This window comes from Streptomyces asoensis, from assembly GCF_013085465.1.
In the GTDB taxonomy this organism is placed as follows: Bacteria; Actinomycetota; Actinomycetes; order Streptomycetales; family Streptomycetaceae; genus Streptomyces; species Streptomyces cacaoi_A.
The window spans coordinates 4,514,330-4,968,712 of sequence record NZ_CP049838.1; the positions used below are offsets into that span (position 1 = coordinate 4,514,330).

The window sequence follows — 454,383 nt, forward strand, 5'->3', positions numbered from 1 at the left end:
GCCGCCTTCAGCACGCGCTTCCTCCAGCGCGGCCATGATGTCGGAGGAGTTCCTGATCAGGATCCGGTGCCGGTAGGCCCGTACCACCGCTGCCGCGCCCTCGAAGTCGTTGGTCGGGGAGGCCCCTATGGCCGCCGCCAGCTCCTCCTCGAAGCGCTCGCGGTCGCCCGGGAAGCCGTAGCGGCTGAGGGCGCTGCGCAGGTCGTCCACGGTCCGGATCTCCGGGAGGGGCATGTCTCCCCGACCGTGCTCGGGCTGTGCGCTCATGGTCTGCTCCTGGTGAACGGGCATGGCTCCACTTCCCAGTATTGCGCCGCCCTGCCGGGCCGGGCATCGCGTACTCACCACTGCGCCCCACCCCCGCACTCCGCCCACAGCAGCTTGCCGCCCTTCGACGCGCCGAGGTAGCGGAGTACCGACACGCCCACGTCGTCCGCGCACGCCTTGACGAGGTGCAGGCCCCGGCCATGTTCCGACTCGGCCGGCGGGGAGGCACCGAGGGGATCTCCCTTGAAGCCGGGAGGGACGCGCGGGTCCGTGTCCCAGACGGCCACGCGGACTCCGCCCGCCCGGGTCGACATCAGGCGAAGGGCGTACGGGCCCTCGGTGTGCAGGTGCGAGTTCGTCAGCAGCTCGGTCGCGAGGAGCTCCGCGGTGGGAGTGAGTCCGGGCAGCTCGTGAGCGGCGAGGATCAGTCTCAGGGAGCCCCTCGCGATACCCGGTGCGCGTGGATCGCGGGGAAGGTGCAGGGTGTAGTTCCAGGACGGCGATACGGTGGCCATCGGAAGTCTCCGGTCACTGAGGGGAGTTGAACGGGTGCCTGGTGTCGATGCCGTGGCGTCCCACGGTGCGCTTCCGGGCGGGGCGCCTGAGCAAGAAGATAGGGCTCAGCAAATGTAACTTGCGAACCTTCGAGATACTTCTGCTTATATCTCCCTCGCGTGAGCGACCGACAGAACACGTGTCCAGGAGGATCTACGTGCCCCCACGACCCCCGCTGACGGCCCGCCGCCTACGGCTCGCCGTGGAGTTGCGCAAGTTGCGCGAGCGCGCGGGCATGACGGCTACCGAAGCCGCGCGCACGCTTGGAACGAGCCAGGGGCAGCTGAGCAACGTGGAGTCAGGCCGGTTTGGCGTGAGTCCCGAGCGCGTGAGGGCACTGGCCCGCGCGTACACGTGCTCGGACCCCGCGTTCATCGAGGCATTGGCCGGCATGGCGGGCGACAAGACACGCGGATGGTGGGAGACGTTCCGGGATGTGCTTCCGCCGGCGCTCCTGAACATCGCGGAACTGGAGCATCACGCCACCGCGCTGCGGTCCGCCAACACCGCACACATCCCGGGGTTGCTCCAGACCACCGACCACGCCCGCGAGATCTTCCGGCAGGTCGTACCCGAGTTCTCACGATCGGACATCGAACTCCGCGTGAGCCACCGGCTCCAGCGCCAGGCACTCCTGGACCGGAACGACCCGATCCCGTTCCGTGCCGTCATTCATGAAGCTGCTCTCCGCGTGCCCGTCGGCGGCCCCTCCGCCGCCAAGCGGCAGCTTGAGCACCTGTTGGAGCAGAGCGAACGCGAGCACATCACTGTCCAGGTGATCCCGTTCGCCATCGGCGCCTACCCCGGATCCGGACAGAACATCCACTACGCGTGCGGCCTCCTGCCCCAGCTCGACACGGTTTCACTCGACCAGTCCCATGGCCCCGTACTCCTGGACGCGGAGGCACAGTTGGAGATGTACCGCATTTTGCTGGACCGCATGGAGCGCGTGGCACTGGAGCCATCGAAGTCCCGCGACTTCATCCACGACCTCATCCACGACCTGTAAGGGGAACCGATGCCCACCCACGCCTGGCAGAAGTCGTCCTACTGCGGGCAAGGCGAATCCTGCGTCCACATATCCGCCGACCCCGGCACCATCCACCTCACCGAATCCGCCGACCCCTCCCACTCCGTCCTCACCACCACCCGCACCGCCTTCGCCGCCCTGCTCGACGCGGTCAGCGCACGTCGACCCGGTAGGTGACCCGCTCCGGCTCGGTCGTCGGGGACGGGGACGGGGTCGGGGACGGGCCCGCGCCGCCACCGCAGGCCGCGGTGCCCGCCGTGGGGAACGTGCAGTGCAGCAGCACGATGCGGGTGGTGCCCCTGCCGGTGGCCTCGAAGGTGAGGACGAGGGTGCCGCCGCCGCCGACCGACTTGCCGTCGTCTGCCGACTCGTAGCTGCGGTCGGCGGCCCGGACCACCGACGCGTCCGGCTGCGGGGCGACCACGAACCAGTGTTCGCGGGTGGACGCGTTCTCCGGGACGGAGAGCGTGAAGCGCTCGCCGACCTCGGCGGTGATGCTCTTGTCCTGCGTGGGGTGGCTGGTGGGCTCGTCCGCGTCGGAGCCCGACGCACAGCCCACCACCAGCGTGACTGTGCAGAGCGCCGCCGCGACGGCCCCCGTGACCCTGCTCGACCTGACCGCCATCGGCCCCCCGTTTCGATCTTGACCGCCGGGAGGGTAGCACCCGCCCGGCGGACAACTCCTAGCCGTCGACCTCGTAGCGGCCGACCTCCAGGAAGTACCGCAGCTCCTCCGGCGTCCCGTCGATGGCCTCCTCGGCAGCCGCGCGGAGGGCGGCGCTGATGGTCGGGTCGGCCAGGATGCGGGCGACGGCGACGCGGTCGTCCTCGGCCTGGGCGAGGCGGTAGCCGGTCTCCAGGAAGGCGCGCAGGGCCTCCGGGGTGCCGATGTCGAGGGCCTTGGTGGCCTCGCGGACGACGCCCTTGCCGGAGTTCTTGTCCGCCAGGATGCGGAAGACGGCGACGCGGTCGTCCTCGGCCTGGGCGAGGCGGTAGCCGGTCTTCAGGAAGGTGCGCATGTCCTCCACGGTGCCGTCGAGGGCCTTGTTGGCCTCCCGGACGACCCCCTTGCCGCTGTCCTCGTCCGCCAGGATGCGCGCGATCGCGATACGGAGGTCCTCTGCGGACATCTCGTCCACCGGCGTATCGGTCGTCACCACCGACGCCGTCGTGGTCGTCGCCGAGGCCGTCGTCGCCGTCGTGTCGGTGGCGAACGCCGGGGTGGCGAGGAGGAGGGCCGGGGCCAGGGCGGTGGCCGCGACGAGCAGGGCGGCGCGGCGGTGTCTCATGGGTCTCATGGGTGGGTGCCTCCGTGGTCTGGCGGTCGGTGCGAAGATCCTCGCCGTTCCGCGCCACCGATGTCATTGCCGGATGTCGGCAGTCATCGTCGGCCGTCATTGCCGTACTCGCACCCGGTCGGCGGACGGCAGAGACGCTCAACTCCCTTCGGGCGGGCGCGACCTCGTCACCCGGCACCACGTGTACGAGGACAGCCTCGCCGTCGCTCGGGCGTTCGATACGGACGATACGGACGATACGGATCGGTCGGCTCAGATGATCGCCGACTCGTCCTCCGCCAGGTCCGCGACCACGGCCGCGTGGTCCGAGGGCCAGACTCCGTCCACGGGTCCGTGGCCCGCCCGGCGGATGTGCCGGACGTGGCCCTCGCCGATCGGGCCGGGCGGGCCCACGTGGATGTAGTCGATGCGGACGGCAGGTTCCAGCAGGCGGGCCGCGTAGGGGTTCTCGGGGGTCCAGGTGGCGGCTGGAGCGGTCGGGTCGGCGTAGTCCCAGGCGTCGTAGAGGACCTGTCCGGGGACGGCCGACGCGGTCCTCGTCCCGCCGAAGAGGCGCACCTCGTCGGAGTCCGGCCAGGCGTTGAAGTCGCCGGTGACGACGGGCGGGAAGGGCGTGCCGCCGCGGTGCCGGGCGACGAGTTCCGCGAGGGCGGTGACCTGGGCGCGGCGCACCGCCGAGGCGTGCCCGGCCGAGGTGAGGTGGGTGGTGAAGAAGGGGATGTCGAAGGAGGGGGCGGCCACTCGGGCGTAGAGGGCCGCGCGGCCGTCGGCCAGGTCGGGGGGCGCGGGCAGCAGCAGCGTCTCCCGTTCCACCACCGGCCAGCGGCTCAGCACCGCGTTGCCGATGTGGACCGAGCCGGCGTCGGGGTCCTCGATCCGCTTCCGCCAGCGTTCGGGGGCCGGTGACGGGGCCCAGGTGCAGTGCAGGCCGAGTTCGTCGGCCAGCCACTCGGCGAGGTTCTCGGCACCGGCCGCCCACACCTCCTGGAGGCCGACCACGTCGGGGTCCAGCTCGCGCAGTACGGCCAGGATGGCCTTCTGGCGTTCCCGCCAGGGGCCGAACCGCCACCACAGGTTCCAGGTCACCACTCGCATGTGCAGCCACCCGCTCTCGTCACGCCGACGGCGTCGGGGACCATTGAAGCAACAAACCTGTGCGTGAAGGAGTCCCACGGATCATGGCCCGTTCGAGTGACCTCCGATTCCGCGCGACCACCGCCTTCCAGCGGTACGTCGCCAACCCCCTCATGCGCCGCCTGCCGTTCCACACGCTCCTGGAGACCACCGGCCGTGTCTCGGGCCTGCCCCGGCGCACCCCGCTGGGCGGCCGCCGGGTCGGCGACGCCTTCTGGCTGGTCTCGGAGTTCGGCGAGCGGTCGCAGTACGTCCGCAACATCCAGGCCGATCCGCGCGTGCGGGTGCGGCTGGGGGGACGGTGGCACTCGGGCACGGCCCAATTGCTGCCCGACGACGACCCGGTGGCCCGTCTGCGCACCCTGCCCCGGGGCAACAGCGCCGCCGTCCGGGCCCTGGGGACGGGCCTGCTCACCATCCGGGTGGATCTGACGGGCTGACGGACTGACGGACGAACGGACCGACGGACGCGCGGGCCCCCTCGACGAGACGAGACCCGACGGGCCGCGCGGCACGGCAGTGGCCGGACACGGCGGCGACCGCCCGGGATCGCCCGGAGGCCGCCGCCGTGCCGCCTACCGCTCGGCTCGCGTCACTTGGCGGGCTTGTAGAAGGCGTAGGTCGCGGTGTAGGGGACGCTGACCTGGTCGGTGCCGGCGCAGGCCGTGGCGGGGGCGACGCCGCCGGTCGTGTCGAGGCGCTGGATGTAGGTGACGTCGGCGAAGACGCCGGTGCCGCGGGTGGCGGTGGTCTTCAGGAGAAGCTCGGGGATGGTGCCGGCCTTGGGCGAGCTGACGGCGGCGGCGGCGTTGACGGCGCTGCCGTCCACCGTGGACACCCAGACGGGGCCGCGGGAGTGCAGGGCGACCGGGCGGTGGGCCCGGTCTCTCTTGTCCGACAGGGTGGCGGCGGGCTCCAGGAGCTTCCAGACGCCGTCGGTGCAGGTGTAGGTCTGGACGCCCCGGGCGGCGAAGACTCCGGTCAGCCGGTTGCCGTCGGGAACCTTGAGCGCCGCGGGAGCGTGGACCGCGGCGGGGGCGGACTGCGCGGGCGCGGCGTGACCGGCGGTCGTGCCGAGCAGGGTGCCGGCGGTGGCGGCGGCGAGGGCGGTGGTGGTGAGGACGAGTCGCTTGGCGAGCTTCATCGGTGTTCTCCAGAACGTTTTCCGAACATGTGCACGGGGCAGGGGAGTTGACGCCGACCGCGTTCCGACGCCGTCGAGTTGCTGACACCGTCGTCTACCTGACGCCGTCGTGTTCCTGACGCCGTCCGCGTCCCTGACGCCGTCCGTGCCCTTGCGCGGGGACGCTACGGGTCCCCCGCGGATTCCGGGGTCCGTCGGCGGAACTCGGCTCTCCGGCACCACGCTCTCTGCACGCCGAGGACACGTCGCAGGGCTCAAAGGGCAAGCGGGCCCACCCCTGCGGGCGCTCTCACCCCGGCCACACGATCGCCTGCACCTCGCTGTACGCGTGCAGCGCGTACGAGCCGACGTCCCGCCCGACGCCGCTCCGCTTGAACCCCCCGAACGGCGCCTCCATGTTGCGGCCCACGGTGTTGATGCCGACGCCGCCGGCCCGGAGCCGCCGGGCGACCCGGAAGGCCCGGGCCACGTCCGCCGACCAGACGTAGTCGATCAGGCCGTAGTCGCTGTCGTTGGCCAGCGCGATCCCCTCTTCCTCCTCGTCGAAGGGGATGACCGTGACCACCGGGCCGAAGATCTCCTCCCGCGCCACCCGCATGTCGTTCGTGCAGTCGGCGAGAAGGGTGGGGGCGACGAAGAAGCCCCGTTCCAGCGGCGGGCGTTCGCCACCCGCGACGACCACCGCCCCTTCCTTCCGGCCGAGTTCGACGTACGACTCCACCCGGTCCCGATGGGCGGCCGAGATCACCGGGCCGACCACCGTGTCCGGAGCCCGGGGGTCACCCACGGGCAACCGGCGTGCGTAGGCGGCGAGTTGCTTCACCAGCCGGTCGTACACCCCGCGCTGCGCCAGCACCCGGGTCGGGGCTGTGCAGATCTGGCCGCTGTAGAAGGAGAAGGTGGTGCCGATGCCGGCCACCGCCGAGGCGAGGTCCGCGTCGTCGAGGACGACCGCCGCGCCCTTCCCGCCCAGCTCCATCAGCTGGCGTCTCATGTCCCGGCCGCACACCTCGGCGATGCGCTGCCCGACCGCCGTCGAGCCGGTGAAGCTCACCATGTCGACGTCCGGCGACGAGACCGCCGTCTCGCCGATCTCGACGGCGCGCCCGGAGACGACGTTCACCACCCCGCGCGGCACGCCCGCCGCCTCCAGCGCCTCCGCCATCCGGTAGACGGACAGGGGATCCTGCGGGGCCGGTTTCACGACCACCGTGTTGCCCATGGCGAGGGCGGGGGCGACCTTTCCGGCCGGGTTCGCCCACGGGTTGTTGTAGGAGGTGACGCAGGTGACGACCCCGACCGGCTGCCGTACGGCGACCGCGCCCATCACGCCCGCCCTCCCCATCGGTCCGGCCTCGTTGACCTGCGGCGCGATCGGCCACTCGGCGGGCTCCACGCGCGCGTAGCGCCGGAAGCGGGCCACACCCACCCCGACCTGCATCCCGCGCGCGGTCCCGGTCGTGGCGCCGGTCTCCGCCTGGGCGAGCTCGGCGTACGGCAGCAGTCGGGCGCGCATGATGTCGGCCGCCCGGGCGAGGATCGCCGCCCGTTCCTCGGGCGGGGTGCGCGACCAGGGCCCGAAGGCCTCCCGGGCCGCCGCGCAGGCCGCGCGCACCTGCTCCCGGGAGGCCTCCGGAGCCAGGCCGACGGTTCCCTCGGTCGCCGGGTCGACGACCTCGTAGTGCCCACCGTCGGGCTCCACCCAGGCACCGCCGACGAACAACTTCTGCCCGTCGATCCCGTCGGTACCGTCGATCCCGTCGGTCACCTGGTGCTCACCGTCCTGGTGTCCCGCCCCGAGCGCAGCACCCGGCCCGGGACGGCGCCCGTCACCACGTCGTCCCGGATGGCCGCCACCCCGTTGACCCAGACCGCCCGCACCCCGATCGCCTTCGAGTCCAGCCGCGGACTGTCACCCGGCAGGTCGTGCACCAGGGTGGCCTTGCCCGCGTCGATCCGCTCCGGGTCGAAGAGGACCAGGTCCGCATGCCAGCCCTCCCGGATCCGGCCCCTCTCCCGGAGGCCGAACAGCCTCGCCGGGTCGTCCGTCAGCATCTTCACCGCCTGCTCCAGGCCGGCCAGCTTCCGGCCGCGCAGACAGTCGCCGAGGAAGCGCGTGGTGTACGGCGCCCCGCACATCCGGTCCAGGTGCGCGCCCGCGTCGGAGCCGCCGAGCAGGACGTCCTCGTGGCTCCAGGTGTCCGCACGCAGGGCCCAGGAGTCCGGGTCGTTGTCCGTCGGCATGGGCCAAAGGACCGTACGCAGGTCGTCGGCGGCGCAGATCTCGACCAGACAGGCGAAGGGGTCCAGGCCGCGTTCGGCGGCGATGTCGCGTACGACCCGCCCGGTGAGGCCCTCGTTCGCCGCGCTATAGGTGTCGCCGATGACGTACCGCCCGAAGTTCGTCAGCCGTCTGAAGACGCCGGCCTCCTTGGAGTTCGCCCGCTTCAGCAGCTCCGCCCGCACCTCCGGGTCCCGCAGCCGCTCGATCCGCTCCGGGACGGGCAGGCCGAGGACCGGCCCCCACCCCGGGATCAGGTTCAGCGCGCAGAACGTGCCCAGGGACATGTTCATCGGCGTGAGGATCGGCATGGTCAGCGCGACGACCCGGCCGCCGGCCTTCCGCGCCCGTTCGCTCGCCATGAGCTGCCGGGGCACGCGTTCCGGAACGGCCGCGTCGACGGTGAGGACGTTCCAGTTCAGGGGGCGTCCGGCGGCCGCGCTCATCTCCACGAACAGATCGATCTCGGCGTCGCTGAACTGGTCCAGACAGCCCGCCACGATCGCCTCGATCTGGGTGCCCTCGTGCTCGCCGACGGCCCGGGACAGCGCGAGCAGCTCCTCCGGCCGGGCGTGCCGGGAGGCGACCGGCTGTCCGTCCCCGTCGGAGTGGGTCGAGGACTGCGTGGTGGAGAATCCCCACGCGCCCGCGTCCATGGCCTCGTGCAGCAGCCGGACGATGTCGGCCAGCTGCTCCTCGCTCGGCTGCCCGCCCACCGCGTCCGCGCCCATCACGTACCGGCGCAGCGCGCAGTGCCCCACCATGAACCCGGCGTTGACGGCTATCCGCCCCTCCAGCGCGTCCAGGTACTCCCCGAAGCCGTGCCAGCTCCAGGGCGCCCCCTCCTCCAACGCGACCAGGGACATGCCCTCCACCTTGGACATCATCCGACGCGTGTAGTCGGCGTCCTCGGGACGGTCCGGATGCAACGGCGCGAGCGTGAACCCGCAGTTCCCCGCCGCGACCGTGGTCACCCCGTGGTTCAGGGACGGAGTGGCGTACGGATCCCAGAACAGCTGGGCGTCGTAGTGCGTGTGCGGATCCACGAACCCGGGAGCGAGGACGAGCCCGTGCGCGTCCTCGCTGGTCCGCGCCTCCTCGGCGACCGACCCGATGACGGCGATCCGCCCGTCCCGGATGCCGACGTCGGCGACGAACCCGGGCGCGCCCGTCCCATCGACGACGGTCGCCCCTTTGATGACGTGATCGAGCATGAGGGCTCCTTCTCAACTCCGATGCGATGGGCGCCCGAAAGGGGAGCGAGGCTGTATCGCTGTGCGGCTCCGCCGTGTGGGCGCGACCAGCCACGACGGACCCGCAGCCGCCAGGCGACCCGCGCCCCCGGGACGACGACGCGCCCGCAAGTCCGCGACAGCGACTACACCCCTTGCCGGAACCGCGTCGTCCGATGGACAGGATCCGTGTCGATCTTCGGAATGACCTGCTCCCCGATCAGCCGGATCGTCTGAAGCGTCTCCTCCTTCGGCACCCCCACCGGCAGCCCGAACGACAGCTGATCCGCCCCCGCCTGCTCCCACCGCTTGCACTGCCGCAGCACCTCGTCCGGATCGCCGCAGATCAACAGCTCCTCCTCGACGAGGAGTTCGACGAACTCGGCGTTGTACTCGGGCAGCGTCTCCGGCCAGACCGGGAAGCCCTCGGGCCGGGGGAAGGTGTCGTGGTAGCGGAACACCAGCGAGGGCAGATAGTGCAACCCGCCCTCGACGGCGATCCGGATCGCCTCGTCGTGCGTCGGCGCGCAGATCGCCGTCGTCGTCACCATCACGTTGTCGTTGACGAAGTCGCCGATCGGCTCGGCGTTCACCACCGCCGTCTTGTACTGCTCCAGCACCCACTCCATGTCGGACACCTTCTGGATGCTGAAGCCGAGCACCCCGAGGCCCTTGCGGGCGGCCATCGCGTACGAGGGCGGCGACCCGGCCGCGTACCACATCGCCGGGTGCGACTTCCCGTACGGCTTCGGCAGGATCTTGCGCGGCGGCAGCTGCCAGTGCTTGCCCTGGAAGCCGACGTACTCGTCCTGGAGCCACATCTTCGGGAACTCGGCGATGGTCTCCTCCCAGATCTCCTTCGTGTAGTTCATGTCGGTGATGCCGGGGAGGAAGCCGAGGATCTCGTGCGAGCCGGCGCCGCGTCCGCTGCCGAACTCGAAGCGGTTCTCGGTGAGATGGTCGAGCATGGCGACCTTCTCGGCGACCTTCACCGGGTGGTTGACCTGGGCGAGCGGGTTGAAGATGCCCGAGCCGAGGTGGATGCGGTCGGTCGCGTGGGCGAGGTAGCCGAGAAAGACGTCGTTGGCGGAGAGGTGCGAGTACTCCTCCAGGAAGTGATGCTCGGACGCCCAGGCGTACTTGAAGCCGGACTTGTCCGCCTGGATGACGTACTCGGTCTCCTCCATCAGCGCCTTGTGCTCGGCGAGCGGATCGGTCTCGGCGCGCTTGCCCACGTATCCCTGTACAAAGAGCCCGAATTCCACGGAGGTTCACCGTCCCGGTTTCTGGATCGCGGTTAACTGACGGTTCGTCAGATTCAGCGGATGCCGCCGACTGTGGCACCGGGCTCCCGGATGGTCAATAGCTGACGAACGGTCAGATGACCGAAACGCCCGCCAGCCATCCCCCGTCGATCACGAACGGCTGCCCTGTGATGTACGACGAGTCCTCCGAGGTGAGGAAGAGGGCGAGCCGGGCCACCTCTTCCGCGCGGCCGATCCGGCCCAGGGGGACGAGCTTGCGGTAGAGGGAGTCGAGGGCGCGGGTCGTCTCCTCGGGGTCGGAGTCCGGCTCCAGCCGGGAGGGGTTGGACATCGCGGTGTCGACGGCCCCGGGACACACCGCGTTGACCCGGATACGGCGGGGCGCCAGCTCCAGGGCGGCGACCCGGGTGAGGCCGAGTACGGCGTGCTTGGTCGCCGCATAGGCGCCCACGGCCGCCATGCCGGTGAGCCCGGTGTAGGAGGCGGTGTTGACGATGGTGCCGCCGTCGGACAGCTCCGGCGCGGCGGTCCGGATGCCCAGGAAGCAGCCGACCTGGTTGACCCGTACGACCTGCATGAACTCGTCGAGGGGGGTGTCGACGAGGGCGTTGAAACGCAGGATGCCGGCGTTGTTGACGAGGCCGTCGAGATGGCCGTACGCCCGCTTGGCCTCCCGCACCGCCGCGATCCACTCCTCCTCCACCCCCACATCGAGGTGGACGTACAGCGCGCCGATCTCCTCGGCGAGTGCCCGCCCCTGCTCGTCGAGCACGTCGGCGACGACCACCTCGGCACCCTCCTCCCGGAACAGCCGCGCCTCCTGCTCGCCCTGGCCGCGCGCCGATCCGGTGACGAGGACCACCCGTCCGTCGAGCTTGCCCATGCCGGCTCCCTTCGCATCGGTGGAGCTCAGCATCGTATCGCCGCATCTGACGAATCGTCAGATGCGTGCGCCGAGCGAAGCGGGCCATTGCACAAGCACACATCAAGTGACCGATGGGTAGGGACATTTGACTCTGTCCGGCGCCTGTACGGGGCCCCAATAATCCTTCACGGCCGGGTAAAGCCCAACCCAAGGATGGAGTCCGTCGTGGCCAGGAGAAAGCTGAAGAACAGGAAAGTCCGGTACGTGGCGATCGGTGCGGCTCTCGCGACCGGCGGAGCCATCGTCACCCTGCTCCCGTCGGCGAACGCGGCCGACGAGAAGACACCGGATCAGATCATGAGGATGTGTCAGAGGTCCGCGGTGCTCAACGGGAAACAGCAGTCCGTGAGAGATTTCGGAGGCGCCTTCGCCGACGGTTTCGAGTCCGACAACTGTGATTTCGTCGAGACGAAGTTCGAGACCTTCGACGGCCCCACCGAGAAGTCGTCCATCGATTTCCCGAACTGCGAGCCGAACGCCACCGATCCGGCCAAGGTCTCCATCACCTGGTCGGCGACAGCGGCCCAGGGCCAGGGCAAGTACTCGGTCACACAACAGGGCGCCGGGGGCGGCCTCTTCGGATTCCTGAGCGGGTCCTGGCTGAAACACAAGGGCACCCTGGACATGACCGTGAAGTCGGCCACGGCAGGCGCCACGGAACAGCGGGAGGTGCCGGTCGGCAAGGTTCTCCACATGGAGTTCACGCCGAAGATCCAGCGCATGACCGGCGAATGGCGGGTGCGTATCGACGCCGACCCCGGAAGCTTCGCCGTGAACCCCTCCCCCGAGCAGAACTTCGTGGCTCCGGACGTCGTCGAGGGGCCCGTGATCCTGCCGGGCGCGGCAGGGGCGCCCGGTGTCGCGGACGGCACCTCCAAGGCGGTCCTGGAGGACTGCTGACCCGGAAAGAGCAGCAGAAAGCGCAGCTCGAACCGTATCCCCCACACTCACCCCGCATCCCCCACAGGAGAATCCCATGACCACCCGCACCCCCCGGGCCAGAAGCCACCGCAGCAAGAAGAAGCGCATCACCCTCGCCCTGGCCCCCGTCGCGGCGCTCGCCGTGGCCGTTCCGCTGATGAACTCGGCGGGCGCCGCCACCCCCTCCGAGGTGACCGCCGACTGCGCGGCCGACTCGGACAGGCTGGAGAACTGCGAGTTCGTCGACGTCCAGTTCAAGGCGAACAGCCTCGGGCCCAATCAGCGTGTCTCGCCCGTGACCCAGAACTGCGGAACGACGACCGCGGCGACGAACACCTTCAGCGTGAGCACGTCCGTCACCAGGACCATCCAGCTGGAGGACGGATTCGTCGTCGACGGCGGCACGAAACTCGGCAACTCGTTCTTCGAGATCGGCGGGAAGTTCAACACGTCGGAAATCAACATCACGCGCGACGACAAGACGACCGGCCTGGCGTTCAGCCGCTCCGACACCGTCCAGCCGGACAGCATCGGCTTCTTCATGTGGTCGGCGAAGCGCACCGACGTGAGCGGATTCCTGCGGGCCACCTACAAGGAGGCCCAGGACGGCCAGAAGGTGTTCTTCGCGCCGAGCGAAGGCGGGAAGACCGTCCATGTCTTCTATCCGCAGATCCTCAAGAACGGCACGCCCGACGGCCGGCTCTGGCTGCGGAACGTGAAATGCGGGACGCCCGAGGCCAACGGAATCCAGAACTCGCAGAACAGCATCCGGACGGAACCGGGATTCGGCGAGGCCGGCGGCAATGTCACCGACGTGGAGATCCCGCTCGCGGACATCTCGCTCTCGGAGATCCCGGCGCCCTGACGGTTCTCACATGCGAAGCACGGGTGCGGCCGGGGTGGCGCCGAGCCACCGCAGGACCGCGTCCGTGCTGCCCCGGGCGTCGAGCTTGGCGTAGATGTTGCTGAGGTTGTTGCGGATGGTCTTCTCGCTCAGCCGTAATCGCAGCCCGATCTCCTGGGCGCCGAGTCCGGTCGACAGCAGCTCCATGACCTGCCGTTCGCGCGGCGAGAGCAGTGCGCGCAGCCGCTCGATCGCGTCGCCGGCCGCCGGCATCCGCCGGGCCCCCTCCCGCAGGGCGGCGCACGCGGTCGGGGAGAGGTAGGTGTGGCCGACGGTGGCCGCCATCACCGCCGAGGACAGCATGTGGGTGCAGTAGTCGCCCTCGGCCAGATAGCCCGCCCCGCCCCGGAAGACCCCGACGACCGTCTCGGTGTCCGTGCGGGGGCTGACGACGATCACCGGGACGCCCCGGCCGCCCAGCGCCCTCAGCAGCCCCGGGAAGGACGTCGCCGGCTCCGCGCAGCGCAGCACGACGACGTCCGGCTCGCCCTCGTGCAGGGCGTCGTAGGGCGGGTCCACCCGCACCGCCCGGCCCACGTACGGGTCGTCGGGGCCGGGCCAGCCCTCGTGCGGCCAGTCGTCCTCGGCGCAGGCGAGAGCGACGGTGAGTCGCTGGGAGGATCGCACTTACGGGGTCCTTCCGCCGGAACCATCACGTCCGTACGTCCGTACATACGCGGCCCGGCGTGGACATGTTCAAACTTCAAGAAGATACGTCGAGCAGGGGTCCCACCTCGGCTCCGAACAGGCCGATCTGGTCGGTGAGTTCGGTGCGGCTCCGGCAGCGGAAACGCACCTGGATCTGGTGGACGCCCATCTCCCCGTAGGCCCGCAGCGACTCGGCGAGGGCCTCCGGCGGCCCGGTGAGGGTGCGGCGGCCCACCTCCCAGCCGGGGGCGCCGACGTACAGCGGCTCGGTGATGGCGCCGACGGTGAGCGGTGCGTCGTCCCCCCGCAGCCGCCGCAGCGTCTCGATCTGCGCGGGCAGCCGGTCCCTCGGGTCGCCCTGGGGCAGCCAGCCGTCGCCCTTGAGGGCGGCCCGGCGGACGGCGGCCGGGGAGGATCCGCCGACCCAGAGCGGCACCCGCGCCTGGGCCGGCCGGGGCCGCTGCCCGAGCCCCTCGAAGTCGTACGACTTGCCGTGGTGGGAGGGGAACTCGTCCGGCCCGAGCGCGGCGCGCAACGCGTCGATCGTCTCGTCGAGCACGGCGCCCCGCCGCTCGAAGTCCACCCCCACCGTCTCGAACTCCTCCCGTACGTGACCGGCCCCGACCCCGAGGATCAGCCGGCCGCCGCTGAGGTGGTCGAGGGTCGCGTACTGCTTGGCGGTGAGCAGGGGGTGGCGCAGGCCGACGACGGCGACATGCGCGAGCAGCCGGACGCGGTCGGTCACGGCGGCGAGGTGGGCGAGGGTGGCCACGGGGTCGTACCAGACCGTGCTCATGGCCTCGGCCAGCCGGCGCGGGATCGCCACGTGGTCGCAGGCGGCGACGTAGGCGAAGCCGGCGCGGTCGGCGGCGCGGGCGACCTCGACGAGGTCGGCGGGGCCCGCGTCCGCCTCCCAGGGTTCGGCGTAGAGCGTGGACTGGGACTGGACCGGGAGCTGGATGCCGTAGTCGAGGCTCACCGCGGGCTCCAGAGGCCGTCCGGGGTCAGCCCCAGCAGCTCGATCGCGTTGCCCCGGACGATCCGCTCCACCACGTCCGGTGCCAGGTGCCCCATCTGCGCCTCGCCGACCTCGCGTGACTTCGGCCAGGTGGAGTCGGAGTGCGGGTAGTCGGTCTCGTAGAGGACGTTCCCGACGCCGATGGAGTCGAGGTTCCTGAGGCCGAAGGCGTCGTCGAAGAAGCAGCCGTAGACGTGGTCGGCGAACAGCTCGGACGGGGGACGGTGGACCTTGTCCGCGACCCCGCCCCAGCCCCGGTTCTCCTCCCACACCACGTCGGCGCGCTCCAGGATGTAGGGGATCCAGCCGATCTGGCCCTCCGCGTACATCACCTTCAGGTTCGGGAAGCGCTCGAACTTGCCGCTCATCAGCCAGTCGACCATCGAGAAGCAGCAGTTGGCGAAGGTGATGGTGGAGCCGACGGCGGGCGGGGCGTCGGCGGAGGTGGAGGGCATCCGGCTCGACGAGCCGATGTGCATGGCCACGACCGTGCCGGTCTCGTCGCAGGCGGCGAGGAAGGGATCCCAGTCGTCGGTGTGGACGGAGGGCAGGCCGAGGTGCGGGGGTATCTCGGAGAAGGCGACCGCGCGGACCCCGCGGGCGGCGTTGCGCCGGACCTCCGCCGCCGCCAGTTCGGCGTCCCAGAGCGGGATGAGGGTGAGCGGGATCAGCCGGCCCCGCGCCTGCGGGCCGCACCACTCCTCCACCATCCAGTCGTTGTAGGCGCGCACGCACAGCAGGCCCAGCTCGTGGTCGGCGGCCTCGGTGAAGGTCTGGCCGCAGAAGCGGGGGAAGGTGGGGAAGCAGACGGCGGACTGGACGTGGTTGACGTCCATGTCGGCGAGGCGGGACGGGACGTCGAAGGACCCCGGGCGCATCTGCTCGTAGGTGATGACCTCCAGCTTGATCTCGTCCCGGCTGAAGCCGACGGCGGTGTCCAGGCGGGTGAGGGGGCGGTGCAGGTCCTCGTAGATCCACCAGTCGCCGATCGGGCCGTCGTCGCCGGGCTCGCCCATGACGGGCTTGAAGCGGCCGCCGAGGAAGGTCATCTCCTTCAGCGGGGCCCGGACGACGCGGGGTCCGGTGTCGAGGTACTTCTTCGGGAGGCGGTCCTGCCAGACGGTGCTCGGCTCCACGGTGTGGTCGTCGACGGAGATGATCAGCGGGAGGTTCTCTGTGGCCTTGGCGGTCTTCGCGGTCTCCAATGCGTTCTCCATGGGGGCACGGTAGCGCCGATCTGACGGATCGTCAGCTAGTGGGCGGGAGCCGGAGTTGATCGACTCTGTGGGGATGTGTGCACACCGGATGTGAGGGGTGTGTGGACTCCCGTGCAGCTGCCGGGCAAGCTGACGCTTCCGGCATGGACAGGGCAAACTGGCCTAGGACCTGTCCGGCCGATCACGTCGCAGGAGAGTGACGGTGCCGAAGCAGCGCCGGTGAGTGGGGTCCGGTGCGTGCGGCTGCAAGGCGGAGGAGGGCGTCGGCGCGGAGCGTCGACAACCGACGACAACGCCGCAGACGTGCGTGCCGGACCCCGCGTCTGCGGCGTGATCGGCCGGACAGGTCCTTGATTCGGATGCCTAAGGGGAGCCCTGATGGACGACCGGGTAGGACACCGCGACCCGCGTGTGCCGGAGCAGAGACGTCCCGGCTCCCCCGAGGAGCCGGCGACGCTGCGCTTCGACGTGCTCGGCCCGGTGCGCGCACGTCGCGGCGACGAGCGGCTGGCCACCGGTTCGCCGCAACAACGCGCCCTGCTGGCCGCCCTGTTGCTGCGTGAGGGCCGTACGGCGACGGCCGCCGAGCTGATCGACGCGCTGTGGGGCGAGGAGCCTCCGTCGCAGGCGCTCGCGGCGGTACGGACCTACGCCTCCCGGCTGCGCAAGGTGCTCGACCCGGGCGTCCTGGTGAGCGAGTCGGGCGGCTACGCGGTGCGCGGCCTGGCCGAGGGCGCGCTGGACCTGGCGGTGGCGCAGGAGTGGGCGGCGGAGGCGGAGAAGGCACGGACCGCCGGGGACCTGTCCCACGCCCGCGAGGTACTGAACCGGACGCTGGGGCTGTGGGACGGGGAAGCCCTGGCCGGCGTCCCCGGTCCGTACGCGGAGGCGCAGCGCGTCCGGCTGGAGGAATGGCGGCTGGGACTGCTGGAGTCCCGGCTGGACATGGACCTGGAGCAGGGCTGCCACGCGGAGGCCGTCTCCGAACTCACCGCGCTCACCGCGGCGTACCCGTTGCGCGAGCGGCTGCGCGAACTGCTGATGCTGGCGCTGTACCGCAGCGGCCGGCAGGCGGAGGCGCTCGCCGTGTACGCGGACACCCGGCGGCTGCTGGCGGAGGAGCTCGGGGTGGATCCGCGGGCCGGACTGCGGCGGTTGCAGCGCCGTATCCTCCAGGCCGACCCGGAGCTGGCGGAGCCGTCGGCGCCGGCGGCCCAACCGGCGGTGGTGCGGGTGCGGCCCGCGCAACTCCCGGCCACCGTGCCCGACTTCACCGGCCGCTCCGCCTTCGTACGGGAACTGAGCGAGGTGCTCGCGCGAGCCGGGGACGGCACGGGCGGGGGCGGCCGGGTGATGGCGGTGTCCGCGCTCGCGGGCATCGGGGGCGTGGGCAAGACGACCCTCGCCGTGCACGTGGCCCACCAGGCCCGTCCGGCCTTCCCCGACGGGCAGTTGTACGTCGATCTCCAGGGCGCGGGGCCGCGGTCGGCGGAGCCGGAGACGGTCCTCGGGTCGTTCCTGCGGGCCCTGGGCACGGCGGACTCGGCGATCCCCGACTCCCTGGCGGAGCGGGCGGCGCTGTACCGCTCGGTGCTGGACGGCCGCCGGGTGCTGGTGCTGCTGGACAACGCGAAGGACGCGGCCCAGATACGCCCGCTGCTGCCGGGCACGGAGGGCTGCGCGGCGCTGGTCACCTCGCGGGTGCGGATGGTGGACCTGGCCGGAGCGCATCTCGTCGACCTGGACGTGATGTCCCCCGAGGAGGCCCTCGCCCTCTTCACCCGGATCGTCGGCGAGGAGCGGGTGGCGGCGGAGCGGAAGGCCGCGCTGGACGTGGTGGCCGCGTGCGGTTTCCTGCCGCTGGCGATCCGTATCGCGGCCTCCCGGCTGGCCGCCCGCCGCACCTGGACGGTCTCCGTCCTCGCCGCCAAGCTGGCGGACGAACGGCGCCGACTGGACGAGCTCCAGGCGGGCGACCTGGCGGTGAAGGCGACCTTCGAACTCGGCTACGGCGCCCTGGAGCCCGCCCAGGCCCGCGCGTTCCGGCTGCTCGGCCTGGCGGACGGCCCCGACACCTCCCTGGCGGCGGCCGCGGCGGTCCTGGACCTGCCGGTGGAGGACACCGAGGACCTGCTGGAGTCCTTGGTGGACACCTCCCTGCTGGAATCGGCGGCCCCCGGCCGCTACCGGTTCCACGACCTGGTACGGCTCTACGCGCGTGCGTGCGCCGACCGCGACGAGCCGCCCGGAGAACGCGACGCGGCGCTGTCACGGTTGCTGGACTTCTATCTGGCGACGGCGGCGGGGGTCTACGCCATCGAACGGCCCGGCGACCGCACGGTCGTCCACCTGGAGCCCACCTCGTACCGGGGGTTGTCCTTCGGCGAGCGGACGCAGGCCCTCGACTGGCTCTTCGCGGAGGCGCAGTGCCTGCTGGCGTGCGCACGGCAGCAGCAGACGGGCAGCGGCCTGCGCCGTGCCGTCGATCTGCTCTGGGCCGCCAAGGACCTGGCGGAGTCGGGAGCGAACGCGAAGCAGTACGAGTGGGCGGCCACGGCCCTGCGGGACGCCGCGCAGGACGCCGCCGACGTCCGCGCGGAGAGCCGCGCCCGCACGGCGCTCTCCAACGTCCACCTGGCCGCCGGACGGTACGCCGAGGCGGACGAGGAGGCCCGGCGCGCGATCGAACTCGCCACGGCGGCGGACGACGCGACGCCGGTCAGCTGGGCGGCGACGGACCGGGGGATCATCGCGCTCAACCAGGGGCGGTACGAGGAGGCGGAGCGGCTCCTGACGACGGCCCGGGACGGGTATCGCGCCGACGGCAACCGCCCGGGTGAGGCCAGCGCGCTCTGCAACCTCGCTCAGCTGCACCAGCGCATGAACCGTGCCGACAGCGCGGTCTCGCTCGCGCAACAGGGCGTCGACATCTTCCAGCAGCTCGGTCTCAGCCTGCGCCTCGCGAACGGCCGCTACTCCCTGGGCGTGGCGCTCACCCGCGCCGGGCGCCTGCCGGAAGGTCTGGCCCAGCTCACGGACGCCATGCTGATCTTCGCCTCCAACCGGCAGCGGCTGTGGGAAGGCACGACGCATCTGCGCATCGCCCAGCTGCACCTGGCCGCCCAACGCCCCGCCCAGGCCGCTCAGCACGCGGAGCAGTCCCTCGCCATCGGGGTCATCGGGGGTGACCTGATCCGAGGCAGCGTCCTGAACACGCTGGGCAAGAGCCTGCGCGCGCTGGGTCAGTCGGACCGGGCGCGAGCCTGTTGGCACGAGGCCCTGCTCCTCCTGGAGAATGCGGGGGCGCCCGAGGCCGCCGAGGTGCGTCGACTGCTGGCCCCTCTGGACGCGTCATGAGCCTGCCGCGGGCGGCGTTCATCAAACGTTTATGACCGGCCGACAGAATCGACCCAACGGTCCGTCGCGTCGGGGGGCATGCGGGCCGGGGAGTCCATGGGGGTGGGCTCCGGTCCACGCCTCTGTCCGGCGATACTCGGGGGAATCGCCGGTCAGAGGCGTCTCATTCACTTGAACACCATTCACAGGGGAAGCGTGAACATGAGCAGCACCGAGAAGCAGTCGACGGACATCACCACGCTGGAGAACCACTCGCCCGTGCCGCCGGCCCTCAAGGACACGGTGACGCAGAAGACCACGACGCAGGAGACCACCGCGTCCACCACGTCGACCGACGAAGAGATCACCACGCTCGAGAACCACTCGCCCGTCCCGCCCGCCCTGGACCTGGACGGCAAGTAGGCGCCGACCGTCACCACTCCGACGGGGATCGGCCGCGGCGGCGCGGAGGGGAGCCGCCGCGGCCGAGGCGTGTCCGGGGGCCGCGCGGTCAGCGGGACCGCAGCTCGCCCTTCACCACCTTGCCGCTCGCGTTGCGGGGCAGGGCGGTCACGAACTCCACCGCCCTCGGCACCTTGTAGTTGGCCATCTCCCGCCGGGCCCAGGCGATCAGGTCGTCGGCCGTGGAGACCGCGCCCGGCCGCCGGACCACGTACGCCTTGCCCACCTCGCCCAGGCGGGGATCCGGGATGCCGATCACGGCCACGTCGGCCACGTCCGGGTGCAGGCCGAGGCGCTGCTCTATCTCCGCCGGGTAGGCGTTGAAGCCGCCGACGATGAACATGTCCTTCAGGCGGTCGGTGATCCGGAGGTTGCCGGCCGCGTCCAGGACGCCCACGTCGCCGGTGCGCAGCCAGCCGTCCTCCGTCAGGGCCTCCGCCGTCGCCGTCTCGTCCTCGTAGTAGCCGCGCATCACGTTGAAGCCCCGGACCAGCACCTCCCCGGGCCGGCCCGGCGCCGCGTCCACCCGCACCTCGGTGCCGGGGATCGCGCGGCCCGACGTCGAGGCGATGACCGTGGGGTCGTCCCCGCGGCGGCACATGGTGACGACACCGCTCGCCTCCGAGAGGCCGTACGCCGTCAGGACCGTCTCCACGCCCAGTTCGCCCCGCAGGCGCTCGACGAGCCGCAGCGGCACCACGGCCGCGCCCGTGACCACCAGCCTCAGCGCCGACAGGTCGTGCTTGTCCCGGGACGCGTGGTCCAGGAGCGACTGGTGGAGGGTCGGCGGGCCGGGGAGGACCGACACCCGTTCCGACGCCACGTTCGCGAGGACCGTGTCCACGTTGAACACCGGCTGGGGGATCATCGTCGCGCCCCGCATCAGACAGGCGATCACGCCCGCCTTGTAGCCGAAGGTGTGGAAGAAGGGGTTCACGATCAGGTAGCGGTCGCCCTGTCGCAGCCCCGCCAGGTCGGTCCAGATCTCGTACGCCCGCAGCGTCTGCGCGTGGGTGATCACCGCCCCCTTGGGGCGGCCCGTCGTGCCCGAGGTGAAGACGATGTCCGACGGCCACTCCCCCGCCACCCGGTCCGCTCGCGCCCGGACCTCCGCCGTCCCGATGCCCTCCCCGCTCGCCAGGAAGTCCTTCCAGGTCCGGAAGTCCGCCGGGGCGTCGTCCGAGAGCACCACCACCTGCTCCAGCGCGGGGAGCCCCGGCAGCGGGCCGGTCCCGGCGCCCTCGGCCGCCGCCCGCCGCAGCGACGCCACGTACGACGTGCCCAGGAAGGTGCCCGTCACGAACAGCAGACGCGTCCCGCTGCGGCGCAGCACGTCCGCCGCCTCCGTGCCCTTGAAGCGGGTGTTCAGCGGCACGAGCACCGCTCCCGCGCTCACCGCGCCGAGCGCCGCCACCATCCAGTCCAGGGAGTTCGGGGCCCAGACGGCCACGCGGTCGCCCGCCCGCACCCCGTTCGCCAGACAGGCCGCCGCCGACCGTTCGACGCGGGCGCCGAGCTCGGCGTACGAGATCCGGGTACGGCCCTCCACCACCGCCTCGGTCGTCGCGTACCGCTCGGCGGACCAGCGGACCAGGCCGGGGATCGTCCCCCACTCCATGTCACCACGCATGACCAGCCTCCCCACCGGACCACTAGCTGACTGACCGTCAGATTAGCGGTAACCTGACGGACTGTCAGCAGCACTGTCGCCGTGTGGAGGTGCGCGCAGCATGCCCGCAGTGACCGGAATCAAGGACGCCACGGCCATCGTCGGCATCGGGCAGACGTCCTTCGCCAAGCACCTCCCCGAGGATGAGCGGACCCTCGCCTGCCGGGCCGTCCTCGCCGCCCTCGACGACGCCGGGATCGCCCCCGGCGAGGTCGACGCGCTCGCCTCCTACACCATGGAGGAGACGGACGAGGTCGAGCTCGCGAAGGCCGTCGGGTTCGGGGACCTGACCTTCTTCAGCAAGATCGGGTTCGGCGGCGGCGGTTCCTGCGCCACCGTCGCCCACCTCGCCGCCGCCATCGCCGCCGGGCAGGCCACGGTGGGCGTCGCCTGGCGGTCGCGGAAAAGGGGCTCCGGGCCGCGTCCGTGGACCAACACGGCCGTCCAGCTCCCCACCCCGGCCCAGTGGACCCGGCCCTTCGGGCTGCTGCGGCCCGCCGACGAGATAGCCATGCTCGCCCGCCGCTATCTGCACGAGTACGGCGCCACCCGCGACCACCTCTTCAACGTCGCGCTCGCCTGCCGCAACCGCGCCAACCAGAACCCGGCCGCCGTGATGTACGAACGGCCCCTCACCCGCGAGATGTACATGTCGTCCCGGTGGATCAGCGAGCCCCTGTGCCTGTACGACAACTGCCTGGAGACGGACGGGGCGTTGGCGTGCGTGATCGTGAGCAGCGAGCGGGCCCGGGACTGCCGCCGGGCACCCGTCTACGTCCACTCCGCCGCCCAGGGCCTGCCCGCCCAGCACCACGGCATGGTCAACTACTGGAACGACGATCCGCTCACCGGCCCCGCCTGGGCAGCCGCCCGGCACCTGTGGAAACACGCCGACATCACCCCGTCCGACGTCGACGTCGCGCAGATCTACGACGCCTTCACGCCCCTCGTCCCGCTCTCCCTGGAGGGGTACGGGTTCTGCGGCCGGGGAGAGGGCGGGGCGTTCACCGAGGGAGGGGCCCTGGAGACCGGCGGACGGCTGCCCCTCAACACCGGCGGGGGCGGGCTCAGCGAGGCCTACGTCCACGGCTTCAACCTCATCAACGAGGGCGTCAAGCAGCTGCGCGGGACCAGCACCGCCCAGGTGCCGGGCGCCGCGACCTGCCTCGTCACCGCCGGCGAGGGCGTCCCGACCTCCGCCCTGCTGCTCAGGAACTGACCGCACCGAGGAGAACGCACCGAGGAGTTGATCCCGCGATGCTCACCCCCGTCACCGACGCCGACGGCGCCCCCTTCTGGCGGTACGCCGCCCAGGGCGAACTCCGCGTCCAGGCCTGTACCGACTGCGGCGAACCCCGCTTCCCGCCCCGCCCCTGCTGCCCGCACTGCCAGTCCTTCGCGAGCGAGTGGCGGCGGATGTCGGGGCGCGGCCGGATCTGGTCCTACGTCGTCCCGCATCCGCCCCTGCTGCCCGACTACGCCGCCCAGGCCCCCTACAACGTGATCCTCGTCGAGCTGGCCGAGGCGCCCCGCATCCGGATGGTGGGGAACCTGGTGAGCGGACCGGGGGCGCCGCTCAACTCCCTCTCCCCCGACCGCGTCCGCATCGGCGCCCGCGTACAGGTCGTCTTCGACGGCGACGGGCTTCCGCAGTGGGTTCTGGAGCGGCCGTGAGTGTGCGACTGGACAGCGACAAGGACACCGGCGTCGCCGTCGTCACCCTCGACCGGCCCGCCCGGCTGAACGCCCTCGACCTCGAGGCCGTCCGCGAACTGAAGGACGTCTGGCGGGAGTTGCGGTTCGACGACTCGGTACGGGCCGTCGTCCTCACCGGGGCCGGGCAGCGGGCGTTCTGCACCGGCCTCGACCGGGACGCCGTCGTGCCGCAGCCCAACTCCCCGTACATGCAGGACGATCCGCTGCTCACCGTCGGCCCGAAGGCGAACGACCTGTGGAAGCCGGTCGTCGCCGCCGTGGAGGGGATGGCCTGCGGGGGCGCCTTCTATCTGCTCGGGGAGTGCGAGTTCGTCGTCGCGGGCGCCAACGCCGTGTTCTTCGACCCGCACACCACGTACGGGATGGTCAGCGCGTACGAGTCGGTGCTCCTGGCACAGCGGATGCCGTACGGGGAGGTCGCGCGGATGATGCTGATGGGCACGGCGGAACGGATCTCCGCCCGGCGCGCCTTCGACGTCGGGCTGGTGTCCGAACTCACCGACACCGGCGGGGCGTCGGCCGCCGCCGTCGCCTGCGCCGCCGTCGTCGCCGGGTATCCCGCCGCCGGGGTCCAGGGCACCGTGCGGGCGCTGTGGGCGGCGAAGGAGGCGGCCCGCGCGATGGGCTTCGCCCAGGCGCCGCATCTCATCTCGCTGGGGAACCTGCCGAGCGAGGAACAGGCGGAGCTGTTCGCCGCCCGCTCGGCCGCCGAACCCCGGGTCCGCTGAGCCCGGCGGGTGCGGATGATCCCGGCTCCCGTCCTGTCCGTCGTCGCGGAAGACGTCCCGACGAGGAAGAACTCAAGCGGCAAGGCGCACCACTGCCTGGCAGAGGGCGTCCACCTGCTCTGGCGTCATGGCGTAGTCGTATGCGATGTCCTCGACGCTCTCTCCGGCCTCCCACAGGTCGGTGATCGCCTTGACCGAGACGCGATTGGCCGCCACCACGGGAAGTCCCTGGCCGAACCTGGGGTCGATCACAACGGGGACGGAATCCGGGTACTGCCTCAGCCGCAGGCTGGAGGGAAAGTCGTCGCCAGCGTCCCAGTTCAGGTAACGGAGATAGCTGGAGACCACTTCCTGGATAGGGGCCTGGCCGTCCCGGGCTCTGCGGAGATCTCCGAGACCGTGTTCGACGAAGATGTCCACACCGTCCGTCGCGATGCGTTTCGACACGAGGCCATAAGGGGTGTCGAAGGCGTCCCGTACGGCGGCGGCGGCTTCCTCGATCTCACTCATGCGGAGCCCTAGGGAACGCAGGGAGCGGAGCACGTGTGCCTCGGCCACCGCGATGAAAGGCACCGAGGGCTGCCCCTTCCGCACCGGCTCGACCTGGTGGACCAGTGGCGCTCCGGCGGCCTTGCCCTTGAGCCACGAGGTGAGGGTCGACTGCGGAATCTCAAGGCAGGAGGCCGTTTCGGTGGGCGTCAGGAGCCCGTCCTTGAACCTGTCGACCATGTCCCACCTCCTCTTGGCGCCGGATTTCGCATCGTGCCACACCAAGCCTCCCACCTGCGGGTGGACCGCACACCGGTCGTCGGGGTCATCGGCTCAGCCGGCCGCGCGGAGTTGGTCCCGGGCCCGGCAGTCCCGGCAGCGGCCGGGTTCCGCCGTACGGAATCCGCGGTCGCAGCCGTCGCAGTTCCGCATCCGGACGACCGGGCGTTCGGGGGTCTCCGTGCTGCGGGCCGGTGCGGAGAGAGGCTGGGGCGCCTCCCTGAGCCGGTAGGCGAGGATGCCGGCCGGGCGGGCCAGCAAGTGGTCCGGGAGCCTTGCGGTGAGGTGGTCCGTGATGTGGGTGGGCAGGAGACCTGCCGCGAGCCACCGGGCGACGGCCGGGGCGAGTTGGGCGGCTTCCCGCGCGGACAGGACGAGGCGGGGGTCGACCCGGCGCAGGGCGGCGAGTACGGCGACGGCTCGGGGGTCGGCGTCGGCGGACGGGACCGGTGTCTCCACCTCGGCCGGTGCCACCGGCTGCACGGCCGCCGACGCGGGCGGGACCGCCGCAGCGGCGGCGGGCCGCTTCCGGGGAAGGCGCGGCCTGGGCGGCTCGGGAGGCCCGCCCGGATGCGGCGCGCCGTCGGGTACGTCGTAGAAGTATGTTCGGGTACGGACCTGCCCGGTGGGCGTTCGCTCGCGGCGGCGCTCCAGGTATCCGGCCGCCTCCAGCTCCCTCAGCGCTCGCGAGATAAGGATCTCCCCCTCGCTGAAGTGCTCGCACAGGGCGGTGATGGTCACGGAGGAGCCGTCGGGCAAGGAGGCGATGTACGCCGCGAGCCCGACGGTGACCGCGCTGCCACGCCGTTGGACGAGGGCGTTGGAGATCACGGTGAAGTCGGCGGTGAGCCGGGTGCGGACATGGATCACGCCGGTGGTCGGAGCTCCGGCATCGGCGCGCAGGAGCGCGTTAGACTGCGAATCAGCCATTGGGAAGGTTGGAGCTTCCTGATCGGTCAGGCCCTCGTTCGGGATTGCAGTCCCGGCGGGGGCCGTCTCTGTCTGCGGTTGTCGCGGCGAACGTAACCGCCCGTATCCCGCCCCTGCAAGCCGGTCACCCGGACGGGTGACGCGGGCTTTCCGGCGGGGAGGGTGGGTGGGCGGGTAGTTCTTTCCCCCGGTTCTTTCAGGAGGTCAGCGGCCCGCCGGACCCTCGCGGACAAGGGCCCGGTGAGCCCGGAACGCGGACGGCGACCAGGGCCCGGCCGCCTCAGGGACGGTGGCGCCCGGCCTGCAACTCGCCTATGAACGCGGCCCAGGAGGCTGCTCCGAAGCACAGCGCCGGACCGTGCGGGGCCTTGCTGTCACGGACCGGGACGACGGCCTGGAACCCGTCGGCCACCTCCACGCAGTCGCCCCCCCCGCCTGATTGCTGTAGCTGCTCTTGCGCCAGGCGACGCCGTTCAGATCGGACGGGAGATTCGAGCCACGGTAGTTGCCCTCCATCGTGGACCGGATCATGTCGAGTGACATGAGCGGGGGCAGGGCTGCCGCCCGCAGCCGATCGTAAATCACCTTGTAGCGGCTGACGTTGGCTGGTTCCTCGATAAGTTGGCCGTAGTCCGAACCCTCCGTGTAGGCCACCTCTGAGCCGTCCGGCAGGGTCAGGATCGTCAGCGAGCCACCCATGGCCTCGTGTCCGCCTTGGTCGAACGGCAGTACCTGCACGGTGATGTGGCGTTCTGCTGCCGCGTCGAGAAGCCGCGCCAACTGCTTACACATCACGGCATCGCCACCGATCGGACGCCTCAGTACCGCCTCGTCCAGGATGACCCACGTTCCGGCCGGTCGGGCGAGCTCAGGCGTCCCTGCCGTCCCATTCGGGCTGTGACGCGCTCTTCCAGCTGCTCTTCGTCGTCCAACAGAGCGTCCAGGCTGAGCACCGCCCGCGCGTAGTCCTCCGTCTGCAACAGACCCGGCACCACATGAGCCGCGTACTGCTGTGGACGTCCTGGCCGTGCGGTGGGGGTCGGCTCCTCGTTCGCCCGTGGGCAAGGCGGTGTGGGCGGAGGTGCCCGTGAAGGCGTCGGCCCGTTGAGGGACGTCCGGTCAGCTCGCCGGTGCGTAAAGGTCCGGGTCGCAGTGGTCGATCTTCGCGGCGACGCCCGGGTTGGACAGGTCGACCTGCACCGTCGCCGTGTCGTTCGCCGCGACGTACTCCTCGGCGCTCCGCTGCTCCACCCGCCGGGAACCCGCGTCGAGGAAATCGACCGTGACGGTGAAGTAGCCGCCGGTCGCGTTCGGGTTGGTGACCTCGACCGTTGCGTACGCCTCGCTCGGCGTCGCGCAGTCGATCAGCTCCACCGTGGCGTCCCGCAGCGTCGTGGACGTGCTCGAGGAGCCGCCGTCGCCGTAGGTGTCGTCCGTGTAGTCGTCATCGTCGTCGTAGTCGTGGTACGTGCTGCCGGACGAGCCGCTCGACGTCGAACCCGAGGTCGACGACGAGCTGTCGTGGTTCTGGCCGGAGCTGCTGCACCCGCCCCCGCCGCCGCTGTGACTGCTGCCGTGACCATGGCCCTTGCTGGTCGAGAAACCGGTCAGCGCCAGTACGACGATCGCCGCCACCGCGGTGAACTTGAGTTTCTGCCCCCGTCGATCCATGCCGACAGCCTAGGCAATACCTGTCACGACCATGTCACGGCGTGGCGACCGGCCGGTCCCCGGCGTAGCGTCTGCGGTGGCGGCCGCCGTCCGGGTCCCTTCCGTGCACCCTGCACGACGGCCGTCCCGGTTCGACGGCCGTCCGGGCACCGAGCGGCCGGCTCAGGCCGTTCTCGCCGTGCCCGTGCCCTTCTCCGCGTCCAGCGCGTACACGCAGCGGTCCTTGCTGGACGCGTACACGACGCCGTCGCGGACCACGGGGGAGCCGGTGATCTCGCCGCCGGTCGCCAGCTTCCAGCGCAGCCGGCCGTCGTCGGCCTTCAGGGTGTACAGCAGGTGGTCCGTGGAGCCGAAGTGGATACGGCCCTCCGCGACCGCCGGGGCGCCCACGATGTCGCCGCCCGCCTGGAAGCGCCACTTGGGCGTGCCGGTGACCGCGTCCAGGGTGTAGAGCCCCTTGCCGCTGCCGACGTGGACATGGCCGGCGGCCACCAGCACCGGGTCGACGGACGCCCGGGCCTCGGTGGCGATGCGCCAGCGGTCGCGGCCGTCGGTGGCGTCGATGGCGTACACGGTGCCGAGGTAGTCGGCGAGGTAGACGCCACCGCCGGTCACCGCCGGGCCGGGCACGAAGGTCGGCGGGGACAGGAACACCGCCGGGGCCTCGAAGTGCCAGCGCACCATGCCGCTCGCGACGTCGACGGCGAGGACCCGGGTGCCGGCGGAGAGGTAGACATAGCCGTCGGGGGCGGGGGTGACGCGGACCGGGACACCGCCGCAGGAGGCCGTGTCGCCGATGGGGTACGACCAGCGTTCCTCGCCCGTGCGGGCGTCCAGGGCTCTGAGCCGGGCGTCCTGCCAGACATAGACCGTGCCCTCGTGCAGGACCGGGCCGGCTTCCGGGGACTCGAAGTCGGTCTGGCAGCCGGTGATCTCCCAGAGCTTCTGCCCGGCCGAGGCCTCCCAGGCCTGGACGCCGCCGCCGCGCGTGCCGGTGACGACCGTGCCCCGGTCGGCCTTGAGCGAGTACACCCAGGCGTCCGTCGACAGCCGCCACAGGTCGCCGCCCTCGCGGGCGTCCAGGGCGAACAGGGTGGGGCCGTCGGAGGCGTGCACCCTGCCGTCCGCGACCGCCATGGACCAGGCCACGTCCCGCGTCTTGAAGCGACGCCGACCGGTGGCCACATCCAGGGCGTGCACCTCGAAAGAGGTGACGTAGACGAGGTCCCCGGCGACGGACGGCGTGCCCCACACATCGTTCGACATGCGGAAACGCCAGGGCCGCCAGCCCGCCGGGGTCTCCGAGGGCGCGCTCTGCGGGGCGGGTACGGTCGTGTCGGCGCCGTTGACGCCGGGGCGCGGGCGGGACCAGTTGGCGACCAGGCCGGGCTCGGCCACCGGCGCCTTCACGGCGGCCGTCGCGCGGACGTCGGCGACGCGCGGACCCGGCCCGATCGGCACGGCGGCGCCCGCCAGCCGGACGGGACCGACGTCGGGGGCGCCGACGGCCACGGACGCCGGGCGGGAGAGGACCACGGGGGCGTGGGACGGCGGGGGCGGTACGGCCGGTACGGCGGGCCGCGCCATGCCCACGCCGCCTCCGCCGCCGCTACGGGGGCTCGGGGGCGCCGGTTTCGCCGGACGGCCGCCACGGCGCGTCTCGATGAGGGTGACCGCCTTCTCGGGCAGCCACGCCGACGCCGTACCGCTGTCGTCGGAGCCGGAGCCGAAGAGGTGGGGGGCGAGCTGGGCCTGGAGGTCGGCCGGGTTGGGCCGGGCCGTGGCGTCCATCTGCATACAGGACTCGATGAGCGGGCGCAGCTCGTCCGGCAGACCCTCCAGGTCCGGGCCCTCACGCAGCAGCATGAAGACCGTCTCGACCGGGTTGGCGCCATGGAAGGGCGGGTGACCGGTGGCGGCGAAGACGAGCATCGAGCCGAGCGAGAAGACATCGCTCGCGCCGGTCACGCTGCGCGAGTCCTTCGCCTGCTCGGGGGACATGTAGGCGGGGGTGCCGACGGCCACGTTCGTCATCGTCAAACGCGTGTTCGAGACGCCGGACGCGATACCGAAGTCGATCACCCGGGGCCCGTCCTCGACGACGAGCACGTTGGACGGCTTGAGGTCACGGTGGACCAGTCCCGCGCCGTGGATCGACTGGAGCGCCTCGGCGACGCCCGCCGCCAGCCAGCGCACCGCCTGGGCCGGCATCGGCCCGCAGTCGTTCACTATTTCCTCGAGGGAGGGCGCGGGAACGTAAGCGGTGGCCAGCCAGGGCACGGCGGCGCGGGGATCGGCGTCGACGACGGCGGCCGTGTAGAACCCGGAGACCGCCCGGGCCGCCTCCACCTCGCGCGTGAAACGCACCCGGAAGAGCTGGTCCTCGGCGAGCTCGGTCCGGACCGTCTTGATCGCCACGCGCCGGCCCGAGGCCGAACGGGCCAGATAGACCAGCCCCATGCCGCCGGCCCCCAGCCGTCCCAGCACCTCGAACGGCCCGATCCGCCGCGGATCGTGCTGCGTCAGCTGATCCACCACTTGCCTGCCACCTCCCCGTACGAACCGCGTCACCCACTTGTGTACACGGCCCCGTGCAGCGTCTCACCACCGCACCGCCATGGCGGCACGCACCCTGATTCTTCCTGGCCGGACGGCCGGTTGCGAACCCGGGGGCAAACGGGGTGTCTCGTTTCATATATGCGCATACAGCGCGGATCAGCGCTGGAGAAGCGCGAACGACGCCCCTTGATTGTCCGTGACGACCGCCACAATTCCGTACGAGGCGGTGAACGGACCCGCCTGCACCCGCCCACCGAGCCGGCTCACCGCGCCGAGGGCCGCCTCGCAGTCCCGCACGCCGAAGTGGACGAGGAAATGCGGCGGCATGACCTCCGGGAAGACATCGCCGACCGGCGCCCGCCCGAAGTCGGGTTCGGCTCCCGGCCCGAACAGCGCCTCGTGGAAGAGATGACCGTAGAAGGTGTTGGCGGCCTCGGTGTCCCGGGCGTAGAGCTGCGCCCAGGCGAAGGCGCCGGGCCGGTGCCGTACGCCGAAGCCGGGGTGGCCGTCCGGCTGCCACAGGCCGAAGACCGCGCCCTCGGGGTCGGCGGCGAGCACGGCGGTGCCCGCCGCGCCCACCGGCAGCGGCGCCATGATGACCTGCCCGCCGGCGTGCTGGATGCGGCGGGCGGTCTTCTGCGCGTCCGGGGTCGCGAAGTACACCGTCCAGACGGTGGGCATCCGGCCGTCCGTCTTGTGGGCGAGCGCGGCCACCGGCGCGCCCTCCAGCCGGGCCCACACCGAGGAGCCGTACGCCTCCTCGAAACCCCACCCGAAGAGCTCACCGTAGAACCGCTTGCCCGCGTCCACGTCGGGGAGCTGCGCGTCCACCCAGCAGGGGCCGCCCTCTGCGTACACCGATGCCCTGTTTTCGGCCATACAGCCAAACTAACGGCGCCGCACGCAAGCCGCAGACCAGGCACACCCGCCTCCGCACCCCCGCGCACCCCATTTGCAGTCGGCCGAATAGCGCTCCGATCACCCCTCGGTAAGCTGACGGCATGACAGGACAAGTGCGTACCGTCGACGGCCGCGTGGCCGGTCGGCGCGGGCAGGCGACGCGGCAGAAGCTGCTCGACTGCCTCAGCGAGATGCTGAGCTCCTCTCCGTACCGCGACGTCAAGGTCATCGACGTCGCCCGGAAGGCGGGCACTTCGCCAGCGACCTTCTACCAGTACTTCCCGGACGTCGAAGGCGCCGTCCTGGAGATCGCCGAACAAATGGCCGCCGAGGGCGCCGAGTTGACCGGTCTCGTCGAGGGGCGGTCCTGGGTCGGCAAGGCGGGCTGGCAGACGGCGCAGGAACTCGTGGACGGCTTCCTGGAGTTCTGGCGGAAGAACGACGCGATCCTCCGGGTCGTCGACCTCGGCGCGGCGGAGGGGGACAAGCGCTTCTACAAACTCCGCATGAAGATCCTCAACTCGGTGAACAACTCCCTGTCGGACGCGGTCGCCGAGTTGCAGTCCAAGGGCAAGGTCGACAAGGACGTGAACCCGGGCGCGGTCGCCGGCGCGCTCGTCGCCATGCTCGCGGCGGTCGCCTCGCACCAGAAGGGCTTCCAGACGTGGGGCGTCAAGCAGGCTGAACTCAAGCCGAACCTGGCCCTGTTGGTACACCTGGGCATCACCGGCAAGAAGCCGACGAAGTAGCCCGGCCCCACTCGTTTTACGGTCAAGTCCTGTCTGCCAGGCGGCAGCTCACCCGGGTGAGCTGCCGCCTGCCGCGCTGTCGGCCTCAGGCGGGCAGCGGCCGGTCCTTCACCACATGCTTCATCACCAGCGTCGACGTCAGCCGCTGCACCCCCGGCAGGGTGGCGAGGCGCTCGTCGTACAGCCGCTGGAAGGCCGCGAGGTCGGCGGTGGCCACCCGCAGCAGATAGTCGGGTTCCCCGAACAGTCGCTGCGCGTCCAGGACGTGTTCCAGCTCGCCCACCGCCCGCTCGAACTCGGCGACCGTGTCCCGGTCCTCCTGCCGCATCGAGACGAAGACCAGCGCCTCGAAGGTCAGCCCGACGGCGGCCGGCTCCACCACCGCCCGGTAGCCGCTGATCGCCCCGGACCGCTCCAGCTCCCGCAGCCGCCGGTGACACGGCGAGACGCTCAGCCGCACCCGCGCGGCCAGCTCGGTCACGGTCAGCCGCCCGTCCTGCTGAAGCTCGGCAAGAATCTTCCGGTCCACGTCATCCATGGGGCAGATCTTCCCCCATATCGCGGTGATCTGCGAAAACTTCGGGAACACTTTCGGCCGCATCGCGCCTAATGTCCCCGGTATGGACTCGGGAACGCTGATTTCTTTCCTCGCCGTCGACCTGCTGCTGGTGTGCGTGCCGGGCGCCGACTGGGCGTACGTGATCTCCGCCGGGCTGCGCGGCCGTTCGGTGGGCGCGGCGGTGGGCGGCCTGGTGAGCGGGTACGCCCTGCACACGGCGCTGGCCGCGGCGGGCCTCGCGGTGCTGGTCGCGGGGTCGCCGACGCTGCTCACCGCACTGACGGTGGCGGGCGCGGCGTACCTGGTGTGGCTGGGGTGGGCCGTGCTGCGGCGGCCGGGGACACCGGGCGCGGGCGAGGAGATCACGGCGGGCGGCGCCCGGGTGTTCCTGCGCGGGGCCACGATCAGCGGCCTGAACCCCAAGGGCCTGCTGCTCTACCTCTCGGTCCTGCCCCAGTTCCTCTCCACGGGTGACGGGCACCTGCCGGTGGCCGCCCAGACGACCGCCCTCGGGCTGCTGCACATGGCGTGCTGCGCCGCCGTCTATCTGACGGTGGGCGTCCTGGCCCGCAGGCTGCTGGGCGCCCGCCCGGCGGCGGCACGGGCGGTGACCCGCACGTCCGGGGCGGCGATGCTGGGAATCGGCACGTTCCTGCTGATCCAGCACACCTTCTGACCCGTCCCGGCTCCCCTGGCTCCCCCGGCTCCAGCCCCTCTGGGCCCTCTACGCCCTCGGAGTGAGCCGGAACAGCCGGATCTCCCGATCCACCCGCGCCTGGTACGTCGCGTACGGCGGCCAGAACGCCAGCAGCGCCTTCCAGACGGCCGCCCGCTCCTCCCCCGTCAGCAGCACGGCCGTCACCGGGAGGTCCGTGCCCTTCCAGCTGATCTCGGCGTCGGGGTGGGCCAGGAGGTTGCCGGTCCAGGCGGGGTGGCCGGTGCGGCCGAAGTTGGAACCGATCAGGATCCAGCTCCCGCCGCCCTCCTCGGGCATGCAGGCCAGCGGCGCACGACGCGGCAGCCCGCTCCTCGCCCCGGTGGACGTCAGGATCACCCCGGGCAGCATCTGGGCGCTGAGCAGCACCTTTCCCCTGGTGAGGCGATGGACGGCCCGGTCGAGGGCGGGGATGACATGCGGCGCGACCTTCGCGAAGGCCCGCGTCGAGGAGACCTTCTGCACCACCCGGACGCCGATCACACCGACACCTCCGTCCGCTCGAAGAGCCGGGCCCCCTCGGCCGCGTGCGCCCGCAGCCGGTGCACGGGCCCGAACAGCAGCTCGTCGCCGGCGGCCCGCTTGAAGTACAGGTGAGCCTCGTGCTCCCAGGTGAAGCCGATGCCACCGTGCAACTGAATCCCCTCACCGGCGGCCCGACGCAGCGCCTCCAACGCCTGCGCAAGAGCAAGCCCACCGACCCGCTCGCCCCGACGGTCGGAACCACCCGGGCCGTGGGGGCCGCCTCGGCCGCCCGTAGCGCCTCCGCCGTCCAGGCCGCCTCCGCCGTCCAGGCCGCCTCGGCCGCCCGGATCGCCCGCCGCCCAGGCGGCGTAATACGCGGCGGACCTGGCCGCCTGGAGCTGTACGTACACGTCGGCCAGGCGGTGCTGGACCGCCTGGAAGGAGGCGATCACGCGTCCGAACTGCTCCCGTCGGCCGAGGTACTCGACGGTCCGCTCCAGCGTGCGGTCGGCGGCGCCGACGGCCTCGCAGGCGAGGAAGGCGGCCGCGAAGTCACCGGCGCGGGAGAGGGCATCCGCTACGCCCGCCTCCTCGCTCCCGAGCAACTCGGCCCGCACGTCCCGAAGTTGGACCCGGGCCTGCGGACGGGTCGCGTCCAGGGCCGTCTGCCGGGTGCGCACGAGCCCGACGGCGTCCCCCGCCACGACGAACAGCAGGGTGCGCGACCGTACGAACCCCCCGGTGTGCGCGGCGACCACCAGCGCCCCGGCACTGTGCCCGTCGAGCACCTGCGCGGCCTCCCCGTACAGCCGCCAGACGCCCTGGACCCGCCGGGCCTGGATCCCGCCCGCGCGCCCGCCGCCGGCCCAGTCGCCGTCCTGGGGGCCGGTCAGGGCGAGGGCGGTGGCCAGGGCGGGCGCGGGCACGGCGAGGGCGGCGGTCAGGGTGCCGTCGGAGATCCGGGGCAGCAGGTCGGCGCGCTGGGCGTCGGTGCCGAGGGCGAGGATCAGCGGCGCGGCGAGGACGGAGGTCGCGAGGAGCGGGGAGGGCGCGAGCGCCCGGCCGGTCTCCTCGGCGGCGAGGGCGAGGTCGGTGACCGGGCAGCCGACACCGCCGTACGCCTCGGGGAGCGCGAGGCCGGGCAGCCCGAGCTGCTCGGCGAGGGCGGTCCAGAGGGCGGGATCGTGGCCGCGGGGCGTGTCCAGGGCGGCGCGCAGCTCTTCGGGGCCGCAGCGCTTGTGGAGCAGTTCGCGCAATGTGCGGCGGATCCCGTCCTGTTCGGCGGTGAAGCCGGGGTCCATGGCCACCCCTCTCATCCGGATCTGACGGTGCGTCATATTAGGGCGGGGGAACCGGAATGCCCAGAGAGACGGCACCTGTCAGGGCAGCCGTTATCTGATGTACCGTCAGATTCATGGCATCCGGTATCCGGAAAGTGGCCGTGGTCGGTGTCGCCCTCTCCGACTGCGGCCGAGTGGACGACGCCACCCCCTACGCCCTGCACGCCCAGGCGGCCCGGCGCGCGCTGGCGGACGCCGGGCTCGACCGGTCCCGGGTGGACGGCTTCGCGTCCGCCGGGCTCGGCACGCTGGCCCCCGTCGAGGTGGCGGACTATCTGGGCCTGCGGCCCACCTGGGTCGACTCCACCTCCGTCGGCGGTTCGACCTGGGAGGTCATGGCGGCGCACGCGGCCGACGCGATCGCCGCCGGTCACGCGAACGCGGTCCTGCTGGCGTACGGCTCGACGGCCCGCGCGGACGTGAAGGCGGGCCGCCGCACCGGCACCTTCGCCTTCGGCGGCCGCGGTCCCCTCCAGTTCGAGGTCCCCTACGGCCACACGCTGATCGCCAAGTACGCGATGGCCGCCCGCCGCCACATGCTCCAGTACGGCACGACGATCGAGCAGTTGGCGGAGGTGGCGGTGCAGGCGAGAGCGAACGCGGCTCTGAACCCCGACGCGATGTTCCGCGACCCGGTGACGGTGGACGACGTCCTGTCCGGCCCGATGATCGCCGACCCCTTCACGAAACTGCACTGCTGTCTGCGCTCGGACGGCGGCGCGGCCGTGCTTCTGGCGGCCGAGGAGTACGTACGCGACTGCCGCACGGCCCCGGTGTGGATCCTCGGGACGGGGGAGCACGTGTCGCACGCCTCGATGTCCGAGTGGGACGACTTCACGGTCTCCCCCGCCGCGGTGAGCGGTCGGCTGGCCTTCGAGCGGGCGGGGCTGCGTCCGCGGGAGATGGACTTCGCCGAGATCTACGACGCGTTCACCTACATGACGCTGGTGACCCTCGAGGACCTGGGCTTCTGCGCGAAGGGCGAGGGCGGCGCGTTCGTGGAGAAGGGGCGGCTGACCCTGTCCGGCGCCCTGCCGGTGAACACGGACGGGGGCGGGCTCTCGGCCCAGCATCCGGGCATGCGGGGGCTGTTCCTGCTGGTGGAGGCGGTACGGCAGCTGCGGGGCGAGGGCGGCGAGCGACAGGTGAGGGCGCCGGACGGGGGCTTGCCCCGGCTGGGCGTCGCCTCCGGGACCGGCGGCTGGTTCTGCTCGTCGGGGACGGTGGTCCTGGGACGGGACTGAGGCCCGCCGCGCCGCCCCTCCCGGCAGGTCCCGCCCGGCAGCTCGCTCACGTCCCGAGTCGACGAGGGTCGGCGCAGGACCAGCGGGTCACTCGCGGCCCGGCCGATGAGGGTCAGCTCAGCACCAGCAGCACCGCCAGTGCGACGAGCAGTGAGTCGATCCGGTCCAGGAGGCCGCCGGAGCCAGGGAGCCAACGGCCGGCGTCCTTCGTCCCCGCACCCCTTTTGACCATGGATTCGAGCAGGTCCCCGGCCGGGCCGCCGACCGCGACGGCGATCGCCGTCTGCCAGCTCGACGCGGACAGCACGGCGAGCACCCCGAGCCCGGCCACGGAGCCCGCCAGGGTCCCGCTCCACCGCTTGGCCGGTGACAGCGGTGACAGCCTCGGCCCGCCCAGCCACCGCCCGGCGAAGTACGCCACGATGTCGGCGATCGAGACCGCCACGAACAGCGCGAGCGCGCTCGCCCCGAGCGGCACCAGCGCGGCCAACACGCTCAGCCAGGCCAGCCCGAGCAGTCCGGCGCCGACCCGGTGCAGGCCGCGTTCGGCGTCGCCGGCCAGCAGCGGCACCGCGGCCACCGCGAGCGCCCCGATCGCCACCACCCGGAGCACCTGCCCGGGCGCCAGCCAGGCCGCCAGCACCACGCCCGCCACCGCCGCGGCCAGCACCACCCGGTCCGGCCGACCCAGCCGCAGCAGCCCGCCGAACTCGAACACCGCGATCACCCCGGCCGCGAGGGCGACGAGAGCGGCGCCCGGCCGGCCCCACCAGAACGCACCGGTCACCAGGGGGACTCCGACCGCCCACGCGCACCACCTGATCAGCAGCTCACGGCGCCGGGACGCCGCCACCGCGACACCGCCCAGCGCCAGCGCCCCACCGAGGTAGGGCGCCAGCGAGGCCACGGTGATCACCGGGCGGATCCGGCAGCGGATCCGGCGGCGGAAACACCCGCGGGCATCGCGACACGCGAGGCCGGGCCCGGCCACAGCGCGTCGAGGGCGGTCCGGCACGCGGCCACGATGCGGGCGTTCTCGGCGGTGTCCCTGACCGCGACCCGCACCGTGCGTCCCCGGTACTGCGACGACAACGGCGACAGGTCGCGCAGGTACACGTCGTGGCGGCGGCACTCGTTCACCAGGCGGGCGGCACTCGGCCCGCCGGACGGCAGGGTCAGGTTGAGGAAGTTCGCGACGCCTTCCTCGACCACCACGGTCTCGTCCAGCCCGGCCAGGTCGGCGGCCAGCCGCCGGCGCAGCGCATGGGTGCGCAGCCAACAGTCGTCGTAGTACTCCGGGTCGCGCAGGGCCGCCACCGCGGCGAGCTGCGCCGGGAGGCTGACGGGCCACGGCGGTGTCCACCGGCGCAGCCGCGCCGCGGTGGCCGGCTCGGCCACCAGATAGGCGGCCCGCATCCCGGACAGCGCGTACATCTTGGACAGCGACGTGCAGACCACCACCCGGGGGTCCGTCGCGGCGAGACCGGCGAGCGACTCGGCCGGGTCGACATAGCCCAGGTAGGCCTCGTCGATCCACCAGCGGGTCCGGGCCGGCGCGGCGGCGATCAGCGCGCGCAGTTCGGCGGCCGGCGCGTGGCGTCCGGTCGGGTTGTTCGGGTTGACCACCACCACGAGGTCGTAGCGGCCGGACCCGACGGCGGCGGACAGCCGGTCCGGGTCGATCCGCCAGCCGTCCTCGCGGCGCAGCCGGAACCGGTCCACCCGGCAGCCGATCACCCGCTCCGTGACATGGGCGTACTCGCCGTAGCCCGGGTCCATGAGCAGCACCCTGCTGTCCGGGGTCAGCAGGCGGCCGAACGCCCTGAAGATCAGGTCGGACGAACCGGCGCCGACGGCGAGGGTCTCCACCGGCAGCGCGCGGGCCGTGGCGATCTCCGCCAGCAGTCCCTCGGCGCCGGTCGGCGGCGAGGTCCGGGCGGCCCAGGCCGGATCCTCCGTAAGCGCCGCCCGCACCCCCGGGGCGGGCGGGAACCAGGCGTCCAGCACATCGGCCGCGACGATCCGATGGCGCCGGTCCAGGCTGCGGAAGTCCGCGCCGATGGCGGTGAACGAGGCTCCGCCGTGTTCGCAGCCGTCCGGCCGGGGGGCGAACGGCATGTCCAGCCGCCAGTCCACCACGGACTCGAAACGTCTCAGCAAGGCGCGGTAGCGGTCCATCGTGACCTTCGTCAGCTCGGTCACACCGCCGGTCAGCACCTCGAACGTGACCGCACCGCTGTGGACGGTACGGCCGACCGGGCGCAGCCCGGCGGCCAGGTACATGTCGAGCAGTTCGGTGCGTCCCATCGCCACCACCCGGCGGCCGCCCCTGGAGGCGATCCAGCGCAGGGCCGCGTACATCAGCAGCGGCGCCGCCGCGGTGGCCCGCCAGCGCGGCTCGACGGTGAGGATGCGCACCTCGAACGGGTCGCCGTCGTTCAGCAGCGGCAGCTCGTCGCGGGTCAGGTACTTGTCCAGCGCGTACCGCCCCAGCCAGGGCGGGGTCAGGCTGACGAAGCCGATCCGGACCGCTCCCCGTGCAGCGACCAGGTAGACGTTGTCGCCGTCCAGCCCGTCACGGAGCCGCCCGGTGGGGTCCGGCGCATGTTGGCCCAACTCCTGCGCGTACACCCGGTGACGTAGTGCGTGGATCCACTCGAGGTCCTCCGAAGTGGCGGTACGCAGCTGAAGGTCACGGCCCATGAGCACCTCTCTCGACGCAGGGGACACCCATCGTCGGGAGCGCGGGCCGACCACGTCAGGGCCGAGCGACCCAGTCCCGCTGAGTACGCGTACTCAGGCGCGGCCGGGATTTCCGCCGGGCGCGGCAACCTTTCCGGGACCGGCGGCGACCGACGAGTCGAAAGCTTTCCCGTACGTGCTCCGCCGAACCGCGTAAGGATTCATCCGTGGCATCCTCCTCACACCGCCGGCCCCGCCCCGAGAGACGCACGCGTCGCGTTCCCGTCGTCACGGTGGTCGCCGTGGCGGCCGTCGCGCTCGTCGTGTCCCTGGTCGTGGCCTTCCGTCCCGACGGCGGGACCGATACCGGGGCCGACGGCGGGGCCCGCACGGTCGAGCCCGCCGCCGGGGCCGGGGTGAGCGGTTCGCCGACGGCGACCGGGACCACCGGGTCACCGTCGCCGAAGCCGAAGCCGTCCACGGCGTCCCCGAGCGCGACGGCCGGCCGGACGACCACGCCCGCCGCCACCGCGACCGGCGCGTCCGGCTCGTCGGGCGGGCGCTCGGCCGCGCCCGCCGCGCGGACCGCGTCCGGCGCGGCACCGTCGGCGGGGCGGATCGCGCCCGGGACCTCCTACCGGGGCGTCGCCACCTCGTACGACGCCGGAGACGGCAACGGCGCCTGCTCCTACGGCCCGACCTCCGACGTCATGACCGCGGCGATGAACACCGCCGACTACGAGACGTCCAAGGCGTGCGGCGCGTACGTCCTCGTCCGGGCCGGGAGCGGAGCGTCGATCACGGTCCGGATCACCAACGAGTGCCCGGCGCCCTGCGAGGCCGGCCAACTCGACCTCAGCCGACAGGCCTTCGCCAAGCTGGCCCCGCTCTCGGCGGGCCGGATCACGGTCACGTGGAGCCTGCTGAGCCCCGCCACGTCCGACACGATCTCGATCCGCTACAAGACCGGTTCCACCCAGTACTGGTGCGGCATCCAGGCGATCGGCCACCGCAACCCGCTGGCCCGGCTGGAGGTCCGCACGAGCGCCGGCTGGACCCGTCTGGCGCGCACCGACTACAACTACTTCCTCTCCGAGCAGGGCACCGGCTGCGGCGGCGCGCTCCGGCTCACCGACATCTACGGGGAGCAGCTGACGGTCGAGGGCATCGCCGTCCGGGCGGACGTGGTGCAGTCGACGCGGGTCCAGTTCGCCCGGCACTGACCGCATACTCTCGCCGTATGGCCAAGGATCTTCATGAGCTGCTGAGGTCGCTGCGGGTGTGGGAACCGGAGGTGACCGCGCTACCGCCCTTCGCCCCGGAGGCGGCGCCCGCCGAGCCGCTGTCCCTCTTCACGGACTGGTTCGCCGAGGCGGTGGCGGCGGGCGAGCGGGAGCCGCACACGATGACCCTCGCCACCGTCGGCGAGGACGGCCTTCCGGACGCCCGCATCGTGATGCTGCACGGCGCCGACGCGGACGGCTGGGCCTTCGCGACACACGCCACCAGCCGGAAGGGCCGCCAGCTCGCCGCCCGCCCGTACGCGGCCCTCACCTTCTACTGGCCGGTGCTGGGCCGCCAGGTCCGGGTACGCGGCCCGGTCACCTCCGCCCCGTCCGAGGAGGCCCAGGCCGACCTGCACGCCCGCTCGACAGGCGCCCTGGCCGCCGCCCTCACCGGACGACAGAGCGAGGTCCTGGCCTCGACGGAGGAACTGACGAGCGCGTCGGAGGCGGCCTGGCAACACGCCCAAGCCCACCCGACAGCCAAGTCCCCGACCTGGACCCTGTACCGACTGCGCCCGGACGAGGTGGAGTTCTTCCAGGGGGACAGCGCCCGCCGTCATGCCCGGCTGAGATACCACCGGTCGGACGGGTCCTGGTCCAGGGAACAGCTGTGGCCCTGAGGCCACCTCAAGCGCGGTAGGTGTTCTCGCGCGCCTGCTGCGCCAGGTCTTCCCAACCCTTCGCCGAGGCCGCGACCGCGAACCTCCCATTGGCCCTCCGGTGCCGGCGGTGCGGCGCGGTCTCCACGGCCCGCGCTCACCCGACCTCCCGCGGATCCGGGGCCGGACCGTAGTCCTCGGTGTGGTCTCTGGTCAGCGCGGCCAGCAGTTCCGGGTCGGAGTGGACCTCGACCGTGTGCTGCCAGGCGATGAGCAGCTGGGCGACGGACGCGCTGTTGCCGACGGAGTCCGCGGCCCGCATGGTGTCGACCAGTTCGACGGCGAAAGCGTGTATGTCGGCCTCGGGCAGGAAGTGGGTCCAAGGGAAGGCGTCCGGCAGTATGCCCAGAAGGAGTCTCGAAAGAGGAGGCGGCTGCCCTGCCCATCGCCTCCCCCTGATCACGCGCCCCTCAAGCCCGAGGCCACTCCGGCTCCGGGTCCGTGGCCAGTCGGCCGTGCAGGTGGACGTCCCGGAAGGCGTCCCGGCGGCCCGATTCCCACATCGCCCCGCGCAGGGTCCCCTCGCACCGGAAGCCGCAGCGTTCGGCGATCCGGCAGGAGGCGTCGTGACCGAGCGCGTGGCCCAGCTCCAGCCGGTGCAGACCGACCTCGGTGAACGCCCACCGGGCCGCGAGCAGCAGGGAGCGGGTGGCGACGTGCCGGCCCCGCGCCTCCGGCAGGATCCAGTAGCCGACTCTGGCGAAGCTCAGCACGCGGTCGATCATGTTGACTCCGACCTGCCCGAGGATCGTGCCGTCGGCCGCGTCCGTGACACAGAACGCCATGGCACGCCCGGCGGCCCCGTCCGCGCTCTTGCCCGCCAGGGAGAGCCGGGCGCCGGCGGTGTCGGTGATCGTCCGCAGCGGGGTGTTCCAGCGCACGAACTCCGGGTCGACGTGCCCGCGCAGCCAGGCCTCCACGTCGGTGGCGGACTCCGGGTCCCAGGGCCGCAGGGCCAGGCCATGGCCGTGCAGACCGGGGGCGAGAGGGGCCGGGTGCGGCTCGCGTATGTCGGTCATCCGGTCATTGAACACCGCCGCGTCATTGAACACCGCCGGTCTTTCACGGCGCAGGCCGGAACACCGGCACCCCGTCCCGGAACACGACCGCCAGCTCCAGTCCCGCCCGCAGCTCCGGCCCCGCCCCCTCCCGCTCTCCCTCCCGCACGATCTCCGTGGACATCCGCGGCCCCTCCGCCAGGTCGACCACCGCGGCGACGTACGGGGTCCGCCCCCCGAAGGGCGGCAGGTCGTTGCGGTGGACGACGGACCAGGTGTAGAGCGTGGCCCGGCCGCTCGCGTCCTCCCAGGTCACGTCCTCGCTCCAGCAGTACGGGCAGAACTCCCGGGGGTAGTGGTGGGGCCGTGCGCAGGCCCCGCAGCGCCGGATCAGCAGCCGGCCCTCGGCGGCCGCGTCCCAGTACGCGCGGGTGAAGGCGTCGGCCTCGGGGACGTCGTGACGGTTGCCCATCTCCATGGATCTGACGGTACGTCAGGTATCCGGATCCGGGAAGGCGGCGCATTTCCCATGACATCCCCACGGCATCCCCGTGGCATCCCCCCGGGAGATCCCATGAGAGATCCCTGTGCGTTCGCCATGAAACTGTGCGTCGCCCGTGAATGTCCCGAAGATTGTTGACGATTTTGTTGGCTCCGAATTACGTTCACCAACGCAAGCCCGGAGAGCAAGCAGTCACCACCCGGTTCATGGAGAGGCAGCATCGTGAAGCACAGGGCAGTCAAGCGCAGGTCGGTCGTCTTGGGGCTCGGCGCCACCGCGGGTGTCGCGGCAGTGGGCGGCATCGCCCTGAGCGCGCAGGCGTCCAGCGGCACCTCGACGTCCTCGTCCTCGGACGCCGGTTCCCTGGCCTTCGACCCGGACGGCTACACGAAGCTCACGACGACCGTCACGGACACCGCCGGCGACGAGCACTCCGTGACGTACCACTTCTGGAAGGCGATCACCTACGTCGCCAAGCCGGTGGACGCCACCTACCAGTCGCTGAACGTGAGCGTGCCGGTCGAGATCGACGGCACCGCGGTCGACGCGAGCAACGCGCCGATCCTGTTCGCGAACTCCGTCGGCGGCTATATGCCGTCCTCCGTGGCAGACGCCACCGGCGTCGGCGCCGGCGGCATGGGCGGCGGAATGGGCGGCGGGGCGGGCGGCGGCGCGCCCAGCGGAGCACCCTCGGCCAGTGCCTCGGCCTCCGCTTCGGCCCCCGGCGCCAACGGCAACACCAACGCCACCGGCGGGGCCCTGTCCTCCAACCAGTTGCTGGCCCTGGCCGCCGGCTACGTCGTCGTCGAGCCCGGCGCCCGCGGCCGTACGCTCAAGAACTCCGCCGGCGAGTACTACGGCGTGGCTCCCGCCGCGATCGTCGACCTCAAGGCCGCCGTGCGGTACGTGCGGGCCAACAAGGGCGTCATCCCCGGCGACACCGACCGGATCGTGTCCGCCGGCACCAGCGCGGGCGGTGCGCTCTCCTCGCTGCTCGGCGCGTCCGGCGACAGCCCGCTCTACGACAAGTACCTCGAGGAGCTCGGCGCGGCCGACGCCTCCGACGCGATCTTCGCGACCGGCGCCTGGTGCCCGATCACCGACCTGGAGCACGCCGACGGCTCCTACGAGTGGAACTGGGGCACCAACGCCCTCAGTACGGGCACGCAGGTCGACCAGACGGTGTCGAAGGCCCTTCGGTCGCAGTTCGCCGAGTACCAGGCCGGACTGAAGCTCAGGGGACTCGGCGGCTTCGGCGCGCTCAACGCCCGCAACTACGACGAGTACCTGGTCGAGCAGTACCTGGAGCCGTCGGCCACCACCTACCTCGCGGCCCTCTCCGACACCGCCCGCGAGACGTACCTCGCCGCCAACACCTTCATCACCTGGAAGAACGGCAAGGCCACCTTCACCTGGGCGGACTTCCTCACCCACGTCGGCGCCCGCAAGAAGAACACCCCGGCCTTCGACGCCTTCGACCTGTCGGCGGGCGAGAACAACGAGTTCGGCAAGGGCACGGTCCTCTCCCGTCACTTCACGGCGTACAGCCTGAAGAACGACACCACCGGGCTCACCGCCAAGCGCCTCGACAGCGACATCCCCGAGATGCTGCGGCTGATGAACCCGATGTACTTCCTGGCCGACAAGCCCAACGCGGGCCGCAGCAAGCACTGGTGGATCCGTCTCGGCACCAAGGACTCCGACACCTCGCTGACGGTCTCCGCCAACATCGCCGCCGCCGCGAACGGTCTCGGCGACGACGTCAACCACCTCTACTACTGGGACCAGGGCCACGGCGCCAACACCGACCCGGGCGACTTCATCGCGTGGATCGCCAAGGTGACGGGCCACAAGGCCAAGGCCGGCGCCAAGGTCAAGAAGTAGTAGTTCCGCACGCCTCCCGGTCCCTCCGGAAGGCATCCTGGACGCGGCGGCGTCAGTTTCCCGTCATAGTCACCGACGCCGTCCGCACGCGACGCCTGGCCCGAGCGCACCTGGGCCAGGCGTCGCACCTTTTCCCCACCGACTCCCTCAGCGATTCCCCCACCTATTCGCCCTGTCGCACACAACCAAGTGGTCTACGTCACCGGTCCTACCCGCACTTCCCCCACGCGTGATCGATCCGCAACCAATTCCGGTCTTGACCGAGACCCATCAACCGCGCGCGTGATTACGCTCGCGCTCATGGAAGACTCCGCACCGCGCCCGACCTCCCAGGCGATCACCACCGCGAACCCGGCCGACCGCCCCGTGTACGTCATCGGCGGCGGTCCCGGCGGCCTCGCCACCGCGTACGCACTGCGTGCCCAGGGCATACGGGCCGTCGTCGTGGAGAAGGCCGACGGGGTCGGCGCCTCCTGGCGGCGCCATTACGACCGGCTGCATCTGCACACCACCCGGCGTCTTTCGGCCCTGCCCGGGCTCGCGATGCCGCGCCGGTTCGGGCGGTGGGTGGCACGCGACGACATGGTGCGCTACCTGGAGAAGTACGCCGAGGTCCACGAGCTGGAGATCGTCACCGGCGTCGAGGTGTCCCGCGTCGAGCGCACCCCGGACGGCACCGGCTGGCTGCTGCACGCCACCGGCGGACGCGAGCTCGTCGGCTCGGCGGTGGTCGTCGCCACCGGCTACAACCACACCCCGCACCTGCCGGACTGGCCCGGCCGCGAGGCGTTCACGGGTGAGCTGGCGCATGCCGCCGCCTACCGCAGCGGCAAGGAGTACGCCGACCGGGACGTCCTCGTCGTCGGCGTCGGCAACACCGGCGCCGAGATCGCCGTCGACCTGGTGGAGAGCGGTGCGGCCCGGGTGCGGCTGTCCGTGCGCACCGCCCCGCACATCGTGCGCCGCTCGACGGCCGGCTGGGCCGCGCAGTACACGGCCGTGCTCGTACGGCGGCTGCCGGTCCGCCTCGTGGACCGGCTCGCGCGGCCGATGGCGAGGCTCAGCGTGCCGGACCTGTCGGCGCACGGTCTGCCCCGCCCCGACAGCGGCCTCTACTCCCGCGTCAAGGAGGGCGCCATCCCGGTGCAGGACGTCGGCCTGATCGACGCCGTGCGCAAGGGCCGGGTGGAGGTCGTGGCCGCCGTGGCGGGCTTCGAGGAGGGCGGCGAGATCGTGCTCGCCGACGGTGCCCGGATCGCCCCGGACGCCGTCGTCGCCGCCACCGGGTACGTCCGTGCCCTGGAGGGCCTGGTCGGCCACCTCGGCGTGCTCGACGACCGCGGCAGACCCGTCGGCCACGGCGCCCGCGCCCCGAAGGACACCCCCGGCCTGTACTTCACCGGCTTCACCACCCCCATCAGCGGCACGCTCCGCGAGCTGGCGACCGACGCGGAGAAGATCGCCAAGGCCGTGCGCCGCCACCTCCGGTAGTCCGCCCCACCACCTCCGCCAGCCCGCCCCGCCACCTCCGGCAGGCACCGGCAGGCACCGGCAGGTCGCCCCGGCAGGCACCGGCCGCGACCGCCGGCTCCCGCGGTCAACTCCCCTCATCTCGCTGCCCGTTACACCTGTGTCAGATATGACGAGAGCGTTGTCCCGTGCCCTCCCGCGGAGCCAGAATGTGAGCCCTGTTCATGTTTCTGGTTCCACCCCCGCTCGCTCTCGAAGCTCGACGGAGGACGCACGTGGCAAGTGAAAGACAGCACTCCCCAGGCATGTCCCGCCGTTCCCTGCTCGGCCGCACCGCCGCCGTGGCCGCCGGCGCCACCGCCCTGACCGCGACCGCCGCCGGTACGGCCGCCGCGGCCACCACCCGGGACGTGGACGTCGCGATCGTCGGCGGCGGACTCGCCGGCCTCACCGCGGCCCGCGACCTCGTGGCCGCCGGCCGGACGGTCGCCGTCCTGGAGGCCCGCGACCGCGTGGGCGGCCGGGTCGTCAACCTGCCCCTGGCCAACGGGGGAGTCACCGAGGGCGGCGGCGAGTTCATCGGCCCCACCCAGGACCGCATCAAGGCGCTCGCCGACTCCCTGGGCGTGGCCACCTTCGCCACCTACAACACCGGCAAGAACCTCCTCTACAAGGACGGCAAGAAGACCCCGTACGCCACCGACGGCCTGCTCGGCTCGGTCCCGCCGGTCGATGTCGCCGGCCTCGCCAACGCCGCGATCGTGCAGGCCTCGCTGGACGACATGGCCAAGCAGGTGCCGGTCGACGCGCCCTGGACCGCCGCCAAGGCCGCCGAGTGGGACAAGCAGACCTTCGAGAGCTGGCTGAACGCCAACGCGGTGGTCCCGTCGGCGAAGTTCCTCCTCGACGTGGCCTGCACCTCGATCTTCTCGGCCGAGCCCCGTGAACTCTCGCTCCTCTTCGTCCTCTTCTACATCGCGGCCGCCGGCAACGCCTCGACCCCCGGCACCCTGGAACGCCTCACCGAGACCGCGAACGGCGCCCAGGAACTGCGCTTCGTCGGCGGCTCCCAGCTGGTGCCGATCAGACTCGCCGCCACCCTCGGCGACCGGGTGGTGCAGAACGCCCCGGTGCGCACGATCGCCCGGTCCGGCGCCAAGTACGTCGTCACCGCCGACGGCATCACCGTCACCGCCAAGCGGGTCGTCGTCGCCGTACCCCCGCCGCTCGCCGCCCGTATCCAGTACGACCCGCTCCTGCCCGCCGCCCGCGACCAGCTCACCCAGCGCCTGCCGATGGCCTCGGTCGGCAAGGCGATCGCGATCTACGACACCCCCTTCTGGCGGGCCGACGGCCTCAACGGCCAGGTCGTCAGCGACACCGGAGTGATCAGCTCCACCTTCGACAACTCCCCGCCCGACGCCTCGTACGGCGCGCTGATGGGCTTCATCGAGGCCGACGAGGCCCGGAAGCTGGACGCGGCGAGCGAGGCGGAGGTCAGGGCGGCCGTGCTGAAGGACTACGTGACGTACTTCGGCGAGAAGGCCGCCTCCCCTTCCTCCTTCGTCCTCCAGCGCTGGAACAACGAGGCCTACACCCGCGGCGGCCCCGTCTCGATCGCCGCACCGGGGGTCCTGACGCAGTACGGCCCGGCCCTGCGCGCGCCGGTCGGCGGGATCCACTGGGCCGGGACGGAGACCTCCCTGTACTGGATGGGCTTCATGGACGGAGCCGTGCGGTCGGGCGAGCGGGTGGCGAAGGAGGTGCTGGCGGCGCTGTAGTCGCCGCCCGCGTCCGCGCCCCGCCCGCTCCTTTCTGTGTGCACGACCATTCCTGACACTCCGTCAGGTATGTAACCTGACAGAGCGTCAGTTACTTGACGGTCACTCATGGCAGTCACACAGGAGCGGGCGGACCGATGCTTGGATCAACCCACGGCACCCTCACCACCGACTCCCGCCGGGCCCGGGTCATCGCGTGCGGCGAGCACCCCGGGCCCGCCGTCCACGGCCGGCCGGCCGAGGCGGACGACCTCGACGTCAGCGGCCGTCCGCTGTACGCGGACGTCCCCGACCTGGACCGGTTCTTCCGGCCGGAGTCGGTCGCGGTCATCGGCGCCTCGGACGCCGAAGGACGCCCGAACACCGGTGTCACCCGACAACTGGTGGGCTGGGCCGAGCGGGTGGGGGCGCGGCTGCATCCCGTGCACCCCACCCGCGGGAGCGTGTTCGGCCTGCCCTGCTCGCCGTCCGTGGCCGACCTGCCCGAACAGGTCGACCTGGCCGTCCTGCTGGTCGCCGACCCGCTGCCCGTCATCGAGCAACTCGCCGAGACCAAGGTGAAGTTCGCCGTCGTCTTCGCCTCCGGCTTCGCGGAGACGGGCGAGGAGGGCGCGGCCGCGCAGGCCCGCCTCGCGGCGGCGGTGGCCCGCTCGGGCATCCGCCTGCTCGGCCCCAACACCAACCTCAACGCCTTCGAGCGGTTCCGCGACGATCTCCCCGGCCCGTCGATCGCGCTGATCACCCAGTCCGGCCACCAGGGCCGCCCGGTCTTCGCGCTCCAGGAACTCGGCATCCGCCTCTCCCACTGGGCGCCGACGGGCAACGAGGCCGACCTGGAGACCGCCGACTTCCTGTCCTACTTCGCCGAGCGCCCCGAGGTCGGCGCGATCGCCTGTTATGTGGAGGGACTGAAGGACGGCCGGTCCTTCCTCCTCGCCGCCGACCGGGCCGCCCGGCGCGGGGTACCGGTCGTCGCGGTCAAGGTGGGCCGCACCGAGGCCGGCGCCCGCACCGCCGCCTCCCACACCGGCAAGCTGACCGGCGCGGACGAGGTCGTCGACGCGGCGATGCGCCAGTACGGCGTGATCCGGGTGGACGGTCTCGACGAACTCCAGGACACCGCCACCCTGTTGGCCCGCGCGCGGCCGCCGCAGGCCGACGGGGTCGTCGTCTACTCGATCTCGGGCGGCACGGGCGCCCACGCGGCCGACCTGGCGACGGCGGCGGGCCTCACCCTGCCGACCCTGTCGGCGGACAGACAGGCCGAGCTGCACCAGTGGATCCCCGCGTATCTGAACGTGGCCAACCCGGTCGACAACGGCGGCCACCCGGTGGGCGACGAGCGCGGCCGGAAGATCATCGACGCGATCCTCGACGACCCGGCCGTCGGCGTCCTGATCTGCCCGATCACGGGCCCGTTCCCCCCGTTGAGCGACCGCCTGGTCCAGGACCTGGTGGACGCGGCGGAACGGACGGACAAGCTGGTGTGCGTGGTCTGGGGCTCGCCGGTGGGCACCGAACCGGCCTACCGCGAAGTCCTGTTGGGTTCCTCCCGGGTGGCGACCTTCCGCACCCTCGCCAACTGCATCTCGGCCGTCCGCGCCCACCTCGAGCACCACCGTTTCGTGAGCGACTACCACTCCCCCTTCGACGAGGCCCCGCGCACCCAGTCCCCGTCCCTCCGCAAGGCACAGCTGCTGATGCGGCCGGGGCAGCAGCTGAGCGAGCACGCGGCGAAGCAGCTGCTGCGGGCGTACGGCATCCGGGTCCCGCGCGAGCAGCTGGTGACCAGCGCCGCGGCTTCGGTGCGGGCGGCCGGACTGGTCGGCTACCCGGTGGTGATGAAGGCGTCCGGCGCGCAGATCGCCCACAAGACCGAGCTGGGCCTGGTGAAGGTCGGTCTGACCTCGGCCAGCCAGGTCCGGGACGCCTACCGCGAGCTGACCGACATCGCGCGCTACGAGGGGGTCTCACTGGACGGCGTCCTGGTGTGCCAGATGGTCGAGCGGGGTGTGGAGATGGTGGTCGGCGTGACCCACGACGACCTGTTCGGCCCGACGGTGACGGTGGGCCTCGGCGGGGTCCTGGTGGAGGTCCTGCACGACGCCGCCGTGCGCGTGCCGCCGTTCGGCGAGGACCAGGCCCGCGACATGCTGGCCGAACTGCGCGGGAGAGCGCTGCTGGACGGCGTACGGGGCCGCCCGCCGGCCGATCTGGACGCGCTCGTCGAGGTGATCCTGCGCGTACAGCGGATGGCCCTGGAGCTGGGCGACGACCTCGCCGAGCTCGACATCAACCCCCTGGTGGTCCTGCCGTGGGGGCAGGGCGCGGTGGCGTTGGACGCACTGGCGGTGTGCCGGTGAGGACCACCTCATGGACGAGAGCCGAGAGCGGAGCGTGACCGTGCCCGAGCCGTCGATACGCCACCGGACCGACCGCCAGGTCACCCACATCGCCCTCGACCGCCCCGAGACCCTGAACGCCCTCACCCCCGGCATGCGGGACCACCTGATCGCCCTCCTCGCGCAGGCCTCGGCCGACCCGGACGTCCGGGCGGTGGTCCTCACCGGCACCGGCCGCGGCTTCTGCGCGGGAGCGGACCTGCGGGGTGGCTCCACGGGCGGTGAGCGGGTGGCCGGCGATGTGAGCCGGACCCTGCGACTCGGCGCCCAGCGCCTGGTCGGTGCCGTGCTCGACTGCGAGAAGCCGGTGATCGCCGCGGTGAACGGCACGGCGGCCGGCCTGGGCGCGCACCTCGCGTTCGCCTGCGACCTGGTGCTGGCCGCGGAATCGGCGAGGTTCATCGAGGTGTTCGTCCGCCGGGGCCTGGTCCCGGACGGCGGCGGCGCCTACCTCCTCCCCCGTCTGATCGGCCCCCTGCGGGCCAAGGAGCTGATGTTCTTCGGCGACGCGCTCACCGCGCCGGACGCCGAACGCCTCGGCCTGGTCAACCGCGTGGTCCCGGACGGCGAGCTGGACAAGACGGCCCGTGAGTGGGCGGCCCGCCTGGCCGCCGGCCCCACCCGCGCCCTGTCGCTCACCAAGCAGCTCGTCAACGCCTCCCTGGACGGCGACCGGGCCACCGCCTTCGCCGCCGAGGCCGCCGCGCAGGAGATCAACATGACGACGGCGGACGCGCAGGAGGGCGTGACGAGCTTCGTGGAGCGACGCGAGCCGAGGTTCCGGGGCCGGTGACGGGGTCCCGGCTGCCGCGGCCCTTCCTATCTGACATGCCGTCAGTTTCAATGGAGCACATGATGGGACATGTGGGAATGGCGGCCGCGGCCGTCCGTTACCTCAGGGCGGACCACCCGGTCGAGGTGCTGCCACGCCCGGAGCTGCGCTGTGTCCGCGAGGACGAACGCGCACCGGTGGACCAGGGCGAGTTCCGGCGGGTGCTGGGGAGCTTCGCGTCGGGCGTGACGGTCGTGACGGCACCGGCGGTCGAGGGCGAGGACGGGTGCGCGGGCCCCGCCGGCTTCGCCTGCCAGTCCTTCTCCTCCCTCTCCCTCGATCCGCCCCTGGTCGCCTTCATGGTCGGCCGCACGTCCACGACCTGGCCGCGTATCGCCCGCGCGGGCGTCTTCTGCGTCAACGTGCTGAGCGCCGACCAGGCCGGGCTGTGCCGCGCCTTCGCGGCGAGCGGCACCGACAAGTTCGCCGGTGTGGCCCATGACGCGGCCCCGGTGTCGGGGGCGCCCCGCCTCACCGGCACCCTCGCCTGGATCGACTGCGCGATCCACGCCGTCCACACGGGCGGCGACCACCTCGTCGTCGTGGGCCGGGTGAACGCCCTGGGGGCGGGCGAGGGTGCGGACGAACCACCCCTGCTGTTCCACCGGGGCCGCTTCCTCTGAGCGTCGGCCGCTACGCCCCGCTCAGCGCGCGTGGTCGACGATCAGCGCACGTAGTCGACGATCTGCATCATGCCCTCGTCGCCGTGCTGGAGCTGGTGGCAGTGCAGCATGGAGCGGCCGGTGAAGTCCTCGGCGCGCAGCCGGAAGGTGACCGAGCCGTTCGGCGGGATGCTGACCGTGTCGTGCCAGACCGGCGTGGCCAGCCGGCGGTTGTCGACGGCGGTCAGGAGGAAGTGGTTGGTGTGCAGGTGGAACGGGTGATGGCTGTGGGCGTGGGAGTCGTTGACGACCGTCCACTCCTCGACCTCGCCCAGCCGGACGCGCTGGTTGACGAAGTCGGCCGCGAGGCGGCCCCAGGCGAGGTCGCGGCGGCCGGCCAGCGGGTCGGCGGGCGGAGTCTCGCCGTCGCCCAGGATCCGGTAGGCGTTCGGGAAGGCTCCTGAGAAGACGTTCTCGTAGCTGCGGAAGGTCAGAGTCCGGGTGCGGGTGGGCTCGGGCAGGCTGGTGGGTCTGCCGGGCAGGCTGGTCGGCAGCGACATCGGTCGGGCGTCACCGGTGACGACGAGCGTCAGCAGGGTCTGCGAGGGCCCCCCGCCGGACAGCTTGTAGGTACCGGGCTTGCCCCCGCGGACCAGCAGGTCGACGCGCCCGCCCATCGGCAGCGTCAGTCCGGTGGTGGCGACGGGTTCCATGAGGGTGATGCCGTCGCAGGCGATCTGGTGCAGCTCGTGCCCGCGCAGGCTCAGGAAGTGCGCGGTGATCGCTCCGGCGTTGACGACCCGCCAGCGCTGGACCTCCCCCGGGGCGATGGTCAGCACGGGGTTCTTCGCGCCGTTGACCAGGAAGGTCGAGATGATGCCGTCATAGGCGCCGTGCGAGGTCAGGTCCGGCACCCGTCCGCCGGACAGCTTGAGCTCGTTGATGCAGACGACGACCTCCTTGGCGGCGGCGATCTCGGGCACCTCGTCGATGTCACCCTCGACGACGAGGACGCCCCCCATACCGTTCAGCAGCTGGGTCGCGGTGGAGCCGTGATGGTGGGGGTGGTACCAGAACGTGCCGGCCGGATGATCCGCCGGGACGTCGAAACGGCTGCGGTAGGTGGTGGTGCTCCCCGGCGTGTCGGAGGGCTCGAACGTGCGGTAGATGTTGTCCGCCTCGCCCGTGGGGTCCACGTGCATGCCATGGGTGTGCAGGTTGAAGGTGTTGAAGTGATGCGGGACGTTCATGTCCTGATCCGTCGCCTCGGCATGCGTCGCCCCGGCATGCGTCGCCCCGGCATGCGTCGTCTCGGCGTTCGTCGTCTCGGCGTTCGGCGGCAGCGCGTTGACCTGCGTGATCTCCAGCGAGTCCCCCGGACGCACCCGCAGCGTCGGCCCGGGGACCGCCCCTTCGTAGGTGCGTGTGGTCACCGTGCCGACCCCGGGGATCACCTGCTCGGTGAACCCGACGGTCAGGCGGGTCTCCAGCCGCCCCGTGCGCGGCGATGTCCTGCGGATCTCCGGCTGCGGGAAGGAGGGGTCGGCCTCCTGCCGCGCCACCGCTTGCGGACTCGCCGCCATGCCGGTCACGACCGCCCCGGCGGCGACCGGCAGGCACTTCAGCACGCCACGACGGGCCAGAGAAGTCACGTATCGCCTCCATGGGCAGAGAGCAGCAGAGAGCAGCAGACGGCAACGGACGGGCAGAGCAACGACACGGAGGCCGCACAACGCAGCCATCCGTGTCGGAATGTGCCCATATGGTACGTAAAGGAGCCCTGAAACCACCTTCGCCTCACCGGCCCGGACAGGCACCGGCTCCGGCAGCGGTCAGCTCGAGCATCCGTCAGCACAGGCATCCGTCAGCACAGGCAGCCGTCGGCTCAGGCGGTCACCGATGCAGGGACAGCCGGTGCGGGGACCGTGGGCCGCCGCCGGATCACCAACGCCATCAGCGCCGCCGCGGCGCACAGCGCCCCCGACGCGTACCAGACCATGTCGTACGAGCCGAACGTGTCCCGCGCCATGCCGCCCAGGAAGGCCACCAGGGCCGCGCCGACCTGGTGGGAGGCCAGGACCCAGCCGAAGACGATGGCGCTGTCGTCGCCGTACTGCTCACGGCACAGGGCCAGGGTGGGCGGGACGGTGGCGACCCAGTCGAGGCCGTAGAAGACGATGAAGAAGATCATCGGAGGGTGCACGGAAGGGGCCAGCAGCATCGGCAGGAACAGCAGCGAGATGCCGCGCAGCGCGTAGTACACCGCCAGCAGCCGGCGCGGCTCGAAGCGGTCGGTGAACCAGCCGGACGCGATCGTGCCGACCACGTCGAAGACGCCGATGACCGCGAGCAGCGAGGCAGCCGCCGTGATCGGCATGCCGTGGTCGTGCGCGGCCGGCACGAAGTGGGTCTGGATCAGGCCGTTCGTGGAGGCGCCGCAGATCGCGAAGGTGCCGGCCAGCAGCCAGAACGGGCCCGTGCGGACCGCCGAGAAGAGGACCCGCAGGGTGCGGCGCGCGGCGCCCTGCACCGGGGCCGGCTTCGGGACGAACTCCGTCGCGCCGTACGGCTTCTGGCCCACGTCCGCCGGATGGTCCCGCAGCAGCAGCCAGACGAAGGGGACGACGGCCAGCGCGGCCAGCGCGACCGTCACGGCCGCCGGGCGCCAGTCGTACCGCGTGACCAGCCAGGACAGCAGCGGCAGGAAGATCAGCTGGCCGGAGGCGGAGGCCGCGGTCAGGATGCCGCTGACCAGACCCCGGCGCTCGGTGAACCAGCGGTTGGTGACCGTCGCGGCGAAGGCGAGCGCCATCGAACCCGAGCCGAGGCCCACCAGCAGGCCCCAGTACAGCAGCAGCTGCCAGGCCGTCGTCATCCAGACCGTCAGGAGCGAGCCGACCGAGATCACGGTCAGGGCCACCGCGACCACCCGGCGGATGCCGAAGCGGTCCATCAGAGCCGCCGCGAACGGGGCGGTGAGGCCGTACAGCGCCAGGTTGATCGAGACCGCCGCGCCGATCGTGCCGCGCGACCAGCCGAACTCCTGGTGCAGCGGGTCGATGAGCAGACCGGGGAGCGAACGGAAGGCAGCCGCGCCGATGATCGTGACGAAGGTGACGGCGGCGACGAACCAGGCGCGATGGATGCGGCCACGGCGGCGGCCGGGGACGCGGTCGGAGACGGGCTTCTGCTCCTCGGCGGATGCCGGAGTTTCGGTTGTCTGGGTCACGTCACAGAGCTTCCGATACCGGAACCTACCGGGCGAGTGGCCCGAGAGACAGCATTCGCTAGGATCGGGCCATGGCCGAACCGTACGCATCCTCCCGCCATCGCGTCGTCGTCCTCGCCCTCGACGGGCTGATGCCCTTCGAGCTGGGCATTCCGCAGCGCATCTTCGGCAAGGCGCGCGACGCGGCGGGCCGCCGCCTGTACGACGTCGTCACCTGCTCCGTCCGGCCGCCGGGCCCCGTCGAGACGGACGCCGACTACGCCCTCCTGGTCGGCAACGGCCCCGAGGCGCTGGCCACCGCCGACACCGTCGTCGTCCCCACCTCCTACGAGCTGGGCCCCGTCTACGAGGAGGGCGTGCTCACCCCCGAACTGGCCGCCGCCCTCGCCCGCCTGCGTCCCGGCACCCGCCTCGTCTCGATCTGCACCGGCGGATACGTCCTCGCCGCCGCGGGCTACCTGGACGGCCGCCCGGCCACCACGCACTGGATGCACGCCGAACACTTCCAGCGGCTCTTCCCGAGGATCCGGGTCGACGCGGACGTGCTCTTCATCGACGACGGCGACGTTCTCACCTCGGCCGGTGTGGCGGCCGGGATCGACCTCTGCCTCCACCTCCTGCGCCGAGACCACGGCGCCGCCGTCGCCAACGAGGTGGCCCGCCGCACGGTCGTACCGCCGCATCGCGACGGCGGCCAGGCGCAGTACATCGAGCGCCCCGTGCCCGACCCGCAGCAGGCGACCACGACCGCCGCCCGCGCATGGGCGCTGGGCCGCCTCCACGAGCCGATCCAACTGCGCGACATGGCCGAGCAGGAGGCCATGTCGGTACGGACGTTCACGCGCCGCTTCCGCGAGGAGGTGGGCATCAGCCCCGGTCAGTGGCTCACCCAGCAACGGGTCGAACGGGCCCGGCACCTGCTGGAGTCCAGCGACCGGTCCGTCGACCAGATCGCCCGGGACGCCGGTTTCGGCACCGCCCAGTCGATGCGACAGCACCTACAGGCGGCCCTCGGGGTCACGCCGACCGCGTATCGCCGCACCTTCCGCACCTTCCGCGCCGGGAGCGGCGAGAGCGGTGGTCGCGGCGTTGCCGACGCCGCCCTGCGGTGACCTTCCGGCAGTGCGCACCTCGCCCCACCAGCCCACCGCCGTGAGGAGCAGGGTCACCCCGACCCCGGCCAGGATCGCCGTCGACGGGGCGACCACCTCCAGCAGGGCACCGGCGAGGGAGCCCGTCGCCGCGTAACCCGCGCCCGCGGCCGCGTACATGACCGAATAGCCCGCGGCCAGGGCGTGCGGCGGCAGGGCCTCGCGCAGGGACAGGTTGCGGGTGAGCATCGCGGCGGACTGGAGGACGCCTCCCACGGCCAGCGCCGCCGCGATCCCCACCGCGTCCGGGGTCAGCGCGGCGAGCGTCACGCAGACCGACGTCCCCGCCATCAGCACCACGCTGCGGGTGCGCAGCCGTCCCGGCCAGGCCCGAAGACCGTAGGCGAACGCGCCGAGCCCCCCGCCCACCGCCATCCCGGTCAGCAGCGGACCGGACCAGCCGACGCCGACGCCCCGCTGTTCGAGCAGGGCGGGCAGGACGAGTTCGGCGAGCCCGAGCAGGGTGAGGCTGGCCGCGCCGGTCACGTACACCGGCCAGGCGCCGGCCAGGACGCGCAGCGGCGACGCGCCCGCGCGGTCCTCGCCACGCGGGTCACCCGTGCCGTCCGCGCCCCAGGCCGCCGGGAGCAGCCACAGGCCCGCGACCGACCAGGCCATCAGGGCGGCCGCGAGGAGCAGCGGGACGCGCGGCGCGACGCCGAGGGCCAGACCGGCGACCGCCGCCGGGGAGACGGCCCACACCCCGGCCGTCAGCATCGACTCGACGGACAGCGCCTGTGCCGCCGCTCGCTCCGGAACCAGCGCGGTGAGCAGCGTGCGCAGCCCACCGGTGGCGGCGGCCGGGGCGGCACCGGCCACGGCCGCGAACCCGCCGAGAACCGCCGGATGGGCGGCCGGAAACGCCCCGAGCCCCGCGAATCCGGCGGACCCGGCCGCCAGCCCGAGGGCCAGGTGGACGCGGGCGCGCTCGGGGCGCAGCCGCATCCCGAGGACGGGGGCGCCCACGATCTCACCGACGACGTAGGCCGCCGCGAGGATCGCGCCCAGCGAGTAGCCGCCGGGGCGCTCGCGCACCAGGAACACCAGCGCCAGCGGCGCCATGGCGACCGGCATACGGGCGCCGACTGCGGTGCAGCACCAGATCAGGACCTGTCTGGTGGCGACGTCGCGGTAGGTCATGCAAGGACCGTAGGGTGCGGCACCGACACCGCCCCACGGGTTTTCCGGGCAGCCGGCCGGGCCTTCGGCTCGGCCTTGGTCAGAACGTGAGCACCGCCCGCGCCACCCTCCCCGCCTCCGCGTCCGCGGCCGCCTTCGCGAAGTCCTCCACCGGGTAGGTGTCCGTCACCAGTTCGTCGAGGAGCAGACGACCGGCCCGGTACAGCTCGGCGTACAGCGCGATGTCCCGCTGCGGGCGCGACGAGCCGTACCGGCAGCCCAGGATCGACTTGTCCAGGTACATCGACGAGACCAGGAAGGACGCCTCGGCGGTGGCCGGCGGGACCCCGAGGAGCACCGCCTGACCGTGCCGGTCCAGCAGGTCGATCGCCTGCCGGATCAGCTCGACCCGGCCGACGCACTCGAAGACGTGGTCCGCGCCCGTGGACAGCACGTCCCGTACCGCGTCCGTCGAGGTCAGGAAGTCGGTCGCGCCGAACCGGCGGGCCACCGTCTCCTTCGCCGGGTTCGCGTCCACCGCGACGATCCGCGACGCGCCCGCGATCCGCGCTCCCTGCACCACGTTCAGCCCGATCCCGCCGGTCCCGATGACGACGACGCTCTCCCCGTACCCGACCCGCGCGCGGTTGAGCACGGCCCCGACACCGGTCAGCACCCCGCACCCGATCAGCGCGGCGGACGTCAGCGGGATGTCCTTCGGGATCCGGACCGCCTGTACGGCCTTCACCACCGTGCGCTCGGCGAAGGCGGAGTTGGACGCGAACTGGTACACCGCGCCTCCCGCGCGCGTGAACGGCTTCCGCGGGCGCCCGATGGCCTGCCGGCACATCGTCGGCCGGCCGCGGTCGCACTCCGCGCAGGTGCCGCAGTTGGCGAGCGTGGACAGCGCGACATGATCCCCCGGCACGACATGACCGACCCCCGCGCCGACCGCCTCGACGACCCCCGCGCCCTCATGACCGAGGACGACGGGCGCCGGAAAGGGAATCGTCCCGTCGACGACCGAGAGGTCGCTGTGACACAGCCCGGCCGCCGAGATCGCCACGAGCACCTCACCCGGCCCCGGATCGCGAACGGCCAGATCGTCGACGACCTCGGCCCGCTTCCCGTCGAACACCACGCCTCGCATCGCGTCCCCTCCGTACCGTCCGCTATCCCTTGGGTTGCCTGGGCAGGCCGAGCACCCGCTCGGCGATGATCGTGCGCTGGATCTGGTCCGAGCCGCCGTAGACGGTGTCGGCCCGGGAGAACAGGAACAGGTGCTGCGCGTCGTCGAGTTCGTACGGCGAGGACGGCGACCAGTCCGCGGGGCCGACGCTCGCCGCCGCCCCCCGCACCTGCACCGCCACCTCCCCCAGCCGCTGATGCCAGCCGGCCCACAGCAGCTTCGCCACGCTGGGCGCGCCCGGCCCGCCGGAGCCCCCCAGCGTCCGCAACGCGTTCCACCGCATGGTGCGCAGCTCGGCCCACAGCCGCACCAGCCGCTCGCGTACGACGGGGTCGTCGGCCGCCCCCGTCCGCACCGCCGTACGCACGACCCGTTCCAGCTCCTGGGCGAAGCCGATCTGCTGGGCGAGGGTCGACACCCCGCGTTCGAAGCCGAGGAGGCTCATCGCCACCCGCCAGCCGTCGCCCGCCGCGCCGACGACGTGCTCCACGCGCGCGTGCGCCCCGTCGAAGAAGACCTCGTTGAAGTCGCTGGTGCCGGTCAGCTGCCGGATGGGCCGCACCTCGATCCGTCCCGGCTGGTCCATGGGGACGAGGAGAAAGGTCAGTCCGTGGTGCCGCCTGGACTCCGGATCTGTGCGGGCGAGCACGAAACACCAGTCGGCCTCATGGGCGAGCGAGGTCCAGATCTTCTGCCCGGTGACGCGGTACGACCGTCCATCGGGGGCGAGTTCGGCTCTCGTACGGACCCCGGCCAGGTCGGACCCGGCGCCCGGCTCGCTGTACCCCTGGCACCACAGCTCGGCACCGGCGGCGATCGGCGGCAGGAAGCGCGCCTTCTGCTCCGCCGTGCCGTGCGCGAGCAGGGTCGGCGCGAGCAGGTTCTCCCCGATGTGCCCGGAACGGGCCGGGGCCCCCGCCCGCGCGTACTCCTCGGCCCAGGCAACCTGCTGGGTGAGACTCCCGCTCCGATTCCCGTACCCGCCCTCCGCCCACCCGAGCCCGATCCACCCGGCCGAGCCGAGGGTGCCTTCCCAGGCCCGGCGATCGGAGGCGTGCGGGGCGTGCTCGGCGAGCCAGGCCCGAGCCTCGGCCCGGAACTCCTCATCCAGGGAACTTGATCCGAAATCCACGGCACCGCCTCACGTCGGGGGCAAGCTGCCCGACTCGAGGGGCGCGGGGAACTGCGCGACCGGCCACAGACGACCCGCACCCGAAAGACCACAGGAAGCACGCTCAGGCGTTGGGCCGGCTCCCCTCCCGCGCGGCCCGAGCCATCTCCTCCAACCGCGCGAGCATCGGCATCGGATCCACCCCCACCGCCCCCGGCAACACCTCCGCGATCCGCTCCGGCGTCCAGGAACCCCCCTCCGCATAAGCCGAACGCAGTTCAGCAGGCTGCGCCCACACCGCGATCTTCGGCCCCGCGACGGTGTACACCTGCCCGGTGATCCCCACGTCCCGCGCACGGTCCGACAGCAGATACACCACGAACGCGGCCACGTCCTCGGGTTCGCCGATCTCCGCCAGCTCCATGGGCACGCCCGCGGACATCCGCGTACGGGCCACGGGGGCCACCGCGTTGGCGGTCACCCCGTACTTGTGCAGTCCCAGCGCGGCGCTCCGCACGAGCGAGATGATCCCGCCCTTGGCGGCGCTGTAGTTGGCCTGCGAGACCGAGCCCTGGTGGTTGCCGCTGGTGAAGCCGATCAGCGTCCCGGAGCGCTGCCCGCGCATCACCGCCGACGCGGCCCGGAACACGGTGAACGTGCCCTTGAGATGGGTGGCGACGACGGGGTCCCACTCCTCCTCGGACATGTTGAACAGCATCCGTTCCCGCAGGATCCCGGCCACGCACACGACCCCGTCGAGCCGTCCGTACGACGCCAGCGCGGTGTCGACGACCCGCTGCCCGCCCGCCATCGTCGAGATGTCGTCGGCGACGGCGACCGCCTCCCCGCCCGCCGCCTCGATCTCCTTGACGACGGACTCGGCGATCTCGCTGGTGGGTGAGGCGCCGTCCACCGAGACCCCGTAGTCGTTGACGACGACCCGCGCGCCCTCGGCCGCCGCCGCGAGCGCCACCGCCCGCCCGATGCCTCGTCCCGCACCCGTGACGGCCACGACCTTGCCGGTCAGGAAGTTCCCCACGTCCGGCCCCCTCCCGCAGTTTCTGACGGACCGTTAGATTTGAGATTCGAGGTCTAGATTGACCCGTCCGTCGGTCGGGGACAAGCCCCGGGGAGGCACGGAATGACACTGCCGGTCGAGTTCCACGACATCGCGAAGCGCGTCAACAACTGGGGGCGCTGGGGGGCCGACGACGAGATCGGCACCCTGAACCTCATCACCGACGACGTCGTCCGCGCGGCCGCCGCCGAGGTCCGCACCGGCCGCCGCGTCCCGCTCGCGCTGCCCCTGCGGGAGGACGGCGTGCAGACCGGGCTGATCCCGGGGCGGGTCAACCCCCTGCACGCCATGGTGCAGATCAACCAGGAGATCTTCGGTCCGGGCACGGTGGCGTGCAGCGACGACGCCGTGACCATGGGCCTCCAGGCCGGCACCCACTGGGACGCGCTGACCCATGTCTCGCACTCGGGGAAGCTCTACAACGGCCGGCCGGCCGGCACCATCACCCCGCACGGCGGCGCCGAGTTCAGCGGCATCGACAAGGCGCGGCACATCGTCTCGCGCGGGGTGCTTCTGGACGTGGCACGCGCGCGTGGCGTCGACCGGCTGGACGGCGGTCACGCGGTCACCCCGGAGGACCTGACGGCGGCCGAGGAACTGACCGGCACCCGCGTACGGGCCGGCGACATCGTGCTCGTACGGACCGGGCAGGTGCAGGTCTATCTGGCCGGTGACAAGCAGGGGTACGGCTATCCGTCACCGGGCCTTTCGGTCCGTACGCCGGAGTGGTTCCACGCGCGCGACGTGGCGGCGGTCGCCAACGACACCCTCACGTTCGAGATCTTCCCGCCCGAGATCGACAACCTGTGGCTGCCGGTGCACGCGCTCGACCTGGTGGAGATGGGGATGCTCCAGGGCCAGAACTGGAATCTCGAAGAGTTGTCCACAGCCTGTGGACAAACGGGCCGCTATGCGTTCCTGCTGTCGGCGATGCCCGAGCCGTTCGTCGGCGGGACGGGAACTCCGGTGGCCCCCGTGGCGGTGCTCTAGATACTGGAATACGAACAGGTGTTCCCCTCACGTCGGCTGGCGGCGCGCGGCTGCCCGCCCCGAGCACGGCACCGCGCACCGCCATCCGACTCCGGCGCACCCTCCCCCACTCCCGGCTTCGCCCGAGCGGGAGGGGCCCCCACCGACTCCCCTCGGCCCTGAGGGAACCGGCGCCGAATCACGACCCACACTCGACGAGAGCCTCCGTCACCGAAGCCCTCGCCGTCCCCTCACGGCGAATCGCTGACCACAAGCGTGATCAAACGGACACGTCGCGTCAACACCTGAACGGAGATTTATTACTTAAGTCCCCTTTGTGGTGGGCGCGCACGGAAGCACAGCCGGGCGCATCGATGCCGACCCCGACCGTTCGCGACAGCGCTTTCTGCGCCCGTGCACCGCGAGTCGCGGGGCGCTCCACACCCGTGCGCCCTCGCCGACCGCCCGCGTCGCCGGTCTGCCACCGGCCCCGCTGCCGGCCCTGCTGCCGGTCGCATCGCCGGGCGCCCGCCGCCCGGCCGCGTCGCCGGTCGCGTCGCCGGGCGCCCGCCGCCCGGTCGCCGCTCAGACGACCTCGTACGCGAGGCCTCCGTAAGCCGGCTCGGGCTCCGCCGGGACCGCGCCCCGGCATTCCTCCACACCCCGGCGCTCTTCCGTGCCCCCATGGTCCGCCTCGGCCTCACCGGGCACCGCACAGCGGTCCAGTTCGCACCAGATGCGCTTGCCCGCACCCTCGACGCTCCAGCCCCAGCGATCCGCGAGGCCGTCGACCAGGGCCAGACCACGGCCGCCGGTCGCCTCGTCGCCGGCGCACCGGGGCACGGGCGCCCGGTCGCTGGTGTCGGCCACCTCAAGGCGGACGGTGGACGGCTCGGCCGTCCCGCCCGGCAGGGAGAGCCGCAGCACGGCCGGACAACCGGTGTGCACCACGGCGTTGGTGACCAGTTCGGAGACGAGCAGGATCAGCGTCTCGGCGAGCGGCTCCTCGTCCCCTATCCCGGACCCGGCGAGGCGCGAACGGGCCCACCTGCGGGCGCGCCCCACCTCAGCGGGGTCGGGCCGGATCTCCAGCTGCACTTGAAGCACCTGCACCGCTCACACCATCCGAACCGGCGGACACATGGCCGTGCGCCACGCAAGCCACGCGAGCCGCGTGTGCACCATGACGACGGGGGCCACGATCGTAGCCATTTTCTGCATGGCCAGAACAACAGCCAGAGGCAGGGTGACGGAACGTGAATCCCTTACGAGACAGCTTGGTTGACATACAGTCACCTCAACAAGCGCTTCGGGCATATTCCAGCGCGAAGGAGTACCCGTGCGGCATACTGTGCGACGCTCGTTGCGGGGAGTCGAACAGGCGGGCTCCAAAAGCCCGTCCGCCCTGCGAGCGGCGGCGCGCACCGCCCCAGGGGCACCGCCGGCATGGCTCATGCTCGGAACCACTCGCATCCCACAGAAGGTACCGGAGGAGCCCGCCGACTCCGGGCCGTGACGGGTCACGCATCGGACACAACCCGGTATCAACGCTCCGTGATTCCGGTATGCCACAATCCGCGACACCCCTGCGGCCGTCCGCTCGTCACCCCCGCCGTCACCGCAGGCAGGCGCCCCTAACGGCCCCCTCCGGACAGCAGGTCGGCCGCGAGCAGTTCCTCACTCTCCGTACCGCCACCTGCACGCCGGGTGCGCAGCCAGGCCCGCTTGAGCAGCAGATGTACGTCCGCCTCCCAGGTGAAGCCCATGCCGCCGTGCACCTGGAGGCAGTCGCGCGCGCCGCCTACGGCGGCCTCGTCGGCGAGCAGCCGGGCGGCCGCGATGTCCACCGGGTCGGCGGTGACGGCGGCCGCGTAGACCGCCGCGCGGGCCACCTCGACCCGCACCAGCAGTTCCGCGCACAGATGCTTGACCGCCTGGAAGGCGCCGATCGGCTGCCCGAACTGCTCGCGCGCCCGGGCGTGTTGCACAGCGAGCTCGCACGCGCGCGTGGCCGTGCCGAGCTGCTCGGCCGCGGTGAGGAGCACGGCGACGGGGTCCGCCGCCGCCGAGGCGCCCGGAACGCGGTGCAGCGGCGTCAGCGGGTCCACCGACCGCAGCGGCACGGCCCCGCCGACCTCCCCGCACACGACGTCCGCCTCCGTCAGCCACTCCACCAGCCCGCCGGCGTCCACGGCCGCCACGACCGTCTCCCCCTCGGCCGCGCCGGGCACGCGGCCCGCCGCGAGGTGGGTGGCCACGAGCGGCCCCGGCAGCAGGGCCCGGCCGGCCTCCTCGAACGCCAACACGGTCTCGGGCAGCCCGAGTCCGACCCCGCCGTCCGCCTCGGGCAGCCGCAGCGCGAAGAACCCGGCCGCCCCCAGCTCCCGCCACAGCGCCCGGTCCAGCCGCCCCGGCCGGTCCACGGCGGCCCGCAGCGCCGCCCGGTCGAAGCGGCGCGCCAGCAGCCCACGCACCCCGTCCCGCAGCGCCCGCTGGTCCTCCGTCAGTCGAAATCGCATGGCGGAGAGTTCACCGTCCCTTCGGCAGGCCCAGGATCCGTTCGGCCACGATGTTCCGCTGAATCTGCGAGGTACCGGCCGCGATGGTGTACGAGAGGGAGGAGAGCCGGTCGTGGACCCACGGGCGGTCGGTGTCCAGGGACTCGTCGCCCAGAACGTCGGCGGCGGTGTCGTACAGCTCCTGGCGGGCCTGCGAGTACCTCAGTTTGAAAACCGAACCCCCGACGCCCGGCAGGCCGCCCTTGGCCTCCGCCTCGCTCACGTTCCACTGCGTCAGCCGCCAGAGCGCCCGGAACTCGGCGTTGAGGGCGCCCAGCCGCCGCCGCAGGACGGGATCGTCCCAGCGGCCGTTCCTCCGTGCCTCCACGGCGAGTTCGCCCAGCACGCGGCGGCAGGCGACGACCTCGCCCACGAAGGCGGTGCCGCGCTCGAACGACAGCGTCACCATCGTCACCCGCCAGCCGTCGTTCTCCTCCCCCACCCGATGGGTGACCGGCACCCGCACCTCGTCGAGGAACACCTCGGCGAACTCGGCGGATCCGGCGAGGGTGCGCAGCGGCCGTACGGTGATGCCGGGGGCGTCCATGGGCATGGCCAGCCAGGTGATGCCCTGGTGCTTGGGCGCCGCCGGATCCGTGCGGACCAGCAGTTCGCACCAGTCGGCGACCTCCGCGTGCGAGGTCCAGATCTTGGACCCGCTCACCACGTAGTCGTCGCCGTCGCGCCACGCGCGCGTGCGCAGCGCCGCGAGGTCCGACCCGGCGTCGGGCTCGCTGAAGCCCTGGCACCACACCTCCTCCCCGCGCAGGATGGGCGGCAGCCAGCGTGCCCGCTGTTCGGCCGTCCCCTCGGCGGCGATCGTCGGCCCGGCGTGCAGCAGCCCGACGAAGCCGGCCCCCACGTAGGGCGCGCCCGCCTTCTCCGTCTCCTCCAGGAAGATCAGGCGGACACCGGGCGAGGCCTGCCAGTGCACGTCGGCGTACCCGGCGTCGTACAGCGTCCGCTGCCAGCCGAGGTCGTAGGCGCGGCGGCCGGGCCAGTCGTCCGGGGACGGCTTCGGCGGGAGCGTGGGCAGCACCTTGCCAAGCCACTCGCGCAGCCGGGCCCGGAACTCCGCGTCCTCGGGACTGTCCGCGAGGTCCATGGTCCTGATCCCCCTGCCCTGATCCCGTCCCGGCTACTTGTCGAGGTCCAGGTCCAGCATGCGGATCGCGTTGCCGCGCATGAGCTTGTAGACCGTCTCCTCGTCGAGGCCCTTGACGTGGTCGAGGGCGACCTCCTTGGTGTGCGGGAAGGTCGAGTCGACGTGCGGGTAGTCGGTCTCGAAGGTCGCGTTGTCGCGCCCCACCACGTCCAGGGACGCGACCCCGTGCTTGTCGCGGAAGAAGCAGCAGAACATCTGCCGGTAGTAGTACGTGGACGGCGGCTCCGGGACGATGTCCCTGACCCCGCCCCACGCGCGGTGCTCCTCCCAGACGTCGTCGGCACGCTCCAGGGCGTACGGGATCCAGCCCATCTGACCCTCGGAGTAGGCGAGTTTGAGGCGGGGGAACTTCACCAGCACCCCGCTGAAGAGGTAGTCCATCATCGACGCCATCGCATTGTTGAACGAAAGGGACGCCTGGACGGCCGGCGGTGCGTCCGGCGAGGCGGCCGGCATCTGCGAGGAGGAACCGATGTGCATGTTGACGACCGTGCCGGTCTCCTCGCACACCGCGAAGAACGGGTCCCAGTAGCCCGAGTGGATCGACGGCAGCCCGAGGTGGCTGGGGATCTCGGAGAAGGTCACCGCGCGCACCCCGCGGGCCGCGTTGCGCCGGATCTCGGCGACCGCCAGGTCGATGTCCCACAGGGGGATCAGACAGAGCGGGATGAGCCGCCCGCCGCTGTCCCCGCACCACTCCTCGACCATCCAGTCGTTGTAGGCGCGCACACAGGCCAGCGCGACCTCCTTGTCGTGCGCCTCGGCGAAGGTCTGTCCGCAGAAGCGGGGGAAGGAGGGGAAGCAGAGGGAGGCCTCGACATGGTTGAGGTCCATGTCCGCCAGCCGGGCCTTCGGGTCCCAGCAGCCGCGCCGCATCTCCTCCCGGGTGATGCCCTCCAGCGTCATCTCGTCCCGGTCGAAGCCGACGGCGGCGATGTTGCGCTTGTACGGGAACTTCAGGTCCTCGTAGATCCACCAGTCGGTGGGCTGGCCGTCCGGGTCCATCGTGATCTGGTACTTCCCGGCGACGTAGGCGAGCTCGCCGATCCCGGCGGTGAGGGGCTGCGGCCCCCGGTCCCGGTACTTCTGCGGCAGCCAGGTCGCGAAGAGGTGCGCGGGCTCGATCACATGGTCGTCGACGCTGACGATGCGCGGCAGTTCGGTGCTCATGGCTTCCCCTCCGCCTGGCGGAACGCCAGTTGTCCGATGGACGTGTCCCGGCCGTCCGAGCTATCTGATGGCCCGTCAGATTGTTTCTCCCCAGCAGGCTAGCCCCCACCCCCTGGACCGACAAGGCGACCGGCCCTACGCTCTGCCCAAAATCTGACAGCCCGTCAGTTTCGTCAGGGGGCCGACGTGAACGACACCGCCACCGCCCACGAGCTGAGCGCGTCCCGCACCCTCTGGGACCTGCTCGCCCGCCGCGCCGACCTCACCCCCGGCCGCCGGGTCCTCCTCCAGGACAACCGGGCCCTGACCTTCGGCAAGCTGCGCGAGAGCGCCGAGCGGGTCGCGGCCGGGCTGCACGACATGGGCGTACGCCCCGGCACGGTCGTCGCCTGGCAGCTGCCCACCCGCCTCGAGACGGCCGTCCTGTCCTTCGCGCTGGCCCGCCTGGGGGCCGTGCAGTCGCCCGTCATCCCCTTCTACCGCGACCGCGAGGTCGGCTTCGCGCTGCGCGAGTCGAAGGCGGAGTTCTTCGCGGTGCCGGGCGTCTGGCGCGGCTTCGACCACGCCGAGATGGCACGGCGGCTAGGCGCGAAGGGCGTCTTCGAGGCGTACGACGAGCTGCCGGACGGGGACCCGGCCGTGCTTCCGCCGCCGCCCGCCGACGGCACCTCCGTGCGCTGGATCTACTGGACCTCGGGCACCACCTCCGACCCCAAGGGCGTGCTGCACACCGACCGTTCGCTGATCGCGGGCGGCTCCTGCCTCGCCCACGCGCTGCGCCTCACCGCGGACGACGTCGGCTCGATGGCGTTCCCGTACGCCCACATCGCCGGCCCCGACTACACCGTCATGCTGCTGCTCTACGGCTTCCCCGCGGTGATGTTCGAGCACTTCGCGCTGCCGGACGCGCTGGACGGGTACCGGCGGCACGGGGTGACGGTCGCGGGCGGGTCCACGGCGTTCTACTCGATGTTCCTCGCCGAGCAGCGCAAGCGGCCGGACGCGCCCCTGATCCCCTCGCTGCGGCTGCTCGCGGGCGGCGGAGCGCCCAAGCCGCCCGAGGTGTACCACGCCGTCGTGCGCGAGATGGGGGTGCAGCTGACGCACGGGTACGGGATGACCGAGGTGCCGATGATCACCATGGGGGCGCCGGACGACACCGCGGAGAACCTCGCGACGACAGAGGGCCGGCCACCGGAGGGCATGCGGATACGCGTGGTGGACGGCGAGGTGCGGCTGCGCGGCGAGGCCGTGTGCCAGGGGTATCTGGATCCCGCCCAGACGGCCGAGGCGTTCGACGCGGCGGGGTTCCTGCGCACCGGCGACCTGGGGCATGTGACCGGCAGCGGGCATCTGGTCCTCACCGGGCGGCTGAAGGACGTCATCATCCGCAAGGGGGAGAACGTGTCGGCCAAGGAGATCGAGGACCTGCTCGCCGCCCACCCGGCCGTCGGGGACGTGGCGGTGATCGGCCTGCCCGACGCGGAGCGTGGGGAGCTGGTGTGCGCGGTGGTGGAACGGGCGCCGGGGGCCGGGGAACCGTTGACGCTCGCGGCGATGACCTCGTATCTGCGCGCGGGCGGCCTGTCGGTCCACAAGCTGCCGGAGCGGCTGGAGGTGGTGGACGCGCTGCCGCGCAACGAGACGCTGCGGAAGGTGCTGAAGTACAAGCTGCGCGAACGCTTCTCCCGGTGAGCACTGCCCGGCTGAGCACTGCCCGGCTGAGTGCTGCTCGGGTGGGTGCTGCTCGGGTGGGTGCCGCTCGGGTGGGTGCCGCTCGACTGCGTGCTGGTCCTGGTCGGCCGCGTGCTGGTCGGCCGAGGGCTACTCGGCGACGGTGAAGTAGCGGGCGAAGGCGGGGACGATCTCCGCCTCGCCGACCTTGCCGTCCGCGTCGGCGTCGAGGACGGCGGCGGCTCCCCTGGCGACCTCTTCGGGCGCTCCGAGCGCCCTGAGCACCCGGACGGTGTCCGCGACCGTGGCCCGGCCGTCGCCGTCGCTGTCGGCGATGTCCAGGGCCGCGTGCAGGAAGGGGCGGGCGATCTCGGCGAACCGCTCCGGGTTGTCGCGCAGGCGCTTGACCGCGCCGTTCACGAACTCGTCCCGGGTGATGCGCTGGTCGCCGTCCCGGTCGGCGATGCCGGCCATGCCCTGCCAGAACGCCTCGGCGCCCGCGTACAGCGCCTGCCCCTTGTCGGACCGGGCCGCGGTGCCGAACTCGGCCAGCAGCGCCTTGGCCGCCGCGCCGAAGTCCGCCCGGTCGATGTAGCCGTTGCCGTCCTGGTCGAAGGTGGCGAACCGGGCGGCGATCCTGCGTTCGTACTCGCTGCTGACCATGTCTTCTCGGGCCGCCTTACGTGATCGCGTGGGGATGCTGCCGGTAGTGGTTCCGGCAGGGAGCGTACGACGCCGGCGACTCCCGGGCGGCGGGAAAGCGACGCCTGTGCCAAGACCGGGGAAATTCTGGGACGAGGGTGTAGCGGAGCGGGCCCCCGTCGGACCCGCGCGGACCTATGCGGAGAGCGGTTCCGTCCCGTCGTCCACGGCGGCCGCGAGGTCCCCGTAGACGTCGAAGAGGCGGCGGACGCCCAGCGCGCCCAGCACCCGGTTGACGTGGGAGTCCTCCGCCGCGCCCCGCGCGGGAAGTATCAGACGCAGCCGTCCCCGGCAGGAGCGGATGAGACGGCGCGAGGCGATGAGGACGCCGACGCCGCTGGAGTCGCAGAAATACACCTCGGAGAGGTCCAGGACGAGACTGTGGCGGCCCTCGGCCACCTCGTCGTGCACCTTCTGACGCAGCACAGGCGACGTCACCAGGTCCAGCTCGCCCGACACATGGAGCACGGCCCATCCGCCCTGCTCCCAGCCGGTCACTTTGAAGGCCACCACCACGCCCTTCGCTCGCTGTGGCTCGCGGAAAAACGGAAGCTGTCCCTTCGCTTCCTTGCAGCGCGGCTGCCCAGCGGCCGTGCCCCGAAACACCGAAGGAAAAACAGAAACAGAGAGAAAGAGGCTTGTTCCAGTCACATCCCGTCCGGTTCGATCCTTCTCTGTCGGGTAGGCGCCGCCCATACCACCCTCTCGCGGACAGGGGGCGCACATTGAAACAAAGGGGCGTGCGTTGTCGGACGTGCCGACTACATTCGAGGTGACGGTGGACGCACGCTGGACACACGCACAGGCAGAGGTACGCGCACGGGTGAGGGGGCCGCATGGCGAAGAAGGACGCACCGCCCCGCTGGGACCGCAAGATGCAGCAACGACTCGCGCGCGGTGAGGCGGCCGCCCTCGGAGAGCTCTATGACCGATTCGCTTCGCTCGTGCACGGTCTCGCCCATCGCGTGCTCGGAGACGAACGGGCGGCCGACGGCATCACCCGCGAGGTCTTCGCACATGTCTGGGAACACCCCGACGCCTACGACCCGAAGCAGGGCCCGCTGCGCACCTGGGTCGCCGCGTTGACCCATCGCCTGGCCGTGCAGCGCCTGCGCGCCACCGAGACCGCCGCGCTGGCCGAGGCCGGTCCCGGCTCCGCCGAGGCGACCGAGGAGCTGGAACGCAGGGTGCGGCACGCCTCCGTCGCCGCCCGCGCCGACTACATCGTCCAGGCCATGCCCGCCCCGCTGCGCGCCGCCCTGGAACTGGCCTACTTCCAGCGGCGCGACTACCGCCAGACCGCGGCCGACCTCGGCGTCACCGAGGACGAGGCCCGCCGCCGGCTCCGCCTCGGCCTCCAGCTCCTGTCCACCGCCCACGACTCCGCGGCCCCCGGGGCACCGCCCGGATACGGAGGTGCGGCGTGAGTGGCGAGAAGGTGTTCCCGCCGCCCGAAGACGGCGGAGACGAAGAGGACATGAAGAAGGACCACGAGCAGGACCCGGCGAGGGATCGGGAAAGGGATCCGGAGAGGGATCCGAAGGAGGGCAGGACCACGGCGTCCAGCGACGACGGCAACGGACCGAGCGTCCCCGGCGGCTCCGGTGACGCCGGTTCCGGTGACGGCGGTTCCGGTGACGCCGGCTCCGGTGACGCCGGCTCCGGTGACGCCGGCTCCGGTGACGCCGGCTCCGGTGGCGGGAACGGCACGCCTCCGGCCCGCGAATCCGGCCGCCCGCCGCGCATCCCGCTCCCCCGCGCCTCCGTGGAGGACAGCGGGCTGCCGCTGCCGCCGGCGGAGCCGGCCGGCCCGGGACCGCTCACGCTCGAGCACCCGGTGCTCAAGTCCCTGCTGGGCGCCTGGGCACTGGCGGCCTGCTCGGCCGCGGAGACGGCGGCCGTCGAGGAGCACCTCGGCGACTGCGGAGCCTGCGCGGACGAGGCACGGCGGCTGCGCGAGGCGGTGGGCCTGCTCCAGCGCCCGGAGAGCCTCGACCTCGACCCGGGCCTGCGCACCCGCGTCCTCGACGGCTGCCTGGACCGGCGTCCGCCCCGCATCCCGGTGCCCGTCTGGGCGGCGTCGTACGACGCCGAGACCGCGCGGCTCGACGCCCTGCTCCAGGACTTCGGGGACGCCGAGTGGCACGCGCCGGTGCGGCTGCGCTGGTTCCGCGGCGAGGGGGCCACGAGCCGCCGGACCACCGTCGCCGGAGTCATCGCCCACCTGCTCGCCGTGGACGGGCTGGTGGCCGTCGCCCTGGGGCTGGACGACCCACTGACCCCGCTCGCCACCGGCGACCGGCCGGGCGGGACCGACGAGACGAACGAGGCGGACAGGACCGACGGGCGGGACGGGTCGCGCGGACCGGTGGACACGCCGGCTCGGCGCACCGAGTCGTTCTGGGCGGCCTCGCACTTCCCGCCCACCCGTTCCGTGCGCGGCCCCTGGCGCGAACAGACCCACGCCCTCGTGCGGACGGTGTCCTTCACCGGCGGGGGCCCCGGCGCCATGCCGGTGTCGTACGGCGGCTTCGAACTGCCCCTGCGCGACGCGATGCTGGACCGGGCCTTCGAGTGCTGGGTGCACGCCGAGGACATCGCGGAAGCGGTCGACTACCCCTACGCGCCGCCCGCCCCACGCCACCTGCACGGCATGATCGACCTGGCCGCGCGGATGCTGCCCGAGACCCTCGCGGCCCGCCGCCGCGCGGGGCTCGCCACTCCCTCGCACAGCCGCCACCTGGTGACCGCGGGCCGCCCCGGCCGCAGCCTGCGGCTGGAGATCGAGGGCTCGGGCGGTGGCCAGTGGCTGATCCCGCTGGACTCACCGGGCGCGGTGGGCTCCGCCGACCACGAGGTGGCCCATGTCGCCCTGGACGACGTGGAGTTCTGCCGCCTGGCCGCCGGCCATGTCTCCCCCGAGGAGGCGGCGGCGGGCCAGCTGGGCGACCGTGAGGCGATCAGGGACGTACTGTTCGCGGCGGCGTCGCTGAGCCGGATGTAGCCGGATACAACCGGACATGGCCGAGGCGGCCTGAGGCAGGGGCAGGAGCGGGAGCAGGAGCGTCGGCGGGACCGCGCGACGGCTACGGGAAAACGACCGTACGTCGCCCGTTGAGCAGGATCCGCCGCTCCGCGTGCCACTTCACGGCCCGCGCCAGCGCCTGGCACTCCACGTCCCGCCCGACGGCGACGAGCTGGTCCGGCGTGACGCCGTGCCCCACGCGCTCGACCTCCTGCTCGATGATCGGCCCCTCGTCGAGGTCGGCCGTCACATAGTGCGCCGTCGCCCCGATCAGCTTCACGCCCCGCGCGTGCGCCTGGTGGTACGGCTTGGCGCCCTTGAAGCTCGGCAGGAAGGAGTGGTGGATGTTGATGATCCGGCCACTGAGCTGCTTGCACAGGTCGTCGGAGAGGACCTGCATGTAGCGGGCGAGGACGACCAGCTCGACGTCCTGCTCCCGCACCAGCTCGAGCAGCTGTGCCTCGGCCTGCGCCTTGTTCTCCCTCGTCACCGGGATGTGGCGGAAGGGGATGTTGTACGAGCCCACCAGCTCGGCGAAGTCGGTGTGGTTGGACACCACGGCCGCGATCTCCACCGGCAGCGCGCCGATGCTGGCGCGGAACAGCAGGTCGTTCAGGCAGTGCCCGAACTTGCTGACCATGAGGACGACGCGCATCTTCTCGTCGGCCCGGTTGATCTGCCAGTCCATGTGGAAGGAGTCGCCGATCGCCGCGAAGCTCGCCCGGAGCTTGTCCACGGTCACCGGAGGCTCGGCCGAGAAGTGGACGCGCAGGAAGAACAGACCCGTGTCGTGGTCGCCGAACTGCTGACTGTCCTCGATGTTGCAGCCGGTCATGAAGAGATAGCTCGACACGGCGTGCACGATGCCCTGCTTGTCGGGGCAGGAAAGGGTGAGGACGTACTGGTCGGCGGCGGTCGCCGCGGCTCGGGTGGGCTGCGCGTTCATGCCCGACAGGGTCGCACACCGGCCACCGCCGTGGGCAATCGTCCCGCAGGACGGAACACGGCGTCCGCCCGCTCCTCCGGCCCCGCTCGCGGCTTACGCGGCCCGCGTCATGATGCGCAGCACCTCGAGGGTGCGCGGCGGCGCGTCGGCGTCGTCGCCGTCGCTCGCCGCCATCCGCACGTGCGCGTCCCGCGCCGCCCGTACCGCCTCCGGCCACGCCTCGTGATCGACGTACGCGGAGACCGGGGCGTCCGGCCCGACCTGGTGCATGATCCGCAGCACCCGCAGCACGGCGGTGTCCACGAGGGCCGCCTCCTGCGAGTCGCGGAAGATCGTGCCGACGTACTTCTCGGCGGACCAGTTGTCGAGCCAGGTGTCCTCGACGAGGCGGTACACGGCGTCGGTGACGTCCCCGTACCCCTCGACGCCGGCCAGCCAGACGTTCTGCTGGAACACCGGGTCGGAGAGCATGTGCAGCGCGGAGCGCACATTGCTGCGCCAGCGCCACCACGGCATGTCGTTGAGTGGCATGCCGCCCATGGTGGAGGAGCGACGGCCGCGACGGGAAGAGTTCTCCGAACCTTGCACGGTCATAGATCGTACGTTTCCCCCTGCCACGTACCTCGGGTGCCCCTGTAATTCACCTTGCCGTCACCACCCGTTGACCGTGGGTCACTCCCAGGTTAGGGATGTGACGGAATCGTGCGTGTCCATGACCGGCAAGCGACGCACATCAACGCGAAGCACCTTCCTCCCCAGGTCCTTCCGCTTCACCAGGTCCGTCAGAGCGACCGCCCTCTCGGCGGGTGCCCTGGCCGCCTGTGTGTCACTCGCCGTCGGCTGCGGGGTCGTCCCCGGTATCACGGGGGGTTCCGGGGACGACCCGATCGTCGTCATGACATGGGCGCCCGAGGGGACGTCCGCCACCAACAAGCCGGGCATGCCCGCCTTCGCCCTCGCCTACGCCCGCTGGGTCAATGCGAACGGCGGCCTGAACGGCCGCAAGCTCAAGGTCCTGACCTGCAACGACCACAACGACACGGTGTCCGCCGCGGCGTGCGCCCGGCGCGCCGTCAAGGAGCACGCGGTCGCCGTGGTCGGCTCCTACAGTCAGCACTCCGACGCCTTCTTCCCGCACCTGGAAGGCGCCGGCATCCCCTACATAGGCGGCTACGGCGTCACGAACGCCGAGTTCACCAGCCCGCTGTCCTACCCCGTCAACGGCGGCCAGCCCTCGCTGCTGGCCGGTCTCGGCAAGGAGCTCGGCGCGACCTGCGGTCCCGTCTCGCTCGTCCGCCCCGACACCATCGCCGGCGACACGCTGCCGCCGATGCTCAACGCCGGACTGACCGCCGGCGGGCACGCCAAGGCCAAGGACCAGCGGGCGCCGGAGGACGCCACCGAGTACTCGACGCAGGCCGAGGCCGCCGTGGAGAACGTGACCGGCGACTCGGCCGGGGACGGGAAGGGGTGCGTGGTGACCGCGCTCGGGGACCGCACCGCCACCTTCATGGACTCCTTCCGGCGCACCCGCGAGGACTACCCCGACGTCCGCACCGGCACCGTTCTCGGCAGCGTCGACCAGACGGTGATCAACGCCGCCGGCGCCGCCTCCGGACCTTTCGAGGGGGCTTACGTCACGGGCTGGTACCCGGTGACGAGCGACCCCGCCTGGGCGCCGATGAAGAAGGTGATCAGCGAGGAGGCGTTCTCCGACACCCGGATCGACCCCACCGACACCGGCGTGCAGACCACCTGGATCGCCTACACCGTGTTCCGGCAGGCCGTGGAGTCGCTGGACGGCGGCGAGGTGACCGCCGACTCCGTACGGGGCGCCCTGGACGACGGGCTGAAGGTCACCACGGGCGGACTCACGCCGACGCTCCGCTGGGAGTTCACCGACCAGCTCGCCTCGATCGGCTTCCCCCGCCTGGTCAACGCCGACGTCACCCTCCAGGCCGTGCAGAAGGGCCGGCTGGTGGCCGCGAAGAAGGGCTTCGTGGATGTGACGAAGACCCTGGAGAAGGCCGACGTCGACTGACCCGCCCGACCCGGACACCCGGCTGACCGACCGACCCCGCCCGACCGACCCGGCCCGCCCGCCCCCGCGACGGCGCCGGCCGGCCCGCGTCTACAACTGGGTGGGCTGGCGCTCCGTCAGGCCGTAGGTCCGCGCGATCTTGTTCCACAACTTCGCGGCCTGCGTCTTCTGGGCGCTGGCGGTGCCGCTCGCGCGGTTGCCGGCCTGGGTCTCGGAGGTGGTGCGGGCCGAGCCCTTCTTGCAGCTCTTGTTCTTGCTGCCGGCAACCTGGTCGGCCCAGGTCGCGTAGTGGTTGTCGGCGGACGCGGACGCCTGCCACGCCTTGGTGAGGGCGGTGGTCAGCGCGGTGTGGTCCGGCAGCTGGTCGACCTTCAGCGCGGACAGCCTGGTGACCAGTTCGGAGCGCTGCTTCGCCGCGTCCCGCAGGTCCGTGGCGGCCTGGGCGAGATTGCCGCACGCCTTCACGTCGGCCACCGCGCTGATCACACTGGCCCGGCTGCTGCCGCTGTCCGCGAGCAGCTTGTCCAGTTCGACGGCCTGCTGCTCGGCCGCGCCGGTGGACGCCGACGCGGACCCCTCGGTCGCGGGGGCCGACGCGGCGACGGTCTTGTTGTCGTCGCCCTGGCCACCGCCCCCGCCCGCGAGCATCGCGCCCGCGCCGACGCCGACGACCGCGAGAGCCACGCCGACCGCCGCGAACAACGGCAGCCGCGAGCCGGTACGGCCGCCCCGGCCGCCGCCGTCGTCACGCGCCCCGCGCCGCCCGCCCGCCGCCGGTTCACCGGGCGGGGTGTAGGCGGGCTGCGGGGAACGGGCGGCGGGCCCGGCGCCGTAGCCCGGTGCGCCAGCGTGCCCGCCGGGACCGCCATGGCCGCCGTGGCCGCGTCCGGGGGTGTCCGGCTCGGAGAAGCGCGGGAGCTGCTGCGTGGACCCAGCCGGACTGTCGCTGCCCGGCCCGCTGCGGAAGAGGTTCTCGAACTCGGCGGGCGGCTGCCGGTCGCCGCCGGCCTGCGCGGCGACGGGCGGGATGTACTGCGTGGGCTCGGAGTCGGAGTACGCGCCGGGCTGCGTTCCGGGGGCCGGCATCGGACCCGGGGCGTTCAGCGGGGCACGGCCCAGGAACTGGGTCGACTCGGCCGGAACCTCGGGCGGCAGGGCGCCCGGTGCGACCGGCGGTATGTACTGCGTCGCGCCCTCGTCGACGGGGGCGGCGGGGACGGGCGGCAGGTACTGGGTGGCGCCCTCGTCGGCGGCGCCGGGCGCGGCGAACTGCGGCGGGTACTGGCCACGGCCGTCGGCGGCCGGGTCGGCCGGGACCGGCGGTATGTACTGCGTCGCGGCGTCGTCGAGCGGAGCGGGGGCGGCCGGGGGCAGGGGTGCGCCCGGCGCCGGTGCGCTCTCCGGTGGGAGCGGGCCCGCGCCCGCCGGGGTGCCGCCGTTCCACGGGGCCGACTGGCCGCTGTTCCACTGCTCCTGCGGCTGGTGCGGGTACTGCTGCTGGTGCTGCTGGTGTCCCTGGTCCGTCCGGCCCGGCCCGTCCGTCTGGTCCGCCGGGAGCGGCCAGCCCGGGGCGGGCTGCTGCGGGGCGGGCGGCTGCTGTCCGGACGTCTGCTGGCCGGGACCCCAGGGATCCCCCCAGGTCTGTCCGCCGGCCGGGGCCTGCTGCCCGTACCCGGGCTGCCCCTGGGGCGCGTGCTGCCCGTGCTGCCCGTAGTCCGGTTGCCCGTACTGCTGCTGCCCGTACTCGTCCTGGCCGTACTGCTGCTGCCCGTACTGCTGATCGCCGTACTGGCCGGACTGGTGGCCCGACGGCTGCCCCGACGGCTGCCCCGACGGCGGTCCCTGGCGGGGCGCCGGCCGCGGTGGGTTCGTCATCATTCCCGGCAGCAGGGGTTCCCCACCGTCGGAGGGCAGCACGATGCCTTCGCGCGCGGGTTGCGCCGAGGGCTCCTCGCCCTGTCCACTCTGCGTCACCGGGACTCCTACGAATGGGGGACCTTCGGAATCGTCGGCTCACGCTACCGGGTCCCCGGAACCCCGTGCCACGCAGCTCAGAACGTGATCTCCCTCCCACGGGTCCGACAGTGACATCGGTGACAGATCCGGAGCGCCGTGCGCTGTATACGTCCCTTCTTCCGCGCAACCGCGCCGTTTCCCGCGTGTTCACGCGGCGGCGCCCCGTCCGTTCACGCCGCGGCCTTCAGCTCCAGCCGCGCCCCGAACTCCCTCACCACCGACTCGTCCCGGAACGGTTCCAGTCGCTGCTGGAGATCCTCCAGGTACTCCGCGCCCCGGTTGGAGCGGAGCGTCTCGAGGAGCTCGACCGCCTTCAGCCCCGTGTGACAGGCCTGTTCGATCTCGCGCTGCTGCACCTGCGCGGTGGCCAGCAGGACGTAGCCGATCGCACGCCGGCGCGCACGGCTCTCCGGGTGCCCGGCCAGGGACTGTTCGGCGCAGCGCTCCGCTGCCTCGGCCTGGCCCAGGTCACGGTGGCAGTGCGCCAACTCGTCGGCCAGATAGGCCTCGTCGAAGTGCGCGATCCACGCAGGGTCGTCCCCGGCGGACGGATCGGCCGCCTCCAGCGCCGACACCGCCCGCCCGGACGCCGCCTGCGCCCCGCGCGCGTCCCCGAGCAGCGCGTGGCCGCGCGCCTCGGCCGCGAGGAACATCGCCTCCGCGCGCGGCGTCACCCGCCCCCGCGCACCTTCCTGCGCCGCGCGCGCCAACTGCGCGATCTCCCGCGGGTTTCCGAGCTGCGCGGCGAGGTGGCTCATGGACGCGGCGAGGACGTATCCGCCGTACCCCCTGTCGCCCGCCGCCTGCGCGAGCCGCAGGGCCTGGATGTAGTAACGCTGGGCGAGGCCGGGTTGACCGGTGTCGACGGCCATGTAGCCGGCGAGTTCCGTCAACCGGGCCACGGCCGCGAAGAGTTCCCGGCCCACCGCCTCCCGGTAGGAGCCGGCCAGCAGGCCCGAGACGACGCTGTTGAGGTAGTGCACGACGACCGGGCGCACATGCCCGCTGCCGTACTGGTGGTCCAGGTCGACCAGCGCCTGGGTCATCGCCGTGACGGCCGCGACGTCGGAGAGGCCCACCCGGGGCCCGGCGGCCCGCGCCACCTGCGCGTCGGGTGAGGAGATCAGCCAGTCGCGGCTCGGCTCGACCAACGCGGAGGCGGCCACGGACGAACCGGAGAGGAAGTCGCGTCGGCCCACGTCACTGCGCCACAGTTCGCAGACCTGCTCGATGGCCCCCAGTACCGTCGGCGAGAACTGGAGACCCACGCCCGAGGCGAGGTTCTTGCCGTTGGCCATGCCGATCTCGTCGATCGTGACCGTACGGCCGAGCTTGCGGCCCAGCGCCTCCGCGATGATCGCCGGAGCACGGCCGCGCGGCTGCTGTCCACGCAGCCAACGGGCCACGGACGTCTTGTCGTAGCGCAGGTCGAGACCGTGCTCGGCGCCGCACATGTTGACGCGGCGGGCGAGCCCGGCGTTCGAGCACCCCGCCTCCTGGATGAGCGCCTGCAACCGTTCGTTCGGTTGCCTCGCGACTAGCGGCCTTGCGGCCATGGGCCCTACCCCCTGTGGCTGCGGTGACCGGGACGGCAGGTGCCCGCCCACACACCGAGTTGACGTGTCTTCCACCGAAAAGTTCCGGCCGAGAAGATCAATGCCCCACAGCCGCAGCGAAAATGCGAGGCATGTGAGGATTGCCAAGACTTGCCGAGGAATACAGAGAATTGCCGGGTTACCGACGGAAGCCCTCCCCTCTACCTGGTTACCCGCTCCCGCGCCCGTTCCTCCCGCGCGCCCCCGCCCGTGCACCCATGCGCCCCGGACGCGGAATCGATGCTCCTCCCCCGCGCAATGTGGCGGGCGTAACCCCTGGTGACGGCTAGAGTTGTGTTCATCGTGGAAGAGACCATCGCGGGCGCCAAAGCCACTCAAATCCCGAAGCAGCGCGGGGAATCGCTGCTCGAGACCGCTGTTCGTTACGCCGAGGAACGTCATTGGGACGTGTTCCCCGGCACCTGGCTGGAACCCGTCGACGGAGTGCAGCGCTGCTCCTGCGGCGACGGCGCGTGTGCGGCGCCGGGCGCGCACCCCGCGCGCCCCGACTGGGCGACCCAGGCCACCGGCAGCGCGACGGTCGCGCGGCGGATGTGGCAGAAGCAGCCGACCGCCTCGATCCTGCTGCCGACCGGGCGTACGTTCGACGCGATCTCCGTTCCGGAGACTGCCGGGTTTCTCGCGCTGGCGCGGATGGAGCGGATGGAGTTGACGCTCGGTCCCGTCACGTTGACGCCGGACCGGCGGATGCAGTTCTTCGTGCTGCCCGGTGCGTCGGCGAAGGTGCCGGACCTGGTGCGCAAGCTGGGCTGGTCGCTGGGCGCGCTCGATCTCCTGACGCTCGGCGAGGGCATGTACGTCGCCGCGCCACCCACGCGGTTCGGGTCCCGGGGTGCCGTGCAGTGGGCGTGCCGACCCACCGCCGCGAACCGGTGGCTGCCTGACGCGGAGGAGTTGATCTCGCCGCTCGCCTACGCCTGCGGACGGGATCGCTAGCGGCGCCTTCTGATCTGCGTGGTCGGTCTTCGACGGCGGGTGGGTTCGTCGTGGTTGTTCGCGCAGTTCCCCGCGCCCCTGCGTGGGGCGTTCCACCGTAGGGTTCATGCATGACGTCCGTACGCGTGCGTAACCTCTGGAAGCGGTTCGGGCAGCAGGTCGCCGTCGCCGGGATCGATCTCGATCTGCCGTCCGGGAAGTTCATCGGGCTCGTCGGGCCGAACGGAGCCGGGAAGACCACGACCCTGTCGATGGTGACCGGGCTGTTGCGGCCCGATCAGGGGTCCGTCGAGGTCGTCGGGCACGACGTGTGGCGGGATCCCGTCGAGGTGAAGGCACGGATCGGCGTGCTGCCGGAGGGGCTGCGGCTGTTCGAGCGGCTGTCGGGGCGCGAACTCCTCGGCTACAGCGGGCGGTTGCGGGGGCTGCCTGGTCCCGAGGTCGACAAGCGGGCCACGCAGCTGCTCGACGTCCTCGATCTGGCCGGGGCCCAGCACAAGCTCGTCGTCGACTACTCGACCGGCATGCGCAAGAAGATCGGGCTCGCGGCCGCACTGCTGCACAACCCCGAAGTGCTCTTCCTCGACGAGCCGTTCGAGGGCGTCGACCCGGTGTCCGCGCAGATCATCCGGGGAGTGCTGGAGCGGTACACCGCGTCCGGGGCGACGGTCGTCTTCTCCTCCCATGTCATGGAGCTCGTCGAGTCGCTGTGCGACTGGGTGGCGGTGCTGGCGGCGGGGCGGATCCGGGCGCACGGGACGCTGGAGGAGGTGCGGGGTTCGGCCCCCTCCTTGCAGCAGGCGTTCCTCGAACTCGTCGGGGCACAGGGCCGGGACACCGGTTCCGACCTCGACTGGCTGGGCGGCGGGGCGGCCCGGTGAGCGAGCCGACCTCCCCACCGGGCCTCGTCCCCACCGTCGTACGGCTGAAGCTGTCGCTGCTGCGCAACGGGCTGCGGCAGTCGGGTGGGCGGCGGGCCGCGTACGTCGCCTCCGCCCTCGTCACGCTGCTGTTCGCCGCGCTTCAGCTGCTCGGGCTGATCGCGTTGCGCGGGCACGACCACGCGGAGTCGCTGGTGGTGCTGCTCGCGGCGGTGCTGGGTCTGGGCTGGGCGGTGATGCCGCTGTTCTTCCCCAGCGGTGACGAGACCCTGGACCCGACCCGGCTGGTGATGCTGCCGCTGCGGCCCCGGCCGCTGGTGCGGGCGCTGCTGGCGGCCTCGCTGGTGGGCATCGGGCCGCTGTTCACACTGCTGATGCTGGTGGGGTCGGTGGTGTCCGTGGCGCACGGGGCCGCCGCGTGGGCGGTGGGCGTGCTCGCCGTCGCCCTCGGGCTGCTGGTGTGCGTGGCGCTCGCCCGGGCCGTGGCCGCCGCCAACATCCGGCTGCTGACCAGCCGTAAGGGACGCGACCTCGCGGTGCTGAGCGGGCTGGTCATCGCGATCGGGGCGCAGGTCGTCAACTTCGGGGCACAGCGGCTCGGGACGTCCGGTCTCGGGCAGCTCGATCCGGCGGCGGACGTGCTGCGCTGGCTGCCGCCCGCCTCGGCGATCGGCGCGGTGGACTCGGTGAGCGAGGGCGCGTACGGGGTCGCCGCCGCGCAGATCGCCGTCAGCGCGGGCGCGTTGGTGCTGCTGGTGCGGGTGTGGACGCGGAGTCTGACCAGATTGATGATCTCGCCCGACGGTTCCACCCTCCAGGCGGCCGAGCCGGCCGCGCGGGAACGGCGGAGCTCGGCGGGGCTCGGGCGGCTGCTGCCGGGCGGGCGCACCGGCACCGTGATGGAGCGCGGTCTGCGCTACATCTGGCGCGACCCGAAGACGAAGGCGGCCTGGGTGACGTCGCTGGCCATCGGGCTGATCGTGCCCGTCTTCAACGCCTTGCAGGGCACCGGCTCGATCTACTTCGCCTGTTTCGCCGCCGGGATGCTCGGCATCCAGATGTACAACCAGTTCGGGCAGGACACGTCCGCGTTCTGGATGGTCGCGATGACGATCTCCTCGCGCCGGGACGCGTACGTCGAGCTGCGCGCGCGGGCGCTGGCCCTGCTGCTGATCACTCTGCCGTACGCGACGCTGGTGACCGTGCTGACGACGGCGATGCTCGGCGACTGGTCGAAGCTGCCCGAGGCGCTGGGGCTGTCCCTCGCGCTGCTCGGCGCGATGCTGGCGACGGGCGCCTGGACCTCGGCCCGCTTCCCCTACTCGATTCCGCAGGAGGGCTACAAGAACGTCGCCCCCGGTCAGGCCGGTCTCGCCTGGATCGCGATCTTCGGCGGGATGGTCTCGGCGGCCCTGCTGTGCGCGCCCGTCATCGCGGTGACGATCTGGCTGCACGTCACCGAGGGCGGGGACTCCTGGACCTGGCTGCTGCTGCCGGGGGGCGCGGTGTACGGCGCGGCAATCACGCTGCTGGGACTGCGCCTGGCCGCTCCCCGGACGGCGACGCGCCTCCCGGAGATCCTGACGGCGGTGAGCAAGGGCTGACCTCCTGACCCCCTGACCCCCTGACCTCCTGACCCCCTGACCCCCTGACCCCCGAGGGTGACCGGACCACGGCCTCGGAGGGCTTCGGCGGGCTTCGGCGGGCGTCAGGAGGCTCCCGCGGACCCGCAGGGGCCCCAGGGTGCCTCAGGTGCCTCAGGTGCCTCAGGTGCCTCAGGTGCCTCAGGTGCCTCAGGAGGCTTCGGGAGTGAGTACGGCGTCGAGGAAGGGTTCGATCGCCGTGCGCCATCCCTCCGGCTGGTCGTAGTGCACGAGGTGCCCGGCGTCGGCGACCTCCGCGTACGCGCCGCGCGGCAGGACCCGCACCATCTCCTGGGCCTCGGCGCGGCCGAGCTCGCCGTCCAGGCCACGCACCACCAACGCCGGGCACCGGACCTGGGTGAGCTCCTCCCAGTGCGCGTCGTAGACCCAGGTCTCGCGGGACTTGAGCATCTGCTCGGGCTCGAAGACGGGACGCCAGCCGTCCGGCGACTCGTGCATCACCTCGGCGTAGAACTCGCCCCGGGACGGGTTCGGGCGCTCCACCCAGGGGTCGTCCTCGCCGAACCACTTGCGGACGTCGGCGAGCGTGGCGAAGGGGGCCGGCCAGGACTTGAACCAGTCGCCCCACTCGCGCTGCGAGGCCGCTCCCAGCGCGGAGGCCCGCATGTCGCAGATGATCAGGCCCTGCACCAGGTCGGGGCGCTTGGCGGCGAGCTGCCACGCGGTGAGCGCGCCCATGGCGTGGCCGATGAGGACGGCCGGGGCGAGGCCGAGCTGCTCCAGGGCGGCCTCCGCGTCCTCGACATAGGCCTCGCGGGTGAAGGCGGCCTCGGGCGACTTCGCGCTCTGGCCGTGGCCGCGCTGGTCGAGGGCGACCGCGCGGTGCCGCTCGGAGAGCCAGCGGGCGGTGGACGCCCAGTGCGAGGCCCGGCCCATCAGACCATGCAGTAACAGGACGCCCGGCCTGCTTCCGGCGCCGTTCTCGATGGGCTCGGCGGGTCGGCCCCCCGCCCGCTTCCGCACGGACTGGACCGGAATCACGGGCTCCGTCACCGCTTTCGCCGGGTCGCCCTTGGGCGGGTCACCGAACTCCCAGGCCGCCAGGCGTACGCCGCCCGCCCCGGTCACGTCGATGCGTCGCGCCATAGGTCCTGGCACCCCCCTAGCCGTCATACCGCTGCGCTTCCGATGCCTTCGTACTGCCTTCAATCACCCGCAGGCTATCGAATGGCCTTTCGAGAAATGCACTCTCCGCGCACAACACCCCTCGTTCGAGTGACCACCCTCAAGGAATGATCGCCGCTGCCGAGGGGAGACCTTCAACGGGAGGCGGACCGCTCGGGGAAATCGGTCCGAGGGGAATGACCCTGAGAGCTCGGGGCTCCGGGTCAGTACAGGGGAGGACAGGCCCCGGTGCCATACGGCACCGGGGCTCTCCACTGCTCCGCGGCACGGCATCCGGCCCCCCTCAGGTCATATGCCCCACGCGACAGCCTGGCACGTGAAGCGCCGGAGCGCTGCGATTCGACACAGGGAATCTGCGATTCGACGAGATCGACGGAACACCCCAACTTCCCCACGCTCCCCAGGAGTTGAACAATGCTCAGCGTTTCGGCGACGACCGGCGGTCGCCCCGACGACGTCCCGCGCCCGCCCGGACGGAGCTCAGCGCTTCGCGACGAACACGTGGGACGCGACGTCCGACTCCAGCTCGGCCGCCTCGCCGCCGCTGCCCACCAGGACACCGCCCGCCGACTCCGTCACGCTCACCACCGAACCGGGCTGCACGCCCGCGCGGCGCAGCGTGTACATCAGCTGCGCGTCCGTCTGGATCGGCTCGCCGATCCGGCGTACGACGACCGTCTTGCCCTCCAGGCCCGGGTCGAGGTCGGCCAGCGAGACCATGCCCTCGTCCAGGAACGGGTCGGCGCCGTCCTTCTCGCCCAGCTCCTCCAGGCCCGGGATCGGGTTGCCGTACGGCGACTCGGTCGGGTGCCGCAGCAGCTCCAGCACGCGACGCTCGACGGCCTCGCTCATCACGTGCTCCCAGCGACAGGCCTCGGCGTGCACCTGCTCCCACTCCAGGCCGATCACGTCGACGAGGAGACACTCGGCGAGGCGGTGCTTGCGCATCACGCGCGTGGCCAGCCGGCGGCCCTCGTCGGTGAGCTCGAGGTGTCGGTCGCTGGCCACGGAGACCAGACCGTCGCGCTCCATGCGCGCCACCGTCTGGCTGACCGTCGGCCCGCTCTGGTCGAGGCGTTCGGCGATCCGGGCACGCATGGGCACCACGCCTTCCTCTTCCAGCTCGAGGATGGTGCGGAGATACATCTCCGTGGTGTCGATCAGTCCGGACATGTGTGCCCCTCGATTAGCTCTGCCGGCTCTGCCGAAGGCTGAACGGCTCTCCGACGCGTGCGCTGGCCCTGGAGTCAATTCTGCCGGATACCACTGACAAGCGTGCCGCGCCGTTGAAACGAGGCGGTTACATCGGGGCGCGCGCGCCGACCGCGAGGCCGGCCGACACCCCGGCCGCCCCACCGCCACCGGGCGTATTGACAGCGCACTGGTCCAGACCGCACGGTGATCCGCGACACGGACACCCGCTACGGCAAAGGGGCCCTTCGGATGAGCGACCGCAAGCTCGCCGCCCAGTTCTTCGACGCCGCGATCGCCCTGCTCCAGCGGGCCCGCGACGAGGAGGCCGACTCCGTCGAGGCCGCCGGCACGCTCCTCGCCGACACCGTGGCCGCCGGTGGCCGGCTCTTCGCCTTCGGCGCCGGTCACTCCTCCCTCGCCGCCCAGGACGTCGTCTACCGCGCGGGCGGCCTCGCCCTGATGAACCTCCTCGCGGTCCCGGGCGTGGTCGGCGTCGACGTCACCCCCGCCACCCTCGGCTCCGCCCTGGAGCGCGTCGACGGCCTCGCGAGCGCCGTCCTGAACACCTCGCCCCTGCGCGCGGGCGACGCCCTCGTCGTCATCTCGCTGTCCGGCCGCAACGCCCTGCCCGTGGAGATGGCCCAGAACGCCCGTGCCCTGGGCGTCCGGGTCATCGGCCTGACGTCGGTGGCCTACGCCTCGGAGACGACGTCCCGGCACGTCTCCGGAACCTTCCTGAAGGACCACTGCGACGTCGTCCTCGACTCGAAGATCGCGGTGGGCGACGCCGAGCTCACCCTCGACACCGTCCCCGCGCCCTTCGCCCCCGCCTCCACGGTCGTCACCTCGGCCCTCCTCCAGGCCGTGATGGCCACCGCGGCCGGCGTCCTCGCCGAGCGCGGCATCGAGCCCCCGCTGCTGCGCTCCGGCAACGTCGACGGCGGCCACGACTGGAACGGGCGGATCATGGAGGAGTACCGGGACCGGATCTTCTACCGCCACTGAACCGGCGCCACCGCCACCCGGCGGCGCGACCGACGGACCGACCACCCGACCGCGCGGGTCAGGCGCCTTCGCCCCGGCGCGCCGCGTCGGCCGCCCCGGTCAGATCGGCGAGGTCCAGCGCCGCGGCTATCCGGACGGCGACATCCTCGGCGTAGGTCGCGTCGGAACGCTCGAAGGCCGTGCGGCCACCGCCGCGGAGGAACGTCACGGCACCCAGGGTGCGGCCCCGGCTGCGCAGCACCGCGCACAAGGCGTGCACCGTGTCGTCGGGCCACAGGCGCGCCCGGGCCCACTCCCGCGCCTCGTCGGCCGGCGCGGAGCCCACCCCGGCCCGCACCGAACCGGCCCGCGCCACGCACTGGAGCGCCGGGTGCGCCTCGCCGTAGCGGACGGGCAGGCCCCGGTGTCCGGTGAGCGCGCTGGGACCCGGCCCGCCCGACGGGGTGGCCGCGACCCGCATCAGCCGCAGCGGCCCGGCCCCCTCCGCGTCGGCCGAGGCGCCGCCCATCACCCGGTCGACCAGGGCGTGGTCGGCGAACCCGGCGAGCGCGAAGTCGAGGTGCACGGTGGCCGCCTCGGCGGGGTCCTCGCACTCGGCGGCCGCGCGGGCGGCCCGGTGCAGCTGGTTGGCGCGGAAGCGCAGCAGCGAGGCCTCCTGCTCGCCCTGCTTGGCCTCCGTGACGTCCTGGAAGATCCAGCCGACCCCGAGGGGCACCGGCTCCTCGGCGAGCGGCGAGGCGAGCCGCAGGAAGCCGCTGCGCCAGCAGCGCCGCTTCTCGCCCTCCGGGGTGCGCACCCCGACCCACAGCTCGGCGGGGGCCGGCGGAGCGCCCTCGGCGAGGACGTGCGTCAGCGCGTTCTCCAGCTCCTCGACGCCCCGGGTGAGCAGATCGCCCAGGGGGCGGCCCAGGGCGGCCGTACGGCCCGTGCCGAGCGCACGGGCGGCGTGCGCGTTGACGACGGCGGGGCGCAGGTCGGCGTCGACCAGGACGACCCCCCAGGAGGCGTCGTCGAAGAGGGCCTCGCTGAGCGCGATGGAGCGCTCCAGGTCGATCTGGGCGTGCACCTCGCTGAACGCGAAGTACAGCCCCGCGGGTTTGCCGTCGGGTCCGCGCACGGCGGCGGACTGGCTGCGTACGAGGACGCGGCCGCCGTCCTTGGTCAGCAGGGCGAACTCGTGGACCTGGCGGCCCGGCGCGTGCATGGCGGACATCAGCCGCCCCTCGATGTCCTCGGCGTCGGCCTCACGCACGGCCCATCCGGCGAAGCCGTGCCGGCCGACCGCCTCGGCGGCGCTCCAGCCGAGGATGCGCTCGGCCTCGCGGTTCCAGTGGGTGACGATGCCGTCGCCGTCGAACGCGCAGAGCGCCGCGTCCATGCCGTCGAGCAGCGCGGCGAGCAGATCGGTGCCGTCCGGGCCGACCGGACCGACCGGCGTCTCCGCGCCTTCCGGGGGCGTGGGGCCGTCGCCGCCCGACCGCTCGGGCTCGTCCGGCCCCAGCTCGTCGGTGGTCCCACTACGTCGGGAAGCACTCACCTGGACCCCCTGCAGGTTCGCTCACTTGCCCTCATTCAACTCGAACGTGACGCAGCCCACATATGGTTCCCGCAAGATTGCAGAGGAATCGTTGTACCGCGCCCTAGTCATGGCGGGGCAGGAGCCGCAGGTCGACCCATTCCGCCGTCCCGCCGTCGAGCACGTACCGCTCGACCTCGACGAAACCGCGCGCCCGCGCGAACCGCAGGCCGTCCTCGTTGACGGCCAGCACGCATGTCTCGACCACCCGGGCGCCGAGCACGCGCGCGTGGGCGAGAGCGTGGTCGTACAGGGCGGCGCCGTGGCCGCGCCCCCGGTACGCGGGCAGCACGCGCGCGATGACGGTCGCCACCGCCTCGTCGCCCTCGGGCGGCCGCACGGTCGAGCAGCCGACGAGGACGTCACCGACGTAGGCGTTCTCCAGCCGGTAGCGCCCCGCGCGCTCGCGCACCTCGTCGAGGGACATCGCGGCCGGCGGCACGATCGTGTTGTGGACGTGCCGCCACTGTTCGAGCGCGGTCTCACCGGCCACGACCTCGGTGCGCAGACGAAGATCAGTCACGCGAGCAGGGAATCGTTTTCCGGGTCCGCCGAGTCAACATCCCAGAAAAACACTTGAGCGACCGGAGATGGGTTCCTAGGGTGTGGCGTACCGAAGGAAAGGAGGTGGTCCGAAGCATGTATGCACACCGGACGTCGGAGGTGGCTGCGGGCTAGTGGCCCGTCGCCCACTGAGTGCGGTGCCGGACCAGCGTGTGTGAGTTGCACGCAACCGGCCAATTCAACGCAGTCACCCGACCCGCGAGTCGCCGGTACGTCCGGCCGGCCCTCCTGAGCGAGGACCAGACTCGCGGGTCGCCTGCTTTTCCGGGCCTCCGCTTTCCGGCCCGCCGCTTCCGGGCCCTCCGCTTTCCCGGCCCCCCGTCCGCAGGGTTTGCGGGGCGTGATCCGCGCCACGTACGGATCTTTCGTCAGGCAGTACCCTGGGCGCATGCTTTCGCTCGTTCGACGCCGCCACGTGGACTACGTCCGCGTCACGAGCATGGGCTGTCGACGCTCCCTCTGAGTTTCCAGCCCCTTCCGCGGTTCCCATCCGCCTGCGTTCCCCCTCCCTCTTGCCCACTTGGCACCCGTGCGCCGCCCCACCCACAGCGGCGGCCGGGCCCCGTACACCTGCGGACGTACCATGACGAACCCGTCGTACCAGCAACTGCCGATCATCGATCTCTCCGCCGCCGACCGCGGTCCCCGGGCGCGGGCGCTGTTGCACGCTCAGCTGCACAGTGCCGCGCACGACGTGGGGTTCTTCCAGCTGGTCGGGCACGGGGTCGGTGAGCGGGAGACCGGCGAGCTGCTGTCCGCCATGCGGGCCTTCTTCGCGCTGCCCGAGGCCGAGCGGCTCGCCATCGACAACGTGAACTCGCCGCACTTCCGCGGCTACACGCGGACCGGTGACGAGCGGACCGGCGGGCGGCAGGACTGGCGGGACCAGCTCGACATAGGGGCCGAGCGGCCCGCCCGGACACCCGGGCCCGACGAGCCCGCCTACTGGTGGCTGGAGGGGCCCAACCAGTGGCCCGCCGGGCTGCCGGCGCTGCGGACCGCCGCGCTCGCGTGGATCGAGCGGCTGAGCGCCGTCGCCGAGAAGCTGCTGCACGAGCTGCTCACCTCGATCGGGGCGCCCGTCGACTTCTACGACCAGGCTTTCGGGGAGCGGGCGCATCCGCATCTGAAGCTCGTGCGGTATCCGGGAAGCGCGGGCGACGGCACTGGTCAGGGCGTCGGCGCGCACAAGGACTACGGGTTTTTGACGCTGCTGCTCCAGGACCGGGTCGGCGGGCTCCAGGTACAGCGCGCGGACGGGCTGTTCCATGACGTCCCACCGCTGCCGGGCGCCTTCGTCGTCAACCTGGGCGAGCTGCTGGAGGTGGCGACCAACGGGTATCTCGTGGCCACCAACCACCGGGTCGTGTCGCCGCCGAGCGCCGTCGAGCGGTTCTCCGTGCCCTTCTTCTACAACCCCCGTCTGGACGCCCGCGTCGAGCCGCTGCCCTTCCCGCACGCCTCCGCCGCGCCCGGCGTGACCGACGACCCGGCCAACCCGCTCTTCGCCGAGTACGGCTTCAACGAGCTGAAGGGCAAGCTGCGGGCCCACCCCCTGGTGGCCGAACGGCATCACGCGGAGCTGCTCAGCCCCGCGTGATGCCGCGTGTGATCCCGCGTGTGATCCCGCGTGTGACGCCTGTGGATGCCGCCCGTGGTCCCGTGTTTCGTCGGCCGGGCCGGGGCCGTCCTAGCCGCTGATGTCCCCGTAGCCCTCGATCTCCCGAGGGTTGCGGGAGCCCGGGCCGATGTAGCGGGCCGACGGGCGGACCAGGCGGCCGGTGCGCTTCTGCTCCAGGATGTGCGCCGACCAGCCCGCCGTGCGGGCGCAGGTGAACATCGAGGTGAACATGTGCGCCGGGACCTCGGCGAAGTCCAGGATGATGGCCGCCCAGAACTCGACGTTCGTCGCCAGGACCCGGTCGGGGCGGCGGGCGTGGAGCTCCGCGAGGGCCGCCTTCTCCAGGGCTTCGGCGATCTCGAAGCGGGGCGCGCCCAACTCGCGGGCCGTACGGCGCAGCACGCGCGCGCGTGGGTCCTCGGCGCGGTAGACGCGGTGGCCGAAGCCCATGAGCCGCTCACCCTTGTCGAGGGCCTGTTTGACGTACGCCTCCGCGTCCCCGGTCCGCTCGATCTCCTCGATCATGCCGAGGACGCGGGAGGGGGCGCCGCCGTGCAGCGGGCCCGACATGGCTCCCACGGCGCCGGACAGGGCGGCGGCGACGTCGGCACCTGTCGAGGCGATCACGCGTGCCGTGAACGTGGACGCGTTCATGCCGTGCTCGGCGGCCGACGTCCAGTAGGCGTCGACCGCGGCCACGTGCTTGGGGTCCGGCTCGCCGCGCCAGCGGATCATGAACCGCTCGACGACGGACTGAGCCTTGTCGATCTCCCGCTGCGGGACCATCGGTCGGCCCTGGCCGCGCGCCGACTGGGCGACGTAGGAGAGGGCCATGACGGCGGCGCGGGCGAGGTCCGCGCGGGCCTGCTCGGCATCGATGTCGAGAAGGGGCTTGAGGCCCCAGACGGGCGCGAGCATGGCGAGCGCGGACTGCACGTCGACGCGGATGTCGCCGGAGTGGACGGGGATCGGGAACGGCTCGGCGGGCGGCAGCCCGGGGTTGAAGGCGCCGTCGACGAGCAGGCCCCAGACGTTGCCGAAGGAAACATGACCGACCAGGTCCTCGATGTCGACGCCCCGGTACCGCAGGGCGCCGCCCTCCTTGTCGGGTTCGGCGATCTCCGTCTCGAACGCGACGACTCCTTCGAGTCCGGGTACGAAGTCGGACATCGGGCGGCTCCTCGTGATGTGTGCGACGGGATGTGCGGGACGGAAGGTGTGAAACGAAGGGTGTGGGACGGGATGTGTGGGGCGGAAGGTGGGGGGGCGGGACGGGTGCGGCGGGTCGTGGGGGACAACGGGTGTGCGACGGGCGTGCGACGGGCGGCGCCGGAGGCTCCACGGTCCTGTGCACCTCGGGTGCGAGGACTCGCGGTCCTGGGCGGTACTCCACTGATGCCCCGTGCGGCCGTCGGTCACCCGACCGGCACCCCACCGGGGACGGGACGGCGGCGCCGGGTGCCTCTGCACCATATCTCCGAGTGCCACCTTTGGGGAGTGGTCGCGGCACTCAGTGCCACCTTTGGTGGGTCGGTCTGCGGCGGTGGGCCATACGGCAAGATGACCACGTGACCGACGCAGACGCCGTCTCCCCCGGCCCCGTCCCCGATCCCGCCGCCATGCGCAAGCAGTACCGGGCCGAGGGGCTCTCCGAGGCCGGGCTGGCCGCCACGCCCCTGGAGCAGTTCGCCCGCTGGTTCAAGGACGCGGCCGTCGAGGCCCATCTCTTCGAGCCGAACGCCATGGTCGTCTCCACCGCGGACGCCGAGGGCCGGCCCGGCTCCCGCACGGTGCTGCTGAAGCACTTCGACGAGCAGGGCTTCGTCTTCTACACCAACTACGACTCCCACAAGGCCCGCGACCTCGCCGAGAACCCGTACGTCTCGCTGCTCTTCCCCTGGCATCCGATGGCCCGGCAGGTCATCGTGCGGGGCGTGGCGCGGCGCACCGGGCGCGACGAGACCGCCGCGTACTTCCGGACCCGGCCGCACGGCTCGCAGCTCGGGGCCTGGGCCAGCGCCCAGTCCTCGGTGATCGCCACCCGCGCCGATCTCGACGCCTCCTACGCCGAGCTGGCGGCCCGCTACCCGGAGGGCGAGCAGGTGCCGGTGCCGCCGCACTGGGGCGGTTTCCGGGTGGCTCCGCAGTCGGTGGAGTTCTGGCAGGGCCGCCTGAACCGGCTGCACGACCGGCTGCGGTACGTGGCGGAGGCGGACGGGAGCTGGCGGGTGGAGCGGCTCAGCCCCTGACCGGACCGTCCCCTCGAGGGCTCAGACCTTGCCCGGCAGGAACGCCGTTCTGTGCCCGTCCAGGAACCGGGACACACGAGCGCGGAACTCCTCGCTGAGCCGGGCCAGTTCCAGAACTCGAAGCCGAGGTGGGCGGTGTCCCCCATACCCGCACCGTAACTGCGGCCACTGACAGCGGGGTCGGGGCCGCCGGGCAGGGAGGTCGGGCCGTCGGACCGGGGCGGAGGCCGTCGGCGGTGGGTTCAGCCGAGCGTGTCGTCCAGCAGCCCGGCCCACTGCGCCACCACTCGCTCGCGGCGCCCCGCGTCGTCGGTGAGGAGGTTGGCGAGGCCGAGGCCGCGGGCCATGTCCAGCAGGCCCTGGACGGTCTCGCGGACGCCGGGCGCGGACTCGTCGGCGCCCAGGAGCTCGACGGCTATGCGGTGGCTCTCACGGCCCACGCGGGCCTCCAGCTCGGTCACGCGCGGGCGCAGCTGCTCCTCGTTGGAGGCGGCCACCCACAGGTGCAGGGCGGCGCGGAAGAGGGGGCCGGTGTAGAGGCCCACGAGGGCGGTGACGACCGCGCGCCGGTCGCCCGTCGCGCCCTGCGGGAACAGCGCGCGCAACGCGTCCGAGCGCTCCTCGGCGACGTACTCGACGGCCGCGGTGAAGAGGTCCTCGCGGGTGGGGAAGTGGTGCTGGGCCGCGCCTCGGGAGACGCCCGCGCGTTCGGCGACGACGGAGACCGTGGAGCCCGCCCAGCCGCGTTCGGCGAGGCAGGCCACGGCGGCCGCCAGGAGCCGCTGCCGGGTGGCCCGGCTGCGGTCCTGCTTGGGCACCCGGTCACCCGGCCCGCGGTCACCCGGGGCACGGTCGGCGGGGGTGCGGTCGCCGGGGGTGCGGTCGTCCGGGGTGCGGTCGTCCGTGGTCACAACACCCATGGAGGATCCCGTCGTTCGAGGAAGGCCGTCATTCCCTCGCGGGCGTCGGGGCCGGCGAACAACGAGGCCGAGAGCCTGGTCATCTCGCCCGCGTCCTCGACGAAGGCCTCCAGCACCTTAGCCGTGAGCAGCTCCTTCGTCCTGGCCAGGGCCGTGGGTGCGGCCCGGCGCAGGCCGTCGAGGACGGGTGCGAGGGCCTCGTCCAGGTCGCCGTCGCCGGCCGACTGCGTGACGAGGCCGATCCGGGCCGCCTCGGCCGCGCCGAAGGTCTCGCCGGTGAGGCAGTAGCGGGCGAGGGCGCGCGGGTCGACGCGGGGCAGCAGCGGCAGCGAGATGACGGCGGGCGCGACCCCGATGCGCACCTCCGTGAACGCGAAGGTCGCCGCCCCCGAGGCGAGCGCGAGGTCGCAGGCGCCGAGCACGCCCAGACCGCCCGCCCGCACGTGCCCGGCGACCCGGGCCACCACGGGCTTGCGCAGCTCGAGGATCCGCCGGAGCAGCGCGGGCACCGCGTGGGGCGGCGGGGGGTCCTTCAGGTCGGCGCCCGCGCTGAAGGTGTTGCCGGTGTGGGTGAGGACGACGGCGCGTACGTCGTCGTCCTTGTCGCAGCTCCCGAGCGCGTCCGTCAGTTCGCTGACGAGGGCGCGCGAGAGGGCGTTGCGGGTGGTGGGCGAGTCGAGGCTGAGGGTCTCGACTCCTCGGACACGGGTCCGTCCGACCAGGGCGGTCGTCATGCACGCTCCCTCAGTTGGCGGCGCAGGATCTTTCCGGAGGCGGCGCGCGGCACGGCGTCGATGAAGGTGACCCGGCGGACGCGCTTGTAGGGGGCGACCCGCTCGGCGACGTACATCGCGATCTCTCCTTCGGAGAGGTCGGGTGACGTGGGCTGCCGGACCACGTACGCGTGCGGGACCTCGTTGCCGTCGTCGTTGTAGACGCCGATGACGGCCGCGTCCGCTATGCCGGGGTGGGTGAGCAGGAGGGCCTCGAGTTCGGCGGGGGCCACCTGGAAGCCCTTGTACTTGATCAGTTCCTTGACCCGGTCGACGACGAACAGCCAGCCGTCCGCGTCGACCCGCCCGACGTCGCCGGTGTGCAGCCAGCCGTCGCCGTCGATCATGTCGGCGGTGGCGTCGGGGCGCCCCAGGTAGCCCTTCATGATCTGCGGCCCCCGGATGAGGATCTCGCCGGCCTCGCCGGCCTCCAGGTCCTTGTCGGGGTCGTCGAGGGAGACGATCCGCATCTCGGTGCCGGCGATGAGCTTGCCGACGGTGCCGGCGGGGGCGTCCCGCATGGCGTCGAGCGGGACGACATGGGTGCCCGGGGAGAGTTCCGTCATGCCGTAGGCCTGGCCGACCGGGGGCAGGTTCAGGCGCCCGGAGCAGGCGGCGGCGAGGTCGGCGTCCAGGGGTGCGGCCGCGCTGACGACGTACCGCAGGGACGACAGGTCGTACCGGGTGACCGCCGGGTGCTTGGCGAGGGCGAGGACGATCGGCGGGGCCACGTACAGGCCGGTGATGCGGTGGTTCTGGATGGCCGCGAGGAAGCTCTCCAGGTCGAAGCGGGGCAGCACCACCACGGTGGCGCCCTGCCGCAGGGGCGCGTTCATCAGGGCGGTCAGGCCGTAGATGTGGAAGAAGGGCAGCACGGCGAGGATGCGGTCGCCGGGGCCCGCGGACATCGCCGACCGGAGCTGGGCGAGGTTGGTGGCGATCTGCCGGTGGGTGAGCATCACGCCCTTGGGGACGCCGGTGGTGCCGGAGGAGTACGGCAGGACCGCCACGTCTTCCACCGGGTCGATGTCCACCTGCGGTTCCGGGGCGGCCGAGGCGAGCATGTCGACGAGCGAGCGGTGCCCGGCGGCGGTGTCGCAGACGAAGATCTCCTCGACGCCGCCCGCGAGTTCGGCCGCCCGCCGGGCCGTCTGGAGCAGTGGGGAGACGGTGACGATCCAGCGGGCGGCGGAGTCGTCGAGCTGTTTGGCGAACTCCTCGGCGGTGGCGAGGGGGTGCACGGTGGTGACCGTGGCACCCGCGCGCGTGGCCGCGTAGAAGGCGAGCGGGAAGGCGACGGTGTTGGGGCTGTGCAGGGCCAGTACGTCGCCCTTGCCGACGCCGGCCTCGGCGAGCGCGGCGGCGAGCCGCCGGTGGAACCGGTCCACCTGGTCGTAGGTGAGCGTGGTGCCGTCCGTGCCGTCGACGAGCGCCGGCAGTTCGCCGAACTCGGCGGCGCGGCCCAGCACGGCCTCGTGGATGGGGAGTTCTACGGGCGGGACGTCTGCGAACTCGCTGCGGAACACGGTTCCTCCTCGCGCGCCGGACGCGACGGTTGCCGGCTGCGGTCAGTACGACTTGGGCAGACCCAGGGTCTGGTGGGAGACGTAGTTGAGAATCATCTCCCGGCTCACCGGGGCGATACGAGCCACCCGGGAGGCGGTTATCAGCGAGGCGAGGCCGAACTCGCGCGTGAGGCCGTTACCACCGAGGGTGTGCACGGACTGGTCGACCGCCTTCACACAGGCCTCGCCGGCGGCGTACTTGGCCATGTTGGCGGCCTCACCCGCGCCCGAGTCGTCCCCCGCGTCGTACAGCTGGGCCGCCTTCTGCATCATCAGGCGGGCCAGTTCGAGGTCGATGTGGGCCTGCGCGAGGGGGTGCGCGATGGCCTGGTGGGCGCCGATCGGGCTCTTCCAGACGGTGCGGTCGCGCGCGTACGCGATCGCCTTGGAGAGCGCGTGGCGGCCCATGCCGATCGCGAAGGCCGCCGTCATGATGCGCTCGGGGTTGAGTCCGGCGAAGAGCTGGAGCAGACCCGCGTCCTCGTCGCCGACGAGCGCCTCCGCCGGGAGCCGCACATCGTCCAGCACGAGCTCGAACTGCTTCTCCACGCTGTTCAGTTCCATGTCGATGCGGCGGCGGGAGAAGCCTTCGGCGTCGCGCGGGACGATGAACAGGCAGGGCTTGAGGCTGCCGGTGCGGGCGTCCTCGGTGCGGCCGACGATCAGAGTGGCGTCGGCGATGTCGACGCCGGAGACGAAGACCTTGCGGCCGGTCAGCAGCCAGTCGCCGCTCGCGGGGTCGCGGCGGGCGGTGGTGGTGATGCGATGGCTGTTGGAGCCGGCGTCGGGTTCGGTGATGCCGAAGGCCATGAGGCGGCTGCCGTCGGCCAGGGCGGGCAGCCACTCCCGCTTCTGGGCCTCGGTGCCGAAGCGGGCGATGACCGTGCCGCAGATCGCCGGGGAGACGATCATCATCAGGAGCGGGGCTCCCGCGGCGCCGAGCTCTTCGAGGACCAGGGAGAGCTCGGTGATGCCGCCGCCTCCGCCGCCGTACGCCTCCGGCAGGTTGACGCCGATGTAGCCGAGCTCGGCGGCTTCCTGCCAGAGGCCGCTCTTCTCGGAGTCGGAGTCGTGGGCGTGGCTCTTGGCGAAGGACGAGACGGCCGCGCGGAGTGCCTTGTGCTCGTCGGATTCGATCAGCGTGCTCAATGTGACTCCTTCGTCTGCGGGTTCGTCGTGGCTGTTCGCGCCCACGCGGGGCGCCGCATGGTGTGACGCCCCGCGCCCCTAGGGCGCGTTTCCCTCGACGACGGCCAGAAGGGTGCCGAGCTCCACCTGCTGTCCTGTCGTCACCGGCAACGCCGTCACCGTCCCCTCCACCGGGGCCGAAATGACGTGTTGCATCTTCATCGCTTCGAGCCACAGCAGCGGTTCACCGGCCCGGACACTCGATCCGGTGATGAGACCGTCCGCGAGCTTGACGACCGTGCCGGGCATCGGCGCGAGCAGCGAGCCGGGGGCGTGCTGGGCCTCCGGGTCGGGGAAGCGGGGCAGCGCGGTGAGGGTGGCGCCGTCGACGTGGACGCGGTCGCCGTAGCGGGCGACCTCGAAGCGGCGCCGTACGCCGTCGATCTCCAGGACGACCAGGCCGGGGTCGGCGTGCACCACCTGCACCCCCTCGGCCGTGAGGCCGGTCCGGGTGTGGCGGTAGCGGACCTCCGTCTCCTCGCCCGCCGCCGCGTACCGCTTCGTCTGCGGCTGGGACGGCAGGTTGCGCCAGCCGCCCAGCGGCGAGCGGGTGCGCGCGTCCGCGAGGGCGGCGGCCAGCGGGGCGTACGGATCGGGCTCCGCGACGGTGAGGTCACCGAGGTGCCGGTCGTAGAAGCCGGTGTCCATGCGGGCGGAGGTGAACTCCGCGTGCCGCAGGGATCGGACCAGCAGGTCGCGGTTGGTGACCGGGCCGTGCAGGACCGTGCGTTCCAGGGCGCCCGCGAGCTTGCGGATCGCCTCCGCGCGCGTGGGGGCGTGGGCGACGACCTTGGCGAGCATGGGGTCGTAGTGGACGCCGATGTCGTCCCCGTCGCCGAAGCCGGTGTCCAGGCGGACGCCCTCGGGGACGGTCAGGCGGTGCAGGGTGCCGGTCTGCGGGGTCCAGTTGTTCGCCGGGTCCTCGGCGTAGAGACGGGCCTCGACGGCGTGACCACGCGCGCGTGGCGGCTCGGGGTCCAGGGCGGCGCCCTCCGCGACCCGGATCTGCTCGGCCACCAGGTCGAGGCCGAAGACGGCCTCCGTGACGGGGTGTTCGACCTGGAGGCGGGTGTTCATCTCCAGGAAGTGCGCGCGGCCGTCGGCGACGAGGAACTCGACGGTGCCGGCGCCGACGTACGAGACGGCCCGCGCGGCGCGCACGGCCAGCGCGCGCAGTTCCTGCGCCGTCCGCTCGGACAGGCCCGGCGCCGGCGCCTCCTCGATCACCTTCTGGTGGCGCCGCTGGAGGGAGCAGTCGCGGGTGCCGAGCGCCCACACCGTGCCGTGCGTGTCGGCGAGGATCTGCACCTCGACATGGCGGCCGTTCTCGACGTACGGCTCGACGAACACCTCGCCGTCGCCGAACGCGCTCGCGGCCTCGGCGCGGGCGCCCTCCAGCGCGGCGCCCAGCTCCGCCAGGCGGCGCACGATGCGCATGCCGCGCCCGCCACCGCCCGCGGCCGCCTTCACCAGCACCGGCAGATCGGCCTCCGTCACCTCGTCCGAGGCGAGCGGGGCGAGCCCCATGAGCTGTTTGGCGCGTGTCTTGGACGCCATCGCCTCGATCGCCTCGGGCGGCGGCCCGATCCAGACGAGGCCCGCGTCCAGGACGGCGCGCGCGAAGTCGGCGTTCTCGGAGAGGAAGCCGTAGCCGGGGTGCACGGCGTCCGCGCCCGCGCTGACGGCGGCCTTCACCACGAGGTCGGCACGCAGGTAGGTGTCCGCGGGCGCGCTGCCCGGCAGCCGTACGGCCGCGTCGGCCACGCGCGCGTGGAGGGCGTCGGCGTCGGCGTCCGAGTGCACGGCGACGGTGCGGATGCCCGCCTCGCGGCAGGTGCGGAAGACGCGGCAGGCGATCTCGCCGCGGTTGGCCACCAGAACGGAAGTAATCATGAGCCTCACATCCGGAAGACGCCGAAGCCGCCCCGCGCTCCCTCGAAGGGCGCGGTGTGGACGGCCGACAGGCACAGGCCGAGAACGGTGCGGGTGTCGCGCGGGTCGATGACACCGTCGTCGTACAGCCGCCCGGACAGGAACATCGGCAGCGACTCGGACTCGATCTGCTGCTCCACCATGGCGCGCAGGGCGGCGTCCGCGTCGTCGTCGTAGGGCTGCCCCTTCGCGGCGGCCGACTGCCGGGCGACGATGGACAGGACCCCGGCGAGCTGCTGCGGGCCCATCACCGCCGACTTGGCGCTCGGCCAGGCGAAGAGGAACCGGGGGTCGTAGGCGCGCCCGCACATGCCGTAGTGGCCGGCCCCGTACGAGGCGCCCATGAGGACGGACAGGTGCGGGACCTTCGAGTTGGCGACCGCGTTGATCATCATCGCGCCGTGTTTGATGATGCCGCCCTGCTCGTACTCCCTGCCGACCATGTAGCCGGTGGTGTTGTGCAGGAAGAGGAGCGGGATGTCGCGCTGGTTGGCGAGCTGGATGAACTGTGCGGCCTTCTGGGACTCCGCGCTGAAGAGCACGCCCTGGGCGTTGGCCAGGATCCCGACCGGGTAGCCGTGCAGGGTCGCCCAGCCGGTGACGAGGCTCGTCCCGTAGAGGGGCTTGAACTCGTCGAAGTCGGAGGCGTCGACGAGCCGGGCGATCACCTCGCGCGGGTCGAAGGGGGTGCGCAGGTCCCCGGGGACGATGCCCAGGAGTTCGTCCTCGTCATACTTGGGAGGGACGGCCGGGCCCGGATCCCGGTAGGCCTTGCGGTGGTTGAGGCGGGCCACCACGCGGCGCGCCTGCCGCAGCGCGTCCCGCTCGTCGACGGCGAAGTGGTCGGCGAGGCCGGACACGCGCGCGTGCATCTCCGCACCGCCCAGCGACTCGTCGTCGCTCTCCTCGCCGGTCGCCATCTTCACCAGGGGCGGCCCGCCGAGGAACACCTTCGCGCGCTCCTTGACCATGATCGCGTGGTCGGACATGCCGGGGATGTACGCGCCGCCGGCGGTCGAGTTCCCGAAGACTACGGCGACGGTCGGGATGCCGGCGGCGGAGAGCCGGGTCAGGTCACGGAAGACGGCCCCGCCCGGGATGAAGATCTCCTTCTGCGACGGCAGGTCGGCCCCGCCCGACTCCACCAGGCTGATGCAGGGCAGCCGGTTGGCGAGGGCGATGTCGTTGGCGCGCAGGGCCTTCTTCAGGGACCAGGGGTTGCTGGCGCCCCCGCGCACGGTCGGATCGTTGGCGGTGATCAGGCACTCCACGCCCTCGACGACCCCGATGCCGGTGACGAGGGAGGCGCCCACCGTGTAGTCGCTGCCCCAGGCGGCCAGCGGCGACAGTTCCAGGAACGGCGTGTCGGGGTCGAGGAGCAGCTCGATGCGCTCACGGGCGAGGAGCTTGCCGCGGCCACGGTGCCGGGCGACGTACTTCTCCCCTCCCCCCGCCAGCGCCTTCGCGTGCTCGGTGTCGAGGTCGGCGAGCTTGGCGAGCATGGCCTCGCGGTGCGCGCGGTAGTCGGGGCCCTGGGTGTCCAGGGCGGACGTGAGAGCCGTCACAGGAGGGCCTCCGGGATGTCCAGGTGTCGGGAGCGCAGCCATTCGCCGAGTGCCTTGGCCTGCGGGTCGAAGCGGTGCTGGGCGGCGACCCCGGCGCCGAGAACACCCTCGACGACGAAGTTCAGGGCGCGCAGCCGGGGCAGGAGGTGGCGGGTGACGGTCAGCTCGCGGCTCTCGGGGACGAGCTGCCGGAACCTGTCGGCCGTCAGTTCGTGGGCGAGCCAGCGCCAGGCCTCGTCCGTCCGGGCCCACACCCCCACGTTGGCGTTGCCGCCCTTGTCGCCGCTGCGGGCGCCGGCCACGAGCCCGAGCGGCGCGCGCCGTACGGGGCCGGGGGGCAGCGGATCCGGCAGGTCCGGTTCCGGCACCTCCTCGAGTACGCGGGTGCCGGAGGCCGGGGGCGCGGCGACGGGCAGACGGCGGCCGTCGTCGAGGACGGCGAGGTGCTCGACGTCCTCCTGCGGCACGTACGCGGCCTCGAACACCCCGTAGGGGGAACCCTTCCCGGGCGGCGCGAGCACATGGAAGCCGGGATAGCTGGCCAGCGCCAGCTCCACGGCCGCCCCGCTCAACGCCCTTCCCACGGAATCGTGTTCGGGGTCGCGCACGACGAGCCGGAGCAGTGCGCTGGCGGTCTCCTCGGTGTCGGCGTCGGCCCGGTCGGTCCGGACCAGTTCCCAACGGACTTCCGCCGGGCGGGACTTGAGGAACACCTGCGCCATCTGTTCCCGTACGAGCGCGGCCTTGGCCTCGATATCCAGGCCGGTGAGGACGAAGACGACCTCGTTGCGGAAGCCGCCGAGGCGGGTGCGGCCGACCTTGAGGGTCGGGGGCGGGGCTTCCCCGCGTACGCCGTGGATCCGTACCCGGTCGGGGCCGTCCTGGGTGAGCCGTACGGTGTCCAGGCGGGCGGTGACGTCGGGGCCGGCGTACCGGGCGCCCGTCGTCTCGTACAGCAGCTGGGCGGTCACCGTGCCGACGTCGACGAAGCCGCCGGTGCCGGGGTGCTTGGTGATGACACAGCTGCCGTCCTCGTGGATCTCGGCGAGCGGGAAGCCGGGCCGCCGCAGGTCACGGGCACCCTCGGCGAAGAAGGCGTAGTTGCCGCCGGTGGCCTGTGTCCCGCACTCCAGGACGTGTCCGGCGACGACGGCGCCCGCGAGCCGGTCGTACTCCTCGGGCCCCCAGCCGAAGTGGGCGGCGGCGGGGCCGGTGACGAGGGCCGCGTCGGTGACCCGCCCGGTGACGACGATCTCCGCGCCCTCGCGCAGACAGGTGGCGATGCCGGAGCCGCCGAGATAGGCGTGGGCGGTGAGGCTGCCCGGATACCGGGCGCCGAGGTCGTCGCCCTCTACGTGCGCGACGCGTACCGGGATGCCGAGCCGGTCCGCCAACTGCCTTACGGCATCGGCGAGTCCGGCCGGGTTGAGGCCGCCGGCGTTGGTGACGACGCGTACGCCACGGTCGTGGGCGAGGCCGAGGGACTCCTCCAGCTGCCGCAGGAAGGTGCGGGCGTATCCGCCGGCGGGGTTCTTCAGCCGGTCGCGGCCGAGGATCAGCATGGTCAGTTCGGCGAGGTAGTCGCCGGTGACGACGTCGAGTTCGCCGCCGGTGAGCATGTCGCGCAGGGCGTCGAAGCGGTCGCCGTAGAAGCCGGAGGCGTTGCCTATCCGCAGGACCGTCACCGGACGGCCCCCTTCGGCGCACGGCCGCTGCCGGGCGGGCCCGCGAAGGCCTGGGCGATGTCCAGCCAGCGGTCGGCGTCGGGGCCTTCGGCGCGCAGGGCGAGGTCGGCGCGGTGGGCGCGCTGGGTGACCAGGAGACAGAAGTCGAGGGCGGAGCCGGTCACGCGGTCCGTGGCGTCCTCGGGGCCGTACGTCCACATCTCGCCGGACGGGCCGCGGAGTTCCACGCGGAACTCCTCGAACGGCGTGGGCAGTCCGTGCACACCGAAGGCGAAGTCCCGGGTGCGGACGCCGAGGCGGACGATGTGCCGGAGCCGGTCGGTGGGTGCGGGCGTCCCGCCCAGCGCGTCCGCCACGTCCTGGCCGTGGGCCCAGGTCTCCATGAGCCGGGCGGTGGCCATGGAGGCGGCCGACATGGGCGGGCCGTACCAGGGGAAACGCGCTCCCGCGGGGGCCGCCCGCAGGGCGTCGGCCAGGGCCTCGCGCCCGGCCCGCCAGTCCGCGAGCAACCGCTCGGGCGGCTTCTCGGCCCCTTCCCGCGCGCCGTTGTCGACGAAGTCCCCGGGCGCGGTGAGCGCCTTCTCGACCTCGCGGGCGAACGCCTTCTGATCGGTCACGGCCAGCACGGAGGAGTGGTCGGTCCAGGCGAGGTGCGCGATCTGGTGGGCGACGGTCCAGCCGGGGGCGGGGGTCGGGAGCGTCCACCGCTCGGGACTCAACTCGGCTACCAGCTGGTCGAGTTCGTCGCTTTCGGCACGGAGGTCGTCGAGCACGGGCGTCGGGTCGGCCATGGGGTGGAGCATGGCAGCGGGGCAAGAAACAATCAAGCATGCTTGCATTAATTTCCCCGGGGGGCCTCGCCCCGTGCGACACACACCGTGCGGCCCGGCCACCGCCCCGGTCAGTCCGTGGCCGCGGATTCCGGCAGGACGTCCGGACGTGTACCGGAACCGGCCGGCCGCCGTCGTTCCTCGTGCCTGCCCAGCGCCGCGAGGGTCAGGGTCACGGTGACCGATCCGGCCGCCATCAGCGTCATCGCGGTGGCCGGGGACGTCAGTTGGGCCAGCGTGCCCGCGAGGACGGCGCCGATGCCCTGGAGAGCGGCCATGCCGGTGGCGTGCAGGCCGAGAGCTTGGCCCGCGAGGCCGTCGGGGGTGAGGGACATCAGGCGTTCCTGGAGGACCAGGCTCGCGGCGAAGCCGACGGAGGCGACGGTGACGGCCGCGGCCGACAGCGCCACGCCGGGCCGCAGGACGAAGAACAGGTAGGGCACCGCCAGCAGCAGGCGCAGCGGGGTCGCGAGACGGGGGCGCGATGTGGGCGGCACCAGGCGGCCCACCGCCATGTCGCCCACGAACATGCCCAGCGCCCCGAACGCGTACAGCGTGCCGGCGGCATGGGGGGCGTAGGAGACGTAGAGCGAATCGCTGCCGACGATCAGGCCGTTGGGGACCCACAGGCCCAGGTAGGCGAGGCGGCGGGGACGCGCGGACCACAGGACGGCGTTGGTGCGCCAGGTCGCCGAGACGGACGGGCGGCCGGAGGAGCGCGGTGGGCGGGCCGTGAGGCCCAGGCGGGTGACGAGGGCCGACATCACGTACAGCGCCGCCGCGAGGAGCAGGCAGGTCCGTGGGGACAGGAGCGCCAGCAGGGCGCCGCCCGTCGCGAACCCGGCCATCTGCGTCAGGCCCCAGAGCATGTTGTGCACCGACCGGCCCAGGACATAGCCGTCCTTGGACAGGATCTCGTTCAGCAGTCCCCCACGCGCTCCACCGCCCAGCGACGCGACCAGGCCCTGCGCCAGGACGACGGCGAAGACCGCCCGGATCGGCAGGCCGGGCAGCGCCAGCACCGCCGTACCGGCCGCGAAGGTGAGGGCGAGGCCGGACAGCACCGCGCGCGGGGGCAGGCGGTCGGCGCCCGAGAGCAGGAACGCGCCCCCCAGCAGCTGCGCGAGCTGCGGGCCGAACATGCTCACCGCCGACAGGAACGGCGAGCCGGTGGCCCGGTAGACCAGCGTGCCGAGAGCCAGGCCGCCGATCGTCTGGGCCGCGGCGAAAGCGGCGAAGGAGAGCAGGAAGGGAGTGAACTCCGGGGTGCGGAACAAGGAGCGGTAGCTGCGCATGCGTCGAAGTCTCGGAGCAGCCCGGGGCCCCTGTTCACCGTTTCGCCGACACACGAAGGGCCGTGCGCATGGGCTTGTGTCAGTGCGCTCGGGCTTGTGGCAGTGCGCATGGGCTTGTGGCAGTGCGCATGGGCATGTGGCAGTGCGCATGAGCTTGTGGCAGATCGGCACCGACACCCTCGCCCGCAGCCGGTTCGCGTTCTCGGCGTTCGCCGGGACCTTCGCGAGCCTGAGCCTGTCGCACGGCACGCGGGGACCGGCGGCCGTCCGGGCGAGGATGCCTGGCTACGAGGTGCCCGTCAGGCCTCCGGGACCGCCGACTTCGGCCGCCCCACCTGCGTCCGGACCGCGCCCATGCTCGCGGCGACGACCAGGGCGATCGCGGCCGCCTGGATCGTGGTCAGGGCCTGGTCGAGGATGAGGAAGCCCGCGGTGGCGGCGACGGCCGGCTCCAGACTCATCAGGATCGCGAAGGTGGAGGCGGGCATCCGACGCAGGGCGAGGAGTTCGAGGGTGTAGGGGAGGACCGAGGAGAGCACGGCCACCGCCGCGCCCAGGCCCAGCGTCACCGGGTCGGCCAGTTTCGTGCCCGACTCGGCGAGGCCCAGGGGGAGGAAGAGCAGCGCGCCCACCGCCATCGCCAGGGCCAGGCCGTCCGCCTGCGGGAAACGGCGGCCGGTGCGGGCGCTGAAGACGATGTACGCCGCCCACATCGCCCCCGCGCCCAGCGCGAACGCGACACCCACCGGGTCGAGGCCGCCACCCACCCCTGCGCCGTCCCCGCCGCGTCCGACGCCCCCGCTGAGCAGGAAGACGCCCGCGAGAGCCAGGCCGGCCCAGACCAGGTTCAGCGCGCGGCGCGAGACCACGACCGACAGCGCGAGGGGCCCGAGGACCTCCAGCGTCACCGCCGCGCCCAGCGGGATGCGGTCCACCGCCTGATAGAAGAGGCCGTTCATCGCGGCCATCGTGACGCCGAAGACGACGACGGTGCCCCAGTCCGTGCGGGAGTGGCCGCGCAGCCGTGGCCGGCAGATGACGAGCAGGACCACCGCCGCCACCAGCAGCCGCAGTGCCACCACGCCCAGCGCGCCCGCCCTCGGCATCAGCGTCACCGCCAGCGCGCCGCCGAACTGCACCGAGATGCCTCCGGCGAGCACGAGGCCGACCGGGCCGAGAGCGCCCAGACGGCCCGGGGATCCTGGGGCGCCCGTCGCTGTGGCGGTGGGGGCGAGCTGGGGTGTGGCGGCGGTGTCGGGGGCAGTCACGGGCGGTCCTGGTGCTCGGCTCGAGGTGTGTACATCACGCTGCACTGTCAAGTCCAGGGTAATGGACTTCGTCAGGTGTGTGAACCCGTTATGCCGCTGTCTCGGGCTGTGAGACGTCAGCTGCCCGGCGGCGCCCGGTACGTACGGCCGGCACCCGTACGCCCGGGGTGCCGCAGGCGGCTATCTGCGCGCCATGTAGAGGTCCAGCGCCCTGTGCAGCAGCTTGTTGAGCGGGAAGTCCCACTCGCCCAGGTACTCCACGGCCTGTCCGCCCGTGCCCACCTTGAAGCGGAGCAGGCCGAGCAGGTGGTTGGACTCCTCCAGGGTGTCGGTGATGCCCCTCAGGTCGTAGACGGCGGCGCCCAGTTCATGGGCGTCGGCCATCATGCGCCACTGCATGGCGTTGTTCGGCTGGACCTCGCGCCTGCGGCTGGTGGAGGCACCGTAGGAGTACCAGACGTGCTCGCCGACGGTCAGCATGGTCGCCGCGGCGAGGACCTCGCCGTCGTGGTGGGCGAGGTAGAGCCGCATACGGTCGGGGTGTTCGGCGTTCAGCGCGCTCCACATACGCCGGAAGTAGGACAGGGGGCGCGGGATGAAGCGGTCGCGTTCGGCGGTCTCGGTGTACAGCCCGTAGAACGCCGGGAGGTCCTCCGCGCCGCCCCGGACGACCTTCACGCCCGCCTTCTCGGCCTTCTTGATGTTGCGCCGCCACTGCTGGTTGAGGCCGCCGTGGACGTCCTCCAGCGTGCGTCCGGCGAACGGGATCTGGAAGACGTAGCGGGGCTGGCCGGCCGCGAAGCCGTCCTCGCCGCCCGGCTCGGTCTGCTGCCAGCCGGCGCGGCGCAGCCGGTCGGCGACATCGAAGGCGCGCGGCTCGTACGAGCTCGCCTCGGCGTCCCGCAGCCGGTGGGCGCCCGGGTCGGCGATGGCCGCCTTGACCGCGTCGGCACTCCAGCGCCGTACGACGACGGGCGGGCCCATTTTCACCGAGAACGCCCCCCGCGCCTTCAGCCACGCGAGCATCGGCTCCAGCCAGCGCTCCACCAGATCCGGCGCGTGCCAGTCGACGAGCGGCCCCTCGGGCAGATACGCCAGGTACTTCCGCAGCCTCGGCAACGGCCGGAACAGCACCAGCCCCACCCCCACGAGCGCACCGCTCTCGTCGGTCCAGCCCAGGCTCTCCGCCCGCCAGTCCGGCTTCACGTCGCCCCAGGACGGGATCTGCATATGGCTGGCGGACGGGCGGGCCGCGACGAACGCCAGGTGCTCGTCACGGGTGATGGACTGGACACGCAGGCTCATACGCGGGGCTCCTTCGAATGACCGTTCGCATCGCCCGTTCGCATCGCCGGACGACCGTCCCGTCAGCGTAGGAGTCGGCCCCGCCCATCCGGGGCTCAGCCACGCCCGCCACCGCCCGCGCAGGCCACCCTCCCCTCAGGGCTGCCGCAGCACTCCCTCAGGGCTGCCGCAGCGCTCCCTCAGCGCTCTCCTCAGTGCTCCCGTCCGTCGTCCTCCAGGTGCTCTGCCAGCACCTCCGCGAGATGCCTCCCCCGCGTCCCCGCCAGCTGGTCCAGTTGGGTGCGGCAGGAGAAGCCGTCCGCCAGGACCACCGCTCCCTCGGGGGCGTCCCGTACGGCCGGCAGGAGCTGCTCCTGCGCGCAGGCCGCCGACACCTCGAAGTGGCCCCTCTCGAAGCCGAAGTTGCCGGCGAGGCCGCAGCACCCGCCGCTCAGCTCGCCGGTGAGACCCGCGGCCTCGCGCAGCCGCCGCTCGGCCGCGTCGCCCAGGACCGCGTGCTGGTGGCAGTGGGTCTGGCCGACCGCCGGACGGTCCAGGCGGGGCGGGGTCCAGTCGGGCGCGTGCCGCTCCAGGGCCTCCGCGAAGGTGAGGACACGGGCGGCGAGGCGGGCCGCGCGCGGGTCGTCGTGCAGCAGCTCGGGCAGGTCGGTGCGCAGGGCGGCCGCGCAGCTCGGCTCCAGGACGACGACCGGCGCGGCCGTCTCCAGCACCGGCTCCATCAGGTCGAGCGTGCGGCGCAGCACCACGCGCGCGTGGTCGAGCTGGCCGGTGGAGACGTACGTCAGCCCGCAGCAGACCCGGCCCCGGCGGGCGGTCAGCAGCGCGGCCGCGCTCCTCGATCGGCCGTCGCCCACCGGCCGGCCCCGCATCCGCAGCGTCGGCGGCAGCGCCACCCGCAGCCCCGCCGCCTCCAGGACCCGTACGGCGGCCCGGCCCACGGACGGCGAGAGGTGCTCGGTGAAGGTGTCGGGCCACAGGACGACCAGGTCGCCGCCCTGTCCCGGCCCGGGGGCGGGCTCCCTGCGCCGCCACCACCCGCTGAACGTCTCCCGCGCCAGCCGCGGGATGTCCCGCTCGGCCGCGATCCCGCCCAGCCGCTTGGCGACGCCCGCCAGGGGGCCGACCGAGGCGAGCGCGTTGAGCGGGGCGGCCGCCCGCAGCCGGCTCGCCCACCGCAGCCACACCGGCAGCCGCCCCATGCTGTAGTGGGCGGCCGGACGCCGGCGCCCCTCGTAGTGGTGATGCAGGAACTCCGCCTTGTAGGTGGCCATGTCGACCTCGACGGGGCAGTCGGAGCGGCAGCCCCGGCACGACAGGCACAGGTCCAGCGCGTCCCGGACCTCCGTGGAGCGCCAGCCGTCGGTCACCAGCTCACCGGCCAGCATCTCGTGCAGCAGACGGGCACGCCCGCGCGTGGAGTGCTCCTCCCGGCCCGTGACCCGGAACGACGGGCACATCACCCCCGGCCCCGGCGCGGTCGTCGTACGGCACTTCGCGACGCCGACGCACCGGCGCACCGCCGCCGAGAAGTCACCGCCGTCGGACGGGTAGCCGAAGGCCACGTCGACCGGCTCGCGCGGGAGCACGGCGAAGCGCAGGTTGCCGTCGAGGGGCGCGGGGCGCACCAGCATCCCCGGGTTGAGGAGGTCGTCCGGGTCCCAGACCGCCTTGGCCCGCTCGAACAGCGCGACCATGTCCTGCCCGTACATCTTCGGCAGCAGCTCGGCCCGGGCCTGTCCGTCGCCGTGTTCGCCGGAGAGGGAGCCGCCGTGGGACACGACCAGTTCGGCCAGTTCCTCGGAGAACCGACGGAAGCGGGCGATCCCCGCCGCCGTCAGCAGGTCGAAGTCGATACGGACGTGGATGCAGCCGTCCCCGAAGTGCCCGTACGGCGTGCCGCGCAGGCCGTGGTCGGTGAGCAGCACCCGGAAGTCCCTCAGGTACGCGCCGAGCCGGGCCGGCGGCACCGCGCAGTCCTCCCAGCCGGGCCAGGCCTCCGTGCCGTCCGGCATGCGGGTCGCCGTCCCGCTCGCGTCCTCGCGGATCCGCCACAGCGCCCGCTGCCCGGCGGGATCCCGTACGACCCGCGCGTCCAGGACGTCCGCCGCGCGCACGACGGCCTCCGCACGCGCGCGTGCCTCACTCTCCGACTCGCCGCCCGTCTCCACGAACAGCCAGGCCCCGCCCCGCGGCAGCCCGGCCGCAGCGCCCGACGGCACCAGGTCGGCCGCCATCCCCTCCACCGTCAGCGGACCGAACGGCAGCAGCCCGGCGGCGGCCTCGGCGGCGGCGCCCTCGTCGGCGTACCCGAGCACGGCGAGCACGCGCGCGCGTGGAGCCGCGACGAGCCGTACGACGGCCTCCGTGAGCACGCCCAGGGTGCCTTCGCTGCCGCAGAAGGAACGGGCGACGTCGGCGCCGTTCTCCGGCAGCAGCGCGTCCAGGGCGTACCCCGAGATACGGCGGGGCAGCTCCGGAAAGCCGGTCCGCAGCCGGGCGAGTTCCCCGTCCACCAGTCCGCGCAGGCCGTCCGGCGCCCCCGCCCACCCCTGCCCGAGCCGCAGCCGCCCCCCGCGCGCGGTGACGACCTCCAGCTCGCGCACAGCGTCCGCCGTCGTCCCCCAGGCCACCGAGTGGGAGCCGCACGAGTTGTTGCCGATCATCCCGCCGAGCGTGCAGCGGCTGTGGGTGGAGGGGTCGGGGCCGAAGCGCAGCCCGTGCGGGGCGGCGGCCTCCTGGAGCCGGTCGAGAACCAGCCCCGGCTGCACGACGGCCGTCCGCGCCCCCGGATCCAGGGCGACCAACCGGTTCATATAACGGGTGAAGTCCAGCACCACACCCGTGCCCGTCGCCTGCCCCGCGATGGACGTCCCGCCGCCTCGCGCCACCACCGGGACCCCGGCCGCCCGGCACACCTCCAGCACGGCGGCCACGTCGTCGCCGTCCCGGGGCGCGACCACGCCCAGGGGAACGCGGCGGTAGTTCGACGCGTCCATGGTCACCAGCGCCCGGGAGGTGACATCGAAGCCGACGTCACCCCGGACGGCCTTGCGCAGCTCGGCCTCAAGATCCGTCATGGCTTCAGCAAACCAGCATGCGTCCGCCCCTGAAGCCCGTCCGGCATTTGAGGGCGAAGGTGTACGGGCCCGAAGGAGGAGAGGCCCGGTGGGCACAGCCCCCGGTATCGCGACACGCACCCGTCTCACCCGACGGACCAGGTTTCACCCAGGTTTCCCCCACCGGCTAACCTCGCTTTCGTGGCTGAGATCCAGATTCCTGCTGACATCAAGCCCGCCGACGGTCGATTCGGCGCGGGCCCCTCCAAGGTGCGGGTGGAGGCGCTGGACGCCCTGGCCGCCACCGGCACGTCCCTCCTCGGCACCTCCCACCGCCAGGCCCCGGTCAAGAACCTGGTCGGCCAGGTGCGCGAGGGCATCTCCGAGCTGTTCTCCCTCCCCGAGGGCTACGAGGTCGTCCTCGGCAACGGCGGCTCCACCGCGTTCTGGGACATCGCGACCCACGGTCTGATCGAGAACAAGTCGCAGCACCTCACGTTCGGCGAGTTCTCGTCCAAGTTCGCGAAGGCCGCCAAGCTGGCCCCGTGGCTGGCGGAGCCGACGGTCGTCTCCTCCGACCCGGGCACGCACCCCGAGCCCGCGGCCGAGGCGGGTGTCGACGTCTACGCCTTCACCCACAACGAGACCTCCACCGGCGTCGCCGCCCCGATCAAGCGCGTACCGGGCGCCGACGAGGGCTCCCTCGTCCTGGTGGACGCCACCTCCGGCGCGGGCGGCCTCCCGGTCGACATCGCCGAGACGGACGTCTACTACTTCGCCCCGCAGAAGTCCTTCGCCTCCGACGGCGGCCTGTGGATCGGCGTGTTCTCCCCGGCCGCGATCGAGCGCGCCGAGCGGATCCACGCCTCCGGCCGGCACATCCCCGAGTTCTTCAGCCTGCCGACGGCGATCGACAACTCCCGCAAGAACCAGACGTACAACACCCCGGCCCTCTCCACCCTCTTCCTGCTGAACCAGCAGCTGGAGTGGATCAACGGCCAGGGCGGCCTGGACTGGTCGGTGCGCCGCACCGCCACCTCCGCGCGCACGCTGTACGGCTGGGCCGAGGACGTCAAGTACGCCAACCCGTTCGTCACCGACCCGGCCAAGCGCTCCCAGGTCATCGGCACGATCGACTTCTCCGACGACGTGGACGCGGCCGCCGTCGCCAAGGTGCTGCGCGCCAACGGCATCGTCGACACCGAGCCCTACCGCAAGCTCGGCCGCAACCAGCTGCGGGTCGCGATGTTCCCGGCGGTCGACCCGGCCGACGTCGAGGCGCTCACGAAGAGCATCGACTACGTGATCGAGAAGCTGTAGTCGTCACGCGTTCTCCGTACGACGACGATGGGCGCCCGGCGAGAACCGGGCGCCCATCCTCATCCGGCCGCAAGGCTCACGCCGCAGTGCAGCTCACGCTCGGCACACCCCCGCCCCCGGGCGTACCACCGAACCCGAAGCTCGCCGAACCGCCCGCCGGGACCGCCCCGTTGTGCGAGGCGTTCACCGCGGTCACGCCGCCCCCGCTCTGGGTGTACGAGGCGTTCCACATGCTGGTGATCTGCTGCGCGCCGCTCCAGGTCCAGGTCACCTTCCAGGAACCGATCGCCGTGGTCCCGGTGTTGGTGACCTTCACCTCGGCGTTGAAGCCGCCGCCCCAGTCGCTGCTGACGGTGTAGGCGGCCGCGCAGGAGGCCGTGCCACCGCCGCCGCCCCCTCCGCCGCCACCGCCGGTCCCCGGAAAGCCCGGCGCCTTGACGCTCGCCAGGTATCCGTCCTTCACGGTGTCGACGCTCTGCCAGTCGTCCTTGAGGATGCCGCCCGTGTCACCGGAGTTGGGGTTCCAGGACCAGAAGGTCCAGTGGAAGGAGTCGGCGCCGTACGTCGACGTCGGCCGGAGGTAACTCACCAGGGCCGCCAGCCACTTCTGGTCCACCGTGGACTGGAGCGTGGTGCCGAACTCGCCCACCCACACGGGCGCGATGTTCTGCTTGAAGATGTAGCCCCAGTACTTGTCCCAGATCCCCGGCATGTTCGCGGGGAACGTCGGGTCGCTGAACCAGCTCTGCTGGGCGACGCTCGTCGCGTAGTCGTGGGCCGAGTACACGACCCGGTTCGCCACGTCGAGCTGCACCGGGTACTGGCCGACGCCCATCAGGTTGCCGCCCCACCAGCCGGAGACGCCGTTGAAGGACTGCACGCCCTCGACGAAGATCAGAAGGGCGGGGTTGACGGACAGGACGGCGTTGCCGGCGCGTTGCGCGGCCAGCCGCCAGTCGGTCGCGGTGTCCCCGCAGCCCCAACAGGCGGGATCGTGCGGTTCGTTGTGCAGATCGATGCCGACGACCGTGTCCTGGCCCTGGTAACGGGCCGCGAGGGCCTTGAGGTTGGCGATCCACGTCGACTCGGGGACCGCGGCCGTGTACCAGAGCGCCGACTGCCCGCCCGCGTCCGGCCGGTGCCGGTCGAGGATGACCTTGAGACCGTCCTGACCGGCGTACGAGACGAGCTTGTCCAGGATCTGGAGCGAGTTCAGGCCCTGGAGGTCGGCGTTCTTGCCGCTGCTGAAGTCGATGCTGTTGGGGACGGTCGTGCTCTTGAAGATGTCGTCGCTGTAGGGGATGCGGATCGTGTTGTAGCCCAGCGACCTCATCTGGTCGATCATGCTCTTGTAGTCGCGGGACCAGAGTCCGTGGACGACGTAGTTGCCGGTCTCGAAGCCGAACCAGTTGATCCCGGCGACCCGGACCGGCTGTCCGGCGGCGTCCAGGATCTGTCGGCCGCTGGTGTGCCAGTAGCCGGCTCCGGCCTCGGCCGCGACGACGTCTGCCGCGACGGCGTCTGCCGCGTGGGCCGTCTGCGCTCCGGCTCCCAGCGGGATCAGAAGCGCGGCGGCCAGGCCGCACAGCATTCTTCGCAAGCTGCGGAACATCTCGCTGCTTCCTCTCGGGAGGCGCGGGCCCGAAACACATGGGAGCGCTCCCATACACCGCGCACCCCCCAGGAAACTGACACACCATGACCACGTCAAGAAGCGCGGCAACGGCGGCGGCGCATAGAGGAGCTCAGGCGCTCAGTTGCGGCGCAGAAGCCGGCGGAGACCGAAGACGGCGACGCAGACCGCGGCGACCGCCAGTGCGCCGAACTTGACGCTGCCGGTGGCCGAGGACCCGTCACCTTCGCCCGAGGCGCTCGAACTCCCCTTCCCGGACGGCGACTTGGCACCCGAACCGGCGCCCTCGGGGGCGTCCTCCGCCACCACGGAGCTCCCGGAACCCTCACTCCCGTACATGATCTTGGTGCCGTCGGCGGAGTAGCTGACGGACTCCCCCTGCCGCTGGAGCGGCACGTCGAGCCTCCCCTCGCGCTTGATCTTCCCGCCGTTCCAGGCGTAGGAGATGCCGCCGAAGTAGCCGCGGACGGCGAGCTGGGCGCCGTCCGGGGAGAAGGCGGCGTCGGTGGCCCAGAGGTCGACGGCGGCGACGGGCTTGAAGATGTTCGCCCCGGAGGCGGAGAGGTTCGCCGGCCCCTCGTAGAGGTGCCCGCCGTCCTCCTTCTTGTCGATGATGTAGACCCGCCCGGTCTTGGGGTGCACGAGGAGCGACTCGGCGTCGCGGGCGCCGTCGGAGTACTTCACGACGTACTGCGTGGCCTTGACGGTCTGGTCGACGAGCTTCGCCGGCTCGGGCAGCCGGTAGATCCACACGTACTGCCAGGTGCCGCCGAGGTTGTCGCCGATGTCGCCGACCCAGATCTCGTTGTCCGGGCCGATGGAAATCGCCTCGACGTCGCGGGGCGTGCCGACGCCGGTCAGGGTGAGCCGGGCGACGGTCTTCCCGGTCGCGCTGTCGACGGCGTACAGGTAGGGGCCGTCGTCGCTGTCGTTGTGGGTCCAGTAGACGCCCGGGTGCTGACGCGAGGCGGCGAGACCGCTGGACTCGGTGATGCGCGGATCCTCGATGGTGAATCCCTTGTCCCCGTCGGCCGCGTACGCGGCGGGTGCGGTGGACGCGGCGAGCACGGTGAAGGCACCCGAGAGGAGGACTCCGGCGAGAAGGGCTCCGGCTCGGACGGCGAAAGATCGGCGCATGCCCACAAGCCTGCCATCCCGCCCTCCCGTTCACGGATTCGTGGCCGGTCTCACACGCCCCCGGCGGCGGTGATCCTTTGCCGATCCCTCATCATGAGCGGATGCTCAGGTTCATGCCCGTAGGCGACTCGATGACGATCGGCAGCTCGGGCGAGCACACCTGGCGTTACCGCATGTGGCGGCACCTGTGCGCCACGTACGGCGGCCCGTTCACCCTGTCCGGCCCGCGCGAGACGCTCTACGACAAGGCGACGGACTCCGCCGCGTCGTACGCCTACGCCGACCCCGACTTCCCGCGCGGTCACCTGGCCGGCTGGGGCGAGGGCTGGCTGCACATGGCCCCGCTGATCGGCGAGGCGGTGCGGACGTCACGGGCGGACATCCTGCTGGTCTCGCTCGGCCTGATCGACCTGGGCTTCTACACGAACGCCGAGCAGACCGCGGAGAACGCACGCGCCTTCGCCGCCGAGGCCCGGGCGGCCAACCCGCGGATCGCCATGGTGTGGCTGCCGGTCATCCCCAACATCCGCGCCGCGGACGACGCGCCCTTCGCCGCGCAGGTCGCCCGCTTCAACGAACTCCTGGCGAAGACGGCCGCCGACCTGGACGAGCCGGGCTCCCCCATCCTCCTGGCCTCGGTCCCGGAAGCCTGGGACATCGACACCGACACCTACGACGGCACCCACCCCAACGCGAACGGCGAACACCGGCTGGCGTCGGCCTTCGCGGAGGCGATGCACCAGGGGTGGGGGCTGGGCGGGGAGTACGCGGGCTGAGACCCGCGCCCCACCCGTTCTGGCATATGCGCTCCGCGCCGTGATCTCGTCACCGATGGAAACGACGAAGCCGTCGCCTCCAACTCGCTTCGAACGCATGCAGAAGGCGACGCTCACACAGACCCGCTACCTCACCATGCGAAGGCTTCGGGAGACGGTCCAGGACCGGGGAAGATCTCGTCCAGAGACGTCAACAGCTCCTCGCTCAGCTCCAGCTCCAGGGCGCGCAGCGCCGAGTCCAGCTGCTCCTGCGTGCGGGGGCCAACGATCGGGCCGGTTACGCCGGGGCGGGTCAGCAGCCAGGCGAGCGCCGTTTCACCGGGCTCCAGGCCGTGCTTGTCGAGGAGGTTCTCGTACGCCTGGATCTGCTCGCGCGTCTTGGTTTCCTTGAGGGCGTCGGCAGCGCGGCCACTCGCCCGGCGCCCCTGTTTGGCCTCCTTCTTGAGGACGCCCCCGAGCAGTCCTCCGTGCAGCGGAGACCACGGGATGACACCGAGGCCGTAGTCCTGCGCGGCCGGGATGACCTCCATCTCGGCGCGCCGCTCAGCAAGGTTGTAGAGGCACTGCTCACTGACCAGGCCCATGCGGCCGTGTCGGGTGGCGGTCTCGTTGGCCTGGGCGATCTTGTAGCCGGGAAAGTTGGACGACCCCGCGTAGAGGATCTTGCCCTGCTGGACCAGGACGTCGATCGCCTGCCAGATCTCCTCGAACGGCGTCGACCGGTCGATGTGATGGAACTGGTAGATGTCGATGTAATCGGTCTGTAGCCGCTTGAGGGAGGCGTCCACGGCCCGGCGGATGTTCACCGCGGAGAGCTTGTCGTGGTTGGGCCAGACGTCCCCGTCGGCGGCCATGTTCCCGTACACCTTGGTGGCGAGGACCGTCCTGTCACGGCGCCCGCCACCCTGAGCGAACCAAGTACCGATGATCTCCTCGGTGCGGCCCTTGTTCTCACCCCACCCATAGACGTTGGCCGTGTCTACAAAGTTCAGACCCGCGTCGAGAGCGGCGTCCATGATGCCGTGGCTGGTTGATTCATCTGTCTGCGGACCGAAGTTCATCGTGCCGAGAACGAGTCGGCTGACCTTGAGTCCGGTGCGTCCGAGCTGGGTGTACTTCATGGGCCACAAGCCAACTGCTTCGAGCTCGCTCCAGGCAAGGGCATCAGGTGCCGCCATCAGGAGTCGTCTCCGAGGTGCCGGTACAGGGTTACCAGGGAGACGCCCAGAGCCTTGGTTTTCGAGACCGGTCCATGGTGGCCCGCGTGGGGCGACTGTCGCACTCCTCGGGACGCTTGCCCGTCTGTTACGCAGAGTGTCTCGTCAATCCTCCTTGCCCTGGTCAGCTTCATCGTCCGTCCAGGGGTACAGGGTGGCGAAGTGACGGATTCGCTCCTGCTCGGCGCCTTCGTCGGCGGCGTCATAGTGCCGTATCTGCTTCCACCAGCGGTCGTAGTCGTAGCCGTGGCAGTGGTTGAAGTCGAGGGCAGTGCTGCGTAGCCGCTGCCACTCACGCACGATCGCAGCCTGCTGCCACGGCTCGGGCCGCTCCACCGCGACAAGTTGGTACAGGAAGCCCGCTGAGTCGCTGACCAGGATGAGCAGGGACCGCATCGCGAAAGCGGTTTCACCGGTCTCACCGACCTCCTCGGACACTCGCCCCAACTGCGCGTTGAGGAACGTCTCCAGGGCGCGGACGTTCTCGGTGGTCAGATCGACGGCGTAGATGAGGGTGCGGATGGCGCGGTCTCTCTTCACAGGTGGAGGCCAAGCCGTCGGCCTGGACTCGGTCTCGTGCGGTCGGGAGCGAGGGGGCGACCTGCCGGGCAGGTTACAAACGCGCAGGAGGCCCCGACCACAGGGCCCTCCTCGTCGCATGCAGTTGTCGGTCAGCCTTCGCTGTGGACCGCCGCCATGTTGCGCAGACGGTGCTTGAAGTCCATCGGGACAAGAATCTGAACCCTCCCGACTGGGTGTTGCCACATCCCGTCATGGCCATCGGGAGCCACGAGCTGCGCGGCGGTCATCTCGGGAATCGGTTCGGCATGGATGACGGCCTTGACCCCTGCGGCGCGTAGCTCCCTGCCCTTTTCGTGCTGGGTCGACAACGTGCTCCACCGTTCCCGGTAGGTCTCTCCTGTCGGAATCTCCTCCCAGGCGTCCGGGCGCGTGGGCTGCGCGATGAGCTGTTCACGTCGCGCGTCCAACCCCCGAAGGGCGCGGGGAACTGCGTGACCGGCCGTACCCGGCCGGCACTCGGCGAACGACGCGCGGTTCCCCGGCGCCCGGCCGGGCCGGGGCAGGCCTATCTGCCGACCGCCGCCGCCACGGCCACCACGACGAACATCAGCACAAGCGCACCGGCCATGATCCGGTTCCGGGTCTTCGGGTCCACGTGTCGAGCCTAACCGGCCCCGCCGAGCGCCCAGCGCCCGACCGGCTCGTAACGGGGCTGCTCCCCGGGAACGCCGGACCTCGGCAGGCTGCTGCGGACCAGCACCAGCTCCCCCACCGTCCAGGTGCGGCCCTCGAAGGCGTCCAGCGCCTCGACGTACGCCTGGACGTCCACCGCCTCGCGGCTGCGGGCCAGCGTGAGGTGGGCCTTGTAGCGGCGGTGCTCCCCCATCTCCACGCCCGCCTTCCGGGCCGCCGCCTCCGCCCGGTCGGCCAGCAGCCGCAGCGCCGGTACGTCTCCGGCGGCCCCGGCCCACAGCGCCCGCCCGTGCCCGAACTGTCCGCCGCCCCGCACCGCCAGCGCGAAGGGCGTGCCGCGGTGCGCGGCCCGCCCCAGCCGTGCCGACAGCTCCGGCACGAGGTCGTCGTCGACCTCGCCGTAGAAGGCGAGGGTGAAGTGCCAGCCGGGGCGGCCCGTCCAGCGCAGCCCGTCCGCACCGGGCAGGGTGTGCAACCGGGCGACCTCGGCGGCGAGTTCGTCGGCGATGTCGTCCGGGGGCAGCACGGCGGCGAAGAGTCTCATGCCCCCGATTTTCCCGGCCGGCGGGGCCGCCCGCCCGGCATGATGGGCGTCATGCGGATCACCATCAGAGAAGGCGGACCCGACGACGTCCCCGTGATACTCGGCATGCTCGACAGCAGCGTGGAGTGGCTGGTCGCGCAGGGGCGCCCAGGCCAGTGGGGGAGGAATCCCCTGTCGGAGAGCCAGAAGACGGTGGAGTCGGTCGCCCGGTACCTGGACGAGGGCTGGGCGTTCATCGCCGAGGCCGACGGCGTGCCGGCCGCCACCCTCACCCTCACCGACTCGCCCGGCGCGTATCTGGCCCATCTCCCGCCGCCCGGGGAGCCCGAGCGGTACATCCACTGGCTCGCCTCCGACCGCCGTTTCAAGGGCCACGGTGTGGGCAGCGCCCTGCTCGCGCACGCCGCCGAGGAGACCCGGCGGGCGGGCATCGGTCTGCTGCGGGTGGACTGCTACGCGGGCGACGACCGCAAGCTCGTCGCCTACTACGAGGCCAACGGCTTCACCTCGACCGAGGCGTACACCGTCGGCGAACACGCGTGGCCGGGCCAGGTGCTGGCCCGGAGGGTGCGGCCCCCTGCCGCATCCTCCGGGTGACGGCGTACGACGTCATGCCACCGCGGCGAGTTCCCGGTTCTCCCGGGGCACGAACCGCACGCTCGGGTGGCCGTGGTGCCAGCCCACCGACAGGCGCAGGTTGCCCATCCGGGCCAGGACCAGGCCGATGGTGACGGCCGCGGCGGCCGAGACGACGCCGCCCGCCGCCAGGCCCGCCCGGACGCCGTACGCGTCGGTGATCCAGCCGGCGATCGGCGCGCCGATCGGGGCGCCGCCCATGAACACCATCATGTAGAGGGCCATCACCCGGCCGCGCATGGCCGGGTCGGTGCTCAGCTGGACGCTGCTGTTGGCGGTGACGTTGACCGTCATGCCGAACATGCCGATCGGGGCCATGAGCAGGGCGAACAGCCACAGGGAGGGGGCCATGGAGGCCACGATCTCCATCGTGCCGAAGGCCACCGCGCCGGCGACCAGCACCCGCATCCGGGCCGTGCCGCGCCGGGCCGCGAGCAGGGCGCCCGCCAGGGAGCCCACCGCCATCAGCGTGTTGAAGAGGCTGTAGGAGCCCGCGCCCGCGTGGAAGACGTCGTCGGCGAAGGCCGAGAGATAGACCGGAAAGTTGAAGCCGAAGGTGCTGACGAACCCGACCAGGACGATCGTCCAGATCAACTCGGGGCGTCCGGCGACGTACTGGAGCCCCTCGCGCAGCTGGCCCTTGCCGCGCGGGGCCCGCTCGACGGCGTGCAGGTCGCGCGAGCGCATCAGCAGCAGGCCGGCGAGGGGGGCGACGAACGACAGCCCGTTGAAGAGGAACGCCCAGCCGGTCCCGACGCCGGTGATCATCACGCCGGCCACGGCGGGGCCGACCAGCCGGGCCGACTGGAAGTTCGCGGAGTTGAGGCTGACCGCGTTCTGGAGCTGGTCGGGGCCGACCATCTCGGAGACGAAGGTCTGACGGGCCGGGTTGTCCAGGACGGTCGCGAGGCCCACGGCGAATGCGGCGACGTAGACGTGCCAGACCTGGACGTGGCCGGAGAGGGTGAGGACGGCGAGCGCGATGCCGGTGAGGGCCATCGCGGACTGGGTGAACAGCAGCGTCCGGCGCTTGGGCAGCCGGTCGACGAGTACGCCGCCGTAGAGGCCGAAGAGCAGCATCGGCAGGAACTGGAGGGCCGTCGTGACGCCGACGGCGGTCGCGGAGCCGGTGAGGCTGAGGACCAGCCAGTCCTGGGCGATGCGCTGCATCCAGGTGCCGATGTTGGACACGACCTGGCCCATGAAGAACAGGCGGTAGTTCCTGACCTTCAGAGAGCTGAACATCGATGACTTGCGGGCGCCCGCGGCGGGCTTCTCGGCAAGGGTCTCGTGGGTGGTCGGTGCGGGGGCGGAGTCTGCTCCGGATCCCGAACTCAAAAGGGTCGCCTCCTCATGGCCTGACGGCTGTCTACAGGTGTGCGAGTTTCTCCAGCACGGGGGCGGCGGCGCGCAGTTTCGCCCACTCGTCCTCGTCGAGGTTGTCGACCAGGGTGGCCAGGAAGGCGTTCCGCTTGGCGCGGCTCTCCTCGAGCATGGCCTCGGCCTGCTCGGTCTTGGTGACGACCTTCTGGCGCCGGTCCTCGGGGTGCGGCTCCAGCCGGACCAGACCCTTGGCCTCCAGCAGCGCCACGATGCGGGTCATCGACGGCGGCTGCACATGCTCCTTGCGGGCGAGCTCGCCCGGGGTGGCACTGCCGCAGAGGGAGAGGGTGCCGAGCACCGACATCTCGGTGGGGCTCAGCGACTCGTCGACCCGCTGGTGCTTGAGTCGACGGGACAGCCGCATCACGGCTGAACGCAGGGAGTTCACGGCGGCAGCGTTGTCGCCATGGGTGAGGTCAGGCATCTCTTTAGGATAACTCATTACTCTGGCTAAACAAGCTGGGGGCGCCGGGATTCCCCATGACCCGGGCCACGGAAACCTCTCCATCACTCGAACGAGTGAGTAGGCAGCGGAAAGTGACCGGACTGCGGTACGCGCCCGCGACCCTCGTCTCATGGGGACCAGTGTGCTCAGCCTGCGGATAGACGGGGAGCTGCTCGAACGGCTCCGGCAGCATGCCGCGAAAAGGGGAATGAGCGTCCAGGACTATGTCGTCCAGACGCTCATTCGCGATGACTTCGACGAGCGGTTCCAGACCGCCGTCGAGGAGACGGAGAAGTTCTACGGGCTCACCTGAGCCGCCACCACGGGCGGGCGGGGATCAGGTGAGGCCGAGGGCCGGCAGCAGGTGAGGCCGAGGGCCGGCATCAGGTGAGGCCGAGGGCCGGCATCAGGTGAGGCCGAGGGCCGGCATCAGGTGAGGCCGAGGGCCGGCATCAGGTAGTAGAAGGCGAAGACGGCGGAGACCACGTACATCGGCGCCGGGACCTCCCGGCCACGCCCGGCCGCCAGGCGCAGCACCACGAAGGTGATGAAGCCCATGCCGATGCCGTTGGTGATCGAGTAGGTGAACGGCATCATCACCATGGTGATGAAGGCCGGGATGGCGATGGTGTGGTCGGCCCAGTCGATCTCCTTGACCGAACCGGCCAGGATCAGGAAGCCCACCGCGAGCAGCGCCGGGGTGGCGGCCTGGGACGGGACCATCGTGGCGACCGGCGTGAGGAACAGCGCGACGGTGAAGAGGCCACCGGTGACGATGTTCGCGAAGCCGGTGCGGGCGCCCTCGCCGACACCGGCCGTGGACTCCACGAAGGCGGTGGTGGCGGAGGAGGAGCTGGCACCGCCCGCGGCGACCGCGAGGCCGTCGACGAAGAGGACCTTGTTGATGCCGGGCATCTCGCCCTTGGCGTTGGTCAGCTTGGCCTCGTCGCTGACGCCCATGATCGTGCCCATCGCGTCGAAGAAGCACGACAGCAGGACCGTGAAGACGAAGAGGATGCCGGTCAGGACCCCGACCTTGCCGAAGCCGCCGAACAGGCTGAACTCGCCGATGAGCCCGAAGTCCGGGGTGGCGACGGGGTTGCCGGGCCACTCGGGGGTCGTGAGGCCCCAGGACGGGATCGTCGCGACCGCGTTGATGATCAGCGCGAGGACGGTCATCGCGACGATCGAGATGAGGATCGCGCCGGGCACCTTGCGGGTGATCAGCGCCAGCGTGAGCAGGGCGCCCAGGATGAAGACGAGGACCGGCCAGCCGTTCAGGTGACCGTCGGCGCCGAGCTGGAGCGGGACGGTGGTGTGGGCGGCGTCCGGGATACGGCTGACGAAGCCGGAGTCGACGAGCCCGATCAGCATGATGAACAGGCCGATACCGATGCTGATCGCCTTGCGCAGGCCGAAGGGCACCGCGTTCATGACGCGCTCGCGCAGACCGGTGGCGACCAGGAGCATGACCACGAAGCCCGCGAGCACGACCATGCCCATGGCGTCCGCCCAGGACATCCGGGGGGCGAGCTGGAGGGCGACCACCGAGTTCACGCCGAGGCCGGCGGCCAGCGCGATGGGCACATTGCCGATCACGCCCATGAGGAGCGTGGTGAAGGCGGCCGTCACACAGGTGGCGGTGACCAGCTGGCCGTTGTCGAGCTGATGCCCGTACATGTCCTTGGCGCTGCCGAGGATGATCGGGTTCAGCACGATGATGTACGCCATCGCGAAGAAGGTGGCGAAACCGCCCCGGATCTCGCGGGGCAGGGTGCTGCCCCGTTCGGTGATCCTGAAGTAACGGTCGAGGGCGCCGAAGAGGGGCGTGGCTCCCGGCTGTTCAGGGGCGGGGACCTTGGCGGGGGCCGACGTGGGCATCTTTTGGCGTTTCCTACGAAGAGAAGTGGTCAGTACCAAACCGTTTCAGTATGAACATATAACGTTCGGATCGGCCATCTCCGCGCGTAGACCCGACCGCCTCGTAAGCTGAGCACCATGAAGAAGTGGATCCCTGAACACGAGGCGCCGGAGCCCCTGGAGGGCCCTGTGGTCGCCACCGTCACCGGCGGCACGATCCTCTGGTTCGTCCTCTTCCTCGTCCAGCTCCCCTTCTACGGCTGGTACGACGACCACGGCCATCTGTGGTGGATCTGGACGTGCCTCGCCGGCGCCGGACTCGGCCTCATCGGCATCTGGTACGTCCGCAAGCGGGACGCAGCGATCAAGCGGGACGCGGCGAGCGGGCCGACCGAGCCCGTGGGCCCGGTCACCGACTAGGGGCTTCCCCCCAGGCAGCTCCCAGGGCGCTACTACCGAGGTACTGGACGGCGCCGCCCCCGTCCTCCCGAGGTCGGATCTTCGGCGTCCTCAGGGGGTGAACCCCCAGATCCGCACGTACCGTCGAACCCATGGCCCACACCGACGCCCCCGCCTCCGTGCCGACGGCGACCGGCCTCACCGCCGTCGAGGTCGCGGACCGGGTCGCGCGCGGCCAGGTGAACGACGTACCCGTCCGCAGCAGCCGCTCCGTCGGCGAGATCGTCCGGGCGAACGTCTTCACCCGGTTCAACGCGATCATCGGCGTCCTCTGGGTGGTCATGCTGTTCGTCGCCCCCATCCAGGACGGCCTGTTCGGCTTCGTGATCCTCGCCAACACCGGCATCGGCATCATCCAGGAGTGGCGGGCGAAGCAGACCCTGGACTCCCTCGCGGTCGTCGGCGAGGCCCGGCCCACCGTCCGCCGCGACGGCACGGCCGTCGAGGTCTCCACCTCCGAACTCGTCCTGGACGACCTCATCGAGATCGGCCCCGGGGACAAGGTCGCCGTGGACGGGGTGTGCGTCGAGGCGGAAGGCCTGGAGATCGACGAGTCACTGCTCACCGGCGAGGCCGACCCCGTCGTCAAGCGGCCCGGTGACCAGGTCATGTCGGGCAGCTTCGTGGTGGCCGGCGGCGGTGCCTTCCAGGCCACCAAGGTCGGGCGGGAGGCCTACGCCGCCCAGCTCGCCGAGGAGGCCTCCCGCTTCACGCTCGTCCACTCCGAGCTGCGCTCCGGCATCTCCACGATCCTCAAGTACGTGACCTGGATGATGGTCCCGGCCGCGATCGGCCTGGTCGTCACACAGCTCTTCGTCAAGAACAACGATCTCAAGGAGTCCATCGCCCGCACCGTCGGAGGCATCGTCCCGATGGTCCCGGAGGGGCTCGTCCTGCTCACCTCGGTCGCCTTCGCGATCGGTGTCATCCGACTCGGCCGAAAACAGTGCCTGGTGCAGGAGCTGCCGGCCATCGAGGGGCTCGCCCGCGTCGACACGGTCTGTCTGGACAAGACCGGCACGCTCACCGAGGGCGGCATGGACGTCACCGGGCTCAGCATGCTCGACGGCTACGACGAGTCGTACGTACGCCGGGTCCTCGGGGCCCTCGGCGAGTCCGACCCGAGGCCGAACGCCTCCCTCCAGGCGATCATCGACGCCTACCCGGACGCCGACGACTGGCGCTGCACCGAGTCCCTGCCCTTCTCCTCCGCGCGCAAGTACAGCGGCGCCAGTCTCAGCGAGGGCAACGGGGAGAACGGCACCTGGCTGCTGGGGGCGCCGGACGTGCTGCTGGCCGACGACGACCCCGCCCTCGCCGAGACCGAGCGGCTCCACGAGCAGGGACTGCGGGTGCTGCTGCTGGCCCGCGCCGCCCGCGACCTCGACGACCCCGAACCCGCACGCGGCGCCAGGCCCGCCGCACTCGTCGTACTCGAACAGCGGCTGCGGCCGGACGCCGCCGACACCCTGCGCTACTTCGCCGAGCAGGACGTCCACGCCAAGGTCATCTCCGGCGACAACGCGGTGTCGGTGGGGGCGGTGGCCGCGAAGCTCGGGCTGGACGGCCGTACGGTCGACGCGCGCCGGCTGCCCGCCGAGCCGGAGGGCATGGGCCGGGCCCTGGACGAGGGCACGGTGTTCGGCCGGGTCACCCCGCAGCAGAAGCGGGACATGGTCGGCGTGCTCCAGTCGCGCGGGCACACGGTCGCGATGACCGGGGACGGCGTCAACGACGTGCTCGCGCTGAAGGACGCCGACATCGGCGTCGCGATGGGCTCGGGATCCGAGGCCACCCGGGCGGTCGCGCAGATCGTGCTGCTGAACAACAGCTTCGCGACCCTGCCGTCGGTGGTGGCGGAGGGCCGGCGGGTCATCGGCAACATCACCCGCGTGGCGACCCTGTTCCTGGTGAAGACGGTCTACTCGGTGCTGCTGGCCCTGCTGGTGGTCTGCTGGCAGGTCGAGTACCCCTTCCTGCCCAGGCACCTGACGCTGCTGTCCACCCTCACCATCGGCATCCCGGCCTTCTTCCTCGCCCTCGCCCCCAACACCGAACGGGCCCGGCCGCACTTCGTACGACGGGTGATGCGGTACTCGATCCCGGGCGGGGTGGTGGCCGGGGTCGCGACCTTCGCCACCTATCTGGTCGCCCGTCACCACTACACCGGAGAGGGCTCCCTGGAGGCCGAGACCAGCGCGGCGACCCTGACGCTGTTCCTGATCTCGATGTGGGTGCTGGCGATCATCGCCCGGCCCTACACCTGGTGGCGGGTGCTGCTGGTGGCCTCGATGGGTGCGGCGTTCGTGCTGGTGCTGGTGGTCCCGTGGCTTCAGGACTTCTTCGCGCTGAAGCTGATCGGGATGACCATGCCGTGGATCGCGGTGGGGGTGGCGGCGGTCGCGGCGGTCGCCCTGGAGATCTCCTGGAAATGGGTCGACCGCCGTTTCCCTGCCTAGCTGCTTACTTGACGTCGACGAAGTCGCCCGCCGCGCTGACCGCCGGGGTCGTCGTGGTGCCGGCGAAGCTCCAGCGGTAGTAGCCGTCGGCGGCGGCCTTGACCGTGGTCTTCAGGGCGCCGGTCGAGCTGGTCTTCACGGTCTTGACCGTGGTGTAGGTGGTGCTGCCCTTCTTCTTGAACTGGAGCTTCACCGGCTGGGCCGCGTAGCCGCCGAGCTTGTTGGTGTCCCAGTTGGCGCGGGACAGCTTGCCCGTGATGGTGAGGGTCTTGCCCTTCTTCACCGGCTCGGGCGTGGCGTCGGCCGTCAGCTGCGCCTGGCGCTGCACCTTGACGGCGCCCAGGTTGCTCTGCCACTTGAGGTCGGCTTCGCCGGTGGCGTCGTGCGGGACGGCGAGAGCGCCCACCTTCCAGGTGCCGGCCTGGCTGTTGGCCAGGTCGTCGTACGCACTGGAGACGGTGGGACGGAACTGGATCTTGGCGGTGCAGTTGAGGACCGTCGTGGAGACGGCCTTGCACGTGCCCGGCTCGTCACCGGCGATGATCTCGGAGTTCGCGCTGAGCGCGGTGCCCCGGTAGAGCATCGGACCGTTGTCGAAGGAGCTCGCGCTGAGGCTCGCGGGCTTCGTCACGGTGTACGTGGCGGTGACGGTGACCTTGGCCGAGGGGCCGACCACGACGGCCTTGCCCGCGTTGACCTTCATGGCGGAGAAGGTGACGTTCGGCGCCGCCGTCGGGGCGGCCTGGGCGGCCGGCACGGCGAGGGCGGAGAGAGCGAGGGCGCCGGAGGAGGCGACCACGAGGGCGCGTATGCGCATTGCGTTCCCCAGATGGGAGAGAGATCTCGGAGTCTGTTGACTCATCGGGTGAGATCCACGGCGGGCGGGGCCAGTTGTGCTGCGGGAGGTAAGAGATGGGAGAGAGCGGCAAACGGCCGGCCCCGGATTTCCGGGGCCGGCCGCTTCTCCTACGGCGCCTTGCTACGGCGCCTTGCTACGGCGCCTTGCTTCGGTGCCTTGCTTCGGTGCCTTACTTCACGTCGACGAAGTCACCCGCGGCGTTGACCGCCGGGGTCGTCGGGTTGCCCGCGAAGACGAAGCGGTAGTAACCGTCCACGGAGGCCTTGACCGTCGTCTTCAGGCCGCCGGTGGTGCTGCTCTTGATCGTCTTGACGGTGCTGTAGGTGCTGCTGCCCTTCTTGCGGAACTGAAGCTTCACCGACTGGGTGGAGACGCCGCCGTACAGGCCGGTGTCCCAGTTGGCGCGGGACAGCTTGCCCGTGACGGTGATGGTCTTGCCCTTCTTCACCGGCTCCGGCGCGGCGTTGACCGTCAGCTTGGAGAAGCGCTGGAGCTTGGTGGTGGCCAGGGCGTCGCCCTCGGCGTAACCGACCTTGGTCCAGTCGATGTCGTCGTCGCTGAACGGGTCGACGTCGTTCCAGTCGATGACGTAGCCGAGCGCCTTCCACGTGGTGGCGTCGGTGTTGTAGAGCTCCTCACCCGGGAGGATGTCGATGGTGCCCTTGCAGGAGGCGACCGTGGCCGAGGTGTTGGTGCAGGTCGGCCAGTCGTCGCCGACGAGGATGTTGGCCGGGTCGGCGTACGCACCGCGGTAGATGACCAGGTCCAGCTCGGTGTCGTCGGCGGTGACGTCGACGCCCGCGCCGTGCGTGACCGTGAAGGTGACCGGGACCGTGACCTTGCCGCTGGTGCCGGCGATGATCGGGAAGCCCTTGTTGACCTTGACGTTGCCGAACTTGGCGTCCAGCGCGTACGGGGTGCCGGTGTCGGCGGGGGTGGCGCCGGTGAAGGCGCTCTTGCCGGAGGTGGCCGCGTGGAGGGCCTTCAGGGTGTCGACGGGGTTGTGCGAGTCGCTGCCGGTGGCCTGCGCGGCCGGCACGGCGAAGGCGGACAGGGCCAGGGCGCCGGTGACGGCGGCCACGGTGGCTCGTATGCGCATGAATGTCCCAAGGGGATCAAGGGGCTCTCCGGGCGGGTGCCACCAGCGAGCCCAAGTGGTCGACGAGCCTGTCGGCTCGCATGATCAGATTCCTGAAACCGGAAAATGGTTGTACGGAAAACGGCCGCCCGGACGGGCTGCCGTTCTCGAGTGCGCCCGTGCCTACTTGACGTCGACGAAGTCGCTCGCGGCGGTGACCGCCGCCGTGGTCGTGTTGCCCACGAAGGTGTAGCGGTAGTTGCCGTCCGCCGTCGCCTTGACGGTGGTCTTCAGACCGCCGGTCGAGGTCGTCTTGACGGTCTTCAGGGAGCTCCACTTGGTGGAGCCCTTCTTCTTGTACTGGAGCTGCACCGACTGGGCTCCGTAGCCGCCGAACTTGAGCGTCTCCCAGTTGGCGCGGGTGAGGGAGCCGGTCACGGTGATGGTCTTGCCCTTCTTCACCGGCTCCGGCGTCGCGTTGACGGTCAGCTTGGAGACCCGCTGGAAGTGGAAGGCACCGGCCTTCTCCTTCCACACGAAGTCGCCGTCATTGGCGTCGATCCACGCGTCGACGTACCAGGTGCCGGCGTTCTTGTTGCTGAAGTAGTCGGTCCTCGGGTCCACCTTCACGGAGGCGGTGCACGTGGAGGTGGTGGTGTTGACCTTCTTGCACGTCGGCGTGCCGGTCATCTCGAAGCCGTAGTCGGGGCCCGTCAGCGTGAAGTGCTCGGCGCTCTTGATGCCGGAGTTGTCCGTGGCGGTCACGCTGATGGAGATGGTCTTCGCCGCGTTGGTGGAGACGGGCACCTTGTTGTCACCGTCGACGACGACCTTGGTGATCCGGGTGTCGCCGCTGCCGCCGTCGCTCGGCGCGGCCTGCGCGACGGGAACGGCCAGGCCCGCGAGGGCCAGAGCGCCGAAGGAGACGGCGGCGGTGACGCGGATGCGCATAGGTTTTCCCCCCGTTGAGAATCGCGATTCACGGGAAGAGACTCGTACTCCAGTCCGACGGTTGCACGTTCGATGGAGAAATTACGGAGAAGATGTGAGCGCCCCCGCGGACAACCGCGAGGGCGCTCGAACGCGGACCGCGACGCCGTCAGTCGAACCAGCGGTCGCGGGCCAGTTCCGCGGTCCGTGACGGGTCCTCCAGCAGGGCGGCGACCTCGAAGCGGCGCGGCCACTGCCTCGCCGCCCAGGCGAGTCCGGCGGCGACGCCCTCCAGGGTCGCGGCGTGCAGGACGCCGTCGTCGGTCAGCCGCCAGTCGATCTCCACGCCGTCGACGACGAGCTCCTCGTGCTCGACGTACGTCTCGGGCGTGCGCGGCCCGAGCAGCACCCGCACCGGCTCCGATACGTCGTGCTCGACGCCCTCGGAGTCGACCTGCCCGGTCACGGACTCGCTCAGCCGCCGCACCTGGAACAGCTCGGCCAGTTCGGCGGCCCGGGACGGCCGTACCGGAAGCAGCGGCACGCCCTCGGTGAAGGGCAGCAGATCGGGCGAGTCGACGACGACGGCGTCGGCCGCGTCCACGACCTCGACCCGCCCGTCGACGACCGCCCGCAGCTCCTCCGGGAGGGTCACCTGCTCGGGATCCAGCTCGGCCAACGCGCCATAGAGGCCGTGCAGTTGGGCGGCCGAGACGGGGCGTTCCGGGTCGGCGAGGCGGTCGAGGAGTTCGGCGGCGCCGCCGGGCTCCTCGAGCAGCGCGGCCACGGAGGTCCGCACGCCGAGAGCGCGCAGCACCTGCTCGTCGTCGAAGCCGGTGGCGTCGGCCTCCTCGTACAGCCCGTGCAGGAGCGGATCCCCACCGGCCGCCAGCAGACCGGCCGGACGGCGGCCGTCGAGCACCGGGTTCCCGCGCAGCCACCAGGCGGTGTACGGCCGGACGACCTCGTGGGTGCCGTCGGGCAGCAGGATCCGCACGGGCTGGGTGAGGGCGTCCCGCAGGGGCGGCCGGGCGAGCAGCGCGAGGGCCTGGGGCCAGCGGTCGTCGTCGACGAGGTCGAGGTCACGGACGGCGACCAGCTCGGTGGCTACGGGGGGCACCGGGCTGTCGGGGAACCGGTCGAGGATGTCCTCGCACCAGACGTCGACGGCGTCCAGCAGGCCCGCGTCGTCGGGCTCGGCGAAGTCCCCTTCGCGGGGCTCCAGTTCGTCCGGGTCGAGGACGACGTCGGTGGCGCGGACGAGCGCGAAGTTCGCGAGGACGCCACAGGCGGCGAGGGGCTGTTCGCCCCACCGGTCCGCCAGTTCGGCGTCGACGAAGGCGAGTTCGTCCTCCCGGACGACGGAGGCGAACGGGCTGCCCGGCAGCACCAGTTCACCGGCGGGGACGAGTTCCCCCTCCTCGTCGGGCAGCGCGAGGGCGCCGAGCCAGGGTTCGTCGCCGGGGTCCAGACCGGCGTCGCGGACCAACGCGAGCACGGTGTCGGCGAGTTCCTCGGCGTCCGGGGTGTCCTGGTCGTCCCAGGCGCCGCCGTCGTCGTCCAGGGACGCGGCCACGGCGGCCCGCACCTGCGGGGTGGTGAGCACGGCGCGGGGGGTCGCGGGCAGCGCGCCGAGCTTCTCCAGGAGGGGGTGCGCGGCGTCCTGGTGGGCGACCTTGAGGCCGAGTCGGGCGAGGATCTCCGGGTCGGGACCGGCCGCGTCCGCTGTGGGCAGCAGCACCTGGCGGGGGCCGATGGTGGTCCGCATTCCCCCAGTGCCGAAAGCCTGGGAGGTACCCCCAGCCAGCGGCACCGGCAGCCCCGAGAGCCGGTCCGGGTCGACGCCGGCCAGGCTGTCGTAGAGCCGGTACCACCACTCCGGGTCCTTCTCCAGGCCGGCCAGCCGGTCCACGGCGTCGGCGAGCGGGATCCGGGCGACGCCGAGCGTGCGCAGTTCGACGCGCCGCTCCAGCCCGGCGGGCAGCAGGGTGGGCAGCACCTCCGCCAGCACCCGTACGGTGTCGGCGCCTGCGCCCTCGACGACCTCGGCGTCCCGGGGGCGCAGCGCCTCCGGGAGCTCGACCACGTCGACCCCGTCGCCCCCGTCGCCTTCCCCGTCCTCGGGGACGGGCCGGACGGCGGGCGGCAGGAACGCGGTCCGCGGCAGCCGCTCGAGGATCGCCTGGCGCAGCGCCCCGTCGAGCTCCCCCTTGCCCAGCGGGCCGGGCACGAGGTCGATGATCCCGGCGCCCACCGGCCGCCAGCCGGCGAGGAGTTCGGCGTACGCGTCGGCCGCGCGCTGCACCAGGTGGTCGGTGAGCGGGCCGGGCGCGGCGTGCCGGCGGGTGGTGTCGAGCGGGAAGGAGCCGATGAGCAGGGCGGGGACGCCGAGGGGCTCGTCGCTGGGGGTGGGGGCGTGCACGACGGGGGTGGTGCGGGGCCGGGCGGGCGAACCGTCGTCGTCGACCGGTACGGCCCAGGTGACCGACCAGTGGGGGCGCAACCGCTCCTCCACCGGGCGGTCGACGAGGAGGTCGGGCGTGAGGGGGCCGTGCGCGGTTGCGACGCGCCAGCGGGTGGTCCCGTCCCGTGTGTCCGCCACGACGGTGAGGGCCTCGTCGCCGGCGTCGGTGTCCCGGCGCAAGACGCGGGGCGCGTCGTCGCCGATCTCGATCACGACCTCTTCCAGGCCCGGGAGGGCGAGGAGGAGGGCGTCGTCGACGACGGTGAGGAGGCGTTCGGCGAGGTCGGCGGCGGCGGCGTCCCGCAGCGGCAGGATGACGGCCGTGTCGTACGGGTCGGGGGCGGTGCCCTGGGCGGCGAAGGGGAGCCGGAGCAGGGGCACATGCCCGTCCCGCCGCCGGATCTCGTCGCCGAGCCCCGGGCTGTGCCGGGCGGTCTCGGAGGCGAGCGCGCGGGCCTCGGCCAGGTCCCAGCGGACCCCGCCGTGCCGCCCGACGACGGCGGGCTCGTCGGTGACGGCGAGGACGGCTGCGAAGCCGACACCGAACCGCCCGACGGCCACGGCCGACTGCCGGGCCTCGCGCTTGGCGGAGGCGCGGAGGGTGGCGAGGGACTCCACACCCGCGGCGTCCAGGGGTGCGCCGGTGTTGGCGGCGACGAGGACGCCGTCCCGGAGGGTGAGCCGCAGCCGCCCCGGCACGCCGGCCCTGGCCGCGGCGTCGGCGGCGTTCTGAGCGAGCTCGACGACGAGCCGGTCCCGGTACCCGCCGAGGACGAGATCCTCCTCGGCGTTGGCGTCCTCCCGGAAACGGGCGGGGCTGGTCGCCCAGGCGTCCAGGACTCCGCGACGCAGGCGGGCCGTGCCGAAGGGGTCCGCGCCCTCGGGTGCCGGCCGCACGAACTTGCTCACGTTCACTCTCCTCATCGGCGTGGGCTCGAAGGTACCGCGAGCCGAACCACCGCCAGAACGTCCCGTAGGGCCGTACCCGGGCCCCGACCACCCCCCACATCACAATCACACAACAACTGAATCCCCAGGCGGCCCCCAGGCCCCAAAAAGGCCGACCTGCGCTCAGGAACAACGCCGAACGCAGCCCTGCGGGGCCTGTGGCCCCGCAGGGTCGGGAGTGCCCCTGGGAGGCGCCGGGCTGGGCCCTGAGGGCCACATTCGGCCCGGCGGGGGCCAGGCTGGACCCCGGCAGGGTCGACATGCTCCCGGAAGGGACGGATTCCAGCCCTGGAGGAACCGAGTCGGCCCCAGGAGGGGCCGCGATCGGCCCTGCAAGGGACCGGGATCGGCCCCGGAAGAGACCGGGATCGGGCCCGGAAGAGACCGGGATCGGGCCCCGGGAAGGGACCAGGGGTGGCCCGCGCCAGGTAGGGCCGGGGGTGGCCCTGGGTGAGCCAGGGTTGGCCCGCGCCAGGTGAGGCCGGGGGTGGCCCTGGGCAGGGCCGGAGGTGGCCCGCGCCAGGTGAGGCCGGGAGTGACCCTGGGCGGGGCCGGAGGTGGCCCGCGCCAGGTGGGGCCGGGGGTGGCCCTGGGTGGGGCCGGGGGTGGGTCTAGGAATGGCCCAGTTCTGCTGTGTCCTCGTCCGTCGTCTCCGGGACGGAGCCCGAGTCCGAGGCCGGGCGGAGGGGGAACGGGTCGACCCGGGTCTCGTCGATCACCGGTGGAGCGGGCCGCGGGGGCGTCGGCATGACCGCCGCCTCCGAGTGGCCGCCGCAGCCGTACGCCAGGGAGACCACCCGGCCGTCGGCCGGGGAGAACTCGTTGGCGCAGACACCGAAGGCCTGACCGAGGGAGCCGCCGATGGGAGTGAGGAAACCGCAGCTCACACAGGACGCGGGGGCCGCCTGGGCCATGGGGGTCTTGGGGCCGAAGCCGTCCTCCCAGCGGTCGGCCGCGGTGTGCAGACCGTAGCGGGACAGGACCCGGGCGCGACGCAGGCCCAGTTCCTCGGCGACCGCGGCGATGGTGCCCCGGCGCGGAGCAGCCGGGAGGGCCGCGGGCGGGGCCGGCGTCACCTCCGCGTCCTCCGCCTCCACCAGCTCGGCCATCTCCTCGGAGAGGGGCGAGTTCGGCGTCGGCTCGTCCGAGTCGAAGTAGCCCGGCTGGAGGCGCGGATCGTCCTCACCGGTGTAGCCGGGCTCCAGACGCAGATCCTCCGCGTCCGTGGGGAGGAGGTCGCCGGGACCCATGTCGCCGGGGCGCAGGCGGTCGCTCCACGGAACCCATTCGGGGGCCAGGACCGCGTCCGGGCCCGGCAGCAGGACCACCTCGTCGAGCGTGACGACCTTGGCGCGCGAGGCCCGTGCCACCGTCGCCGCCCAGCGCCAGCCGCGGTAGCCCAGCTCCTTGCACTCGAAGTAGTGGGTGACCACCCGGTCGCCCTCGGAGACCAGCCCCGCATGCTCGCCCACCACGCCGGGGGCGGCTGCCTCCTCGGCTGCGGCGCGTGCGAGGTCGACGGCCTCGGCGCACAGGCGGTCGGGGGTGCGGCTTCGCGTGGTCGCTGCGCTCACAGGTATCGCTTCTCTCCTACGCCGTCTCTCGGTGCGCCGGCCTGAAGGCGGCGGGTGCGAACGGAGCGGACCGGTGGGCCGCGTCGACGTCCGCGCCCGATCGCGCTCGGGCGCACCTGCTGTCATCCATTCTGCGGGATGGCCGGGAGGCGCGCGGCCGAGAACAATCGCCACGGCGCGCTACGCACGCTACCTGCTCGCGGACGCTCGGCCTACACCGACGGGACGTTTCCCGCTCACAGAAGCCACCGAACCACCGCCGAACCCCCTCCGGACCGGCCCGGCGCGGCGACGATCACACGCCCATACGCGCGGTAACCGCACTACGTACCGCTTTTCCGGGGCACTATGACGGGGTGGCAGCCGCGAGGACACCCCAGGGCGCCACCGGGATCGGTGCGACGAAGGGGAACAAGGGGAGGAGCCGGGTGAGCGGTTCGGGCCGGATGAGCGGGTCCGTCCGCGCGGTCGGCCGTGCCCTGCACTTCCCGTTCACCGGCACCGCCCGCGGGATCCGGAAGGCCACCCACGCGCACGGCGCCGGCGAGTCCGGCCTCGGCAAGCTGATCGAGCTGCACGGCGTGAACGGCGCCGGCGATGTCATGATCACCATCGCGCTCGCCTCCACCGTCTTCTTCTCGGTGCCCACGGACGAGGCCCGCGGGCGGGTCGCGCTCTACCTCGCCATCACCATGGCCCCCTTCACCGTCCTCGCCCCCGTGATCGGCCCCCTGCTCGACCGGCTCCCGCACGGTCGGCGCGCCGCCATGGCCGGGGCCATGCTCGCCCGGGCGCTCCTCGCGCTCGTGCTGTCCGGTGCCGTCGCCACCGGCAGCATCGAGATGTATCCGGCCGCGCTCGGCGTGCTCGTCTCCTCCAAGGCGTACGGGGTGGTCAGAAGCGCCGTGGTGCCCCGGCTGCTGCCGCCCCGGTTCTCCCTGGTCAAGGCCAATTCGCGGGTCACCCTCGGCGGTCTCCTCGCCACCGGGATCGCCGCGCCCATCGGGGCGGGACTCCAGTCCCTCGGGCCGCGCTACCCGCTCTACGGCGCCTTCGTGATCTTCGTGGCCGGTACGTTCCTGTCCTTCTCGCTGCCCCGCAAGGTCGACTCCGCCAAGGGCGAGGCCGTGGCGCTGCTCGCCGCCGACGAGCAGCACCTGCACGGCCCGCACCGGCAGCCGGTGAAGCGGCCGGGCCTCAGGACCGTCGGCATCGCCGTCACGCACGCCCTCGGCGCCAACGCGGCCCTGCGCTGGCTGTCCGGGTTCCTGACCTTCTTCCTGGCGTTCCTGCTGCGCGAGCACCCGCTGACCGGGCAGAGCGCGGCCGTGTCGCTGGGCATGGTGGCGGTGTCGGCGGGCGTGGGCAACGCGCTCGGTACGGCGGTGGGGGCGTGGCTGCGTTCCAAGGCCCCGGAGCTGATCATCGTGACGGTCGTCGCCGTCGTGCTGGGCGCGGCGATCACCGCCGCGGTGTTCTTCGGGGCGTTCCTGGTGGCGTGCATGGCGGCGGTCGCCGGGTTCTCGCAGGCCCTGGCCAAGCTGTCCCTCGACGCGCTGATCCAGCGGGACGTGCCCGAGCTGGTGCGCACCTCGGCGTTCGCCCGCTCGGAGACGCTGCTCCAGGTGTGCTGGGTGTTCGGCGGCGCGGTCGGCATCGTGATGCCGCTGAACGGCGCGCTGGGTCTGTCGGTGGCCGCCGCGGTGGTCGCGCTGGGCTGGCTGACCACGGTCCGCGGTCTGCTGTCCTCGGTGCGGCACGGGAGCGGTGCGAAGCCCCGCGTGGCGTAACACACAGCCACGCCGCCCCCCACGTAAAGAGAGGGCCGGGCGTGCCCGATAGCCTTCCGCCATGACCACGATGCCCCGCGGCGGAGCCGCTGATGTACCTGGCGTTGTGCGACGCCGCCGCGTCGTCGCCGCCGCCGGCGCCGTTTCCGCCGGACTGCTCGTCCTGTCGGCCTGCGACAAGCCGACGCCGCTGTCCACGATCACCGTCGGCCGCACCTCGGTCAGCGCCGAGGCCACCTGTGGCGGGGAGGGCGACACCCTCCAGGCCGCCGCACTGACCAAGTGCCTCGCGGACAAGGACATCAAGTCCATCACCGTCGACCCGGACGAGACCGTCCGCTTCGGTGTCGACCCCGACGTGGCCGACAAGCGCTGGACGATCCTGATGAACGGTCAGCCGCTCACCGAGGACAGCGACAAGACCTACCGCACGATCCCGGGCAGCGTGTTCTTCAACGCCCAGTACGGCGCCCAGGGCGACTCCACCCTCGTCTCCATCAAGGCCGGCGACGGGAAGAAGGACAGCCAGGCGGTGACCGGCCTGTGGTCGTTCAAGCTCAAGAAGGACGACTGACCACGTCCCGCACCCGTGTCCTCGTGGCCACCGCGGTCCCCGCCGAACGGGACGCGGTGGCCCGGGCGCTGCCCGGGCCCGGCCGTGAGGTGCGCCTGCCGGGTGTGAGCCTGCACCGCGCGGGTGAGTCCTACGACCTCCTCGCCGCCGGGGTCGGCCCGGCCCTGGCCGCCGCGTCCGTCTCGGCCGCCCTCACGGCCGCCGCGCTGCGGGGCGACCCCTACGGCCTGGTCGTCTCGACGGGCATCGCCGGCGGCTTCGCGCCCGCCGCCCCCGTCGGCTCCCTGGTCCTCGCCGACGAGATCACCGCCGCCGACCTGGGCGCCGAGACCGCCGACGGCTTCCTGCCCGTCACCGAGCTGGGCTTCGGCACCGTCACCCACCGTCCGCCCGAGTCCCTCGTACGAGAGACCGCGGCCGCCACCGGTGCCCTGACCGGCGTCGTCCTGACCGTCTCGACGGTCACCGGGACCGCCGCCCGGGCCGCCGCCCTGCGCGCGCTGCACCCGCGGGCCCTCGCCGAGGCGATGGAGGGCTTCGGGGTCGCCGAGGCCGCCGCCGCGCACGGCGTGCCCGTGCTGGAGATCCGCGCGGTCTCCAACCCCCTCGGCCCGCGCGACCGCGACGCCTGGCGCATCGGCGCCGCGCTCGCCGCCCTCACCACGGCCTTCGGGAAGCTCACACCCGTCCTGGAGAGTTGGAACCCGCATGACCGGTGACGATCTGAAGATCGCGTACTCGCCCTGCCCGAACGACACGTTCGTCTTCGACGCCCTCGCCCACGGGCGGGTGCCGGGCGCGCCCGGGTTCGACGTGACGTTCGCGGACATCGACATCACCAACGGCATGGCCGAGCGCGGCGAGTTGGACGTGCTGAAGGTGTCGTACGCCGTGCTGCCGTACGTCCTCGACGAGTACGCGCTGCTGCCGTGCGGGGGCGCGCTGGGCCGGGGCTGCGGCCCGCTGGTGCTGACCAGGGAGGCCGGGAAGGACCTGACCGGCCGCACGGTCGCCGTGCCGAGCGAGAGGTCGACGGCGTACCTGCTGTTCCGGCTCTGGGCGGCGGAGCTGGTCCCGGGGGGCGTCGGCGAGATCGTCGTCATGCCGTTCCACGAGATCATGCCGGCCGTGCGGGACGGAAAGGTCGACGCGGGGCTGGTGATCCACGAGGCCCGCTTCACCTACCGCGACTACGGGCTGCACAAGCTCGCCGACATGGGCGAACACTGGGAGTCCACGACCGGCCTGCCGATCCCGCTCGGCGCCATCATCGCCAAGCGCTCGCTGGGCAGCCAGGCCCTCACCCGGCTCGCCGACTCGATCCGTACCTCCGTACGCGCCGCCTGGGACGCCCCCGAGGTCTCCCGCCCGTACGTCATGGAACACGCCCAGGAAATGGACCCGTCCGTCGCCGACCAGCACATCGGTCTGTACGTCAACGAGTTCACGGCGGACCTGGGCGAGGACGGCTATGCGGCGGTCAGGGGATTGCTGACACGCGCGGCGGCCGAGGGGCTGTTGCCGCCCCTCGGCCCGGGTGCGCTCGATTTCCCGTAACGCCGTAACGGATACCGATTTCCCGTCGTCCGGTACCGGTCAGACGTCCAACTGGTCGGCGACCGCGCGCAGCAGACCTGCGATCTGCTTGCCCGAGGTCTTCTCCGGGTAACGGCCCTTCTCGAGCATCGGCGTGATGTTCTCGAGAAGGGTGGTCAAGTCCTGGACGATGGAGGCCAGTTCGTCGGGCTTCTTGCGCTGTGCGGCGGCGACCGAAGGGGTCGGGTCGAGAATGACGACGGAGAGCGCCTGGTCGCCGCGCTGTCCGGCGACGACGCCGAACTCCACTCGCTGGCCCGGCTTCAGGGCCTCGACTCCGGCAGGCAGGACGGAGGAATGGACGAAGACGTCACCGCCGTCGTCACGGGAGAGAAAGCCGAAGCCCTTCTCGCTGTTGAACCACTTGACCTTGCCGGTAGGCACGTCTGTCCTCGTCCTCGTACTCGTCGGAAAGCTGCTTCTCGACTCCGAAACAGCTCTGAACGGCTCTGGATAGCACTTGGGCGGGTCGACCACGACCCGCCGGTACCAAGGCTAATGGTCTTCGGGCCGGTGACAAGACGTCCCCCGGTTGTTCCTTCGCGCAGGGAACTACCCTGGTCCGGTGCGTGACAAAACCCAAACGAATTCCGCCGCTCCCGGTGACCGACTGATCCGTGCCGGTGCCATCGTGTTCTTCGTCGGCGCTGTGGCCACACTGGTCACAGTCGCCCCACTCCTCCTCGATACGACGCCTTTTCCGACGTACATGTTCGGCTTGAGCATGCTCATGGGCGTCGGATTCCTCATCGCGGGCGCCGGCGTCCTGCAATCGGTCGCCGCGGGCCGGCGTCAGGCGCGGGGCGCCGCGCGGTAGGCCTCGAGGTGACCGGCGAGCCAGGCCGGGAATTCGGTGAGGTCGGCGAGCACGACATCCGCACCGGCCGTCCGCAGTTCCTCCGCATCGATCGGCCCGGTCGGCACGGTCACCGACAGCGCCCCGGCGGCGCGCGCGCCGCGTACGTCGCCCACGTGGTCGCCGACGTAGACGCTCGCGCCGTGCTCGCGCAGCGCCTGCGCCTTCTGCTCGGCCCACAGGTCGCCTATGACCGCGTCGGGGCCGAGGCGCAGATGCTCCACCTGGAGCCTGGCGTTGGGCTGGTGCTTGGCGGTGACGATGATCGCCCGGCCGCCGGCCGCCCGCACCGCCGCGATCGACTCACGGGCGCCGGGCAGCGCGGTCGCGCCGGTGACGCCGTGCTCGGGGTACAGCGAGCGGTACAGGTCGGCGACGGCCGCGACCCGCTCCGCCGGGTACCAGTGGGCCAGCTCGGTCTCGGGCGGCGGCCCGAGCCGGGTGACCACCAGATCGGCGTCGATGTACGTCCCCGTCCGCTCGGCGAGCGCCACATAGGTGGCGCGGATGCCGGGCCGGGAGTCGATGAGGGTCATGTCGAGGTCGAAGCCGACGGTGATCACGGGTGACGTCATACGGCCCATTCTGCCTGGCCGGTACACCTTCCTACCTCGGCTTCTGTGACCGCCAGACCAGGAACAGCGCCGACGCCACGGCCGCGCCCCGGATCACCCACGGCCAGGTCTGGGCGACGGCGTCGTTCATGTGCCCGTCCGCGATGGGGTCGCCCCAGCGCCCCTCGGACCGCCCCCACAGCCAGACGAGCCCGGCCGTGAGCGCGAGCCCCGGCAGCCCCATCACGGCGAACTTCGTCTCCCGCTCGGTCAGCCGACGCGAGGCGTAGGCGATGAGCCACCCCAGGATCAGTCCGAACCAGTTCCCCAGCACGGCGCCGACGCCGAGACATCCGGCGGCGATCAGCAGCAGGGGGTTGCTCCAGCGGGCCCGCTCACCGGAGGGCGAGCGCCGAAGAACGCGGAACCGACGCCGACGCGGCCGACCGTCGCCCTCACCCGCCTCCCCCTCAACCTCAGCCTCGGCCTCTTCCTCCTCCCGCTCCTCCTCGAGTTTCCTGGGCCGCGGGGGCTTGAGCAGGTCCGGGATCTCCACTCCGCCGACGAACCCCGGCACGTCCTCGCCGATGCCCAACGGGGTCGGCTCGTTCAGCCACCAGTCGGGCGTCTCGCGCCCGTCGCCCAGCTCGTGCGCGGGGGCGCGGTGCGGCGGTGACGCCACGTCGGAGGGGGTCGCGGGGGGCGGCGCGCCGGTCCGGGGCCGCGGCACGACCCGCCGGATCCCCTTCGGCCGCTCCGGTTCCGCCTCGCGGTCACGCTGTACGGGCACGGAGGGCGCCGGCGTCTGCGGCGCGTCGCCGCCCCGGTCGGCCGCGGCCGCGACGATGTCGTCGGGACTGCCGAGACGGTCGATGATGCGGCGGACGGCGGCGGGCGAGTCGACGGCCGCCTTCGCCCGGCGCCGGTCGATCTCGTTGCGCAGCTCGGAGACGAGCCGCATCCGCGTGGCCGACGACAACTGCCGCTGCTGCGCGACATCCCCGACCCGGCTCAGATACTCGTAGACGACTTGGTCGCTCTCGATCCCCACGGAAAGAAGCTACCGCTTCTCCCCACCTGCACCGCTTCCCCGTTGCCAACACCTGTCCATGCAGTGTCGGCGTTCGAGGACAAGGCGGGACGTCAGCGGTCGAGCGCCGGTCCGCAATCATCCAGCCCGTCCGGGGGCACCCCCCTCCGGGGGAGATTGAGGACAAGGCCCCTTCAGGGCCGAAGCGGGGGTCCCGGGGCGCAGCCCCCGGGGGACGCCAACCGCTACCGTGGGCAAGATGAGCACCGAGGACCAGCGGGCCCCCCGCTCCCTAGCGGCAGCGCTCCGCGCCCGGGACGACGCTTCACTTTCCGCACTCCTGCGCGCCCGCCCCGACCTCATCACCCCGGTCCCCACCGACCTCACCCAGCTCGCCACCCGCGCCGGCACCCGCGCCTCCGTCGTCCGCGCGCTGGAGCGGCTCGACCGGTTCGCCCTCCAGACCGCGGAGGCGCTGGCCGTGGCCGGCGACCCGGCGACGTACGCCGAACTGCTCGGACTGATGGCGGGCGACACCCGCGACCAGGCGGTCGTCGACGCGCTGCCCGGCGCCCTGGCGACCCTGCGGGAACAGGCCCTGGTCTGGGGCGACGAAGGCAGCCTCCGCCTCGTCCGCACCGCCCGTGAACTGCTCGCGCCGTCCGCGCAGCACCCGTCCCCGACGGGGCTCGGGCCGAGCGTGCGGGAGGCGACGGCGGGCATGTCACCGGGCCGGATCCAGGAGTTGGTGGCGACGGCCGGGCTGCCGTCCACGCACGACTCGGTGTCCGCCGTCGGCGCGCTCACCGCCCTGTTCACCCACCGCAAGAAAATGACCGCCCTGCTCGCGACGGCGCCCGCCGACTCCGTCGACGTCCTGAAGCGGCTGATGTGGGGGCCGCCGTACGGGCAGGTCACGGCCGATCCGGCGGCACGGCTGCGCTGGCTGCTCGATCGCGGGCTGCTGCTGCCGACGGCCCCCGGGACCGTCGTACTGCCCCGTGAGGTCGCCCTGCATCTGCGCGAGGGCCGGGCCCACCGCACGGCCGAACCCGTGCCGCCCACCGTCGAGGCGGTCGCCACGCATCGTCCACAGGTGGTGGACTCGACGGCGGCCGGGCAGGCGTACACGACGCTGGCGACCGTGGAGGAGCTGCTGAAGGACTGGCACGAGGGCGGCCCCGCGGTCCTGCGGGCCGGTGGCCTGAGCGTGCGCGACCTCAAGCGGACGGCCGTCGCCCTCGACGTGTCCGAGCCGATGGCCGCGTTCTGGATCGAGCTGGCGTACGCGGCCGGGCTGCTCGCCTCCGACGGGGAGGCCGACGAGCGGTACGCGGCCACCCCCGAGTACGACGAGTGGCTGGAGCGGCCGCCCGCCGACCGGTGGGCGCAGCTCGCGCAGGCGTGGCTGGCGGCGACCCGGACGTCCGGGGTGGTCGGCGGCCGGGACCTCAAGGAGCGGGCGCTGTCGGCGCTGGGGCCGGGCCTGGACCGGTCCGCCGCGCCCGAGGTGCGCCATCGGGTGCTGACCCTGCTGGCCGGGCTGCCCGAGGGCGCCGCACCGGACCCGGAGGCGGTGCTGTCCCGGCTGCGCTGGGAGCGACCGCTGCGCGGACCGCAGGGTCCTCAGGGCGACGACGACCTGCGCTCCCGGCTGGCCCGCTGGACCCTGACGGAGGCGGAGCTCCTGGGCGTGACCGGCCGAGGCGCGCTGTCGGCGCACGGGCGGGCCCTGCTGGGGGCACGACCCGCGCCCAAACCGGCCGCCGCCGCCACCGCGCAGGCCGACCCGACCGGCCCGACCGGCCCCGGTGACAAGCTGCCCGCGCCGCACCGGGCGGCCGCCGCCGGGCCCCCGGCCGTGCCCCTCTCGCCTCCCGAGCAGGCCGTGGCCACCGCGGCCGCCGCCCGGCTGCTCACCCCGCTGCTCCCCGAGCCCCTGGACCACGTCCTGCTCCAGGCCGACCTGACCGCGGTCGCCCCCGGTCCGCTGCGGCGCCCGCTGGCCGACGTGCTGAGCGTCCTCGCGGACGTCGAGTCCAAGGGCGGCGCGACCGTCTACCGCTTCACCCCCGGCTCGGTGCGCCGCGCCCTGGACGCCGGCCGCAGCGCCTCCGACCTGCACGCCTTCCTCACCGAGCACTCCCGTACGCCGGTGCCGCAGCCGTTGGCGTATCTGATCGACGACGTGGCCCGCCGGCACGGCCATCTGCGGGTGGGCGCGGCCTCGGCCTACGTCCGCTGCGACGACGACGCCCTGCTGAACGAGATCCTCGCCGACAAGCGCGCCGCCGCCCTGCGCCTGCGCCGCCTGGCCCCGACGGTGCTCGCGACCCTGGCCGACCCGGCCGCCCTCCTCGAGGGACTGCGCGCGATGGGCTTCGCGCCCGCCGCCGAGTCGGCCGAGGGGGACGTCCTGATCACCCGCGCCCATGCCCACCGCACCCCGCCCCGCACGGCTCCCGAGCCGGTGCCGGACGGGCCGCCGGTGCCCGACACCACACTGCTCACCGCGGCGATCCGCGCGATCAGGGCCGGCGACCTGGCCGCCACGACCCCCCGCAAACCGACGGAGGACGCCGCCCCGCTCGCCCCCGGCGAACTCCCCCGGACCAGCTCCGCCGAGACCCTCGCCACCATGCAGGCCGCCGTCCTCACCGGCGAGGCCCTGTGGATCGGCTACGTCAACGCCGAGGGCACCGCCAGCCAGCGCGTCATCGCCCCGGTCCGGGTGGAGGGCGGCTTCGTGACGGCGTACGACCACACGGCGGACGAGGTCCGCACGTACCCCCTGCACCGAATCACAGGCGTCGCAGAACTGGCGAACGACTGACCGCCCCCACCCGCTGCCCTGCCGGTTAGGCGGCAGGCGTGCAAGGGACCAGCGGGCCCGCGGCCGCCAGGCACATGGCCGCCTGTTGAATGACCGCCAGGCCGGTGGCCACCGCTTGCGTGACCACCAGGCCAGAGGCCACCGGGTGAGTGACCGCCGGGCCGAGGCCGCCGTTTGCGTGACCGCCAGGCCAGAGGCCACCGGGTGAGTGGCCGCCGTTTGCGTGACCGCCAGGCCAGAGGCCACCGGGTGAGTGGCCGCCGTTTGCGTGACCGCCGGGCCAGGGGCCACCGCTTGCGTGACCGCCAGGCCAGAGGCCACCGGGTGAGTGGCCGCCGGGCCGAGGCCGCCGTTTGCGTGGCCGCCGGGCCAAGGGCCACCAGGCCAGGGACACCTGGTGAGTGGCCGCCTGGTCGGAGCCACCGGTCGAGTGGCCGCCAGGCCAGAGGCCGCCAGGCCAGAGGCCGCCAGGCACATGGCCGCCAGGCCAAGGCCCCGCCCTTCGGATGGCCGACAGTAGCCGCCGCCGGTGAATGGTCGACGGGCCGAGGGCCGGCGGTTCAGCACTCTCCGATGGAGGCGTCCGCGGGTAGGCCGAAGTGGGCGCGGGCCGTGGCCTCCAGGGCTCGGGTCGACATCGGGTCCTGGAGGGAGGATCTGGCGAAGACCCCGAAGTGGGACTCCGTCCACCGCCCGTAGCCGTCGCCGTCCGGCGGCTCCTCCCGGGCGACGACCCGGTAGCCGCCGGCGGCCGCGTCGTCCCGCTCCAGCCGCACCACCTGCGGATACTGTCCGGCGCCGCACTCGACCAGGCTGTTGTCCTGCACCCCGTACTCGACGCACAGCGTGTTGACGCCGGCCCGCACCTCGCCCGCGTGTTCCTCCAGTTCGAGCGCCTTCGCCTGGCAGAACCAGCGCGCCTCGAGCGCGGGCACGGTCTCGCCGTAGCCGCTCCCCCGCGACTCCGCCGCGATCCTGGCCTCGATCACCGGCCGTACCTCGCTCCACAGCCGCCCGTCGATGTCCGCGGGCCACATCACCCAGGTGCCCGTGGCCGCCAGCACCGCCGCGGCTCCCACGCCGACCGCGCCTCTGCGGAACGACAGGACCGACATACCGTGACTCCCCACCGCGTCGCGCCCATCGCGCTGCTCCCCCGGTCAGACCCACGAACGCAGGTCAGGGTTGCGCAGGGCCGCCGGGAAGAAGCGGACCACCGCTACGGCGCGCCGTACGGCACACTGGAGGTTTGGCCCGTGCGGAAGGGATGGCGTACGTGAACGGACCGCTGATCGTCCAGTCGGACAAGACTCTGCTCCTGGAGGTCGACCACGAGCAGGCGGACGACTGCCGTCGTGCCATCGCGCCGTTCGCGGAGCTGGAGCGGGCGCCGGAGCACATCCACACCTACCGGCTGACCCCGCTGGGCCTGTGGAACGCCCGGGCCGCCGGGCACGACGCCGAGCAGGTCGTGGACGCGCTCGTGCAGTACAGCCGCTACCCCGTGCCGCACGCGCTGCTCGTCGACATCGCCGAGACGATGGACCGCTACGGCCGGCTGACCCTGAGCAAGCACCCGGCGCACGGGCTCGTGCTCACCACCACCGACCGGCCGGTGCTGGAGGAGATCCTGCGCTCCAAGCGGGTCGCTCCGCTGGTCGGCGTCCGGATCGACCCGGACAGCGTCGCCGTGCACCCCTCCGAGCGCGGGCAGATCAAGCAGACGCTGCTGAAGCTGGGCTGGCCGGCCGAGGACCTCGCGGGGTACGTCGACGGCGAGGCGCACCCGATCGAGCTGGACGAGGACGGCTGGGCGCTGCGGCCCTACCAGAAGCAGGCGGTGGAGAACTTCTGGCACGGCGGCAGCGGTGTCGTGGTGCTGCCGTGCGGCGCGGGCAAGACCCTCGTCGGCGCCGGGGCGATGGCGCAGGCGAAGTCGACCACGCTGATCCTCGTCACGAACACCGTCTCCGCGCGGCAGTGGAAGCACGAGCTGGTGAAGCGGACGTCGCTGACCGAGGAGGAGATCGGCGAGTACAGCGGGACGCGGAAGGAGATCCGGCCCGTCACGATCGCCACGTACCAGGTGCTGACGACCCGGCGGAAGGGCGTCTACCCGCACCTGGAGCTGTTCGACTCCCGGGACTGGGGGCTCATCCTCTACGACGAGGTGCACCTGCTGCCGGCGCCGGTCTTCAAGTTCACGGCGGATCTCCAGGCGCGCCGCCGCCTCGGCCTGACCGCGACCCTCGTCCGCGAGGACGGCCGTGAGTCGGACGTCTTCTCCCTGATCGGGCCGAAGCGGTTCGACGCGCCGTGGAAGGAGATCGAGGCGCAGGGCTACATCGCGCCCGCCGACTGCGTCGAGGTCCGCGTCAACCTGACGGACTCCGAGCGGCTGGCGTACGCGACCGCCGAGGCGGAGGAGAAGTACCGCTTCTGCGCGACGACGGCGACGAAGCGGAAGGTGACGGAGGCGCTCGTCCGCCGCTTCGCGGGGCAGCAGATCCTGGTCATCGGCCAGTACATCGACCAGCTGGACGAGCTGGGCGAGCACCTGAACGCCCCCGTGATCAAGGGCGAGACCTCCAACGCGCAGCGCGAGAAGCTTTTCAACGCGTTCCGGGAGGGCGAGATCAGCGTGCTGGTGGTGTCCAAGGTCGCGAACTTCTCGATCGACCTGCCGGAGGCGACGGTCGCCATCCAGGTCTCGGGCACCTTCGGCTCCCGCCAGGAGGAGGCCCAGCGCCTGGGCCGTGTCCTGCGCCCGAAGGCGGACGGTCACCAGGCCCACTTCTACTCGGTGGTGGCACGGGACACCCTCGACCAGGACTTCGCGGCGCACCGCCAGCGCTTCCTGGCGGAACAGGGCTATGCGTACCGGATCATGGACGCGGACGAGCTGCTCGCGGGTGAGGCCTGAGTCACCTGCGGCGGCGGACGCCCGCTTCCTCGCCGTACTCGCCGAGAATGATCACGTCGAAGGCGGCGCCCGCGAAGACCTTCACGGCGCGCAGGGCGTCGCCGAGGCGGTGACGGTGAATGTCGGACAGGGAGGTCGCGCCGGACGGGCGACCGGGGGCCGGGGTGATGGTCGCTGCACTCATGTATCCATGATGCGAGCCGAGACATAAAGCGGGCATCGGTCCCAGGTCCCCATTCGGCCTACTCCTCGGGTACACCTGCGGGCGGGGGTCTCCCCTACGGGACGGAGGGCCGTCGGGCAGGGGTCCCACGGGGGTACGGCCGGTCCCATCGGGGGTGCGGCCGGGTCCCCACCGAGGGTGCGGCCGGCTCCCATCGGGGTGGCGGCCGGCTCCCATCGGGGTGGCGCCCGGCTCCCATCGGGGTGGCGCCCGGCTCCCATCGGGGTGGCGCCCGGCTCCCATCGGGGTGGCGCCCGGCTCCCATCGGGGTGGCGGCCGGGTCCCATCGGGGTGGCGGCCGGGTCCCATCGGGGGTGCGGCCGGGTCCCCACCGAGGGTGCGGCCGGCTCCCATCGGGGTGGCGCCCGGCTCCCAACGGGAGTGCGGCCGGCTCCCATCGGGGTGGCGGCCGGGTCCCATCGGGGTGGCGGCCGGGTCCCATCGAGGGTGCGGCCGACTCCCATCGGGGTGGCGGCCGGATAAATGCGTTGGCACGCTCCTCCGCCGTTCACCTACAATCTCCGCTCTTGCCCGCCTCCCTTCCCGGAGTGCCGCCGTCCGGACGGAAACCGGACGGACTCACCGCAGCGCCCACCTCAGCCGGTCCGGAGGCACCCCCTTGTCCACGCCGCTCACGCCGTCCATGCCGTCCACGCCTGTCGACGACGATCCGCTCGCCCGTGAACGCGCCCACCTCGCCTCCTCCCGGGGTGCCCTGCGTGCCATGCGCGAGGACGCCGAGTCCCTCGACATCAGCGACGTCACCGCGAACTGGGTCAACGCCCAGATCCTGGAGCGCCAGATCGAAGAGCGGATCAAGGCGCTCGCCGACCTCAGCCACACCCCGCTGTTCTTCGGCCGGCTCGACTATCTGCACGCTCCCGGCGCCGAGCGGGCGGAGGGCGCGGAGGGGGAGCAGTTCTACATCGGGCGTCGGCATGTGCACGACGTCAACGGCGACCCGATGGTCATCGACTGGCGTGCGCCGGTCTCGCAGCCGTTCTACCGGGCCTCGAAGAAGGACCCGATGGACGTCGGGCTGCGCCGCCGCTTCGGTTACACCGGCGGCGACCTCACCGCCTACGAGGACGAGCACCTGTCCGACCCGGCGGAGACGGCGCGGACCAGCAAGCTGCTCCAGCGGGAGATCGAACGGCCCCGTGTCGGACCGATGCGTGACATCGTCGCCACCATCCAGCCCGAGCAGGACGAGATCGTGCGCAGCGGGCTGGGCGGCACGGTGTGTGTCCAGGGAGGCCCGGGGACCGGTAAGACGGCCGTCGGTCTGCACCGGGTGGCGTATCTGCTGTACGCCCACCGCGAGCGGCTCGCCCGCACCGGCACGCTGGTCATCGGGCCGAACCGGTCCTTCCTCCACTACATCGAGCAGGTGCTGCCCGCACTGGGCGAGTTGGCGGTGCGCCAGGGCACGGTCGACGACCTGGTGGCCCATGTGGAGGTGCGCGGCACGGACGACGCGGCCGCGGCGGTCGTCAAGGGTGACGCGAGGATGGCGGAGGTGCTGCGACGGGCCGTCTACTCGCACGTCAGCATGCCGAGCGAACCGCTCGTCGTCGTGCGCGGCTCGCGGCGCTGGCGGCTTCCGGCGTACGAACTCGAGGAGATGGTCCGGGAGTTGCTGGACCGGGACATCCGCTACGGCGCCGCCCGCGAGGCCCTGCCGCAGCGCATCGCACATGCCGTCCTGGTGCAGATGGAACGCTCGGGCGAGGCCCCGGACGACCGGGTGCAGGACGCCGTGGCCCGCAACAGCGCGGTGAAGGCGGCCGTGAAGGAGGTCTGGCCGGCCGTCGATCCGGCGAAGCTGGTGCTGCGGCTGCTCACGGACGCGGACTTCCTCGCCGAGCACGCGAAGGGCCTGCTGAGCGAGGACGAGCAGAAGACGATCCTGTGGGCGCTGCCGGGATCCGGCAGAAGGCCGGCCCGGTCCGTGAAGGCGGCCAGGTGGTCGGCGGCGGACGCGGTGCTGATCGACGAGACGACCGACATCGTCCAGCGCACCCACTCCCTCGGTCATGTGGTCCTGGACGAGGCACAGGACCTGTCCCCCATGCAGTACCGGGCGGTCGGCCGCCGCTGCACGACGGGCTCGGCGACCGTGCTGGGCGACCTGGCGCAGGGCACCACGCCGTGGGCGACCCGGAGCTGGCAGGAGGCCCTCGGTCACCTGGGCAAGGCGGACGCGGTGATCGAGGAACTGACGGCGGGTTTCCGTGTGCCGACGGACGTCATCACCTACGCCTCCCGTCTGCTCCCGCACATCGCGCCGGGTCTGACGCCCGTCGCCTCGGTCCGCGAGAACCCCGGCTTCTTCGACCTCCGGTCGGGCGCCGGCACCGCCGAAGTGGTCGCGGCCTGCGAGGAGTTGCTGCGCAACGAGGGCTCGACGGGCCTGATCGCGGCCGACGCCCGGATCCCGGCGCTGGCCGAGGCACTGTCCGCGTCGGGCATCGGCCACCTCGCCCCCGGTGAGGAGACCACGGCCGAGACCCGCCTCACCCTGGTCCCGGCCTCCCTGGCCAAGGGCCTGGAGTACGACTACGTCGTCCTGGACGAGCCCCAGGCGGTGGTCGACGGCGAACCGGACGAGCGGACCGGCCTGCGGCGGCTGTACGTGGCGCTGACCCGAGCGGTGTCGGGCCTGATCGTGACGCACGCGGCCCCGCTGCCACCCCAGCTCGACTGACCGCCCCGAGACCGGACCCCGGACCCCACCACCACCGACCGGCCCGACCCGCCCCGGCACCGGACCCCGGACACACACGGGCACCACCGACCCACCCGACCCGCCCCGGCACCGGACCCCGGACACACACGGGCACCACCGACCCACCCACCCGACCGGCCCGGGCCCGGGGTCTGATCGTGCCGTTCATGGCCTCGCTGCCGGGACCGTTCGGCCGACCGGCACCGACACCGGGCCGGGCCGGGCCGGCCCGCTAGACCTGCCTACGTGTCCTGCTCGTCGTGCTCGTCGTCCACCGCTCGTCGCCACTCCCCCACGGCGCCCGCCGACACGGGTCCGGCCCAGCCGTTCGGCCGGGCCGCGCCGCCGATGTGGAAGGCGTCGATGCCGCCGGCCCTCAGCACCGGCACATGGTCGAGGCGCAGCCCGCCGCCGACGAGGAGCTGCTGCTCGTAGCCCTGCTCCCCGTGCCGTGCCGCCTCCGCGAGGAGGGTGGGCAGGCCGGTGTCGACGCCGGTGGCGGAACCGGCCGTGAGGTAGGTGTCCAGTCCGGGCAGGCCGTCCAGCTGCTTGCGCAGGGCGTCGCGGTCACCGGCGTGGTCGAGGGCGCGGTGGAAGGTCCAGCGGCAGCCGTCCAGCTCGGCGACGACCCGCTCCACCGCGGCCAGGTCCACCCCGCCCTCGGCGTCGAGGAACCCGAGCACGAACTCGTCCGCGCCGGCCGCCCGCAGCTCGCCGACGACCCGGACGAGGGAGTCGACCTCCTCGGCGGCTCCCGCCGCGAAACCTTCGGAGCGTCTGAGCATCACGCGCAGGGAGAGGTCGACGGCGGCCCGGATCCCCGCGAAGACCGCGACCGGCGGGGTGAGCCCGTCGGCGGCCATGTCGGTGACCAGCTCGAGGCGGTCCGCGCCTCCGGTCTGGGCGGCGACCGCGTCCTCGACGTCGAGGGCGATCACCTCCAGAACTGCACGCTTGCTCATGGCACCCCATTCATCGGCTACATCAGCGTCATCGGGCGACTACAGGTCTAGTCCAATTCAAGAATACGCCGGAGAACCCCGTCCGCACGCGCGACAATGGGGCCATGGCCGATCTCGACGCCCTGCGCACCCGTTTCAGCCACACCCTGGACAGGACCCGGGGCCTGGCCGGTGGCCCGGACCCGGAGCCGTACGCCGACGACCTCCTCGCCCGCTGGCAGGAGCCGCAGCGCCGCTACCACACGCTCACGCACCTCACCGAGGTCCTCGACCGCGTGGACGTACTCGCGGAGCACGCCGCCGACCCGGACGTCGTCCGGCTGGCCGCCTGGTTCCACGACGCCGTCTATCTGCCCGACCGGTCCGAGAACGAGGAACGCTCCGCCCGTCTCGCCGAGCGCGCCCTGCCCGAGGCGGGGGTGTCGCCGGAGCGGACCGCCGAGGTCGCGAGGCTCGTCCGGCTCACCGTCACCCACGATCCGGCCGACGACGACCTCGACGGCCAGGTCCTGTGCGACGCCGACCTCGCGATCCTCGCCGCGCCGCCGACCGCGTACGCCGCCTACACCGCCGCCGTCCGCGAGGAGTACCACTTCGTCCCGAACGACGCCTTCCGGGCCGGCCGGGCGGACATCCTGCGCCAACTCCTCGACCTGCCACGGCTGTTCAGGACGTCGTACGGGAGCGAGCGGTGGGAGGCCACGGCCCGCTACAACCTGCGGGGCGAACTGGAACTGCTCACCTCGTGACCACCTCGCGCATCCCCACCGAACGCCTCACCCTCGAAGGCGTCACGCCCAGCGCCGCCGCCGGACTCCGGGCGGGCGGCGGCGGAGGCTTCGTATGGCTCGACGGCGGACCGTTCGAGGGGACGCGGGACGCCGCCGGGATGATGGTGCAGGCGTATGTGTCCGGAGTGCACCGGCCGGAGTTCGGTCTCTACGTCCTCGTGCGGCAGGAGGACGGCCGGGCCGTCGGCAGCATGAGCTTCCACGCGGCTCCCGACGAGGACGGCCGCACGGAGATCGGCTACGACCTGGTCGAGGCCGCCCGCGGCCACGGCTACGCGACCGAGGCGCTGCGCGCGCTGGCCGGCTGGGCGCTGGCGCGGGACGACGTACGGCGCCTGTTCGCGGTCGTCGGGCGCGCCAACGCCCCCTCCCGTGGCGTGCTCGAACGGGCCGGGTTCGTCAGGGTCGCCGCGGGCGACGAGGAGGACGCGTACGAGCTGCGCGGGCGTGAGCACCTGACGTAGGACGTCCTGCGCCCGCCCGACCTTCCCGCCCCGCCTACCCTGCCCTGCCCTGTCCTGCCTGCCCTGCCCTGTCCGCCCCGCCCCGCCTACCCTGCCTGCCCCGCCTACCCTGCCCTGCCCTGTCCGCCCCGCCTACCCTGCCCGCCCGCGCTACCTTCCGGCGCCCTACCTTCCGGCGCCCTACCTTCCGGCGCCCTACCTTCCGGCGCCCTGCCTTCCGGCGCCCTGCCTTCCGGCGCCCTGCCTTCCGGCGCCCTGCCTTCCGGCGCCCTGCCTTCCGGCGCCCTTGCGTCTGCGCAGGCCCGCCGCTGTCAGCAGGCGCACCACCTCGCGGCTGCTCACCTCGACCGCGCCGGCAGCCACCACCTCGGCGTAGCGGTGCGACGGAATGTCGTAGTGATCGCGCTCGAAGGCGCGCCGCGGGACACCCAACCCCTCGGCGAAGGCGTGCAGTTCGCCATACGAGACGTCGCTGACGAGGTGGGACCACATACGGCCGTGCCCCGGCCAGTCCGGCGGGTCGATGTAGACGGTCACGAGAGCCTCACGAGGGCGGCTCGCTTCCCAGGGCGGGCCCCAGCGAGCCCACCGAGGCGACCTTCACGCCCGCCTTGTGGCACACCCAGTGCGGGTCGGGGCCGAGTTCGGGCTCGACCTCGAGGGCGTGCGGGTCGCCGGAGCCGCAGACCGGGCAGATCGGCCAGCGCCCGTACCGCTCCAGCAGCGCGTCCTGCACGTCCTGCGCCACCAGTCCCGCCACGTACGCCACGCCGTCCGGCCACTGCTCGACCCACCAGCGCCGCTGCACCACGGAGTCCTCGACCAACGACACCACATCCGCCGCGGCGACCTCGCCCGAGGCCAGATCGGCCAGCACGAGGGCGCGTGCCGTGTGCAACGCCTGTTCCAGGGGGCTGATGGGGTCCATGCACCCATTGTGCGCACTCTTGACCCCGAGCCCGAACAGAAAATAGCTTTCAGAGGTGACCAAGGCAGTGAAGGAAACCTTCAGCCCCGATCCGGCCGCCCTCGCCGCCAAGGTCCGCACCCTGGCCCCTTCCCTGACCCGCTCCATGCGGCGCGTCGCCGAAGCCGTCGCGAACGACCCGGCGGGCTGCGCCGCCCTCACCGTCACCGGCCTCGCCGAACTCACCGGCACCAGCGAGGCGACCGTCGTGCGCACCGCCCGCCTGCTCGGCTACCCCGGCTACCGCGATCTGCGGCTCGCCCTCGCCGGGCTGGCGGCGCAGCAGCGGTCCGGGCGGGCGCCCGCCATCACCACCGACATCGCGGTCGACGATCCGCTGGCGGACGTGGTCGCCAAACTCGCCCGCGACGAGCGGCAGACCCTCGCCGACACCGCCGCCGCCCTCGACACCGGCCAGCTCGAGGCGGCCGTCACCGCCGCGGCGGCCGCGCGGCGCATCGACGTGTACGGCGTCGGTGCGTCCGGTCTCGTCGCCCAGGACCTCACCCAGAAGCTGCTGCGGATCGGGCTCATCGCGCACGCCCACAACGACACCCACCTCGCGGTGACGAACGCGGTCCAGCTGGCCTCCGGTGACCTCGCGATCGCCATCACGCACTCCGGCGCGACGCGGGACGTCATCGAACCGCTGCGGGTGGCGTTCGAGCACGGGGCCACCACCGTCGCCGTCACCGGGCGGCCGAAGAGCGCGGTGACGCAGTACGCCGATCATGTGCTGGCCACGTCGACCGCGAGGGAGAGCGAGCTGCGCCCGGCGGCGATGTCGTCCCGCACGAGTCAGCTGCTGGTGGTGGACTGCCTGTTCGTGGGGGTGGCCCAGCGGACCTACGCGACGGCCGCGCCGGCCTTGGCCGCGTCGTACGAGGCGTTGGCCCACCGGCACCGGTAGACCGTGGAGGTGCAGACAGTTGTCCCGACCCGCACCGGAAAGAGCCCTCCCCGATGACCTCCCAGCCCGACCCCAGTGAGCTGCGCGCCGCGCTCGAATCCCTCACCACCGAGGCGTTCCGCCCCGACCTCGCCGAGATCGACCGGCTCCCCACCCTCGACATCGCCCACCTCATGAACGAGGAGGACACCGACGTCCCCGCCGCCGTCGGTGTGCGGCTTCCGCAGATCGCCGCCGTCATCGACGCGGTCGCCGCACGCATGGCACGCGGCGGACGGCTGGTCTACGCCGGTGCCGGTACGGCCGGGCGGCTCGGGGTGCTCGACGCCTCCGAGTGCCCGCCGACCTTCAACACCGCGCCCGGCCAGGTCGTCGGACTGATCGCGGGCGGCCCGTCGGCCATGGTCACCTCCGTCGAGGGCGCCGAGGACTCCGAGGAGCTCGCCGCAGCGGACCTGGCCGCCCTCGCGCTCACCCCCGACGACACCGTGGTCGGCGTCTCCGCCTCCGGCCGCACCCCGTACGCCGTCGGCGCCGTGCGGTACGCGCGAGCCCGGGGCGCCCTGACCGTCGGGCTGGCCTGCAACCCGGGCAGCGCGCTGGCCGCCGCCGCCGAGCACGGGATCGAGGTGGTCGTGGGGGCGGAGCTGCTCACCGGCTCCACCCGGCTGAAGGCGGGCACGGCCCAGAAGCTGGTCCTGAACATGATCTCGACGATCACGATGATCCGGCTGGGCAAGACGTACGGGAACCTGATGGTCGACGTCCGTGCCTCGAACGAGAAGCTGCGCGCCCGCTCACGGCGGATCGTGGCGCTGGCGACCGGGGCGGAGGAGCCGGAGATCGAGGCCGCCCTCGCGGCCACCGACGGCGAGGTGAAGAACGCGATCCTCGCCCTGCTGGCCGGGGTGGACGGGCCCGCGGCCGCCCGCCTTCTGGAGGAGTCCGGGGGACATCTGCGCGCCGCGCTCGGTGCGGCGAGCGGCTGAGCCGCACGCTCGGGGGGTGCGTATCGACTCCTCCTCCACAGCCGCCGCGATCCTGCCCCTGGTGGGCGGCCCGGCGAACGTCACGTCCGTCGCCCACTGCATGACCCGGCTGCGGCTGGGCCTCGCCGATCCGTCCCGCGCGGACGAGGAGGCGCTGCGGGCGCTGCCCGGGGTGCTCGGGGTCGTCGTGGACGACGGCTCGTACCAGGTGGTCCTCGGGCCGGGCGTGGTGACGCGGGTGACGGCCGACTTCGAGCAGCTGCTCGCCCGGCCGTCCACCGCCGACGAACTGGGCGCGCGCGGGGCCGAGTTGCGGGAGGAACGGCGCAGGGGCAACGCGACTCCTTTCAAGGCCGGTCTGCGCCGGCTGGCCGCCGTGTTCGTCCCGCTGATCCCCGCCCTCATCGGCTGCGGGATCCTCGCCGGGATCAACGGTCTGCTGCTCAACGCCGGGTGGCTGCCAGGACTCACCCCCGCCCTGACCGCCGTCGCCTCCGCCTTCATGGCGCTGATCGCCGTCTTCGTCGGCCACAACACGGCGAAGGAGTTCGGCGGCACCCCGATCCTGGGGGGTGCGGTCGCGGCGATCGTCGTCTACCCCGGGGTCGCGAAGGTGACGGCGTTCGGGGTGACCCTCGCTCCCGGCCAGGGCGGGGTCCTCGGCGCGCTGGCGGCCGCGCTCCTCGCGACCCGGGTCGAGAAGTGGTGCCGCGGCCGGGTCCCGGAGGCGCTGGACGTACTCCTCACCCCGACCCTGACGGTCCTCGTCGCCGGGCTCGGCACGCTGTACGGCCTGATGTACGCGGCCGGCGCGGTGTCCGCGGCCATCGGCACCGGGGCGAACTGGCTGCTGGCGACGACGGGCGCCTTCGCGGGTCTGGTGCTCGGCGGCCTCTTCCTGCCGCTGGTGATGCTCGGCCTGCACCAGGCCCTCATCCCCATCCACACCACCCTCATCGACCAGCAGGGCTACACGGTTCTGCTGCCCGTCCTGGCGATGGCGGGCGCGGGCCAGGTCGGCGCCGCGGTGGCGGTGTACGTCCGGCTGCGCCACGACACCTCCATCCGGACGACGATCAGGTCGGCGCTCCCGGCCGGGCTGCTGGGCGTCGGGGAGCCCCTGATCTACGGGGTGTCGCTTCCGCTGGGCCGTCCCTTCCTCACCGCCTGCGCGGGCGGGGCGGCCGGCGGCGCCTTCGTCGGTTTCTTCGCGATGCTCGGCGACAAGGTGGGGGCGACGGCGATCGGACCGTCCGGCTGGGCCCTGTTCCCGTTGCTGGCGGGCAACCGGGGGCTGGGCCCGACGGCGGCGGTCTACGCCGGCGGGCTGCTGACGGGGTACGCGGTCGGCTTCGCGGCGACCTACGCCTTCGGCGTCACCGACCGCGTCACCGCCCGCGTGACGGCCGGCGCTACTTCCCGCGGGAGCGAGGGCGGGAGCAAGAGCGAGGGCGGGAGCGGTGGCCCTGGTGGCCCCACACCTCGCCGATCCGGCTGACGAAGCCGCCCGGGTCCAGGTCGGCACCGTGGCCGGCGTCCCAGTAGTAGGAGGTGTCGACGTCGTCGCCGAGGCCGGTCGGGCGGGTGGCGAGGTCGGCGGCCACGGACAGCGAGGTGTCGCTGTCCGCGGACGGCCACAGATCGGCCGAGAGCAGCCGCCCGCCGCGCCGCCCTACCCTGGAGCCATGAACCACGCCCAGCTCACCGCGCTCGGCCGTGCCCTCCGACTCCTCGGCGAGCACGGCGAGGCGCTCGCCGCCGACACCCCGGACACCCGGCTGCACGAGGTCAAGGCCGATCTGCGGCGTGCCCTGGACCTGCTGGACGACAGCGTCGTCGGCGCCACGCCCACCACCCGTTGCGCCGAGCACCCGCACGGCCCGGTCGACGAGGCGGCCCCCGACCTGTGCCTGCTCTGCGAGACCCGCCGCCGGGCGGCCCGCCGCGCCGAGTTCAACGGCCCCGCCCCGCAGGCGCCGTACACCCCCACCCCCTCCACCTCCCGTTACGGCACGCGCGCCGACCGCCCGCAGCCCCAGCAGCGCTGGCTGGCGGAGCTGTGGACCGGCCAGGAGTGGCAGCTCTGCGGGACGCCGCGCAGGGACCGCCGCGAGGCCGAGCTCTACATCGCCGCCCTGCGCCGCGGATCCCGGCCCGCGATGGCCTACCGGCTGGTGCACGAGTTCACCGACTACGAGGTGCTGCGGATCTGGGGCACCCCGGTGAAGGTCGACATCGAACCCCTCGGCAACCTCTAGGACCGCCACCGCCGTACGGCTCTCAGGCCCTGTCGCGTACACCCCCGTCCAGCAACGGCAGCGGCGGGAAGCCGTGGCCCTCCCACAGGCGACGCGACGTCTCCTCCGGGTACGGGCGCACCTCCGGCTCCGCGTCCAGCACCTGTATCAGCCTCCGCTCCGGGTCGTACGCCGGCCAGCCCGGGTCTCCCGTCCGCGCGAAGGATGTCCACGACCGTTGGAAGTTCGCCGTCAGGGCCCGCGCCTCGTCCGTCACCTCCGCCCCCGCGAACAGCAGGTTCCCGAGGTCCGCCGCGTAGGTGCCGAACAGCAGCGGGATGTCCAGACCGTGGCACGCGCCCAGGGTGCCGCCGGCTCCCGGGGCCGGCCAGGTCAGTTCGTAGACATGGGCCCGGCCGCCGCCCGCCACCTGCGCCTCGGCCAGGTGCAGGGAGGGTAGGTGGAACAGCCAGTCCGACTGCACCCTCTCGTACAGCTCGCCCGGATCCGCGTCCGGGAAGGCCGACCGGTAGGCCTGTTCGCCCTCCGCTCCCCCGCCCGGGGCGAACAGCCTCAGCACGGCCGTGGCCTGTTCCTCGGTCACCTTGCCCAGCAGGCCACCGAGGACGAGGAACAGCCGGAACTCCTGCGCGTTGTGTCCGACGATCAGCTCGACGTCCCGAGCGGCGCCCGCCGCCAGTGCCTGCCAGGGAGTCGTCGGCAGGATCTCGCCGTCGACCACGGGAGAGAACGGGGTGACCGTGGGCGCGGCCTGCCCCCACCGGTCCACCCGCTGCGCCATCTTCGCGCCCAGCGCCGCACCGGCCTCGGTCAGCGTGCGCGGGTCCACCGTGGCCAGGTCGGCGGCCGTCGGACGCAGGCCGGCCTCCGCGGCGATCGCGCTCGCGAGGTCGCGGGCCAGTTCGTCGGAGAAGTAGGTGCCGGGCACGCTCTGGGCGATGGCCCGCCCGAACAGGCCCCGGGCGCTCGGCATGGCCAGCAGTGCGGCCACCGAACCGGCGCCCGCCGACTCGCCGAAGACGGTCACCCGGCCGGGGTCGCCGCCGAACGCCGCGATGTTGTCCCGCACCCACTCCAGCGCGGCGACCTGGTCCAGCAGCCCCCGGTTGGCGGGCGCGCCCTCGATCCGCGCGAACCCCTCTATGCCTACGCGGTAGTTGAAGGTGACGATGACCAGGTCGCCGGCGCGGGCGAGGTGCTGCGCGTCGTAACCGGGACTGCCGGAGTGGCCGAGCTTGTAGGCGCCGCCGTAGATCCACACCATCACCGGCCGGGCGGCCGACGGGTCCGGCTCCGTGTCCGGGGTCCAGACGTTGACCGTCAGCCAGTCGTCGCCCGTCGGGGCGTCCAGGATCCCCGCCCTGCCCTGGATGCCCGCCTCCTGCGGGGGCGGCGGGCCGAAGGCGTACGCCTCCCGTATCCCGTCCCACGGGTGGGGCGGGCGCGGGGCCTGGAAGCGGGCCTCGCCGACCGGGGGCGCGGCGAAGGGGATACCACGGAAGACCGTCAGGTCCTCCTCGCGGCGACCTCGTACGGCGCCGGCGGCGGTGCGGGCGACGAGCCGGTCGGTGGCGGTGGCGTCGGGTGTCGTCATTGATCCCTCCTGAAATGGCGGCTACTCGGGGAACGGGCGGTGATCGGGGAAAGTGCCGTAGGCGGCTGTCACCCCTCGTGTGGGTGACAGCCGCCTACGGCAGGTCAGTTGGCGCTCACGTCAGTCGGCGCTCACCATCAGTCGGCGCTCACGCCTTGACCGGGGCGGCCTCCTCGGCGCCTTCCGTTCCTGCCGCGTCCTCCACCACCGAGAGCCCGGCCGGGGCCTTGCGCTTCGGGATGAAGGTGGCGAGGAGGAAGGCGGCCAGGGCCGCGCCGGCTCCGATGGCCATGACGACCTTGAAGCCGTTCTCCGAGGGGAGGGCGTAGCCGCCGAAGTCGGTGGTCATCTGAGCGAGGATCACACCGGCGATGGCGCTGGCGAAGCTGGTGCCCAGGGACCGCATCAGGGTGTTGAGGCTGTTGGCCGCGCCCGTCTGGGAGGGGTCCACGGCGCCCATGATCAGGGCCGGGAGTGCGCCGTAGGTGAAGCCGACGCCGGCGCCGATGATGCAGGACACCAGGATCAGGTGCCAGACCTCGGACATGAGCAGGATGTTCAGGCCGTAGCCGGAGGCGACGATCAGCGCGCCGATCATCAGGGTGACCTTGGGACCCTTGGCCTTGGTGATCTTGGCGGACACGGCGGACATGACCATCATGACCAGGCCCTGCGGGGCCAGCACCAGGCCGACGGTCAGCATCGACCTGCCCAGGCCGTAGCCGGTCTGCTCGGGCAGCTGGAGCAGTTGGGGCAGGACCAGGGACATCGCGAACATCGAGAAGCCGAGGGCGATCGAGGCGAGGTTGGTGAAGAGCACCTGCGGCTTGGCGGTGGTGCGCAGGTCGACCAGCGGCTGCTTCGCCCTCAGCTCCCACCAGCCCCAGGCGGCCAGGATCAGGACGGCGGCGGCACCCAGGCCCAGCGTCGTACCGGAGGTCCAGCCCCAGTCGGCGCCCTTGGACACGGCCAGCAGCAGCGAGACCAGACCGGCCGACAGACCGAGCGAGCCGACGAGGTCGAAGCGGCCGCCGACGCGGTTCTGCGACTCCGGGACGAACACCAGCACGAGCAGGAAGGAGACGACGCCGAGGGTGGCGGAGGTCCAGAAGAGGATGTGCCAGTCCCAGTTGTCCGCGATGAACGCGGCGGTGGGCAGACCGAGCGCGCCGCCGACGCCGAGGGAGGCGCTCATCACCGCCGTCGAACCGGCGAGCTTCTCGGCGGAGACCGTGTCCCGCAGGATGCTGATGCCCAGCGGCACCACGGCGGCCGACAGACCCTGGAGCGCGCGGCCGGCGATCATCGGGACGAGCGAGTCGGCGAGGGCGCAGACCACCGAGCCGGACACCAGCAGCACGATGCTGGTGAGCAGCATCCGCCGCTTGCCGACCATGTCGCCGAGCCGCCCCACGACCGGGGTGGCAACGGCGGCGGCGAGCAGTGTGGCGGTGACCGCCCAGGCGGTGTCGGAGGCGGGCGCGTCCAGCAGCTTGGGCAGCTCGGGGACGATCGGGATGACCAGGGTCTGCATGAGCGAGACGACGATCCCGGCCAGGGCCAGCACCGCCACCACGGCGTTCGACCTCGGTGGGGCGGATGTTCCCGCCGCAGCGGGTCGGGCAAGGGCGTCGGACATGACAGGGCCTCCGTCGGATGCACGAGGGGTGAACTGCTTGACTCAAGCAAGCTTATGCAGATTGATTGAGTTAAGCAAGCTAAATTTCCCGTGCTTGCGCCCCCCAGCTACAGCAATGGCCCTGACCAGGGAGAACGCGGGCAGCGCCGCAGAGCGGTCGTTGTCTCCGACCGGCGAAGAAACCCGTCCGGCCCTCAGCCGTGCCGCGCGATGACCTCTCGGGTCCGCTCCTCGTCCAGTTCGTAGACCGTCTCGTGGGCACGCGGATCCCGTGCGTGCAGGGTGTGGAACATCGGCCCCGTCGCCCCGCCCAGTTCCACCAGGGACGCGGACGCCCCACGCACCGCCCGCTCGGTGCCGGGCGCGGTGGTCAGGTCGATGCGGTTGACGACCCCGGGCGTCACCCACACCGGCACGGCGGCCAGCAGCCCGAAGAGCTGGAGATGGAAGTGCCCGGTGAGCAGCACCCGGACGTCACTCCCCCGGATCACCTCCGCCAGCCCCTCGGGGTCGCGCAGCCCGAAGACCTGCTGGGTCGCCGAGATGTCGAGGCTGATCGGGGGATGGTGGAAGGCGACGACGGTGCCCAGCTCGGCCGGGGTGCTCAACACGCTCCGCAGCCAGTCCAGCTGGCCTGCGCCGAGCCGGCCGTACACCTTCTCCGGCACCAGGGAGTCGAGGGTGACGAGCCGCCAGCCGCCCACCGTGCTGACGGCGGCCCGCTCGGCGCCGGGGAAGTCGAGGACGGCGTCCGGGTGACCGCTGCCCAGCACCTTCGTGAAGGCGGACCGCTCGTCGTGGTTGCCGGTGGTGTAGAAGACGGGCGCGTCGAGGGAGCGCGCGAAGCCGCCGATCAGCTCCCGTACGGTCGTGTACGCCTCCACCGAGCCGTCGTCGGCGAGGTCACCGGTGACGACGACCGCGTCCACGTCCCGCAGGTGGCGCAGTTCGCCGAGCAGGAGCCGCAGGGAGTCGGCGGCGTCGACCCGACGGCCGTCGGGCCCGTCGACGCGGCCGATATGGGTGTCCGAGAGATGGAGGATTCTCATCTCTCGGACCATACCCGCGAGTTGACGCTCAGCTGAGGGTGCGCAGCGCGGCGGCGTCGTACGGCTTCAGCTCGTCGAGACGGCCGTCGAGCACCTTGGCCGCCCACTCCGGGTCCTGGAGCAGCGCACGCCCGACGGCCACCATGTCGAACTCGTCGCGCTCCAGCCGGTCGAGGAGGTCGTCGATCCCCTTGACCGGGGCGCCTTCGCCCGCGAAGCCCTTGAGGAAGTCGCCGTCGAGGCCGACCGAGCCGACCGTGATGGTGGGCTTGCCGGTGAGCTTCTTCGTCCAGCCGGCGAGGTTGAGGTCCGAACCGTCGAACTCCGGGAGCCAGTAGCGGCGGGTGGAGGCGTGGAAGGCGTCGACACCGGCGGCGGCGAGCGGGGCGAGGATGGCCTCCAGCTCCTCCGGCGTCTCGGCGAGCCGGGCGTCGTACGCCTCCTGCTTCCACTGCGAGTAGCGGAAGATGATCGGGAAATCGGCCGAGACGGTCTCGCGCACGGCGGCCACGATCTCGGCGGCGAACTTCGCACGGGCCACGGCGTCGCCACCGTAGGCGTCGGTGCGGCGGTTGGTGCCGGCCCACAGGAACTGGTCCAGGAGGTAACCGTGGGCGCCGTGCAGCTCGACGCCGTCGAAGCCGATGCGCTCGGCGGCGGCCGCGGCCTCGGCGAACGCGCCGATGACGTCGTCCAGGTCGCGCTGGGTCATCGCCTTGCCGGTGCCCTCGGTACCGTCGACACGGATTCCGGAGGGGCCGACGGCGGGCGCGTCCGCGAACGGCGGCTCACCCTGGTTGCGCACCATGCCGATGTGCCACAGCTGCGGCACGATCGTCCCGCCGCCCGCGTGCACGGCCTCCGCGACCTTCGCCCAGCCCGCGAGCTGCTCCGCACCGTGGAACCGGGGCACCCGGTCGCTCTGCCCCGCGGACTCGTGTCCGACGTACGTCCCCTCGGTGACGATGAGACCGACACCGGCGGCGGCCCGACGGCCGTAGTACGACACGACGTCCTCGCCGGGAACGCCGTCCGGGGAGAACATGCGCGTCATCGGCGCCATGGCGATCCGGTTCGGGACGGTGAGTCCGTTGATGGACACCGGGCGGGCAAGGATGTCGGCGGCGCGCGAAGCGGCGGGCGGGGTGATGCTCACGTGGGGGGCTCCTCGGGACGATGGACCAATGGGTATGTGCACATGCATTGAGTGCCTCTCCCACTGAAACCCCCGGGCCCCCCGCGCCATTCCGAGCCCCGGGAGACAGCCCCTGTGATCCCGGCCACGCGCCCCGACCACGCATCCCGGCCGCGAGAATGGCGCCATGCCGAAGCCCCCGCTGCTCTCCTCCCCCGAGCTGGAACGGTCCTCCGTGGTCGCCAACAACACCATGAACCGCGAGCGCGGCCTCACCGGCGTGAACAGCTACGCCCGTGAACTGGGCGTCGACCTCCTGGCCCACCTGGCGCACCGCCCCGCGCCCTCCTGGCTGGACCTGTGCAGCGGTGAGGGCCGCGCCCTGCGCGAAGCCGCGTCCGCCCTGCCCGCCGAGGCGGTCCTCACCGCCGTCGACCTGGTGGGCCCGCTCGCCCCGCGGTCGGCCCCGCCCGCCCTGGAGGAGATAGTCGCCTCCGTCTCCTCCTGGACTCCGCCGCGGACGTACGACCTGATCACGTGCGTGCACGGCCTGCACTACATCGGCGACCAGCTCGGCCTGCTCACCCGCGCCGCGTCCTGGCTGACCGAGGACGGCCTGCTGGCCGCACACTTCGACCCGGAGTCGGTACGCCACGCCGACGGATCGCCGGCCGCGAGACCGGCGCTGTCGGCGCTGCGCGCGGCGGGCTACTCCTACAGCCCCCGCCACCACCGCCTCACCCTCCGAGGCGGCCGACCCGTACAACTCCCGTTCCACTACCTCGGCGCCGACCCGACCGCAGGCCCCAACTACACGGGCCAGCCCGCCATCGCCTCCTACTACACCGCCTCCTGACCGACGGCCTCCTCACGCGAGCGGGTCTCACGGTTCAGTCTGCGCACTCTCTCCCGCAGCACCTCGGCGGGCGCCGCCTCTTCCACGTCCTCCGGCAGACACTCCCACTCCCGCCCGCCACCCACCGGCCGCAGCACCACCCGGCCTTCCAGCCGTTCCATGACCTCCCCGATCCGCCCGCTCCGCGCATCCAGGACGTACTCCCCGCTCACGCGTCACCCCCAGCCCCTCGCAGGGCCGCGGCCAGCCGCGAGGCCACACGCAGGTTGCAGCGGCCCAGGTCCACCAGGGCGTACGGGTCACCGTGCGCGCCCGACACCGGGTCGATCCGCAGCGACGGCAGGATGATCCCCGCGTCGTGCAAGGCCGCCCGCAGTTGTTCCACGGCCTCCTGAACCGTCCGTGCGGGCCGGTCACCCGTTGTCGTCCCCATCTCGCCCATCCCTCCACGCTGAGTGTTCCCGTTCACCACACAGCGTGTCCGCCATGCTCCTAACCTGGCCAGATACGGCGTCCCAACAACCCCACCTGTGTGACAGGGAGTCGCCATGCCAGGACCGAAGGGTCTCGACCCGTCATCGTCGCCACGCGCCCTGCTGGGCGCCGAATTACGCCACGCCCGCGAGAAGAAGGGCCTCAGCCAGTCCGAACTGGGCGAGCCGCTCTTCGTCAGCGGGTCGTTCATCGGCCAGCTGGAGGCCGGGACGCGAAGACTGCACCTCGAATACGCCGTCCAGGTGGACGAGATCCTGGGCACGAACGGGTTCTTCGAGCGCAACTGCAAGGCCCTGGCCAAGTCGAGGTACCCCGACCACTTCGTGGAGGCGGCGGAGGCGGAGGCGATCGCCACGGCGATCAGCGAGTACGCGCAGATGCTGATCCCGGGCCTGTTACAGACGAAGGCGTACGCCACCGGCGTGTTCCGCGCATACAAGCCGACAGCCCTGGACGGCGAGATCGACGATCTGGTCGCGACCCGCCTCGAACGCGCGAGCCTCCTCGCCGATCCAACAACCCCGTTGTTGTGGGTGATCCTCGATGAGGCGGTGCTCCGCCGAGAGGTCGGCAGCGGGACAGTGATGGCGGAGGCCCTGCGTCACGTGGCAGACCTGGCCCGTCGACGCCGGATCATCGTGCAAGTGCTGCCGTTCGGTGCCGGAGCGCACGCGTCGATGCACGGCTCCCTGAAGCTCATGGAGTTCGAGGACGCACCCCCGCTCTCCTTCGTGGAGGCACCGGATATGGGAAAGCTCCTGGACGACCCGGCCGCAGTCGCCCGCCACACCTTGATGTTCAACCTGCTCCAGGCAACGGCACTTTCGCCGCAGCAGTCCCTGGCCCTGCTGGAGTCGGTGGCGCAGGATTACGAGCATGGAGAAGAGCACCCATGAGTACGACCTGACCGCCGCAACCTGGCACAAGTCCAGCTACAGCGGCGGCGAGGGCGGCAACTGCCTGAAGGTCGCCCGCTGGCGCAAGTCGACGTACAGCGGCGGCGACGGCGGCAACTGCCTGGAGGTCGCCCCCGGCCACCCCGCCCTCGTCCCCGTCCGTGACTCCAAGGTCCCCCTCGGCCCGAAGCTCGTGTTCCGGGCCGAGGCGTGGTCCGCGTTCGTGGAGAACCTCAAGGTGGACTGATCCGCACCCGCCCCGAAGCTCAAGCGCCCAGCGCCGAGCCCTCTTTGCATGGAACGGGTCAGGGGTCTCAACCCACCCTCCCACCCGGCGAGTTGACGCGGAGCGACCGACTTGCCACGGAAGGTCACCACGCTCTAGCGTGCGCATAACGAAACAGCCCCCGCCAGGTGCGCCAACACCTGCGGGGGCTTGACCTACAAGATCGAAAGCAGTCGATCCGTGGCTGACGCCAAGCTTAGTGCCGCCTCCCCGCCCGCGCACGTATCCCCGCACCCGATGGCCAATCCGGGTTACGGAAAACGCTCCGCACCGGGTCAACTCCGCCGCACCCGTCACGACTTCGCGCACCTCCCGCCCCGCGAGGCGGCGATCGCCGCATACATCGACCGTCTCCCCGACGGCACCGACATCTCCGTGAAGACGCTGGCCAAGCAGCTCCCGTACGGACAGTGCGCCCTGCGCACCGCCCTCAACCGCATCCAGCAGGCGGGGCACTTGAGGCGAGGCCGGGAACGGATGGAAACCGCTTCGGGCGAATCCCGCTGGATCACCCGAACGTGGTTCACCCGTACCGCGCGCGACGACGGCTGGTGGGTGACGTTCACGCGAGGTGACGTACCGGAAGACGCACCGGACCCCGAACGAACCCGGCCCGCCACCCGCTCCCGGGCCCACATCCTGCTCGCCGCCCTCGGCCGCACGACCCCCGCCCTCTCCCTCTCCGCAGCGGACTGCGCGCAGCTCGCTCCGCTGGTGGAGGAGTGGTTCGCCCGCGGGGCCACCGAAGGCACGCTCCTCGCCGCCCTGACCGCCGGCCTGCCCACTCCCGTCCACAGCCCCGCAGCCCTGCTCCACCGCCGCCTGACGGACAAAATCCCCCCGGAGCCACCCGCCCCACGCCCGCCCCGCCGGATACTGGAGTGCGCGGAGTGCGGGGTGCCGGGGCAGCCCGAGGCGCTGCCGGGGGGCGTATGCAGCGGCTGCCGGGGCGAGTGCAGACCCGCTCACCCCCCGGCGCCCGTACCCACCTCGACCATCCACGCCCACGCGGCGGGCATCCGAGCCGCGATGTCCCAGCGACGCCCGGAAAGGACAGCGACGTCCCGATGATTCCATCGCACACACTGGCAGGTGTGTACAGTTTGTCTATGGAGACGTATCCGCTTGTGGAAGCCCGCAATCAGCTCGGTCAGCTCGTCGGTCGTGTCCGGCACGGCCAGGAACACATCCTGATCACCGAGTACGGCAGGCCCGCCGCCGCGCTCATCCCGATAAGCGAACTGGAAGAGCTTCAGCGGCTGCGCGATGAAGCGGACATCGCCGAAGCGCGGGCTCGTGAGGCGGTTCCGTCCGGCCGGTCGATGTCTCACGACGCGTTCATGGACCAGTTGGAGGCGGAGGACCGGCAGGAGGCCTCTTCGTGACGCACGCAGTCGTCTGGGAGCAGCACGCTATGGCCGAGTTCCGGCGGCTCCGTGCCATCGACCCCGTGGGCGCCAAGGCGACTGCCGCGGCTGTACGCGCGCTCGCCGACGAGCCACGCCCGGAGGCGGCCAGCGCCTTGGGCACCTCGGGCTACTACAGGCTGCATATAGGCAACTGGCGCGTGCTCTACCGGCCGGACGGCGACACTGTCACCGTTTATGTGCTGAAGGTCGGCCGCAGCAACTGACATCGCTCACCTTCTTGAGCGCACCCCGAAAACGCCCGAAGGCGGCACCCCCCGTTTCCGGGAAGTACCGCCCTCGGTGTGCAGGACAGGCGATCAACCGTGAGGTCGATCAGAAGTCCATGTCACCGCCCGGCATGCCGCCGCCGGCCGGCGCGGACGCCTTCTCCGGCTTGTCGGCGATGACGGCCTCGGTGGTGAGGAACAGCGCGGCGATGGAGGCGGCGTTCTGAAGAGCAGAGCGCGTGACCTTCGCCGGGTCGATGATGCCTTCGGCGATCATGTCGACGTACTCGCCGGTCGCGGCGTTCAGGCCGTGACCGATGGGCAGGTTGCGGACCTTCTCGACGACGACTCCACCCTCGAGACCACCGTTGACGGCGATCTGCTTGAGCGGGGCCTCGAGCGCGATGCGCACGGCGTTGGCGCCGGTCGCCTCGTCACCCTCGAGCTCCAGCTTCTCGAAGACGGCGGAAGCCTGGATGAGCGCAACGCCACCACCGGCGACGATGCCCTCCTCGACGGCGGCCTTCGCGTTGCGGACGGCGTCCTCGATGCGGTGCTTGCGCTCCTTGAGCTCCACCTCGGTGGCGGCACCGGCCTTGATGACCGCGACACCGCCGGCGAGCTTCGCCAGGCGCTCCTGAAGCTTCTCGCGGTCGTAGTCCGAGTCGCTGTTCTCGATCTCGGCGCGGATCTGGTTGACCCGACCGGCGACCTGGTCCGAGGAGCCGGCACCGTCGACGATGGTGGTCTCGTCCTTGGTGATGACGACCTTGCGGGCCTTGCCGAGCAGGTCGATGGAGGTGTTCTCGAGCTTGAGACCGACCTCCTCGGAGATGACCTCGCCACCGGTGAGGATGGCGATGTCGTTCAGCATCGCCTTGCGGCGGTCACCGAAGCCCGGGGCCTTGACCGCGACGGACTTGAAGGTCCCGCGGATCTTGTTGACGACCAGCGTCGACAGAGCCTCGCCCTCGACGTCCTCGGCGATGATCAGCAGCGGCTTGCCGCCCTGCATGACCTTCTCGAGGAGCGGGAGCAGGTCCTTGACGTTGGCGATCTTGGAGTTCGCGATCAGGATGTACGGGTCGTCGAGGACGGCCTCCATACGCTCCATGTCGGTGGCGAAGTACGCCGAGATGTAGCCCTTGTCGAAGCGCATACCCTCGGTGAGCTCCAGCTCCAGACCGAAGGTCTGGGACTCCTCGACGGTGATGACGCCTTCCTTGCCGACCTTGTCCATCGCCTCGGCGATGAGCTCGCCGATCTGGGTGTCGGCGGCGGAGATGGAGGCCGTGGAAGCGATCTGCTCCTTGGTCTCGACATCCTTGGCCTGCTCGAGCAGGGCACCGGAGACGGCCTCGACGGCCTTCTCGATACCGCGCTTGAGGGCCATCGGGTTGGCGCCGGCGGCTACGTTGCGCAGGCCTTCCTTGACCAGGGCCTGGGCGAGGACGGTCGCGGTGGTCGTACCGTCACCGGCGACGTCGTCCGTCTTCTTGGCGACTTCCTTGACCAGCTCGGCGCCGATCTTCTCGTACGGGTCCTCGAGCTCGATCTCCTTGGCGATGGAAACACCATCGTTGGTGATCGTGGGTGCGCCCCACTTCTTCTCGAGGACGACGTTGCGGCCCTTGGGGCCGAGCGTCACCTTCACGGCGTCCGCGAGCTGGTTCATGCCGCGCTCGAGGCCGCGCCGTGCCTCCTCGTCGAACGCGATGATCTTGGCCATGTGAAGTGGTCCTCCCGGACTGGGGTGGATTGCTCCGGACCGCGCTGGCGCCCGCGACGGACGGCTCGCCGGCCTCGTGGTTCCTTGCCCCACCTGGCCTGCGGGCCTCACCGACCCGGTCCTCGTTGTCACTCTCACCTTCAGAGTGCTAACGCCAATGATTAGCACTCGACCCAGGAGAGTGCAAGCGCCTCCACCGGACCCGTGCCCTTCCGGACACCTCTCAGGGACGTCTCGCCGACGCCCCCGGACAGGCCGAAGGGCTCGCACCCCGTGGGGGTGCGAGCCCTTCGACAGATGTACAGAAGAACGACGCTTTCAGTCGGCGCGCGCTTCAGCCGGTCGCGAGACGGACCATGTCCGCCTGCGGCCCCTTCTGACCCTGCGAGATCTCGAAATCGACCCGCTGACCCTCTTCCAGGGTGCGGTAGCCGTCCATCTGAATCGCGCTGTAGTGGACGAAAACATCCGCACCACCGTCGACCGCGATGAAGCCGTACCCCTTCTCCGCGTTGAACCATTTGACGGTGCCCTGAGCCATGCCTAACTCCCCTATTACTGGCCCTTGCACAGATCCGCACTTCGCGAATCCGGGTCAGACCTCACCCCCCGGTTGGCTTGGGGGCGTGCGCCGGAACGCGTCGACCGCGGCTGAATGTATCTGTCCAACTGCCGTCTGCAACAGGTCAGTCGGACGAGAATTCCGGACGCATGGGATCCGGAATGTGGCGAGAATTCGCCCGAATTGAGGGCAAGTCGGGCCCCACAAAGGCCACAAAAGCCACGAAAGCGGCGCGCACTTTGGCCACTTCTTATCGGGCCAGGGGCAGAAATCAAAGGCTCCGGATCCGGTGATCCGGACCGGGTTCCCCAACTGTACCGCGCTCAACCACACTGAATTGCCCCCTCCGCTTCTATCGCGGAGAGGGCAATTCGATGAACACTCGGTAATCACTGTTACCGACGGTTACTACCGATGGGTACTGAACGACGGTCAGTCATCGCTCCCACCACCGTCCAGCGACCGTCCAGCGACCGTTCAGCCGCCGGCGACGGCCGGGATGATCGAGACGCCGGCGCCGTCCGGGGTCGCCGTCTCCAGACCCTGCTCGAAGCGGACGTCGTCGTCGTTCACGTACACGTTGACGAACCGGCGCAGCTTGCCCTGGTCGTCCAGGACCCGGGCGGCGATGCCCGTGTGGTTCTTCTCCAGGTCGGCGATGACCTCACCGAGGGTCGCCCCCTCGGCCTTCACCTCGGCCTGGCCGCCGGTGTAGGTGCGCAGGATGGTGGGGATACGGACGTTGACGCTCATGACGCGAGGCCAGCCTCTCGGAAGGAGTCGAGGTTCGGGCGGATGGTCGCGGTCAGCCCGGTGCCGGCCACCGCGTCCAGGGTCTTCAGTCCGTCGCCCGTGTTGAGGACGACGGTCGTCTTGGTCGGGTCGAGCAGACCGTTCTCGATCAGCTTGCGCGTCACACCCACCGTCACACCACCGGCGGTCTCCGCGAAGATGCCCTCGGTCCGCGCCAGCAGCTTGATCGCGTCGACGACCTGCTCGTCGTTCACGTCCTCCACCGCGCCGCCGGTGCGCCGCGCGATGTCGAGGACGTACGGACCGTCCGCCGGGTTGCCGATGGCCAGCGACTTGGCGATGGTGTTCGGCTTCTGGGGGCGGACCACGTCGTGCCCGGCCTTGTAGGCCACGGACACCGGGGAGCAGCCCTCGGCCTGCGCGCCGAAGATCTTGTACGGCTTGTCCTCGACCAGCCCGAGCTTGATCAGCTCCTGGAGACCCTTGTCGATCTTCGTCAGCTGGGAGCCGGAGGCGATCGGCACGACCAGCTGGTCCGGCAGCCGCCAGCCGAGCTGCTCGCAGATCTCGTACGCCAGCGTCTTGGAGCCCTCGGCGTAGTACGGCCGCAGGTTGACGTTGACGAAGCCCCAGCCCTCGCCCGCCGAGTCGCCGATGAGCTCGGAGCAGAAGCGGTTGACGTCGTCGTAGTTGCCCTCGATACCGACGAGCTCGCCGCCGTAGATCGCGGCCATGACGACCTTGCCCTGCTCCAGGTCGTGCGGGATGAACACGCAGGACCGGAAGCCCGCCCGGGCGGCGGCGGCGCCGACGGCACCGGCCAGGTTGCCCGTGGAGGAGCAGGAGAGAGTGGTGAAGCCGAACGCGCGGGCGGCCTCGATGGCCTGGGCGACGACCCGGTCCTTGAAGGAGTGCGTCGGGTTGCCGGAGTCGTCCTTGACGAAGAGCTTGCCGGCGTCGACGCCCAGTTCACGGGCGAGGTTGTCGGCCTGGACGAGCTTGGTCCAACCGGGGTTGATGTTGGGCTTGTCGGCCACGTCCGCGGGGACGGGCAGCAGCGGCGCGTAGCGCCAGATGTTCGCGGGGCCCGCCTCGATGCGCTTGCGGAGCTCCTCGGTGTCGTAGGAGGAGAAGTCGTAGGCGATCTCGAGCGGGCCGAAACACTCCTCGCAGGCGAAGACCGGGCCGAGGGGCACACGGTGGCCGCACTCGCGGCAGGTCAACGCCGCGGCCGGACCGAGATCGACAGCAGAGGACGTCGTAGAGTCGGTGGTGCTTGCATCAGTGGTGCTTGCAACAGTCTGCGCAGCCATGTGAGGCGAGGCCCTTTCTCCTCATCTTCCTCACGACGCATCTCGCCGTGAGACGGATTTGGCACCTTCCCGAGCCGGGAGCCTCGCGGAGCGATCACCACATGGATCAGTGATCGTTACGAGACCGGCTGGAGGGTTGCCGGGGCTTCATCGGGCCGTATCCCTCTGCCCCTCTGGATGAGCGGTATGAAGTTGTGAACGGGGGGAGACCTCGGACATGCGATGGTCATCCGCGTTGTTCAAGACTGTAACCGAAGGCCAGGACAGTTGAGATAGTCGTCCGAACCGCGAGATGGATCACACGGTCACCTCCTGTGCACCCGGTGTGATCACGACAGTGAGGAGCCGCAGACTGTGCTTCAAGAAACTGAGCGCTGGCTGGCCACCCGCTCCTGGTCCGCGACCGATCGTCCGCTCCACCGGATCCTGGCCGCGAAGCGCGCCACGAACCAGTCGGTGTCCGTCGTCCTGCCCGCGCTGAACGAGGAGGAGACGGTCGGTGACATCGTCGCGATCATCCGTCACGACCTCATGCACCAGGTCCCGCTCGTCGACGAGATCGTGGTCGTCGACTCGGGATCGACCGACCGCACGTCCGAGGTGGCCGCGGCGGCCGGCGCGCGGGTCGTCCACCGGGACGACATCCTGCCGCGGATACCGGCCGTGCCCGGCAAGGGCGAGGTCCTGTGGCGCTCCCTGCTGGTCACCACCGGGGACATCGTCTGTTTCATCGACGCCGATCTGAGGGAGTTCTCCTCCGACTTCGTCTCGGGGATCGTCGGCCCACTGCTCACCGACCCCGGGGTGGATCTGGTCAAGGGCATGTACGACCGTCCGCTGGGCGGCGCGGCCGGCCAGGGCGGAAGGGTCACCGAGCTCATGGCCCGTCCGCTGCTCAACATGCACTGGCCGCAGCTGGCCGGGTTCGTGCAACCGCTCGGCGGCGAGTACGCGGCCCGACGCAGTCTGCTGGAGCAGCTGCCGTTCCCCGTCGGCTACGGCGTGGAGCTGGGCATGCTGGTCGACGCCCTGCACCTGGTGGGCCTGGACGCCCTCGCCCAGGTCGACATCGGCGTGCGCAAGCACCGTCATCAGGACGGGCAGGCGCTGGGCCGGATGGCGGCGGCCATCTACCGCACCGCCCAGCTCCGGCTGGCCCGCGGGCACCTGATCCGCCCGTCCCTCACCCAGTTCGAACGGAGCACGGACGGCTTCGAGCCGCGCACCTACTCCGTGGACACCGAGGAACGGCCGCCCATGGCGGAGATCGCGGAGTACGCGACCCGCAAGGTCGCGTGACCGTCGGACGGGCCGTATACGGCATGTCGCCGACAGCGGCGACACGGCCGGATACGGCCCGTCCACACAGCGCGACCGTACGTTTGAGCGTTTCCCGACCGGGCTAGGTTGAGGCGTATGGCTTCCACGCACGACACTCCCGCTCGGGCCGCCGAGGTGCTGGTCGCGTCCAACCGCGGCCCGGTCTCCTACGAGGTGCGCGAGGACGGCACGCTGCACGCGAAACGCGGCGGCGGCGGGCTGGTCTCCGGCCTGTCGGCCATCGGGCCCGACACGGGTGCCCTCTGGGTGTGCTCGGCGCTCTCCGACGGCGACCGGGAGGCGGTCCGGCGCGGGGTCGGCGAGGAGGGCGTGCGCATGCTGGCCGTCCCGGCCGACGTGCACGAGGACGCCTACAACGGCATCGCCAACTCCGTGCTGTGGTTCGTCCACCACCTGCTCTACCAGACGCCGCTGGAGCCCACCTTCGACGCGGAGTTCCGCCGTCAGTGGGCGTCGTACGAGACCTACAACCGGGCGTTCGCGGAGGCGCTGGCCCAGGAGGCGGCGGACGGCGCGGCCGTCCTCGTGCAGGACTACCACCTGTGTCTGGTGCCGGGGATGCTGCGTGAGCTGCGCCCGGACCTGCGCATCGGACACTTCTCGCACACGCCGTGGGCGCCGGTGGACTACTTCGCGCTGCTGCCGGGGGACGTGCGCGAGCGGTTGCTGCACGGGATGCTCGGCGCGGACCGCCTGGGCTTCCTCACCCGGCGCTGGGCGGACGCGTTCACCGCGTGCTGTACGGAGTTCGCCGGCGGGCCGGGCAAGACGCAGATCGGCGTGCACGGTCTCGGTGCGGACGCCGAGTTCCTGCGCGAGCGCTCGCACCGGCCGGACGTCGACGAGCGCATGGCGGCTCTCCGGGCGGAGATCGGCGAGGGCCGCAAGGCGATCGTCCGGGTCGACCGCACCGAGCTGTCCAAGAACATCGTGCGCGGGCTCCTGGCCTACCGGCAGCTGCTCGACGACCACCCGGAGTGGCGCGAGCGGGTCGTCCACGTGGCCTTCGCCTACCCCTCCCGCCAGGACCTCGCCGTCTACCGCGACTACATGGCCGAGGTGCAGCGCCTGGCCGAGGAGATCAACGCCCGGTACGGCACGCCCGGCTGGACCCCGGTCCTGCTGAACCTCAAGGACGACTTCGCCCGCTCCCTCGCCGCCTACCGGCTGGCCGACGTCGCCCTGGTGAACCCGATCCGCGACGGCATGAACCTGGTCGCCAAGGAGATCCCGGTCGTCTCCGACGAGGGCTGCGCGCTGGTCCTGTCCCGGGAGGCGGGGGCCTACTGGGAGCTGCGCGAGGACGCGATCACGGTGAACCCGTACGACGTCCTGGAGACCGCCCGCGCCCTGTACGAGGGGCTGACCATGAAGGCGGAGGAGCGGGCCGAGCGCACGAAGCGGCTGTCCGCGGCGGCGACCGCGCTGCCCCCGGCCCAGTGGTTCCTGGACCAGCTGAACGCCCTGCGGGAGATTCAGCCGAGCTGAGCGACCAGCTCCCGCAGCAGCCGTACGACGCCGGCGGGCCCGTCGACGACGAGGTCCGCGCGCTCGGCCAGTTCGCCGACCTCGCTGCTGCCGCTGCACACCAGCAGTCCGGGTACACCGTCCGCGCGGAGCTTCTCCACGGCGGCGAAGGCGGGCAGGTCGCCGAGGTCGTCGCCGGCGTAGAGGACGGACCGCGCGCCGGTCTCGCGGACGTGCTCCAGCAGGGCGACGCCCTTGTCCATGCCCGGCGGGCGCAGCTCCAGGACCATCCGGCCGGGTTCGACGATCAGGCCGTGCCGGCCGGCCAGGTCGGTGAGCGGGGCCCGCAGCGCTTCGAAGGCGGCCCGCGGGTCGTCGGCGCGGCGGGTGTGGACGGCGACGGCCCGGCCGCCCTTCTCCTCGACCGAGACACCCGGCCGGTCCCCGGCGGCGGCCAGGACCCGCGGGAGTTCGGCGCGGACGGCGGCCACTCCCGGGTGCGGGGCGGGGGCGCTCAGGGCGCCGGTGCGGGCGTCCCAGCGTTCGGCTCCGTAGTGGCCGAGGACGGAGAGGTGCTCCAGCCCTTCGGCCCCGGCGAAGCCGCCGTGCCGTACGGCGACCTCGGCGGGCCGCCCGGTGATGACGGCCACGGCGGCGACCTTCGGCGCGAGGGCCGTGAGCGCGGGGACGGCGTCGGGGTGCGCCCGGGCGTCCTCCGGGTTCTCGACGATCGGGGCGAGGGTGCCGTCGAAGTCGAGCGCGACGAGCGTGGTGGAGGGCCGGTCGAGGATCGCGTCGAGCGCGGCGCGGCCCGCGGGGGTGACCGGAACGGGGAGAGAAAGGGGCTCGGAATCCGTGGAGTGCGTCTCGTGGGTGCCCATACGCCGACGATAACCAACGCACGCCCGCGGCTAGCGCTCCCCCCGCCTCGCCTCCCGCACCCTGCGCAGTCGGTTCACCGTGACCGGGTCGTGGGCAAGGGCGCGGGGGTCGTCCAGGAGGGCGTTGAGGAGTTGGTAGTAGCGGACCGGGGACAGGTCCAGTTCCTCGCGTATCGCCCGTTCCTTCGCGCCGGGGCCGGAGAACCCGCGCCGCTCCAGGGCGAGGATGTCCCGCTCCCCCGCCCCCAGCTCGTCCGCTTCCGCTCGCCGCTCCATGTCCGCACGGTAGCGCCCGCCACCGACAGCGGCTCGGCGGCCCGGCGGCTCGGCGGCTCAGGCCCGGAGGCTCAGCCGCCGGAGCCGACGTCCAGCGTCGTGGCCGTGGTCTGGAGCTCGCCCAGTACGGCGGCCGGGTCGCCGCTCGCGGTCACGGCCTGGCCGATCCGCTTCTTGATCTCCGCGCTGACCTTCGCCCAGGAGGTCCGTCCGACGGGGTAGGTCTCGGAGAGCGGGAGCTGGTCGAGGAACGGCTTGAGGTCGGCGTCCTCCTTGGCCGCGCCCATGACCTGGGAGGCCGAGTTGGTGACCGGCAGCAGGTCGTACTCGCGGGAGAAGTCCAGCACGTTCTTCTCGCTGTAGACGTAGTCCAGGAAGTCGCCGACCTGCTCGGCGTGTCCGTTCTGCTTGAAGGCGGTCATCCAGTCGGCGACGCCCATGGAGACCTTGGTCGGGCCGGCCACGCCGGGCATCGGCACCATGCCGAACTTCACGCCCTTGCTCGCGGCCGCCTTCATCAGCGAGGGGTGCCCGTTGAGCATGCCCACGTCGCCGGCGGCGAACGCGGCGAACGCGGCGGCCCGGTTCAGCTTGTCGGGCGCGACCGGCCCGGTGAGGCCCTTGCCGACCAGGTCGTCCTTCAGCCAGTCGAAGGTCTCGATGTTCTCGGTGGAGTCGATGCTGTAGGCGCTGACGGTCTGGGTGTAGCCGCCCCCGCCGCTGAGCAGCCACTGGAGGGTCTCGGCCTGCGCCTCCTCGGACCCGAGGGGCAGTGCGTACGGGTACTTCACGCCCTCGTCCTTGAGCGCCTTCGCGTCCTCGGCGAGCTCGGCCCAGGTGGTCGGCGGGGTCAGGCCGGCCTTGGCGAAGAGGGTCTTGTTGTAGAACAGCAGCCGCGTGGAGGAGGCGAACGGCATGCCGTACTGCACCCCGCGCACCTCGCCCGCGTTGGCGAGCTGGGACACGAAGTCGGCCTCGACGGGGATGGAGAGCACGTCGCTCACCTTGTAGAGCTGGTCGGCGGCCGCGTAGTCGGCGTACGCGCCGATCTGGGCCATGTCGGGGGCCTTGCCCGCGTCGACCATCGCCTTGACCTTGGCGTCCACCTCGTTCCAGGAGTAGACGGTCACGTCGACGGTGACGCCGGGGTGGTCCTTCTCGTACGCCTCGACGAGCTTGTCCCAGTACTTCTTCGAGCTGTTGGCGCTGCTGTCGCCGTAGTCGGCGGCGACGAGTCTCAGCGTGACGTCGTCGGAGTCTCCGGACAGTCCGCAGCCGGTGAGGACCGCGGCCATACCGAGGGCGGACACGCCCGCGACCGCTCCCGTGATCGTTCCTGACTTCCGTGCCCGCCGCTGCACCGTGACGCTCCCAACTGATTGATCATACCAATGGACCGTTATCCGGATTAAGGTCTACACCACCCCTGTGGACTAGACCTCTTTCGGGCCTCCGGGGCGGCACGGTACCCCCAAGAGCCGCGAGTGGACTAGACCTCTTGCGGGTCCTCGGTCCACACTGTCCCCGTGAGACATGTCATCGCCCTGGACGTGGGCGGCACCGGGATGAAGGCCGCGCTGGTCGGCGCGGACGGCGCACTGCTGCACCGGGCCCGCCGGCCCACCGGCCGTGAGCGCGGACCCGACGCGGTCGTCGCCGGCATCCTCGACTTCGCCGCCGAGCTGCGCGAACACGGCGCCCGGCAGTTCGGCGAACCGGCGGCCGCGGCGGGCGTCGCCGTGCCCGGCATCGTCGACGAGGCGAACGGCGTCGCCGCCTACGCGGCCAACCTGGGCTGGCGGGACGTGCCCCTGCGCGCACTGCTCGCCGACCGACTCGGCGCCCCCGTCGCCCTCGGGCACGACGTGCGCACCGGCGGCCTCGCCGAGGGCCGGATCGGTGCGGGCCGGGGCGCGGACCGGTTCCTGTTCGTGGCGCTCGGCACCGGCATCGCGGGCGCGATCGGCGTCGACGGCCGGGTGGAGGCGGGTGCCCACGGCTTCGCGGGCGAGATCGGCCACATCGTCGTACGACCCGGTGGAATCCCGTGCCCGTGCGGACAGCACGGCTGTCTGGAGCGCTTCGCGTCGGCGGCCGCGGTCAGCGAGGCATGGGCGGCGGCCTGCGGGGACCCGGAGGCGGACGCCGCGGACTGCGCGAAGGCCGTCACGTCCGGCGACCCGAACGCCGTCCGGATCTGGCAGACGGCCGTGGACGCGCTCGCCGACGGCCTGGTCACCGCGCTCACCCTGCTGGACCCCCGCACGCTCGTCATCGGTGGCGGCCTCGCGGAGGCGGGGGAAACCTTGTTCACACCACTACGGGACGCGGTCCGCCGACGGGTGACCTTCCAGAAACTGCCGGAGATCGTCCCGGCGGCCCTGGGCGACACCGCCGGCTGCCTGGGCGCGGGCCTACTGGCCTGGGATCTCCTCAACACAACCGACGGTATGGAGGTAACACCCTGATGGCCACCCCCCTAGGGGCGCGGGGAACTGCGCAACGACCCACAACGCGCCCGCAGGTACTCACCGGCGCCAGGGTGGTACTGCCGACGGGCACGGTTGCGGACGGCCGCGTCACGATCGACGGCACGAAGATCGCGGCCGAAGCCCCGCATGGCGACGTCATCGACGTGACGGGCCACTGGCTGGTCCCCGGCTTCGTCGACCTGCACAACCACGGCGGCGGCGGAGCCTCCTTCTCCGGCCCGGCCGAGGACGTTCTGAAGGCCATCCACACCCACCGGTTGCACGGCACCACCACCCTCGTCGCCTCGACCGTCACCGACGACATGGACTTCCTGGCCCGTCAGGCCGGCCTGCTGAGCGAGCTGGCCGAGCAGGGCGACCTGGCCGGCATCCACTTCGAGGGCCCCTTCATCTCGCCGTGCCGCAAGGGCGCGCACTCCGAGGCGCTGCTGCGCGACCCCGACCCGGCGGAGGTGCGCAAGCTGATCGACGCGGCGCGCGGCCGGGCGAGCATGGTCACCCTCGCGACGGAACTCCCCGGCGGCCTGGACTCCGTACGACTGCTCGCCGAGCACGGCGTGATCGCCGCCGTCGGGCACACGGACGCGACGTACGAGCAGACGGTCCAGGCCATCGACGCCGGAGCCACCGTCGCCACGCACCTCTTCAACGCGATGCCGCAGCTCGGCCACCGCGCCCCCGGCCCGATCGCCGCGCTCCTGGAGGACGAGCGGGTGACGGTCGAGCTCATCAACGACGGCACGCACCTGCACCCGGCCGCCCTGGAGCTGGCGTTCCGTCACGCGGGCCCGGGCCGGGTGGCGTTCATCACGGACGCGATGGACGCGGCCGGCATCGGCGACGGCCGCTATCTGCTCGGCCCGCTGGAGGTCGAGGTCAGCGAGGGCGTGGCCCGGCTGGTGGAGGGCGGCTCGATCGCGGGCTCCACCCTCACCCAGGACCGCGCCTTCCAGCGGGCGGTGACGATCGACCGGCTGCCGGTCGAGGACGTGGTTGCCGCGCTGTCCGCCAACCCGGCCCGGCTGCTGGGCATCGACGACACGGTGGGCTCGCTGGAGCCGGGCAAGGACGCCGACCTGGTCCTGCTGGACGAGAACTTCGAGCTCAAGGGCGTGATGCGCAAGGGGAATTGGGTGGTGGATCCCCAACTGGCCTGAAACGTCCCCCCGCGCAGGAACGGTGGCCGACCCGCGCACTGGGCCGGTCGCCGTCTCTTTGGCATGATCAGGCCTCCGGAAGCCGAAAGTTCCGGAACCGTTCATGTACGCATGCCCTCAGGGGGAGGTCGGCCCAGGTGATCCTCACCGTCACCCTGAACACCGCTCTCGACCTCACCTATCGCGTGCCCGCGCTGCGGCCGCACGCCTCGCACCGGGTGACCGACGTGCGGGAACGGCCCGGCGGCAAGGGGCTGAACGTCGCCCGGGTGCTGGCCGCCCTCGGCCACGAGGTGACGGTGACCGGATTCACGGGCGGCGCCACCGGCCGGGTCGTACAGGACCTGCTCACCGGTACGGCCGGGGTGCTGGACGCGCTCGTCCCGGTCGCCGGGGCCACCCGCCGCACGGTCGCCGTCGTCGACGCCCGCACCGGCGACACGACCCAGCTCAACGAACCCGGCCCGGTCATCGCACCGGCCGAGTGGTCCGCCTTCCAGGAGGCGTACGAGGGACTGCTCGCCGGCGCCGACGCGGTGGCCCTGTGCGGCAGCCTGCCGCCGGGCGTGCCGGTGGGCGCTTACGCGGTCCTGGTGCGGACGGCACGGGCCGCGGGTGTCCCCGTACTGCTGGACACGAGCGGGGAGCCGTTGCGCCGGGGGGTCGCCGCCCGCCCGGACATCGTCAAGCCGAACGCCGTGGAACTGGCCGAACTCACCGGCTCCCACGAGCCGCTCGGCGCCGTTCAGGACGCACGTCGGCGCGGGGCACGGTCCGTGGTGGCCTCGCTCGGTCCCGGAGGCCTGATCGCGGCGACCCCGGAAGGCCGTTGGCGTGCCGCCCCGCCCGCCCGGATGCACGGCAACCCGACCGGCGCCGGCGACTCCGCGTCCGCCGGGCTGCTCTCCGGTCTGGTCGAACGGCTGCCCTGGCCGGACCGCCTGGCCCGCGCGCTCGCCCTGTCCGCGGCGACCGTACTGGCCCCGACGGCGGGCGAGTTCGACCGGGCGTCCTACGAGGAGCTGCTCGGCCGGATCACGGTGACCCCAGAGGCCACCGCGGCCTGAACCCGGGTGCTCACCTCTTGACTTGGCCCGCCTTCACCCACAACTGGTCCAGCAGGACGTTGCACTTGTCGCCGTCCTGGCAGGAGAGGGTGAGCGTGTTGGTGCCCTTGGTGAGCGTGGGGTACGTGAAGCTCGTCGTCCAGCCCTTGACGAAGTCGCCGGCGGCCGCCTCCGCGTAGTTCTTCAGGGGGAACTTGCTGCCGAAGGTCTTGCCGTTGACCGTGAGCGTCATTGCCTGGTCTTCACCAGGCACGCTGTAGTGCGCGAAGAGGGTGTAGGCGCCGTCCGACGGGACGCCGTTGACCGTCCAGGTGACGGAGTTGCCGACCTGGTTGAGGTTGCCGACGTAGACCCCGCCGGCCGCCTGCGCGCCCTCGACGTCCGAGGCCAGCGCGGCGCTGCCGCCGAGGTTCAGCGCCTTCGCGTCCACCGGCGGGATCTCGGCCTTGTTCGTGTCGTCGGCGGCCGACTCGCTGGGCGAGGCGCTCGCGGAGGCGGAGGCCGAGGTGGAGGGCTGGTCGCTCGCCTTGTTGTCGTCGGAGCCGTCGTCGCCGTTCGCCATGGCGACCGCGATGCCGATCACGACCGCTGCGACCACCGCGACCGCGCCGATCAGCAGGCCCTTGGTGTTGGGGCCACGGCCACGCGGGCCGCCGCCCTGCACGGGCTGCCGACCGGTGGAGGGCCCGCCACCGGCGCCGAAGTTCTCGGGCGCCGCGTAGTTCGCGTTCGGCTGGCCGTACGCGCCCTGCTGCTGAGGAACCGTCGGCGGCTGCCCGTACTGCGCGGTCTGCTGCTGCGGCTGCTGTCCGTACCGGCGCTCGCCGACCGCGCGCACTCTGCTGACCGAGTTGGGGTAGCCGTAGCCACCGCCGGAGGGCGGCTGCGCGCCGTTGGCCTGGCCGTCGGCGTAGAGGTAGCCGAACGGGTCGTCGTCCTCGGGCGTACTCGCGCCGTTGTTGCCGGACGTCATCCCTTGGTACTCCTCAGCAAGTGCGGGTCGGATGCGATGGTGCGGTCAGACTGGCGAGCCTACCCGCTCCGGATGGCCCAAACAGGTGACTCTGATCGCATCAGCTCGCTGACCTGGTGATCATCCCGCACGCCGGTGCTGTTTGGGACGAGATCGTTTCTCGACGTACATGCGTTCGTCGGCGGACTTCAGCACTTCGTCCGCGGTCATCCCGCAATGTGCCCAGCCGATGCCGAAGCTGGCGCCCACCCGCACGGCCCGGCCCTCGGCGCGGATCGGCTGGATGATCTCGTTGCGCAGCCGTACGGCCAGGTCGGCCGCGTCGGCGCGGCCGAGGCCGTCGGCGAGGATCACGAACTCGTCGCCGCCGAGCCGGGCGACCGTGTCGCCGTCGCGGACCTGGCGGGAGAGCCGGCGGGCGACCTCGATGAGGACCGCGTCGCCGGCGTTGTGGCCGAACCGGTCGTTGATCGACTTGAAGCCGTCGAGGTCGCAGAAGAGGACCGCGAGCCCCTTGGTGCCGTCGTCGTGGCCCTCCTCGGGGGCCGCGGTGTGCACATGGTGGTCGTAGCCGTCGAAGGACTCGGCGCCGCCGGGCCGGTAGTCGAAGCCGTGACCGTTGGCGTCGAAGGCGGCGTGGCCGTAGGCCGTGTCCATGGCGTCGACGGCGGCGGGGTGGGTGGACTGCGGGCGCTGACAGAGCCGGGCGGAGAGCCGCGAGCGCAGTTCGGCGGAGTTCGGCAGTCCGGTGAGGGAGTCGTGCGAGGCCCGGTGGGCGAGCTGGAGCTCGCGGCGTTTGCGGTCCTCTATGTCCTCGACGTGGGTGAGGAGGAAGCGGGGCCCGTCGGCGGCGTCGGCGACGACGGAGTTGCGGAGGCTGACCCAGACGTAGGTGCCGTCCCGGCGGCCGAGGCGGAGTTCGGCGCGCCCGCCCTCGGCGGAGGTGCGGAGCAGGGTGCCTATGTCCTCGGGGTGGACGAGGTCGGAGAAGGAGTAGCGGCGCATCGCGGAGGCGGGGCGGCCCAGCAGGCGGCACAGGGCGTCGTTGGTCCGGAGTATCCGCCCGTGCTGGTCGCCGCCCATCTCGGCTATCGCCATGCCGGAGGGGGCGTACTCGAAGGCCTGCCGGAAGCTTTCCTCACTGGCGCGCAGGGCCTGCTGCTCGCGCTCGAGCCGGACCAGTGCCCGCTGCATATTCGCACGTAGACGCGCGTTGCTAATGGCGATGGCGGCCTGGAAGGCGTACATCTGGAGGGCTTCGCGCCCCCATGCGCCGGGCCGCCGGCCGTTGCGCGGCCGGTCCACGGACAGGACGCCTATCAGCTCACCGCAGGCGCCCCCGCTGCCGGGAGCGGCGGGCATGTACATGGGGGCGAAGAGACGGTCCGAGGGGTGCCACTCGTCCTCGAAGCGGGGCGCGGGCCCGTCGGTGTACCACTGGGGCACGTCGTCGTCGTCGAGGACCCAGCCCTCGGTGTGGGGTATGAAGATCAGGTCGCCCCAGGTCTCCCCCATGGCGAGGCGCCGGTCCCAGGATTCGCGCGAGCCGACCCGGCCGGTGATGAGGGCCTCGGCGGCCGGATTTCCGGCGAAGGCGGCGACCACGAGATCGCCGTCGGGGCGCACGAGGTTGACGCACGCCAGCTCGTACCCGAGTGCCGTGACCACGCCGTCGGCGACGGTCTGCAAGGTGTCGGCCAGACTGCGGGCCGTGTTCATGTCGGCCATGACCTGGTGCAGCTGTCGCAGGGACGCAAGGCGGACGTAAGGCTCCGACTCGGTCTCCATGTGTTTCGCCCTCCCCCCGAGACTTCGCAGCGAATCAAGGGTTGTCTTCGGCGTAACGTCGTTTCTGGTCTGTGTTGTCGGTGTGTGTCTCCTTGTGACGCCTCCGCCACTGAATCACAGCGCGCTGCCCACTCGGTACACAGGGTCAACAATTAATGCTTCTTGTGACTCAAGTCACAGGTGAAGATGAACATTTGAGTGGAGTTTCCGCGTTTTCCTGTGTGTTTCCTAAACACGGAAAGACACGAACAGGCTCGGACGGGCACCGGAATCGGGCGCCGGAGGGAATCGGTCCACGGTCCTACGACCCTACTCGGGCGGAGGTCCGATGCGCCGCGCACCGGACGGACACTAGCGTTTCCGACATGCCCCCAGACGTACTCGAGCCGGCTGTGCTCAAACCCGTGTCCGAGACCCTCGCCAGGCATGCTGAGGGAGTGAGCAACGACGAGTTCCGCGCCGCCATGTCCCGGCTCGCCGACGGCGTGGTCCTGGTGACCGCCCGGGAACCGTCCCTCGACCCGGACGATCCCGGGGCGCCGGACGGCGAGGACGTCGGCATGACCGCGACGGCGTTCATGTCGGTCTCCCTGGACCCGCCGCTGGTTCTGGTCAGTCTGCGCACGGGCTCCCGCATGGACGACCTGCTCGACGAACAGCCCCTGTGGGCGGTGTCGGTGCTCTCCGAGAGCCAGCGGCACATCGCCGGCCGCTTCGCCATGAAGGGCCGCATCAGCGACCGGCTGCTCTTCGAGGACATCCCGTACGCCCGCGGCGAGGTCGCCGGCGCGCCCCTCGTCGGCGGCGCCCTGGCCACCCTGGAATGCCGCACCGAGCAAACGGTCACGGCCGGCGACCACACGCTGGTGATCGGCCGCGTGCTCACCGCGTCGGTGCCGAGCGCGGACGGCGGCCCGCTGATGTATTTCCGGGGCCGTTACCGGCAGTTGGGGTGACGGCGGAAATGCCGTGGCCGCCGGACGAACGGCCCACCCAGGGTGCCCGCATGACGACTTCAGGGCCCCGTCTCGAGAAAATGACTCCTTCGAATTTCGAAGCCGCGACCGGCATTCGGGTCCGTCCCGACCAGGAGTTCGCGGTCTCTCCGGTGATGCAGTCGCTCGCGGAGGCCTATGTCCATCCCGCGGGGGTCGCCTGGCCGCGCCTGATCATGGACGGCGACCGGCCCGTCGGTTTTCTGATGGCCTTTCTCGACATCGACTGGAACGGGCGCCGCGACGGCGGCCCGATCCGCTCCGGACTGTGGCGGCTGAACATCGCCGCCGGTGAACAGGGCCGCGGCTACGGCCGGTTCGCCGTGGAGTCCGTCGCCGCGGAACTGCGCCGCCGGGGCACCAAGGAGATGTACGTGACCTGGCACGAGGGCGAGAACGGTCCCGCGGACTTCTATCTCGGGCTGGGCTTCCGGAAGAACGGCGAGACCAGCGAGGGAGAGACGGTCGGCGTCCTCGCACTGGACTAGCCGCCGCCCCGGCCCCGGGGCCCAGCTCTGGCAACTAGAGCAGCGTCACGTCCAGTTCGGAGACGCGGTCGAGGTCGGTCACGACGTCGATCACGGCGATCCGGCCACCGCGCACGAACGTGAAGCTGAGTGTCCGCTCCACCCGGTCGTCGAACAGCACCGCCAGTCCGGTCGCGCCGTCGATGAGCGCGGGCCGGGCCACGGCCCCGACGAAGGCGAAGCTGGACGCGCCCGACGCGACCGCCGCCGCGCCCGTGACCACGCCGGCCTCGGAGCGGGCCACGACGTCCGGGTCCAGCACGGCGAGCAGCCCGTCGAAGTCCCCGTCCCGGGCAGCGGCCAGGAAGGCGTCGACGACCTTGCGCTGCCGGGCGAGATCGACGTCCGGCTCCTGGGCGCCCCGCACCCGGCGCCGGGCCCGGCTGGCGAGCTGCCGGGCGGCTTCCGGGGTCCGGTCGACGATGCTCGCGACCTCCTCGTAGGGCACGCCGAACAGGTCGTGCAGCACGAACGCCAGCCGCTCACCGGGGGTGAGGGTGTCCAGGACGACGAGGAGCGCGACGCCCACGGAGTCGGCGAGCAGCGCATCCTGCGCCGGATCGGCCACCTCGGACGAGGCGGGCGTCCAGCTCTCCAGCGGCTCCTCAGCACGGGAGCGGCGCGAGCGCAGCATGTCCAGGCAGACCCGGCCGACGACGGTCGTCAGCCAGCCCGCCAGGTTGTCGATCTCCCTGCCCGCGCTCCCGCCACCGCTGCGGCTGAGCCGTACCCACGCCTCCTGCACGGCGTCGTCGGCCTCGGCCGCGGCCCCGAGCATGCGGTGCGCGACGGCACGCAGGCGGCTGCGGTGCGCCTCGAAGCGCTCGGCGAGAAAGTCGTCGTCGCCTGTTGCCATCGTTCGTCACATCCCTGCCCGCGATTGACCGTCATGTAGCTGACGGATGGCGCGCCCGAGATGTGACACGCGCACGCAAGGTGCCGGGAAATTCGATCAGTACCAGTCAGGAGCGGTTCCGCTCGGTCAGCCCCAGTCCCGCCCGTCCCGGCCCCGCTTCGTCTGCGAGCGCTGCTTCTTCTCCCGCAGCCGACGCTCGTTGATCCCGCGCGGGATCCGGGTCGGCCGGCGCGGCTTGGGCGGCGGGGCGGTGGCCTCGGCGAGCAGGGCGGCGAGGCGTACGGCGGCGGTCTCGCGGTTGCGCCACTGGGAGCGGTGCTCGGAGGCGCGGACGGTGACGACGCCGTCGACGAGCCGACCGGCCAGCCGCTCGAGCGCCCGCGCCTTCCACACCTCGGGCAGCGCCTCGGTGCGCGCGAGGTCGAAGCGGAGCTCCACCTGCGAGTCGCTGGTGTTGACGTGTTGCCCGCCCGGCCCCGAAGACCGCGAGAAACGCCACATGAGCTCGGCCTCGGGAAGCGAGACGGAGCCGCGGACGACATAGGGACCAGACATGCCGACCATGTTCCCGCTCGTGGCGCCTCCACGTCACGCGAATATCCCCTGTCCCCGGAACCCGCCGTGGGTCATCTTGGCAAAGAAAGTAAAGAAACGCGGAGTGGCGGGGAACCTTGAGCACCCTTCGCTGCGTTCATAGGGATAGCTGTAGCTTCGTGCCCGTACGAAGCCCCGTACGAAGCCGTACGCAACGAGGGAAGGACTCCCAACCATGGCTGTAAGCCTGTCCAAGGGTGGCAACGTCTCGCTCACCAAGGAGGCTCCGGGCCTGACCGCCGTCACCGTGGGCCTCGGCTGGGACGTCCGCACCACCACCGGCACGGACTTCGACCTCGACGCCTCGGCGATCGCGGTCAACCCCCAGGGCAAGGTCTACTCCGACGGTCACTTCGTCTTCTTCAACAACAAGCAGACGCCGGACCAGACCATCGTCCACACCGGCGACAACCGCACCGGCGAGGGCGCGGGCGACGACGAGGCGATCAACGTCAACCTGGCCGGTCTCCCGGCCGACATCGACAAGATCGTCTTCCCGGTCTCGATCTACGACGCGGAGAACCGCTCGCAGAACTTCGGCCAGGTCCGCAACGCCTACATCCGCATCGTCAACCAGGCCGGCGGCGCCGAGATCGCCCGCTACGACCTCTCGGAGGACGCGGCCACCGAGACGGCCATGGTCTTCGGCGAGCTCTACCGCAACGGCGCGGAGTGGAAGTTCCGCGCGGTCGGCCAGGGCTACGCGTCGGGCCTCGTGGGCATCGCCCAGGACTTCGGCGTCAGCGTCTGAGTCCTGCGCCCACGCGCACGCCTCATCGGAGCCCTCGGCCACCCGGCCGGGGGCTCCGCGGCTTCCCTGGCGAGTTCGGTCTACCGGGCGAGTTCGGCCGGTTCGTCCAACCGGGTCGGTTTCCGCGGGTTCCTCATCAGATAGACCCGGGTGACCAGCCCGTTCTCCACCACGACGCTCACCGCGGTCGACTCGCCGTCGATCTCGAACCGGCCCGCGGGCGCCCCGTTCAGCCACACGGTCGTCGTCTCGAACGCGGCCGCGGCCGGCCGGTCGGCACGCGCGAGCACCCTCGCCACCAGTGCGACCCCGTGGACCGGTACCGGGGCCGCGGCCGCGAGCCCGCCGCCATCGGCGATCAGCACCACGTCCGGCGCCATGACCTCCATCAACTCGTGCAGCTGCCCGGTGCGCAAAGAGACCAGGAACCGCTCCACCACGGCCCTCTGCTCCGTCCGGCTCACCTGCATCCGCGGCTGCCGGGCCGCCACATGCTCGCGGGCCCGCCGCGCGATCTGCCGCACCGCGGCCGCGGACTTGCCCGTCACCTCGGCGATCTCGCCGTACGCCAGGTCGAAGACCTCGCGGAGCACGAACGCCGCCCGCTCCGTCGGCCCGAGCGTCTCCAGCACGGTCAGCATCGCGATCGAGACGCTCTCCGCGAGCTCGACGTCCTCGGAGACGTCAGGCCGTGGTGGGCCTGGTGGGCGTGTTCGACGTGTTCGGCATGAAGACACCGCCGGGCCCGCGAAGGTGACATGGCCTGCACTGGGCGCTGCCCGGCGGTGGGCTGGAGGAGGGCGAGTCGCCGCGCGAGGGGGCGATGCGGGAGCTGCGCGAGGAGACCGGGTGGGCGGACCTGGAGCCGGGGCCGCTGCTGTGCACCTGGGAACACGACTTCACCCTCCCCCACTCTCGGCTTCGCTCGAGCGGGGGGACCCCCACCGGAATCCTCGTCAGCCAGCACGAGCACATCTACGTCGCCCCCGGCCCGCACCGCGAACCCGGCGGGCCCGACCTCGCGGCCTCCCACGCCGCCGACGGCATCCTCGGCTGGCGCTGGTGGACGCGCGAGGAGCTCGCGCAGGAGGCGGAGCCGGTGTGGCCGTCCGGCCTCGCCCGGCTGCTCGACGCGTGGGAGGCGGAGAGCGGCCACCGTCGCCCCGGACCGGCTTGACGGGGCTTACGGGCGTGCGGGCTTGCCCTCGCCGTACAGCCAGTCCGCCCAGATCTCGTCGAAGTCCTCGTCCGGCGCCTGCTTCTCCACGTACGCCGTGAAGTCGTCGGTGGCAGCGCTGCCGTGGCGGTGGGCGGCGGCCCAGCCCTGGACGATGTCGTAGAAGGTGTCGTCGCCGACGGTCTGACGGATGCGGTGGATCACCATCGCGCCGCGCTGGTAGACGGGGGTGTCGGAGATGTGTGCCGCGCTCGTCGGGTTCGCGGGCGGGAACGCCCACAGGTCCTCGTACTCGTCCTCGCCGTGGTCGTACAGCTCCGTGAACGTCTCCTCCGCCGTGGCGCCGCCCTCGTCCTCCGTCCACAGCCACTCGGCATAGGTCGCCAGGCTCTCGTTGAGCCACATGTCCTGCCAGCTCTTCGGCGTGACGGAGTCGCCGAACCACTGGTGGGCGGTCTCGTGGACGAGGGTCGCGGTGTCGGGGGCGCCGGGGTAGACGGGACGGTTCTGGGTCTCCAGGGCGTATTCGACGTCCTCGGGGCGGTCGACGATCGCGCCGGTGGAGGAGAACGGGTAGGGGCCGAAGTTGTACTCCGCCCACTCCATGACCTCGGGGAGCCGGGCGAGCACCTTGCGGCTCGCGGTCACCTGGGACGGGTCCACGGCGACGTACACCGGCAGCCCGCCCTTCGCCGCGGAGCCGGAGCCGGTGGCGGTGCCGGTGGAGCGAGGGACGGTGGAGCGGGTGACGGTGTAGCGGCCGATCGCGACGGTCGCCACATAGCTCGCCATCGGTTCGGCGGTGTGCCAGGCGAAGGTCGTGCGGCCGTCGTCCGCCGTCTTCGCACTGCGCAACTCGCCGTTGGAGACGGCCGTCAGGCCCTTCGGGACGGTGACGGCGATGTCGTACGACGCCTTGTCGGAGGGGTGGTGGTTGCCGGGGAACCAGGCCATGGAGCCGGTCGGCTCACCGAGGGCGAGCGCTCCGTCCGCGGTGCGCAGCCAGCCCTCCTTCGAGCCGTCCGGGTCGGTGATCGTCCGCGGGCTGCCGGAGTAGCGGACCCGGACCTCGAAGGTCTCCCCGTCGGACAGGGCGCCCGGCGGCCGGACGATCAGCTCCTGGCCGTCCCGGCGGAACTCGGCCGGGTCGCCCCCGACGGTCACCTCCTCGACCTTCATGCCCGCGAGATCCAGGTCGAAGGCGGCGAGGTCCTCGGTCGCGCGGGCGGTGACGACGGCGGTGCCGGTGAGCCGGTTGCCGTCGGGGGTGTAGGCGAGGGTGAGGCCGTAGTGGGAGACGTCGTAGCCGCCGTTGCCCGCCTTCGGGAAGTACGGATCACCGACGCCCGGGGCGCCCGAGGCGTCCCGGGCCTGGGCGCCCGAGGTGTCCGGCACCCCCTCGTCGTCGCACGCGGTCAGGGCGAGCACGAGCGTCGCGGCGGCCACCGCCGGCACAAGGCGTACGGATCGGGACATGTCAGTGATCTTATGGGGACGACCGGGCCCCGGCGCGGGGGCGTGACACCATCGCCTACGTGCTCGACATCGGCTACGCCCTCTCCAACCGCTTCCCGGACCCGCCGCAGAAGGACTACCGGCGCGCGGACGTCCACAGCCTCCGCCACGACCTGTTCTGCGGCGACGTCTACCTCGCCGACACCAAGGCGGACCGCGAGCTGTCCACAGCCTGGGGATGGGTGCCGGTACTGGACTTCGCGTGGGCGCTGTGCGACATCGTGGAGCTGATCGACCAGGACCCGGCGGGCTCGCGCGCCTCCCGCCCGCAGTACGCGGAACTGGACTTCACCGAGTCCACCGACCGCATGGTGTTCGAGCGCCGCTTCGGTTGGGTGGACATCGAGGCCGACTGGATGCCGGTGGAGGAGCCCCCGCTCACCTTCTCCCACGCCGAACTCCGCCGCGAGGCCCGCGACTTCCTGCACGACCTCCTCGCCGACCTGACCGACCTGCACGAGGACCTGGCCGAGAACCCGGCGATCTGGACGTTGCAGGCCCGCTTCCCCCGGCTGACGTAGCCCCCCCATGCCGTGGCCCCGGCCCTGCCCCGCCCGGCCCCGACCCCCTGACCTCCGGGCCCCGGCCATCCCCCTCGGCCCCCCTCGCCCCCCTCGACCCCGCCTCAGCCCTCCACCCTGATCCCCAGTTCCGCCGCCAACACGGGTGCCAGATCCAGCAGTTGGGCCGCGCTGATCACCGCGCCCGACAGCCGGTCCACGCCGCCCGCGAGGCCCAGCTCGACCGCTCCGCGCAGGTCCACGTCCGCCAGGGTCGCCGCGGTGAAGTCGGCGGACTTCAGGGCGCAGTCGACGAACTCGACCCGTTCCAGACGGGCGCCGCCGAAGTCCGGCTCCACCAGGACGCACGACTCGAAGACCACGTCCCGCAGCCGCGCCTGGCGCAGATTCAGGTAGTCGATCTTGCCGCCGCGGATCACGACCCGTTCCAGGACGGCGCCGTACATCTGGGTACCGCCCAGGCGGGCGTCGAGCAGCTCGACATCGCGCAGGGTCGCCTCCGCCAGGTCGGTGCCGACGCCCCGGATGCCGGTGAGAACCGAGTCGAGGAAGCGGGTGTGGCGCAGCCGCGTCCCGTCCAGAGCGCAGCCCGTCAGGGCACAGTCCATGAAGCGGGCGCCCCCGCCGTCCTGCCCGGCGAGGTCCAGTTCGCGCAACTCCACGCCGTCGTAGTCACCGTCGGGCTCCAGCTCCCCGCCCCCGTACGGCTCCAGCGGCGGCAGCCGCACCTCAGGACGCCGCGCGCCCTTCACCACCGCACCGGCCCTGCCGCCGGTACTGCCGGTACCACCGCCGGTCCTGCCGGTTCTTCCGGTCCCTGTCCTCGCCATGCCCCCATGCTGCACCCCACCACTGACAATCCCGCCGCCGGTCCTCCGGCAGCCGGAAAGCCCTTGACCTCAAGCAAGGTTCAGGTTGAAGGGTGGGAGCGGTCGGGCAACAGCCCGTCCCCGACCCGCCACTCACCACCCACCACCCACGGGGGATCCCCATGCACGCCGTCCGCCTCCACGCCTTCGGTCCCGCCGAGAACCTCCGCTACGAGGAACTCGCCGACCCGGTGCCCGGCCCCGGTCAGGTCCGGGTCGCCGTCGAGGCCGCGGGCGTCCACCTCCTGGACACCGCCCTGCGTGAGGGCCTCCAGGGCCCCGCCCCCGCGCCGACGGCCCTCCCCACCGTGCCCGGCCGGGAGATCGCCGGCGTCGTCGAGGCACTCGGCGAGGGCACCCCCGAGAGCTGGCTCGGCAGGCGCGTCGTCGCCCATCTCGGCTTCGCGCCCGGCGGGTACGCCGAACGCGCCGTCACCGACGTCGACCGCGTGCACGAGATCCCGCCGAACCTGGATCCCGCCCAGGCCGTCGCCATGATCGGCACGGGCCGTACAGCCCTGGGGATCCTCCAGTTCGCCGAGCTCGGGCCCGCGTCCGTCGCCGTGATCCCCGCGGCCGCGGGCGGCATCGGCACGCTCCTCGTGCAGTACGCCAAGAACGCGGGCGCGACCGTCGTCGGGCTGGCCGGCGGGCCGGAGAAGGTGGCCCGGGTCGCGGCGAACGGCGCCGATCTCGCCGTGGACTACACGGACACCACCTGGCCCGCCAAGGTCCGCGCCCACCTGGGCGGCCGGACCGCCGACGTGGTCTTCGACGGGGTGGGCGGTGACGTCGCCCGTGCGACCGTCGCCCTCCTCGGCCCCGCGGGCAGGCACCTCGTCTTCGGCTGGTCCGCCGAAGGCATCCGCGACGGGAAGGGCCACTTCGTCGAGGGGGTCTCCCGGTCGGTCCTGGGGCCCGTGATGATCGAGAAGGCGGGCGGCCTGCGAGCCCTGGAGCTCCGCGCCCTCGCCGAGGCGGCCGCCGGCCGGCTGACCCCGGCGGTGCAGACGTTCCCGCTCGCCGAGGCCGCAGCCGCGCACCGGGCGCTGGAGGCCCGCGGAACGGTCGGAAAAGTCGTCCTGGTGCCGTGACCCGCCGTGGGGCAGCCGCGGGCCGCCCCACAGACGGCCCGGCAACCGGTTCAGCAACCACTTCAGCAACCGGTTCAGCAACCACTTCAGCAACCACTTCAGCAACCGGTTCAGCAACCGGTTCAGGGATGCGATACACACCGATTCATGGTGTTCTGTCGGAATGAGTGTCACCCGAACAGGTGAATCCTCCGCCGACACCGAACCGGATCCCCGCCGCTGGTGGGGCCTGGTGATCATCGCCCTCGCCCAGCTCATGGTCGTCCTGGACGCCACGATCGTGAACATCGCGCTTCCCTCCGCACAGCAGGATTTGGGTATCTCCGACGGCGACCGCCAGTGGGTGATCACCGCCTACACCCTGGCCTTCGGTGGCCTGCTGCTGCTCGGCGGCCGCATCGCCGACCTGGTGGGCCGCAAACGCACGTTCGTCATCGGGCTGATCGGCTTCGCCGTCGCCTCCGCGCTCGGCGGGGCGGCCACCGGCTCGGGCATGCTGTTCGGCGCCCGCGCCCTCCAGGGCGTCTTCGCCGCCCTGCTCGCCCCTTCCGCGCTCAGCCTCCTGACGACGACGTTCACCGACCCCAGGGAACGCGGCAAGGCCTTCGGCATCTACGGCGCCCTCGCCGGCAGCGGCGCCGCGATCGGCTTCATCGTCGGCGGCCTGCTCACCGAGTACCTCAGCTGGCGTTGGTGCCTGTACGTCAACGTGCCCATCGCCGTCGTCGCCGTGCTCGGCGCCCTCGCGCTGCTCCACGACCGCCCCGGCCACGCGGGCGCCCGCCTCGACGTGCCCGGCGCCGTGCTGGGCTGCGGCGGCCTGGTCGCGATCGTCTACGGATTCAGCGAGGCCGAGCCGCGCGGCTGGACCGACCCCCTGGTGCTGGGGCTCTTCGCGGGCGGGATCGCCCTGCTCACGGTGTTCGTGTGGTGGCAGACGAAGGCGCGGGTGCCGCTGCTGCCCCTGCACATCATCAAGGACCGCAACCGCGCGGGCTGCTTCCTGACCATGGGCCTCGCCGTCATCGGGATGTTCGGCCTGTTCCTGTTCATGACCTACTACCTCCAGGTCATCCTCGGCTACTCCCCCCTGCGGACAGGCCTCGCCTTCCTCCCGCTCACCCTGGCGATCATCACCGGCTCCACCCAGATCTCCGCCCGGCTGATGAACCGCGTGCCGCCGCGCATGCTGATGGTCCCCGGCATGCTCCTCGCCTCGGGCGGCATGGTGATCCTGACCCGGATGACGGTGGACTCCTCCTACGCCGGCGAGATCCTGCCCGCCCTGCTCCTGATGGGCCTCGGCATGGGCCTGACCTTCATGCCGGTCTTCTCCACGGCCACCGCCGGGGTCGCCCCGCACGACGCCGGCGTCACCTCCGCCACCGTCAACACCTCACAGCAGGTGGGCGGCTCCATCGGCACCGCGCTGCTCAACACGATCGCCACCACCAGCAGCACCGCCTACATCTCGGCCCATCTGACCGGCCCCGCGCGCCGGGCCCAGGTCGCGGCGGAGGGCACCGTGCACGGCTACACGGTGGCCATCTGGTGGGCCGCCGGGATCATGCTGCTGGCCGGCCTGGTGGCGGGCCTGATGGTCACCACCGGGCCCCCGAGGCACGCGCCGACGGAGACAGCCGTACCGGAGTCGGTGGGCTGACCGCCCCTGTGGGGCAGGCCGGTTCCGGCGGTGGTTCCGGCGGTGCGTCAGTGGCGTCCCGCCACCCGGTCCGCGAGCCGCGCCAGCCGTGAGGACCCCGCCGCGTGGCGCTCCGTCTCCCGCCGGTCCGCCGCCCGGTAGGTCGCGTACATGCCCCGCACCCCCAGCCAGCGCAGCGGCTCCGGCTCCCACCTGCGCACCTTGTGGCCGACCCAGGGCAGGTCGGTGAGGTCGGTGCGGCCCTCCTGGCCGGAGTCGAGCCGCACCAGGTCCCGCAGGGTCCGCGCGGCCAGGTTCGCGGTGGCGACGCCGGAGCCGACGTAACCGCCCGCCCAGCCGATGCCCGTGGCCCGGTCCAGCGTCACCGTCGCGCACCAGTCGCGCGGCACGCCCAGCACCCCGGACCAGGCGTGTTCGACCCGCACCCCGGCCAGCGCCGGGAAGAACCCGACCAGGATCTCGCGCAGCGCCCCGGCGGTCTCGAGCTGTGTGCGTCCGTCGTTGTCCGTCCGCGAGCCGAAGCGGTAGGGCACTCCGCGCCCGCCGAGCGCGATCCGGCCGTCCGCCGTGCGCTGGGCGTACATGTAGGCGTGCGCCATGTCGCCGAGCGCCTCCCGCCCCGACCAGCCGACCGCCGCCCACTGCTCGTCGGTGAGCGGCTCGGTGGCGATCATCGAGGAGTTCATGGGCAGCCAGGTCCGCCGCTCGCCCTTCAACGCGGCCGTGAACCCCTCGGTGCAGCGCAGCACGTACGGCGCCCGCACGGTCCCGTACGGCGTCACCGCCCGCCCCGGGTGGATCTCCGTCACCGGGGTCGACTCACGGACCTCCACCCCCAGCGCCTCCACGGCCGCCGCGAGCCCCTTGACCAGCTTCACCGGGTGCACCCGCGCCCCGTGCGGGGTCCAGCTCGACCCCACGGCGCCCGCGACCCGCACCCGCTCGGCCGTCTCCCGGGCGCCGTACAGCTCACGGTCCCGCTCCCCGTACGACAGCTCGTGCGCGTGGAAGTCCTTCAGCCGCGCCAGTTGCGCGGGGGTCCGGGCCACCTCCAGCACCCCGCCCCGGTGGACACCGGCGTCGAAGCCCTCCTCCGCCACCGCCCGGACGACCTCGTCGACGGTGTCGTTCATCGCCCGCTGGAGCCGTACGGCGGCCTCGTGGCCGTGCAGCTTCGCGTATCTGTCCCGGCCCGCGATGCCGTTGTACAGCCAGCCGCCGTTGCGCCCCGAGGCGCCGTAGCCGCAGAACCTCTGCTCCAGGACGGTGATCCGCAGAGAGGGCGCCGCCTTCTTCAGGTAGTACGCCGTCCACAGCCCCGTGTACCCGCCGCCGACGATCACGACATCGACGGAGGCGTCACCGGCGAGCGGCTCCCGCACCGCCGGAAGGCCGTCGTCCGCGTACCAGAAGGAGATGCCGCCATTGACGACGCCGTCCAAGACACCGCTTGCCGAGCTGCTCATGGCCGGACGTTAACCCGGCGGCACGGGCACTGTCTCCTTCGGATTCCGTTGTCTTTCGCGCCCTCTGACCAGCGGATAACACGCCAGCCCGACGAGGAAGGAGACGAAGTGGCCGAAGTCCGTGAAGGTCGGTCCGACGGTCAGCGGGAAGCCGTAGAAGACGAGCACGGCCGCGAGATACCCGTACCGCCAGGGCGGGCGGATCCGGTACACGAGCACCGCCACCACGCCCGACAGCGCATAACTCACCCCGACGTCGAGGGTGTTGACCGCCGACTGCGGGGCGAGCCCGTCCCGGATCGCCTTCGCCAGCGCCCCCTCGCTGATCAGCGTCGCCAGCACATGCGCGGCCACGCACACCGCCAGCCACCGCGCGGTGCCCAGCCACCGCTCGGCCTGGGCGTGGAAGACGGAATACAGCACCGCGTACGGAAGCCAGTACCCGCCGTCGATCCACATCGCGCTCGCCACCAGCACCCGCACCGGGTGCCGGGACAGCTCATGGATGTTGGTGGACCGCTGCCGCAGGAACTCCTGCTCGGACTCCGGTGACATGTGGTGCAGAGCCACCGTCGTGACGAACAGGACCGCCAGCCACACATAGGTGCCGGGCGCGCCGCGGACGTACGCCCACACCGCCCGCCGGACACCGGAAAGCCCGCAGAGCCGTCTCACCCGGCCCAGTATCGGCGAATCACCGGCCGGGGGCATGGGAAAGCCCAGGTCGCACAAGAGCTGACCTGGGCTTTTCAGAGAGCCCCCTGTCGGATTCGAACCGACGACCTGCTCATTACAAGTGAGCTGCTCTGGCCAGCTGAGCTAAGGAGGCACCGCGCGCCATGACGCACGCGCGAGGGCGGGTCCACTGTACACAGACCGCCTTTCGCCGAGCCACGGACTTCCGCGGTCCGCGCGGCTCCGACCAGCGAACGGCTGTGCCTCACTCGAAAGTTTCCGCGAAGTTCACATGCCTCCGGGTACTGACAGACCGGGAAACGCCAGGTACCGTCCTGACCCAGTTCGCTCATGTGGACTACACCAACCACCTTCCTACAACGGATCGTCCGGCACGTTCCTGCCGGTAGAAGGGGGCCTCAGAGCCATGGCCACTGTTACGTTCGACAAGGCGACCCGGATTTACCCGGGCTCCACGAAGCCCGCCGTCGACGCGCTGGAGATCGACATCGCGGACGGCGAGTTCCTCGTCCTGGTCGGCCCGTCCGGCTGCGGCAAGTCCACCTCGCTCCGCATGCTCGCGGGGCTCGAGGACGTCAACGGCGGTGCGATCCGCATCGGCGACCGCGACGTCACGCACCTGCCGCCCAAGGACCGGGACATCGCCATGGTGTTCCAGAACTACGCCCTCTACCCGCACATGTCGGTCGCCGACAACATGGGCTTCGCGCTCAAGATCGCCGGCGTCAACAAGACGGAGATCCGGCAGAAGGTCGAAGAGGCCGCGAAGATCCTCGACCTCACCGAGTACCTGGACCGCAAGCCGAAGGCCCTCTCGGGTGGTCAGCGCCAGCGTGTCGCGATGGGCCGCGCCATCGTGCGTGAGCCGCAGGTCTTCCTCATGGACGAGCCGCTGTCCAACCTGGACGCCAAGCTCCGCGTCTCGACGCGTACGCAGATCGCCTCGCTCCAGCGCCGCCTCGGCATCACCACCGTCTACGTCACCCACGACCAGGTCGAGGCCCTGACCATGGGCGACCGCGTGGCGGTCCTCAAGGACGGTCTGCTCCAGCAGGTCGACACCCCGCGCAACATGTACGACCGGCCCGCGAACCTCTTCGTGGCCGGCTTCATCGGCTCCCCGGCGATGAACCTCGTCGAGGTGCCGATCGCCGACGGCGGCGTGAAGTTCGGCAACTCGGTGGTCCCGGTCCAGCGCGACGCGCTCGCCGCCGCCACCGACAAGACGGTCACCGTCGGTGTCCGCCCCGAGCACTTCGACGTGGCCGGCGCCGACGCCGACCACGGTCTCGCGGTCGTCGTCAACGTGGTCGAGGAGCTCGGCTCCGACGCCTTCGTCTACGGCACCGCCAAGGTCGGCAGCGAGTCGAAGGACCTCGTGGTCCGCGTCGGCGGCCGTGACGTCCCGGAGAAGGGCAGCACCCTCCACGTCGTCCCGCGCGCGGGCGAGACCCACGTCTTCTCCACGTCGACGGGCGCGCGTCTCTCCGACTGACCCGGTTTGAACCCGGGCGATTCACCCGGGTTGACGAAAACGGCCCCGCAGCCTGCTGCGGGGCCCTTTTCCATGCCCGCGAAAATCCCCGGCACAGCGGACATTTCACCCGAGGTCCGTCAACCCCTTACCCAAAAGGGAGCACGGCTTCATCCCCCGTCCGGGTGACTGAATGTCGCCAAATCATTACTGCACGCTACCCTCTCACGCGTGAAGCACTCCGCGAACCACTCCACCACCCAGCGCACGCGCCGCGGCCAGGGCGGCCCAGCCCGCCGGATCGGCCGCTCGCTCGCCCTCGTCCTGCCCGTCGTCATGGTGCTCTCCGGGACCCTCGCGGTCACCCGGGTCAACTGGTCGGGGAACCCCTCGGATTCGGTGCTCACCGCCTCCGACGTCTCCGCCGCGCAGCAGTCCTCGCACCAGGCCGCCAAGGCCCCGCAGGACGTGCTGCGCGACCAGTTGCTGACCGAGCTCCAGGAGAAGGATCCGGGCGTCGCCCTGACCCACCTCCAGGCCGCCGTGAACGGCAAGCCGTCGCTGGCGAAGCACTGCTCCTCCATCGCCCGCGCCCTGGGCCGGGCCGCCGTCCGCGTGTACGGCGCCTCGCGCGCCCAGTCGTACTCCCGCCCGGTGTGCGACACGGCCTTCGCCTCGGGCGTCCTGGCGGCCCGGGGCTGAGCCACCGGGCCCTCAGGTCGGCCCGTACCGGACCGGGGCGTGCGGTTCCCCTCCCACCGGGGGAGCCGCACGCCCCGAAACAAGCGGCACGTACAGTGCGGGCATGACCGATCCGCACGCCGCGTCCCGCCCCACGCAAGCCGTCATCCTGGCCGGTGGCCAGGGGTCCCGGCTGCGTCCGTACACCGACGACCGGCCCAAGCCGATGGTCGAGATCCCCGGCACGGGGACGCCGATCATCGGCCATCAGCTCGGCTGGCTCGCCGAGGAGGGCGTCACCGACGTCGTCATCTCCTGCGGCCACCTCGCCGAGGTCCTCCAGGACTGGCTGAACTCGGCCGACCTGCCCGTCAAGGTCACCACCGTCGTGGAGACCGAGCCCCTGGGCCGCGGCGGCGGTCTGAAGTACGCGGCCGCCCACCTGCCCCACCCCGACCGGCCCTGGTACGCCACCAACGGCGACATCTGGACCCGCTTCTCGCTGCGCGAGATGGCCGACTTCCACACCGAGCGCGACGCCATAGCGACCCTCGCGCTGGCGCGTCCGCGCATTCCGTGGGGTGCGGTGCAGACCGACGGGTTCGGCCACATCACGGACTTCATCGAGGCGCCGCCCACCACGTACGAGATCAACGCGGGCGTCTACGTCTTCTCCCCCGCGTTCGCCGGGCTGCTCCCCGAGCGCGGGGACCACGAGCGGACGACGTTCCCGCACCTCGCCCGCGAGCGGCGACTGGCCGGGTTCCCGCTCCCGCAGGGGGCGTACTGGCGGGCCATCGACACCGCGAAGGACCTCACGGAGGCGGCGAAGGAACTGGCGGCGCTCAGCCGCTGAGTCGCTCCGCTGGGGGCGCGGTTCAAGCGGTTCGTCGTCGGCTACCGGCCCGGTGGGGGCTGGTCGCGCGGCGGAGCCGCACGTCGAACACGCCCCGCCCCTCAAAAATGCGGAAAGGCCAGGGTGCCGTGTGCTTGTCAGCACACGGCACCCTGGCCTTTCTCCAGTTCCGCGCTACCCGAGCAAGCCGCCCACCAGGCCCGGCTGGCCGGAGGAGGACGAGCCGCCGTCCGAACCGCCGCCGCCGCTCGTCGAACCACCTGAAGTGGCCGAGCCGCCGGAGGAGGGTCCCGAGCTGGTGGCCGGGGCCTGCTCCACCGGGGAGGACTGCTCGGGCGGGGCCTCGCCCGCGGTGCCCTGCGTCTGGCTGGGCGCGCCGGCTTCGCCGCTGCCGGTGGTGCCGGAGTCCTGCGCCTCGGAGGGCTCGCTGTCCGTGCCCGCCGTCGGGGCCGCCGAGGTGGCTCCCTGGGTGGGCGAGCTGGACGCGGCCGGCTTCCGGGAGGCCTTGTGCGTACCGGACTTCTCCGGCAGCGGCGAGCCGGGCAGCTCGTTGCGCGGGGGCTCGCCCGGGCCGGGGACGACCACCCGGTCGGCGTCGCGGACGGCGCCGCCGAGCAGCGAGCCGACGAGCAGGGTGAGCCCGACGGCGATCGCGGTCACCAGGGCGCCACGACGCAGCACGTGACGACGCAGCTCCCACAGGTCGGAGCGCGGGCCGAGCCGACGCCACGCACCGGCGGCGAGCCGGCCGTCCACCGAGTAGACGGGGGCGCCGGCGATGATCAGCGGCGACCAGGCGGCGAGGTAGATGATGTCGGGGGTGTCGTAGACCGGGACGGTCTTCCAGCTGACGGTCACGATGAGCGCGGCCGAGAGTCCGGCGCCGACGACCGCGGCGACCCGCTGCCAGCAGCCCAGGACCGTGAGGACGCCCACGACGACCTGGAGGAAGGCGATGACGAGGCCGGAGCCGACGGGGTGGTGCAGGGCGAACTGACGCAGCGGCTCGGCGACTTCCCACGGGTGGAGGGTGTTGAGCCACTTCACCATGGAGCCGCGCTTGCCGCCGTCGAAGTAGACGGGGTCGCACAGCTTGCCCATGCCGGCGTAGATGGAGATGAAGCCGAGGAAGACGCGCAGCGGAAGCAGGACCACGCCGAGGTTCATCCGGCGGCCCGGGTAATAGGCGTGCCGGGCGGGGTCGTCGCCCTGCCGCCGGGTGCGCGAAGCCGGTTCCGGGTCGGCGTCGGCTTCCCCGAAGTCCTCGAACCGGGCGTCGTCGTAGGCGGGTTCGTCGTAGGCGCTGCCGACGCCGCGCATGTTCGGCAGGATCCGCTGCCGGTCGTCGACGGGCGTCCGCTGGGCGCCGACGATCGGGGTCTCGAGGGTCTGCGCGGCGAGATCGCCGTCGTAACCCCGGTCGCCCATGCCGACGCGGGGGATGACCTGGGTGGCTCCGGCGTCGCCGCCGCGCGGTTCGCCGTGGCCGACGCTGCCTGCCCGCACGGCCTGGAGCAGTCGGTGGGCGCCGGTGTCGTCCGGGGCGGACTTGCCGCTCCAGACGACGGCCCGCCGACGGCCACCGGTGGCGGCGCCCGCTCTGCCCGCCGCCCCGACGGCGGGGATGCGCGCGGTGTCATCGATGGCGCTCACGTGCCGGGCGATCCGCGGGGATTGGTTACGCCGCGCCGACGCGCCCAGCTGCACGCGGAAGCTCGCGTGGCTGACGATGATCTGCGCCGGATCGCTCGGCACCTTCACCATGCTCAGCGCGGGAGCGTCGTCGAATCCCGACGAGCGGTCCCCCGTGGGTGTGCGGGGTGTTCTGGTGTCCACACTCATCTAACCGAGTGACGTGTGTTTAGGACACTGCTTTGACCCGCCGGATCTGTCCGGACTCCGTCAAGGTCGCACTACTCGCCGGGATTAACCCGTCCGAGTGAATTCCCCGCACCCCTACCGGGAGGGCGTCACCCCCGCCGCCGAGCCGCCTCGTACAGCACGATCCCGGCCGCCACACCCGCGTTGAGGGATTCCGCGCCACCCGGCATCGGGATCCGAACCCGGAAGTCGCAGGTCTCGCCGACCAGGCGGGAGAGGCCCTTGCCCTCGCTGCCGACGACGATGACGACCGGGCCGTCCAACGCCTTCAGCGTGCCGACCTCGTGCTCGCCGTCGGCGGCCAGGCCGACGACCGCGATCCCGGCCTTCTTGTAGGCCTCCAGGGCGCGGGTGAGGTTGGTGGCGCGGGCGACCGGGGTACGGGCGGCCGCACCGGCGGACGTCTTCCAGGCGCCGGCCGTCATACCGGCCGCGCGGCGCTCGGGGACGACGACACCGTGACCGCCGAAGGCGGAGACGGAGCGGACGACGGCACCCAGGTTGCGCGGGTCGGTCACGCCGTCGAGGGCGACGATCAGCGGGTCCTCGCCGTGGTCGTAGGCGGCCGACGCCAGGTCCTCGGGGTGCGCGTACTCGTACGGCGGGACCTGGAGGACCAGGCCCTGGTGGTTGAGGCCGTTGGTCATGCGGTCCAGCTCGGGACGCGGGGCCTCCATGAGGTGGATGCCACCGCGCTCGGCGGCGAGCTGGAGCGCCTCGCGCACCCGCTCGTCGTTGTCGATGAACTGCTGCACGTAGAGCATCGTCGCGGGCACGCCCTCGCGCAGCGCCTCGACGACGGAGTTGCGGCCGACGACCATCTCGGACGTGCCCTTGCCGCCACGGCCGCGCTGTGCGGGCCGGCGCACGGCCTGCTTCGCCTTGGCGGTCGCGATGCGGTTCGCCTTGTGCTTCTTGCGCATCTCGGCGGGCGGGGTGGGACCCTTGCCTTCCAGGCCCCGGCGCCGCTGGCCGCCACTGCCGACCTGCGCGCCCTTCTTGCCGGACATGCGGCGGTTGTTGGCTGCCATGAGTCTCTCGTCTCCGTGAGCTTTTCGTACGTACGTCTTATGCAGTGTGCCGCCCGGAAGGCCGGGCGGCACAGTCGATCAAGGACAGGCCCCGGGGCCGCCCTAACGCGGGCCGAGGCTCCAGCGCGGCCCCTGCGGGCCGTCCTCGATGGCCAGGCCGGACTGGGTGAGCTGGTCACGAATGGCGTCCGCGGTCGCCCAGTCCTTGCGCCCGCGGGCCGACTCGCGCTGGTCGAGGACGAGTCGTACGAGGCTGTCGACCACGCCGTGCAGGTCCTCACCCCGGCTCTCCTCGCCGGCCCAGTGGGCGTCGAGCGGGTCCAGACCGAGGACGCCGAGCATGGCACGGACCTCGGCGAGGCGGGCCACGGCGGCTTCCTTGTCGTCGGCGGCGAGGGCCGAGTTCCCCTGCCGGACCGTCGTGTGCACGATGGCGAGCGCCTGCGGGACACCCAGGTCGTCGTCCATCGCCTCGGCGAAGGCGGGCGGCACCTCGGCCGCCGGCTCGACGACTCCCCCGGCCTTCTCGACGACGCGCTGCACGAACCCCTCGATCCGCGCGAACGCCGACTCTGCCTCGCGCAGCGACTCCTCGCTGTACTCGATCATCGAGCGGTAGTGGGGCGTACCGAGGTAGTAGCGCAGCACGATCGGGCGCCACTGCTTCACCATCTCGGAGACGAGGACGCTGTTGCCCAGCGACTTCGACATCTTCTCGCCGCTCATGGTGACCCAGGCGTTGTGCACCCAGTACCGCGCGAACTCGTCGCCGTAGGCCTTGGCCTGGGCGATCTCGTTCTCGTGGTGCGGGAAGATCAGGTCGAGGCCGCCGCCGTGGATGTCGAAGACCGGGCCGAGGTACTTGTGCGCCATCGCCGAGCACTCGAGGTGCCAGCCCGGACGCCCGCGGCCCCAGGGGGTCTCCCAGCTCGGCTCCCCCGGCTTGACGGACTTCCACAGGGCGAAGTCGCGCTGGTCGCGCTTGCCGGTCTCGCCGTCCGCCGAGGGCTGGAGCAGGTTGTCCAGCTCCTGGTTGGACAGCTGGAGGTACTCCGGGAACGAGCGCACGTCGAAGTAGACGTTGCCCTCGGACTCGTAGGCGTGACCGCGCTCGATCAGCCCGCGCATCATCTCGATCATCTCGGGGACGTGCCCGGTGGCGCGGGGTTCGTAGGTCGGCGGCAGGCAACCCAGCGCCTGGTAGCCGTCGTTGAACGCCCGCTCGTTCTCGTACCCGATCGACCACCAGGGGCGGCCCTGGTCGTGCGACTTGGCGATGATCTTGTCGTCGATGTCGGTGACGTTGCGGATGAACGTGACGTCGTAGCCGCGGTGGGCGAACCAGCGGCGCATGATGTCGAAGTTCAGGCCCGAACGGATGTGCCCGATGTGCGGGGCCGCCTGCACGGTGGCACCACAGAGGTAGATCGAGACACAACCCGGCTGGAGCGGGGCGAAGTCACGGATCTGCCGGGCACTGGTGTCGTACAGGCGAATGGTCACCACTCCAGGGTAGTGGGCGCGGAGCGATGCCCCGAGCCCCTTCCACCCAAGGGCCACACATTCGTGACATGCCATGGCATACATCGGCCGGTGCGGGCGGCGCCGGTCAGCCGGTACGTGCCACCAGCGCCGTCGCGATCGCCATCAGGCCCTCGTCGCGTCCCGGGAATCCGAGCCCGTCCGTCGTCGCACCCGACACCGACACCGGCGCGCCCGCCGCCTCGGACAGGATCTTCTGCGCCTCGTCGCGCCGCTTGCCGATCTTGGGGCGGGGCCCGACGACCTGTACGGCGACGTTGCCGATGACGAAGCCGGCCGCGCGGACGATCCGGGCCGCCTCCGTCAGCAGGGTGACGCCCGAGGCGCCGGACCACTCGGGGCGCCCGGTGCCGAAGTGCTGCCCGAGGTCACCGAGGCCGGCCGCGGAGAAGAGCGCGTTGCAGGCGGCGTGCGCGACGACGTCCGCGTCGGAGTGCCCGGCCAGTCCGGGGCCCTCCCCTTCCCACTTCAGGCCCGCGCACCACAGCTCGCGGCCCTCCTCGAAGGCGTGGATGTCGGTGCCGATGCCGACCTGGGGAAGCACGGGCCGCGTCTCAGAAGCCATCGTTGAGCCTCCTGCGGGCCAGGACCGCCTCCGCGAGGACCAGGTCGAGGGGCCGGGTGACCTTGAAGGCCTCCTCGTGACCGGGGACGACCACGACCGTCAGCCCCAGTTGCTCGACCATGCTCGCGTCGTCGGTGACGTTCTCCGTGACCGACTCGTGGGCGCGGACCAGGGTGGCCCGGTCGAAACCCTGCGGGGTCTGCACGGCACGGAGGCGGTCGCGCTCGGGCGTCGCGACGACCGGCTCGGGGTCGCCGGTGGTCACGGCCGGTTCGACCTCCTTGACGGTGTCCGCGAGCGGCAGCGCCGGGACGACGGCGGGGGCGCCCTCACGTACGGCCTCGATCACGGCGTCCACCGTGTCGACGGGGACGAGGGGCCGGGCGGCGTCGTGCACGAGGACGATGTCGTGGCCGGGCGGCAGCGCGTCCAGGCCGAGCTTCACGGACTCCTGACGGGACTCACCGCCGGGCACGACCAGGAAGTCGGTGCGGTCGGGCAGCGCGTGCGCGTCGAGCAGCGACTTCACCTCGGCGGTGCCGTCCGGCGGGGCCACGACGACGACCAGGGAGACGGCGCGGGAGGCGGCGAGGGCGCGCACCGCGTGGATCAGCATGGGCGTGCCGCCCAGCGTGCGGAGCGCCTTGGGGGCGCCCGGACCGAGGCGGACACCCCGCCCGGCGGCCGGAATCACCGCGGCCGTGCGGGCGGGCGCGGGGGAGGGACGCGAATCGTCAGACATCGGTTCCTGTCAGGTTTGTGTTCCGGCCTGGCGTGGGTATGGCCCTGGAAGTGCCGGGCGCGACGCCTTGACCGGACCCTTCCGTGACGTGCCGGTCGAGGCAGCAGCCCGGGCCCGGCACACCAAGTATCGAAGCATCGGTCGCATTATCGGGGGCGGTTCGGGGGCAGTATCGACCGACCACCCCTGTGGGGGTAGGGCGCACGGCGGTTGTCCTGGCGCGAACATGCCGCAGCGCCCGGCGACGGGAAATTCGTCATCGGGCACCGCGGCATTTCAGTGTTCTTCAGTGTGCGTGTTCTTCAGCGTGCCGAGACCGGTCCCGGGCCGGCGTCAGCACGCGAAAAACGCGTCGAGCTCAGGACGCGAGCACCTCGTCGAGCAGGGCTTCGGCCTTGTCCTCGTTGGTGTTCTCCGCGAGAGCGAGCTCGCTCACCAGGATCTGGCGGGCCTTGGCGAGCATGCGCTTCTCACCGGCGGAGAGTCCGCGCTCGCGCTCACGACGCCACAGGTCACGCACGACTTCCGCGACCTTGATGACATCGCCGGAGGCGAGCTTCTCCAGATTTGCCTTGTAACGACGCGACCAGTTCGTGGGCTCCTCGGCGTACGGCGCGCGCAGCACCTCGAAGACCCGGTCCAGCCCGTCCTGACCGACCACATCACGTACGCCGACGAACTCCGCATTGTCCGCTGGCACACGTACCGTCAGGTCACCCTGGGCGACCTTCAGCACCAAGTAGGTCTTGTCCACGCCTTTGATCTGGCGAGTTTCGATGGCCTCGATCAGCGCGGCCCCGTGATGGGGATAGACCACGGTGTCGCCAACCTTGAACGTCATGTGACAGGTACCCCTTCCGTGGCTATCCAGGGTAACACGGAAACTGCGGGTTCTGAATGGCGTTTTCGCAGGTCAGGGCATATCTCGGGGCTTGACAACAGCGACAGGAACGTGCTGCGGAGGGGCGACGGAAGCAGGTATTCGCAGGTCGGAGGTGCTCTCCGAGGGGGGAGAAACGCGCACGTTACACACATCCGAAGCCCCGCCCGAACGGCTGAACGTCCACATATGTCCGCTTCCAGGAGTGCGACTTCCGCTACTCCGTTCGGTTCACGTGGCCGGATACGAGCCGTTTCCGGAATTGATCATCGACGCCTTGACCCGGGCCGTGATCAATTCCGGGGATGACCTCGCATTCCTTCACCGAAAATCCGCGAGCGGACGTCCGGCGCGGTTATACGAATGGTCCGGCGAGCCGGAAGGGGAGAGGAAGACGAGAGGAAGGCGACGGGAAGACGGGCGAGAAGACGACGGGTGAAGCCAATGTGACTCACGGGTCACTTGTGGGGGCCGGGACAGGTGGTGTCGGAGACCGTTCAGCGCGTCCGTCGAGGCACGGGATCGCTCTAGAGGCGGGTCGGGTGCGGTGGCGCGAGAACGGCTCGGTAACCTAAGGCCGCTGACAGACCCTTAGGACGGCTTTATCCAAAGGAAAGCCGTCCGTGTGTTCAAGGAGTTGCCGCCGCCGTGAGCAGCAGCCTTCGACGCGGCGCCCTCGCCGCTTCCGCCATCGCGTTCTCGATCGCCTCGCTCGCCGCCTGTGGGGCCGGCAACGACTCCCAGACCCTGGAGATCAAGCCGGACAACGCCGCCACCAGCGTCGGCGACATCAAGCTTCAGAACGTCATCGTCATCACCCAGCCCGACCTGGAGTCGACCGGTCCCGCCGTGATCTCGGCGACCGTCTTCAACAGCGGCAGCACGGCGCAGACGCTGGAGTCCATCACCCTCGACGGCGGCAAGTCCGCCGAGCTCTCGCCCGCCAAGGGCAAGGGCAAGCTGACCGTCCCGGCCGGCGGCTCGGTCGTCATCGGCGGCGCGAACAACGCCTCCGCCGTCCTGTCGAGCAGCCGTGAGGCCGTCAAGGACGGCGACGCGCAGAAGGTGACCTTCACCTTCAGCGAGACCGGCGAGGTCAGCCTGCGCGCCTTCGTCGTCCCCGCCGAGAGCTACTTCTCCAAGTGGGGCCCGACCGACATCCCGAGCGCCGCGGCGTCCCCCTCCGCGAGCGCGTCGGCGTCCCCCTCCGGGTCCGCTTCGGGCGCGGCCGCCGAGGGCGGTACCTCCGAGTCCGGATCGGCCTCCCCGTCGGACACGGCCTCCGCGTCGGCGTCGGAGTCGGCGGCCGGTCACTGACCTCGTACGCGCACACGCACACGCACACGCACACAAGGAGGGCGGCACCCCACACGGGGCGCCGCCCTCCTTGCGCACTCGACCATCCCCCACGCACCCCTCGCACCGCTACGCGGGCTTCGGAGTACTGCGCCGGACTCCGTCCGACGGCCACAACGGCCACCGCCGGTCCGGTTTACGGCTCGAACTTGCAGCCGAGGCCTCGAACCGTCACCAGGTACCGCGGTGCACCGGGGTCGGGCTCGAGCACCATCCCCCACGCACCCCTCGCACCGCTACGCGGGCTTCGGAGTACTGCGCCGGACTCCGTCCGACGGCGACAACGGCCACCGCCGGTCCGGTTTACGGCTCGAACTTGTAGCCGAGGCCTCGAACCGTCACCAGGTACCGCGGTGCACCGGGGTCGGGCTCGATCTTGGCGCGTAGGCGCTTGACGTGGACGTCGAGGGTCTTGGTGTCGCCCACGTAGTCGGCGCCCCAGACCCGGTCGATGAGCTGCATACGGGTCAGGACCCGGCCGGCGTTGCGCAGCAGCATCTCCAGGAGGTCGAACTCCTTGAGGGGGAGGTCGACCTTGGAGCCGGAGACCGTCACGACGTGGCGGTCGACGTCCATGCGCACCGGGCCGGCCTCCAGGGCCGCCGGGGTCACCTCCTCCGGCTCGCCCCGGCGGCGCAGGACGGCCCGGATACGGGCGACCAGCTCGCGCGAGGAGAAGGGCTTGGTGACGTAATCGTCGGCTCCTATCTCCAGGCCGACGACCTTGTCGATCTCGCTGTCCTTCGCGGTCACCATGATCACGGGGACGTTGGAGCGGCCGCGCAGCTGACGGCACACCTCCGTACCGGGCAGGCCCGGCAGCATCAGGTCGAGGAGCACGAGGTCGGCGCCGTTGCGCTCGAACTCGTCGAGTCCGTCGGGCCCGGTGGCCGCGATGGCGACCTCGAAGCCTTCCTTGCGGAGCATGTACGACAGGGCGTCGGAAAAGGACTCCTCGTCCTCGACGACGAGCACTCGGGTCACGGAAGGACCTCCGGGGCGGAAAGCGTCCGGTACGCGGACGAATCGGGGGATGAGGCGCGGGGTGGTGTCTGGGTGGAGCGGTGAGGGGAGGAGTGACCGACCTCGTCGAGGCCGTCGGCGTCATCGATGTCGTCGATGTCGTCGATGTCGTCGACCTCGTCCGGGTCGGGGTGCTGTTGCGCGCGGTCGCGGGCCACGCCCGCCTCCGGTAGGCGCAGGGTGAACGTGGAGCCCTGGTTCTCGGCGCTCCACACCGTGACCTCCCCGCCGTGCGAGGCGGCCACGTGCTTGACGATCGCCAGCCCGAGACCCGTACCGCCCGTCTGGCGGGAGCGGGCCGGGTCGACGCGGTAGAAGCGCTCGAAGATGCGCTCCTTGTCCTTGTCGGAGATGCCGATACCCTGGTCGGTCACGGCGATCTCGATCAGGTCCCCGCCCGGCGCGCTCACCCGGCGGGCGGCTATGCCGACGCGGGTCCGGGCGGGCGAGTAGTTGACGGCGTTCTCGACCAGGTTGCCGAGGGCGGCGGCCAGCTGGCCCCGGTTCCCGAAGACGCGCAGGTCGGCGGTGCCGCCGGCGGCCATGGTGATCTGCTTGGTCCCGGCCTGGTGACGGCAGCGGTCGACGGCCTCGGCGACCAGTTCGTCGATGCCGACCGGCTCGGCGTCCTCGAGAGGATCGTCGTTCTGGACCCTCGAGAGGTCGATGAGCTCCTGGACCAGGCTGGTCAGCCGGGTGGCCTCGATCTGCATACGGCCGGCGAACCGCTCCACCGCCTCCGGATCCTCCGAGGCGTCCATGACGGCCTCGGAGAGGAGGGAGAGCGCGCCGACCGGGGTCTTCAGCTCATGACTGACGTTCGCCACGAAGTCCCGCCGGACCGCCTCGATACGACGGGCCTCGGTGAGGTCCTCCACGAGCAGGAGGACCAGCCGGGAGCCCAGCGGGGCCACTCTGGCGGACACGGCGAGAGCCTCGCCGCGCCCGGTCCCGCGCCGGGGAAGGTCCAGCTCGACCTGGCGTATCTCTCCGTCGCGTCTGGTGTCCCGGGCCATCTTGAGCATGGGCTCGACGCTGAGCCGGCCGCCGCGTACCAGCCCGAGGGCGTAGGCGGCGGAGCTGGCCTTCACGACGGCGTCGGCCTCGTCGAGCACGACGGCGGAGGAGCGAAGCACGGAGAGGACGGTGTCCACACCCGGCGGAAGCACCGGGTCCGTGTGCAGCGAGGTGCGCGTGGGGCGCTTCTGCTCCCGCTCGCTCCAGCGGAACGCCAGCATGGCGATGACACCGGTGAGTACCCCGGCGATCGCTGCCGCTGCGGCGACCGCCGCGTTCACGTCCATGCCACCAGGTTAGGCACGCGATCGGTCCTGGCCACAGCTATCGAGGTGCGACCTCGAACACTCGTCGCCCAGAGTTCACCTTGGAGCCAGTAGTGGTTCATTTGGGGTGCCGGAAATCGACGCGTACGGGGCGGAGCGTGGCACCGTGGGGTTCGCAGCACCGGTTCCACGGCCGGTCGGCGCCGGTGCAGCAGCCGGTTCCGACCCGGTTCGCGGCCGGTTCTGGCCCCCGGAACCGAACCCGAACCCCAAGCACGACGTACGAGAGGGAACCCTGATGCGGGACGCGTACCACGAGGAACTGGACTCGATCGGCGACAGCCTGGTGGAGATGGCCCGGCTGGTCGGGTCGGCGATCGGACGCGCCACGACCGCCATTCTCGACGCCGACCTGAAGCTCGCCGAGAGCGTCATCGAGGCCGACAAGAGGGTCGACGAGCTCCAGCACGACCTGGAGGCACGGGCGATAGCGCTGCTGGCCCGGCAGCAGCCGGTGGCGACGGACCTGCGGATCGTGGTCACGTCGCTGCGGATGTCTGCCGACCTGGAGCGCTCCGGCGACCTGGCCCAGCACGTGGCCAAGCTGGCGCGGCTGCGCTTCCCGAACCGCGCGGTCCCGCAGGACCTGCACGCCACCATCCTGGAGATGGGCCAGCTCGCGCAGCGCCTGATGGCGAAGGCGGCGGAGGTCGTCGTCACCAAGGACGTCGACCTCGCCCTCCAGCTGGAGTCGGACGACGACGCGATGGACCTCCTGCACCGCACCCTCTTCCAGCACCTGCTGGACGACCGCTGGAAGCACGGCATCGAGACGGCCGTCGACGTCACGCTGCTGGGCCGCTACTACGAGCGCTTCGCCGACCACGCGGTGGCCGTCGCCAAGCGCGTGGTGTTCCTGGTGACGGGCGAGCACGCGGACGAGCTCCAGCCGGAGATCCAGCCGGACATCCAGCCGCCGACCGCAGCGGGCACGGGGACGGCGGCCGAGGGGGCCTGAGCCCGACGGCGACCGCCTGTGACGGCTGACCGCGGGGTCGGACCCTGACGGGTGACCGCGGGGTCGGACCCTGCCGGGTGACCGCGGGGTCGGACCGTGACGGGTGACCGCGGGGTGCTCCGCCAGGGCGTATCGGATCCCCTCAGGGCGTGCGCAAGCCACTGTGCGCCGTTGAGCCGTTGATGCGCCCAGCGGAACGGGCATGCAATGGGCACAGGTCCTACGCCTCCGGGAGGAACCCATGGCCGAGTCCCCCATCACTCCCACGCCCGACCCCGCACAGGAACGCCCGACCGAGCAGCCCGCCGAGATCAGGAACCTGATGCTCATCGGCGCGTGCGGCTGCGGTTCCGGGTGCGGCTGCGGGTGCCAGTCGGGCAACCCCTGCCAGTGCGGCTGAAGACGCACGACGAACGCACGACGAACGTATGCGGACGAGGGGCCCGGTGCCGATATCGGCACCGGGCCCCTCGTCCGCATGTCCGGGCCGCTCCTCGTCCGGTCGCCGCGCGGGGAGCGCGAGCGCAGCATGGAAGTGCGGGCGCGCAAGCGCAGGCACACACAGGCACGGCGACTGGAAGGGGGCGGGCAGTCATGACCCGCTTCATGGACGTCCACCACGACATGCAGGGCATCACCGCCGACCAGCTCCTCGAGGCCCACCGGGCGGACCTCGCCATCGAGGGCGAAGAGGGCGTGCACTTCGACCGGGCCTGGGCGGACCCGGAGTCCGGAACCGTCTACTGCCTCTCCGAGGCGCCCTCGGCGGAGGCCGTCCTCCGCGTCCACGAGCGCACCGGCCACATGGCGGACGAGATCCACCCGGTGCCGCTGACGGTGTGAGATCGCTCGGAGCGTCCGCCGAAGGGCACGGCGCTCGAAGGGCGCGGCGCTCGGCTCTCGAAGTGCGCCGGCTCGGGTCAGGAGGGCTTGACCCGCGATACGGCGGTGACGGTCACCTTGTTGTCGCACTCCGCGAACTGGCCGTCGTCCAAGGCGACTTGATACTTCCCCGCCCCCGGCAGTCCGATGACGAGGGTGGGGTACACCACGGGCTCCGCACCGGATTCGCAGAACCCGTCGGCCTCCCCCTGCACCTGTACGAAGGTCAGCTTCACCCATGCCTTGCCCTTGGGGGCCAGCGTCACCGGCGAGGCGGATCCGGTGGTCGTGACGGAGAGCGGGGAGTTCTTCTCGGGAGAACCGTTGCCGGCTCCCGCGACGGTCGGATGACCCTTGAGGACGCAGGCCTTGGCCGAGCTGTTGGTGAACTCGACGATCGCCGCCCCGATCCCCGTACCGGCCGGCCGATCGGCGGCCTGCCGGGCGGCGACCTTCAGGCTCCCCGCGGAACAGACCGCCGCGGCAGCGCCCCGGGAGCTGTCCACGGCGGGCGTCACGGCAGCGGCGCTCGCGGAGGGCGAGGCCACGGAAGGGGAGGTCACCGGGGTGGGTGTCGCGGAGTCGGGACTGACGGAGGAGGAACTCGCGGAGGTGGGACTCGCGGAGGCGGGAGTCTCGGAGGCGGGACTCGCGGAGGTGCTGGAGGACGCCCCCGAACCGCACCCCGTCACCACCAGAGCGGCCGAGGCCACGACGGCCGCCATCACGGAACTCCGAATTCCGAACCTGTTCCAGCGCATGTGCCCGTTCCCGTTCCTCTTCGTGTTCGTGTTCGCGTTCGTGTTCTCGTTCGTATTCACGTTCGCGTTCGTGTTCCCGTACCGCATGCCGCCCCCCGGATCCGAATCGCCGAGGGCGTCGGCCCTCGGCACCCACCCACCTGCGTGTCGTCCGTCGACACAGACAGAACGGGCAGGCACGCGGGTTCTCGTGAGGACCGACCTGTGACGCATCGGTGACGATATCCGGCCACATCGACTGAACCCCGTAAATCGGAATAAACGGTTGATCGTGGCGGCGGCCGGCCGCACTGGGAGGCACCCGTGACACGCACCGGAACGACCGACGTACTGATCGCGGGCGCCGGCCCGGTCGGGCTGAGCGCCGCGGCGGAGTTGCGCCGGCAAGGGGTGCGCTGCCGCCTCGTGGACCGCCTGCCCGCCCGCCTCCCGTACGCGAAGGCCGTCGGCATCCAGCCGCGTACGCTCGAGATCTCGTCGCGGGCGACGCCGCCCACATCCATCCGCCCACCGGCGCCCAGGGCATGAACACCGGCATCCAGAAACTAGCCCTCGTCATCCGAGGAGAAGCCGGACCCGCCCTCCTCACCACCTACGACGCCGAGCGCCGCCCGATCGGCGAGGAAGTCGTCGGCCGAACCGTCCGCCACGCCACCCAGGGCGTCGGAGCCGACCCCGACGACCCACGCACCAACCTGCTCCGCGAGGCCCAACTCCTCGTCAACTACCGAAACCGCCCCCTGGCTCCCCACCTCGACGGCTCCCCCGAAGCACCCCGGCCCGACGACCGCGCCCCGGAGGACTCGCCGGCAACCCCCCTGCCCGGCGACCGCGCCCCGGACTGCGCCGACCTGACCGCCCCCGCATCCACCTACCCCTGGCGCCTGCTCGACGTCCTACGCGAACGCACGGGCCACGTGGTTCTCCTCTACGCGACGGACCCCACGACGGTGGCAGCGGCAGCCGACTCCGTGGCGGCGACAGCGAAAGCAACCGCGGCCACCGGCCCCGACCTCCAGCTCATCGCCATACTCGCCCGCGAAACCGCACCCGAGCTGTCCACCCCGAACACCCTCCCCATCCCCGCCTACCGCGACGCCGCCGGCGAGTTCACCCGCCTCTACCAACCCAACGGCCCGACCGCCTACGTCATCCGCCCCGACGGATACCTCGCCGCCCGCTTCCCCGTCCCCGCCACCACAACAGCCCTGGCCCCCTACCTGACATCACCGTCCACACCACCACCCGCACCCGACACCACCTGACACCTCTCTCCGGCGGCCCAACTGACGGCCCAAAAGCAGCGAAAAGCCCCGCCCCTCGAGGAACCGCAGGCCGAGGGCTTCCAGCTGTGGGGTTACTTGTTCTTGCCCTGGGCCTAGTCGGGGAGCTTGTGACCTGCGATTTTCCCGCTCAGGGGTGGTGGGCCCGTGCGCCTGGTGGTCGTCGTTGGTCGTGCTTGGCCACTGTTGAGCGACCTCGAACCGCCCAGGGACGGCCCAGCGCAGATCACGTGAAGAGCGTCAACTGACGGACCCGGCCCGGCACTGCGCAGTGATGCACCCCTCCTCCATGTCCCATCACTCCTTGGCCACGCCGTGACTCAGCACCCTCTGCACCTTGGCGAGATCGGCGATGGCCGGGACACCCAGGGCGACCATGCCGAACCTCTCTATGCCCTCCCCGCGAACCTCTCTATGCCCTCCCCGTCGACGCCGAGTTCTTGAAACGTGTTGATCACGCTCTGTCTGGCAACTCCCGAGCCGCCGTCACGGAACACGATGAGACGAATGGTGCAGTTCTCGGAACGACGTGGCACCTCGCCGGCCCATCGCTCGCCCTGCTCGTCGGGCTCGGTGGCCACGATGTCCCCGGAAGCAACGACCGTGGTGTATCGCGTGATCTGGTGCGCATCTGGTGCGGACAGTCTTCATTTCGCTCCAGCGACCCTTGCTGGAGCAGAGGAGAGCCCGCCCCTCCGAGCTTGCTCAGGACGTTGCATAGCCGAGCGCGTAGGCGACGAACGTGCGAGCTTCCCAGAGTGGCCCCAGATGTCAGCGCTGATCGCTATCCTGCCTACCTCGTGTGCACTACTAGCTACGCCTGCGGGGGAACGAGTGCTCAACATCTCTGAAGTCGAAAACTTTGGCGCTATCGACGCCGATGCTGACGACCTGCTTAGAGAGTGTTTCCAGGATCATCCGGCCTATGTTGCCGCCAAGGATCAGAAAAAGTTTCTGATCCTTGGAAGGAAAGGGTCGGGCAAAACGGCCATTTTTAAAAGAATTCTCACAGAGCGTCACCCGAATGAATTCTCCTACGGGCACTCCTTCGATGACTACCCGTGGCAGCATCACGATCTGCAAGCTCAGGTGGGGGTACCGGAGGAGAGGCGTTATTTTCACAGCTGGAAATACTTGACTTTGATCGGTTTGGCCAAGGTTATTCTTAACTCAGATCAAAGTCAGCCGTGGAGCGACGAATCTTTCGAGTCGGTGCAAGCTCTCGAGGATTTTGTTGTTGATTCCTACGGATCACGCGATCCGGACGTTCGACAGCTCTTTAGCCCAGATAAGGAGCTGCGACTGAAGAGCGTCCTGAAGGTGCCGTTCTTCGAGTTGTCCGGGGAGCGCGTTCGAGTCAGGGAGTTGCCACCACACATTCAAGAGGTGAATCGAGCAATTCAAGAGCATATTTTGCGAGCCTTGAATCCGGATAACTCCTATTACATCTGCTTTGATCAGCTTGACCTCGGCTTTGTTAAGTCCGAAGAGTCTTACTCGCAGCGGCTTGTCGGCCTCATCCTTGCCGCTCGTGATCTATTTCTGGCGGGCCGGGAACGCGGCAAGAAGTTGAACGTTGTAGTGTTTTTGCGCGATGACATTTATCAGGATCTTCAGTTCGAAGACAAAAATAAAATCACCGAGAACTTCACCAGTGTGGTTCAATGGAACGAATCCGGTGCTGGGTTGACTCTAAAAAGACTGATGGAGAGTCGCTTCACCAACGTTCTCGGCGAGGGTGGGGCTTCGGTGGTCCCCTGGGAAGATGTGTTCGACGAGACGCGGGAAATGCCGAGCCGTCAGACAAAGTATAAGCATATCTGCGATCGGACCTTCCTGCGGCCTCGTGACGTAATCAAGTTCTGCAATGAGGTGCTGGAGCAGTACAAATCCCCCCTTTTTGCGGCACGGGGGCAGTTTGATAATGAGGCTGTTCATGAAGCCAGGTCGGGTTATTCCGATTACTTGCTAAATGAGCTGGATGACGAGATCGCTAAGCATGTTCCGCAATACAAAGAATATTTGGAAGTCGTGAAGGAGTTGGGCGCTATGCAATTCTCCCTCGCTGACTTCAGTGCGGCTTGGTCGCGACGGTCAACATTGGCTGAAATTCCGGCAAAAGTCGGCCTTGCTCAGCTCTTCGAATTCTCGGTCGTTGGATATCTCAAGCCGGGAGGGCGCGGTGGAGGTTCTGAGTATGTCTGGAGGTATCGAGACCCGCGCGCTCGTTTCAATGCCACATCTGAAGTATTCCGGATCCATGCAGGTTTTAAGGAAGCACTTGATTTGACCCGTCAGAGCGTCTAGAAGCTGTTCGCGCTCAGGTCGGCGGAGCGGGTTTGGCCGGTGTCCTGTCCCGTTTGGGTCGAGCATGGCCAGGGGGGCCGCACGCTGGCCGGCGGCGGGCTGTGATCCTGCCCGGAATTTGAATGAGTGGCCCCCTGGTCTTGCTTGACGCGGGACCCGGACCGGGGAGGTGGCTAAAGCCGTGGAGCCGGGCGCCTCAGCCACAGCGGGTCTCTTCCCCACCATGGTGCTCGCTCTAGCCGCGCGACTGGCGTAGCCGGGGAGCGCGCGGTGAGCGGAGCGAGCCGCCTTGAACCCGCTCCCTGGCTTGCGGCGATATGGCGATGGGGATCGTGCGTTCGGTGCGCTCAGTCTGAGCTGCGGTGCCTGTCCGCGTACTTGTGGTGGCGCTGGGACAGGCCATCGGGGTCAGGACGATGCCGTTGGTTCGGCTCGCCGTTGGGGCGAGAAGGGCCGTTCTTCTCGGGCTTGGGCTAGCTCGGCTTCGTCTCGCCCAAAGCGTTCCGCAGCCAGTCCAAAGAGCCGGTTTCCAGTACGGCGTCGGCGAGTTTCCTGGCCGCTCTTGGTGACGATCCGGCCGCGGCTGTTGTCGATCTGTCGTTGGACGTTCTCGTAGCCCTGCGCCTTGTACTCGACGCCCTGGATCATGCACTCCAACTTGTCGGCGTCCCGGGCGCAGACGGCTTCCGGGGCTCCTTCGCCTCGTACTCGGCCACCAGCTCCAGCGCGGTCTGGGCCAGCCTTTCGGGGAAGTTGGCAGTCTGGTCGGACGTGACGTCGCGCGGGTCGGCCTCGCCGGCCACGCGCTTCTTGCCGAAATGGTTCACGTCGCCGGTGCGCGTCTCCTGCGAGTCGTGCCAGACCGCGAGGAACACGGCGGGGGCGGGGTCGGCGCCTTCGAGTTGGCGGAGTACCGCAATAGGAGCATTCCATTTCATCATGACCGAATATCGATAAGCACAAGCGTTGCAGGGACGCGAACAACTATTCTGCGCTGGATATCGTAGAGAAAATGCAGATTTCTATCGGTTCCCAGAAATATCAGCGGAAACCCCTTCGTTATTGCCACAGCTCCTTTCAGACTCTCACTCACCCAGACGATATTTGCAGGCTTTGCCTCCACGCCTAGCAGACCCAACCTCCCCATCCCCGGAAAGGATTCAGGAAATACATCAGCCGAGGATTCTGAAGTAACTCCCGATGCGACACCATAGGCGGCTTGAAGGCCGAATATTCCAGCGGCGACGAATGCAAGTAGCACCGCAAATGATGTGAGTATGGCCACCTCTACTTTCTTCTCCTTCACGCTATGCAGGATCGCTGAAAGCCCCATCTCATGCACTGCGAAGACTATAAACACGAAGGCCATCTCACCGACCGCAACGACCAGTGACCCGACCTCGGAGACTGGAGCGAACAGCTCAACGAGTAGAACATAGGCGATCACAGACCCGACGATCGTCGCATTGAGCCAAAAGAAGGAAGTACGCCGGAACCATATGACTGCTGGAAGAGTAACAATAAATAGGGCTACGCCAATGAACATGAACGATACCGCAACGCGCCCGAGCGTCACTGCTGGATTTAGCCCTACGTCTTCCGGAGTCAAACCTAGGTGCGCGTAAAACGCGGCGTCAGCAAAATGCACACTGCCATAGAGAGCAATTCCGGCAAGAGATGTGACGCCAGCCGCGGTGGTGGCAATATCCCTCCAGGACGATTTCGAATCTCCTTCCACCAGCCTCCCTTCCGATTTACCTTTGCCGTCAGTTATTGCTCTCCATTTTCGCGCACGAATTGAATGTTTAGTTGCATTCATGTCACGGCAGTCCTCCGGCTATCCCCTGCGAGCACCTTAAGTTGCAGAGCGTTAACTTGCACCTTGGCCAAGGCCAAATGAGTCCTAAAGGAACTAGCTAGGACTAGGAGGAACGGCGACGGCCCACACGGTTCTGTGCGGGCCGTCGATATGCGTGGGGATCAGCTGATGGGCGGGCTGTAGCGCAGGACCCAGCCGGCTGGGCCGGTGGACGGTGACCTCAACGGCGCGACTGGTCGTCGTGTAAGCGGTGTGCGTGATCTGAAGAACGTTGCTGCCGACCTCGACGTCGAACGCCTCTGCTTCGACCGAGGTCGCCCCGTACAGTGTGATCTCCTCGATTGCTTCGGACTGCTCGTACCCCGCGTCGCGCATCCGGCTAATGATGCCGCCAAGTCCCGGGTCAGGGTTCGCTTCACGAGATGGGTACACGCCGTGTCGTCCCCTGGGAGCCGAATCGCGTCTTCGCCATGCGGGCCGCCATGGTCGAGCGCTTCCGGCCCATGGTGGACATGGGCGCCGGCTGTGGCCTACGGCAGGGCGAAATCCTATGACTGTCCGTGGATGAGCTGGCCTTCAACAGCGGCACCCTGCACGTTGCAACAGCTCAAACTCAGCCTGAGTAAGGCGGTGTTCGCACCGCCGGAGGGCGGGAAACTCTGTGACTTACCCCTGCCCGACCCCGTGGCGGAAGCACTCAAGGAGCACATCAAGCGCTTCCCGCCCGTTGAGATCACGCTGCCTTGGATGCGAGCGAACGGCCAGCCCGTGACCAAGCGGCTGATCTTCACCGGTCTCAACGGTAGCCATGTCTGGCGTACCTCGCTGAATGAGGACCGCTGGAAGCCCGCTCTGGCGTCCGTGGGCGTCATCCCGAAGGCCAAGAGTCGGGAGCACGGAATGCACGCCCCGAGGCGCTTCTACGCGTCGGTTCTGTTGGACGCGGGAGAGAGATCAAGGCCGTAAGTGAGTATCTGGGGCACTCCGATCCGGGGCTGACGCTCAAGGTGTACGCGCACCTCAGGCTCAGCAGCCGGGACCGTGCCCGGAGGGCACTCAGTCAGGCACTCCGACCGCCGCAGGCCCCGCTGCATTGAGGTCCCACAGTGGGCCCAGATCGTGATCATGCCCCCACCCTGCAAGGAAAGCACAGGTAGGGGGCATGATCACGAAGGCTACTTCTTCTTGCCCTGGTTCTTGACTGCTTCGATCGCTGCCGCGGCCGCGTCCGGGTCGAGGTAGGTTCCGCCCGGGTTGATCGGGTTGAAGGCGGCGTCGAGTTCGTAGGCCAGCGGGATGCCCGTCGGGATGTTCAGGCCTGCGATGTCGGCGTCGGAGATGCCGTCGAGGTGCTTGACGAGGGCTCGGAGCGAGTTGCCGTGGGCGGCGACCAGGACCGTGCGGCCGGTCAGGAGGTCCGGGACGATGCCGTCGTACCAGTACGGGAGCATGCGGACGACGACGTCCTTCAGGCACTCCGTGCGGGGGCGGAGCTCCGGCGGGATGGACGCGTAGCGGGGGTCGGCGGCCTGGGAGAACTCCGAGTCGTCCGACAGCGGCGGGGGCGGGGTGTCGTAGGAGCGGCGCCAGAGCATGAACTGCTCCTCGCCGAACTCCGCGAGGGTCTGCGCCTTGTCCTTGCCCTGGAGGGCGCCGTAGTGGCGTTCGTTCAGGCGCCAGGAGCGGTGGACCGGGATCCAGTGGCGGTCGGCGGATTCGAGGGCCAGCTGGGCCGTGCGGATCGCGCGCTTCTGGAGCGACGTGTGGACCACGTCGGGGAGGAGGTCGGCATCCTTCAGGAGTTCGCCACCGCGGACCGCCTCCTTCTCGCCCTTCTCGTTGAGGTTGACGTCCACCCAGCCGGTGAACAGGTTCTTCGCGTTCCACTCGCTCTCGCCGTGACGGAGGAGGATCAGCTTGTACGGTGCGTCGGCCATGCGTATGAGCGTAATCCACCGCTCCGCTCCGTTGTGCGCCCGCTCGTACAGCGGACAGGCCCCCTGACGGTTGACGCGATCTGTTAATTGAGTGGCCTCCCGCGCTTCGCCTCTCGTAAGTTCTGAGCGCCGCCTGAGCCACTTACACGAGCCGCATACATCCCGGGGGATCCGCCATGTCCGTCGCCGTCCTGAGACGTGCCGCCCGCGAGACCCTCTCCGGGCTGCCCCGCGAGTTCTGGTGGCTGTGGACCAGCACACTCGTCAACCGGCTCGGCGCCTTCGTCGCCACCTTCATGGCGCTGTACCTGACACTCGACCGCGGGTACTCCGCCTCCTACGCCGGGCTCGTCGCCTCCCTGCTCGGGCTGGGCGGGGTCGTCTCGTCGCTCGGCGGCGGGGTCATGGCGGACCGGCTGGGGCGGCGGCCCACCCTGCTCGTCGCGCAGACCTCGACGGCCGCCTCCGTGGCGCTGCTCGGGTTCGTGGAGCATCCCGTCGCCATCGCCGGTGTCGCCTTCCTGGTCGGGATGGCCTCCAACGCCTCCCGGCCGGCCGTGCAGGCGATGATGGCCGACATCGTGCGGCCCGAGGACCGGGTCCGCGCCTTCTCGCTCAACTACTGGGCCATCAACCTCGGGTTCGCCGTCTCCTCCATGGCCGCCGGGTTCATCGCCGAGGTCAGCTACCGCGCCGGGTTCCTGCTCGAGGCCGGGATGACCCTCGTCTGCGCGGTCGTCGTCTTCCTGAAGCTGCCCGAGTCCCGGCCCGAGCGGGAGGAGAAGGCCGTACCGGAGGACGGTGTCGGGCTGGGGGCCGTGCTGCGGGACGGGCGCTTCATGAGCGTCGTCGGGCTGTCCTTCCTCGTCGCGTTCGTCTTCCAGCAGGGGGCCGTGGGGCTGCCCGTGGCGATGGGCGCGGCCGGGTTCACGCCGGCCGACTACGGCATGGCGATCGCCGTCAACGGCGTGCTCATCGTCGCGTTGCAGATCCCCGTCACCCGGTTCATCGAGCACCGGGACCCGCGGCGGCTGCTGGTCGTCTCCTCGGTGCTCGCGGGGTACGGGTTCGGGCTCACCGCCTTCGCCGGGTCGGTCGGCGTCTTCGCGCTCACCGTCTGCGTGTGGACCCTGGCGGAGATCGTCAACGCGCCGACCCAGACCGGGCTCGTCGTCCGCCTCTCCCCCACCCACGGGCGGGGGCGTTACCAGGGCATGTACACGCTCTCCTGGGCCGTGGCCTCCCTGGTCGCGCCGGTGATGTCCGGCTTCGTCATCGACCGGTTCGGGGCGGAGTGGCTGTGGGGGATGTGCGCCGTCGTGGGGACGGCGGCGGGCGCCGGCTACGCCGTGCTGATGCGGCGCCTTCCGGAGGAGGGCGAGGGCGAGGGCAGGGGCGAGGGCGAGGGCGAGATCGAGGTTGCGGAGACCGTCCTGGGCGAGAAGGCCGGCGCTGCCGCCGAGCCCGCGGCCAGCGCCGTCTGAGCGGTGGGCGCGGGTGTCAGGGGCGGCCAGCGCCGTCTGAGCGGCGGGCGCGGGTGTCAGGGGTGGGCGCGGGTGTCAGGGGTGCATCCGTGCGCCCTTCAGCACCTTGTCCACCGCGTTCCTCGGGCCGTAGACCGCCAGGCCCACGACATCCAGCCCGGCCGTCGGAACGGCACGCACGGCCGCGCGGTTGTCGCGGTCGTTGCCGGTGGCGAAGAGGTCGCTCGTGAACACCGCGCGCGGGAGGGACCGGGAGAGCACGCGCGCGTGAGCGGCGGTCAGCGTCTCCTTCGTGCCCTCGAAGACCAGCACCGGCTGGCGGAACATCGACAGATACCCCACGCCGTCCGCGTCCTCGTACGGCTCCCCGATCACCTCGGGGAGGGCCGTACCGAGGCCGCTGACCAGGAACGCGGTGACGTTCAGGCGCTGCCAGGTCTCCAGGTCCTCGCGCAGCAGGACGGCGATCTTCGTGTCGAAGCGAAGGGGAGCGCTGGGTGCGGTGGGAGCGATCGGTGCGGTGGGTGTGGTGGGTGCCTCGTCGTTCATGGTTCGAGACTGCCGACCGGCCCACGACATCGTCTTGTACGTTCTTTGCATGGCCCCGCAGCCGACAGCCGACGTCTCCGCCTGGCGCCCGGCCGTCCCGGGCGTCGTGGAGGTCTTCCACGCCCACTTCACCGAGTACGCGTATCCGATGCACGTCCACGAGGCGTGGACGCTGTTGATCGTCGACGACGGCGCCGTACGGTACGACCTCGACCGGCACGAGCACGGCACCCCGCACGACACGGTGTCCCTGCTGCCGCCGCACGTGCCGCACAACGGCTCACCGGCCACCTCGGGCGGCTTCCGCAAGCGGGTCCTGTACCTCGACGCCGAGGTGCTCGGCGAGGACCTCATCGGGGCCGCCGTCGATGCGCCCGACCTGCGCGATCCCGTGCTGCGCCGACGGGTCGGGCAGCTGCACTCCGCGCTCGCCCGGCCCGGCGACGAGCTGGAGGCCGACAGCCGGCTGACGCTGATCGGCGAGCGGTTGCGGACCCATCTGCGCGCGGGGCCGCACACCGCCGCCGCGCGCCGCGACCCGGACCTCGCGCGCCGCCTGCGTGAGCTGCTCGACGAACGTGTCGTCCAGGGCCTGACGCTGGACGAGGCCGCCGGGCTCGTGTCGGCCCATCCGGCCCATCTGGTACGGGCGTTCAGCGCGGCGTACGGCATCGCGCCGCACCAGTACCTCACCGCCCGCCGGGTCGACCTCGCCCGCCGACTCCTGCTCGACGGGCGGCCGCCGGGTGAGGTCGCCGCGGCGGCCGGCTTCTACGACCAGGCCCATCTCACCCGGCATTTCCGGAAGTTGGTGGGGGTCACGCCCGGACGGTACGGAGATCGACGGAAGTTCTCCGTCCGCTGATGTCCGGCGCATAGCGTCGCCTGCATGGACATCGACAAGACACAGCCCTCTTCCGGCACACCCGACCCTCAGGAGTCCCAGGCACCGTCCGCCCGGGGCGGCTTACACGCGAGACGGATATCGGTCGCCGTCGTGGGAGCGGCGGCCCTGGTGGCTCTGAGCGTCGGCATCGCCCTCGCGGCCAGTTCGGACGAGGAGCCCGCCGGCTCCATACCGACCGCGTCGTACACCCAGCAGCCGGTCACCGAGGAACCCGCCGACACCGGGGGCGGGACCAGCACCGGCGTCTCCGGCGGGACCAGCACCGGCGTCTCCGGCGGGACCGGTGACAGCACCGACGGGGGGATCACCGGCGGCACCGACCCCGACGCGACGGAGACCCCGTCCACGCCCACCCCGACGGCGCCGGCCGACCTGGACGAGATCAACCGGCGTCTGAACGAGCTCGACCAGAAGCTGGACCAGCTGCCCACCAAGCAGGAACTGGCCGACGCCCTGCGTGCCTTCGCCGACCGGCTCGACGCTCCGGCCACCCCGACCGCTCCTGCCCCGGACCCCGACGACCCGGACGCTTCCTGACCGTTCCCCGACCGTTCCTGACCGTTCCGGGGCCAGTCGGCGTCAGTCAGCCGACGTCAGCCGGCGTCAGCAGCCGGGCGCTGCGTCAGATGCGCGAACGCGTCCAGGTTGCGCGTCGGTTCGCCCCGGGAGACCCGCCACTCGTACTCCTTGCGGATGGCGCTCGCGAAACCCAGCTCCAGGAGCGTGTTGAAGGCACCGTCGGCGGCCTCCAGGACCTGGCCCATGAGGCGGTCGATCTCGTCGGCGGTGACCGAGGCGAGGGGGAGGCGGGCGGTGACATAGACGTCGCCGAGCCGGTCGACGGCGTAACTCACGCCGTACAGCTTGAGGTTGCGCTCCAGGAGCCAGCGGTGGACGCCGGACTCGTTCTCGTCGGGGTGACGGACGACGAAGGCGTTCAGGGAGAGGGAGTGGCGGCCGACGATGAGGGAGACGGTCGTCTTGAGTTTGCGGGTGCCCGGAAGCTGGACCACGTAGTTTCCGGGGGCGGGGCTCTCCCACTCCAGCTCCGCGTCCTTCAGGAAACCCTCGATGACCTGTGCGGCCGTCTTCTCCACGTCACCCATGCTCGGAGCGTACGCGACGGCGGTGGGACTGGGCCGCGGCCGCGTAGACGTCGGCGGTGGCGGCGGCCGCGGTGTCCCAGCCGAAGGACTGGGCGTGCGCGGTGGCGGCCGCGCCCATCCGGGCGGGGAGGTCGGGGCCGTCGGCGAAACGCGCGAGCACGCGCGCGTAGGCGGCCGGATCGTGGCCCTGCACCAGGAAGCCCGTCTCGCCGTCCCGCACGGCCACCGGGAGCCCGCCGACGGAGGCGGCGAGCACCGGGGTGCCGGCCGCCTGCGCCTCTATGGCGACCAGCCCGAAGGACTCGCTATAGGAGGGCACGACCAGCAGCGACGCCGCCCGGAACCAGTCCGCGAGCTGATCCTGGCCGACCGGCGGACGGAACCGTACGACGTCCGCGATGCCGAGCCGCGCGGCCAGCTTCTGTAGGCCCTCGGGCTTGGCGAGGCCACTGCCGCTGGGGCCGCCGACGACCGGGACGACGATGCGGGAGCGCAGCTCGGGGCGCTCGTCGAGCAGGACGGCCACCGCGCGCAGGAGCACGTCCGGAGCCTTCAGGGGCTGGATACGGCCCGCGAAGAGGGGGACCAGCGCGTCCTGGGGCAGGTCCAGACGGGCGCGGGCGGCGGCCCGGCCGTCCGCCGGGGTGAAGCGGTCGAGGTTGACGCCGGGGTGCACCACGGCGACCTTGCCGGGGCCGGCGTGGTAGTGCCGTACGAGTTCGTCGGCCTCCTCCGCCGTGTTGGCGATGAGGCGGTCGGCGGCGGCGACGATCTGGGTCTCGCCGATGACGCGGGCGGCGGGCTCGGGGGTGTCGCCGTCGGCCAGGTTGGCGTTCTTGACCTTGGCCATGGTGTGCATGGCGTGCACCAGGGGGGCGCCCCAGCGCTGGGCGGCCAGCCAGCCGACGTGGCCGGAGAGCCAGTAGTGCGAGTGCACGAGGTCGTAGTAGCCGGGACGGTGACCGGCCCAGGCCTGCATCACGCCGTGCGTGAAGGCGCACAGCTGGGCCGGGAGGTCCTCCTTGGCGAGGCCCTCGTAGGGGCCTGCGTCGACATGCCGGACGAGGACTCCGGGGGCCAGCTCGACGGTCGGCGGGAGACCGCCGGTGGTCGCGCGCGTGAAGATCTCGACCTCGATGTTGATCGCGGCGAGGCGCTGCGCGAGCTCGACGATGTAGACGTTCATGCCGCCCGCGTCGCCGGTGCCGGGCTGGTGGAGCGGAGAGGTGTGCACGGAGAGCATCGCGACGCGGCGGGGGCGGCGGTGGAGCCTGAGCCGCGAGGGTGCCGCCGAAGAGCGACGCCCGAGCCTGTTGGTGTACTGGCTCACGGGGCGTTCCTCCTTGCTGCGGGCATGCCGGAAAGAGGGTGTGGGGCCCTCCAAGGGGCTGCAACGCCGGAGGAAGGCGTTCCCATTCCGGGCGGGTTTCGGAAAGGGGCGGTTTTTGCTCAGTCATTACCGCGTATCGCTCAACCGTTCGAGGTCGGTGTGCGTTGTGTGGGGTGCGTGGGGTGGGCCCGAGCGGTTCTCGCCCCCGCCGCCCCTTCCCGTCCCGACCCGGGGGCTGCCGCCCCCGCACCCCCGCTTCCGGCCCGGAAGGGCCTTGTCCTCAAACGCCGGACGGGCTGAGATGGCGGACAGACCGAGACTCCGGGCGGACTGGGATCCGGGCGGGGTGAGACTCCGGACGGGCTGAGATGCCGGACGGACCGAGACTCCGGACGGGCTGAGATGCCGGGCGGGGTGAGACTTGGGGCGGGGGTCGGCTCCGGGTGGGCTGAAGGCGGTGTCGCATTACCCTCGTAGGCATGACATCCCGCGCCCCCGCCCGCCCCGTGGGCACGGTCACGCGCGGGACGACGAACCCCAACCGGCTGCGCCGCATGGACCGCTGGATCGCCGCGACGCACGGCGCCGAGCTGCGCCGCGCCGCCGATCCGCTCGCCGTCGACCTCGGGTACGGGGCGGCGCCCTGGACTGCCGTCGAGTTGCTGCGGCGGCTGCGTTCCGTCGCGCCACGCGCGCGTGTCGTGGGTGTCGAGATCGAACCGGCCCGGGTGGCGGCCGCCAAACCGTACGAGCGCGAGGGGCTGGACTTCCGGCACGGCGGGTTCGAGATCCCGGTGCCCCGGCGGCCGCACCTCGTACGCGCCGCCAACGTGCTGCGCCAGTACGACGAGGACGAGGTCGCCGCGGTCTGGCAGCGGCTGTGCGCGCGGCTCGCGCCGGCCGATCCGGTGACCGGGTCCCGCGGCGGTCTGCTCGTCGAAGGGACGTGCGACGAGATCGGACGTCGGCACGTGTGGGTCGCGCTCGGGCCGGAAGGGCCGCGCACGGTCACCTTCGCGACCCGGCTGGGCTCCCTGGAACGGCCCTCGGACCTGGCGGAGCGACTGCCCAAGGCGCTGATCCACCGCAATGTCCCGGGTGAGCCGGTGCACGCCTTCCTGCGCGACTTCGACCGCGCCTGGGCGGCCGCCGCGCCCTACGCGTCGTACGGCGCCCGCCAGCGGTGGATCCGCACGGTGCGGGAGCTGACGGCCGACTGGCCGGTGACGGACGGGCCGGCGCGCTGGCGGCAGGGGGAAGTGACGGTGCGGTGGGGGGCGTTGGCGCCTCGGAGCCGAGCCGGCGGCTGAACCACCGTTTCCCCCTTTCCCCATGGCCGCTGGGAACGATCTCCGTGAGTCGTTCGTCACACTGACGGGGAGATCGTCATGGCGGGGTGGCGAAGAGGGGAAGGACCTCTTCGGCCGCTGTGCCGCTCCGGCGTTCCGTCGTCACTCTGTCGTTTTCGGCCGTGACGTGGCACGATCCCCCGGGCACCGTAAGTTACTGACGGTTAATCAGGGGTTGGGGGACGGGGTATGGGAACGGGGAAGCGCGGTCTGCTCGCGGCGGCTGTGACGGTGGTCTGCGCGGTCACCGTGCTGGGCGCACCCGGCACCGCGTTCGCCGACCCGAGCCCCACACCGGCGCCGTCGGCGTCGACGAGTTCCACGACCCCGCCGCTCCCCTCCACCGCGTCCAACAAGGACCTCGAGCTCGTCCGCACCAAGCTCGAAGCGCTCTACCACGACGCCGCGGTCGCCACCGACGCCTACAACGCGGCCGAGGAAGCGGCGAAGAAGCAGTCCGCGGAGATCGTCGAGCTGGCCAAGAAGATCGTCGCGGGCCAGGAGAAGCTGGACGGCCTCAAGGACCGCGCGGGTGCCGCGGCCCGCGCCCAGTACCGCACCGGCGGCCTGCCGGACGAGGCGCAGTTGATGCTGACCGACGACCCGTCGGAGTTCCTCGACGGCGCGGGCCGGGCGCTCCAGGGCCAGCGCGCGACCAAGGGCCTGATCGGCGAACTCACCCGCACCCAGCAGGACTTGGAGCAGTACTCCAAGGACGCCTCCACCCAGTGGCAGAAGCTGGAGGCGGGCCGCAAGACGAAGGCCGCGGCCCAGAAGAAGATCGAGAAGCAGATCGCGGCGGCCGAGAAGCTCGAGTCCCGGCTCGAGAAGAAGGAGAAGGAGCGCCTCGAACAACTGGAGGCGCAGGTCGCGCTGGAGGCGCAGACCGCCTGGCTGGACACCGGCGTCCTCGACGAGATCAACAGCGCGGCGTCCGTCCAGGGCAAGAAGGCCGTGCAGTTCGCCACCGCCCAGATCGGCAAGCCGTATGTGTGGGGCGCGGAGGGCCCGGACAGCTTCGACTGCTCCGGACTGACCTCCGAGGCCTGGAGGAGCGCCGGGCAGGCGATACCGCGCACCTCGCAGGAGCAGTGGAAGCAGCTGCCGCACATCGCCGTCGAGGACATGCGCCCCGGCGACCTGATCATCTACTTCGACGACGCCAGCCATGTCGCGTTGTACGTGGGCGACGGCGCGATCATCCACGCCCCGCGGCCGGGCCGCACGGTGACGCTCGCGGGGGCTGGTTCGATGCCGATACTCGGGGTGGTCCGGCCGGACGCGTGAGGCCCGGCGGCCGGGCAGCCCCTCGGGACGCCGCCCTTCACGTGACCCAGGCCACCTCCACCCCGCCGCCAAACTCCGCGCAGACGTGACGTTCGTCATCCCCGCACCACACCCGCCCTGCCCAAATGCGGGACAGAACGCGGCATATGACAGTGGCCAGAGATCAAGCGGCCTGCCTCACACCATTCCGTTGCGGCGCCTTCTGCCGCTATGGTCCCCGTCGGTGGGTCGAGGTCCCTCGTCCCCGCCATGCCCTCGGGGGGAGGGAAGGAACTCAAGACGATGCCCGTACCCGTACCGCGGCAGAGAGCGATCCCGGCCGTGGAGAGTGGTCAGGCGCAGGCCGCGCCCGCAGTCGGCGGCCCCTCCAAGGAAGAAACCGTTCGCAACGAGGCGACCACGGCCGAGAACCGGAACAACGCCGCGCACGACCACAGCGCACACCACACCGCGCTCAACGCCACGCCCGCCGACGGCGTCCACCAAGGCGTGAGCACCACCAGCGTGAGCACGACCGACGTGAGCGCGACCGACGTGAGCACCGGCAGCGTGAGCACCAGCAGCGTGAGCGCCACCGGTGTGGGCACCGCCCACACCACCCTCACCCTGCTGCTGATCGAGGACGACCCCACGGCCGCGCCGATCGTCCACGACCTGCTCGACGCGGACGGCAGGCCGATCCGGGTACGCACCGCCCGCAACCTCACCGAGGCCGAGCGGCTGCTGACCCATGACGTCCACTGCATCCTGCTGGACCTGGCGCTGCCGGCGCCCGGCAAGGCGGGCGAGCCCGACGACGAGCTCGCCGTCCTGCGGCACGTGCTGCGGCTCGCGCCCCGGCACGCCGTGCTCGCGCTCACCGCGTCCGGCGACGCCGAGCGCGGCACCGAGGCGGTACGCGTGGGCGCCCAGGACTACCTCTACAAGGACGAGCTGGACGGCCGGCTGCTGAGCCGCGCGATCCGCTACGCGGTGGAGAGGAAACGTTCCGACACGGCCGAGCGGCGGCTCGCCGAGGGCAAGCTGCGCGCACAGGAGAACGCCCGCCTGGAGCGCGGCCTGCTGCCCACGCCCCTCCTGGAGGGCTCCCCGCTGCGGTTCGCCGCCCGCTACCGCCCCGGCCGCTCACGCGCGCTGCTCGGGGGCGACTTCTACGACACCGTCCGCACGCCCGACGGCACCGTGCACGCCATGATCGGCGACGTCTGCGGGCACGGCCCGGACGAGGCGGCGCTCGGCGTGGAGCTGCGCATCGCCTGGCGGGCGCTGACGCTGGCGGGCCTGTGCGGGGACGAGCTGCTGAACACGCTTCAGCAGGTGCTGGAGCACGAGCGCGACGACGACGAGATCTTCGCGACGCTGTGCACGGTGGACATCGCGCCCGACGGCCGCCGGGCGGGCCTGTGCCTGGCCGGTCACCCCGCGCCGCTGATCGCCCGCCCGGACCGGCCCGCGCGTCTGCTGCCGTACGACAACAACGGCCCCGCCCTCGGGCTGCTGCCGGGCGCCCGCTGGCCGCGGATGCAGGTCGAGCTGGGCGCCGAGTGGAGCCTGATGCTGTACACCGACGGCCTCATCGAGGGGCGGATCGGCGAGGGCCGGGAACGGCTGGGCCAGGACGGCATGGTGGAGATGATCCGCCGCCAGCTCTCCGAGGGGCTGAGCGGCGAGGCGCTGCTGCGGGCCGCGGTGAACGAGGTGCGTGAACTCAACGGCGGCGAGCTGACGGACGACGTGGCACTGGTCCTACTGGACCGGGTCCCCGCCCCACTCCCGTAGCCCGAAGCCGGCCACCCGAAGCCGGCCGCCCCTCCGGGAAACCCGCGGGGCGGAGAACCTGGGCCGTCGAGCCACTGCCGGGGATCGGCCGCGGGACCGAGAACCTGGGCCGTCGAGCCACTGCCGGGGATCGGCCGCGGGACCGAGAACCTGGGCCGTCGAGCCACTGCCGGGGATCGGCCGCGAGGCAGAGGTACAGGGCGCGCGGCTAGGGAACCGACCGGTCGAGAGCGCCGGTTTCCATGTGCGGGCGAGCATCGTCGGCACCATGGGCCGCAGCGCGAGTGCCGGGGCGGCCCCAGGGCAGAGAGCCTGAGCCGCAGGCCGTGCCGCGTGCCGGGCAGCAGACACGGCCGTAGCACCCGCCGGGCCAGGTACCGGGCGCAAGGCGGAGACCTGGTGCCGGGGGGCGGGCCGGCCGGAAGGGCCGGTCGGGAGCGTGTGGTGGAGCCGTATGTCGCGGCGCCCCGCGCCCCTGGGAGGGGGCTGCGGGGGCGCGGAGATTCTTGCGGGGTCAGCGGCCGCCGTTGTACGGGCCGTACGGGCCGTCGCTGCTGCTGCCGCCGCGCCGACGGCCCCAGCCGCCGCCACCGCCGACCTGCCTGAGGGCGGGCCGTACGTCCACGAAGAAGACGATCGTGGCGACGAGTCCCGCGAGCTGGAGGAAGAGCATCGGCACCAGGAGGTTCACCGCCACCGTGATGCCGAGGATGATCAGCCAGAAGCCCTTGTTCTGCTTGTCGGCGGCCCGGTAGGCGTCATCACGGAACAGAGCGGCCATCACCAGCGCCACCACGGCGAGGACCAGCATGGCGAGGTAGAGCAGCCACACCAGCCCGGCGAAGCCTTCGATCAGCACAACGTCCACCACCCGACTCGACGCGATTCGACTCGCTCGTCCTTACGCGGTCACCGTACCCGCAACCGCACTCCCACTACCCGTACAACGGGCCGGGCACCATGTGAGTGCCCGGCCCGTGACTGTATGTCCCTGTCCGCCGTGTCCGTCCCGGCCGTCGGTCTCACTTGGCCGGCGGCGTGGTCTTCTTCGCGACGGGCTTGCGGACCGGAGCCTTCTTCGCGGCGGCGGCCTTCTTCGCCGCGGTGGACTCGGACTGCGCCTCGGCCGCGGCGGGCTTCGGCTCGTCCTTGACCACGACCGGCTGGACCACGGGCGCGGGCTTGGGCTCCGACTTGGGCTCGACCGCGATGGCGAGCTCCTCGATCTCCTCGGCGGCCTCGCCGCGCCAGGTCTTCACGGCCTGCTCGCCGTGCTCGGCGACCTTCTCGTACGTCTCACGGGCCTTGACGGCGTACTCGGCGGCGACGCCGACCCCGCGCAGCGCGAAGTCCTGGGCGGACTCGCCGAACTTCTTCAGGTCGGCGTCGAGGGTGCTGCCGATCTTCTTGATGTCCCCGTCGAGGCTGCTGATGAAGTCGGTGACCTTGGCCTGGAGGGTCTCCTGCGCCTCCTTGGCCTTGGCGGTCGCCTCCTTGGCGCGGGCGCCGGCCTTCTCCTGCACGGCCTTGGGGTCGGTGTTGCGGACGGCCTCGAAACGGGCCGGGGCCTCGGTGCGCAGCTGCTCCACCAGACCCGGCACCTTCTTCGCCTGCTGGAGGGCCAGATCGGCGGTGCCCGCGGCGAAGTAGAACGGAGTCGGGTCGCTGAAGGTCTTGCGCAGGTCGTCGGTGATGGCCATGGTGAAGGTCCTCCCGGATTCACATACGTCGTATTCGGCTGAGGGTCGTGCAGGTCCGCAGCGGGGCGGCCGGTCCCCTGGTCCGGTCAACCGGCCGTCTGCTGCGGGTCGGCGTCGCTCTCGTGGTTCCGTGGGCCCGCCGCACCGTCGCCGTCCGCGAATCCGTTCTCCTTGCGGAAGGACTCGTAGATCTGGAGCAGCACCTGCTTCTGCTGCTCGGTCAGCGTGGGGTCGGCGAGGACGACCGCGCGGGTCGCACCGTCCCGGTACTCCTCCCCGTCCCGTTCCGCGTCGAGGATGCCGGCCCGCACGTACAGCGTCTCGGCGGAGATCCGCAGCGCCTTGGCGACCTGCTGGAGCACCTCCGCGCTCGGCTTGCGCAGCCCGCGCTCGATCTGGCTCAGGTACGGATTGGACACGCCGGCGGCTTCGGCGAGTTGCCGGAGCGACAGCTGCGCGTTGCGCCGCTGCTCGCGCAGGTACTCACCGAGATTGCCGACGTTGAGCGATGCCATGGCTCCACTGTGCACCAGCCGTGCTAACTATTGCAAGCACCTGCTTGCAATAGTGTGTCGCGCCACTCCAGACCGAGCGCCCACCCGAGCACTCCACCCGCACTCCTCCTGGTCGGCCGCCGGCGTACCGGACCTGATCGCCCGGGGGTACCGGGCCACGCGGGAGGCCCTGGACAGCTGGAACCGATGCCGGCGGACCGCCGCACGCCCCTCCCACGCGCCGCGGGCGGCCCCGCTCACCCACGCTCCTCACCCCCTCACACCTCCCACGGCAACTCCCGTTCGTGCACCACCTCCAGTCGCGAGACCGCGCGGGTCAGCACCACGTAGAGCCGGTTCAGGCCGCGTCGCTCCGACTGCGCGATGGCCGCCGGCTCGACGGCGACGACGTGGTCGTACTCGAGGCCCTTGACGAGAGTCGCCGGGACCACCGTCACCCGGGCGGCCGGATCGTCCGGGCCGGAGGTCGGGATACCCGCCCCGGTCAGGGCCCCGCGGACCTCGTCGACCTGGAGGTCGGCGGCGATGACACCGATCGAGCCCTCCCGGGGGAGTGCGTCGCGTACGGCGGCGACGACCGCGGAGCGCAGATCGCCGTCGGCCCGCCGGACGCGCAGTTCGCCGTCCCTGCGCAGGGAGTCGGCGCGCGGCACGTCGGCGTCGAGGAGGTCGAGCAGGCGGCCCGCGAGGGTGAGGACGGCGGCCGGGACACGGAAGCCCGTGGTCAGCGGGACGATCGTCGCGTCCGGCTTGCCCAGGTGGGCCATCTGCACCCGCCAGGAGTCCGCCGCCCAGGGGGTGGTGCCCTGCGCCAGGTCGCCGAGGACCGTGAGCGAGCCGAAGCGGACCCGGCGGGCGACCGCCCGGCACTCCATCGGGGAGAGGTCCTGGGCCTCGTCGACGACGACATGGCCGTAGCCCTGGGGATGGTCGAGGAGGCCGGCGATCTCGTCGAGGAGGACGAGGTCGGCGGGCGACCAGCGCGCCGACCGCGGTGAGCGGGGCGGGCGCGGCCAGTGCAGCGCCCGCTGCTCCCCGGGGTCGAGGAGGCCGTCCGCGGCTCGCGCCAACTCCTCCTCATCCGTGAGGAGTCGGGCCAGGACCTCCGCAGGGCGCGCCTTCGGCCACAGTGCCTCCACGCACGCGCTCACCGGCCGGGCCCGTTCGATGCGCCGCGTCCAGGAGGCCGGGCGTGGCCCGCTCCGGCGTTCCACCTGCTCCTGGATCCGGCGCACGATCCGGCTGCGCACCCGCTCGCGCCCGACCTCGTACGGCGGCTCCTCGGCGAGCACCCCGGCGACGATGTCCGTCAGCCGGTCGCCCGCGATCCGCCAGCGGTAGGAGCCGTCGGGGACGGAGAGGTCCTCGGCGCGGTCGGCCGTCACCCGTCCGTACACCGCCCGGCGCAGCACCTCGGCCATCCGGGCGTCGTGCTTGACGGCGGCGGTCCGGTCGGGGTCCGTCCCGGTCGCCGGGTGGCGGGCGATCTCGTCGTGCAGGGTCGACTGCCGTACGCCGGTCTCGCCGAGGGAGGGGAGCACCTCGGCGATGTAGGAGAGGAAGGTGCGGTTGGGGCCGAGGATCAGCAGTCCGCCGCGCTGGATGCGCCGCGGGTGGGTGTAGAGGAGGTAGGCGGCCCGGTGCAGGCCCACGGCGGTCTTGCCGGTGCCGGGAGCACCCTGCACGCACACGGACTCGGCGAGCTCCCCGCGGACGAGTTCGTCCTGCTCGGGCTGGATGGTCGCGGCGATGTCCCGCATCGGGCCGACGCGGGGCCGTTCGATCTCACGGGCGACGATCCCGCCCGGCCGCCCCGCCCCACCTGGCCCACGGCGCCCGGCCCGCGCCACGCCGTCGACGACGCGCCCGCCCGCGTCGAGGCGCTCGTCCTCCAGGCCCGTGAGGTCGGCGGAGTCGCCCCGGCTGCCGGGGGCCCAGCCGAAGCGGCGCCGGACGGCCACGCCCTGGGGGTCGCGGGCGCTCGCCCGGTAGAAGGCGCGGGAGACGGGGGCGCGCCAGTCGACGACGAGGGGCGGGGCGGCCGGGTGCTCGCTGATGCGGAGCCGGCCGATGTGGTGGGCGAGGCCCTCGTGCTCGCCGCCCGTGCCGTGCGCGAAGTCCAGCCGGCCGAAGAACAGGGGGCCTTCGGGCAGTTCGTGCAGGGCCTTGGCGTGGCTGCGCAGCCGGAACCCGAGGACCTCGGCGTCGGCGCCGGAGGCGGAGACGTCCTCGCCGGTGACGACGTGGAGGTCGGCGCCCTCGACCATCGCGGCGAGGGCGGCGCGGCAGCTGTCGTGGTGGGCGCGTTCGTGGTGCAACGCGGTGCCGAGATCCGGCGGGCTCGCCGGGTCGCCCTCGGGGACCGGCTCGGGTGTCGTCATACGGCAAGGGTAACGAATAACGTAACCGAGTTACATTTTTTACCCAGTATCAGTCAGCTGGGATCGACTACCCGAGCCGCGGCAGACCCGCCGCCAGCACCGCGAACGCCCGCTCCACCGCCGCCTCCGCGTCCCCCCGTACGTCCTCCACCCGCTCCCCCTCCGCGATCCGCCGCCAGTTCTCCTCGGCGAGGATCCGCCGGACGGCGACGATCTGACCGGCGGCCAGCCGGGCGTCGAGGGCGTCGGGCAGCTCGTCCACCAGGGCGTCGGCGAGGGCGCCCTCCGAGCGTTCCAGGTAGCCGTACAGACGGGCGACCAGAGAGGGCGTGCCGTAGAGCAGGGCGTAGAAGGCGCGCACGTGCGGGTGGTCGTTGAGGCCGGTGACGGGGTCGGCGGCGGCCAGTCCGGCGAGGAAGTGCCGGCGCAGGGCGGGCAGCGGTGTGACCCCCTCGGCCCGCGCCGCCGTGACGACCCGGGCCGCCTCCTGCTCGTGGTCGGCGATCCGGTGCAGGACCAGGTCCTCCTTGGTCGGGAAGTACCGGAAGAGGGTCGGTTTGGAGATCTCGGCCGCCGCGGCGACCTCGGCGACGGACACCGCGTCGAAGCCGCGCTCGATGAAGAGCCGGACGGCGATGTCCGACACGGCCTCATACATCCGCTGCCTCTTGCGCTCGCGCAGCCCGGTCTCGCTCATGGACCGAGCCTACGGGCCGATCGCCGGCCGGCTCCGCTTGACCTCAACCGGGGTTGAGGTCGAAGACTCCATGCACGCGCATCCAACGGCACCGCAGTGGAGGTATGCCATGCGAGCAGCACAGGTGAAGGCGTTCGGCGGACCGGAGGTCCTGGCCACGGTGGAGCTGCCGGACCCGGTCCCGGGCCCCGGCGAGCTCCTGATCGAGGTCGCCCACGCCGACACGATCTTCGTGGAGACCCAGGTCCGCACGGGCCTGTTCCGCGCCTACTTCCCCGTCGAGCCGCCCTACGTCCCCGGTGGCGGCGTCGCCGGCACGGTCACCGCGGTCGGCGCGGGCGTGGACGCCGGATGGGTGGGACGCCGGGTGACGTCCTTCGTGGACGGCAGCTACGCCGAGCGCGTGACGGCCCCGGTCACCGCACCGACCCCCGTCCCGGACGGCGTGGACCTGCGCACGGCCGCGGCGCTCGTCCACGACGGGGTGACGGCCGCCGGTCTGCTGGAGAACACCGCCGTGGCCCCCGGCGACCGGGTCCTGATCCTCGGCGCCTCGGGCGGCATGGGCACCCTGCTGATCCAGCTGGCCCGTGCCCGGGGCGCCCGGGTGGTGGCCGCGGCACGGGGGGCGCGGAAGTCGGCGCTGGTGCGGGAGCTGGGGGCGGACGCGGTGGTGGACGTGTCGGAGCGGGACTGGGTGGAGCGGGCGCGGGAGGCCCTGGGGCGGCCGGGACCCATCCGCGCCACCGAGACCGCCGCCGAAACCGCCGCCGAAGCCGCCGCCGATGTAGTACTGGACGGCGTCGGCGGTGAACTCGGCCTCGCGGCCTTCCCGTTGACCGCCGACGGAGGACGCTTCTCCGCGCACGGGGCACCCTCGGGCGGCTTCGCGGCGGTGGACGTGACGGAGGCGGAACGGCGGGGCATCACCCTGTTCGGGATCGGGGACGTGCAGTTCGGCGCGGCCGAGGCGCACCGCCTGACCGCACACGTCCTGGCGGAGGCGGCCGCGGGGCGGCTGCGTCCGGTGATCGGCGCTCAGTTCCCGCTGACGGAGGCCGCCGCGGCGCACGCGGCGATCGAGGGGCGGGAACTGATCGGGAAGGTGGTGCTCGGGATGTGAAAGGTGGTGCTCGGGAGGTGAACCGACGCGGGGGGCGGAGCCGCCCCCGGGTCAGCTCCGCCCGCGGGTGAGGGCCAGTTCGAGATAGGGATTGGTGGTGCGCGAGGCCGGAAGGCCGAGGGAGGCGGTGGCCGCGGCCAGCGTCTCGGCGTAGGAGTCCACGGCCCGGCGGACGTTGGGGGCGTCCAGGCCCGTCCTGGTCACCAGCCGGTCGAGATCGACGTAGGCCGACCGGATGATCTCGATCCAGCGGTACACCGGCCAGTCCAGCCGCCAGTTCGTGCTGTACTCCGGGGGCATGTTCCGCTCCCACCGGCGGAACATACGGTCCCTGATCTCCGGCCGGGTCGGTGTCAGGTGCATGTGCCGGACCAGGTCGTAGAGCGGGTCACCGACCAGGGCCATCTCCCAGTCGATGATGGTCAGCAGGTATCGGCCGCCGCGCACCAGGTTCCACGGGTTGAGGTCGCCGTGCAGGAGGGCCGGTGCCCGGGGGGTCAGTGTGTGGCGGGACAGGATCTCCCCCAGCCGCTCGTGGTGGGGCAGCCCGAGCATCCGGGCCAGCTGCATCGACTCCTTCGGCAGCGTCCGCACCAGCTCCACGAGCTGCTCGCGCAGCCACACATGGAAGGTCTCGCTGCCCGAGGCCGGGTCGACCAGGGTGTGGTCGACCTTCGTCAGCGCGCACAACTGGTCGACGAGCGCGTCCGCCTCGCGCGGGCGCAGACCGTGCACCGGATGCTCGGGGGGTCCACCGCGGCGCGGTCCGACATAGGTGTGGATGGCGAAGGGGTCCTTCGTGCAGCTCTCGCCCAGGGCCAGGATCCGCGGGGCCTCCACCTTCACCCGCGACTTCTCGATCGCCCGGAGCACGGCGTGCTCGCTGAGGATGCTGGGCTCCCGGCGCTGGACGTGGGAGAGCAGCCGGCGCACCACCACGGGTTCGGTGTGGCCGCTCACCCGGACCACCGTGTTGAGGTGCGCGGTCCCCTTGAAGACGTTTCCCGCCGGGGCGGCGCCCTCGGCCAGCAGCGCCTCCCTGACCGCGCTCGCGGGGAACTCCGGGTGCGGGGGAACGCGCGGGTCCGCCGTCCAGGTGATGGCCGGTCCGATCCAGTCCCTGCCGCTGACGTTGCCGTCGGTGCGCGAGGCCAGCCAGCGGTAGAGCGCCTTCTCGATCTCCGCCGGGTCCGGCACGCCCCGCAGCCGGAGCGGCTCGGCGGCCGCCTCCAGCGCCCTGCGCACCTCCGCCGTCGCCTCGTCCAGGCTCTTCTGGGTGAACGACTGCTCCAGCGACCGCGCGGCGCGCATCACATCCGGGTAGACGGACTGCGCCCGCTCGAAGGCCAGGTAGTGGGCCAGATCCCTGACCAGGCCGTTGGTGGCGGCGGGCCGGAGCTCCAGCATGGCCTGCGCCCAGGCCTCGACCACCTCGGCCCACTGGTGGGCCGGGTACTGCATGCGCACCAGGTGCGTGGCCAGGTCGTGCAGCGGATCGCCGTAGGTGGCGAGTTCCCAGTCGACGCAGACGAGGGGCGGATCGCCGTCGTACGACACGATCAGGTTGTCCCGGTGCAGATCCGTGTGGAGCAGGCTGTACGGCCGCCGCGCCATGGTGGGAACCCGCTCGGCCAGCCGGATCAGGGCGTCGTCGGGGACACCCAGCGTGTTGAACAGTCCCCCGAACTCGCCCCAGTTGACCTGCCGGATCTGCTGGTCGGCGAGACCGGCCAGCGTCCGCAGGAAGCCCTGGCTGTCGGCGCGGTCCGCGGGCCACACCGCCGGCAGCGCCGGCAGCGCCGACGGGCGCACCCGGGTCATCAGCGCCAGCAGCCCGGCCAGCTCCCCGACCAGCAGGGAGTCGACAGGCTTACCATTTCCGCAGACCCAGGAGAGCGGCACGCCCTCCACATGGCTGTGGAGGGCGAAGGCGGGTCGCGTCACCAGGCATTCGGACACCTGCGGCAGCTCGCTCTGCACCGCCTTCAGGACGAGGGCCTCGTCCTGCCAGGTCCTGATCACGACCTTCAGCGCGTCGGGGCGCCGGATCCGCACGGTCACCGGGGTGCCGGCCTCCCGGCCCAGCAGGCGCGCCACGGGCTCGGTCAGCGGCAGCACGTAGTTGCGGTTGTGGTGACCGCTGGACACCTTCCCCGTCTCCTCCGCGGTCCTGACGAAGGCCCGGTAGACGGCGTCGTGCTGGTCGTCAGTGGCTCGCTCCCCGGGACGGCACTGGGGAACTAGGGGGTCGCGCACTGGCCACTCCGGTAGTCGCGCAGGGATGGGTAGGGCAAACGGTAAGGGGACCGCACGGCCGGAGCATGGACGAGTGAGCGCAATGGGTTGTCCGCCACTCAGCTGCGTCAGGCCGTTCGAGACCGGCTTGTTCGCCGTCTCATACGTATGGCCGGGAGCGGTTGCTCGCGCGGTGCGGCGCATGCTAGCGCAAGCACCTCGACTCTTCGGCGAACTCGCTGTTCGCAGGGGATCTGATGCTGCTCTTCCGGGCGGGGTGGGGGTCCGAGCTCGGCACAGCGGCCTCGCCGTCGGGGCCGCCGTGGTGCTCGTCGTCCTCATGGCACAGGTCTGAACGGGCATCGGCTCAGACGTGCCTGACCGCCGTCAGTACCGTCTCCAGTGAGTTCACCACCGTCGTGGCGCCCGCTCCCCTGAGCAGCTTCTCCTTGCGCTCGTTACGCGCGTAGCCCAGGAAGGGCACGCCGGCTTCGCTGGCGGCCAGGAAGTCGGAGGGGGTGTCGCCGATCATCAGGGCGGTGTCGGGCGCCGATCCCATGGCCCGCAGGGCACGGTTCAGACAGTGCGGGTGGGGCTTGAGGTGGCGCAGTTCCTGGGTGCGGCCGTAGATGTGTGGTGCGAAGCAGGAGGTGAGCCCGCGGCCGTCCAGGTAAGTGGTCGCCACCCGGGGGGAGTTGTTGGTGGTGACGGCCAGCCGAAGCTTCAGTGCGACCAGTGTGCGTATCAGGGGGTCGGCCCATGCCGTGGGCATCGCCGTGGCCGTGGCCTTCAGTTCCTCCTGGGTGAGGCGTTCCTCCAGCTCCGTGACCAGGTCGCTGCCCGGGTGCCGGCGGTCCACCGCGCGCAGCACGACATGCGGGTCCAGCGACTCCCGCTCGGAGTCCGTCAGCAGGCCGTGCAGACCCCGCCCCTCGAGCCACTTCACGAGACCCTCGGCCACCCCCTCCGCCGAGTGACCGGCGAAGAGCCGGCAGATCGGCCCGTCGAAGTCCCAGAGGACGACCCTCGCGCGGGTGATCAACTCCCGCAGATCCTCGGCCCCGTTCCCCGTCCCGTTCCCCGTCTCGTTCCCTGTGTCGGCTGCCACCTGTTCAGTCTGCGTCGTATCAGAGGTCACTAGGAGAGTGTCAGGTCCGTCGTGATGGTTTCCCAGAGGGCGTCGAACCACTTCTGGGATTCCTCCACGAACGCGGCGTCGCGCTGACCGGCGGCCTTCTCGAAGGAGAAGAGGAGGGACTCGGTGCCCCGCACGTCGTACATGTCGAGGGTTCCGCTGTCGGTGGTCTCCTCCGTGCGCGCGACCATGTAGTACGCGATCAGCGCTTCCTGCCCGTTGAGGAGGTACAGCTTCACCGGCGGGGTGAACGGCAGCGCGCGGAAGGTGATGCTGACGTCCACGCCGTGCGAGCGCAGCGCGCGGAGGTTGTAACTCAGCACCTGGCCCTGCGCGTTGCGCATCGACAGCCAGCGATGGTGGACCGGATCCTCGTCGTCGCCGCGGCCCTCGACCGGGACCGGGAAGGCGAGACTGATGTCCCGGGACGGCAGCAGGATGCGGACGTCGATCTTCTGGGGCCGGATGCTGCCGGCGTGGATCAGCCGCAGGGGCTCCCCCAGGGCCGGGATCAGGCTCTCGGCGGTCAGACAGGCCGCGTCTATACGCACATGCGGGACTCCGAAGGCCGCGGTCAGCCGCGGGGCCAGGCCCACCATCGTGGGCTGGGGCTCGCCGCGGTCCGGCGCCGGCGGCTCCGCGATCCGCGGTGGGCTGCCCTTGCTCACGTTGGTGAGCAGTCCGTCGTCCTGGAGTGCCCGCAGGGCCTGGCGGACGGCGCCGCGCTCCACGCCGAACTCGTCGGCGAGCTCGGCCTGGGTGGGCAACCGGTCACCGGCCCTGAGATCCCCGACGCGGATGCGTTCGCGCAGGACATCGGCGATCTCACGGGGTGAGAGCCTGCTGCCGTTCACTGCCACGTTCTCCTGGGTCACGACCAAACGCTACAACTTACATCCATCTGGCGGGAGTTGTTTGAAAGTTGTTTAGCAGTTGCTACCAAGTGGGGACAACATAGTCATAGTTGGCAACCAACTTGAGTGAGTTGGCGGAAGGTTTGCCTCCCACTCCAGTCTCCGAAGGGGGGAACCACCATGCCCGTCCTCGTCCTCCTCTGCGCCGCCTTCGTCGTCGGTGTCGAGCAGACCATCCAGTGGAAGTACGGCACCGCCGGCGCCCTCGGCCTGCTCCTGCTCAGCGTCGGCATCAAGGCCAAGAGCCCGGTCATCAGCTCCGCCGGCGCCGTGATCCTCGCCCTCCTCGCCACCGGGCCCGCCGTCAGCTCGTGAGCACCAGCTCCGAGCTGATCGTCTCCCACAGTGCGTCGAACCACAGGTGGGACTGTTCCACGAACGTCGTGTCACGCGGTCCGGCGCCCTGTTCGAAGGCGAACAGCACCGACCGCGTGCCCTCGGCGTCGTACATCTCCAGGTGCTCGTGGTCGATCGTCTGCTCGCCCCGCTTGACCGTGTAGTAGGCGAACAGCGCTTCCGCCCCGTTGAGGAGATACAGCTTGACGGGCGGGGTGAAGGGCAGTGCGCGGAAGGTGACGTGCACATCGATGCCGTGCGTGGAGCGCAGGGTGAGCAGGTTGTGCCGCAGCACCTGGCCCTGGGCGTTGCGGTGGGCCAGCCAGCGGCGCTGGAGCCGCCCGGTCTCCGCGATGTCCACCGGCACCGGAAAGGCGAGTTCGATGTTGCGGGACGGCAACAGGACACGGACGTCGATCTTGGCCGGTTTCAGTCGCCCCGCGTGGATCTGCCGCAGGGGTTCACCGATCGCGGCCGTCAGCGAGACCGCCGTCAGGCACAGGGCGTCGACCTCGACGTGGTCGGCCGCGAAGGCCTCGGTGATCCGCGGCGGAAGCGCCACCATCGAGGGCTGCGGCGTCGCCGCGTGACCCAGCGGGAGGCCGACCGCACCCGGCCGCGCGGCGACCGTCGCCGGGCTTCCCTTGGAGACGTTGGTGAGGAGCTGCTCGGACTGAAGAATGCGCAGCGCCTGCCGTACGGCACCCCGCTCGACGCCGAACTCGTCCGCCAGTTTGGCCTGCGTCGGCATGCGCTGACCCGGCCGCAGCACTCCGGTCCTGATCCGGGTGCGCAGCTCGTCGGCCACCTCGCGATGTGACCGCTGCGGCCGCACCGCCCTCCTCCGCCCATTGACGGAGGCATGTTCCGGCTCCACGTCCGCACACTACAACTTCCCGCCATCTTTGGGCAGTTCAAAGAGAGATGGTTATAGGACGCTCCCAAGCGGACATAGTTACAGTGAAGTTGGCAGCCAACTTCAACAACATGGTCAAACTTTCAGACGGTTGGCCGGTCGGGCTCCCTTCCGGAGGGGAGCCGGGAGCCCGAGCAGTCGGCACCGACGTACAGCCACAACTGAACATCGCCTGCACAGCCACAACTTCAGATCGCTCGCACAGCCACAACTGAACAGCTACGGATACCCGCATTCAAAGAAACACAGAGACGCAGATCCACAGGCACGCAGCCACACAGGCACGCAGCCACACAGAAAGGAGCCGTCAGAACATGTCCGGGCACCAAGGCCGCCCGGACGTGCGCAGCAGGGCGTCGGCCCCTCGGGCGGCGCCCGCTCGTTCTTCCCGGAGCCGGCCCAGCGCCGCCAGCCGCCCCACGGACTCGTCGCCCAGCCACAGCGTCGCCAGCTCGGCCACGTCCAGGGTGAGGTCGGCACCGCGGGTGGTCGGCGTACAGGAGGCACCGTCGGGGGTCGCGTCCAGCAGGAAGCGGCCCCCGGCCAGGCCCGATCGGTCGACGACCTCGAGGACCAACGCGCCCGACGCGTCGTACGTCCGCGCCTCCAGGGCCCGTACGACGTCCAGGATCCGCACCCACAGCCAGTCCGCCTGCGTGATGATGCGCGCCGCGCGCGGGTCCGGCAGATGGAGCGGGAGCAGGTCGTCCGGTGAGCGCCAGCCCGTCTTCACCCGGGTGATCCAGTCGATGGAACAGAGGTAGTGCCACAGGGCACGCTCCGCGGCCGGGGTCACCGCGCTCAGCCAGTTCACCGTCGCCGTGTTCAGCGGCTGCTTGGCGTCGCTCCACTCGTCGTCCGCCCGGTAGGAGGCCATGCCCTCCACCACCCCGTCCGCCGCGCGGTAGACCACGAAGAACGGCTCGACATACGCACTGCCGTGCAGCCACAGCTGCCCGGTGCGCGCCGCCCACCAGTGCTCGTCCCGGTCGATCGCGCCCGGCTGGGCCCGACGCAGCCGCTCATGCAGCTCGGGACCGATCCGGCGGATCTCCTCGGCGTCGGCGAAGTCGATCCGGCCGTCGTCCTGCGGGCCCGACCGGTTGGGGTCGAGGCCGGCGCGCGGCACGTCGATCGACCACTCGGTCATGGTGGTCGCCGGACCGAAGCCGTACCGGCCGTAGATCCGGTACTCGGCGGCTATCAGGGTGGCCACCACGTCCCCGCGCTCCTTCGCCGCCGTCAGGTCGTCGGCCATCAGCCGGGTGAGGATTCCGCGGCGGCGGTGCGTGGGCGCGACGGTGACGTTGGAGATGGCGTCGGCGGGAACGGGGGCGCCGCCGACCGCCGTGAGCTCCTGGTCGAACGAGCGGAACGTCGCCACGCAGCGGCCCGCGTCGAAGGCGCCGGAGACACGGGAGTCCGCGAACGCGATACGGCGGTCGGCGACCATCTGGTCGGGGGCGGTGGGCGGGCGCAGAAAGCCCGTGTTCACTGCACGGGTCCAGTCGGGAAGCTCCGCGTCGGTGATCGCACGGAAGTCGATCGGCTGCTGGCTGGCTCGGCGGGTCATGGGATCACCGTAGGCAGGGGCGGGCGAGTGGCGCGAAGATTTTTCCCGCCTTCGCCGCCCCGGCCCCGGTGGGACCTCGCCGCAGTCACACCAACAGGTCCTCCACCTGCGCCTCTCCCTCCCGGTACCGCCTCGTGATCTCCGCGCCCGACTCGTCGGCCGTCCGCTGGAGGCCCTGGCGGCGGCTCGAGACCTGCTGCTCGTAGCGGACCAGGCAGCCCATCGCGTCGTGGAGCTCGGGATCGGTGCGCGCGTCGAGGTCGGAGAGTTCGACGTCGGCGAGCATGTCGGCGGCCAGCCGCCGGTACTCCTCGCTGTGCGGGGTGCCCAGGGTGACGTGGCGGGCCGAGGAGCGGTGCCGGGCCGGGGCGTCGGTGAGGATCTCCGACAGCCGCTCCACCACGGAGGCCGCACCCGTCGGAGAGCGGCGGGCCAGCTCCGCGCGCAGGATGTCGATACGGCCCTGGAGCAGCCGTCGTACATAGCTGAGGTCGGCCTCGTCGCGCTGGGCGTCCCGGCGCAGGGTGCGCAGTTCGGGCAGGCTCAGCCGGGTCAGGTCGTGCTCGGGTTGTTCCACGGGCAGCACGGGGCTGTCGCTGCGCTGTGTCGGCGGCCGATGTGTCGCAGGCCGCCCGGTACTCGGTGTGCTCATGTCCTTCTACCGTCCCCTCGACCGGCGTGTGGGAAGCATCGTGCCACCCCGACCGACCGCTGGGTTACCGAGTCCCCCCGAACGGCCCCAGATAGGGGCTTAAGGATCAAAAATGGGCCCCTCACGGGTCGGTGCGGGGCACCCGGCATCATGGTCCGCATGCGAGCGGTGGTGCAGAGGGTGGACGGCGCGAGCGTCGTCGTGGACGGCGAGACGGTCGGGGAGATCAGCGGCGAGGGACTGTGCGTCCTGGTCGGGGTCACCCACGAGGACACGAAGGTGGAGGCGGATCGGCTCGCCCGCAAACTCTGGTCGGTCCGCATGCTGCACGACGAGAAGTCGTGCAGCGACATCGACGCCCCGCTGCTGGTGATCAGCCAGTTCACGCTGTACGGGGACGCGCGCAAGGGGCGCCGCCCCACCTGGAACGCGGCCGCCCCCGGCGAGGTCGCCGAGCCGCTAGTCGACGAGGTCGTCGCCCGGCTGCGGGAGCTGGGCGCGACGGTGGCGACGGGCCGGTTCGGCGCGCAGATGCGCGTGTCGCTGACGAACGACGGCCCGTTCACCGTACTGATCGAGATCTAGGGTCCCCCAGGATTCCCTAGGGCTCCACGACCGTTTCCTGAGCTGCCGCGGTCGCCCCGGCCAGCAGCGGCGCGTCCACCGGCACGTTCCGCTTCACCAGGGCCAGGGCCACCGGGCCGAGCTCGTGGTGGCGTACGGACGTGGTGATGAAGCCGATCTTGCGCCCGTCGGGGGCGTCGTCGGCGACGCGGAGTTCGGTACCGGCGGCCGGCAGGTGGACCTCGCTGCCGTCGAGGTGCAGGAAGACGAGGCGGCGGGGCGGCTTGCCGAGGTTCTGCACCCGGGCCACCGTCTCCTGGCCGCGGTAGCAGCCCTTCTGGAGGTGCACGGCGGTGCCGATCCAGCCGAGCTCGTGCGGGATGGTGCGATGGTCGGTCTCGAAGCCGAGACGCGGGCGGTGGTGCTCGACGCGGAGGGCCTCGTGGGCGAGGATCCCGACCGGCGGACCCGCCTGCCCGGCGTACGCCTCCAGATCGGCGCGGGGAAGGAAGAGATCGCGGCCGTACGCGGTCTCCCGGACGACGACACCCGGCGGGACGGGGGCGATGGAACCCGCGGGGAGGTGCACGACCGCGACGTCGGCGGTGCGGTCGGCGACCTCGACCCGGTAGAAGAACTTCATCGACTCCAGGTACGCGATCAGCGCCTCCTGGGTGCCGGGTTCGACGTGCACCCAGACCGTCAGACCGTCGTCCACCAGGTAGAGCGCGTGTTCGATGTGGCCGTTCGCGGAGAGGATCAGCGCTTCGGCGGCCTCGCCGACACGGAGGTCGGTGACGTGCTGGGTGAGGAGAAGGTGCAGCCAGCTCAGCCGGTCCTCGCCGGAGACGGTGACGACTCCGCGGTGCGAGAGATCGACGAAACCGGTGCCGTCGGCGAGGGCGCGCTGCTCGCGGAACAAGTCGCCGTAGTGACCGGCGACGCCTTCGTCCACACCCTCGGCGGGGACGGCGCCGGGCAGGGACAGCAGAGGGCTCTTCATGGGCCCAAGCCTACGACTTGGTAATTGAACCCTTGAGCGTGCAGTCCTTGCACCGCCCGAAGATCGCGAAGTGCTTCATGTCCGTGTCGAAGCCGAAGGTCTCGCGCAGCTTGTCCCGGAACTCCGCGGCGACCTGTACATCCGCCTCGATGACATTGCCGCAGTCCCGGCAGACGAGGTGGATGTGGTGGTGCCGGTCCGCCAGGTGGTACGTCGGCGCCCCGTGCCCCAGGTGCGCGTGGCTGACCAGCTCCAGCTCCTCCAGGAGCTCCAGGGTCCGGTACACGGTGGAAATGTTGACCCCCGACGCCGTCTTCCTCACTTCCACGAGGATGTCGTCGGGGGTCGCGTGCTCCAGGGTGTCCACGGCTTCGAGGACAAGCTGTCGCTGCGGCGTCAGCCGGTAACCGCGCTGCCGCAGGTCGCTCTTCCAGTCAGTGCTTTCAGTGCTCACCACACCGAAGAGTCTAGAACTACTTGAAGAAGGCGATCCCGTCGTCCGGCATGTCGTCGGGGAGGGCCTTCGCCCAGCGTTCGACGTCCTCCGGGGTGACGACCTTCTTCAGGTGCGCCGACATGTAGGGGCGCAGCTCGACCTCGGGGGTCTGCTTCTCGCCGACCCACATGAGGTCGCTCTTGACGTAGCCGTACAGACGCTTGCCGCCGGTGTAGGGGCCGGAGGCGGCCGTGCGGGCCACCGCGTCGGTGACGAGGTCGATCTGCGGCTTCTTGTCGGCGAGCTCGCCGTACCAGATCTCGACCACGCCGTCGTCGCGGACCATGGTCACCTCGACCTTGCGGTCGGCGTCGACGCGCCAGAAGCCGGACTCCGACTCAAGCGGCCGGACCTTGTTGCCCTCGCCGTCCAGGACCCAGGTGTGGGAGTGGTACTCCAGGAAGTCCCGGCCGTCGTGGCCGAAGGTGACCTCCTGTCCGAAGTTGCACTTCTCCGAGCCGGGGAAGTCGTGCACGCCCGCGCCCGCCCAGCTGCCCAGCAGGAAAGCGAGGGGGACGAGGTCCTTGTGGAGGTCGGACGGAATCTCGATCATGAGTGACAGTTCCTGGACTTGGTCGGTCAGCGCTGGCCCTGGTACAGCTTCTTCACGGTCAGACCGGCGAAGGCGAGGGTGCCGACGCAGACCAGGACCAGCAGGGCTTCGAAGAAGATCTCCACGGGGTGCTCCTCGGATGAGCGTGCTTCGGGGTAGGTACAACAGGGCCGGCCCCCAGCTTACGCGGCCGGGGACCGGCCCTCCCTGTGAGGTACGCCCTCACGGGGGTCAGCCCAGCAGCTGGCTCTGAAGGGTGACGGTCTGCTGGAAGGGGACGGCCGCGGCGGTGCCCTTACGGGACTGGAGGACCAGGGCGACGACGTCACCCGCGCGGAGGTAGGCCTGCCGCAGCTGCTCCGCGCCGTACGGCTTCACCTCGTCGTAGGAGTACCGCATGACGCTCATGCTGTCGAAGTCGGCGGCGGTGGGGTACTTGTCGTCGAACTCCGCCTCGGTGGCGCCGCGCACGGCGTACAGGGGAGCGCCGTAGGTGGTGAGCTCGCCGTAGAGGTTGTCGGCCACCGTCCCCGTGTCGAACTGGAGCAGGTAGACGCGGGTGCTGGTGCCGTCCGGGGTGGTCCAGCCACGGGCCGCGATGTGCCGCAGCCCGTGGTCGGTGAGCAGTTGGCCGACGGCGTCCCGGCCCTCCTTCGCCTCGAACACCGTCAGGAAGTCCTTCGTCGGCAGCCAGCCGTCGGCGCCGTGCAGCGTCTTGTCGTCCGTCGCCCCCTCGGGCGCGGGCAGCAACAGCGCGCGCAGGTCCGCGTAGTGGCTCTGCGCCCAGTTCTTGGTGTCGAACGGGCTGGGGCTGCCCGAGGGCAGCGGCGGCCCGGTGATCTCCGGGTACGCCCAGCGGCCGTCCGACTCGGTGGCGAGACCGGGTACGTCCGTGCGCTCCATGCGGGTGATCCCGTACGCCGTCCCGGCCCCGAGCGCGGCGAACACCGTGACGACGGCGGTCCAGCGCAGAAGGGCCCGCAGAACTCGCCGGTCCTTCGGAGCGACGGGGCCCTGCGGGGCGGTGGCCGGAGCCTCAGGGGCTGCCGGATCCTGCGGGTCGGCCGGGGCCTGCGGGGCGGCTTGGTCCTCCGGGTCGGCTTGGCCCTCAGGGGCAGCCGACTCCTGCGCGGCAGCCGAGGCCTCAGGGGCGACCCGATCCTGCGGGGCGACCGGGCCCTCCGGGGCAGCCGGGGCAGCCGGGGTGGTGGGCGTTTCTGTGGGTGGGAGTGGTTCGACGGGTGGTTCGGCGGCCGTCTCGACGGGCCGTTCGGCGGTGGCCGGCGTCTGCTGTTGCTCGGTCATACGGCCTGTCCCGGGTCGTCGATGCGGTCGAGTTGTGCGGTGAAGAACTGGGCGACGAACTTCGCGTCGAGCACCCCGGGGGCGTCCGCGGTGACGCTGACCAGCACGTCTCCCACGTAGGCGGTGCAGAGCGCGAAGCCCAGCTCCTCGTCCTTGTCCTTGGGCGTCAGGAAGCACTGGGCGTCCTTGTTGCCCGCGATCTTCGGGCCCTTGCGGAAGACGTCCGTGGCGGCGAGGAAGCCGTTGAAGGACGTCGCCGCCTCTCGTACGGCGGTGCGGTTCTCCATCCGCGACAAGTTGACGTCGAACGTGATCGCGTCCGTGGTGTTGTAGTCCGACCGGCCGACGATGTAGCTGCGCATCGCCACGCCCTTGATGCGCTCCTTGTCGATCAGCTTCTCCAGCTGCCGGCGTGACTTGCTGGGCAGGTCCTTGATGGACTCCTTGCGCATGGCGGTGGCCTGCGCTCCGCTGAACTCGGCGTCCGCGCCGAACTCACCGAGGTCGGGGCCGAGCTCGAAGCCGTCGGTGCCGTAGGGCACCAGCAGGGCGCTCAGCCCCGACGCCGCCGCACCGTCCTGCTTGGTCTTCTCGTCGTCCTGGGCGACCGGCGGGAACTTCCAGGTCGGCTTGCCGGGGTCGCGGTCGGCGTCCTGGACGGTCACGACGGTGTAGCCGACGCCGCCGACGAGCGCGCAGGCCAGCAGCACGGATCCCGCCACGGCGGCGATCCGGCCGGGGCGGAGGACCCTGCGGGCGGGCTTCACGACGGCGGGCTCGGCGCCGCCGCCCTCGATGGCCTCGGGGTTCTCGGGGCTCTCGGGGTTCTCGCTCACAGCTTTCCCACCTGCCGCTGGGCCAGGTCCATGATCTTCGCCTTGGAGATCGGCTTGCTGTCGCTGATGTAGATCTCCACGTAGATGTCGCCCCGCCAGGCATGCGCCTCGGCCGTGTACAGCGGGAGGTAGCCCGGCTTCCGGTCGGGCGTGTCGTGCACGTAGGCCGTCCCGTTGCCGTCCCCGGTGCCCGGGACGGGCCAACTGCGGGTGTCGTCCTCGTCCTCGGCCCAGTAGTGGCCGTTGTCGGCCCACTCCGACGCGGCCGCCTTGCTCTCCTGGCGGAACTGCACGAGCCCGATCTGGACGTTGTACGTCTCGCCCACCCGCCACGAGGTCTCGGCGGCACGGCGGAACTCGTCGTCGACGAGGTTGTTGAACGTGGTGCCCGGCTTCTCGTACTGGTCCGCGTAGGTGGCCAGATCGGCCCAGCCGTCGCTGCCCACCGGGAACAGGCTGTCCTTCGCGCCCTTGGGGCGCGTGATCAGCAGCTTGCGCAGATCGCCGTCCGTCTTGACCCGCCGGTCCTGCGCCGCCGACAGCGGCTCGACCTCGCCCTTGCCCTGCCCGAGCACGGGCTGGGAGAGCGGCGGCAGCGCGGTCGGTTCGCGGTCGGCCTGGACGAGGAAACCGGCGCAGGCGCCGACGACGACACCGAGCACAGCGGCTCCGGCGATCATCAGCGTCGTACGTCCGCGGCGACGGCGGGGGCGCGGAAGAGGCGGTTCGGCCGCAACGGCTGCGGCTGCTCCTGCCTCGACGGCCTCTTCTGTCCCGTCTGCCTCGACATCTGCCTCGACATCTGCCTCGACATCTGCCTCGACTTTTGCCTCTACAACCCCGATTTCACCTGTTACCTCTTCGGCCCTTTCAGGACCTTCCACAACATCCCCCTCAGAAGCGTGAAGCGCGTGTTCCGTATCGCGCTCACAGGAGACCCATGGTCAACTCCAGGAGTTGTAGCCGAGTTGATTACGATTCAGGCATGGCGAAGAAGCTCGTGATCAAGGTGACGGCGGGCGCAGACGCGCCCGAACGGTGCTCTCAGGCGTTCACGGTCGCGGCCGTCGCCGTGGCCAGTGGGGTCGAGGTCTCGCTGTGGCTGACCGGGGAGTCCGCCTGGTTCGCGCTGCCGGGCCGGGCCGCCGAGTTCGAGCTGCCGCACGCGGCCCCGCTGCCCGGCCTGCTCGACGCGATCCTGGCCGGTGGCCGCCTCACCCTGTGCACCCAGTGCGCGGCCCGCCGGGACATCACGGAGAAGGACGTCATCGAGGGCGTACGGATCGCGGGAGCGCAGGTGTTCGTGCAGGAGGCGCTGGCCGACGGCGTCCAGGCGCTCGTCTACTAGGACAGGCCCTAGGGGCGGCGTTTCTTGCCGTCCAGCTCGTCCCACCACTCGTCGGACTTCGGATCGCCGGAGGGGTCGTCCCACCAGCGGTCCTCGGGACCGCGCCGGTTGGCGACCATCGCGGCGAGCGGCGGGATGACCATGGCCACCACACACATCCCGACGGCCACGGGCATCGACCAGATACGCACGACTCCCCAGGCCAGAACGAACAGCACGATGCAGCTGCCCATCATGGCGAAGTAGACGTGCCTACGGCGGGCGTACATAAGTCCAGGGTAGAACCGCCGCAGCCGATCGGGGCGGGGCCGGGTATGCCGGAAGGGCCGTGCCCCGGGGGTGAACCCGGGGCACGGCCCTTGCGGTGTCGGGGTCCGAGGGGTCAGACCGCGATCGCGACCTCCGCGAGGCCGCCCTGCTGGGCGACGACCGTGCGGTCGGCGGTGGCGCCGGGGACGAGGGCACGAACGGTCCAGGTGCCCTCGGCCGCGTAGAAGCGGAACTGTCCGGTGGCGGAGGTCGGGACCTCCGCGGTGAACTCGCCGGTCGAGTCCAGCAGACGGACATAGCCCGTCACCGGCTCGCCGTCCCGGGTCACCTGACCCTGGATCGTGGTCTCACCGGGCTTGATCGTCGAGGCGTCCGGGCCGCCGGCCTTCGCTCCACACATGTGCTTCTCCAGAGGTCGTTCAGGTCGGTCTTGGGCGGATTACTTGTTGGCGCCGAGCTCGATCGGGACGCCGACGAGGGAGCCGTACTCGGTCCAGGAGCCGTCGTAGTTCTTGACGTTCTCCACGCCCAGCAGCTCGTGCAGCACGAACCAGGTCAGGGCCGAGCGCTCGCCGATGCGGCAGTACGCGATGGTGTCCTTGGCCAGGTCGACCTGCTCGTCGGCGTAGAGCTCCTTGAGCTCGTCGTCCGACTTGAAGGTGCCGTCGTCGTTGGCGTTCTTCGACCACGGGATGTTGCGGGCGGACGGGACGTGACCCGGACGCTGCGACTGCTCCTGCGGCAGGTGCGCGGGAGCGAGCAGCTTGCCGCTGAACTCGTCGGGCGAGCGGACGTCGACCAGGTTCTGCGAGCCGATGGCCGCCACGACGTCGTCGCGGAAGGCGCGGATGGCCTTGTTCTGCGGCTTGGCCTGGTAGGAGGTCTCGGGGCGCTCGGGCACCTCTTCGACCAGCTCGCGGGCGTCCAGTTCCCACTTCTTGCGGCCACCGTCGAGAAGCTTGACGTTGTCGTGGCCGTAGAGCTTGAAGTACCAGTAGGCGTAGGACGCGAACCAGTTGTTGTTGCCGCCGTAGAGGATCACCAGCGTGTCGTTGGCGATGCCCTTGGCCGACAGGAGCTTCTCGAAGCCCTCCTGGTCGACGAAGTCACGGCGGACCGGGTCCTGGAGGTCCTTGGTCCAGTCGATCCGGATGGCGTTCCGGATGTGGTTCTTCTCGTACGCGGACGTGTCCTCGTCGACCTCGACGATGGCGATGTCGGCGTTGTCGAGGTTGGCCTCGACCCAGTCGGCGTCGACCAGGACGTCACTGCGGCTCATGCTCGTTCTCCTCCGGGGCAGTTGCGGCGGGGGTGTGCAAGAAAGAGGGGTGCGCGGCCGGGTCTCGCCGGCGGCCGGCGCACGGATGCCCTCGAGTGAGGGCGCCGGGAGGCGCGGAAGGCCGGCGGCGCTTCCGCTCAGAAAGTGCGACAGAGCATGGCGGCGACGCGGCACAGGTCTACTGCCCGCCGCTTCGTGAGATCCGCCTGTCGCTGCATCATGTCGACGATCGTAGGGACGGACAGGCGGGCATGTCACCAGCATGCCGAATGGTGAGATGCGATCGTCCGGATAGTGGGACAAGAAAAGCGCCCGGGCCGTCGTCGCACGGCTTCCGGGCGCTTGTGTCCGCCGTCACCCCTACGGTACGGACGGCGGCGTCTCGCCTGTCGGACACTCTCCGTCCATCGCGGGCCCGGGAGTCAGCCCTACCCGGCCAGCCTGACGTTCGAACCCTTCACCGAGATGTCCACACCGTTCGTCCCCGCCTGGACCTTGTCGAGCTGGATCCCGCCGGGCAGGTCGTCGATCTTCTGCTCGAAGTCGGTGATCGAGCGCACCTCGCTCTCGGCGGCCTGGACCCCGCCGAAGCTGGGCAGCGAGTCGGCGTGCACGCGGACGGTGTCGCCCTCGACGGTGACCGTGCTGAGGACGTACACGGGCTGCGGCAGCTTGGTGCCGAGCACGGTGGCCTCGACGGCGACCTTGATCTTGCCGTTGCCGCCGTCGGAGAGGCCGACCACGTTGGCGGTGACGCCCTGCATCACCTGCGTCGGCTCGGACTTCGCCGTCTTCAGCAGCTCGGCGTAGGTGATGGACGCGGTGCCGGTGGCGCTGGAGGCGGTGGCGGAGCTGTAGTCACCGGAGAACTCGACGCCCTTCATGTCCGCCGCGAGGTCGTCGATACGGATCGTCTGACCGTTGGTACCGGTCGCCGCCTCGTAGTCCTTGATGCCGACCTCGACGTCGTCCAGCGAGCCGCCGACGACCTGGGTGAGGAACGGGAAGCCCTTGATGGACACGTCCGGGGTGGTGGCGAGACCCTCGTTGGCCTTCAGCTTGTCGGCCACCTCGCCCTCAGCGAAGTTCACGGCGAGGCGGTCCGCGAGCACGAACAGGCCGCCCAGGACCACGACGACGACCAGCAGTATTCGAAGCGCACGCATGCGGTAGTTCCCCCACCCGGATGACCTGAACGGTTCATTGACAACGGTTCAAGGTAACCCCGCGCGGAAGGGGCACCGGCGATTTGTCGATCACCTGTGACAGACCATCACCGCTCTTTACCCCTTACCCCTACGCCAGCGCCCGCCCGAGCACGTAGACCGCGGGCGCCGCCGCGGCCAGCGGCAGGGCCACGCCCGCCGTGAAGTGGACGAAGCGGGAGGGGTAGTCGTAGCTCGCGACCCGGTGGCCGACCAGCGCGCAGACCGCAGCGCCCGCGCCGAGCAGCGCGCCCTTGGCGCCCAGGCCGGTCATCCCGCCGACCGCGATGCCCGCGCCCGCCGCGGCGAGCAGGGCCACCACGACGGAGGCCGGGGTGGGCAACGGCAGCGCCCGGGCCAGGACGGCCACCGCCACCGCGGCCGCGCCGACCGTCACCGCGTCCGGCTCGGCGCCGAGGTGCCCGGTGGCGAGGATGGCCAGCGCGGAGGAGGCGACGGTCGCCATCAGTCCGTACATACGTTCGTCGGGGTCGGCGTGCGAGCGCAGCTGGAGCACCAGACAGAGCAGGACCCAGACGCCGAGGGTGCCGAAGATCGCGGCGGGCGCGTTCTCCCGGCCCGCCGCGAGGAGCGCCACGTCCGACACCAGTGCGCCCAGGAAGGCGAGCGCGATGCCCTGGCGGGCCGGCCACATGCCGTTCAGCCGGAACCAGCCCGCCGCCGTGACGGCTTGGAGCGCGACGAGCGGGACGAGGAGGGCGTACGAGCCGATGGCCGCCGTACCGGACAGGAGCAGCCCGAGGAGCGCGGTGAGCGCGGCGGGCTGCATCCCCGGCTCGATGATCGGCGAACGCCCCTCGAGGCGGGCCCGCTGGGCGTCGGTGACGCGGGCGTTGCCGGCCAGGGTGGCGGGGCCGTAGGTCATGCCGGTGTCTCCGGTCGCGGGTTCCGGCACGGGGTCGGAAGCAAGGGGGGCGGCGGGCGCCGCGGGCGGGTAGGGGGCCTGCTGGGATGCCGGGGCCTGCCAGTTCCCCGCCTGGGCGTGGTGCTGCGGCTGGGCTTGGCTCTGCGGCTGGGCGTGGTGCTGCGGCTGGGCGTGGGTCTCCGGCGGCAGGGCCGCGCCCGCCGCGGGGCCGCCGCCGTAGGCCGGGGCGTTGCCGTACGCGGAGGCGTTGCCGTACCCGGGGGCGTCGTCGTACGCGGGAGCGTCGTCGTACGCGGGAGCGTTGCCGTACGCGGGAGCGTTGCCGTACGCGGGCTGCGGGCTGCCGTAGATCGGCGCCTCGCCCGTCTGCGGGGGCAGATAGGCGGTCCGGGCCGGGTCGGCCGGGGTGACCGGCGACTGGACGCTCGTCTCCCAGGTCTGGCCCTGCCACTGCTGCGTGTCCTGGAGATGGGCCTGCGGGTCCTCGTACCCCTGCTGCCCCGGCCACGCCTGCTGCATCGCCTGCTGGGGCTGCTGGGGCTGCTGCTGGGCGTACGGGTCGTACCCCTCGTAGCCCTCGTGCCCCTCGTAGCCCTGATGGTCGTACGGCTGGTCGGTCATCTCACCCTCCTGCGAACGGCGGGAGCACCTCGACCGTGCCGCCGTCGGCCAGCCGTACCGTCTCATGTTCGCGGGTGCCCACGGGGTCACCGTCGACGAGGAACGAGCATCGTTGCAGGACACGCACGAGTTCACCGGGGTGTCGCGCACGTGCGGCGTCGAGTGCCTCGGCGAGTGTGGCCGCGTCATGCGGCTCCTCGGCGACCCCGGCCGCGGCCTTGGCGGCCGCCCAGTAGCGCACCGTGACCTTGGGCATCAGGTTCCTCAATCGATCGGCTGTGTACACGGTCAGGCTAGCCCGCCCGTGCGACCGCCCAGTCCCCGATACGGGCCAGCAGGCCGTCGTCGGCCGCGTGCTCGGCGTGGCCCATGCCGTGCTCCAGCCAGAGTTCGCCGTGGCCGGCGGCGGCCTCGGCCAGCATCCGGGGGTGGTCGAGGGGGAAGTAGCCGTCCTGGTCGCCGTGCACGATCAGCAGCGGGGTCGGCGCGATCTTCGGGACCGCCTCGACCGGGGACAGCGGGACGGGGTCCCAGTCCCGGCGGTGGATACGGGTGCGGAAGCCGTAGCGGCCGACCAGGCGTCCCTCGGGGCGGGTGACCATCCAGTGCAGCCGGCGCATCGGGGCCGTGCCGCGGTAGTACCAGCGGGCGGGGGCGCTCACGGAGACGACGGCGTCCACCGTCCCCTCGTACAGCGCCGCGTGCCGCAGCACCACCGAGCCGCCCATCGAGAAGCCGACGGTCACCACGCGCGCGTGCCCGAGCGAGCGGGCCCACTCCACCACGGCGGCCAGGTCGAGGACCTCGCGGTCGCCGACCGTCGAGTGTCCGCCGGAGCGGCCGTGGCCCCGGAAGGAGAAGGTGACGACGGCGCCGTATCGGGCGAGGGCGGACGCCACGCGCCGCACGTGCGGGCGGTCCACGTCCCCGGTGAACCCGTGGGCGACGACGAACACCGGGTGACGGGTGGATGGCGCGGAGCTGTCGTATACGGCCGCACCCGGTTCGTATACGGAATCGACGGAAATCCCGTCGGCGGTGGGCAGAAACGTCCGCAATGGTGCGTGCGTGCCCGTCTCGGAATACGGACGAACGGTGGAACGTGCCACATGACCTGCCGGACCGCTGCTCATGTGGGCTATTCTGCTGGACAGAGGACTCGGGCAGCGTAGCCCCCGGGTCCTTTTGTGCTTTCGGAAGCGTTGTATACGAAATGGGAACCGGGCGGGAAACGCCAGGTGACCTCAGGTGTACGGCCCCCCGGGATCGCAGAGCAGTGCCGCAAAAGCCGCAGTGCCGCAATGTCCTCGCAGGGACCGAGGAGGAACCAGACGTATGAGTTCTCTGCTGCTCCTGACCAACGCTCTCCAGCCGTCGACGGAGGTGCTTCCGGCCCTCGGACTGCTGCTGCACAACGTGCGGGTGGCCCCGGCCGAAGGCCCCGCCCTCGTCGACACCCCCGGTGCCGACGTCATCCTGATCGACGGCCGCCGCGATCTGCCCCAGGTCCGCAGCCTCTGCCAGCTGCTGCGCTCCACCGGACCGGGCTGTCCGCTCATCCTGGTCGTGACCGAGGGCGGCCTCGCCGCCGTCACCGCCGACTGGGGCATCGACGACGTACTGCTGGACACCGCCGGACCGGCCGAGGTCGAGGCCCGGCTGCGGCTGGCCATGGGCCGCCAGCAGATCGTCAACGACGACTCCCCGATGGAGATCCGCAACGGCGACCTGTCGGTCGACGAGGCCACCTACAGCGCGAAGCTGAAGGGGCGGGTCCTGGACCTCACCTTCAAGGAGTTCGAGCTCCTGAAGTACCTGGCCCAGCACCCGGGCCGGGTGTTCACCCGCGCACAGCTGCTCCAGGAGGTCTGGGGCTACGACTACTTCGGCGGCACCCGTACCGTCGACGTCCACGTACGACGTCTGCGCGCCAAGCTCGGCCCCGAGCACGAGTCGCTGATCGGAACCGTCCGGAACGTCGGTTATCGATTCGTTACCCCTGAGAAGGGGGAGCGTGCGAGCGAGGAAGCGAAGGCCAAGGCGGACCGGTCGGAGCGGTCAAACACGGAGGAAGCGGACAACGCGGCCGCCCTGGACGCCGAAGAGGTCTCGGCGGAGGCGTAGTACCCGCCGGTAGGCCCGGCACCCGCTCGGGAAGGGCATTGCTCGCGCACAGGGAAGCTCCTGTACGCCCTGCCCAGAGCGGGTCCATCCGCGTAGACTCCGCGCGTGGCCAAGGTGACTCGGGATGATGTGGCGCGACTGGCGGGGACTTCTACCGCCGTCGTCAGTTATGTCATCAACAACGGACCCCGGCCGGTCGCCCCGGCCACGCGCGAGCGTGTCCTCGCCGCCATCAAGGAGCTGGGGTACCGGCCCGACCGGGTCGCCCAGGCGATGGCGTCACGGCGCACCGACCTCATAGGCCTGATCATCCCGGACGCCCGTCAGCCCTTCTTCGGCGAGATGGCGCACGCGGTCGAGCAGGCCGCCTCCGAGCGCGGAAAGATGGTGCTGGTCGGCAACACCGACTACGTCGCCGAGCGCGAGGTCCACTATCTGCGCGCGTTCCTCGGGATGCGCGTCTCGGGGCTCATCCTCGTCAGCCACGCGCTGAACGACCTGGCGGCCGCGGAGATCGACGCCTGGGACGCCCGGGTGGTGCTGCTGCACGAACGCCCCGAGGCCATCGACGACGTCGCCGTCGTCACCGACGACCTGGGCGGCGCCCAGCTCGCCGTACGCCACCTCCTGGAGCACGGCTACGAGTACGTGGCCTGTGTCGGCGGCACCGCGGAGACCCCCTCCGTCGGCGACCCGGTCTCCGACCACGTCGAGGGCTGGCGGCGCGCGATGGACGAGGCCGGCGTCAGCACCGAGGGCCGGCTCTTCGAGGCGCCGTACAACCGCTACGACGCCTACCGCGTCTCCCTGGAACTGCTGGCGGGCCCGGACCGGCCGCCGGCCGTCTTCTGCTCCACCGACGACCAGGCGATCGGTCTGCTGCGCGCGGCGCGCGAGCTGCGTATCGACGTGCCCGGCGAGCTGGCGGTCATCGGCTTCGACGACATCAAGGAAGCGGCCCTCGCCGACCCGCCCATGACAACGATCGCGTCGGACCGCTCCGCGATGGCCCGGGCGGCGGTCGACCTCGTCCTGGACGACGGTCTGCGGGTCGCGGGGTCGCGGCGCGAGCGGCTGAAGGTGTTCCCGTCGCAGCTGGTGGTGCGGCGGTCCTGCGGCTGCGAGTAACCGTTCACGGGCCTGTACGAGTCGTTCACAGGCCTGTATGAGCCGTGTATGAGACGCGTCTGAGAGGCTCCGCACGACTTCCGGATCGCTCTTTATATCGGGCATACGCGGTTCTGGCGGGCTTCTCAGGGAGCACTCAGGGAGCTCTCATGGTCAGGCGCGAAGCTTCTTTCCATGACCGAGAGCATCCGCCGCAGCGGCGAGTACGAGAACTTCGAGAACCCGTACCAGGCCCCGTACGAGGGCGCCCAGCAGCACGCTTCCGCCCCCGTGGGCTCCTCCCCGGTGAACCCGGAATGGCCGCCCCCGCCGGCGTACGAGCCGGTCGCGCAGCCCGTGCAGCAGCAGCCGGTGCAGCAGTCCGCGCACCAGCAGCAGCCGGCCGTCGAGCCCACCGCGGTGTGGCAGACCCAGGCAGCCGCCGGTGGCGCCGACAACGGCGGCTACGGCGGCAACGGCGGCGGAACCGCTCTCCTCACCCCCGTGGCCGCCGAGCCCGCGCCCGCCGGGAAGAGGCGCGCCCGCGGCCCGTTCGCGCTGCTCGCCGCCGTGGCGATCGTCGCGGCGGCCATAGGCGGCGGCACGGCCTACGGCATCCAGGAGCTGACCGGCAAGGACACGGTGGTCTCCTCGTCCACCACCACCAGCGTGGTGCCCTCCAGCAAGACCGGTGACGTGGCCACCATCGCGGCGGCGGTCAGCCCGAGCGTCGTCGAGGTCAGCGCCACGCTCAGCAACGGGACGTCCACCGGCTCCGGTGTGATCATCACCAGCGGCGGGGAGATCGTCACCAACAACCACGTCATCTCCGGCGCCAACTCGATCAAGGTGTCGACGAGCGACGGGAAGTCGTACACCGCCAAGGTCGTCGGCACGGACAGCAAGAAGGACCTCGCGCTCATCAAGCTGGAGAACGCGTCCGGCCTGAAGGCGGCGACCCTCGGCAACTCCGACGGCGTCAAGGTCGGCGACACGGTCGTGGCGATCGGCTCCCCCGAGGGCCTGACCGGCACCGTCACCAGCGGCATCGTCTCCGCGCTGAGCCGGGACGTGACCGTCTCGACCGACGAGAGCCAGAGCCAGGGCCAGGGCCAGGGCAGTCAGGGCGGCGACGGCAGCTGGCCGTTCCAGTTCGGCGGCCAGCAGTTCAACGGCGACACCGGTACGTCCACGACGACGTACAAGGCGCTCCAGACGGACGCCTCCCTGAACCCCGGCAACTCCGGCGGCGCGCTCATCGACGCCAGCGGCAACATCATCGGCATCAACTCCGCGATGTACTCCGCCGCGACGGACTCTTCCTCCTCCGCCGACGCCGGCAGCGTCGGCCTCGGCTTCGCCATCCCGATCAACACCGTCAAGGCCGACCTCGCCACGCTGCGGGCCGGCGGCTCCGACAGCTGACAACCCACCACCGAGTCAGGGAGTACGTCATGATCAAGCAGGTTTCGCACACGGTGACCGGTTTCGGTGCGGCCGACCTCGGCCTGGCCCTCGACGTGGCGTACGAGCTGCACCCGCCGGTCGCGCCGACCCGCGCGCCGGAGGTGGCGGCCCCGCAGCTGATGGGTCTGCGCACCACCGCGGCCCGCCCGCACCAGCGCAAGGTTCCGTTGAACCGGCTCGCGGCCATGCGCGGCTGATCTCACCCCAACCCGCTCTTTACGCGCACACCGGGAACCGTGCGAGGCTGAGGCCACTCAGCACGTTCAGCAGGTCCAGCCTCCCGTCGTCCCATCGCACCTGAGGAATCCACGCCCATGAGCCCCGCCGAAGGCGACCGTGACACCCAGCGCATCCTGATCGTCGACGACGAGCCGGCGGTGCGCGAAGCACTCCAGCGCAGCCTCGCCTTCGAGGGCTACGACACGCAGGTCGCCGTGGACGGCGCGGACGCGCTGGAGAAGGCGACGGTCTACCAGCCCGACCTGGTGGTGCTGGACATCCAGATGCCGCGCATGGACGGCCTCACCGCCGCGCGCCGCATCCGCGGGGCCGGCGACACCACGCCCATCCTGATGCTGACGGCCCGCGACACGGTCGGCGACCGGGTCACGGGACTGGACGCCGGGGCGGACGACTACCTGGTCAAGCCCTTCGAGCTGGACGAACTGTTCGCCCGCGTACGGGCCCTGCTGCGGCGCAGCTCCTACGCGGCGGCGGCCGGAGCGGGCGCGGTGGAGGAGGACGAGGCTCTCACCTTCGCCGACCTGCGCATGGACCTCGCGACCCGCGAGGTCACCCGCGGCGGACGCCCCGTGGAACTGACCCGCACGGAGTTCACCCTCCTGGAGATGTTCATGGCACACCCGCGCCAGGTGCTCACCCGTGAGCAGATCCTGAAGGCGGTCTGGGGCTTCGACTTCGAGCCGTCGTCCAACTCGCTGGACGTGTACGTGATGTACCTGCGCCGCAAGACGGAAGCGGGCGGAGAGCCGCGCCTCGTGCACACCGTGCGGGGCGTGGGGTACGTGTTGCGACAGGGCGGGGCGGAGTGAACAAGATCGTGCGGCGGTTCCGCTCCCTGCCGATCAGGTCACGCCTGGCCATGCTGGTGGCGGCGGCGGTGGCGTTCGCGGTGGCGGCGGTTTCGGTCACCTGTTGGTTCCTCGTGCAGGGGAAGCTGTACGACCAGGTGGACACGCAGCTCGACGGTGCCAACGTGAGGCTGAACCAGCAAGACGTCGCGGCGCTGTTGGCCACCTGTACGAACGAGGCGAGCGAGTCGACCGGCAGCTTCCGCCCCAGGGACTACTACGTGCAGGTGGTGAAGTCGGACGGCAGCGTCTGCGTGTTCCCCGAGTCGGCGGGCACGGTCAAGGTCACCGGCCACGACAAGAGCATGGCGGCAGACCCCGAGCCGGGTGTGAGCACCTTTCACGACAGCACCGATGCCGACGGCAAGGATGTGCGAGTACGCACCACTCCCCTCACGGTGGGATTCGGCCCCACCACCCAGCTCTACCCCGACTACGCGCTGGTCCTCGGTGTGTCCCTCAAGGAGACCCAGAACACCCTCAACGACCTCGCCCTCATCCTCCTCCTCGTCTCCGGGATCGGAGTCGTCGGTGCGGGCGCCGCCGGTCTGGCAGTGGCCCGTGCGGGGCTGCGGCCGGTCGACAAGCTCACCGAGGCCGTCGAGCACGTGGCCCGGACGGAGGACCTGAGCATCCGCATCCCCGTCGAGGACGACAGCGACGACGAGGTGGCCCGCCTCTCCCGTTCCTTCAACTCCATGACCGCCTCCCTCGCCAACTCCCGCGAGCTCCAGCAGCAGCTGATCGCGGACGCCGGGCACGAGCTGCGCACCCCTCTCACCTCCCTCCGTACCAACATCGAGCTCCTCACCCGCAGCGAGGAGACGGGCCGTCCGATCCCCCCGGCGGACCGCAAGGCGCTCCTCGCCTCCGTGAAGGCGCAGATGACGGAGCTGGCGTCACTCATCGGCGACCTCCAGGAACTGTCCCGCTCCGAGGGCCAGCGCGGTGAACGCGTGCAGGTGGTCTCGATGGAGGACGCGGTGGAGTCGGCGCTGCGCCGGGCCCGGCTGCGCGGCCCGGAGCTGACCATCACCGCCTCGCTGGAGCCCTGGTACACCCGGGCGGAGCCGGCCGCGCTGGAGCGGGCGGTGGTCAACATCCTCGACAACGCGGTGAAGTTCAGCCCCGAGGGCGGCACGATCGACGTCCGGCTGAGCCACGGGACGCTGACCGTCCGCGACCACGGACCCGGTATCCCCACCGAGGAACTCCCGCACGTCTTCGACCGCTTCTGGCGCTCCCCCAGCGCGCGGGCCCTCCCGGGCTCGGGCCTCGGTCTCTCGATCGTCGCCCGTACCGTGGAACAGGCGGGCGGCCAGGTCGGTCTGGCCCGCGCGGACGGCGGCGGCACGGTGGCGACGGTCCGGCTGCCGGGGGCTCCGACCCCTCCGCCGGAGGATCCCGCCATCGCCTCCTAGGCGGCGGACGACTCTCTCCTCACGTATTTCCGTGAGTTCGGCAACCTTTCCGATCCGGGCGGCGACCCAGCAACGCATCAACTCCCCCCGCCCCGCACGGAACGGATTGTCGTATGAGCGCGCATCGAAGCAGAGGCACCGGCAGGCCCCGTCACCGCAGGCGCAGCACCGCGCTCGCGATCGGCGTACCCCTCGCCCTCACCGCCGCCGGCACCCTCGCCTACGGCACGGACCTCGGGCTCTTCGGCGCGGACGCGCAGACGAAGGCATCGGCCGCGACCGCGGCCACGCCCGCCTGGGCGACCGCCACCGCCGACGGCTTCGCCTCGGTCAACGCCCTGGGCCAGAACGGTACGTACGGCGGCCGGGACGGCAAGACCGTCACCGTGAAGACGCTCGCCGACCTCGAGAAGTACGCGACCGCCGCCGAGCCGTACGTCATCGTCGTGGCCGGGACGATCACGATGGACCCGATCGGGAAAGAGATCAAGGTCCAGTCGGACAAGACGATCGTGGGGTCCGGGACCGCCGGGCAGATCGTCGGCGGCGGCTTCTTCCTCGGCCAGGGCGTCCACAACGTCATCATCCGGAACCTGACGATCCGGGACGCGTACCAGGGCGTCTGGAACGACAAGGAACACGACTTCGACGCCATCCAGATGGACGGCGCCCACCACGTCTGGATCGACCACAACGATCTGCGCCACATGGCCGACGGGCTCATCGACAGCCGCAAGGACACGACCTATCTGACGGTCTCCTGGAACAAGCTGAGCCAGGAGAACAAGGCGTTCGGCATCGGCTGGACCGACAACGTCACCGCCGACATCACGATCCACCACAACTGGATCCGCGAGACCGAGCAGCGCAACCCTTCCACGGACAACGTCGCCCACGCGCACCTGTACAACAACTTCCTGGAGGACGTGGCCGGGACGGACATCAAGTCCTCGTACGGAAACTACTCGCGCGGCGGGACGAACATGGTCCTGGAGAACTCCTACTTCCAGGGGCTGACCAACCCCGTCGTCCGGGACGCCACGGCCACCCTCGTCCAGCGCGGCAACGTCTTCTCCGGCACGACAGGCAAGAACGAGAGCGGCGGCACGGGCGCGGCCTGGAACCCGAAGACGTACTACGCGTACACCCTCGACAAGGCGGCCGACGTGCCGGCGCTCCTCAAGTCGGGCGCGGGCCCGCGCAGTTCCATCGGCACCTCCGCGAGTACGACGACGGCCACCACGAATGCGGCCGCCGCCACCACGCTCACCGTCGCCAAGGACGGCAGCGGGCAGTACACGACCGTGCAGGCCGCCGTGAACGCCGTACCGGCGAACAACCCCGCGCGCGTCGTGATCGCCGTCAAGCCGGGCACGTACCGCGAGCTGGTCAAGGTCCCGTCCAACAAGCCGCACGTCACCATCCAGGGCACCGGCGGCAGCCGCAAGGACACCACGATCGTCTTCGACAACGCGTCGGGTACGCCGAAGCCCGACGGCTCCGGCACGTACGGCACCGGTGGCAGCGCGACCGTCGCCGTCGACGCGGACGACTTCCAGGCCCGTAACCTGACCATCTCCAACGACTTCGACGAGGCCGCCCACCAGGACATCGCCAACCAGGCGGTCGCCCTGCGCACCTCCGCCGACAAGGTGTTCCTCGACAGCGTCATCGTCAGCGGCGACCAGGACACCCTGCTGGTGGACACCGCGGCCAAGGACAAGCTGGGCCGCGTCTACATCACCAACTCCTACGTCATCGGCAACACCGACTTCATCTTCGGCCGGGCCACCGCGGTGATCGACAAGTCCGTCATCACCCTGAAGAAGCGCTGGAACGGCACCTCGGCCGGCTATGTCACGGCCCCCAGCACCGCCGCGGACCGCAAGGGCATCCTGATCGCCAACTCCACGGTGAACGGTGACGTGTCCGACCGGAGCTTCTTCCTCGGCCGCAACTGGCACGCGGGCGGCGACGCGACCCTCGACCCGCAGACCACCGTCCGCAACACCTCCCTCAGTGCCGCGATCAAGACCACCCCCTGGTCCGACATGGGCGGCTTCTCCTGGAAGGACGACCGGTTCGCGGAGTACAAGAACACCGGCGCGGGCTCGGGCGCAGCGAGCTCCGACCGCCCGCAGCTGACCGACGCCCAGGCCGCCGCCCAGGAGGTCGCGGACTGGCTGGGCGACTGGACCCCCACGGCCTCCTGACATCCCTCTGCCAGCTCCACCACAGCCCTTCGCCGCACCGTGAGGGAATGGTGATACGAACGGTGAAGGGGACGGCGGCGGGGGCGGCAGCGGGCGGGGGAACCGCGGGAGGAGCGGGTACGGCGGGGCGGATACTGCTGGCCGACGACGACGCGGACATCCGCGAGGGACTCGGCCGGCTGCTCCGCTTCGAGGGCTACGAGACCGTCCTCGCCGGAGACGGACGGCTCGCCCTCGACCTCGCGCTCGACCTCGTCGGAGCCCCCGGCAACGCCCCCGACCTGGTCCTGATGGACGTCACCATGCCGGGCCTGGACGGCCTGGCCGCGACCCGGCGGATCCGGGCCTCCGGCTCCACCGTCCCGATCCTGATGATCACCGGCCGGGACGCGGTGGGCGACCGGATCGTCGCCCTCGACAACGGCGCGGACGACTACCTGATGAAGCCGTTCGCCGCGGAGGAACTGCTGGCCCGGGTGCGGGCCCTGCTGCGCCGGGGGACCCGACGGACGCCCCCGCCCGCCAGGGCCGCCTCCGCCCGGCTGGCCTTCCACGACATCGCCATGGACCTGCCCTCCCGCACGGTCACCCGTGCCGCCCGCCCGCTCGACCTCACCCCCACCGAGTACTCCCTCCTGGAGTACTTCCTCCGTCATCCGACGAAGGTCCTCAGCCGTGCCCAGATCCACAAGGACGTCTGGGGCTTCGACTTCGAACCGACGTCCAACACGCTCGACGTGTACGTCATGTACCTGAGGCGCAAGCTGGAGCAGTACGGCGAACCCCGGCTGATCCAGACGGCGCGGGGGCTGGGGTACATGCTGCGGGTGGGGTGACCGACTCGGGACACGGCGAGGCGGTGCTGCCCGCGATGCGGTGATGCGGTGCCGCAGTGCCGCCTCAGAGGCGCAGCACCAGCGTGTCGTCGGTGAGCGGCTTGCGTGCCGTGGTCTTCCGGGCCGGCTCCGACCACGGTTCGACCAGCCTGGTGTAGGCCTCGCAGCGGGCCATCAGCTCGTCGTGCGTTCCCGCGTCCAGCAGCCGCCCCTCGTCCACGACCAGGATGCGGTCGGCGTCGGGGGCGAGGCTCAGATCGTGGGTGATCATGATGGTGGTGCGGCCCGACATGAGGCGGCGCAGGGGTTGGACGATCTGCCGGGCGGCCACCGAGTCGAGGCCGGCGGTGGGTTCGTCGAGGACGAGGACCGGGGCCGCGCGGAGCATCGCGCGGGCGATGGCGACACGCTGGAGCTGACCGCCGGAGAGGGCCGCGGTGCCGGGGGCGATGTGGGTGTCGTAGCCGTCGGGGAGGGCGGCGATGAACTCGTGGGCGGCGGCCGACCTGGCCGCTTGCTCGATCTCCCGGTCCGTGGCACCCGGGCGGCCGCACTCGATGTTCTCCCGGATCGTGCCGTTGAGGACGAGGGTCTGCTGGGGGAGCAGGGCCGTGTTCTCGCGGACGAACTCCAGCGGGACGTCCGTGAGCGGGACTCCGTCCAGGCAGACGACGCCCGCGTCGGGGTCGTAGAAGCGGGTGAGGAGTTTGGAGAGGGTGGACTTGCCGGCCCCGCTCGCGCCCGTGACCAGGACCAGTTCGCCGGGGCCCACGGAGAAGGTCACGTCCCGCAGTGACTCGCGGGCCGCGTCGGGGTAGCGGAACGAGACGCCGTGCAGGCTGACCCGGCCCCGGACCGGCCAGGCGGGGACGGGCACGTCCGGGTCCGTCACCGACGGCTGAGCGTCCAGGAGTTCCGCGATGCGTTCCGCGCCCGCCGTGGCCGCGGTGACCGTCAGGCCGAGTTGGCCGAGGTTGCGGACCGGTGGGTAGAGGTAGCCGATGAACGCGGCGAAGGCGAGCAGGGCGCCGAGCGTCATCCGGCCGGCCGAGATCTCCCAGACGCCCAGGCCGATCACCGACAGGACGCAGAGGGTCTCGACCACCTCGACGAACTGCTCGTACATCTCGCTCAGCCGCGCCCCGCGCACACTGGCCCGCATCCACGCGCGGGCCTCCTTGTCGAGGCGCCGCTCCTCGTCGCGGCGGCGGTTGTACGCCTGGGTCAGCACGATGTTGCCCAGCGACTCCTCCACCACCGAGGTGATCGCGCCGTCGGCGACGCGTTCGTCCTGTGAGGCCTGCTTGATCCGGCCGGAGAAGCGGCGGGCGGCGAGGAGGAAGAGCGGGGCGAGGACGAAGGTGGCGAGTGCCAGGTCCCAGCGGAGCCACAGGGCCGCCGCCGCGTAGAAGACCACCGAGAAGGCCGCGGAGATCGTGCCGACCACGCCGGACACGACCAGTTGTTCGATGGCCTCCACGTCTCCCGTCAGGCGTTCCACCAGGTCGCCGCGGCGGTGCCGCTGGAAGAAGTGGGGTGGGAGGTCCTGGACATGGCCGAAGACGTTCGCGCGCAGCCGGAGGACGAAACGTTCCGCCGTCCAGGTCGCGAGCGAGTTGCCCAGATAGCCGACGAGGGCGCCCAGTGCGGCGACACCCAGCCAGGCGCCGGCCGGACCCCAGAAGGCGGCGAGCGAGCCGGCCTCGAGGGCGTTGTCGGTGAGCTCGGCGAACAGCAGGATCGAGGCCGTCTCGGCGAGCGCGGACACCACCACGCACGCCACGATCACCAGCATCCATCTGCGGTCACCGCGGGTCAGTGGCCAGAAGCGGCGGAAGGCCTCACGGGCTTCCCTCATGTCAGCAACTCCCTCGACTACGTGTACGACAGGCACGGCCGAGGCGGGGTCACCGGCTCTCACCGGTGACCCCGCCTCGTGGCGTGCCGTCAGCCCTTGTGCGCGACCGGGCGGCGCTTCGGGGTGACCTTCTTGGCGGCCTTCTTCTTCGCCGCGGGCTTCGGGGCCGGGGCGGCGACGGTCTTGCGGGCCTTCTTGACGGGGGCGATCTTGTGGAAGCTCATGGGAAATACCTCTCCGTTTATCAGGTGCTGATTATGTTCGGTTTACGCGTGGCTTATTTGTCGCGGGTTTGCAACAGTTCCAACTGCAACCTCAGCCCTTATGGGAGACCGGGCGGCGCTTCGGGGCCACCTTCTTCGCGGCCTTCTTCTTGGCTACGGGCTTCGGGGCCGGGGCAGCAGCGGTCTTGCGGGCCTTCTTGACGGGGGCGATCTTGTGGAAGCTCATGGCGTTCTCCGTTCGCTGTGTTCACGATGTTCGCGATGTTCGCTTTCGCGTCGTTCGCTTTCGACATGGAAAACATTACGGGACGCCGGAGCCGAGAAAAGCCAATTCCGCTTAGACCTCGATGAATTGCGGCTGAGATGAGTTTTCAGACGGCAGCGGGAACCAATCGAGAACTCACACAGGTTTTAATACGAAGAGGCGGCCCCGTCGGTGACGGGGCCGCCTCTTCGCTGTCCTGCTGAAAGGGTTACTGCACGATCGCGATCCGGTTCGCCGTCGGCGGGGCGATCGGGCCCGTGGCCGAGGAGTTGGCGAGCAGGTACTGCTCCAGGGCGGTCAGGTCGTCGGCGCCGACGAGGTCGTTCGTGCCCAGGCCCAGCGTGGTGAAGCCGTCGCCGCCGCCCGCGAGGAAGCTGTTCGTGGAGACGCGGTAGGTGGCGGCCGGGTCGATCGCCGCGCCGTTCAGCTTGATGGAGTCCGTGACGACACGGTCGGCGCCGCTCTTCGTCAGGTCCAGCGTGTACGTCAGGTTGGCGGACGGCTGAAGGATCTTCGGCGCGCTCGCGTTCGTCCCGCTCACCTGCTCCTTGAGGACCTGGATCAGCTGGGCGCCGGTGAAGTCCTGGAGGTTCACGGTGTTGGAGAACGGCTGGACGGTGAAGCCCTCGGCGTAGGTCACCACGCCGTCGCCCTCACTGCCCTTGGCCGCGTAGGTGAGGCCCGCCCGGACGCCGCCCGGGTTCATCAGCGCGAGGTCCGTCTCCGGGTCGAGCTCCTTGCCGTACCAGAGCTGGGCGTCCGCGATCAGGTCGCCCATCGGGGACTCGGTGCCGGTGCTGGGCACGTCCGCGGAGATGTAGCCGATCGCCCGGTTGCCGACGGGGGCCGCCAGGGTGTTCCACTTGGTGATCAGCTCGGTCATGTCGGGCGCCTTGGCGACGGTCCGGGTGACCACGTGGTTCGCCGACTTGACCGCCGTACGCGCGATGTCACCGGTGAAGCGGTCGTACGTGAGCGTGGTGTCCGTGTACAGACGGCCGAAGGACGCGGCCGAGGTGACCGTGCGCGGCTTGCCCGACGGGTCCGGGATCGTGCACGCGTACGCGGCGTGCGTGTGACCCGTCACCAGCGCGTCCACCGACGGCGTGATGTTCTTCGCGATGTCGACGATCGGGCCGGAGATGCCGGCGCCCGCGCCCGGGGAGTCACAGTTGTAGTTGTAGGAGCCCGAGGCCGGCAGACCGCCCTCGTGGATCAGCGCCACGATCGACTTCACGCCCTGCTTCTGGAGCACCTTGGCGTACTTGTTGATCGTCTCGACCTCGTCCTTGAACTTCAGGCCCTTGACGCCCTCGGCGGACACCACACCGGGGGTGTCCTCCAGCGTCACGCCGATGAAGCCGATCTTGACGTCCTTCTTCTTCCAGACGAAGTACGGCTTGAGGATCGGCTTGCCGGTCTTCTCGGACAGGACGTTGGCCGCCAGGTACGGGAAGTCGGCCCCCTTGAACCTCTTGTCCGTGTAGCAGCCGGCCGTCGGGTGGCAGCCGCCGTTCTGGAGCCGGGCCAGTTCCTTGGCGCCCTCGTCGAACTCGTGGTTGCCGACCGACGTGACATCCAGGTCGAGCTTGTTCAGCGCCTCGATGGTGGGCTCGTCGTGGAACAGACCCGAGATCAGCGGGGAGGCGCCGACCATGTCGCCGCCGGCCGCGGTGACCGAGTAGGTGTTGCCCTTGCGGGCCTCGCGCAGGTGCGTGGCGAGGTACTCCACACCGCCCGCGTCGATCGTCTTCGTCGTGCCGTCCGCCTGGAGTTCCGTGACACGGCCGGAGGAGCCGGACGGGGGCTCGAGGTTGCCGTGCAGGTCGTTGAAGGACAGCAGCTGCACGTCCTGGTAGCGGCTCGGCAGCGGCTTGGAGTGCTTGGTGTCATGGGCGTCCGCCGGGAGCGCGGCAGCCATGGCACCTGCCGTGGCGAGACCCGCGGCGGCCGCGAGAAGACGGTACGTACGACGTCTGCCGTTCGGATGCGGCTGGGAAGTGGCTGGCATGCGCCCCCCTGAGGTGTCTGCCTGTGGTGTCTGCGTCCCCCGGGCCTGCCCGGCCCTGAGAAACGTATGAGGAAGTGGCCCCGTCCGGCGCAGCCTAGGGTCAACGCGCGTAGCGCGACAGGGGGTTCCTGGTTACATCCTGGTTTCCCTTTGTCCTCCGCTTGCCCTCTGCTTTGCCTTTGCGGACCTCATCCTTCCGCCTTTCCCCTTGCCGCCACTTTGTACGGCCCGCCCCTTACCCTCGTACGCATGACCAGCGACGACATCGCACGGATCCCCGGCTCCCGATCCATCGAGACCCACTCCGAGCTCTCCCCCGAACAGACCGAGGCCGTCCTCGAACTGCTCGCGGAGGCCGCCCGGACGGACGGCCAGCAGGCGGTGTCCGAACAGGGCCGCCTCCAGCTGCGCGGAGGCGCCCGCGAAGGCGTCTCCCACCTGGTCCTCACCCTCGGCGCCGAACTCGTCGGCTATGCCCAGCTGGAGGACACCGATCCGATCGAGGCACCCGCCGCCGAACTGGTCGTCCACCCCTCGCACCGCGGCCACGGACACGGCCGCGCGCTCGGCTCCGCCCTGCTCGCCGCCTCCGGCAAGCGGCTTCGCGTGTGGGCCCACGGCGGTCACTCCGCCGCCCGGCACCTCGCCCAGGTCCTGGGGCTCTCCCTGTTCCGCGAACTGCGCCAGATGCGGCGGTCGTTGACCGACCTCGAGCTGCCCGATCCGGTGCTGCCCGACGGCGTGACCGTTCGTGCCTTCGTCCCCGGGAAGGACGACTCCGCCTGGCTCGCCGTCAACGCCGCCTCCTTCGCCCACCATCCCGAGCAGGGCTCCCTCACCCAGCGCGACCTCGACGCCCGTAGGTCCGAGCCCTGGTTCGACCCCGCCGGCTTCTTCCTCGCCTTCCGCGGCGAGCGGCTGATCGGCTTCCACTGGACGAAGGTGCACGCCGAGGAGCAGCTCGGTGAGGTGTACGTCCTCGGGGTCGCCCCCGGCGCGCAGGGGGGTGGCCTCGGCAAGTCCCTCACCACGATCGGCCTGCGGCACCTCGCAGCGCAGGGCCTGCCCACGGCGATGCTGTACGTCGACGCCGACAACAAGGCAGCGGTGTCGGTGTACGAGAGGCTGGGGTTCATCACCCATGAGACGGACCTGATGTACCGGACGGAGACGTGAGCCGGGCAAGGAGACCGCACCTCACCCCGAGAGTCTGCCCCCGGACGGACCGAGCCGGCGTGATCCGTGTCTGCGGGGTCGTCCCCGCAGCGGCTCCGGTGTCCACAGCACGCTCAGCGTGACCGTCGCCCCCAGCGTCACCGCCCATCTCACCTGCGTCGCCGCCCAGTAGGGATCCTGCGACGTGCCCAGCAGGCCCCACCGGTTCGGGACCAGGACCGCCACCGCGGCCGCCGTCCCCAGCCAGATCGCCGCGCCCCTGCCCACTTCCGCCGTCGGTGTGAAGCGGACGGCGATCGTCGCGAGGGCGAGGGCGGCGCCGGCCATCCCCGCGGCCTCGAGCGTGGCCGGGCCGAGCGCGGGGCGGGTCGGGGCAGGGATCAGGAGCAGAACCGCCGCCCACCACAGGGCCGGCAGGGGGGCGAAGACGGCCAGCCGCAGTACCGTGCGCCGCGGGCGGCCCACCGGGGTCGTCGCCGTGGTGTTGCGGGCCGGGTCGTCCAGCAGGAACGCCAGGCCCAGTGCGCCGATGAGGGCGGTGAGGCGCAGGACCAGCCGCCCCAGTTCGGCGTCCGGAGCGTGGTCCGGCAGCCGGGTGGCGCCGGCGAGCAGCAGGCCCAGCCCGGCGGCCGTGGTCAGCTCCCGCCAGGGAAGGCCACGCCACACCGGCGGCACCAGGGCCCGGAGCAGGTCCGCCGGGAGCCCCCTCGTCTCTCTCGTCTCTCTCGTCTCTCTCGTCTCTGCTCGCGCTACTCCCCGCACTGATCCGTCTCCTTCGGAACCTCGACGCCCAGCAGTTTCGCGGCCTGGGCGGTCGTCGTCTTCGCGGACGTCAGTTCCGTCCAGTGGGCCTTGACCCGGGCCGTCATCTCGGCCCGCGGCTGGTCCAGCAGTTCCCGGATCACCGTCGTCTGCGCGGCCGACAGGCTCAGCCCGTTCGTCGGGGCCAGGACCACGCCCGAGCCGCTGGTGCTGTCGTCCAGCCGCACGTTCTGGAAGGTGGCCGTCGGGGTGGGGTCGTTGCCCAGGACCAGCCACATGATGGTCACCGCGCGGGCGTCGCACATCGGCTCGGTCGTCACGTCCTCCGAGCCCCCGACCAGGACCGAGGCGACACCGACCGCGAACTCGGGGACGCGGTTGCCGCCCCAGCGCGTGCCGACCGTCACCTCGCCGGGAGTGGTGGAGGCGTCCAGAGCGCCGTCCGTCTCCACTCCGCCGTCCGTGTAGATGCGCTGGCGGACCGTCAGGCGGGCCTCCGCCGCCGTGCCACCGGCCCCGAACCTGACGCGGTCGACGACGCCGGCCCAGTCGTCCCGCACACCGCTCCACTCGGGGAACGAGCAGTACGTCGAGCCGTCGTACGTCGAGCACGACTGGACCTTCTCGGGGGAGTCGGACGCCGTCCTGCGCGCCGCGTCCAGAGCCGCCGTGTCACCCGGGAACTGGCCGATCACACCGGCCGCGGTGGCCGCGAGGGCGAGCGCGGTCGCTGCCTTGACGACCCGGGTACGGCCACCGGCGAGCAGCAGGGCCGCGCAGGCCAGCACGGCGCACAGGCCCGTCACGTAAAGGGCGTGCCAGCCGGCCGGACGGCCCAGGAGGTCGGAGGGGACCGGGTCGCCGCCGCTGGACGAGAAGAACTGGATCGGGTCGAGCCAGCCCACCCACTCCTGGCGGACGTCGATGAGTCCGGAGACCAGGATGCCGAGCACGTACACGGCGATGACGAACAGTATGGGCACGAAGGAGGAGGGCAGCAGACGGGCCAGCAGCACGCCCGTGATGCCTGCGAGCAGGACGCTCAGGGGTCCGACGGCCAGCTCCCCGAAGGAGCCGTGGCCGATCGCGCCGGGCTTCAGCGCCTCCCGGGTGTACTCGGCCGCGACGGCGAGCGCGGTGAGCCCCGCGTAGGGGATCACGGACAGCACATGGGCGAGGGTGCGCCGCCAGGGTTCCATGGCCAGAACCCCGAACTGCTGCACCGTGCCGTGCTTGCGCGAGCGCAGCGCGGCCGCGTTGGCGCAGATGAACATGGCGAGGGCGAACAGCAGCGGCGTCGCCTGGGTGCGGCGGTCGACCGTGTTGAGGACGGGGAAGTCGTCCATGCCGTCCTTGCTGATCAGCCGTAGGACGATGAGGAGGACGTACAGGGCGAAGAAGAACAGCACGGGGATCTGATGGAGCAGCTCGCGGGCCTCGAAGCGGGCGAGGGCGAGGACGGCTCCGGTGCGGCGGCCCTCGCGCGGCGGCTCGGTGAGCGTGCGGGCGGGTTCCGTGATCGTCGGGGTCGTGGTGCTCACGCCGTCACCTCCGCGCTCTCGCCGTCGAGGGTGAGCAGGTAGCCGTCCTCCAGGGTGGGTTCGAGGAGCTCGGCGCCGGTCGGTGGATCGCCGATGTTGCGGAAGGTGCCGGTGCCGGTGCGCCAGCCCGCCAGGGCGTTCGGGTCGCGTTCCGTGCTGCTCCAGACCCGGCCGGCCGCGCGGGCGGTCAGGTCGGCCGGGGTGCCCTCGAAGCGGACGCGGCCCTCGGCCAGCACCACGACGCGGTGGCAGAGCATCGCCACGTCCTCCGTCTGGTGGGTGGACAGCAGTACCGTGCGGCCCTCGCCCGCCTGGGCGATCAACTCGCGGAAGCGCATGCGCTGTTCGGGGTCGAGGCCGACCGTCGGCTCGTCCAGCACCAGGAAGCCGGGCTCGCCGACGAGCGCGGCGGCCAGGGCGACGCGCTGCCGCATGCCACCGGACAGCCGCTTGATGCGCGTACCGCGCACCTCCGAGAGGTCTACGGCCTCCAGCACGCGCCGCACCTCGCGCAGCCGGGCGCCGCGGTCGGTCAGCTCCTTCAGGATGGCCACGTAGTCGACGAACTCGAAGGCCGTGAAATCCGGGTGGAAGCCGGGGGTCTGGGGCAGATAGCCGAGCGTGCGGCGCAGGGCGAGGCGGCCGGACGCGGTGCCGGGGTCGTGCCCGAGGGCCGTGAACGCGCCCCCGTCGGGCGGCACGGCCGTGGCCAGCACCCGCAACAGGGTGGTCTTGCCGGCGCCGTTGGGGCCGAGCAGCCCGGTGACGCCGCGAGTCAGCCGCAGCGAGACCCCGTCGAGGGCACGGGTCCCGCCGAAGCGCAGGGAGAGGTCGGTGGCCGTCAGAGTGGCGGGGCCGGTGGAAGTGGTGGTCATGTGAAGCTCCTGGAAGTCCGGTGGGCGGGCGGGGCCGGGGCGGGGGCCGTGGGGGCGGTCGGCCGCGTCACACGGTGCCGCCGTCCGGGAAGCCGCCCAGCGGGCGCGCGTCGAAGCGGTCACGGGCCTGGTAGAGCAGGAGGGCGGCGAGGGCTGCCACGGCCGCCGCGGCCGACTGGCCGGCCGTCGTGAACGGGGCGAGCGTGTCGTGGGCGTGCACCTGGCTCTTCGCCACCACCAGCAGCGTCACCCACGCGCCGCCGACCAGGGCGGGCCCGACGACCGGACCCAGCCGGGCGGTGAGCGCGAGTCCCGTCGCGGTGAGGGCGAGCGCGGGCAGCAGCCAGGCCAGGGCCAGCAGCCCGTACCCCGGCAGCGCCAGCGTCGCCAGGCCGTTGAACGCGAGGCCCGCGGTGAGCACCGCGACCGTGCGGATCATCAGCAGCCGGAAGCCGTGCAGCGGGGCGACGACGGCCATCTCGTACGTCGGGTCCAGGGACGGGCCGTACGACAGGGCGACCCCGGCGAGCGGGAGCAGCGGGGCGAGCGCGAGGAACATTGCGGGCTGGTCCGCCACCCGCACCGCCAGCACCGTCATGACCAGCAGGAACAGCACCGACAGCAGCCAGGAGCGGCGCAGTACCGGCGTCGCCGTCAGCAGCCGTGCGGTGTGGCCGGCCACACCGAGCCGCACCAGCAGCCGCTCGAGCAGGCTCTGCCGCGGCGCGTCCAGCTCGGCGTCCAGCCGCTCCCAGCCGGCGTCCAGCGCGACGGGGTCGGTGGTGTCCGCGAGCCGGGCCCGGCACGGCGCGCACCCGGTGAGGTGGGTGTCGGCGGACCACAGCAGCGGCGGCGCCAACTCGCCGTGCGCGTACGCCCGCAGGTCCTCTTCAGCCACATGCCACGTCATGCCACGACCTCCCTCGACTGTCCGTCACCCACGCGTCCGCGCAGGCCCGTTCCGCACACGTGCCGCCTCATGCCAGCGCCTCCCGCAGTTGCTTGCGGGCACGCTGGGCCCGCGTCTTGACGGTGCCGGGCGGGATACCGAGCAGCACGGCCGCCTCCCGGGTGGTGAGCCCGTCGATGACGGTCGCCTGGAGGACGGCCCGCAGCTCCGGTGAGAGGCGGGTGAGGGCCCCGGCGAGGTCCCCGTGCTCCACCCCCGCGAGCACGCGTTCCTCCGCCGAGGCCTCGTCTCGGTGGCGCAGCCGGTACAGCGCCTGGCGCAGCCGGCCGCGCGCCCCGTCCCCGCGTACGGCGTCGACGAGCCGCCGCGAGCCGATGCGCCACAGCCAGCCGGCGGCGTCGTCGGAGTAGCCCTCCTGGCGGTGGCGGGCGGTGCCGCGCCACACCGCGAGGAAGGTCTCCTGCACGACGTCGTCGACTATCCCGGCGTCCGCGCAGCGGCCGCGCAGGCGCGCGGCCAGCCAGGGTGCGTACCGCCGGTACAGCTCCTCGAAGGCGTGACGGTCCCGGTCTGCCGCGATGGCCCGCAGCAGCTCCCCGTCGCTTCTCGTTTCGCTCACATCCCCTCATCGGACGGGCCCCGCCGATCGGTTCACGGTCCGCCGCACGATTTTTTCTTGACTTCGCGCACCCTCTTCCACCACCCTTTCACTACTCAATTAGTGAAAGGGTGGTTGTCCAGTGGTCGAATACCGCATCGACCGGCACAGCGGCGTGGCCACCTACGTCCAGATCGTCCAGCAGACGAAGCAGGCTCTGCGCCTGGGCGTGCTTCAGCCCGGCGACAAGCTGCCCACCGCCCGCGAGGTCGTCGAGGCGACCGCGATCAACCCGAACACCGTGCTGAAGGCGTACCGCGAGCTGGAGCGCGACGGGCTGGTGGAGGCCCGGCGCGGCCTCGGCACCTTCGTGCGGCGCGGACTGAACACCACCCCGGCCGACTCGCCCCTGCGCACGGAACTGGACGCCTGGGCGGCCCGGGCCCGGGAGGCCGCACTGGACCGCGACGACGTGGCCGCGCTCTTCACCGCCGTACTCGACGAGCACTTCGCCGTACCGGACCCGAACGGCCGAACCGACGTGCACGACCGGCACGACCGGCACGACATGAATTCTGGAGACCCCTCATGACCGACACCGCCATGGCGGCAACCGCGCTCGGCAAGCGCTTCGGCCGGCGCGGGGGCTGGGCGCTGCGCGACTGCACGTTCCGCCTCCCCGCCGGGCGCGTCTGTGCCGTCGTCGGCCCCAACGGCGCGGGCAAGTCCACGCTCCTCGCCCTCGCCGCGGGCCTGCTGGCCCCCACCGAGGGCAGGATCACCGTCCTCGGCACGGATCCGGCGTCCGCACGCGCGCGTGTCGGTTACGTCGCCCAGGACAAGCCGCTGTACCCCCAGCTCACCGTCGCCGAGACACTGCGCGTGGGCGCCGATCTCAACCCTGGGCGCTGGGACGCCGAGACGGCCGAGCGGATCGTCTCCGCGGGCGATCTCGACCCCAGGAAGAAGATCCGTTCCCTCTCCGGCGGCCAGCGCACCCGGGTCGCGCTCGCCCTGGCCTTCGGCAAGCGGCCCGAGCTGCTCCTCCTCGACGAGCCGATGGCCGACCTCGACCCGCTGGCCCGGCACGAGCTGATGGGCACCCTGATGGCGCGGGCGGCGCAGCACGGCACGACGATCGTGATGTCGTCGCACGTGGTCGCCGAGCTGGAGGACTCCTGCGACTACCTGCTCCTGGTCGGCGGCGGCCGGGTGCGCCTCGCGGGTGAGATCGACGACCTGCTCGCCGCCCACACGCGCGTGAGCACCACCACGGGCTCCACCGGGCCCACCCCCGCGGACGGCTCCGCGGACAGCGCTCCGGACAACACCCCGGACGGCCTGCCGGAACTGGCCCCACACACGGTCGTCGAGTCCCGGGTCACCGGCCGCCAGCTCACCGCCCTGGTGCGCCCCGCGGGCCCGCTCGCCGACGACTGGCGCACCTCGGCGCCCTCCCTGGAGGAACTCGTCCTCGCCTATCTGCGCAACCCGCAGGCCGCCCCGCTCACCCCGGCCGAGCCCGAGGAGGCCGCCGTATGACCGCACTCGCCCCGTCGCCGGCCGCCTCGGAGACCAGGACCGCCCCCGGAGCCGGCTGGCTGCTCCGCCTGCACCGGCCCGCCCTGTACATCTGGATCGGCGTCGTCGCCGTCCTCGCCCTCGGCCTGGTGTGGCTGTGGGGTCCGCTGACCGACTCGTCGGTCGCAGCCTGGCGGCAGTACCGGGAGGCCTGCGACGACTTCCGCTCCACGTGCCACTACGACCAGGACTCGATCGTCCGCTACAAGAGCGTGTACATGTACACGACCGGCGCGCTGACCGCGCTCCCCTTCGTCGTCGCCGCCTGGGCGGGCGCCGCCCTGTTCGGCCGCGAGCTGGAGCACGGCACCGCGCAGCTCGCCTGGACGCAGGGCCTGTCCCCGGTCCGCTGGCTGGCCACCAAGCTGATCGTGCCCACGGTCCTGGTCACCGCGGGCACCGGCCTGCTGGTCGCGCTGCACCGCCTGATGTGGTCGGCGGGCGACGGCCGTATCGACACCGCGAAGACCTGGTACGACAACCTCACCCTGCACACCAACGGCCCCACCACCGTCGCCTTCGCCCTGACCGGCCTGGCCGGCGGCGCCCTCGGAGGCGTGCTGCTGCGCCGTACGCTGCCCGCGCTGACGTTCGCCCTCACCGGCGTCGCCGCCACACGGTTCCTCGCCGACCAGCTCATGCCGCACCTGTGGCCGGGCGTCACCCGCGTCACCAGCCTCGCCGACGGCTACCGGGGCTCGGGCCTCGGCGTCGACTCGGGCCTGGTCACCGCCACCGGCGCGCACATCGCCGACCCCGGCTGCGGGCCGACCTCCGCCTCCCCCGGCTGCGCGACGGTGTACGCCGATCTCGACGCCACCGGCTTCTACACGACCTACCACCCCGAGTCCCACTACTGGCCGCTCCAGCTGACCACGACCACCCTCGTGCTGGCCGTGGCCGCCGCCCTCGCCGTCGCCGCGTTCGTCCTGCTCAGGCGCTCGACCGCCACTCCGACGCGGGTCGGCGCGGAGGCCGCCGTATGACAGCCGTCGCCCCCGAGGACGCGCCGCCCGGGCCGGCCCGCCTCAGCACGGTGGACGGCCGTACCGCCTGGGGCACCGTCCGCACCGTGCTGCGCCTGCACCGCACCGCCCTCCTCGTCTGGGCGGCTGTCGTACTGGCCCTGAGCGGCTGGCTGGTGTGGCTCACCGAGGTCGCCGTCGAGGAGGAGCTCGCGGCCTGGGAGGCCTGTGAACGTGCGGGCCAGGACCTGTGCGACATGACGGTCGGCTGGGTCGGCTACAGCGAGTCGCTCGGCTGGGCAGGCCTGATGATCTCCTACTGCTTCCTGGCCGTGGCCGCCTTCGCGGGCGGCGCGCTGATCGGCCGCGAGCTGGAGAACGGCACCGCGCGCCTCGCCTGGGCCCAGGGCATCACCCCCGCCCGCTGGCTCACCGCCAAGCTCGCCGTCCCCGCGTTCGCCCTGACCGCCGGCGCCACCGTGCTGATCCTGGTGTACCGCTGGGCCTGGGGCGCCCACCGGAACCTGACGTACAACGGGTGGACGGGCGACGACGCGTACCTCTCACGCGGCCCGGCCGGCCTCGCGTACGCCCTCTGCGCGCTCGCCGTCGGCGTGCTCACCGCGCTCCTGCTGCGCCGCGCGCTGCCCGCACTGGCCGTCTCCGTCGCCGCGAGCGGGCTGCTCGCCTTCGTCGTGGCGCAGTACCGCGGCTCCTTCTGGCCCGCCGTCACCCGCACCTCCGCGGCGGACGGGGTCGACCTCCCGGACAACGTCTGGGAGCTGGAGAGCGGTGTGCTGATCCACGGACGGCGCACCCCGGACGTCGACTACTGGGCCTGCGACGGCACGGCCGCCGAAGCGCGGCGCTGCCTCGACGACCTGGGCGTCACCGGCTACTACACGACCTACCACCCCGAGTCGCACTACTGGCCGCTCCAGCTCGTGGAGACCGGCGTCGTCCTGGCCGTCGCCGCCCTCGCCACCGCCGCCGCGTTCCTCCTCCTGCGCCGCCGCACGGCCACGGCCTCCACGGCCTGATCCCGGCGTGTGTGGGTCCCTCCACGGGGGGAGGGGCCCACACACCCCGCGGCACACCCCGCAGCACGCGCCCGCACACCGCCGCTCCACGACATCGACCCCCGCGAGCCGCCCCCCGATATCCCGCACGCCATGTCGCCGTAACCATCGGTTCAGACGACCTTGCGACGCTCGGCGAATGAAGCCCGCCGTGCCCGAGCCTTCGCCGCCTCCCGAGGGAAATCAGCCCCACGGAGGTTCCCCCGCGATCCCGCCCGCACGTTCCGACGCGCCTGTCACGCTCCTGGCGCGGAAGAATGGGTCCATGAGCCAGTCAGACGCCCAGGCCGAGGTCCAGCACGCGCAGCCCTCCGTGGGCTCCATAGCCGCGCACCGCCCGCACACCGTCTCCGCCGTGGTCTCCGATCTGGAGCCCGACATCGACGCCGACCTCGACACGTACGAGGAGGCGCCGTACGACGGCCCGCAGCTGCCGCAGGGCCGCTTCCTCGACCGGGAGCGCAGCTGGCTCGCGTTCAACGAGCGCGTCCTGGAACTCGCCGAGGATCCGAACACGCCGCTCCTCGAGCGGGCCAACTTCCTCGCCATCTTCGCCAGCAACCTGGACGAGTTCTTCATGGTCCGGGTGGCCGGTCTGAAGCGCCGGATCGCCACCGGGGTCGCCACCCGTTCGGCCTCCGGTCTCCAGCCGCGCGAGGTGCTGGAGATGATCTGGGCCCGCTCCCGCGAGCTCATGGCCCGGCACGCCGCGACCTATCACGAGGACATCGCCCCCACCCTCGCGGAGGAGGGCATCCACCTGGTCCGCTGGGGCGAGCTGACGGAGAAGGAACAGGCACGCCTGTTCACGCTCTTCCGGCACCAGATCTTCCCGGTGCTGACCCCGCTCGCCGTCGACCCCGCGCACCCCTTCCCGTACATCTCGGGTCTCTCGCTCAACCTCGCGGTCGTCGTGCGCAACCCGGTCAGCGGCCACAAGCACTTCGCGCGCGTCAAGGTGCCGCCGCTGCTGTCCCGCTTCCTGGAGAGCTCCCCCGGCCGGTACGTCCCCATCGAGGACGTCATCGGCGCCCACCTGGAGGAGCTCTTCCCGGGCATGGAGGTGCTGGAGCACCACGCCTTCCGGCTCACCCGCAACGAGGACCTCGAGGTCGAGGAGGACGACGCCGAGAACCTCCTCCAGGCCCTGGAGAAGGAGCTCATGCGGCGCCGCTTCGGGCCGCCGGTGCGCCTGGAGGTCGAGGAGTCCATCGACCGTGAGGTGCTCGACCTGCTGGTGCGCGAGCTGAAGATCAGCGAGGCCGAGGTCTACCCGCTGCCGGGCCCGCTGGACCTCACCGGTCTCTTCCGCATCTCCGGCCTCGACCGGCCGGAGCTGAAGTACAAGAAGTTCATCGCCGGCACCCACCGCGACCTCGCCGAGGTCGAGTCGGCGTCCCCGCCGGACATCTTCGCGGCCCTGCGCAGCCGGGACGTCCTGCTGCACCACCCGTACGACTCCTTCTCGACGTCCGTGCAGGCCTTCCTGGAGCAGGCGGCGCTGGACCCGGACGTCCTCGCCATCAAGCAGACCCTGTACCGGACCTCGGGCGACTCCCCGATAGTCGACGCGCTCATCGAGGCCGCCGAGTCCGGCAAGCAGGTCCTCGTCCTGGTCGAGATCAAGGCCCGCTTCGACGAGCACGCCAACATCAAGTGGGCGCGCAAGCTGGAGGAGGCCGGCTGCCACGTCGTCTACGGCCTCGTCGGCCTGAAGACGCACTGCAAGCTGTCGCTGGTGGTCCGTCAGGAAGGCGACACGCTACGGCGCTACTGCCACGTCGGCACCGGCAACTACCACCCGAAGACGGCCCGGCTCTACGAGGACCTCGGCCTGCTCACCGCCGACCCGCAGGTCGGCGCGGACCTCTCCGACCTCTTCAACCGGCTCTCCGGCTACTCCCGCCGCGAGACCTACCGCCGTCTCCTCGTCGCCCCCAAGTCCCTGCGGGACGGTCTGATCGCCCGCATCGACAAGGAGATCCAGCACCACCGCGCAGGACGGCCCGCGCACGTCCGCATCAAGGTCAACTCGATCGTCGACGAGGCCCTCATCGACTCGCTCTACCGCGCGTCCCAGGCGGGCGTGCCGGTCGACGTGTGGGTGCGCGGCATCTGCGCGGTGCGCCCGGGCGTGCCGGGCCTGTCGGACAACATCCGGGTCCGCTCGATCCTCGGCCGTTTCCTGGAGCACTCCCGGGTCTTCGGGTTCGGCAACGGCGGGGAGCCCGAGGTGTGGATCGGCAGCGCCGACATGATGCACCGCAACCTCGACCGCCGTATCGAGGCGCTGGTCAGGGTGACCGACCCGGCCCACCGGGCGTCCCTGAACCGGTTCCTGGAAACGGGCATGTCCGACTCCACCGCCTCCTGGCACCTCGGCCCCGACGGCGAGTGGATCCGGCACTCGCACGACGCGGACGGCGCGCCCCTGCGCAACGTCCAGGAGATGCTCATAGACGCCCGGAGGCGCCGGCGTGGCACAGCGACACCATGACCTGACGGACCCCACGGCCGGGCCCGTGTCCACCGGGGACGCCCTCGCGGGCTATCTCCGGGGCCAGGCCACGGAGTTCCTCCGCGCACTGCGCCAGCACCGGGAGACGGGCGGCGCGGTGTCGAACGGCTCGTCGGGCGCCTCGGCGGGCGGTCCGGCGAGCGCGGAGGTGCGCGTCGACGCGGTACGCGCCCTACGCCGCTCGGCCCGTCGGATCAGCGGCAGCCTGCACACCTTCCGTCCGCTCCTCGAGCCCGAGTGGTCGGAGGGGATCCGCCCCGAACTGGCGTGGCTGTCCGGCACGCTGGCCCTGGAGCACGCGTACGGGGCCCGTCTGGAGCGGCTGCTGCTGGCGCTGAACCGGCTGTCGGGCGCGGCGCCGGTACCCGGCCAACCGGCCGGCCCGGTCGGCTCGGCGGGCCCGCACGCGGACGACCGGACCGCCGCCCACCCGGCGACCCCGGACCGCGGCAACCTCACCGTGGGCGCGGCGAAGGCGGGCGCCCTCCTGGACCGCCAGCTCACCCTCGCCCGCACCCGGGCCCACTCCACCGCCCTCCAGGCCCTCGGCTCCTCCCGCTTCCACGCCGTCGCGGACAAGGTCGCCGTCCTCGCCAGCGAGGTCCCGCTCACCCCCACCGCCCCCGTCACCGAGCTGCGCCCCCTGGCCAAGGCGGCCGAGGAACGCCTCGCCGACGCGGTCACCGTGCTGCCGCTCGTCACCGCGGGCAGCCCGTACAACGCGGAGGCCCTGATCCACGGCCTCTCCCCGGACCCGGCCCCGCACCCGCAGGACGCGCCCTGGCACCAGGTCCGTCTGCTGCTGCGGCTGCACCGCTACGCCTGCGAGGTCGTGCACGGCCGGAGCACCCCGCTGGACGTCCGCCTGCTCGCGGCGGGCGAGGCGCTCGACCGGCACCGCGACGCCTCGGAGGCGTCCTCCGCCGCGGCCCAGGCGGCCCGCACCCCCCGTATCGCGCCGGCGACGGCGTACGCGCTCGGCGTGCTGCACGCGGACCAGCGGCATGAGGTGGAGGCCGCGCGGTACGCGTTCCAGCGGTCGTGGCAGAAGCAGACCATCGGCGCACCCTGACCGGACAGGTGGTGAGGACCAGGTGAGCACTGCGGACAACCCCGACGACATCCCCGTCCAGGCGGCGGGCTGTGTGCTGTGGCGCCGCTCCCCGGCGGACGGCGGGCTGGAGCTCTGTCTCGTCCACCGCCCCAAGTACGACGACTGGTCGCACCCCAAGGGCAAGCTGAAACGTGACGAGGACCCGCTCGCGGCGGCCCTGCGGGAGGTCCATGAGGAGACGGGCTACCGGGCGACGCCCGGTACCCGGCTGCCGACCGTGGACTACGAGGCGAACGGCCGCCCCAAGCAGGTCCGCTACTGGGCGGCCGAGGCCGTGTCGGGCGCGTTCGCCCCGAACGACGAGGTGGACCGCCTCCTCTGGCTCCCTCCGCCGGCCGCCCGCGACCGGCTCACCCAGCCGAGGGACCGCACCCTCGTGGACGCCCTGCTGCACGTCCTGCACCTGGCATAACGGGTGAGCGGAACCGGTCGGCCGCCGGAATCGCCTCGTGTCCTCGACGTAAGCGTTCCGTGACCTAACCGCACCGCCTCCAGGGGTTCACCCTCCGTTCACTCGCGCCCGTAGGCGCCTTCACCTGATCTGCCTAATTTCGGCCTTACGCGGTGCGGCGCGCGACCCGGGTGGTCGTGTCCGTACCGAACAGACTTCGGCACACTCCGCACGCCGCCGGAATTCAGGACGGCGGCTCCTGGAAGGATCTTCCCCAAGTGAAGCTTCAGCGCATGAACCGGCGGGCTCTCTCCCTCGGTGCTCTCGCCGTCTCCGGCGCCCTGGCCCTCACGGCGTGCGGCTCCGACGACACCGGCTCCAGCAGCGGCAGCAGCTCCTCCGCCACCGCGGCCGCCGGATCCATCAAGTGTGACGACGCCAAGGGCCAGCTCCTCGCCGACGGCTCCTCCGCGCAGAAGAACGCGATCGACGCGTGGGTCAAGAACTTCACGCAGGCCTGCTCGGGCGTCCAGGTGAACTACAAGGGCTCCGGCTCCGGCGCCGGTGTCACCGCGTTCACGCAGGGCCAGGTCGCCTTCGCCGGCTCGGACTCCGCGCTCAAGCCCGAGGACGTCACCGCGTCCAAGGCGGTCTGCTCCGGCGGCCAGGGCATCGACCTGCCGATGGTGGCCGGCCCGATCGCCGTCGCCTTCAACGTCTCGGGCGTGGACAACCTGACGCTGGACGCCGCGACGATCGCCAAGATCTTCGACGGCAAGATCACCAACTGGAACGACAAGGCCATCGCGGCGCTCAACCCCGACGCGACGCTGCCCGACCTGAAGATCCAGCCGTACCACCGCTCGGACGAGTCCGGCACCACGGACAACTTCACCAAGTACCTGATCGCCGCCACCCCGGACAACTGGAAGTACGAGGGCGGCAAGGCCTGGCAGGCCAAGGGCGGTCAGGCCGCGGCCGGCTCCTCCGGTGTCGCCCAGGGCGTCAAGCAGACCAACGGCGCCATCGGTTACATGGAGCTCTCGTACGCCAAGGACGGTCTGGGCACCGTCGCCGTCGACACGGGCGCCTCGGCCCCGGTCAAGGCCTCCTCCGACGGCGCCACCAAGGCCGTCGCCGCCGCGCAGGTCGTCGGCACCGGCAGCGACCTGTCGCTGAAGCTGGACTACAACACCAAGGCCGAGGGCGCCTACCCGCTCACCCTGGTCACGTACGAGATCGCCTGCGACAAGGGCAACAAGGCCGCCACCCTGCCGGCCACCAAGGCGTTCCTGCGCTACATCGCCAGCGAGGACGGCCAGGGCATCCTCTCGGGCATCGACTACGCGCCGATCCCCGACGCCATCATCTCCAAGGTCCGCACCACCATCGAGGGCCTGAGCTGATCCCAGTGGTGCGGTCCGGCGCCGGGGGAAACCCGGTCCGGACCGCACCCGTCCGGTGCACCGCCGCCAGGGGCCGCCCGTAACCCGGCCCCACCCGAGCCGCCCCCACAACCGCAGGCGGCTCCGCAGACCGGAGACCTCCATGGACATATCGACACACAACACAGACACGGACGACACCCCTCCGCCCACCGCCCCGCCGGCCGTGACCGCCGAGCAGAAGCGCGCGGCGCGCGGTGCCACCCGACCCGGTGACCGGATCTTCCTCGCCCTCTCCCGCGGTTCGGGCATCTTCCTGTTGGTGATCATGGCCGCGATCGCGGTCTTCCTCACCTACCGGGCCTACCTCGCCATCAGCAAGGACGACGCCAACTTCCTGACCACCTTCGAGTGGAACACCGGCCTCGTCCCGCCGAAGTTCGGCATCGCGGTCCTGGCCTTCGGCACGGTGGTCTCGTCGATCATCGCGATGGTGATCGCGGTCCCGATCGCCGTCGCGATCGCCCTCTTCATCACCCACTACGCTCCGCGCCGCATGAGCGGTCCCGTCTCGTACGTGATCGACCTGCTCGCCGCCGTCCCGTCCATCGTGTACGGCCTCTGGGGCGCCCTGGTCCTCGTGCCGCACATGGACGGCCTGTTCGGCTGGCTGAACGACTACCTGGGCTGGACCGGCGTCTTCTCCTGGGACGACGGCGCCCCGCGCTCGATGCTCACGGTGGGCATCCTGCTGGCCGTGATGATCCTTCCGGTCATCACCAACGTCAGCCGCGAGGTCTTCCGCCAGGTCCCGCAGATGCACGAGGAGGCGGCCCTGGCGCTGGGCGCCACCCGCTGGGAGGTCATCCGCATGTCGGTGATCCCCTTCGGCCGCTCCGGAGTCATCTCGGCCTCGATGCTCGGCCTCGGCCGCGCGCTCGGCGAGACGATGGCGGTGGCCACCGTCCTCTCCCCCGACTTCGACATCCACGCCAGCCTCCTCAACCCCGGTGGCGGCACCTTCGCCCAGAACATCGCCAGCAAGTTCAACGAGGCGACGGAGTTCGGCCGTGACGCGCTCATCGCCTCCGGTCTGGTCCTGTTCGTCATCACCCTGCTGGTCAACGGCGCGGCACGCATGATCATCGCCCGCCGCAGTGAGTACTCGGGGGCCAACGCATGAGCCACGCAGCAGCAGTAGCCGACAAGTCCCCGAGCACGCTCCAGGGCGCCAGCCTCCCGCGGTGGTCCCCCTGGGCCATCGCCGCCGGTTCGCTCGTCCTCGCGATCGTCATCGGCCTCGCCGGCGGCCTGGACAGCAAGATCCAGTGGGGCCTGATCGCCGGTCTCCTCTTCGTCTTCGGCACCTTCGGCATCACCGCGAAGGTGGAAGGCCGCCGCCAGGCGAAGGACCGGGTGGCGACGAACCTGGTCTGGGTGGCGTTCATCCTGGCCGTGGTCCCGCTGGTCTCCCTCCTCTGGACGACGATCCAGCGCGGCGTGAAGGTCCTGGACGTCTTCTTCCTCACCCACTCCATGGGCGTGGTGGCGGACAGCGAGCCGGGCGGCGGTATCTACCACGCGATCCTCGGCAGCCTGGAGCAGGTGGGCCTGGCGACCGCGATCGGCGCCCCGATCGGCATCCTGACGGCGATCTACCTGGTGGAGTACGGCCGGGGCGCCCTGGCGAAGTCGGTCACGTTCTTCGTGGACGTCATGACGGGCATCCCGTCGATCGTCGCCGGCCTGTTCATCCTCAGCCTGATGCTGATGTTCGACATGCAGCCCTTCGGCTTCGCGGGCTCCCTCGCCCTGGCGATCCTGATGATGCCGGTCGTCGTACGCTCTACAGAGGAAATGCTGAAGCTGGTCCCGAACGAGCTGCGCGAGGCGTCCCTCGCCCTGGGCGTCCCGAAGTGGCGCACGATCCTGAAGGTGGTAGTCCCGACCTCGATCGGCGGCATCATCACGGGCGTGATGCTGGCGATCGCCCGTATCGCGGGCGAAACGGCGCCGGTGCTCCTCCTCGTCTTCGGAAACCCGTTCATCAACGCGAACCCCTTCGAGGGTGCGCAGGCGTCGCTGCCTCTGTACATCTACCAGCAGTACTCACAGAGCGCGGGTTCGACAGCGGCCTACGACCGCGCCTGGGCGGCGTCCCTCACACTGATCGCCTTCGTGATGATCCTGAACCTCGTGGCCCGCGGCATCGCCCGCTGGAAGGCCCCGAAGACCGGTCGCTGAAGCAGCGATCCGCGGCTGCACCCTGCCGCACGGGACCCCCTCAGCGACTGACTGGAAGTGAAGTAGAGAAAATGGCGAAGCGAATCGACGTAAGCGGACTGACCGCCTACTACGGATCCCACAAGGCGATCGAGGACATCTCGATGACGGTCGAACCGCGCTCGGTGACGGCCTTCATCGGCCCCTCCGGCTGCGGCAAGTCGACGTTCCTGCGCACGCTGAACCGTATGCACGAGGTGACGTCGGGCGGCCGGGTCGAGGGCAAGGTGCTCCTGGACGACGAGGACCTGTACGCAGCGGGCGTGGACCCCGTCTCGGTCCGCCGCGAGGTCGGCATGGTCTTCCAGCGCCCGAACCCGTTCCCCACCATGTCGATCTTCGACAACGTGGCGGCGGGCCTGCGGCTGAACGGCAGCTACAAGAAGGCGGAACTGGCAGACGTCGTCGAGAAGTCCCTCAAGGGCGCGAACCTCTGGAACGAGGTCAAGGACCGTCTGAACAAGCCCGGCTCGGGCCTGTCCGGCGGCCAGCAGCAGCGGCTGTGCATCGCGCGCGCCATCGCGGTGGAACCGAAGGTCCTGCTCATGGACGAGCCGTGCTCGGCCCTGGACCCGATCTCCACCCTGGCGATCGAAGACCTGATCGGCGAACTCAAGGAACGCTTCACGATCGTCATCGTGACGCACAACATGCAGCAGGCGGCGCGCGTCTCGGACCGCACGGCCTTCTTCAACCTGTCCGCCGTCGGCCAGCCCGGCAAGCTGATCGAGATCGACGACACGGAACGCATCTTCTCCAACCCGTCGGTCCAGGCAACAGAGGACTACATCTCAGGCCGCTTCGGCTGAGCCGAACCCGCCTCCCCCAACCCCTCGCGGTGCTGCATGGCGGTGCCACCGCGAGGACGCAAAGGGCCCGCCCTCCCGGATCCGGGAGGGCGGGCCCACGCATATACCTCCGGCGGCTGAACCGGGGGGTGGGGCGAAGCCCCACAGAGAAACCAGTCCCCGAAACCCCCACAGGGGTGCAGGGGACGCAGTCCCCACAGGGGTGCAGGGGACGGAGTCCCCGCCGGGGTCCGGGGCGGAGCCCCGTGGCGGGGACGCTCTCCCCACCGAGCCGGGTGGGCGGGTGGGCGAACACCCGGGTGCAGGGGACGGAGTCCCCGCCGGGGTCCGGGGCGGAGCCCCGTGGCGGGGACGCTCTCCCCACCGAGCCGGGTGGGCGGGTGGGCGAACACCCGGGGTGCAGGGGACGCAGTCCCCGCCGGGGTCCGGGGCGGAGCCCCGTGGCGGGAGCTGTCTCCCCACCGAGTCGGGCGGGCGGGCGGGCGAACACCCGGGGTCCGGGCGGAGCCCCGTGGCGGGGACGCTCTCCCCACCGAGTCGGGCGGGCGGGCGGGCAAGACCCCCTACAGGAACGCCACGTTCACAACCCAGAACGCGCACGCAGCAACAAACCCCGCCGCCGGCATCGTGATGAACCACCCCAGAACAATGTTCTTGGCGACCCCCCACCGCACGGCATTGATCCGCTTCGTCGCCCCGACACCCATGATCGCCGAAGTGATCACATGCGTGGTCGAGATCGGAGCCTTGAACAGAAACGCCGTGGTGAACATGATCGACGCCCCGGTCGTCTCCGCGGCGAACCCCTGCGGCGGATCAAGCTCAATGATCTTCCGCCCAAGAGTCCGCATGATGCGCCACCCACCCGCATACGTCCCCAGCGAGAGCATCACCGCACAAGCGATCTTCACCCACACCGGAATCGGATCGTCGGCCCCCTGCACATCGCCGATGACGAGCGCCATCACCACGATGCCCATCGTCTTCTGCGCGTCCTGGAGACCATGCCCCAGCGCCATACCCGCGGCGGAAACCGTCTGAGCGATCCGAAAGCCCCGCTTGGCCTTGTGCGGGTTGGACCGGCGGAACATCCACAGAATGGCCGTCATCACCAGATAGCCGACGATGAGCCCCACGACCGGCGAGACGAACATCGGGATGACGACCTTGTCGAGGACGCCGGACCAGATGACCTCCGTACCACCGGCGAGCGCCGCGCCCACCATGCCACCGAACAACGCGTGCGAGGACGACGAGGGAAGCCCGAAGTACCAGGTGACAAGGTTCCAGACGATCGCCCCGACCAGCGCGGCGAAGAGGATCCCCATCCCCTTCGAGCCGTCGGGCGTCTCGATCAGCCCCTTGCTGACGGTGTGCGCGACCCCACTCCCGAGGAACGCGCCGGCGAGGTTCATCACCGCCGCCATGGCCAGCGCCGCCCGAGGCGTCAGCGCCCGAGTCGAAACGGACGTGGCAATAGCGTTCGCGGAGTCGTGAAAACCGTTCGTGTAAGTGAATCCGAGCGCAACGCCAATGGTCACGATCAGAGCAAAGGTGTCCATTAAGGGCTCAGGACTCCTTGACCGCGATGGTCTCCACCGTGTTGGCCACGTGCTCGAAGGCGTCGGCGGCCTCCTCCAGCACATCCACGATCTGCTTCAGCTTGAGCACCTCGATGGCCTCGTACTTGCCGTTGAAGAGATGCGCGAGCAGCTTGCGATGGATCTGGTCGGCCTGGTTCTCGAGCCGGTTGACCTCGATCCAGTACTCGGTGAGGTTCGCCATGGTCCGCAGGTTCGGCATGGCCTCGGCCGTCAGCTCGGCCGCCCTCGCGAGCACCTCGATCTGCTGCTCGACACCCTTGGGCAGTTCCTCGACGTTGTAGAGGACGACCAGGTCGACGGCCTCCTCCATGAAGTCCATGATGTCGTCGAGGGAGGACGCGAGGTTGTAGATGTCCTCGCGGTCGAAGGGCGTGATGAACGAGGAGTTCAGCTGGTGGAAGATCGCATGGGTGGCGTCGTCACCTGCGTGTTCCGCGGCCCGCATACGCTCTGCGATCTCGGCCCGGCCGGCGGGGTCCGCCCCGAGCAGTTCCATCAGGAGTTTCGAGCCCGTGACGATGTTGTCCGCGGATGCGGCGAACATGTCGTAGAAGCTCGTCTCCCTGGGGGTCAGACGAAAGCGCACGTGGGGTCCTCAGGATGCATCGGTTTCGGTCAGGCTGATGCTAGGCGCATCATCCGGCCACGGCTAATGGGCCGTCCACCAGTGTCGCCCATCGGACAGAGCGACCGGGAGGGGGGCGACCGACCGGCGAGCGGGCGGCGAAGTCCCTGCTCGGGGCGTATACCCACCGAAGTTCGGTACGATATACCCAGTAGGGGTATGTATGCGGAGCCGGAGCGCTGGAGGACACGATGACGACCACAGAGGCCGGCGAACCCGTCGCCGAACCCGTCGCCGAACCGGACCACGCGCCCGGGACGGTCCACGGCTACCACAAGCAGAAGGACGAACACCTCAAACGCCTGCGCCGCATCGAGGGCCAGATCCGCGGCCTCCAGCGCATGGTCGACGAGGACACCTACTGCATCGACATACTCACCCAGGTGTCCGCCTCCACCAAGGCCTTGCAGTCGTTCGCGCTCCAGCTCCTGGAGGAACACCTGCGCCACTGCGTCGCCGACGCGGCACTCAGGGGCGGCGACGAGATCGACGCGAAGGTGGAAGAGGCGACAAAGGCCATCGGCCGCCTACTGCGCACCTGATCAGCGCCCCGCGCCGGCCCCCGTCCCGGAGTCGCCCCCCGCCCGTTCCTCCCCCACCCGCAGCACCTGGTCGATGCTCTCGAGACTGAGCCGTTCCTCCCCGGCCGCCGAGGCGGCGATGATCAGCTCCCCGCACAGCTCGATCTCGGCGAGGGCCTCGTGGTCCTGAACTGCCGTACCGCCGCCCGGAGCCACGCGCATCACCTCGTCCCTGCCGTCACCGACTTCCTAGAGTAGGGAGCGCTATACACCGCGCGCATGGCACGGACGGGCTAGTCCTTGTGTCGACCCGGTGGCCGAAAATGCTCGTCCAGGCCCGCCCGGCACAGGCTCATTCCTCCGCGATCCGCCCCGCGTAGATGTCGGCGGCGGCCGGCAGCCGCACCTCGACGGGCGCCCCGAAGTCGTACAACAGGGTCGTGGAGGCCACCGCGACGGCCTCCTCCTGCTGCCCGTTCACAAAGCTGAACCGGTGCCGGACCTTACGGATGCGCCCCTCGTCGTCGAGGTAGACGTCGAACGGCACCCGCGCCGTGGCAAACCCTTTCGCCGCCGCCCGCAGCGCGTCCCGTCCGCCCGCCGACGCCTCGTCGGCGGCCACCGCCAGATCGGCGGTCCCGCGGTAGTGCCGCACCGCCGTCCCGGCCACCTCGGTCCTCCCCACGTACGTCGCCGTACGCGTCCCCCGCAGCACCTCGGCGGCGGCGAACGGATCGGTGGCCCCGCCGGTCACGAGGTTCCCGTCGGACAGGGCCGCCGTCTCCACCCGCACCCACTTGTCGTCCGGCACCCCGGCACCCCGGTTCTTCATGAACAGGGCCCCGGGCGCGAGGAGTTCGGTGATGGGACGGTGATCACTGGTCCCGGCCGGATCCTGCGGCAGCAGCACCTTCAACTCACCGCGCTGCTTGCGGTAGTCGTACACGCCCTGGCCCCGGATGGTCACCCGGGTCCCGCCGGTGGCCATCTCCATCGACGTACGGGCCTTCGACGTGCCCGCCGCGACGAGGGTGTCGGCGGCGCGGTGCAACGTCTCGACGGGATCGGCCGCCCGGCCGTCCTCCGCGGCGGCCCCGCCGGCGGAACACCCGGCGGCACCCGTACAGACTCCCGCCACGAGCCCCGCAAGGACCATCGCACCCATCAGCCCGCGCCGACGCTCCGCCATGGCCTGTGCACCCCCAACCGGTACGTCCGTCACGGGCTTCCTGTCGTTCCGGTTAACGACGGGTAAGTGCCGCCGTCACGCCGGTCCGAAGGCCTGCGACCGCCATGCGGGTTTACTGCCGATCCTGGGTACCGTTGTCCTTGTGACGCAGCAGGACGGATCGGCCCACCCCCGCACCGAGGGGGAACACAGCACCACGACCGTCGAACAGGGCAGGTTCTGCCTGGCCCGCTGCACCTGCGGCTGGCGCGGCCCGGCCCGCAGGGCGAGAAGCATGGCGAGAACGGACGGGGAGCTGCACACGGGCGGCTGACCGGCCGACACCGACCGCCCGACCGGCTGACGTCACCGTTCCGTCACCGCCGGACCCCGCTGGAACCCGTGGTCCCATGACCCCGTCTCGCTCCGTGAAGCCGCAAGGAGTCGACAGGCGGCCGAGGGAAGGCGCACGAACATGGAACGGCGTACGTTCATCACGGGCGGCACGGCCGCGGTCGCGGCAGCGGCGACCGCGTGCAAGGCGAGCGGCGGCAGCGCGGACGCCTCCGCCCCGGCCACCGGGGGCAGCACCACGGCCCCCCTGACCACGACCAGCGTCGCCGCCCCCGCCAACTGGGCCGCACTCGCCCGCGACCTGGACGGCACCCTGGTCCGCCCCGGCGAGGCCTCCTGGGCCGCGGCCCGCCAGCTCTACAACACCCGCTTCGACAACCTCAAGCCGGCGGCGGTGGCGTACGTCGCCCACGCCGACGACATCCGCACGGTTCTGGCGTACGCCCGCGCCCACAAGATCAAGGCCGCGATCCGCAACGGCGGCCACTCCTACGGCGGCTGGTCCTCGGGCGACGGCCGGCTGATCGTCGACGTCTCCAAGCTGAACCGGGTCCGGGCAAGCGGCACTTCGGCCGTGGTCGGCGCGGGTTCGAAGCTGATCGACGTCTACCGGGCGCTCGCCGCGAAGGGCGTGACGATCCCGGCGGGCTCCTGCCCGACGGTCGGCGTCTCCGGCCTGGTGCTGGGCGGCGGCCACGGCGTCGTCTCCCGTGCCTACGGCCTGACCTGCGACAGCCTCACCCGGGCCACGATCATCACCGCGGACGGCAAGCAGCTCACCGCCGACGCGACGACGAACAAGGACCTGTTCTGGGCCCTGCGCGGAGCCGGCAACGGCAACTTCGGCATCGTCACGGAGCTGGAGTTCAAGACCCACCCCGCGCCCCAGGCGGTGACGGGCTACCTCACCTGGCCCTGGTCGAAGGCGGCGGCGGTGGTGAAGGCCTGGCAGGAGTGGGGCCCGTCCCAGCCCGACGAGATCTGGTCCTCCCTCCACCTGGCGAACGCGACCGGCGGCACCCCCACCATCTCCGTCGCCGCGTTCTGCATCGGCACGTACGGCCAGCTCCAGAACGCGGTCGACCGCCTCGCGGACCGGGTGGGCGCCCCCGCGACGAACGTCTCCCTCCGCCGCCGTACGTACGAGGCGGCGATGGAGATCTACGCCGGCTGCTCGTCGTTCTCCTCCGACGCCCAGTGCCATCTGCCGGGCTCCACGCCGGGCCGCTCCCCGCAGGGCGCGCTGGGCCGGGAGACGTACGCGGCCCGCTCGGACTTCTTCGACGTCTCGCTCTCGGCGGCGGGCATCCAGACCCTCCTCAAGCAGATGCAGTCGGTGCGGGGCGGCTCGGGCAGCATCGCCCTCACCGCGCTGGGCGGCGCGGTGAACCGGGTCTCGCCGACGGCCACGGCGTTCGTCCACCGCCGCTCGCGCATGCTGGCGCAGTACATCGGTGCATGGCGGGCCGGCACGACGGGGACGGCGGCCCAGTCCTGGCTGAACACGGCGCACAAGGCGATGGCCCCGTACGCCTCGGGCGCGGCCTATCAGAACTACGCGGACCCGACCCTCACGAACTGGCGCAAGGCGTACTACGGCGAGGCACTTCCGCGCCTGACGCAGCTGAAGAAGCAGTACGACCCGAACGGCTTCTTCAGCTATCCCCAAGCCCTCTGAAAGCCGTCCCGAACCCTCTGAAGTCCTTGCCGTGCCGCCCTAGGCCGCGAGGTCCCGCTCCTCGGCGGCGGCCTCGGTCCGCGTGCCGGAGATGAGCCCGTCCCGCTGTCCGAGCCGGGCGGCCCGGCCGCGCACGACCCATCCGACCCGGGGCGACCGGTCGACGGCCTTCAGCACCGGGGTGAGCAGCATGGAGGCGACGGGCGACAGCAGCAGGGCCACCGCGGTCCCGAGCGCGAACCCGCCGACGACGTCCGTCGGATAGTGCACACCCATGTAGATCCGGCAGAACCCCTCGAGCAGGGCGATCCCTATCCCGACGAGCCCGAACCTGCGGTGGGCGACGAACAGCCCGACGGCCATCGCCATCGTGAGGGTGGCGTGGTCGCTCACGAAGGAGTAGTCGGTCTTGCCGGAGACGAGCACCTCCAGCCCCTCATGGTCGAGGAAGGGCCGGGGCCGCTCCACGAATCCCCGTATGGGCACGTTCACCAGTACGGCGACGCCTGCGGCGAGCGGCGCCCAGATCAGGGCGGCGACGGAGGACGCGGCCTCCTCGGCCCCGCCGGGCCGCCGCCGGACTCCCCACCAGCACCACACGATCAGCAGCATCATGGCGAGCAGCAACCCGTACTCGCCCACGAACTCGACGGTCCGGTCGAGCCAGTGCGGAGCGTCCTTGGCCAGCCCGTTGATGTCATAGAGCAGGTCGACGTCGGGGTTCGACCCGGATTCGGCGAGTCCAGCCATGGTGCTGCGGCCCCTTCGTCGTGATCTGCTCGGCGCACCTCACATGCGCCCGTCCAACAGGAACGCACGGCCCCGGTTGATACGTTCCACTCTCCACTGAATGATCACTCAGACGTTATCGAAGAGAGATAGATCCCCGCAGCTCAGGGGCCAGGTGCGGGCACCCTTCAGACGGTCGTGGGCAGCGCTTTCGCGCCATCTTCGGTGACACGCGTGGCCCCGAAGTACTCGGCCGTGTCGATGGGGTCGAACCGGATGACGGCCCCCGTGTAGGGCGCGTTGATCATGTACCCGCCCCCCACGTAGATCCCCACGTGATGGATGGCCCGCGAGTTGTTCGGATCGGTGGAGAAGAACACCAGGTCCCCCGGCAGCAGCTCACTCCGCTGCGGATGCGGCCCCGCGTTGTACTGGTCGTTGGCGACCCGCGGCAGCGTGATCCCGACGCTCGCGTAGGCGGCCTTGGACAGCCCGGAGCAGTCGAACCGTCCTCCCTGGTCAGCGGTGCCGTTGCCACCCCAGAGATAGGGCGTCCCGAGCTTCTTCTGGGCGTAGTAGATGGCCCCCGCGGCCTGCTCGGACGGATCCACCCGGCTGACGGGCGCGGCGAAGGACTCCGCCAGGGTCGTGATCGTCTTCACGTAGTTCCGGGTCTCGCTGTACGGCGGTACGCCCCCGTACTTGATGACCGCGTAGGCCCCCGCGTTGTAGGCGGCGAGCATGTTGTGCGTGGCGTCTCCGGGGACGTCCTTCACGTACGAGGCGAGCTGGCAGTCGTAGGACGCGGCCGATGGAATCGCGTCATTCGGGTCCCAGACGTCGCGGTCGCCGTCGCCGTCGCCGTCGATGCCGTGCGTGGCCCAGGTGCCCGGGATGAACTGCGCTATCCCCTGCGCGGCGGCGGCGCTCTGCGCCCTCGGGTTGAACCCGCTCTCCTGGTAGAGCTGGGCGGCGAGCAGCGCGGGGTTGATGGCGGAGCACCGATTGCCCCACTTCTCCACGAGCGTCCGGTAGGCGGCGGGCACGGCACCCTTGGCCAGTGCTCTGCCCGCACCGCCCACCCCGCTCGTGGCGCTCCCGCCGACGAGGTACACCCCGATGACGAGCGCCATCATGAAGGCGGCACCGGCACTGACGGCAGCGGTCGCCACGATCCACGCCTTACGCACCGTCAACCGCCCCTCGCCGCCCAGGAGTCCGCCCCCGACAGTGTAGAGGCGGCTCCCGTGCCGCGGGGTGATCACGAACAAGGAGAAACCGCACGTGGCGGCCCCGCGCCCCGCGCCATCCGCGCCCCACCCCGACTCGCCGTTTCCGCAAGGGGGTTACGCGCCGAACGGGGCACCTCATCCGGTCAGGACAGCGCGTCGGGCCCGACTTCTCCGCCGAGTCACCGTCAGGTCGCGTAAAGGGCGGCCATGGTACGGCTCAAGCACCCGTCATCGAACGGCCTCGGAATCCCCATCCATCGCCATGATCGGGCAACGCGGGCACCGGGCATCGGGCTCGGACATACGTTCCACCCCGTGATCACCGAAGACACCTCCCCCACCACCGCCCGTCGCGCCCTGCTGCGCGGCGGCATGGCCGGAGCCGTGGCCCTGGGCGGCGCGGCCCTCGCCGCCGTCCCCGCGTCCGCCGCCACGGCCACGCCCGGCGCCGGCCCCCGCACCACGCCCCGCACCACGACCCGCCCCGGCACGGCCGAAGAGGCCCTGCGGGAACTGGCGGCCGGCAACCGCCGCTGGCGCACCTTCCGCGAGCGGCACCCGGACGAGACACCGGCCGTCCGGCAGAGCCTGACGGCCGGTCAGCAGCCCTTCGCCCTCGTCCTCGGCTGCATCGACTCCCGTGTGCCGCCCGAGCTGGTCCTCGACCAGGGCCTGGGTGATCTGATGACCGTCCGGAGCGCGGGCGAGGTGTTGGACGAGGCCGTGCTCGGCAGCGTGGCGTACGGCGTGCTCGAGCTGGACATCCCCCTGGTCGTGGTCCTCGGCCACCAGTCGTGCGGTGCCGTGAAGGCGGCCGTCCAGGCGGACCTCACCGGCGGACGGCTGCCCCGGCACATCCAGTACCTGGCCGACCAGATCAACCCGTACATCGACCGCACGAAGGACGGCGACGCCCGCGTCGACTCGACCATCGACGCCCACATACGAGCGGTCCGCTCCCGCCTCGCCGCCGAACCCGACCTCGCCGCGAAGATCTCCGCCGGCGAACTGGCCGTCGTCGGCGCGCGCTACGAGCTGACCACCCAGCTCGTCCACCGCATCGCGTGACGCCTCAGGGGTCGGAGGCCGCGTCCCGGTAGAGCTCCGCGGCCTCCGACCCCAGGACCACGCTGTACGAGATGTCGGACGTCGCCCCGCCCTGTTCGTGCCCGCCGAGGACGCCGACCACCTCCCCGTCGCCGTTCACCCAGGGGCTGCCGCTGGTTCCGCCGGTGAGGTCGGGGCAGTCGATGCGCTGCTGGGTGGAGTTGTGGGCGGTGGGCCGGTTCGTGCAGCGGACCGGCACCTCGAGGGAGTCGGGGTAGCCGGTGACGGTCACGGCGGTCGCCCCGGTGGTCGTACGCGTCGCGAACCGGTTGCCGCCGACCACGTCCTCGACGCCCTCACCGCCCCGCCCGTCGAGGACGGCGAACGCCACATCGCTGTCCTCGTCCTGCCCCTGCGCCCACCCGTCGGGCAGGAGGACCCGCTCGACCCGCCAGATCCCGTGCGGGGCCTTGCCGTCCCGGTACCCGGGGGCGAAGACCAGCTCGTCCGCGCCGCCGAGGCAGTGCGCGGCGGTGACGATGAGGTCATGGTGCGGACTGTGCACCACGGAGGCGGTGCAGAAGTGCTCTCCGGCGAGTCTGCCCGCGTCGGCATCGGCGGCGGTGAACAGCGCGCCGACCCGCGCGGACTGCGCCGTGGCCGCCGCGACGGCCGTCACCCCCAGGGGCCCGGGCCCACCGTCGGCGGCCGCCTCGGAGGCGGAGGTGACGGCCAGCAGGACGACCGCACCGAGCAGGGCGTTTCGCTTCATCGGGTTCACTGTGTCCCACGAAGGTGAGAGAAACGTCAGACGCATGCTTCCCCCACGACGCTACCCGCACTCCGCCCACAGCACCTTTCCTGCCGGGGCGGGGATACGGTGGGCGGGTGGCTGACATCCCCTCCGACCTCATCTGGACCCGCGCCGCCCCGCCGGACGCGACCGGACCAGGCCCCTGGATCGAGATCGCCTTCGGCGAGGGAGACGACGGCGAGGCTCCCGTCTACCTCCGAGAGACCAGTGACCCGGAGAACGTCGTCACGACGAACCGCAGAAAGTGGGACGCGTTCGTGCTGGGCGTTCAGGCAGGCGAATTCGACCACTTCGTCGAGGGTGTATTGGAAAACGACCGGACCGAATAGCGTGGCGGCATACCGAAGGGCCCCGTGAGCAATGGCCGACGGGGCCCTTCGTACCGGTGTTTTGTCTACCAGCGGTACCAGCGGCCCTTCCGGCCACCGTGTCCGGCCGGGCGCGCCACGAAGCCCACCAGCCAGACCACCAGAACAATGACGGCGATCCACCACAGGGCCTTGAGAGCGAAACCGGCACCGAAAAGGATCAGGGCGAGAAGCAGAACAAGAAGCAGGGGAACCATGATTATCAACCTCCGTTGAATCATGTGCCCCACGAAATTCCCTTCACTCCCTCAAATCTTGAATGCATAGGTGCGGGATTCCCGGGAATACGGGTCGCCCGGAAATACGGCTTGCCGGAGTCACAGAAAACGGCGGATGGGCATGACGGCGACCTCTCGCGCCCGCTGGAGCGCGGAGCGCCGCCTCCAGCGGCCCTCCCGGATCAGCGCGGCGGACTTCAGGTCGTCGTCGAAGTGGGCGTCGAGCGTGGCCGTGAACTCCTGGTCCAGCACGGCGAGCATGATCTCCTCGTCGTGGTCGAGGGACCGGCGGTTGAAGTTGGTCGAGCCCACCAGCGCGGCGACGCCGTCGACGGTGATGACCTTGGCGTGCATCATCGTCGGCTGGTACTGGTAGATCTTCACGCCACAGGCGGTGAGGTCCTCGTAGTAGTGCTGGCCGGCCAGCTGGCAGACCCGCTTGTCGGTGTGCGGACCGGGCAGCAGGATCTCCACCTCCACGCCCCGCCGCGCGGTGGCGCACAACAGTTCGACGAAGAAGACGTCCGGCGAGAAATAGGCGGTGGCCAGCCGGAAGCGGTCCTCGGCCGACTCCAGCATCACCCGGATCAGGGTCTGCATGTCCTGCCAGCCGAAGCTGGCCGATCCGCGGACCACCTGAACCACCGCGTCGCCCTGCGGGCGGTGCGGGACGAACCGGTCGCGGTCGTCGAAGAGCTCGTCGTGGCATTCGGCCCAGTTCTGCGCGAAGGCGGCGGCGACGCCGTCCACGGCCGGCCCGCGGACCTCGACGTGGGTGTCGCGCCATTCGCGCTCGTTGCGGGCGTTGCCGCACCACTCCTCGGCGATACCCACGCCGCCGGTGAAGGCCGCCTGCTCGTCCACGACGAGGACCTTGCGGTGACAGCGGTGGTTCTGCTTGAGGGGCGACAGGGTCACGGGTCTGCGGAACCAGGCCACCTGCACCCCGGCCAACTCCATCTCCTCCAGCAGCTCCTTCTCGATCAGCCGGCTGCCGAACCCGTCCAGCAGCAGCCGCACCCGCACACCCGCCCGGGCCCGGTCGGCCAGCGCCCGCGCGAACTCGCGGGCGATGTCCCCCCGCCAGTACACGAACGTCATCATGTCCACGGTGTGCTCGGCGGACCGGATGGCCGCCAGCATCGCCGGAAAGATCTCGTCTCCGTTGCGCAGGGCGGTGAGCGCGTTGCCCTCGGTGGCCGCGATGCCGATGAGCCGCTCCAGGCGTCGGCGTATCCGCGCGACGCGCTCCTGCACCCGCTCCGGTGCCGACGCGTCGGCACCGGGGGTGGTCGGCTCGGGCCGGTCCTGCGTACTGGTCATGACGTCACCTGCCGGCACTCTCCGAGGACAAGGGAGCCGCACTGCCCGGTCCGGCACGGGGCACGGCGAGCGGTCCGTACGCCCGCACCACGAACCGCCCGGTGGGAGCGACATCCGCCCGACCACCCCCTATACCCTCGGCGATGTTCCGTACGCCTGACGTGGGCACGGCGCGTCCGCCGATACCGACCGTGACGGAAACGCTCTGCGAGAATGTGTCGTATGACTGCGCGTCGTACGACCGAGCGGAGCAGAAACCGGCTGGTCACCCTGGACGCGACCGCCCACCGCCGCCAGGTCGCCGCACCGGAGGAAGCGGCTGTCGCGATCACCCACTGCGTCACAGCCGCACGATGATGGACAGGACCGGCAACGGCGCGAGCGGCGGACACCCGCCGCCCGAGGAGCAGCCCGGCGACGGCCGGGCGGCGTTCCCCGCGCTGCTGGAGGACAGTGCCGAGGACCTGTACGAGCACGCGCCGTGCGGCTTCCTCTCCACACTGCTGGACGGCACGATCGCAAAGATCAACACGACCCTGCTGCACTGGCTCGGCTACGCACGCGCCGATCTGGTGGGCCGCAGGACGTTCTCCGACCTGCTGACCGTAGGGGGCCGTCTCTACCACGAGACCCACTTCGGCCCGCTGCTGCGCATGCAGGGCGAGATCAGCGGGATCGCCCTGGAACTCGAGGCGGCCGACGGCAGCCGGCTGCCCGTCCTGGTCACCTCCACGGTCAAGTCCGGCAGCGACGGGCAGCCGCTGCTGATCCGCACCACCGTCTTCGACGCCCGCGACCGGCGCGCCTACGAGACCGAACTGCTGCGCGCCCGACAGCAGGCGGAGAGCGAACGCGAAGAGCTCAAGCGCCTCAACGCCACCCTCCAGCAGACCCTGCTGCCTCCGACGCTGGTGAGTGTGCCCGGACTGGACGTGGCCGCGCACTACCACATCGCCTCCCCCGACAAGGTCGGCGGCGACTTCTACGATCTCTTCCCGCTCGCCGCGGGAACCTGGGGCCTGTTCCTGGGCGACGTATGCGGCAAGGGCGCCGCGGCCGCGGCCGTCACCTCCCTGGCCCGCTACACCCTGCGTGCCGCCGCCGTCTACAACCCCGACCCGACCGCCGTCCTGAGCAACCTCAACACCGTCCTCAACCACGAGTACAACGGCGACGACCCCCGGTTCTGCACCGTCATCTTCGGGCTGCTCACCCCCGACACCGCTCATGGCGGCTTCCGCATCACCCTGGCCGGCGGCGGCCACCCCCCGGCTCTGCTGCTGCGGGGGGACGGAGGCGTCGACCACCTGGACACCCCCGGCGGACAGCTCATCGGCGTCCTGCCCGACGCCCACATCGCCACCACCACCGTCCACCTCGAGGCGGGCGACACCCTGCTGCTCCACACCGACGGCCTCACCGAAGCCCACACCGCCGCGAACAGCGAGGACGACCGCTACGGGGACGAGGCGCTCCTCGATTTCGCCCAGGCTCTCGCGCCCACCACCGCGACCGGCGCCGTCGCCGCGATCCGTGAACTGCTCGACACCTTCGGCACCGGCGTCGACGACGACACCGCCGTCCTCGCCATCAGCGTGCCCCGAGCCTGAGGCGAGCACGCCGGAGTCCGCGCGAGTCCCCACGGCCCGGCCTTAACAGCGTCGGCCCGCCCGAGGTCAAGCGCCGTCCATCGCCGCCCCATCCGCCCGCCATTGATCAGCAATCCCCGAACCCCCTTCAGTATGGCGGAAGTCAGGATTCCGCCACTCGTCTTGTTGTCGCGTACTCAACAAGGGAACAGTCGTCCGCGGGCCGCCGCCCGCCGCCGGGGACCACGTACCGGTGGCACGCACCTCCCCCCACCCGCACCGCCCCTGTCACCCCATCACCAGGAGCTGTCCGTTGCGTACGACGACTTCCCCCAACTCCTCTGCCATATCCGGCAGATGGCGCCGCATCGGCGCCTCGGCCCTCGGCACCGCCGCCCTCGTGCTCGCCGGACTCGGCACCGCGGCCCACGCGAGCGCGGCACCCACGCTCACCCCCAAGACCACGCCCGCCAAGGTCACTTGGGCGGCCACCCCCTGTGCCACCCCCAAGCACAAGGGCGACCTGGCCTGTAACTCCTTCCGCGTGACCGGCGGCACCACGGCCTTCCAGAAGGAACGCGCCGCCGAGACCGGCAAGACCGCCACGGTCACCCCGAAGGCCGCCGCCGCGAGCCCCACCGGCTACGGCCCGTCCGACCTCCAGGACGCCTACGGCCTGACCGACGCGGCCTCGGACAACGGCTCCGGCGAGACCATCGCCATCGTCGACGCCTACGACGACCCCAACGCCGCCACCGACCTCGCCAAGTACCGCACGTACTACGGCCTCCCCGCCTGCACGGTCGCCAACGGCTGCTTCAAGAAGGTGAGCCAGAGCGGCTCCACCACCTCCCTCCCCAGCGCCGACAGCGGCTGGGCCGAGGAGGAGTCCCTCGACCTCGACATGGCCAGCGCGGTCTGCCCGAACTGCAACATCCTGCTCGTCGAGGCCACCTCCGCGTCCATGGCCAACCTCGGCAAGGCCGTGAACGAGGCCGTGACACTGGGCGCGAAGTTCGTCTCCAACAGCTACGGCGGCTCGGAGTCCTCGTCGGACACGTCGTACGACACCTCGTACTTCAAGCACGCGGGCGTCGCCATCACCGTCAGCGCGGGCGACGAGGGCTACGGCGCCGAATACCCGGCCGCCTCCAAGTACGTGACGTCCGTCGGCGGCACCGCCCTGTCCACGTCCTCCACGACCCGCGGCTGGACCGAGAAGGTCTGGAACACCAGCTCCACCGAGGGCACCGGCTCCGGCTGCTCCGCCTACGACGCCAAGCCGACCTGGCAGACCGACACCGGCTGCTCCAAGCGCACCATCTCCGACGTCTCGGCCGTGGCCGACCCCGCGACCGGCGTCTCGGTCTACGACTCCTACGGCGTCACCGCCGGCTGGTACACCTTCGGCGGCACCAGCGCCTCCGCGCCCATCATCGCCGCGGTCTACGCCCTCGCCGGCACCCCGGGCAGCAGCGACTACCCGGCCGCCTACCCCTACGCGGCCGCCGGCACCTCGGCCCTGAACGACGTCACCAGCGGCAGCAACGGCACCTGCTCCTCCAGCGCCGCCTACCTCTGCACCGCCAAGTCGGGCTACGACGGCCCCACCGGCCTCGGCACCCCGGAGGGCACGGACGCCTTCACCGGCTGACCTGCCGTCAGGCAAAAGCCACAACAGAACAGCCACCGTGGGCCGTGGGGGCCACACGTGGTGAATGGACGAACGGGCCGCGGCATCCAGCCGTGGCCCGTTCGCCATGCCCGGTGTGCGCTACGTCATGAGAACATCGAAACGTACGCTCACCCGACCAGCCGTCAGAAACGGCGCAGGGCCCTGAAGTGGGCTAACGACGGAACCACACCACAGGTTCCGCTCCGGCCTCATTGCCCGGCGTGACCTGCCGTGATACACAGAGTGACCATACGAGCTATTCGTACGACTCCCGTCCGTCAATGACGCCAAGTCGACATACGACGGCGACTTTGTCGGCGAGAATGAGGCGTGACCTCTGCACACCCGCAGAGGACCTGCGGAACTACCCATCAGGGGCGGTGACTTACATGCTGTTTGCGGCCGACAAAGGCGACATCAACACCATCATCGGTGGGATCGCTCCGGACTGGGGGCCCTTCGGCAGCCTGGGCAACGAGGCCAAGGTGATGATCGAGGTCGTGATGGCGGTCGCCATCCTCCTCTGCCTCGGCATCGCCATCTGGGGCGCGGCCAAGCAGCGCATCGGCGCGACCGCCCTGCGGGACACCTTCAGCGCGGAACAGGGCAAGGGCCTCATCATCGCCGGGCTCACGGGGGTCTTCATCATCGGCTCCCTCGGGACGCTGTTCACCATCGTGTACGGCATGGCCGTGTAACCGCGGCCTCCGCACCACCCCCAGTCCCGTCCGGGCACGCCCGGCCCACCACCCCCACCCACCTGTCGTGCCCACCGGCTGAGGTTGCGTTTCCCTGATGTCCCTGATGTCGAGTCACCACACCGCGCCCGCGCGGGAACCAGCACGGCTACCGTCGTACTTGTACGCGTCCCGGTACGGCAGCGAGGGGGCCTACGCGGCATGACTCCCGGCGACGAACACGACTACGGCGAATCCGCGCGCTCCGACGAGGAGCACGGGTACGGCCGGACCCGCCTCCGGCTGCCCGAGAACGACCCCTACGGCGGTGCCCGCAGAGGCGGCCGCTCGTCCTCGCGGAGCCTGGTCACGGTGGTCGGCGTCGTCGTCCTCCTCATCGCGGCGATCGCCTTCGCGAACCGCGGAGGAGACGATTCCTCGTCGCCCTCGGCCAACGGCTCGACCGGCGACAAGCCGGACGCGACAAGCACGGCGGCCACCGGCACGAAGCCGGTGGACACGAAGACGGGCGGTATCCCGACGGGATACGCGCACGATGCACAAGGTGCTCAGAGCGCGGCGGCCAACTACGCCGTGGCCCTGGGCTCGGCGGACATGTTCATCACGGACCTGCGGCACCAGATCGTCGACACCGTGTACGCGCCCGACATCGCCGTCTCCAAACAGACCGCGCTGGACACCGCGTACTCGAGCGAGACGTTCCTCGGCAACATCGGGCTCGACAAGGACGGCACCGCCCCGGACGGCCAGGCCTTCGTGTCCCGGGTCATCCCCGTCGGCTCCAAGGTCACGGCATCCAGCGCGAGCAACGCCACCGTCGAGGTCTGGTACACCTCGCTCTTCGGCCTCTCGGGCGAAGCCTCGACCAACCCCGTCTCCGAGAGTTGGTTCACCACCACCTACCAGCTCCAATGGACCAGCAACGACTGGAAGGTCACCGACTTCCAGCAGAAGGACGGGCCCGTCCCGGTCGGGCGCGATCAGCAGGCCTCCACCGCCGACGACATGACGAAGGCCGTCGAGGAGTTCGGAGGGTTCACCTATGCGCGCTAAGCACCTCTCCCTCAAGGTGACGGCCGCCCTGGCCGCCGTTCAGACCACCGCGGTGCTGACGGCCACCCGTGCCTTCGCCGCGCCGACGCCCAGCCCGTCCCCCTCCACCTCCCCGAGTGACAGCGCGTGCAGCGAACTCATCCGGGGCCCCGCCAGGGACTACTGCGAGAAGGGCGAGAACCCCTCCTCCACCACCAACCCCGGCGTCTCCGACACCCTCGACCCCCTCTCCTCCCTCGCCAAGGGCTGTGCCGACGCCGCGTCCTGGACCGTCGACAAGCTCAGCGAGGCCGTCAAGGACACCGCGAACGTCGACTTCACCAACGAGCGGTTCCTCAAGCAGTACGCCGTCGTCTTCGCCGCCTCGACCGTCCTGACCCTCCTGCTGTGGCTACTGGCCGTCGCCAAGCGGGCGGTGCGCGGAGTCCCCCTCACCACCGCCATCGGCGAAGCCGTCGGCTTCCTCTGGCTGACCGTCCTGGCCTCCGCCTTCACCCCCCTCATCCTCTACACCGTCGTATCCGCCACGGACGGCATCACCGACGTCCTCGCGAAGACCACCGGCAACCAGACCGACACGTTCTTCGGCACCTTCTCCGCAGCCCTCTCCAAGGGCGAGGACATCGGCGGCGGCCCGATCATGCTGATCGTGGTGTCCCTGGTGTCGATCCTCGCGGCCGGAGTGCTGTGGCTGGAGCTCGTCATCCGGGCCGCCCTCCTCTACGTGGGCGCCCTGCTCGGCACCGTCGTCTACGCGGGCCTGGTCGACAAGAACCTGTGGAGCCACGTCCGCCGCTGGGCCGGCATCATGATCGCCGTCATCCTGGTCAAGCCGGTCATCGTGATCGTGCTCGGCCTCGCCGGGGCACTGTCCTCCGCCGACGGCCCGAACGCCTTCTCCGCCGTCGTCTCCGGCCTCTCCATCATCCTGCTCGCCATCTTCGCCAGCGCGATGATCTACCGTTTCGTCCCCGGCTTCGGCGACGAGATCGCAGGCTCCCGCAACAACCGCATCATGCAGGGCGCCGAGGGCAAGGCGGCGGCCGTCATCAGCTCCCCGGCGACCCTCGTCGCCCAGGGCATCAAGGCGCACAGCACCCGTGCGGACAACAACGGCGGCGGCCAGTCCGGGTCCTCCGGCGCCCGCCCCTCCAACCCCGCCTCCGGCGGAGTCGCCGCGCACAGTTCGCGCACCTCGAACGGGGGCGGCGGATCTGTCCCCTCCGCCGCACCCGCCCCCCGCGCGAGCAGCCCGGTCAACACCCCGCACGCGAGCAACACCCGCAACAGCAGCAACAACCGCACGGGAGGTGAAGGGCGTTGACGACTGATTCCCACGTGGCCCATGTGTCCCACGCGATCACGCCCCGCCGTACATATCTGATCGGCCGCGCCCGGCCGAACGCGATCGTCGGCCGCAACCGCGAGACCGGCGAGATCGCGCTCATCGTCGTCGGCGCGTTCCTCGGCATGATGTGCGGCCTCCTCGTCCCCGTCCTCGCCCTGCGGATCGTGCTGCTGAGCGGCTTCCCGATGATCGCGCTGGCCGCCGTCTACGTGCCGTACAAGCACCGCACGTTCTACAAGTGGTTCGAGATCAACCGCAGCTACAAGCGCACCCTCCGCCAGGGCACGGCCTACCGCTCGACCGTCATGGAGGCGGGCACCCGGCTCGACGGCCAGGAGATCGAGATCGGCCCGCCCCCGGGAATCGGCCGCATCAGCTGGCTGGCCGCCCCCTTCGGCCCCGACGAGATCGCCGTACTCCTGCACGCCGACCGCCGTACGGTGACGGCCGCCATCGAGATCGAGGGCCCGGGCGTCGGCCTGCGCGACAGCGAGGACCAGGAAGCCCTGGTCGACCGCTTCGGCACCCTCCTCAAGCACGTGGCGAACGGCGACGGCTTCGTCACCCGCCTTCAGATGCTCGCCCGCACCCTCCCCGCCGACCCCGACGCCCACGCCAAGGACGTCGCCGTCCGCGGGGACGAGCGGTCCCCCGACTGGCTGGCCCGCTCCTACGACCAGCTCCAGTCCATGGTGTCCACGAGCAGCGAGCAGCACCGCGCCTACCTCGTCGCCTGTATGCACTACACCCGCGAACTGGCCGCCGAGGCACACGCCATGGCCCGCGCCGCCCGCCCCCGGTCGGGCCGCAAGCTGGACCGTGACGCGGGCCTGGCGGTGGTCATGGCCCGCGAGCTGACGGACATCTGCTCCCGCCTCCAGGAGGCGGACATCCGCGTCCGCCAGCCCCTCGGCCAGGGCCGGCTGTCCTCCCTCGTCCACTCCATGTACGACCCGGACCACCCCATCGACCACATCCAGGCGATGACCAAGCGCAACGCCTGGCCTGCCGAGCTGGACGCCATGGAGCCGACATACCTCCAGGCCAAGACCCGCGAGTCGTCCACCCGGGCCCCCTGGTGCCATGCCACGGCCTGGGTGAAGGAGTGGCCGATGACCCCGGTGGGCGTCAACTTCCTGGCACCGCTCCTCGTCCACACCCCGGACGTCATCCGCACCGTCGCCGTGACCATGGACCTCGAACCCACCGAGGTCGCCATCGAACGCATGCTGACGGAGAAGACGAACGACGACGCCGAGGCGAGCCGGGCCGCCAAGATGAACCGCACCGTCGACCCACGTGACGTGGCGGCCCACTCCCGACTGGACCAGCGCGGCGAGGACCTGGCGTCCGGCGCGGCCGGCGTGAACCTGGTCGGCTACATCACCGTCTCCTCCCGCAACCCCGAGGCCCTCGCCCGCGACAAACGGACGATAAGGGCGTCAGCCGGCAAGTCGTACCTCAAACTCGAATGGTGCGACCGAGAGCACCACCGGGCGTTCGTGAACACCCTCCCGTTCGCCACCGGAATCCGAAGGTAGGGGCTGATGAGCTGATGCGGGATCCGCTGTCCGTCCTCACGGACGCCTTCACCTCCTTCCTCTTCGGCAAGGTCGAGACGACCCGGCTGCCGGTACGCACCTCCACGGGCCAGGCCCAGGCGGTGTACCTGCCCACGGCCGCTCCCGGCCTCGGCGACTCCGGCGTCATCATCGGCCGCGAGGTCTACTCCGGGAAGGGCTACATCTACGACCCCTTCCAGCTGTACGGCCAGCAGCTCCCCGCCCCGCACTGGCTCGTCCTCGGCGAGTCCGGAAACGGCAAGTCGGCGCTGGAGAAGACCTACGTCCTGCGCCAGCTGCGCTTCCGCGACCGCCAGGTCGTCGTCCTGGACGCACAGGGCGAGGACGGCGTCGGCGAATGGAACCTCATCGCGCAGGCGCTGGGAATAACTCCTATCCGCCTGGACCCGACGGCCGCCCTGGACCACGGCATCCGCCTCAACCCGCTGGACCCGTCGATCACCACGACCGGCCAGCTCGCGCTGCTGCGCACCATCATCGAGGTGGCGATGGGCCACGGCCTGGACGAGCGCTCCGGCTTCGCGCTCAAGGTCGCCCACGCCTACGTCAACGAGACGATCGTGGAGCGCCAGCCGGTCCTGACCGACATCGTCGAGCAGTTGCGCCACCCCGAGCCGGAGTCGGCGGAGGCGATGAACGTCGCCATAGACGATGTACGGGCCTGGGGCCTGGACGTGGCACTGGTCCTGGACCGCCTGGTCGACGGCGACCTCAGGGGCATGTTCGACGGCCCCACGACGGTGGGCATCGACCTGGACGCTCCGCTGATCGTGTTCGATCTGTCCCACATCGACCGCAACTCGATCGCCATGCCGATCCTGATGGCGATCGTCGGGGTCTGGCTGGAGCACACCTGGATCCGCCCCGACCGGAAGAAGCGCATCTTCCTGGTCGAGGAGGCCTGGCACATCATCAACAGCCCGTTCGTGGCCCAGCTGTTCCAGCGACTGCTGAAGTTCGGCCGTCGCCTCGGCCTGTCGTTCGTGGCGGTCGTCCACCATCTGTCCGACGTCGTGGACGGAGCCGCGGCGAAGGAGGCCGCGGCCATCCTGAAGATGGCGTCGACCCGGACCATCTACGCCCAGAAAGCGGACGAGGCGAGGGCGACGGGCCGGGTCATCGGCCTGCCCAGGTGGGCGGTGGAGATCATCCCCACCCTCACCCCCGGCATCGCGGTCTGGGACGTCAACGGCAATGTGCAGGTGGTGAAACACCTGATCACCGAGACGGAACGGCCACTGGTCTTCACCGACCGGGCGATGACGGAATCCTCCACCGACCGCACCATGTCCGACGACGACGCCCTGCTGGCCGCCGAACTGGAACAGGAACGACGAGCGGCGGCCTTCATGGAACAGCACCTGGCCGACCTGGACGGCTCGTCCGAGTCGACGGTGGCGTAGCCCGGGAGAGGGGGTCGTCATGAGACCGGGAGACGAGCAGCGCCGCGACAGCCCGGGCCACGGCCAGGGAGGCATCCCCGACGGCCTGCTGGTCGGCATACTCGCGTTCCTGCTCGGCATGACCCTGCTGGTCTGGACGGCGACCGGCCTGGCAGCCCTCTTCGCCCACGGCTCCTGGCCCGCGGGCGTCACCTTCACCCGCACCCCGCTGGCCATGCGGCACCTCATCGCCAGGCCCCACGACATCCCCGGCGCCTGGCCGGAAGCGGAGGCGGCCGACTTCTCGGGTTACGGGCTGTTCTGGGGCCTGTTCATCGGCCAGGTGATGATCCTGCTCGTCCTCACGGTGTTCGTGATGGGGACACTCGCCCGGTGGCGGGCGGTACGAGCGAGGAAGCGCGCGGACCTGGCACCGGCACCGACGCCCGTTCAGGAAACGGTGACGCCACCGACGCACCACGAGGTGCCGACCCAACGCGTCGAGACCGGACCCAGGACGGACGTCGAGCCGCCGACTCCGGCGCCGACCCAGTCTCTTCAGCCGACGCCGGCCGCGCCGCCCACCTCGCTCTCACCGTCCCTCCAACCACAGCAGCCGCACCAGCCACAGCCCTCGACAGCCGCTGCCGCTGCCCTGTTCCCGGCTGTTGCGGGTGAACGGGCGGCCGGGTGGGAAGCCAACCGCTTCGAGGGTGCGGCGCACTACGCCCCGCCGGAAACCCGCCACGCGACCGCGATCCAGGCCATCCGGGACGCCGAGGGCCCCGCCCTCATCCTCACCTCCAGCCCCACCCTCTGGCAGGAGACCAAGGACGCCAGAGCCAAACTGGGCCCGGTCCACCTCTACGACCCCGGTCACCTCTGCGACACCCCGGCCCGCCTCCACTGGTCCCCCACCACAGGCTGCGAGGACAAACAGACCGCGATCTCCCGCGCGACGGCGCTCCTCGCCCCCGTGCGCCCCACCTCACGGCTCGACCAGGCGGTCAGCGACACCGCCGAAACCCTCCTGCGCAGCTACCTGCACGCCGCGGCCATCGACGGCCGCACCATCCGCCACGTCCACCGCTGGTCCCAGGGCACCGGCATCCAGGAAGCCGTCCGCACCCTCCGGACCAACCCCAAGGCCGCCCCGGGCGCGGCAGGCGAACTCGAAGCCGCCCTCACCGCCCACCCCGAACGCCGGGACATCGCCCAGGAACTGACGTCCCGTGCCCTTTCCGCCCTGTCCACGGTGAACATCCGCGAGGCGTGCACTCCCAACCGAACTGACGCCCTCGCCTTGGATTCCTTCGTGGACGAAGGGGGAACTCTCTATGTGCTCGGTGAATCAATCGAGGACCCCAGGACCAGTCCCGGCGCGATGCCACTCCTGACGGCCCTCGTCTCCAGCGTGGTCGAGCGCGGCCGGCGCATGGCCGAACGGTCATCCTCCGGTCGCCTCGACCCACCAATGTCCCTGGTCCTGGACGATGTGGCGGCCGTGGCCCCGATCCCCCAGCTCCCGGACCTCCTGGCGACCGGCACCGATCGCGGCCTGCCCACCCTGGCCCTGCTCCGCTCCCGCGAACAGGCCAAGGCCCGCTGGCCGCACCACGACCTACCGGTCTGACGCCTCGGGACGCTCGAGGACGAACTCGTACTCGGTCTCGGTCTCCCCGGCCCCCTGCGCCAACGGCACGGTCCGCCCGCTCGGTATGAACCCCGCCTTGCGGTACGCCCCCTGCGCCCGCGCATTCTTCTCGTGGACGATGAGACGCACCCGCTCGACCCCCAACTCCCAGGCCCAGTCGACGGCGGCGTCGAGCAGCGCCCGCGTCATCCCGCCGCCACGCCAGTCGTCCCGCACATAGACCCCGACGATGTGCCCCTGCCGCCGTTCCACGGGGAAACCGGCCCAGTCGACGGTTCCTGCCTCCTCCAGGAGCAGGGTGACCGTCCCGGCCCACTGCCCGTCCTCGGCCTCGGCGACGAACTGCCGTACGCCGGCAGTCCCCTCGGCCGCTCCGGCCGCCCGCTCCTGCCAGAAGGAGTCGGGCCGCGCCGCAGCCGCCTCATACGTCTCCAAAAAGGCGAGCGGTGCCACCGGATCCCTGAGCGCAAGCAACCGCAGCTCCTTCACCGAAACCCACTCGTCAGCCCGTACGGCCCGAACCACATACGTGTACATAGAAAGCACCGTAACGCAGAAAACCCCCGCACTGTGAGGTGCGAGGGTTTCCCGTAATATTTGTTCGGCGGTGTCCTACTCTCCCACAGGGTCCCCCCTGCAGTACCATCGGCGCTGTAAGGCTTAGCTTCCGGGTTCGGAATGTAACCGGGCGTTTCCCTCACGCTATGACCACCGAAACACTATGAAACTGTCCAGCCGCACCATGCCGTGACCATGGCATGGGGCCGTTCGTGGTTTCAGAACCAACACAGTGGACGCGAGCAACTGAGGACAAGCCCTCGGCCTATTAGTACCAGTCAGCTTCACCCATTACTGGGCTTCCACATCCGGCCTATCAACCCAGTCGTCTACTGGGAGCCTTAACCCCTCAAGGGGGTGGGAATACTCATCTCGAAGCAGGCTTCCCGCTTAGATGCTTTCAGCGGTTATCCCTCCCGAACGTAGCCAACCAGCCATGCCCTTGGCAGAACAACTGGCACACCAGAGGTTCGTCCGTCCCGGTCCTCTCGTACTAGGGACAGCCCTTCTCAATATTCCTGCGCGCGCAGCGGATAGGGACCGAACTGTCTCACGACGTTCTAAACCCAGCTCGCGTACCGCTTTAATGGGCGAACAGCCCAACCCTTGGGACCGACTCCAGCCCCAGGATGCGACGAGCCGACATCGAGGTGCCAAACCATCCCGTCGATATGGACTCTTGGGGAAGATCAGCCTGTTATCCCCGGGGTACCTTTTATCCGTTGAGCGACGGCGCTTCCACAAGCCACCGCCGGATCACTAGTCCCGACTTTCGTCCCTGCTCGACCCGTCGGTCTCACAGTCAAGCTCCCTTGTGCACTTACACTCAACACCTGATTGCCAACCAGGCTGAGGGAACCTTTGGGCGCCTCCGTTACTCTTTAGGAGGCAACCGCCCCAGTTAAACTACCCATCAGACACTGTCCCTGATCCGGATCACGGACCCAGGTTAGACATCCAGCACGACCAGAGTGGTATTTCAACGACGACTCCACAACCACTGGCGTGGCCGCTTCAAAGTCTCCCACCTATCCTACACAAGCCGAACCGAACACCAATATCAAACTGTAGTAAAGGTCCCGGGGTCTTTCCGTCCTGCTGCGCGAAACGAGCATCTTTACTCGTAGTGCAATTTCACCGGGCCTATGGTTGAGACAGTCGAGAAGTCGTTACGCCATTCGTGCAGGTCGGAACTTACCCGACAAGGAATTTCGCTACCTTAGGATGGTTATAGTTACCACCGCCGTTTACTGGCGCTTAAGTTCTCAGCTTCGCCAAGACGAATCTTGACTAACCGGTCCCCTTAACGTTCCAGCACCGGGCAGGCGTCAGTCCGTATACATCGCCTTACGGCTTCGCACGGACCTGTGTTTTTAGTAAACAGTCGCTTCTCGCTGGTCTCTGCGGCCACCCCCAGCTCGAGCAGCAAGTGCTCTCACCAGACGTGGCCCCCCTTCTCCCGAAGTTACGGGGGCATTTTGCCGAGTTCCTTAACCATAGTTCACCCGAACGCCTCGGTATTCTCTACCTGACCACCTGAGTCGGTTTAGGGTACGGGCCGCCATGAAACTCGCTAGAGGCTTTTCTCGACAGCATAGGATCATCCACTTCGCCACAATCGGCTCGGCATCAGGTCTCAGACTATATGAACGGCGGATTTGCCTACCGTTCGTCCTACACCCTTACCCCGGGACAACCACCGCCCGGGATGGACTACCTTCCTGCGTCACCCCATCACTCACCTACTGCAAGTCTGGTTCGCCGGCTCCACCACTTTCCTTTCCCCGAAGGGTCCGGAACGGCTTCACGGACTTAGCATCGCCTGGTTCGATGTTTGACGCTTCACAGCGGGTACCGGAATATCAACCGGTTATCCATCGACTACGCCTGTCGGCCTCGCCTTAGGTCCCGACTTACCCTGGGCAGATCAGCTTGACCCAGGAACCCTTAGTCAATCGGCGCACACGTTTCTCACGTGTGTATCGCTACTCATGCCTGCATTCTCACTCGTGAACCGTCCACAACTACCTTCCGGTGCTGCTTCACCCGGCACACGACGCTCCCCTACCCATCACAGCGGGCGTTGGCCCTATAGCTGCAATGACACGACTTCGGCGGTACGCTTGAGCCCCGCTACATTGTCGGCGCGGAATCACTAGACCAGTGAGCTATTACGCACTCTTTCAAGGGTGGCTGCTTCTAAGCCAACCTCCTGGTTGTCTGTGCGACTCCACATCCTTTCCCACTTAGCGTACGCTTAGGGGCCTTAGTCGATGCTCTGGGCTGTTTCCCTCTCGACCATGGAGCTTATCCCCCACAGTCTCACTGCCGCGCTCTCACTTACCGGCATTCGGAGTTTGGCTAAGGTCAGTAACCCGGTAGGGCCCATCGCCTATCCAGTGCTCTACCTCCGGCAAGAAACACACGACGCTGCACCTAAATGCATTTCGGGGAGAACCAGCTATCACGGAGTTTGATTGGCCTTTCACCCCTAACCACAGGTCATCCCCCAGGTTTTCAACCCTGGTGGGTTCGGTCCTCCACGAAGTCTTACCTCCGCTTCAACCTGCCCATGGCTAGATCACTCCGCTTCGGGTCTTGAGCGTGCTACTGAAACGCCCTATTCGGACTCGCTTTCGCTACGGCTACCCCACTCGGGTTAACCTCGCAACACACCGCAAACTCGCAGGCTCATTCTTCAAAAGGCACGCAGTCACGAGACGAAGAGCAAGCTCTCCGTCCGACGCTCCCACGGCTTGTAGGCACACGGTTTCAGGTACTATTTCACTCCGCTCCCGCGGTACTTTTCACCATTCCCTCACGGTACTATCCGCTATCGGTCACCAGGGAATATTTAGGCTTAGCGGGTGGTCCCGCCAGATTCACACGGGATTTCTCGGGCCCCGTGCTACTTGGGTGTCTCTCAAACGAGCCGCTGATGTTTCGACTACGGGGGTCTTACCCTCTACGCCGGACCTTTCGCATGTCCTTCGCCTACATCAACGGTTTCTGACTCGTCTCACAGCCGGCAGACTGTGAAAGAGAGATCCCACAACCCCGTACACGCAACCCCTGCCGGGTCTCACACGTATACGGTTTGGCCTCATCCGGTTTCGCTCGCCACTACTCCCGGAATCACGGTTGTTTTCTCTTCCTGCGGGTACTGAGATGTTTCACTTCCCCGCGTTCCCTCCACACTGCCTATGTGTTCAGCAGCGGGTGACAGCCCATGACGACTGCCGGGTTTCCCCATTCGGAAACCCCCGGATCAAAGCCTGGTTGACGACTCCCCGGGGACTATCGTGGCCTCCCACGTCCTTCATCGGTTCCTGGTGCCAAGGCATCCACCGTGCGCCCTTAAAAACTTGGCCACAGATGCTCGCGTCCACTGTGCAGTTCTCAAACAACGACCAGCCACCCATCACCCCGAAACCCTACGGTTTCGAGTGCACTGGGGCCGGCACTGAAGGCAGCCATACGGCCATACCCTCAGATACCCAACAGCGTGCCCAGCCAGCTCCCGTCCGAAGATCATGCTTTCCACGCCCTTACGAGCAGTACTTGCAGCCTCCGACCCGGAAACCCGGCCGAATAATCAACGTTCCACCCATGAGCAACCAGCATCGGACGTACGCCGATGTACTGGCCTCTGACCGAGCGAACTCGGTAAGAAGTGCTCCTTAGAAAGGAGGTGATCCAGCCGCACCTTCCGGTACGGCTACCTTGTTACGACTTCGTCCCAATCGCCAGTCCCACCTTCGACAGCTCCCTCCCACAAGGGGTTGGGCCACCGGCTTCGGGTGTTACCGACTTTCGTGACGTGACGGGCGGTGTGTACAAGGCCCGGGAACGTATTCACCGCAGCAATGCTGATCTGCGATTACTAGCAACTCCGACTTCATGGGGTCGAGTTGCAGACCCCAATCCGAACTGAGACCGGCTTTTTGAGATTCGCTCCACCTCACGGTTTCGCAGCTCTTTGTACCGGCCATTGTAGCACGTGTGCAGCCCAAGACATAAGGGGCATGATGACTTGACGTCGTCCCCACCTTCCTCCGAGTTGACCCCGGCAGTCTCCTGTGAGTCCCCATCACCCCGAAGGGCATGCTGGCAACACAGAACAAGGGTTGCGCTCGTTGCGGGACTTAACCCAACATCTCACGACACGAGCTGACGACAGCCATGCACCACCTGTACACCGACCACAAGGGGGGCACTATCTCTAATGCTTTCCGGTGTATGTCAAGCCTTGGTAAGGTTCTTCGCGTTGCGTCGAATTAAGCCACATGCTCCGCTGCTTGTGCGGGCCCCCGTCAATTCCTTTGAGTTTTAGCCTTGCGGCCGTACTCCCCAGGCGGGGAACTTAATGCGTTAGCTGCGGCACCGACGACGTGGAATGTCGCCAACACCTAGTTCCCACCGTTTACGGCGTGGACTACCAGGGTATCTAATCCTGTTCGCTCCCCACGCTTTCGCTCCTCAGCGTCAGTAATGGCCCAGAGATCCGCCTTCGCCACCGGTGTTCCTCCTGATATCTGCGCATTTCACCGCTACACCAGGAATTCCGATCTCCCCTACCACACTCTAGTCTGCCCGTATCGAATGCAGACCCGGGGTTAAGCCCCGGGCTTTCACATCCGACGTGACAGACCGCCTACGAGCTCTTTACGCCCAATAATTCCGGACAACGCTTGCGCCCTACGTATTACCGCGGCTGCTGGCACGTAGTTAGCCGGCGCTTCTTCTGCAGGTACCGTCACTTTCGCTTCTTCCCTGCTGAAAGAGGTTTACAACCCGAAGGCCGTCATCCCTCACGCGGCGTCGCTGCATCAGGCTTTCGCCCATTGTGCAATATTCCCCACTGCTGCCTCCCGTAGGAGTCTGGGCCGTGTCTCAGTCCCAGTGTGGCCGGTCGCCCTCTCAGGCCGGCTACCCGTCGTCGCCTTGGTGAGCCATTACCTCACCAACAAGCTGATAGGCCGCGGGCTCATCCTTCACCGCCGGAGCTTTCAACCTCCACCCATGCGAGTGGAAGTGCTATCCGGTATTAGACCCCGTTTCCAGGGCTTGTCCCAGAGTGAAGGGCAGATTGCCCACGTGTTACTCACCCGTTCGCCACTAATCCCCACCGAAGTGGTTCATCGTTCGACTTGCATGTGTTAAGCACGCCGCCAGCGTTCGTCCTGAGCCAGGATCAAACTCTCCGTGAATGTTTACCGGTAATCCGGTCGACACCACGAGAGCGGAACAGCCAGGCGGAATAAGCCCGGCCGTTCACAGCGTCCTCGCTGTGTTTTGTTTCAAAGGAACCTCATCCTCGGCTATCACTGCCGGGGACGGGGTATCAACATATCTGGCGTTGATTTTTGGCACGCTGTTGAGTTCTCAAGGAACGGACGCTTCCTTTGTACTCACCCGAGAGACTCTCTCAGGCTTTCCTCCGGGCGCTTCCCTTCGGTCTTGCGTTTCCGACTCTATCAGATCTTTTCTCGACCCGATTTCCTCGGTGCTTTCCAGGTTCTTGCTTTCGCGTTTCCCTTTCCGGCGGTTCCGACTCTATCAGATCCTTTCGGGCCTGATTCCCAGTCAGAGGGGGGTTGTCTTCCCGGCTGTTGGGCCGTTCCGACGTCTCAAACCTTAGCGGATCCGCTCGGCAGTTCCTAATCGGGCTGCCGATCCCAAATCGAATTGAATTCGGGCACGCCGAATTCAGCCCCGTTGGGAGATCGTGCTGGTGGTTTGTAGTGCCGCTACTGCGGCGGAGGTGTTGTCGAAGAACCGTTACGGCTCCCTGGCAACCCGAAGAACTTTACGGACCCTGGATGGGGATGTCAACCACCCCTGTCAAGATCTTTTAGCCCGACCGGGGTGGGCTGCTCAGTCGAGGTCGCTGAGCCGGCCGCCGGCGTCCGGCTGGGCGTGCTCCACCCGGCGCAGGAGCCTGGTCAGGACCTCGCCCAGGACCGTTCGCTCGTCCGCGGAGAGGTCCTGGAGGAGGTCCTCCTCGAAGACCGTCGCCATGCGCATCGCCTCCAGCCACTTCTCGCGACCCTCGGGCGTCAGCTCGACGATCACGCGCACGCGGTTGGACTCGTCCCGCTCCCGGGTCACCAGTCCCTCGGCGAGCATGCGGTCGATGCGGTGGGTCATCGCGGCCGGCGTCAGACCGAGGCGCTTGGCCAGATCGCTGGGTCCCAGGCGATAGGGGGCCCCGGAGAGGACCAGGGCCTTGAGGACCTCCCACTCGGCGTTACTGATGCCGAGGTCCGCGGTCTGGCGGCCATAGGCGACGTTCATCCGGCGGTTGAGGCGGGAGAGCGCCGAGACGATCTTCTCGACCTGGGGGTCGAGGTCCTGGAATTCGCGCTGATAGGCCGCGATCTGCTCTTCGAGGGTCGGCTCGCCGCCGCTGCCGGTGCCGACCGTGCCGGGGGTGTCGCCCATGGGCGCAAGTATCGCACGGGGCTCGTTCGCGTTGAAGTTCTTCGAGGTGTACGGTTTAGCTTCTAACTTTAGCTTCGAAGTCTTCGGCACTAAGTACTGAGGCAGCGGAAGTACCGACGCTGCTCCGACCCGGTACCGACGACGACCACCTGAGAGAGGTGAACGTGACCAGGGCGATGGGCGCAGCGATGCGCCGGATCCACGTGGGCAACGCACTCAGCGCGTTCGGGCTCGGCTTCACCGTCCCCTACCTGTACGTCTATGTGGCGCAGGTACGGGGACTGGGGGCCATGACGGCGGGGCTCGTCCTCGCCGTCTTCGCCGTGGCCGCGCTGATCGTGCTGCCGTTCGCCGGTAGGGCGATCGTGCGGCGCGGTCCACTGCCGGTCCTGCTCGCCGCCCTGGTCACCGCCGCGCTGGGCGCACTGAGCCTGGGGCTCGCCGGCAATGCCACCGCCGTACTGGCCGCCGCGGCGGCGCTCGGTGCCGGGCAGGCCGTGATGCAGCCGGCGCTGGCCACGATGATCGTGGACTCCTCGACCGCCGAGACCCGGTCGCGGGCGTTCGCGACGCAGTTCTTCCTCCAGAACCTCGGGCTCGGGGTGGGTGGGCTGATCGGCGGGCATCTCGTCGACACCTCGCGCGTGTCCTCGTTCACGCTGCTGTTCGCCATCGAGGCGGCGATGTTCCTGCTGCTGGCCGTGGTGATGTCGACCGTGCGGCTGCCGCACGCCCCGCCTGTCGGGGACGCCCCGCAGGCCGCCGGGGGCAGCTGGAAGCGGTTGCTCGGCAACCGGGCCATGGTGCAGCTGTGTGTGCTGGGCTTCGTGCTGTTCTTCGCCTGCTACGGGCAGTTCGAGTCGGGGCTGAGCGCGTACGGGGTCGAGGCCGCCGGGATCTCGACGTCCGCGCTCGGGACCGCGCTCGCCGCCAACACCGCGATGATCGTGGTCGCGCAGTTCGCCGTGCTGAAGTTCGTCGAGCGGCAGAAGCGGTCCCGGGTGATCGCGGCCGTGGGGCTGATCTGGGCCGTCGCGTGGGTCGTCGCCGGGTACGCGGGGCTCGGCCACGGCAGTCGGGAGATGGCGACGGCCGCGTTCGTGTCGACGTACGCGTTGTTCGGGCTGGGTGAGGCGATGCTGTCGCCGACGGTCGCGCCGCTGGTGGCCGATCTGGCGCCGGCCGGCCTGGCGGGACAGTACAACTCGGCGTTCGCCCTGGTGAAGCAGCTCGCGCTGGCCGTCGGGCCGGCGGTGGGCGGGCCGATGGGGGCCTCTCTGCACGCGCCGTACATCGTGACGTTCCTGCTGTTCTCGCTGGGGATCACCTACCTGGCGCTGCGGCTGGGACGGCAGCTGACCGCCGTCCAGGATCAGCCGTGGCTGGTGCGGAAGCGGGTGGTCGCGCGAGGTGGCGCGGTGGCGGAGCCGGTGGCCGCCGAGGCGTGAGGCAGGTGTGGGAGGCGGTCGTCGTCCGGGAGGGCGGCGGCCGCCTTTCGTGTCGGCGGGTGGCCGTGACCGGGCCGAGGCGCGCTGCCTGTCGCTCCGGTTGTCACGGCGTTTGTCACTCCGAAGGCTTCGGCAGGACGAACTCGCACCACACCGCCTTGCCGCCGCCCGGAGTGCGGCGGCTGCCCCAGTGGGAGGCGATCGTGGCGACGATGGCGATGCCTCGGCCGGACTCGTCGCCCGGTTCGGCGCGGCGGCGGCGCGGGAGGTGGTCGTCGCCGTCGGTGACCTCGATGATCAGGCGGCGGTCGGTGCGGCGCAGGCGCAGCCGCATGGGCGGGGTGCCGTGCTGGAGGGAGTTGGCGACGAGTTCGCTGGCGGCCAGGACGCCGAGGTCGTGCAGGTCGGGCGGGAAGCGCCAGCTGGTCAGGACACCGGAGGCGAAGGCACGCGCGCGGGGGGCCGCCTCGACGCCGCCGAGGAGCTCCAGGGCCGCGTTGCGGAACAGCTCGCCGTCGGGGCCGGTGCGGGCCGGGTGCTGGAGGACCAGGACGGCGACGTCGTCGTCGTGGTCGGCGGTGACGCCGGCCGAGCGGACCAGACGGTCGCAGACGACCTGGGGGGTGCCGGTCGCGCCGGACAGGGCGCGCTCCAGGGACGCGATGCCTTCGTCGAGGTCTTCGTCCCTGCGCTCGACCAGGCCGTCGGTGTAGAGGACGGCCGTCGAGCCGGGGCCGAGGGGGATCGAGCCGGAGGCGTGCATCCAGCCACCGGTGCCCAGGGGCGGGCCGGTGGGTTCGTCGGCGCGCAGGACGGTGCCGTTGTCGTCGCGGACCAGGATGGGCAGGTGGCCCGCTGAGGCGTACACCAGTCGGCCCTCGTTGGGGTCGTGGATGGCGTACACGCACGTGGCGATCTGGTTGGCGTCGATCTCCGCGGCGAGGCCGTCGAGGAGCTGGAGGATTTCGTGCGGGGGCAGGTCGAGGCGGGCGTACGCCCGGACCGCCGTGCGGAGCTGGCCCATGACGGCTGCCGCGCGGACGCCTCGGCCCATGACGTCGCCGATGACGAGGGCGGTGCGGCCGCCGCCGAGGGTGATGACGTCGTACCAGTCGCCGCCGACCGCGGCCTCGGTGCCGCCGGGCTGGTAGGTGGCGGCGATGCGCAGGTCGTCGGGCTCTTCGAGCTCCTGGGGGAGGAGGGAGCGCTGGAGGGTGACGGCGGTCTCGCGCTGGCGCCGTTCACTGGTTCTGAGTCGTTCGGCGGCCTCGGCGTGGTCGGTGACGTCGGTGGCGAAGATCAGGACGGTGCCCTTGCCGTTGTCCTCGGCTGCCGGGGTGCAGGTGAACGTGTAGGAGCGGCCGTCGGGGGCCTTGCGGGACTTCAGGGTGCGGGGCTTGCCGCTGCGCAGGGCCTGGTCGAGGAGGGGCATGAGGCCGAGGTCGCGGAGTTCGGGGAGTGCCTCGGCGGCCGGTTCGCCGCAGCGGCGTACGCCGAAGGCCGCCGCGTAGGCGTCGTTGACGTAGGCGAGGCGGTGGTCGGTGCCGTGGACGAGGGCGACGAGGGCCGGGACGCGGTCGAGGACCTCACGGACCGGGAGTTCGTCGACGGCGGGCACCGGGGGCGGCTCGTCGGTGAGTCGTTCGGCGCGGGCCGCGGGTACGGAGCCCTCGCTCCGCCGGTCCGGGGTGGTGACCGGGTGCTCGGCTCGCGCGGCGGCGCGGCGCTGCGTTCCGGGGAGCCGGGCGCTCCAGCGCGTGAAGTTCACGAATCCTTGCCTCGTGTAGTCGTCGGCGGCCCGGCTCCGGGCCCGGCCTGGGCTGCGGGGGCCGCGCGGCGGTGGCCGCACATTGTTACAGCACCCGGGGTGTGGAGCACGTGGAACGGCCTCGTGGGTCGGGGGGCGGGTGGTGGCCCGCCGGGAAGGGCTCGGGAGGGACTGGAGCAGGGAGCAGTCTGGCAGTGTGGCCGCCGTCCGGGCCGACATTCGTCAGACGTGGGGGCGGTCGGCGGAGTTCCTGGATCGGGTCAGGACGACCCCTTCGGGTCGCCGGAAGACTCGTCAGAAGGCTTTCCACCGGCAGCGAGTTCGAACTCCGCGCGGGGATGTTCGAGGGATCCCAGGGAAACGATCTCCCGTTTGAAGAGCCCGGAGAGGGTCCATTCGGCGAGCACGCGTGCCTTGCGGTTGAAGGTGGGCACGCGGCTGAGGTGGTACGCCCGGTGCATGAACCAGGCCGGGTAGCCCTTGAGCTTGCGCCCGTAGACGTGGGCGACGCCCTGGTGGAGGCCGAGCGAGGCGACCGAGCCGACGTACTTGTGGGAGTACGGGTGGAGGGGTTCGCCGCGCAGCGAGCGCACGATGTTGTCGCCGAGGACCTTCGCCTGGCGGACGGCGTTCTGGGCGTTCGGGGCGGTCTCCTTGCCGGGCTCGTCGGCCGTCACGTCGGGGACGGCGGCGGCGTCTCCGGCCGCCCACGCGTGCGTGACGCCGTCGATGGTCAGCTCGGGGGTGCATTTCAGCCGACCTCGTGCGTTCAGCGGGAGGTCGGTGGCGGCGAGGAGCGGGTGGGGTTTCACGCCGGCGGTCCACACGACCGTACGGGTCGGGAAGCGGGCGCCGTCGCTGAGGACGGCGATGCGGTCGGCGCAGGACTCCAGGCGGGTCTCGAGGCGTACGTCGATGTTGCGGCGGCGCAGTTCGCTGACCGTGTAGCGGCCCATGTCGGCGCCGACCTCCGGCAGGATCCGGTCGGAGGCCTCGACCAGGATCCACTTCATGTCCTCGGGCTTGACGTTGTGGTAGTAGCGCGTGGTGTAGCGGGCCATGTCCTCCAGCTCGCCGAGTGCCTCCACGCCCGCGTAGCCGCCGCCGACGAAGACGAAGGTGAGGGCGGCGTCGCGGATCGCTGGGTCGCGGGTGGAGGAGGCGATGTCCATCTGTTCGATGACGTGGTTGCGCAGCCCGATGGCTTCCTCGACGGTCTTGAAGCCGATGGCGTGGTCGGCCAGGCCGGGGATGGGCAGCGTGCGAGAGACGGAACCGGGCGCGAGGACGAGTTCGTCGTACGTCAGCTGCTGGGGGCCGGTGCCCTCTTCGTCGGTGGCGAGGGTGGTGAGGGTGGCGCTGCGTTTGGCGTGGTCGACGGCGGTGACCTCGCCGACCACGACCCGACAGTGCGGCAGGACGCGGCGCAGGGGCACGACGACGTGCCGGGGGGAGATGGAGCCCGCGGCCGCCTCGGGGAGGAAGGGCTGGTAGGTCATGTACGGGTCGGGTGTGACGACCGTGATCTCGGCCTCGCCCCGGCCGAGTTCCTGTTTCAGTTTCTGCTGGAGCCGCAGGGCCGTGTACATCCCGACGTAGCCGCCGCCGACAACGAGAATGCGCGCACGTTCCTTCACCATCCCATGACGCACCGGACGCCGGAGTTTGTCCACAGCCCCGACAATTTGTGTGACCGCGAGTCGGGCGTGCGCAGGGTTGGCCGAAACACCGGAGTGCGGGGCAGGAGCGCAGGTCAGCGGGTGTGCGCCGGGGTGCGGGAAGGGGTGCAATCGGGACGTATACGGCCCGTACTCCGATCGGGGGGCGCTCCGTGCGGAACCTGCCCCTTCTGAATTGACTCCCTCTCAACTATGTTCGTGTGTCGACGGGGTGTCAGGGGGAAGTGCTCTGCGGGTCTGCGACGGGTGGGCCCGAGGAGGCCGTCCCCTGTGTTCCACGCCCCCGACTTTCGATGGCGGGGAGAGTCTCCGGGGGGAGACGTCATTACCGGGGGAACATGTATGCACACTCACAACTCGCATTGGTCGTCGACGACGGCCCTTTCACCGAGCGGCGCGGTCGGTGCGGCGGTGGGCAACGGCCGTGGAGATGGCGCGCGGACGGCACCGCTGCGTGTGGACGCACAGCGCAATCTTGAACACGTACTGCGGGCGGCGCGCGAAGTGTTCGGCGAGCTGGGTTACGGCGCGCCGATGGAGGACGTGGCGCGGCGTGCGCGGGTCGGGGTCGGCACGGTGTACCGGCGCTTCCCGAGCAAGGACGTACTGGTGCGGCGGATAGCCGAGGAGGAGACGTCCCGGCTGACCGATCAGGCGCGGGCGGCGCTCGGCCAGGAGGACGAACCGTGGTCGGCGCTGTCGCGCTTCCTGCGGACGTCCGTGGCGTCCGGCGCCGGGCGGCTGCTGCCGCCGCAGGTGCTGCGGGTCGGCGTCCCGGAGGACGGCGAGGGTGTGCCGGCCGACGAGGTGCGGGTGCCGCAGCAGCGGACCCAGCCGGGCGGCGGCGAACTGCGGCTCGTCGCGGGCGACGGCACGACGGCCGCCGTCGACGACGCCGGGGCGGCGGCGCTGCTCGAGGTCGTGGGCCTGCTGGTGGATCGGGCGCGGGAGGCGGGCACGCTGCGCACCGACGTGTCGGTGTCGGACGTGCTGCTGGTGATCGCGACGGCGGCGCCCTCGCTGCCGGATCCGGCTCAGCAGGCGGCGGCGTCGGCTCGGCTGCTGGACATCCTGCTGGAGGGCCTGCGGTCGCGTCCCTCTTCGTGAGGGCCGAGTCGGCAGGGTCGTGGCCGGCAGGGTCGTGGCCGGCAGGGTCGTGGCCGGCAGCGCCCGACGGCTTCCGGGCGGGTGGCTCGAAAGGGTGATGGTGGGGCGGGGGTACCGCGTGACCCTCGCCCTCGCCCGCCGTGCCGGATGTTCACGACATTCCGGACAGGGAGTTCAACTGCTGCCCGAGGCACGACAGTTGAACCTTCCCCGTACGGGTGAAAACTAGTACTGGATTGCGTCAGGTCCCCACGGACGAGTGGATGGCCCGTCCCACGGGATCCTGACCAAAAGCCAATATGGCACTCTGACCCGGTGGTCAGGACTGGTTGGGCCGGCGGCGGGGGCTTTCCGCGATGAGTGTTGACGGTGGGGACGAGTCACTCGGTCCGTCCGGTGACGGTGACACGGAGGCCGACGGCCTGACCTCACCGCAGGTGCCGAGCCAGGGTGGACGCGCGAGCGGGCACCTGGGCGGTCCGACGGGTGGTCGCCCGGGCGATCCGATGGCCCGTCCGCCGCTACGTCCGCTCGACGGCCTGTCCGAGGGCAGTGTTCCGGCGCAGCGCGAGCGGCGTGCCGAGGCCGTCCTGCCGGCGGCGCGGGACCTGCCGCCGGCCGACACCGACCTGATCGGCCGGATGCGCTCGGGCGACGACACGGCGTACGAGCAGCTGTACCGGCGGCACGCCGACGCCGTACGCCGCTACGCCCGCACCTGCTGCCGGGACGCGCACACCGCCGACGACCTCACCGCCGAGGTCTTCGCCCGCATGCTCCAGGCGGTACGCGGCGGCTCAGGACCCGAGTACGCCGTCCGCGCCTACCTCCTCACCTGCGTCCGGCGGGTGGCCGCCGACTGGACGCAGTCGGCAAAGCGGGAGCAACTCGTCGACGACTTCGCGGTGTTCGCCGCGCAGTCCGCCCGTTCCTCCGAAGTCGCCGACGACACCGTGTCCATCGGCTCCTTCGGAGCGGGCCTGGACCTGGGCGCCGATGTGCGCGCGATGCACGAGGCCGAGCAGTCCATGGCCATGCAGGCCTTCCGCTCACTGCCCGAGCGCTGGCAGGCGGTGCTGTGGCACACCGAGGTCGAGGACGAGTCGCCGAGCGAGGTCGCCATGCTCTTCGGCCTCGACGCCAACGGCACGCGCGTGCTCGCCAGCCGCGCTCGTGAGGGCCTCAAGCAGGCCTACCTCCAGGCCCATGTCAGCGCCACCCTCACCAGCGACGAGGAGTGCGCCGGCTACGCCGACCAGCTCGGCACCTACGCCCGCCGCAGGCTGCGCACCCGCGCCGAACGGGGACTGCGCAAGCACCTGGAGGAGTGCGCCAAGTGTCGGCTGGCCGCCCTCCAGATCGAGGAGGTCGCGGGCAGCATCCCCGCCGTCGTGCCGGTCGCGGTCATCGGCTGGTTCGGCGCCGCCGGGTACGCCAAGGCGGTGGCGCTCATCGCCGGCGGTGCCGGAGCGGGGGCGGCGGGCGCCGCGGGCGCGGGCGCCGCGGGCGCGGCCGCCGCGGGCGCGGCCGCCGCGGCGAGCGGTTCCTCGAGCGGAGCGGGCGCAGGTGGCGGAGCGATGGCCTCGGAGGGGCTGGGCGCCCCGGTGAAGGCAGGGATCGCGGCCGGTGTGGTCGCGGTGGCGGCCGCCGCGGTGGTCCTCGCGCTCGTCGGCCACGGCGGTCCCGCGGAGCAGCCCGAGGCCAGACCCCCGGCGTCCGTGCCGGCGCCGGTCGCGCAGCCCGAGGAGCCGACACCCACGCCGACGCCGACGAAGGAGCGCGAGCCGGAGCCCCCGGCGATCGTCCCGGCGGCCGCCCCGACCCCGACCCGCGCCCCCGAGTCGACGCCCATGCCGACGCCGACCCCCACGCCCAGCCCGACACCCACCCCCGTCCCGACGCCGACGCCCACCCCGACACCCATCCCGACCCCCACGCCGACTCCGGCACCCACGCCGCCGCCCGCCCCGGTCGTCTATCCGCTGAGCGGGCTGTCCTTCGACGTCAGCGGTGACGGAACCGGACCCGAGATCCGGCTCGGCGGCAGCAGTTGGGTGTGGCAGCGGTACGGGCTGTCCATCGCGGACCGGCGGTACGAGCGCGGGGTGACCGTGCACGGCGACTCCTCCGTCACCGTCGACCTCAACCGGGCGTGCACCTCCTACGACGCGCTCGTCGGCGTCGACGACCTGACGCTGAAGCTCGGCAAGGTCTCCTTCGCCGTCTACGCCGACGGGCGCCGGGTCTGGGTGTCCGGGGTGATCAAGGGCGGCGACCCGGCCGTGCCCGTCCATGTGAATCTCGTCGGCCGCACCACCGTGCGTCTGGTGGTCGAGCCGCACAGCGGCCTCGACTCGGTGGCACTCGCGGACTGGGCGGACTCCGGGTTCACCTGCTCGTAGGCGCCTGCACGGTCGCGGCCGCGGCCGGCGGTGCGGCCGGGTGGTCGCGCACGCCGGCCGTGAGCTCGCGCAGGGCGTCGGTCACCGTCAGCGACGTGCCCAGGGCGCGCTCGGCCGCGTAACGCTCGGCGCCCAGGGCGTCGCGGGCGGCGGCGTCGGCCAGCTCGGCCCGGACGTGCTGCGGGGCGGGACGTGGGTGGGGGCCGAGGAGGGCGTCGGCGGCCGCCAGGAGACGGGTCGCGCGCGGGTGGTCCCCGAGCTGGGTCAGCAGGTGCGCCGCGCTGTCCAGGATCGACGACGTGACCGCCTCGGCGCACTGGTCGGCCACCGCCTGGCGCAGTGTGTCGGCGAGCATGGGCAGGCCGTGCTCCGGGCCGGACTCGGCGGCGGTGAGGTCCGCGTCGAGCATGTTCAGCGCCGCCACGAACTGGGGCGGCGGGGTGCCCGTCCGGGCCGCCACGCGGACCTCGTCGCAGAGCACACGCGCGCGGGCCGTTTCCCCCTCGTGCAGCGCGATGTGGGAGCGCAGCAGGAGGACGAACGCCCGGACGTCGGGCACGCCGTAGCGGTCGGCGGCGCTGTTCGCCTCGTCCAGCGCGGTCAGGGCGCCCTCGACATCGCCCGAGCGGTAGGAGATCTCCGCGAGCCGGGCCATGAGGAACGGCGACTCGGCGTACGCCCCGACCTCGTAGGCGAGCCGCAGCGCCTCGCGGTACTCCCGCTCCGCCTCCGTGAAACGGCCGCGCGCCATCTCCGCCTCGCCGGCCGCACCGCACACCTGGGCCCGCATCCAGCGGTCGCCGACGCGCAGGCTGAGCACGCGCAGCTCCGCCAGGTCGTCGTCCACGCCGTGCAGTCCGCCGGGTGAGTCGACGACCATGTGGGTGCGGAACATCAGGGCGCAGCCGAGCTCCCAGTCGCCGCCGTGGAGGCGGCAGTTGGCGACGGCCCGGTCCAGGACTCCCCGGACGTCGACCATGTCCCGCATCTGGAAGGCCGTCAGCGGCCAGAGCAGGCCGGGCATGCGCGCCGCCTGGGGGCCGCCCGGCTCGTAGTCGGCGCGCAGGCGGACCAGGTACTCCTGGTAGCGCGGATCCGCCACGAGGTCCTTCGGCTCGGACTCCGACAGCAGGAACAGGTTCAGCATCCGCAGGTTCATCCGCTGCGCGTGCCGGGGGTGGGCCTCCTCCGTGGCGGCGGGTGTTCCCAGCAGGGCGTCGACGGGGTCCAGGGCGGCCATGCGGGCGGTGAGGTCGGTGGGGACGGTGAACGGCACTTCGGGCGCAGCTTCTCGGAGGGTGTCCAGGACGGCGCCGAGGCGCAGGGTCCGGTCGCTCCACTCGGCGCCCTCGTGGCGGTAGTTGCGCAGCCACCAGAACCAGCCCGTGGCGAGACAGAGGGCGGTGGCCTCCTCCTCGTCGCCCGAGGTGAGCGCGCGCTGGAGGGCCACGCGGATGTTGTCCAGTTCGGTCTCCAGGCGGGAGATCCACAGGAGCTGCCCGGCGGAGCGCAGCAGCGGGTCGGCCCGCTCGACGAGCGCGCGCACCCATGCGAGGTGGCGCCGTCGGGCCGCCGCGCGGCACCGGGGGAGTTCGGCGGCGCGTTCGGTGGCGTACTCGTGGATCGTCTCCAGCATGCGGTAGCGCATGCCGCCCCCGCCGCCCCGCTCGCACGGCGCGGCCACGACCAGGGACTTGTCGACGAGCGCGCCGACCAGGTCCGCGACCGGGCCGGTGCACACGGCTTCCGCCGCCTCCAGGTCCCAGCCGCCCGCGAACACGGACAGCTCGCGCAGCAGTGTGCGCTCCGGTTCGTCGAGCAGGTCCCACGACCAGTCGACGACGGCACGCAGGGTCTGCTGGCGGGGCAGGACCGTGCGGCTGCCCGAGGTGAGGAGGCGGAAGCGGTCGTCGAGGCGGTCGGCGATCTGGCGCGGGGTGAGCAGCCGGAGCCGGGCGGCGGCCAGTTCGATGGCGAGCGGCAGTCCGTCCAGCCGTCGGCAGATCTCCCCGATCGCCTCCTCGTCCCGCAGGGCGGCTGCCGCGTCGGGGCGGACGGCGGTCGCGCGCTCGGTGAAGAGGCGGTGCGCCTGGTCGGGGAGGAGGGGCTCGACCGGGCGGACCGACTCGCCCGGGACGCCCAGGGGTTCACGGCTGGTGGCGAGGATCGTGAGCCCGGGGCAGCGGGTGAGGAGGGTCTCGGCGAGGGCGGCGGCCGCGCCGATGACATGTTCGCAGTTGTCAAGGATCAGGAGTTGGCTGCGCGGGGCGCAGTACTCGACGAGCAGGGCGACCGGGTCGTCCTGCGGGGACGCCAGCTCGGTGGTCATCAGGACGGTCTCGCGCAGACCGAGGGCACTGACCACCGCGCCCGGCACCGCCTCCGGCCGGTCGAGCGGCGCCAGCTCGGCCAGCCACGCCTGCGGGAGCCCGGCGGCGGCTTCCTCGGCGAGGCGGGTCTTCCCGGAGCCGCCCGGTCCGGTGAGCGTGACGAGACGGGCCCTGTGCAATTCGGAACGGATGGCGTCGAGCTCGGGTTCCCGGCCCACGAAAGAGGTAAGTCGCGGACGGATGTTGCCGGTGCGCTCGGGGAGTTGGAGCGGGGTGCGGGGCGGTGGCGGTTCCACCGGTCCGGGGCTGTGGGCCGATGGGGTGCCGTGGGCCGATGGGGTGCCGTGCGTGGGTTCCGGGCGGTTGAGGAGCTCGGTGTGCAGGGCGCGCAGGTGCGGGCCCGGGTCGGTGCCGAGGCCGTCGGCGAGGGTGCGGCGGGCGGTCTCGTACGCGGCGAGGGCGTCGGCTTCGCGGCCGGTGTCGCGCAGGGCGCGGATGAGGAGGGCGTGCAGCGGCTCGTCGTACGGGTGCGCCGCGGCCAGTTCGGTCAGGCGCGGTACGGCTTCGCGGGCGCGGCCGAGGAGGAGGTCCGCCTCGGCACGGGCGCGGGCGGCCTCCAGCCGGAGGGCCTCGGGGCGGGTGGCCGCGGTGCGGTCGGGGAGATCGGCGAGGGCGGGGCCGCGCCACAGGGCGAGGGCATCGTCCAGGGTGCGGGCGGCGGTGGGCGCGTCACCTCGTCGCAGCGCTTCATTGCCCTGGCGTACGAGTCGTTCGAAGACGAAGAGGTCGACGTCGTCCTCGGTCGCGGCGAGGCGGTACCCGCCCGGGGCGGAGGTGACGCTGTCCTTGCCGACGGCACGGCGGAGACGGCCGATCAGGGCCTGGAGGGCGGCCGGGGCGTCCTGGGGCGGGGTCTCGGCCCAGACCTCGTCGATGAGGGTGTCCGGGGCGGTGAGACGGCCCGGGCGGAGGGCCAGGGCCGTGAGGAGGGCGCGGAGCCGGGCACCGGGGACGGGTACGGCGGTGCCCTGGTCGTCCGCTGTCTGGGTGACCCCCAGAATTCTGTACCGCACCGGTTCATTGTCACCGGGGGTGAGGCTTGGGGCACGGGGTTTGTGGGCGGCGGGTCTCTCACCCTCCGGAGGAGACCGCCCGTCTCTGGGGGGCGATGCCCGCCGGTACCGCACGCGCGCGTGCCGGTGTGCCCGTCCAGCAGGTGCCCCTGCGGGACAGCAGGCGGCGGAGCCAGAGTTCCAGGGAGATCAGGTCGGCCAGGCCGTCCAGGGGGAGGGGTTCGCCCGCCGCGGCGGCCCGGAGGGCCTCGCGGACCACTCTCGCCTCGATCAGGCCCGCCTCCGCGAGGAGGGGCGCCTCGAAGAGGGTGAGGAGGGGGTCCATGGCCATGCGCAGGCCCGCGCGCGCCGCCGCGGTGGCGGACGCCTGGGAGGGGGCGCCCCAGCCCGGCGGGAGGTCGGTGACGCCGGCGCCCTTCAGGACGGTGCGCAGGATCGCGGCGCGTGCCCCCGGTTGCACGCGCAGGGTCTCGGGGAGCGCGCGGCACGCGCGGACGACCTGGTTGTCGAGGAACGGCGCGTGCAGTCGCTGGGAGCGGATCTCGGCGGCCTGCTCCAGGACGCGCAGGTCCATGGCGTGCCGGGCGAGGGCCGCACGGGCCCGGTAGTCGCCCGGACGCTGGCCGGGACCCACGCCGGTACGGTGCGCGGCCCCCTGGAGGCGAACCGATACTTCAGCCAGCGCCTCCCCCGTCAGCCAGCGCGCGGCCGGGCCCGCGCCACCCCAGGTGAGGGCCGCCAGGGACGCCCCTACGGCGCCTGAGTCGTCGTCAAAGCTGAAGCTGCGGTGCAGCAGGCGTTCGGCCAGGCCCTCCACTCCCGCGCGGTACGGCGTACGGGCCAGTCGGCGGGCCGCGCCGTACACGCGCGCGGGGACGAGCACCGAGCCGTCGGCCTTCGTCAGCGCCGCCACCGGGCGCACCAGATGACGGCGCTTGCGGTCCATCAACAGGTCCGCGAGGCGGGCCGGGTGGGCGTCCAGCACCTGCCGGGCGCCGTAGCCCGTGAAGTGGTCCGCGCTGCCCGCTGCGAGGCGCGCCCGGTGACGGGCGGCCGTGACCAGGCTCGGGCCGGGTTCGTCGGTCAGCGGGCCGTCCAGGTCGGCGTACGGCAGTGCCTCCTCGCCGCCGGCCACCACGACGTGGTGCAGGCGCGGGTTGGCCGCGAGGGCGCCGGCCCGTTCCAGCTCGGCCTCGCGCCCGCCGACGGCCAGGTCGTTGAAGGTGACGGCCAGCAGCCGCTCCCCCGCGCCCGTGCCGTGGCCCAGCAGCGTGCCCGGCATGCCGGGCAGGCCCGCCGCGAGGAGCGCCAGCGTGCCGGAGGCCGGACCGCCGGAGAGGTCGGCGCCGATACCCGGGACGGGCATCCCGCGCGCGGCACGCCGTTCCGCGGGGCCCATGCCGGGCACGGGGCCGGGGTCGATGTCGGGGACGTGCCGGGGCGCGGCCAGACGCGCGCGTACCGCCTCGATGAGCGCGTCCCGTACGGCGCCGACCGCGCTGTCCGGGTCGGCGAGGGGCGCCGCCACGGCGAGCGAGGCGACCGGCTCGTACCCGGCGATCTCACGGGCCCCGGCGCGAAGGATCAGCGCGTGCCCCGGCGGAATGCGGTGTACGCCGTCGTACGGGGTGGAGTCGTGCAGGGCGGCCGGTACGTCGGGGGCGGCGAGGAGCGCCGCCAGGTGGCCGAAGTCGAGGTTGGCCTCGATGAGGTCGGCCAGCGGCAGCGCGGCCGTCGCGTACGCCGTGCCGCCGGCCCAGGGAGTGTGGAACACCGGGCGCGCGCCCGCCAGATCGCCGCAGACGGTGATGCGCCGGCCGACCTGGACGATCGCCGTGTAGCTGCCCGGCCAGGCCGTCAGATGCCGAAGTGCCCCTCCGCGCGCGGCGAACAGTCCGACGCGCAGCTGTTCGTCGGTCGCGCCGCAGGTGCCGAGGACCGCGACCCGGGTCTGGGCGTCGGCCTTGACCACCCGCACCTCGTCGGGGCGCCAGTCGCCGACGGCCCACAGCGGATCGGGGTCGCCCCACAGGAGTTGGGAGCCGACCGGGTGCAGGGTCTCGCCGTCGTGGCCGACCCGCCCTCCGTACGCCGCATCGTCGTCGTGACGACTGTCGTACGCGACGGATCCGCCCAGCGCGCCCGTGGCGGTGCTGCTCCATCCCACCAACCACCGCATGGACGCCTCCACAGGCTGTGGACAACCGAGTGCACCGCACGAACGGTTCACCATGCTGCCACGAAGAACGCGCCGTAGAAGGAGGCGGCGCCGCTCGCGATCCGGGGACTGCGCCCGCGTCAACACGTCGGCGCCGCTGGGGGAGTCCCTGCGCACCCCGGTGTCTACGACGTGAATGCGCCCCCGGTACGCTCCCTCAAGACGCCCTGTGCGCCCTCGATTTCCATGGTGGGAGGCCTTGTCCCCCACAGAGCAGAGGGTCGATTTTCGGCCAAATCCCCGCTGTGCGCCGCGCGTCGAGAACGTCCCGCGCAGGCTTCGCACACGCTCCGTACACACGCGCGTGCCCTTGTAAGGCTCGCGCCGGTCCGGGAGACGGACGCCGCCTCCCGGACCGTTCCGCCGCCCGCGGGGATGAAGGCGGCGGTGTCCCCCAGCCCACTGGATCCAGTACAGCGGGCCGACCCACGCACGACCCATGGAACCGCTCCCGTGGCGGCCGGAGAAGAGCGCACGGCCGGGCGCACGGCCACACAGCGGGAGCACGCCGCGACGGTCCGTACCGGCGCCCCGACTTTCGTACGGACCACAATCCCGCCAACCGGAAGAATGCCCCTTAACGCTTGGGATGCGGCGAACTACGCTGGGTTTACGAATGCCGCATGGTTATGCCAGCGCGGCAGCCGTCTGTGTCGAGGGGTGGCGCAATGTCCAGGGAGCAACGCGGGCCGAACGAAAAACTCGGCGCCGTTCTCGCCCTCGCGGGAATCAGCAACGCAGGACTCGCGCGACGCGTCAACGATCTTGGCGCTCAACGCGGGTTGACTCTTCGCTACGACAAGACGTCCGTGGCGCGCTGGGTGTCGAAGGGCATGGTGCCGCAGGGCGCCGCGCCCCACCTCATCGCGGCCGCCATCGGTCAGAAGCTCGGCCGTCCGGTGCCGCTCCACGAGATCGGCCTGGCGGACGCGGATCCCGCGCCCGAAGTGGGCCTCGCCTTCCCCAGGGACGTCAACCAGGCCGTGCGCTCGGCCACGGAGCTCTATCGCCTCGACCTCGCCGGCCGCCGGGCCGGTTCCGGGGGCATCTGGCAGTCGCTGGCCGGATCGTTCGCAGTAAGCGCGTACGCGACGCCCGCCTCACGGTGGCTGATAACCCCGGCCGACAGTTCGGTGGCGCGCGACGCACACCTCGTGGAGGAGTCCGGCGCACCGCTCAAAGTCGGCCACAGCGATGTGCAGAAGCTGCGGGAGGCCGCCGAGGACGCCAGACGCTGGGACTCCAAGTACGGAGGCGGCGACTGGCGTTCGTCCATGGTGCCGGAGTGCCTGCGGGTGGAGGCGGCTCCGCTGCTGCTCGGCTCGTACTCCGACGAGGTCGGCCGGGCCCTGTTCGGGGCTAGCGCCGAACTGACCCGGCTGGCGGGATGGATGGCCTTCGACACCGGTCAGCAGGAGGCCGCGCAGCGCTACTACATCCAGGCGCTGCGGCTCGCCCGCGCGGCGGCCGACGTACCCCTCGGGGGCTATGTCCTGGCCTCCATGTCCCTCCAGGCCACGTACCGCGGCTTCGGCGACGAGGGCGTCGATCTCGCGCAGGCCGCCCTGGAGCGCAACCGGGGGCTGGCCACGGCCCGCACGATGAGCTTCTTCCGGCTCGTCGAGGCACGCGCGCACGCACGCGCCGGGGACGCGCATGCCGCCGGCGCGGCGCTGAAGGCCGCCGAGGGCTGGCTGGAGCGGTCCCGTGACGGCGACCACGACCCGTCCTGGCTCGGCTTCTACTCCTACGACCGTTTCGCCGCCGACGCGGCCGAGTGCTACCGCGACCTGAAGGCGCCGCGTCAGGTGCGGAGGTTCACCGAGCAGGCGCTGTCGCAGCCGACGGAGGAGTTCGTGCGGTCGCACGGGCTGCGGCTCGTCGTCTCGGCGGTCGCCGAACTGGAGTCGGGGAACCTCGACGCCGCCTGCGCGCAGGGGGTGCGGGCCGTGGAGGTGGCCGGGCGTATCTCCTCCGCCCGCACCACCGAGTACGTCAAGGATCTTCTGCATCGGCTGGAGCCCTACGGCGATGAACCCCGGGTGGTGGAATTGCGCGAGCGGGCCCGGCCTCTGCTGATGACTCCGGCGTAGGAGGGCGCAGGACGGCGCAGGACCGGCATGACGCCCGCCCCGGGTTTGAAGGCACTGTCAGTGGCGCAGTGCACTATCGAAGCCGGGAGGTGGTGCACGTGTCGAAGATCGCTTACGACTGTGATGTGCTCGTGGTCGGCGGGGGCATCGTCGGGCTGTCCACGGCGTATGCGATCACGCGTGCCGCGCCGGGTACACGGGTGACGGTGCTGGAGAAGGAGCCCGGGGTGGCCCGGCACCAGACGGGGCGCAACAGCGGGGTCATCCACAGCGGGATCTACTACCGGCCGGGGTCGCTGAAGGCGCGGTACGCGGTGCGGGGCGCGGCCGAGCTGACGAAGTTCTGCGCGGAGTACGGCATCGCGCACTCCGTCACCGGCAAACTGATCGTCGCCACGGACCGGGCGGAGCTGCCCCGGCTGCACGCGCTGGTCCAGCGCGGCCGGGAGAACGGCATTCCGGTCCGGGAACTGGGCGCCGCCCAGATCGCGGAGTACGAGCCCGAGGTCCGGGGACTCGCCGCCATACGCGTGCGGACGACGGGGATCTGCGACTACACGGCCGTCGCACGGCAGCTGGGCCAGGCCTCCGGGGCGGAGATCCGGTACGGCGCGCGGGCCGTGCGGATCGACCGGCGGCCGGAGCGCGGGGTGGCGGTGCTCACCGCGCGCGGGGACGTCGTACGGGGGCGGGTGCTGGTGAACTGCGCCGGGCTGTACTCCGACGAGGTCGCCCGGCTGACGGGGGACGAGCCCGAGGTGCGGATCGTGCCGTTCCGGGGCGAGTACTACGAACTGGCGCGGCCGGAGCTGGTGCGCGGGCTGGTGTATCCGGTGCCCGATCCGGCGTTCCCGTTCCTCGGCGTCCATCTGACCAGGGGGATCGACGGGGGCGTGCACGTCGGCCCCAATGCCGTGCCGGCACTGGCCCGGGAGGGGTACGGCTGGGGTGTCGTACGGCCCCGCGAGGCGATGGCGACGGCGGCCTGGCCCGGGGTGTGGCGGATGGGCCGGCAGCACTGGCGGTACGGGGTCGGGGAGCTGCGGCGGTCGGTGTCGAAGGGGGCGTTCGTGGACGCGGTGCGCCGGCTGCTGCCGGCGGTGGAGGAGGGGGACCTGGTGCGGGCGGCGGCCGGGGTGCGGGCGCAGGCGGTGCTGCGGGACGGCGCTCTGGTGGACGACTTCCTGATACGGGAGGGGCCACGGGCGATCCACGTGCTGAACGCGCCCTCACCGGCGGCCACCGCCTCACTGCCGATCGGGCGAGAGGTGGCCCGCCGGGCCCTGGGAGCACTGACCGACGCGTGAGCGACCGGGTGCCGCGCTCACGTGGGCGGCGGTCGGGTGCCGGGCTCCCGGGCGCGGCCGGCACCTGGAGCCGACCCGTAAAATCGACCCCACTGTGTCTGATTCCGTGAGCACCCCCGAAGTCCCCCAGCCCTTTCCCGGTGGCGAGCACCACCCGGGCGAGTCCGTTCGGCACACCCGGGCCAAGGGGGAGCCCCGGTTCCCCGACGGGCCCAAGGCCGATCCCGCCGGGTCGCACTTCGAGCGGCGGATCCGGAGTTTCCAGCCCCGGCGCAGCCGGGTGACGGCCGGGCAGGCGGACGCGTTGCAGCGGCTGTGGGCCAAGTGGGGGCTCGACATCGACGGGCACCCCGTCGACCTCGCCGAGCTGTTCGGCGACGACCGTCCCGTCGTGCTGGAGATCGGCTTCGGCATGGGTGAGGCGACCGCTCAGATGGCGGCCGCCGACCCGGACACCGGCATCCTCGCGGTGGACGTGCACACACCCGGCCAGGGAAATCTGCTCAACCTCGCGGACCGCACCGGGCTGACCAACGTCCGGGTGGCCAACGGTGACGCGATCATCCTGCTGCGCGAGATGCTGCCGGCGGACTCGCTCGACGGACTGCGCGTCTACTTCCCCGACCCCTGGCCGAAGAAGCGCCACCACAAGCGGCGCCTCATCCAGCCCGAGTTCCTCGACCTGGCCGCGACGCGACTGAGACCGGGTGCGACCGTGCACTGCGCCACGGACTGGGAGCCGTACGCCGAGCAGATGCTCGAGGTGCTCACCGCGCACCCCCGCTTCGAGAACACCCGGGCCGACGGCGGGTTCGCGCCCCGGCCCGAGTTCCGGCCGCTGACCCGTTTCGAGGGACAGGGTCTGGACAAGGGTCACGTCGTGAACGATCTGCTCTTCCGTCGCGTACAGCATCGCGTCCAGCCCGGAGATCGCTGACCGACCAAGGGATCGACCAAGGGATCGACCAAGGGATCAATCAAGAGATCAGCCAAGGGATCACCGACCGACCTCCCCCTCCACCACAGTCCCCTCGCTCGTTAGGGTCGATGCCGTGGCCATCAGTCCTCCGTTTCCGCCCTATCCGCCGCATCCCGGCGGCGCACCCGAGGACGGTGTGCTCCGCCACGCTCACTGGTGGCAACGCAGGTGGGTGCGGTACGGGGCCCTGATCACCCTGCTCACGCTGTCCGGCCTGGTCATCCTCGCGCTGGTGCGCGAACAGACCGGTACGGAAGGATTCCTGGTCGGGCTCGGGCTCGCCGTGCTGCCCGTGCCGCTGCTGGTCGCCGCCTTCCGTTGGCTGGACCGGGTCGAGCCAGGGCCCTGGCGGAACCTGGTCTTCGCCTTCGCCTGGGGCGCGTGCGCGGCGGCGCTGATAGCCATCATCGCCAACAGCTTCGCGACCAGATGGATAGCCACCGCGACCGCCGACCCGTCCAGCGCGGACACGCTCGGGGCGACCGTCATAGCGCCGATCGTCGAGGAGTCCGCGAAGGCCGCCGCCGTCCTGCTGGTGTTCCTCTTCCGCAGGCGGGACTTCACCGGGATCGTCGACGGCGTGGTCATAGCCGGGGTCACCGCCACCGGCTTCGCCTTCACCGAGAACATCCTCTACCTCGGCACCGCCTTCGGCACCGACCAGCTCACGGGCGACACCGGCATCGCGTCCGTCACCGCCGCGACCTTCTTCGTACGCGTCATCATGTCGCCGTTCGCGCACCCCCTGTTCACCGTCCTGACCGGCATCGGCTTCGGCGTCGCCGCGCTCTCCGGGGACCGCCAGCACCTGCGGCGTGTGCTGGTCCCGCTGTGCGGGCTGCTCCTCGCGATGGGCATGCACGCCCTGTGGAACGGCTCCTCGTCGTTCGGCGAGTTCGGGTTCTTCGCGGTGTACGCGGCGTTCATGGTGCCGGCGTTCGGGCTGCTGACCTGGCTGGTGGTGTGGACGCGGCAACGCGAGCTGCGCACCGTACGCGAGGAACTGCCCGCCTACGCGACCGCCGGCTGGCTCACCCCGGCCGAGCCGTTCGCGCTCGGCTCGATGCGGGCCCGGCGGCTGGCCCGGGAGTACGCCGGCCGTCACCTGGGCAAGCCGGCGGCGCGGGAGGTGGCGCGGTACGAGGCGTACGCGACCTCCCTCGCGTTCCTGCGGCACCGCGGCCGACGGGGGCGGGCCGGCGTCGACTTCCTCGTACGCGAGCGGGAATTGCTCAACGAACTGTGGAGGCGGAAGGACGTCGCCCGGCCAGCACTGGACCACGCGGCCCGGATGACGGCCCCGCCGGTACGGGTGGCCGCGCCGCCCTGGCCGGTGTACGGGGTGTACGGGTACGGCCAGGGTCCGGCCCAGGGCCAGTCCCAGGGCCACAGCGCCGGATTCGGGCATCCGGCGGCGCCGGTGTACGGGAATCCGGTGGGGCCGTCGTACGGATACGGGCACGGCTACGGGTACCCCGCAGCACACGGCCCCGGCCCCGGATACGGGCACGGACCCACGCACGGACCCGGGCCCGGGTATCAGGCGGGGCCGTACCCCGCCCCCCACCCGCACCAGTAGGTCCGGCCGAGACGGTCAGGGGGAGGCAGGTCAGGCCGGTATGGCCGAGGCAGGTCAGGCCGAGGCCCGGGTCAGCCGGGTGATCTCCTCCCCCGTCAGCTCCAGCTGCGCCACCCCCAGCAGAGCCGGCAGCTGCTCGACCGTCCGCGCGGAGGCGATCGGCGCGGCCACCGTCGGCTGCGCGGCGAGCCACGCCAGGGCGACCGTGGGGATCTCGGTGTCGTGGGCCTGGGCGATCTCGTCCAGGGCGGTGAGGACGTTCCGGCCCCGCTCCGTGTCGAGGTGCTTGGCGGCGCCGGCGGCGCGGGCGCTCTGCACGGTCGTACCGGGCCGGTACTTGCCGGTGAGGAAGCCGGCGGCCAGCGCGAAGTACGGGACGGCAGCGAGGCCGAAGCGGGCGGCGAGGTCCTGGAGGCCGCCCTCGTAGGTGTCGCGGGAGACCAGGTTGTAGTGGGGCTGGAGTGCGACGTACCGGGCCAGGCCCTCACGGTCGGAGAACTCCAGGGACTCCTGGAGACGCTCGGGCGTGATGTTGGAGGCGGCGATGTGCCGCACCTTGCCCGCCCGCACCAGCTCGTCGAGCGCGCCGACGATCTCCTCGACGGGCACCTCGGGCTTGTCGAAGTGCGTGTAGTAGAGGTCGATGTGGTCGGTGCCCAGGCGGCGGAGCGAGGCGTCGGCGGCGGCCTTGATGTTGTCGGCGGACAGGCCGGGGAACTCGGGGTGCTGGCTCACCTTGGTGGCGATCACGACGTCGTCGCGGTTGCCCCGGGCCTTCACCCACCTGCCGATGATGGTCTCGGACTCACCACCGCTGTTGCCCTCGACCCACGCCGTGTAGGAGTCGGCGGTGTCGACGAAGTTGCCGCCCGCGGCCGCGTAGGCGTCGAGTACGGCGAAGGAGGCCGTCTCGTCGGCGGTCCAGCCGAAGACGTTGCCGCCGAGGGAGAGCGGGAAGACCTCGAGGTCGGAGGAGCCGAGCTTGCGAAGAGAAGTCATGCTTCATCACAACGGGCGCCGCTGGCCCGCCCATTCCGGGCAGGACGCGAAGAACATGTGAACAGCGCCATGTGAACAGCGCGATGTGGACAGCACAGACCGGCAGCCCTGACGCGGAGGGCGTCAGGGCTGCCGGGATGGATCAGGGTGACCGAACGAACGGCTCAGGGTGTCCGAAGGGACGACCCAGGGTTCTCGGAGGGACGGCTCAGGGGTTGAGGCCCTTGCCGCGCAGCCAGGCCGCCGGGTCGATGCCGTCGGCGCTGCCGCCGGGGTGGACCTCGAGGTGGAGGTGGGCCCCGGTGACGTTCCCGGTCGCGCCCACGCGGCCGATCACATCACCGGTGGCGACCTTCTGGCCGACACTGACGCTGATCGACGACTGGTGGCAGAACCACAGCTCGGTGCCGTCGTCCAGGGTCAGGATGGTGCGGTAGCCGTAGGAACCGGCCCAGCCGGCCTCGGTGATGGTGCCGCTGTGGACGGCCTTGATGAGCGTGCCCGTCGGCGCGGCGAAGTCGAGACCCGTGTGGTAGCCGGAGGACCAGAGAGAACCGGCCTGACCGAAGGTCGAGGTGATGGTGTACGAGGAGGTCGGCAGCGTGTACTGCTTGGCCAGCTCGGCCAGGCGCGCGGCCTCGGCCTTCGCGGCGGCTTCCTCGGCGGCCTTCTTCTTCGCGGCGGCGGCCTTGGCCTCCGCCTCCTTCTCGGCCTTGGCGGCGGCGTCGGCCTCGGCCTTGGCCGCTGCGGCGAGCGCCTTGACCTCGACCTGGGACTGCTGCGACTCGGCCTGCGCCATGATCCGGCTGCGCAGCGCCTCGCCGGCGTCGGCGGCGCTCTCCTCGGTGTCCACGGCGGCTTCGGAGCCGAAGCCCGCGAGGGCCGGTGCGGCTTCCGGGGCGGGCTCGTCGTCGGAGATGAGCGAGCCCACGTTGGGCAGGTCCGGCATCGAGATGGAGACCGGGGCCTTGCCGGTGTTGGCGCTGGCCATGCCACCGGCGCTGACGGCGGCTATGACGCCGACGCCGAGAACGGTGGAGCTGCGGGCGAATCCGCCGCCGCGCTGCTTGGCGACGCGGTGCTTGCCGCGTACCGGGCGAGTGGACTCCGCGGTGGGGTTCCACTCCTCCCAAGGTCCCTCGTCGGTGCGGTAGTCGCCGTAGCCGAAGGTCTCTGTGGACCGCTGGCTGGGCGCGTACGGGGCCTCGGGGGCAGGCGGGTTGGACGCCACGCGGGCGCACTCCTTTCCTTCCGTCGCCTACCGGGTTAGCTGACGGGTTCGGAGCGGGAAGGTCTCCTACGCGCGTATACCGGTCGTGGACTCTGCGAGTTCACGACGGCTTCCGCGTGATTCACCCCATGGTGGTGGTTCCCCGGTTCCCTTGCGGGATTCGGCACGTGCCGCACGGAGCCGACTCTGGTGCCGGCTGGGACGACCGCGCTGCGTTATCGAACGTTAATAGACCCGGGGGTGGGTTTCCAAGCTGTTCCTCTTGATCAACAACATTTCTGGCCTGGACTTTTGGGCTACCAGCGGTGAAAAACGGGCGAGTTGACCACGGATCGACATGCCCCGGAAACGCTTCCTCAGTCACAGGAGTTTTGATGGTGACTCAGTCGTTATGCGCAGGGCGGTCGACCGGTCACCAAGAGTGAGGGAGTGGTCGACGAAAACACCGAAGGCCGGAACCCTTTCGGATTCCGGCCTTCGGTTTATCAGTAGCGGGGACAGGATTTGAACCTGCGACCTCTGGGTTATGAGCCCAGCGAGCTACCGAGCTGCTCCACCCCGCGGCGATGAACACAACTGTACGCCATCAGCGGGGCAGAAAGCACATCGGTTGATTCGCGGGGCCCCGGCGGCCTCAGAGGAGGTGGCGGTTCGGCTCCTTCGCCCGCTCCTCGTACTCCGGGAGCACGAGGACGTCGACGCCCTGAGCCGTCAGCAGACCGGTTCCGTCCGCCTCCGTGACGAAGGTGTCCGGCTCGCGCCAGGCCGTGACCACCCTGCGCACTCCCGCGTCGAGGATGAGGCGGGCGCAGGGGGCGGGCCGGGAGGAGCGGCGGGCGCACGGTTCGAGGCTGCTGTAGACGGTGGCCGCGGGCAGCCGGGGGTCGGCGGGGTCGAGCTTCGCGAGGGCGGCCTCCTCGGCGTGCACGACCGGGTCGCCGGCCTCGCGGGAGTGGCCGCGTGCCAGCTCCGTGCCGTCGGCGGCCACGATCACCGCGCCGACGCTGAAGGCGGTCTCCGACGGCGGACAGTCGGCCGCGAGTTCGCAGGCGACGGCCAGCCAGTGCCGGTCGGCCGCGGCGGGCAGCGGTCCGGCGCCGGGGGCGGTGGGCTCGTAGCGGTTCAGGACGACGTCCTCGATGCGCCTGGTCTCCACCAGGCGCAGGCGTCCGCCCTGGTAGCCGCCCGGCCCGAAGAGGCGGGGCGCGGCCGGGTCGCCCACGAACAGCGGGGCGAGGACCAGCTGGAGTTCGTCGGCGAGGCCCTGCCGGAGCAGCTGGGTGTGGATCGTTCCGCCGCCCTCGACCATGAGGCGTCGTACGCCGCGTACGTCGTGGAGGTGTTCGAGGAGGCGGCGCCAGTCCAGTTCGGGGCCGAGCGGGACGGCGTCCGCGGCGATGCCGAGCGCGCGGACCCGCTCGGCGCCCTTCTCCGTCGTGTACACGACCTTCTCGCCGCCCGTGTGCCAGAAGTTCGCCGCCGGGTCGAGGTCGCCGGAGCCGCTGACGGTGACCTTGAGGGGGTACGGCGGCAGTCCGGCGGCCACGCGGACGGCGCGGCGCTCGGGGGAGTTCACGAGGAGCCGGGGGTTGTCGGCGCGGATCGTGCCGGCGCCGATGAGGATGGCGTCGACGGAGGCCCGTACCTCGTCGACGCGGTCGAAGTCGGCGCGGCTGGAGAGGAGCAGGCGCTCGGGCGTGGTGTCGTCCAGGTAGCCGTCGAGGGAGACGGCGGCGGACAGCAGGACGTACGGGTACGGCATCGACACAGCTCCCCGGGTCTTGGTTCAAGTTTGAAACAAACCTACACTGGCTGTATGACGACTCGCTGGCTGTCCCCTGAGGAGCAGCGCGCCTGGCGCGCCTACGTCGCCGGCTACCTCCTGCTGGAGGATGCGATCGACCGGCAGCTCCAGCAGGAGGCCGGCCTGCCTCATCTGTACTACTCCATCCTCGCCAACCTCTCCGAGACACCGGAGCGGCGGCTGCGGATGACCGAGCTCGCGGAGCAGCTGAAGATCACCCGCAGCAGGCTGACGTATGCGGTGACGCGCCTGGAGAAGGACGGACTGCTGCGGCGGGAGGAGTGCCGCTGGGACAAACGCGGGACCGTCGCGGCCCTCACGGACGAGGGTATGGCGGCCCTGGAGAACCTGGCGCCCGGCCATGTCGAGACGGTCCGCTCCGCCCTCTTCGACCGGCTCACTCCCGAGCAGGTGGGGCAGCTGGAGGAGATCTTCACGCAGGTCGTGCTGGGTTTCCAGGACGGCGACGAGGCGGCCCCACAGGAACTGCCGTGGCGCCGCCGCTCGTCACCCTGTTCGGGAACCTGATCACCACCTGATCACCGCGGGCGCCTGAGGCGCGCGTCACAATCCCGTTGCTTCAAATTTAAAGCATGGGGTAGGGTCTCGACTCGTTGGATCTGCTTCAAATCTGAAGCACAAGGCGGCCCGGCGCCGCCTTGTCACCGTCCTCCGGACCCGGGAGACCGCATGCCCGACACCCCCGCCGCCACCCCGCGCGCCCGCGTCCGGGTGCCGCTGCGCTTCCCCGACGGCTACTCCGTCGACGCCGAACTGGTCACCTTCCACGGACTCGCCGACGGCCAGGAGCACGTCGCCGTCGTCCTCGGCGAGCCGGCGCCCGGGGCCACCCCCCTGGTCCGGCTGCACTCCGAGTGCCTGACCGGCGACGTCTTCGGCTCCGCCCGCTGCGACTGCGGGCCGCAACTGCGCGAGGCGGTCGAGCGCATAGCCGTCACCGGCGGTGTCCTGCTCTACCTCCGCCAGGAGGGCCGCGGCATCGGCCTCTACAACAAGCTCGACGCGTACGCCCTCCAGGACCAGGGCCTGGACACCTACGAGGCGAACGCCGCGCTCGGCCTGCCCGAGGACGACCGGGACTACACGGCCGCCGCCCAGATGCTGCGCGCCCTGGGCATCACGAGCCTGGACCTGCTGTCCAACAACCCTGACAAGGCCGGCCAGTTGCGCGACCTGGGCATCGACGTCCAGGAGCGTGTCCCGACGGGCGTCTTCACGACCCCGCACAACGTCCGCTACCTGCGCGCGAAGGTCCTCCAGACCCAGCACACGCTGCCGCTGGCCGACCTCACCGGGATCAACGTGGGCTGACCGCGGGCGGCCCGAACGGGCCGTCCAGCGCCGCCCATTGGAGCAGCATGATCGTCTTCGCGTCCGCGATCGCGCCGCTGCGGACGAGGTCGAGGGCCTCGGTGAAGGGGAGTTCGACGACGGCGATGTCCTCGCCCTCGGCCGCCACGCCCGCCGTGTCGGCGCCGGGAGCGGAGGCGTCGTAGGGGGCGGCGAAGAAGCTGAGGCGCTCGGTGACCGAACCGGGGCTCATGAACGCGTCGAAGACATGCTCGACGTCGTGCACCGCCCGCCCGGTCTCCTCGGCCGCCTCGCGGCGGATCGCCTCGCGCGGGTCGTCGCCGTCCAGAAGTCCGGCGGCGGCCTCCAGCAGCATGCCGTCCGGATGTCCGTTGACGTACGCGGGCAGCCGGAACTGCCGGGTGAGCAGGACGGTACGGCGGTCGGGGTCGTAGAGCAGGATCGTGGCGCCGTCGCCCCTGTCGTACGTCTCGCGCCGTTCGCGGCTCCAGTGGCCGTCGCTGTGCCGGTAGTCGAAGGTGGTGCGGCGCAGGACGGACCAGTCGCAGGCGAGGACCTCGACGTCGAGGACGCGGACCCGGTCGTTGCCGGTGAGGTCGCGTCCGTGGCGGTCGAGTCCGGTACGGCCGCGCGGGTCGGGGGCGTCGATGCCGGGGGTGCCGGGGGCGGGGCGGGACGGAGCGTCGTGGGAGCCGGACGCGGGGGCGGGCGAGGTGTCGACGTGCTCGGTCATCGGCGGCCTTCGAGGAGGGTGGCAGTGGCGTCGGGGACGGCGGCGAGGTCGGCGTAGACCGGCTTGCCCTGGGCACGGGCCTGCTCGGTCATCCGGTCCGCGCCCTCCGAGGGACCGCCGATGCGCAGGACCGCGTCGCAGCGCTCCAGCAGGCGTTCGGCGACGGGGTGGAAGAGCTCGTCGAAGAGCGGGTCGCCGGGGGCGGCGCCGCCCGCCGTCTCCAGCAGGGGCAGCGCGAGCGCCTCGCCGGTGACGGGCAGATGCCCGGCGCGGAACAGGACGAGGGCGACCTCGTTCATGGCTCTCACATGGGCCGCGAGCTTCGCGGGGTCGTCGCCGGTGCCCGAACGGTACGGGCCGGCGACCAGGATCATCAGCGGTTTCACGGGGTCTCCTGGAGCGGGTTCAGGCCAGCCGGGTCTCGACGCCGGCCTCACGCAGGGCGTCCAGGGTCTGCGGACCGCCGGGATGGGTGGCGGGGTCCGCCGCGGCGGCGTCGGTGACGAAGGAGTGCACGGCGTCGAGCGGGGCGACCTGACTGAACGCGCGCACTCCCAGCTTGGTCGCGTCGGCGACGGCGACCGTACGGGCCGCCTGACCGAGCCCCACCTGCTTGACGGCCGCGTCCTCGAGGGAGAACTCCGACCAGCCGTGCACGGCGTGCACCCCGCCGATCGACATCACGAACACGTCGAAGGCCAGGGACTCGAGGGTGCGCAGGGCCAGCGGCCCGACGAGGGACCGCTCGCCCGGGCGGGACCGGCCGCCGACGACCAGCAAGTCGATGCCGGGCCGGTCGGCCAGCCGCAGCGCCGCCTGGAGACTGAGCACGGCGACGGTCAACGGGCCCCGCGCGGCGAGGTGTTCCGCCACGTGCACGGTCGTGGTCCCGGCGTCCAGCAGCACCCGTGATCCCGGCTCGACGAGTCCGGCGACGGCCGCGCCGAGCCGGTCCTTCGTCGCCGCCTGCCACGCCTGCCGGGCCTCGAAGCCACCGCCCTCCTCGCGCGGCCGCCCGGCGACGGCGCCGCCGTGCACCCGCCGCACCAGCCCCTGCCGCTCCAGCACGTCCAGGTCCCGGCGCACGGTCATCTCCGAGACCCCGAGCCGCTGGGCGAGCTCGGCGACGGAGACCCGCCCCTGACCCTTCGCCTGCCCCTGCCCTTGGTCCTGCCCGTGCCCCTGAACGAGGCGAAGAGTCAGGTCGAGACGGTCTGCGACATCCATGACGGCATTTCTATCATGCCGATGTTCGAATGAACATCGGCATGTTCACCGATGCCTAGGAGCTCAGCGGAGTCGCCGGGACCTCGGGAGCGTGGGGATAGGCGGCCGACCGGTGCTGGAAGGAGAGGATCTTCGGGTTCTGGACGACCCCGTCGCGGATCTCGATGGCCTTGCCGACCGTGGCGTCGGAGTCCCATGCCGCGGGGCCGCTCATGACCTTGCGCAGGTAGGGAAGGAGCGCCTCGCTGATCTCCCAGGTGGCGGAGTTCCACAGGTGGGACGGGCTGTGATCCACCGCGTAGTAGTGGCACCCCGGCCCCACCGCGGGCATGGGCTCGCCGAAGGTGGTCGGACGGGCCCATTCGAAGCCCATGCCCTCGTCGCAGGCGACGTCGACGAAGAAGGTACCCGGCCGGAACAGCGCGAGTTCCCGTTCGGTGACGAACATGAGCGGCGCGTCGGTGTCCTGGAGGACGCAGTTGACGATGACGTCGAACCCGGCCAGATACTCCGCCAGCGGCATGGAACCGGCCGCGGTGACTGCCCGCAGGCGCGACGGATCGTCCTCCTGCTCCTCGAAGTGGGCCATCACGACCGAGGGCATCGGCGAGGCCACCGCCGCGGCGGCGCGCTGGGTGAGCACCGTGACGTCGGTGACCCCCATGGCGCCCAGGCCGGTGACCGCTCCGCGCGCCGTGGCACCGAAGCTGATGACCACCGCGCGCAGGCGGCGGCCGTAGTGGCCGGTCAGCCCGCCGAGCTGGAGGGCGTGCAGCACCGAGCAGTAGCCGGCGAGCTCGTTGTTCTTGTGGAACACATGGACACTGAAGGCGCCCGTGGAGGTCCAGTGGTTCATGGCCTCCCAGGCGATCAGGGTCAGCCGACGGTCGATGCCGATCTGGGTCATCTTCTCGTCCTGCACACAGTGCGGCCATCCCCACAGCACCTGACCGTCGCGCAGCTCGGCGATGTCGTCGTGCATCGGTTTGGGCAGCAGCACGATGTCGCACTCGGCGATGAGTTGCTCGCGGGAGCGCAGGCCGGCCACGAGTGGTCGCAGCGCGTCGTCGGCGACACCGAACCGGCGGCCGTAGCCCTGTTCGAGGAAGATCCGCTCGCGTACGTCCGGGGCGATCCGGTCGAGGTGGCGGGGGTGCAACGGAAGGCGGAACTCGTTCTCCTTGCGGGAGGAGGCGAGTACTCCGAGACTCATCAGGCTCATATGGGGCGGCTCATTTCCGACCGGGCACGATGTGCTCCGGCATTGCCGTTCCCCGAGGGCGACGCCGAAACGGATGACGGCGTGCGAAGTGCGCTCGGTACCGCCACCGTACTCCCGGCCCGGTCACGGAGCGCCCGCCGCTCGTTTGAGCTCGAAGGAGCCACCGGCGCAGTGGGCGCCCGGCGGCCCGGCGGGCTTCTAGCATGATCGAATGGTTGCCGATGATGCCCAGAAGTCCGGGACAGGACGGGAAGTCGCGTCCCGCGACGATGTCGACGGCGGAGGCGGTGCCGGGGCGAACCCGCACCCTGTCGCCGACCTGGTGGAGCGGGCGGCCGACCTGGTCGAGCCGATCAAGCCGAAGCTGCGTGGCTGGCTCCACGCAGGGATGGTCCCCGTCTCACTGAGCGCCGGCATCGTCCTGATCTGCCTGGCCCGGACCCCTCAGGCGACCCTGGCCTGCGCCGTGTACTCCGTCACCGCCTGGCTGCTGTTCGGGACGAGCGCCGTCTACCACCTGGGCGACTGGGGGCCACTGGGCGAGGCCGTGCTGCGTCGCCTCGACCACGCCAACATCTTCCTGATCATCGCCGGCACCTGCACCCCGCTGGCCGTGCTCCTCGTCCCCTCCCACCAGCGAGCCCTGCTGCTGTGGATCGTCTGGGCGGGCGCGCTGGCCGGCATCGCCTTCCGCGTCCTGTGGGTCAGGGCTCCCCGCTGGCTGTACACGCCCTGCTACCTGGCTCTGGGCTGGGCACCGGTGAGTTACCTGCCGGACTTCCTGCACGCCGGCGGAGCGGCCGTTCTCACCCTGGTGGTGACCGGCGGTCTCCTCTACAGCGCGGGGGCGGTGGTCTACGCCGTCCGACGCCCCGACCCCTCACCCCGCTGGTTCGGCTTCCACGAGGTGTTCCACACCCTGACGGTGGCGGCCTTCGCCTCGCACTACATCGCCATTTCCCTGGCCGCCTACTGACCCCGGGCGCTCCAGGGGCCCTGGTGCCGTACGGCATCAGGGCCCCTGAGGAATCGCACCACCGCCTGGCCGGCCCTGGCGCTGCACCGGCTGCGGCACTGCGGGTACTGCGGGTACTGCCACCGCGTCTGCCGCGGTCCTGCTCACGGCGGCCCCTGATCACTGCGGGCCGCCCGGTCCGGCCGTCAGTCCCGTCGCCGTCCTGCAACCACCTGGCTTCGAAACTCCACCGCCGCACCGTCATGCGTCTGCTGCCGCCCGGCAGTTCATGTCTGCCGGGCCTTGGTCGATCTCCGCTACGAGAGAAACCATAATCAGGAGAGTTCCCAATGTCTACTGTGGCGATCACAGATTTTGAGGCGCTCGACGATGAGGTATCCCCGCGGGGCCGCTTCGGACGGGTCGGTGCATAGAATCCGATCTCATGCCGAAGCCTGACGAGCTGATCGTTGACATCGCCGCCCTCGTGGAGTCCGAGCAGAGCAATCAGATGCCCCTGACCGTGGTCACCGGTGGTGCTGTCATCACCGGTCGACTGGCCCCCGAAGCCACGTGGCGGCAGAGGGTGTCGGAGGTGCTGACGGACTCCGCCCACCTGGGCGAGTTCTCCGCCGTCTTCGAAACCCCCGCGAAGAAGGACGGGCCGCCCACGCATCTGCACTTCCATGTCGCCCGGATCCTCCAGGGCACGGTGGGGATCCCCGAGACGGGCGGGATGTACCGCGTGGCGATCGAGGACGTCAGCGCCTGGACCATCGGGGACTTCAGCTACTCCGACCACTGACCTGCCGACCCGCCGCCGCGCCGAGAACGGCACGGCACACACGCGCACGCACCGGCCCGGAACGGAAGCGGCGCCCGGGTCGACCGAAGTCGACCCGGGCGCCGCATCACAGGCCGGAAGGGGGTGTCCCCCGCCTTGCCGCCGGTAGGCCCTGTGGGACTCGAACCCACAACCAATGGATTAAAAGTCCACTGCTCTGCCAATTGAGCTAAGGGCCCAGGCGATGTTGCCTCCCCGAGCATAGCCGGACGTGGCCGTGTCTCCGATCGGGTATCGGAGACACGGGCGCGCCGGGCTACGCGAAGCGATCGAGATCGGTCACTGCTCGGGCAGTTCGGCGGGCGCCCCCGCCCGTGACGCCTCGCGGGCGATGGTCCGTTCGTGCTCGGGGTTGAGGAACCAGTTCCGGGCGGAGACCTGCCACCACACCCCCGCGAAGCCCAGCACGACGAGGACGGCGACCGGGGCGTAGTTGAAGGTCTCCCAGGTGACCGGGGAGACCTGGGGCAGCATGAACAGGACGGTGATGACGGCCACCCACGCCACCGACACCACGCCGATCGCCTTCGACCAGCGGCCCAGGTGCCACGGTCCCCGCGCGAAGGCCTCGCCCTTGCGGATGCGCAGCAGGGTCGGGATGACGTACGCGATGTAGAGGCCGATGACGGCGATCGAGGTGACGGCCGCGTACGCGGTCACGTTGATCAGGTACGGCAGGCCCAGCACCAGCGCGCCGCCGGCCGCCAGCCAGACCGCCGCGACGGGCGTACGGGTGCGCGGGCTGACCGTGTGCCAGATGTGCGAGTACGGCAGCGCGCCGTCCCTCGAGAAGGCGTAGATCATGCGGCTGTTGGCGGTCACCGACGCCATCCCGCAGAACAGCTGGGCGCCGATCACCACGAGCAGCAGCAGCTTGCCGGCGGTCGAGCCGAGCGCGTCGAGCAGGATCTGGGCGGGCGGCGCGCCGGTCGGGGAGGCGAGCGCGGCGTCGTAGGACTGGATGGCGTACGTGAAGCCGAGCAGCAGCACGAAGCCCGCGATCCACGAGGTCCAGATGGACTGCACGATCCCCTTGGGACCGGCCGTCGACGCGTCGTGCGTCTCCTCGGTCATGTGGGCGGAGGCGTCGTAGCCGGTGAAGGTGTACTGGGCCATCAGCAGGCCGAGCAGGACGACGTACACCCCGCCGCCCCAGCCGGTGTTGTTGACGAACTCGCCGAACACGAAGGACGTCGACTGGTGCTTGTCGGGGACGAAGGCCAGCGCCCCGACGATGACGCCCACGCCCAGCACGTGCCACCACACGCTGACGCTGTTGAGGAGGGCGACTATCCGTACCCCGAAGGTGTTCAGCAGTCCGTGCAGCACCAGGATCCCGGCGAAGAGCAGGACCGTGCGGCCGGGTGTCACCTCGAAGTCGAACTGGAGGTTCAGATAGGCGCCGAGGAAGGACGCGGCCCCGAAGTCGATGCCCGCCGTCACCGCCACCTGGCCCAGCACGTTGAACCAGCCCGTGAACCAGGCCCAGGCCGCCGCCGACCGCGGGGGCGCCAGCCGGTGCGCCCAGAAGTACAGGCCCGCGGACGTCGGGTACGCCGAACAGATCTCGGCCATGGACAGGCCGACGAACAGGGTCATCAGCCCCACGGCGACCCAGCCCCAGGTGATCACCGCCGGGCCGCCCGTGTTCATGCCGAACAGATACAGCGTCAGGCAGCCCGACAGGACCGAGATGATCGTGAAGGAGACCGCGTAGTTGGAGAACGCCGACATGCGGCGGGCGAGGACCTGGGTGTAACCGAGCTGGGCCAGCAGCTCTTCGTCCGAGAGTTTCCCGGGAGCCGGCCGGCCCGCTGTGCCGTCATCTGTCATGCCCCCAGCAATTCCCCTGCCGAGGGCGTGACACACGTCACAACTTGGCTAGAAAATGCCCTTGTGGTTCTGCCAGCCGGAGCCGATCTTGACCCGGGCCCCGAACGTGCCCGTCCCGGTGCCGGGCAGCCGGTACAGCCCGCCCGGGGTGTCCCGCACCACGAGGTCCGCCTTCCCGTCCCCCGTGATGTCCCCCGCCCCGGCGACCGCGTTGTACGACGCACCCCAGTTCGCGAACAGCTTCACCCTCGCCGTGAAGGTCCCCTTGCCGGTCCCGAGGTAGCGGTACAGGTTGTTCGACGTGTCCTGGGCGATCAGATCACCGATGCCGTCGCCGTTGAGGTCACCGACGCCGATGATCTTCTTGTACGTCTTCCAGTTGTCGTAGAGCTTCACGGCCGCCGCCAGCTTCCCGGCGGCCGTCCCCTTGTAGAGGTAGACCCTGCCGGTCGACGGGTTGCGGGCGATCAGGTCGGGGCGGCCGTCCTTCGTGACGTCACCCGGCGAGGTCAGGATGTCGAACTGGGTCCAGCCGCCGGTGCCCAGCGTGGTGTACGGCGATGTCGGCCGTACCGCGGCACCGCAGCCCGTCCGGTACAGCCGCAGCGCCCCGCTGCTGAGCCGCACGAGGACGTCGTTGCAACTGTCCCCGCTCAGGTCGCCGATGGGCACCGCCTTGATACCGGTGGGCCATCCGCTGCCGCTGACCTGGCCGGAGAACGTGCCCTGGCCCGTCCCCTGCTGATAGGTCAGCGTGCCCGAGGAGGGCATGGTCAGCAGGTCGCCCGCGCCGTCCGGCCTCGCCCCCGGTCCCACGTAGTCGTGGAACACGGCGCTGCCGTTCACCTTCCGGAGCGTGCCCCGCACCTGGAGAGGGGCGCCGACGCCGTCGGCGGGGCTGACGGTCACGGTCCAGTCGTAGTAGCCGTTGGGAAGAGGCTTCACCCCGGACGGGTCGGTGGCGTTCCAGTTGACGTTCAACGCACCGCGCACCGCCCCGCCGTCCGTGCCGCCGACGTGCTTGCCCGTCGCCTTGCTGCGCACGTCCAGGACCCAGCCCGCGGCCGGTTTCGACAGCAGCATTGTCGTGAGGGTGCTGCTGCCGGGAGAGGTCTGGGTCACGCTCTGGGCGGGCTCCAGCTGCCGCAACGGCTGCTGCGGCACGCCCGAGGGGACCAGGTGCACCCGCTCCTGGGCGTCGACGTAGGCGGCGTTCCCACCGGACTCGTCGACCGTCCAGCGCACGTCCCGCTGCGAGACGCCCGTGTCGGGCAGATCACCGATGACCCGGCTCGCGGGTGTGCCGTCGGCCACCGTGGTGAGGACCAGCTTCCCGGCCTGCTTGTCGTGCGTGACGACGTACCCGTCGCCGAGCTCGGCCTCGTCGGCCGGCACCGGCACGGACTTGTGCGCCGTACGGTCGTAGACGCCCGCCCGGCCCTCGCACGTCCAGTACAGCCACCGGCCCAGCGCCTGGAGTTCGGTGGGCGTGCAGCCCGCGTCGGTGACGAGGCTCTCGGTCGTCTTCCTGGCTGTCAGGTCGTAGGCGGTGACACTGCCCGGGGTCGTGCCGGTCGTCCACAGGATGTTGCCGGAGAGGGCGGCGGGTCCGGGGGTGCGGGTGACGACCGGATCGGCGTCGATGCTGCCGATCCGGTACACGTACTGCCCACCGGGTCCCGTGTAGAGCAGGTAGCGGCCCGAGACGTCGGTGATCCGCCCGTCATTGGGCAGCCCGGGACGGCCCCAGACATCGTCCGCGTCCGGCCCGTCGACCTCGATCATGTTGGTGGCCCCGTCGCGTGCGAGCCAGGCGATACGGCCGTCGGCCAGGCCCCGGACCGGGGCGCAGGCGGCGTCGGTGGCGCAGTCGGCCATGGGGACGAAGGTGGTGAGCCTGCTGCGCTCGCCGAACGAGGGGGTACCGGACGGGGCGACGGTCCGTACCCGGGCGGAGCGCACACCGGTGCCGTAGTGGTCCAGAACGACGAGCCGCCCCTGGTCCAGGGACAGCCCCTGGATCGACAACGGCGGTTTGGGCAGGGCCTTGACCGGCGTGACGACGGGCGGGCCGCCGTCCGCGCCCGGGGTGATGCGCTGGACGCCCCAGTCGTCGGCGCCCGTGCGGCCGATCTTCACAGCGGTGCCGTCGGGCCCTGCCGCGGTCCCGTACGCCGACGACCGGAGCAGGGTCACCGGTTCGCCGCCGGTGAGGGGCTGCGCGGTCGTCGAGGAAGTCCCGTTGACCAGCCAGTCGCCGACGAGGGCCAGGTCCCGGGTCGCGCTCACCCCGTCGCTGACGCCCTTGAGCGCCACCTCGACGGGAGCCTCCGACAGGTCACGCGGGAACACCAGGACCGACGCCTTGTCCTGGGCGAAGACGACGACATGTCCACCGCCCAGGTTCGTGTGGGTGTACCCGGTGGGAATCGGCCCGCTCCAGCCGCGCACCTCGCTGGACGCACGGTCCACGGCGACCAGGCCCACCTGACCGTCCACGGAGCCACGCAGGTACAGCGTCTGCGCGTCCGCCGCCGCACCCAGCCCGAGGACGAGACCGGCCGGTCCTCCCGTGATCGTTCGGTCCACGGTGGTCCCGTCGGGCCCCGGCGTCAGCAGGTGGATGACCCGGACGATCGTGCCGTCCTCGTTCCGCACGTTCTTGAAGGCCACCGTCAGGTTGTCGTAGGACGTGAGGTAGCCCAACCCGTCCGGGACCTGGAGGCTCTGGGTGGAGCCGTCGGACGCGTCCCAGAAGTCGACCCGGCCATCGCTGTGGTGGTACGCCAGGACATCGGTGCCGGTCGGCGTCCCCACCGTCCCCGCGGGCGCCGTCGGCACGCGCACCGACTCGCCGTCCGCGTAACGCGTCCACAGCAGGCCGCTGGTGCCCTCCAGGCTGTGGAAGACCCCCTGTGCCCCGGCCGAGTCGTGGCTGCCGTGGGTCGACGACGACTGGAGCGTCGCCGCCGTGTAGGTGTCCCGCAACGACGCCGGCACCACCGTCTCCTGCGGCGTGTCCGCGACCGCCGTGGACGGCAGCAGCGGGGTCAGTCCGGCCGCCAGGACGGCGGAGGCGGCGACAAGACGCAGACGTGCGGAGCCATGACGGGCCAAGAGGGTCCCTCCCCGGGAACGGAGACGGACGGGACCGGACGCGTCTCGGCATCCACGGTCCCCGGCCCCCCGGCCTTCACATCCGTCTCACAAGTCGGCTGATCCTACAGTCACTTCACAGCCCCGCAGAAAGGGGTTACCAGGAGACACGAGAACGCCGTGGCCCCCACCGATGTTCGGTGGGGGCCACGGCGTTCACTCATATGAGCCGGCGTCAGCCGTTGCGCTTCCAGCGCGGCTTGTCGTCGCGGCGGCCGGTCGTGCCGGAGCCGGAGCCGGAGCCGGTTCCGCGGTGGTCGTCACGGCGGAAGCCCGGACGGTCGTGGCCACCGGAGCGGAAGCCCGGGCGGTCGTCGCGACGGTCACGGTTGAACGGACGGTCGCTGCCACGGTGGGTGGACGGACGGTCGTCGCGACGGTCGCGGTTGAAGCCGCCCGACTGACGGTCGTCGCGGCGGAAGCCACCGGAGGGGCGCTCGTCACGACGGTCACGGTTGAAACCGCCCGCGGGACGCTCGTCACGACGGAAGCCACCGGAGGGGCGCTCGTCACGACGGTCGTCGCGGCGGTCGTCACGACGGTCACGGTTGAAACCGCCCGCGGGACGCTCGTCACGACGCTCGAAGGAGCGGCCGCCACGGTCGTCACGGCCGGCGCCACCACGGTCGTCACGGCGGTCGCGGTTGAAGCCACCGCGGTCGTCACGACGCTCGAAGGAACGGCCACCACGGTCGTCACGGCGGTCGTCACGGCGGAACCCGCCACGGTCGCCGTCACGACGGTCACGGTTGAAGCCACCGCGGTCGTCACGACGCTCGAAGGAACGGCCACCACGGTCGTCGCGACGGTCGTCACGCCGCTCGTAGTTGCCCCGCTCGTCACGGCGCTGACGCGGCTGCTCGTACGCGGGACGCTCGGCGGCCTGCTCGGAGACCGCGGCCTCGGCCGGCGCCTCCGCCACGGCGTTCTGCTCCACGGCCGCCTCGGCGGCCGCGACGACAGCCGCTTCCGGGTCCTCGCCACGCTCGCGCGCCACGCGGGCCACCAGACGGTCGGCCTCCTCACGCAGCTCGGTCGCCCGTCGCTGCGCGCGCTCCAGCTCCTTGCTGAGCTGGGAGACCTCACGCTCGGCCTGCTGCGCCGCGTTGCCCGCGGACTCGGCCTGGACCTCCGTCATCGAGCGGGCGCCGGTGATCTCGGCGACCTCCGGCTCGAAGGCGGCGCCGCCCTGGATGATGTGACGCCCGGCGTCGACGCCCGCGTCCTCCATCAGACGGAAGATCTGACGGCGCTGGTGCGGCAGCGAGAGGGAGACGACCGTGCCGGTGCGGCCGGCCCGCGCGGTGCGGCCCGCGCGGTGCAGGTAGTCCTTGTGGTCGCCGGCAGGGTCCACGTTGAGCACCAGGTCGATGCCGTCGACGTGGATACCGCGGGCGGCGACGTCGGTCGCGACGAGCGCGTTGACGTAACCGTCCTTGAAGTCGGCCAGCGTGCGGGTCCGCGCGCCCTGGGTCATGCCGCCGTGCAGCGCGTCCGCCTTCACACCGGAGTCGCGCAGCTGCTCGGCGATACGGTCGGCGCCGAGCTGGGTGCGGACGAAGATGATGGTGCGGCCCTTGCGGGAGGCGATCGCGGCGGTGACCGGCGCCTTGTCCTTGGGCTTCACGATCAGGATGTGGTGCGACATGGTCGTGACGTTGCCCTGGGCGCTGTCGACCTCGTGCGTGACCGGGTTGGTCAGGTAGCGCTTGACCAGCGTGGAGATCTCGTTCTCCATCGTGGCCGAGAACAGCATGCGCTGGCCGCCGCCGGGGATCTGGTCGAGCAGCTCGGTGACCTCGGGCAGGAAGCCCAGGTCGGACATCTGGTCGGCCTCGTCGAGGACGGCGACCTGGACGTTCTCGAGCGAGCAGGCGCCGCGGTTGATGAGGTCACGCAGACGGCCCGGGGTGGCGACGAGGACGTCGACGCCGCGCTCCAGGGCGTACATCTGGTTGCTCATGGACGTACCGCCGCAGACGACCTTCATCTTCAGGCCGAGTACGTCGCCGTACGGCTGAAGCGCGTCCGCGACCTGCATCGCGAGCTCACGCGTCGGCGTGAGGATGATGCCGCGGGGCTTCTTCTTGTCGGTGTGGCCGCCGGACAGCGACGCCAGCAGCGGCAGACCGAACGAGAGGGTCTTGCCGGAGCCGGTGCGGCCACGGCCGAGGATGTCCTTGCCGGCCAGGGCGTCCGGGATGGTCGCGGCCTGGATCGGGAAGGGGCTGGTCACGCCGTTCTGCGCGAGCTTGCGCACGACGCCCTCGGGGAGCCCGAGGGTGGCGAAGGTGACTTCGGGGGTCTCGGGCGTCTCGACGACGGCCTCGACGGCCTCGGCGATGGCCTCGGCGACAGCCTCGGCGGTCTCGGCGGTCTCGGTGACCTCGATCGCCTCGAGGGTGATCGGCTCGTCGTTGTTCTCGGGCACGACGGAGTGATCAGTACTGGAAATGGACATGCGAATGCGAAACCTTCCGGAGTCTCAAGTCGGCACGCGCCCGTCAACTCCGTGTTCGCATTGCACTACGACCGCCTCTATGCGGTCAGCCACGGCAAGGGAGAGTACGCGCCACACGGCGCGCTCTGCGGTGGCGCCGGGCAAATGGGATCAAACGATCTACCACTATAAGCACCCTGGCCACCGAAGGCAAACTGAGCCTCATCACCGCAGCTCAGCAGCCATCCAGGGCCTGAACCGAAGAGCCTGCCTGCTCTAGGCGGGCGAGCCCGCCTCCGGCGCCGGTTCCCGGTCCGCCAGCTGCGCCGCCGGCCCTCCGTCGTCCTCGTGCGCCGAGGACGACGGCTCGGCGACCGTCGGCTCCGGCGTGGGCGACGGCGGCTCCGGCGTGGGCGCGGGCGGCTCCGGGTCCGGCGAGCGCGTGGGCGCGGGCGGCTGCGCCCCGGTGGGCGTCGGCGCCCCCGGCTGCTCGCTCCTGCCCGGCCGCGCCGCCCCCGCCGAGGCCGGCGCGCTCCGGCCCGCGGACGGCGGGGCCGAGGCCGACGCCGAGGCGCTCGCCCTGCCCTTGTCGCCCTTCCCGTGCCCGTGCTTGCCGTCGCCGCCCGCCGCACCCATCCCGAAGCCGCCCCCCGAGCCCGCCGAGACCCCGCCGGGGGCCTCACCGCCCCGCTGCCCCGCCGAGTGCGACGGCTCGGCCCGGCCGCCCTCCTCGTGCCCCACGCTCATGCAGCCGGCGGCCGCGGCGACGGCCATGACCGTCGCGGCCAGACGAACGGGTACGTACAAGGGGCGCACGGGGCCACCTCCGGGGCAGGCGTAAGGAGTCGACGTGCCCAACTCCCGGCGCCCGCAAGAAGACACGCGCCGACGCGCGCCCCTCTGCCGGACGGCTCAGCCGTAGCCGAGGGCGTGCAGCCGCGCGTCGTCGATGCCGAAGTGGTGGGCGATCTCGTGCACCACCGTGACCTCCGTCTCGGCGACGACCTCCTCCCGCGTCTTGCACATCCGCAGCGTCGGCCCCCGGTAGATCGTGATCCGGTCCGGCAGGACGCCGGCGTACCACTCCCCGCGGTCCGTCAGCGGAGTCCCCTCGTACAGCCCGAGCAGCTCGGGATCGTCCGCCGCCGGTTCGTCCTCGACGAACACCGCGACGTTGTCCATCAGTCGCGTCAACTCCGGCGGAATCCGGTCCAGCGCCTCGGCGACCAGTTCCTCGAACTCCTCGCGCGTCATCTCCAGCACAGGCCCATTGTCCGGTACGAGGCGGTCGGGGGGAGGTCACGAACCGTCCGCATACCAACACCCGGACCGGGGCATAGGGCATCAATGGTCCGCGCCCGTCTCCCCACCGCAGTCCTGAAGCGTCCCAAGCCCGTCCGGCGCGGGAACCCGGTCCCCGAACTCGCCGCCCGGCCCAACCCCTGGATCCGCGCCCTCGGCCTGACCGCCGTCGTCCTCATCGGCGCCTGGCTCGGCCTGCTGATCGTCGGGGACGTCCGCGTGTCCGTCGGCCCCATGAACACGACGATGACCCTGCGCCCGTCCGTCACCGGCGGCACGAAGATCAACATCTCCCCGCTCGGCGCGCTCAGCCTGGACAGCCACATCGCCCCGGTCCGCCTCGACGTGAACGTCGACCAGCTCGACCCCGAGCGCTCCCAGGCCCTCGTCGACCACCCCGAACGCCTCTCCGGCCTCCAGGACGAGGTCGCCCGTGACATCGAGCACGGCACCCTCGACCTCGCGCTCCGCTCCTGCGTCGCCGTGGTCTCCGGCGCCACCGCGCTCGGCCTCGCCGTCTACCGCCGTCCCCGCCGCGCCCTCGCCGCCGGCGGTCTCGCCCTCACCCTGCTGGCCGCCTCGGGCGCGACCGCGTACGCCACCTGGAACCCCAAGTCGGTGCTGGAGCCGCGGTTCTCGGGCCTGCTGTCCTCCGCGCCCTCGCTCGTCGGCAACGCACGCAGCATCGTCACCGAGTTCGACGTCTACCAGCAGGAGCTCGCCCGCCTGGTCACCAACGTGACCAAGCTCTACGACGTCACCTCCACGCTCCCCGCCTTCCAGCCGGACCCGACCACGGTCCGCGTCCTGCACGTGTCCGACATCCATCTGAACCCCGCGAGCTGGAAGATCATCGCGTCGCTCGTGGAGCAGTACAAGGTCAATGTGATCGTCGACTCCGGCGACACGATGGACCACGGCTCGGCGGCGGAGAACGGCTTCCTGGACCCCATCGCCACGCTGGGCGCGCCGTACGTCTGGGTCAGGGGCAACCACGACTCGCTCGTCACCCAGCGCTACCTGGAGGGCATGAAGAACGTGCACGTCCTCGACGACGGCCGCACGGTCAGCCTCGCCGGGCTGCGCTTCGCGGGCATCGGCGACCCCCAGTTCACCCCCGACCGCTCCTCCGCGCCGGGCGCCGAGGAGTCCCAGGAGGAGGCGGGCGCCCGGCTGGCCCAGGCCCTGCGCGCCCAGCGGGACGCCGGCACCCCGGCGGACGTGGCCATCGCCCACGAGCCCTCCGCCGCCCGGGGCACGGACGGCGAGGTGCCCCTGGTCCTGGCCGGCCATCTCCACCACGAGGACATGGAGGTCATGAAGAAGGGCACGCGGCTGCGCGTCGAGGGCTCGACCGGCGGTAGCGGCCTGCGTGCCGTCGAGGGCAAGTACCCGGACCCCATCGAGGCGTCGATCCTCTACTTCGACCGCGACACCCGCCGCCTCCAGGCCTGGGACGAGATCAAACTCGGCGGCCTGGGTCTGACGACGGCCGAGGTCAGCCGCCATCTCCCGAAGGAGAACCTGCCCGGAGCCGTACCGTCCCCGAGCCCCTCCCCGACTCCCTCCCCCAGCCCGCCGCTCAGCCCGTCCGTCGGTCCGTCCGTCAGCCCCTCCAGGACGGCCCCGTAAACCGTTTTGGCGATACCCCCCGCCATCCCATATGCTCATGACGTCCCCGACGCGCTGAGAAGCGCCCAGGCGGGCCGATAGCCCTCATCGTCTAGCGGCCTAGGACGCCGCCCTTTCAAGGCGGTAGCACGGGTTCGAATCCCGTTGGGGGCACGCAACACCGTGTGCGACACTGTCGTACACAACAGCTTGGTCCTGTGGAGCAGTTTGGAGTGCTCGCCACCCTGTCAAGGTGGAGGCCGCGGGTTCAAATCCCGTCAGGACCGCTGAGGTTTCACGTGAAACCTCGTGGCTGGGTAGCTCAGTTGGTACGAGCGATCGCCTGAAAAGCGATAGGTCGCCGGTTCGACCCCGGCCCCAGCCACAAGAACGAAAACCCCCTCCGGGCGACCGGAGGGGGTTTTCGTCGCTGCGCGTTGGACGAGGCGGCCCCAAAAGCACTCGCCCCTTCTTTCGCCAAGATGAGATCCTGGATCGCGTATGTCTACGCACCCCACTCCCGGCGCCTCTGCTCCGGGCACTCCCGCCCTCGGCGACCTCGCCCCCCGCCTGACCGAGCTGTCACTGCGCGACGCGCACCGGCTCGGGCGCAGGCTCGAAGGCGCGCGCAAGATCCGCAAGCCGGAGGCCCGTGCCGCCGTCCTCGCCGAGATCGAGGCGGAGGTCGCACAGGTCGAGGAGCGGATGGTCCTGCGGCGCGGCCGGGTGCCCGCCGTCTCGTACCCCGAGCAGCTTCCGGTCAGCCAGAAGAAGGACGAGATCGCGGCCGCCATCCGTGATCACCAGGTCGTCATCGTCGCCGGTGAGACCGGGTCCGGAAAGACCACCCAGATCCCCAAGATCTGTCTCGAGCTGGGGCGCGGCGTCCGCGGCATGATCGGGCACACACAGCCTCGTCGGATCGCCGCCCGCACCGTCGCCGAGCGGGTCGCGGAGGAACTCAGCACGCCCCTGGGCGAGGCCGTCGGCTGGAAGGTGCGGTTCACCGACCAGGTGAACCCGGACGCCACCTTCGTGAAGCTGATGACGGACGGCATCCTCCTCGCGGAGATCCAGACCGACCGTGAGCTGCGCGCGTACGACACGATCATCATCGACGAGGCCCACGAGCGGTCCCTCAACATCGACTTCCTGATGGGCTATCTCGCCCAGCTGCTCCCCCGCCGCCCTGATCTCAAGGTCGTCATCACCTCGGCGACCATCGACCCGGAGCGTTTCTCCCGGCACTTCGGCGAAGCCCCGATCGTCGAGGTCAGCGGGCGGACGTACCCGGTGGAGGTCCGTTACCGGCCGCTCCTCGAAGAGGACTCCGAGGACGCCGACCGCGACCAGATCACCGCGATCACCGACGCCGTGGAAGAGCTCATGGGCGAGGGGAAGGGCGACATCCTCGTCTTCCTCTCCGGTGAACGGGAGATCCGGGACACGGCCGACGCGCTGGAGAAGAAGAAGTTCCGCTTCACGGAGGTCCTGCCGCTCTACGCCCGGCTCTCGCACGCCGAGCAGCACCGGGTCTTCCAGCAGCACACGGGCCGCAGGATCGTTCTGGCGACGAACGTGGCCGAGACGTCCCTGACCGTCCCGGGCATCAAGTACGTCATCGACCCCGGCTTCGCCCGCATCAGCCGCTACAGCCACCGCACCAAGGTCCAGCGCCTGCCCATCGAGCCGATCTCGCAGGCCAGCGCCAACCAGCGCAAGGGCCGCTGCGGCCGGACCAGCGACGGCATCTGCATCCGGCTGTACGACGAGGACGACTTCCTCGCCCGCCCGGAGTTCACGGACGCGGAGATCCTCCGTACGAACCTGGCCAGCGTCATCCTCCAGATGACCGCGGCGGGCCTCGGCGACATCGAGAAGTTCCCCTTCATCGACCCGCCGGACCACCGCAACATCCGCGACGGCGTGCAGCTGCTCCAGGAGCTGAACGCACTGGACCCGGCCGAGAAGGACCCCCGCCGGCGGCTCACCCAGACCGGCCGCAAGCTGGCCCAGCTGCCCGTCGACCCGCGCCTCGCCCGCATGGTCCTGGAGGCCGACAAGAACGGCTGTGTGCGCGAGGTCATGGTGATAGCCGCCGCGCTGTCCATCCAGGACCCGCGTGAGCGCCCGGCCGACAAGCAGACCCAGGCCGACCAGCAGCACGCCCGCTTCAAGGACGAGACCAGCGACTTCCTCGCCTATCTCAACCTGTGGCGGTACGTCCGCGAGCAGCAGAAGGAGCGGGGTTCCTCCTCCTTCCGGCGTATGTGCAAGCAGGAGTACCTGAACTTCCTGCGCATCCGTGAGTGGCAGGACATCTACACGCAGCTCCGCACGGTCGCCAAGCAGATGGGCATCCATCTGAACGAGGAGGACGCGCCCGAGCAGAGTGTCCATGTCTCGCTCCTCGCCGGGCTGCTCTCGCACATCGGCATGAAGGACGTGAAGGACGGCAACAAGAACGAGTACCTGGGGGCGCGGAGCGCCAAGTTCGCGATCTTCCCGGGCTCGGCCCTCTTCAAGAAGCAGCCGCGCTTCATGATGTCCGCCGAGCTGGTGGAGACGAGCCGGCTCTGGGCCCGCGTCAACGCGCGGATCGAGCCGGAGTGGGTCGAGCCGCTCGCCGGGCACCTGCTGAAGCGGACGTACAGCGAGCCGCGTTGGGAGAAGGACCAGGCGGCCGTGATGGCGGACGAGAAGGTCACGCTGTACGGCGTCCCGATCATCGCCCAGCGGAAGGTCAACTACGGCCGGATCGACCCGGAGACCTCCCGCGACCTGTTCATCCGCAACGCGCTGGTCGAGGGCGACTGGCGCACGCACCACAAGTTCTTCGCCGACAACCGCCGGCTCCTCAGCGAGGTCGAGGAGCTGGAGCACCGTGCCCGGCGCCGGGACATCGTGGTGGACGACGAGACGCTGTTCGACTTCTACGACGAGCGGGTGCCCGAACACGTCGTGTCCGGCGCGCACTTCGACTCGTGGTGGAAGCACAAGCGGCACGAGCAGCCCGATCACCTGGACTTCGAGCGGGAGATGCTCATCCGGGAGTCGGCGGAGGCGGTCACCAAGGCCGACTATCCGGACTCCTGGCGGCAGGGTCAGCTGACGTTCCGGGTCACGTACCAGTTCGAGCCGGGCGCGGACGCGGACGGCGTGACCGTCCACATCCCGCTCCATGTCCTCAACCAGGTCACGGACGAGGGCTTCGACTGGCAGATCCCGGGTCTGCGGGAGGAGGTCGTCACGGAGCTGATCCGTTCCCTCCCCAAGCCGATCCGCCGCCACTACGTTCCGGCACCGAACTTCGCGAAGCGTTTCCTGGACCGGGCGGTGCCCCTCCAGGAGCCGCTCACGACGACCATGGCGCGTGAGCTGAAGCGCATGGTCGGCGTTCCGTTCGAGGCCGACGACTTCGACTGGTCGCGGCTCCCCGACCATCTGAGGATCACCTTCCGGATCGTCGACGAGCGGCGCCGCAAGCTGGCCGAGGACAAGGACCTCGAGACCCTGAGGCTCCGGCTGAAACCGAAGGCGAGGCAGGCCATCTCGCAGGCGGCCGCGGCCACCGCCGAACGGCAGGGCGGCGAGTCCCTGGAGCGCTCGGGCCTGACGGACTGGACGATCGGCTCGCTCGCCCGCGTCTTCGAGACCCGCCGCGCGGGCCAGCCGGTGAAGGCGTACCCGGCGCTCGTCGACGACGGGGACACCGTGTCCGTACGCCTCTTCGACACGGAGGCGGAGCAGGCGGAGGCGATGTGGAAGGGCACGCGTCGGCTGATCCTGCGCACCATCCCGGTCAACCCGGCAAAGTTCGCATCCGAGAAGCTGACGAACGCCCAGAAGCTCGCGCTGTCCGCGAATCCGCACGGTTCGATCCAGGCTCTGTTCGACGACTGCGCGATGGCGGCGGCGGACCGGCTGATCGCCGACTTCGGCGGCCCGGCCTGGGACGAGGAGTCGTACCGGAAGCTCTACGACAAGGTGCGCGCGGAGATCGTCGACACGACGGTGCGGACGGTCGGGGCGGTGCAGCAGGTCCTGGCCGCCTGGCAGGCCTGTGAACGCCGCCTGAAGGGCGTACGCAGCCCCGTGCTGCTCGCGAACCTGGCGGACGTACGGAAACAGCTGGACGCCCTCGTGAAGCCCGGCTTCGTGACCTGGGCGGGACTGCGCCGCCTGCCCGACCTCATGCGCTACCTGGTGGCCGCGGACCGGCGCCTCCAGCAGATGCCGACCGGCGTCCAGCGGGACACCAGCCGCATGGAGAAGGTCCACGAGATGCAGGACGAGTACGCGTGGCTGCTGGAGCAACTGCCGCAGGGCCGGCCGGTTCCCCAGCAGGTCCTGGACATCCGCTGGATGATCGAGGAGCTCCGGGTCAGCTATTTCGCCCACGCGCTGGGCACGGCGTACCCCGTCTCCGACAAGCGGATCGTGAAGGCGATCGACGCGATGGCGCCGTAACGGCTCCCGCACGGAGGGTGAGTTCGACCGGCGGGCTCACCCTCCTGTACAGTCCTTCTCGCAGCGCAACGCAACATCAAGTGCCGCAAAACCTGGTCCTGTGGAGCAGTTTGGAGTGCTCGCCACCCTGTCAAGGTGGAGGCCGCGGGTTCAAATCCCGTCAGGACCGCAGTGAACGAGCGAGGCCCGCTTCCCATCAAGGGACGCGGGCCTCGCTCGTGCCATGACCTGCACCAACCCGCCGACCATCCTGCCAAGGTGGAGGTCGCGCCCGCGGCGCAGCCGCAATCGGGTACAGCAAATCCCGTCGGGACCGCAGTAACAGAGAGCCCGGATCTTCGGATCCGGGCTCTCTGCTTCGTCCGCCGCGCGTTGTCCGCCGGCCTCTTGACGTCGTCACTCTCCACCGGTACCCCAGAAGCCAGGGCCCGTTCCCGCGTGGCCCCGACGGAGGTGGGGCATGGTGGCATCGGTCAGGCACGAGACGCGGGCACTGCTTCGCGCGCACCTGTCGGCCGCGACCCCCTACCGGCATCTGACCCGCCACTGCCCGATCTGCCACCGCTTACTGCGACTGGCGATGGACGGCGCACCAAGGGGCGCAGAGGCCCCTGAGGGGGCCCTGGAGGGCGAGAGCCCCTCGACGGCGTGACCCACGCCCTCACGACCTCCGGCCGCACCGGCACCCGCACTCGCGTCCCCCAACGCCCGTACCCGCGTGGGGCGCTGGAACGCGAGCCTCCCCTAGCGCACATGAGCCAGAGGCAACAACGCTCCTGGCATGTGACGGGTGTCACGGCATGAGTTTTGAAAACCCGGGTTCTTACCAGGCTCCTACAACTGGTCAATTTTATATGTGCAATTGCACCACTCCGGAGGATGCCCCCAGGAACCCTCCCAGAGCCTCCCCAGACTCCGACAAGGCCGCTCACAGAGCCACCTGATACGACCCGCCGAGCACCCTCAAGCTGTCCCAAGCGCACAAAAAAGATCGCGCTGGACCCGGCGGAGTCCAGCGCGATCGACGACGTTCCCGATGGGCGAGGGGCCTGTTGGGGCAGGACCCACGTCGCTTGTAGCTAGGTTTCGGGCGTCCGAACAGGTTGGGGGACCTGACGTGTTGCCCGGTTATTCACTTGTTCAGGCCTCGCTGCGCTGCTGCGGGATACCCGCAAGCAGTGCGCGGACCTCGGCCTCGCGATAACGGCGGTGTCCGCCGAGCGTACGAATCGATGTGAGCTTGCCGGCCTTCGCCCACCGCGTGACCGTCTTGGGGTCGACACGGAACATGGTGGCGACCTCAGCCGGGGTCAGCAGCGGCTCAGCATCAGGGGTGCGAGCGGTCATGAGCGGCCTCCTCGGGAGAACCGAACCTTCTCGGTTCTTTCCTCTAAATTCTGCACCTTGACCCGCGTTGCCCGAAATGGCGGACGCGAGTCGAGTCGGTTATAGGACGAACGGCTTGTCCTCGGCACTACAACTACACCATCCGTCCAGCCGCGTCGGCCAAACCGATGGAATTGCCCCCCAGGTGTTCATCGGCGACGGAAGCCGATGGACCATGCCATAGCGGACAGTCACGCCACTGTGACGATCAGTCACAGGACGATCAGGAGGCATCAGACCCCCCAAAGCGCTGCAATGCTGAGATTTCCCCCCACAGTGGAACATAAGCAGGCGGACGGAGCCCTCCCCGGACTCCTTGTCCTATTTTGGCACGAGGAGGGGCAAGCGGCGCAAGGGTCGTGTACGTGCGTTCCATCACCCTTGCGACATAAGCCCGGATCGGGACCTACGTCCCGTCAGTTCCGTGAAGTGCGGTTGACCGTACGCTGTTCCACTGCTTCACGGCCGTGACGTACGTCACTAATGAAAGCGCTGTCGCGCCTGTCACATCGTCAGTTCACAGCAAGCGCGTCGACTCGGCGGCCGTGAACCCACGGCGGCCGTCAGTTCGCCGAGCGCCGCTCCCGTACCGACCGCCACCGCTCCACGAGCCGCCCGTACGCCTCGCCCGCCGCCGCGCCGTCACCGATCCGCAGCGCCTCGATGCCCTCGGCCACGTCCTTCGCCGAGTGATCGTCCTCCAGATCACCCGCCGGCAGCACATGCACCAGACCGCCGTAATCCAGTTCCACCAGCGAACGCGGGTGGAACTCCTCGAGCCAGCGCCCCACGTCCACCAGGCCGTCGATGAGCGGCCCCTCGTCCATGGTGTCCTTCAGCGTCCGCAGCGACCGGGCCACCCGGCGCCGCGCCTGCACCATCGGGGTGCGGTAGCGCAGCACGGGGGCCACCTCCGCCGTCCCCTTCTCGTACTCCCGCTCCTCGTCGGAGACGAGCACGAACCAGTTCAGGGGCACCTGCCAGACGGCCGTACGGATCCACGGGCGGGCGTCGGGGTTGCGTTCCAGCCACCGCTCGTGGTCCTTGGCGGCCTCCAGGCGCACGACCTCGGGCAGCGCCGCATCCAGGACCGGCCGGGGCAGCTCGTCGTCCAGTTCCGCCAGGGCCAGCCAGCCGCGCAGCCGGGTGCGCCAGGGGCAGACGCAGAGCACCCCGTCCACCTGGACCAGGAACGCGTCGCCGCTCTCGTGCACGGGCACCGCGACCGGCGGGGTGGGCAGCAGGTCGGCCAGCGAGCGGCGCAGCTCGTCCTGGTAGGAGGGGAGCTCGGGGCGGCCGGCGTAGCGCGCCCAGTGCGTGCGCTCGGGCTCGGAGAAGGCGGCCAGCGGCTCGTACACACGCAGATAGACCGCGTACGGAACGACCACCGAGGACACCTTGGGCACGCCTGCTCCCTCCCCCTTCGGCCGATCGGGAAACCCTGCGAATCGTCCCACGGCGGTACTCCGGGAGAAGGTGATCCCCGACACTGCGAGATCGGCGGGCCGGGCAGGCTCTACTCTCAGTCCATCAGGCCCGCCACCCTTACGGTGCCTGCGTCCCGACCGCCGCTCGATACCCGGGAGTCACCACAGTGACCGACGTTTCCGGCGCACCTGCTGATGTACTGCACACCCTGTTCCACTCGGACCAGGGCGGTCATGAGCAAGTCGTGCTCTGCCAGGACCGCGCCAGCGGCCTCAAGGCCGTCATCGCCCTCCACTCCACCGCTCTGGGCCCGGCCCTCGGCGGTACCCGCTTCTACCCGTACGCGACCGAGGCGGAGGCCGTCACCGACGCGCTGAACCTCGCGCGCGGGATGTCGTACAAGAACGCCATGGCCGGTCTGGACCACGGCGGCGGCAAGGCCGTGATCATCGGTGATCCCGACACGATCAAGACCGAAGCGCTGCTGCTCGCGTACGGCCGTTTCGTGGCCTCGCTCGGCGGTCGGTATGTGACCGCCTGCGACGTCGGCACCTATGTCGCCGACATGGACGTCGTGGCGCGCGAGTGCCGCTGGACGACCGGACGCTCGCCGGAGAACGGCGGGGCCGGCGACTCGTCCGTGCTGACCGCCTTCGGCGTCTACCAGGGCATGCGGGCCTCCGCGCAGCACCTGTGGGGCGACCCGTCGTTGCGGGGCCGCACGGTCGGCATCGCGGGCGTCGGCAAGGTCGGCCACCATCTGGTGGAGCACCTGCTGGCGGAGGGCGCCCAGGTCGTGATCACGGACGTGCGCGAGGAGGCCGTGCGGCGGATCGCCGACAAGCACCCCTCGGTGGTTGTGGTCGCCGACACCGAGCGCCTGATCGAGATCGAGGGGCTCGACATCTACGCGCCCTGCGCGCTCGGCGGTGCGCTGAGCGACGACTCCGTGCCGGTGCTGACGGCGAAGATCGTCTGTGGCGCGGCCAACAACCAACTCGCCCACCCGGGTGTGGAGAAGGACCTCGCCGACCGCGGGATCCTCTACGCGCCGGACTACGTGGTGAACGCCGGCGGGGTCATCCAGGTCGCCGACGAGCTGCACGGTTTCGACTTCGAGCGGTGCAAGGCGAAGGCCGCGAAGATCTTCGACACCACGCTCGCCATCTTCGCACGTGCGAAGGCGGACGGGATTCCGCCGGCCGCGGCGGCCGACCGGATCGCCGAGCAGCGGATGCACGAAGCCGCCCAGGCGCGCGGCTGGTGACCCTCGCGTAGGACCCCGCGGCGAGCCGTCCGCGGGTTTCGGCGGTACCGCCGGGAGGAAAGTTGGAGAGAACTCTCACTCTTCCCGGCGGGTCGGCCGCCGATAAGTGGTTAAAATCGCCACTGACCAGCGAGGACGGGGCGACCGAAAGGTGCTGCGCACACGCGCGTGCTACGGGCGACGTACCGTACGGGCGTGGGCTCAGGTACCGTGGGAGCCCTACGACGGGCTCTCCACGGAGAGACCGTCCTGGATCATGAACGCGTGTCAACCTGGGGCCGTCGAGCCCCGTCGTTGAGGGGGTCGAGCCATGGGGCGCGGCCGGGCCAAGGCCAAGCAAGCGAAGGTCGCCCGCCAGCTGAAGTACAACAGCGGCGGGACAGATCTCTCACGCCTGGCCGAAGAGCTGGGCGCATCGCCATCGAATATTCCGCCGAATGGTGAGCCATTCGAGGACGATGACGATGACGATGAGCAAGACGACGACCCGTACGCACGGTACGCCGAGCTGTACGGGGACGAAGACGAGGATGACGGCGAGGATTCCTCGCAACACCGTCGCGGCGCTTGACCTTGTACTGAGCACCCGCCCGGTCGGTGACTTCGGTCACCGACCGGGTCTTGTGCTGCCTACACGGCTACGGGACTGCCCGGTCGCAGGCCCGCGCGATTCTCAGCCGGCGTAGTCCCCGACGAGCTCCGCGCCCGTCGTGTGCTCGCCGCGTTCGGTGATCTCGCCGGCGACCCAGGCCTCCACGCCACGGTCGGCCAGCGTCGCCAGGGCCACGTCCGTCGACTCCTCGGGCACGATCGCCATCATGCCGACGCCCATGTTCAGGGTCTTCTCCAGCTCCAGGCGCTCGACGGAGCCGGTCCTGCCGACCAGGTCGAAGATCGGGGCCGGGGTCCAGGTGGAGCGGTCCACGACGGCGTGCAGCCCGTCCGGGATCACCCGGGCCAGGTTGGCCGCGAGGCCGCCGCCGGTGATGTGCGAGAAGGCGTGGACGTCCGTCGTGCGGGTGAGCGCCAGACAGTCCAGCGAGTAGATCTTGGTGGGCTCCAGGAGCTCCTCGCCGAGGGTGCGGCCGAGGTCGTCGATCCGCGCCTCCAGGGACAGCCCGGCCTGCTTCAGCAGGACGTGCCGGACCAGGGAGTATCCGTTCGAGTGAAGACCGGAGGCCGCCATGGCGATCACCGTGTCACCCGTGCGGATACGATCCGGGCCGAGCAGCCGGTCGGCCTCCACGACGCCGGTACCGGCGCCGGCCACGTCGAAGTCGTCCTCGCCCAGCAGACCCGGGTGCTCGGCCGTCTCGCCGCCGACCAGGGCGCAGCCGGCGAGCACACAGCCCTCGGCGATGCCCTTGACGATGGCGGCGACCCGCTCGGGGTGGACCTTGCCGACGCAGATGTAGTCGGTCATGAACAGCGGTTCGGCGCCGCACACCACGATGTCGTCCATGACCATCGCGACCAGGTCGTGGCCGATGGTGTCGTACACGCCCAGCTGGCGGGCGATGTCGACCTTGGTGCCGACGCCGTCCGTGGCGGAGGCGAGCAGCGGGCGCTCGAAGCGCTTGAGGGCGGAGGCGTCGAAGAGGCCGGCGAAACCGCCGAGGCCGCCGAGGACCTCGGGGCGCTGCGTCTTCTTCACCCACTCCTTCATCAGCTCTACGGCGCGGTCGCCCGCCTCGATGTCGACTCCGGCAGCCGCGTAGGACGCACCGGAGGCACTGCCCGTCGCCGGAGGGGACTGATCAGACACAGAAGACATTGCCTGGGATCTTTCGGGTTGGTGAAACGGGGCTCTGCGGCGCTACGGGCGACGGATGGCGTCAGCCACGGCCGTGGCTGCGGGACCCGCGGCCAGCTCGGTCTCCAGGAGCTGCTTGCCGAGCAGCTCGGGGTCCGGGAGCTCCATCGGGTACTCGCCGTCGAAGCAGGCGCGGCAGAGGTTCGGCTTGGCGATGGTGGTCGCCTCGATCATGCCGTCGATGGAGATGTAGGAGAGGGAGTCGGCGCCCAGGGAGGTGCCGATCTCGTCGATGGTCATGCCGTTGGCGATGAGTTCCGCGCGCGTGGCGAAGTCGATGCCGAAGAAGCAGGGCCACTTCACGGGCGGCGAGGAGATCCGGATGTGGACCTCGGCCGCGCCCGCCTCGCGGAGCATGCGGACCAGGGCCCGCTGGGTGTTGCCGCGCACGATCGAGTCGTCGACGACGACCAGTCGCTTGCCCTTGATGACTTCCTTCAGCGGGTTCAGCTTCAGGCGGATACCGAGCTGACGGATGGTCTGCGAGGGCTGGATGAACGTCCGGCCGACGTACGCGTTCTTCACGAGGCCCGCGCCGAAGGGGATGCCGGAGGCCTCCGCGTAACCGATGGCGGCCGGGGTGCCGGACTCCGGGGTCGCTATCACCAGGTCGGCGTCGACCGGCGCTTCCTTGGCCAGCTTGCGGCCCATCTCCACGCGGGAGAGGTACACGTTCCGGCCGGCGATGTCGGTGTCCGGGCGGGCCAGGTACACGTACTCGAAGACACAGCCCTTGGGCTTCGCTTCCGCGAACCGGGAGGTCCGCAGTCCGTTCTCGTCGATGGCGATGAACTCGCCGGGCTCGATCTCACGGACGTAGGCGGCGCCGCAGATGTCGAGGGCAGCGGACTCGGAGGCGACCACCCAGCCGCGCTCCAGGCGGCCGAGGACCAGCGGGCGGATGCCCTGCGGGTCGCGGCCGGCGTAGAGGGTGTGCTCGTCCATGAAGACGAGCGAGAAGGCGCCCTTGACCTGTGGAAGGACCTGGTGGGCCGCTTCCTCGATGGTCAGCGGCTTGCCGTCCTCGTCGACCTGGGCCGCGAGCAGCGCGGTGAGCAGGTCGGTGTCGTTGGTCGCCGCGACGCGCGGGGTGCGGCCTTCCTGCTTGGGCAGGTCGGCGACCATCTCGGCGAGCTGGGCGGTATTGACGAGGTTGCCGTTGTGGCCGAGCGCGATCGAGCCGTGCGCGGTGGCACGGAACGTCGGCTGGGCGTTCTCCCACACGGAGGCGCCAGTGGTCGAGTAGCGGGCGTGTCCGACCGCGATATGACCCTGGAGCGAACCGAGCGAGGTCTCGTCGAAGACCTGGGACACGAGGCCCATGTCCTTGAAGACGAGGATCTGGGAGCCGTTGCTGACCGCGATCCCCGCGGATTCCTGACCTCGATGCTGGAGGGCGTAGAGCCCGAAGTAAGTGAGCTTGGCGACCTCTTCACCGGGAGCCCAGACTCCGAAGACGCCGCAAGCGTCCTGGGGGCCTTTCTCGCCGGGGAGCAGATCATGACTGAGTCGACCGTCACCACGTGGCACGCCACCGAGTGTAGGCGAGATCGACCACTGGTCCGAATTGGGGATACCCGCCGGTAACTCGATCACCCATCGTCCACCGCCTCCATGATCGACTCATTTCCGCAGGTCAATGGCCAGATATGGTGATCCATTGGATGCTTGGGCGGGCCCTGGGGGCGACCGCCCCGGCACCCGCTCCGCAGGCACGAGTGAGGTGTCGCACACCATCGGGGCCGGCGGGCGCGCTTCACCGGAGCCGGGGAGCCGCCCGCATGTCATTTCCTGGTCAGCAGGACCTGATCGCCGTCGGCCGTGGCGAGCGTCAGCGTGGTGCCGTCGACCTCGGTGCCGAGGGCGCCCTCGGCGAGCGTCCCGGCCAGCGTGCGCTCGAAGTCCATGGGCTGCTCCGCGCAGGCCATCCTGGTCGACCTGGCGTCGCTGAACCGGATGCTGTCGCCCTCGACGGCGGCCTTGGCGGTGAAGTTGTTGCAGCCGTAACTGCCCGCCGCCTTGCCGTCCCGGATCTCGACGTGCGCGCCGGCCGGGGCGCGGTGGGTGGTGCCGTCCACGGTGACGCTGTCGACGTTCCAGCGGACACCGGTGACGGGCTGCTCGGCGCTCACCGCCCCGCTGCCGGGCTGCTCACCGTCCGCCTTCTCGCTGCCGCAGGCCGCGGCGAGCGGGATGAGCAGGACGGCCGCGGTCAGCGTCATGCGCTGCTTGTACGTGCGCGTAGGGCTGTGCCTCTGCCTGTACATGCCGGTTCGACGGGACAGGTGGGGCGGTCGGTTCCCCCTGGGGTCGGATTCAGGACATGAGGGGCAGCAGCGCGGTGAGGTCGGCCCGCTCGCCGCTTGCCGCGACCTTCGCCTCTTCGACGGCGTCCGACCAGGTCACCCGGCCGGTCGCCAGCCGGATCCAGGTCAGCGGGTCGGTCTCGACGACGTTGGGCGGGGTGCCCCGGGTGTGCCGGGGCCCCTCGACGCACTGCACGACGGCGTACGGCGGGATCCGCACCTCCGTCGCGCCGCCGGGCGCCCTGGCGGCGAGGGCGTCGGCGAGGAGCCGGGTGGCGGCGGCGAGCGCCTGGCGGTCGTACGGGATGTCCAGGCCGGGGACGGCGGCGTTCAGGTCGTCGGTGTGGACGACGAGTTCGACGGTCCGGGTGACGAGGTAGTCGGCGAGGGTCATCGCGCCGGTGCGGGTGGCGAGGAGGCGGTCGCCGGGGGCGGTGGCGAGGGCCTCGGCGCTGCGCTCCTCGGTGCGGGCGAACAGGGCGTTCAGGTCGGGGTGGGCCGCGGCGAGGTCCCGGGTGCCGTCGGAGATGTCGGCGGCCCGGGGGGCGGTGGCGAACGGCCACTCGAGGAGCGTGAGCTCCGCCTTCGGGGGCTCGTCCCGGTCGAGGTTGCGGCTGACGGTCGCCACCGCCATGGTCACGTGCGCGGCCAGGTCCCGTACGGTCCAGCCCGCCAGCCGCGTGGGCAGCGCGAGCTGCTCGGGGCCGAGGGTGGCCACGGCCCGCCGTACGTTCCCGAACTGCGCGGTGACCGCGGCGCGGATCTTGGCGGGGTCGTACGCGCGGGTGCGTTTCCTGGCCGGGGGCATGGCGGTGAGCCTAGTGGGCGCCTGTGACACCGGGACCGTCACCGCCTGCGCGCGCGGTCCCCCAGGCCGTCCCGCACCGGCGCGAAGGCCGTGAGCGTGGCGGCGGCGATCAGGGCGGGAATGGCGTCGCCGGTCTCCTCGGTGAGCAGGTCGGCAGGTTCGCGTGCGCCCTTCTCGGAGATCGGAGAGGAGACAGGCGCGTTCCCTCAGCATCGGCGTCTCCGCGCTGGCGCGGTGTCCTGTGCGGGGCGGTCCTGATGGCGGTGTGCCCTGGTGCCGGCGGTCCTGCTGCCCACGTCCCGTCCGGCTCCGGGCACACCGGAACCGGCGCGGGAGCCTGCGACCGTGTGACGGTCGTGACGAAGGCCCCGCCCGTGGGAACGGGCGAGGCCTTCACCGTCGTACAGGTGCCGCGGGTGCTACGCGAGCAGCGCCGGGATGGTGTCCTCGTGAGCCCTGCGCAGCTCCTCCAGGGACAGCTCGAACCCACCCTGGAGCTCGACCGTGTCGCCGTCGACGACACCGATGCGGGTGACGGGCAGGCCGCGCGCCCCGCACATGTCGTTGAAACGCAGCTCCTCGGAGCGCGGGACGGCCACCACGGCACGGCCCGCCGACTCGGAGAACAGGAGGGTGAAGGCGTCGAGCCCGTCCGGTACGACCAGCCGCGCGCCCTTGCCGCCGAGCAGCGCCGACTCGACGACCGCCTGGATCAGACCACCGTCGGACAGGTCGTGCGCGGCGTCGATCATGCCGTCGCGGGAGGCGGAGATCAGGATCTCGCCGAGCAGCCGCTCCCGCTCCAGGTCGACCTTCGGCGGCAGACCGCCCAGGTGGTCGTGGATGACCTGGGACCAGGCCGAACCGCCGAACTCCTCACGCGTGTCGCCGAGGAGGTAGAGCAGCTGGCCCTCCTCCTGGAAGGCGACGGGCGTGCGGCGCGCGACATCGTCGATCACACCGAGCACGGCCACCACCGGGGTCGGGTGGATGGCCACCTCGCCCGTCTGGTTGTAGAGGGAGACGTTGCCGCCGGTCACCGGGGTGCCCAGCTGCTGGCAGGCGTCCGCGAGGCCGCGGACGGCCTCCGCGAACTGCCACATCACCGCCGGGTCCTCGGGCGAGCCGAAGTTCAGGCAGTCGGAGACGGCGAGCGGCTTGGCGCCGGTCGTCGCCACGTTCCGGTAGGCCTCGGAGAGGGCCAGCTGCGCGCCCGCGTACGGGTCGAGCTTGGCGTACCGGCCGTTGCCGTCGGTCGCGATGGCGACGCCGAGGCCGGTCTCCTCGTCGATCCGGATCATGCCGGAGTCCTCGGGCTGCGCGAGGACGGTGTTGCCCTGCACGAAGTGGTCGTACTGCGAGGTGATCCACTTCTTGGACGCCTGGTTGGGCGAGGCGACCAGCTTGAGCACCTGGTCCTTGAGCTCGGCGCCGGTCGTGGGCCGGGGCAGCTTGTTCGCGTCGTCCGCCTGGAGGGCGTCCTGCCACTCCGGGCGGGCGTAGGGGCGCTCGTAGACCGGGCCGTCGTGGGCCACGGTCCGCGGGTCGACGTCGACGATCTTGCCGCCGTGCCAGAAGATCTCCAGCCGGTCGCCGTCGGTCACCTCACCGATGACGGTCGCGATGACGTCCCACTTGTCGCAGATCTCGAGGAACCGGTCGACCTTCGCCGGCTCGACGACCGCGCACATGCGCTCCTGCGACTCGCTCATGAGGATTTCCTCGGGCGAGAGCGTGGAGTCGCGCAGCGGTACGTCGTCCAGGGTGACGCGCATGCCGCCGGAGCCGTTGGAGGCCAGCTCGGACGTGGCGCAGGACAGGCCGGCCGCGCCGAGGTCCTGGATGCCGACGACGAGCTTCTCCCGGAAGGCCTCCAGGGTGCACTCGATGAGGAGCTTCTCCTGGAAGGGGTCGCCGACCTGCACGGCCGGGCGCTTCGACGGCTTGGCGTCGTCGAAGGTCTCGGAGGCGAGGATCGACGCGCCGCCGATGCCGTCGCCGCCGGTCCTGGCCCCGTAGAGGATGACCTTGTTGCCGGCGCCGGAGGCCTTCGCGAGGTGGATGTCCTCGTGCCGCATCACACCGATGGCACCGGCGTTGACCAGCGGGTTGCCCTGGTAGCAGGCGTCGAAGACGACCTCGCCACCGATGTTCGGCAGGCCCAGGCAGTTGCCGTAGCCGCCGATGCCGGCGACGACACCGGGCAGGACACGCTTGGTGTCGGGGTGGTCGGCGGCGCCGAAGCGCAGCGGGTCAACGACCGCGACCGGACGCGCGCCCATCGCGATGATGTCGCGGACGATGCCGCCCACGCCCGTGGCCGCGCCCTGGTAGGGCTCGACGTACGAGGGGTGGTTGTGCGACTCGACCTTGAAGGTGACCGCGTAGCCCTGGCCGACGTCGACGACGCCCGCGTTCTCGCCGATGCCCACGAGCAGCGCGTCGGACTGGGGGGCCTTCTCACCGAACTGGCGGAGGTGGACCTTCGAGGACTTGTACGAGCAGTGCTCGGACCACATGACGGAGTACATGGCGAGCTCGGCGCCGGTGGGCCGGCGGCCGAGGATCTCCACGACGCGCTCGTACTCGTCCTTCTTCAGACCGAGTTCGGCCCAGGGCAGCTCGACGTCGGGGGTCTCGGCCGCGTGCTCGACCGTGTCCAGTGGCGTCCGGCTCATGCGTTGACCAGCTTCTTGAGGATCGAGGTGAAGAACGGGAGACCGTCGGTGCGGCCGGACCCGACGAGGGGCTCGACGGCGTGCTCCGGGTGCGGCATGAGGCCCACGACGTTGCCGGCCTCGTTGGTGATGCCGGCGATGTCACGGAGGCTGCCGTTGGGGTTGACGTCCAGGTAGCGGAAGACGACCCGGCCCTCGGCCTCGAGCTTGTCGAGGGTGTGCTCGTCGGCGACGTACCGGCCGTCCATGTTCTTCAGCGGGATGTGGATCTCCTGGCCCGCCTCGTAGTCGGCGGTCCAGGCGGTCTCCGCGTTCTCCACCCGCAGCTTCTGGTCGCGGCAGATGAAGTGGAGGTGGTCGTTGCCGAGCATCCCGCCGGGAAGCAGGTGGGCCTCCGTGAGGATCTGGAAGCCGTTGCAGATACCGAGGACCGGAAGACCGGCCTTCGCCTGCTCGATGACGGTCTCCATCACCGGCGAGAAGCGGGAGATGGCTCCGGCGCGCAGATAGTCGCCGTAGGAGAAACCGCCGGGCAGCACCACGGCGTCCACCTGATGGAGGTTCTTGTCCTTGTGCCAGAGAGCGACGGGTTCGGCACCCGCGAGCCGGATCGCACGCTGAGTGTCCCGGTCGTCGAGGCTGCCCGGGAAAGTGACGACGCCAATACGAGCGGTCACTTCGCGGCCCCTGCGACTGCTTCTTCCGACTCGACCTTGACGGTGAAGTCCTCGATCACGGTGTTCGCGAGGAAGGATTCCGCAAGATCGTGGATGCGGGCGAGGGCGGCCTCGTCGACCGGCCCGTCAACTTCCAGTTCGAATCGCTTTCCCTGACGTACGTCGGAGATGCCTTCGAAACCCAGCCGCGGCAGTGCGCGCTGCACCGCCTGGCCCTGGGGGTCGAGGATCTCCGGCTTGAGCATGACGTCGACTACGACGCGTGCCACTGGCACTCCCGGTGGTGTGGTGCTGAGCAGGTGCCTGCGGGTGTCTCCAACAGGTGTCTTCAGACTACCCGTACAAAATTTCTACGCGAGTAGAGTTGTAGGAAACTACGTGAGCGCCATCACGATCAGGTATCGGACCGGTGCCTTCGTGAAAATTTCAGGGAAAGATCCAGGGTGCACCAACGTTCCCTATTACCCTGGGACACGCGGGCAGATTTAGTCGGGCTTCACATTGCAATGCCGGGCACTGTACAAATGAATTGGCAATAGCCGATACTTTGCCCCATAACAGGCGGACAGTCGACATCTCCGTGACGTCTTGGCACGTCATCGCAGAGCTGTCGCACGAAGGGACCGATATTCGTGGCGCAGAAGGTCGTGGTCACTCTCTTTGACGACATCGACGGCTCGGAAGCGGCGGAAACGATCGCCTTCGGGCTCGACGGCAAGTCGTACGAGATCGACCTGAATGAAGCCAATGCCAAGAAACTGCGTAAGGCTCTCGAGCCCTACGTCGACGCCGGCCGCAAGCGGTCGAGGTCCGGCAAGGCGTACAAGCAGACGGAGGTCGCCCCCGACCCCGCGGCCGTCCGGGCCTGGGCCCAGGCCAACAAGCTGGAGGTGCCGGCGCGCGGCCGCATCCCCAAGAAGGTCTACGAGGCGTTCGCCGACGCGCAGTGAGCCGCACCCGCTGATTCGGCTCCCCGTGAGCCACGGGCCGACGGCCGGTCACCGGCCCCTCGAACGTACCGACTTGCGCTACACCCCTCCTGGTCAGCTAGAGTCTGGAGCACGCCGAGGGGCCAGGCCGAAAAGCCCAGCTCACGGAGTACACGCGGGTGTAGTTCAGTAGTAGAACATCCCCCTTCCAGGGGGAAGGCGCAGTGTGCGATCCCTGTCACCCGCTCTACATCACCTGTCTGACCACTGCTGTGGATCAGGTAGGGTGGTGTTCGCGCCGATCGGTGAAAGCCGGTCGGAGGCAATGCGGACGTAGCTCAGTTGGTAGAGCGCAACCTTGCCAAGGTTGAGGTCGCGAGTTCGAGCCTCGTCGTCCGCTCAGGAATCAGACCCCGGTCCACTGGACCGGGGTCTTTTCGTGTGCCGTGAGCGGGCGTGCGACGTGAGCGACCGTCTGACATTTGTCATACGGAGTGGTGACACCTCGCACTGCTGCCGGCCTCCGCCCGCGGGGAGGCTTGAGGCATGGACACGAATGAACACGTGATTGAGGTCACCGACCTCCGGCGTGTGTACGGGGGCGGGTTCGAAGCGGTTCGTGGGATCTCCTTCCACGTCGACCGCGGTGAGATCTTCGCGCTGCTCGGCACCAACGGCGCCGGAAAGACATCGACGGTCGAGTTGCTGGAGGGGCTCGCGCGCCCCGACGGCGGGCGGATCAGAGTTCTGGGCCACGATCCGTACTCCGAGCGGGCCGCCGTCCGGCCGCGCACCGGCGTGATGCTCCAGGAGGGCGGCTTTCCCTCCGAGCTGACCGTCGCCGAGACCGCGCGCATGTGGGCCGGCTGTGTGGGCGGCGCCCGCCCGATCAAGGAGGCGCTGGCGCTGGTCGGGCTCGCCGGGCGGGCCGACGTCCGGGTCAAGCAGCTGTCCGGCGGTGAGCGGCGGCGCCTCGACCTGGCGCTCGCGGTCCTCGGCGAACCCGAGGTGCTGTTCCTGGACGAGCCGACGACCGGCCTGGACGCCGAGGGCCGCCGGGACACCTGGGACCTGGTGCGCGCCCTGCGCGACGCCGGTACGACGGTCCTGCTGACCACGCACTACCTGGAAGAGGCGGAGAACCTCGCCGACCGGCTGGCCATCCTGCACGAGGGCCGTATCGCGGCCGCCGGGACACCCGCCGAGGTGACCGGCGCCCAGCCGTCCCGGATCACCTTCGAGCTGCCCGACGGGTACTTCGTCGGCGACCTGCCTCCGCTGGGCGAACTGGGTGTGTGCGGTCACGAGGTCGACGGGCGTGTCATACGGCTGCGCACCCGGGAGCTCCAGCGGGCGGCGACCGGGCTCCTGGTGTGGGCCGAGCGGGCCCAGGTCGCTCTGCGGAGGCTGGATGTGCGGTCGGCCTCGTTGGAGGAGGCGTTCCTGGGGATCGCCCGGGAGGCGTCGAAGCGCGACGAGACCGAGGAGGTCGCGGCATGAGCGGGGCAACGGTGAAGGACTCGGCCACCCGTGCGGTCGGCCGCTCGGTCACGACTCCCGCGAGCCGGATGGCCGCCCTCGCACGCGCCGAGCTGACCCTGCTCGGGCGGAGCAAGAGCACGATCATCGCGGCCGTGTTCCTACCGCTGGTGCTGCCGGTGAGCCTGGCGTCGGTGGTCGAGGACATGGACGTGGAGGACGTCGGGCTCAGCGTCGGCCTGGTGCTGCTGCCCGCCGCGATCGGCTTCTCGCTGCTGTTCGGGGTGTATTCGGCGCTGGCGGCCATCTACACCGCCCGGCGCGAGGAACTGGTACTGAAGCGGCTGCGTACCGGTGAGCTGCGGGACCCGGAGATCCTCGGCGGGGCGGCGCTGCCCGTCGTCGTCACGGGGCTTGTGCAGTCCCTGGTACTGGTGGCCGGCACCACGCTCCTGCTCGACGTACCGGCCCCCGAGGCGCCGTATCTCGCCGTCCTGGGGCTGCTGTTGGGCCTGGCGATGTGCGCGGCGCTCGCGGCCGCCACGGCGACGGTGACCCGGACCGTGGAGAGCGCGCAGGTCACCACGATGCCCCTGGTGCTCGTGTCGATGACCGGCTCCGGCGTGACCGTCCCCCTGGAAATGCTGCCCGACCGGCTCGCCTCCGTCTGCGAACTGCTGCCCCTGTCCCCGGTGATCACCCTGATACGCGGCGGCTGGACCGGAAATCTGTCGGCGTACGAGGCCCTGGGCGCCCTGGCGACCGCACTGGCCTGGACCCTGCTGGCGGTGTTTGCTGTACGGCGGTGGTTCCGATGGGAGCCCCGGCGCTGACCCCGCCGGGACCGAGCCGGGGCGAGCCGGGATCGTGGTGGGCTGAACGGTAGGGGAGGGCAAGGATGTTGGGCCGCATTCGGGGGTGGCAGCGGCGCCACTGGCGAGACCGCAGCAAGGCCGAGCGGGTCGAGTTGCAGACCTTGGGCACCTGGTACTTCACCACCTGGTTCTTCCCCTTCGCCTGGCTCGCGCTGCCCCTGGTGGGCGGGCTCGAGCGGAGTCCCGGGTCGCTGCTCGTCGGCGGGCTGCTCCTGCTGGCGGCCGCCTTCCAGTGCGCCGAGGCGAACCGACTCACCCGACCCGTCCTCGACCACTACCTGCACCGCGCCGCACTCCCGCCCCGCGCCCTGTATCCCGCGGCCGGGCTGATGGCACTCGGACTGGCGCTGGCCCTGGTTCTCGCCGTGGTGGGCGGCGCCGACCCGGTGACGACCAGGCTCTGCATAGGAGCCTCGCTGCTGCCCTTCGGGATGCTGTACGGGCTCGTGGTGCCCATTCGGCGATTCCTGCGGCACTCCGCCCTGCTCGCCGTGGTCCTCATGGCCGCGTTCGGCTGGGCCGAACCGGATGCGGCGGGGATCTTCATGGTCGGGTTCCTGACCGCCTTCGCGACCTGCTTCTCGCTGTTCGCCTGCCGATGCAGCGCCTGGAACCTGGCGGTGCTGTGGGAGGCGGACCGGGCCGGGGAGGTCGAGGCCCGGCTCGCCGTCGCCGAGGAGCGGCTGCGGTTCGGACGGGATCTGCACGACGTGATGGGGCGGAACCTGGCGGTGATCGCCCTGAAGAGCGAGCTGGCCGTGCAGCTGGCCAGGCGCGGGCGGCCGGAGGCCGTGGAGCAGATGATCGAGGTGCAGCGGATAGCGCAGGATTCGCAGCGGGAGGTGCGCGCTGTCGTGCGGGGCTATCGGGAGGCGGACCTCGGGGTCGAACTCGCCGGCGCTCAAGGAGTGTTGAGGGCTGCCGGGATCGCCTGCGAGGTGAGCGGGGAGGCCGGCGGGCTGCCCTCGGAAGTGCAGTCGGCGCTCGGCTGGGTGGTGCGGGAGACCACCACCAATGTGCTGCGGCACGGAGACGCCGGGCGTTGCTCGGTGGCGTTGCGGATGCCGGAGGGACGCGTGGTGCTGACGGTGGAGAACGACGGCGCCGGATCCGCTGCCGCGGAAAGCGGCGACGGGTCGGGCCTGACCGGGCTGCGGGAGCGGTTGCGGGGCGTCGACGGGACGCTGGAGGCCGGGTTCGTCGCGGCGGACGTCTTCCGGGTCGTCGCCGAGGTTCCGTTGAGCGGAAAGGCTGCTGTGAGAGAGGTCGCTTCATGACCGTGCGGGTGCTGCTCGCCGACGACGAACATCTCATCCGGGGTGCGCTGGCCGCGCTGCTCTCCCTGGAGGACGACCTGGTGATCGTCGCCGAGGCGGCCACCGGACCGGAGGCGCTGGCGATGGCGATGGCGCACCGGCCCGACGTCGCCGTCCTGGATCTACAGATGCCGGGCACCGACGGTGTGAACGTCGCCACATCCCTGCGCGTCGAACTGCCCGACTGCCAGGCACTGATCGTCACCAGCCACGGCCGGCCCGGGCATCTCAAGCGGGCGCTCGCGGCGGGTGTGCGGGGGTTCGTCCCGAAGACGGTGAGCGCGCAGCGGCTCGCGGAGATCATCCGTACCGTGCACGCCGGGAACCGGTACGTCGACCCGGAGTTGGCCGCCGACGCGATCGCCGCCGGTGACTCGCCGCTGACCTCGCGTGAGGCGGAGGTTCTCGAACTCGCCGCCGACGGGGCGCCCGTCGCGGAGATCGCCGAGCGGGCCGCGCTGTCCCAGGGGACCGTACGGAACTATCTGTCGTCGGCCGTCTCCAAGCTCGGGGCGGAGAACCGGCACGCGGCGGTGCGGCTCGCCCGGGAGCGGGGTTGGGTATAGTTGGCCTCGCGCCACGGCGCACTGCGGACGTAGCTCAGTTGGTAGAGCGCAACCTTGCCAAGGTTGAGGTCGCGAGTTCGAGCCTCGTCGTCCGCTCCGTCGCAAAGGCCCCGGTCATCGACCGGGGCCTTTCGCGTCAGGCCCAGCTCGTACCCGTCAGGCGCTCGTAGGCCTCGATGTACTTCGCGCGGGTCGCGTCCACGATGTGCTGCGGCAGGGGCGGCGGGGGCTGCTCGCTCGCCCGGTCCCAGCCGGACTCGGCCGAGGTCAGCCAGTCGCGCACGAACTGCTTGTCGTACGAGGGCTGCGCGCGGCCGGGCTGCCACTGGTCGGCCGGCCAGAAGCGGGAGGAGTCCGGGGTGAGGACCTCGTCGGCGATGACCAGGTTCTCGCCCTCGAAGCCGAACTCGAACTTGGTGTCGGCGAGGATGATGCCCCGGTCGCGGGCGATGTCGCGAGCGCGGCCGTAGACGGCGAGGGTCGCCTGGCGGAGCTGGGCGGCGGTGTCGGCGCCGACCTGCCGGGCGACCTCCTCGTAGGAGACGTTCTCGTCGTGCTCGCCGACGGCGGCCTTGGTGGCCGGGGTGAAGATCGGCGCGGGGAGTTCGCTGCCGTCGACCAGGCCCTCGGGGAGGGCGAGGCCGCAGACCGTGCGGGACTCCTTGTACTCGGCGAGGCCCGAGCCGGTGAGATAGCCGCGGGCCACGCACTCGACGGGGACCATCCGGAGCGACTTGCAGACCAGGGTGCGGCCGGCCCAGTCGGCGGGGGCGCCGGCGGGCAGTTCCGTGCTCAGGACGTGGTTCGGGACCAGGTCGCGGAGTTGGTCGAACCACCACAGGGAGAGCTGGGTGAGGACCCGGCCCTTGTCGGGGATCTCGGTCGGCAGCACCCAGTCGAAGGCGGAGGTGCGGTCACTGGCGACCATCACGAGGTCGCCCGCCTCGTTCTGGTACAGCTCGCGCACCTTGCCGGTGTGCAGATGCACCAGACCCGGCACCTGAAGGGGCTCGGGCTTTTCTACGAATCCGGACACGGTTCCTCCCCGTGGTTCTGTCCTAGTGGGTTGATTGTCCCGTACATCGGGATCGATCAAGGACAGCGGGTGGCGCGAGCGGGCGTACGCGGGTGTCAGTCGCGTTTGCAGATGCGGTCCAGGAGGTTGGCCGTGGCGCGTTGGACGCGGGGATCCACATGGCCGGGCCGGTCCAGGGCCGGGGACCAGGCGAAGGTGCCGGAGGCGAAGACCAGGGCACCGGAGGGAGCCCGGTAGAGGGAGGTCTCCTGGTGGCGGAGGACGCCCTCACTGTCGGCGTACGGGGAGTGGGCGAGGAGTATGCGGTCCTCGTGGGGCGGCAGGGGGGTGCGCGGGAAGTAGCGGTCGGCCTCGCCCGCGACCAGGTCCTCGATGCCGTCGCCGTCGCACGCGCCGGTCGCCTCCCACAGCCAGTGGTCGGCGTTGCGGACGATCAGCGGATGCGGCTCGGGCACCCGGCCCGCGTACTGGATGCCGACCAACTGCTGTTCGGCGCGGTCGATCTCCCGCCAGAGGACGGGTTTGCCGGGCCCCTTGCGCTTGCGGCACGTCAGCAGGCGGCTGGGGACACCGGACGGGGAGGGACCCAACTCCACCTGCCAGTAGAGGGAGTTGGCGGACAGGAAGACCAGTGAGGTGCCGCTTTCGCGGGCGAGCTCCACGGTGCGGCGCATGCTCGTCGACCAGTACTCGTCGTGACCGGGGAAGACCAGGCCGCGGTAGCGGGTGGGGTCGATGTGACCGGCGTGCAGGTCGCGGGCGTCGGCGTAGGCGAGGTCGTAGCCGTAGCGCTCGGCCCAGCGGATGAAGTCGTAGGCGTGGCCGACATGGAGAGGCAGGCCCGCGCCGGCGTACGGGCGGTCGAAGGAGACCGTGGTCGCGGCGTCGGCCTCGCCGAGGAGACGGCCGTCGTCGTCCCACGCGTGGTAGAGGCTGGCGCCGCTGCGACCGTCCTCGGGGTAGAGGTTGTAGGCCTGCCAGGTGACGTCCGGGAGCAGCAGGAGCAGATCGGCGGGGTGGTGGTCGCGGACCGTGAAGGGGACGTGGGAGCGGTAGCCGTCGACGGTGGTGAGGACGGCTACGTACGCGCCGACGTTCCAGTACGACGGGACCTGTAAGCGCCAGGAGAGCCACCAGTGGTGGCAGGAGACCGTACGGTCGGCGGTCAGCGGCGGGGGCTGGACTATGCCGGAGAGGCGCGGGCTGGTGGTGATCTTGGCGGCGCCGTCGCCGTCGTAGTGGCCGATGCGGTAGACGTCGACGCTGAATTCCTGGGGCGGGTCGACCGTGATGTGGAAGTCGACGGCGTCACCGGGGGCGACCGCGCCGGTGGAGACGAAGCCTTTGATCTGGCGGCGCACGTCGTCGGCCGAGCGGGGGCCGCCGGCCGAGGGCGCGGTGCGAGGGGCCGGGACGCGGGGGCCGCCCCGGGCGGGGGCGGGGGCCGCGTCCACGTACCAGGGGACGACCTGGCCGGTGTCGTCGAAGTACGTCTCGCTGCCGCGCAGCCAGGGGACTGGGCCCTGTCCGAAGGGGTCCGTCACGGCGTGGGCCAGTGCTCCCGACTCCCATCGGCGGATGTGTTCCGGTCCTGGTCCGGGTCCCATGGTGCTCCCCTCCCTTGTGCCCCCGTGATGGTTCGTGCGTACGCCGTACGTGACCGCCCTGCGCGTTTGTCCTATGTCGCAAGCCCTTGCCATGGGCTCGATCGGTCCCAGCACATCACATAACGCGCGCAGGCAGTCACTATTCGTTGCGAATTGGCCGAAAGTGGAATATAGAGCTCCGTTAGGGCTTGGTCGGTGGGGTGCCGGGGGTTGCCGGGGTGCCGACTGGGGACGGACGGCGCGGGCGGCGTCGGTGCTTCGGCGCGCTCAGCCGAGCCGTACCGGCTTCTCCGGGCGTATGCCGAGCTCCACCAGCCAGGTGCGCAGGGGGACCGCGTCGCCGTCCTCGACGAGGCTGAGCACCCGGGGGGCCAGGTCGGCCACGCGCTCACCGTCGACCAGGAGGGTCGGGCCGTCTAGCCAGTCGAGACCCGGAATGGCGCCGACGGTGTCCATCGCGGCGCAACAGACCATCGCCGTGACGTGATCGGCCAGGAGCTCGCGGTCGGTGCGCGGGGGCTGGAGGGGGAACAGGGGGAGCGCGTCCTCGTCCCAGAGGGCCATGTCGGGGCCCTGCCCGGGCGCCGGGGGACCGGCCGGAGCGGGGGGCGCGGCCGCCGCGGCTGCGGCTTCCTCGCGCCCCAGCTCGGCACCGAGCCCGGCGGCGAGGGCCGCGCTGCGGGGATTCGGAGGCAAGGGGTCCTCGTCATCGGCGAGGAAGGCGGGCTCGGGGGCGGGGAGGGGGGTCGGGGCGGGGCCGGCGCCCGGAGCGAGGCCGGGGCTCGGTTCCTGATCGGGGCTCGGCCCCAGGTCGGGGCGCCATGCGCGGTCGGAGCTCGGACCCTGCTCGGGGCTCGAAGCGAGGTCGGGACTCGAACCCACGCCGGGACTCGAAGCGAGGTCAGGGCTCGGCCCCCGGTCAGGTCTCGTCGCAGCGTCGGGGTTCCGATCCAGGTCAGGGTTCGGGTCCTGGTCGGGGCTCGGGACGATGTCCGGGTCGGCTGAGGTGGGGACGGGGACGGGGACGGCTGCGGGATACCCGGCGGGGGCCGGCGTGGCCGGCGTGGCCGGCGTGGCCGGCGTGGCCGGAAGACCGGTAGGGCCGTTGGGGTCGGTGAGGCCGTTGGGGTCGGTGAGGCCCGAAGAGCCGGTGGGGTCGGTGAGGCCGTCAGAGCCGGCGGGGGCTGGGGAGGGTGCCGGGCTGGATACAGGGTCCTCGGGCCCGCTCGGCTCAGCCGCCGGGGCGGGTGTGGCCGCCGGGACGGGTGTGGCCGCCGGGACGGGTGTGGCCGCCAGGTCAAGAGTGGCCGCCAGGTCAGGTGTAGCCGCCGGGTCAGGTGTGGCTACCGGGGCGGAGGTGGCCGCCGGAGAAGGTGTAGCCGCCGGGACGGAGGTGGCCGCCGAGTCGGAGGTTGCCGCCGAGTCGGAGGTTGCCGCCAGGTCAGGAGTGGCCGCCAGGTCAGGTGTAGCCGCCGAGTCGGAGGTGGCCGCCGGAGAAGGTGTGGCCGCCGAGTCGGAGGTGGCCGCCGGAAAAGGTGTGGCCGCCGGGGCGGAGGTTGCCGCCAGGTCAGGGGTGGCCGTCGGGGCGGAGGTGGCCGTCGAGGGGGTTCGGTGGTTCGGGGTTGTCGGGTGGGGGCCCTCCACGTCGGCGGGCCTGTCCGTCAGGTGGTCCAGGACTCGGGCCAGAGTGGGGCCGCTGTGGTGGGGGCCGCCGGAGTGGGCGGTGCCGGTCGGGTCGCAGGTGCGGCGGACGCCGAGGGCGTCGAGGACTCGGTGGAGCCGGGCCGCGTCGGTACGCCACTTGCGGTCGACGACCTCGTCCGGGTAGTCCTCCCAGGCCACCGGCGACCAGCCCGGGCCCGGGTCCGCGGGGCCGCCGTGGAAGAGCCGGGCGGCGAGCAGCGAGGCGGCCTCGTCGATCGTGCCGGGCTCTTCGAGCAGGTCGCAGGCGGGGCGCTCGCCGAGCCGGGAGGCGAACCCCTCGGCCAGCCGGTCGCGCCGGGACAGCTCGGTGAGGGCGGCGACGACGCCCGCGTCCAGCCGGGAGGGCCAGCGGCCCATCCGCCAGGCCGGCAGCGCCACACGCGTCAGAAGACGGTCCCAGCCCGCGTAGGCCAGGCCCACCTGCTCCTGGGCGACGATGCGCAGCCCGTAATCCACAGCCTGTGCACGCTCGGAGGCCGCGGCGGCGACGCCCCGCTCCATCTCGCCGGCGTGGATCTGACAGCCGCGCAGCATCAGACGCGCTACCCAGCCGATGCCCGAGCAGGCGGGGCGCAACGCGGGATACCGGTCGCCGCGGTAGGCGCAGACGGCCACCGCGGCGTCCAGCCCGCGCACGAAGCGCCGGGCCGCGGCTATGTCGGGGTGCGCCGAAGGGCCCGTACCGGCGACGACCGGGGCCAGCACGGCGCGCAGTTCGCCGACGCGCATCCACCACAGGAACGGGGAGCCGATGACGAGGACGGGTGACGCCGCCGTTCGGCGGTGGAGGGGGCCGTGAGAGCCGCCCGTGCCGGCTATCTCGTCACCGCCGCGGGACGGGGACGGGCCGTGGGCCGGGTGGGTGCGGTCCTCCAGCCAGCTGTCGCAGTCCGGCGTGAGCGCTATCGCGGAGGGCGCGGGGACGTCGAGGCGGTCGGCGAGGTCGCGGACGAGCCGGTACAGATCGGGGGCCGCCTCCTCGGCGATGGCGACCGTGGGGCTGACCGCGGGGCGCGCGCGGGCGACGACCAGGCCGATGACCCCGGCGGCCAGCAGTACGACGAGCGCGGCGGCGGACACGGCCCAGCGGGCGACGTCCCACCCCGGGCCCACGAAGTGCCCGGTGGAACCGCCCGCCAGCAGGATCACCGCGGCGGCCGCGGGCAGCAGCGCGACGGCGAGCGCCCGGCTGCGGATGCGCAGCACCGCCAGTGCCCGGGCCCGCGCGGCCTGCGCGCCCATCTCCACTCCCATACCGGTCACGACCGGACCTCACCCCCTCCCTACGGTCCTGTTTCCCCCGGCTGTCTTCGCAGTGGTCACTCCCCCACTGTGGCACCGACCACCGACACCGCAATGCTGGTGGGCCAAGTGCCGGAACGAGGACCGGAACGCTTGCGCCGCACCCTAGTTGGCACTCCGGCCCACGTCAGCCGGATAGCTCAGCGCTCACACGATGGAATGGCTTTGGGGAAAGGTGGATGACGGTGGGCAACGATCAGGCCCCGGGTTCCACGGGTCCTCCGTGCGGAGTTCCGTGGTGGCCCGGGGCCTGAGAGATCCCTGCTGATGCCTGCGGCAGGCTGGTGCCTACGCGTCCGCCGCCGCCTTCGCGGCGATGTCCGTACGGTGCTGCGAACCGTCGAGCCCGATGCGCTCGACCGCCTTGTAGGCGCGCTCGCGGGCCTCGGTGAGGTCCGTGCCGGTCGCGGTGACGGACAGCACGCGCCCGCCGGCGCTGACGACCGTGTCGCGGTCGTCACCGTCGTACTTCGTCCCGGCGTGCAGGACGTACGCGTGCGGGGCGTCCTCGGCGGCCACCTCGGCGAGGCCCGAGATCGGGTCGCCGGTGCGCGGGGTACCGGGGTAGTTGTGCGAGGCGATGACGACGGTGACGGCCGCGTCGTCGCTCCAGCGCAGGGCCGGCAGGTCGGCGAGGTCGCCGGTGGCGGCCGCCTTCAGGACGCCGGCCAGCGGGGTCTTCAGCCGGGCCAGGACGACCTGCGTCTCGGGGTCGCCGAAGCGGGCGTTGAACTCGATGACCCGGACACCGCGGCCGGTGATCGCGAGGCCCGCGTAGAGCAGTCCGGAGAAGGGGGTGCCGCGGTGGCGCATCTCGTCGACGGTCGGCTGGAGAACGGTCTCCAGGACCTCCTCCACCAGCTTCGGGTCGGCCCAGGGCAGCGGTGAGTAGGCACCCATGCCGCCCGTGTTGGGGCCCTCGTCGCCGTCGAGCGCGCGCTTGAAGTCCTGGGCGGGCTGGAGCGGGACGACGCTCACGCCGTCGGTGATCGCGAAGAGGGAGACCTCCGGGCCGTCGAGGAACTCCTCGATGACGACGCGCTCGCATCCGGCCGCGTGCGCCGCGGCGGCCTCCAGGTCGTCGGTGACGACGACGCCCTTGCCGGCGGCCAGACCGTCGTCCTTGACGACGTACGGCGCGCCGAAGGCGTCGAGGGCCTCGGCGACCTCTTCGGGGGTGGTGCAGACGTACGAGCGGGCGGTGGGTACGCCGGCCGCGGCCATCACGTCCTTGGCGAACGCCTTGGAGCCCTCGAGCTGCGCGGCCTCCTTGGAGGGGCCGAACACCGGGATGCCCGCGTCGCGCACGGCGTCGGCGACACCGGCGACCAGCGGCGCCTCCGGGCCTACGATGACCAGCTCGGCGCCGAGCTCGACGGCCAGCGCGGACACGGCCCCGCCGTCCAGGGCGTCGACCTGGTGCAGCTCGGCCACCTCGGCGATGCCGGCGTTGCCGGGGGCGCAGTGCAGCGCGGTGACGGCGGGGTCGAGGGACAGTGAGCGGCACAGGGCGTGTTCGCGGGCGCCGCTGCCGATGACGAGGACGTTCACGGGGGTCAGCCTAACGGGCGGGGGCGGGGGTGTTTTGTGCGGGCTTCCGAAAGCCGGGAGGTGAGGACGTTGTGCGTTCCTCCAAGCGGCAGGGCGCGGGGGAGGGTCGCTGCCGAGGGAACGTCCGTGTCTCCCCCTACTCGTTGGTGAACTCCTCCACCACCGTCGCCCCGAGCTCGCGCACGATCAGTTCGTAGCCGGAGAGGGCCGACTCGTTGAGGTCGGGGTCGTCGTCCTCGGGGGTGTCGTCCTCGGGGGCCACCGGTTCCGGGGCGGGCGGACGGGACGGTGCCGGGGCGGGGGCCGCGTGGGCATGGGCCGACGCCGATGTCGACGGCGACGCGTACGGGGCAGGGGCGGCGGGAGCAGCCGGTGCCTGGGTCGCGGCCGTGCCCGACGGGGCCGTCGAACCGCCGCCACCGCCGTAGCCACCGGGGCTGTTGTGGCCCCCGGGGCTGCCGTAGCCGCCGGGCGCACCGCCACCGCCACCGCCGCCACCGAAGCCACCGGTCGGCGGGGGCCCCGAGCCGCCGGACGGGTCGACGACCGCGTCGATCTTCCACTGGACGCTGAACTGCTCGGCCAGCGCCTGCCGCAGCACGTCCTCGCTGCCGCTGCTCGTGAAGTTGTCGCGGGCGCCGGCGCTGGCGAAGCCGAGTTGGAGGGTCGTGCCGTCGAAGCCCGCCACGTGGGCGTTCTGGCTGAGCAGGATCCAGGTGAAGCGACGGCGGTTCTTGACCGCCTCCAGGATGTTCGGCCAGAGCATGCGGGGGTCGATGCCGCCGGAGGGGGGCGCGTACGCGCCCGGCGCGGGCGCGGGGGTGGCTGCCGGAGCCAAGGCCGGGGCCGGGGGACCGGCCGCGGCGGCGGGAGTGGAAGCGGGGGCCGGCGTCGCCGGGGGCCGGCCGCCGCCCGCGGGCGCGGCCGTGGGCCAGCCGCCGGGGCGGCGCCCGCTGCCCGCCGCGGTGGCGGTGGGCCAGGCACCGGGAGCGGGCTGGGCAGGAGCCTGGGGGCTCGCGGCCGGCACCTCCTCCACCGGCGGGGCGGAGGCCGCGACGGGGGCGGGAGCGGGTGCGGAGGTGGGGGCCGGGGCGGTCGCGGGCGGGGCGGCCGGAGGCTGGGCAGGCGCAGACGCAGGCGCGGCCGACCGGTCCGGCGCCTGACCCGGACCGGGACCCTGCCCCGGCCCCGGGCCCCGTACCGCGGCGCGGGCGGCCGCTGCCCCGCCACCGGGCGGGATCGGCGCGCCCCCGGTCATGGGGGCACCGCCGTGCACCTCAGGCCCGGGCACGTAACCCGTCGTCGGCATCGCGGGCGCTCCGTGCGCCGCCCCCTGCGCACCGCCGCCCGGCGAGAAGTTCACGCCACGCTCGATGCGGTCGAGGCGGGCCATGACGGAGCGTTCGTCGCCGTAGGCGGCGGGCAGCATCACGCGCGCGCAGATCAGCTCGAGCTGGAGACGGGGTGAGGTGGCGCCCCGCATCTCGGTGAGCCCTTCGTTGACGAGGTCGGCGGCACGGCTCAGCTCCGCGGCGCCGAAGACGCCTGCCTGGGCCTGCATGCGCTCGATCACGTCGGCGGGGGCGTCGATGAGCCCCTTGTCGGCCGCGTCCGGGACGGCGGCGAGGATGACGAGGTCCCGGAGCCGCTCCAGCAGGTCGGCGACGAAGCGGCGGGGGTCGTTGCCCCCCTCGATGATCCGGTCGACCACCTCGAAGGCAGCGGCGCCGTCACCGGTGGCGAAGGCCTCGACGACGGAGTCGAGCAGCGAGCTGTCCGTGTAACCGAGCAGGGAGGTGGCCATGGCGTACGTCACACCCGCGTCGCTCGCGCCGGCGAGCAGCTGGTCCATGACGGACATGGAGTCACGCACGGAACCCGCGCCGGAGCGCACGACGAGCGGCAGCACGCCCTCCTCGACGGGGATGGCCTCCTGCCCGCAGACCTCGCCGAGGTAGTCCCGCAGCGTCCCGGGCGGCACGAGCCGGAACGGGTAGTGGTGGGTCCGCGACCGGATGGTCCCGATGACCTTCTCCGGCTCGGTGGTCGCGAAGATGAACTTCAGATGCTCCGGCGGTTCCTCGACGACCTTGAGGAGCGCGTTGAAACCGGCCGGCGTGACCATGTGGGCCTCGTCGATGATGTAGATCTTGTAGCGGCTGCGGGCGGGCCCGAAGAAAGCCTTCTCCCGCAGGTCACGGGCGTCGTCCACACCACCGTGCGAAGCTGCGTCGATCTCGATGACGTCGATGGACCCCGGGCCGTTCCTGGCGAGGTCCTTGCACGACTCGCACTCCCCGCACGGGGTCGGTGTGGGCCCCTGCTCGCAGTTCAGGCACCTGGCCAGGATCCGCGCGCTGGTGGTCTTCCCGCACCCACGCGGCCCGCTGAACAGGTACGCGTGATTGACCCGGTTGTTCCGCAGCGCCTGCTGCAACGGGCCGGTGACATGCTCCTGCCCGATGACCTCGGCGAACGACTCCGGGCGATAGCGGCGGTACAGCGCGAGAGACGACACGCATACGAGGTTATAGGCGACCGCTGACATCGGGTCCCACGCGCGGACCCGGCCCCCGGCGCCCACCGCAAACGCAAGCGCCCCCCACGCACCCGCCAGAGCCGACCTACCCTTGCTGCCTTCCGGCCCTGGGGGAGTTCAGTCAGATAGCGCCGCGTGAGGGGCTGCGCACAGGCTACAGGATCTGAGCGGGGGGAACGAGTTCGCGAGCACTCCTCAACGTCTTGTATTGTTTGCCGCGGAGGATTCGCCTAGTGGCCTAGGGCGCACGCTTGGAAAGCGTGTTGGGGGCAACCCCTCACGAGTTCGAATCTCGTATCCTCCGCCAGTGCCTCACCGGGCACGAAGTCGAAGGGCCCCACCGTTCGCGGTGGGGCCCTTCGACGTTGCCCGCCTCGGTTTCCGTCTCGTTCCGCCGATCCGGGGACATCCGGTGCGGCCGCCTGCGATGCTGCGCGTCATGCTCATGATCGCCACCACGGCCGCAGCCTCGTCCGACCCGACCGGGGTCCTGGTCCTCCTCGCCGTCCTGGGGGCCGCAGCCGTGTACATCGGAGCGAGGTGGGCCTTCGATCTGCGCGGTGCCGTGGACGCGACGCTGGCGCGCCGACGGGCCGCGTTGGAGCTGAAGGGACAGCGGACGGGAAATCTGGGCCTCGCCGACACCGAAAGCCTCAGCCCCGGGTTCTACAGGCTCATCGGCGGCGTCATGGCCGTGGGAGGACTCGCCCTGCTGACACTGAGCCTGATCCTCGCGATCAACTGAGGCAGATCCTCGCGACCGGGCGCGGAGAGCCGGAGCACCGTGCATCCGATGTCACCACGCACCCGATGTCCAGGGCGTGAAGTGGGTTCCGAAGGTAACGGTCTGTGGTGGGGTTCAGCGGGCGCTTCAGTGGGCTCGCCGACGAAGCCCCAGGTCAGAGGCGCGTGACTGCCCGTGTTCCGGCCGAGGTGATGATCGCCGTCCGGGTCTGTGACGAACGGCGGAGAAAGACGGCCGCTACGAGTGGCCCATGCAGGCCCATACTGGAGGCAATGACAAAGCCAACGGCACCGAAGCGCTACTTGCCCACCAGTCCCTTCAAGGCCCCGGCCGCGCCCTCCCCCAAGCACTTCGAGGTGGGCGACCAGGTCACGCACGACATGTACGGCCTCGGCCGCGTGATCGGCATCGAAGACGGAATCGCGGCACTCGTGGATTTCGGTTCGGCGCAGATGCGGATCTTGAGTCCCTACACCAAGATGAGCAAGCTGTAGGACCGCTGTGCCCGGTCACGGCACGCCAGGTCCGTCCACGGCCCTGTAACGAATGGGAGACCTCTCATCGACCCGACCTCGCTGTTCTCCGCTCCGGAAGGGGCGACTCGCTATGCCACCGCGGCATCGCCGCCTCCGACGACCAACCCCTTCCAGGCCCCGGACTTCGGGGAGGACGAGATCTTCCTGATCGAGGATGCGCAGGCATCCCTCTCGGGCATGGGTGCGGCTCGACGCCAGGCGAGCTAGCTCCGGCCGGTGACAGTGGCCTCGCAGTCGGCCACGCGCCGTCCCGGTTCCGCGCATGCCGAAGGGCCCCACCGTTCGCTGTGGGGCCCTTCGACATGCGCGGAACCGGCGGGTCAGCGAGCCCTCTCGGCGAGCAGCGTCAGCTCGTCGAGGAACGCCTCCGCCAGCAGGCCGGCGTCCTCGCGGCCCGAGTTGGTGGCGACGCTCAGCGTGTGGCCCTTGGTGCAGCCGCCCAGGGCGAAGGTGGCCGTGTCGGCCGGGGGCACCATGGGGACGATGGTGAGGTGGCGCAGCGGTCGCCCGGCCAGGGTCTGGCCCCGCTCGCGCAGATGGACGTAGGAGCAGGCTGCCGGCGCGTACGCGGGCGCGAAGATCTTTCCGCCGGCCAGCGCCAGGGTCGCCCCGGGGACCGCCGCGAGCGTGCCCTCGACCAGCTTCTCGGCGGTGCGCCGGGGCCGGGTGACGGTGGTCAGCAGGCCGGTGCACGCGCTCAGGCGGGCCGCCGGGTCGGAGAGCGTCACCGGCGCCGGCACCCGGACGTTGGCGAACGCGTTGCCGAGGAACTCACCGCAGTCGTCGGGCCGTTCGTCGACCGGGACCGACAGCCACACCTGCCGCGCATCCGGATCCCGGTCACCGCCGCCGGAATCCGAAGCCGCCAGGCAGGCGCGCAGGACTCCGGAGACCGTCGCCAGGAACACCTCGTTGGTGGTCGCCGGACGCGCGGAGCCCGCCGCTCCCACGCAGACGGCCGCGCGCGCGGCCCGCAGGACGTCGGCGCGCAGCCGTACGACGGTGTACGCGGGCTCCCGCGGGCCCCGGTGCGGCAGCGGCACCGCACGGCCCGTGGTGAGCAGGCCCGGCGGGCCGCCCCCCGTCGGGCCGGGGCGGACCGTCCGTCGCCGGGGGCCGGGCACCGCCAGGGACGCGGCGCCGTCCAGCGGCCGGCCGTCGTCGAAGAGGGCGCGCAGCAGGGTCGTCAGGGAACGGCCGTCGAGCAGGCTGTGGTGCATCCGGAACAGCAGGGAGAACTCCCCTTCCGTCGCCCCGCGCAGCAGGTGGAGGCTCCATGGCGGCCGGTCGGTCGGGAACGGCGTGTGGAACCACTGCCGGACCGCGTCCCGGAGGGTGAGGTCGGCGCTGTCGATCTGCCGGGCCAGGTCGTGGCCGTCCCGCCGCGCCCAGCGGTGCCGGCCGGTCCACCAGGCCAGGCCCGTCCGGGCGCCGCCGGGAGCGACCAGGGTCTGGGTGAGCCTGGGCAGCGCCTTCCAGCGTTCCTCCACCAACGCCCGCAGCTCGTCCAACGACGGTGGGGCGCCCGCGAGGTCCAGGGCGATCCCGGCGTTGGGCGGGCCGAACGGCCAGCGGGCCATCCCCTCTTCCATCAAGGGCAGATGCGATCCGGGCATGAGACTGCTCCTGTCGTGGGCCGTCCGTGTCGTGGGCCGGTCCTGTCGTGGGCCGGCTGCTGGGGGACGACGTCCTGTACCCCCAACGGCCGATCGGACCGGCGGTCACGTCCGCCGCGTCACCGGCCGCCTCGCCAGGTACCTCTCAGGTGTTCCGCAGGTGTCAACGCGCGGCCGTGGAGGCTCCCTGATGGGGTGACACTGCCGCAGGTTTGCGGTCACGAACGGTGTCGGTGCGCCTTTAATCGGGACTCCGCGTCCGCCGTCCGGGCGCCCCGTTCCCGAGTCCCCCGCCCCGGCTCCGTGCCGGACAGGAGTTGTGTGTCGTGCCTGGTACTCATCCGAATCCCGCGCACATCGCCGTGTTCAACGTTCCGATGCACGGGCACGTGAATCCGACCCTGGGGGTCGTCGAGGAGCTCGTCCGGCGGGGGCACCGGGTCAGTTACGCCGTCACCGAGGACTTCGTGCACCAGGTGAAGGCGGCCGGTGCCGAGCCCGTGCTCTACCCGGACGCGGGGGACGGCTCGGACGCGCCGGAGGACATGGGCGAGGGGTTCGCGCGGGTCGTCGAGGTGGCGCTGGCGTCCCTGCCGGCCCTGACCCGGGCGTTCGGCAGGGACCGTCCGGACCTGGTGCTGTGCGACATCTACGCCTTCTCGGGCCTGCTGCTCGGGGCACGGTGGCAGCTGCCGACCGTCGTGGCGTCGCCCACCCATCTCGCCTACGACGGCATCGTCCCCGAGTTCTTCGGCGTGCCCGGCCTCCCGCAGCTGCCGGGCTTCGCGCGGCTGGTGGCCGCCTTCGCCGACCAGGGGATCGAAGCCGCGCGGATCCAGGACCTCGTACGGCCGGAACACGCCGTCGCGTTCTTCCCCCGGGCCTTCCAACGCAGAGCGGACACCGTCGCGGCACAGCGCGTCGCGTATGTCGGACCGGCGCTCGGGGACCGCTCCTACCAGGGTTCCTGGCAGCCGCCGCGGCCCGACGTGCCCGTGCTGCTGGTCTCGCTGGGCTCCCAGTTCACCCGGCGGCCGGAGTTCTACCGGTCCTGCGTCCAGGCGTTCGCCGAGCTGCCCTGGCATGTGGTCATGTCCGTCGGCGCCGTCCCGCCGGACGGGCTGGGGCCGCTGCCCGCCAATGTCGAGGTCCATCCCCACGTGCCCCAGCTGGCCGTGCTCGCGCATGCGGACGCCTTCGTCACCCACGCCGGAATGGGCGGCACGATGGAGGCCCTGCACTACGGCGTCCCGCTGGTGGCGGTCCCGCAGATGGCCGAGCAGCGGGTCAACGCCGACCGGATCGAACGCCTCCGGCTGGGCGTCCACCTGCCGCGCGAGAGCGTCACCCCCGAGGCGCTGCGCGAGGCCGTCCTGCGGGTCTCGTCCGACCGGGACATCCGCGCGGGCGTGTCCGCCATGCGCCGGGAGATCGCGGCGGCCGGCGGGGCGGGAGCCGCGGCCGACCTGATCGAGCGGGCCCTGTAGCCCCGCAGTCCCCGTAGCCCCGGCACCGGTACCGCGTACCGGCCAGGAGGCCGGGACCCCTGTTCCGATGTTCCGAGGAGTGACACCTTGACCCTGACCCACGCCCTGGCGTCCGACATCCGCCGCACCAGCACCGGGCGCACGCCCCTCGAGGTGCCGGACTGTCGACCGCACCTCTATCTCCGCCAGGTACGCATGAGCGACCTGGACTCCATGAACCATGTGAACAACGTCCGGCTGCTGGAGATGATCCAGGACGCCCATATGGACATGTTCTATCTGCGCCCCGGACTGCCCGGGCAGGAGATCCGCCCGAGGTTCGTCTACGCACGCCACGAACTCGACTACACGGAACCCCTCGTCCTCCAGCCGGAGCCGGTCACCATCACCACGACCATCGGTGACCTGCGCCGCTCGACCTTCCGCGTCACCAGCCGCGTCACCCGCGACGCCCAGGTGTTCTGCACCTGTGTGAGCACGGCCGTCGCCTACGATCCGGACGCCCGGTGCTCCCGCCGGCTCGAGGAGGAGGAACGTGCCCTCGCGGCCCGTCACGCCACTCCCGACCCGGTGCGCTGACCGGCCGCCCGGCTGAGGGCGGCCCCTGTCTCAGTGCCCCTGGCTCAGCGCACGATCTCCACCGGCTTCGACTCACTCACCTGGTCGGTCTCCGACACCCGTACCGTCACCTTCATCTCCCAGGTGCCGGACAGCGGCAGGTTGACCGTGTCGGCGGCCCAGTAGCCGCCCCGGTCGGTGACCTTGGCGTCGAGGGGGCCGATGTCCTGGTCGGGCAGGCTGAAGGAGATGCGCAGCTCGGGGATGCTGACGAAGCCGCCGTCGGGGCCGTAGACCACGGCCTGGAGGCCGTTGTCGCCGACCCGGCCCGGATCGAGGGTGACCTGCACCTTGCCGCTGACGCCGCGGACACCGGGGGCGCCGGAGCCGATGGTGAAGGGGATGTTGGTCACGGAGGCCACGGGCAGCCCGGCGGACTGTTCCGCCGTCGCCGCCTCGGCCGCCGCCCGGCCCGGCAGGGTGCCCGTCAGGACGGTCGTGAAGACGAGGACGACGACGGAGACCACGACCTCGGCCAGCACGGAGCGGCGCAGCGCCCGGCGTTGGGCGTCCTCGGCCGGGGTGAGGGCCGTACCGGCCGGCGGCCGGGGCTTCTCGGGCAGCGACGGGCCGCTCACCGGGGCGTCGACCGTGCCGTCCACCCGATCTCCCGCCAGGCCGTCCACCGCGCCTTCGGCCCGGCCGCCCACCGGCTCCGGTACCCGCGCCTCCCGCACCTCGGCAGCCTCCACCGTCACGTTCCTCGCCGTCCTTTCGCTTGTCACCGTCCGCCGCGAGCGGGCCCCCGCCAGCAGCAGCAGCGTCACCGCGGCCAGCTTGGCCAGCAGGACCCGCCCGTACGTCGTGTCCGTCAGCGCGGACACGGAGCCGAGGCCACGCCAGGACTGGTAGACGCCCGTCACCACCAGGACGGTCACCGAGAGGCCCGCCAGCTGCGAGAAGCGGCCGACCACGCGCGACGGGACGGACGCGCGGTAGAACAGGGTGAGCAGGGCAGCGAGGCCGCCCAGCCACACCGCCATCGCCAGCAGGTGCAGCACCGTGGACGTCATCGCCGCGGGCACCTGGATACCTGCCGACGCGTGTTCGGCGCCCGCCCAGGTCAGGGCCAGGCCCACGGCCAGCGCGGCGCCGGTCAGCAGCGCAGCGCGGGACGGCGGCTTCCCCTCCCGGAGGGCCTTCCGCTGCCAGAGCAGAAGCGCCGCGGCCGCCGCGAGCAGCACGAGGCGCGCCACCAGGGCCAGGCCCGGCCGGGTGCCCAGCGTGCGGGTCAGACCCGACGGGTCCAGGGCCTGCACGGGGCCGGTACCGGTCTCGTAGGGGGCGCGGAGCAGCAGCAGGAACACCGTCGATCCGGCGAGCGCCCACCAGCCGGCCAGCAGCAGCCTGCGCAGCGGCCGGACGTCCGGCGGGCGGCAGACGGCGATGAAGGCGGCCGTGCCGATGAGGAGCGCCGCGGCGAGGTACGCGAGGTAGCGGCCGATGTTGAAGAGGCCTCCGGTGGCCGGGTTCTCCACGGAGGTGCTGGGCAGGGCCGGCGGGGTCGCGGACGGCGTACCCACCGAGAAGGTGAAGGCGCCGGCGATCGGGTGGCTGTCCGCCGACACCACGCGCCAGGCCACCGTGAACGTGCCGGTGCCGAGCTTGCCGGGGAGCTTGATCCGCGCCGTGTCGGCGCGGCCGTCCGCGTGGCCCGCCTCGCCCGTGTCGACCCGCCGGTTGTCGGGGTCGAAGACGCGGAAGGAGTCGTCGAGCAGGCCTACGGACTCGGTGAAGGTGAGGGTGATGGCGTCGGGGGCCGTCTTGACGACGCTTCCGTCGGCGGGATCGGCGCTGCGGAGGGCGGCGTGCGCCGAGGCCGGGCCGCCGCCGAGGAGGAGCAGGACCAGCACGGTGCCCAGCAGCACCAGCCCTTGAAGTCCCCTTCGGCCGACGCCGCGTCCCCCGCCGCCGTAGCGCCCACCACCGTGTCGTCCGCCATCTCGCCCTTCGCTCACGTCACCGCTCCGCCTTGCCTGAGACTCGAGACCCGTGTGCTCGGAGATACGTACGCATGCACAAGGCATCCGGTTCACCACGTCGGGCGCGCCGACACCCCGCCGTCCACCACCAGGTCGTGTCCGGTGATCCAGGACGCGAGCGGCGAGGCCAGGAAGACGCAGGCGTCGCCGACGTCCTCCGGGCGGCCCAGCCGGCCGACCGCGACCGCCTCCCGCCACCGCCGCACCCCCTCGGGCCACGCCTCGGCCAGCCCCTCCCGGTCGATCAGCCCGGGTGAGACCGTGTTCACACGGATGCCGTACGCCCCGTACTCCTGGGCCGCCGCCCGCGCGTGCATCACGACGGCGGCCTTGGAGGCGGCGTAGTGGGCGTGCCCCGGGGCCGGCCTCGCCGCTTCGACGGAGGCGATGTGCGTGATGCTGCCCCCTCGCTCCCGCATCACCTCCGCCCCCGCCTGCGTGCAGGCGAACACGCTGGTCAGGTTGGTGTCCACGACCTCCCGCCAGTCGGCCGCCGGCATCCCGGGCAGGTCCTGCACCGGCTGTACGCCCGCGTTGTTCACCAACGCGTCGAGCCGTCCGCCGCCCCACTCGGCGGCCTGGGCCACCACCTTGTGGCACTCGTCCTCGACGGTCAGATCGGCGCCGGCCAGGACGACGGCCCGCGCCCCGGTCCCGTCGGCGATCTCCTCGGCGAGCGCGTGGGCCGCCTCGGTCCCCGTACGACAGTGCAGCGCCACCGCCGCGCCCTCCTGGGCGAACCGCAGTGCGATGCCGCGCCCGATACCGCCGCCCGCACCCGTGATCAGGGCCACCCGGCCCGCCAGCAACGTCATGGACGGCACAGTTCCGTGATGAGGGCGGCCCGGTCCGGGTGACGCGCCGTGAGGTCGGCCGCGTCACCGTGTTCGTAGTCCCCGTAGGTGAAGCCGGGGGCCATCGTGCAGCCGAAGAAGGTCCAGGCGCCCCCGGCGGCCACCCGCGCGCCCATCCAGGTGCGCGCGGGCACGGTGAGCTGCGGCTGCTGCCCGCCGAGGAGGTCCGGGCCGAGCACCGCCGTACGGGAGGTGCCGTCGGGGGCGAGGAGCAGCAGCGTGAGCGGGTCGCCGAGGTAGAAGTGCCAGACCTCGTCGGTGGGCAGGCGGTGCAGGGCCGAGAAGTCGTCGGCGGTGAGCAGCGCGACGATCGCGGAGCCGGCGGGGCGGCCGTCCGGCCCCTCCGGCCCCGCCCAGGTACGGCGGAACAGGCCTCCCTCGCGGGGGATCGGCTCCAGGTCGTAGTGCGCGACGAGGTCTTCGGGGGTGAGCGGTGAGGTCACCCGGGGAACGCTACCTCCCGGCGCAGAAACGCCAGCTGCGCCTTCTTCTCCGGCAGGTACACGTCCGGCAGGTCGATCTCCGGCAGCGTGACGACCGGCCCCTCCTCGAAGCCCTGCCGGAGGAAGCGGGCGACCGCCTTCTCGTTGCGCACATCGGGGTCCACCACGACGCGCGGCCGGTCCAGGCCGACCAGCACGAACGAGGCGAACGCGCCCATCAGCGCCGCCGACCAGCCCGGCCGGGCCCCTCGCCCGTCGGCCGGCGCGAGGAGCAGGTGGATGCCGATGTCCCCGGGCTCGACCGGGTAGCACTCGCCGACCCGGTCCTCGGTCGGCTCGTAGGTCTGGAGGAGGGCGACCGGTTCGCCGTCCAGCTCGGTCAGGAAGGCGTGATGGGTGTCGAGGTCGGCCATGTGGGCGTAGATCTCGGCGACCTGGTCCCGCGTCAGACCGTTCATGCCCCAGAACGCGGCCCGCTCCTCGCTCACCCAGCCGTGGACGACGTCCGCGTCGCCCTCGGCGTCGAGCGGGCGGATGCCGACGGTCCCGAACCCGTCGGCCACCTGCTCGTGCACGTAGACATCCCGGACGTTCCGGCTGTCCTGGCGGTCACTCATCGTCGCTCTCCTTCTTCAGCTGCGCCCAGTCGGTGACGACCGGGGCCAGTTCGCCCTTGAGCCACAGGGGGAGCTGGTCGTGGTGGTGGGGGTGGTCGGGGAGGCCGGACGCGCCGTACGGGACGACCCACAGGCTGTCCTCACGGCGGGCCAGGTCCCACACGTAACGGGCGGCCGGGCCCCGCGCGGCGAGGTCGGTCCAGCCGGGCACGGCCGAGGTGCACAGCACGCAGTCGTGGTCGCCGGCGAGGGCCGGGGCCTGCCGCCCGGGGTCGGGCAGCGCCTGCCAGGGGGTCAGGCGGTGGGTGTCGCCCCAGCGGGCGGCCGGCCGGCCGGCGACCTCCTCGACGGCCTCCCGTACGAGTGCCGCCCGGTCGATGCCGTACAGCTCCTCGGCGCGCAGGAGGTGTTCGAGGGCGAAGCCGATGCGCGGGAGGAGGGCCAGCCAGGGGAGGAAGACCTCCGGGTAGGCGGGCGGGGTCGTGAGGGCCGCGAAGGCCGGGTGGACGGCGAGACGGCGGACCAGGGCGCTGCGCAGGGCCGCGAACCGTGCCGCGTCCTGGCTGTCGGCGTCCATCCGGCGGTCCCAGCGCAGCAGGCGGTCGCGGAGCTCGGCGGCCGGGCCGGTGAGGTCGTCGAGGGCGGACAGCCGGTCCAGCAGGGGCGCGGCGGAGGCGAGATAGGTGTCCGTGTGGATGGCCGGCATGTCGGACGCGGACCACTGCCGTCGCTCCCCGAGCAGCGCCCGGATGCGGTCGGCGCGGTGCGGCGGGGCGAACTCGACGCCCAGCTCCGCGGCGGGGCCCCGCTGGTTGGCCATCACCGCGACGCCGTCGGCCAGTCCCGCGCGGGGCATCTCGTGCCAGCCGGTCCACTCGTGGCCGGGTTCCCAGGCGGGCACCAGCCGGGTGCCGTTCGTCTCGGCGCGCAGTGGCACCCGGCCCGCGACCCGGTGCAGCAGGCCGCCCTCGGTGTCGGCGGCCTGGACGACGTTGACGGGCTCGACCCAGAGGTCGAAGGCGCGGTCCACGTCGGCGACCCGACGGGCCCGGAGCAGCGGGAGGAGCGCCTGGACGCCCAGGTCGGCGGTGACGCGGGGCGGGTGGCGCAGGGTCAGCGCGAGCGGGGTGCCGTCGTCGAGGCCTTCCGGGCCACCCGCGATCACCGGGCCCCGCTCGGTCTCCAGCACCTCGACCTCGACGGTCTCCTCGCCCGCCACCCGTACGAGTTCGGTGTGCCGGGCGACCCGCCGCCAGATGCCGTCCGGGCCGAGCGCCTCGACGCCCGCGCCGGTGCGGCGCAGCCGTTCGCGGTAGAGGTCCTGGTAGTCGGCCATGGCGTTGGTGATGGCCCAGGCGACGGTGCCGGTGTGGCCGAAGTGGGCGATGCCGGGGACACCGGGGACGGCGAGCCCGACGACGTCGAACTCGTCGCAGGCCAGGCGGATCTGCTGGTAGACGCCGGGGTCCTCGATGAAGCGGTGCGGGTCGCCGGCGATCACCGCCTGCCCGGTGACCGTCCGCGCCCCTTCCACCAGCCAGCCGTTGCTGCCGGAGGTGCCGGGCCCGTCGGTGGCGAACAGGCCGACCGCCTCGGGGCCGAGATGCCGGGCGGCCTCCTCGCGCCACAGCTTGGCGGGGAACCCGGCGAACAGGATGTGCGTGGCCAGCCAGACGGCGAGCGGGGTCCAGGGTTCCCAGCGGCCGGGCGCGAGGCCGACCCGGGGGAACTCGGGCGCGTCGCAGGCGGCCAGTCCCTCGTTGACGCCGTCGACGTACGCCCGGACCCAGTCGGCCGTCTCCGGGTCCCGTCTCGTGAGCTCGTCGAAGCAGCGTCTCGCCGTGTCGTCGAGGCGGGCGCGGCGCACGAACCGGTCCCAGGGGAGGGCCTCGGAGCCGAGGAAGGACGCCGAGGTGCCGCGCGCCCTGTGCCGTTCGACCTCCAGTTGCCAGGCGCGGTCGCGGGCGGTGACCGATCCCTGGAGGCGGGCGAGGGCGTGGGCGCTGTCGGCGCGCAGATGCGGGACGCCCCAGGCGTCACGGTAGATCTCGGTGGTCACCTTCTGGCCCCATTTCGCTTTAGGTTAGGCTTGCCTAAGTAGTTGTCCCGAAATCGTACGCGAGGGGTGAAGAGGCCATGGCGCAGGGGCGGGGCTGGGAGGGCACGGTCCTCAGACTGATGCGCGCGAAGGACTTCACGCTCACGGTCACGGGCGTGGAGGAGGTCACCGGCGAGTATCGCCGACTGCGCCTCTCGGACGGCGGGCTGCTCGCCGCCACCGGCGTCCACCCGACGATCTGGATCCGGCTCTGGTTCGAGAACGCGGGCCGGCCGCACCAGCGGGCCTACACCCTGGTCGACCCCGACCCGGCGGCCGGCACCCTCGCCCTGGAGTTCGCGCTGCACGAGGGCGCGGCCAGCGACTGGGCACGGACGGCAAAGCCCGGCGACACCATCGAGGCGACCGTCCAGGGCACCGGCTTCGAACCGCCTGCCCCGACCCCCTCGCACGTCCTCGTGATCGGCGACCCGGCCTCCCTGCCCGCCATCAACTCCCTGCTCGGCGAGGGCGAGGGGGCGCTCGGCTCCACCCCGGCGACCGTCTGGTTCGAGGGCTCGTCCGACGGTCCGGACGGCCTCCCCTTCCGGACCGACCCCGCACGCCACGAGATACGGCACGTGCCCCGGGTGGACTCGGGCGCCCACCTGGTCGAGCGGGTGAAGGCCGAGCTGCCCGCCCTGCTGACGGCCACCCCCGACCCGTACGTCTGGATCGCCTGCGACACCCGCACCACCAGGACGCTGTCGGCCTACCTGCGCAAGGAGCTGGGCGTCCCCAAGGAGCGGCTGCACGCGCTGGGGTACTGGCGCGCGAGCTGACGGCCCAGGCGGGATCATCGACGCATGGACGTCACCCTTCACCTCTCCCAGGACCCCGAGGCCGACGAGCTCCTCGGGCGGTCCCCGCTCGCCGCGCTGGTCGGGATGCTGCTGGACCAGCAGGTTCCGATGGAGTGGGCGTTCAAGGGACCCCGGACGATCGCCGACCGGCTCGGCGCCGACGACCTGGACGCGCACGACATCGCCGCCCAGGACCCGGAGGCCTTCGCCGCGCTGCTCTCCGAGAAGCCGGCCGTGCACCGCTACCCCGGGTCCATGGCCAAGCGCGTCCAGCAGCTCTGCCAGTACCTCGTCGAGCACTACGACGGGGACGCCGGTGCCGTCTGGAAGGACGTGAGCAGCGGCAAGGAGCTGCTCGGGCGGCTCCAGGAACTGCCCGGCTTCGGCAGGCAGAAGGCGCAGATCTTCCTCGCGCTGCTGGGCAAGCAGCTCGGTGTGCGGCCCACCGGCTGGCGGGAGGCGGCCGGCGCCTACGGCGAGCCGAAGTCCTTCCGGTCCGTCGCCGACATCACCGGCCCGGAGTCGCTGACGAAGGTGCGGGCGCACAAGCAGGAGATGAAGGCGGCGGCCAAGGCGGAGAAGGCACAGAAGGCGGACAAGGCCGCGAAGAAGTAGGGGAGCAGGTCGGGTGGCCCGCCCGGGCGGCGGGCCACCGCCACCCGGTCCGAGCCCGGAACACGACCGAGCCACCGACCGGCTCCTCCTCGGACCCGGAGTACGACGACCACAAGGTCCACAGTCGCCGCCCCGCGCACGAGCAGCGGTACGACCACGAACCCGAGCCGCCCTTCGAGGGCCCCTGGCCCCTGGACGCCCTCTCCCGCGCCGCCTGACAGATCGTGCCGCACACCGATGTGAACCGGTTGTCCGCCGAACGGGCGGATCCGACCCCCGGCATGCTGAACCCAGGGCGTGTCGCGGGGAGATGACCTCTCATGAGCCCCGCAGCACGCCGCCCCCGCAGCCGCACCTGGCTGCGGACGCTCGTGCTGCTGCTCGCCCTGCTGGTGCCGGGCGCGGCCGTCGAGGTCTCGGCGGCACCCGTCGCCGCCGCCGAGATCGCCGAGTACGACGTCCTCGACACGGCGCTGCGACCGGCCCCCTGCGCCCACCGCCCCGCCGCCCCGCTGCGCCCCGCGGCCCTCCCGGCACCGGCGCCCGGTGTTCCCGCGGACCGGCCGCGCCCCGCGCCGCACCGGCCGTCGTACGCCCTGCACGCCCTGCGCACCGTGGTCCTGCGCTGCTGACGGACGCCGTTCCCAGGCCCGCCGGCGATCACGCTCACGCAAGGAACATGCGAGGGAAAGAGCCATGCCCACAGACCCGTACGCGATCCTGCGCGCCCTGCTGCGCGCGGAGGCCGCGCGCAGCACACCGAAACCGCAGGTGAAGGAAGCGAAACCGCAGCAGTCCCCGGAACACCGGGACCGCTGACCGGTCGGCGGAGGCGGGACTACCGCCTCCGCCGGGCCGTGCCGAAGAGCGAGCGGGTGATCTCGCGGCCGATCTGTGTGCCGACGGACCGGGCCAGCGACTTGAACATGCCGCTGCCGACGACCTGCTCGACGACGGAGCGATCCTCCTCGGGCTGCCGGGACCTGGACTCCCGGGCCTTGGTCGCCTTGGTCGCCTTGGTCGCCTTCGTCTCCCCCGCCCCTCGCGACTCCCGCGTCCCCCGCGTCGGCTCCGGTTGCCCGGCGGGCCGGGCCGCCAGCTTCTCGAACGCGGATTCTCTGTCCACAGCCTGTGCATACCGCTCGTGGAGCGGCGACTCCCGCACCGCCCGGTCGAGGGCGGGGCCGTCGACCGGCCCCATCAGCGACTCGGGGGCACGCAGCCGGGTCGCGGCCACCGGCGTCGGGGCGCCCTTCTCGCTGAGGACGGTCACGACGGCCTCGCCGGTACCGAGGCCGGTGAGCAGCTCCTCCAGGTCGTAGGAGGAGTTCGGGAACGTCTTCACCGTGGCCTTGAGGGCCTTCTGGTCGTCCGGCGTGAAGGCCCGCAGGGCGTGCTGGACCCGGTTGCCGAGCTGGGCAAGGACGTCACCGGGCACGTCCTTCGGGGTCTGCGTGACGAAGAACACGCCGACCCCTTTCGAGCGAATCAGCCGGACGGTCCGCGTGATGGAGTCGAGGAACGCCTTCGAGGCGTCGTTGAAGAGCAGGTGCGCCTCGTCGAAGAAGAAGACGAGCTTGGGCCTGTCGGCGTCGCCGACCTCGGGCAGATCGTGGAAGAGGTCGGCCAGCAGCCACATCAGGAAGGTCGAGAAGAGCTGCGGCTTCTCCTGGACGGCGGGCAGTTCCAGGACCGAGACGACACCGCGGCCGTCGGAGGCCGTGCGCAGGAACTCGGCCGTGTCGAACTCCGGCTCGCCGAAGAAGCTCGCCATGCCCTGGGCCTCGAAGGCGGTCAGGGAGCGCAGGATCACCCCGGCCGTGGCCGTCGAAAGACCGCCGATGCCCTTCAGCTCCGCCTTGCCCTCGTCCGAGGTCAGAAAGGCGACGACCGACCGGAGGTCCTTGAGGTCCAGCAGCTCCAGGCCCTTCTGGTCGGCGTAGTGGAAGATCAGGCCGAGGGACTGTTCCTGGGTGCGGTTGAGCTGGAGCACCTTGGCGAGGAGCACCGGGCCGAAGCTGGTGATCGTGGCCCGCAGCGGGATGCCGTGGCCGAGGCCGCCGAGGGCGTAGAACTCGGCCGGGAAGCCGGTCGCCGTCCATTTCTGGCCGACTTCCGCCGCCCGCCCCCGCACCCGGTCGTTCGCCACTCCCGGCGCCGAGACCCCGGACAGGTCGCCCTTCACGTCGGCGAGGAAGACCGGCACGCCCTGCGCAGAGAGCTGCTCGGCGATCAGCTGGAGCGTCTTGGTCTTTCCGGTGCCGGTGGCGCCCGCGACCAGTCCATGCCTGTTCAGCATGGGAAGGGGGATACGGACGGGGGCCTCGGGCAGACACTTTCCGTCCCACAGCAGCGCGCCGAGGTCGAGGGCGGGCCCGGTGAAGGCGTAGCCGGCAGCGATGTCAGCGGCGCTCGTCGACCCACTCATCGGCAGACCCTCGTTCCGTTTTACCCCCGTTCATCACGTCTTTTCCAGCGTCGCACTCCGTCTCCATGGCTGCGCCCGGAACGTCTGGACCGGTAGGCTTTCCGTGTGATCTTCAAGCGCATCGGAAACGGCCGGCCGTACCCCGACCACGGCCGGGAAAGCACCCGGCAGTGGGCGGACGTCGCGCCGCGCCCGGTCCGCCTCGATCAGCTGGTGACCACCAAGCAGCAGCTCGACCTGGAAACCCTGCTCGCGGAGGACTCCACGTTCTACGGCGACCTCTTCGCGCACGTCGTGAAGTGGCAGGGCGACCTGTACCTGGAGGACGGGCTGCACCGCGCGGTGCGGGCGGCACTCCAGCAGCGACAGGTACTGCACGCGCGCGTGCTCGAGCTGGACTGACCCCCGCCAGGACCCCCGCCCCGACCCCGGCCGACCCTTCGGGTTGACCCTTTCGGGTGCTTTCCCGTACCTCGAGCGGTGTCAGATGATCGTTTATTCGTCACGGCCGCCCGAGCGCACTACGCTGCGCCCATGAGCATGCTGACTCCCCCCGGCATGGGCGGCAAGTACCGGATCACGGGGGACAAATACCCCCGCATGCGCCCCCACCGACGACGCGGCAGGCTGGTCGTGGTGGTCGTCGCCTGCGGCGCCGTGCTCGGCGTGGCCGGCTGGGGCACTCTTCAGCTCATCGACGTCTTCACGGGCGGCGGCGGGACGGCCACGGCCGCCGGAACCGGCTGCTCGACGAAGGCGACCAAGGCGAGCCCCGCGGCCTCCGCGTCCGCCGCCGTCGCCGGCGCGGCACCCAAGCCCGCGCAGATCACCGTGAACGTCTTCAACGCCACCACCCGCAGCGGTCTCGCCAAGACCACCGCGGACGAGCTGAAGAAACGCGGCTTCAAGATCGGCGAGGTGGGCAACGCCACCAAGCAGTACGACAAGAAGGTCACCGGCACCGGCATCTTGCTCGGCCCCGCGGCCTCGCTGAACACCTCGCTGCCGGTGCTCGCCACCCAGCTCACCACCGCCGAACGCCGCACCGACGCCGCCCGTACGGGCACGGCCATCGACCTGATCATCGGCAACCAGTTCAAGGCGCTGACCAGCCCGACGGCCTCGGTCAAGGCACTGACGGCCCTGGCCGCGCCGCAGCCGACGGCGACCACGAAAAAGGGCTGCTGACAGCAGCCCTTCCCGCCCCGCCACCCGCTTGTCCGAGCGGGACGAATGTTTCGGCCCGCTCGGGTTGTCGGGTTATTCGGCCGCGCCGTACAGCCGGTCGCCCGCGTCGCCCAGGCCCGGGACGATGTAGCCGTGCTCGTTGAGGTGGTCGTCGACCGCCGCCGTGACGACGGTGACCGGGGTGCCCGCGAGCTCGCGCTCCATGAGCTCCACACCCTCCGGGGCCGCGAGCAGCACCACGGCCGTCACGTCGTCGGCGCCGCGCCGGATCAGCTCGCGGATCGCGGCGACCAGGGTGCCGCCGGTGGCCAGCATCGGGTCCAGGACGTACACCTGGCGGCCGAGGAGGTTCTCCGGCATGCGCGTGGCGTACGTGGACGCCTCGAGCGTCTCCTCGTTGCGGATCATGCCCATGAAGCCGACCTCGGCGGTCGGCAGCAGCCGCATCATGCCGTCCAGCATGCCGAGGCCCGCGCGCAGGATCGGCACGACCAGCGGGCGCGGGTGGGAGAGCTTCACGCCGGTGGTCGGGGAGACCGGCGTCTTGATGTCGACCTGCTCGGTACGCACGTCACGCGTGGCCTCGTAGGCGAGCAGGGTGACCAGTTCGTCGGCCAGCCGGCGGAAGGTCGCGGAGTCCGTGCGCTGGTCGCGCAGCGTGGTGAGCTTGTGGGCGACCAGAGGGTGGTCGACGACGTGGAGACGCATGTCCACAACAGTAACCGGGCCGAACCCGCCCGGCGTCCCCACTCACAGTGAACCTCTCCCCTTCGACTGACCCTCGGGTTGGGCCGTTGGCTGGCGTCAAACCGCCCGTCGGAGGGAAAGTGGGAGAAAGGTAAGGAGACGGACCGGGGTACCCGGAGTGGTGTGCTGATGCCTGAGCTGCCCAACCTGCCCGAAAACGACTCGCCCGGAAAGGCGCGACCGGACGAGACCGACGCCGAGCGCCGCCGACGCCGCGCCCGGTTTCTGCGCGAGCTGGCCGAGGCCCGCGAACTTCGCGACCGGGTCCAGCCGCGCCGCGCCAAGACCGCCCGCCTGCGCCACGCGATGCGCATGCGCACCTTCCGCTGGTAGCCGCAGCCGTACGGGACTTGGGGCATACGGGGAAGATCGCCACCGCCACGGGTGTCGCGTGGGGTGGGCATGCGTGGGCGCACGGGAAAGCCGCGTACGATCCGCTGGTGGCGGCAACGAGAGCGCCGGTGAGTCACTCGACGGACGTCTCGTGTACGTGCTCATGGACGTACTCATGGGCGTGCGATCAAAACCACCGGACACAGGGAGCCGAAGACGTCCCCTGGACGCCTTGTTTCTGCCACGATTCCGAGTGGGTGGGGCTCGGAGCCTGAGCTCTCTCCGCCCGCAACCTCCGCCGGGGGGACCCCCAACCGGCACGCCTAAGACCAGTGGGAGAGTCACGGTGTACTTCGCCGCACTGCTCGCGCGCACCGAAGACGGGTGGGAAGCGAGCGACACAGAGCTCGACGATGTGGAGACCCTGTCGGATCTGGCCGACCTGGCCCGGGAGGCCTCTCCCGACGACGACACGGTCCTCGTGCTGATCGAGCAGGAGGACTCCTGGTTCGGGGTCGTCCGCATCGACGGCGAGGAGGACCCTCGCATCTTCGTCTCCGATGCCGCCGCCGCCGCCCGCAGCTCGTACGGCGAGATCCTGCTCACCGACGAACTGCTCGGAAGGGACCCGGGTGACGACGACGACCTGGACGCCCTCGACCTCGACGGCACCGAGGACGGTGAGAACGAGGACGAGGACGACGACGAGGACGAGGGTGTCGTCAGCACCGTGAACGGCAGCTCGGCCGAGGCCGTGCCGCACGGCCCGGTCGGCGACGCCGGCATCCTCGACGACCTCGGCGTCGGCGAGAAGGAGCTGAGGTCCCTGTCCGCGGACGCGGTCACCGAGATCGCCGACGCCCTGGGCGCCTCGGAGGTCCTGGAGACCGTCCGCTGACCGCACCGGGAGCGGCGCCGGATCCCGTACGCGACCGCTGGCGGGCCGCGATGCGGCTCGCCCTGGACGAGGCACGGCTGGCCGCCCGGGGCGGGGACGTCCCGGTCGGCGCCGTCGTGCTGGCTCCGGACGGTACGACGGTCCTGGCCAGGGGCCACAACGAACGTGAGGCCGGCGGCGATCCGACGGCCCACGCGGAGGTGCTCGCCGTCCGGCGGGCGGCCGCCGCGCTGGGCGAGTGGCGGCTGTCCGGCTGCACGCTCGTCGTGACCCTCGAACCGTGCACGATGTGCGCGGGCGCACTCGTGCAGTCCCGGGTCGACCGGGTCGTCTACGGCGCCCGCGACGACAAGGCGGGCGCGGCCGGCTCCCTCTGGGACGTCGTCCGCGACCGACGGCTCAACCACCGCCCCGAGGTCGTCGAAGGCGTCCTCGCCGAGGAGTGCGCGGGGCTCCTCACGGAGTTCTTCCGCGACCGGTGATCCACCCCCGAATACCGATTTCAAACCGGGGCCCGCCTTGCTGTAAGGTCTCCCTCGGTAGCGTGTCCGAGCGGCCGAAGGAGCTCGCCTCGAAAGCGAGTGTGGCGCAAGTCACCGAGGGTTCAAATCCCTCCGCTACCGCTGGTAGATGAAGGGGTGGTCCCGATTGGGACCACCCCTTCATCGTTCTCCGTCTCGGTTTCCGTCTCCGTTGGGCCTTCACGAGGGCTCCGGCGAGCCCGTCATCGTCGTCGTCCGCGCCATGCTCCGTCCGGCTTCCAGATGAGTCCGCCGACCTGTCGGGCGATGTTGGTGCGGACCCTGTCGACCATGTGCTGGTACCGCGCGGCCATGGCCGTGGACGACCAGCCCATGAGCCCCGTCACGGCACGCTCGGACACTCCCAGGATCAGCAGCACCGTGGTTGTCTCGGGCGCCGGCGAGGCAGTCGCCCGCCTCCGTGCCCCGGATCCTCCGGTTCAGTCGCGGCACCGGACCGGGTGCGGTCTCGGTGGGGCGCACGAACGTCCAGGTGCCCGCCCCGGCCCATGGTCGGGGCGGTCGCGCGTCCCCGCCATACTAAATGTGATGAAGTGTCATAATACGTCCCATTCTGTCAGCCCGGTCGGGAGGATTGCTGTGACTGTCTGTCAAACCGTGAGGGGGGTGGGCGCGCAGGAGGCCCTCCCGTCGTCGGCGCCGCCTGGTCTTCGAGTGCGTCGCTCGTGGTGGGGTGGGTTGCTGCGGGCGCTGGTGGCAGGTCTCGTCCTAGTGGCCGGCCTGGCCCTGCCCATGGTGGCCCCGCAGGCCGCCCAGGCCGTGCCGCCCGGCACCTACGCCTACGTCGCCAACTTCAACGACGACACGGTGTCGGTGATCGACACAGCGACGAACACGGTGGTGGTCACGGTTCCCGTCGGCGATGCGCCGTGGGGAGTGGCGGTGTCGCCGGACGGCACCCGCGCCTACGTCACCAACCGCGCCGATGACACGGTGTCCGTGATCAACACCGCGACCGACACGGTCGTCGCCACCGTCCCCGTCGGCCTTGAGCCCCTGGGGGTGGCGGTGTCGCCGGACAGCACCCGCGCCTACGTCACCAACTACAGCGCCAACACGGTGTCCGTGATCAACACCGCCACCAACACCGTCGTGGCCACCGTCCCCGTCGGCGATGCCCCCATCGGGGTGGCGGTGTCGCCGAACGGCACCCGCGCCTACGTCACCAATTCCGACGACGACACGGTGTCCGTGATCAACACCGCCACCAACACGGTCGTCGCCACCCTCCCCGTCGGCGACTTCCCGTTCGGGGTGGCGGTGTCGCCGGACGGCACCCGCGCCTACGTCACCAATTCCGACGACGACACGGTGTCCGTGATCGACACGGCGACGAACACGGTCGTCGCCACCGTCCCCGTCGGCGATGTGCCCCAGGGGGTGGCGGTGTCGCCGGACGGCACCCGCGCCTACGTCACCAACGCCAACGCCGACACGGTGTCCGTGATCAACACCGCCACCAACACGGTCGTCGCCACCGTCCCCGTCGGCGATGCGCCTCGAGAGGTGGCGGTGTCGCCGGACGGCACCCGCGCCTACGTCACCAACGCCAACGCCGACACGGTGTCCGTGATCAACACCGCCACCAACACCGTCGTGGCCACCGTCCCCGTCGACGACCTCCCGTTCGGGGTGGCGATCGGGGTCGTGCCTCCGGCGCCGGCGCTGACCTGCGCGACCGCCACGGCCACCATCACCGGCACCAACCGCAACGACGTCCTGAACGGCACCCCCGGCGACGACGTGATCTTCGCTCTCGCCGGGAACGATTTGGTCGACGGCCGCGGTGGCAACGACCTGATCTGCGGCGGCGACGGCAACGACGTTCTCAACGGCGGCAACGGCAACGACCGCGTCGAGGGTGGCAATGGCGACGACGCCCTGTCCGGCGGCGCCGGCAACGACGCCAACTATGGCGGACCCGGCAACGACGTTCTCAACGGCGGTCCCGGGACCAACACCAACGACGGCGGATCCGGCCACAACACCTGCACCAACCCCACGACCGGACCCGGTTGCAACATCTGATCAACGCGCATCGGAAACGGGCTCCGGCACGTCCCTCGTCGTAGCGGCGACCGACGCCCGGGGCCCGTCTCCGTTCCGCTCCCGGATCAGTCCGTCGACCTGCCGGGCCACGTCGTTCCGGACCGAGTCGACCATGTGTTGGTACCGCGCGGCCATGGCCGTGGTGGACCACCCCATCAGTCCCATGACTGCCCGCTCCGAGACCCCGAGGATCAACAGCACCGTGGCGGCGGTATGCCGCCGCCGTCTCCGGGTCGGTCCGTTCGCGCTGCGGGCAGGACCATCGGGGCGACGGTCGGCGGATCCGGCATTCCCGGCATTTTTCGTCCCCTTCCCTTCTCTTCCACTCCGCCCGGCACGCACCGGCGTTCACCCCCTCATCGGACGAGGACCCGCGAACGGTTCACGAACGCGCCGTGGACGCTCAAAAGCGGTGTGAAAATCGCACTTACGGTTACACTCGCCGCCGTCAACAGGGCCCGGGTGGGCTCATACAGGGGAGGCCAGGTGGCGGTGAACGCCAAGAAGATCGCCGTCTACGTACTCGTGGTCTTCGTGCTCTATGTGATCATCACGGACCCGGCGAAGGCGGCGGACTACGTCCAGATAGGCTTCCAGGGCATATCGGACGCCGCCAAGGCCGTCGGTGACTTCTTCACCTGGCTCGCCGACGGGGCCGAGTAGCTCGCACTGGGAGTGCCCATGATCCGCCACCTGGTCCTTTTCAAGCTCAACGAGGGTGTCGAGCGCGACGACCCCCGGGTCGTGCAGGGTGAAGCGGCCTTCCGGGCACTCGGCGGCCGGATCGAGGAGCTGCGCTTCTGGGAGCTGGGCTGGAACATCAGCGACCGGCCCATCGCCTACGACTTCGCGATCAACTCGGCGGTCGAGGACGCGGACGCGCTGAAGCGGTACATCGAGCACCCCGCCCACCAGGCGGGCGTCGCCCTGTGGCGCGAGTTCGCCACCTGGGTGGTCGCCGACTACGAGTTCTGAGCCGCCCTTCTCGGCAGTCCTTTTCGGAGGTTCGGAGCCCTCCGCCGGAACAGCGGGGGGCTTTCGCATGTCCGGAACCAGGGCGCATGGCTCAACTTCTCCCTCAACACGGCGTTATGGGGTGCTTGCACACAGTGCACATGTCTTGTGATGCTATGACCGCTTTTGACGGATGAGTTGACCGATGTTGACCTGACGAAGAGGTGGCGTTGACCGTGTCGGCCAGTACTGCGCCGCCTCAGCAAGAGGCACCCCCGGCACCCGCCCCCGCGCCTGCCCTGGAAGTCGTCCCGGAAGCCCCGACCGAAGCCCCCACAGAAGCCCCCACAGAAGACGTCCAGCCGCCCGAGCGGCGCCGGGGCGCCGACACCCGGGCACTGACCCAGCTGCTCTTCGGCGAGCTCAAGGAGCTCCAGCCGGGCACGCCGGAGCACAACCGGGTGCGCGGGGCGCTCATCGAGGCCAACCTCCCGCTCGTGCGCTACGCGGCCGCCCGCTTCCGCTCCCGCAACGAACCGATGGAGGACGTCGTCCAGGTCGGCACCATCGGCCTCATCAACGCCATCGACCGCTTCGACCCGGAGCGGGGCGTGCAGTTCCCGACGTTCGCCATGCCGACGGTCATCGGCGAGATCAAGCGGTACTTCCGCGACAACGTCCGCACGGTCCACGTACCTCGCCGGCTGCACGAGTTGTGGGTGCAGGTCAACAGCGCGACCGAGGACCTGACGACCGCCTTCGGCCGCACCCCGACGACGGCCGAGATCGCCGAGCGGCTGCGCATCGGCGAGGACGAGGTGCTCTCCTGCATCGAGGCGGGCCGCTCGTACCACGCCACCTCGCTGGAGGCGGCCCAGGAGGGTGACGGCCTGCCGGGCCTGCTGGACCGTCTGGGCTACGAGGATCCGGCACTGGACGGCGTGGAGCACCGCGACCTCGTGCGCCACCTCCTGGTCCAACTCCCCGAGCGCGAGCAGCGCATCCTCCTCCTGCGCTACTACAGCAACCTCACGCAGTCCCAGATCAGTGCGGAACTCGGCGTCTCCCAGATGCACGTCTCCCGGCTACTCGCGCGTAGCTTCCAGCGACTTCGGTCGGCGAACCGCATCGAGGCATGACGCGGACCCGAACGACACGTCACTCGATCAGGGCTCGGAAGCATGAGCGAGTTGTCACCGCTGGGAGCGAATCGCTCACCCGGGCCCTTCCCGACAGATCTGCGCTGATAAACCGTCAGACCCCCTCTTTCCAGGGCTGATTCGTCACTCACATGTCGACATGTCACTACAGCGTGTTGCCGACATGTGACATTCTGCCGGAAGCGCGTTTGCCGGGGCCTCGGCGCCGGTATTCAGGTGAAGGCTGACGTTCCTCAAGCGGGAATGTTCGCCGCGACCGTCCCGCGACCCAAAGGGGGTGGCATGTCCGCAGATCAGGGCAGCTCGAAGGTGCTCACGCTCACAAAGAGCGAGTCCGCGCCAAGCGCGCCCGTCGAGCCCGCCGTGCTCGACGTGCTCGACGACGTCACGGCCCCCGAGGCCACTCCGGCCCCGGCACTCACGACCACGGGGGCCATCGACACCCGCACCCTGTCCCGCTCCCTGTTCCTGCGACTGGCCACCCTCGCCGAGGACAGCCCCGAGCGCATGTACGTCCGGGACACCCTCATCGAGCTCAACCTCCCCCTCGTGCGCTACGCGGCGGCCCGCTTCCGCTCGCGCAACGAACCGATGGAGGACATCGTCCAGGTCGGCACCATCGGCCTGATCAAGGCGATCGACCGCTTCGACTGCGAACGGGGCGTGGAGTTCCCGACGTTCGCCATGCCGACGGTCGTGGGCGAGATCAAGCGCTTCTTCCGCGACACCTCGTGGTCGGTGCGCGTCCCGCGCCGCCTCCAGGAGCTGCGCCTGGCCCTCACCAAGGCCAGCGACGAGCTGTCCCAGAAGCTGGACCGCTCGCCGACGGTCGCCGAACTCGCCGCGGTGCTGGGCGTGTCCGAGGAGGACGTCGTCGACGGCCTCGCGGTCGGCAACGCCTACACGGCCTCCTCGCTGGACTCCCCGGCCCCGGAGGACGACGGCGGCGAGGGCTCCCTGGCCGACCGCCTCGGCTACGAGGACACGGCCCTGGAGGGCGTGGAGTACCGCGAGTCGCTGAAGCCGCTGCTGGCCAAGCTCCCGCCTCGTGAGCGCCGCATCATCATGCTGCGCTTCTTCGCCAACATGACCCAGTCCCAGATCGGCGAGGAGGTCGGCATCTCCCAGATGCACGTCTCCCGCCTTCTGACCCGGACCCTGGCGCAGCTGCGCGAGGGCCTGATCTCCGACTAGCCGGACTCGGGCCGGGGACTTCCCTCCTGACGGAGCGTCAGCGACACTGACGCGATGCGAAGTCCGACACGGGCACGTGGCCGCCGGGGCGCCGTATGGGGCGCGTCGGCGGCCGCCGTCGTGATGGCGGCGGCGGGTCTGGCGGCCGGCTGCGGGGGCGACGGGCGCACAGGCGGCTACGTCGCCATCGGCGGAGCGGGCGACACGGCGCTCCCGGATGCGCGGACGGGCGACTCGGCGGATCCGACGGGCGGGGTACGGCTCGTCCCGCTGGACGACGAGAGCGGCTCTCCTGCGGGGAAGGCCGGTCCAGGGGTCCCGGCGAGAGAAACGGCCGGACACGGGCCGGAGGACACCGCGGGAGGCGGCGCCGGGTCCGGCGCCCCAGGGACCGCCGCCCCGGCTGTCCCGGGCGCCTCAGGCACCCCAAGCGCCGAGGGCGGCTCCTCCGCGGGCCATACGCCACCGGACGCGCCCTCACCGGCGCCCACGGCCCCGTCGAGCACCGCGCCCGCCGGACCGGCCTCGCTCGCCGTGAGCGATCCCGTCCACGCGGGTACGGATCAGCGGTGGTGCGAGGACGTGACCCTCACCTTCCGCAACTCCGGTGGCACCGCGGTGCGTTCCGGCACGGTCACCTTCGGGACCCATGTCATCGACGCGCTCGGCATCGACTGGGCGACACGCGAGTCGACGGCCGCGCTCCCGACGCCGATCGCCGCAGGGGCACGCAAGGAGAAGACCTGGACGGTCTGCGTCGACGCGTGGCGCGTACCGCTGGGCATGCACATCGAGACGCGGGACGTGTCGGTCCGATGGGAGTGAGCGGGTAGCGCCGGACATGCGAAGAGACGGGGGCGTGCGCGCCAACCCCGCTGTGACGCACGGCGGTTGACGCGCTCGGTCACCCCGTCACCCTGTCCGGTGCGGGCCGGCGGTTACTTCAGCGCCAGCCAGGCGACCGCCGCGACGATCACGACCGCGGCGACGATGCCGACGATCAGGCCGATGCGGGGCCCGGACTGGGTGGGGGCCGGCTGGGCGGCCCGGGGGGCGCCGTCGTCGACGAACGCGCGGAACATCTGGGTGCTGCCGGCGGGGTCGTGGTTGCCCTGGGGGCCCTGCGTGTTAGCCATGGGCCGAGACACTAGCGAAAATGCGCGGGGCGACCCAAGTGGGGGTAGGAGTCCGGGCCACTGGACGACCGGAACCCTCCCCGTACCTGACCGGCCACTTGGGGACCCGAGGCGCGTCCGTCGCTCTCGCCGACCACCTTGCCCGGCATCCGCCGGTGAGTCGAGGGCCACCGACCGGACGGAATCGCCCCGCACCGGGGAGGCGGCTCCGGACGAATCGTCCCGCCCCCGGGGACGGCTCTGACGTGGCCCCCGCACCGGAGGACGGCTCGGACGCGATCCCCCACCGGGAGACGGCTCGGACGCGATCCCCCACCGGGAGACGGCTCGGGCGGGATCGTCCCGCCCCGCCTAGACAGCTCGGACGAGATCGCCCCGCACCGGGACCACTCAGGCCCACCGGCCGCCCTCGCTGCCGGGCATCGCCAGGCCCCGCCAGGCCCCGCCAGGCCCGCCAGGCCCGCCAGGCACCGCCAGGCCCCCGGCGGCGCCGGCCCCGCCCCGACGGGGGCCGATCATCCCCGGATCGGGCACCCGCAACGCCCCCACCTGCACATTTACCGCCGCAATACTTGCCTTTGCCAACTTTTTGCGGGCCTCACGGCAGTTTTATTTGCCTGTAGCAACCAACCGCTCCTATGGTTGCCCTAAGCAACAACTTGGGAGGTGTGATGGCAGGGCAGGCGCAGTACGAGGAGCTGGCGCGTCAGCTCAGTGCCGTCGGGGCCGTGAAGCGTGACCTGGGACGGATCCTGCCGCCCGACTGTTCCGCGGGCTCGGCCGGCGTACTGGCGCTCCTCGGCCGCCACGGCGACATGCGCATGAGCGCTCTCTCCGAGCTGCTCGCCGTCGACATGTCCGTGACCAGCCGACACGCCGCGCACCTCGCCGACCGGGGCTGGATCGAACGCTCCCCCGACCCGGCGGACAAGCGCTCCCGCATCCTGCACCTCACGCCCGAGGGCCACGCGATGCTCGTCGAGCTGTCCCGCCGGAGCACCGAGCTGCTGGCGGAACGGCTCGGCGACTGGACCGACGCCGAGGTCGGCCGGCTCATCGCCCTGCTGACCCGGCTGCGCGCCAGCTTCGGCGACTGCCGGACGGTCACGCACCGGCCGCCGGCCCCGCCCGCGCCGCCGCCTCCCGTTCCCGTAAGCGAACAGACACCGACCACCCGTACACCCGCACAAGCAACATAGGAAAAGGAAGCCCATGGCAACGACCACACCAGCCGGTGTGCGGGCTCACGCGAAGCACGGCGGAGGGTCCCACGGCTCCGCCGAGGCCACTCCGATGACCCACCGGCAGATCATGGAGGCCCTCTCCGGGCTGCTGCTCGGGATGTTCGTGGCGATCCTCTCGTCCACGATCGTCTCGAACGCCCTGCCGGAGATCATCGGCGACCTCGGCGGCGGCCAGTCCGCCTACACCTGGGTCGTGACCGCCACCCTGCTGTCGATGACGGCGACCACCCCGCTCTGGGGCAAGCTCGCCGACCTGTACCCCAAGAAGGCGCTCGTCCAGATAGCGCTGGTCATCTACGTGCTAGGGTCCGCGGCCGCCGGTCTCTCGCAGAACCCCGGCATGCTGATCGCCTGCCGTGTCGTGCAGGGCGTCGGCGTCGGCGGTCTGTCCGCCCTCGCGCAGATCGTCATGGCGGCGATGATCTCCCCGCGTGAGCGCGGCCGTTACTCCGGCTACCTCGGCGCGACCTTCGCCGTCGCCACCGTCGGCGGTCCGCTGCTCGGCGGTGTCATCACCGACACCAGCTGGCTCGGCTGGCGCTGGTGCTTCTACGTCGGCGTCCCCTTCGCCGTCATCGCGCTGATCGTCCTCCAGAAGACCCTGCACCTGCCCGTCGTGAAGCGGGACGTGAAGGTCGACTGGGCCGGCGCGTTCTTCATCTCCGCCGCGGTGTCGCTGCTGCTGGTCTGGGTCACCTTCGCCGGTGACAAGTACGACTGGCTGTCGTGGCAGACGTACGCGATGGTCGCGGGCTCGATCGCGCTCGGGCTGATCTTCGTGCTCGTCGAGTCGAAGGCCACCGAGCCGATCATCCCGCTGCGCCTCTTCCGCAACCGCACGATCACCCTCTCCTCCATCGCCTCGATGTTCGTCGGCGTCGCGATGTTCTCCGGCACGGTGTTCTTCGCCCAGTACTTCCAGCTGGCCCGGGACAAGTCCCCGACCATGTCGGGCGTCATGACGATCCCGATGATCGGCGGCCTGTTCGTCTCGTCCACCGTCTCCGGGCAGTTCATCACCAAGACCGGCAAGTGGAAGGCCTGGCTGGTCAGCGGTGGTGTGCTCATCACGGCCGGCCTCGGTCTGCTGGGCACCATCCGCTACGACACGGACTACTGGAAGACCGCGGTCTTCATGGCCCTGCTGGGCCTCGGCGTCGGCATGATGATGCAGAACCTGGTGCTCTCGACGCAGAACCAGGTCGAGCCGAAGGACCTCGGCTCCGCCAGCTCCACGGTCACCTTCTTCCGGTCCCTGGGCGGTGCGATGGGCGTCTCGGCGCTGGGCGCCGTCATGGCCAACCGGATCACCGACTACGCCAAGGACGGCATCACCGACCTCGGCCCCAAGTACGCCTCCCTCGCCTCCGGTTCGAGCTCCTCCAGCTCGATCCCGGACATGGACAAGCTGCCCGCGCCGCTGCGCACGGTCATGGAGAGCGCGTACGGCCACGGCATCGCGGACGTCTTCCTGATCGCGTCCGTCCTGGCGCTGCTCGCCCTTCTGATCACCCTGTTCATCAAGGAGGTCCCGCTGCGGACCAAGGGCGCGCTGGCGCAGGCCGCCACGGCGGAGGCGGAGACCCCGGCCACCGCGACCACCCCGGCCACCGCGACCACCGCGGCCGCTGCGGCTCCGGCCGCCGTCACGGCTCCCGCCGAGGAGCACGTCCCCAGCTGGGCGGTCGCCGACACGGCTGCCGAGCCGGGCCAGGAGGCCGGTCCTCAGGGCACGCAGCGGCTCGCCGCCGTCGCCACCGCCGAACCCCTCCAGGCGCCCTCGGGCGGCATCCCGGTGCACGGCTTCGTGCGCGGCGCGGAGAGCGCGCCCGTCCCGCAGGCCGCCGTCACGCTGATCTCGCTCGCCGGACGCCAGCTCGGCCGTTCGGTCGCGCAGGCCGACGGTTCCTACGGACTGGACGCGCCCGGCACGGGTTCGTACGTGCTGATCGCCTCCGCCGACGGCTTCCAGCCGCAGGCCTCCACGATCGTCGTGAACGGCGAGCCGGTCGCGTACGACATCCTGCTCAGCGGGACCAGCGGCCTCAGCGGTGTCGTGCGCGCCGCCGAGTCGGGTGAGGTCGTCAAGGACGCCATGGTGATCGTCACCGATGTGCGCGGCGATCTGCTGGCCACCGCGGCCACCGGTGACCAGGGCGAGTTCTCCTTCGCCGAGCTGGTGCCGGGTGCCGTGACCGTCGCGGTGAACGCCGTCGGGTTCCGGCCGCGTGCCCTGCCCGTCGAGGTCGGCGCGACGGGCGTGACCCGCGCGGAGGTCGTCCTCGAAGCGGGCGCCCAGCTCCAGGGCGTCGTCCGGGCGCCGTACGGTCCGCTGGCCGACGCGCGCGTGACGCTCGTCGACGCGGCGGGCAACGTGGTCGGCACCGCCACCACCGGGGCGGACGGGGCGTACGCCTTCGCCGACCTCGACGGTGGCGAGTACACGGTCATCGCGACCGGCTACCCGCCGGTGGCCACGGCCCTGACCGTGGCGGGCGTCGGCGTCGACGGCCACGACATCGAACTCGCCCACCCCGGCGAGTAGTTCCGACAGTTATCGGCTCCGGCCCGGTGCGGGGGTTTCTGCCCCGCACCGGGCCGGTTCCAGTTCGAGGAGTACATCAGATGGGACTGACCGCGAAGATCCGTACGCGGGACGGGTGGGCCGTGTCGCACGCGGTCGTCACGGTGACCGACATGGCGGGCGGCCAGGTGCTGCGCGCCGAGGCCGACGGGGAAGGAGCCGTCCGGGACGCGACCGCGCTCGCCCCGGGGGCGTACACCGTCATCGTCACGGCCGTCGGGTACGCGCCCGCGGCCTCCAGCGCGATCGTGACGGCGAGCGGGCGCGCGGAGGTGGGGACCGTGACCCTGGCCCGGCAGGGCGGCACGGAACTGCCCCCGCCCGGGCCCTGGACCGTCGACCCGGCACACTCCGCGGTCGGCGCGGTCGCCCAGCACCTGGGCATCTCCAGCGTGCGCGGGCGGTTCACGGAGTTCTCGGCGGCGATCGAGGTCGCCCCGGACGACATCGCCAAGTCCCGCGTGGAGGCGGTGATCCGGGCGGCGTCCATCGACACCGGCAACGCCATGCGCGACACCCACCTGCGCTCGGCGGACTTCCTGGACGTCGAGACGTACCCGGAGATCACCTACCGCTCCAGTGGCCTGACCCCGGCGGGCCCGGACCGCTGGACCGTGCACGGCGAGCTGTCCCTGCACGGTGTCGCCCGCCCCGTCGACCTCGACCTCGCCTACCTGGGCACCGGCTCCGACCCCTGGGGCGGCACCCGGGCCGCCTTCCGGGCCACGGCGGAGCTGCACCGCGAGGACTTCGCGATGAACTACAACCAGGTCGTCCAGGCGGGCATCGCCGCCATCGGCACGACCCTGAAGGTGGAGCTGGACGTGCAGGCGGTGCAGGGCGGCGCGCTGCCCCAGGCATAGGCACGGCAGGGTCAGCCGGAACGGGCACCGCTGCGCCTAGGCTGACTCCATGGCACCGAACATCGCGACGAACACCAAGGTCTCCCTGGACGAGTTGCTGGACTTCGTACGGCCCCGGCACCGCGCGATCCTGCTGACCCGGCGCGCCGACGGCAGCTCCCAGGCCTCGCCGCTGACCTGCGGGGTCGACGACTCGGGGCGGATCGTCGTCTCCACCTACCCCGAGCGGGCCAAGACGCGCAACGCCAAGCGGGACGAGCGGGTCGGCGTCCTCGTGCTCAGCGACGACTGGAACGGGCCGTGGGTCCAGATCGACGGCACCGCCGAGGTGATCGACACGCCCGACTCCGTCGAGCCGCTCGTGGAGTACTACCGCAACATCGCCGGCGAGCACCCGGACTGGGACGAGTACCGCAAGGCCATGCTGAAGCAGGGCAAGTCGATCATCCGGATCACCCCGGAGCGATGGGGCCCGGTCGCAACCGGCGGCTTCCCGGCCCGACTGGTCACCGACCAGTAGGCCCCGAAGTCGGTGGGCCAGGGGGACTGGGGGACTGGGGGACTGGGGGTCAGCCGCGTTTCACCATTGCCTCGATGCCTGCGATCAGTAGGTCCAGGGCGAAGGTGAAGTCGCGGCTCATCATTTCCTCGACCGTGTCGCCGCCGCGGGCCGCCATGAGGGTCTTCGACTCCTCGATGATCTCGGCGGTCTGCGGGGCGCCGGCCGTCGCGGTCATGGCCTGGTGGAAGTACTCGTCCGGGGTCAGACCGGTGTCCGCGACCCGCGCGAAGAAGTGGCCCTCGATCGTGCCGTAGCCGTACACGAACTGGAAGACGGCCGAGATCGCGCCGGTGATGCCGCGCGCGGGCAGGCCGGTGCGGATGACGACCTGCTGGACCGTGCGGGAGAAGACGAGCGAGTTCGGGCCGATGTTGAGGTAGTGCCCGGCCAGCGGGGACAGCCACGGGTGGCGGACCAGCAGCCCGCGGTACTCCGTGGCCAGCGCGCGCAACTGCTCACGCCAGTCCGCGTCCTCGTCCGTCGGGTCGGGCAGCGCCGTCAGCTCGCCGAAGGCGGCGTCCAGGGCGAGTTCGAGCAGGTCGTCCTTGGTGTCGACGTACCAGTACACGGACATCGCCGTCACGTTCAGCTCGGCCGCGAGCCGTCGCATGGAGAACTTGGCGAGCCCCTCCGCGTCCAGGAGCCGCACGGTGGTCTCGGTGATCCGGTCCCGGTCCAGTCCGGAGGGCTGCCCCCCGCCACGACCACGCCGACGCGCCTTGCCCTCCAGCCACACACTGCGATGCGCGGCGCCCTTGGCGGTCTCGGCCATGGCAAGGCACCTTCCTTCCGGTAACTGGGGAAGATGCTAGGCCGAGGCCTGCCGCCATGGCGCGGGGGACCGACCTGACATGCGGCTCCGTCGCGCCGGCGAGCTGTTCGGGGCGGCGCGGCGGAGCCCCCGCCCTCACGAGGCGACCGGCACCGACGGCTCCTCCTTGCGCTCCGCCCGGGTCAGCAGGGCCGCGGCCACCACCCCGCCCAGCAGCACGGCGGCCGCCCCGATCAGAAGGCTGACCTCCAACCCGGAGGAGAACGAGTCGATCACCCGCGCCTTCTCCGCCACCGAGTTCGCCGCCGCCAGCGCCACCGGCAGGGACACCGCCGCGAACCGCGCGTTCAGCACCGCGCCGAGCACGGCGACCCCCAGCCCGGTGCCGAACTCCGCCAGCGTCCCGTTGACGCCCGCGCCCACCCCCGCCTTCGCCGGCGGGATCGAACTCATGATCGCGTACGCCATCGCCGGGCTGGCCACCGACGTCCCCGCGCCGATGAGCAGCAGCCCGATCAGCATCCCGGAGTAGCCGCCGGAGGCGAGCGTGGCGATGGCCGTCAGGCCCCCCGCCACCAGCGCCATCCCCACCAGCACCGACACCGGCCCACCGAGCCTGACCATCACCTTCGCCGACAGTCCGGTGAAGTTGAGGGCCACCACGGTCAGCGCCAGCGGCGCGGTCCGCAGGCCCGCCTCGAGGGGGCCGTAGCCGAGGACGAACTGAAGCTGCTGGGTGAGCAGGAACAGCGCGCCGCCCATCCCGAAGGTGACCAGCACCGCGCCGGCGACCGCGCCCGTGAACCGTCGGTCACGGAAGAACGCCAGGTCGAGCATGGGATACGGGATTCTCGACTCCCAGTACGCGAAGAGTGCGAGGACGACGACCGCCAGCCCCCCGCTCACCAGGACCCGTGACGACGTCCAGCCGTGCGAGGGGCCGGAGATGATCGCGAAGACCAGCGAGGTCATACCGACGGTCGACAGGAACGCGCCGAGCAGGTCGGGACGGTCGCCCTGCGGGTTCTTCGTCTCGGGGACCAGGGCGACGACGGCCACCAGGCCCAGCGCCGCCACCGGCAGGTTGATCAGGAAGATCGCGCCCCACCAGAAGTGGTTGAGCACGAAGCCGCCGATGAGCGGGCCGGTCGCGAAGCCCAGCGAGTTCACCGCGGCCCAGATGCCGATCGCCTTCGGCTGCTCCTCGGTCACGAAGACCTGCATCACCACGGCGAGGGTGGTGGTGAACAGCAGCGCCCCGCCCACACCCATGCCGGCCCGCGCCGCGATCAGCTGGGCGGTGGTGTCCGAGAGGCCGGCCGCCAGCGAACCGACGCCGAACAGCGCCAGGCCCGCGATCAGCATCTTCTTACGGCCGTAGCGGTCGGCGGCGCTACCGGCGGTGAGCAGCAGACCGGACTGCACCAGCGAGTACGCGTTGATCATCCACTGGATGTCGGCGGTGGTCGCGTCCAGCTCCCGGGTGAGCGAGGGGATCGCGACGTTCAGGACGGTGTTGTCGAGCAGCACGGTGAGCTGCGCGAGGCAGATGACACCGAGGATCAGCCAGCGTTGGGGGTGTCCCGGGGAACTGCCCGGGAGGGACGGGGGCGTAGTCATGTTCTACACCGTAGAACTGTCCCCATACGCTGTACAACAGAGTTGTTCGGGACATGAGGAGACATGAGGGGGCCGTGAAGGGGGCCATGAGGAGCGGACGCGAGGAAGGGCGGCGACCGTGGTCACCGCCCTTCCTCATCTGCTCAGGCGCTCAGGCGCTCAGGCGCTCAGGCCCTCACCTGCTCCCGTGCCTCACCTGCGGTACATCAGCTGCTCGCCTTCTGCGTCAGGTCGTAGAAGGTGGCCGAACCGACTGTCACCTTCTTGAAGTTGGCCTCGACCCAGGAGGTGATCTGCGACGACGTGCCGCTGCTGCTGCCGCTCATGCCGCCGCCGGAGCCACTGCTGATGAAGTAGTGGATCTTGCCGTCGGTCACGTACTGCTTGAACTGCGCCAGCGTCGGGGACGGGTCGGTGCCGTTGAAGCCGCCGATCGCCATCACCGCGTCACCCGTGGCGAGTTGGTAGCTCGCGGCGTTCTGGGCGCCGATCGCGGCCGCCGCCCAGGTGTACTTGCCGGAGTCGGCCTCCAGCAGCTTCTTGGCCTCGTCGGTGACCGAGGCGCCGTTGAGCAGACCGCCGACACCGCCACCGCCGCCCATGCCGCCGCCGTCGCCGGTCTGGCCGCCGGGACCGCCCTGCTGGTTCTGGCCCTGGCCCTGCGTGTTGCCGTTGCCGTTCTGGGTGCCGCCGTTGCCGTTCTGCTGGTTCTGGCCGGGCATGCCCCCGCCGGGGAAGCCGCCGGTGCCGCCACCCTGCTGGTTCTGGCCCTGGCCCTGACCCTGGTTCTGCGTGTTGCCGTTGCCGTTCTGGTTCTGGCCACCGCCGAAGCCGCCTCGGCCACCGCCACCGCCGCCGCCACCCGGGCCGCCGCCGCCCATCATGCTCGCGCCGGACGGACCGGCGGTCACGATGGAACCGGTGTGGCCCTCCTGAAGGGTGCTGATGGTGTACGCCGTCGGTCCGGCCAGCGCGGCCACCAGGCCCACGGAGGCCGCCGCGAGGGCGAGCTGACGGTTGATCCGGCCCGCGAAGGTCAGGCCGAGCGCGGCGGCCAGGCCGCCGATCAGCACCAGCCACTTCAGCCAGGGCAGGTAGTCGGAGGTGCGGTTGAGCAGGACGTACGACCAGGACGCCGCCGCGACGACCGAGGCCGCGAGGGTGATCGAGGCCCACAGCTCGGACCGCTTCTCCCACAGCAGACCCGCGCCCATGCCGATCACGGCCGCCATGTAGGGAGCGAGGGCCACCGTGTAGTACTGGTGGAAGATGCCCGCCATGTAGCTGAAGACGACCGTGGTGATCAGCAGCGAGCCGCCCCACACCAGGAACAGACCGCGGGTCGTCGACGTCCGCTTCAGCTTCCGCGTGGCCACCAGACCGCCGACCAACAGGATCAGCGCGGCCGGCAGCAGCCAGGAGATCTGGCCGCCGATCTCGGAGTTGAACATCCGGTCCCAGCCGGTCTCACCCCACTGGCCGGTGCCTCCGCCGCCACCGCCCCCGCCGACGCTGCCGGTCTCCTCGCCGTTCAGGCGGCCGAGACCGTTGTAGCCGAAGGTCAGCTCCAGGAAGGAGTTGTTCTGCGAGCCGCCGATGTACGGGCGGGAGGAGGCCGGCCACAGCTCGACGATCGCCACCCACCAGCCGCCGGACACGATCAGCGCGCCGGTGGCGACGGCCAGCTGGCCGAACCGCTTCTTCAGGCCCACCGGGGCGCACACCGCGTACACGATCGCCAGCGGCGGCAGGATCAGGAAGGCCTGGAGGGTCTTGGCGAGGAACGCGAAGCCGATCGCGACCCCGGCCCACACCAGCCACTTCGTCCGGCCGTCCTCCAGCGCGCGGGCCACCATGTAGCAGGCCACGGCCATCAGCAGGGCCAGCATCGCGTCCGGGTTGTTGAACCGGAACATCAGCGCGGCGACCGGCGTCAGCGCCAGCACGGCGCCCGCGATCAGACCGGCCGCGGCACTGAACCGGCGGCGCACCGAGGCGTACACGACGGCGACCGTGCCGACGCCCATCAGCACCTCGGGGACGAGGATCGCCCACGAGTTCAGGCCGAAGAGCCTGACCGACAGCGCCATCGGCCACAGCGAGGCCGGGGGCTTGTCGACGGTGATGGCGTTGCCCGCGTCCAGCGAGCCGAAGAACAGGGCCTTCCAGCTCTGGCTGCCGGCCTGGACGGCCGCGGAGTAGAAGGAGTTGGCATAGCCGGAGGCACTCAGGTTGTACAGGTAGAGCAGAAGGGTGGCGGCCAGCAGGCCGAGGAAGGCCGGGCGCGCCCAGCGGGGGTCCTCAGGGCGGCCGCGCCACAGTCTGCGATGCCAGGGCTGCTTCGGCTCACCCGACTCGGGGGCCGGGACGGCCGTCTCCCGGGCGTCGGGATCCGTGCCGCCCGGCGCCGCGGTCGGCGGCGGATCCCAGGTCGTCGTCTGATCGAGGTCGGTGGTCATCGGGCGTCCCCCGGGTCGGTGTCATGGGGGCGGCGCACCGGCAGCATCTGCATGGTCGCGTCCCTCCAGCTGCCGTCCGCGGCTTCGCCGGCGCGGAACTGAGTGGTCGTGTTGTGGTCGTGCGGGTGCACGATGTGCCGCTGCGGCAGCGGCGCGGACGGGCCGCCGGTCTGCGGAGCACCGGTCTGCGGAGCACCGGTCGGGTACGTCGGTGAGGAGGCGTGGGGGAAGGAGGCACCGGGGGCCGGGGCGGAGGCGCCGGGGGCGGCCGTCACGCCGTTCGTCGGCTCGTCGCCCTCGCGCCGGTCGGAGAACACCCAGACGCGGAAGAGCAGGAAGCGCAGCACGGTCGCCGCGAGGTTGGCGGCGATGAGCACCGCCAGCTCGGTGGAGTGCGCGGGGCTGGAGGTCGCCGTGTTCAGGGCGAACAGCGAGCCGCTGGTCAGCGCCAGGCCGATGCCGAAGACGACCAGGCCCTGGGCCTGGTGCTTGACGGCCCCGCCGCGGCCGCGCACCCCGAAGGTGAGCCGGCGGTTGGCGGCGGTGTTGGCGACGGCCGACACCAGCAGCGCCAGCGCGTTGGCGACCTGGGATCCGCCGAACTGGCGGAACACGGTGTAGAGCAGCAGATAGAAGAGGGTGGAGAGGCCACCCACGACACAGAAGCCGACAAGCTGGCGGGCCAGGCCCTTGGGTACGTCCATGATGTCGCGGTCGCGGGGGTCGTCGCCGAACGGCCTGGTCAGCCGGTCCAGGGAGAGCGAACCGGTGGCCAGCGCCCGGCCCACGCGCCATACCCCCTTCAGGTCGTCCGTCGCCGTCTTCACGATGTGCACCGTGGAGTTCGGGTCGTCGACCCAGTCGACCGGCACCTCGTGGATACGAAGGCCGGCACGTTCGGCGAGTACCAGCATCTCAGTGTCGAAGAACCAGCCGGTGTCTTCCACCAGGGGGAGCAGAATCTGTGCGACATCACGCCGGATCGCCTTGAACCCGCACTGCGCGTCCGAGAAGCGGGCCTGGAGCGAGCCGCGCAGGATGAGGTTGTAGGCGCGGCTGATGAACTCCCGCTTCGGCCCGCGCACCACGCGGGAGCTACGGGCCAGCCGGGAGCCGATCGCCAGGTCCGAGTGGCCGGAGATCAGCGGCGCCACCAGCGGCAGCAGCGCGTTGAGGTCGGTGGACAGGTCCACGTCCATGTACGCGAGGATCGGGGCGTCCGAGGCCGACCAGACGGTCCGCAGCGCACGGCCGCGGCCCTTCTGCTCGAGCCGGAAGTTCCTGACCTCCGGGATGCGCGCTTCCAGCCGCTGCGCCACCACAGGGGTGGTGTCCGTCGACGCGTTGTCCGCGATCGTGATGCGGAAGGAGTACGGGAACGTACGCGTCAGATGGTCGTGCAGTCTCCGGACGCACGGCTGGAGGTCCTTCTCCTCGTTGTAGACGGGGATCACTACGTCCAGGACAGGCGTACCGGCTGTGGCGGCCGGGAGGTGCTCCCGCGCCGGCAGGGTGCCGGGAGAAGAGTCGGTTCGCATGACATCGACTTTCGTCAGGCGCCCTGTTGCACCCATGTGGTGGCACTGTGCTCGACCTGTGAGTCGAGTTGCCAGTTCGTTTCGGGGGAGGGCTGGGGAACGGCGGGGGCAAGGGCCGGCAAATGCACGGTAAAGACGGTCTGCCCGGGCACGCTGTCCACCGTCACGGCGCCGCCGTGCGCGGTCGCCACGGCCTGCACGATGGCGAGGCCGAGGCCGGTCGAACCGGTGGTACGGGAGCGTGCCGAGTCGCCGCGGGCAAACCGTTCGAACACATGCGGGAGCAGATCGGCCGGGATGCCCTGACCGTTGTCCTGGACGTCCACGCACAGCCACGGCCCGCGGCGCTGCACGCGTGCGGTGACGGTCGTACCGGGCGCGGTGTGCGTCCGGGCGTTGGCGAGGAGGTTGACGAGGACCTGCTGAAGGCGTGCCGCGTCGGCGGAGACTAGCGCGGGCTCGTCGGGAAGTTCGAGTCGCCAGACATGGTCACGTCCGGCGGCGCGGGCGTCACTGATGGTGTCGATGACCAGAGGAACCAGGTCGGTCTGCTCGAACTGCAAGGGGCGGCCCGCGTCGAGCCGGGCGAGCAGGAGCAGGTCCTCGACGAGGAAGGTCATCCGGCCGGCCTCGGACTCGATACGCCCGAGGGCGTGCCGGGTGTCGGGCCCGACCTCTTCCCGGCCTCGCCGGGTCAGCTCGGCGTATCCCCTGATGGAGGCGAGCGGCGTACGGAGTTCGTGACTGGCGTCCGCGACGAACTGGCGGACCCGCATCTCGCTCTCCTGGCGGGCGTGCAGGGCGCCGTGGACGTGGTTCAGCATCCGGTTGAGCGCGGCCCCGACCTGCCCGACCTCGGTATGCGGGTCGGTCTCGGCCTCGGGCACCCGCTCGCTGAGGTTGACCTCGCCGGTGTGCAGGGGGAGCTCGGAGACCCGGGTGGCGGTGGCGGCGACCCTGCGGAGGGGGCGGGTGGCCACTCCGACCATGACGTAACCGGCGATGCCGGCGGCCACGAGACCTGCGGCGGTGACGCTCAGTTCGACGAGGATGAGGGTGGTGATGGTGCTGTCGGTGTCCTGGGTCGGGATGGCGACGTAGTAGGAGCCCTTGTCTCCGGAGACGTACTGGACGAGGTAGTCGCCCAGCCCGGGGAGCTCGATGCTGTGCGACGAGCGGTCCTGGGCGACGGTGCCGAGGGCGGCCTCCTGGGCCTCACTCAGGTCCTTGTCCACCATGGGGTTGATGTCGGTGCTGGTGGAGTCCTTCTTGCCGACCTTGGAGTCGGAGATGCTCCCGTTCACGACCTTCGCGATCACCGTGCCCTGCGGCTGGGGGCCGCGCGTCACGAACTCTTTGAGGTCGACGGTGCCGGAGGTCCCGGTGGTGTTCTGCCCGGGCTGACTCTCCTTGATCCCGCCCGGCGGCCCGCCCATCCCGGCCGCGCGGCTCGACACGTCCTTCAGCTTGTCCCCGAGCTGGTCGTACAGATGAGACCGCAGCGCCAGGGTCGTCACCGTGCCGATCACCGCACAGACGACGGCGATCAACACCACGGACGCGACGACGAGCCGCGTCCGCAGGGTGCGCGGCTGTCCCGCTCGTCTCTTCTGCGCACGCGGTCGCCGTCGCCCGCTCATGACACAGCGGGCTTGATCAGGTACCCGGCGCCGCGCCGGGTGTGGATCATCGGTTCGCGTCCCGCGTCGATCTTCCGCCGCAGGTAGGAGATGTACAGCTCGACGACGTTGGCCTGGCCGCCGAAGTCGTACGACCAGACGCGGTCGAGTATCTGGGCCTTGCTGAGCACGCGCCGCGGGTTGCGCATCAGGAAGCGCAGCAGCTCGAACTCGGTGGCGGTCAGGTGGATGTTGTCCCCGGCCCGCGACACCTCGTGACTGTCCTCGTCGAGGGTGAGGTCCCCGACGACGAGCACCGAGTCGGAGCGCCGGTCGGCGGCACCGGAGCGCCGGATGAGCCCACGCAGCCGCGCCACGACCTCTTCGAGGCTGAACGGCTTGGTGACGTAGTCGTCGCCGCCCGCGGTGAGGCCGGCGATACGGTCCTCGACCGCGTCCTTGGCGGTCAGGAACAGCACCGGCACCTCGGGCAGTTCACGACGCAGCCGGCCCAGGACGGTCAGCCCGTCCATGTCGGGCAGCATCATGTCCAGGACGACGGCGTCGGGGCGGAACTCCCGCGCGGTCTGGATGGCACCCGTGCCGTCTCCCGCACTCCGGATCTGCCATCCCTCATAGCGCAGGGCCATGGACAGCAGTTCGGTGATCGACAGCTCGTCGTCCACCACAAGCACTCGGACGGGGCTCCCGTCCGGCCTCAGCAGTTCGGTGCGCCCCTGGGGCGAGGTCGTGGTCATGGTGAACACCTTGGCCGGGTCCCCTGAGAGCACTCTTTCACTAATCTGTGATTTCCCTGAGAAACGCACAGGCGCCTCTCAGGCAACACCTGGGAACCCTTTGCTCCGCATCGACTCCGAGGGGCGGTATGCCCGGTACGGCATGCTGTGCGGCCCTCAGGACACGTGCTCCGTGAGAATCACCTGGGGGTCCGCTCGAACCCGTGGCTGTGTTCCACCTTGGCGATGTGCAGGCTGTACCGCTCGTACCAGTGTGCCCGTCCGTACTCCTTGGCCGCCCGGTGCTCGGTGTGCGTACGCCACTGCTCGATGCCGTCGAGATCGCGGAAGTACGCGACGGTGATCGCGAGTCCGCCGGGGGTGCGGGCCGAGTCCTCCCCCAGGAACCCCGGGACGTCCTTCACCAGTTCGCCCATCCGCTCGGCGGTCTCGCCGTATCCGGCGTCCCCCTCGGTACGCAGGGAGGTGAAGACCACGGCGTAGTAAGGAGGTTGAAATGCTGCAACAGGTGCTACGCGCTGTTCGCTCATGTCACCCACGATCGGCCGGGCACCCCGCTCAGGTCCAGCCTCCTTGCCGAAAGGGATCCCACCGGGATCCAACTCTTTACCCGGCTCGGCGCCCGCCCGCGCGCCCGCCCCTCAGAACAGCCCGTCCTGACGATGGTCCGCCCCGACCTCGAAGTGCCGTACGGGAAAGGCTGGTTCACCGCCCGCTACCGGTACCAACTGCCACCCCCGCATCAAGCGCGTGTCGAGCACGACCACCCCGCCCGGGGTGGCGAGATGCAGATCGGGCCCGGCGGCCGCCACGAGCTCCCCGCTCACGGCTCCCCCGGGGACGAGCTGACCCACCTCCCCGAGCGCGGCCGGCGCTCCGGCCAGCCCGAACGCCCGCACGTGATCGACCGGCCGGAAGGGCGCACGCTCCAACGACTCGGGCCAGCCGCCCAGTTCCACGGCCCGCGCGTACACCTCGCTCATCTCCTCGGCCCGTTCCCCCTCCGCTTGCGGCAGCGCGGCCCGCACCGCACGCTTCTCGGCGTACGGAATCCGGTCCGGCACCCGCAGAGCGGCCCGCAGCAGCTCCTCGGTACGCCGGGCGGCCATCAGCGGCCCGCTGCCGAGCCAGCTGAAGCAGACGGCGCCCTGCTCCAGCAACCGCACCGAGCCCCGCTCGACCGCCGTGATCCCGACCTTGACCAGACCGGGCCCGAACCACGCGAGGTACACGCGGTACGGCCGCGGGTCGTCGGCGACCCGGTCCGCGGCGACGGAGTGCGCCCGGTCCAGCCGCGCACACTCCTCGCACCGCCCGCCCGCGCTCCTCCCCGGCACGACCACCCGCCGGGGACACGCATGCCCCCGAGCCCCCGCACACTCCCGCACACCCCCCTCCACCACTCCGAAGGAGACCCGCTTCCCCCAGGACAACGGGCTACGACGCCCCCCGTCCCACATCAGCTCCGGCCCCTCCGCCGACCACCGCAGCCCCGCGCACTTCCATGCCTGTGCCATCACCCGCCACGGTAGGCCCAGGCACTGACACCACGGGCAGGGCCTTGGGCGCGCGCCCCGCGAGCCGGCATCCGACACACCCCGGATGCCCGTCCCGGGCCCACGGATCCCGTACCCGCATCCCCCACTCCGCCTTCGGCCGCACCCCCGGCGGCTTGCCCCACCCGGCGAGATGCAGCCCCCAGGTGACCAGCGCGCCCAGCCCCACGATCACGAGTCCGCCGGCCAGGAGAACCCCGGACACGGCACACACCCCCACGCCCACCACGGCGGTCCCGACGGTCGCGATGCCGACGCCGGTCCAGCCGGCGACCGTATGTCCCTCGTCGTACAGATGACCCGCCATGTTTCCCTCACCTTCTAAGAAGTTGTAATTCTGAACCTCTTAGAGGGTAAGAGAAACCGAAAGCAGATAACAAGGACCCAGCAGAAACCAACGCCCCACAGACGAGAGCCCGAGATGCCAGCCGAGCCGACACCGCCGCACCACGGCCGCCCCGCCGCCACCCCCGCGCAAGCGCTCGCGGCGATGGACGACCTCATCGCGGCCAGCATGGTCGGCCAGCAGGAGATGGCCCAGCGCCTGGGCCTGAACGTCACCGACCTGACCTGTTTCGCCTACGTCCTCCAGGCCGGCGAGGACCTCCTCACCGCCGGCGACCTCGCGACCCGCGTCCACGTCACGACGGGCGCGGTGACCGGCATCCTCAACCGCCTGGAACGCGCCGGCTATGTCACCCGCCGCCCCGACCCCGAGGACCGTCGCCGGGTCCGCGTCGCCGCGATCCCCTCGGCGGTCGCCCGCGTCCACGCCCTCTACGAGCCGTACTACGTCCGCCTCAACGCCCTCTTCGCGGACTACTCCCCCCAGGAGACCGCCGTCCTGACGGACTGGTTCACCCGCGCCACCACCCTGGCCCACACCTACCGAGAGGAACTCCGCCTCCACGACAGCTGATTCGCGTCTACTGAACGAGGTTCCTCTTCGGGCGGACCACGCAGAACTCGTTCCCCTCCGGATCGGCCAGCGCGGTCCAGGACTCGTCGCCGCTCCGCCCGACGTACGCCCTGCGAGCCCCGAGCGCGAGGCGTGAGTAACCCGTGGCGCCCTGCACAGTTGTCAGGTTGATCAGGTCGGGCGGACGTCGCCCGCGACCTTCAGCAACGTGGAGGAAAAATGACCGCCCCTACCCTCGTTCGGCGGACCGCGGTACGCACCACGACAGTCGCCGTTCTCACCGCGGGACTCTTGATCGTCAGCATCGCCGGCGCCCAAGCTGCCGACGCTCCGGCCCTCGGGAGCCTGGTCCCGCAGGTCAACAACATCCTGTCGGGCCTCCTGAGCGGCAACGCCGTCAGCTCGCTTCTGCCCAACGGCATCCTCGGCGGCTGAACAGCCCTTCCGGGGCCTCTTCCGGGGACATTGACGTCACCCGTTGACGCCAAAGGCCCCGCCGGACGAACCGGCGGGGCCTTTGGTCTGTGTGCACTCGGCAGGATTCGAACCTGCAACCTTCTGATCCGTAGTCAGATGCTCTATCCGTTAAGCTACGAGTGCTTGTTATTCGGTTTTTCTGTCTTCGCTCTCGGCCCTTCCGGCCCGCTCGCGGCGACAGGAAGAACATTACATGACTGCCGCCGACATGTGAAATCCGTTTGCCATACCGCTTGTGAGCTGCGGAAACGCCTGTCTGGGGGGCTTCTGGGAAACGACGAAGCCCCGGTCGGGTGGACCGGGGCTTCGGTGATCGCGCGGAGGCGGAGGGATTTGAACCCTCGATGGGATTGAAGTCCCAAACCGCATTAGCAGTGCGGCGCCATAGACCGGACTAGGCGACGCCTCCAGCACAACCGCTCGCGTGTGTGCGAGTGGTGCGTGCAGATGATGACACAGTCGAGCGGCGTGTCACCAATCGCCGTCCACGGTACTAGGCAGGTGGGCCACAGGGCAAAGCCGTTGCCGGGGCGCAACGTCGTCGGGGGCCTCGCGTTAGTCCTGTCATGTTCCAGGTCACCCCACTCCGACGGCTCGCCGTCGCCGCCTCCGCCGCCTGTGCCGCCGTGGTCGCCCCGTCCGCCACCGGGCCCGTGCCCGCGCACGCCACCGGGACAGCCGAAGCCGTCACCGCCGTCGCCGGCGTCACCCCGCTCACGCCACTCTCGCCTCCGCCCGTCCGGGAGGAGGACCAGGTCTCCGGTGATCACCTCACGGTCACCGTCCGGCACGCCGGCGGGCGGGCGGACGGGACGTTCGAGGTGTACTGCCACCCGGGAGGTGGCAGTCACCCGGACGTGGGAAGCGCCTGTCGCACCGTGGACCGCAACACCCGGTGGGGCAGGGACGCCTTCGCGCCCGCTCCTGACGGCGGCGTCTGCACCATGCGGTACGGCGGACCGGCCACCGCCCACGTCACGGGCCGCTGGGCCGGGCGGGCGGTCGACGCGACGTACGACCGCAGCAACGGCTGCCAGATCGAGCGCTGGGACCGGCTCGTCCCGCTGCTGCCCGACCTGCGCCCGGCCGCCCGCTGACGCGTGCCCGGTGTCCGACGAGCCCCCCGTCCAGCCTCCGCGGTCGTGCGCGTACAGGCGACGCGTGGCGGAAGCACCGGTTCCGTAAAGGTCGGGCGAAGGTCCCGCGAAGTCCGAGCAGGATGCGGGGCGGGCGCGGGAGCCGTCCGTCCCGCGCAAGGACAGGCCACGACGGGTGAGGACACACGTTCTGTGTCACTTCGTCGTGCGAGCTCCCTCTCATCCGGCGCCGCCGACGGGACCCCAGCCCTTAGACTCCCTCGCGTGACACGGTGCGGGCCGGTTGGCAAGATGGCCCGAACGGTCGGCAAAGTGCGGTAACAGGGAGGAAGCGACTCGTGAGCAGCAGGCCATCCCGAGGCGCTGCTCGCCTCGCAGCCATACTCGACGCGCTCCCCGATGCGCTGTTGCTGGTCAACGCCAACGGGACCGTCGTCAACGCGAACACCATCGCGCTGGAGGCGTTCGAGACGCCGGGTACCGCGCTGGTGGGGCGGGGGCTGCTCGATCTGCTGCCGCAGTTCGACTCCAAGCTGATCCCGGGGTCCATGCGGCGGCCCGATCACATGGACCCGCGCGGGCGGACCAAGCCGACCCGGATGGTCGCGCGCCGCACCGACGGCAGCGAGTTCCCGGTCGAGGTCACCAGCGCCAACCTCGAGAACGGCCAGCAGGCCTACGACGGCTACGGCTACTCCTCCGCCTCCGACGAGCTGCTGATGCTCGTCGTACGCGACCTGTCCGGGACCGTCGACACCGAGGCCGAGCTGGCGCGTTCGCAGCGGCAGACCGAGATGATCCTGAGGGCCGCGTCCGAGGGCGTCGTGGGCACCGACACCGACGGGCGGATCGTCCTCGTCAACCCGGCCGCCGCCCAGATACTGGGATACCGGGCCAGCGATCTCGGCGCCAAGGAGCTGCACACCCTGGTGCTGCACTCGCGCGCCGACGGCTCGCCGTTCCCGTACGACGAGTCGCCGCTCGCCGACACCCTGCGGTCCGGGCGCAAGCACCGGGTGCGCGGGCAGGTGCTGTGGTCCAAGAGCGGGGACCGGGTGGCGGTCGATCTGACGACCGCGCCCGTGCGCGACGGCGATCAGCTCGTCGGCGCCGTCATGACCTTCACCGACCGGCGGCCCTACGACGCCCTCGCCGAGGAGAAGGACGGCGTCGAGAAGCGGCACGCGGACGAGTTGGAGAAGCTCTCCGAGGAGCACGCCTCCGACCTCACCGCGCTGCGCCAGCAGCACGTCACCGAACTCGAGGAGCTGCGCGAGCGGCACGAGGAGGAGCTCGCGGCCGGCGAGGAGCGCTACGCCTCGCTCGGCGAGCGCGAGAAGGACCGGTACGAGGCGCTCGCCGGGCGGCACGAGCAGCTGCTCACCCTGCTCGGGGAGTCCCTGCGCGGGCCCCTGGACGAACTGCGCCGCGAGCTGGCGGCGCTCGCCGCGGACGACGCCGGTCAGCTCTGGCCCGAGGCCAACCAGGTACTCCACCACCTGTCCGCCGGCTACTCGCGGATCACCACGCTCATCGACAACGTGCTCGGCTACCAGCGTCTCGACACCGGGTCGGAGGTCATCGCCCGGACGAAGGTGATGCTCGACGCCGTCGTCGCCGCCGGTGTCGACGGCGCGGTGGATCTCATCGGGCCGGGACGGGTGCAGTTCGCCGTGCACGCGCCGCCGATCGAGGCCGAGGTCGACGCGCGGCTCCTCGCGACCGCGCTCGCGCACCTCGTGGCCGATGTCGCGGGCGTCGACGCCACCGGCAACGCGCCCGTCTCGGCGGGCGGTTACATGGACAACACGGTCGTGGTGGCGGCCGCCCAGCGCGGCGAGGTCGTGCGCATCGAGGTGCGCGGGCCGTACGCCGGCGGCGACCCCGTGCACGAACCGATCGTGCGGGGGATCGTGCGGGCGCACGGTGGCGTGCTCCAGACGCACGAGGTGCCGGGCATGAGCGGCAGCGCGTACGTGCTGGAGGTGCCGTTGGGCGGTGGTGCGGGGGCCATGGCGGCTCCGGCGGCCATGGCTCTGCCCGCCCTCGCGGCAGGTGGCGGCGCCGCCTCGGCGGCCCCCGTGGCCGCCATGGCTTCGGAGGAGGACGCTCCGGGCGAGTACGGCGCCGGTGGGCGCCGGCGGGCCCGGCGGTCCTCCGTGGACGCCTTCCTGGAGGGCGACGTCCCGGGCGTGGAGAGCGGCGCCGAGGCGGAGGCGGCGGTTCCGACCGGACGGCGGCGCCGGCGGGCCGGGGCCGCGGCCTTGGAGGAGACGCCGGCTGAGGTGGCGCCCGCCGTGGACGAGGCCGAGGGCCCGGAGGGTTCCGGCGGCACCGGGCGGCGGCGTGGGCGGTCGGCCGAGGTCGCCGTCGTGGGGGCCGACGCGGGGATGCCCGCAGCGCTCGACGGCGGGGTGAGCGAGGGCGCCGTCGTCACCGCCGCCGAGCACGCGGCGGGGACCGCGGCCTCGGGTACGGGACTCGGCGGCACCGTTCCGCCGCAGGGCGTACCGGCGCCGGGCGGACAGCGGGCCCCACACCACGCACCGGACGGCCGGCAGCCGCAGAACGCGTTGCCGCCCGCCCTGCCGGCGCTCGCGGGCGCACCGGCCGAGGCGGAGGCGGAGGACGGTCAGCCGACGGGCAGGCGACGGCGCGCCCTGGCCGCCGCGAACGAGCGCGCCGCCGCGCAGGAGGCGGGGCCCCGCGCGGTGTTCGCCCTGCCGCCCGCGGAGGCCGACCGGGTGCCGGACGGCTCCGTCGGCACGACTTCGACCCCCCAGGCCCCCCAGGCCCCCCAGGCCCCCCAGACTGCCCCGGCCGCCTCGGCCGCCTCGGTCGCCCGGGCAGTGGGGCCGATTCCGGTTCCGGGTTCGGTGCCCGGTTCGGTTCCGGCTCCGGCTCCGGGAGCGGTGCAGGCGCTGGGAGCGGTCCAGGTGCCCGCACAGGCACCGGTTCCCGCGCAGGCCCAGGCACCCGTTCCGGCTCAGGCACCTATTCAGGCTCAGGCGCCCGTTCCCGCTCAGGCGCCGGTTCCCGCGCAGGCTCAGGCGCCCGTTCCGGCTCAGGCGCCGGTTCAGGGTTCCGCCGAGGATTCCGCGATCGACCATGGGCGGCACGACGCCGTCCCGCACGACCAGGCCGACGACCACACCCCGCCCCAGCCGCACCCCACGAACGCGCCCACGGGTCGCCGTCGACGGGCCGTCGCTCAAGCCGCGGAGGTCGCCGTCCCGGCACAGGTCCAGCACCAGCCCCAGCCCCAGTCGCAGCCGCAGCAGGTGGGACAGCCTGCCGCTGCCGCCGCGCAGCCGGTTCCGGCAGCCGCGCCCGTCCCGGGGCAGCCGCTGCCGGGGCAGTCGGCCGCAGGCCGGCCGCTCCCCGCGCAGGTGGCCCCCGGCCAAGCTGCCCCCAACTCCGTGCCGAACGCGCCCGGGCAGGGTCAGCCGCTCCCGGCCGAAGCGGCCCCGGCCCCCGCACCGGCGGTGGCACAGCCCGCACCGGCGGCGGCCACGCCCAGCGGTGGTACCCCGCTTCCGCCCGAGGCCGCCGTAGGGCAGCCGCGGGCCGCGCAGCCGTTGCCCGCCGAGGCCGCTGCGGGCCGACCCATGGACCCCAACTCGACGCAGGGGCGGGCGATCAGCGTGCGGACCCTGGGTCAGGGCGTGCCGTTCACCCGGCAGGCCGCGCAGGTGCAGCAGGCACAGCAGTTGCAGCACGCACAGCAGGCTCAGGCCATGCGTCACTCGCAGCCGGGGCTGCCGTCGGCGCAGTCCACGGCCACCCCCGCTCCGAACACCCCCGGTGGTTCCGGACGGCGCCGCAAGCTGGGGACTCCGCCCGACCCGACGACGCGCCCGGAGCAGACGGCGCGTCCGCACCCGTCGGCCGAGCAGCCCGTCGTGGCGCAGGCCCCGGCGCAGGCGCAGGCCGTCGTGGCCCCGGCACCGCAGCCCGGCGCGGCACCCACGCCCGTAGCCGCGCCCGTACCGAACCCCGTACCGCATTCCTCCCTCGCGGGTCAGTCGCGGCTCGTGCCCGGTGGGCCGGGGACCGAGGGCGCCGGACGGTCGTACGCCATAGGGGCCCCGGACGAGAACGCCGCCGAGGGGCCCGAGCCGCTGGACGGGCCCGGTGGGGCCGTCGAGGTGGCGGATCCGCCGCGGCCGCAGCCACTGGACGACGAGCTGCCGCCGGAGCCGCTGGACAACCCGCGTCGACTGCTGGTGTGGCCGGCGCCGGACGTCAGTACGCAGCAGGCGCTGAGTGACCGCGGCTACCGGCCGGTGATCGTGCACTCGCGCGAAGAGGTCGACGCGCAGATCGCCGCCTTCCCGGCCGCGCTGTTCGTGGACCCGCTGACCGGGCCGATCACCCGTACCGCGTTGCAGTCGCTGCGCACGGCCGCGGTGGCCGCGGAGGTTCCGGTGCTGGTCACGGCGGGGCTCGGGCAGGCGACACGCGAGGCGGCGTACGGCGCCGATCCCGCCGTCCTGCTGAAGGCGCTCGCGCCGCGCGACAGCGAACAGCATCCGCCGCGGGTGCTGCTCATCGAGGAGCACGCCGAGATCGCCCTCGCCCTGACCTCCACGCTGGAGCGGCGCGGGATGCAGGTGGCGCGGGCGGCGAGCGACGCGGACGCCGTCACGCTCGCCGGGCAGCTGCGGCCGAACCTGGTCGTCATGGACCTGATGCAGGTGCACCGGCACCAGTCCGGGATCCTGGACTGGCTGCGGGCGAACGGCCAGCTCAACCGCACTCCGCTGGTCGTCTACACGGCCGCCGTCGACCAGGCCGACCTGCCGCGGCTGGCGTCGGGGGAGACGGTCCTCTTCCTCGCCGAGCGGTCGACGAGTGCGGAGGTGCAGAGCAGGATCGTGGACCTGCTGGCCCGGATCGGCACCAACTAGGAGCCGTCCGACCAGGACCCTTCCTACCGGGCCCCGTCCTGCCCGGCCCCGTCCTGCCGGGCGACCATCCGCCGCGCCGCCTCCTTGATGGAGGCGCGCAGGCGGTCGCGGTCGGTGTCCTCGGAGCCCGCCAGGATGCGGCTCATCTGGGGGACGAAGGCGGCCCAGTTGGCCATCGCGATCAGCAGGAAGAAAAGGTCGCGGGCCGGGATCGCGTCGGAGATCACTCCCCGGTCCTGCGCGTCCTGCACGGCGGCGACCTTGAGCGCGTAGTGCTTCTGGCGTTGCGCCTCGTCGGGCAGCAGCTCGGTGCTGCCGTACTCGATGCCCTCCCAGTACAGGAGGCGCAGCAGCTCGGGGTGGGCGGCGTGGTAGTCCATCAGCCGGTCGAGCCAGCCCTCGATGTCGTCCGGGTCGACCGGGACGGCGGAGGCGAGGTCCACCATGGAGCGGCCAAGGACCTGGGAGAACAGCTCGGCCTTGTTGCCGAAGTAGGCGTAGATGAGCTGCTTGTTCGCCTTGGCTTCGGCGGCGATGCGGTCGATGCGGGCGCCCGCGATGCCGTAGCGGGCGAACTCCGCGACGGCGGCGTCGAAGATCCGGGCTCGGGTGGCCTCGGGATCCCTGGTGGTTGCCATGGGGCCATCGTAGCGAGGGACCTAACCAACTAGTTGGTTGACAGGGAATTCACGCTCGCCCCAGACTGTTCCCCTTCCGTTCCAACCAACTGGTTGGTTGCCGGTTGGGTCGGACACCAAACGCCAGATGCCAGATGCCAGATGTCGGAGTGGGAGCACCGCACCATGTCGCCCGAAGCCACAGAAGTCCGAGAATCTCGGGAAGCGAAGGAAGTCGCGCCCTCGGCGGCCACGGGTCGCCGCAATGTGCTTCTCCTCGTCCTCATCGCCCTCTGCACCGCCGTCACGGCCGCCAACATCTACCTCGCGGCCCCGCTCCTCCCCCTCATCGCCCATGACTTCGGCTCGGCGCCCTCGGCCGTGGCCTGGATCGCCTCGGTCGCCCAGTTCGGCTACGCGGCCGGCCTGCTCGTCTTCGCCCCGCTCGGCGACCGTGTGAACCGGCGTCGCCTGGTCGCCGTCCTCTCCCTGGTCACCGCGGCGGCCCTGGTCGCCGCGGCCACGGCCGCCGGGACCGGCGCGCTCGCGGCCGCCGTGCTCGTCGCCTCGGCCGCGACCGTCGTCCCGCAGCTCCTCGTGCCGCTGGTCGCCGCCCGCGCCCCCGCCGACCGGCGCGCCCGGCACGTGGCCGCCGTCATCGCCGGGCTGTTCACCGGCATCGTCGCGGCCCGTGTCCTCGGCGGCCTCGCCGGGCAGGCCTTCGGCTGGCGGGCGGTGTTCGTGGGCGCGGCCGTCCTCACCACGGTCCTGGGTCTGCTGACCGCGGCCGCCCTTCCCTCCGAACGCCACCGTCCCCCTGAGGGCCACCTCTTCGCCGGGCTCACCGCGATGCCGGGCCTGGTGCGGCGCTCGCCCGACCTGTGGCGGGCCTGCGTGCGGCAGGCCGGGATGTACGGCGCCTGGAGCGCCTTGTGGACCTCGCTGGCCCTGCTGCTGACGGGCGAGGAGCCCTACGGCCTGTCGACCGCGACCGCCGGCCTCTTCGGCCTCTTCGGACTGGCCGCCAGCGTCGTCGCACCGCTGGCGGGCGGCCTGGTCGACCGCTTCGGTGCCGCGAAGGTCGTCCGCAACGCGTATCTTCTCGCCGCTGTCTCGGTCCCGCTGTTCTGGCTGGGCGGGCAGGTGCTCGTGGCGCTCTTCGTGGCCGCGATCGTGATCCACGCGGCGCTCGTCGCCTCCCACGTCGCCAACCAGACCCTCGCCCTGACGACCACCTCCGCCCCGGCCACCGCGAACAGCGCCTATGTCGTCGCGGGGTTCGCCGGCGGCGCGACCGCCTCCGCCCTGGCCGGCGTCGCCTTCACCCACTTCGGCTGGGGTGGCGTCGTCGCGGTGGCGGGCGCGTGGCTGGTCCTGGGCTGGACGACCACCGCCGTACGCCGGTGACGGCCCTACGGCGGTGACGGCCGTACGACGGTGAAGTCGGCTACGAACGACGGTGAAGTCGGCTACGACCGGTGAGAACGGCGTACGCCGGGCAGGGGCCGCGAGGTGCCCTGCCCGGCGTACACGACACGCGTGAGCGGCCGCGACGGCTGCTGCGTCGGTTGCCAGCAGGTGTCGCCGCAGCAGTCGCCGCATTCGCAGCGCGGGGGTGTTCAGAGCCGGGTGACGTCCAGCTCACCCTCCGCGTACTGCCTGCGCAGCACCTTCTTGTCGAACTTGCCCACGCTCGTCTTCGGGACCGACCCGATGATCGTCCAGCGCTCCGGGAGCTGCCACTTGGCGATCTGCCCCTCGGCGGCGAGGAAGGCGCGCAGGGCCTCGAAGTCCGTGGTGGCGCCCTCCTTGAGGACCACCGTGGCCAGCGGGCGCTCGCCCCACTTGTCGTCCGGGACGGCCACGACGGCGGCCTCGGCGACGTCCGGGTGGGACATCAGCGCGTTCTCCAGGTCCACCGACGAGATCCACTCGCCGCCGGACTTGATGACGTCCTTGGCGCGGTCGGTGAGGGTGAGGAAGCCGTCGGGGGAGATGGTGCCGACGTCGCCCGTCTTCAGCCAGCCGTCCTCGCTGAACTTGTCGGCGGGGCGCAGGGGTTCGCCGTCGGGGCCGTTGTAGTAGGCGCCGGCGATCCACGCGCCGCGCACCTCCAGCTCGCCCGCGGATTCGCCGTCCCAGGGGAGGCGTTCGCCGCCGGGGCCGGTGAGACGGCCCTCGACGCCGGCCGGGAAACGGCCCTGGGTGAGGCGGTAGCCGAGTTCCTCGTCGGTGCCGACCGCGTGGGCCGGCGGACGGGCGATGGTCCCGAGCGGGGAGGTCTCCGTCATGCCCCAGGCGTGGCAGACCCGCATGCCCAGCTCGTCGAACGCGGTCATGAGGGAGGGCGGACAGGCCGATCCGCCGATGGTGACCTGGGTGAGGGAGGAGACGTCCCGCGGCTTGGCGGTGAGCTCGGCCAGCAGCCCCTGCCAGATGGTGGGGACCGCGGCGGCGTGGGTCGGCTTCTCGCTCTCGATCATCTCGGCGAGGGGCGCGGGCTGGAGGAAGCGGTCCGGCATCAGCATGTTGATGCCGGTCATGAAGGTGGCGTGCGGCAGTCCCCAGGCGTTGACGTGGAACTGCGGGACGACGACGAGCGAGGTGTCCTGGTCGGTCAGGCCCATCGACTCGGCCATGTTCACCTGCATGGAGTGCAGGTAGATCGAACGGTGGCTGTAGACCACGCCCTTGGGGTCGCCCGTGGTCCCGGAGGTGTAGCACATGGCGGCGGCCTGGCGTTCGTCCAGCTCGGGCCAGTCGAAGGTCTTCGGCTTGTCCGCGATCAGCTCCTCGTACTCGTGCACGCGCGCGTGGGCGCCCTCGAGGAGCGAGCGGTCACCCGGACCCGAGACGACGACGTGCTCGAGCGTGGGCAGCTTCGGCAGCAGGGGCGCGAGCAGCGGGAGCAGCGAGCCATTGACTATGACGACCTTGTCGGCGGCGTGGTTGACGATCCACACCAGCTGCTCGGCCGGGAGGCGCAGGTTGAGGGTGTGCAGCACCGCGCCCATGGAGGGGATCGCGAAGTACGCCTCGACGTGCTCGGCGTTGTTCCACATCAGCGTCGCCACCCGGTCGTCGCCGCGGACGCCGAGGTCGTCTCGCAGGGCGTTCGCCAGCTGCACCGCCCGGGTGCCCGCCTCGGCGAAACTGCGCCGCTGCGGTTCGCCCTCACCGGTCCAGGTGGTGATCCGGGACCCTCCGTGCACCAGCACACCGTGCTCGAGAATGCGGGTGACGGTCAGCGGTACGTCCTGCATGGTGCTCAGCACGGCGTCCTCCCAGGGCGGCGACATTGCCTACGCGGTGGTAACGGTTGTGCTGATTCTGCGCACATACCGCGCGGTATGTCACTAGGGAGCGGTGATCGATCAGGTCACGGCGCCGACCGGACCCCGGCGCGGGCCGGAAGATCGGGCCTCGTCAGCGCACAAGCACGAGCTCAGGGTCCTCGCGCAGCTTGCCGAGCGCCCGCGACACCGCCGACTTCACCGTGCCCACCGAGACGCCGAGCACCTCGGCCGTCTGGATCTCACTGAGGTCCTCGTAGTACCTGAGGACGACCATCGCCCGCTGCCGTGCGGGCAGCTTCATGATCGCCTGCCACATGGCGTCGTGCAGCGCCTGCCGCTCCGCCGGGTCGTCCGTGGAGGCGGCCGGATCCGGCTCCGGCAGCTCGTCGCACACGAACTCGTCGACCTTGCGCTTGCGCCACTGCGACGTACGGGTGTTCAGCAGGGCCCGGCGGACATAGCCGTCGAGCGCCCGGTGGTCCTCGATCCGCTCCCACGCGACATACGTCTTGGTGAGCGCGGTCTGGAGCAGGTCCTCCGCATCGCTCGGGTTCGCGGTCAGCGACCGTGCGGTGCGCAGCAGCACCGGCTGACGGGCCCTGACGTACGACGCGAAGGACGGGTACGGAGAAGGCCGCGTCATGCCGTTCGAAGCGCTGGTGCAGACGGGTGTGGTCATGGCTCCACGCTAGGTTCGCGGCCCGCTCGGGCGGATCGGCCGCAGGTCCCGAAGCCGGATCCCTCTCAGGTTGTAGGGGTGGTGCCCGCCCCACCTCCTGAAGGTGGACGAGGCGGCGGCGACTACTACGGGATGACCCCTGGGTGCTCATCCGTCCGAGGTGAGGACCAGGCCCGACGTCGGCACCCCGGTCCCCGCCGTCACCAGGGTCCGGGCGGCCCCCGGCACCTGGTTCACGGACGTGCCGCGCAGCTGCCGTACGGCTTCGGCCACACCGTTCATCCCGTGGAGGTAGGCCTCGCCGAGCTGGCCGCCGTGGGTGTTCAGCGGCAGCCGGTCCTCCGCGACGAAGGCCGGGGCCTCGCCCGGGGCGCAGAAACCGAACTCCTCCAGCTGCATCAGCACGAACGGTGTGAAGTGGTCGTACAGGATCCCCACGTCGATGTCGGCCGGCGCCAGGCCGGAGCCGCACCACAGCTGGCGGGCGACCACGGACATCTCCGGCAGGCCCGTCAGGTCGTCGCGGTAGAAGCTGGTCATCTGTTCCTGGGCCCGGCCGGCGCCCTGGGCGGCCGCGGTGACCACGGCGGGCGGCTGCGGCAGGTCCCGGGCCCGCTCCACCGAGGTGACGACGATCGCCTGGCCGCCGTCCGTCTCCTGGCAGCAGTCCAGCAGCCTGAGCGGCTCGGCGATCCAGCGCGAGGCCGCGTGGTCGGCGCGGGTGATCGGGCGGTCGTGGAAGTACGCCGCCGGGTTCGTCGCCGCGTGCCGGCGGGCCGTGACGGCGACCGGCCCGAACGCGTCCTCCGGGGTCAGCCCGTACGCGTACAGGTAGCGCTGCGCCGCCATCGCCACCCAGGAGGCGGGGGTGAGCAGCCCGAACGGCAGCGTCCAGCCGAGCGCCGTCCCCTCCGCCGACGGTTCGCGGTGCCGCACACCCGAGCCGAAGCGGCGCCCCGACCGCTCGTTGAAGGCGCGGTAGCAGACCACGACCTCGGCGACCCCGGCCGCGACGGCGAGCGCCGCCTGCTGCACAGTCGCGCAGGCCGCCCCGCCGCCGTAGTGGACCCGGGAGAAGAAGGACAGCTCTCCCATGCCGCAGGCCTGTGCCACGGTGATCTCCGGGCTGGTGTCCATCGTGAACGTCACCATCCCGTCCACGTCGGCGGGCGTGAGTCCCGCGTCGGCGAGAGCCGCCCGCACCGACTCCACCGCCAGCCGCAGTTCACTGCGCCCCGAGTCCTTGGAGAACTCCGTGGCCCCGATGCCGACGATCGCCGCCCGGCCGCCGAGGGAGTCCCGCGTCCGCACGCTCACCCCGCGCCTCCCGGCGGGACGGTGACGGCAGCGGCGACGGTGAGCGTCACCGTGCCGGTGACATGTCTGCCGATCCCGTTGTCCCCGGTGACCCGCACCACGGCGGTGTCCCCGTCGAACTCCTCGACCCTGCCCTTCAACACCATCGTGTCTCCCGGGTAGTTGGGCGCCCCGAGCCGGATGGCGACCTTGCGGAGCACGGCCGTCGGGCCGAAGTGGTCGGTGAGGTAGCGGCCGACCAGGCCGTTGGTTGTCAGGATGTTCATGAAGATGTCGGGGGACCCCTTTCGCCTGGCCAGTTCGGGGTCGTGGTGGACGTCCTGGTAGTCCCGCGAGGCGAGGGCGCCGGCGACGATCAGGGTGCGGGTGATCCCGATCTCCAGCGGCGGCAGCTCGTCACCGGCCTTCACGCGGCCACCTCCCCCGCGCGGGGCCGGAACACGGGGAGCACCAGTTCGCCGTCCTCGTCGTCGTAGGCCCGGAACTCCAGCTCCACCGGCATGCCGATCCGCACCTTGTCGTAGGGCACGTCGACCACGTTGCTGATGATGCGGACGCCCTCGGCGAGTTCGATCAGGCCGATCGCGTAGGGCGGGGAGAAGGCCGGGAAGGACGGATGGTGCATCACGACGTACGAGAAGACCGTGCCCTCGCCGCCCGCCTCGACGGTGTCCCACTCCGCCGAGCCGCAGGCGTTGCAGCCGGGGAGCCAGGGGAAGCGGAGCGTGTCACAGGCGGTGCAGCGCTGGACGAGGAGGCGGTGGCGCCGGACGCCCTCCCAGAAACCGGCGTTGTCCCGGTTGACGACGGGACGCGGCCGACGCGGTCGCTCCTGCCGGTCCTGCGCCTTCTGTTCGCGCCTGTTCGGTGCGTACTTGAGGATGCGGAAGCGATGGGTGCCGACCAGTGCCTCCCCCACGCGCACGTCCGTCCGGGTCGTGACGAAGTACCCGGTGCCCAGCTTGGTGGTCTTCCGCCGCGAGACCGACTCGATCACCGTGTCGAAGGCGACCTCGTCCCCCGGCCGCAGCGGGCGCAGGTACTCCTGCTCGCAGTCGGTGGCGACGACCGAGGTGCAGCCCGCCTCGTCGAGGAGGGAGAGCAGCTCGTCGTAGGCCTGCGCGCGCCCCTCGTGGCCGCTCAGGCCGCCCATGATCCACGCCTGGAGCATGGTCGGCGGGGCGATCGCGCCGGGGCCGGTGTACGCGGGGTTCCGGTCGCCCGTCGCCTCGCACCAGTGCCGGATCATGGGCGCGTTGACAGGGTCCCGGCCGACGCCCGCGACCGCCGCGGGGCGGCCCTCGTAGGCCTTGAGCCGCGCGTGGAGCTCGTCGTCCACGGCCGTACTCCTTCCGCGGGAAAGGCTTGTCAGGACTTACCGGGAACAGTTTCTGACTGTCCGTCAGATACGGGCCTCTGTCAAGGTCACTTCCGCGCACGAAAACGCCTGCGCGGCAGTACCGAAGTACCGCCGCACAGACGCGTTGCCACCCCACAACCCCCCACAGCCCCCACCCCACAGCCCCCACCCGGCGCGAAGCTCCCCCGGGGCCGGCGCCGGACACCGCTCCTCTCTGGTCACCACCACAGTGGGGTGAAGGCGACCGCGACATTGCTGTTGCCCTGGTTGACCGCGGTGAACGCGGACCCCTTGACCTGCGCGGTATTGCTCTGGTTCGAGGCGCCCGAGCCGACGGCGTTCTGCTGTGTGGTGGCCGAGTTGCCGCTGTTGTCGCGCCCGACACCGCTGCCGGCGATGCTCGCGACACCCGCGTTCGATCCGTCGTCCGCGAAGCCGCCGTTGTCCGCCACCGCGACGCCGGTGAAGAGGGCGGCTGCCAGCGGGAGGGCGGAGACGGCGGCGATGACGCGGGCGGTACGGATGCTTGCCATGTGGTTCCTCCAGAACGGAAGTGCGTGAGTACCCGAAGTGCATGAAGTACGGCTTTCACCTGGGCAGTTGGCCGACCGCCCCGGCACTTGTGACGACGTCGCGAGACCAGAATTGCCCACCGAATCCCTGGCGAACCACCCCGGAAGCCGTGATTCGCACTTAAGCGTGATGACAAGTCGATAAACCCCTAGCACCACTTTTCCTGCCCGTGCCGCCATAACCCCCGGCAAGTCGGACACCTGTCCCCCGGGCCCCACAAGAGGCGAAGCGTTCCGGCACCATTCCGCCCCGGCCGACCGGCCTCGGGCGCGTCGCCGCCCACCCCCTTCCCTTTATCGAACACACGTACGACACTGGTGGTATGGCCACCACCGACCGGTACCCCCGGCAGGCCACCACGCTGGCCCTCGCCCACGCCCTGTCGGCCGCCGAACGCGGCCTGGCCGTCATCCCCCTGTCCCGGACGAAACTCCCGGCCCTGCGCTCCCCCCACCGCGACGACCCCGAGCCGGCGGGGCCGCCCTGCCACGGCGAGTGCGGCCGCTTCGGCCACGGCGTGTACGACGCCTCGACCGACCCGGCCCGCATCCGCGAACTGTTCGCCGCCGCGCCCTGGGCCACCGGCTACGGCATCGCCTGCGGCCTGTCCCCGCACCACCTCATCGGCGTCGACCTGGACACCAAGTCGGACACGGACTCCACGGCCGCCCTACGCGAACTGGCCCTGCGCCACCTCTTCACCATCCCGCCCACGATCGTCGTCCTCACCCCGTCCGGCGGGCGGCACCTGTGGCTCACCGGCCCACCGGACGTCGTCGTCCCCAACTCGGCCGGCCGCCTCGCCCCCGGCATCGACATCCGGGGCGCCGGCGGCTACCTGGTCGGCCCCGGCTCCCGCACCGCCCACGGCCTCTACGCCACCGCCCCCGGCACCGCCCACCTCACCCCCGCGCCCTGCCCGCGCTCCCTCCTGCGCCTGCTGCTGCCACCGCCGCGCTCCCCCCGCCCGGGCCCCGGCTCGACGGCGGGCGGCGCACACGGCCGGGGCCTGGTCCAGTTCGTCCTGGCCGCCCACGAAGGGCAACGGAACACGCGGCTCTTCTGGGCGGCCTGCCGCGCCTACGAGGACGGCATCGGCCCGGAGTTGACCGACGACCTGGTCGACGCCGCCGTACGAACCGGTCTGACGGCACGGGAGGCACGGGGGACGATCACGTCGGCGGCCCGCATGACCACGCACCGCCCCGAACCGTGATCGCCCCCGGCGCTCCGCTGTCAGTGCGAGCGCCGTGCCGTGCGCCGGCGCAGTCCGAGGACGATGCCACCGCCGGCCAGAACCAGCGCGGCGGCGACCCCGGCGACCAACGGCGTACGGCTGGACGCCCCGGTCTCGGCAAGCGCGGTGCCACCACCCGCGGGCGACGGCGCGCTGCCGCCCTGCGTCGAAGTCGGCTGCGCGGCCGGCGAGACGGAGGACGACGGTGACGACGACGGCGAAGACGACGCCGAAGACGACGCCGACGGCCGGTCGGACGGCGTGGCGGACACCGAGGACGCCGAGGACGCCGAGGACGAGGGACCGGCGGACGCACAGCTCTCGTCCTGGACGACGACCAGGGGCTGGATGTCCTCGTCGACCTGGTCACCTGCCTTGACGTGCACCCGGAACGTCACCCCGGCGTGCCACACCTGCGGACTGAGATCGACGGTGACGCCCTGCGCCGTCGGGTGCTCGATCTTCTGGGTGTCGACGAGCCGTTCGTTGTTGATCGGCTGGTTCAGCTGGAGGTACAGGGAGACGGTGGCCGGCGTGCCGGAGGCGTCCTTGTCGGTGACTTGGATGACGCCGTTGCCGTCGGCGTCACAGACGGCGGCTGCGGAGAAGTCGCCGATGCTGCACGCGAGCGCCGAGTGGGCGGCACCGACGGCGAGTGCGGCCGAAGCCGCGAGAGTACCCATGACGCGGGCCGCCCGGGCGGCGCGAGGTGAACGAGACACGCTTGTCCTTCACGGTCGATCAGGATGCGACGGGACGACTCCACGGGCGCCGTCCGGCCGAACCGCCGAACAAGCCCCGGAGCCGAAAACCCCCCAGGGCCACAAGCCCTTGGAGTTCCCTGTCAAAGACACCTCGCCGCAGCCCAAGGCAGGTTGAAGGAACAGCAATGATCGACCGTGAGCCCGGCCAAGAAACGGTCATGCCGGCTGAGCCACGAGGCCGCATGCCGCGCGCTACCGTGCACCCAGGGGGTGTTCGTGAGCGACCGAGAGCTACTCGAGTACGAGCCGATGTGGACCACCGAACGCGATCAGTGGGAGCTTCACGAGACCAGCATGGGCTACCAACCGATCCTGAAGGGTGATCCGCCAATGGCGGAACTCATCTGTGACGACGACCTGGCAGAGCAAGTGATCGCGAGAATGCTTGCCGCAGGAGTCACAGTCGTGCACCGACCCAACTGAGCACCGCGCCCTCGCATGCCCGACCGACCGGGAAGTCACGGGGAACAGCGGTCCCTCACAGGGCCCTGAAACAGCGAGAGCCTCCGACCAATACTGCTGGTCAGAGGCTCTCTCACAGCGGTGGGTGTGGGATTTGAACCCACGGTGACATCGCTGCCACGACGGTTTTCAAGACCGGTCAATCATCTGCGCCAGATAGGCCCATGACCTGGTCTTTCCTCCGCGTGGCCTTGGCATCGAGCGACATCTTGGCCAGAAGATGGCCACGACCGAACGTCTCCAGCTTCAAGCGGCAGCCGAGCGGGAACAGTTCTAGGTGCCGTCTCTCACGGTGGGGGACGCTCGGGGGTGAGGTCTGATGCTCCAACAGGCTAGGAATTGGCAGGCTACGGATTGGATTGCAATCTGCATCCTAGGGGCCCTCGCCCTGCTGCTGCTGGGGGTCATCGCGCTGCTGCTGTGGGTCATGATTGACGTTGTTGACTGGGAATGGTTGACGACCCCGTCTGACGGCGGGTCCGGCCCATCCGGCGATACCCTCAATCCCGGTCAGTATCTCCCTGTCCAGCCGAACATGCCGGCCGCACGCCCGTAGACGGGCACATAGGACTCCGTTTCAGCACGGCGTCTCAGAGCGTTGCGCAGAGCAGCGGTGAACCTGTGCTGAGCAGGGCTTCTCCGCCCTGACTCAGCTCCCACAAGACCGCGTTGGCCGGAGGATGGCCAAACGCAGGGTTGTCCAACCCCCTGAGCTCATGGGTCGGCGCATCACCCGAGCCGTGCTCTATCGGACGGTTGGGCGCCACCCACTCATCCGAAGGGACCCCGCCGACCGGCGGGGTCCCTTCTCCTTAAAGAGCACGATGCACAGCTACGCGTGCGCGTTTGGAGCATCCGGGAAGCGCCCGAGCAAAGCCGCTCCGTTCCAACTGCGATGGCAGGTGGATGGGACGGAGCGCCAGGAGAAGTTCGCAACCAAGACGCTCGCCGACGCCCGCCGCGCGGAGCTGCTGACCGCGACCCGCAAGGGCGAGCCGTTCGACACCGAGACGGGCCTTCCCGTCTCGGAGGTGCGCGAACGAAACCGCACGGGTTGGTACGCCCATGCACGCGCGCACGCAGCCCGGAAGTGGCCCAGCGCAGCGGCGAAACACCGCGCGAGCATCGCCGAGAGCGGGACCATCGCCACGATGGCTGCGTGCCCGACTGGGAAGGGGCGTCCAGAAGACGACCTCTTGCGCCGCGCGCTCTACCAGTGGGGATTCAACGCGGGTCGCCACGACCAGGAGCTGCCGGAAGCAGAGGCCAAAGCGCTCAAGTGGGTGGAACGCAACGCGCCGACCGTGGTCGACCTGGACAGTGCCAAGCGGATGCGCACGGTCTGATAGCACCTGGCGAGGCGCCGGGACGGCAAGGCGGCCGCCGTGAACACGTTCCGGCGCCGCCGCGCTGTGCTGAGCAACTGCCTGCGCCTGGCCGTGGAACACGAGTTGCTTCCTGGCAACCCTCTCAACCGCGTGCACTGGGAGACCCTCAAGGCTGTGGAAGAGCTGGACGTGCGGAGCGTCGCCCCTCCCACGCAGGCGCGAGCGCTGCTCGACGCGGTCCGCGCGCAGGGCCCGCGCGGCGCTCGCCTGGTCGCGTTCTTCGCGTGCATCTACTACGCCGCGCTGCGACCGGAGGAGGTCTCCATGCTGAGCGCTGATCAGTGCGAACTCCCCGAAGAAGGGTGGGGACGACTCATGCTCGCCGGCGCCCGGCCACAGGTCGGTTCCGCATGGACAGATGACGGCAAGCCGTACGAAGAGCGGCAACTGAAGCACCGAGCCCGCCGCGCCGTCCGGCCGGTACCCATCCCACCCGTCCTGGTCGCCCTCCTACGCGCCCACGTCGACGCTTTCGGGACGACGCCCGAAGGGTGGTCACCGCCGTACGGGGCGGTCCGGTCCGATCGCAGGAGTACGGAGCAGTGTGGAAGGAGGCTCGCCACCAGGCGCTCACGGCCGCGCAGGTGGTATCTCCCCTTGGCGCCATCCCGTACGACCTGCGGCACGCGTGCGTTTCCTTCTGGCTCCGCTCCGGGGTGAGCCTCGCCGAGACTGCCCGCCGTGCGGGGCAGAGCGTCGCCGTGCTTCAGCGCTACTACGCCAAGGTTCTGGACGGCGAGGAGTCGCGGATGAACGCGCTGATCGAGCAGGGGTTGGCAGAACACGAGGCCTAGGAGCCTCGCGGGCCACGGAAGATCCAAAGGCAGGCTCCGGGCCCTCCTTCCTCCGATAATCTCTCCGCGCCAAGGCCACCACGCCCGATGCCGGGTGCGGCCGACTATGCGACGCGACCGTGTGACTTCGCGGCTCACGCCGCCTCACGGACTGGAGAACACCATGCCCCACTGGGCAATCGTGGTAGCTCACGGAGACGCGGAATCCTCTCGGTACTACATCCACAGCGAACCCGAAGGGACCGAGAGCGAAGCTCTGGCCGCGTTACTGAACACTGTCGACGCCTTCAAGAAGGCTTCCAGACCAAAATCGATCAAGCGCCAGAGACGACAAGTCTTCCGCGTCTCTGAGCGCAGCTACTTCGTCCGCGTCATGCACCGGGGCTACTCGAGCCAAGCCCACTTCACCCTTGCCGAACTCGTAGCCGACACCCATGACGACGACCTTCCCGACACCGTGGGCGGGTCCACGGAGGGGCCGTGAATCCTGGCCGCAGGTTGGCCGCACGCGCTGGTCAGAGGTGTGATACCGGCGAGTCAGGGTGAGACAGGGGCACGCCGAAGGGGTGCCGCTCCGGAGAGTGGCACCCCTTCTGACCTGCATAGCTTCTGACCTGCGCGGTGGGTGTGGGATTTGAACCCACGGTGACATCGCTGCCACGACGGTTTTCAAGACCGTTCCCTTAGGCCGCTCGGGCAACCCACCTGCGCCCCTGCCCACCTGGGGTGGAGCGGGTACAGACTACCGGGCGCGGGGGCTGCTCGGGGGGCGTGGTCCACGCGGGGTCCGCTCGGTCGGTCCCCTCCCCAGGGCCGGCGCTCCGATCGGCACCGGACCGGCTGTTCGCGCATCGACGCGTACGAGCCCAGGGGCGCCGGCCTTCGCACCTCGAAGGGCCTCCGCCGGGGTCTGTGCGCGTGCCCGCCCTCGCCGCTCCGTCGAGAAAGACGCAACGGCACTCCGCGGAGGTGAGCCGCAGCCGTCAGTGCCCTCCGATTCGTGGCGCGGAGCGGCAACCCCGGTTCTGTGGAACCGAGTTGTTCACGTCACGGTACTGTGACGGCGTCGTTCTGGATCAAGGACCGAGGCATCCTTTCGGCTCCCGTTCCCCTCATAGTGATCAACAGCGCTGAGAAACCAACCGCACCTCAGCACCAACCAGCCGACTGATCAGGGGAATTGACCCATGACTCGCAACCGTCGCAAGGCCTTCCTCGTCTCCGCCGCGCTCCTGGGCGGCACCTTGCTGATGTCGGCGTGCAACCAGGGCAACGACGCAGCCGACAGCTCCTCCGGCAAGACCGAGACGGCCGCGGCGGCGAACAAGTCCGGCGCCAAGGGCGTCAGCGGCACCTTCGCGGGCGGGACAGTGAAGTACCTCGCGTCGGGCAAGTACATCGTCAGCGTGTCCGGCAAGTCCGACCAGCAGTTCTGGATCGCGGACGACACCAAGATCCTCGGCGCGGGCACCATCTGCGGCGACGCCTCCTCGAAGGTGGACGCCCCGTGCGAGGAGGCCGACCTGGAGACCGCCACCAAGGGCGGACGCTCCGTCGACGCCGATGTGGTGATGAAGGACGGCGCCGCGACGCAGATCACCGAGCGCCGCGCCTCCGCATCGTCCTCCGGAGGCAGCACGTCCGGCGGCGGCAGCACGACCGCCCCCGGGAGCACCTCCGGCGGCGCCACGACCGCCCCCGGGAGCACGTCCGGCGGCAGCGACAGCGTCGTGGACGGTCTCAACAAGGGCAAGGGCGTCAACGGCACCTGGTACGGCATCGTGCGGTACACGGCGCCCGGCAAGTACCTGGTCGACGGGCCCGCGGCCCAGGGCTCCGGCGGTGAGCAGCAGGCCTTCTACCTCGCCGAGGACACCGTGATCCTGGGCGGGGGCCAGATCTGCGGTACCGCCGGCTCGAAGGTGGACGCCCCGTGCGAGGAGGCCGACCTGGAGAAGGCCGCCAAGAAGGGCGTGGAGGCCGAGGTCGTGATCGAGAACGGCATCGCCACCAAGATCACCGACGGTGCGCTTCTCTGATCCCGTGATCCCGTAGCTCGCAACGAACAAAGGCGGTCTGCCGAAAGCAACGCTTTCGGCAGACCGCCTTTGTTCGTTGACCGTTCCCGTAAGCCGCTCGGCAACCCGCCTCGCGCCGCCGTTCGTGATCGGCGGCGCGGGGACCAGGGCAACGGGTGCGCACGCGCGCGTGGGCGTCAGCTGTCGCCCTTGCGGGAGCCGAGGGTGAGGTCGACGGTGTGGGACTTGCCGTCGCGCTCGTAGGTGATCGCGACCTTGTCGCCGGGCTGGTGGGTCCAGATCTCGCCGATGAGGGTCGGGCCGCTGTCGATCACCATGTCGTCGAGCTTGACGATGACGTCGCCGGGCTTGAGGCCGGCCTGGTCCGCCGGGCCGCCGGACTCGACCGCGGAGGCGCCGCCCTCGGCCGTGTCGGTGATCTTCGCGCCCTCCGTGGAGTCCGCCAGGGAGACGGACGCGCCGATCTTGGCGTACACCGGCTCGCCGGTCTTGATCAGCTGCTGGGCGACGTACCTGGCCTGGTTGATCGGGATGGCGAAGCCGAGGCCGATCGAGCCGGACTGGGTGGTGCCGCCCAGGCCGCCGCTGCCGGTGGACTGGATCGCGGAGTTGATGCCGATGACGTTGCCCGAGGCGTCCAGCAGCGGGCCGCCGGAGTTGCCGGGGTTGATCGAGGCGTCCGTCTGGAGTGCGCTCATGTAGGAAGCGGCGCTGCTGGTGCCGTCGCTGGAGGCCACCGGGCGGTTCTTCGCGCTGATGATGCCCGTCGTGACCGTGTTGGACAGGCCGAAGGGGGCGCCGATCGCGATCGTCGAGTCGCCGACCGCGATCTTGTCGGAGTCGCCGAGGGTGAGCGGCTTCAGGTCCGAGGGGGCGTTCTTGAGCTTGATGACGGCGACGTCGTAGCCCTGGGCGTGCCCGACGACCTCGGCGTTGTACTTCTTGCCGTCCGGGAAGGTGGCCGTCACCTTGCCGCCGTCGACCGCGTCCGCGACGACGTGGTTGTTGGTGATGATGTGGCCCTGGGTGTCGAAGACGAAGCCGGTGCCGGTGCCGCCCTCGCCGCTGCTGGACTCGGCCTCGATGGTGACCGTGCTGGGCAGCGCCTTGGCGGCGACCCCGGCGACCGTGCCCGGGTCGCGCTTGACGTCACCGCCGTTGGTGGAGGCGGAGACGGTCGTCGAGCCGGTGTCGTCGTCGTTCTTGGCCAACGTGTAGCCGAGTCCGCCGCCCAGGCCGCCCGCGACCAGCGCGGCGACCAGGATCGCGGCGACGAGCCCGCCGCGGCCACGGCCCGACTTGGGCGCGGGCTGCTGGTAGGAGGCACCCCAGACGGTCCCGTCGGGGCCACCGGGGCCGCCCGGGCCACCGACCCCACCGGGGCCACCGGCGGCGACGTCGGCGGAGCCGGGGGTGCCGTACGCGTGCGTGCTCGCGCCGGCGTCGGCGTAGAGGGGCGTTGCCGGGGCCGGGTTCGGCCAGTCGTCGGCGGCGGCCGGGGCTCCCTGCGGGGCCGGGGCGGCCTGCGGAGCGGTCGGCGGCGGCCAGCCGCCGTCGACCGGGGCCGGCGCTCCCTGAGGCGCGGTGGGCGGCGGCCAGTGGCCCTCGGGCGCCGCGGGGGCGTGACCGGCTTCCGGTGCCTGCGCGGGCGCCGCCGGGAGCGGAGTCGTGGGCGCGCCGGCATCGGGCGCGGGCGCCTGCGGGGAGGCCGAGGGAGATTCCACCGGCACGGGGGGTGCGGACGGGGCCGGGGGTACCTGGGTGCCCTCGCTCTTGCCCTCGTTCTCGGTGCTCACAGCTCTTCTCCTCGATCCACGGCTGTTGTCGTCGGTCGCACTGGGTCACGCTCGTCGGCGCTTGTCGCGCTTGCGCACGCTTTGTCGTCGACCCCGCGCGCTGAAGCTGTGCATGTGCTTTTGTACGTCTCAGCTTTTCCCACGGGCCGTCAGAGCACCATAAGCGGTGGCTGTGGGTCCTTGGCCATTCCTTATATGGGTCATTACGCACAATAAGTGCGCATCATCGAAACATCTCAGAGGGTTCTCAGACGACCGGGCGCCGATGGCACCATGACGCGGTGACCCACGCACGGCAGCACCACATTCAAGTCGTCGCCCACCGCGGGGCTTCCGAGGAGGCCCCCGAGCACACCCTGGCCGCGTACAAGAAGGCGATCGAGGACGGTGCGGACGCCCTCGAGTGCGATGTACGGCTGACCGCGGACGGCCATCTCGTCTGCGTACACGACCGTCGCGTCAACCGTACGTCGAACGGCCGCGGGGCGGTCTCCGCCCTGGAGCTCGCCGACCTCGCGACGCTGGACTTCGGCTCCTGGAAGACACGGGAGGCCCGCGAGGCCTGGCACGCGCGCGAGGAGGACCCCGACTGGGAGGTCCGGCCCGAGGACCGCGAGGAGACCTCCGTCCTGACCCTGGAGCGACTGCTGGAGCTCGTCTCCGACGCGGGGCGCCGGGTGGAACTGGCCATCGAGACCAAGCATCCGACGCGCTGGGCCGGACAGGTGGAGGAGCGGCTGCTGGTGCTGCTGAAGCGGTTCGGCCTGGACGCGCCGGCCTCGGCGGCCGAGTCCCCGGTGCGGATCATGAGCTTCTCGGCCCGCTCGCTGCATCGCGTGCGTGCCGCCGCGCCCACCATGCCGACGGTCTACCTGATGCAGTTCGTCTCGCCCCGGCTGCGCGACGGGCGGCTGCCCGCGGGAGTCGGGATCGCCGGCCCCTCGATCCGGATCGTGCGCAACCATCCGGCGTACATCGAGCGCCTGAAGGGGGCCGGCCACCAGGTGCACGTGTGGACCGTGAACGAGCCGGAGGACGTCGATCTCTGCGTCGAGCTGGGTATCGACGCCATCATCACCAACCGCCCGCGCGAGGTACTGCGCCGCCTGAGCCGCTGAGCCGCGCCCCGGCGGAAGTCACAGAAGTCACAGAAGTCACTCAAGTCCCGTCCACACCTCTTGACCCCACAGCGCCGTTACAGCATCCTCCGTTCTCAGCCATACCGTCCAAATTTAGCCACTCACTGACAGGCCCCTCACAGGGAGTGCTCCGGCGCGTTCGGTCCGTGTTCGATCATGACGAATGCGTCGCCGGGGCCGCATTGGCCGGTTTCCGGTACAGGCCAATGGGGCATCCACACCGTGGCGTGGGGCGAAGGAGGTCTCGGGGGTGGCGTTGGTGGTGGCACAGGAGGTGCCCGCGTCGTCGAGCATGGCCGTACCCCATGGCCCTGCAGGCGTGGGGAACGCGAGACACCGCATGCGCGATCAGTTGCGCACGGGCGGGGTGTCGGAATCGGTCATCGACGACGCCGTACTGATCCTTTCCGAACTCTTGAGCAATGCGTGCAAGCACGGCAGGCCGCTGGGCGACGCCCTGGCCGGGGACGGCGACGTCCGGGCCGCGTGGCGTGTCGATCCGGGTGGCCGGCTGGTGGTCGAGGTGACCGACGGCGGCGGCCCGACCCGTCCGGCCCCGGCCACCCCCTCCGTCACCGCGCACGGCGGCCGCGGGCTCAACATCATCACGGCGCTGGCCGACGACTGGGGCGTCCGGGACGACGCCCGCGGCGAGGTCACGGTGTGGGTCGTCGTCCACGCGGACGTCTACGACCCCGACGCGGGCTGCCGGCGCGACGACTTCGCATCCCGGGTCGCGGCGCCGTCGGTGGCGTCGATGCCCGGCCTGGACTTCGCGGACGCCTTCGACGACCTGGACTAGACCGGAGACGGTCGGAGGCGGCCGTCGGAGGCGGTCGTATGCGGTCGGAGGCGGTCGGGTAAAGGGCTGGAAAGATCCGCGCGGCAGAGCGCGGTGATCGTCGTCCACAGCCCCGCGTCGTCCACAGGTTCCCGTGACGGAGCGTACGAACGGCTAGGCTCCCGCCGTACCAGACGAGCCGTACCCGGGAGACACCCAGATGGCCAAGAAGCGACCCCAGACGAAGGCCAAGCGGCCGCAGCCCACCGACGCGGACATCCCGGTCGTCGGCGCGCGGGAGCCCTGCCCGTGCGGCAGCGGCCGCCGCTACAAGGCCTGTCACGGCCGGGCCGCCGCACATGCCGTGACCGAGCTGGTGCAGCGCCCCTTCGAGGGCCTGCCGGGCGAGGGCGACTGGGTGGCGCTGCGTGAGCTGGTGCCGGCCGCCACGGTCGAGCTGACGCTCAAGGGCGGTCTGCCCGAGGGCGTCCCGTCCGTCACACTCGCCACGGTGCTGCCGATGGCCTGGCCCGCGCTGCGCCGCGACGACGGCTCGGTGCTGCTCGGCCTCCAGAACGACACGCCGTCGGGCGACATCAGCCGCGACCTGGCCGACACCCTGCGGCGGGCCCTGGAGGCGGACCCCGGCACTCCGGTGCAGGCGCGCCGCGCCCCGGCCGACGGTCCACGGATGCAGGATCTGCTCGATGCCGAAGGCGTGTTCGAGCCAGTTGTGCACAGCGGCTTCGAGTTCTGGGTCCCGGACCCGGAGAACGCCGCGCCGGAGGTGGCCGCCTCCCTGGAGCGCGCCAACGCCGCGGCGATCCCGACCGTGAAGCTGACCGGTGTGGACGCCGCGTACTGGTGCGAGACGCCGGAGAAGAACCACCTGCGCTGGGTCATGCCGCACCCGGAGGAGCGGCTTTTGGACGCCCTCGCGCGGCTGCACGCGGCGGGCCGGTCGAGCCTGGGCGAGGGCACGCGCCTGGTCGGCTCCTTCCGGGCGCACGGTCTGACGGTGCCGGTCTGGGACCTGCCGAGCGCGGTCACGGCGGACGACGTGGAGAAGCCGGCCGCCGAGTTCGCCGAGCGGCTCGCCGGCGCCCTGGCCTCGGACGCACCGCTCACGGCCGACGAGCGTCGCGCGCGGGGCGGCCTGACCAACCGACAGGTGACGCTCAGCTGACGCACAGGTACGGACCCCGGCCGGACTGACCGACCGGTCAGCACCCCATGCGCCGGCGGGTGGCGTGACTCCACTCACAACTGCCGCCCGCGCAGGGTGAGTCGGCGCGAGAAGCGCCGATTCGCCGGTGTCCGGAATACCGATGGAAACAAGAGATCGAATTTGCGTGGAGCAGATCTCTTGTTACCGTTCGAGTTGCCCGGTTGCTGATGCATCCCCCGTCGTCAGCAACCGGGTCTTTTCATGTCCGGCGCCGTTTACAGTGTGCGGTCGCACGTCAACTGCCCGCATCCGCCTGGGAGTTGCTCCCGGAGCGCAGCAGCAGCGACCCGTCGCCGGTCGCTCGCGCGAACTCCGCGACCGCCGTGTACGCCGCCAGTTCGCCCCGGGTCCGCTCATGGGGTGTCTCACAGGATTCCGGCTCGTCCTCGGCACCCACTGCGCAGCGCGTCCGCACCGTGCGCCCCTCGGGCCCCATGAGGCTCAGGAAGGCGTCCAGGGCGCGTCCGGTGGCGTTGCGGTAGTAGGTGCGCGCCCAGCTGTCCTCACCCTGGGACAGCACGCAGGTCTGCGCCTCCACACCGTCGGGGGAGGTGAGTTCGGGGCCGCAGCGGGCGGCGGTGGCCAGCCCCAGGCCGAGCAGCAGCGGGGACCGGGAGGGTTCGACGGGCGGTGCCTTCGGATCCGGACCGCCGGTGGCACGTGTATCGGCCACTTCGACCGCGCCGGCCGTACGCCCTTCGTCGCCGACCGGCCCCGCGGACGCCATGGCCAGGGGCAGCGCGATCGCACCTGCCACGGCGCCCACGAGGGCGAGGAGACGAAGGTTCATGTAGCGGAAGATAGAGGGCGAACGCCGGTGTCCTGTCCGGCGCGCGCCCGACACCCCTACAACTCGGGTGCGCTCACACCCGTACGAGTGAGGGCGTCGACGACGGCGTCCACCACGGCCTCGACGTCGGGCACCCAGGGCGAGGCCGAACCGGGCAGCGGCGCGCGCTCCCACCGGACGTCGCCGCGACCCGTCTCGGACGGGGGCAGGGCGATGTAGCCGCCCTCGCCGTGGAAGCGCAGGGAGCCGGGCACGAAGTCCTTGGCGTAGAGCAGCTCACCCAGCTGCTCCATCGTGTACGGCCGGACGAGGATCGACCAGCGGGTGGGCGAGGCGACGACCGGGCCGAGACGGATGCCCTGCCGGTCGAGCGCCACGAGCGCGCGCGAGGCCGCGAGGGCGGGGAGGCTGACCGCACAGGGGGCCGTGCCCCCGGTGGCCAGGATGATCGGTGCGGTCGGCCGGTTGGTCCACCACCAGCGCACCATGCGCGCTTCGGTGGTGGCCGCGAGAAGGCCGGGGTCGAAGGGGTGAGCACCGGGGACCGTGCACTCCGGGTCGGGACAGCCGCAGCGGGAACGCCCCTGCGGGTCCGCCGTCACGCCCGGGAGGACGGGCCACTGCCATTCCGTCGCGAAGGTCAGGGCCGAGTCGATCAACTCAGGTCCTCTGTCGCTGGACTGGGACAGGAGCCTGCGTCGCTTTCCGAGGATCTCGCGCATGAGCGCTCGTTCCTTTCCGTTGCACCGCTGGCAACACCGTGGGCCACATCACATCATGTGTCGATCACTTCACTGTGCGTACCTGTTGGCGCATCACACCCCTGTACGAGACAAGGGGAACCCCTCAGGGTCGAGCGGTGGCTGCTTCCGCGGCCACTCCGTCCGACTTGCATCCATCTAATGCTGGGCGTGGCGTGGGGTGGCGAAGTCTGGCGTTTACCGTCGCGCGTATTTCTCTCCGCCTCCGCCACGGGAGGATGGGGCACGGTCGTCGATGACTATGACGCCCGGGCCGGTCACCAGGTTCCGGAAGGCTCCCAACGAGCTCCCAACGACACCTGGCCCTTACCGAGTACGTACCCATCACGACCGCTGTGACGCTCCGTGGAGCAAGCCCAGTCGACCGCAATCACCCGTTACCCGAGGCATTTTTAAGCCAACTTTACAATTCCGCAAGGGAGCCGGAAGAACTGTGCCCGATTCTCCCAAAGACCCCACGGACACCAGCAATCCCAGCAGGACAATGCTGGACATCCCCTCACGAGTGCGTGTACATGTGGAGACACCGCTAGCGGCGCAGAATGACATGGGGGTTTGCGATGCTTTTGAGCAATACGCTCCGGTCCGAGAGCCGGACGCCATGAACGCCCCTCACCCTCCGAAAGTGGCCGGAATCGATTCAACGGTTCCCTCGCCCGCACACACTGTCGCGCCCGCGCCCGCCACCCCGGGCACCCCGACGGTCCCTGCCGCCCCCACCAGCGCATCCGGCTCCACCGGCCCGGGCGCTCTGCTGACCGACCGGCTCGCCGGCTGGGTCTCCGATCTCACCACCCTCCACGAACTCACCGAACGCCTGGCCCGCACGGACGCGCTGCCGGAGACCCTCCAGGAAATGCTGCACGCCGGAGCCGCCCTCGTGGGCGCCCGGCGCGGTCTCGTCGTCTTCGAGCCCGCAGACCGGCTCGGGCCGGACAGCATGATCGGACTGGGCCTCGGCCGGGCCGATCTCGGCCATATCGAGACCGTGCCGCGCAGCGCCCTGTCCTACGGCCGCATCCTCGAGGGGCTGCCCGGCGGCGAGGGGGAGATCGCCGAGCCCGACCTGTTCGCCGAGGACGGCATGGACCCCCGCCACCGGGAGGTGGCCGCCCGCCTCGGCTACGCCGCCAGCTACGCGCTGCCCCTGGAGACGGACGGCGCTCCCGGCCGCCTGGGCGCGGCCGTATGGCTCTACGACGAGCCCGCCGAGCCGAACGAGCGTCAGCGCCACCTGATCGGCCTGTACGTCCGGTACGCCGCCGAGCACCTGGCGCGGCTCCTGGAGCTCGAACGCACACGCGCGTGCATGAAGACGATGGCCGAGGAGCTGCTGCCCTCCCGGCTGCCGCGCGTACCCGGCGTCCAGCTCGCCGCCCGGCATCACACCGGTCCGCGCGGGGGCGGCGACTGGTACGACGCACTGCCGCTGCCGGACGCCGCGCTGGGCCTCGCCGTCGGGTCCGTCACCGGGTCCGGGCCGAGCGCGGTCGCCGCGATGGGCCGGCTGCGCGCCTCCTTGCGGGCGTACGCCGTGATGGAGGGCGAGGACCCCGTCGCCGTCCTGTCCGACCTGGAGCTGCTGCTGCGGCTGACCGAGCCCGCCCGGTCCGCCACCGCCCTGTTCGCCTACTGCGAACCCGCCCTGCGCAAGATCACTCTGGCCGGCGCCGGGCACTGCCCGCCGCTGCTGGTCGGCGAGCGGCGCACGGAGTTCGTCGAGACGTCCGTCTCCGCCCCGCTGGGCATGCTGGCCTGCTGGGAGGCGCCGAGCGTCGAAATGGAGGCCGAGCCGGGCGAGACGGTTCTG

General features: G+C 71.3%; 406 protein-coding genes, 16 tRNA genes, 3 rRNA genes, 1 other RNA gene, 10 pseudogenes and 2 riboswitches (2 of these 438 only partly in view). Of the genes and pseudogenes, 195 read left to right on the plus strand and 241 right to left on the minus strand.

Annotated features, from left to right (window positions below; all coding sequences use genetic code 11):
• Window positions 1–267, minus strand: partial view of a hypothetical protein gene (locus tag G9272_RS20065; protein ID WP_171397874.1) — the 5' portion only. The gene continues 9 nt to the left of window position 1, outside the view; 267 of the gene's 276 nt are visible here — the first part of the coding sequence; its start codon is at window positions 265–267; its stop codon lies beyond the left edge, outside the window.
• Window positions 268–341: 74 nt separating this feature from the next.
• On the minus strand, window positions 342–782 hold the full coding sequence (locus G9272_RS20070; protein ID WP_171397875.1) for an ATP-binding protein: 441 nt from the start codon (window positions 780–782) through the stop codon (window positions 342–344).
• A 197-nt stretch (window positions 783–979) separates the two neighbouring features.
• Between G9272_RS20070 and G9272_RS20075 the strand changes: the two genes are divergently transcribed.
• Window positions 980–1,831 (plus strand): helix-turn-helix domain-containing protein, encoded by an 852-nt coding sequence (locus tag G9272_RS20075; RefSeq protein WP_253267864.1) that lies wholly within the window; start codon window positions 980–982, stop codon window positions 1,829–1,831.
• A 9-nt stretch (window positions 1,832–1,840) separates the two neighbouring features.
• Window positions 1,841–2,029, plus strand: coding sequence for a DUF397 domain-containing protein (locus G9272_RS20080; RefSeq protein WP_057600714.1), 189 nt, complete (start codon window positions 1,841–1,843; stop codon window positions 2,027–2,029).
• Here the strand turns inward: G9272_RS20080 and G9272_RS20085 are convergent.
• The 3 genes from G9272_RS20085 to G9272_RS20095 form a co-directional block, all read right to left on the minus strand.
• Window positions 2,004–2,477: a protease inhibitor I42 family protein gene (locus G9272_RS20085; protein WP_171397876.1), complete on the minus strand. Its 474-nt coding sequence runs from the start codon at window positions 2,475–2,477 to the stop codon at window positions 2,004–2,006. The two genes, G9272_RS20080 and G9272_RS20085, sit on opposite strands and share 26 nt — an antisense overlap.
• Before the next feature lie 58 nt (window positions 2,478–2,535).
• Window positions 2,536–3,141, minus strand: a complete 606-nt coding sequence (locus G9272_RS20090; protein WP_171402076.1) for an ALF repeat-containing protein — start codon at window positions 3,139–3,141, stop codon at window positions 2,536–2,538.
• 261 nt (window positions 3,142–3,402) lie between these two features.
• Window positions 3,403–4,245 (minus strand): endonuclease/exonuclease/phosphatase family protein, encoded by an 843-nt coding sequence (locus G9272_RS20095; protein WP_171397877.1) that lies wholly within the window; start codon window positions 4,243–4,245, stop codon window positions 3,403–3,405.
• 83 nt (window positions 4,246–4,328) lie between these two features.
• Between G9272_RS20095 and G9272_RS20100 the strand changes: the two genes are divergently transcribed.
• Entirely contained in the window at window positions 4,329–4,724 is a 396-nt protein-coding gene (locus G9272_RS20100; RefSeq protein WP_171397878.1) for a nitroreductase/quinone reductase family protein, read from the plus strand.
• A 152-nt stretch (window positions 4,725–4,876) separates the two neighbouring features.
• Here G9272_RS20100 and G9272_RS20105 read toward each other — a convergent pair whose 3' ends face one another.
• The 5 genes from G9272_RS20105 to G9272_RS20125 form a co-directional block, all read right to left on the minus strand.
• The gene (locus G9272_RS20105) at window positions 4,877–5,428 is read right to left on the minus strand and encodes a DUF3455 domain-containing protein (RefSeq protein WP_171397879.1); all 552 of its coding nucleotides are present in this window, start codon (window positions 5,426–5,428) and stop codon (window positions 4,877–4,879) included.
• 289 nt (window positions 5,429–5,717) lie between these two features.
• On the minus strand, window positions 5,718–7,196 hold the full coding sequence (locus G9272_RS20110) for an aldehyde dehydrogenase family protein (protein WP_253267865.1): 1,479 nt from the start codon (window positions 7,194–7,196) through the stop codon (window positions 5,718–5,720).
• The gene (locus G9272_RS20115; RefSeq protein ID WP_171397880.1) at window positions 7,193–8,923 is read right to left on the minus strand and encodes an N-acyl-D-amino-acid deacylase family protein; all 1,731 of its coding nucleotides are present in this window, start codon (window positions 8,921–8,923) and stop codon (window positions 7,193–7,195) included. Before G9272_RS20115 ends, G9272_RS20110 begins: the two co-directional genes overlap by 4 nt.
• Before the next feature lie 164 nt (window positions 8,924–9,087).
• The gene (locus tag G9272_RS20120; protein ID WP_171397881.1) at window positions 9,088–10,206 is read right to left on the minus strand and encodes an LLM class flavin-dependent oxidoreductase; all 1,119 of its coding nucleotides are present in this window, start codon (window positions 10,204–10,206) and stop codon (window positions 9,088–9,090) included.
• Window positions 10,207–10,318: 112 nt separating this feature from the next.
• Complete coding sequence (locus G9272_RS20125; RefSeq protein WP_171397882.1) at window positions 10,319–11,089, minus strand: SDR family NAD(P)-dependent oxidoreductase; 771 nt, start codon at window positions 11,087–11,089, stop codon at window positions 10,319–10,321.
• Window positions 11,090–11,335: 246 nt separating this feature from the next.
• Here G9272_RS20125 and G9272_RS20130 point away from each other — a divergent pair, with 246 nt between their 5' ends.
• A complete protein-coding gene (locus G9272_RS20130) occupies window positions 11,336–12,031 on the plus strand; it encodes a hypothetical protein (protein ID WP_171402078.1) in 696 nt (231 codons plus the stop codon).
• Window positions 12,032–12,107: 76 nt separating this feature from the next.
• Window positions 12,108–12,917 (plus strand): hypothetical protein, encoded by an 810-nt coding sequence (locus tag G9272_RS20135; RefSeq protein ID WP_171397883.1) that lies wholly within the window; start codon window positions 12,108–12,110, stop codon window positions 12,915–12,917.
• A 6-nt stretch (window positions 12,918–12,923) separates the two neighbouring features.
• Here the strand turns inward: G9272_RS20135 and G9272_RS20140 are convergent, their stop codons facing one another.
• The 3 genes from G9272_RS20140 to G9272_RS20150 all read right to left on the minus strand — a co-directional run bounded on the left by G9272_RS20140 (window position 12,924) and on the right by G9272_RS20150 (window position 15,839).
• The gene (locus G9272_RS20140) at window positions 12,924–13,583 is read right to left on the minus strand and encodes a response regulator transcription factor (protein WP_171397884.1); all 660 of its coding nucleotides are present in this window, start codon (window positions 13,581–13,583) and stop codon (window positions 12,924–12,926) included.
• A 76-nt stretch (window positions 13,584–13,659) separates the two neighbouring features.
• On the minus strand, window positions 13,660–14,583 hold the full coding sequence (locus tag G9272_RS20145; protein ID WP_171397885.1) for an LLM class F420-dependent oxidoreductase: 924 nt from the start codon (window positions 14,581–14,583) through the stop codon (window positions 13,660–13,662).
• Window positions 14,580–15,839 carry an amidohydrolase family protein gene (locus tag G9272_RS20150; RefSeq protein ID WP_171397886.1) on the minus strand — a complete coding sequence of 420 codons (1,260 nt, stop codon included), beginning with the start codon at window positions 15,837–15,839 and terminating at the stop codon, window positions 14,580–14,582. Before G9272_RS20150 ends, G9272_RS20145 begins: the two co-directional genes overlap by 4 nt.
• A 378-nt stretch (window positions 15,840–16,217) precedes the next feature.
• Here G9272_RS20150 and G9272_RS20155 point away from each other — a divergent pair, with 378 nt between their 5' ends.
• Complete coding sequence (locus G9272_RS20155; RefSeq protein ID WP_171397887.1) at window positions 16,218–19,196, plus strand: AfsR/SARP family transcriptional regulator; 2,979 nt, start codon at window positions 16,218–16,220, stop codon at window positions 19,194–19,196.
• 201 nt (window positions 19,197–19,397) lie between these two features.
• Window positions 19,398–19,598: a sigma-like protein gene (locus G9272_RS20160; protein ID WP_171397888.1), complete on the plus strand. Its 201-nt coding sequence runs from the start codon at window positions 19,398–19,400 to the stop codon at window positions 19,596–19,598.
• A gap of 88 nt (window positions 19,599–19,686) precedes the next feature.
• Here the strand turns inward: G9272_RS20160 and G9272_RS20165 are convergent, their stop codons facing one another.
• A complete protein-coding gene (locus tag G9272_RS20165) occupies window positions 19,687–21,267 on the minus strand; it encodes a FadD3 family acyl-CoA ligase (protein ID WP_171397889.1) in 1,581 nt (526 codons plus the stop codon).
• 100 nt (window positions 21,268–21,367) lie between these two features.
• Between G9272_RS20165 and G9272_RS20170 the strand changes: the two genes are divergently transcribed.
• Genes G9272_RS20170 through G9272_RS20180 form a run of 3 tightly spaced genes read left to right on the plus strand, consistent with a single transcriptional unit; the run spans window position 21,368 to window position 23,750 of the window.
• Window positions 21,368–22,525, plus strand: a complete 1,158-nt coding sequence (locus G9272_RS20170) for a lipid-transfer protein (protein ID WP_171397890.1) — start codon at window positions 21,368–21,370, stop codon at window positions 22,523–22,525.
• A 38-nt stretch (window positions 22,526–22,563) separates the two neighbouring features.
• Entirely contained in the window at window positions 22,564–22,980 is a 417-nt protein-coding gene (locus G9272_RS20175) for a Zn-ribbon domain-containing OB-fold protein (protein WP_171397891.1), read from the plus strand.
• Window positions 22,977–23,750 (plus strand): enoyl-CoA hydratase/isomerase family protein, encoded by a 774-nt coding sequence (locus G9272_RS20180; protein WP_171397892.1) that lies wholly within the window; start codon window positions 22,977–22,979, stop codon window positions 23,748–23,750. The genes G9272_RS20175 and G9272_RS20180 overlap by 4 nt, the downstream gene beginning before the upstream one ends.
• Window positions 23,751–23,822: 72 nt before the next feature.
• Here G9272_RS20180 and G9272_RS20185 read toward each other — a convergent pair whose 3' ends face one another.
• The 7 genes and pseudogenes from G9272_RS20185 to G9272_RS20215 all read right to left on the minus strand — a co-directional run bounded on the left by G9272_RS20185 (window position 23,823) and on the right by G9272_RS20215 (window position 30,557).
• Window positions 23,823–24,479, minus strand: a complete 657-nt coding sequence (locus G9272_RS20185; protein WP_171397893.1) for a DUF433 domain-containing protein — start codon at window positions 24,477–24,479, stop codon at window positions 23,823–23,825.
• 93 nt (window positions 24,480–24,572) lie between these two features.
• Complete coding sequence (locus G9272_RS20190; RefSeq protein ID WP_171397894.1) at window positions 24,573–25,448, minus strand: hypothetical protein; 876 nt, start codon at window positions 25,446–25,448, stop codon at window positions 24,573–24,575.
• A 280-nt stretch (window positions 25,449–25,728) separates the two neighbouring features.
• A complete protein-coding gene (locus G9272_RS45335; RefSeq protein WP_367398583.1) occupies window positions 25,729–25,866 on the minus strand; it encodes a DUF397 domain-containing protein in 138 nt (45 codons plus the stop codon).
• Window positions 25,823–26,461: pseudogene (locus G9272_RS45340) on the minus strand (DUF5753 domain-containing protein); the annotation flags it as partial. The pseudogene G9272_RS45340 and the gene G9272_RS45335, both read right to left, overlap by 44 nt.
• 106 nt (window positions 26,462–26,567) lie before the next feature.
• On the minus strand, window positions 26,568–27,119 hold the full coding sequence (locus tag G9272_RS20205) for a hypothetical protein (RefSeq protein ID WP_171397895.1): 552 nt from the start codon (window positions 27,117–27,119) through the stop codon (window positions 26,568–26,570).
• A 162-nt stretch (window positions 27,120–27,281) separates the two neighbouring features.
• A complete protein-coding gene (locus G9272_RS20210; protein WP_171397896.1) occupies window positions 27,282–29,657 on the minus strand; it encodes an outer membrane protein assembly factor BamB family protein in 2,376 nt (791 codons plus the stop codon).
• Between the two features lie 177 nt (window positions 29,658–29,834).
• Window positions 29,835–30,557: a VOC family protein gene (locus tag G9272_RS20215; protein ID WP_171397897.1), complete on the minus strand. Its 723-nt coding sequence runs from the start codon at window positions 30,555–30,557 to the stop codon at window positions 29,835–29,837.
• Between the two features lie 134 nt (window positions 30,558–30,691).
• On the opposite strand from G9272_RS20215, the gene G9272_RS20220 reads away from it, so the two are divergent.
• A complete protein-coding gene (locus G9272_RS20220) occupies window positions 30,692–31,327 on the plus strand; it encodes a TetR family transcriptional regulator (protein ID WP_171402079.1) in 636 nt (211 codons plus the stop codon).
• A gap of 85 nt (window positions 31,328–31,412) precedes the next feature.
• Here G9272_RS20220 and G9272_RS20225 read toward each other — a convergent pair whose 3' ends face one another.
• Entirely contained in the window at window positions 31,413–31,865 is a 453-nt protein-coding gene (locus G9272_RS20225) for an Lrp/AsnC family transcriptional regulator (RefSeq protein WP_067251387.1), read from the minus strand.
• A gap of 82 nt (window positions 31,866–31,947) precedes the next feature.
• Here G9272_RS20225 and G9272_RS20230 point away from each other — a divergent pair, with 82 nt between their 5' ends.
• Window positions 31,948–32,562: a LysE family translocator gene (locus G9272_RS20230; protein WP_171397898.1), complete on the plus strand. Its 615-nt coding sequence runs from the start codon at window positions 31,948–31,950 to the stop codon at window positions 32,560–32,562.
• Window positions 32,563–32,610: 48 nt separating this feature from the next.
• Here G9272_RS20230 and G9272_RS20235 read toward each other — a convergent pair whose 3' ends face one another.
• Both G9272_RS20235 and G9272_RS20240 read right to left on the minus strand, forming a co-directional pair.
• Window positions 32,611–33,084, minus strand: coding sequence for a nitroreductase family deazaflavin-dependent oxidoreductase (locus G9272_RS20235; RefSeq protein WP_171397899.1), 474 nt, complete (start codon window positions 33,082–33,084; stop codon window positions 32,611–32,613).
• Window positions 33,081–34,367: an acyl-CoA dehydrogenase family protein gene (locus tag G9272_RS20240; RefSeq protein ID WP_171397900.1), complete on the minus strand. Its 1,287-nt coding sequence runs from the start codon at window positions 34,365–34,367 to the stop codon at window positions 33,081–33,083. Before G9272_RS20240 ends, G9272_RS20235 begins: the two co-directional genes overlap by 4 nt.
• 113 nt (window positions 34,368–34,480) lie before the next feature.
• Here G9272_RS20240 and G9272_RS20245 point away from each other — a divergent pair, with 113 nt between their 5' ends.
• Window positions 34,481–35,650, plus strand: coding sequence for a thiolase C-terminal domain-containing protein (locus G9272_RS20245; protein ID WP_171397901.1), 1,170 nt, complete (start codon window positions 34,481–34,483; stop codon window positions 35,648–35,650).
• 112 nt (window positions 35,651–35,762) lie between these two features.
• Here G9272_RS20245 and G9272_RS20250 read toward each other — a convergent pair whose 3' ends face one another.
• Together G9272_RS20250 and G9272_RS20255 are read right to left on the minus strand one after the other, a co-directional pair.
• Window positions 35,763–36,566, minus strand: coding sequence for a phosphatidate cytidylyltransferase (locus G9272_RS20250; RefSeq protein WP_171397902.1), 804 nt, complete (start codon window positions 36,564–36,566; stop codon window positions 35,763–35,765).
• A complete protein-coding gene (locus G9272_RS20255; protein ID WP_171397903.1) occupies window positions 36,563–38,353 on the minus strand; it encodes a pyridoxal phosphate-dependent aminotransferase in 1,791 nt (596 codons plus the stop codon). Before G9272_RS20255 ends, G9272_RS20250 begins: the two co-directional genes overlap by 4 nt.
• 206 nt (window positions 38,354–38,559) lie before the next feature.
• Here G9272_RS20255 and G9272_RS20260 point away from each other — a divergent pair, with 206 nt between their 5' ends.
• Together G9272_RS20260 and G9272_RS20265 are read left to right on the plus strand one after the other, a co-directional pair.
• Entirely contained in the window at window positions 38,560–39,555 is a 996-nt protein-coding gene (locus G9272_RS20260; protein ID WP_171397904.1) for an expansin EXLX1 family cellulose-binding protein, read from the plus strand.
• A gap of 17 nt (window positions 39,556–39,572) precedes the next feature.
• Complete coding sequence (locus tag G9272_RS20265; protein WP_171397905.1) at window positions 39,573–40,238, plus strand: pyridoxine/pyridoxamine 5'-phosphate oxidase; 666 nt, start codon at window positions 39,573–39,575, stop codon at window positions 40,236–40,238.
• Window positions 40,239–40,374: 136 nt separating this feature from the next.
• On the opposite strand, the gene G9272_RS45345 is transcribed toward G9272_RS20265, so the two are convergent.
• From G9272_RS45345 to G9272_RS20280, 3 genes are all read right to left on the minus strand, one after another.
• Entirely contained in the window at window positions 40,375–40,539 is a 165-nt protein-coding gene (locus G9272_RS45345) for a hypothetical protein (RefSeq protein ID WP_253267866.1), read from the minus strand.
• 148 nt (window positions 40,540–40,687) lie between these two features.
• Window positions 40,688–41,296, minus strand: coding sequence for a GNAT family N-acetyltransferase (locus G9272_RS20275; protein WP_171397906.1), 609 nt, complete (start codon window positions 41,294–41,296; stop codon window positions 40,688–40,690).
• Between the two features lie 43 nt (window positions 41,297–41,339).
• The gene (locus G9272_RS20280; RefSeq protein ID WP_171402081.1) at window positions 41,340–41,747 is read right to left on the minus strand and encodes a Zn-ribbon domain-containing OB-fold protein; all 408 of its coding nucleotides are present in this window, start codon (window positions 41,745–41,747) and stop codon (window positions 41,340–41,342) included.
• 252 nt (window positions 41,748–41,999) lie between these two features.
• Between G9272_RS20280 and G9272_RS20285 the strand changes: the two genes are divergently transcribed.
• From G9272_RS20285 to G9272_RS20310, 6 genes are all read left to right on the plus strand, one after another.
• Entirely contained in the window at window positions 42,000–43,661 is a 1,662-nt protein-coding gene (locus G9272_RS20285) for a subtype B tannase (RefSeq protein WP_253267867.1), read from the plus strand.
• Between the two features lie 300 nt (window positions 43,662–43,961).
• The gene (locus G9272_RS20290) at window positions 43,962–45,152 is read left to right on the plus strand and encodes a flavin-containing monooxygenase (protein ID WP_171397907.1); all 1,191 of its coding nucleotides are present in this window, start codon (window positions 43,962–43,964) and stop codon (window positions 45,150–45,152) included.
• A 284-nt stretch (window positions 45,153–45,436) separates the two neighbouring features.
• Window positions 45,437–46,912, plus strand: coding sequence for a flavin monoamine oxidase family protein (locus G9272_RS20295; protein WP_171397908.1), 1,476 nt, complete (start codon window positions 45,437–45,439; stop codon window positions 46,910–46,912).
• 137 nt (window positions 46,913–47,049) lie between these two features.
• Complete coding sequence (locus G9272_RS20300) at window positions 47,050–49,275, plus strand: acetate--CoA ligase family protein (protein ID WP_171397909.1); 2,226 nt, start codon at window positions 47,050–47,052, stop codon at window positions 49,273–49,275.
• Window positions 49,276–49,285: 10 nt separating this feature from the next.
• The gene (locus tag G9272_RS20305; RefSeq protein WP_171397910.1) at window positions 49,286–50,107 is read left to right on the plus strand and encodes an enoyl-CoA hydratase/isomerase family protein; all 822 of its coding nucleotides are present in this window, start codon (window positions 49,286–49,288) and stop codon (window positions 50,105–50,107) included.
• Window positions 50,108–50,169: 62 nt separating this feature from the next.
• Window positions 50,170–50,769, plus strand: coding sequence for a flavin reductase family protein (locus G9272_RS20310; RefSeq protein WP_171402083.1), 600 nt, complete (start codon window positions 50,170–50,172; stop codon window positions 50,767–50,769).
• Window positions 50,770–50,810: 41 nt separating this feature from the next.
• Here the strand turns inward: G9272_RS20310 and G9272_RS20315 are convergent, their stop codons facing one another.
• Both G9272_RS20315 and G9272_RS20320 read right to left on the minus strand, forming a co-directional pair.
• Window positions 50,811–52,400: a multicopper oxidase family protein gene (locus tag G9272_RS20315; RefSeq protein ID WP_171397911.1), complete on the minus strand. Its 1,590-nt coding sequence runs from the start codon at window positions 52,398–52,400 to the stop codon at window positions 50,811–50,813.
• Between the two features lie 233 nt (window positions 52,401–52,633).
• Window positions 52,634–53,977 (minus strand): MFS transporter, encoded by a 1,344-nt coding sequence (locus G9272_RS20320; protein WP_171397912.1) that lies wholly within the window; start codon window positions 53,975–53,977, stop codon window positions 52,634–52,636.
• A gap of 71 nt (window positions 53,978–54,048) precedes the next feature.
• Between G9272_RS20320 and G9272_RS20325 the strand changes: the two genes are divergently transcribed.
• Entirely contained in the window at window positions 54,049–55,089 is a 1,041-nt protein-coding gene (locus G9272_RS20325) for a GlxA family transcriptional regulator (protein WP_171397913.1), read from the plus strand.
• On the opposite strand, the gene G9272_RS20330 is transcribed toward G9272_RS20325, so the two are convergent.
• The 4 genes from G9272_RS20330 to G9272_RS20345 all read right to left on the minus strand — a co-directional run bounded on the left by G9272_RS20330 (window position 54,976) and on the right by G9272_RS20345 (window position 59,586).
• Window positions 54,976–56,268 carry an MFS transporter gene (locus tag G9272_RS20330; RefSeq protein WP_171397914.1) on the minus strand — a complete coding sequence of 431 codons (1,293 nt, stop codon included), beginning with the start codon at window positions 56,266–56,268 and terminating at the stop codon, window positions 54,976–54,978. The genes G9272_RS20325 and G9272_RS20330 overlap by 114 nt on opposite strands.
• 79 nt (window positions 56,269–56,347) lie before the next feature.
• A complete protein-coding gene (locus G9272_RS20335) occupies window positions 56,348–57,397 on the minus strand; it encodes a Zn-dependent alcohol dehydrogenase (RefSeq protein ID WP_171397915.1) in 1,050 nt (349 codons plus the stop codon).
• A gap of 22 nt (window positions 57,398–57,419) precedes the next feature.
• The gene (locus G9272_RS20340) at window positions 57,420–58,568 is read right to left on the minus strand and encodes an acyl-CoA dehydrogenase family protein (RefSeq protein ID WP_171397916.1); all 1,149 of its coding nucleotides are present in this window, start codon (window positions 58,566–58,568) and stop codon (window positions 57,420–57,422) included.
• 103 nt (window positions 58,569–58,671) lie between these two features.
• The gene (locus G9272_RS20345; protein WP_171397917.1) at window positions 58,672–59,586 is read right to left on the minus strand and encodes an SDR family NAD(P)-dependent oxidoreductase; all 915 of its coding nucleotides are present in this window, start codon (window positions 59,584–59,586) and stop codon (window positions 58,672–58,674) included.
• Between the two features lie 102 nt (window positions 59,587–59,688).
• On the opposite strand from G9272_RS20345, the gene G9272_RS20350 reads away from it, so the two are divergent.
• The gene (locus tag G9272_RS20350; protein ID WP_171397918.1) at window positions 59,689–60,615 is read left to right on the plus strand and encodes a cyclase family protein; all 927 of its coding nucleotides are present in this window, start codon (window positions 59,689–59,691) and stop codon (window positions 60,613–60,615) included.
• 564 nt (window positions 60,616–61,179) lie between these two features.
• Here the strand turns inward: G9272_RS20350 and G9272_RS20355 are convergent.
• The 4 genes from G9272_RS20355 to G9272_RS20370 form a co-directional block, all read right to left on the minus strand.
• A complete protein-coding gene (locus tag G9272_RS20355; RefSeq protein ID WP_171402084.1) occupies window positions 61,180–61,692 on the minus strand; it encodes an ATP-binding protein in 513 nt (170 codons plus the stop codon).
• 536 nt (window positions 61,693–62,228) lie between these two features.
• The gene (locus tag G9272_RS20360) at window positions 62,229–63,113 is read right to left on the minus strand and encodes an acyl-CoA dehydrogenase family protein (protein ID WP_171397919.1); all 885 of its coding nucleotides are present in this window, start codon (window positions 63,111–63,113) and stop codon (window positions 62,229–62,231) included.
• Window positions 63,114–63,123: 10 nt separating this feature from the next.
• A complete protein-coding gene (locus G9272_RS20365) occupies window positions 63,124–64,257 on the minus strand; it encodes an acyl-CoA dehydrogenase (RefSeq protein WP_171397920.1) in 1,134 nt (377 codons plus the stop codon).
• A gap of 33 nt (window positions 64,258–64,290) precedes the next feature.
• A complete protein-coding gene (locus G9272_RS20370; protein WP_171397921.1) occupies window positions 64,291–65,487 on the minus strand; it encodes an amidohydrolase family protein in 1,197 nt (398 codons plus the stop codon).
• Between the two features lie 186 nt (window positions 65,488–65,673).
• On the opposite strand from G9272_RS20370, the gene G9272_RS20375 reads away from it, so the two are divergent.
• On the plus strand, window positions 65,674–67,182 hold the full coding sequence (locus tag G9272_RS20375; RefSeq protein ID WP_171397922.1) for a class I adenylate-forming enzyme family protein: 1,509 nt from the start codon (window positions 65,674–65,676) through the stop codon (window positions 67,180–67,182).
• A gap of 129 nt (window positions 67,183–67,311) precedes the next feature.
• On the opposite strand, the gene G9272_RS20380 is transcribed toward G9272_RS20375, so the two are convergent.
• Window positions 67,312–67,824 carry an EF-hand domain-containing protein gene (locus G9272_RS20380; RefSeq protein ID WP_171397923.1) on the minus strand — a complete coding sequence of 171 codons (513 nt, stop codon included), beginning with the start codon at window positions 67,822–67,824 and terminating at the stop codon, window positions 67,312–67,314.
• A 174-nt stretch (window positions 67,825–67,998) separates the two neighbouring features.
• Window positions 67,999–68,379 carry an STAS domain-containing protein gene (locus G9272_RS20385; protein WP_171397924.1) on the minus strand — a complete coding sequence of 127 codons (381 nt, stop codon included), beginning with the start codon at window positions 68,377–68,379 and terminating at the stop codon, window positions 67,999–68,001.
• Window positions 68,380–68,699: 320 nt separating this feature from the next.
• On the opposite strand from G9272_RS20385, the gene G9272_RS20390 reads away from it, so the two are divergent.
• Both G9272_RS20390 and G9272_RS20395 read left to right on the plus strand, forming a co-directional pair.
• Window positions 68,700–69,290: a sigma-70 family RNA polymerase sigma factor gene (locus G9272_RS20390; protein ID WP_171397925.1), complete on the plus strand. Its 591-nt coding sequence runs from the start codon at window positions 68,700–68,702 to the stop codon at window positions 69,288–69,290.
• A gap of 50 nt (window positions 69,291–69,340) precedes the next feature.
• Window positions 69,341–70,867, plus strand: coding sequence for a zf-HC2 domain-containing protein (locus tag G9272_RS20395; RefSeq protein WP_171402085.1), 1,527 nt, complete (start codon window positions 69,341–69,343; stop codon window positions 70,865–70,867).
• Window positions 70,868–70,949: 82 nt separating this feature from the next.
• Here the strand turns inward: G9272_RS20395 and purU are convergent, their stop codons facing one another.
• Window positions 70,950–71,834 (minus strand): formyltetrahydrofolate deformylase, encoded by an 885-nt coding sequence (gene purU / locus G9272_RS20400; RefSeq protein WP_171397926.1) that lies wholly within the window; start codon window positions 71,832–71,834, stop codon window positions 70,950–70,952.
• 93 nt (window positions 71,835–71,927) lie between these two features.
• Complete coding sequence (locus tag G9272_RS20405; protein ID WP_171397927.1) at window positions 71,928–72,428, minus strand: SCO4402 family protein; 501 nt, start codon at window positions 72,426–72,428, stop codon at window positions 71,928–71,930.
• 118 nt (window positions 72,429–72,546) lie between these two features.
• Here G9272_RS20405 and G9272_RS20410 point away from each other — a divergent pair, with 118 nt between their 5' ends.
• Entirely contained in the window at window positions 72,547–73,875 is a 1,329-nt protein-coding gene (locus tag G9272_RS20410; RefSeq protein ID WP_171397928.1) for an ABC transporter substrate-binding protein, read from the plus strand.
• Window positions 73,876–73,965: 90 nt separating this feature from the next.
• Here G9272_RS20410 and G9272_RS20415 read toward each other — a convergent pair whose 3' ends face one another.
• Both G9272_RS20415 and G9272_RS20420 read right to left on the minus strand, forming a co-directional pair.
• The gene (locus tag G9272_RS20415) at window positions 73,966–75,849 is read right to left on the minus strand and encodes a hypothetical protein (protein ID WP_171397929.1); all 1,884 of its coding nucleotides are present in this window, start codon (window positions 75,847–75,849) and stop codon (window positions 73,966–73,968) included.
• Between the two features lie 212 nt (window positions 75,850–76,061).
• Window positions 76,062–77,447 (minus strand): transcriptional regulator, encoded by a 1,386-nt coding sequence (locus G9272_RS20420; protein ID WP_171397930.1) that lies wholly within the window; start codon window positions 77,445–77,447, stop codon window positions 76,062–76,064.
• Between the two features lie 333 nt (window positions 77,448–77,780).
• On the opposite strand from G9272_RS20420, the gene G9272_RS20425 reads away from it, so the two are divergent.
• The 3 genes from G9272_RS20425 to G9272_RS20435 all read left to right on the plus strand — a co-directional run bounded on the left by G9272_RS20425 (window position 77,781) and on the right by G9272_RS20435 (window position 80,928).
• Complete coding sequence (locus G9272_RS20425; protein WP_171397931.1) at window positions 77,781–78,443, plus strand: bifunctional DNA primase/polymerase; 663 nt, start codon at window positions 77,781–77,783, stop codon at window positions 78,441–78,443.
• Window positions 78,444–78,553: 110 nt separating this feature from the next.
• Window positions 78,554–79,324: an ABC transporter ATP-binding protein gene (locus tag G9272_RS20430; protein WP_171397932.1), complete on the plus strand. Its 771-nt coding sequence runs from the start codon at window positions 78,554–78,556 to the stop codon at window positions 79,322–79,324.
• Window positions 79,321–80,928 carry a transporter gene (locus tag G9272_RS20435; protein ID WP_171397933.1) on the plus strand — a complete coding sequence of 536 codons (1,608 nt, stop codon included), beginning with the start codon at window positions 79,321–79,323 and terminating at the stop codon, window positions 80,926–80,928. The genes G9272_RS20430 and G9272_RS20435 overlap by 4 nt, the downstream gene beginning before the upstream one ends.
• Before the next feature lie 189 nt (window positions 80,929–81,117).
• On the opposite strand, the gene G9272_RS20440 is transcribed toward G9272_RS20435, so the two are convergent.
• Entirely contained in the window at window positions 81,118–82,074 is a 957-nt protein-coding gene (locus G9272_RS20440) for an alpha/beta fold hydrolase (RefSeq protein WP_171397934.1), read from the minus strand.
• A gap of 519 nt (window positions 82,075–82,593) precedes the next feature.
• Window positions 82,594–83,286 (minus strand): metal-dependent transcriptional regulator, encoded by a 693-nt coding sequence (locus G9272_RS20445; protein ID WP_020130217.1) that lies wholly within the window; start codon window positions 83,284–83,286, stop codon window positions 82,594–82,596.
• A gap of 270 nt (window positions 83,287–83,556) precedes the next feature.
• On the opposite strand from G9272_RS20445, the gene G9272_RS20450 reads away from it, so the two are divergent.
• Window positions 83,557–84,312, plus strand: a complete 756-nt coding sequence (locus G9272_RS20450; RefSeq protein ID WP_171397935.1) for an SIS domain-containing protein — start codon at window positions 83,557–83,559, stop codon at window positions 84,310–84,312.
• Between the two features lie 58 nt (window positions 84,313–84,370).
• Here the strand turns inward: G9272_RS20450 and G9272_RS20455 are convergent, their stop codons facing one another.
• Entirely contained in the window at window positions 84,371–85,849 is a 1,479-nt protein-coding gene (locus G9272_RS20455) for a PAS domain-containing protein (protein WP_171397936.1), read from the minus strand.
• A gap of 103 nt (window positions 85,850–85,952) precedes the next feature.
• A complete protein-coding gene (locus G9272_RS20460) occupies window positions 85,953–86,411 on the minus strand; it encodes a GNAT family N-acetyltransferase (protein WP_171397937.1) in 459 nt (152 codons plus the stop codon).
• A gap of 624 nt (window positions 86,412–87,035) precedes the next feature.
• On the opposite strand from G9272_RS20460, the gene G9272_RS20465 reads away from it, so the two are divergent.
• Window positions 87,036–88,052 carry an isopenicillin N synthase family dioxygenase gene (locus G9272_RS20465; RefSeq protein ID WP_171397938.1) on the plus strand — a complete coding sequence of 339 codons (1,017 nt, stop codon included), beginning with the start codon at window positions 87,036–87,038 and terminating at the stop codon, window positions 88,050–88,052.
• A gap of 90 nt (window positions 88,053–88,142) precedes the next feature.
• Here G9272_RS20465 and G9272_RS20470 read toward each other — a convergent pair whose 3' ends face one another.
• Complete coding sequence (locus G9272_RS20470; protein WP_171397939.1) at window positions 88,143–89,243, minus strand: citrate synthase 2; 1,101 nt, start codon at window positions 89,241–89,243, stop codon at window positions 88,143–88,145.
• Between the two features lie 398 nt (window positions 89,244–89,641).
• Between G9272_RS20470 and pdxH the strand changes: the two genes are divergently transcribed.
• Window positions 89,642–90,322: a pyridoxamine 5'-phosphate oxidase gene (gene pdxH, locus G9272_RS20475; protein ID WP_171397940.1), complete on the plus strand. Its 681-nt coding sequence runs from the start codon at window positions 89,642–89,644 to the stop codon at window positions 90,320–90,322.
• Window positions 90,323–90,564: 242 nt separating this feature from the next.
• Here pdxH and G9272_RS20480 read toward each other — a convergent pair whose 3' ends face one another.
• The 12 genes from G9272_RS20480 to G9272_RS20535 all read right to left on the minus strand — a co-directional run bounded on the left by G9272_RS20480 (window position 90,565) and on the right by G9272_RS20535 (window position 107,725).
• The gene (locus G9272_RS20480) at window positions 90,565–91,242 is read right to left on the minus strand and encodes a TetR/AcrR family transcriptional regulator (protein WP_253267869.1); all 678 of its coding nucleotides are present in this window, start codon (window positions 91,240–91,242) and stop codon (window positions 90,565–90,567) included.
• Window positions 91,230–91,976, minus strand: a complete 747-nt coding sequence (locus tag G9272_RS20485) for an enoyl-CoA hydratase family protein (protein ID WP_171397941.1) — start codon at window positions 91,974–91,976, stop codon at window positions 91,230–91,232. Before G9272_RS20485 ends, G9272_RS20480 begins: the two co-directional genes overlap by 13 nt.
• Window positions 91,973–93,541, minus strand: a complete 1,569-nt coding sequence (locus G9272_RS20490; RefSeq protein ID WP_171397942.1) for a 4-coumarate--CoA ligase family protein — start codon at window positions 93,539–93,541, stop codon at window positions 91,973–91,975. Before G9272_RS20490 ends, G9272_RS20485 begins: the two co-directional genes overlap by 4 nt.
• A 42-nt stretch (window positions 93,542–93,583) precedes the next feature.
• Complete coding sequence (locus tag G9272_RS20495; RefSeq protein ID WP_171397943.1) at window positions 93,584–94,729, minus strand: acyl-CoA dehydrogenase family protein; 1,146 nt, start codon at window positions 94,727–94,729, stop codon at window positions 93,584–93,586.
• 78 nt (window positions 94,730–94,807) lie between these two features.
• The gene (locus tag G9272_RS20500) at window positions 94,808–96,661 is read right to left on the minus strand and encodes an acetyl/propionyl/methylcrotonyl-CoA carboxylase subunit alpha (protein WP_171397944.1); all 1,854 of its coding nucleotides are present in this window, start codon (window positions 96,659–96,661) and stop codon (window positions 94,808–94,810) included.
• Between the two features lie 5 nt (window positions 96,662–96,666).
• Window positions 96,667–98,265, minus strand: coding sequence for an acyl-CoA carboxylase subunit beta (locus G9272_RS20505; RefSeq protein ID WP_171397945.1), 1,599 nt, complete (start codon window positions 98,263–98,265; stop codon window positions 96,667–96,669).
• Entirely contained in the window at window positions 98,262–99,950 is a 1,689-nt protein-coding gene (locus tag G9272_RS20510; protein ID WP_171397946.1) for an acyclic terpene utilization AtuA family protein, read from the minus strand. The genes G9272_RS20505 and G9272_RS20510 overlap by 4 nt, the downstream gene beginning before the upstream one ends.
• The gene (locus G9272_RS20515) at window positions 99,947–100,741 is read right to left on the minus strand and encodes a TIGR03084 family metal-binding protein (protein WP_171397947.1); all 795 of its coding nucleotides are present in this window, start codon (window positions 100,739–100,741) and stop codon (window positions 99,947–99,949) included. The genes G9272_RS20510 and G9272_RS20515 overlap by 4 nt, the downstream gene beginning before the upstream one ends.
• Window positions 100,742–100,851: 110 nt before the next feature.
• Window positions 100,852–102,075: an MFS transporter gene (locus G9272_RS20520; protein ID WP_171397948.1), complete on the minus strand. Its 1,224-nt coding sequence runs from the start codon at window positions 102,073–102,075 to the stop codon at window positions 100,852–100,854.
• Between the two features lie 299 nt (window positions 102,076–102,374).
• Complete coding sequence (locus G9272_RS20525) at window positions 102,375–103,343, minus strand: EamA family transporter (protein ID WP_171397949.1); 969 nt, start codon at window positions 103,341–103,343, stop codon at window positions 102,375–102,377.
• A 180-nt stretch (window positions 103,344–103,523) separates the two neighbouring features.
• A complete protein-coding gene (locus G9272_RS20530; RefSeq protein WP_171397950.1) occupies window positions 103,524–104,648 on the minus strand; it encodes a lipid II:glycine glycyltransferase FemX in 1,125 nt (374 codons plus the stop codon).
• Window positions 104,649–104,839: 191 nt separating this feature from the next.
• Window positions 104,840–107,725 carry an FAD-binding and (Fe-S)-binding domain-containing protein gene (locus tag G9272_RS20535; protein WP_171397951.1) on the minus strand — a complete coding sequence of 962 codons (2,886 nt, stop codon included), beginning with the start codon at window positions 107,723–107,725 and terminating at the stop codon, window positions 104,840–104,842.
• A 180-nt stretch (window positions 107,726–107,905) separates the two neighbouring features.
• On the opposite strand from G9272_RS20535, the gene serC reads away from it, so the two are divergent.
• Window positions 107,906–109,024: a phosphoserine transaminase gene (serC, locus tag G9272_RS20540; RefSeq protein WP_171397952.1), complete on the plus strand. Its 1,119-nt coding sequence runs from the start codon at window positions 107,906–107,908 to the stop codon at window positions 109,022–109,024.
• 76 nt (window positions 109,025–109,100) lie between these two features.
• Here serC and G9272_RS20545 read toward each other — a convergent pair whose 3' ends face one another.
• Entirely contained in the window at window positions 109,101–110,636 is a 1,536-nt protein-coding gene (locus G9272_RS20545; protein ID WP_171397953.1) for a cellulase family glycosylhydrolase, read from the minus strand.
• Window positions 110,637–110,777: 141 nt separating this feature from the next.
• Complete coding sequence (locus G9272_RS20550; RefSeq protein WP_171397954.1) at window positions 110,778–111,794, minus strand: WD40 repeat domain-containing protein; 1,017 nt, start codon at window positions 111,792–111,794, stop codon at window positions 110,778–110,780.
• 101 nt (window positions 111,795–111,895) lie between these two features.
• Here G9272_RS20550 and G9272_RS20555 point away from each other — a divergent pair, with 101 nt between their 5' ends.
• A complete protein-coding gene (locus G9272_RS20555) occupies window positions 111,896–112,570 on the plus strand; it encodes a GDSL-type esterase/lipase family protein (protein ID WP_171397955.1) in 675 nt (224 codons plus the stop codon).
• A gap of 131 nt (window positions 112,571–112,701) precedes the next feature.
• On the opposite strand, the gene G9272_RS20560 is transcribed toward G9272_RS20555, so the two are convergent.
• The 4 genes from G9272_RS20560 to thpR form a co-directional block, all read right to left on the minus strand.
• Window positions 112,702–113,691, minus strand: a complete 990-nt coding sequence (locus G9272_RS20560) for an aldo/keto reductase (protein ID WP_171397956.1) — start codon at window positions 113,689–113,691, stop codon at window positions 112,702–112,704.
• 201 nt (window positions 113,692–113,892) lie between these two features.
• A complete protein-coding gene (locus tag G9272_RS20565) occupies window positions 113,893–114,327 on the minus strand; it encodes a hypothetical protein (protein ID WP_171397957.1) in 435 nt (144 codons plus the stop codon).
• A 131-nt stretch (window positions 114,328–114,458) separates the two neighbouring features.
• The gene (locus G9272_RS20570; RefSeq protein WP_253267870.1) at window positions 114,459–114,776 is read right to left on the minus strand and encodes a hypothetical protein; all 318 of its coding nucleotides are present in this window, start codon (window positions 114,774–114,776) and stop codon (window positions 114,459–114,461) included.
• A gap of 197 nt (window positions 114,777–114,973) precedes the next feature.
• Entirely contained in the window at window positions 114,974–115,546 is a 573-nt protein-coding gene (thpR, locus tag G9272_RS20575) for an RNA 2',3'-cyclic phosphodiesterase (RefSeq protein ID WP_171397958.1), read from the minus strand.
• 51 nt (window positions 115,547–115,597) lie between these two features.
• Here thpR and G9272_RS20580 point away from each other — a divergent pair, with 51 nt between their 5' ends.
• Complete coding sequence (locus G9272_RS20580) at window positions 115,598–116,143, plus strand: GNAT family N-acetyltransferase (RefSeq protein WP_171397959.1); 546 nt, start codon at window positions 115,598–115,600, stop codon at window positions 116,141–116,143.
• Window positions 116,144–116,155: 12 nt separating this feature from the next.
• On the opposite strand, the gene G9272_RS20585 is transcribed toward G9272_RS20580, so the two are convergent.
• Complete coding sequence (locus G9272_RS20585; RefSeq protein WP_171397960.1) at window positions 116,156–117,520, minus strand: MFS transporter; 1,365 nt, start codon at window positions 117,518–117,520, stop codon at window positions 116,156–116,158.
• 31 nt (window positions 117,521–117,551) lie between these two features.
• Complete coding sequence (locus G9272_RS20590) at window positions 117,552–117,989, minus strand: MarR family winged helix-turn-helix transcriptional regulator (protein ID WP_171397961.1); 438 nt, start codon at window positions 117,987–117,989, stop codon at window positions 117,552–117,554.
• Window positions 117,990–118,140: 151 nt separating this feature from the next.
• Between G9272_RS20590 and G9272_RS20595 the strand changes: the two genes are divergently transcribed.
• Window positions 118,141–118,323 (plus strand): ribbon-helix-helix protein, CopG family, encoded by a 183-nt coding sequence (locus G9272_RS20595; RefSeq protein ID WP_057600791.1) that lies wholly within the window; start codon window positions 118,141–118,143, stop codon window positions 118,321–118,323.
• 116 nt (window positions 118,324–118,439) lie between these two features.
• Here G9272_RS20595 and G9272_RS20600 read toward each other — a convergent pair whose 3' ends face one another.
• Window positions 118,440–119,891: an NCS2 family permease gene (locus tag G9272_RS20600; RefSeq protein WP_171397962.1), complete on the minus strand. Its 1,452-nt coding sequence runs from the start codon at window positions 119,889–119,891 to the stop codon at window positions 118,440–118,442.
• Between the two features lie 117 nt (window positions 119,892–120,008).
• On the opposite strand from G9272_RS20600, the gene G9272_RS20605 reads away from it, so the two are divergent.
• Both G9272_RS20605 and G9272_RS20610 read left to right on the plus strand, forming a co-directional pair.
• A complete protein-coding gene (locus G9272_RS20605; RefSeq protein WP_171397963.1) occupies window positions 120,009–120,290 on the plus strand; it encodes a DUF2530 domain-containing protein in 282 nt (93 codons plus the stop codon).
• A gap of 131 nt (window positions 120,291–120,421) precedes the next feature.
• Entirely contained in the window at window positions 120,422–122,788 is a 2,367-nt protein-coding gene (locus tag G9272_RS20610) for an HAD-IC family P-type ATPase (RefSeq protein ID WP_171397964.1), read from the plus strand.
• A gap of 4 nt (window positions 122,789–122,792) precedes the next feature.
• Here the strand turns inward: G9272_RS20610 and G9272_RS20615 are convergent, their stop codons facing one another.
• The 5 genes from G9272_RS20615 to G9272_RS20635 form a co-directional block, all read right to left on the minus strand.
• Window positions 122,793–123,605, minus strand: coding sequence for a hypothetical protein (locus tag G9272_RS20615; RefSeq protein WP_171397965.1), 813 nt, complete (start codon window positions 123,603–123,605; stop codon window positions 122,793–122,795).
• 211 nt (window positions 123,606–123,816) lie between these two features.
• Window positions 123,817–124,746 (minus strand): hypothetical protein, encoded by a 930-nt coding sequence (locus tag G9272_RS20620; RefSeq protein ID WP_171397966.1) that lies wholly within the window; start codon window positions 124,744–124,746, stop codon window positions 123,817–123,819.
• A gap of 162 nt (window positions 124,747–124,908) precedes the next feature.
• Window positions 124,909–125,676, minus strand: a complete 768-nt coding sequence (locus G9272_RS20625; RefSeq protein ID WP_171397967.1) for a calcium-binding protein — start codon at window positions 125,674–125,676, stop codon at window positions 124,909–124,911.
• 148 nt (window positions 125,677–125,824) lie between these two features.
• Entirely contained in the window at window positions 125,825–129,028 is a 3,204-nt protein-coding gene (locus tag G9272_RS20630) for a sacsin N-terminal ATP-binding-like domain-containing protein (protein ID WP_171397968.1), read from the minus strand.
• Between the two features lie 650 nt (window positions 129,029–129,678).
• The gene (locus G9272_RS20635; protein WP_171397969.1) at window positions 129,679–130,641 is read right to left on the minus strand and encodes a DUF3027 domain-containing protein; all 963 of its coding nucleotides are present in this window, start codon (window positions 130,639–130,641) and stop codon (window positions 129,679–129,681) included.
• Window positions 130,642–130,997: 356 nt separating this feature from the next.
• Between G9272_RS20635 and G9272_RS20640 the strand changes: the two genes are divergently transcribed.
• The 4 genes from G9272_RS20640 (at window position 130,998) to G9272_RS20655 (ending at window position 134,562) form a co-directional block, all read left to right on the plus strand.
• Entirely contained in the window at window positions 130,998–132,431 is a 1,434-nt protein-coding gene (locus tag G9272_RS20640) for an MFS transporter (protein ID WP_171397970.1), read from the plus strand.
• 61 nt (window positions 132,432–132,492) lie between these two features.
• Window positions 132,493–133,005 carry a DUF2771 domain-containing protein gene (locus G9272_RS20645; protein WP_171397971.1) on the plus strand — a complete coding sequence of 171 codons (513 nt, stop codon included), beginning with the start codon at window positions 132,493–132,495 and terminating at the stop codon, window positions 133,003–133,005.
• Window positions 132,975–133,724 carry a futalosine hydrolase gene (locus G9272_RS20650; RefSeq protein ID WP_171397972.1) on the plus strand — a complete coding sequence of 250 codons (750 nt, stop codon included), beginning with the start codon at window positions 132,975–132,977 and terminating at the stop codon, window positions 133,722–133,724. Before G9272_RS20645 ends, G9272_RS20650 begins: the two co-directional genes overlap by 31 nt.
• Window positions 133,714–134,562: a 1,4-dihydroxy-6-naphthoate synthase gene (locus G9272_RS20655; RefSeq protein WP_171397973.1), complete on the plus strand. Its 849-nt coding sequence runs from the start codon at window positions 133,714–133,716 to the stop codon at window positions 134,560–134,562. The genes G9272_RS20650 and G9272_RS20655 overlap by 11 nt, the downstream gene beginning before the upstream one ends.
• A gap of 39 nt (window positions 134,563–134,601) precedes the next feature.
• Here the strand turns inward: G9272_RS20655 and G9272_RS45935 are convergent, their stop codons facing one another.
• Window positions 134,602–134,985, minus strand: a complete 384-nt coding sequence (locus G9272_RS45935; RefSeq protein WP_020130260.1) for a cold-shock protein — start codon at window positions 134,983–134,985, stop codon at window positions 134,602–134,604.
• Between the two features lie 181 nt (window positions 134,986–135,166).
• Here G9272_RS45935 and G9272_RS20665 point away from each other — a divergent pair, with 181 nt between their 5' ends.
• The gene (locus tag G9272_RS20665) at window positions 135,167–135,418 is read left to right on the plus strand and encodes a hypothetical protein (protein WP_171397974.1); all 252 of its coding nucleotides are present in this window, start codon (window positions 135,167–135,169) and stop codon (window positions 135,416–135,418) included.
• Here G9272_RS20665 and G9272_RS20670 read toward each other — a convergent pair.
• Both G9272_RS20670 and G9272_RS20675 read right to left on the minus strand, forming a co-directional pair.
• Window positions 135,394–136,041, minus strand: coding sequence for an HAD family hydrolase (locus G9272_RS20670; protein ID WP_171397975.1), 648 nt, complete (start codon window positions 136,039–136,041; stop codon window positions 135,394–135,396). The genes G9272_RS20665 and G9272_RS20670 overlap by 25 nt on opposite strands.
• Window positions 136,042–136,063: 22 nt before the next feature.
• On the minus strand, window positions 136,064–137,062 hold the full coding sequence (locus G9272_RS20675; RefSeq protein ID WP_171397976.1) for a hypothetical protein: 999 nt from the start codon (window positions 137,060–137,062) through the stop codon (window positions 136,064–136,066).
• 238 nt (window positions 137,063–137,300) lie between these two features.
• Here G9272_RS20675 and G9272_RS20680 point away from each other — a divergent pair, with 238 nt between their 5' ends.
• On the plus strand, window positions 137,301–139,874 hold the full coding sequence (locus G9272_RS20680) for a helicase C-terminal domain-containing protein (RefSeq protein WP_171397977.1): 2,574 nt from the start codon (window positions 137,301–137,303) through the stop codon (window positions 139,872–139,874).
• Window positions 139,875–140,434: 560 nt separating this feature from the next.
• Here the strand turns inward: G9272_RS20680 and G9272_RS20685 are convergent.
• The gene (locus G9272_RS20685; protein ID WP_171397978.1) at window positions 140,435–140,989 is read right to left on the minus strand and encodes a hypothetical protein; all 555 of its coding nucleotides are present in this window, start codon (window positions 140,987–140,989) and stop codon (window positions 140,435–140,437) included.
• Between the two features lie 161 nt (window positions 140,990–141,150).
• Between G9272_RS20685 and G9272_RS20690 the strand changes: the two genes are divergently transcribed.
• Complete coding sequence (locus G9272_RS20690; RefSeq protein ID WP_171402087.1) at window positions 141,151–142,797, plus strand: DNA repair helicase XPB; 1,647 nt, start codon at window positions 141,151–141,153, stop codon at window positions 142,795–142,797.
• Between the two features lies 1 nt (window position 142,798).
• Here the strand turns inward: G9272_RS20690 and G9272_RS20695 are convergent, their stop codons facing one another.
• Entirely contained in the window at window positions 142,799–142,981 is a 183-nt protein-coding gene (locus G9272_RS20695; protein ID WP_171397979.1) for a hypothetical protein, read from the minus strand.
• 682 nt (window positions 142,982–143,663) lie between these two features.
• Here G9272_RS20695 and G9272_RS20700 point away from each other — a divergent pair.
• The gene (locus tag G9272_RS20700; RefSeq protein ID WP_171402088.1) at window positions 143,664–145,727 is read left to right on the plus strand and encodes a HelD family protein; all 2,064 of its coding nucleotides are present in this window, start codon (window positions 143,664–143,666) and stop codon (window positions 145,725–145,727) included.
• Between the two features lie 263 nt (window positions 145,728–145,990).
• Here the strand turns inward: G9272_RS20700 and G9272_RS20705 are convergent, their stop codons facing one another.
• Window positions 145,991–146,710 (minus strand): copper homeostasis protein CutC, encoded by a 720-nt coding sequence (locus tag G9272_RS20705; protein WP_171397980.1) that lies wholly within the window; start codon window positions 146,708–146,710, stop codon window positions 145,991–145,993.
• Between the two features lie 104 nt (window positions 146,711–146,814).
• Between G9272_RS20705 and G9272_RS45360 the strand changes: the two genes are divergently transcribed.
• Window positions 146,815–147,459, plus strand: coding sequence for an HD domain-containing protein (locus G9272_RS45360; protein ID WP_253267872.1), 645 nt, complete (start codon window positions 146,815–146,817; stop codon window positions 147,457–147,459).
• Between the two features lie 11 nt (window positions 147,460–147,470).
• Window positions 147,471–147,965 (plus strand): annotated as a pseudogene (locus tag G9272_RS45365) (GNAT family N-acetyltransferase); the annotation flags it as partial.
• 195 nt (window positions 147,966–148,160) lie between these two features.
• On the opposite strand, the gene G9272_RS20720 reads toward G9272_RS45365, so the two are convergent.
• Complete coding sequence (locus G9272_RS20720; RefSeq protein WP_253267873.1) at window positions 148,161–148,502, minus strand: DUF4031 domain-containing protein; 342 nt, start codon at window positions 148,500–148,502, stop codon at window positions 148,161–148,163.
• Between the two features lie 7 nt (window positions 148,503–148,509).
• Window positions 148,510–148,893 carry a hypothetical protein gene (locus tag G9272_RS20725; RefSeq protein WP_171397981.1) on the minus strand — a complete coding sequence of 128 codons (384 nt, stop codon included), beginning with the start codon at window positions 148,891–148,893 and terminating at the stop codon, window positions 148,510–148,512.
• A gap of 55 nt (window positions 148,894–148,948) precedes the next feature.
• Between G9272_RS20725 and G9272_RS20730 the strand changes: the two genes are divergently transcribed.
• From G9272_RS20730 to G9272_RS20745, 4 genes are all read left to right on the plus strand, one after another.
• The gene (locus G9272_RS20730) at window positions 148,949–149,842 is read left to right on the plus strand and encodes a MurR/RpiR family transcriptional regulator (protein ID WP_171397982.1); all 894 of its coding nucleotides are present in this window, start codon (window positions 148,949–148,951) and stop codon (window positions 149,840–149,842) included.
• A gap of 53 nt (window positions 149,843–149,895) precedes the next feature.
• Window positions 149,896–150,831, plus strand: coding sequence for an N-acetylmuramic acid 6-phosphate etherase (gene murQ / locus G9272_RS20735; protein ID WP_171397983.1), 936 nt, complete (start codon window positions 149,896–149,898; stop codon window positions 150,829–150,831).
• A gap of 16 nt (window positions 150,832–150,847) precedes the next feature.
• Window positions 150,848–152,329, plus strand: a complete 1,482-nt coding sequence (locus G9272_RS20740; RefSeq protein ID WP_437184287.1) for a PTS transporter subunit EIIC — start codon at window positions 150,848–150,850, stop codon at window positions 152,327–152,329.
• A gap of 187 nt (window positions 152,330–152,516) precedes the next feature.
• Window positions 152,517–153,089 (plus strand): hypothetical protein, encoded by a 573-nt coding sequence (locus G9272_RS20745; RefSeq protein WP_171397985.1) that lies wholly within the window; start codon window positions 152,517–152,519, stop codon window positions 153,087–153,089.
• Window positions 153,090–153,111: 22 nt separating this feature from the next.
• Here G9272_RS20745 and G9272_RS20750 read toward each other — a convergent pair whose 3' ends face one another.
• From G9272_RS20750 to G9272_RS20765, 4 genes are all read right to left on the minus strand, one after another.
• Window positions 153,112–154,683, minus strand: coding sequence for a carboxylesterase/lipase family protein (locus tag G9272_RS20750; RefSeq protein ID WP_171397986.1), 1,572 nt, complete (start codon window positions 154,681–154,683; stop codon window positions 153,112–153,114).
• A gap of 148 nt (window positions 154,684–154,831) precedes the next feature.
• Window positions 154,832–156,322: an MFS transporter gene (locus G9272_RS20755; RefSeq protein WP_171397987.1), complete on the minus strand. Its 1,491-nt coding sequence runs from the start codon at window positions 156,320–156,322 to the stop codon at window positions 154,832–154,834.
• 194 nt (window positions 156,323–156,516) lie between these two features.
• Entirely contained in the window at window positions 156,517–157,371 is an 855-nt protein-coding gene (locus tag G9272_RS20760) for a metallophosphoesterase (protein WP_171397988.1), read from the minus strand.
• 28 nt (window positions 157,372–157,399) lie between these two features.
• Window positions 157,400–158,527, minus strand: a complete 1,128-nt coding sequence (locus G9272_RS20765; RefSeq protein WP_171397989.1) for an NADH:flavin oxidoreductase — start codon at window positions 158,525–158,527, stop codon at window positions 157,400–157,402.
• 166 nt (window positions 158,528–158,693) lie between these two features.
• Between G9272_RS20765 and G9272_RS20770 the strand changes: the two genes are divergently transcribed.
• Window positions 158,694–159,362: a class I SAM-dependent methyltransferase gene (locus G9272_RS20770; RefSeq protein ID WP_171397990.1), complete on the plus strand. Its 669-nt coding sequence runs from the start codon at window positions 158,694–158,696 to the stop codon at window positions 159,360–159,362.
• Here G9272_RS20770 and G9272_RS20775 read toward each other — a convergent pair.
• Both G9272_RS20775 and G9272_RS20780 read right to left on the minus strand, forming a co-directional pair.
• Window positions 159,347–159,574: a hypothetical protein gene (locus G9272_RS20775; protein WP_171397991.1), complete on the minus strand. Its 228-nt coding sequence runs from the start codon at window positions 159,572–159,574 to the stop codon at window positions 159,347–159,349. The two genes, G9272_RS20770 and G9272_RS20775, sit on opposite strands and share 16 nt — an antisense overlap.
• Window positions 159,571–159,795, minus strand: a complete 225-nt coding sequence (locus G9272_RS20780; RefSeq protein ID WP_253267874.1) for a hypothetical protein — start codon at window positions 159,793–159,795, stop codon at window positions 159,571–159,573. The genes G9272_RS20775 and G9272_RS20780 overlap by 4 nt, the downstream gene beginning before the upstream one ends.
• A 115-nt stretch (window positions 159,796–159,910) precedes the next feature.
• On the opposite strand from G9272_RS20780, the gene G9272_RS20785 reads away from it, so the two are divergent.
• The 5 genes from G9272_RS20785 (at window position 159,911) to G9272_RS20805 (ending at window position 162,672) form a co-directional block, all read left to right on the plus strand.
• A complete protein-coding gene (locus tag G9272_RS20785) occupies window positions 159,911–160,753 on the plus strand; it encodes a helix-turn-helix domain-containing protein (protein WP_171397993.1) in 843 nt (280 codons plus the stop codon).
• A complete protein-coding gene (locus G9272_RS20790) occupies window positions 160,734–161,000 on the plus strand; it encodes a DUF397 domain-containing protein (protein WP_171397994.1) in 267 nt (88 codons plus the stop codon). Before G9272_RS20785 ends, G9272_RS20790 begins: the two co-directional genes overlap by 20 nt.
• A 276-nt stretch (window positions 161,001–161,276) precedes the next feature.
• Complete coding sequence (locus G9272_RS20795; protein WP_171402090.1) at window positions 161,277–162,110, plus strand: hypothetical protein; 834 nt, start codon at window positions 161,277–161,279, stop codon at window positions 162,108–162,110.
• 38 nt (window positions 162,111–162,148) lie between these two features.
• Window positions 162,149–162,424, plus strand: a complete 276-nt coding sequence (locus G9272_RS20800; protein WP_171397995.1) for a type II toxin-antitoxin system Phd/YefM family antitoxin — start codon at window positions 162,149–162,151, stop codon at window positions 162,422–162,424.
• The gene (locus tag G9272_RS20805) at window positions 162,421–162,672 is read left to right on the plus strand and encodes a type II toxin-antitoxin system RelE family toxin (protein WP_054243903.1); all 252 of its coding nucleotides are present in this window, start codon (window positions 162,421–162,423) and stop codon (window positions 162,670–162,672) included. The genes G9272_RS20800 and G9272_RS20805 overlap by 4 nt, the downstream gene beginning before the upstream one ends.
• A gap of 109 nt (window positions 162,673–162,781) precedes the next feature.
• On the opposite strand, the gene groL is transcribed toward G9272_RS20805, so the two are convergent.
• The 4 genes from groL to thrC all read right to left on the minus strand — a co-directional run bounded on the left by groL (window position 162,782) and on the right by thrC (window position 167,032).
• Window positions 162,782–164,404: a chaperonin GroEL gene (gene groL / locus G9272_RS20810; protein ID WP_171397996.1), complete on the minus strand. Its 1,623-nt coding sequence runs from the start codon at window positions 164,402–164,404 to the stop codon at window positions 162,782–162,784.
• Window positions 164,405–164,738: 334 nt separating this feature from the next.
• Window positions 164,739–164,945, minus strand: a complete 207-nt coding sequence (locus tag G9272_RS20815; protein WP_007493268.1) for a cold-shock protein — start codon at window positions 164,943–164,945, stop codon at window positions 164,739–164,741.
• A gap of 498 nt (window positions 164,946–165,443) precedes the next feature.
• Complete coding sequence (locus G9272_RS20820) at window positions 165,444–165,719, minus strand: ubiquitin-like small modifier protein 1 (RefSeq protein ID WP_171397997.1); 276 nt, start codon at window positions 165,717–165,719, stop codon at window positions 165,444–165,446.
• Window positions 165,716–167,032, minus strand: coding sequence for a threonine synthase (thrC, locus tag G9272_RS20825; RefSeq protein WP_171397998.1), 1,317 nt, complete (start codon window positions 167,030–167,032; stop codon window positions 165,716–165,718). The genes G9272_RS20820 and thrC overlap by 4 nt, the downstream gene beginning before the upstream one ends.
• 18 nt (window positions 167,033–167,050) lie before the next feature.
• A riboswitch (SAM riboswitch) is annotated at window positions 167,051–167,216 on the minus strand.
• Between the two features lie 170 nt (window positions 167,217–167,386).
• Here thrC and G9272_RS20830 point away from each other — a divergent pair.
• The gene (locus G9272_RS20830) at window positions 167,387–168,331 is read left to right on the plus strand and encodes a glucosyl-3-phosphoglycerate synthase (protein WP_171397999.1); all 945 of its coding nucleotides are present in this window, start codon (window positions 167,387–167,389) and stop codon (window positions 168,329–168,331) included.
• A gap of 117 nt (window positions 168,332–168,448) precedes the next feature.
• Entirely contained in the window at window positions 168,449–169,861 is a 1,413-nt protein-coding gene (locus G9272_RS20835; protein ID WP_171398000.1) for an alpha,alpha-trehalose-phosphate synthase (UDP-forming), read from the plus strand.
• Here G9272_RS20835 and otsB read toward each other — a convergent pair.
• The 3 genes from otsB to G9272_RS20850 all read right to left on the minus strand — a co-directional run bounded on the left by otsB (window position 169,849) and on the right by G9272_RS20850 (window position 172,307).
• Complete coding sequence (otsB, locus tag G9272_RS20840) at window positions 169,849–170,721, minus strand: trehalose-phosphatase (RefSeq protein ID WP_171398001.1); 873 nt, start codon at window positions 170,719–170,721, stop codon at window positions 169,849–169,851. The genes G9272_RS20835 and otsB overlap by 13 nt on opposite strands.
• 30 nt (window positions 170,722–170,751) lie before the next feature.
• Entirely contained in the window at window positions 170,752–170,997 is a 246-nt protein-coding gene (locus G9272_RS20845; protein ID WP_062645473.1) for a DUF3263 domain-containing protein, read from the minus strand.
• 71 nt (window positions 170,998–171,068) lie between these two features.
• Entirely contained in the window at window positions 171,069–172,307 is a 1,239-nt protein-coding gene (locus tag G9272_RS20850) for an ABC transporter substrate-binding protein (RefSeq protein WP_253267875.1), read from the minus strand.
• A 216-nt stretch (window positions 172,308–172,523) separates the two neighbouring features.
• On the opposite strand from G9272_RS20850, the gene G9272_RS20855 reads away from it, so the two are divergent.
• From G9272_RS20855 to G9272_RS20865, 3 genes are all read left to right on the plus strand, one after another.
• On the plus strand, window positions 172,524–173,465 hold the full coding sequence (locus G9272_RS20855) for an ROK family protein (RefSeq protein WP_171398002.1): 942 nt from the start codon (window positions 172,524–172,526) through the stop codon (window positions 173,463–173,465).
• On the plus strand, window positions 173,465–174,646 hold the full coding sequence (nagA, locus tag G9272_RS20860; protein WP_171398003.1) for an N-acetylglucosamine-6-phosphate deacetylase: 1,182 nt from the start codon (window positions 173,465–173,467) through the stop codon (window positions 174,644–174,646). Before G9272_RS20855 ends, nagA begins: the two co-directional genes overlap by 1 nt.
• 137 nt (window positions 174,647–174,783) lie before the next feature.
• Window positions 174,784–175,713 (plus strand): 1-phosphofructokinase family hexose kinase, encoded by a 930-nt coding sequence (locus G9272_RS20865; RefSeq protein WP_171398004.1) that lies wholly within the window; start codon window positions 174,784–174,786, stop codon window positions 175,711–175,713.
• Window positions 175,714–175,723: 10 nt separating this feature from the next.
• On the opposite strand, the gene G9272_RS20870 is transcribed toward G9272_RS20865, so the two are convergent.
• Window positions 175,724–176,686, minus strand: coding sequence for a carbohydrate-binding protein (locus G9272_RS20870; protein ID WP_171398005.1), 963 nt, complete (start codon window positions 176,684–176,686; stop codon window positions 175,724–175,726).
• A 120-nt stretch (window positions 176,687–176,806) separates the two neighbouring features.
• Window positions 176,807–178,474, minus strand: a complete 1,668-nt coding sequence (gene cdgB, locus G9272_RS20875) for a diguanylate cyclase CdgB (protein ID WP_171398006.1) — start codon at window positions 178,472–178,474, stop codon at window positions 176,807–176,809.
• A 365-nt stretch (window positions 178,475–178,839) separates the two neighbouring features.
• Between cdgB and G9272_RS20880 the strand changes: the two genes are divergently transcribed.
• Window positions 178,840–179,430 carry a flavin reductase family protein gene (locus G9272_RS20880; protein WP_171398007.1) on the plus strand — a complete coding sequence of 197 codons (591 nt, stop codon included), beginning with the start codon at window positions 178,840–178,842 and terminating at the stop codon, window positions 179,428–179,430.
• 50 nt (window positions 179,431–179,480) lie between these two features.
• Window positions 179,481–179,957 carry a GNAT family N-acetyltransferase gene (locus G9272_RS20885; protein ID WP_171398008.1) on the plus strand — a complete coding sequence of 159 codons (477 nt, stop codon included), beginning with the start codon at window positions 179,481–179,483 and terminating at the stop codon, window positions 179,955–179,957.
• 34 nt (window positions 179,958–179,991) lie between these two features.
• Here the strand turns inward: G9272_RS20885 and G9272_RS20890 are convergent, their stop codons facing one another.
• On the minus strand, window positions 179,992–180,852 hold the full coding sequence (locus G9272_RS20890) for a sigma-70 family RNA polymerase sigma factor (RefSeq protein ID WP_171398009.1): 861 nt from the start codon (window positions 180,850–180,852) through the stop codon (window positions 179,992–179,994).
• 126 nt (window positions 180,853–180,978) lie between these two features.
• A complete protein-coding gene (arfB, locus tag G9272_RS20895) occupies window positions 180,979–181,416 on the minus strand; it encodes an alternative ribosome rescue aminoacyl-tRNA hydrolase ArfB (RefSeq protein WP_171398010.1) in 438 nt (145 codons plus the stop codon).
• A gap of 205 nt (window positions 181,417–181,621) precedes the next feature.
• Here arfB and G9272_RS20900 point away from each other — a divergent pair, with 205 nt between their 5' ends.
• Window positions 181,622–182,197, plus strand: a complete 576-nt coding sequence (locus G9272_RS20900) for a TerD family protein (RefSeq protein ID WP_020130301.1) — start codon at window positions 181,622–181,624, stop codon at window positions 182,195–182,197.
• 80 nt (window positions 182,198–182,277) lie between these two features.
• Here G9272_RS20900 and G9272_RS20905 read toward each other — a convergent pair.
• Window positions 182,278–182,886, minus strand: a pseudogene (locus tag G9272_RS20905) (sigma factor-like helix-turn-helix DNA-binding protein); the annotation flags it as partial.
• Window positions 182,887–182,957: 71 nt separating this feature from the next.
• Between G9272_RS20905 and G9272_RS20910 the strand changes: the two are divergent.
• Window positions 182,958–183,374 (plus strand): annotated as a pseudogene (locus G9272_RS20910) (NUDIX domain-containing protein); the annotation flags it as partial.
• Between the two features lie 6 nt (window positions 183,375–183,380).
• On the opposite strand, the gene G9272_RS20915 reads toward G9272_RS20910, so the two are convergent.
• Window positions 183,381–184,850 carry a M1 family metallopeptidase gene (locus G9272_RS20915; protein ID WP_171398011.1) on the minus strand — a complete coding sequence of 490 codons (1,470 nt, stop codon included), beginning with the start codon at window positions 184,848–184,850 and terminating at the stop codon, window positions 183,381–183,383.
• A 59-nt stretch (window positions 184,851–184,909) separates the two neighbouring features.
• On the opposite strand from G9272_RS20915, the gene G9272_RS20920 reads away from it, so the two are divergent.
• Window positions 184,910–185,410, plus strand: a complete 501-nt coding sequence (locus G9272_RS20920; RefSeq protein WP_171398012.1) for a hypothetical protein — start codon at window positions 184,910–184,912, stop codon at window positions 185,408–185,410.
• 104 nt (window positions 185,411–185,514) lie between these two features.
• On the opposite strand, the gene G9272_RS20925 is transcribed toward G9272_RS20920, so the two are convergent.
• Window positions 185,515–186,240 carry a pentapeptide repeat-containing protein gene (locus G9272_RS20925; RefSeq protein WP_171398013.1) on the minus strand — a complete coding sequence of 242 codons (726 nt, stop codon included), beginning with the start codon at window positions 186,238–186,240 and terminating at the stop codon, window positions 185,515–185,517.
• Window positions 186,241–186,401: 161 nt separating this feature from the next.
• On the opposite strand from G9272_RS20925, the gene G9272_RS20930 reads away from it, so the two are divergent.
• Complete coding sequence (locus tag G9272_RS20930) at window positions 186,402–187,373, plus strand: zinc-binding dehydrogenase (RefSeq protein ID WP_171398014.1); 972 nt, start codon at window positions 186,402–186,404, stop codon at window positions 187,371–187,373.
• Between the two features lie 163 nt (window positions 187,374–187,536).
• A complete protein-coding gene (locus G9272_RS20935; protein WP_171398015.1) occupies window positions 187,537–189,036 on the plus strand; it encodes an MFS transporter in 1,500 nt (499 codons plus the stop codon).
• 47 nt (window positions 189,037–189,083) lie between these two features.
• Here the strand turns inward: G9272_RS20935 and G9272_RS20940 are convergent, their stop codons facing one another.
• The 3 genes from G9272_RS20940 to G9272_RS20950 all read right to left on the minus strand — a co-directional run bounded on the left by G9272_RS20940 (window position 189,084) and on the right by G9272_RS20950 (window position 191,331).
• On the minus strand, window positions 189,084–190,502 hold the full coding sequence (locus G9272_RS20940; RefSeq protein WP_171398016.1) for an NAD(P)/FAD-dependent oxidoreductase: 1,419 nt from the start codon (window positions 190,500–190,502) through the stop codon (window positions 189,084–189,086).
• Window positions 190,503–190,511: 9 nt separating this feature from the next.
• Window positions 190,512–191,138: a rhomboid-like protein gene (locus G9272_RS20945; RefSeq protein WP_216377888.1), complete on the minus strand. Its 627-nt coding sequence runs from the start codon at window positions 191,136–191,138 to the stop codon at window positions 190,512–190,514.
• Window positions 191,139–191,257: 119 nt separating this feature from the next.
• A tRNA-Thr gene (locus G9272_RS20950) sits at window positions 191,258–191,331 on the minus strand.
• Window positions 191,332–191,604: 273 nt separating this feature from the next.
• On the opposite strand from G9272_RS20950, the gene G9272_RS20955 reads away from it, so the two are divergent.
• From G9272_RS20955 to G9272_RS20965, 3 genes are all read left to right on the plus strand, one after another.
• Window positions 191,605–192,693: an ABC transporter ATP-binding protein gene (locus G9272_RS20955; RefSeq protein ID WP_171398017.1), complete on the plus strand. Its 1,089-nt coding sequence runs from the start codon at window positions 191,605–191,607 to the stop codon at window positions 192,691–192,693.
• A 210-nt stretch (window positions 192,694–192,903) separates the two neighbouring features.
• Window positions 192,904–193,374, plus strand: a complete 471-nt coding sequence (locus G9272_RS20960; protein WP_171398018.1) for a hypothetical protein — start codon at window positions 192,904–192,906, stop codon at window positions 193,372–193,374.
• A gap of 103 nt (window positions 193,375–193,477) precedes the next feature.
• Window positions 193,478–194,209, plus strand: coding sequence for a nucleotidyltransferase family protein (locus tag G9272_RS20965; protein ID WP_171398019.1), 732 nt, complete (start codon window positions 193,478–193,480; stop codon window positions 194,207–194,209).
• A 174-nt stretch (window positions 194,210–194,383) separates the two neighbouring features.
• Here G9272_RS20965 and G9272_RS20970 read toward each other — a convergent pair whose 3' ends face one another.
• The 6 genes from G9272_RS20970 to G9272_RS20995 form a co-directional block, all read right to left on the minus strand.
• Complete coding sequence (locus G9272_RS20970; RefSeq protein WP_171398020.1) at window positions 194,384–196,051, minus strand: DoxX family membrane protein; 1,668 nt, start codon at window positions 196,049–196,051, stop codon at window positions 194,384–194,386.
• A gap of 128 nt (window positions 196,052–196,179) precedes the next feature.
• Window positions 196,180–197,121 (minus strand): 23S rRNA (guanosine(2251)-2'-O)-methyltransferase RlmB, encoded by a 942-nt coding sequence (gene rlmB, locus G9272_RS20975; protein ID WP_171398021.1) that lies wholly within the window; start codon window positions 197,119–197,121, stop codon window positions 196,180–196,182.
• Window positions 197,122–197,223: 102 nt separating this feature from the next.
• Window positions 197,224–198,624, minus strand: coding sequence for a cysteine--tRNA ligase (gene cysS, locus G9272_RS20980; protein ID WP_171398022.1), 1,401 nt, complete (start codon window positions 198,622–198,624; stop codon window positions 197,224–197,226).
• A gap of 106 nt (window positions 198,625–198,730) precedes the next feature.
• A complete protein-coding gene (gene ispF / locus G9272_RS20985; RefSeq protein WP_171398023.1) occupies window positions 198,731–199,228 on the minus strand; it encodes a 2-C-methyl-D-erythritol 2,4-cyclodiphosphate synthase in 498 nt (165 codons plus the stop codon).
• Entirely contained in the window at window positions 199,218–199,970 is a 753-nt protein-coding gene (ispD, locus tag G9272_RS20990) for a 2-C-methyl-D-erythritol 4-phosphate cytidylyltransferase (protein WP_171398024.1), read from the minus strand. The genes ispF and ispD overlap by 11 nt, the downstream gene beginning before the upstream one ends.
• Before the next feature lie 358 nt (window positions 199,971–200,328).
• On the minus strand, window positions 200,329–200,811 hold the full coding sequence (locus G9272_RS20995) for a CarD family transcriptional regulator (protein WP_003953493.1): 483 nt from the start codon (window positions 200,809–200,811) through the stop codon (window positions 200,329–200,331).
• A 687-nt stretch (window positions 200,812–201,498) separates the two neighbouring features.
• Here G9272_RS20995 and G9272_RS21000 point away from each other — a divergent pair.
• Window positions 201,499–202,167, plus strand: a complete 669-nt coding sequence (locus tag G9272_RS21000) for a DUF461 domain-containing protein (protein ID WP_171398025.1) — start codon at window positions 201,499–201,501, stop codon at window positions 202,165–202,167.
• A gap of 342 nt (window positions 202,168–202,509) precedes the next feature.
• Here G9272_RS21000 and G9272_RS21005 read toward each other — a convergent pair whose 3' ends face one another.
• Complete coding sequence (locus G9272_RS21005; protein WP_007382946.1) at window positions 202,510–203,190, minus strand: response regulator transcription factor; 681 nt, start codon at window positions 203,188–203,190, stop codon at window positions 202,510–202,512.
• The gene (locus tag G9272_RS21010) at window positions 203,187–204,533 is read right to left on the minus strand and encodes a sensor histidine kinase (RefSeq protein ID WP_171398026.1); all 1,347 of its coding nucleotides are present in this window, start codon (window positions 204,531–204,533) and stop codon (window positions 203,187–203,189) included. The genes G9272_RS21005 and G9272_RS21010 overlap by 4 nt, the downstream gene beginning before the upstream one ends.
• Before the next feature lie 277 nt (window positions 204,534–204,810).
• On the opposite strand from G9272_RS21010, the gene phoU reads away from it, so the two are divergent.
• From phoU to G9272_RS21025, 3 genes are all read left to right on the plus strand, one after another.
• Complete coding sequence (gene phoU / locus G9272_RS21015) at window positions 204,811–205,530, plus strand: phosphate signaling complex protein PhoU (RefSeq protein ID WP_171398027.1); 720 nt, start codon at window positions 204,811–204,813, stop codon at window positions 205,528–205,530.
• Between the two features lie 241 nt (window positions 205,531–205,771).
• Window positions 205,772–205,930, plus strand: a complete 159-nt coding sequence (locus G9272_RS21020) for a hypothetical protein (RefSeq protein WP_171398028.1) — start codon at window positions 205,772–205,774, stop codon at window positions 205,928–205,930.
• A gap of 194 nt (window positions 205,931–206,124) precedes the next feature.
• A complete protein-coding gene (locus tag G9272_RS21025; protein ID WP_171398029.1) occupies window positions 206,125–206,373 on the plus strand; it encodes an SCO4226 family nickel-binding protein in 249 nt (82 codons plus the stop codon).
• Between the two features lie 77 nt (window positions 206,374–206,450).
• On the opposite strand, the gene G9272_RS21030 is transcribed toward G9272_RS21025, so the two are convergent.
• Window positions 206,451–206,975, minus strand: a complete 525-nt coding sequence (locus G9272_RS21030; RefSeq protein ID WP_253267876.1) for a DUF4232 domain-containing protein — start codon at window positions 206,973–206,975, stop codon at window positions 206,451–206,453.
• A 4-nt stretch (window positions 206,976–206,979) separates the two neighbouring features.
• Here G9272_RS21030 and G9272_RS45370 point away from each other — a divergent pair, with 4 nt between their 5' ends.
• From G9272_RS45370 to G9272_RS21040, 3 genes and pseudogenes are all read left to right on the plus strand, one after another.
• On the plus strand, window positions 206,980–207,381 hold the full coding sequence (locus tag G9272_RS45370; RefSeq protein WP_253267877.1) for a hypothetical protein: 402 nt from the start codon (window positions 206,980–206,982) through the stop codon (window positions 207,379–207,381).
• 95 nt (window positions 207,382–207,476) lie between these two features.
• Complete coding sequence (locus G9272_RS21035; RefSeq protein WP_171398031.1) at window positions 207,477–207,701, plus strand: FAD-dependent monooxygenase; 225 nt, start codon at window positions 207,477–207,479, stop codon at window positions 207,699–207,701.
• Window positions 207,641–208,463 (plus strand): annotated as a pseudogene (locus tag G9272_RS21040) (FAD-dependent monooxygenase); the annotation flags it as partial. The gene G9272_RS21035 and the pseudogene G9272_RS21040, both read left to right, overlap by 61 nt.
• Window positions 208,464–208,845: 382 nt before the next feature.
• Here G9272_RS21040 and G9272_RS45375 read toward each other — a convergent pair.
• A complete protein-coding gene (locus G9272_RS45375; protein WP_253267878.1) occupies window positions 208,846–209,037 on the minus strand; it encodes a DUF4265 domain-containing protein in 192 nt (63 codons plus the stop codon).
• 187 nt (window positions 209,038–209,224) lie between these two features.
• Between G9272_RS45375 and G9272_RS21050 the strand changes: the two genes are divergently transcribed.
• Window positions 209,225–210,763, plus strand: coding sequence for a P-loop ATPase, Sll1717 family (locus tag G9272_RS21050; RefSeq protein ID WP_171398032.1), 1,539 nt, complete (start codon window positions 209,225–209,227; stop codon window positions 210,761–210,763).
• Window positions 210,764–211,236: 473 nt separating this feature from the next.
• Here G9272_RS21050 and G9272_RS21055 read toward each other — a convergent pair.
• From G9272_RS21055 to G9272_RS21065, 3 genes and pseudogenes are all read right to left on the minus strand, one after another.
• A pseudogene (locus G9272_RS21055) lies at window positions 211,237–211,677 on the minus strand (HD domain-containing protein); the annotation flags it as partial.
• 23 nt (window positions 211,678–211,700) lie between these two features.
• A complete protein-coding gene (locus G9272_RS21060) occupies window positions 211,701–212,501 on the minus strand; it encodes a hypothetical protein (RefSeq protein ID WP_171398033.1) in 801 nt (266 codons plus the stop codon).
• 174 nt (window positions 212,502–212,675) lie between these two features.
• Complete coding sequence (locus tag G9272_RS21065) at window positions 212,676–212,957, minus strand: UTRA domain-containing protein (RefSeq protein WP_253267879.1); 282 nt, start codon at window positions 212,955–212,957, stop codon at window positions 212,676–212,678.
• A gap of 47 nt (window positions 212,958–213,004) precedes the next feature.
• On the opposite strand from G9272_RS21065, the pseudogene G9272_RS45380 reads away from it, so the two are divergent.
• A pseudogene (locus tag G9272_RS45380) lies at window positions 213,005–213,679 on the plus strand (tyrosine-type recombinase/integrase); the annotation flags it as partial.
• 78 nt (window positions 213,680–213,757) lie between these two features.
• On the opposite strand, the gene G9272_RS21075 reads toward G9272_RS45380, so the two are convergent.
• On the minus strand, window positions 213,758–214,519 hold the full coding sequence (locus G9272_RS21075) for a phosphoglyceromutase (RefSeq protein WP_171398034.1): 762 nt from the start codon (window positions 214,517–214,519) through the stop codon (window positions 213,758–213,760).
• A 176-nt stretch (window positions 214,520–214,695) separates the two neighbouring features.
• Here G9272_RS21075 and G9272_RS21080 point away from each other — a divergent pair, with 176 nt between their 5' ends.
• Window positions 214,696–216,003, plus strand: coding sequence for an MDR family MFS transporter (locus G9272_RS21080; RefSeq protein ID WP_171398035.1), 1,308 nt, complete (start codon window positions 214,696–214,698; stop codon window positions 216,001–216,003).
• A gap of 75 nt (window positions 216,004–216,078) precedes the next feature.
• Here G9272_RS21080 and G9272_RS21085 read toward each other — a convergent pair whose 3' ends face one another.
• Window positions 216,079–216,552, minus strand: coding sequence for a DUF2000 family protein (locus tag G9272_RS21085; protein ID WP_437184288.1), 474 nt, complete (start codon window positions 216,550–216,552; stop codon window positions 216,079–216,081).
• Between the two features lie 49 nt (window positions 216,553–216,601).
• On the opposite strand from G9272_RS21085, the gene G9272_RS21090 reads away from it, so the two are divergent.
• Both G9272_RS21090 and G9272_RS21095 read left to right on the plus strand, forming a co-directional pair.
• On the plus strand, window positions 216,602–217,417 hold the full coding sequence (locus tag G9272_RS21090; RefSeq protein ID WP_171398037.1) for a helix-turn-helix transcriptional regulator: 816 nt from the start codon (window positions 216,602–216,604) through the stop codon (window positions 217,415–217,417).
• A 24-nt stretch (window positions 217,418–217,441) separates the two neighbouring features.
• On the plus strand, window positions 217,442–217,996 hold the full coding sequence (locus G9272_RS21095; protein ID WP_253267880.1) for a hypothetical protein: 555 nt from the start codon (window positions 217,442–217,444) through the stop codon (window positions 217,994–217,996).
• Between the two features lie 56 nt (window positions 217,997–218,052).
• Here G9272_RS21095 and G9272_RS21100 read toward each other — a convergent pair whose 3' ends face one another.
• Window positions 218,053–218,565, minus strand: a complete 513-nt coding sequence (locus G9272_RS21100) for a YbjN domain-containing protein (protein WP_171398038.1) — start codon at window positions 218,563–218,565, stop codon at window positions 218,053–218,055.
• Window positions 218,558–219,895: a D-inositol-3-phosphate glycosyltransferase gene (gene mshA, locus G9272_RS21105; protein WP_171398039.1), complete on the minus strand. Its 1,338-nt coding sequence runs from the start codon at window positions 219,893–219,895 to the stop codon at window positions 218,558–218,560. Before mshA ends, G9272_RS21100 begins: the two co-directional genes overlap by 8 nt.
• A 479-nt stretch (window positions 219,896–220,374) precedes the next feature.
• Here mshA and G9272_RS21110 point away from each other — a divergent pair, with 479 nt between their 5' ends.
• From G9272_RS21110 to G9272_RS21120, 3 genes are all read left to right on the plus strand, one after another.
• Window positions 220,375–221,205 carry a class I SAM-dependent methyltransferase gene (locus G9272_RS21110; protein ID WP_171398040.1) on the plus strand — a complete coding sequence of 277 codons (831 nt, stop codon included), beginning with the start codon at window positions 220,375–220,377 and terminating at the stop codon, window positions 221,203–221,205.
• Window positions 221,206–221,433: 228 nt separating this feature from the next.
• Complete coding sequence (locus G9272_RS21115) at window positions 221,434–222,531, plus strand: C40 family peptidase (protein ID WP_171398041.1); 1,098 nt, start codon at window positions 221,434–221,436, stop codon at window positions 222,529–222,531.
• A gap of 282 nt (window positions 222,532–222,813) precedes the next feature.
• Window positions 222,814–224,310, plus strand: a complete 1,497-nt coding sequence (locus G9272_RS21120; protein ID WP_171402094.1) for a PP2C family protein-serine/threonine phosphatase — start codon at window positions 222,814–222,816, stop codon at window positions 224,308–224,310.
• 514 nt (window positions 224,311–224,824) lie between these two features.
• Here G9272_RS21120 and G9272_RS21125 read toward each other — a convergent pair.
• From G9272_RS21125 to G9272_RS21145, 5 genes are all read right to left on the minus strand, one after another.
• Window positions 224,825–225,169, minus strand: coding sequence for a DUF2516 family protein (locus tag G9272_RS21125; RefSeq protein ID WP_171402095.1), 345 nt, complete (start codon window positions 225,167–225,169; stop codon window positions 224,825–224,827).
• A gap of 163 nt (window positions 225,170–225,332) precedes the next feature.
• The gene (locus G9272_RS21130; protein WP_171398042.1) at window positions 225,333–226,010 is read right to left on the minus strand and encodes a hypothetical protein; all 678 of its coding nucleotides are present in this window, start codon (window positions 226,008–226,010) and stop codon (window positions 225,333–225,335) included.
• Window positions 226,011–226,096: 86 nt separating this feature from the next.
• Window positions 226,097–226,525 (minus strand): helix-turn-helix domain-containing protein, encoded by a 429-nt coding sequence (locus G9272_RS21135; protein WP_171398043.1) that lies wholly within the window; start codon window positions 226,523–226,525, stop codon window positions 226,097–226,099.
• 257 nt (window positions 226,526–226,782) lie between these two features.
• The gene (locus tag G9272_RS21140) at window positions 226,783–228,906 is read right to left on the minus strand and encodes a HelD family protein (RefSeq protein WP_171398044.1); all 2,124 of its coding nucleotides are present in this window, start codon (window positions 228,904–228,906) and stop codon (window positions 226,783–226,785) included.
• A gap of 67 nt (window positions 228,907–228,973) precedes the next feature.
• Entirely contained in the window at window positions 228,974–229,603 is a 630-nt protein-coding gene (locus G9272_RS21145) for a TetR/AcrR family transcriptional regulator (RefSeq protein WP_171398045.1), read from the minus strand.
• Window positions 229,604–229,712: 109 nt separating this feature from the next.
• Between G9272_RS21145 and G9272_RS21150 the strand changes: the two genes are divergently transcribed.
• Entirely contained in the window at window positions 229,713–230,726 is a 1,014-nt protein-coding gene (locus tag G9272_RS21150; RefSeq protein ID WP_171398046.1) for a zinc-binding dehydrogenase, read from the plus strand.
• A 51-nt stretch (window positions 230,727–230,777) separates the two neighbouring features.
• Here G9272_RS21150 and G9272_RS21155 read toward each other — a convergent pair whose 3' ends face one another.
• The 3 genes from G9272_RS21155 to G9272_RS21165 all read right to left on the minus strand — a co-directional run bounded on the left by G9272_RS21155 (window position 230,778) and on the right by G9272_RS21165 (window position 234,977).
• Complete coding sequence (locus G9272_RS21155) at window positions 230,778–232,982, minus strand: phosphotransferase (RefSeq protein WP_437184289.1); 2,205 nt, start codon at window positions 232,980–232,982, stop codon at window positions 230,778–230,780.
• 346 nt (window positions 232,983–233,328) lie between these two features.
• Window positions 233,329–234,069, minus strand: coding sequence for an HAD family hydrolase (locus G9272_RS21160; RefSeq protein WP_253267881.1), 741 nt, complete (start codon window positions 234,067–234,069; stop codon window positions 233,329–233,331).
• 29 nt (window positions 234,070–234,098) lie between these two features.
• Complete coding sequence (locus tag G9272_RS21165; protein ID WP_171398049.1) at window positions 234,099–234,977, minus strand: winged helix-turn-helix domain-containing protein; 879 nt, start codon at window positions 234,975–234,977, stop codon at window positions 234,099–234,101.
• A gap of 153 nt (window positions 234,978–235,130) precedes the next feature.
• Between G9272_RS21165 and G9272_RS21170 the strand changes: the two genes are divergently transcribed.
• Window positions 235,131–235,325 carry a hypothetical protein gene (locus tag G9272_RS21170; RefSeq protein ID WP_020130348.1) on the plus strand — a complete coding sequence of 65 codons (195 nt, stop codon included), beginning with the start codon at window positions 235,131–235,133 and terminating at the stop codon, window positions 235,323–235,325.
• Here the strand turns inward: G9272_RS21170 and G9272_RS21175 are convergent.
• The 3 genes from G9272_RS21175 to G9272_RS21185 form a co-directional block, all read right to left on the minus strand.
• A complete protein-coding gene (locus G9272_RS21175; RefSeq protein ID WP_171398050.1) occupies window positions 235,315–236,223 on the minus strand; it encodes a FadR/GntR family transcriptional regulator in 909 nt (302 codons plus the stop codon). The two genes, G9272_RS21170 and G9272_RS21175, sit on opposite strands and share 11 nt — an antisense overlap.
• A 346-nt stretch (window positions 236,224–236,569) precedes the next feature.
• Entirely contained in the window at window positions 236,570–237,835 is a 1,266-nt protein-coding gene (locus G9272_RS21180) for a GNAT family N-acetyltransferase (protein ID WP_171398051.1), read from the minus strand.
• Between the two features lie 85 nt (window positions 237,836–237,920).
• Window positions 237,921–238,487 (minus strand): RsiG family protein, encoded by a 567-nt coding sequence (locus tag G9272_RS21185; protein ID WP_171398052.1) that lies wholly within the window; start codon window positions 238,485–238,487, stop codon window positions 237,921–237,923.
• Between the two features lie 159 nt (window positions 238,488–238,646).
• On the opposite strand from G9272_RS21185, the gene dtd reads away from it, so the two are divergent.
• Complete coding sequence (dtd, locus tag G9272_RS21190; RefSeq protein ID WP_171398053.1) at window positions 238,647–239,072, plus strand: D-aminoacyl-tRNA deacylase; 426 nt, start codon at window positions 238,647–238,649, stop codon at window positions 239,070–239,072.
• Between the two features lie 16 nt (window positions 239,073–239,088).
• Here dtd and ygfZ read toward each other — a convergent pair whose 3' ends face one another.
• The 6 genes from ygfZ to G9272_RS21220 form a co-directional block, all read right to left on the minus strand.
• The gene (gene ygfZ, locus G9272_RS21195) at window positions 239,089–240,054 is read right to left on the minus strand and encodes a CAF17-like 4Fe-4S cluster assembly/insertion protein YgfZ (RefSeq protein WP_171398054.1); all 966 of its coding nucleotides are present in this window, start codon (window positions 240,052–240,054) and stop codon (window positions 239,089–239,091) included.
• Between the two features lie 10 nt (window positions 240,055–240,064).
• Window positions 240,065–240,511: a Fur family transcriptional regulator gene (locus G9272_RS21200; RefSeq protein WP_020130354.1), complete on the minus strand. Its 447-nt coding sequence runs from the start codon at window positions 240,509–240,511 to the stop codon at window positions 240,065–240,067.
• 16 nt (window positions 240,512–240,527) lie between these two features.
• Window positions 240,528–241,103: an FABP family protein gene (locus G9272_RS21205; protein ID WP_062645524.1), complete on the minus strand. Its 576-nt coding sequence runs from the start codon at window positions 241,101–241,103 to the stop codon at window positions 240,528–240,530.
• A 231-nt stretch (window positions 241,104–241,334) separates the two neighbouring features.
• Window positions 241,335–242,408, minus strand: a complete 1,074-nt coding sequence (locus G9272_RS21210) for a hypothetical protein (protein WP_253267882.1) — start codon at window positions 242,406–242,408, stop codon at window positions 241,335–241,337.
• Window positions 242,405–243,244 carry a hypothetical protein gene (locus G9272_RS21215; RefSeq protein ID WP_253267883.1) on the minus strand — a complete coding sequence of 280 codons (840 nt, stop codon included), beginning with the start codon at window positions 243,242–243,244 and terminating at the stop codon, window positions 242,405–242,407. The genes G9272_RS21210 and G9272_RS21215 overlap by 4 nt, the downstream gene beginning before the upstream one ends.
• Window positions 243,241–243,924, minus strand: coding sequence for a hypothetical protein (locus tag G9272_RS21220; protein ID WP_171398055.1), 684 nt, complete (start codon window positions 243,922–243,924; stop codon window positions 243,241–243,243). The genes G9272_RS21215 and G9272_RS21220 overlap by 4 nt, the downstream gene beginning before the upstream one ends.
• Window positions 243,925–244,229: 305 nt before the next feature.
• On the opposite strand from G9272_RS21220, the gene G9272_RS21225 reads away from it, so the two are divergent.
• A complete protein-coding gene (locus tag G9272_RS21225) occupies window positions 244,230–244,592 on the plus strand; it encodes a DsrE family protein (RefSeq protein WP_171398056.1) in 363 nt (120 codons plus the stop codon).
• Window positions 244,593–244,600: 8 nt separating this feature from the next.
• On the opposite strand, the gene G9272_RS21230 is transcribed toward G9272_RS21225, so the two are convergent.
• The 8 genes from G9272_RS21230 to G9272_RS21260 all read right to left on the minus strand — a co-directional run bounded on the left by G9272_RS21230 (window position 244,601) and on the right by G9272_RS21260 (window position 249,986).
• Window positions 244,601–244,861, minus strand: a complete 261-nt coding sequence (locus G9272_RS21230; protein ID WP_171398057.1) for a DUF3099 domain-containing protein — start codon at window positions 244,859–244,861, stop codon at window positions 244,601–244,603.
• A gap of 113 nt (window positions 244,862–244,974) precedes the next feature.
• A complete protein-coding gene (locus G9272_RS21235; protein ID WP_010351646.1) occupies window positions 244,975–245,262 on the minus strand; it encodes a DUF1416 domain-containing protein in 288 nt (95 codons plus the stop codon).
• A gap of 39 nt (window positions 245,263–245,301) precedes the next feature.
• On the minus strand, window positions 245,302–246,141 hold the full coding sequence (locus G9272_RS21240; RefSeq protein ID WP_171398058.1) for a sulfurtransferase: 840 nt from the start codon (window positions 246,139–246,141) through the stop codon (window positions 245,302–245,304).
• A gap of 137 nt (window positions 246,142–246,278) precedes the next feature.
• Window positions 246,279–246,362: a putative leader peptide gene (locus G9272_RS46205; RefSeq protein ID WP_351766844.1), complete on the minus strand. Its 84-nt coding sequence runs from the start codon at window positions 246,360–246,362 to the stop codon at window positions 246,279–246,281.
• A 207-nt stretch (window positions 246,363–246,569) separates the two neighbouring features.
• Window positions 246,570–247,307, minus strand: coding sequence for an LmeA family phospholipid-binding protein (locus G9272_RS21245; protein WP_171398059.1), 738 nt, complete (start codon window positions 247,305–247,307; stop codon window positions 246,570–246,572).
• A 130-nt stretch (window positions 247,308–247,437) separates the two neighbouring features.
• Window positions 247,438–248,751 (minus strand): hypothetical protein, encoded by a 1,314-nt coding sequence (locus G9272_RS21250; RefSeq protein WP_437184374.1) that lies wholly within the window; start codon window positions 248,749–248,751, stop codon window positions 247,438–247,440.
• Window positions 248,752–248,854: 103 nt separating this feature from the next.
• Window positions 248,855–249,109: a MoaD/ThiS family protein gene (locus G9272_RS21255; RefSeq protein WP_020130366.1), complete on the minus strand. Its 255-nt coding sequence runs from the start codon at window positions 249,107–249,109 to the stop codon at window positions 248,855–248,857.
• Window positions 249,110–249,146: 37 nt separating this feature from the next.
• Complete coding sequence (locus G9272_RS21260; protein WP_171398061.1) at window positions 249,147–249,986, minus strand: alpha/beta hydrolase; 840 nt, start codon at window positions 249,984–249,986, stop codon at window positions 249,147–249,149.
• Between the two features lie 202 nt (window positions 249,987–250,188).
• Between G9272_RS21260 and G9272_RS21265 the strand changes: the two genes are divergently transcribed.
• The 8 genes from G9272_RS21265 (at window position 250,189) to G9272_RS21300 (ending at window position 259,112) form a co-directional block, all read left to right on the plus strand.
• Window positions 250,189–250,977 (plus strand): response regulator transcription factor, encoded by a 789-nt coding sequence (locus G9272_RS21265; RefSeq protein ID WP_171398062.1) that lies wholly within the window; start codon window positions 250,189–250,191, stop codon window positions 250,975–250,977.
• A 105-nt stretch (window positions 250,978–251,082) separates the two neighbouring features.
• Complete coding sequence (locus G9272_RS21270) at window positions 251,083–252,105, plus strand: LacI family DNA-binding transcriptional regulator (RefSeq protein ID WP_171398063.1); 1,023 nt, start codon at window positions 251,083–251,085, stop codon at window positions 252,103–252,105.
• A gap of 174 nt (window positions 252,106–252,279) precedes the next feature.
• Window positions 252,280–253,509 carry a S1C family serine protease gene (locus G9272_RS21275; RefSeq protein WP_171398064.1) on the plus strand — a complete coding sequence of 410 codons (1,230 nt, stop codon included), beginning with the start codon at window positions 252,280–252,282 and terminating at the stop codon, window positions 253,507–253,509.
• A gap of 29 nt (window positions 253,510–253,538) precedes the next feature.
• Entirely contained in the window at window positions 253,539–253,748 is a 210-nt protein-coding gene (locus tag G9272_RS21280) for a hypothetical protein (protein WP_054243831.1), read from the plus strand.
• A gap of 117 nt (window positions 253,749–253,865) precedes the next feature.
• Window positions 253,866–254,603 carry a response regulator transcription factor gene (locus G9272_RS21285; protein WP_171398065.1) on the plus strand — a complete coding sequence of 246 codons (738 nt, stop codon included), beginning with the start codon at window positions 253,866–253,868 and terminating at the stop codon, window positions 254,601–254,603.
• Window positions 254,600–256,063: a HAMP domain-containing sensor histidine kinase gene (locus G9272_RS21290; RefSeq protein ID WP_171398066.1), complete on the plus strand. Its 1,464-nt coding sequence runs from the start codon at window positions 254,600–254,602 to the stop codon at window positions 256,061–256,063. Before G9272_RS21285 ends, G9272_RS21290 begins: the two co-directional genes overlap by 4 nt.
• Before the next feature lie 113 nt (window positions 256,064–256,176).
• A complete protein-coding gene (locus tag G9272_RS21295; protein ID WP_171398067.1) occupies window positions 256,177–258,276 on the plus strand; it encodes a pectinesterase family protein in 2,100 nt (699 codons plus the stop codon).
• A 47-nt stretch (window positions 258,277–258,323) separates the two neighbouring features.
• Complete coding sequence (locus G9272_RS21300) at window positions 258,324–259,112, plus strand: response regulator transcription factor (RefSeq protein ID WP_253267884.1); 789 nt, start codon at window positions 258,324–258,326, stop codon at window positions 259,110–259,112.
• 64 nt (window positions 259,113–259,176) lie between these two features.
• Here the strand turns inward: G9272_RS21300 and G9272_RS21305 are convergent, their stop codons facing one another.
• The 4 genes from G9272_RS21305 to G9272_RS21310 all read right to left on the minus strand — a co-directional run bounded on the left by G9272_RS21305 (window position 259,177) and on the right by G9272_RS21310 (window position 263,470).
• Window positions 259,177–260,970 carry an ABC transporter ATP-binding protein gene (locus tag G9272_RS21305; protein ID WP_171398068.1) on the minus strand — a complete coding sequence of 598 codons (1,794 nt, stop codon included), beginning with the start codon at window positions 260,968–260,970 and terminating at the stop codon, window positions 259,177–259,179.
• A gap of 89 nt (window positions 260,971–261,059) precedes the next feature.
• Complete coding sequence (locus G9272_RS45940; RefSeq protein WP_301272140.1) at window positions 261,060–261,194, minus strand: hypothetical protein; 135 nt, start codon at window positions 261,192–261,194, stop codon at window positions 261,060–261,062.
• 91 nt (window positions 261,195–261,285) lie between these two features.
• Complete coding sequence (locus G9272_RS45945; protein WP_301272141.1) at window positions 261,286–261,420, minus strand: hypothetical protein; 135 nt, start codon at window positions 261,418–261,420, stop codon at window positions 261,286–261,288.
• Window positions 261,421–261,667: 247 nt separating this feature from the next.
• A complete protein-coding gene (locus tag G9272_RS21310) occupies window positions 261,668–263,470 on the minus strand; it encodes a bifunctional metallophosphatase/5'-nucleotidase (RefSeq protein WP_171398069.1) in 1,803 nt (600 codons plus the stop codon).
• Between the two features lie 249 nt (window positions 263,471–263,719).
• On the opposite strand from G9272_RS21310, the gene mshD reads away from it, so the two are divergent.
• On the plus strand, window positions 263,720–264,646 hold the full coding sequence (mshD, locus tag G9272_RS21315) for a mycothiol synthase (protein ID WP_171398070.1): 927 nt from the start codon (window positions 263,720–263,722) through the stop codon (window positions 264,644–264,646).
• A gap of 21 nt (window positions 264,647–264,667) precedes the next feature.
• Here the strand turns inward: mshD and G9272_RS21320 are convergent, their stop codons facing one another.
• The 5 genes from G9272_RS21320 to G9272_RS21340 all read right to left on the minus strand — a co-directional run bounded on the left by G9272_RS21320 (window position 264,668) and on the right by G9272_RS21340 (window position 269,353).
• Window positions 264,668–265,312, minus strand: a complete 645-nt coding sequence (locus G9272_RS21320; RefSeq protein WP_253267885.1) for an ABC transporter — start codon at window positions 265,310–265,312, stop codon at window positions 264,668–264,670.
• A gap of 83 nt (window positions 265,313–265,395) precedes the next feature.
• On the minus strand, window positions 265,396–266,949 hold the full coding sequence (locus G9272_RS21325) for an ABC transporter permease (protein ID WP_171398071.1): 1,554 nt from the start codon (window positions 266,947–266,949) through the stop codon (window positions 265,396–265,398).
• Entirely contained in the window at window positions 266,946–267,824 is an 879-nt protein-coding gene (locus G9272_RS21330; RefSeq protein ID WP_171398072.1) for an ABC transporter ATP-binding protein, read from the minus strand. Before G9272_RS21330 ends, G9272_RS21325 begins: the two co-directional genes overlap by 4 nt.
• 67 nt (window positions 267,825–267,891) lie before the next feature.
• The gene (locus tag G9272_RS21335; RefSeq protein ID WP_171398073.1) at window positions 267,892–268,734 is read right to left on the minus strand and encodes a zf-HC2 domain-containing protein; all 843 of its coding nucleotides are present in this window, start codon (window positions 268,732–268,734) and stop codon (window positions 267,892–267,894) included.
• Between the two features lie 67 nt (window positions 268,735–268,801).
• The gene (locus G9272_RS21340) at window positions 268,802–269,353 is read right to left on the minus strand and encodes an RNA polymerase sigma factor (protein ID WP_171398074.1); all 552 of its coding nucleotides are present in this window, start codon (window positions 269,351–269,353) and stop codon (window positions 268,802–268,804) included.
• 121 nt (window positions 269,354–269,474) lie between these two features.
• Between G9272_RS21340 and G9272_RS21345 the strand changes: the two genes are divergently transcribed.
• The 11 genes from G9272_RS21345 (at window position 269,475) to pstB (ending at window position 281,457) form a co-directional block, all read left to right on the plus strand.
• The gene (locus tag G9272_RS21345) at window positions 269,475–269,924 is read left to right on the plus strand and encodes a GntR family transcriptional regulator (protein ID WP_171398075.1); all 450 of its coding nucleotides are present in this window, start codon (window positions 269,475–269,477) and stop codon (window positions 269,922–269,924) included.
• A complete protein-coding gene (locus G9272_RS21350) occupies window positions 269,921–270,874 on the plus strand; it encodes an ABC transporter ATP-binding protein (protein ID WP_171398076.1) in 954 nt (317 codons plus the stop codon). The genes G9272_RS21345 and G9272_RS21350 overlap by 4 nt, the downstream gene beginning before the upstream one ends.
• Entirely contained in the window at window positions 270,871–271,899 is a 1,029-nt protein-coding gene (locus G9272_RS21355) for an ABC transporter permease (RefSeq protein ID WP_171398077.1), read from the plus strand. Before G9272_RS21350 ends, G9272_RS21355 begins: the two co-directional genes overlap by 4 nt.
• Complete coding sequence (locus G9272_RS21360; RefSeq protein ID WP_171398078.1) at window positions 271,896–272,918, plus strand: hypothetical protein; 1,023 nt, start codon at window positions 271,896–271,898, stop codon at window positions 272,916–272,918. Before G9272_RS21355 ends, G9272_RS21360 begins: the two co-directional genes overlap by 4 nt.
• Before the next feature lie 178 nt (window positions 272,919–273,096).
• Complete coding sequence (locus G9272_RS21365; protein WP_171398079.1) at window positions 273,097–275,454, plus strand: RNA degradosome polyphosphate kinase; 2,358 nt, start codon at window positions 273,097–273,099, stop codon at window positions 275,452–275,454.
• A complete protein-coding gene (locus G9272_RS21370; RefSeq protein ID WP_171398080.1) occupies window positions 275,435–276,547 on the plus strand; it encodes a CHAD domain-containing protein in 1,113 nt (370 codons plus the stop codon). The genes G9272_RS21365 and G9272_RS21370 overlap by 20 nt, the downstream gene beginning before the upstream one ends.
• A gap of 22 nt (window positions 276,548–276,569) precedes the next feature.
• Window positions 276,570–277,001 (plus strand): NUDIX hydrolase, encoded by a 432-nt coding sequence (locus G9272_RS21375; RefSeq protein ID WP_171398081.1) that lies wholly within the window; start codon window positions 276,570–276,572, stop codon window positions 276,999–277,001.
• Between the two features lie 257 nt (window positions 277,002–277,258).
• Window positions 277,259–278,386 carry a phosphate ABC transporter substrate-binding protein PstS gene (gene pstS / locus G9272_RS21380; protein WP_171398082.1) on the plus strand — a complete coding sequence of 376 codons (1,128 nt, stop codon included), beginning with the start codon at window positions 277,259–277,261 and terminating at the stop codon, window positions 278,384–278,386.
• A gap of 142 nt (window positions 278,387–278,528) precedes the next feature.
• Complete coding sequence (pstC, locus tag G9272_RS21385) at window positions 278,529–279,548, plus strand: phosphate ABC transporter permease subunit PstC (protein ID WP_171398083.1); 1,020 nt, start codon at window positions 278,529–278,531, stop codon at window positions 279,546–279,548.
• The gene (gene pstA / locus G9272_RS21390; RefSeq protein WP_171398084.1) at window positions 279,545–280,609 is read left to right on the plus strand and encodes a phosphate ABC transporter permease PstA; all 1,065 of its coding nucleotides are present in this window, start codon (window positions 279,545–279,547) and stop codon (window positions 280,607–280,609) included. Before pstC ends, pstA begins: the two co-directional genes overlap by 4 nt.
• Window positions 280,610–280,680: 71 nt before the next feature.
• The gene (gene pstB, locus G9272_RS21395; protein WP_171398085.1) at window positions 280,681–281,457 is read left to right on the plus strand and encodes a phosphate ABC transporter ATP-binding protein PstB; all 777 of its coding nucleotides are present in this window, start codon (window positions 280,681–280,683) and stop codon (window positions 281,455–281,457) included.
• Window positions 281,458–282,020: 563 nt separating this feature from the next.
• Here the strand turns inward: pstB and G9272_RS21400 are convergent.
• Window positions 282,021–283,019 carry an inorganic phosphate transporter gene (locus G9272_RS21400; RefSeq protein WP_171398086.1) on the minus strand — a complete coding sequence of 333 codons (999 nt, stop codon included), beginning with the start codon at window positions 283,017–283,019 and terminating at the stop codon, window positions 282,021–282,023.
• Window positions 283,020–283,026: 7 nt separating this feature from the next.
• Complete coding sequence (locus tag G9272_RS21405) at window positions 283,027–283,647, minus strand: DUF47 domain-containing protein (RefSeq protein WP_171398087.1); 621 nt, start codon at window positions 283,645–283,647, stop codon at window positions 283,027–283,029.
• 230 nt (window positions 283,648–283,877) lie between these two features.
• On the opposite strand from G9272_RS21405, the gene G9272_RS21410 reads away from it, so the two are divergent.
• The gene (locus G9272_RS21410) at window positions 283,878–284,228 is read left to right on the plus strand and encodes a metal-sensitive transcriptional regulator (protein ID WP_171398088.1); all 351 of its coding nucleotides are present in this window, start codon (window positions 283,878–283,880) and stop codon (window positions 284,226–284,228) included.
• On the opposite strand, the gene G9272_RS21415 is transcribed toward G9272_RS21410, so the two are convergent.
• Window positions 284,229–284,429, minus strand: a complete 201-nt coding sequence (locus G9272_RS21415) for a hypothetical protein (protein ID WP_171398089.1) — start codon at window positions 284,427–284,429, stop codon at window positions 284,229–284,231.
• 130 nt (window positions 284,430–284,559) lie between these two features.
• On the minus strand, window positions 284,560–285,396 hold the full coding sequence (locus tag G9272_RS21420) for a hypothetical protein (protein ID WP_171398090.1): 837 nt from the start codon (window positions 285,394–285,396) through the stop codon (window positions 284,560–284,562).
• Window positions 285,397–285,538: 142 nt separating this feature from the next.
• Between G9272_RS21420 and G9272_RS21425 the strand changes: the two genes are divergently transcribed.
• Both G9272_RS21425 and G9272_RS21430 read left to right on the plus strand, forming a co-directional pair.
• Window positions 285,539–285,709, plus strand: a complete 171-nt coding sequence (locus tag G9272_RS21425; protein WP_171398091.1) for a hypothetical protein — start codon at window positions 285,539–285,541, stop codon at window positions 285,707–285,709.
• A 141-nt stretch (window positions 285,710–285,850) separates the two neighbouring features.
• Window positions 285,851–287,407 carry an FAD-binding oxidoreductase gene (locus G9272_RS21430; protein WP_171398092.1) on the plus strand — a complete coding sequence of 519 codons (1,557 nt, stop codon included), beginning with the start codon at window positions 285,851–285,853 and terminating at the stop codon, window positions 287,405–287,407.
• 39 nt (window positions 287,408–287,446) lie between these two features.
• On the opposite strand, the gene G9272_RS21435 is transcribed toward G9272_RS21430, so the two are convergent.
• Both G9272_RS21435 and G9272_RS21440 read right to left on the minus strand, forming a co-directional pair.
• Window positions 287,447–288,157, minus strand: a complete 711-nt coding sequence (locus tag G9272_RS21435; RefSeq protein WP_171398093.1) for a phosphatase PAP2 family protein — start codon at window positions 288,155–288,157, stop codon at window positions 287,447–287,449.
• Window positions 288,158–288,324: 167 nt separating this feature from the next.
• Window positions 288,325–289,332: a bifunctional lytic transglycosylase/C40 family peptidase gene (locus G9272_RS21440; protein ID WP_171398094.1), complete on the minus strand. Its 1,008-nt coding sequence runs from the start codon at window positions 289,330–289,332 to the stop codon at window positions 288,325–288,327.
• A 408-nt stretch (window positions 289,333–289,740) separates the two neighbouring features.
• Here G9272_RS21440 and G9272_RS21445 point away from each other — a divergent pair, with 408 nt between their 5' ends.
• Complete coding sequence (locus G9272_RS21445; RefSeq protein WP_253268226.1) at window positions 289,741–290,436, plus strand: carbonic anhydrase; 696 nt, start codon at window positions 289,741–289,743, stop codon at window positions 290,434–290,436.
• 4 nt (window positions 290,437–290,440) lie between these two features.
• On the opposite strand, the gene G9272_RS21450 is transcribed toward G9272_RS21445, so the two are convergent.
• Complete coding sequence (locus G9272_RS21450) at window positions 290,441–291,187, minus strand: trypsin-like serine peptidase (protein WP_171398096.1); 747 nt, start codon at window positions 291,185–291,187, stop codon at window positions 290,441–290,443.
• 116 nt (window positions 291,188–291,303) lie between these two features.
• Here G9272_RS21450 and G9272_RS21455 point away from each other — a divergent pair, with 116 nt between their 5' ends.
• A complete protein-coding gene (locus tag G9272_RS21455; protein ID WP_142265002.1) occupies window positions 291,304–291,558 on the plus strand; it encodes a DUF397 domain-containing protein in 255 nt (84 codons plus the stop codon).
• Window positions 291,559–291,623: 65 nt separating this feature from the next.
• Here G9272_RS21455 and G9272_RS21460 read toward each other — a convergent pair whose 3' ends face one another.
• Together G9272_RS21460 and G9272_RS21465 are read right to left on the minus strand one after the other, a co-directional pair.
• A complete protein-coding gene (locus G9272_RS21460) occupies window positions 291,624–291,794 on the minus strand; it encodes a hydrophobic protein (RefSeq protein ID WP_171398097.1) in 171 nt (56 codons plus the stop codon).
• A 120-nt stretch (window positions 291,795–291,914) separates the two neighbouring features.
• Window positions 291,915–293,138, minus strand: a complete 1,224-nt coding sequence (locus tag G9272_RS21465) for a phospholipase D-like domain-containing protein (protein WP_171398098.1) — start codon at window positions 293,136–293,138, stop codon at window positions 291,915–291,917.
• 222 nt (window positions 293,139–293,360) lie between these two features.
• Here G9272_RS21465 and G9272_RS45950 point away from each other — a divergent pair, with 222 nt between their 5' ends.
• From G9272_RS45950 to G9272_RS21505, 9 genes are all read left to right on the plus strand, one after another.
• On the plus strand, window positions 293,361–293,495 hold the full coding sequence (locus G9272_RS45950; protein WP_301272142.1) for a hypothetical protein: 135 nt from the start codon (window positions 293,361–293,363) through the stop codon (window positions 293,493–293,495).
• Complete coding sequence (locus G9272_RS21470; protein WP_171402099.1) at window positions 293,495–294,748, plus strand: PP2C family protein-serine/threonine phosphatase; 1,254 nt, start codon at window positions 293,495–293,497, stop codon at window positions 294,746–294,748. Before G9272_RS45950 ends, G9272_RS21470 begins: the two co-directional genes overlap by 1 nt.
• A gap of 292 nt (window positions 294,749–295,040) precedes the next feature.
• A complete protein-coding gene (locus G9272_RS21475; RefSeq protein ID WP_171398099.1) occupies window positions 295,041–296,381 on the plus strand; it encodes a S53 family peptidase in 1,341 nt (446 codons plus the stop codon).
• A 410-nt stretch (window positions 296,382–296,791) separates the two neighbouring features.
• Complete coding sequence (locus G9272_RS21480) at window positions 296,792–297,100, plus strand: hypothetical protein (RefSeq protein ID WP_003991275.1); 309 nt, start codon at window positions 296,792–296,794, stop codon at window positions 297,098–297,100.
• Between the two features lie 201 nt (window positions 297,101–297,301).
• A complete protein-coding gene (locus G9272_RS21485; RefSeq protein WP_171398100.1) occupies window positions 297,302–298,153 on the plus strand; it encodes a hypothetical protein in 852 nt (283 codons plus the stop codon).
• On the plus strand, window positions 298,143–299,477 hold the full coding sequence (locus G9272_RS21490; RefSeq protein ID WP_171398101.1) for a hypothetical protein: 1,335 nt from the start codon (window positions 298,143–298,145) through the stop codon (window positions 299,475–299,477). The genes G9272_RS21485 and G9272_RS21490 overlap by 11 nt, the downstream gene beginning before the upstream one ends.
• 23 nt (window positions 299,478–299,500) lie before the next feature.
• A complete protein-coding gene (locus tag G9272_RS21495; protein WP_437184375.1) occupies window positions 299,501–301,042 on the plus strand; it encodes an SCO6880 family protein in 1,542 nt (513 codons plus the stop codon).
• A 14-nt stretch (window positions 301,043–301,056) separates the two neighbouring features.
• A complete protein-coding gene (locus G9272_RS21500; RefSeq protein WP_171398103.1) occupies window positions 301,057–302,487 on the plus strand; it encodes an ATP-binding protein in 1,431 nt (476 codons plus the stop codon).
• Between the two features lie 19 nt (window positions 302,488–302,506).
• Window positions 302,507–304,099 carry a type IV secretory system conjugative DNA transfer family protein gene (locus G9272_RS21505; RefSeq protein WP_171398104.1) on the plus strand — a complete coding sequence of 531 codons (1,593 nt, stop codon included), beginning with the start codon at window positions 302,507–302,509 and terminating at the stop codon, window positions 304,097–304,099.
• Here the strand turns inward: G9272_RS21505 and G9272_RS21510 are convergent.
• The 5 genes from G9272_RS21510 to G9272_RS21530 form a co-directional block, all read right to left on the minus strand.
• Entirely contained in the window at window positions 304,088–304,657 is a 570-nt protein-coding gene (locus G9272_RS21510) for a GNAT family N-acetyltransferase (protein ID WP_171398105.1), read from the minus strand. The two genes, G9272_RS21505 and G9272_RS21510, sit on opposite strands and share 12 nt — an antisense overlap.
• A 62-nt stretch (window positions 304,658–304,719) precedes the next feature.
• Window positions 304,720–304,836 (minus strand): 5S ribosomal RNA (gene rrf, locus G9272_RS21515).
• A gap of 90 nt (window positions 304,837–304,926) precedes the next feature.
• Window positions 304,927–308,049: ribosomal RNA gene (locus G9272_RS21520) — 23S ribosomal RNA — on the minus strand.
• Window positions 308,050–308,362: 313 nt separating this feature from the next.
• Window positions 308,363–309,888 (minus strand): 16S ribosomal RNA (locus tag G9272_RS21525).
• Together the 16S, 23S and 5S rRNA genes form the textbook arrangement of a ribosomal RNA operon.
• 667 nt (window positions 309,889–310,555) lie before the next feature.
• Window positions 310,556–311,122, minus strand: coding sequence for a MarR family winged helix-turn-helix transcriptional regulator (locus G9272_RS21530; RefSeq protein ID WP_020665696.1), 567 nt, complete (start codon window positions 311,120–311,122; stop codon window positions 310,556–310,558).
• Window positions 311,123–311,298: 176 nt separating this feature from the next.
• On the opposite strand from G9272_RS21530, the gene G9272_RS21535 reads away from it, so the two are divergent.
• Window positions 311,299–312,570, plus strand: coding sequence for an MFS transporter (locus tag G9272_RS21535; protein WP_171402100.1), 1,272 nt, complete (start codon window positions 311,299–311,301; stop codon window positions 312,568–312,570).
• Between the two features lie 115 nt (window positions 312,571–312,685).
• Here G9272_RS21535 and G9272_RS21540 read toward each other — a convergent pair whose 3' ends face one another.
• Both G9272_RS21540 and G9272_RS21545 read right to left on the minus strand, forming a co-directional pair.
• On the minus strand, window positions 312,686–314,338 hold the full coding sequence (locus G9272_RS21540; protein ID WP_171398106.1) for an ATP-binding SpoIIE family protein phosphatase: 1,653 nt from the start codon (window positions 314,336–314,338) through the stop codon (window positions 312,686–312,688).
• 260 nt (window positions 314,339–314,598) lie between these two features.
• Window positions 314,599–315,978 (minus strand): NAD(P)/FAD-dependent oxidoreductase, encoded by a 1,380-nt coding sequence (locus G9272_RS21545; RefSeq protein ID WP_171398107.1) that lies wholly within the window; start codon window positions 315,976–315,978, stop codon window positions 314,599–314,601.
• Between the two features lie 381 nt (window positions 315,979–316,359).
• Here G9272_RS21545 and G9272_RS21550 point away from each other — a divergent pair, with 381 nt between their 5' ends.
• Together G9272_RS21550 and G9272_RS21555 are read left to right on the plus strand one after the other, a co-directional pair.
• On the plus strand, window positions 316,360–317,124 hold the full coding sequence (locus tag G9272_RS21550; RefSeq protein ID WP_171398108.1) for a TetR/AcrR family transcriptional regulator: 765 nt from the start codon (window positions 316,360–316,362) through the stop codon (window positions 317,122–317,124).
• Window positions 317,125–317,480: 356 nt separating this feature from the next.
• Window positions 317,481–319,526, plus strand: coding sequence for a sigma-70 family RNA polymerase sigma factor (locus G9272_RS21555; RefSeq protein ID WP_171398109.1), 2,046 nt, complete (start codon window positions 317,481–317,483; stop codon window positions 319,524–319,526).
• Here the strand turns inward: G9272_RS21555 and G9272_RS21560 are convergent.
• A complete protein-coding gene (locus G9272_RS21560; RefSeq protein ID WP_171398110.1) occupies window positions 319,513–322,929 on the minus strand; it encodes an AfsR/SARP family transcriptional regulator in 3,417 nt (1,138 codons plus the stop codon). The genes G9272_RS21555 and G9272_RS21560 overlap by 14 nt on opposite strands.
• A 58-nt stretch (window positions 322,930–322,987) precedes the next feature.
• The gene (locus G9272_RS21565) at window positions 322,988–325,108 is read right to left on the minus strand and encodes an asparagine synthase-related protein (protein ID WP_171398111.1); all 2,121 of its coding nucleotides are present in this window, start codon (window positions 325,106–325,108) and stop codon (window positions 322,988–322,990) included.
• Window positions 325,109–325,815: 707 nt separating this feature from the next.
• Here G9272_RS21565 and G9272_RS21570 point away from each other — a divergent pair.
• The 4 genes from G9272_RS21570 to G9272_RS21585 all read left to right on the plus strand — a co-directional run bounded on the left by G9272_RS21570 (window position 325,816) and on the right by G9272_RS21585 (window position 331,105).
• A complete protein-coding gene (locus G9272_RS21570) occupies window positions 325,816–327,240 on the plus strand; it encodes a hypothetical protein (protein WP_028807071.1) in 1,425 nt (474 codons plus the stop codon).
• Window positions 327,241–327,329: 89 nt separating this feature from the next.
• On the plus strand, window positions 327,330–328,547 hold the full coding sequence (gene lhgO, locus G9272_RS21575; protein WP_171402101.1) for an L-2-hydroxyglutarate oxidase: 1,218 nt from the start codon (window positions 327,330–327,332) through the stop codon (window positions 328,545–328,547).
• A gap of 94 nt (window positions 328,548–328,641) precedes the next feature.
• Window positions 328,642–329,484: a tRNA (guanosine(46)-N7)-methyltransferase TrmB gene (gene trmB / locus G9272_RS21580; protein ID WP_171398112.1), complete on the plus strand. Its 843-nt coding sequence runs from the start codon at window positions 328,642–328,644 to the stop codon at window positions 329,482–329,484.
• Between the two features lie 115 nt (window positions 329,485–329,599).
• Window positions 329,600–331,105 (plus strand): PrsW family intramembrane metalloprotease, encoded by a 1,506-nt coding sequence (locus G9272_RS21585; RefSeq protein WP_437184290.1) that lies wholly within the window; start codon window positions 329,600–329,602, stop codon window positions 331,103–331,105.
• Window positions 331,106–331,159: 54 nt separating this feature from the next.
• Here the strand turns inward: G9272_RS21585 and G9272_RS21590 are convergent, their stop codons facing one another.
• The 4 genes from G9272_RS21590 to G9272_RS21605 form a co-directional block, all read right to left on the minus strand.
• Window positions 331,160–332,104, minus strand: a complete 945-nt coding sequence (locus G9272_RS21590) for an aldo/keto reductase (protein ID WP_171398113.1) — start codon at window positions 332,102–332,104, stop codon at window positions 331,160–331,162.
• A 208-nt stretch (window positions 332,105–332,312) separates the two neighbouring features.
• Entirely contained in the window at window positions 332,313–333,335 is a 1,023-nt protein-coding gene (locus G9272_RS21595) for a M23 family metallopeptidase (RefSeq protein WP_171398114.1), read from the minus strand.
• Between the two features lie 9 nt (window positions 333,336–333,344).
• Window positions 333,345–333,511, minus strand: a riboswitch (cyclic di-AMP (ydaO/yuaA leader).
• Between the two features lie 313 nt (window positions 333,512–333,824).
• Window positions 333,825–333,898, minus strand: a tRNA-Met gene (locus G9272_RS21600).
• Window positions 333,899–333,969: 71 nt separating this feature from the next.
• Complete coding sequence (locus G9272_RS21605) at window positions 333,970–335,097, minus strand: dihydrofolate reductase family protein (RefSeq protein WP_171398115.1); 1,128 nt, start codon at window positions 335,095–335,097, stop codon at window positions 333,970–333,972.
• Between the two features lie 54 nt (window positions 335,098–335,151).
• Between G9272_RS21605 and G9272_RS21610 the strand changes: the two genes are divergently transcribed.
• The gene (locus tag G9272_RS21610; protein ID WP_171398116.1) at window positions 335,152–335,667 is read left to right on the plus strand and encodes a MarR family winged helix-turn-helix transcriptional regulator; all 516 of its coding nucleotides are present in this window, start codon (window positions 335,152–335,154) and stop codon (window positions 335,665–335,667) included.
• A 162-nt stretch (window positions 335,668–335,829) separates the two neighbouring features.
• Complete coding sequence (locus tag G9272_RS21615; RefSeq protein WP_171398117.1) at window positions 335,830–336,471, plus strand: GTP cyclohydrolase II; 642 nt, start codon at window positions 335,830–335,832, stop codon at window positions 336,469–336,471.
• Here G9272_RS21615 and G9272_RS21620 read toward each other — a convergent pair.
• Genes G9272_RS21620 through G9272_RS21635 form a run of 4 tightly spaced genes read right to left on the minus strand, consistent with a single transcriptional unit; the run spans window position 336,458 to window position 339,653 of the window.
• The gene (locus G9272_RS21620) at window positions 336,458–337,204 is read right to left on the minus strand and encodes an NUDIX domain-containing protein (protein WP_253267888.1); all 747 of its coding nucleotides are present in this window, start codon (window positions 337,202–337,204) and stop codon (window positions 336,458–336,460) included. The genes G9272_RS21615 and G9272_RS21620 overlap by 14 nt on opposite strands.
• On the minus strand, window positions 337,201–337,578 hold the full coding sequence (locus G9272_RS21625) for a DUF4406 domain-containing protein (protein WP_171402104.1): 378 nt from the start codon (window positions 337,576–337,578) through the stop codon (window positions 337,201–337,203). The genes G9272_RS21620 and G9272_RS21625 overlap by 4 nt, the downstream gene beginning before the upstream one ends.
• A gap of 31 nt (window positions 337,579–337,609) precedes the next feature.
• Window positions 337,610–338,431 carry a DeoR/GlpR family DNA-binding transcription regulator gene (locus G9272_RS21630; RefSeq protein ID WP_171398118.1) on the minus strand — a complete coding sequence of 274 codons (822 nt, stop codon included), beginning with the start codon at window positions 338,429–338,431 and terminating at the stop codon, window positions 337,610–337,612.
• A 55-nt stretch (window positions 338,432–338,486) separates the two neighbouring features.
• A complete protein-coding gene (locus G9272_RS21635) occupies window positions 338,487–339,653 on the minus strand; it encodes a N(5)-(carboxyethyl)ornithine synthase (RefSeq protein WP_171398119.1) in 1,167 nt (388 codons plus the stop codon).
• A 211-nt stretch (window positions 339,654–339,864) separates the two neighbouring features.
• Between G9272_RS21635 and trhA the strand changes: the two genes are divergently transcribed.
• Both trhA and G9272_RS21645 read left to right on the plus strand, forming a co-directional pair.
• Window positions 339,865–340,629 carry a PAQR family membrane homeostasis protein TrhA gene (gene trhA, locus G9272_RS21640; RefSeq protein WP_253267889.1) on the plus strand — a complete coding sequence of 255 codons (765 nt, stop codon included), beginning with the start codon at window positions 339,865–339,867 and terminating at the stop codon, window positions 340,627–340,629.
• A 424-nt stretch (window positions 340,630–341,053) separates the two neighbouring features.
• Window positions 341,054–341,413, plus strand: coding sequence for a hypothetical protein (locus G9272_RS21645; RefSeq protein ID WP_171398120.1), 360 nt, complete (start codon window positions 341,054–341,056; stop codon window positions 341,411–341,413).
• A gap of 145 nt (window positions 341,414–341,558) precedes the next feature.
• Here the strand turns inward: G9272_RS21645 and G9272_RS21650 are convergent.
• The 6 genes from G9272_RS21650 to G9272_RS21675 form a co-directional block, all read right to left on the minus strand.
• Window positions 341,559–341,631 (minus strand) — tRNA-Lys (locus tag G9272_RS21650).
• 100 nt (window positions 341,632–341,731) lie between these two features.
• Window positions 341,732–343,285, minus strand: a complete 1,554-nt coding sequence (locus G9272_RS21655; protein WP_171398121.1) for an amino acid permease — start codon at window positions 343,283–343,285, stop codon at window positions 341,732–341,734.
• 48 nt (window positions 343,286–343,333) lie between these two features.
• A complete protein-coding gene (locus G9272_RS21660; protein ID WP_171398122.1) occupies window positions 343,334–346,402 on the minus strand; it encodes an FG-GAP repeat domain-containing protein in 3,069 nt (1,022 codons plus the stop codon).
• 214 nt (window positions 346,403–346,616) lie between these two features.
• On the minus strand, window positions 346,617–348,902 hold the full coding sequence (locus G9272_RS21665) for a DEAD/DEAH box helicase (RefSeq protein WP_171398123.1): 2,286 nt from the start codon (window positions 348,900–348,902) through the stop codon (window positions 346,617–346,619).
• Window positions 348,903–349,157: 255 nt separating this feature from the next.
• Window positions 349,158–349,697, minus strand: coding sequence for a hypothetical protein (locus tag G9272_RS21670; protein WP_171398124.1), 540 nt, complete (start codon window positions 349,695–349,697; stop codon window positions 349,158–349,160).
• A 96-nt stretch (window positions 349,698–349,793) separates the two neighbouring features.
• Entirely contained in the window at window positions 349,794–350,144 is a 351-nt protein-coding gene (locus G9272_RS21675) for a metallopeptidase family protein (RefSeq protein WP_216377826.1), read from the minus strand.
• 84 nt (window positions 350,145–350,228) lie between these two features.
• Between G9272_RS21675 and G9272_RS21680 the strand changes: the two genes are divergently transcribed.
• The 7 genes from G9272_RS21680 to G9272_RS45385 all read left to right on the plus strand — a co-directional run bounded on the left by G9272_RS21680 (window position 350,229) and on the right by G9272_RS45385 (window position 356,916).
• Window positions 350,229–351,815 carry a metallophosphoesterase family protein gene (locus tag G9272_RS21680; protein WP_171398125.1) on the plus strand — a complete coding sequence of 529 codons (1,587 nt, stop codon included), beginning with the start codon at window positions 350,229–350,231 and terminating at the stop codon, window positions 351,813–351,815.
• Window positions 351,816–351,895: 80 nt separating this feature from the next.
• Window positions 351,896–351,968, plus strand: a tRNA-Glu gene (locus G9272_RS21685).
• A 38-nt stretch (window positions 351,969–352,006) separates the two neighbouring features.
• Window positions 352,007–352,081, plus strand: a tRNA-Asp gene (locus G9272_RS21690).
• Window positions 352,082–352,105: 24 nt separating this feature from the next.
• Window positions 352,106–352,179: transfer RNA gene (locus G9272_RS21695), tRNA-Phe, on the plus strand.
• 116 nt (window positions 352,180–352,295) lie between these two features.
• Window positions 352,296–356,264, plus strand: a complete 3,969-nt coding sequence (hrpA, locus tag G9272_RS21700) for an ATP-dependent RNA helicase HrpA (RefSeq protein ID WP_171398126.1) — start codon at window positions 352,296–352,298, stop codon at window positions 356,262–356,264.
• 94 nt (window positions 356,265–356,358) lie between these two features.
• A tRNA-Asp gene (locus G9272_RS21705) sits at window positions 356,359–356,433 on the plus strand.
• A 291-nt stretch (window positions 356,434–356,724) separates the two neighbouring features.
• Window positions 356,725–356,916 (plus strand): DUF6274 family protein, encoded by a 192-nt coding sequence (locus G9272_RS45385; RefSeq protein WP_253267890.1) that lies wholly within the window; start codon window positions 356,725–356,727, stop codon window positions 356,914–356,916.
• Window positions 356,917–357,404: 488 nt separating this feature from the next.
• Here the strand turns inward: G9272_RS45385 and bldC are convergent, their stop codons facing one another.
• Window positions 357,405–357,611: a developmental transcriptional regulator BldC gene (bldC, locus tag G9272_RS21710; protein ID WP_003949541.1), complete on the minus strand. Its 207-nt coding sequence runs from the start codon at window positions 357,609–357,611 to the stop codon at window positions 357,405–357,407.
• A gap of 602 nt (window positions 357,612–358,213) precedes the next feature.
• A complete protein-coding gene (locus G9272_RS21715; protein ID WP_171398127.1) occupies window positions 358,214–359,056 on the minus strand; it encodes a hypothetical protein in 843 nt (280 codons plus the stop codon).
• Between the two features lie 188 nt (window positions 359,057–359,244).
• Here G9272_RS21715 and G9272_RS21720 point away from each other — a divergent pair, with 188 nt between their 5' ends.
• Together G9272_RS21720 and G9272_RS21725 are read left to right on the plus strand one after the other, a co-directional pair.
• On the plus strand, window positions 359,245–360,345 hold the full coding sequence (locus G9272_RS21720) for a Leu/Phe/Val dehydrogenase (RefSeq protein ID WP_171398128.1): 1,101 nt from the start codon (window positions 359,245–359,247) through the stop codon (window positions 360,343–360,345).
• A 310-nt stretch (window positions 360,346–360,655) separates the two neighbouring features.
• Window positions 360,656–360,916 carry a DUF3073 domain-containing protein gene (locus tag G9272_RS21725; RefSeq protein WP_171398129.1) on the plus strand — a complete coding sequence of 87 codons (261 nt, stop codon included), beginning with the start codon at window positions 360,656–360,658 and terminating at the stop codon, window positions 360,914–360,916.
• Window positions 360,917–361,018: 102 nt separating this feature from the next.
• Here G9272_RS21725 and purM read toward each other — a convergent pair whose 3' ends face one another.
• The 7 genes from purM to purS all read right to left on the minus strand — a co-directional run bounded on the left by purM (window position 361,019) and on the right by purS (window position 368,896).
• Window positions 361,019–362,119 carry a phosphoribosylformylglycinamidine cyclo-ligase gene (gene purM / locus G9272_RS21730; RefSeq protein WP_171398130.1) on the minus strand — a complete coding sequence of 367 codons (1,101 nt, stop codon included), beginning with the start codon at window positions 362,117–362,119 and terminating at the stop codon, window positions 361,019–361,021.
• A 42-nt stretch (window positions 362,120–362,161) separates the two neighbouring features.
• The gene (gene purF, locus G9272_RS21735) at window positions 362,162–363,688 is read right to left on the minus strand and encodes an amidophosphoribosyltransferase (protein ID WP_171398131.1); all 1,527 of its coding nucleotides are present in this window, start codon (window positions 363,686–363,688) and stop codon (window positions 362,162–362,164) included.
• A 254-nt stretch (window positions 363,689–363,942) separates the two neighbouring features.
• Window positions 363,943–364,380: an META domain-containing protein gene (locus G9272_RS21740; protein ID WP_253267891.1), complete on the minus strand. Its 438-nt coding sequence runs from the start codon at window positions 364,378–364,380 to the stop codon at window positions 363,943–363,945.
• A 94-nt stretch (window positions 364,381–364,474) separates the two neighbouring features.
• Complete coding sequence (locus G9272_RS21745) at window positions 364,475–365,272, minus strand: maleylpyruvate isomerase family mycothiol-dependent enzyme (RefSeq protein ID WP_171398133.1); 798 nt, start codon at window positions 365,270–365,272, stop codon at window positions 364,475–364,477.
• A gap of 419 nt (window positions 365,273–365,691) precedes the next feature.
• Entirely contained in the window at window positions 365,692–367,950 is a 2,259-nt protein-coding gene (gene purL, locus G9272_RS21750; RefSeq protein WP_171398134.1) for a phosphoribosylformylglycinamidine synthase subunit PurL, read from the minus strand.
• On the minus strand, window positions 367,947–368,627 hold the full coding sequence (gene purQ, locus G9272_RS21755; protein ID WP_171398135.1) for a phosphoribosylformylglycinamidine synthase subunit PurQ: 681 nt from the start codon (window positions 368,625–368,627) through the stop codon (window positions 367,947–367,949). The genes purL and purQ overlap by 4 nt, the downstream gene beginning before the upstream one ends.
• A complete protein-coding gene (purS, locus tag G9272_RS21760; protein WP_020131278.1) occupies window positions 368,624–368,896 on the minus strand; it encodes a phosphoribosylformylglycinamidine synthase subunit PurS in 273 nt (90 codons plus the stop codon). Before purS ends, purQ begins: the two co-directional genes overlap by 4 nt.
• Before the next feature lie 363 nt (window positions 368,897–369,259).
• On the opposite strand from purS, the gene G9272_RS21765 reads away from it, so the two are divergent.
• From G9272_RS21765 to G9272_RS21800, 8 genes are all read left to right on the plus strand, one after another.
• Window positions 369,260–369,577 (plus strand): histone-like nucleoid-structuring protein Lsr2, encoded by a 318-nt coding sequence (locus G9272_RS21765; protein ID WP_020131279.1) that lies wholly within the window; start codon window positions 369,260–369,262, stop codon window positions 369,575–369,577.
• 154 nt (window positions 369,578–369,731) lie between these two features.
• Window positions 369,732–369,803 (plus strand) — tRNA-Gly (locus G9272_RS21770).
• 80 nt (window positions 369,804–369,883) lie between these two features.
• Window positions 369,884–369,956 (plus strand) — tRNA-Gly (locus G9272_RS21775).
• 146 nt (window positions 369,957–370,102) lie between these two features.
• A complete protein-coding gene (locus G9272_RS21780) occupies window positions 370,103–371,056 on the plus strand; it encodes an ABC transporter ATP-binding protein (protein ID WP_171398136.1) in 954 nt (317 codons plus the stop codon).
• Window positions 371,053–371,868 carry an ABC transporter permease gene (locus G9272_RS21785; RefSeq protein WP_171398137.1) on the plus strand — a complete coding sequence of 272 codons (816 nt, stop codon included), beginning with the start codon at window positions 371,053–371,055 and terminating at the stop codon, window positions 371,866–371,868. The genes G9272_RS21780 and G9272_RS21785 overlap by 4 nt, the downstream gene beginning before the upstream one ends.
• Window positions 371,869–371,933: 65 nt before the next feature.
• Window positions 371,934–373,187 carry a sensor histidine kinase gene (locus G9272_RS21790; RefSeq protein WP_171398138.1) on the plus strand — a complete coding sequence of 418 codons (1,254 nt, stop codon included), beginning with the start codon at window positions 371,934–371,936 and terminating at the stop codon, window positions 373,185–373,187.
• Window positions 373,184–373,792, plus strand: a complete 609-nt coding sequence (locus tag G9272_RS21795) for a response regulator transcription factor (RefSeq protein WP_171398139.1) — start codon at window positions 373,184–373,186, stop codon at window positions 373,790–373,792. The genes G9272_RS21790 and G9272_RS21795 overlap by 4 nt, the downstream gene beginning before the upstream one ends.
• A gap of 23 nt (window positions 373,793–373,815) precedes the next feature.
• A tRNA-Gly gene (locus tag G9272_RS21800) sits at window positions 373,816–373,888 on the plus strand.
• Between the two features lie 40 nt (window positions 373,889–373,928).
• Here G9272_RS21800 and G9272_RS21805 read toward each other — a convergent pair.
• From G9272_RS21805 to ffs, 6 genes are all read right to left on the minus strand, one after another.
• Window positions 373,929–374,828: a phosphoribosylaminoimidazolesuccinocarboxamide synthase gene (locus G9272_RS21805; RefSeq protein WP_171398140.1), complete on the minus strand. Its 900-nt coding sequence runs from the start codon at window positions 374,826–374,828 to the stop codon at window positions 373,929–373,931.
• Between the two features lie 95 nt (window positions 374,829–374,923).
• Window positions 374,924–376,435, minus strand: coding sequence for a N,N-dimethylformamidase beta subunit family domain-containing protein (locus G9272_RS21810; protein ID WP_171398141.1), 1,512 nt, complete (start codon window positions 376,433–376,435; stop codon window positions 374,924–374,926).
• Window positions 376,436–376,702: 267 nt separating this feature from the next.
• Window positions 376,703–379,393: a hypothetical protein gene (locus G9272_RS45390; protein WP_253268227.1), complete on the minus strand. Its 2,691-nt coding sequence runs from the start codon at window positions 379,391–379,393 to the stop codon at window positions 376,703–376,705.
• A 336-nt stretch (window positions 379,394–379,729) separates the two neighbouring features.
• Complete coding sequence (gene purD / locus G9272_RS21825; RefSeq protein WP_171398142.1) at window positions 379,730–380,992, minus strand: phosphoribosylamine--glycine ligase; 1,263 nt, start codon at window positions 380,990–380,992, stop codon at window positions 379,730–379,732.
• A 136-nt stretch (window positions 380,993–381,128) separates the two neighbouring features.
• A complete protein-coding gene (locus G9272_RS21830) occupies window positions 381,129–383,510 on the minus strand; it encodes a DNA polymerase III subunit gamma and tau (protein WP_171398143.1) in 2,382 nt (793 codons plus the stop codon).
• Window positions 383,511–383,580: 70 nt separating this feature from the next.
• Window positions 383,581–383,679: signal recognition particle sRNA small type (gene ffs / locus G9272_RS21835), an RNA gene on the minus strand.
• A gap of 71 nt (window positions 383,680–383,750) precedes the next feature.
• Between ffs and G9272_RS21840 the strand changes: the two genes are divergently transcribed.
• From G9272_RS21840 to G9272_RS21850, 3 genes are all read left to right on the plus strand, one after another.
• A tRNA-Ser gene (locus G9272_RS21840) sits at window positions 383,751–383,838 on the plus strand.
• Window positions 383,839–383,970: 132 nt separating this feature from the next.
• A complete protein-coding gene (locus G9272_RS21845) occupies window positions 383,971–384,276 on the plus strand; it encodes a hypothetical protein (RefSeq protein ID WP_171398144.1) in 306 nt (101 codons plus the stop codon).
• Window positions 384,277–384,548: 272 nt separating this feature from the next.
• Window positions 384,549–384,770 carry a hypothetical protein gene (locus G9272_RS21850; RefSeq protein WP_171398145.1) on the plus strand — a complete coding sequence of 74 codons (222 nt, stop codon included), beginning with the start codon at window positions 384,549–384,551 and terminating at the stop codon, window positions 384,768–384,770.
• A gap of 362 nt (window positions 384,771–385,132) precedes the next feature.
• On the opposite strand, the gene G9272_RS21855 is transcribed toward G9272_RS21850, so the two are convergent.
• Window positions 385,133–386,428 (minus strand): wax ester/triacylglycerol synthase domain-containing protein, encoded by a 1,296-nt coding sequence (locus tag G9272_RS21855; protein WP_171398146.1) that lies wholly within the window; start codon window positions 386,426–386,428, stop codon window positions 385,133–385,135.
• 317 nt (window positions 386,429–386,745) lie between these two features.
• Here G9272_RS21855 and G9272_RS21860 point away from each other — a divergent pair, with 317 nt between their 5' ends.
• A complete protein-coding gene (locus tag G9272_RS21860) occupies window positions 386,746–387,915 on the plus strand; it encodes a macrolide family glycosyltransferase (RefSeq protein ID WP_253267892.1) in 1,170 nt (389 codons plus the stop codon).
• Between the two features lie 87 nt (window positions 387,916–388,002).
• Window positions 388,003–388,494, plus strand: coding sequence for an acyl-CoA thioesterase (locus G9272_RS21865; protein ID WP_171398147.1), 492 nt, complete (start codon window positions 388,003–388,005; stop codon window positions 388,492–388,494).
• Between the two features lie 44 nt (window positions 388,495–388,538).
• On the opposite strand, the gene G9272_RS21870 is transcribed toward G9272_RS21865, so the two are convergent.
• The 5 genes from G9272_RS21870 to G9272_RS21890 all read right to left on the minus strand — a co-directional run bounded on the left by G9272_RS21870 (window position 388,539) and on the right by G9272_RS21890 (window position 394,488).
• Window positions 388,539–390,401, minus strand: coding sequence for a copper resistance CopC/CopD family protein (locus G9272_RS21870; RefSeq protein ID WP_171402108.1), 1,863 nt, complete (start codon window positions 390,399–390,401; stop codon window positions 388,539–388,541).
• A gap of 164 nt (window positions 390,402–390,565) precedes the next feature.
• Window positions 390,566–391,330, minus strand: a complete 765-nt coding sequence (locus G9272_RS21875) for an SDR family NAD(P)-dependent oxidoreductase (RefSeq protein WP_171398148.1) — start codon at window positions 391,328–391,330, stop codon at window positions 390,566–390,568.
• Window positions 391,327–391,812, minus strand: coding sequence for a cupin domain-containing protein (locus G9272_RS21880; protein ID WP_171398149.1), 486 nt, complete (start codon window positions 391,810–391,812; stop codon window positions 391,327–391,329). Before G9272_RS21880 ends, G9272_RS21875 begins: the two co-directional genes overlap by 4 nt.
• Window positions 391,809–392,429, minus strand: coding sequence for a GNAT family N-acetyltransferase (locus G9272_RS21885; RefSeq protein ID WP_171398150.1), 621 nt, complete (start codon window positions 392,427–392,429; stop codon window positions 391,809–391,811). Before G9272_RS21885 ends, G9272_RS21880 begins: the two co-directional genes overlap by 4 nt.
• Window positions 392,422–394,488 carry a penicillin acylase family protein gene (locus tag G9272_RS21890; RefSeq protein WP_171398151.1) on the minus strand — a complete coding sequence of 689 codons (2,067 nt, stop codon included), beginning with the start codon at window positions 394,486–394,488 and terminating at the stop codon, window positions 392,422–392,424. The genes G9272_RS21885 and G9272_RS21890 overlap by 8 nt, the downstream gene beginning before the upstream one ends.
• Window positions 394,489–394,565: 77 nt before the next feature.
• On the opposite strand from G9272_RS21890, the gene G9272_RS21895 reads away from it, so the two are divergent.
• The 4 genes from G9272_RS21895 to G9272_RS45955 all read left to right on the plus strand — a co-directional run bounded on the left by G9272_RS21895 (window position 394,566) and on the right by G9272_RS45955 (window position 396,764).
• The gene (locus tag G9272_RS21895; RefSeq protein ID WP_171398152.1) at window positions 394,566–395,309 is read left to right on the plus strand and encodes a siderophore-interacting protein; all 744 of its coding nucleotides are present in this window, start codon (window positions 394,566–394,568) and stop codon (window positions 395,307–395,309) included.
• Window positions 395,310–395,333: 24 nt separating this feature from the next.
• Entirely contained in the window at window positions 395,334–395,945 is a 612-nt protein-coding gene (locus G9272_RS21900) for an HhH-GPD-type base excision DNA repair protein (protein ID WP_171398153.1), read from the plus strand.
• A 320-nt stretch (window positions 395,946–396,265) separates the two neighbouring features.
• Window positions 396,266–396,577 (plus strand): hypothetical protein, encoded by a 312-nt coding sequence (locus G9272_RS21905; RefSeq protein WP_171394572.1) that lies wholly within the window; start codon window positions 396,266–396,268, stop codon window positions 396,575–396,577.
• Window positions 396,578–396,641: 64 nt separating this feature from the next.
• Window positions 396,642–396,764, plus strand: coding sequence for a hypothetical protein (locus tag G9272_RS45955; RefSeq protein ID WP_301272143.1), 123 nt, complete (start codon window positions 396,642–396,644; stop codon window positions 396,762–396,764).
• A gap of 19 nt (window positions 396,765–396,783) precedes the next feature.
• On the opposite strand, the gene G9272_RS21910 is transcribed toward G9272_RS45955, so the two are convergent.
• A complete protein-coding gene (locus G9272_RS21910; RefSeq protein WP_171398154.1) occupies window positions 396,784–398,373 on the minus strand; it encodes a helicase HerA-like domain-containing protein in 1,590 nt (529 codons plus the stop codon).
• A gap of 105 nt (window positions 398,374–398,478) precedes the next feature.
• Here G9272_RS21910 and G9272_RS21915 point away from each other — a divergent pair, with 105 nt between their 5' ends.
• Window positions 398,479–398,775 (plus strand): type II toxin-antitoxin system VapB family antitoxin, encoded by a 297-nt coding sequence (locus tag G9272_RS21915; protein WP_004943146.1) that lies wholly within the window; start codon window positions 398,479–398,481, stop codon window positions 398,773–398,775.
• 156 nt (window positions 398,776–398,931) lie between these two features.
• Window positions 398,932–399,561, plus strand: a complete 630-nt coding sequence (locus G9272_RS21920) for a LytR C-terminal domain-containing protein (RefSeq protein WP_171402109.1) — start codon at window positions 398,932–398,934, stop codon at window positions 399,559–399,561.
• 72 nt (window positions 399,562–399,633) lie between these two features.
• Here G9272_RS21920 and upp read toward each other — a convergent pair whose 3' ends face one another.
• Window positions 399,634–400,269 (minus strand): uracil phosphoribosyltransferase, encoded by a 636-nt coding sequence (upp, locus tag G9272_RS21925; RefSeq protein WP_057606533.1) that lies wholly within the window; start codon window positions 400,267–400,269, stop codon window positions 399,634–399,636.
• Window positions 400,270–400,437: 168 nt separating this feature from the next.
• Here upp and G9272_RS21930 point away from each other — a divergent pair, with 168 nt between their 5' ends.
• The 4 genes from G9272_RS21930 to G9272_RS21945 all read left to right on the plus strand — a co-directional run bounded on the left by G9272_RS21930 (window position 400,438) and on the right by G9272_RS21945 (window position 402,162).
• Window positions 400,438–400,641 carry a hypothetical protein gene (locus tag G9272_RS21930; RefSeq protein ID WP_171398155.1) on the plus strand — a complete coding sequence of 68 codons (204 nt, stop codon included), beginning with the start codon at window positions 400,438–400,440 and terminating at the stop codon, window positions 400,639–400,641.
• 346 nt (window positions 400,642–400,987) lie between these two features.
• On the plus strand, window positions 400,988–401,539 hold the full coding sequence (locus tag G9272_RS21935; protein ID WP_171398156.1) for a tRNA adenosine deaminase-associated protein: 552 nt from the start codon (window positions 400,988–400,990) through the stop codon (window positions 401,537–401,539).
• Window positions 401,540–401,589: 50 nt separating this feature from the next.
• Window positions 401,590–402,021, plus strand: coding sequence for a tRNA adenosine(34) deaminase TadA (gene tadA / locus G9272_RS21940; protein WP_171398157.1), 432 nt, complete (start codon window positions 401,590–401,592; stop codon window positions 402,019–402,021).
• Between the two features lie 56 nt (window positions 402,022–402,077).
• Window positions 402,078–402,162: transfer RNA gene (locus G9272_RS21945), tRNA-Ser, on the plus strand.
• 79 nt (window positions 402,163–402,241) lie between these two features.
• On the opposite strand, the pseudogene G9272_RS21950 reads toward G9272_RS21945, so the two are convergent.
• Window positions 402,242–402,443, minus strand: a pseudogene (locus tag G9272_RS21950) (site-specific integrase); the annotation flags it as partial.
• A gap of 331 nt (window positions 402,444–402,774) precedes the next feature.
• On the opposite strand from G9272_RS21950, the gene G9272_RS21955 reads away from it, so the two are divergent.
• Window positions 402,775–404,109 carry a beta-propeller fold lactonase family protein gene (locus G9272_RS21955; protein WP_437184376.1) on the plus strand — a complete coding sequence of 445 codons (1,335 nt, stop codon included), beginning with the start codon at window positions 402,775–402,777 and terminating at the stop codon, window positions 404,107–404,109.
• Here the strand turns inward: G9272_RS21955 and G9272_RS45395 are convergent.
• Window positions 404,110–404,349, minus strand: a pseudogene (locus G9272_RS45395) (hypothetical protein); the annotation flags it as partial.
• 267 nt (window positions 404,350–404,616) lie between these two features.
• On the opposite strand from G9272_RS45395, the gene G9272_RS21960 reads away from it, so the two are divergent.
• The 5 genes from G9272_RS21960 to G9272_RS21980 all read left to right on the plus strand — a co-directional run bounded on the left by G9272_RS21960 (window position 404,617) and on the right by G9272_RS21980 (window position 408,263).
• Complete coding sequence (locus G9272_RS21960) at window positions 404,617–404,793, plus strand: hypothetical protein (protein ID WP_020131312.1); 177 nt, start codon at window positions 404,617–404,619, stop codon at window positions 404,791–404,793.
• An 18-nt stretch (window positions 404,794–404,811) separates the two neighbouring features.
• Entirely contained in the window at window positions 404,812–405,105 is a 294-nt protein-coding gene (locus G9272_RS21965; RefSeq protein WP_171398159.1) for a Dabb family protein, read from the plus strand.
• Between the two features lie 209 nt (window positions 405,106–405,314).
• Window positions 405,315–406,223, plus strand: coding sequence for an RNA polymerase sigma factor SigF (locus tag G9272_RS21970; protein WP_171398160.1), 909 nt, complete (start codon window positions 405,315–405,317; stop codon window positions 406,221–406,223).
• A gap of 303 nt (window positions 406,224–406,526) precedes the next feature.
• A complete protein-coding gene (locus tag G9272_RS21975; RefSeq protein ID WP_171398161.1) occupies window positions 406,527–407,438 on the plus strand; it encodes an RNA polymerase sigma factor SigF in 912 nt (303 codons plus the stop codon).
• A gap of 54 nt (window positions 407,439–407,492) precedes the next feature.
• Window positions 407,493–408,263 carry a hypothetical protein gene (locus G9272_RS21980; protein WP_171398162.1) on the plus strand — a complete coding sequence of 257 codons (771 nt, stop codon included), beginning with the start codon at window positions 407,493–407,495 and terminating at the stop codon, window positions 408,261–408,263.
• Window positions 408,264–408,376: 113 nt separating this feature from the next.
• On the opposite strand, the gene G9272_RS21985 is transcribed toward G9272_RS21980, so the two are convergent.
• Window positions 408,377–408,574 (minus strand): hypothetical protein, encoded by a 198-nt coding sequence (locus tag G9272_RS21985; protein ID WP_054242212.1) that lies wholly within the window; start codon window positions 408,572–408,574, stop codon window positions 408,377–408,379.
• Window positions 408,575–409,245: 671 nt separating this feature from the next.
• Here G9272_RS21985 and G9272_RS21990 point away from each other — a divergent pair.
• The 4 genes from G9272_RS21990 to G9272_RS22005 all read left to right on the plus strand — a co-directional run bounded on the left by G9272_RS21990 (window position 409,246) and on the right by G9272_RS22005 (window position 413,785).
• Window positions 409,246–409,773 (plus strand): MarR family winged helix-turn-helix transcriptional regulator, encoded by a 528-nt coding sequence (locus tag G9272_RS21990; protein WP_054242211.1) that lies wholly within the window; start codon window positions 409,246–409,248, stop codon window positions 409,771–409,773.
• 13 nt (window positions 409,774–409,786) lie between these two features.
• Window positions 409,787–412,363 (plus strand): MFS transporter, encoded by a 2,577-nt coding sequence (locus G9272_RS21995; protein ID WP_171398163.1) that lies wholly within the window; start codon window positions 409,787–409,789, stop codon window positions 412,361–412,363.
• Between the two features lie 80 nt (window positions 412,364–412,443).
• The gene (locus tag G9272_RS22000; RefSeq protein ID WP_171398164.1) at window positions 412,444–413,265 is read left to right on the plus strand and encodes a YceI family protein; all 822 of its coding nucleotides are present in this window, start codon (window positions 412,444–412,446) and stop codon (window positions 413,263–413,265) included.
• A gap of 49 nt (window positions 413,266–413,314) precedes the next feature.
• Entirely contained in the window at window positions 413,315–413,785 is a 471-nt protein-coding gene (locus tag G9272_RS22005; protein WP_171398165.1) for a PPOX class F420-dependent oxidoreductase, read from the plus strand.
• 49 nt (window positions 413,786–413,834) lie between these two features.
• On the opposite strand, the gene G9272_RS22010 is transcribed toward G9272_RS22005, so the two are convergent.
• The 9 genes from G9272_RS22010 to G9272_RS22050 form a co-directional block, all read right to left on the minus strand.
• Complete coding sequence (locus G9272_RS22010) at window positions 413,835–414,599, minus strand: TetR/AcrR family transcriptional regulator (protein WP_171398166.1); 765 nt, start codon at window positions 414,597–414,599, stop codon at window positions 413,835–413,837.
• Between the two features lie 135 nt (window positions 414,600–414,734).
• On the minus strand, window positions 414,735–416,219 hold the full coding sequence (locus tag G9272_RS22015; protein WP_171398167.1) for an MFS transporter: 1,485 nt from the start codon (window positions 416,217–416,219) through the stop codon (window positions 414,735–414,737).
• A gap of 206 nt (window positions 416,220–416,425) precedes the next feature.
• The gene (locus G9272_RS22020) at window positions 416,426–418,678 is read right to left on the minus strand and encodes a glycosyltransferase family 39 protein (RefSeq protein WP_171398168.1); all 2,253 of its coding nucleotides are present in this window, start codon (window positions 418,676–418,678) and stop codon (window positions 416,426–416,428) included.
• Window positions 418,675–420,216, minus strand: coding sequence for a bifunctional glycosyltransferase family 2/GtrA family protein (locus G9272_RS22025; protein ID WP_171398169.1), 1,542 nt, complete (start codon window positions 420,214–420,216; stop codon window positions 418,675–418,677). Before G9272_RS22025 ends, G9272_RS22020 begins: the two co-directional genes overlap by 4 nt.
• Before the next feature lie 14 nt (window positions 420,217–420,230).
• Window positions 420,231–421,856: a sensor histidine kinase gene (locus G9272_RS22030; RefSeq protein ID WP_171398170.1), complete on the minus strand. Its 1,626-nt coding sequence runs from the start codon at window positions 421,854–421,856 to the stop codon at window positions 420,231–420,233.
• Window positions 421,853–422,593, minus strand: a complete 741-nt coding sequence (locus G9272_RS22035; protein ID WP_020131327.1) for a response regulator transcription factor — start codon at window positions 422,591–422,593, stop codon at window positions 421,853–421,855. The genes G9272_RS22030 and G9272_RS22035 overlap by 4 nt, the downstream gene beginning before the upstream one ends.
• A gap of 179 nt (window positions 422,594–422,772) precedes the next feature.
• Window positions 422,773–423,123 carry an antibiotic biosynthesis monooxygenase family protein gene (locus G9272_RS22040; RefSeq protein WP_171398171.1) on the minus strand — a complete coding sequence of 117 codons (351 nt, stop codon included), beginning with the start codon at window positions 423,121–423,123 and terminating at the stop codon, window positions 422,773–422,775.
• Window positions 423,124–423,234: 111 nt separating this feature from the next.
• Window positions 423,235–424,110: a DUF2797 domain-containing protein gene (locus G9272_RS22045; protein WP_171398172.1), complete on the minus strand. Its 876-nt coding sequence runs from the start codon at window positions 424,108–424,110 to the stop codon at window positions 423,235–423,237.
• Window positions 424,031–424,456, minus strand: coding sequence for an HGxxPAAW family protein (locus G9272_RS22050; protein WP_171398173.1), 426 nt, complete (start codon window positions 424,454–424,456; stop codon window positions 424,031–424,033). Before G9272_RS22050 ends, G9272_RS22045 begins: the two co-directional genes overlap by 80 nt.
• 114 nt (window positions 424,457–424,570) lie before the next feature.
• Between G9272_RS22050 and G9272_RS22055 the strand changes: the two genes are divergently transcribed.
• Window positions 424,571–425,068 (plus strand): MarR family winged helix-turn-helix transcriptional regulator, encoded by a 498-nt coding sequence (locus tag G9272_RS22055; RefSeq protein ID WP_171398174.1) that lies wholly within the window; start codon window positions 424,571–424,573, stop codon window positions 425,066–425,068.
• Window positions 425,069–425,075: 7 nt separating this feature from the next.
• Here G9272_RS22055 and G9272_RS22060 read toward each other — a convergent pair.
• A pseudogene (locus G9272_RS22060) lies at window positions 425,076–425,198 on the minus strand (VOC family protein); the annotation flags it as partial.
• Window positions 425,199–425,287: 89 nt separating this feature from the next.
• Here G9272_RS22060 and G9272_RS22065 point away from each other — a divergent pair.
• The gene (locus G9272_RS22065) at window positions 425,288–425,503 is read left to right on the plus strand and encodes a hypothetical protein (protein ID WP_171398175.1); all 216 of its coding nucleotides are present in this window, start codon (window positions 425,288–425,290) and stop codon (window positions 425,501–425,503) included.
• Window positions 425,504–425,595: 92 nt separating this feature from the next.
• On the opposite strand, the gene G9272_RS22070 is transcribed toward G9272_RS22065, so the two are convergent.
• Both G9272_RS22070 and G9272_RS22075 read right to left on the minus strand, forming a co-directional pair.
• Window positions 425,596–425,668, minus strand: a tRNA-Arg gene (locus G9272_RS22070).
• A gap of 195 nt (window positions 425,669–425,863) precedes the next feature.
• Window positions 425,864–425,954: transfer RNA gene (locus G9272_RS22075), tRNA-Ser, on the minus strand.
• A 157-nt stretch (window positions 425,955–426,111) separates the two neighbouring features.
• On the opposite strand from G9272_RS22075, the gene G9272_RS22080 reads away from it, so the two are divergent.
• Both G9272_RS22080 and G9272_RS22085 read left to right on the plus strand, forming a co-directional pair.
• On the plus strand, window positions 426,112–426,642 hold the full coding sequence (locus tag G9272_RS22080; protein WP_171398176.1) for an SSI family serine proteinase inhibitor: 531 nt from the start codon (window positions 426,112–426,114) through the stop codon (window positions 426,640–426,642).
• Between the two features lie 338 nt (window positions 426,643–426,980).
• A complete protein-coding gene (locus G9272_RS22085; RefSeq protein ID WP_171398177.1) occupies window positions 426,981–431,552 on the plus strand; it encodes a PAS domain-containing protein in 4,572 nt (1,523 codons plus the stop codon).
• A gap of 23 nt (window positions 431,553–431,575) precedes the next feature.
• Here G9272_RS22085 and G9272_RS22090 read toward each other — a convergent pair whose 3' ends face one another.
• Entirely contained in the window at window positions 431,576–432,190 is a 615-nt protein-coding gene (locus G9272_RS22090) for a TetR family transcriptional regulator (protein WP_171398178.1), read from the minus strand.
• A gap of 165 nt (window positions 432,191–432,355) precedes the next feature.
• Here G9272_RS22090 and G9272_RS22095 point away from each other — a divergent pair, with 165 nt between their 5' ends.
• A complete protein-coding gene (locus tag G9272_RS22095; RefSeq protein WP_171398179.1) occupies window positions 432,356–433,576 on the plus strand; it encodes an MFS transporter in 1,221 nt (406 codons plus the stop codon).
• Between the two features lie 212 nt (window positions 433,577–433,788).
• Here G9272_RS22095 and G9272_RS22100 read toward each other — a convergent pair whose 3' ends face one another.
• The 6 genes from G9272_RS22100 to G9272_RS22125 form a co-directional block, all read right to left on the minus strand.
• A complete protein-coding gene (locus tag G9272_RS22100) occupies window positions 433,789–435,444 on the minus strand; it encodes a long-chain fatty acid--CoA ligase (protein WP_171398180.1) in 1,656 nt (551 codons plus the stop codon).
• A gap of 151 nt (window positions 435,445–435,595) precedes the next feature.
• Window positions 435,596–436,144, minus strand: a complete 549-nt coding sequence (locus tag G9272_RS22105) for a SigE family RNA polymerase sigma factor (protein WP_171398181.1) — start codon at window positions 436,142–436,144, stop codon at window positions 435,596–435,598.
• A 147-nt stretch (window positions 436,145–436,291) separates the two neighbouring features.
• Window positions 436,292–437,461 carry a lipid-transfer protein gene (locus G9272_RS22110; protein WP_171398182.1) on the minus strand — a complete coding sequence of 390 codons (1,170 nt, stop codon included), beginning with the start codon at window positions 437,459–437,461 and terminating at the stop codon, window positions 436,292–436,294.
• Complete coding sequence (locus tag G9272_RS22115; protein ID WP_171398183.1) at window positions 437,458–437,871, minus strand: MaoC family dehydratase; 414 nt, start codon at window positions 437,869–437,871, stop codon at window positions 437,458–437,460. Before G9272_RS22115 ends, G9272_RS22110 begins: the two co-directional genes overlap by 4 nt.
• Window positions 437,868–438,800, minus strand: coding sequence for a bifunctional MaoC family dehydratase N-terminal/OB-fold nucleic acid binding domain-containing protein (locus G9272_RS22120; RefSeq protein ID WP_171398184.1), 933 nt, complete (start codon window positions 438,798–438,800; stop codon window positions 437,868–437,870). Before G9272_RS22120 ends, G9272_RS22115 begins: the two co-directional genes overlap by 4 nt.
• A 239-nt stretch (window positions 438,801–439,039) precedes the next feature.
• Entirely contained in the window at window positions 439,040–439,354 is a 315-nt protein-coding gene (locus G9272_RS22125) for a hypothetical protein (RefSeq protein ID WP_171398185.1), read from the minus strand.
• Between the two features lie 362 nt (window positions 439,355–439,716).
• Here G9272_RS22125 and G9272_RS22130 point away from each other — a divergent pair, with 362 nt between their 5' ends.
• Complete coding sequence (locus G9272_RS22130; protein WP_171398186.1) at window positions 439,717–440,610, plus strand: bifunctional DNA primase/polymerase; 894 nt, start codon at window positions 439,717–439,719, stop codon at window positions 440,608–440,610.
• A 20-nt stretch (window positions 440,611–440,630) separates the two neighbouring features.
• On the opposite strand, the gene G9272_RS22135 is transcribed toward G9272_RS22130, so the two are convergent.
• The gene (locus G9272_RS22135; protein WP_171402110.1) at window positions 440,631–441,314 is read right to left on the minus strand and encodes an LAETG motif-containing sortase-dependent surface protein; all 684 of its coding nucleotides are present in this window, start codon (window positions 441,312–441,314) and stop codon (window positions 440,631–440,633) included.
• 297 nt (window positions 441,315–441,611) lie between these two features.
• Here G9272_RS22135 and G9272_RS22140 point away from each other — a divergent pair, with 297 nt between their 5' ends.
• On the plus strand, window positions 441,612–441,818 hold the full coding sequence (locus G9272_RS22140; protein ID WP_171398187.1) for a hypothetical protein: 207 nt from the start codon (window positions 441,612–441,614) through the stop codon (window positions 441,816–441,818).
• A gap of 121 nt (window positions 441,819–441,939) precedes the next feature.
• Here G9272_RS22140 and G9272_RS22145 read toward each other — a convergent pair.
• Window positions 441,940–442,021: transfer RNA gene (locus G9272_RS22145), tRNA-Ser, on the minus strand.
• Between the two features lie 660 nt (window positions 442,022–442,681).
• Between G9272_RS22145 and G9272_RS45400 the strand changes: the two genes are divergently transcribed.
• From G9272_RS45400 to G9272_RS22155, 3 genes are all read left to right on the plus strand, one after another.
• Window positions 442,682–443,203 carry a hypothetical protein gene (locus tag G9272_RS45400; RefSeq protein WP_253267894.1) on the plus strand — a complete coding sequence of 174 codons (522 nt, stop codon included), beginning with the start codon at window positions 442,682–442,684 and terminating at the stop codon, window positions 443,201–443,203.
• Between the two features lie 626 nt (window positions 443,204–443,829).
• Entirely contained in the window at window positions 443,830–444,039 is a 210-nt protein-coding gene (locus tag G9272_RS45405) for a hypothetical protein (protein WP_253267895.1), read from the plus strand.
• 163 nt (window positions 444,040–444,202) lie between these two features.
• Window positions 444,203–444,523, plus strand: coding sequence for a hypothetical protein (locus G9272_RS22155; protein ID WP_171398188.1), 321 nt, complete (start codon window positions 444,203–444,205; stop codon window positions 444,521–444,523).
• 135 nt (window positions 444,524–444,658) lie between these two features.
• Here the strand turns inward: G9272_RS22155 and G9272_RS22160 are convergent.
• A tRNA-Ser gene (locus tag G9272_RS22160) sits at window positions 444,659–444,745 on the minus strand.
• A 481-nt stretch (window positions 444,746–445,226) separates the two neighbouring features.
• Between G9272_RS22160 and G9272_RS22165 the strand changes: the two genes are divergently transcribed.
• Window positions 445,227–446,078 (plus strand): hypothetical protein, encoded by an 852-nt coding sequence (locus G9272_RS22165; RefSeq protein ID WP_171398189.1) that lies wholly within the window; start codon window positions 445,227–445,229, stop codon window positions 446,076–446,078.
• Between the two features lie 176 nt (window positions 446,079–446,254).
• Here the strand turns inward: G9272_RS22165 and G9272_RS22170 are convergent, their stop codons facing one another.
• Window positions 446,255–447,874, minus strand: coding sequence for a S1C family serine protease (locus tag G9272_RS22170; RefSeq protein ID WP_171398190.1), 1,620 nt, complete (start codon window positions 447,872–447,874; stop codon window positions 446,255–446,257).
• Window positions 447,875–448,155: 281 nt separating this feature from the next.
• On the opposite strand from G9272_RS22170, the gene G9272_RS22175 reads away from it, so the two are divergent.
• The 3 genes from G9272_RS22175 (at window position 448,156) to G9272_RS22185 (ending at window position 450,980) form a co-directional block, all read left to right on the plus strand.
• Complete coding sequence (locus G9272_RS22175) at window positions 448,156–448,992, plus strand: glycerophosphodiester phosphodiesterase (protein WP_171398191.1); 837 nt, start codon at window positions 448,156–448,158, stop codon at window positions 448,990–448,992.
• A 184-nt stretch (window positions 448,993–449,176) separates the two neighbouring features.
• Complete coding sequence (locus G9272_RS22180; RefSeq protein WP_171398192.1) at window positions 449,177–449,815, plus strand: ATP-binding protein; 639 nt, start codon at window positions 449,177–449,179, stop codon at window positions 449,813–449,815.
• Between the two features lie 199 nt (window positions 449,816–450,014).
• The gene (locus G9272_RS22185; RefSeq protein WP_171398193.1) at window positions 450,015–450,980 is read left to right on the plus strand and encodes a DUF5926 family protein; all 966 of its coding nucleotides are present in this window, start codon (window positions 450,015–450,017) and stop codon (window positions 450,978–450,980) included.
• A gap of 277 nt (window positions 450,981–451,257) precedes the next feature.
• Here the strand turns inward: G9272_RS22185 and G9272_RS22190 are convergent, their stop codons facing one another.
• Entirely contained in the window at window positions 451,258–451,812 is a 555-nt protein-coding gene (locus G9272_RS22190; RefSeq protein WP_171398194.1) for a hypothetical protein, read from the minus strand.
• A gap of 56 nt (window positions 451,813–451,868) precedes the next feature.
• Window positions 451,869–452,534: a bifunctional DNA primase/polymerase gene (locus G9272_RS22195; RefSeq protein WP_171398195.1), complete on the minus strand. Its 666-nt coding sequence runs from the start codon at window positions 452,532–452,534 to the stop codon at window positions 451,869–451,871.
• A gap of 523 nt (window positions 452,535–453,057) precedes the next feature.
• Between G9272_RS22195 and G9272_RS22200 the strand changes: the two genes are divergently transcribed.
• Window positions 453,058–454,383, plus strand: the 5' portion of a protein-coding gene (locus tag G9272_RS22200) for a PP2C family protein-serine/threonine phosphatase (protein WP_171402111.1). Its footprint extends 210 nt past the window's final position; the window shows 1,326 of its 1,536 coding nt (coding positions 1–1,326); it begins with the start codon at window positions 453,058–453,060; its stop codon lies off the right edge, out of view.

What these genes read in the sequence shown, in the direction of transcription:
- G9272_RS20070 (WP_171397875.1), bottom strand. Translation starts at nt 782, where the DNA reads ATGGCCACCGTATCGCCGTCCTGGAACTACACCCTGCACCTTCCCCGC.
- G9272_RS20080 (WP_057600714.1), top strand. Translation starts at nt 1,841, where the DNA reads ATGCCCACCCACGCCTGGCAGAAGTCGTCCTACTGCGGGCAAGGCGAA.
- G9272_RS20085 (WP_171397876.1), bottom strand. Translation starts at nt 2,477, where the DNA reads ATGGCGGTCAGGTCGAGCAGGGTCACGGGGGCCGTCGCGGCGGCGCTC.
- G9272_RS20090 (WP_171402076.1), bottom strand. Translation starts at nt 3,141, where the DNA reads ATGAGACACCGCCGCGCCGCCCTGCTCGTCGCGGCCACCGCCCTGGCC.
- G9272_RS20095 (WP_171397877.1), bottom strand. Translation starts at nt 4,245, where the DNA reads ATGCGAGTGGTGACCTGGAACCTGTGGTGGCGGTTCGGCCCCTGGCGG.
- G9272_RS20100 (WP_171397878.1), top strand. Translation starts at nt 4,329, where the DNA reads ATGGCCCGTTCGAGTGACCTCCGATTCCGCGCGACCACCGCCTTCCAG.
- G9272_RS20105 (WP_171397879.1), bottom strand. Translation starts at nt 5,428, where the DNA reads ATGAAGCTCGCCAAGCGACTCGTCCTCACCACCACCGCCCTCGCCGCC.
- G9272_RS20115 (WP_171397880.1), bottom strand. Translation starts at nt 8,923, where the DNA reads ATGCTCGATCACGTCATCAAAGGGGCGACCGTCGTCGATGGGACGGGC.
- G9272_RS20125 (WP_171397882.1), bottom strand. Translation starts at nt 11,089, where the DNA reads ATGGGCAAGCTCGACGGACGGGTGGTCCTCGTCACCGGATCGGCGCGC.
- G9272_RS20135 (WP_171397883.1), top strand. Translation starts at nt 12,108, where the DNA reads ATGACCACCCGCACCCCCCGGGCCAGAAGCCACCGCAGCAAGAAGAAG.
- G9272_RS20150 (WP_171397886.1), bottom strand. Translation starts at nt 15,839, where the DNA reads ATGGAGAACGCATTGGAGACCGCGAAGACCGCCAAGGCCACAGAGAAC.
- G9272_RS20155 (WP_171397887.1), top strand. Translation starts at nt 16,218, where the DNA reads ATGGACGACCGGGTAGGACACCGCGACCCGCGTGTGCCGGAGCAGAGA.
- G9272_RS20160 (WP_171397888.1), top strand. Translation starts at nt 19,398, where the DNA reads ATGAGCAGCACCGAGAAGCAGTCGACGGACATCACCACGCTGGAGAAC.
- G9272_RS20165 (WP_171397889.1), bottom strand. Translation starts at nt 21,267, where the DNA reads ATGCGTGGTGACATGGAGTGGGGGACGATCCCCGGCCTGGTCCGCTGG.
- G9272_RS20170 (WP_171397890.1), top strand. Translation starts at nt 21,368, where the DNA reads ATGCCCGCAGTGACCGGAATCAAGGACGCCACGGCCATCGTCGGCATC.
- G9272_RS20175 (WP_171397891.1), top strand. Translation starts at nt 22,564, where the DNA reads ATGCTCACCCCCGTCACCGACGCCGACGGCGCCCCCTTCTGGCGGTAC.
- G9272_RS20185 (WP_171397893.1), bottom strand. Translation starts at nt 24,479, where the DNA reads ATGGTCGACAGGTTCAAGGACGGGCTCCTGACGCCCACCGAAACGGCC.
- G9272_RS20190 (WP_171397894.1), bottom strand. Translation starts at nt 25,448, where the DNA reads ATGGCTGATTCGCAGTCTAACGCGCTCCTGCGCGCCGATGCCGGAGCT.
- G9272_RS20205 (WP_171397895.1), bottom strand. Translation starts at nt 27,119, where the DNA reads ATGGATCGACGGGGGCAGAAACTCAAGTTCACCGCGGTGGCGGCGATC.
- G9272_RS20215 (WP_171397897.1), bottom strand. Translation starts at nt 30,557, where the DNA reads ATGGCCGAAAACAGGGCATCGGTGTACGCAGAGGGCGGCCCCTGCTGG.
- G9272_RS20225 (WP_067251387.1), bottom strand. Translation starts at nt 31,865, where the DNA reads ATGGATGACGTGGACCGGAAGATTCTTGCCGAGCTTCAGCAGGACGGG.
- G9272_RS20230 (WP_171397898.1), top strand. Translation starts at nt 31,948, where the DNA reads ATGGACTCGGGAACGCTGATTTCTTTCCTCGCCGTCGACCTGCTGCTG.
- G9272_RS20240 (WP_171397900.1), bottom strand. Translation starts at nt 34,367, where the DNA reads ATGGACCCCGGCTTCACCGCCGAACAGGACGGGATCCGCCGCACATTG.
- G9272_RS20245 (WP_171397901.1), top strand. Translation starts at nt 34,481, where the DNA reads ATGGCATCCGGTATCCGGAAAGTGGCCGTGGTCGGTGTCGCCCTCTCC.
- G9272_RS20255 (WP_171397903.1), bottom strand. Translation starts at nt 38,353, where the DNA reads ATGGGCCGTGACCTTCAGCTGCGTACCGCCACTTCGGAGGACCTCGAG.
- G9272_RS20265 (WP_171397905.1), top strand. Translation starts at nt 39,573, where the DNA reads ATGGCCAAGGATCTTCATGAGCTGCTGAGGTCGCTGCGGGTGTGGGAA.
- G9272_RS45345 (WP_253267866.1), bottom strand. Translation starts at nt 40,539, where the DNA reads ATGCGGGCCGCGGACTCCGTCGGCAACAGCGCGTCCGTCGCCCAGCTG.
- G9272_RS20275 (WP_171397906.1), bottom strand. Translation starts at nt 41,296, where the DNA reads ATGACCGACATACGCGAGCCGCACCCGGCCCCTCTCGCCCCCGGTCTG.
- G9272_RS20280 (WP_171402081.1), bottom strand. Translation starts at nt 41,747, where the DNA reads ATGGGCAACCGTCACGACGTCCCCGAGGCCGACGCCTTCACCCGCGCG.
- G9272_RS20290 (WP_171397907.1), top strand. Translation starts at nt 43,962, where the DNA reads ATGGAAGACTCCGCACCGCGCCCGACCTCCCAGGCGATCACCACCGCG.
- G9272_RS20295 (WP_171397908.1), top strand. Translation starts at nt 45,437, where the DNA reads ATGTCCCGCCGTTCCCTGCTCGGCCGCACCGCCGCCGTGGCCGCCGGC.
- G9272_RS20300 (WP_171397909.1), top strand. Translation starts at nt 47,050, where the DNA reads ATGCTTGGATCAACCCACGGCACCCTCACCACCGACTCCCGCCGGGCC.
- G9272_RS20305 (WP_171397910.1), top strand. Translation starts at nt 49,286, where the DNA reads ATGGACGAGAGCCGAGAGCGGAGCGTGACCGTGCCCGAGCCGTCGATA.
- G9272_RS20310 (WP_171402083.1), top strand. Translation starts at nt 50,170, where the DNA reads ATGGGACATGTGGGAATGGCGGCCGCGGCCGTCCGTTACCTCAGGGCG.
- G9272_RS20325 (WP_171397913.1), top strand. Translation starts at nt 54,049, where the DNA reads ATGGCCGAACCGTACGCATCCTCCCGCCATCGCGTCGTCGTCCTCGCC.
- G9272_RS20330 (WP_171397914.1), bottom strand. Translation starts at nt 56,268, where the DNA reads ATGACCTACCGCGACGTCGCCACCAGACAGGTCCTGATCTGGTGCTGC.
- G9272_RS20335 (WP_171397915.1), bottom strand. Translation starts at nt 57,397, where the DNA reads ATGCGAGGCGTGGTGTTCGACGGGAAGCGGGCCGAGGTCGTCGACGAT.
- G9272_RS20350 (WP_171397918.1), top strand. Translation starts at nt 59,689, where the DNA reads ATGACACTGCCGGTCGAGTTCCACGACATCGCGAAGCGCGTCAACAAC.
- G9272_RS20360 (WP_171397919.1), bottom strand. Translation starts at nt 63,113, where the DNA reads ATGCGATTTCGACTGACGGAGGACCAGCGGGCGCTGCGGGACGGGGTG.
- G9272_RS20365 (WP_171397920.1), bottom strand. Translation starts at nt 64,257, where the DNA reads ATGGACCTCGCGGACAGTCCCGAGGACGCGGAGTTCCGGGCCCGGCTG.
- G9272_RS20370 (WP_171397921.1), bottom strand. Translation starts at nt 65,487, where the DNA reads ATGAGCACCGAACTGCCGCGCATCGTCAGCGTCGACGACCATGTGATC.
- G9272_RS20380 (WP_171397923.1), bottom strand. Translation starts at nt 67,824, where the DNA reads ATGGTCAGCAGCGAGTACGAACGCAGGATCGCCGCCCGGTTCGCCACC.
- G9272_RS20390 (WP_171397925.1), top strand. Translation starts at nt 68,700, where the DNA reads ATGGCGAAGAAGGACGCACCGCCCCGCTGGGACCGCAAGATGCAGCAA.
- G9272_RS20395 (WP_171402085.1), top strand. Translation starts at nt 69,341, where the DNA reads ATGAAGAAGGACCACGAGCAGGACCCGGCGAGGGATCGGGAAAGGGAT.
- purU (WP_171397926.1), bottom strand. Translation starts at nt 71,834, where the DNA reads ATGAACGCGCAGCCCACCCGAGCCGCGGCGACCGCCGCCGACCAGTAC.
- G9272_RS20405 (WP_171397927.1), bottom strand. Translation starts at nt 72,428, where the DNA reads ATGACCGTGCAAGGTTCGGAGAACTCTTCCCGTCGCGGCCGTCGCTCC.
- G9272_RS20410 (WP_171397928.1), top strand. Translation starts at nt 72,547, where the DNA reads ATGACCGGCAAGCGACGCACATCAACGCGAAGCACCTTCCTCCCCAGG.
- G9272_RS20420 (WP_171397930.1), bottom strand. Translation starts at nt 77,447, where the DNA reads ATGGCCGCAAGGCCGCTAGTCGCGAGGCAACCGAACGAACGGTTGCAG.
- G9272_RS20430 (WP_171397932.1), top strand. Translation starts at nt 78,554, where the DNA reads ATGACGTCCGTACGCGTGCGTAACCTCTGGAAGCGGTTCGGGCAGCAG.
- G9272_RS20440 (WP_171397934.1), bottom strand. Translation starts at nt 82,074, where the DNA reads ATGGCGCGACGCATCGACGTGACCGGGGCGGGCGGCGTACGCCTGGCG.
- G9272_RS20445 (WP_020130217.1), bottom strand. Translation starts at nt 83,286, where the DNA reads ATGTCCGGACTGATCGACACCACGGAGATGTATCTCCGCACCATCCTC.
- G9272_RS20450 (WP_171397935.1), top strand. Translation starts at nt 83,557, where the DNA reads ATGAGCGACCGCAAGCTCGCCGCCCAGTTCTTCGACGCCGCGATCGCC.
- G9272_RS20465 (WP_171397938.1), top strand. Translation starts at nt 87,036, where the DNA reads ATGACGAACCCGTCGTACCAGCAACTGCCGATCATCGATCTCTCCGCC.
- G9272_RS20470 (WP_171397939.1), bottom strand. Translation starts at nt 89,243, where the DNA reads ATGTCCGACTTCGTACCCGGACTCGAAGGAGTCGTCGCGTTCGAGACG.
- G9272_RS20480 (WP_253267869.1), bottom strand. Translation starts at nt 91,242, where the DNA reads ATGGGTGTTGTGACCACGGACGACCGCACCCCGGACGACCGCACCCCC.
- G9272_RS20485 (WP_171397941.1), bottom strand. Translation starts at nt 91,976, where the DNA reads ATGACGACCGCCCTGGTCGGACGGACCCGTGTCCGAGGAGTCGAGACC.
- G9272_RS20500 (WP_171397944.1), bottom strand. Translation starts at nt 96,661, where the DNA reads ATGATTACTTCCGTTCTGGTGGCCAACCGCGGCGAGATCGCCTGCCGC.
- G9272_RS20515 (WP_171397947.1), bottom strand. Translation starts at nt 100,741, where the DNA reads ATGGCCGACCCGACGCCCGTGCTCGACGACCTCCGTGCCGAAAGCGAC.
- G9272_RS20520 (WP_171397948.1), bottom strand. Translation starts at nt 102,075, where the DNA reads ATGCGCAGCTACCGCTCCTTGTTCCGCACCCCGGAGTTCACTCCCTTC.
- G9272_RS20530 (WP_171397950.1), bottom strand. Translation starts at nt 104,648, where the DNA reads ATGAGCCTGCGTGTCCAGTCCATCACCCGTGACGAGCACCTGGCGTTC.
- G9272_RS20535 (WP_171397951.1), bottom strand. Translation starts at nt 107,725, where the DNA reads ATGACGGATCTTGAGGCCGAGCTGCGCAAGGCCGTCCGGGGTGACGTC.
- G9272_RS20545 (WP_171397953.1), bottom strand. Translation starts at nt 110,636, where the DNA reads ATGTTCCGCAGCTTGCGAAGAATGCTGTGCGGCCTGGCCGCCGCGCTT.
- G9272_RS20550 (WP_171397954.1), bottom strand. Translation starts at nt 111,794, where the DNA reads ATGCGCCGATCTTTCGCCGTCCGAGCCGGAGCCCTTCTCGCCGGAGTC.
- G9272_RS20555 (WP_171397955.1), top strand. Translation starts at nt 111,896, where the DNA reads ATGCTCAGGTTCATGCCCGTAGGCGACTCGATGACGATCGGCAGCTCG.
- G9272_RS20560 (WP_171397956.1), bottom strand. Translation starts at nt 113,691, where the DNA reads ATGAAGTACACCCAGCTCGGACGCACCGGACTCAAGGTCAGCCGACTC.
- thpR (WP_171397958.1), bottom strand. Translation starts at nt 115,546, where the DNA reads ATGAGACTCTTCGCCGCCGTGCTGCCCCCGGACGACATCGCCGACGAA.
- G9272_RS20580 (WP_171397959.1), top strand. Translation starts at nt 115,598, where the DNA reads ATGCGGATCACCATCAGAGAAGGCGGACCCGACGACGTCCCCGTGATA.
- G9272_RS20590 (WP_171397961.1), bottom strand. Translation starts at nt 117,989, where the DNA reads ATGCCTGACCTCACCCATGGCGACAACGCTGCCGCCGTGAACTCCCTG.
- G9272_RS20595 (WP_057600791.1), top strand. Translation starts at nt 118,141, where the DNA reads ATGGGGACCAGTGTGCTCAGCCTGCGGATAGACGGGGAGCTGCTCGAA.
- G9272_RS20600 (WP_171397962.1), bottom strand. Translation starts at nt 119,891, where the DNA reads ATGCCCACGTCGGCCCCCGCCAAGGTCCCCGCCCCTGAACAGCCGGGA.
- G9272_RS20605 (WP_171397963.1), top strand. Translation starts at nt 120,009, where the DNA reads ATGAAGAAGTGGATCCCTGAACACGAGGCGCCGGAGCCCCTGGAGGGC.
- G9272_RS20610 (WP_171397964.1), top strand. Translation starts at nt 120,422, where the DNA reads ATGGCCCACACCGACGCCCCCGCCTCCGTGCCGACGGCGACCGGCCTC.
- G9272_RS20615 (WP_171397965.1), bottom strand. Translation starts at nt 123,605, where the DNA reads ATGCGCATACGCGCCCTCGTGGTCGCCTCCTCCGGCGCCCTCGCTCTC.
- G9272_RS20620 (WP_171397966.1), bottom strand. Translation starts at nt 124,746, where the DNA reads ATGCGCATACGAGCCACCGTGGCCGCCGTCACCGGCGCCCTGGCCCTG.
- G9272_RS20625 (WP_171397967.1), bottom strand. Translation starts at nt 125,676, where the DNA reads ATGCGCATCCGCGTCACCGCCGCCGTCTCCTTCGGCGCTCTGGCCCTC.
- G9272_RS20645 (WP_171397971.1), top strand. Translation starts at nt 132,493, where the DNA reads ATGACCACGATGCCCCGCGGCGGAGCCGCTGATGTACCTGGCGTTGTG.
- G9272_RS20655 (WP_171397973.1), top strand. Translation starts at nt 133,714, where the DNA reads ATGACCGGTGACGATCTGAAGATCGCGTACTCGCCCTGCCCGAACGAC.
- G9272_RS20670 (WP_171397975.1), bottom strand. Translation starts at nt 136,041, where the DNA reads ATGGGCCGTATGACGTCACCCGTGATCACCGTCGGCTTCGACCTCGAC.
- G9272_RS20680 (WP_171397977.1), top strand. Translation starts at nt 137,301, where the DNA reads ATGAGCACCGAGGACCAGCGGGCCCCCCGCTCCCTAGCGGCAGCGCTC.
- G9272_RS20685 (WP_171397978.1), bottom strand. Translation starts at nt 140,989, where the DNA reads ATGTCGGTCCTGTCGTTCCGCAGAGGCGCGGTCGGCGTGGGAGCCGCG.
- G9272_RS20695 (WP_171397979.1), bottom strand. Translation starts at nt 142,981, where the DNA reads ATGAGTGCAGCGACCATCACCCCGGCCCCCGGTCGCCCGTCCGGCGCG.
- G9272_RS20700 (WP_171402088.1), top strand. Translation starts at nt 143,664, where the DNA reads ATGCCGTCCACGCCTGTCGACGACGATCCGCTCGCCCGTGAACGCGCC.
- G9272_RS20705 (WP_171397980.1), bottom strand. Translation starts at nt 146,710, where the DNA reads ATGAGCAAGCGTGCAGTTCTGGAGGTGATCGCCCTCGACGTCGAGGAC.
- G9272_RS45360 (WP_253267872.1), top strand. Translation starts at nt 146,815, where the DNA reads ATGGCCGATCTCGACGCCCTGCGCACCCGTTTCAGCCACACCCTGGAC.
- G9272_RS20725 (WP_171397981.1), bottom strand. Translation starts at nt 148,893, where the DNA reads ATGGACCCCATCAGCCCCCTGGAACAGGCGTTGCACACGGCACGCGCC.
- murQ (WP_171397983.1), top strand. Translation starts at nt 149,896, where the DNA reads ATGACCTCCCAGCCCGACCCCAGTGAGCTGCGCGCCGCGCTCGAATCC.
- G9272_RS20745 (WP_171397985.1), top strand. Translation starts at nt 152,517, where the DNA reads ATGAACCACGCCCAGCTCACCGCGCTCGGCCGTGCCCTCCGACTCCTC.
- G9272_RS20750 (WP_171397986.1), bottom strand. Translation starts at nt 154,683, where the DNA reads ATGACGACACCCGACGCCACCGCCACCGACCGGCTCGTCGCCCGCACC.
- G9272_RS20755 (WP_171397987.1), bottom strand. Translation starts at nt 156,322, where the DNA reads ATGTCCGACGCCCTTGCCCGACCCGCTGCGGCGGGAACATCCGCCCCA.
- G9272_RS20760 (WP_171397988.1), bottom strand. Translation starts at nt 157,371, where the DNA reads ATGAGAATCCTCCATCTCTCGGACACCCATATCGGCCGCGTCGACGGG.
- G9272_RS20770 (WP_171397990.1), top strand. Translation starts at nt 158,694, where the DNA reads ATGCCGAAGCCCCCGCTGCTCTCCTCCCCCGAGCTGGAACGGTCCTCC.
- G9272_RS20780 (WP_253267874.1), bottom strand. Translation starts at nt 159,795, where the DNA reads ATGGGGACGACAACGGGTGACCGGCCCGCACGGACGGTTCAGGAGGCC.
- G9272_RS20785 (WP_171397993.1), top strand. Translation starts at nt 159,911, where the DNA reads ATGCCAGGACCGAAGGGTCTCGACCCGTCATCGTCGCCACGCGCCCTG.
- G9272_RS20790 (WP_171397994.1), top strand. Translation starts at nt 160,734, where the DNA reads ATGGAGAAGAGCACCCATGAGTACGACCTGACCGCCGCAACCTGGCAC.
- G9272_RS20795 (WP_171402090.1), top strand. Translation starts at nt 161,277, where the DNA reads ATGGCCAATCCGGGTTACGGAAAACGCTCCGCACCGGGTCAACTCCGC.
- G9272_RS20800 (WP_171397995.1), top strand. Translation starts at nt 162,149, where the DNA reads ATGGAGACGTATCCGCTTGTGGAAGCCCGCAATCAGCTCGGTCAGCTC.
- groL (WP_171397996.1), bottom strand. Translation starts at nt 164,404, where the DNA reads ATGGCCAAGATCATCGCGTTCGACGAGGAGGCACGGCGCGGCCTCGAG.
- G9272_RS20815 (WP_007493268.1), bottom strand. Translation starts at nt 164,945, where the DNA reads ATGGCTCAGGGCACCGTCAAATGGTTCAACGCGGAGAAGGGGTACGGC.
- G9272_RS20820 (WP_171397997.1), bottom strand. Translation starts at nt 165,719, where the DNA reads ATGAGCGTCAACGTCCGTATCCCCACCATCCTGCGCACCTACACCGGC.
- thrC (WP_171397998.1), bottom strand. Translation starts at nt 167,032, where the DNA reads ATGGCTGCGCAGACTGTTGCAAGCACCACTGATGCAAGCACCACCGAC.
- G9272_RS20835 (WP_171398000.1), top strand. Translation starts at nt 168,449, where the DNA reads ATGGCTTCCACGCACGACACTCCCGCTCGGGCCGCCGAGGTGCTGGTC.
- otsB (WP_171398001.1), bottom strand. Translation starts at nt 170,721, where the DNA reads ATGGGCACCCACGAGACGCACTCCACGGATTCCGAGCCCCTTTCTCTC.
- G9272_RS20845 (WP_062645473.1), bottom strand. Translation starts at nt 170,997, where the DNA reads ATGGAGCGGCGAGCGGAAGCGGACGAGCTGGGGGCGGGGGAGCGGGAC.
- nagA (WP_171398003.1), top strand. Translation starts at nt 173,465, where the DNA reads ATGGCCACCCCCCTAGGGGCGCGGGGAACTGCGCAACGACCCACAACG.
- G9272_RS20870 (WP_171398005.1), bottom strand. Translation starts at nt 176,686, where the DNA reads ATGACGTCCGGCAACAACGGCGCGAGTACGCCCGAGGACGACGACCCG.
- cdgB (WP_171398006.1), bottom strand. Translation starts at nt 178,474, where the DNA reads ATGGAGACCGAGTCGGAGCCTTACGTCCGCCTTGCGTCCCTGCGACAG.
- G9272_RS20880 (WP_171398007.1), top strand. Translation starts at nt 178,840, where the DNA reads ATGCCCCCAGACGTACTCGAGCCGGCTGTGCTCAAACCCGTGTCCGAG.
- G9272_RS20885 (WP_171398008.1), top strand. Translation starts at nt 179,481, where the DNA reads ATGACGACTTCAGGGCCCCGTCTCGAGAAAATGACTCCTTCGAATTTC.
- G9272_RS20890 (WP_171398009.1), bottom strand. Translation starts at nt 180,852, where the DNA reads ATGGCAACAGGCGACGACGACTTTCTCGCCGAGCGCTTCGAGGCGCAC.
- arfB (WP_171398010.1), bottom strand. Translation starts at nt 181,416, where the DNA reads ATGGTCGGCATGTCTGGTCCCTATGTCGTCCGCGGCTCCGTCTCGCTT.
- G9272_RS20900 (WP_020130301.1), top strand. Translation starts at nt 181,622, where the DNA reads ATGGCTGTAAGCCTGTCCAAGGGTGGCAACGTCTCGCTCACCAAGGAG.
- G9272_RS20915 (WP_171398011.1), bottom strand. Translation starts at nt 184,850, where the DNA reads ATGTCCCGATCCGTACGCCTTGTGCCGGCGGTGGCCGCCGCGACGCTC.
- G9272_RS20925 (WP_171398013.1), bottom strand. Translation starts at nt 186,240, where the DNA reads ATGGCGAGGACAGGGACCGGAAGAACCGGCAGGACCGGCGGTGGTACC.
- G9272_RS20930 (WP_171398014.1), top strand. Translation starts at nt 186,402, where the DNA reads ATGCACGCCGTCCGCCTCCACGCCTTCGGTCCCGCCGAGAACCTCCGC.
- G9272_RS20935 (WP_171398015.1), top strand. Translation starts at nt 187,537, where the DNA reads ATGAGTGTCACCCGAACAGGTGAATCCTCCGCCGACACCGAACCGGAT.
- G9272_RS20940 (WP_171398016.1), bottom strand. Translation starts at nt 190,502, where the DNA reads ATGAGCAGCTCGGCAAGCGGTGTCTTGGACGGCGTCGTCAATGGCGGC.
- G9272_RS20955 (WP_171398017.1), top strand. Translation starts at nt 191,605, where the DNA reads ATGGCCACTGTTACGTTCGACAAGGCGACCCGGATTTACCCGGGCTCC.
- G9272_RS20965 (WP_171398019.1), top strand. Translation starts at nt 193,478, where the DNA reads ATGACCGATCCGCACGCCGCGTCCCGCCCCACGCAAGCCGTCATCCTG.
- G9272_RS20970 (WP_171398020.1), bottom strand. Translation starts at nt 196,051, where the DNA reads ATGAGTGTGGACACCAGAACACCCCGCACACCCACGGGGGACCGCTCG.
- rlmB (WP_171398021.1), bottom strand. Translation starts at nt 197,121, where the DNA reads ATGGCAGCCAACAACCGCCGCATGTCCGGCAAGAAGGGCGCGCAGGTC.
- ispF (WP_171398023.1), bottom strand. Translation starts at nt 199,228, where the DNA reads ATGGCTTCTGAGACGCGGCCCGTGCTTCCCCAGGTCGGCATCGGCACC.
- ispD (WP_171398024.1), bottom strand. Translation starts at nt 199,970, where the DNA reads ATGTCTGACGATTCGCGTCCCTCCCCCGCGCCCGCCCGCACGGCCGCG.
- G9272_RS20995 (WP_003953493.1), bottom strand. Translation starts at nt 200,811, where the DNA reads ATGACGTTCAAGGTTGGCGACACCGTGGTCTATCCCCATCACGGGGCC.
- G9272_RS21010 (WP_171398026.1), bottom strand. Translation starts at nt 204,533, where the DNA reads ATGGACGTGAACGCGGCGGTCGCCGCAGCGGCAGCGATCGCCGGGGTA.
- phoU (WP_171398027.1), top strand. Translation starts at nt 204,811, where the DNA reads ATGCGGGACGCGTACCACGAGGAACTGGACTCGATCGGCGACAGCCTG.
- G9272_RS21020 (WP_171398028.1), top strand. Translation starts at nt 205,772, where the DNA reads ATGGCCGAGTCCCCCATCACTCCCACGCCCGACCCCGCACAGGAACGC.
- G9272_RS21025 (WP_171398029.1), top strand. Translation starts at nt 206,125, where the DNA reads ATGACCCGCTTCATGGACGTCCACCACGACATGCAGGGCATCACCGCC.
- G9272_RS21050 (WP_171398032.1), top strand. Translation starts at nt 209,225, where the DNA reads ATGTCAGCGCTGATCGCTATCCTGCCTACCTCGTGTGCACTACTAGCT.
- G9272_RS21065 (WP_253267879.1), bottom strand. Translation starts at nt 212,957, where the DNA reads ATGCGCGACGCGGGGTACGAGCAGTCCGAAGCAATCGAGGAGATCACA.
- G9272_RS21075 (WP_171398034.1), bottom strand. Translation starts at nt 214,519, where the DNA reads ATGGCCGACGCACCGTACAAGCTGATCCTCCTCCGTCACGGCGAGAGC.
- G9272_RS21080 (WP_171398035.1), top strand. Translation starts at nt 214,696, where the DNA reads ATGTCCGTCGCCGTCCTGAGACGTGCCGCCCGCGAGACCCTCTCCGGG.
- G9272_RS21085 (WP_437184288.1), bottom strand. Translation starts at nt 216,552, where the DNA reads ATGAACGACGAGGCACCCACCACACCCACCGCACCGATCGCTCCCACC.
- G9272_RS21090 (WP_171398037.1), top strand. Translation starts at nt 216,602, where the DNA reads ATGGCCCCGCAGCCGACAGCCGACGTCTCCGCCTGGCGCCCGGCCGTC.
- G9272_RS21095 (WP_253267880.1), top strand. Translation starts at nt 217,442, where the DNA reads ATGGACATCGACAAGACACAGCCCTCTTCCGGCACACCCGACCCTCAG.
- G9272_RS21100 (WP_171398038.1), bottom strand. Translation starts at nt 218,565, where the DNA reads ATGGGTGACGTGGAGAAGACGGCCGCACAGGTCATCGAGGGTTTCCTG.
- G9272_RS21110 (WP_171398040.1), top strand. Translation starts at nt 220,375, where the DNA reads ATGACATCCCGCGCCCCCGCCCGCCCCGTGGGCACGGTCACGCGCGGG.
- G9272_RS21115 (WP_171398041.1), top strand. Translation starts at nt 221,434, where the DNA reads ATGGGAACGGGGAAGCGCGGTCTGCTCGCGGCGGCTGTGACGGTGGTC.
- G9272_RS21120 (WP_171402094.1), top strand. Translation starts at nt 222,814, where the DNA reads ATGCCCGTACCCGTACCGCGGCAGAGAGCGATCCCGGCCGTGGAGAGT.
- G9272_RS21130 (WP_171398042.1), bottom strand. Translation starts at nt 226,010, where the DNA reads ATGGCCATCACCGACGACCTGCGCAAGACCTTCAGCGACCCGACTCCG.
- G9272_RS21135 (WP_171398043.1), bottom strand. Translation starts at nt 226,525, where the DNA reads ATGGCATCGCTCAACGTCGGCAATCTCGGTGAGTACCTGCGCGAGCAG.
- G9272_RS21140 (WP_171398044.1), bottom strand. Translation starts at nt 228,906, where the DNA reads ATGACGACACCCGAGCCGGTCCCCGAGGGCGACCCGGCGAGCCCGCCG.
- G9272_RS21145 (WP_171398045.1), bottom strand. Translation starts at nt 229,603, where the DNA reads ATGAGCGAGACCGGGCTGCGCGAGCGCAAGAGGCAGCGGATGTATGAG.
- G9272_RS21150 (WP_171398046.1), top strand. Translation starts at nt 229,713, where the DNA reads ATGCGAGCAGCACAGGTGAAGGCGTTCGGCGGACCGGAGGTCCTGGCC.
- G9272_RS21170 (WP_020130348.1), top strand. Translation starts at nt 235,131, where the DNA reads ATGCCCGTCCTCGTCCTCCTCTGCGCCGCCTTCGTCGTCGGTGTCGAG.
- G9272_RS21180 (WP_171398051.1), bottom strand. Translation starts at nt 237,835, where the DNA reads ATGACCCGCCGAGCCAGCCAGCAGCCGATCGACTTCCGTGCGATCACC.
- G9272_RS21185 (WP_171398052.1), bottom strand. Translation starts at nt 238,487, where the DNA reads ATGAGCACACCGAGTACCGGGCGGCCTGCGACACATCGGCCGCCGACA.
- dtd (WP_171398053.1), top strand. Translation starts at nt 238,647, where the DNA reads ATGCGAGCGGTGGTGCAGAGGGTGGACGGCGCGAGCGTCGTCGTGGAC.
- ygfZ (WP_171398054.1), bottom strand. Translation starts at nt 240,054, where the DNA reads ATGAAGAGCCCTCTGCTGTCCCTGCCCGGCGCCGTCCCCGCCGAGGGT.
- G9272_RS21205 (WP_062645524.1), bottom strand. Translation starts at nt 241,103, where the DNA reads ATGATCGAGATTCCGTCCGACCTCCACAAGGACCTCGTCCCCCTCGCT.
- G9272_RS21210 (WP_253267882.1), bottom strand. Translation starts at nt 242,408, where the DNA reads ATGACCGAGCAACAGCAGACGCCGGCCACCGCCGAACGGCCCGTCGAG.
- G9272_RS21220 (WP_171398055.1), bottom strand. Translation starts at nt 243,924, where the DNA reads ATGATCGCCGGAGCCGCTGTGCTCGGTGTCGTCGTCGGCGCCTGCGCC.
- G9272_RS21225 (WP_171398056.1), top strand. Translation starts at nt 244,230, where the DNA reads ATGGCGAAGAAGCTCGTGATCAAGGTGACGGCGGGCGCAGACGCGCCC.
- G9272_RS21230 (WP_171398057.1), bottom strand. Translation starts at nt 244,861, where the DNA reads ATGTACGCCCGCCGTAGGCACGTCTACTTCGCCATGATGGGCAGCTGC.
- G9272_RS21235 (WP_010351646.1), bottom strand. Translation starts at nt 245,262, where the DNA reads ATGTGTGGAGCGAAGGCCGGCGGCCCGGACGCCTCGACGATCAAGCCC.
- G9272_RS21240 (WP_171398058.1), bottom strand. Translation starts at nt 246,141, where the DNA reads ATGAGCCGCAGTGACGTCCTGGTCGACGCCGACTGGGTCGAGGCCAAC.
- G9272_RS46205 (WP_351766844.1), bottom strand. Translation starts at nt 246,362, where the DNA reads ATGATGCAGCGACAGGCGGATCTCACGAAGCGGCGGGCAGTAGACCTG.
- G9272_RS21245 (WP_171398059.1), bottom strand. Translation starts at nt 247,307, where the DNA reads ATGCGTGCGCTTCGAATACTGCTGGTCGTCGTCGTGGTCCTGGGCGGC.
- G9272_RS21250 (WP_437184374.1), bottom strand. Translation starts at nt 248,751, where the DNA reads ATGCAGCAGGCGTGGCCGGGGCAGCAGGGGTACGAGGACCCGCAGGCC.
- G9272_RS21255 (WP_020130366.1), bottom strand. Translation starts at nt 249,109, where the DNA reads ATGCCCAAGGTCACGGTGCGCTACTGGGCGGCCGCCAAGGCCGCGGCC.
- G9272_RS21260 (WP_171398061.1), bottom strand. Translation starts at nt 249,986, where the DNA reads ATGAGCAGCGGTCCGGCAGGTCATGTGGCACGTTCCACCGTTCGTCCG.
- G9272_RS21265 (WP_171398062.1), top strand. Translation starts at nt 250,189, where the DNA reads ATGAGTTCTCTGCTGCTCCTGACCAACGCTCTCCAGCCGTCGACGGAG.
- G9272_RS21275 (WP_171398064.1), top strand. Translation starts at nt 252,280, where the DNA reads ATGACCGAGAGCATCCGCCGCAGCGGCGAGTACGAGAACTTCGAGAAC.
- G9272_RS21280 (WP_054243831.1), top strand. Translation starts at nt 253,539, where the DNA reads ATGATCAAGCAGGTTTCGCACACGGTGACCGGTTTCGGTGCGGCCGAC.
- G9272_RS21285 (WP_171398065.1), top strand. Translation starts at nt 253,866, where the DNA reads ATGAGCCCCGCCGAAGGCGACCGTGACACCCAGCGCATCCTGATCGTC.
- G9272_RS21295 (WP_171398067.1), top strand. Translation starts at nt 256,177, where the DNA reads ATGAGCGCGCATCGAAGCAGAGGCACCGGCAGGCCCCGTCACCGCAGG.
- G9272_RS21300 (WP_253267884.1), top strand. Translation starts at nt 258,324, where the DNA reads ATGGTGATACGAACGGTGAAGGGGACGGCGGCGGGGGCGGCAGCGGGC.
- G9272_RS21305 (WP_171398068.1), bottom strand. Translation starts at nt 260,970, where the DNA reads ATGAGGGAAGCCCGTGAGGCCTTCCGCCGCTTCTGGCCACTGACCCGC.
- G9272_RS45940 (WP_301272140.1), bottom strand. Translation starts at nt 261,194, where the DNA reads ATGAGCTTCCACAAGATCGCCCCCGTCAAGAAGGCCCGCAAGACCGTC.
- G9272_RS45945 (WP_301272141.1), bottom strand. Translation starts at nt 261,420, where the DNA reads ATGAGCTTCCACAAGATCGCCCCCGTCAAGAAGGCCCGCAAGACCGCT.
- G9272_RS21310 (WP_171398069.1), bottom strand. Translation starts at nt 263,470, where the DNA reads ATGCCAGCCACTTCCCAGCCGCATCCGAACGGCAGACGTCGTACGTAC.
- mshD (WP_171398070.1), top strand. Translation starts at nt 263,720, where the DNA reads ATGACCAGCGACGACATCGCACGGATCCCCGGCTCCCGATCCATCGAG.
- G9272_RS21330 (WP_171398072.1), bottom strand. Translation starts at nt 267,824, where the DNA reads ATGACCACCACTTCCACCGGCCCCGCCACTCTGACGGCCACCGACCTC.
- G9272_RS21335 (WP_171398073.1), bottom strand. Translation starts at nt 268,734, where the DNA reads ATGACGTGGCATGTGGCTGAAGAGGACCTGCGGGCGTACGCGCACGGC.
- G9272_RS21350 (WP_171398076.1), top strand. Translation starts at nt 269,921, where the DNA reads ATGACCGACACCGCCATGGCGGCAACCGCGCTCGGCAAGCGCTTCGGC.
- G9272_RS21355 (WP_171398077.1), top strand. Translation starts at nt 270,871, where the DNA reads ATGACCGCACTCGCCCCGTCGCCGGCCGCCTCGGAGACCAGGACCGCC.
- G9272_RS21360 (WP_171398078.1), top strand. Translation starts at nt 271,896, where the DNA reads ATGACAGCCGTCGCCCCCGAGGACGCGCCGCCCGGGCCGGCCCGCCTC.
- G9272_RS21365 (WP_171398079.1), top strand. Translation starts at nt 273,097, where the DNA reads ATGAAGCCCGCCGTGCCCGAGCCTTCGCCGCCTCCCGAGGGAAATCAG.
- pstC (WP_171398083.1), top strand. Translation starts at nt 278,529, where the DNA reads ATGGACATATCGACACACAACACAGACACGGACGACACCCCTCCGCCC.
- pstA (WP_171398084.1), top strand. Translation starts at nt 279,545, where the DNA reads ATGAGCCACGCAGCAGCAGTAGCCGACAAGTCCCCGAGCACGCTCCAG.
- pstB (WP_171398085.1), top strand. Translation starts at nt 280,681, where the DNA reads ATGGCGAAGCGAATCGACGTAAGCGGACTGACCGCCTACTACGGATCC.
- G9272_RS21400 (WP_171398086.1), bottom strand. Translation starts at nt 283,019, where the DNA reads ATGGACACCTTTGCTCTGATCGTGACCATTGGCGTTGCGCTCGGATTC.
- G9272_RS21410 (WP_171398088.1), top strand. Translation starts at nt 283,878, where the DNA reads ATGACGACCACAGAGGCCGGCGAACCCGTCGCCGAACCCGTCGCCGAA.
- G9272_RS21415 (WP_171398089.1), bottom strand. Translation starts at nt 284,429, where the DNA reads ATGCGCGTGGCTCCGGGCGGCGGTACGGCAGTTCAGGACCACGAGGCC.
- G9272_RS21420 (WP_171398090.1), bottom strand. Translation starts at nt 285,396, where the DNA reads ATGGCGGAGCGTCGGCGCGGGCTGATGGGTGCGATGGTCCTTGCGGGG.
- G9272_RS21430 (WP_171398092.1), top strand. Translation starts at nt 285,851, where the DNA reads ATGGAACGGCGTACGTTCATCACGGGCGGCACGGCCGCGGTCGCGGCA.
- G9272_RS21435 (WP_171398093.1), bottom strand. Translation starts at nt 288,157, where the DNA reads ATGGCTGGACTCGCCGAATCCGGGTCGAACCCCGACGTCGACCTGCTC.
- G9272_RS21445 (WP_253268226.1), top strand. Translation starts at nt 289,741, where the DNA reads ATGGCCGGAGCCGTGGCCCTGGGCGGCGCGGCCCTCGCCGCCGTCCCC.
- G9272_RS21450 (WP_171398096.1), bottom strand. Translation starts at nt 291,187, where the DNA reads ATGAAGCGAAACGCCCTGCTCGGTGCGGTCGTCCTGCTGGCCGTCACC.
- G9272_RS21460 (WP_171398097.1), bottom strand. Translation starts at nt 291,794, where the DNA reads ATGGTTCCCCTGCTTCTTGTTCTGCTTCTCGCCCTGATCCTTTTCGGT.
- G9272_RS21465 (WP_171398098.1), bottom strand. Translation starts at nt 293,138, where the DNA reads ATGACCAGTACGCAGGACCGGCCCGAGCCGACCACCCCCGGTGCCGAC.
- G9272_RS45950 (WP_301272142.1), top strand. Translation starts at nt 293,361, where the DNA reads ATGACTGCGCGTCGTACGACCGAGCGGAGCAGAAACCGGCTGGTCACC.
- G9272_RS21470 (WP_171402099.1), top strand. Translation starts at nt 293,495, where the DNA reads ATGGACAGGACCGGCAACGGCGCGAGCGGCGGACACCCGCCGCCCGAG.
- G9272_RS21480 (WP_003991275.1), top strand. Translation starts at nt 296,792, where the DNA reads ATGCTGTTTGCGGCCGACAAAGGCGACATCAACACCATCATCGGTGGG.
- G9272_RS21485 (WP_171398100.1), top strand. Translation starts at nt 297,302, where the DNA reads ATGACTCCCGGCGACGAACACGACTACGGCGAATCCGCGCGCTCCGAC.
- G9272_RS21490 (WP_171398101.1), top strand. Translation starts at nt 298,143, where the DNA reads ATGCGCGCTAAGCACCTCTCCCTCAAGGTGACGGCCGCCCTGGCCGCC.
- G9272_RS21500 (WP_171398103.1), top strand. Translation starts at nt 301,057, where the DNA reads ATGCGGGATCCGCTGTCCGTCCTCACGGACGCCTTCACCTCCTTCCTC.
- G9272_RS21505 (WP_171398104.1), top strand. Translation starts at nt 302,507, where the DNA reads ATGAGACCGGGAGACGAGCAGCGCCGCGACAGCCCGGGCCACGGCCAG.
- G9272_RS21510 (WP_171398105.1), bottom strand. Translation starts at nt 304,657, where the DNA reads ATGTACACGTATGTGGTTCGGGCCGTACGGGCTGACGAGTGGGTTTCG.
- G9272_RS21530 (WP_020665696.1), bottom strand. Translation starts at nt 311,122, where the DNA reads ATGGGCGACACCCCCGGCACGGTCGGCACCGGCAGCGGCGGCGAGCCG.
- G9272_RS21535 (WP_171402100.1), top strand. Translation starts at nt 311,299, where the DNA reads ATGGGCGCAGCGATGCGCCGGATCCACGTGGGCAACGCACTCAGCGCG.
- G9272_RS21545 (WP_171398107.1), bottom strand. Translation starts at nt 315,978, where the DNA reads ATGGTGAAGGAACGTGCGCGCATTCTCGTTGTCGGCGGCGGCTACGTC.
- G9272_RS21550 (WP_171398108.1), top strand. Translation starts at nt 316,360, where the DNA reads ATGCACACTCACAACTCGCATTGGTCGTCGACGACGGCCCTTTCACCG.
- G9272_RS21555 (WP_171398109.1), top strand. Translation starts at nt 317,481, where the DNA reads ATGAGTGTTGACGGTGGGGACGAGTCACTCGGTCCGTCCGGTGACGGT.
- G9272_RS21565 (WP_171398111.1), bottom strand. Translation starts at nt 325,108, where the DNA reads ATGCGGTGGTTGGTGGGATGGAGCAGCACCGCCACGGGCGCGCTGGGC.
- G9272_RS21570 (WP_028807071.1), top strand. Translation starts at nt 325,816, where the DNA reads ATGTCCAGGGAGCAACGCGGGCCGAACGAAAAACTCGGCGCCGTTCTC.
- G9272_RS21590 (WP_171398113.1), bottom strand. Translation starts at nt 332,104, where the DNA reads ATGACTTCTCTTCGCAAGCTCGGCTCCTCCGACCTCGAGGTCTTCCCG.
- G9272_RS21605 (WP_171398115.1), bottom strand. Translation starts at nt 335,097, where the DNA reads ATGCCGTACCCGTACGTCCTGCTGTCCGCCGCCGTCTCCCTCGACGGC.
- G9272_RS21610 (WP_171398116.1), top strand. Translation starts at nt 335,152, where the DNA reads ATGACGACTCGCTGGCTGTCCCCTGAGGAGCAGCGCGCCTGGCGCGCC.
- G9272_RS21615 (WP_171398117.1), top strand. Translation starts at nt 335,830, where the DNA reads ATGCCCGACACCCCCGCCGCCACCCCGCGCGCCCGCGTCCGGGTGCCG.
- G9272_RS21620 (WP_253267888.1), bottom strand. Translation starts at nt 337,204, where the DNA reads ATGACCGAGCACGTCGACACCTCGCCCGCCCCCGCGTCCGGCTCCCAC.
- G9272_RS21625 (WP_171402104.1), bottom strand. Translation starts at nt 337,578, where the DNA reads ATGATCCTGGTCGCCGGCCCGTACCGTTCGGGCACCGGCGACGACCCC.
- G9272_RS21630 (WP_171398118.1), bottom strand. Translation starts at nt 338,431, where the DNA reads ATGGATGTCGCAGACCGTCTCGACCTGACTCTTCGCCTCGTTCAGGGG.
- G9272_RS21635 (WP_171398119.1), bottom strand. Translation starts at nt 339,653, where the DNA reads ATGAGCCTGATGAGTCTCGGAGTACTCGCCTCCTCCCGCAAGGAGAAC.
- trhA (WP_253267889.1), top strand. Translation starts at nt 339,865, where the DNA reads ATGGTTGCCGATGATGCCCAGAAGTCCGGGACAGGACGGGAAGTCGCG.
- G9272_RS21645 (WP_171398120.1), top strand. Translation starts at nt 341,054, where the DNA reads ATGCCGAAGCCTGACGAGCTGATCGTTGACATCGCCGCCCTCGTGGAG.
- G9272_RS21655 (WP_171398121.1), bottom strand. Translation starts at nt 343,285, where the DNA reads ATGACAGATGACGGCACAGCGGGCCGGCCGGCTCCCGGGAAACTCTCG.
- G9272_RS21665 (WP_171398123.1), bottom strand. Translation starts at nt 348,902, where the DNA reads ATGTCCATTTCCAGTACTGATCACTCCGTCGTGCCCGAGAACAACGAC.
- G9272_RS21680 (WP_171398125.1), top strand. Translation starts at nt 350,229, where the DNA reads ATGGTCCGCGCCCGTCTCCCCACCGCAGTCCTGAAGCGTCCCAAGCCC.
- hrpA (WP_171398126.1), top strand. Translation starts at nt 352,296, where the DNA reads ATGTCTACGCACCCCACTCCCGGCGCCTCTGCTCCGGGCACTCCCGCC.
- G9272_RS45385 (WP_253267890.1), top strand. Translation starts at nt 356,725, where the DNA reads ATGGTGGCATCGGTCAGGCACGAGACGCGGGCACTGCTTCGCGCGCAC.
- bldC (WP_003949541.1), bottom strand. Translation starts at nt 357,611, where the DNA reads ATGACCGCTCGCACCCCTGATGCTGAGCCGCTGCTGACCCCGGCTGAG.
- G9272_RS21725 (WP_171398129.1), top strand. Translation starts at nt 360,656, where the DNA reads ATGGGGCGCGGCCGGGCCAAGGCCAAGCAAGCGAAGGTCGCCCGCCAG.
- purM (WP_171398130.1), bottom strand. Translation starts at nt 362,119, where the DNA reads ATGTCTTCTGTGTCTGATCAGTCCCCTCCGGCGACGGGCAGTGCCTCC.
- G9272_RS21740 (WP_253267891.1), bottom strand. Translation starts at nt 364,380, where the DNA reads ATGACGCTGACCGCGGCCGTCCTGCTCATCCCGCTCGCCGCGGCCTGC.
- G9272_RS21745 (WP_171398133.1), bottom strand. Translation starts at nt 365,272, where the DNA reads ATGCCCCCGGCCAGGAAACGCACCCGCGCGTACGACCCCGCCAAGATC.
- purL (WP_171398134.1), bottom strand. Translation starts at nt 367,950, where the DNA reads ATGAGCCGGACGCCACTGGACACGGTCGAGCACGCGGCCGAGACCCCC.
- G9272_RS21780 (WP_171398136.1), top strand. Translation starts at nt 370,103, where the DNA reads ATGGACACGAATGAACACGTGATTGAGGTCACCGACCTCCGGCGTGTG.
- G9272_RS21785 (WP_171398137.1), top strand. Translation starts at nt 371,053, where the DNA reads ATGAGCGGGGCAACGGTGAAGGACTCGGCCACCCGTGCGGTCGGCCGC.
- G9272_RS21790 (WP_171398138.1), top strand. Translation starts at nt 371,934, where the DNA reads ATGTTGGGCCGCATTCGGGGGTGGCAGCGGCGCCACTGGCGAGACCGC.
- G9272_RS21795 (WP_171398139.1), top strand. Translation starts at nt 373,184, where the DNA reads ATGACCGTGCGGGTGCTGCTCGCCGACGACGAACATCTCATCCGGGGT.
- G9272_RS21810 (WP_171398141.1), bottom strand. Translation starts at nt 376,435, where the DNA reads ATGGGACCCGGACCAGGACCGGAACACATCCGCCGATGGGAGTCGGGA.
- G9272_RS45390 (WP_253268227.1), bottom strand. Translation starts at nt 379,393, where the DNA reads ATGGGAGTGGAGATGGGCGCGCAGGCCGCGCGGGCCCGGGCACTGGCG.
- G9272_RS21845 (WP_171398144.1), top strand. Translation starts at nt 383,971, where the DNA reads ATGCTCATGATCGCCACCACGGCCGCAGCCTCGTCCGACCCGACCGGG.
- G9272_RS21850 (WP_171398145.1), top strand. Translation starts at nt 384,549, where the DNA reads ATGACAAAGCCAACGGCACCGAAGCGCTACTTGCCCACCAGTCCCTTC.
- G9272_RS21855 (WP_171398146.1), bottom strand. Translation starts at nt 386,428, where the DNA reads ATGCCCGGATCGCATCTGCCCTTGATGGAAGAGGGGATGGCCCGCTGG.
- G9272_RS21875 (WP_171398148.1), bottom strand. Translation starts at nt 391,330, where the DNA reads ATGACGTTGCTGGCGGGCCGGGTGGCCCTGATCACGGGTGCGGGCGGC.
- G9272_RS21885 (WP_171398150.1), bottom strand. Translation starts at nt 392,429, where the DNA reads ATGAGTGACCGCCAGGACAGCCGGAACGTCCGGGATGTCTACGTGCAC.
- G9272_RS21895 (WP_171398152.1), top strand. Translation starts at nt 394,566, where the DNA reads ATGGCGCAGGGGCGGGGCTGGGAGGGCACGGTCCTCAGACTGATGCGC.
- G9272_RS21900 (WP_171398153.1), top strand. Translation starts at nt 395,334, where the DNA reads ATGGACGTCACCCTTCACCTCTCCCAGGACCCCGAGGCCGACGAGCTC.
- G9272_RS21905 (WP_171394572.1), top strand. Translation starts at nt 396,266, where the DNA reads ATGAGCCCCGCAGCACGCCGCCCCCGCAGCCGCACCTGGCTGCGGACG.
- G9272_RS45955 (WP_301272143.1), top strand. Translation starts at nt 396,642, where the DNA reads ATGCCCACAGACCCGTACGCGATCCTGCGCGCCCTGCTGCGCGCGGAG.
- G9272_RS21910 (WP_171398154.1), bottom strand. Translation starts at nt 398,373, where the DNA reads ATGAGTGGGTCGACGAGCGCCGCTGACATCGCTGCCGGCTACGCCTTC.
- G9272_RS21920 (WP_171402109.1), top strand. Translation starts at nt 398,932, where the DNA reads ATGGGCGGCAAGTACCGGATCACGGGGGACAAATACCCCCGCATGCGC.
- upp (WP_057606533.1), bottom strand. Translation starts at nt 400,269, where the DNA reads ATGCGTCTCCACGTCGTCGACCACCCTCTGGTCGCCCACAAGCTCACC.
- G9272_RS21930 (WP_171398155.1), top strand. Translation starts at nt 400,438, where the DNA reads ATGCCTGAGCTGCCCAACCTGCCCGAAAACGACTCGCCCGGAAAGGCG.
- tadA (WP_171398157.1), top strand. Translation starts at nt 401,590, where the DNA reads ATGCGGCTCGCCCTGGACGAGGCACGGCTGGCCGCCCGGGGCGGGGAC.
- G9272_RS21965 (WP_171398159.1), top strand. Translation starts at nt 404,812, where the DNA reads ATGATCCGCCACCTGGTCCTTTTCAAGCTCAACGAGGGTGTCGAGCGC.
- G9272_RS21975 (WP_171398161.1), top strand. Translation starts at nt 406,527, where the DNA reads ATGTCCGCAGATCAGGGCAGCTCGAAGGTGCTCACGCTCACAAAGAGC.
- G9272_RS21980 (WP_171398162.1), top strand. Translation starts at nt 407,493, where the DNA reads ATGCGAAGTCCGACACGGGCACGTGGCCGCCGGGGCGCCGTATGGGGC.
- G9272_RS21985 (WP_054242212.1), bottom strand. Translation starts at nt 408,574, where the DNA reads ATGGCTAACACGCAGGGCCCCCAGGGCAACCACGACCCCGCCGGCAGC.
- G9272_RS21990 (WP_054242211.1), top strand. Translation starts at nt 409,246, where the DNA reads ATGGCAGGGCAGGCGCAGTACGAGGAGCTGGCGCGTCAGCTCAGTGCC.
- G9272_RS21995 (WP_171398163.1), top strand. Translation starts at nt 409,787, where the DNA reads ATGGCAACGACCACACCAGCCGGTGTGCGGGCTCACGCGAAGCACGGC.
- G9272_RS22000 (WP_171398164.1), top strand. Translation starts at nt 412,444, where the DNA reads ATGGGACTGACCGCGAAGATCCGTACGCGGGACGGGTGGGCCGTGTCG.
- G9272_RS22005 (WP_171398165.1), top strand. Translation starts at nt 413,315, where the DNA reads ATGGCACCGAACATCGCGACGAACACCAAGGTCTCCCTGGACGAGTTG.
- G9272_RS22010 (WP_171398166.1), bottom strand. Translation starts at nt 414,599, where the DNA reads ATGGCCGAGACCGCCAAGGGCGCCGCGCATCGCAGTGTGTGGCTGGAG.
- G9272_RS22015 (WP_171398167.1), bottom strand. Translation starts at nt 416,219, where the DNA reads ATGACTACGCCCCCGTCCCTCCCGGGCAGTTCCCCGGGACACCCCCAA.
- G9272_RS22020 (WP_171398168.1), bottom strand. Translation starts at nt 418,678, where the DNA reads ATGACCACCGACCTCGATCAGACGACGACCTGGGATCCGCCGCCGACC.
- G9272_RS22025 (WP_171398169.1), bottom strand. Translation starts at nt 420,216, where the DNA reads ATGCGAACCGACTCTTCTCCCGGCACCCTGCCGGCGCGGGAGCACCTC.
- G9272_RS22030 (WP_171398170.1), bottom strand. Translation starts at nt 421,856, where the DNA reads ATGAGCGGGCGACGGCGACCGCGTGCGCAGAAGAGACGAGCGGGACAG.
- G9272_RS22035 (WP_020131327.1), bottom strand. Translation starts at nt 422,593, where the DNA reads ATGACCACGACCTCGCCCCAGGGGCGCACCGAACTGCTGAGGCCGGAC.
- G9272_RS22040 (WP_171398171.1), bottom strand. Translation starts at nt 423,123, where the DNA reads ATGAGCGAACAGCGCGTAGCACCTGTTGCAGCATTTCAACCTCCTTAC.
- G9272_RS22045 (WP_171398172.1), bottom strand. Translation starts at nt 424,110, where the DNA reads ATGGCACAGGCATGGAAGTGCGCGGGGCTGCGGTGGTCGGCGGAGGGG.
- G9272_RS22050 (WP_171398173.1), bottom strand. Translation starts at nt 424,456, where the DNA reads ATGGCGGGTCATCTGTACGACGAGGGACATACGGTCGCCGGCTGGACC.
- G9272_RS22055 (WP_171398174.1), top strand. Translation starts at nt 424,571, where the DNA reads ATGCCAGCCGAGCCGACACCGCCGCACCACGGCCGCCCCGCCGCCACC.
- G9272_RS22065 (WP_171398175.1), top strand. Translation starts at nt 425,288, where the DNA reads ATGACCGCCCCTACCCTCGTTCGGCGGACCGCGGTACGCACCACGACA.
- G9272_RS22080 (WP_171398176.1), top strand. Translation starts at nt 426,112, where the DNA reads ATGTTCCAGGTCACCCCACTCCGACGGCTCGCCGTCGCCGCCTCCGCC.
- G9272_RS22090 (WP_171398178.1), bottom strand. Translation starts at nt 432,190, where the DNA reads ATGGCAACCACCAGGGATCCCGAGGCCACCCGAGCCCGGATCTTCGAC.
- G9272_RS22095 (WP_171398179.1), top strand. Translation starts at nt 432,356, where the DNA reads ATGTCGCCCGAAGCCACAGAAGTCCGAGAATCTCGGGAAGCGAAGGAA.
- G9272_RS22105 (WP_171398181.1), bottom strand. Translation starts at nt 436,144, where the DNA reads ATGACCACACCCGTCTGCACCAGCGCTTCGAACGGCATGACGCGGCCT.
- G9272_RS22125 (WP_171398185.1), bottom strand. Translation starts at nt 439,354, where the DNA reads ATGGCAAGCATCCGTACCGCCCGCGTCATCGCCGCCGTCTCCGCCCTC.
- G9272_RS22130 (WP_171398186.1), top strand. Translation starts at nt 439,717, where the DNA reads ATGGCCACCACCGACCGGTACCCCCGGCAGGCCACCACGCTGGCCCTC.
- G9272_RS22135 (WP_171402110.1), bottom strand. Translation starts at nt 441,314, where the DNA reads ATGGGTACTCTCGCGGCTTCGGCCGCACTCGCCGTCGGTGCCGCCCAC.
- G9272_RS45400 (WP_253267894.1), top strand. Translation starts at nt 442,682, where the DNA reads ATGCACAGCTACGCGTGCGCGTTTGGAGCATCCGGGAAGCGCCCGAGC.
- G9272_RS22155 (WP_171398188.1), top strand. Translation starts at nt 444,203, where the DNA reads ATGCCCCACTGGGCAATCGTGGTAGCTCACGGAGACGCGGAATCCTCT.
- G9272_RS22165 (WP_171398189.1), top strand. Translation starts at nt 445,227, where the DNA reads ATGACTCGCAACCGTCGCAAGGCCTTCCTCGTCTCCGCCGCGCTCCTG.
- G9272_RS22180 (WP_171398192.1), top strand. Translation starts at nt 449,177, where the DNA reads ATGCGTCGCCGGGGCCGCATTGGCCGGTTTCCGGTACAGGCCAATGGG.
- G9272_RS22185 (WP_171398193.1), top strand. Translation starts at nt 450,015, where the DNA reads ATGGCCAAGAAGCGACCCCAGACGAAGGCCAAGCGGCCGCAGCCCACC.
- G9272_RS22190 (WP_171398194.1), bottom strand. Translation starts at nt 451,812, where the DNA reads ATGAACCTTCGTCTCCTCGCCCTCGTGGGCGCCGTGGCAGGTGCGATC.
- G9272_RS22195 (WP_171398195.1), bottom strand. Translation starts at nt 452,534, where the DNA reads ATGCGCGAGATCCTCGGAAAGCGACGCAGGCTCCTGTCCCAGTCCAGC.